The organism is Pseudomonas helleri (assembly GCF_045830615.1).
GTDB lineage: Bacteria > Pseudomonadota > Gammaproteobacteria > Pseudomonadales > Pseudomonadaceae > Aquipseudomonas > Aquipseudomonas helleri.
In genome coordinates, this window is record NZ_CP174501.1 from 622,799 (window position 1) to 1,080,890 (window position 458,092).

The 458,092-nt window shown below is 58.2% G+C and carries 404 protein-coding genes, 5 tRNA genes, 1 other RNA gene, 4 pseudogenes and 1 riboswitch (2 of these 415 cut by a window edge); of the genes and pseudogenes, 231 read left to right on the forward strand and 183 right to left on the reverse strand.

Going from position 1 to position 458,092, the window contains the following annotated elements:
- Both ACJJU9_RS02915 and ACJJU9_RS02920 read right to left on the reverse strand, forming a co-directional pair.
- On the reverse strand, positions 1-467 hold the start of the coding sequence (locus ACJJU9_RS02915; protein WP_123751696.1) for an efflux RND transporter periplasmic adaptor subunit. Its footprint begins 688 nt before the window's first position; the window shows 467 of its 1,155 coding nt (coding positions 1-467); it begins with the start codon at positions 465-467; its stop codon lies beyond the left edge, outside the window.
- 43 nt (positions 468-510) lie between these two features.
- Positions 511-744, reverse strand: coding sequence for a hypothetical protein (locus ACJJU9_RS02920; RefSeq protein WP_407730020.1), 234 nt, complete (start codon positions 742-744; stop codon positions 511-513).
- Positions 745-1,050: 306 nt separating this feature from the next.
- On the opposite strand from ACJJU9_RS02920, the gene ACJJU9_RS02925 reads away from it, so the two are divergent.
- Positions 1,051-1,968 (forward strand): LysR family transcriptional regulator, encoded by a 918-nt coding sequence (locus ACJJU9_RS02925; protein ID WP_407730021.1) that lies wholly within the window; start codon positions 1,051-1,053, stop codon positions 1,966-1,968.
- 382 nt (positions 1,969-2,350) lie between these two features.
- Here the strand turns inward: ACJJU9_RS02925 and ACJJU9_RS02930 are convergent, their stop codons facing one another.
- The 8 genes from ACJJU9_RS02930 to ACJJU9_RS02965 all read right to left on the reverse strand — a co-directional run bounded on the left by ACJJU9_RS02930 (position 2,351) and on the right by ACJJU9_RS02965 (position 11,076).
- Positions 2,351-3,106: a helix-turn-helix transcriptional regulator gene (locus ACJJU9_RS02930; RefSeq protein ID WP_407730022.1), complete on the reverse strand. Its 756-nt coding sequence runs from the start codon at positions 3,104-3,106 to the stop codon at positions 2,351-2,353.
- Between the two features lie 234 nt (positions 3,107-3,340).
- On the reverse strand, positions 3,341-3,868 hold the full coding sequence (ppa, locus tag ACJJU9_RS02935; protein ID WP_407730023.1) for an inorganic diphosphatase: 528 nt from the start codon (positions 3,866-3,868) through the stop codon (positions 3,341-3,343).
- Positions 3,869-3,970: 102 nt separating this feature from the next.
- Complete coding sequence (locus ACJJU9_RS02940; protein WP_048367679.1) at positions 3,971-4,783, reverse strand: zinc-dependent peptidase; 813 nt, start codon at positions 4,781-4,783, stop codon at positions 3,971-3,973.
- A gap of 13 nt (positions 4,784-4,796) precedes the next feature.
- Positions 4,797-5,444: a DedA family protein gene (locus ACJJU9_RS02945; protein WP_048367677.1), complete on the reverse strand. Its 648-nt coding sequence runs from the start codon at positions 5,442-5,444 to the stop codon at positions 4,797-4,799.
- 266 nt (positions 5,445-5,710) lie between these two features.
- Positions 5,711-6,511, reverse strand: coding sequence for an ethanolamine ammonia-lyase subunit EutC (gene eutC / locus ACJJU9_RS02950; RefSeq protein WP_407730024.1), 801 nt, complete (start codon positions 6,509-6,511; stop codon positions 5,711-5,713).
- Positions 6,512-6,513: 2 nt separating this feature from the next.
- Positions 6,514-7,914, reverse strand: a complete 1,401-nt coding sequence (locus ACJJU9_RS02955) for an ethanolamine ammonia-lyase subunit EutB (RefSeq protein WP_048367673.1) — start codon at positions 7,912-7,914, stop codon at positions 6,514-6,516.
- A 52-nt stretch (positions 7,915-7,966) separates the two neighbouring features.
- On the reverse strand, positions 7,967-9,415 hold the full coding sequence (gene eat, locus ACJJU9_RS02960) for an ethanolamine permease (RefSeq protein ID WP_407730025.1): 1,449 nt from the start codon (positions 9,413-9,415) through the stop codon (positions 7,967-7,969).
- 140 nt (positions 9,416-9,555) lie between these two features.
- Positions 9,556-11,076 carry an aldehyde dehydrogenase family protein gene (locus ACJJU9_RS02965; protein ID WP_153328190.1) on the reverse strand — a complete coding sequence of 507 codons (1,521 nt, stop codon included), beginning with the start codon at positions 11,074-11,076 and terminating at the stop codon, positions 9,556-9,558.
- A 341-nt stretch (positions 11,077-11,417) separates the two neighbouring features.
- On the opposite strand from ACJJU9_RS02965, the gene ACJJU9_RS02970 reads away from it, so the two are divergent.
- The 4 genes from ACJJU9_RS02970 (at position 11,418) to ACJJU9_RS02985 (ending at position 15,706) form a co-directional block, all read left to right on the forward strand.
- Positions 11,418-13,319 (forward strand): sigma-54-dependent Fis family transcriptional regulator, encoded by a 1,902-nt coding sequence (locus ACJJU9_RS02970; RefSeq protein WP_407730026.1) that lies wholly within the window; start codon positions 11,418-11,420, stop codon positions 13,317-13,319.
- Positions 13,320-13,450: 131 nt separating this feature from the next.
- Entirely contained in the window at positions 13,451-14,800 is a 1,350-nt protein-coding gene (gene mpl, locus ACJJU9_RS02975) for a UDP-N-acetylmuramate:L-alanyl-gamma-D-glutamyl-meso-diaminopimelate ligase (protein ID WP_407730027.1), read from the forward strand.
- Positions 14,797-15,426, forward strand: a complete 630-nt coding sequence (gene ubiX / locus ACJJU9_RS02980; protein WP_048367666.1) for a flavin prenyltransferase UbiX — start codon at positions 14,797-14,799, stop codon at positions 15,424-15,426. Before mpl ends, ubiX begins: the two co-directional genes overlap by 4 nt.
- Positions 15,419-15,706 carry a YceK/YidQ family lipoprotein gene (locus ACJJU9_RS02985; protein WP_048367664.1) on the forward strand — a complete coding sequence of 96 codons (288 nt, stop codon included), beginning with the start codon at positions 15,419-15,421 and terminating at the stop codon, positions 15,704-15,706. The genes ubiX and ACJJU9_RS02985 overlap by 8 nt, the downstream gene beginning before the upstream one ends.
- 50 nt (positions 15,707-15,756) lie before the next feature.
- Here the strand turns inward: ACJJU9_RS02985 and ACJJU9_RS02990 are convergent, their stop codons facing one another.
- Together ACJJU9_RS02990 and ACJJU9_RS02995 are read right to left on the reverse strand one after the other, a co-directional pair.
- Positions 15,757-16,398, reverse strand: coding sequence for an oxidoreductase (locus ACJJU9_RS02990; protein ID WP_048367662.1), 642 nt, complete (start codon positions 16,396-16,398; stop codon positions 15,757-15,759).
- A gap of 61 nt (positions 16,399-16,459) precedes the next feature.
- Positions 16,460-18,142: a C13 family peptidase gene (locus tag ACJJU9_RS02995; RefSeq protein ID WP_048367661.1), complete on the reverse strand. Its 1,683-nt coding sequence runs from the start codon at positions 18,140-18,142 to the stop codon at positions 16,460-16,462.
- A gap of 186 nt (positions 18,143-18,328) precedes the next feature.
- Between ACJJU9_RS02995 and ACJJU9_RS03000 the strand changes: the two genes are divergently transcribed.
- Genes ACJJU9_RS03000 through ACJJU9_RS03010 form a run of 3 tightly spaced genes read left to right on the forward strand, consistent with a single transcriptional unit; the run spans position 18,329 to position 20,005 of the window.
- Positions 18,329-18,691, forward strand: coding sequence for a CidA/LrgA family protein (locus ACJJU9_RS03000; RefSeq protein ID WP_048367660.1), 363 nt, complete (start codon positions 18,329-18,331; stop codon positions 18,689-18,691).
- A complete protein-coding gene (locus tag ACJJU9_RS03005) occupies positions 18,688-19,404 on the forward strand; it encodes an LrgB family protein (protein ID WP_123751705.1) in 717 nt (238 codons plus the stop codon). Before ACJJU9_RS03000 ends, ACJJU9_RS03005 begins: the two co-directional genes overlap by 4 nt.
- Positions 19,405-19,414: 10 nt before the next feature.
- Positions 19,415-20,005, forward strand: coding sequence for an LON peptidase substrate-binding domain-containing protein (locus ACJJU9_RS03010; RefSeq protein ID WP_331367551.1), 591 nt, complete (start codon positions 19,415-19,417; stop codon positions 20,003-20,005).
- A gap of 59 nt (positions 20,006-20,064) precedes the next feature.
- On the opposite strand, the gene ACJJU9_RS03015 is transcribed toward ACJJU9_RS03010, so the two are convergent.
- Together ACJJU9_RS03015 and ACJJU9_RS03020 are read right to left on the reverse strand one after the other, a co-directional pair.
- Positions 20,065-21,381, reverse strand: a complete 1,317-nt coding sequence (locus ACJJU9_RS03015) for a bifunctional DedA family/phosphatase PAP2 family protein (protein WP_048389658.1) — start codon at positions 21,379-21,381, stop codon at positions 20,065-20,067.
- Between the two features lie 107 nt (positions 21,382-21,488).
- The gene (locus ACJJU9_RS03020) at positions 21,489-22,181 is read right to left on the reverse strand and encodes a DNA-3-methyladenine glycosylase (protein WP_407730028.1); all 693 of its coding nucleotides are present in this window, start codon (positions 22,179-22,181) and stop codon (positions 21,489-21,491) included.
- Between the two features lie 160 nt (positions 22,182-22,341).
- Here ACJJU9_RS03020 and ACJJU9_RS03025 point away from each other — a divergent pair, with 160 nt between their 5' ends.
- From ACJJU9_RS03025 to ACJJU9_RS03085, 13 genes are all read left to right on the forward strand, one after another.
- Entirely contained in the window at positions 22,342-23,613 is a 1,272-nt protein-coding gene (locus tag ACJJU9_RS03025; protein WP_048367652.1) for a glutamate-5-semialdehyde dehydrogenase, read from the forward strand.
- Positions 23,582-24,304: a nicotinate-nucleotide adenylyltransferase gene (gene nadD / locus ACJJU9_RS03030; protein ID WP_048367651.1), complete on the forward strand. Its 723-nt coding sequence runs from the start codon at positions 23,582-23,584 to the stop codon at positions 24,302-24,304. The genes ACJJU9_RS03025 and nadD overlap by 32 nt, the downstream gene beginning before the upstream one ends.
- A 71-nt stretch (positions 24,305-24,375) precedes the next feature.
- Positions 24,376-24,870, forward strand: a complete 495-nt coding sequence (gene rsfS, locus ACJJU9_RS03035; RefSeq protein ID WP_407730029.1) for a ribosome silencing factor — start codon at positions 24,376-24,378, stop codon at positions 24,868-24,870.
- A gap of 9 nt (positions 24,871-24,879) precedes the next feature.
- Entirely contained in the window at positions 24,880-25,347 is a 468-nt protein-coding gene (gene rlmH / locus ACJJU9_RS03040; protein ID WP_003444191.1) for a 23S rRNA (pseudouridine(1915)-N(3))-methyltransferase RlmH, read from the forward strand.
- 15 nt (positions 25,348-25,362) lie between these two features.
- Positions 25,363-27,258, forward strand: coding sequence for a penicillin-binding protein 2 (mrdA, locus tag ACJJU9_RS03045; RefSeq protein WP_123751710.1), 1,896 nt, complete (start codon positions 25,363-25,365; stop codon positions 27,256-27,258).
- Positions 27,259-27,289: 31 nt separating this feature from the next.
- Positions 27,290-28,393 carry a rod shape-determining protein RodA gene (gene rodA / locus ACJJU9_RS03050; RefSeq protein WP_194287807.1) on the forward strand — a complete coding sequence of 368 codons (1,104 nt, stop codon included), beginning with the start codon at positions 27,290-27,292 and terminating at the stop codon, positions 28,391-28,393.
- A 17-nt stretch (positions 28,394-28,410) separates the two neighbouring features.
- On the forward strand, positions 28,411-29,421 hold the full coding sequence (gene mltB / locus ACJJU9_RS03055) for a lytic murein transglycosylase B (protein ID WP_123751712.1): 1,011 nt from the start codon (positions 28,411-28,413) through the stop codon (positions 29,419-29,421).
- Entirely contained in the window at positions 29,421-30,410 is a 990-nt protein-coding gene (locus tag ACJJU9_RS03060) for a septal ring lytic transglycosylase RlpA family protein (protein WP_048367643.1), read from the forward strand. The genes mltB and ACJJU9_RS03060 overlap by 1 nt, the downstream gene beginning before the upstream one ends.
- 85 nt (positions 30,411-30,495) lie before the next feature.
- A complete protein-coding gene (locus ACJJU9_RS03065) occupies positions 30,496-31,653 on the forward strand; it encodes a D-alanyl-D-alanine carboxypeptidase family protein (protein WP_048367641.1) in 1,158 nt (385 codons plus the stop codon).
- A 72-nt stretch (positions 31,654-31,725) separates the two neighbouring features.
- Positions 31,726-32,001 (forward strand): DUF493 domain-containing protein, encoded by a 276-nt coding sequence (locus ACJJU9_RS03070; RefSeq protein WP_048367639.1) that lies wholly within the window; start codon positions 31,726-31,728, stop codon positions 31,999-32,001.
- Positions 32,001-32,654: a lipoyl(octanoyl) transferase LipB gene (lipB, locus tag ACJJU9_RS03075; RefSeq protein WP_407730030.1), complete on the forward strand. Its 654-nt coding sequence runs from the start codon at positions 32,001-32,003 to the stop codon at positions 32,652-32,654. Before ACJJU9_RS03070 ends, lipB begins: the two co-directional genes overlap by 1 nt.
- Before the next feature lies 1 nt (position 32,655).
- On the forward strand, positions 32,656-33,696 hold the full coding sequence (gene lipA / locus ACJJU9_RS03080) for a lipoyl synthase (protein ID WP_048367635.1): 1,041 nt from the start codon (positions 32,656-32,658) through the stop codon (positions 33,694-33,696).
- A 4-nt stretch (positions 33,697-33,700) separates the two neighbouring features.
- The gene (locus ACJJU9_RS03085; protein WP_407730031.1) at positions 33,701-34,654 is read left to right on the forward strand and encodes an LD-carboxypeptidase; all 954 of its coding nucleotides are present in this window, start codon (positions 33,701-33,703) and stop codon (positions 34,652-34,654) included.
- Between the two features lie 337 nt (positions 34,655-34,991).
- Here the strand turns inward: ACJJU9_RS03085 and ACJJU9_RS03090 are convergent, their stop codons facing one another.
- The 5 genes from ACJJU9_RS03090 to leuS all read right to left on the reverse strand — a co-directional run bounded on the left by ACJJU9_RS03090 (position 34,992) and on the right by leuS (position 40,984).
- Complete coding sequence (locus tag ACJJU9_RS03090) at positions 34,992-36,305, reverse strand: lytic murein transglycosylase (RefSeq protein WP_407730032.1); 1,314 nt, start codon at positions 36,303-36,305, stop codon at positions 34,992-34,994.
- Between the two features lie 50 nt (positions 36,306-36,355).
- Positions 36,356-36,505, reverse strand: a complete 150-nt coding sequence (gene arfA / locus ACJJU9_RS03095) for an alternative ribosome rescue factor ArfA (protein ID WP_003444166.1) — start codon at positions 36,503-36,505, stop codon at positions 36,356-36,358.
- 97 nt (positions 36,506-36,602) lie between these two features.
- On the reverse strand, positions 36,603-37,640 hold the full coding sequence (gene holA / locus ACJJU9_RS03100) for a DNA polymerase III subunit delta (RefSeq protein WP_048367632.1): 1,038 nt from the start codon (positions 37,638-37,640) through the stop codon (positions 36,603-36,605).
- 47 nt (positions 37,641-37,687) lie between these two features.
- Positions 37,688-38,287 carry an LPS assembly lipoprotein LptE gene (gene lptE, locus ACJJU9_RS03105; protein ID WP_048367630.1) on the reverse strand — a complete coding sequence of 200 codons (600 nt, stop codon included), beginning with the start codon at positions 38,285-38,287 and terminating at the stop codon, positions 37,688-37,690.
- A 90-nt stretch (positions 38,288-38,377) separates the two neighbouring features.
- Entirely contained in the window at positions 38,378-40,984 is a 2,607-nt protein-coding gene (leuS, locus tag ACJJU9_RS03110; RefSeq protein WP_048389689.1) for a leucine--tRNA ligase, read from the reverse strand.
- A gap of 233 nt (positions 40,985-41,217) precedes the next feature.
- Between leuS and ACJJU9_RS03115 the strand changes: the two genes are divergently transcribed.
- Positions 41,218-41,505, forward strand: a complete 288-nt coding sequence (locus ACJJU9_RS03115) for a hypothetical protein (RefSeq protein ID WP_331367953.1) — start codon at positions 41,218-41,220, stop codon at positions 41,503-41,505.
- 146 nt (positions 41,506-41,651) lie between these two features.
- Positions 41,652-42,413: a YdcF family protein gene (locus tag ACJJU9_RS03120; RefSeq protein ID WP_153330316.1), complete on the forward strand. Its 762-nt coding sequence runs from the start codon at positions 41,652-41,654 to the stop codon at positions 42,411-42,413.
- 94 nt (positions 42,414-42,507) lie between these two features.
- Here the strand turns inward: ACJJU9_RS03120 and lnt are convergent, their stop codons facing one another.
- The 5 genes from lnt to miaB form a co-directional block, all read right to left on the reverse strand.
- On the reverse strand, positions 42,508-44,031 hold the full coding sequence (gene lnt, locus ACJJU9_RS03125; RefSeq protein ID WP_123752037.1) for an apolipoprotein N-acyltransferase: 1,524 nt from the start codon (positions 44,029-44,031) through the stop codon (positions 42,508-42,510).
- A gap of 21 nt (positions 44,032-44,052) precedes the next feature.
- Positions 44,053-44,892, reverse strand: a complete 840-nt coding sequence (locus ACJJU9_RS03130) for an HlyC/CorC family transporter (protein ID WP_048367621.1) — start codon at positions 44,890-44,892, stop codon at positions 44,053-44,055.
- Positions 44,893-44,931: 39 nt separating this feature from the next.
- Positions 44,932-45,393 carry an rRNA maturation RNase YbeY gene (ybeY, locus tag ACJJU9_RS03135; RefSeq protein WP_048367619.1) on the reverse strand — a complete coding sequence of 154 codons (462 nt, stop codon included), beginning with the start codon at positions 45,391-45,393 and terminating at the stop codon, positions 44,932-44,934.
- Positions 45,386-46,408, reverse strand: a complete 1,023-nt coding sequence (locus ACJJU9_RS03140; protein WP_123752039.1) for a PhoH family protein — start codon at positions 46,406-46,408, stop codon at positions 45,386-45,388. Before ACJJU9_RS03140 ends, ybeY begins: the two co-directional genes overlap by 8 nt.
- A 172-nt stretch (positions 46,409-46,580) precedes the next feature.
- Positions 46,581-47,909, reverse strand: coding sequence for a tRNA (N6-isopentenyl adenosine(37)-C2)-methylthiotransferase MiaB (miaB, locus tag ACJJU9_RS03145; RefSeq protein WP_048367615.1), 1,329 nt, complete (start codon positions 47,907-47,909; stop codon positions 46,581-46,583).
- A 132-nt stretch (positions 47,910-48,041) separates the two neighbouring features.
- Between miaB and ACJJU9_RS03150 the strand changes: the two genes are divergently transcribed.
- A complete protein-coding gene (locus ACJJU9_RS03150; RefSeq protein ID WP_048367613.1) occupies positions 48,042-48,368 on the forward strand; it encodes a DUF1820 family protein in 327 nt (108 codons plus the stop codon).
- A gap of 15 nt (positions 48,369-48,383) precedes the next feature.
- On the opposite strand, the gene ACJJU9_RS03155 is transcribed toward ACJJU9_RS03150, so the two are convergent.
- The 4 genes from ACJJU9_RS03155 to ACJJU9_RS03170 all read right to left on the reverse strand — a co-directional run bounded on the left by ACJJU9_RS03155 (position 48,384) and on the right by ACJJU9_RS03170 (position 51,968).
- On the reverse strand, positions 48,384-48,932 hold the full coding sequence (locus ACJJU9_RS03155; protein ID WP_153392364.1) for a tetratricopeptide repeat protein: 549 nt from the start codon (positions 48,930-48,932) through the stop codon (positions 48,384-48,386).
- Between the two features lie 279 nt (positions 48,933-49,211).
- Positions 49,212-50,495: a glutamate-1-semialdehyde 2,1-aminomutase gene (hemL, locus tag ACJJU9_RS03160; RefSeq protein ID WP_407730033.1), complete on the reverse strand. Its 1,284-nt coding sequence runs from the start codon at positions 50,493-50,495 to the stop codon at positions 49,212-49,214.
- Between the two features lie 31 nt (positions 50,496-50,526).
- Complete coding sequence (gene thiE / locus ACJJU9_RS03165; protein ID WP_153332781.1) at positions 50,527-51,153, reverse strand: thiamine phosphate synthase; 627 nt, start codon at positions 51,151-51,153, stop codon at positions 50,527-50,529.
- 17 nt (positions 51,154-51,170) lie between these two features.
- Entirely contained in the window at positions 51,171-51,968 is a 798-nt protein-coding gene (locus ACJJU9_RS03170) for a hydroxymethylpyrimidine/phosphomethylpyrimidine kinase (protein WP_026014362.1), read from the reverse strand.
- A 190-nt stretch (positions 51,969-52,158) separates the two neighbouring features.
- Between ACJJU9_RS03170 and ACJJU9_RS03175 the strand changes: the two genes are divergently transcribed.
- The 4 genes from ACJJU9_RS03175 (at position 52,159) to ACJJU9_RS03190 (ending at position 58,578) form a co-directional block, all read left to right on the forward strand.
- Positions 52,159-54,534: a 7TM diverse intracellular signaling domain-containing protein gene (locus ACJJU9_RS03175; protein ID WP_407730034.1), complete on the forward strand. Its 2,376-nt coding sequence runs from the start codon at positions 52,159-52,161 to the stop codon at positions 54,532-54,534.
- Positions 54,535-54,607: 73 nt separating this feature from the next.
- Positions 54,608-56,266 carry an acyl-CoA dehydrogenase family protein gene (locus ACJJU9_RS03180; protein ID WP_407730035.1) on the forward strand — a complete coding sequence of 553 codons (1,659 nt, stop codon included), beginning with the start codon at positions 54,608-54,610 and terminating at the stop codon, positions 56,264-56,266.
- Between the two features lie 129 nt (positions 56,267-56,395).
- Complete coding sequence (gene amn, locus ACJJU9_RS03185) at positions 56,396-57,868, forward strand: AMP nucleosidase (RefSeq protein ID WP_153330310.1); 1,473 nt, start codon at positions 56,396-56,398, stop codon at positions 57,866-57,868.
- A 68-nt stretch (positions 57,869-57,936) separates the two neighbouring features.
- A complete protein-coding gene (locus ACJJU9_RS03190) occupies positions 57,937-58,578 on the forward strand; it encodes a pseudouridine synthase (RefSeq protein ID WP_407730036.1) in 642 nt (213 codons plus the stop codon).
- Here the strand turns inward: ACJJU9_RS03190 and ACJJU9_RS03195 are convergent.
- Both ACJJU9_RS03195 and ACJJU9_RS03200 read right to left on the reverse strand, forming a co-directional pair.
- Complete coding sequence (locus ACJJU9_RS03195) at positions 58,573-58,782, reverse strand: DUF2788 domain-containing protein (RefSeq protein WP_048367598.1); 210 nt, start codon at positions 58,780-58,782, stop codon at positions 58,573-58,575. The genes ACJJU9_RS03190 and ACJJU9_RS03195 overlap by 6 nt on opposite strands.
- 153 nt (positions 58,783-58,935) lie before the next feature.
- Entirely contained in the window at positions 58,936-59,415 is a 480-nt protein-coding gene (locus ACJJU9_RS03200) for an Lrp/AsnC family transcriptional regulator (protein ID WP_048367596.1), read from the reverse strand.
- A gap of 886 nt (positions 59,416-60,301) precedes the next feature.
- Between ACJJU9_RS03200 and ACJJU9_RS03205 the strand changes: the two genes are divergently transcribed.
- From ACJJU9_RS03205 to ACJJU9_RS03225, 5 genes are all read left to right on the forward strand, one after another.
- Positions 60,302-62,437: an S-type pyocin domain-containing protein gene (locus ACJJU9_RS03205; RefSeq protein ID WP_407730037.1), complete on the forward strand. Its 2,136-nt coding sequence runs from the start codon at positions 60,302-60,304 to the stop codon at positions 62,435-62,437.
- A 17-nt stretch (positions 62,438-62,454) separates the two neighbouring features.
- Positions 62,455-62,685, forward strand: coding sequence for a bacteriocin immunity protein (locus tag ACJJU9_RS03210; protein WP_407730038.1), 231 nt, complete (start codon positions 62,455-62,457; stop codon positions 62,683-62,685).
- Positions 62,686-62,798: 113 nt separating this feature from the next.
- Positions 62,799-63,137 (forward strand): hypothetical protein, encoded by a 339-nt coding sequence (locus ACJJU9_RS03215; RefSeq protein ID WP_407730941.1) that lies wholly within the window; start codon positions 62,799-62,801, stop codon positions 63,135-63,137.
- Positions 63,138-63,162: 25 nt separating this feature from the next.
- Positions 63,163-63,414 carry a bacteriocin immunity protein gene (locus ACJJU9_RS03220; RefSeq protein ID WP_407730039.1) on the forward strand — a complete coding sequence of 84 codons (252 nt, stop codon included), beginning with the start codon at positions 63,163-63,165 and terminating at the stop codon, positions 63,412-63,414.
- Positions 63,415-63,670: 256 nt separating this feature from the next.
- Positions 63,671-64,735 (forward strand): DUF6515 family protein, encoded by a 1,065-nt coding sequence (locus ACJJU9_RS03225; protein ID WP_407730040.1) that lies wholly within the window; start codon positions 63,671-63,673, stop codon positions 64,733-64,735.
- Positions 64,736-64,779: 44 nt separating this feature from the next.
- Here the strand turns inward: ACJJU9_RS03225 and ACJJU9_RS03230 are convergent, their stop codons facing one another.
- The gene (locus ACJJU9_RS03230) at positions 64,780-65,676 is read right to left on the reverse strand and encodes a cation diffusion facilitator family transporter (protein WP_407730041.1); all 897 of its coding nucleotides are present in this window, start codon (positions 65,674-65,676) and stop codon (positions 64,780-64,782) included.
- A gap of 13 nt (positions 65,677-65,689) precedes the next feature.
- Complete coding sequence (locus tag ACJJU9_RS03235) at positions 65,690-66,109, reverse strand: polyribonucleotide nucleotidyltransferase (protein WP_153330307.1); 420 nt, start codon at positions 66,107-66,109, stop codon at positions 65,690-65,692.
- Between the two features lie 89 nt (positions 66,110-66,198).
- Between ACJJU9_RS03235 and hrpB the strand changes: the two genes are divergently transcribed.
- Positions 66,199-68,718 (forward strand): ATP-dependent helicase HrpB, encoded by a 2,520-nt coding sequence (gene hrpB, locus ACJJU9_RS03240; RefSeq protein WP_407730042.1) that lies wholly within the window; start codon positions 66,199-66,201, stop codon positions 68,716-68,718.
- Between the two features lie 12 nt (positions 68,719-68,730).
- Here the strand turns inward: hrpB and ACJJU9_RS03245 are convergent, their stop codons facing one another.
- The 4 genes from ACJJU9_RS03245 to ACJJU9_RS03260 all read right to left on the reverse strand — a co-directional run bounded on the left by ACJJU9_RS03245 (position 68,731) and on the right by ACJJU9_RS03260 (position 72,453).
- Complete coding sequence (locus tag ACJJU9_RS03245) at positions 68,731-69,240, reverse strand: flavin reductase family protein (protein ID WP_048367512.1); 510 nt, start codon at positions 69,238-69,240, stop codon at positions 68,731-68,733.
- A 90-nt stretch (positions 69,241-69,330) separates the two neighbouring features.
- Entirely contained in the window at positions 69,331-70,359 is a 1,029-nt protein-coding gene (locus ACJJU9_RS03250; protein ID WP_407730043.1) for a methionine synthase, read from the reverse strand.
- Positions 70,360-70,386: 27 nt separating this feature from the next.
- Positions 70,387-71,370, reverse strand: coding sequence for a DUF1852 domain-containing protein (locus tag ACJJU9_RS03255; RefSeq protein WP_153376134.1), 984 nt, complete (start codon positions 71,368-71,370; stop codon positions 70,387-70,389).
- Positions 71,371-71,565: 195 nt separating this feature from the next.
- Positions 71,566-72,453, reverse strand: a complete 888-nt coding sequence (locus tag ACJJU9_RS03260; RefSeq protein WP_407730044.1) for a LysR substrate-binding domain-containing protein — start codon at positions 72,451-72,453, stop codon at positions 71,566-71,568.
- Positions 72,454-72,896: 443 nt separating this feature from the next.
- Here ACJJU9_RS03260 and ACJJU9_RS03265 point away from each other — a divergent pair, with 443 nt between their 5' ends.
- The 4 genes from ACJJU9_RS03265 (at position 72,897) to ACJJU9_RS03280 (ending at position 82,773) form a co-directional block, all read left to right on the forward strand.
- Positions 72,897-74,219, forward strand: a complete 1,323-nt coding sequence (locus ACJJU9_RS03265; protein ID WP_407730045.1) for an MFS transporter — start codon at positions 72,897-72,899, stop codon at positions 74,217-74,219.
- Positions 74,220-75,185: 966 nt separating this feature from the next.
- On the forward strand, positions 75,186-77,429 hold the full coding sequence (locus tag ACJJU9_RS03270) for an autotransporter outer membrane beta-barrel domain-containing protein (protein ID WP_407730046.1): 2,244 nt from the start codon (positions 75,186-75,188) through the stop codon (positions 77,427-77,429).
- A 455-nt stretch (positions 77,430-77,884) separates the two neighbouring features.
- Positions 77,885-80,017, forward strand: coding sequence for a hypothetical protein (locus ACJJU9_RS03275; RefSeq protein WP_407730047.1), 2,133 nt, complete (start codon positions 77,885-77,887; stop codon positions 80,015-80,017).
- A gap of 140 nt (positions 80,018-80,157) precedes the next feature.
- Positions 80,158-82,773, forward strand: a complete 2,616-nt coding sequence (locus ACJJU9_RS03280) for a hypothetical protein (RefSeq protein ID WP_407730048.1) — start codon at positions 80,158-80,160, stop codon at positions 82,771-82,773.
- Positions 82,774-82,910: 137 nt separating this feature from the next.
- Here ACJJU9_RS03280 and ACJJU9_RS03285 read toward each other — a convergent pair whose 3' ends face one another.
- Positions 82,911-83,993 (reverse strand): endonuclease/exonuclease/phosphatase family protein, encoded by a 1,083-nt coding sequence (locus ACJJU9_RS03285; protein ID WP_407730049.1) that lies wholly within the window; start codon positions 83,991-83,993, stop codon positions 82,911-82,913.
- A gap of 90 nt (positions 83,994-84,083) precedes the next feature.
- The gene (locus tag ACJJU9_RS03290) at positions 84,084-84,743 is read right to left on the reverse strand and encodes a YciC family protein (RefSeq protein WP_123752053.1); all 660 of its coding nucleotides are present in this window, start codon (positions 84,741-84,743) and stop codon (positions 84,084-84,086) included.
- 175 nt (positions 84,744-84,918) lie between these two features.
- On the opposite strand from ACJJU9_RS03290, the gene ACJJU9_RS03295 reads away from it, so the two are divergent.
- From ACJJU9_RS03295 to ACJJU9_RS03315, 5 genes are all read left to right on the forward strand, one after another.
- Entirely contained in the window at positions 84,919-85,641 is a 723-nt protein-coding gene (locus tag ACJJU9_RS03295; RefSeq protein ID WP_407730050.1) for a DUF2076 domain-containing protein, read from the forward strand.
- A 127-nt stretch (positions 85,642-85,768) separates the two neighbouring features.
- Positions 85,769-86,245 carry an NYN domain-containing protein gene (locus ACJJU9_RS03300; protein ID WP_048367811.1) on the forward strand — a complete coding sequence of 159 codons (477 nt, stop codon included), beginning with the start codon at positions 85,769-85,771 and terminating at the stop codon, positions 86,243-86,245.
- 28 nt (positions 86,246-86,273) lie between these two features.
- On the forward strand, positions 86,274-86,885 hold the full coding sequence (locus ACJJU9_RS03305; RefSeq protein WP_407730051.1) for a PolC-type DNA polymerase III: 612 nt from the start codon (positions 86,274-86,276) through the stop codon (positions 86,883-86,885).
- Positions 86,886-87,081: 196 nt separating this feature from the next.
- On the forward strand, positions 87,082-87,972 hold the full coding sequence (yedA, locus tag ACJJU9_RS03310; protein ID WP_407730052.1) for a drug/metabolite exporter YedA: 891 nt from the start codon (positions 87,082-87,084) through the stop codon (positions 87,970-87,972).
- Between the two features lie 67 nt (positions 87,973-88,039).
- Positions 88,040-89,377: a DEAD/DEAH box helicase gene (locus ACJJU9_RS03315; protein WP_153336354.1), complete on the forward strand. Its 1,338-nt coding sequence runs from the start codon at positions 88,040-88,042 to the stop codon at positions 89,375-89,377.
- A 72-nt stretch (positions 89,378-89,449) separates the two neighbouring features.
- Here ACJJU9_RS03315 and ACJJU9_RS03320 read toward each other — a convergent pair whose 3' ends face one another.
- Together ACJJU9_RS03320 and ACJJU9_RS03325 are read right to left on the reverse strand one after the other, a co-directional pair.
- Positions 89,450-90,691 carry a TIGR03862 family flavoprotein gene (locus ACJJU9_RS03320; RefSeq protein WP_407730053.1) on the reverse strand — a complete coding sequence of 414 codons (1,242 nt, stop codon included), beginning with the start codon at positions 90,689-90,691 and terminating at the stop codon, positions 89,450-89,452.
- A gap of 254 nt (positions 90,692-90,945) precedes the next feature.
- Positions 90,946-91,866, reverse strand: a complete 921-nt coding sequence (locus ACJJU9_RS03325; protein ID WP_407730054.1) for a histone deacetylase — start codon at positions 91,864-91,866, stop codon at positions 90,946-90,948.
- Between the two features lie 90 nt (positions 91,867-91,956).
- Between ACJJU9_RS03325 and ACJJU9_RS03330 the strand changes: the two genes are divergently transcribed.
- The 3 genes from ACJJU9_RS03330 to ACJJU9_RS03340 all read left to right on the forward strand — a co-directional run bounded on the left by ACJJU9_RS03330 (position 91,957) and on the right by ACJJU9_RS03340 (position 94,067).
- Positions 91,957-92,526 carry a GNAT family N-acetyltransferase gene (locus ACJJU9_RS03330; RefSeq protein ID WP_123752059.1) on the forward strand — a complete coding sequence of 190 codons (570 nt, stop codon included), beginning with the start codon at positions 91,957-91,959 and terminating at the stop codon, positions 92,524-92,526.
- Positions 92,527-92,610: 84 nt separating this feature from the next.
- On the forward strand, positions 92,611-93,480 hold the full coding sequence (gene tesB, locus ACJJU9_RS03335) for an acyl-CoA thioesterase II (protein WP_123752060.1): 870 nt from the start codon (positions 92,611-92,613) through the stop codon (positions 93,478-93,480).
- Entirely contained in the window at positions 93,477-94,067 is a 591-nt protein-coding gene (locus tag ACJJU9_RS03340; protein ID WP_048390604.1) for an HAD family hydrolase, read from the forward strand. Before tesB ends, ACJJU9_RS03340 begins: the two co-directional genes overlap by 4 nt.
- Positions 94,068-94,161: 94 nt before the next feature.
- On the opposite strand, the gene ACJJU9_RS03345 is transcribed toward ACJJU9_RS03340, so the two are convergent.
- Together ACJJU9_RS03345 and ACJJU9_RS03350 are read right to left on the reverse strand one after the other, a co-directional pair.
- Entirely contained in the window at positions 94,162-95,145 is a 984-nt protein-coding gene (locus ACJJU9_RS03345; RefSeq protein WP_407730055.1) for an alpha/beta hydrolase, read from the reverse strand.
- On the reverse strand, positions 95,146-96,039 hold the full coding sequence (locus tag ACJJU9_RS03350; RefSeq protein WP_407730056.1) for a neutral zinc metallopeptidase: 894 nt from the start codon (positions 96,037-96,039) through the stop codon (positions 95,146-95,148).
- 311 nt (positions 96,040-96,350) lie between these two features.
- Here ACJJU9_RS03350 and pcaQ point away from each other — a divergent pair, with 311 nt between their 5' ends.
- The 3 genes from pcaQ to pcaG all read left to right on the forward strand — a co-directional run bounded on the left by pcaQ (position 96,351) and on the right by pcaG (position 98,715).
- The gene (gene pcaQ / locus ACJJU9_RS03355; protein WP_407730942.1) at positions 96,351-97,280 is read left to right on the forward strand and encodes a pca operon transcription factor PcaQ; all 930 of its coding nucleotides are present in this window, start codon (positions 96,351-96,353) and stop codon (positions 97,278-97,280) included.
- A gap of 98 nt (positions 97,281-97,378) precedes the next feature.
- On the forward strand, positions 97,379-98,098 hold the full coding sequence (pcaH, locus tag ACJJU9_RS03360) for a protocatechuate 3,4-dioxygenase subunit beta (RefSeq protein ID WP_048367478.1): 720 nt from the start codon (positions 97,379-97,381) through the stop codon (positions 98,096-98,098).
- Positions 98,099-98,109: 11 nt separating this feature from the next.
- Positions 98,110-98,715 carry a protocatechuate 3,4-dioxygenase subunit alpha gene (pcaG, locus tag ACJJU9_RS03365; RefSeq protein ID WP_048367476.1) on the forward strand — a complete coding sequence of 202 codons (606 nt, stop codon included), beginning with the start codon at positions 98,110-98,112 and terminating at the stop codon, positions 98,713-98,715.
- Positions 98,716-98,764: 49 nt separating this feature from the next.
- On the opposite strand, the gene ACJJU9_RS03370 is transcribed toward pcaG, so the two are convergent.
- Positions 98,765-100,483, reverse strand: coding sequence for an FAD-dependent oxidoreductase (locus tag ACJJU9_RS03370; RefSeq protein WP_407730057.1), 1,719 nt, complete (start codon positions 100,481-100,483; stop codon positions 98,765-98,767).
- A gap of 151 nt (positions 100,484-100,634) precedes the next feature.
- Here ACJJU9_RS03370 and ACJJU9_RS03375 point away from each other — a divergent pair, with 151 nt between their 5' ends.
- The 4 genes from ACJJU9_RS03375 to ACJJU9_RS03390 all read left to right on the forward strand — a co-directional run bounded on the left by ACJJU9_RS03375 (position 100,635) and on the right by ACJJU9_RS03390 (position 104,356).
- A complete protein-coding gene (locus ACJJU9_RS03375; RefSeq protein WP_048367474.1) occupies positions 100,635-101,414 on the forward strand; it encodes an IclR family transcriptional regulator in 780 nt (259 codons plus the stop codon).
- Positions 101,415-101,521: 107 nt separating this feature from the next.
- The gene (locus ACJJU9_RS03380; protein ID WP_407730058.1) at positions 101,522-102,577 is read left to right on the forward strand and encodes a Gfo/Idh/MocA family protein; all 1,056 of its coding nucleotides are present in this window, start codon (positions 101,522-101,524) and stop codon (positions 102,575-102,577) included.
- Positions 102,578-102,588: 11 nt separating this feature from the next.
- Entirely contained in the window at positions 102,589-103,404 is an 816-nt protein-coding gene (locus ACJJU9_RS03385; protein WP_407730059.1) for a sugar phosphate isomerase/epimerase family protein, read from the forward strand.
- A 64-nt stretch (positions 103,405-103,468) separates the two neighbouring features.
- Positions 103,469-104,356: a DMT family transporter gene (locus ACJJU9_RS03390; protein WP_048367469.1), complete on the forward strand. Its 888-nt coding sequence runs from the start codon at positions 103,469-103,471 to the stop codon at positions 104,354-104,356.
- A 95-nt stretch (positions 104,357-104,451) separates the two neighbouring features.
- On the opposite strand, the gene ACJJU9_RS03395 is transcribed toward ACJJU9_RS03390, so the two are convergent.
- Positions 104,452-105,783 (reverse strand): MFS transporter, encoded by a 1,332-nt coding sequence (locus ACJJU9_RS03395; protein ID WP_407730060.1) that lies wholly within the window; start codon positions 105,781-105,783, stop codon positions 104,452-104,454.
- Between the two features lie 326 nt (positions 105,784-106,109).
- On the opposite strand from ACJJU9_RS03395, the gene quiC reads away from it, so the two are divergent.
- On the forward strand, positions 106,110-108,020 hold the full coding sequence (gene quiC, locus ACJJU9_RS03400; RefSeq protein ID WP_407730061.1) for a 3-dehydroshikimate dehydratase QuiC: 1,911 nt from the start codon (positions 106,110-106,112) through the stop codon (positions 108,018-108,020).
- Positions 108,021-108,107: 87 nt separating this feature from the next.
- Positions 108,108-108,785 (forward strand): TetR/AcrR family transcriptional regulator, encoded by a 678-nt coding sequence (locus ACJJU9_RS03405; protein WP_048390623.1) that lies wholly within the window; start codon positions 108,108-108,110, stop codon positions 108,783-108,785.
- A 13-nt stretch (positions 108,786-108,798) separates the two neighbouring features.
- Here the strand turns inward: ACJJU9_RS03405 and ACJJU9_RS03410 are convergent, their stop codons facing one another.
- From ACJJU9_RS03410 to ACJJU9_RS03425, 4 genes are all read right to left on the reverse strand, one after another.
- Positions 108,799-109,659 (reverse strand): shikimate dehydrogenase, encoded by an 861-nt coding sequence (locus ACJJU9_RS03410; protein WP_407730062.1) that lies wholly within the window; start codon positions 109,657-109,659, stop codon positions 108,799-108,801.
- A gap of 4 nt (positions 109,660-109,663) precedes the next feature.
- Positions 109,664-110,104 carry a type II 3-dehydroquinate dehydratase gene (gene aroQ, locus ACJJU9_RS03415; protein ID WP_048390627.1) on the reverse strand — a complete coding sequence of 147 codons (441 nt, stop codon included), beginning with the start codon at positions 110,102-110,104 and terminating at the stop codon, positions 109,664-109,666.
- 297 nt (positions 110,105-110,401) lie between these two features.
- Entirely contained in the window at positions 110,402-111,490 is a 1,089-nt protein-coding gene (gene trmA, locus ACJJU9_RS03420) for a tRNA (uridine(54)-C5)-methyltransferase TrmA (RefSeq protein ID WP_048367450.1), read from the reverse strand.
- Positions 111,487-112,782, reverse strand: coding sequence for an NCS2 family permease (locus tag ACJJU9_RS03425; RefSeq protein WP_048389482.1), 1,296 nt, complete (start codon positions 112,780-112,782; stop codon positions 111,487-111,489). The genes trmA and ACJJU9_RS03425 overlap by 4 nt, the downstream gene beginning before the upstream one ends.
- A gap of 210 nt (positions 112,783-112,992) precedes the next feature.
- Here ACJJU9_RS03425 and ACJJU9_RS03430 point away from each other — a divergent pair, with 210 nt between their 5' ends.
- On the forward strand, positions 112,993-113,430 hold the full coding sequence (locus tag ACJJU9_RS03430; RefSeq protein ID WP_407730063.1) for a DUF4879 domain-containing protein: 438 nt from the start codon (positions 112,993-112,995) through the stop codon (positions 113,428-113,430).
- Between the two features lie 117 nt (positions 113,431-113,547).
- Here the strand turns inward: ACJJU9_RS03430 and ACJJU9_RS03435 are convergent, their stop codons facing one another.
- Positions 113,548-114,765 carry an MFS transporter gene (locus ACJJU9_RS03435; protein ID WP_048367447.1) on the reverse strand — a complete coding sequence of 406 codons (1,218 nt, stop codon included), beginning with the start codon at positions 114,763-114,765 and terminating at the stop codon, positions 113,548-113,550.
- 403 nt (positions 114,766-115,168) lie between these two features.
- On the opposite strand from ACJJU9_RS03435, the gene ACJJU9_RS03440 reads away from it, so the two are divergent.
- The 3 genes from ACJJU9_RS03440 to ACJJU9_RS03450 are packed head-to-tail and all read left to right on the forward strand — an operon-like array spanning position 115,169 to position 117,844.
- On the forward strand, positions 115,169-116,608 hold the full coding sequence (locus tag ACJJU9_RS03440) for a cytochrome ubiquinol oxidase subunit I (RefSeq protein WP_048389484.1): 1,440 nt from the start codon (positions 115,169-115,171) through the stop codon (positions 116,606-116,608).
- A gap of 3 nt (positions 116,609-116,611) precedes the next feature.
- Positions 116,612-117,619, forward strand: coding sequence for a cytochrome d ubiquinol oxidase subunit II (cydB, locus tag ACJJU9_RS03445; RefSeq protein ID WP_048389485.1), 1,008 nt, complete (start codon positions 116,612-116,614; stop codon positions 117,617-117,619).
- A 57-nt stretch (positions 117,620-117,676) separates the two neighbouring features.
- Positions 117,677-117,844 carry a DUF2474 domain-containing protein gene (locus tag ACJJU9_RS03450; protein WP_048367442.1) on the forward strand — a complete coding sequence of 56 codons (168 nt, stop codon included), beginning with the start codon at positions 117,677-117,679 and terminating at the stop codon, positions 117,842-117,844.
- Between the two features lie 96 nt (positions 117,845-117,940).
- Here ACJJU9_RS03450 and ACJJU9_RS03455 read toward each other — a convergent pair whose 3' ends face one another.
- Together ACJJU9_RS03455 and ACJJU9_RS03460 are read right to left on the reverse strand one after the other, a co-directional pair.
- Complete coding sequence (locus tag ACJJU9_RS03455; protein ID WP_353232800.1) at positions 117,941-119,065, reverse strand: methyltransferase; 1,125 nt, start codon at positions 119,063-119,065, stop codon at positions 117,941-117,943.
- A gap of 165 nt (positions 119,066-119,230) precedes the next feature.
- The gene (locus ACJJU9_RS03460; RefSeq protein WP_407730064.1) at positions 119,231-119,944 is read right to left on the reverse strand and encodes a LuxR C-terminal-related transcriptional regulator; all 714 of its coding nucleotides are present in this window, start codon (positions 119,942-119,944) and stop codon (positions 119,231-119,233) included.
- Between the two features lie 372 nt (positions 119,945-120,316).
- Between ACJJU9_RS03460 and ACJJU9_RS03465 the strand changes: the two genes are divergently transcribed.
- Positions 120,317-121,093 carry a ferredoxin--NADP reductase gene (locus ACJJU9_RS03465; protein ID WP_407730065.1) on the forward strand — a complete coding sequence of 259 codons (777 nt, stop codon included), beginning with the start codon at positions 120,317-120,319 and terminating at the stop codon, positions 121,091-121,093.
- Positions 121,094-121,158: 65 nt separating this feature from the next.
- On the opposite strand, the gene mscL is transcribed toward ACJJU9_RS03465, so the two are convergent.
- Complete coding sequence (mscL, locus tag ACJJU9_RS03470; RefSeq protein ID WP_407730066.1) at positions 121,159-121,572, reverse strand: large-conductance mechanosensitive channel protein MscL; 414 nt, start codon at positions 121,570-121,572, stop codon at positions 121,159-121,161.
- A 268-nt stretch (positions 121,573-121,840) separates the two neighbouring features.
- Here mscL and katB point away from each other — a divergent pair, with 268 nt between their 5' ends.
- From katB to yjiA, 6 genes are all read left to right on the forward strand, one after another.
- A complete protein-coding gene (gene katB, locus ACJJU9_RS03475) occupies positions 121,841-123,382 on the forward strand; it encodes a catalase KatB (protein WP_123752081.1) in 1,542 nt (513 codons plus the stop codon).
- A 112-nt stretch (positions 123,383-123,494) separates the two neighbouring features.
- Positions 123,495-124,025, forward strand: coding sequence for an ankyrin repeat domain-containing protein (locus tag ACJJU9_RS03480; protein WP_407730067.1), 531 nt, complete (start codon positions 123,495-123,497; stop codon positions 124,023-124,025).
- A 45-nt stretch (positions 124,026-124,070) separates the two neighbouring features.
- A complete protein-coding gene (gene radA / locus ACJJU9_RS03485; RefSeq protein WP_048367434.1) occupies positions 124,071-125,438 on the forward strand; it encodes a DNA repair protein RadA in 1,368 nt (455 codons plus the stop codon).
- A gap of 216 nt (positions 125,439-125,654) precedes the next feature.
- The gene (locus tag ACJJU9_RS03490; RefSeq protein WP_048389492.1) at positions 125,655-127,724 is read left to right on the forward strand and encodes a carbon starvation CstA family protein; all 2,070 of its coding nucleotides are present in this window, start codon (positions 125,655-125,657) and stop codon (positions 127,722-127,724) included.
- A 12-nt stretch (positions 127,725-127,736) separates the two neighbouring features.
- Positions 127,737-127,934 (forward strand): YbdD/YjiX family protein, encoded by a 198-nt coding sequence (locus ACJJU9_RS03495; protein WP_048367431.1) that lies wholly within the window; start codon positions 127,737-127,739, stop codon positions 127,932-127,934.
- A gap of 118 nt (positions 127,935-128,052) precedes the next feature.
- Positions 128,053-129,021: a GTPase gene (gene yjiA / locus ACJJU9_RS03500; RefSeq protein WP_407730068.1), complete on the forward strand. Its 969-nt coding sequence runs from the start codon at positions 128,053-128,055 to the stop codon at positions 129,019-129,021.
- Positions 129,022-129,035: 14 nt separating this feature from the next.
- On the opposite strand, the gene ACJJU9_RS03505 is transcribed toward yjiA, so the two are convergent.
- The 3 genes from ACJJU9_RS03505 to ACJJU9_RS03515 are packed head-to-tail and all read right to left on the reverse strand — an operon-like array spanning position 129,036 to position 131,778.
- A complete protein-coding gene (locus ACJJU9_RS03505) occupies positions 129,036-129,698 on the reverse strand; it encodes a GntR family transcriptional regulator (RefSeq protein ID WP_153375638.1) in 663 nt (220 codons plus the stop codon).
- A 24-nt stretch (positions 129,699-129,722) separates the two neighbouring features.
- Positions 129,723-130,427 (reverse strand): FadR/GntR family transcriptional regulator, encoded by a 705-nt coding sequence (locus tag ACJJU9_RS03510; protein WP_407730069.1) that lies wholly within the window; start codon positions 130,425-130,427, stop codon positions 129,723-129,725.
- A 37-nt stretch (positions 130,428-130,464) separates the two neighbouring features.
- Complete coding sequence (locus tag ACJJU9_RS03515) at positions 130,465-131,778, reverse strand: C4-dicarboxylate transporter DctA (protein WP_407730070.1); 1,314 nt, start codon at positions 131,776-131,778, stop codon at positions 130,465-130,467.
- A 640-nt stretch (positions 131,779-132,418) separates the two neighbouring features.
- Between ACJJU9_RS03515 and ACJJU9_RS03520 the strand changes: the two genes are divergently transcribed.
- The gene (locus tag ACJJU9_RS03520) at positions 132,419-132,688 is read left to right on the forward strand and encodes a hypothetical protein (protein ID WP_048389494.1); all 270 of its coding nucleotides are present in this window, start codon (positions 132,419-132,421) and stop codon (positions 132,686-132,688) included.
- 9 nt (positions 132,689-132,697) lie between these two features.
- Here ACJJU9_RS03520 and ACJJU9_RS03525 read toward each other — a convergent pair whose 3' ends face one another.
- The 5 genes from ACJJU9_RS03525 to ACJJU9_RS03545 form a co-directional block, all read right to left on the reverse strand.
- Positions 132,698-132,988 carry an addiction module antidote protein gene (locus ACJJU9_RS03525; RefSeq protein WP_048389495.1) on the reverse strand — a complete coding sequence of 97 codons (291 nt, stop codon included), beginning with the start codon at positions 132,986-132,988 and terminating at the stop codon, positions 132,698-132,700.
- 1 nt (position 132,989) lies between these two features.
- Positions 132,990-133,283, reverse strand: coding sequence for a type II toxin-antitoxin system RelE/ParE family toxin (locus tag ACJJU9_RS03530; protein WP_048367422.1), 294 nt, complete (start codon positions 133,281-133,283; stop codon positions 132,990-132,992).
- Positions 133,284-133,487: 204 nt separating this feature from the next.
- Positions 133,488-134,741, reverse strand: a complete 1,254-nt coding sequence (gene glyA / locus ACJJU9_RS03535) for a serine hydroxymethyltransferase (protein ID WP_048367420.1) — start codon at positions 134,739-134,741, stop codon at positions 133,488-133,490.
- 92 nt (positions 134,742-134,833) lie between these two features.
- On the reverse strand, positions 134,834-138,691 hold the full coding sequence (locus tag ACJJU9_RS03540) for an EAL domain-containing protein (protein ID WP_407730071.1): 3,858 nt from the start codon (positions 138,689-138,691) through the stop codon (positions 134,834-134,836).
- Between the two features lie 43 nt (positions 138,692-138,734).
- Positions 138,735-138,857 (reverse strand): hypothetical protein, encoded by a 123-nt coding sequence (locus ACJJU9_RS03545; RefSeq protein WP_256677192.1) that lies wholly within the window; start codon positions 138,855-138,857, stop codon positions 138,735-138,737.
- A 126-nt stretch (positions 138,858-138,983) separates the two neighbouring features.
- Between ACJJU9_RS03545 and ettA the strand changes: the two genes are divergently transcribed.
- The gene (gene ettA / locus ACJJU9_RS03550) at positions 138,984-140,651 is read left to right on the forward strand and encodes an energy-dependent translational throttle protein EttA (RefSeq protein ID WP_048367416.1); all 1,668 of its coding nucleotides are present in this window, start codon (positions 138,984-138,986) and stop codon (positions 140,649-140,651) included.
- A gap of 332 nt (positions 140,652-140,983) precedes the next feature.
- Positions 140,984-142,321, forward strand: coding sequence for an NADP-specific glutamate dehydrogenase (gdhA, locus tag ACJJU9_RS03555; RefSeq protein ID WP_048388102.1), 1,338 nt, complete (start codon positions 140,984-140,986; stop codon positions 142,319-142,321).
- Here gdhA and ACJJU9_RS03560 read toward each other — a convergent pair.
- The 4 genes from ACJJU9_RS03560 to ACJJU9_RS03575 form a co-directional block, all read right to left on the reverse strand.
- Complete coding sequence (locus ACJJU9_RS03560) at positions 142,306-142,812, reverse strand: GreA/GreB family elongation factor (protein ID WP_048388100.1); 507 nt, start codon at positions 142,810-142,812, stop codon at positions 142,306-142,308. The two genes, gdhA and ACJJU9_RS03560, sit on opposite strands and share 16 nt — an antisense overlap.
- Before the next feature lie 99 nt (positions 142,813-142,911).
- A complete protein-coding gene (locus ACJJU9_RS03565; RefSeq protein ID WP_153332818.1) occupies positions 142,912-143,211 on the reverse strand; it encodes a chorismate mutase in 300 nt (99 codons plus the stop codon).
- 15 nt (positions 143,212-143,226) lie between these two features.
- Positions 143,227-145,080 carry a DUF4105 domain-containing protein gene (locus tag ACJJU9_RS03570; RefSeq protein WP_407730072.1) on the reverse strand — a complete coding sequence of 618 codons (1,854 nt, stop codon included), beginning with the start codon at positions 145,078-145,080 and terminating at the stop codon, positions 143,227-143,229.
- Positions 145,081-145,153: 73 nt separating this feature from the next.
- Positions 145,154-145,645 carry a DUF3015 domain-containing protein gene (locus ACJJU9_RS03575; RefSeq protein ID WP_048367410.1) on the reverse strand — a complete coding sequence of 164 codons (492 nt, stop codon included), beginning with the start codon at positions 145,643-145,645 and terminating at the stop codon, positions 145,154-145,156.
- 269 nt (positions 145,646-145,914) lie between these two features.
- On the opposite strand from ACJJU9_RS03575, the gene ACJJU9_RS03580 reads away from it, so the two are divergent.
- Together ACJJU9_RS03580 and ACJJU9_RS03585 are read left to right on the forward strand one after the other, a co-directional pair.
- A complete protein-coding gene (locus ACJJU9_RS03580; RefSeq protein ID WP_407730073.1) occupies positions 145,915-148,353 on the forward strand; it encodes a Lon protease family protein in 2,439 nt (812 codons plus the stop codon).
- A 227-nt stretch (positions 148,354-148,580) separates the two neighbouring features.
- Positions 148,581-148,898, forward strand: a complete 318-nt coding sequence (locus ACJJU9_RS03585; RefSeq protein ID WP_048367407.1) for a hypothetical protein — start codon at positions 148,581-148,583, stop codon at positions 148,896-148,898.
- Between the two features lie 8 nt (positions 148,899-148,906).
- Here ACJJU9_RS03585 and ACJJU9_RS03590 read toward each other — a convergent pair whose 3' ends face one another.
- Entirely contained in the window at positions 148,907-150,739 is a 1,833-nt protein-coding gene (locus tag ACJJU9_RS03590) for a hypothetical protein (RefSeq protein WP_407730074.1), read from the reverse strand.
- Between the two features lie 143 nt (positions 150,740-150,882).
- On the opposite strand from ACJJU9_RS03590, the gene ACJJU9_RS03595 reads away from it, so the two are divergent.
- On the forward strand, positions 150,883-151,371 hold the full coding sequence (locus tag ACJJU9_RS03595; protein ID WP_048367403.1) for a TIGR00645 family protein: 489 nt from the start codon (positions 150,883-150,885) through the stop codon (positions 151,369-151,371).
- Positions 151,372-151,520: 149 nt separating this feature from the next.
- Positions 151,521-152,138 (forward strand): FKBP-type peptidyl-prolyl cis-trans isomerase, encoded by a 618-nt coding sequence (locus ACJJU9_RS03600; RefSeq protein ID WP_048367400.1) that lies wholly within the window; start codon positions 151,521-151,523, stop codon positions 152,136-152,138.
- 106 nt (positions 152,139-152,244) lie between these two features.
- Here ACJJU9_RS03600 and ACJJU9_RS03605 read toward each other — a convergent pair whose 3' ends face one another.
- The 3 genes from ACJJU9_RS03605 to ACJJU9_RS03615 all read right to left on the reverse strand — a co-directional run bounded on the left by ACJJU9_RS03605 (position 152,245) and on the right by ACJJU9_RS03615 (position 154,183).
- Positions 152,245-152,517 carry a hypothetical protein gene (locus ACJJU9_RS03605; RefSeq protein WP_048367398.1) on the reverse strand — a complete coding sequence of 91 codons (273 nt, stop codon included), beginning with the start codon at positions 152,515-152,517 and terminating at the stop codon, positions 152,245-152,247.
- Positions 152,518-152,710: 193 nt separating this feature from the next.
- Entirely contained in the window at positions 152,711-153,052 is a 342-nt protein-coding gene (locus ACJJU9_RS03610; RefSeq protein WP_048367396.1) for a zinc ribbon domain-containing protein YjdM, read from the reverse strand.
- 162 nt (positions 153,053-153,214) lie between these two features.
- Positions 153,215-154,183, reverse strand: a complete 969-nt coding sequence (locus tag ACJJU9_RS03615; protein ID WP_048367394.1) for a polyprenyl synthetase family protein — start codon at positions 154,181-154,183, stop codon at positions 153,215-153,217.
- A gap of 241 nt (positions 154,184-154,424) precedes the next feature.
- Here ACJJU9_RS03615 and rplU point away from each other — a divergent pair, with 241 nt between their 5' ends.
- From rplU to ACJJU9_RS03640, 5 genes are all read left to right on the forward strand, one after another.
- On the forward strand, positions 154,425-154,739 hold the full coding sequence (gene rplU, locus ACJJU9_RS03620) for a 50S ribosomal protein L21 (RefSeq protein WP_007950961.1): 315 nt from the start codon (positions 154,425-154,427) through the stop codon (positions 154,737-154,739).
- 34 nt (positions 154,740-154,773) lie between these two features.
- Positions 154,774-155,049 carry a 50S ribosomal protein L27 gene (gene rpmA, locus ACJJU9_RS03625; RefSeq protein ID WP_047273595.1) on the forward strand — a complete coding sequence of 92 codons (276 nt, stop codon included), beginning with the start codon at positions 154,774-154,776 and terminating at the stop codon, positions 155,047-155,049.
- Positions 155,050-155,244: 195 nt separating this feature from the next.
- Positions 155,245-156,471 carry an Obg family GTPase CgtA gene (gene cgtA, locus ACJJU9_RS03630; protein WP_048388086.1) on the forward strand — a complete coding sequence of 409 codons (1,227 nt, stop codon included), beginning with the start codon at positions 155,245-155,247 and terminating at the stop codon, positions 156,469-156,471.
- Between the two features lie 124 nt (positions 156,472-156,595).
- A complete protein-coding gene (gene proB / locus ACJJU9_RS03635; protein WP_407730943.1) occupies positions 156,596-157,714 on the forward strand; it encodes a glutamate 5-kinase in 1,119 nt (372 codons plus the stop codon).
- A 14-nt stretch (positions 157,715-157,728) separates the two neighbouring features.
- Entirely contained in the window at positions 157,729-158,190 is a 462-nt protein-coding gene (locus ACJJU9_RS03640) for a CreA family protein (protein ID WP_407730075.1), read from the forward strand.
- Positions 158,191-158,349: 159 nt separating this feature from the next.
- On the opposite strand, the gene rpsT is transcribed toward ACJJU9_RS03640, so the two are convergent.
- A complete protein-coding gene (gene rpsT, locus ACJJU9_RS03645; RefSeq protein ID WP_003443902.1) occupies positions 158,350-158,628 on the reverse strand; it encodes a 30S ribosomal protein S20 in 279 nt (92 codons plus the stop codon).
- 249 nt (positions 158,629-158,877) lie between these two features.
- Here rpsT and murJ point away from each other — a divergent pair, with 249 nt between their 5' ends.
- From murJ to ispH, 6 genes are all read left to right on the forward strand, one after another.
- Positions 158,878-160,416 (forward strand): murein biosynthesis integral membrane protein MurJ, encoded by a 1,539-nt coding sequence (murJ, locus tag ACJJU9_RS03650; protein WP_331368940.1) that lies wholly within the window; start codon positions 158,878-158,880, stop codon positions 160,414-160,416.
- A 118-nt stretch (positions 160,417-160,534) separates the two neighbouring features.
- On the forward strand, positions 160,535-161,485 hold the full coding sequence (gene ribF / locus ACJJU9_RS03655) for a bifunctional riboflavin kinase/FAD synthetase (protein WP_048388080.1): 951 nt from the start codon (positions 160,535-160,537) through the stop codon (positions 161,483-161,485).
- Entirely contained in the window at positions 161,482-164,313 is a 2,832-nt protein-coding gene (gene ileS / locus ACJJU9_RS03660; RefSeq protein WP_407730076.1) for an isoleucine--tRNA ligase, read from the forward strand. The genes ribF and ileS overlap by 4 nt, the downstream gene beginning before the upstream one ends.
- Positions 164,306-164,824, forward strand: a complete 519-nt coding sequence (gene lspA, locus ACJJU9_RS03665) for a signal peptidase II (protein ID WP_048367375.1) — start codon at positions 164,306-164,308, stop codon at positions 164,822-164,824. The genes ileS and lspA overlap by 8 nt, the downstream gene beginning before the upstream one ends.
- Entirely contained in the window at positions 164,817-165,254 is a 438-nt protein-coding gene (fkpB, locus tag ACJJU9_RS03670; protein ID WP_407730077.1) for an FKBP-type peptidyl-prolyl cis-trans isomerase, read from the forward strand. Before lspA ends, fkpB begins: the two co-directional genes overlap by 8 nt.
- A 65-nt stretch (positions 165,255-165,319) precedes the next feature.
- Positions 165,320-166,267 (forward strand): 4-hydroxy-3-methylbut-2-enyl diphosphate reductase, encoded by a 948-nt coding sequence (gene ispH, locus ACJJU9_RS03675; protein WP_048367366.1) that lies wholly within the window; start codon positions 165,320-165,322, stop codon positions 166,265-166,267.
- Here ispH and ACJJU9_RS03680 read toward each other — a convergent pair.
- On the reverse strand, positions 166,264-166,803 hold the full coding sequence (locus ACJJU9_RS03680) for a GspH/FimT family pseudopilin (protein WP_407730078.1): 540 nt from the start codon (positions 166,801-166,803) through the stop codon (positions 166,264-166,266). The genes ispH and ACJJU9_RS03680 overlap by 4 nt on opposite strands.
- A 231-nt stretch (positions 166,804-167,034) precedes the next feature.
- Here ACJJU9_RS03680 and pilV point away from each other — a divergent pair, with 231 nt between their 5' ends.
- The 5 genes from pilV to thiO are packed head-to-tail and all read left to right on the forward strand — an operon-like array spanning position 167,035 to position 170,264.
- Complete coding sequence (gene pilV, locus ACJJU9_RS03685) at positions 167,035-167,475, forward strand: type IV pilus modification protein PilV (protein WP_407730079.1); 441 nt, start codon at positions 167,035-167,037, stop codon at positions 167,473-167,475.
- Positions 167,472-168,167: a PilW family protein gene (locus ACJJU9_RS03690; RefSeq protein ID WP_407730080.1), complete on the forward strand. Its 696-nt coding sequence runs from the start codon at positions 167,472-167,474 to the stop codon at positions 168,165-168,167. The genes pilV and ACJJU9_RS03690 overlap by 4 nt, the downstream gene beginning before the upstream one ends.
- 7 nt (positions 168,168-168,174) lie before the next feature.
- Positions 168,175-168,717 (forward strand): PilX N-terminal domain-containing pilus assembly protein, encoded by a 543-nt coding sequence (locus ACJJU9_RS03695; RefSeq protein WP_407730081.1) that lies wholly within the window; start codon positions 168,175-168,177, stop codon positions 168,715-168,717.
- Positions 168,718-168,727: 10 nt separating this feature from the next.
- Positions 168,728-169,129 (forward strand): type IV pilin protein, encoded by a 402-nt coding sequence (locus ACJJU9_RS03700; protein ID WP_407730082.1) that lies wholly within the window; start codon positions 168,728-168,730, stop codon positions 169,127-169,129.
- A 34-nt stretch (positions 169,130-169,163) separates the two neighbouring features.
- On the forward strand, positions 169,164-170,264 hold the full coding sequence (thiO, locus tag ACJJU9_RS03705) for a glycine oxidase ThiO (RefSeq protein ID WP_407730083.1): 1,101 nt from the start codon (positions 169,164-169,166) through the stop codon (positions 170,262-170,264).
- A gap of 139 nt (positions 170,265-170,403) precedes the next feature.
- Here the strand turns inward: thiO and ACJJU9_RS03710 are convergent, their stop codons facing one another.
- Positions 170,404-170,634 (reverse strand): PP0621 family protein, encoded by a 231-nt coding sequence (locus tag ACJJU9_RS03710; RefSeq protein ID WP_048367351.1) that lies wholly within the window; start codon positions 170,632-170,634, stop codon positions 170,404-170,406.
- 118 nt (positions 170,635-170,752) lie between these two features.
- Positions 170,753-171,766 carry an outer membrane protein assembly factor BamD gene (locus ACJJU9_RS03715; protein WP_048367350.1) on the reverse strand — a complete coding sequence of 338 codons (1,014 nt, stop codon included), beginning with the start codon at positions 171,764-171,766 and terminating at the stop codon, positions 170,753-170,755.
- A gap of 148 nt (positions 171,767-171,914) precedes the next feature.
- Between ACJJU9_RS03715 and rluD the strand changes: the two genes are divergently transcribed.
- From rluD to ACJJU9_RS03750, 7 genes are all read left to right on the forward strand, one after another.
- Positions 171,915-172,877, forward strand: coding sequence for a 23S rRNA pseudouridine(1911/1915/1917) synthase RluD (rluD, locus tag ACJJU9_RS03720; protein ID WP_048367800.1), 963 nt, complete (start codon positions 171,915-171,917; stop codon positions 172,875-172,877).
- Complete coding sequence (pgeF, locus tag ACJJU9_RS03725) at positions 172,874-173,608, forward strand: peptidoglycan editing factor PgeF (protein ID WP_407730084.1); 735 nt, start codon at positions 172,874-172,876, stop codon at positions 173,606-173,608. The genes rluD and pgeF overlap by 4 nt, the downstream gene beginning before the upstream one ends.
- 120 nt (positions 173,609-173,728) lie before the next feature.
- On the forward strand, positions 173,729-176,296 hold the full coding sequence (gene clpB, locus ACJJU9_RS03730) for an ATP-dependent chaperone ClpB (protein ID WP_123751296.1): 2,568 nt from the start codon (positions 173,729-173,731) through the stop codon (positions 176,294-176,296).
- A gap of 307 nt (positions 176,297-176,603) precedes the next feature.
- A tRNA-Asn gene (locus ACJJU9_RS03735) sits at positions 176,604-176,679 on the forward strand.
- Positions 176,680-176,688: 9 nt separating this feature from the next.
- Positions 176,689-176,765: transfer RNA gene (locus ACJJU9_RS03740), tRNA-Pro, on the forward strand.
- Positions 176,766-176,770: 5 nt separating this feature from the next.
- Positions 176,771-176,846 (forward strand) — tRNA-Lys (locus ACJJU9_RS03745).
- Between the two features lie 93 nt (positions 176,847-176,939).
- Positions 176,940-177,016, forward strand: a tRNA-Pro gene (locus ACJJU9_RS03750).
- Positions 177,017-177,244: 228 nt separating this feature from the next.
- Here ACJJU9_RS03750 and ACJJU9_RS03755 read toward each other — a convergent pair.
- A complete protein-coding gene (locus tag ACJJU9_RS03755; RefSeq protein ID WP_123751297.1) occupies positions 177,245-178,774 on the reverse strand; it encodes an amino acid permease in 1,530 nt (509 codons plus the stop codon).
- Positions 178,775-178,798: 24 nt separating this feature from the next.
- Positions 178,799-179,743 (reverse strand): glutaminase A, encoded by a 945-nt coding sequence (glsA, locus tag ACJJU9_RS03760; RefSeq protein WP_048367346.1) that lies wholly within the window; start codon positions 179,741-179,743, stop codon positions 178,799-178,801.
- Positions 179,744-179,916: 173 nt separating this feature from the next.
- Here glsA and ACJJU9_RS03765 point away from each other — a divergent pair, with 173 nt between their 5' ends.
- Positions 179,917-181,314 carry a glutamate decarboxylase gene (locus ACJJU9_RS03765; RefSeq protein ID WP_048367344.1) on the forward strand — a complete coding sequence of 466 codons (1,398 nt, stop codon included), beginning with the start codon at positions 179,917-179,919 and terminating at the stop codon, positions 181,312-181,314.
- Positions 181,315-181,372: 58 nt separating this feature from the next.
- Here ACJJU9_RS03765 and ACJJU9_RS03770 read toward each other — a convergent pair whose 3' ends face one another.
- The 6 genes from ACJJU9_RS03770 to ACJJU9_RS03795 form a co-directional block, all read right to left on the reverse strand.
- Entirely contained in the window at positions 181,373-182,674 is a 1,302-nt protein-coding gene (locus tag ACJJU9_RS03770; protein ID WP_048388052.1) for an NAD(P)/FAD-dependent oxidoreductase, read from the reverse strand.
- 283 nt (positions 182,675-182,957) lie between these two features.
- Positions 182,958-183,587 (reverse strand): DUF1780 domain-containing protein, encoded by a 630-nt coding sequence (locus ACJJU9_RS03775; RefSeq protein ID WP_048367338.1) that lies wholly within the window; start codon positions 183,585-183,587, stop codon positions 182,958-182,960.
- Between the two features lie 82 nt (positions 183,588-183,669).
- Positions 183,670-183,876 carry a DNA gyrase inhibitor YacG gene (gene yacG, locus ACJJU9_RS03780; protein ID WP_048367331.1) on the reverse strand — a complete coding sequence of 69 codons (207 nt, stop codon included), beginning with the start codon at positions 183,874-183,876 and terminating at the stop codon, positions 183,670-183,672.
- Positions 183,873-184,496, reverse strand: coding sequence for a dephospho-CoA kinase (gene coaE, locus ACJJU9_RS03785; RefSeq protein WP_048388050.1), 624 nt, complete (start codon positions 184,494-184,496; stop codon positions 183,873-183,875). The genes yacG and coaE overlap by 4 nt, the downstream gene beginning before the upstream one ends.
- A 1-nt stretch (position 184,497) precedes the next feature.
- Positions 184,498-185,364 (reverse strand): prepilin peptidase, encoded by an 867-nt coding sequence (locus tag ACJJU9_RS03790; RefSeq protein ID WP_407730085.1) that lies wholly within the window; start codon positions 185,362-185,364, stop codon positions 184,498-184,500.
- Positions 185,361-186,578: a type II secretion system F family protein gene (locus tag ACJJU9_RS03795; protein ID WP_407730086.1), complete on the reverse strand. Its 1,218-nt coding sequence runs from the start codon at positions 186,576-186,578 to the stop codon at positions 185,361-185,363. The genes ACJJU9_RS03790 and ACJJU9_RS03795 overlap by 4 nt, the downstream gene beginning before the upstream one ends.
- A gap of 220 nt (positions 186,579-186,798) precedes the next feature.
- On the opposite strand from ACJJU9_RS03795, the gene ACJJU9_RS03800 reads away from it, so the two are divergent.
- From ACJJU9_RS03800 to ACJJU9_RS03810, 3 genes are all read left to right on the forward strand, one after another.
- On the forward strand, positions 186,799-187,209 hold the full coding sequence (locus tag ACJJU9_RS03800; protein WP_227024818.1) for a prepilin-type N-terminal cleavage/methylation domain-containing protein: 411 nt from the start codon (positions 186,799-186,801) through the stop codon (positions 187,207-187,209).
- A gap of 84 nt (positions 187,210-187,293) precedes the next feature.
- Positions 187,294-188,790 (forward strand): AlkA N-terminal domain-containing protein, encoded by a 1,497-nt coding sequence (locus tag ACJJU9_RS03805; RefSeq protein ID WP_407730087.1) that lies wholly within the window; start codon positions 187,294-187,296, stop codon positions 188,788-188,790.
- On the forward strand, positions 188,787-189,284 hold the full coding sequence (locus ACJJU9_RS03810; protein WP_407730088.1) for a methylated-DNA--[protein]-cysteine S-methyltransferase: 498 nt from the start codon (positions 188,787-188,789) through the stop codon (positions 189,282-189,284). Before ACJJU9_RS03805 ends, ACJJU9_RS03810 begins: the two co-directional genes overlap by 4 nt.
- Before the next feature lie 82 nt (positions 189,285-189,366).
- Here the strand turns inward: ACJJU9_RS03810 and nadC are convergent, their stop codons facing one another.
- Positions 189,367-190,215: a carboxylating nicotinate-nucleotide diphosphorylase gene (gene nadC / locus ACJJU9_RS03815; RefSeq protein WP_353231516.1), complete on the reverse strand. Its 849-nt coding sequence runs from the start codon at positions 190,213-190,215 to the stop codon at positions 189,367-189,369.
- A 400-nt stretch (positions 190,216-190,615) separates the two neighbouring features.
- On the opposite strand from nadC, the gene ACJJU9_RS03820 reads away from it, so the two are divergent.
- From ACJJU9_RS03820 to ampE, 3 genes are all read left to right on the forward strand, one after another.
- Positions 190,616-192,052 carry a DUF1631 family protein gene (locus ACJJU9_RS03820; protein WP_407730089.1) on the forward strand — a complete coding sequence of 479 codons (1,437 nt, stop codon included), beginning with the start codon at positions 190,616-190,618 and terminating at the stop codon, positions 192,050-192,052.
- An 81-nt stretch (positions 192,053-192,133) separates the two neighbouring features.
- Complete coding sequence (gene ampD / locus ACJJU9_RS03825; protein ID WP_407730090.1) at positions 192,134-192,697, forward strand: 1,6-anhydro-N-acetylmuramyl-L-alanine amidase AmpD; 564 nt, start codon at positions 192,134-192,136, stop codon at positions 192,695-192,697.
- Positions 192,694-193,530, forward strand: a complete 837-nt coding sequence (gene ampE, locus ACJJU9_RS03830; RefSeq protein ID WP_407730091.1) for a regulatory signaling modulator protein AmpE — start codon at positions 192,694-192,696, stop codon at positions 193,528-193,530. Before ampD ends, ampE begins: the two co-directional genes overlap by 4 nt.
- Positions 193,531-193,696: 166 nt before the next feature.
- Here ampE and ACJJU9_RS03835 read toward each other — a convergent pair whose 3' ends face one another.
- Together ACJJU9_RS03835 and cra are read right to left on the reverse strand one after the other, a co-directional pair.
- Positions 193,697-194,479 (reverse strand): TatD family hydrolase, encoded by a 783-nt coding sequence (locus ACJJU9_RS03835; protein WP_407730092.1) that lies wholly within the window; start codon positions 194,477-194,479, stop codon positions 193,697-193,699.
- Between the two features lie 9 nt (positions 194,480-194,488).
- Positions 194,489-195,478: a catabolite repressor/activator gene (gene cra, locus ACJJU9_RS03840; protein ID WP_273218569.1), complete on the reverse strand. Its 990-nt coding sequence runs from the start codon at positions 195,476-195,478 to the stop codon at positions 194,489-194,491.
- A 341-nt stretch (positions 195,479-195,819) separates the two neighbouring features.
- Here cra and ptsP (ACJJU9_RS03845) point away from each other — a divergent pair, with 341 nt between their 5' ends.
- From ptsP (ACJJU9_RS03845) to ACJJU9_RS03855, 3 genes are read left to right on the forward strand one after another with little or no spacing between them, the layout of a single operon-like run.
- Complete coding sequence (ptsP, locus tag ACJJU9_RS03845) at positions 195,820-198,684, forward strand: phosphoenolpyruvate--protein phosphotransferase (RefSeq protein WP_407730093.1); 2,865 nt, start codon at positions 195,820-195,822, stop codon at positions 198,682-198,684.
- On the forward strand, positions 198,684-199,628 hold the full coding sequence (gene pfkB / locus ACJJU9_RS03850; protein ID WP_407730094.1) for a 1-phosphofructokinase: 945 nt from the start codon (positions 198,684-198,686) through the stop codon (positions 199,626-199,628). The genes ptsP (ACJJU9_RS03845) and pfkB overlap by 1 nt, the downstream gene beginning before the upstream one ends.
- A gap of 11 nt (positions 199,629-199,639) precedes the next feature.
- The gene (locus ACJJU9_RS03855) at positions 199,640-201,376 is read left to right on the forward strand and encodes a PTS fructose-like transporter subunit IIB (protein ID WP_407730095.1); all 1,737 of its coding nucleotides are present in this window, start codon (positions 199,640-199,642) and stop codon (positions 201,374-201,376) included.
- Positions 201,377-202,017: 641 nt separating this feature from the next.
- On the opposite strand, the gene ACJJU9_RS03860 is transcribed toward ACJJU9_RS03855, so the two are convergent.
- Complete coding sequence (locus tag ACJJU9_RS03860) at positions 202,018-202,422, reverse strand: endonuclease domain-containing protein (RefSeq protein ID WP_082158070.1); 405 nt, start codon at positions 202,420-202,422, stop codon at positions 202,018-202,020.
- A 200-nt stretch (positions 202,423-202,622) separates the two neighbouring features.
- On the opposite strand from ACJJU9_RS03860, the gene ACJJU9_RS03865 reads away from it, so the two are divergent.
- Positions 202,623-202,976: a hypothetical protein gene (locus ACJJU9_RS03865; RefSeq protein WP_407730096.1), complete on the forward strand. Its 354-nt coding sequence runs from the start codon at positions 202,623-202,625 to the stop codon at positions 202,974-202,976.
- 59 nt (positions 202,977-203,035) lie between these two features.
- Here the strand turns inward: ACJJU9_RS03865 and ACJJU9_RS03870 are convergent, their stop codons facing one another.
- Both ACJJU9_RS03870 and ACJJU9_RS03875 read right to left on the reverse strand, forming a co-directional pair.
- Complete coding sequence (locus ACJJU9_RS03870; protein WP_407730097.1) at positions 203,036-205,573, reverse strand: PepSY domain-containing protein; 2,538 nt, start codon at positions 205,571-205,573, stop codon at positions 203,036-203,038.
- A gap of 139 nt (positions 205,574-205,712) precedes the next feature.
- Positions 205,713-207,998, reverse strand: a complete 2,286-nt coding sequence (locus ACJJU9_RS03875) for a TonB-dependent siderophore receptor (RefSeq protein WP_153331746.1) — start codon at positions 207,996-207,998, stop codon at positions 205,713-205,715.
- A gap of 218 nt (positions 207,999-208,216) precedes the next feature.
- On the opposite strand from ACJJU9_RS03875, the gene ACJJU9_RS03880 reads away from it, so the two are divergent.
- Entirely contained in the window at positions 208,217-208,897 is a 681-nt protein-coding gene (locus ACJJU9_RS03880; protein WP_407730098.1) for a Fe2+-dependent dioxygenase, read from the forward strand.
- Between the two features lie 3 nt (positions 208,898-208,900).
- Positions 208,901-209,659, forward strand: a complete 759-nt coding sequence (locus ACJJU9_RS03885) for a tetratricopeptide repeat protein (RefSeq protein WP_407730099.1) — start codon at positions 208,901-208,903, stop codon at positions 209,657-209,659.
- A gap of 73 nt (positions 209,660-209,732) precedes the next feature.
- On the opposite strand, the gene ACJJU9_RS03890 is transcribed toward ACJJU9_RS03885, so the two are convergent.
- Together ACJJU9_RS03890 and ACJJU9_RS03895 are read right to left on the reverse strand one after the other, a co-directional pair.
- Complete coding sequence (locus ACJJU9_RS03890) at positions 209,733-210,896, reverse strand: type III PLP-dependent enzyme (protein WP_153331743.1); 1,164 nt, start codon at positions 210,894-210,896, stop codon at positions 209,733-209,735.
- A 396-nt stretch (positions 210,897-211,292) separates the two neighbouring features.
- Positions 211,293-213,527: a TonB-dependent siderophore receptor gene (locus ACJJU9_RS03895; RefSeq protein ID WP_407730944.1), complete on the reverse strand. Its 2,235-nt coding sequence runs from the start codon at positions 213,525-213,527 to the stop codon at positions 211,293-211,295.
- A gap of 184 nt (positions 213,528-213,711) precedes the next feature.
- Between ACJJU9_RS03895 and ACJJU9_RS03900 the strand changes: the two genes are divergently transcribed.
- The 4 genes from ACJJU9_RS03900 (at position 213,712) to ACJJU9_RS03915 (ending at position 217,803) form a co-directional block, all read left to right on the forward strand.
- Positions 213,712-214,470 carry a response regulator gene (locus ACJJU9_RS03900; RefSeq protein ID WP_407730100.1) on the forward strand — a complete coding sequence of 253 codons (759 nt, stop codon included), beginning with the start codon at positions 213,712-213,714 and terminating at the stop codon, positions 214,468-214,470.
- A gap of 19 nt (positions 214,471-214,489) precedes the next feature.
- Positions 214,490-215,863 (forward strand): ATP-binding protein, encoded by a 1,374-nt coding sequence (locus ACJJU9_RS03905; RefSeq protein ID WP_407730945.1) that lies wholly within the window; start codon positions 214,490-214,492, stop codon positions 215,861-215,863.
- A 108-nt stretch (positions 215,864-215,971) separates the two neighbouring features.
- Positions 215,972-216,847 (forward strand): alpha/beta fold hydrolase, encoded by an 876-nt coding sequence (locus tag ACJJU9_RS03910; protein ID WP_407730101.1) that lies wholly within the window; start codon positions 215,972-215,974, stop codon positions 216,845-216,847.
- Between the two features lie 38 nt (positions 216,848-216,885).
- Positions 216,886-217,803, forward strand: a complete 918-nt coding sequence (locus ACJJU9_RS03915; RefSeq protein WP_407730102.1) for a LysR substrate-binding domain-containing protein — start codon at positions 216,886-216,888, stop codon at positions 217,801-217,803.
- Positions 217,804-217,889: 86 nt separating this feature from the next.
- On the opposite strand, the gene leuD is transcribed toward ACJJU9_RS03915, so the two are convergent.
- Both leuD and leuC read right to left on the reverse strand, forming a co-directional pair.
- Entirely contained in the window at positions 217,890-218,504 is a 615-nt protein-coding gene (gene leuD / locus ACJJU9_RS03920; protein ID WP_173430595.1) for a 3-isopropylmalate dehydratase small subunit, read from the reverse strand.
- Positions 218,501-219,922, reverse strand: a complete 1,422-nt coding sequence (leuC, locus tag ACJJU9_RS03925; RefSeq protein WP_407730946.1) for a 3-isopropylmalate dehydratase large subunit — start codon at positions 219,920-219,922, stop codon at positions 218,501-218,503. The genes leuD and leuC overlap by 4 nt, the downstream gene beginning before the upstream one ends.
- A 303-nt stretch (positions 219,923-220,225) precedes the next feature.
- Here leuC and ACJJU9_RS03930 point away from each other — a divergent pair, with 303 nt between their 5' ends.
- A complete protein-coding gene (locus ACJJU9_RS03930) occupies positions 220,226-221,206 on the forward strand; it encodes a hypothetical protein (protein ID WP_407730103.1) in 981 nt (326 codons plus the stop codon).
- Between the two features lie 89 nt (positions 221,207-221,295).
- Here ACJJU9_RS03930 and ACJJU9_RS03935 read toward each other — a convergent pair whose 3' ends face one another.
- The 5 genes from ACJJU9_RS03935 to ACJJU9_RS03955 form a co-directional block, all read right to left on the reverse strand.
- The gene (locus tag ACJJU9_RS03935; RefSeq protein ID WP_407730104.1) at positions 221,296-222,537 is read right to left on the reverse strand and encodes a hypothetical protein; all 1,242 of its coding nucleotides are present in this window, start codon (positions 222,535-222,537) and stop codon (positions 221,296-221,298) included.
- A 279-nt stretch (positions 222,538-222,816) separates the two neighbouring features.
- Positions 222,817-223,974, reverse strand: a complete 1,158-nt coding sequence (locus tag ACJJU9_RS03940) for a betaine/proline/choline family ABC transporter ATP-binding protein (protein WP_048367267.1) — start codon at positions 223,972-223,974, stop codon at positions 222,817-222,819.
- Positions 223,971-224,624, reverse strand: a complete 654-nt coding sequence (locus ACJJU9_RS03945; protein ID WP_048367265.1) for an ABC transporter permease — start codon at positions 224,622-224,624, stop codon at positions 223,971-223,973. The genes ACJJU9_RS03940 and ACJJU9_RS03945 overlap by 4 nt, the downstream gene beginning before the upstream one ends.
- A gap of 9 nt (positions 224,625-224,633) precedes the next feature.
- The gene (locus tag ACJJU9_RS03950; protein WP_048391634.1) at positions 224,634-225,527 is read right to left on the reverse strand and encodes a glycine betaine ABC transporter substrate-binding protein; all 894 of its coding nucleotides are present in this window, start codon (positions 225,525-225,527) and stop codon (positions 224,634-224,636) included.
- Positions 225,528-225,551: 24 nt separating this feature from the next.
- Complete coding sequence (locus ACJJU9_RS03955; RefSeq protein ID WP_407730105.1) at positions 225,552-226,268, reverse strand: ABC transporter permease; 717 nt, start codon at positions 226,266-226,268, stop codon at positions 225,552-225,554.
- 337 nt (positions 226,269-226,605) lie between these two features.
- Between ACJJU9_RS03955 and ACJJU9_RS03960 the strand changes: the two genes are divergently transcribed.
- A complete protein-coding gene (locus ACJJU9_RS03960; protein ID WP_048367260.1) occupies positions 226,606-228,189 on the forward strand; it encodes a peptide chain release factor 3 in 1,584 nt (527 codons plus the stop codon).
- Positions 228,190-228,269: 80 nt separating this feature from the next.
- Here the strand turns inward: ACJJU9_RS03960 and ACJJU9_RS03965 are convergent, their stop codons facing one another.
- From ACJJU9_RS03965 to ACJJU9_RS03980, 4 genes are all read right to left on the reverse strand, one after another.
- Positions 228,270-229,178 (reverse strand): hypothetical protein, encoded by a 909-nt coding sequence (locus tag ACJJU9_RS03965; RefSeq protein WP_407730106.1) that lies wholly within the window; start codon positions 229,176-229,178, stop codon positions 228,270-228,272.
- Between the two features lie 118 nt (positions 229,179-229,296).
- Positions 229,297-230,250: an alpha-xenorhabdolysin family binary toxin subunit B gene (locus ACJJU9_RS03970; RefSeq protein ID WP_407730107.1), complete on the reverse strand. Its 954-nt coding sequence runs from the start codon at positions 230,248-230,250 to the stop codon at positions 229,297-229,299.
- A 25-nt stretch (positions 230,251-230,275) separates the two neighbouring features.
- A complete protein-coding gene (locus ACJJU9_RS03975) occupies positions 230,276-231,541 on the reverse strand; it encodes an alpha-xenorhabdolysin family binary toxin subunit A (protein ID WP_407730108.1) in 1,266 nt (421 codons plus the stop codon).
- An 867-nt stretch (positions 231,542-232,408) separates the two neighbouring features.
- Complete coding sequence (locus ACJJU9_RS03980) at positions 232,409-232,876, reverse strand: hypothetical protein (RefSeq protein WP_407730109.1); 468 nt, start codon at positions 232,874-232,876, stop codon at positions 232,409-232,411.
- 62 nt (positions 232,877-232,938) lie between these two features.
- On the opposite strand from ACJJU9_RS03980, the gene ACJJU9_RS03985 reads away from it, so the two are divergent.
- Positions 232,939-233,388 (forward strand): hypothetical protein, encoded by a 450-nt coding sequence (locus ACJJU9_RS03985; protein ID WP_407730110.1) that lies wholly within the window; start codon positions 232,939-232,941, stop codon positions 233,386-233,388.
- 170 nt (positions 233,389-233,558) lie between these two features.
- On the opposite strand, the pseudogene ACJJU9_RS03990 reads toward ACJJU9_RS03985, so the two are convergent.
- A pseudogene (locus ACJJU9_RS03990) lies at positions 233,559-233,844 on the reverse strand (ATP-binding cassette domain-containing protein); the annotation flags it as partial.
- A 72-nt stretch (positions 233,845-233,916) separates the two neighbouring features.
- Between ACJJU9_RS03990 and ACJJU9_RS03995 the strand changes: the two are divergent.
- Positions 233,917-236,637: an RHS repeat domain-containing protein gene (locus ACJJU9_RS03995; RefSeq protein WP_407730111.1), complete on the forward strand. Its 2,721-nt coding sequence runs from the start codon at positions 233,917-233,919 to the stop codon at positions 236,635-236,637.
- A 340-nt stretch (positions 236,638-236,977) separates the two neighbouring features.
- On the opposite strand, the gene ACJJU9_RS04000 is transcribed toward ACJJU9_RS03995, so the two are convergent.
- From ACJJU9_RS04000 to ACJJU9_RS04040, 9 genes are all read right to left on the reverse strand, one after another.
- Complete coding sequence (locus ACJJU9_RS04000) at positions 236,978-237,952, reverse strand: peptide ABC transporter ATP-binding protein (RefSeq protein WP_048391411.1); 975 nt, start codon at positions 237,950-237,952, stop codon at positions 236,978-236,980.
- Positions 237,952-238,920 (reverse strand): ABC transporter ATP-binding protein, encoded by a 969-nt coding sequence (locus ACJJU9_RS04005; protein ID WP_153373415.1) that lies wholly within the window; start codon positions 238,918-238,920, stop codon positions 237,952-237,954. The genes ACJJU9_RS04000 and ACJJU9_RS04005 overlap by 1 nt, the downstream gene beginning before the upstream one ends.
- A 10-nt stretch (positions 238,921-238,930) precedes the next feature.
- Positions 238,931-239,842, reverse strand: a complete 912-nt coding sequence (locus ACJJU9_RS04010) for an ABC transporter permease subunit (RefSeq protein WP_048391413.1) — start codon at positions 239,840-239,842, stop codon at positions 238,931-238,933.
- A gap of 10 nt (positions 239,843-239,852) precedes the next feature.
- Entirely contained in the window at positions 239,853-240,863 is a 1,011-nt protein-coding gene (locus ACJJU9_RS04015) for an ABC transporter permease subunit (protein WP_048367255.1), read from the reverse strand.
- Between the two features lie 74 nt (positions 240,864-240,937).
- Entirely contained in the window at positions 240,938-242,533 is a 1,596-nt protein-coding gene (locus ACJJU9_RS04020) for an ABC transporter substrate-binding protein (RefSeq protein WP_407730112.1), read from the reverse strand.
- A gap of 87 nt (positions 242,534-242,620) precedes the next feature.
- On the reverse strand, positions 242,621-243,988 hold the full coding sequence (locus tag ACJJU9_RS04025; protein ID WP_407730113.1) for an OprD family porin: 1,368 nt from the start codon (positions 243,986-243,988) through the stop codon (positions 242,621-242,623).
- A 150-nt stretch (positions 243,989-244,138) separates the two neighbouring features.
- Positions 244,139-245,737 carry an ABC transporter substrate-binding protein gene (locus ACJJU9_RS04030; protein WP_407730947.1) on the reverse strand — a complete coding sequence of 533 codons (1,599 nt, stop codon included), beginning with the start codon at positions 245,735-245,737 and terminating at the stop codon, positions 244,139-244,141.
- A 283-nt stretch (positions 245,738-246,020) separates the two neighbouring features.
- The gene (locus ACJJU9_RS04035; RefSeq protein ID WP_407730114.1) at positions 246,021-247,646 is read right to left on the reverse strand and encodes an ABC transporter substrate-binding protein; all 1,626 of its coding nucleotides are present in this window, start codon (positions 247,644-247,646) and stop codon (positions 246,021-246,023) included.
- Between the two features lie 307 nt (positions 247,647-247,953).
- Positions 247,954-248,670, reverse strand: coding sequence for an SIMPL domain-containing protein (locus ACJJU9_RS04040; RefSeq protein ID WP_153328551.1), 717 nt, complete (start codon positions 248,668-248,670; stop codon positions 247,954-247,956).
- A gap of 421 nt (positions 248,671-249,091) precedes the next feature.
- On the opposite strand from ACJJU9_RS04040, the gene ACJJU9_RS04045 reads away from it, so the two are divergent.
- The 3 genes from ACJJU9_RS04045 to ACJJU9_RS04055 all read left to right on the forward strand — a co-directional run bounded on the left by ACJJU9_RS04045 (position 249,092) and on the right by ACJJU9_RS04055 (position 252,756).
- Positions 249,092-250,354 (forward strand): ATP-binding protein, encoded by a 1,263-nt coding sequence (locus ACJJU9_RS04045; protein WP_048367247.1) that lies wholly within the window; start codon positions 249,092-249,094, stop codon positions 250,352-250,354.
- The gene (locus ACJJU9_RS04050) at positions 250,347-250,907 is read left to right on the forward strand and encodes a response regulator transcription factor (protein WP_153333440.1); all 561 of its coding nucleotides are present in this window, start codon (positions 250,347-250,349) and stop codon (positions 250,905-250,907) included. The genes ACJJU9_RS04045 and ACJJU9_RS04050 overlap by 8 nt, the downstream gene beginning before the upstream one ends.
- Before the next feature lie 133 nt (positions 250,908-251,040).
- Complete coding sequence (locus ACJJU9_RS04055) at positions 251,041-252,756, forward strand: ABC transporter ATP-binding protein/permease (protein ID WP_407730115.1); 1,716 nt, start codon at positions 251,041-251,043, stop codon at positions 252,754-252,756.
- 67 nt (positions 252,757-252,823) lie between these two features.
- Here the strand turns inward: ACJJU9_RS04055 and ACJJU9_RS04060 are convergent, their stop codons facing one another.
- The gene (locus ACJJU9_RS04060; protein ID WP_353231537.1) at positions 252,824-253,207 is read right to left on the reverse strand and encodes a hypothetical protein; all 384 of its coding nucleotides are present in this window, start codon (positions 253,205-253,207) and stop codon (positions 252,824-252,826) included.
- A gap of 242 nt (positions 253,208-253,449) precedes the next feature.
- Positions 253,450-253,860 (reverse strand): hypothetical protein, encoded by a 411-nt coding sequence (locus ACJJU9_RS04065; RefSeq protein ID WP_048391421.1) that lies wholly within the window; start codon positions 253,858-253,860, stop codon positions 253,450-253,452.
- Between the two features lie 176 nt (positions 253,861-254,036).
- Between ACJJU9_RS04065 and ACJJU9_RS04070 the strand changes: the two genes are divergently transcribed.
- From ACJJU9_RS04070 to ACJJU9_RS04080, 3 genes are all read left to right on the forward strand, one after another.
- The gene (locus ACJJU9_RS04070) at positions 254,037-254,531 is read left to right on the forward strand and encodes a hypothetical protein (protein ID WP_407730116.1); all 495 of its coding nucleotides are present in this window, start codon (positions 254,037-254,039) and stop codon (positions 254,529-254,531) included.
- 51 nt (positions 254,532-254,582) lie between these two features.
- Positions 254,583-254,870, forward strand: a complete 288-nt coding sequence (locus tag ACJJU9_RS04075; protein ID WP_153333238.1) for a PA4642 family protein — start codon at positions 254,583-254,585, stop codon at positions 254,868-254,870.
- Positions 254,871-255,083: 213 nt separating this feature from the next.
- Entirely contained in the window at positions 255,084-255,536 is a 453-nt protein-coding gene (locus tag ACJJU9_RS04080; protein WP_407730117.1) for a hypothetical protein, read from the forward strand.
- Positions 255,537-255,611: 75 nt separating this feature from the next.
- On the opposite strand, the gene mqo is transcribed toward ACJJU9_RS04080, so the two are convergent.
- A complete protein-coding gene (mqo, locus tag ACJJU9_RS04085; RefSeq protein ID WP_407730118.1) occupies positions 255,612-257,120 on the reverse strand; it encodes a malate dehydrogenase (quinone) in 1,509 nt (502 codons plus the stop codon).
- A gap of 704 nt (positions 257,121-257,824) precedes the next feature.
- Positions 257,825-258,058, reverse strand: coding sequence for a hypothetical protein (locus tag ACJJU9_RS04090; RefSeq protein ID WP_048367239.1), 234 nt, complete (start codon positions 258,056-258,058; stop codon positions 257,825-257,827).
- Between the two features lie 158 nt (positions 258,059-258,216).
- Here ACJJU9_RS04090 and ACJJU9_RS04095 point away from each other — a divergent pair, with 158 nt between their 5' ends.
- Complete coding sequence (locus tag ACJJU9_RS04095) at positions 258,217-258,801, forward strand: YajG family lipoprotein (protein ID WP_048367238.1); 585 nt, start codon at positions 258,217-258,219, stop codon at positions 258,799-258,801.
- 60 nt (positions 258,802-258,861) lie between these two features.
- Here the strand turns inward: ACJJU9_RS04095 and ACJJU9_RS04100 are convergent, their stop codons facing one another.
- Both ACJJU9_RS04100 and ACJJU9_RS04105 read right to left on the reverse strand, forming a co-directional pair.
- The gene (locus tag ACJJU9_RS04100; protein ID WP_048367237.1) at positions 258,862-259,068 is read right to left on the reverse strand and encodes a hypothetical protein; all 207 of its coding nucleotides are present in this window, start codon (positions 259,066-259,068) and stop codon (positions 258,862-258,864) included.
- 154 nt (positions 259,069-259,222) lie between these two features.
- The gene (locus tag ACJJU9_RS04105; protein ID WP_407730119.1) at positions 259,223-260,386 is read right to left on the reverse strand and encodes a 1-acyl-sn-glycerol-3-phosphate acyltransferase; all 1,164 of its coding nucleotides are present in this window, start codon (positions 260,384-260,386) and stop codon (positions 259,223-259,225) included.
- Between the two features lie 107 nt (positions 260,387-260,493).
- Between ACJJU9_RS04105 and ACJJU9_RS04110 the strand changes: the two genes are divergently transcribed.
- From ACJJU9_RS04110 to ACJJU9_RS04125, 4 genes are read left to right on the forward strand one after another with little or no spacing between them, the layout of a single operon-like run.
- Positions 260,494-260,676, forward strand: coding sequence for a CPXCG motif-containing cysteine-rich protein (locus ACJJU9_RS04110; RefSeq protein WP_048367235.1), 183 nt, complete (start codon positions 260,494-260,496; stop codon positions 260,674-260,676).
- A 12-nt stretch (positions 260,677-260,688) separates the two neighbouring features.
- On the forward strand, positions 260,689-260,949 hold the full coding sequence (locus ACJJU9_RS04115) for a putative signal transducing protein (RefSeq protein ID WP_048367234.1): 261 nt from the start codon (positions 260,689-260,691) through the stop codon (positions 260,947-260,949).
- 45 nt (positions 260,950-260,994) lie between these two features.
- Positions 260,995-261,621, forward strand: coding sequence for an SOS response-associated peptidase (locus ACJJU9_RS04120; protein ID WP_407730120.1), 627 nt, complete (start codon positions 260,995-260,997; stop codon positions 261,619-261,621).
- Between the two features lie 47 nt (positions 261,622-261,668).
- Entirely contained in the window at positions 261,669-262,490 is an 822-nt protein-coding gene (locus tag ACJJU9_RS04125; protein ID WP_407730121.1) for a M48 family metallopeptidase, read from the forward strand.
- 101 nt (positions 262,491-262,591) lie between these two features.
- Here ACJJU9_RS04125 and ACJJU9_RS04130 read toward each other — a convergent pair whose 3' ends face one another.
- From ACJJU9_RS04130 to ACJJU9_RS04140, 3 genes are all read right to left on the reverse strand, one after another.
- A complete protein-coding gene (locus tag ACJJU9_RS04130) occupies positions 262,592-263,176 on the reverse strand; it encodes a TMEM165/GDT1 family protein (protein ID WP_048367790.1) in 585 nt (194 codons plus the stop codon).
- A 92-nt stretch (positions 263,177-263,268) separates the two neighbouring features.
- Positions 263,269-263,388: riboswitch (yybP-ykoY riboswitch) on the reverse strand.
- 50 nt (positions 263,389-263,438) lie between these two features.
- On the reverse strand, positions 263,439-264,437 hold the full coding sequence (locus tag ACJJU9_RS04135) for a class I SAM-dependent methyltransferase (protein WP_262125486.1): 999 nt from the start codon (positions 264,435-264,437) through the stop codon (positions 263,439-263,441).
- Between the two features lie 31 nt (positions 264,438-264,468).
- Positions 264,469-265,434 carry a 2-hydroxyacid dehydrogenase gene (locus ACJJU9_RS04140; protein WP_407730122.1) on the reverse strand — a complete coding sequence of 322 codons (966 nt, stop codon included), beginning with the start codon at positions 265,432-265,434 and terminating at the stop codon, positions 264,469-264,471.
- Positions 265,435-265,514: 80 nt separating this feature from the next.
- Here ACJJU9_RS04140 and ACJJU9_RS04145 point away from each other — a divergent pair, with 80 nt between their 5' ends.
- The 4 genes from ACJJU9_RS04145 (at position 265,515) to ACJJU9_RS04160 (ending at position 269,590) form a co-directional block, all read left to right on the forward strand.
- A complete protein-coding gene (locus ACJJU9_RS04145; RefSeq protein WP_048367227.1) occupies positions 265,515-266,144 on the forward strand; it encodes a LysE family translocator in 630 nt (209 codons plus the stop codon).
- Between the two features lie 176 nt (positions 266,145-266,320).
- A complete protein-coding gene (locus ACJJU9_RS04150; protein WP_407730123.1) occupies positions 266,321-268,087 on the forward strand; it encodes a DUF1302 domain-containing protein in 1,767 nt (588 codons plus the stop codon).
- A gap of 31 nt (positions 268,088-268,118) precedes the next feature.
- Positions 268,119-268,760 carry an MBL fold metallo-hydrolase gene (locus ACJJU9_RS04155; protein ID WP_407730124.1) on the forward strand — a complete coding sequence of 214 codons (642 nt, stop codon included), beginning with the start codon at positions 268,119-268,121 and terminating at the stop codon, positions 268,758-268,760.
- A 113-nt stretch (positions 268,761-268,873) separates the two neighbouring features.
- Entirely contained in the window at positions 268,874-269,590 is a 717-nt protein-coding gene (locus ACJJU9_RS04160) for an OmpA family protein (protein WP_048367221.1), read from the forward strand.
- Positions 269,591-269,698: 108 nt separating this feature from the next.
- Here ACJJU9_RS04160 and ACJJU9_RS04165 read toward each other — a convergent pair whose 3' ends face one another.
- Positions 269,699-270,133: a YhcB family protein gene (locus tag ACJJU9_RS04165; protein ID WP_048367220.1), complete on the reverse strand. Its 435-nt coding sequence runs from the start codon at positions 270,131-270,133 to the stop codon at positions 269,699-269,701.
- A gap of 139 nt (positions 270,134-270,272) precedes the next feature.
- Between ACJJU9_RS04165 and ACJJU9_RS04170 the strand changes: the two genes are divergently transcribed.
- The 3 genes from ACJJU9_RS04170 to zapE all read left to right on the forward strand — a co-directional run bounded on the left by ACJJU9_RS04170 (position 270,273) and on the right by zapE (position 273,473).
- Entirely contained in the window at positions 270,273-270,908 is a 636-nt protein-coding gene (locus ACJJU9_RS04170) for an alpha/beta hydrolase (protein WP_153333216.1), read from the forward strand.
- Positions 270,909-270,931: 23 nt separating this feature from the next.
- On the forward strand, positions 270,932-272,287 hold the full coding sequence (locus ACJJU9_RS04175) for a tryptophan--tRNA ligase (RefSeq protein WP_048367217.1): 1,356 nt from the start codon (positions 270,932-270,934) through the stop codon (positions 272,285-272,287).
- Positions 272,288-272,378: 91 nt separating this feature from the next.
- Entirely contained in the window at positions 272,379-273,473 is a 1,095-nt protein-coding gene (gene zapE, locus ACJJU9_RS04180) for a cell division protein ZapE (protein ID WP_407730125.1), read from the forward strand.
- An 84-nt stretch (positions 273,474-273,557) separates the two neighbouring features.
- On the opposite strand, the gene ACJJU9_RS04185 is transcribed toward zapE, so the two are convergent.
- Together ACJJU9_RS04185 and ACJJU9_RS04190 are read right to left on the reverse strand one after the other, a co-directional pair.
- Positions 273,558-274,454, reverse strand: coding sequence for a GlxA family transcriptional regulator (locus ACJJU9_RS04185; RefSeq protein ID WP_407730948.1), 897 nt, complete (start codon positions 274,452-274,454; stop codon positions 273,558-273,560).
- Positions 274,455-274,727: 273 nt separating this feature from the next.
- The gene (locus ACJJU9_RS04190; protein WP_048367213.1) at positions 274,728-275,768 is read right to left on the reverse strand and encodes an NADP(H)-dependent aldo-keto reductase; all 1,041 of its coding nucleotides are present in this window, start codon (positions 275,766-275,768) and stop codon (positions 274,728-274,730) included.
- Between the two features lie 246 nt (positions 275,769-276,014).
- Between ACJJU9_RS04190 and rplM the strand changes: the two genes are divergently transcribed.
- From rplM to ACJJU9_RS04225, 7 genes are all read left to right on the forward strand, one after another.
- Entirely contained in the window at positions 276,015-276,443 is a 429-nt protein-coding gene (gene rplM / locus ACJJU9_RS04195) for a 50S ribosomal protein L13 (RefSeq protein WP_019408582.1), read from the forward strand.
- Positions 276,444-276,457: 14 nt separating this feature from the next.
- Positions 276,458-276,850 (forward strand): 30S ribosomal protein S9, encoded by a 393-nt coding sequence (gene rpsI, locus ACJJU9_RS04200; protein WP_048367211.1) that lies wholly within the window; start codon positions 276,458-276,460, stop codon positions 276,848-276,850.
- A gap of 255 nt (positions 276,851-277,105) precedes the next feature.
- Complete coding sequence (gene petA, locus ACJJU9_RS04205) at positions 277,106-277,699, forward strand: ubiquinol-cytochrome c reductase iron-sulfur subunit (protein ID WP_048389909.1); 594 nt, start codon at positions 277,106-277,108, stop codon at positions 277,697-277,699.
- Positions 277,699-278,910: a cytochrome bc complex cytochrome b subunit gene (locus tag ACJJU9_RS04210; RefSeq protein ID WP_048367207.1), complete on the forward strand. Its 1,212-nt coding sequence runs from the start codon at positions 277,699-277,701 to the stop codon at positions 278,908-278,910. Before petA ends, ACJJU9_RS04210 begins: the two co-directional genes overlap by 1 nt.
- Complete coding sequence (locus ACJJU9_RS04215) at positions 278,910-279,689, forward strand: cytochrome c1 (RefSeq protein ID WP_048367205.1); 780 nt, start codon at positions 278,910-278,912, stop codon at positions 279,687-279,689. The genes ACJJU9_RS04210 and ACJJU9_RS04215 overlap by 1 nt, the downstream gene beginning before the upstream one ends.
- A 185-nt stretch (positions 279,690-279,874) precedes the next feature.
- Positions 279,875-280,492, forward strand: a complete 618-nt coding sequence (locus ACJJU9_RS04220; protein ID WP_048389907.1) for a glutathione S-transferase N-terminal domain-containing protein — start codon at positions 279,875-279,877, stop codon at positions 280,490-280,492.
- 17 nt (positions 280,493-280,509) lie between these two features.
- Positions 280,510-280,923, forward strand: a complete 414-nt coding sequence (locus ACJJU9_RS04225) for a ClpXP protease specificity-enhancing factor (protein WP_048367203.1) — start codon at positions 280,510-280,512, stop codon at positions 280,921-280,923.
- Between the two features lie 69 nt (positions 280,924-280,992).
- Here the strand turns inward: ACJJU9_RS04225 and ACJJU9_RS04230 are convergent, their stop codons facing one another.
- The 4 genes from ACJJU9_RS04230 to ACJJU9_RS04245 all read right to left on the reverse strand — a co-directional run bounded on the left by ACJJU9_RS04230 (position 280,993) and on the right by ACJJU9_RS04245 (position 284,436).
- Positions 280,993-281,574 carry a BON domain-containing protein gene (locus tag ACJJU9_RS04230; protein WP_048367202.1) on the reverse strand — a complete coding sequence of 194 codons (582 nt, stop codon included), beginning with the start codon at positions 281,572-281,574 and terminating at the stop codon, positions 280,993-280,995.
- Positions 281,571-282,164 (reverse strand): phosphoheptose isomerase, encoded by a 594-nt coding sequence (locus ACJJU9_RS04235; protein ID WP_048367201.1) that lies wholly within the window; start codon positions 282,162-282,164, stop codon positions 281,571-281,573. Before ACJJU9_RS04235 ends, ACJJU9_RS04230 begins: the two co-directional genes overlap by 4 nt.
- A 137-nt stretch (positions 282,165-282,301) precedes the next feature.
- Positions 282,302-282,664 (reverse strand): YraN family protein, encoded by a 363-nt coding sequence (locus ACJJU9_RS04240; protein WP_048367199.1) that lies wholly within the window; start codon positions 282,662-282,664, stop codon positions 282,302-282,304.
- The gene (locus ACJJU9_RS04245; protein ID WP_123751354.1) at positions 282,664-284,436 is read right to left on the reverse strand and encodes a penicillin-binding protein activator; all 1,773 of its coding nucleotides are present in this window, start codon (positions 284,434-284,436) and stop codon (positions 282,664-282,666) included. Before ACJJU9_RS04245 ends, ACJJU9_RS04240 begins: the two co-directional genes overlap by 1 nt.
- A gap of 236 nt (positions 284,437-284,672) precedes the next feature.
- Here ACJJU9_RS04245 and rsmI point away from each other — a divergent pair, with 236 nt between their 5' ends.
- The 18 genes from rsmI to lpxC all read left to right on the forward strand — a co-directional run bounded on the left by rsmI (position 284,673) and on the right by lpxC (position 304,188).
- Positions 284,673-285,527 carry a 16S rRNA (cytidine(1402)-2'-O)-methyltransferase gene (gene rsmI, locus ACJJU9_RS04250; protein ID WP_048367196.1) on the forward strand — a complete coding sequence of 285 codons (855 nt, stop codon included), beginning with the start codon at positions 284,673-284,675 and terminating at the stop codon, positions 285,525-285,527.
- 129 nt (positions 285,528-285,656) lie between these two features.
- Positions 285,657-286,010, forward strand: an RNA gene (gene rnpB / locus ACJJU9_RS04255) — RNase P RNA component class A.
- 356 nt (positions 286,011-286,366) lie between these two features.
- Positions 286,367-286,822 carry a division/cell wall cluster transcriptional repressor MraZ gene (mraZ, locus tag ACJJU9_RS04260; RefSeq protein WP_048367195.1) on the forward strand — a complete coding sequence of 152 codons (456 nt, stop codon included), beginning with the start codon at positions 286,367-286,369 and terminating at the stop codon, positions 286,820-286,822.
- On the forward strand, positions 286,819-287,766 hold the full coding sequence (gene rsmH, locus ACJJU9_RS04265) for a 16S rRNA (cytosine(1402)-N(4))-methyltransferase RsmH (protein WP_407730126.1): 948 nt from the start codon (positions 286,819-286,821) through the stop codon (positions 287,764-287,766). The genes mraZ and rsmH overlap by 4 nt, the downstream gene beginning before the upstream one ends.
- Positions 287,763-288,056, forward strand: a complete 294-nt coding sequence (gene ftsL, locus ACJJU9_RS04270; protein WP_048367192.1) for a cell division protein FtsL — start codon at positions 287,763-287,765, stop codon at positions 288,054-288,056. Before rsmH ends, ftsL begins: the two co-directional genes overlap by 4 nt.
- Positions 288,053-289,798, forward strand: a complete 1,746-nt coding sequence (locus tag ACJJU9_RS04275) for a penicillin-binding protein 2 (RefSeq protein ID WP_048367191.1) — start codon at positions 288,053-288,055, stop codon at positions 289,796-289,798. The genes ftsL and ACJJU9_RS04275 overlap by 4 nt, the downstream gene beginning before the upstream one ends.
- A complete protein-coding gene (murE, locus tag ACJJU9_RS04280; protein ID WP_407730127.1) occupies positions 289,798-291,261 on the forward strand; it encodes a UDP-N-acetylmuramoyl-L-alanyl-D-glutamate--2,6-diaminopimelate ligase in 1,464 nt (487 codons plus the stop codon). Before ACJJU9_RS04275 ends, murE begins: the two co-directional genes overlap by 1 nt.
- Positions 291,254-292,621: a UDP-N-acetylmuramoyl-tripeptide--D-alanyl-D-alanine ligase gene (gene murF / locus ACJJU9_RS04285; RefSeq protein ID WP_407730128.1), complete on the forward strand. Its 1,368-nt coding sequence runs from the start codon at positions 291,254-291,256 to the stop codon at positions 292,619-292,621. Before murE ends, murF begins: the two co-directional genes overlap by 8 nt.
- The gene (gene mraY / locus ACJJU9_RS04290; RefSeq protein WP_048367188.1) at positions 292,621-293,703 is read left to right on the forward strand and encodes a phospho-N-acetylmuramoyl-pentapeptide-transferase; all 1,083 of its coding nucleotides are present in this window, start codon (positions 292,621-292,623) and stop codon (positions 293,701-293,703) included. Before murF ends, mraY begins: the two co-directional genes overlap by 1 nt.
- 5 nt (positions 293,704-293,708) lie before the next feature.
- On the forward strand, positions 293,709-295,055 hold the full coding sequence (gene murD, locus ACJJU9_RS04295; RefSeq protein WP_273218658.1) for a UDP-N-acetylmuramoyl-L-alanine--D-glutamate ligase: 1,347 nt from the start codon (positions 293,709-293,711) through the stop codon (positions 295,053-295,055).
- Positions 295,052-296,266 carry a putative lipid II flippase FtsW gene (gene ftsW, locus ACJJU9_RS04300; protein WP_048389895.1) on the forward strand — a complete coding sequence of 405 codons (1,215 nt, stop codon included), beginning with the start codon at positions 295,052-295,054 and terminating at the stop codon, positions 296,264-296,266. Before murD ends, ftsW begins: the two co-directional genes overlap by 4 nt.
- On the forward strand, positions 296,256-297,326 hold the full coding sequence (murG, locus tag ACJJU9_RS04305) for an undecaprenyldiphospho-muramoylpentapeptide beta-N-acetylglucosaminyltransferase (protein WP_153332671.1): 1,071 nt from the start codon (positions 296,256-296,258) through the stop codon (positions 297,324-297,326). Before ftsW ends, murG begins: the two co-directional genes overlap by 11 nt.
- Positions 297,319-298,779, forward strand: coding sequence for a UDP-N-acetylmuramate--L-alanine ligase (murC, locus tag ACJJU9_RS04310; protein WP_407730129.1), 1,461 nt, complete (start codon positions 297,319-297,321; stop codon positions 298,777-298,779). Before murG ends, murC begins: the two co-directional genes overlap by 8 nt.
- Positions 298,776-299,732: a D-alanine--D-alanine ligase gene (locus ACJJU9_RS04315; RefSeq protein WP_048367180.1), complete on the forward strand. Its 957-nt coding sequence runs from the start codon at positions 298,776-298,778 to the stop codon at positions 299,730-299,732. Before murC ends, ACJJU9_RS04315 begins: the two co-directional genes overlap by 4 nt.
- A 4-nt stretch (positions 299,733-299,736) precedes the next feature.
- Positions 299,737-300,603 (forward strand): cell division protein FtsQ/DivIB, encoded by an 867-nt coding sequence (locus ACJJU9_RS04320; RefSeq protein WP_048367179.1) that lies wholly within the window; start codon positions 299,737-299,739, stop codon positions 300,601-300,603.
- A gap of 15 nt (positions 300,604-300,618) precedes the next feature.
- The gene (gene ftsA, locus ACJJU9_RS04325) at positions 300,619-301,878 is read left to right on the forward strand and encodes a cell division protein FtsA (protein ID WP_048367176.1); all 1,260 of its coding nucleotides are present in this window, start codon (positions 300,619-300,621) and stop codon (positions 301,876-301,878) included.
- Positions 301,879-301,949: 71 nt separating this feature from the next.
- Positions 301,950-303,164 carry a cell division protein FtsZ gene (ftsZ, locus tag ACJJU9_RS04330; RefSeq protein WP_048367173.1) on the forward strand — a complete coding sequence of 405 codons (1,215 nt, stop codon included), beginning with the start codon at positions 301,950-301,952 and terminating at the stop codon, positions 303,162-303,164.
- Between the two features lie 112 nt (positions 303,165-303,276).
- Positions 303,277-304,188: a UDP-3-O-acyl-N-acetylglucosamine deacetylase gene (gene lpxC, locus ACJJU9_RS04335; RefSeq protein WP_048367172.1), complete on the forward strand. Its 912-nt coding sequence runs from the start codon at positions 303,277-303,279 to the stop codon at positions 304,186-304,188.
- A 1,135-nt stretch (positions 304,189-305,323) separates the two neighbouring features.
- Here the strand turns inward: lpxC and ACJJU9_RS04340 are convergent.
- The 4 genes from ACJJU9_RS04340 to ACJJU9_RS04355 all read right to left on the reverse strand — a co-directional run bounded on the left by ACJJU9_RS04340 (position 305,324) and on the right by ACJJU9_RS04355 (position 311,510).
- Complete coding sequence (locus tag ACJJU9_RS04340; protein WP_407730130.1) at positions 305,324-306,736, reverse strand: diguanylate cyclase; 1,413 nt, start codon at positions 306,734-306,736, stop codon at positions 305,324-305,326.
- Positions 306,737-306,931: 195 nt separating this feature from the next.
- Positions 306,932-308,251: an OprD family porin gene (locus ACJJU9_RS04345; RefSeq protein ID WP_153330969.1), complete on the reverse strand. Its 1,320-nt coding sequence runs from the start codon at positions 308,249-308,251 to the stop codon at positions 306,932-306,934.
- Positions 308,252-308,442: 191 nt separating this feature from the next.
- The gene (locus ACJJU9_RS04350) at positions 308,443-308,667 is read right to left on the reverse strand and encodes a hypothetical protein (protein WP_407730131.1); all 225 of its coding nucleotides are present in this window, start codon (positions 308,665-308,667) and stop codon (positions 308,443-308,445) included.
- 164 nt (positions 308,668-308,831) lie between these two features.
- Complete coding sequence (locus tag ACJJU9_RS04355) at positions 308,832-311,510, reverse strand: hypothetical protein (RefSeq protein ID WP_407730132.1); 2,679 nt, start codon at positions 311,508-311,510, stop codon at positions 308,832-308,834.
- A gap of 23 nt (positions 311,511-311,533) precedes the next feature.
- Here ACJJU9_RS04355 and ACJJU9_RS04360 point away from each other — a divergent pair, with 23 nt between their 5' ends.
- Positions 311,534-311,716 carry a hypothetical protein gene (locus ACJJU9_RS04360; protein ID WP_407730133.1) on the forward strand — a complete coding sequence of 61 codons (183 nt, stop codon included), beginning with the start codon at positions 311,534-311,536 and terminating at the stop codon, positions 311,714-311,716.
- Positions 311,717-311,829: 113 nt separating this feature from the next.
- Here the strand turns inward: ACJJU9_RS04360 and ACJJU9_RS04365 are convergent, their stop codons facing one another.
- Genes ACJJU9_RS04365 through ACJJU9_RS04380 form a run of 4 tightly spaced genes read right to left on the reverse strand, consistent with a single transcriptional unit; the run spans position 311,830 to position 318,131 of the window.
- Positions 311,830-313,218 carry a heavy metal sensor histidine kinase gene (locus ACJJU9_RS04365; protein WP_407730134.1) on the reverse strand — a complete coding sequence of 463 codons (1,389 nt, stop codon included), beginning with the start codon at positions 313,216-313,218 and terminating at the stop codon, positions 311,830-311,832.
- Complete coding sequence (locus ACJJU9_RS04370; RefSeq protein WP_407730135.1) at positions 313,193-313,867, reverse strand: heavy metal response regulator transcription factor; 675 nt, start codon at positions 313,865-313,867, stop codon at positions 313,193-313,195. Before ACJJU9_RS04370 ends, ACJJU9_RS04365 begins: the two co-directional genes overlap by 26 nt.
- Positions 313,868-313,875: 8 nt before the next feature.
- Complete coding sequence (locus ACJJU9_RS04375; RefSeq protein ID WP_407730136.1) at positions 313,876-316,971, reverse strand: multidrug efflux RND transporter permease subunit; 3,096 nt, start codon at positions 316,969-316,971, stop codon at positions 313,876-313,878.
- Positions 316,968-318,131 carry an efflux RND transporter periplasmic adaptor subunit gene (locus tag ACJJU9_RS04380; RefSeq protein WP_407730137.1) on the reverse strand — a complete coding sequence of 388 codons (1,164 nt, stop codon included), beginning with the start codon at positions 318,129-318,131 and terminating at the stop codon, positions 316,968-316,970. The genes ACJJU9_RS04375 and ACJJU9_RS04380 overlap by 4 nt, the downstream gene beginning before the upstream one ends.
- Before the next feature lie 187 nt (positions 318,132-318,318).
- On the opposite strand from ACJJU9_RS04380, the gene ACJJU9_RS04385 reads away from it, so the two are divergent.
- The 4 genes and pseudogenes from ACJJU9_RS04385 to ACJJU9_RS04400 all read left to right on the forward strand — a co-directional run.
- Positions 318,319-318,660, forward strand: coding sequence for a hypothetical protein (locus ACJJU9_RS04385; RefSeq protein ID WP_407730138.1), 342 nt, complete (start codon positions 318,319-318,321; stop codon positions 318,658-318,660).
- Between the two features lie 81 nt (positions 318,661-318,741).
- Positions 318,742-318,993, forward strand: coding sequence for a hypothetical protein (locus ACJJU9_RS04390; protein WP_153330377.1), 252 nt, complete (start codon positions 318,742-318,744; stop codon positions 318,991-318,993).
- Between the two features lie 151 nt (positions 318,994-319,144).
- A pseudogene (locus ACJJU9_RS04395) lies at positions 319,145-319,426 on the forward strand (PAS domain-containing protein); the annotation flags it as partial.
- 309 nt (positions 319,427-319,735) lie between these two features.
- A pseudogene (locus ACJJU9_RS04400) lies at positions 319,736-320,731 on the forward strand (methyl-accepting chemotaxis protein); the annotation flags it as partial.
- Positions 320,732-320,734: 3 nt separating this feature from the next.
- Here ACJJU9_RS04400 and ACJJU9_RS04405 read toward each other — a convergent pair.
- The 3 genes from ACJJU9_RS04405 to norR form a co-directional block, all read right to left on the reverse strand.
- Positions 320,735-321,208, reverse strand: a complete 474-nt coding sequence (locus tag ACJJU9_RS04405) for a GNAT family N-acetyltransferase (RefSeq protein ID WP_407730139.1) — start codon at positions 321,206-321,208, stop codon at positions 320,735-320,737.
- Positions 321,209-321,213: 5 nt separating this feature from the next.
- Positions 321,214-322,113, reverse strand: a complete 900-nt coding sequence (locus tag ACJJU9_RS04410) for a chemotaxis protein (protein ID WP_153375010.1) — start codon at positions 322,111-322,113, stop codon at positions 321,214-321,216.
- A 748-nt stretch (positions 322,114-322,861) separates the two neighbouring features.
- Positions 322,862-324,406, reverse strand: a complete 1,545-nt coding sequence (gene norR, locus ACJJU9_RS04415; protein ID WP_048390206.1) for a nitric oxide reductase transcriptional regulator NorR — start codon at positions 324,404-324,406, stop codon at positions 322,862-322,864.
- Between the two features lie 155 nt (positions 324,407-324,561).
- Here norR and hmpA point away from each other — a divergent pair, with 155 nt between their 5' ends.
- The 10 genes from hmpA to ACJJU9_RS04465 all read left to right on the forward strand — a co-directional run bounded on the left by hmpA (position 324,562) and on the right by ACJJU9_RS04465 (position 335,587).
- Positions 324,562-325,734, forward strand: coding sequence for an NO-inducible flavohemoprotein (hmpA, locus tag ACJJU9_RS04420; RefSeq protein WP_407730140.1), 1,173 nt, complete (start codon positions 324,562-324,564; stop codon positions 325,732-325,734).
- Positions 325,735-325,988: 254 nt separating this feature from the next.
- Entirely contained in the window at positions 325,989-326,498 is a 510-nt protein-coding gene (locus ACJJU9_RS04425) for a disulfide bond formation protein B (protein ID WP_048367150.1), read from the forward strand.
- An 803-nt stretch (positions 326,499-327,301) separates the two neighbouring features.
- A complete protein-coding gene (gene cyoA / locus ACJJU9_RS04430; RefSeq protein WP_048367149.1) occupies positions 327,302-328,240 on the forward strand; it encodes a ubiquinol oxidase subunit II in 939 nt (312 codons plus the stop codon).
- Positions 328,241-328,243: 3 nt separating this feature from the next.
- Positions 328,244-330,268: a cytochrome o ubiquinol oxidase subunit I gene (gene cyoB / locus ACJJU9_RS04435; protein WP_048367148.1), complete on the forward strand. Its 2,025-nt coding sequence runs from the start codon at positions 328,244-328,246 to the stop codon at positions 330,266-330,268.
- A 3-nt stretch (positions 330,269-330,271) separates the two neighbouring features.
- Positions 330,272-330,892, forward strand: coding sequence for a cytochrome o ubiquinol oxidase subunit III (locus tag ACJJU9_RS04440; RefSeq protein WP_048367147.1), 621 nt, complete (start codon positions 330,272-330,274; stop codon positions 330,890-330,892).
- On the forward strand, positions 330,893-331,219 hold the full coding sequence (cyoD, locus tag ACJJU9_RS04445; RefSeq protein WP_019408632.1) for a cytochrome o ubiquinol oxidase subunit IV: 327 nt from the start codon (positions 330,893-330,895) through the stop codon (positions 331,217-331,219).
- Positions 331,220-331,229: 10 nt separating this feature from the next.
- Positions 331,230-332,117: a heme o synthase gene (cyoE, locus tag ACJJU9_RS04450; protein WP_048367145.1), complete on the forward strand. Its 888-nt coding sequence runs from the start codon at positions 331,230-331,232 to the stop codon at positions 332,115-332,117.
- 295 nt (positions 332,118-332,412) lie between these two features.
- The gene (locus ACJJU9_RS04455; protein WP_407730141.1) at positions 332,413-334,257 is read left to right on the forward strand and encodes a PAAR domain-containing protein; all 1,845 of its coding nucleotides are present in this window, start codon (positions 332,413-332,415) and stop codon (positions 334,255-334,257) included.
- Positions 334,250-334,903 (forward strand): DUF2931 family protein, encoded by a 654-nt coding sequence (locus tag ACJJU9_RS04460; protein WP_153389566.1) that lies wholly within the window; start codon positions 334,250-334,252, stop codon positions 334,901-334,903. Before ACJJU9_RS04455 ends, ACJJU9_RS04460 begins: the two co-directional genes overlap by 8 nt.
- A gap of 30 nt (positions 334,904-334,933) precedes the next feature.
- Entirely contained in the window at positions 334,934-335,587 is a 654-nt protein-coding gene (locus ACJJU9_RS04465) for a DUF2931 family protein (RefSeq protein ID WP_407730142.1), read from the forward strand.
- A gap of 75 nt (positions 335,588-335,662) precedes the next feature.
- Here ACJJU9_RS04465 and ACJJU9_RS04470 read toward each other — a convergent pair whose 3' ends face one another.
- From ACJJU9_RS04470 to ACJJU9_RS04510, 9 genes and pseudogenes are all read right to left on the reverse strand, one after another.
- Positions 335,663-336,463 carry a hypothetical protein gene (locus tag ACJJU9_RS04470; RefSeq protein WP_407730143.1) on the reverse strand — a complete coding sequence of 267 codons (801 nt, stop codon included), beginning with the start codon at positions 336,461-336,463 and terminating at the stop codon, positions 335,663-335,665.
- A gap of 195 nt (positions 336,464-336,658) precedes the next feature.
- A complete protein-coding gene (locus ACJJU9_RS04475; protein WP_407730144.1) occupies positions 336,659-338,596 on the reverse strand; it encodes an autotransporter domain-containing protein in 1,938 nt (645 codons plus the stop codon).
- A 447-nt stretch (positions 338,597-339,043) separates the two neighbouring features.
- Positions 339,044-339,808, reverse strand: coding sequence for an amino acid ABC transporter ATP-binding protein (locus tag ACJJU9_RS04480; protein ID WP_407730145.1), 765 nt, complete (start codon positions 339,806-339,808; stop codon positions 339,044-339,046).
- A gap of 10 nt (positions 339,809-339,818) precedes the next feature.
- Positions 339,819-340,916, reverse strand: coding sequence for an amino acid ABC transporter permease (locus tag ACJJU9_RS04485; protein ID WP_407730146.1), 1,098 nt, complete (start codon positions 340,914-340,916; stop codon positions 339,819-339,821).
- A 10-nt stretch (positions 340,917-340,926) separates the two neighbouring features.
- Positions 340,927-342,108, reverse strand: coding sequence for an amino acid ABC transporter permease (locus ACJJU9_RS04490; protein ID WP_407730147.1), 1,182 nt, complete (start codon positions 342,106-342,108; stop codon positions 340,927-340,929).
- Positions 342,109-342,178: 70 nt separating this feature from the next.
- Positions 342,179-343,162 (reverse strand): amino acid ABC transporter substrate-binding protein, encoded by a 984-nt coding sequence (locus ACJJU9_RS04495; protein WP_407730949.1) that lies wholly within the window; start codon positions 343,160-343,162, stop codon positions 342,179-342,181.
- A gap of 219 nt (positions 343,163-343,381) precedes the next feature.
- A complete protein-coding gene (locus ACJJU9_RS04500) occupies positions 343,382-345,469 on the reverse strand; it encodes an FAD-dependent oxidoreductase (RefSeq protein WP_407730148.1) in 2,088 nt (695 codons plus the stop codon).
- A 331-nt stretch (positions 345,470-345,800) separates the two neighbouring features.
- Positions 345,801-346,070, reverse strand: a pseudogene (locus ACJJU9_RS04505) (IclR family transcriptional regulator C-terminal domain-containing protein); the annotation flags it as partial.
- A gap of 95 nt (positions 346,071-346,165) precedes the next feature.
- Positions 346,166-347,053 (reverse strand): SDR family oxidoreductase, encoded by an 888-nt coding sequence (locus tag ACJJU9_RS04510; RefSeq protein ID WP_407730149.1) that lies wholly within the window; start codon positions 347,051-347,053, stop codon positions 346,166-346,168.
- Between the two features lie 116 nt (positions 347,054-347,169).
- Here ACJJU9_RS04510 and ACJJU9_RS04515 point away from each other — a divergent pair, with 116 nt between their 5' ends.
- Positions 347,170-348,090 (forward strand): LysR family transcriptional regulator, encoded by a 921-nt coding sequence (locus tag ACJJU9_RS04515; RefSeq protein WP_153374357.1) that lies wholly within the window; start codon positions 347,170-347,172, stop codon positions 348,088-348,090.
- Here ACJJU9_RS04515 and ACJJU9_RS04520 read toward each other — a convergent pair.
- Positions 348,079-348,531 (reverse strand): Lrp/AsnC family transcriptional regulator, encoded by a 453-nt coding sequence (locus ACJJU9_RS04520; protein ID WP_048367120.1) that lies wholly within the window; start codon positions 348,529-348,531, stop codon positions 348,079-348,081. The two genes, ACJJU9_RS04515 and ACJJU9_RS04520, sit on opposite strands and share 12 nt — an antisense overlap.
- A gap of 146 nt (positions 348,532-348,677) precedes the next feature.
- Between ACJJU9_RS04520 and ACJJU9_RS04525 the strand changes: the two genes are divergently transcribed.
- Together ACJJU9_RS04525 and ACJJU9_RS04530 are read left to right on the forward strand one after the other, a co-directional pair.
- Positions 348,678-349,295 (forward strand): LysE family translocator, encoded by a 618-nt coding sequence (locus tag ACJJU9_RS04525; protein ID WP_048367118.1) that lies wholly within the window; start codon positions 348,678-348,680, stop codon positions 349,293-349,295.
- A 43-nt stretch (positions 349,296-349,338) separates the two neighbouring features.
- Entirely contained in the window at positions 349,339-349,884 is a 546-nt protein-coding gene (locus ACJJU9_RS04530; protein WP_407730150.1) for a DUF924 family protein, read from the forward strand.
- Positions 349,885-349,963: 79 nt separating this feature from the next.
- Here ACJJU9_RS04530 and ACJJU9_RS04535 read toward each other — a convergent pair whose 3' ends face one another.
- The 3 genes from ACJJU9_RS04535 to ACJJU9_RS04545 all read right to left on the reverse strand — a co-directional run bounded on the left by ACJJU9_RS04535 (position 349,964) and on the right by ACJJU9_RS04545 (position 353,970).
- Positions 349,964-352,396 (reverse strand): TonB-dependent siderophore receptor, encoded by a 2,433-nt coding sequence (locus ACJJU9_RS04535; protein WP_407730151.1) that lies wholly within the window; start codon positions 352,394-352,396, stop codon positions 349,964-349,966.
- Between the two features lie 102 nt (positions 352,397-352,498).
- Complete coding sequence (locus ACJJU9_RS04540) at positions 352,499-353,467, reverse strand: FecR family protein (protein ID WP_407730152.1); 969 nt, start codon at positions 353,465-353,467, stop codon at positions 352,499-352,501.
- Entirely contained in the window at positions 353,464-353,970 is a 507-nt protein-coding gene (locus ACJJU9_RS04545; protein ID WP_407730153.1) for a sigma-70 family RNA polymerase sigma factor, read from the reverse strand. The genes ACJJU9_RS04540 and ACJJU9_RS04545 overlap by 4 nt, the downstream gene beginning before the upstream one ends.
- 169 nt (positions 353,971-354,139) lie before the next feature.
- Here ACJJU9_RS04545 and ACJJU9_RS04550 point away from each other — a divergent pair, with 169 nt between their 5' ends.
- On the forward strand, positions 354,140-354,529 hold the full coding sequence (locus ACJJU9_RS04550; protein ID WP_407730154.1) for a c-type cytochrome: 390 nt from the start codon (positions 354,140-354,142) through the stop codon (positions 354,527-354,529).
- On the opposite strand, the gene ACJJU9_RS04555 is transcribed toward ACJJU9_RS04550, so the two are convergent.
- The 6 genes from ACJJU9_RS04555 to ACJJU9_RS04580 all read right to left on the reverse strand — a co-directional run bounded on the left by ACJJU9_RS04555 (position 354,530) and on the right by ACJJU9_RS04580 (position 360,129).
- Positions 354,530-354,859 (reverse strand): hypothetical protein, encoded by a 330-nt coding sequence (locus tag ACJJU9_RS04555; RefSeq protein ID WP_407730155.1) that lies wholly within the window; start codon positions 354,857-354,859, stop codon positions 354,530-354,532.
- A 130-nt stretch (positions 354,860-354,989) separates the two neighbouring features.
- Positions 354,990-357,479 (reverse strand): TonB-dependent siderophore receptor, encoded by a 2,490-nt coding sequence (locus ACJJU9_RS04560; protein WP_407730156.1) that lies wholly within the window; start codon positions 357,477-357,479, stop codon positions 354,990-354,992.
- Between the two features lie 115 nt (positions 357,480-357,594).
- Positions 357,595-358,536 carry a FecR domain-containing protein gene (locus ACJJU9_RS04565; RefSeq protein ID WP_407730157.1) on the reverse strand — a complete coding sequence of 314 codons (942 nt, stop codon included), beginning with the start codon at positions 358,534-358,536 and terminating at the stop codon, positions 357,595-357,597.
- A complete protein-coding gene (locus ACJJU9_RS04570) occupies positions 358,536-359,036 on the reverse strand; it encodes a sigma-70 family RNA polymerase sigma factor (protein WP_123751394.1) in 501 nt (166 codons plus the stop codon). The genes ACJJU9_RS04565 and ACJJU9_RS04570 overlap by 1 nt, the downstream gene beginning before the upstream one ends.
- Before the next feature lie 161 nt (positions 359,037-359,197).
- Positions 359,198-359,491 carry a DUF3077 domain-containing protein gene (locus tag ACJJU9_RS04575; RefSeq protein ID WP_407730158.1) on the reverse strand — a complete coding sequence of 98 codons (294 nt, stop codon included), beginning with the start codon at positions 359,489-359,491 and terminating at the stop codon, positions 359,198-359,200.
- A gap of 553 nt (positions 359,492-360,044) precedes the next feature.
- A tRNA-Leu gene (locus tag ACJJU9_RS04580) sits at positions 360,045-360,129 on the reverse strand.
- A gap of 106 nt (positions 360,130-360,235) precedes the next feature.
- Between ACJJU9_RS04580 and queA the strand changes: the two genes are divergently transcribed.
- The 6 genes from queA to ACJJU9_RS04610 all read left to right on the forward strand — a co-directional run bounded on the left by queA (position 360,236) and on the right by ACJJU9_RS04610 (position 366,316).
- Positions 360,236-361,297, forward strand: coding sequence for a tRNA preQ1(34) S-adenosylmethionine ribosyltransferase-isomerase QueA (gene queA, locus ACJJU9_RS04585; RefSeq protein ID WP_048367107.1), 1,062 nt, complete (start codon positions 360,236-360,238; stop codon positions 361,295-361,297).
- An 11-nt stretch (positions 361,298-361,308) separates the two neighbouring features.
- On the forward strand, positions 361,309-362,424 hold the full coding sequence (gene tgt, locus ACJJU9_RS04590) for a tRNA guanosine(34) transglycosylase Tgt (RefSeq protein WP_082148614.1): 1,116 nt from the start codon (positions 361,309-361,311) through the stop codon (positions 362,422-362,424).
- Positions 362,425-362,466: 42 nt separating this feature from the next.
- Positions 362,467-362,805 carry a preprotein translocase subunit YajC gene (gene yajC, locus ACJJU9_RS04595; protein ID WP_048385865.1) on the forward strand — a complete coding sequence of 113 codons (339 nt, stop codon included), beginning with the start codon at positions 362,467-362,469 and terminating at the stop codon, positions 362,803-362,805.
- Positions 362,806-362,871: 66 nt separating this feature from the next.
- Entirely contained in the window at positions 362,872-364,740 is a 1,869-nt protein-coding gene (gene secD / locus ACJJU9_RS04600) for a protein translocase subunit SecD (RefSeq protein ID WP_048385866.1), read from the forward strand.
- Between the two features lie 9 nt (positions 364,741-364,749).
- Positions 364,750-365,664: a protein translocase subunit SecF gene (gene secF / locus ACJJU9_RS04605; protein WP_048367102.1), complete on the forward strand. Its 915-nt coding sequence runs from the start codon at positions 364,750-364,752 to the stop codon at positions 365,662-365,664.
- Between the two features lie 124 nt (positions 365,665-365,788).
- Positions 365,789-366,316, forward strand: a complete 528-nt coding sequence (locus tag ACJJU9_RS04610; RefSeq protein WP_048367100.1) for a glycine zipper 2TM domain-containing protein — start codon at positions 365,789-365,791, stop codon at positions 366,314-366,316.
- Positions 366,317-366,475: 159 nt separating this feature from the next.
- On the opposite strand, the gene suhB is transcribed toward ACJJU9_RS04610, so the two are convergent.
- Positions 366,476-367,291: an inositol-phosphate phosphatase gene (gene suhB, locus ACJJU9_RS04615; RefSeq protein ID WP_047273836.1), complete on the reverse strand. Its 816-nt coding sequence runs from the start codon at positions 367,289-367,291 to the stop codon at positions 366,476-366,478.
- Between the two features lie 143 nt (positions 367,292-367,434).
- Here suhB and trmJ point away from each other — a divergent pair, with 143 nt between their 5' ends.
- The 21 genes from trmJ to ACJJU9_RS04720 all read left to right on the forward strand — a co-directional run bounded on the left by trmJ (position 367,435) and on the right by ACJJU9_RS04720 (position 386,426).
- Positions 367,435-368,205 (forward strand): tRNA (cytosine(32)/uridine(32)-2'-O)-methyltransferase TrmJ, encoded by a 771-nt coding sequence (trmJ, locus tag ACJJU9_RS04620; RefSeq protein ID WP_407730159.1) that lies wholly within the window; start codon positions 367,435-367,437, stop codon positions 368,203-368,205.
- A gap of 2 nt (positions 368,206-368,207) precedes the next feature.
- Positions 368,208-368,984 carry a serine O-acetyltransferase gene (cysE, locus tag ACJJU9_RS04625; RefSeq protein ID WP_153328864.1) on the forward strand — a complete coding sequence of 259 codons (777 nt, stop codon included), beginning with the start codon at positions 368,208-368,210 and terminating at the stop codon, positions 368,982-368,984.
- Between the two features lie 258 nt (positions 368,985-369,242).
- Complete coding sequence (iscR, locus tag ACJJU9_RS04630) at positions 369,243-369,734, forward strand: Fe-S cluster assembly transcriptional regulator IscR (RefSeq protein ID WP_047273839.1); 492 nt, start codon at positions 369,243-369,245, stop codon at positions 369,732-369,734.
- Between the two features lie 49 nt (positions 369,735-369,783).
- On the forward strand, positions 369,784-370,998 hold the full coding sequence (locus ACJJU9_RS04635; RefSeq protein ID WP_048367095.1) for an IscS subfamily cysteine desulfurase: 1,215 nt from the start codon (positions 369,784-369,786) through the stop codon (positions 370,996-370,998).
- Between the two features lie 94 nt (positions 370,999-371,092).
- Complete coding sequence (gene iscU, locus ACJJU9_RS04640; protein WP_003443374.1) at positions 371,093-371,479, forward strand: Fe-S cluster assembly scaffold IscU; 387 nt, start codon at positions 371,093-371,095, stop codon at positions 371,477-371,479.
- A 65-nt stretch (positions 371,480-371,544) separates the two neighbouring features.
- Positions 371,545-371,868 (forward strand): iron-sulfur cluster assembly protein IscA, encoded by a 324-nt coding sequence (gene iscA, locus ACJJU9_RS04645; RefSeq protein WP_048367093.1) that lies wholly within the window; start codon positions 371,545-371,547, stop codon positions 371,866-371,868.
- An 8-nt stretch (positions 371,869-371,876) separates the two neighbouring features.
- A complete protein-coding gene (hscB, locus tag ACJJU9_RS04650) occupies positions 371,877-372,398 on the forward strand; it encodes a co-chaperone HscB (RefSeq protein WP_048385872.1) in 522 nt (173 codons plus the stop codon).
- Between the two features lie 51 nt (positions 372,399-372,449).
- Positions 372,450-374,312, forward strand: a complete 1,863-nt coding sequence (gene hscA, locus ACJJU9_RS04655) for a Fe-S protein assembly chaperone HscA (RefSeq protein WP_407730160.1) — start codon at positions 372,450-372,452, stop codon at positions 374,310-374,312.
- 2 nt (positions 374,313-374,314) lie between these two features.
- Positions 374,315-374,656 carry an ISC system 2Fe-2S type ferredoxin gene (fdx, locus tag ACJJU9_RS04660; protein ID WP_048367090.1) on the forward strand — a complete coding sequence of 114 codons (342 nt, stop codon included), beginning with the start codon at positions 374,315-374,317 and terminating at the stop codon, positions 374,654-374,656.
- A gap of 96 nt (positions 374,657-374,752) precedes the next feature.
- Entirely contained in the window at positions 374,753-374,953 is a 201-nt protein-coding gene (iscX, locus tag ACJJU9_RS04665; protein ID WP_153389539.1) for a Fe-S cluster assembly protein IscX, read from the forward strand.
- Between the two features lie 94 nt (positions 374,954-375,047).
- Positions 375,048-375,473: a nucleoside-diphosphate kinase gene (gene ndk, locus ACJJU9_RS04670; protein ID WP_048367087.1), complete on the forward strand. Its 426-nt coding sequence runs from the start codon at positions 375,048-375,050 to the stop codon at positions 375,471-375,473.
- A gap of 28 nt (positions 375,474-375,501) precedes the next feature.
- A complete protein-coding gene (rlmN, locus tag ACJJU9_RS04675; RefSeq protein WP_048367086.1) occupies positions 375,502-376,650 on the forward strand; it encodes a 23S rRNA (adenine(2503)-C(2))-methyltransferase RlmN in 1,149 nt (382 codons plus the stop codon).
- A gap of 12 nt (positions 376,651-376,662) precedes the next feature.
- On the forward strand, positions 376,663-377,421 hold the full coding sequence (pilW, locus tag ACJJU9_RS04680) for a type IV pilus biogenesis/stability protein PilW (protein WP_314916023.1): 759 nt from the start codon (positions 376,663-376,665) through the stop codon (positions 377,419-377,421).
- On the forward strand, positions 377,421-378,404 hold the full coding sequence (locus tag ACJJU9_RS04685) for a RodZ domain-containing protein (protein WP_407730161.1): 984 nt from the start codon (positions 377,421-377,423) through the stop codon (positions 378,402-378,404). Before pilW ends, ACJJU9_RS04685 begins: the two co-directional genes overlap by 1 nt.
- Before the next feature lie 3 nt (positions 378,405-378,407).
- Positions 378,408-379,517 (forward strand): flavodoxin-dependent (E)-4-hydroxy-3-methylbut-2-enyl-diphosphate synthase, encoded by a 1,110-nt coding sequence (ispG, locus tag ACJJU9_RS04690; RefSeq protein WP_019408672.1) that lies wholly within the window; start codon positions 378,408-378,410, stop codon positions 379,515-379,517.
- A 22-nt stretch (positions 379,518-379,539) separates the two neighbouring features.
- Positions 379,540-380,829, forward strand: coding sequence for a histidine--tRNA ligase (gene hisS / locus ACJJU9_RS04695; RefSeq protein ID WP_314916025.1), 1,290 nt, complete (start codon positions 379,540-379,542; stop codon positions 380,827-380,829).
- 40 nt (positions 380,830-380,869) lie between these two features.
- Positions 380,870-381,511, forward strand: coding sequence for a tetratricopeptide repeat protein (locus ACJJU9_RS04700; RefSeq protein WP_048367082.1), 642 nt, complete (start codon positions 380,870-380,872; stop codon positions 381,509-381,511).
- Positions 381,504-382,655 (forward strand): outer membrane protein assembly factor BamB, encoded by a 1,152-nt coding sequence (bamB, locus tag ACJJU9_RS04705; RefSeq protein ID WP_048367080.1) that lies wholly within the window; start codon positions 381,504-381,506, stop codon positions 382,653-382,655. The genes ACJJU9_RS04700 and bamB overlap by 8 nt, the downstream gene beginning before the upstream one ends.
- Before the next feature lie 138 nt (positions 382,656-382,793).
- The gene (gene der, locus ACJJU9_RS04710; RefSeq protein WP_048367078.1) at positions 382,794-384,263 is read left to right on the forward strand and encodes a ribosome biogenesis GTPase Der; all 1,470 of its coding nucleotides are present in this window, start codon (positions 382,794-382,796) and stop codon (positions 384,261-384,263) included.
- A gap of 232 nt (positions 384,264-384,495) precedes the next feature.
- Positions 384,496-385,644 carry a pyridoxal phosphate-dependent aminotransferase gene (locus ACJJU9_RS04715; protein ID WP_123751405.1) on the forward strand — a complete coding sequence of 383 codons (1,149 nt, stop codon included), beginning with the start codon at positions 384,496-384,498 and terminating at the stop codon, positions 385,642-385,644.
- Positions 385,632-386,426 (forward strand): amidohydrolase, encoded by a 795-nt coding sequence (locus tag ACJJU9_RS04720; RefSeq protein WP_048386024.1) that lies wholly within the window; start codon positions 385,632-385,634, stop codon positions 386,424-386,426. The genes ACJJU9_RS04715 and ACJJU9_RS04720 overlap by 13 nt, the downstream gene beginning before the upstream one ends.
- Before the next feature lie 177 nt (positions 386,427-386,603).
- Here ACJJU9_RS04720 and leuA read toward each other — a convergent pair whose 3' ends face one another.
- From leuA to xseA, 4 genes are all read right to left on the reverse strand, one after another.
- A complete protein-coding gene (gene leuA, locus ACJJU9_RS04725; RefSeq protein WP_048367074.1) occupies positions 386,604-388,283 on the reverse strand; it encodes a 2-isopropylmalate synthase in 1,680 nt (559 codons plus the stop codon).
- A gap of 382 nt (positions 388,284-388,665) precedes the next feature.
- Complete coding sequence (locus ACJJU9_RS04730; protein ID WP_407730162.1) at positions 388,666-392,901, reverse strand: dermonecrotic toxin domain-containing protein; 4,236 nt, start codon at positions 392,899-392,901, stop codon at positions 388,666-388,668.
- 119 nt (positions 392,902-393,020) lie between these two features.
- On the reverse strand, positions 393,021-393,845 hold the full coding sequence (locus ACJJU9_RS04735) for a peptidoglycan DD-metalloendopeptidase family protein (RefSeq protein ID WP_407730163.1): 825 nt from the start codon (positions 393,843-393,845) through the stop codon (positions 393,021-393,023).
- 4 nt (positions 393,846-393,849) lie between these two features.
- On the reverse strand, positions 393,850-395,229 hold the full coding sequence (xseA, locus tag ACJJU9_RS04740) for an exodeoxyribonuclease VII large subunit (RefSeq protein ID WP_194289158.1): 1,380 nt from the start codon (positions 395,227-395,229) through the stop codon (positions 393,850-393,852).
- Between the two features lie 79 nt (positions 395,230-395,308).
- On the opposite strand from xseA, the gene ACJJU9_RS04745 reads away from it, so the two are divergent.
- The 4 genes from ACJJU9_RS04745 (at position 395,309) to guaA (ending at position 399,988) form a co-directional block, all read left to right on the forward strand.
- Positions 395,309-396,055 (forward strand): sulfite exporter TauE/SafE family protein, encoded by a 747-nt coding sequence (locus ACJJU9_RS04745; RefSeq protein WP_048367068.1) that lies wholly within the window; start codon positions 395,309-395,311, stop codon positions 396,053-396,055.
- Positions 396,056-396,157: 102 nt separating this feature from the next.
- Positions 396,158-396,706 carry a hypothetical protein gene (locus ACJJU9_RS04750; protein WP_048367066.1) on the forward strand — a complete coding sequence of 183 codons (549 nt, stop codon included), beginning with the start codon at positions 396,158-396,160 and terminating at the stop codon, positions 396,704-396,706.
- Between the two features lie 131 nt (positions 396,707-396,837).
- Positions 396,838-398,307 carry an IMP dehydrogenase gene (guaB, locus tag ACJJU9_RS04755; protein WP_048367064.1) on the forward strand — a complete coding sequence of 490 codons (1,470 nt, stop codon included), beginning with the start codon at positions 396,838-396,840 and terminating at the stop codon, positions 398,305-398,307.
- A 103-nt stretch (positions 398,308-398,410) separates the two neighbouring features.
- Positions 398,411-399,988, forward strand: a complete 1,578-nt coding sequence (guaA, locus tag ACJJU9_RS04760; RefSeq protein ID WP_048367063.1) for a glutamine-hydrolyzing GMP synthase — start codon at positions 398,411-398,413, stop codon at positions 399,986-399,988.
- A 290-nt stretch (positions 399,989-400,278) separates the two neighbouring features.
- Here the strand turns inward: guaA and ACJJU9_RS04765 are convergent, their stop codons facing one another.
- Together ACJJU9_RS04765 and ACJJU9_RS04770 are read right to left on the reverse strand one after the other, a co-directional pair.
- Positions 400,279-402,690 carry a TonB-dependent siderophore receptor gene (locus tag ACJJU9_RS04765; protein ID WP_407730164.1) on the reverse strand — a complete coding sequence of 804 codons (2,412 nt, stop codon included), beginning with the start codon at positions 402,688-402,690 and terminating at the stop codon, positions 400,279-400,281.
- Positions 402,691-402,851: 161 nt separating this feature from the next.
- Complete coding sequence (locus tag ACJJU9_RS04770; protein ID WP_048385896.1) at positions 402,852-403,727, reverse strand: LysR family transcriptional regulator; 876 nt, start codon at positions 403,725-403,727, stop codon at positions 402,852-402,854.
- A gap of 132 nt (positions 403,728-403,859) precedes the next feature.
- On the opposite strand from ACJJU9_RS04770, the gene lldD reads away from it, so the two are divergent.
- Together lldD and ACJJU9_RS04780 are read left to right on the forward strand one after the other, a co-directional pair.
- Positions 403,860-404,999, forward strand: coding sequence for an FMN-dependent L-lactate dehydrogenase LldD (lldD, locus tag ACJJU9_RS04775; RefSeq protein ID WP_407730165.1), 1,140 nt, complete (start codon positions 403,860-403,862; stop codon positions 404,997-404,999).
- A gap of 13 nt (positions 405,000-405,012) precedes the next feature.
- Entirely contained in the window at positions 405,013-406,041 is a 1,029-nt protein-coding gene (locus ACJJU9_RS04780) for an FUSC family protein (RefSeq protein WP_407730166.1), read from the forward strand.
- A 29-nt stretch (positions 406,042-406,070) separates the two neighbouring features.
- On the opposite strand, the gene ACJJU9_RS04785 is transcribed toward ACJJU9_RS04780, so the two are convergent.
- The gene (locus ACJJU9_RS04785; protein WP_407730167.1) at positions 406,071-406,382 is read right to left on the reverse strand and encodes a hypothetical protein; all 312 of its coding nucleotides are present in this window, start codon (positions 406,380-406,382) and stop codon (positions 406,071-406,073) included.
- A 117-nt stretch (positions 406,383-406,499) separates the two neighbouring features.
- On the opposite strand from ACJJU9_RS04785, the gene ACJJU9_RS04790 reads away from it, so the two are divergent.
- From ACJJU9_RS04790 to ACJJU9_RS04800, 3 genes are all read left to right on the forward strand, one after another.
- Positions 406,500-407,057 carry a hypothetical protein gene (locus ACJJU9_RS04790; protein WP_048367057.1) on the forward strand — a complete coding sequence of 186 codons (558 nt, stop codon included), beginning with the start codon at positions 406,500-406,502 and terminating at the stop codon, positions 407,055-407,057.
- Between the two features lie 161 nt (positions 407,058-407,218).
- Positions 407,219-407,752, forward strand: a complete 534-nt coding sequence (locus ACJJU9_RS04795) for a chalcone isomerase family protein (protein ID WP_407730950.1) — start codon at positions 407,219-407,221, stop codon at positions 407,750-407,752.
- 33 nt (positions 407,753-407,785) lie between these two features.
- Positions 407,786-408,310 carry a DUF3833 domain-containing protein gene (locus ACJJU9_RS04800; RefSeq protein ID WP_407730168.1) on the forward strand — a complete coding sequence of 175 codons (525 nt, stop codon included), beginning with the start codon at positions 407,786-407,788 and terminating at the stop codon, positions 408,308-408,310.
- Position 408,311: 1 nt separating this feature from the next.
- Here the strand turns inward: ACJJU9_RS04800 and ACJJU9_RS04805 are convergent, their stop codons facing one another.
- From ACJJU9_RS04805 to ACJJU9_RS04835, 7 genes are all read right to left on the reverse strand, one after another.
- Positions 408,312-408,815: a DUF2878 domain-containing protein gene (locus ACJJU9_RS04805; protein ID WP_407730951.1), complete on the reverse strand. Its 504-nt coding sequence runs from the start codon at positions 408,813-408,815 to the stop codon at positions 408,312-408,314.
- Positions 408,812-410,080 carry a class I SAM-dependent methyltransferase gene (locus ACJJU9_RS04810; RefSeq protein ID WP_407730169.1) on the reverse strand — a complete coding sequence of 423 codons (1,269 nt, stop codon included), beginning with the start codon at positions 410,078-410,080 and terminating at the stop codon, positions 408,812-408,814. The genes ACJJU9_RS04805 and ACJJU9_RS04810 overlap by 4 nt, the downstream gene beginning before the upstream one ends.
- The gene (locus ACJJU9_RS04815) at positions 410,067-410,858 is read right to left on the reverse strand and encodes a DUF1365 domain-containing protein (protein ID WP_407730170.1); all 792 of its coding nucleotides are present in this window, start codon (positions 410,856-410,858) and stop codon (positions 410,067-410,069) included. Before ACJJU9_RS04815 ends, ACJJU9_RS04810 begins: the two co-directional genes overlap by 14 nt.
- Positions 410,855-412,102, reverse strand: a complete 1,248-nt coding sequence (locus ACJJU9_RS04820) for an NAD(P)/FAD-dependent oxidoreductase (protein ID WP_407730171.1) — start codon at positions 412,100-412,102, stop codon at positions 410,855-410,857. Before ACJJU9_RS04820 ends, ACJJU9_RS04815 begins: the two co-directional genes overlap by 4 nt.
- Complete coding sequence (locus ACJJU9_RS04825; RefSeq protein ID WP_407730172.1) at positions 412,099-412,860, reverse strand: SDR family NAD(P)-dependent oxidoreductase; 762 nt, start codon at positions 412,858-412,860, stop codon at positions 412,099-412,101. Before ACJJU9_RS04825 ends, ACJJU9_RS04820 begins: the two co-directional genes overlap by 4 nt.
- Complete coding sequence (locus tag ACJJU9_RS04830; RefSeq protein WP_407730173.1) at positions 412,857-413,279, reverse strand: nuclear transport factor 2 family protein; 423 nt, start codon at positions 413,277-413,279, stop codon at positions 412,857-412,859. The genes ACJJU9_RS04825 and ACJJU9_RS04830 overlap by 4 nt, the downstream gene beginning before the upstream one ends.
- A gap of 254 nt (positions 413,280-413,533) precedes the next feature.
- Positions 413,534-415,030 (reverse strand): MFS transporter, encoded by a 1,497-nt coding sequence (locus ACJJU9_RS04835; protein WP_407730174.1) that lies wholly within the window; start codon positions 415,028-415,030, stop codon positions 413,534-413,536.
- A gap of 182 nt (positions 415,031-415,212) precedes the next feature.
- Here ACJJU9_RS04835 and ACJJU9_RS04840 point away from each other — a divergent pair, with 182 nt between their 5' ends.
- From ACJJU9_RS04840 to ACJJU9_RS04860, 5 genes are all read left to right on the forward strand, one after another.
- A complete protein-coding gene (locus ACJJU9_RS04840) occupies positions 415,213-416,127 on the forward strand; it encodes a LysR family transcriptional regulator (protein WP_048367043.1) in 915 nt (304 codons plus the stop codon).
- A 117-nt stretch (positions 416,128-416,244) separates the two neighbouring features.
- On the forward strand, positions 416,245-417,702 hold the full coding sequence (locus tag ACJJU9_RS04845) for a gamma-aminobutyraldehyde dehydrogenase (RefSeq protein WP_153336735.1): 1,458 nt from the start codon (positions 416,245-416,247) through the stop codon (positions 417,700-417,702).
- A 559-nt stretch (positions 417,703-418,261) separates the two neighbouring features.
- Positions 418,262-419,419 carry an iron-containing alcohol dehydrogenase gene (locus ACJJU9_RS04850; RefSeq protein WP_407730175.1) on the forward strand — a complete coding sequence of 386 codons (1,158 nt, stop codon included), beginning with the start codon at positions 418,262-418,264 and terminating at the stop codon, positions 419,417-419,419.
- Between the two features lie 10 nt (positions 419,420-419,429).
- A complete protein-coding gene (locus ACJJU9_RS04855; protein ID WP_048367040.1) occupies positions 419,430-420,761 on the forward strand; it encodes an APC family permease in 1,332 nt (443 codons plus the stop codon).
- A 111-nt stretch (positions 420,762-420,872) separates the two neighbouring features.
- The gene (locus ACJJU9_RS04860; RefSeq protein WP_407730176.1) at positions 420,873-422,297 is read left to right on the forward strand and encodes a gamma-aminobutyraldehyde dehydrogenase; all 1,425 of its coding nucleotides are present in this window, start codon (positions 420,873-420,875) and stop codon (positions 422,295-422,297) included.
- 89 nt (positions 422,298-422,386) lie between these two features.
- Here ACJJU9_RS04860 and treR read toward each other — a convergent pair whose 3' ends face one another.
- Positions 422,387-423,091 carry a trehalose operon repressor gene (gene treR, locus ACJJU9_RS04865; RefSeq protein WP_153330643.1) on the reverse strand — a complete coding sequence of 235 codons (705 nt, stop codon included), beginning with the start codon at positions 423,089-423,091 and terminating at the stop codon, positions 422,387-422,389.
- A 288-nt stretch (positions 423,092-423,379) separates the two neighbouring features.
- On the opposite strand from treR, the gene treP reads away from it, so the two are divergent.
- The 7 genes from treP to tadA all read left to right on the forward strand — a co-directional run bounded on the left by treP (position 423,380) and on the right by tadA (position 432,882).
- On the forward strand, positions 423,380-424,822 hold the full coding sequence (gene treP / locus ACJJU9_RS04870; protein WP_048367033.1) for a PTS system trehalose-specific EIIBC component: 1,443 nt from the start codon (positions 423,380-423,382) through the stop codon (positions 424,820-424,822).
- Positions 424,823-424,852: 30 nt separating this feature from the next.
- Entirely contained in the window at positions 424,853-426,502 is a 1,650-nt protein-coding gene (treC, locus tag ACJJU9_RS04875) for an alpha,alpha-phosphotrehalase (protein WP_407730177.1), read from the forward strand.
- 115 nt (positions 426,503-426,617) lie between these two features.
- Positions 426,618-427,841: a carbohydrate porin gene (locus ACJJU9_RS04880; RefSeq protein ID WP_048367031.1), complete on the forward strand. Its 1,224-nt coding sequence runs from the start codon at positions 426,618-426,620 to the stop codon at positions 427,839-427,841.
- A gap of 59 nt (positions 427,842-427,900) precedes the next feature.
- Positions 427,901-430,456, forward strand: coding sequence for a phosphoenolpyruvate--protein phosphotransferase (gene ptsP / locus ACJJU9_RS04885; protein ID WP_407730178.1), 2,556 nt, complete (start codon positions 427,901-427,903; stop codon positions 430,454-430,456).
- 2 nt (positions 430,457-430,458) lie between these two features.
- Positions 430,459-430,737: a PTS transporter subunit EIIB gene (locus tag ACJJU9_RS04890; RefSeq protein WP_407730179.1), complete on the forward strand. Its 279-nt coding sequence runs from the start codon at positions 430,459-430,461 to the stop codon at positions 430,735-430,737.
- Positions 430,738-431,017: 280 nt separating this feature from the next.
- The gene (locus ACJJU9_RS04895; protein ID WP_048385943.1) at positions 431,018-432,394 is read left to right on the forward strand and encodes a multicopper oxidase family protein; all 1,377 of its coding nucleotides are present in this window, start codon (positions 431,018-431,020) and stop codon (positions 432,392-432,394) included.
- A complete protein-coding gene (gene tadA, locus ACJJU9_RS04900; RefSeq protein ID WP_407730180.1) occupies positions 432,394-432,882 on the forward strand; it encodes a tRNA adenosine(34) deaminase TadA in 489 nt (162 codons plus the stop codon). The genes ACJJU9_RS04895 and tadA overlap by 1 nt, the downstream gene beginning before the upstream one ends.
- 87 nt (positions 432,883-432,969) lie before the next feature.
- Here the strand turns inward: tadA and cmoB are convergent, their stop codons facing one another.
- The 5 genes from cmoB to lon form a co-directional block, all read right to left on the reverse strand.
- Entirely contained in the window at positions 432,970-433,926 is a 957-nt protein-coding gene (cmoB, locus tag ACJJU9_RS04905; protein WP_048385947.1) for a tRNA 5-methoxyuridine(34)/uridine 5-oxyacetic acid(34) synthase CmoB, read from the reverse strand.
- On the reverse strand, positions 433,923-434,666 hold the full coding sequence (gene cmoA / locus ACJJU9_RS04910) for a carboxy-S-adenosyl-L-methionine synthase CmoA (protein ID WP_048367780.1): 744 nt from the start codon (positions 434,664-434,666) through the stop codon (positions 433,923-433,925). The genes cmoB and cmoA overlap by 4 nt, the downstream gene beginning before the upstream one ends.
- Positions 434,667-434,771: 105 nt before the next feature.
- On the reverse strand, positions 434,772-435,164 hold the full coding sequence (locus ACJJU9_RS04915) for a protease inhibitor I42 family protein (RefSeq protein ID WP_407730181.1): 393 nt from the start codon (positions 435,162-435,164) through the stop codon (positions 434,772-434,774).
- A gap of 86 nt (positions 435,165-435,250) precedes the next feature.
- Positions 435,251-435,745: a hypothetical protein gene (locus ACJJU9_RS04920; RefSeq protein ID WP_407730182.1), complete on the reverse strand. Its 495-nt coding sequence runs from the start codon at positions 435,743-435,745 to the stop codon at positions 435,251-435,253.
- Positions 435,746-435,933: 188 nt separating this feature from the next.
- Positions 435,934-438,363, reverse strand: a complete 2,430-nt coding sequence (gene lon, locus ACJJU9_RS04925) for an endopeptidase La (protein WP_407730183.1) — start codon at positions 438,361-438,363, stop codon at positions 435,934-435,936.
- Between the two features lie 365 nt (positions 438,364-438,728).
- On the opposite strand from lon, the gene ACJJU9_RS04930 reads away from it, so the two are divergent.
- Complete coding sequence (locus ACJJU9_RS04930) at positions 438,729-441,071, forward strand: putative bifunctional diguanylate cyclase/phosphodiesterase (RefSeq protein WP_407730184.1); 2,343 nt, start codon at positions 438,729-438,731, stop codon at positions 441,069-441,071.
- A 108-nt stretch (positions 441,072-441,179) separates the two neighbouring features.
- On the opposite strand, the gene ACJJU9_RS04935 is transcribed toward ACJJU9_RS04930, so the two are convergent.
- From ACJJU9_RS04935 to ACJJU9_RS04945, 3 genes are all read right to left on the reverse strand, one after another.
- Positions 441,180-443,597 (reverse strand): glucose/quinate/shikimate family membrane-bound PQQ-dependent dehydrogenase, encoded by a 2,418-nt coding sequence (locus tag ACJJU9_RS04935; protein ID WP_407730185.1) that lies wholly within the window; start codon positions 443,595-443,597, stop codon positions 441,180-441,182.
- Positions 443,598-443,678: 81 nt separating this feature from the next.
- A complete protein-coding gene (locus tag ACJJU9_RS04940) occupies positions 443,679-445,061 on the reverse strand; it encodes a carbohydrate porin (protein ID WP_048367020.1) in 1,383 nt (460 codons plus the stop codon).
- Positions 445,062-445,428: 367 nt separating this feature from the next.
- Positions 445,429-447,468: a TonB-dependent receptor gene (locus ACJJU9_RS04945; RefSeq protein ID WP_048385958.1), complete on the reverse strand. Its 2,040-nt coding sequence runs from the start codon at positions 447,466-447,468 to the stop codon at positions 445,429-445,431.
- Positions 447,469-447,676: 208 nt separating this feature from the next.
- Between ACJJU9_RS04945 and ACJJU9_RS04950 the strand changes: the two genes are divergently transcribed.
- On the forward strand, positions 447,677-447,907 hold the full coding sequence (locus ACJJU9_RS04950; protein ID WP_048367018.1) for a VF530 family DNA-binding protein: 231 nt from the start codon (positions 447,677-447,679) through the stop codon (positions 447,905-447,907).
- Between the two features lie 7 nt (positions 447,908-447,914).
- Positions 447,915-448,556: a Pr6Pr family membrane protein gene (locus ACJJU9_RS04955; protein ID WP_407730186.1), complete on the forward strand. Its 642-nt coding sequence runs from the start codon at positions 447,915-447,917 to the stop codon at positions 448,554-448,556.
- A 79-nt stretch (positions 448,557-448,635) separates the two neighbouring features.
- Here the strand turns inward: ACJJU9_RS04955 and ACJJU9_RS04960 are convergent, their stop codons facing one another.
- Entirely contained in the window at positions 448,636-449,421 is a 786-nt protein-coding gene (locus ACJJU9_RS04960) for a siderophore-interacting protein (protein ID WP_407730187.1), read from the reverse strand.
- Entirely contained in the window at positions 449,418-449,996 is a 579-nt protein-coding gene (locus ACJJU9_RS04965; protein WP_048367015.1) for a PadR family transcriptional regulator, read from the reverse strand. Before ACJJU9_RS04965 ends, ACJJU9_RS04960 begins: the two co-directional genes overlap by 4 nt.
- Positions 449,997-450,396: 400 nt before the next feature.
- On the opposite strand from ACJJU9_RS04965, the gene ACJJU9_RS04970 reads away from it, so the two are divergent.
- Complete coding sequence (locus ACJJU9_RS04970; RefSeq protein WP_048367014.1) at positions 450,397-451,815, forward strand: amino acid permease; 1,419 nt, start codon at positions 450,397-450,399, stop codon at positions 451,813-451,815.
- A 77-nt stretch (positions 451,816-451,892) separates the two neighbouring features.
- On the opposite strand, the gene ACJJU9_RS04975 is transcribed toward ACJJU9_RS04970, so the two are convergent.
- The gene (locus tag ACJJU9_RS04975) at positions 451,893-453,002 is read right to left on the reverse strand and encodes an OpgC family protein (RefSeq protein WP_407730188.1); all 1,110 of its coding nucleotides are present in this window, start codon (positions 453,000-453,002) and stop codon (positions 451,893-451,895) included.
- A 143-nt stretch (positions 453,003-453,145) separates the two neighbouring features.
- A protein-coding gene (locus ACJJU9_RS04980; RefSeq protein ID WP_407730189.1) for a dermonecrotic toxin domain-containing protein crosses the window boundary here: on the reverse strand, positions 453,146-458,092 show its 3' portion. It continues 90 nt past the right edge of the window; the window shows 4,947 of its 5,037 coding nt (coding positions 91-5,037); its start codon lies off the right edge, out of view; the stop codon is at positions 453,146-453,148.

Below are 458,092 nucleotides of genomic sequence, written 5' to 3' on the forward strand. Positions count from 1 at the left end.
GCAGTGTGGACATCGGCCAGGCTTTGATCGCGGGTTGCACGTTTTTGCTCTGCCTCTTCTTTGGACACAGCGTTGCTTTTGAGCAGTTGCTGCGCACGAAGGTCCTGCTGGCTGGCCAGTGCAAGGGCAGCGCGGGCCCGTTCCAGCTGTGCCCGTGCGCTGTCCAGTGCGGTGCGATAAGGGCGCTGATCGATCACGAAGAGCAAGTCACCCTTTTTCACTTCACTGCCTTCACGGTAAGCCACCCGGGTGATGTAGCCCCCGACGCGAGGGAGTATCACCACGGTGTCTGTGGCACTGACCCGACCATTGAAGCTGTCCCAGGTCTTGATGGTTTGCTGGGTGACACTGGCCACCTCGACAGCGGGGGGTTGACCCGCAGCGGCCTGGTCGGGCTTTTTGTAACAACCACTGATCAGTAAGGCAGTGGTGATCATTCCGGTAACGGCGACTAATCGAACGCGCACAGGATCATCCTTATCAAGGGGGATTAATGGGCTGAACGCGTGTTCATTGTTGGGTTTGCTGATCTTCTGCACGGAGGGCGTCGGGCATTGTTTTTTTCTCTTGCTCAGCCTTCTGTAGTTTGGCCTGTTTACGTTTTTCAATGTCTTTGGCTTGCTGTTCAAACATCGCTTTATTTCTTTCGTTAAAACGCTGAAGTGCTTCGGCGCCGTCAGACGCATGGGCAAAAAAAGGCAGGGTCAGAATGAATAACGCCATCAGTTTAAAAGAGGTTTTCATGGTTTTTCTCAAGTTGTGCGCGCACGAAGGCGCTCAATTAGATCAAGTTGAAGTGCTAATAAGTTAATAAGGGCTGGCGCGCTGGGGCGATAGAGTTAAATGGCTCTAATATTTCAATAAATCTTATAAGTTATTTAATTCGATAATGTTTTCTTAACGTTGATGCTTGTGGGTCATGATTGTCGTGATTGATCACAGTTTGCCTGGAGACAGAAGATGTTGTTTCGAGGCATGGGCGGACTATAGAAAAAAACGTTCCTTGGATAAACTGGGTCCCGACGTTTTGTTTTTACGGAAATTCGTACAATGGCATTTGACCGGTTGGAAGCAATGCGAGCGTTCTGCCGAATCGTTGAAGTCGGCAGTTTCAGTCGAGCAGCGGAGTCGTTGAATTTAGCCAAAACCACGGTTTCCGGTCAGGTGCAGGCACTTGAGCAACTGTTGGGCATGAAGCTGCTGCATCGCACGACACGCAAGGTGTCTGCGACAACCGAAGGGGCCGCTTACTATCGGCGTGCTCGTGCCATCCTGGAGGATGTCAACGAACTGGAAGCCTCCCTTTCGCCTAGCCGTAACGCGATCCGTGGGCATGTGAAAATTGAAATGCCTTCACCGGTGGGCACGTTATTGATTGCCCCTTCATTGCCCGATTTCACCCAACAATTCCCACAGATACACCTGGAGATCAGTTGCGATGAGCGCATTGTGGATTTGGTGGAGGAGGGGGTGGATTGTGCCATTCGGGTCGGTCAGGTCTCGGACCAGAACCTGATCTGCCGCCCGGTAGGGTTGATGCGTTACTGCTTCTGTGCCGCGCCTTCCTATCTGGCTGGAGCGCCTGGGCTTGATACGCCCTTTGACCTGCCGGCACACAAGCACCTGGGATTTAAATTCCCGGCGACCAACCGGCGGCATTTGCCGACGCTCACTCGAGGAGAAGAGAGCTTTACCCTTGACCAATTACCGACCCTCTATTTCAACAGCGGCGGCACGGCGACGGCCGCCACGGTGGCAGGGCTGGGCGTTGCGTTTTTGCCTCGTGCCGAAGCGGATGCGCATCTGCAACGGGGCACGCTGATTGAAGTCCTGGCGGATTGGCCAATGGAGAGCCTGCCCATCTCCTTGGTCTACCCGCAGACCCGCGACTTGTCGGCGAGGGTGCGGGCATTGCTCGACTGGACAACCGCGTTGATGGCGAGCAACCCGCTGTGGGCGCCTGAATAAATGCTGGCGTACCGAGTGCAAGGAATTAGTGAGAGTCAGGCAGGTTTCGGGGAGGGGCGAAAAGCCAAGTCAAAAGATCGAGAGGCAAGCTCGCTCCTACAGTTTGGGCCGTAGCAGATTTTTATTTCAGGCATTAAAAAGCCGGCTTGTGGCCGGCTTCTCGGGGGCGGGTTTGGTTTGTTTTTGGCAAACCGTACTCGCCTTCAAATCGGGGCGACCAGCGCGTTGGGCTGGTGTGGGGCATGGCCGCTTTTTGCGGCGGCCCCTGCAATCCGGCTGCCTGAGCAAGGGGTTGCGCGAGTGGGGCGAAGCATACTGGGAATCGGTTGCATTTCCCAGCACAAATTCCTCTTGTGGCTTCGCTGGTTCGCGCGCCAAGGCTCTATTCCGCTAGTTTGCACGGCACTGACGGGCGACGTTTATTGAGGGTGGACCACCAGAATACCCAGCCCAATATGCGTATGCGTTGTTCTTGTATCTGCGCCGCACCGTAGAGTTCGTCCGGGAATTCTTCGTGGTTGTGGCTGCGTAGGCGTAAACCATTGCTGGGCTGGCGGTAGACGTATTTGATGCGCAGCATGCCGTCATGCTCAATGGCGTAGATTTCTCCGTCCACGATGTGGGTCAGGCTGCTGTCGATGGCCAGGGTGGAGCCGTCTTCTATACGTGGCGCCATGCTGTTGCCGAGCATGGGCGCGCAGATAGCCTGGTCGTGGCCGACGTCCATGGCCTGCAGGATGGCCGCGCTCAGGCGGATTTGACAGTCCATGATCTGGGCCACATGGGTTTGGCTTGAGCCGCTGGCATTTAACACTTCGCTGTAGAACGGGACGTCGATGTCATGGGGGGTGGTTGAGACGGTGTAGGGGTGAGTGCTGACGGGTTGTTTGGGCGCGGTGTTGCGTGCCGTAGGACTAATACTGGGGGCTCCCGGATGTTTGGTGCCTTCACCCGTGCGCAGCCAACGGCTGTTAACGCACAACAGTTCGGCGATTTCGTCCAGTCGGGCCATGGGTATACCACGCTTGAACCAGTTGTTGACGTGCTGCGGCGTAACGCGGCGATTGGCGGCGAAGTCCGAAGCGGATAAATGACACTCCCGCAGGAGGGTTCTGAGGCGATCACCGGATGTATTCATGAATGCGGAGTTTACGGAGAAGACAGCACCGTTTAAATAAACTAAACGTTCAAAAAAAACGGTGAAAAAGAGACATTTCCCTGAGCTTAAAGGAGATTTCTTACGGTATGACTGTTCTCGCGCAAAAGCGATGAACGGGCTGTGTTGCGGGTGTTTAGAAGGCAATAAAAAACCCCGGCATGCCGGGGTTTTTTGAGTGCATCGGGCTGGCTGAAAACGCCTGCCGGTGTGCACTTAGCCTTTGTAGGCAGCAACCGATTTGGTGATCTCGGCGCGGGCAGCTTCTGCGTCGCCCCAACCTTCGATTCTTACCCATTTGCCTTTTTCGAGGTCTTTGTAGTTCTCGAAGAAGTGCTGGATCTGCTGGATCAGCAGCGGTGGCAGGTCGGTGTACTCTTTCACGTCAACGTACAGCTGGGACAGCTTGTCGTGAGGCACAGCTACTACTTTGGCATCGCCGCCGCCGTCGTCGGTCATGTGCAGAATGCCGACTGGACGCGCGCGGATAACCGAACCTGGAGCAACCGGGTAAGGGGTCACAACCAGCACGTCGAGGGGGTCACCGTCGTCAGCCAGGGTGTTGGGGATGAAGCCGTAGTTGGCCGGGTAGAACATCGGGGTCGCCATGAAGCGGTCAACGAACAGGCAATCGCTGTCTTTGTCGATTTCATATTTGATCGGCGCGTGGTTAGCCGGAATCTCGATGGCGACGTAGATGTCATTCGGCAGGTCTTTGCCAGCCGGAATCTTGCTGTAGCTCATTGGGCGGTGCCCCCGTGTGTAGGCCAGTTTACTTGGCCGATGTGGCCAAAAAGTGGCGGCGATTATAGGCGTATTCCTGCAACCACGTCACGTCTGGCGGTATCAGTGATGTGCACGGTAATCAGGGTGTTCACTCTGTAGGGTGCGTAACCGGGCCAGGGTGTCCTGCCGGTAAAACAGGCTGAGCTGCTTATACACCAGCGGATAGACATGGTGCAGCAGGTCGGGCGCGCTAAAGAAGTACTCGCTGGTGACGGCAAAAAACTCGGCCGGGTTTTCAGCGGCGTACGGATCGATGGGCGCGTGGTCCGGGTTGTGGTGGTCCAGATAGTGGTTGAGGTGGTCGAAGGCTTGCTGCATGTCCTTCGTCCAGTCAGTCACTTGCATGTTGCTGTGCAGTGGCGGCATGCCGTTGGCGGCGCCGTTGAGCATGTCCAGCTTGTGCGCCAGCTCGTGAATGACCAGGTTGTAACCTTCCCAGTGACCACTGGCCAGTACGCCCGGCCAGGCCAGAATCACCGCACCGTGCTGCCAGGCTTCACCGCTGTGATGGCCTTCCCACACGTGTTCTACGCCACTGGAATCGCGGTGGCGCTGGGGGCTGACGAAGTCATCGGGGTACAGGACGATTTCATGAAAGCCCTGATACCAGTCCAGGTCGCCCAGGTTGAGCAACGGCAGTTGCGCCTGGGCGGCGAGCAGCAGCTCGCCTTCTTCGGTCAGCTCGACGCCGGGCATGGGCGTCAGGTGTTTTTGCTTGAGGAACAACACACTGCTTTCGCGCAGCCATTTGTCCTGCGCGTCGTCCAGCCCGTCAAGAATACTCAGGTGTTGGCGCACGTCATGCCAGACGTCCTCCGCCACCGGGTGCTGCGCCAGAATCCGCTGGCGTCTCCATTCACTCAGCGACCACATTGCCGTTCTCCGATCAGGCTTTGGAAGGGCTGCGTCCGAAACGGCTGCGTACTACACCAATAATCATTGGCACCAACGACAGCACGATGATGCCCACCACCAGCAGCGACAGGTTGGTTTTGATGAACGGTACGTTACCGAAGAAGTAACCCAGGGTGACCAGGCCGCCGACCCACAGGATAGTGCCGAACACGCTGAACATGAAGAAGCGCGGGTAGAACATGCGGGCCACACCGGCCACGAACGGCGCGAAGGTGCGGAAGATCGGCAGGAAGCGCGCCATGGTTACGGTTTTGCCGCCATGACGTTCATAGAAGTCGTGGGTTTTTTGCAGGTAGTCGCGACGGAAGATCTTCGAGTCGGGGTTACTGAATAAGCGTTCCCCGGCCGTTCGTCCGATGACGTAGTTGGTACTGTCACCCAGAATCGCCGCCAGCATCAACAGTGCGCCCAGCAATACCGGGTCCATGCCACCGCCCGCCGCAACGGCGCCGGCGATAAACAGCAACGAATCACCCGGCAAAAATGGCATGACCACCAGCCCGGTTTCACAAAAGATCACCAGAAACAGGATGGCGTAAATCCATACACCGTAGTTTCTTACCAGCATGTCCAGGTACACATCGAGGTGCAGGATAATGTCGATAGGGTTGAAATCCATGTAAGGCACCTGTCTTGATGACCCGGCTCAGCAGGTCTGTGCGGAGGAGTAGGTAGTTAACTACAGCGAATGTAGTTTTTTCGTACATTCTGGTTCCGGGGGATTATACGGATTGAGACAAATTGTGCTGCCTGAGTTTGTAGCGAAGCATGTATTAGTTCTGCTTGACCAAAGGGGTAGGAGCGAGCTTGCCTCGCGATCTTTTGTTTTTGAAAGATCAAAAGATCGCGAGGCAAGCTCGCTCCTACACAGGGTTTTGCGCGTGATTACGCGTCTTTTAGCAGGAAGTTTTCGTTGGGAGCGGCCACGTCCAGGGTCTGTACCTGGGCTTCGTCCTTCAAGTTGACCCCCGACAACTGCCGCCGACAGGCCTCGCGCATCAGGTACGCCAGCCGATGAGCGGCCATGCCGTAACTCAAGCCTTCAAGCCTGACGTTGGAGATGCAGTTGCGGTACGCGTCGGTCAAACCCACCTTCGGCCCGTAGGTGAAGTACAGCCCGAGGCTGTCCGGCGAGCTGAGCCCCGGGCGCTCACCAATCAGCATCACCACCATCTTGGCGCTCAGCAATTCGCCAATCTCGTCGGCGACGGCGACCCGGCCTTGCTCCACCAGCACCACCGGCGACAGGCGCCAGCCTTCAGTGCTGAAGTGCTCTTGCATGCGCGTTAAAAAAGGCACGGTGTGACGATGAACCGCCAACGCAGACAGCCCGTCGGCTACCACCACCACAACGTCGAAGCCGCCCGTGTTGGCCTGCGCGTAGTCGCGCAACTGTTGCGCCGAGGCGTCATTGAGTTTGCGCCCCAGATCAGGCCGTTGCAGGTAGCTGTGGCGATCACTGGCGGCGCTGTGCACCAGCAGGCTGTCACGCCCCAGCTCAGCAAATTGGCTGCTCAGCCCGGCATGATCAAACGGTAAATGCACCGCGTCGCGCGCCTGGGCGTGAGCAAATTGAAAGTCCAGTTGCGCCTGGGTCGGCATGCTCGTGCCGGTGCGCCCCAGGGCAATACGTGCCGGGGTCAGGCGGCGCAGTTCGAGCCACGGGTTAAGGGTGTCGGTGGCCATGCTCAGCGCCCTCCCAAATGGGCCAGCGCCTGACGGAACGCAGGCGGCAATTGATGACCAAATTCAATCCGGCCATCGTTCTGGGTGAAAATTCCGATCTTGCTCAGCCAGTGTTCAAACTCGGGCGCAGGCTTTAACCCCAAGGTTTTTCGGGCGTAGAGTGCGTCATGAAAGGACGTGGTCTGATAGTTGAGCATGATGTCGTCCGACCCCGGAATGCCCATGATGAAGTTGATCCCGGCCACGCCCAGCAGCGTCAGCAGGTTGTCCATGTCGTCCTGATCGGCTTCGGCGTGGTTGGTGTAGCAAATGTCACAGCCCATCGGCACGCCGAGCAACTTGCCGCAAAAGTGGTCTTCGAGCCCGGCGCGGATGATCTGTTTGCCGTTGTACAAGTACTCGGGGCCTATAAAGCCGACCACGGTGTTGACCAAAAATGGCTTGAAGTGCCGGGCCACGGCGTAGGCGCGGGTTTCGCAGGTTTGCTGATCAACGCCGAAATGCGCGTTGGCCGACAGCGCGCTGCCTTGCCCGGTCTCGAAATACATCAAGTTGTTGCCCAACGTGCCGCGATTGAGGCTCAAACCCGCTTCGTAACCTTCCTGTAGCACATTCAGGTTAATCCCGAAGCTGGCGTTGGCCGCTTCTGTCCCGGCAATCGACTGAAACACCAGGTCCAGCGGCACGCCACGGTTGATCGCTTCGATGGAGGTGGTGACGTGGGTCAGCACGCAGGACTGGGTCGGGATGTCATAGCGCTGGATGATCGCGTCGAGCATGTTCAGCAGGTCGCAGATCGAGGCGATGCTGTCGGTGGCCGGGTTGATGCCGATCATCGCATCGCCATTGCCGTACAGCAGGCCGTCGAGAATGCTCGCGGCAATACCGGCCGGGTCGTCGGTAGGGTGGTTGGGTTGCAGTCGGGTCGACAAACGCCCGCGCAAGCCCATGGTGCCGCGAAACTGGGTGACGACGCGGATCTTCTGCGCCACCAGAATCAAATCCTGCACGCGCATGATCTTCGACACGGCCGCGACCATTTCCGGGGTGAGCCCGGGGGCCAATGCGCGCAGCGTGTGTTCGTCGGCGGCGTCACTGAGCAGCCAGTCACGAAAGCCGCCCACGGTCAAATGGCTGACCGTGGCAAAAGCCTGTCGATCATGGCTGTCGATGATCAGCCGGGTGACTTCGTCGGACTCGTAAGGGATCAGCACTTCTTGCAGGAAGTACGAAAGCGGGATGTCAGCCAATGCCATTTGCGCCGCGACGCGTTCGCCATCATTGGTCGCGGCAACACCGGCCAGAAAGTCCCCGGAACGGGCCGGGCTGGCTTTGGCCATGACGTCTTTGAGGCTGTCAAAACGGTAGGTCTGTGTCCCCACCGCGTGAGAAAAAGTTGCCATACAAGGTGCTCCTTAACGCCAGACGCGGTGCGCCTGGCGGGTTTCTCAGCGACTAGTGCAAGGATTGCTCAGCCTGTTGGATGGCTGCGAATTCCTCTTCCGGCGTACCGGCGACCAAATGGTGTCGACTGTAAAAAGCAAAGTAGGCAATTAATACGCCATAGATCACCGCAGCGCCAATCACTACGCGCGGATCCACCAGGAACCCGGCGACCACGGCCACGCAGGCCAGCACCAAAGCGGTGCCTGAAGTGACAATACCGCCCGGCGTGCGATAAGGACGCTCCATTTTGGGGCGACGAATGCGCAGGGTGATGTGCGCGGCCATCATCAGTACGTACGAAATGGTCGCGCCAAACACCGCCACCAGAATCAGCAGGTCACCCTGGCCGGTCAGGGACAGGCCAAAGCCGATAATGCCGGGGATGATCAGCGCCAATACCGGGGCTTTGCTCTTGTTGGTTTCAGACAGCTTGCGTGGCAAGTAACCTGCACGGGACAGGGCGAAGATCTGACGCGAGTAGGCGTAAATGATCGAGAAGAAGCTGGCGATCAAACCGGCCAGACCGACCAGGTTGACGAAGCTGCCCATCCAGGTCGAGCCGCCATAGGCTTTGCTCAGTGCCTCAACCAGTGGGTTGCCCGAGGTCATCAAGTGGTGGGCACCGGCGCCGCCCGGGCCGATGAACAGGATCAACAGGGCAAAGGTGGCGAGTACCAGCATGGCGCCAATCAGGCCGCGGGGCAGGTCGCGCTTGGGGTTTTTGGTTTCTTCGGCGGCCAGCGGCACGCCTTCGACCGCGAGGAAAAACCAGATTGCATAGGGGATCGCCGCCCACACGCCAACATAACCAAATGGCAGGAACGAACTGGCGCCTTTGGCTTGGGTGACGGGGATATCCAGCAGGTTGGTGATGCTGAAGTGCGGCACCATCGCGACCAAAAACACGCCCAGGGCGATGGCGGCCACGGCGGTGATAATGAACATCAGCTTGAGCGCTTCACCGACGCCGAAGATGTGGATGCCGATAAAAATGATGTAGAAGGCCAGGTAAATCATCCAGCCGCCGATGCCGAACAGCGACTCGCAATACGCCCCGATAAACACCGCAATGGCGGCGGGGGCGATGGCGTATTCAATGAGGATGGCGGTGCCGGTCAAAAAACCGCCCCACGGCCCGAAAGCACTGCGGGCAAAGCCGTAGCCGCCGCCTGCGGTGGGGATCATCGATGACAGTTCGGCCAGCGAGAAGCACATGCACAAGTACATGGTGGCCATCAGCAGGGTGGCGATAAACATCCCGCCCCAGCCGCCCTGGGCCAGGCCGAAGTTCCACCCGGCGTAGTCGCCGGAGATCACGTACGCCACGCCCAGGCCCACCAGCAGGACCCAGCCGGCAGCGCCTTTTTTCAGTTCACGTTGTTGAAAGTATTCGGAGCCGACTTTTTCAAAATCGACAGAGGAGTTTGCTGCGGGAGCCGCATTGGGTTCGCTAGGCATTTCCGTTCACCTGTTCTTTATTGTTGGGAAGATTTGACAGGGAGCAAAGCAAGAGCCGGGCCACAGGCCCGATTGTAGGAGCGAGCTTTTGATCTTTTAAAAGATCGCGAGGCAAGCTCGCTCCTACAGGGGTAGGGCGGTTAGAAGAAGCCCAGCGGGTTGATGTCGTAGCTCACCAGCAGGTTTTTGGTCTGCTGATAATGGTCGAGCATCATTTTGTGGGTTTCACGGCCAACACCAGACTTTTTGTAGCCACCGAACGCGGCATGCGCCGGGTACAGGTGGTAGCAGTTGGTCCACACGCGGCCCGCCTTGATCGCGCGGCCCATGCGGTAGGCGCGGTTGATATCGCGGGTCCACAGGCCGGCGCCCAGGCCGAACTCGGTGTCGTTGGCAATTGCCAGTGCTTCGGCTTCGTCTTTGAAGGTGGTGATGCTGACCACCGGGCCAAAGATTTCTTCCTGGAACACGCGCATTTTGTTGGTGCCCTTGAGCAGGGTCGGCTGGATGTAGTAACCCGTCGACAGATCGCCTTCGAGCTTGGCCACCTGGCCGCCGGTCAGCAGCTCGGCGCCTTCGGCCTTAGCGATTTCAAGGTAGGACAGGATTTTGTCGAATTGCTGCTCGGACGCCTGGGCGCCGACCATGGTGTCGGTGTCCAGCGGGTCGCCACGTTTGATCGACTCGACTTTCTTCATCACCACTTTCATGAAGTCGTCGTAGATCGACTCTTGAATCAGTGCGCGTGACGGGCAGGTACACACTTCGCCCTGGTTGAAGAACGCCAGCACCAGGCCTTCTGCGGCCTTCTCAATAAAGGTCGGCTCGGCCTGCATGATGTCGGCGAAGAAGATGTTCGGCGATTTGCCGCCCAGCTCGACGGTCGACGGAATGATGTTCTCTGCCGCGCATTTCATGATGTGCGAACCCACCGGCGTCGAGCCGGTGAAGGCGATTTTGGCGATGCGTTTGCTGGTGGCCAGCGCTTCGCCCGCTTCCTTGCCGAAACCTTGCACCACGTTAAGCACGCCCGGTGGCAGCAGGTCGCCGATCAGTTCCATCAGCACGGTGATGCTCAGCGGGGTTTGCTCGGCCGGTTTGAGCACGATGCAGTTACCGGCGGCCAATGCCGGGGCGAGTTTCCAGGCGGCCATCAGCAGCGGGAAGTTCCACGGAATGATCTGCCCGACCACGCCCAGCGGCTCGTGGATGTGATAAGCCACGGTGTTGCCATCAATTTCTGCCGCGCTGCCTTCTTGTGCACGAATGCACCCGGCGTAATAGCGGAAGTGGTCGGCTGCCAGCGGCACGTCGGCGTTCAGGGTTTCACGCACGGCTTTGCCGTTGTCCCAGGTTTCAGTCACGGCCAGCAGTTCGAGGTTTTGCTCAATGCGGTCAGCGATTTTCAGCAGCACCAGCGAGCGCGCCTGCACAGAGGTCGCGCCCCAGGCATCGGCAGCGGCGTGAGCGGCATCCAGGGCTTTTTCGATGTCTTCGGCAGTGGAGCGGGGGAATTCTGCGATGGCCTTGCCGTTGACCGGCGAGGTGTTGGTGAAGTACTGGCCTTTGACCGGTGCCACGAATTCGCCGCCGATGTAGTTACCGTAGCGGCCCTTGAATGTGATGACCGAGCCTTCAGTACCGGGTTGTGCGTAACGCATGGAGTGTCTCCTTGGCTTTATTGTGCTTATGGGAGGACGCGCTGTGGCGCTGCCCCATACCGGAGCAAAGGCTGGGCCAAATAGCGCAAGCCCTTGTAAACCGGGGCTTGCCGGTTTTTACGGGTGAGCTGAAGCAGGGCGAGTGTGACAAGGCTGATACAGCGTGAGTGACAGGTTGTGTCAAAAATGGCACAACACATGACCGACGGGTCAGTTCGAGATTGCAATGCATCGAGCGCAAGAGGATGCTGGCTGTTCGGTTTGGACTGAGTCCCATGCGTCGCACAAGGCAGGTTTTTTTGCGCGGTGGGGTCGTCGTGTCAGAGCGGAGAACAATAAAAATGCACAGTACCGATTTAAATCGGCACGCCCGACAAGTCATCAATGTTATTCAGGGACGCCCCCAAGGGTGTGACCCTTCTATCGTTCGCTCCTGGCAGCGTTGCCTGGAGGATTACCACCTCGATCCCGCGCAAAACATCGCCCCGACGGTGCTGGAACACAGCCGCATCCTTGAGGGCCGCGAGCGTCTGCAGCAGGTGCTGCAAATCGCCGGGCACGAAATGAACAGCCTGCACCAGCAGTTATCGGGCGCTGGCCACGCGGTGCTGTTGACCGATGCCCGCGGGGTCATCCTCAACTGCATCACCGCCCCCACGGAGCGCAAAGTCTTCGAGCACGCAGGTCTGTGGCTGGGGGCCGATTGGAGTGAAGCCCGTGAAGGCACCAACGGCATCGGCACCTGCCTGGTAGAGCGCCAAGCCCTGAGCATTTATCAGGACGAGCATTTTCGTGGCCGCCACACCGGCCTGACGTGTTCGGCCAGCCCGGTGTTTGACCCGCACGGCGAGCTGCTGGCGGTGCTGGACGTGTCTTCAGCGCGCCATGAAGCCTCGCGCCAGAGCCAGTTCCACACCATGGCGCTGGTGAACCTCTCGGCCAAGACCATCGAAAGCAGTTACTTCCTGCGCCAGTACGAACACCAGTGGTTGCTGCGCTTTCATTTACAGGCCGAATCGGTGGGCCTGTTCAGTGAGGGCATGCTGGCGTTTGACGGCGATGGCGTGATCAGTGGCGTCAATCAAAGCGGCCTGAACCTCTTGGGGCAGACCCGCAGCGGTTTGCTCGGGCAAGCGGTGGACAGCATTTTCGATTGCAGCGCTGATGAGCTGTTTGCCCGCGCCAGTGTGCAGGCCACGGCCAGTTGGCCGCTGCGCAGCCGCGATGGTCGCCTCTTGTTTGCCGCCCTGCGTGGCCAGCCTCGCGCAATACCGGTGTGGGTGGCGCCTGCGCCGGTGAGGGTGTCGCCGGGCGGGATTTGCCTGGGGGATGAAGCCCTGCAAAGTGATTTTCGCCGGGCGCTGCGGGTGTTTGAGCGTGACGTGCCGTTGTTGATCAACGGCGAAACCGGCTCAGGCAAAGAGGCCTTTGCCAAGGCCGTGCACCAGGCCAGCCTGCGGGCCAGCAAGCCATTTGTGGCGCTGAACTGCGCGTCGATCCCCGAGAGCTTGATCGAAAGCGAGCTGTTTGGTTATCGCGGTGGCAGCTTTACCGGGGCACGCAAAGAAGGCATGCAGGGCAAGTTGCAGCAGGCCGATGGCGGAACATTGTTTCTGGACGAAATTGGCGACATGCCGCTGGTGCTGCAAACCCGTCTGTTAAGGGTGCTGGAAGACCGCGTGGTGGTGCCGATTGGCGGCGAGCCGCAGACGGTGGATGTGCGCATTGTCAGCGCGACCCACCGCAACTTATTGGAGCGTGTGGCCGACGGCAGCTTTCGCGAAGACTTGTACTACCGTCTCAATGGCCTGGAAGTAGGCTTGCCGGCGTTGCGCGAGCGCACCGACAAATCGCAGTTACTGGACTTTTTGCTGGCACAGGAAGCGGGCGGGCAGCGGCTGACGATCAGCCCGACGGCGCGTCAGGCGTTGCTGCACTTTCAATGGCCGGGCAACGTGCGCCAACTGCGCAATGTGCTGCGCACCTTGGCGGCATTGTGTGAAGCCGAGGTTATCGAGTTTGGCGACTTGCCTGTGGCGATTCGTCAGGTGCCGCTTAAACCGCTGCCACCTTGCTCTGACAACCCCCTGGAAGACGCCGAAAAACTCGCCTTGCTGGCTGCGCTGGAACAACAGCGCTGGCACATGACCCAAACCGCCGCGCAGTTGGGTGTCAGCCGCAATACGCTCTATAGAAAGCTGCGCCGGCATGGGATTAAAGCAGCGGCAAGCGGCAAGCTTTAAGCCGCCAGCAAAAGCAGTGCAGAGCCAAGCCAGAGCGGGCACCTCGACCGCTCTGGCTTTTTCTTGTCGCTTGAGGCTTGCCGCTTGCTACTTAAAAACCTACCCTTCGCCGATGATTTACGAGGTCGACTATGCACATTCATATTCTTGGTATTTGCGGCACTTTCATGGGTTCGCTGGCGGTATTAGCCAAAGAACTGGGCCATCACGTTACCGGTTCCGACGCTAACGTCTATCCGCCGATGAGCACCCAGCTGCAAGCTCAAGGCATTGAATTGACTCAAGGCTACGACCCGCAACAGCTCGATCCGGCGCCGGATCTGGTGGTTATCGGCAACGCGCTGTCACGGGGCAACCCGGCGGTTGAGTACGTACTTAATAAAGGCCTGCCGTATGTGTCTGGCCCACAATGGCTGGCCGATCACGTGCTGCAAGGGCGCTGGGTGCTGGCCGTGGCCGGTACGCACGGCAAAACCACTACCAGCAGCATGCTGGCCTGGGTGCTTGAGCACGCGGGTATGGCGCCGGGCTTCTTGATCGGCGGGGTGCCGCAGAACTTTGCCGTGTCGGCCCGTCTGGGCGATACGCCGTTCTTCGTGGTGGAGGCCGATGAATACGACAGCGCATTCTTCGACAAGCGCTCAAAATTTGTTCACTACCGCCCGCGCACCGCGATCCTCAATAACCTTGAGTTCGATCACGCAGACATCTTCCCGGACTTGCCAGCGATTGAGCGGCAATTCCACCACTTGGTGCGCACCATCCCCGGCGAAGGCCTGGTCATCCATCCGACCACCGAGCCTGCCTTGCAGCGCGTGATCGAGATGGGCTGCTGGACCCCGGTGCAAACCACCGGCGATGGCGGTCAATGGCAAGCCAAATTGCTGAGCGAAGACGGCTCGCGCTTTGAGGTGCTGTTTGAAGGCGTTGCCCAAGGCATCGTTGAATGGGACATGACCGGCCAGCACAACGTCGCCAACGCCTTGGCAACCCTGGCCGCTGCGCGCCATGTGGGCGTGGTGCCGAGTTTGGCGATCGACGGTTTGAGCGCCTTTAAAAGCGTGAAGCGCCGTATGGAAAAAGTCGCTGAGGTGCAGGGCATCACTATTTATGACGACTTTGCGCATCACCCGACGGCGATTGCCACCACGCTGGACGGCCTGCGTAAACGCATCGGCGATGCGCCGTTGATCGCCGTGATTGAGCCGCGCTCCAACTCCATGAAGCTCGGAGCCCACCGTGACGGCTTGCCGGGCAGCGTGACCCAGGCCGATCACGTGGTCTGGTATGCACCGCCTAACCTCGGTTGGGACCTGGCCGCGACCGTGGCTTCAAGCTCGGTGCCGACGCGGGTGTGTGATTCGCTGGAGGCGATCATTGCCGATGTGAAAGCCCAGGCCAAGCCGGGCACCCACGTGGTGATCATGAGCAACGGCGGCTTCGGTGGCCTGCATGGCAAGCTGGCGGAAGCGCTGCAATGAGCGGCCCGGAACGCATTACCCTGGCCGTGACCGGCGCGTCGGGCATGCCCTACGCGTTGCGGCTGCTCGACTGCCTGGTGCGCGAAGATCGCGAGGTGCACTTTCTGATCTCCAAGGCCGCGCAATTGGTAATGGCGACTGAAACGGACGTTAACTTGCCACCCAAGCCACAAGCCATGCAGACCTTTCTGACCGAATACACGGGCGCTGCCGCAGGGCAGATTCGCGTTTACGGCAAGGAGGACTGGATGTCACCAGTGGCGTCCGGGTCTGGAGCACCGGCGGCCATGGTGGTGGTGCCGTGTTCGACGGGTACGTTGTCAGCGATTGCCACAGGGGCTTGCAACAACCTGATTGAGCGGGCCGCGGACGTGACACTTAAAGAGCGTCGCCAATTGATTCTGGTGCCGCGTGAGGCGCCGTATTCCAGTATCCACCTGGAAAACATGCTCAAGCTGTCGAACATGGGGGCCGTGATTTTGCCCGCATCCCCAGGCTTCTATCACCAGCCGCAGACCATTGATGACCTGGTGGACTTCATGGTCGCGCGCATTCTGAATCTGCTGAATATCCCGCAAGACATGCTCCCGCGTTGGGGCGAGCATCATCTGGGCAGTAATGACTAAGGCTCTGCTGGCCCTATGGGTGCTTATCCAGATCGGCGGCTGCGCCAGCGTTCGTACGCTGGACGCTGCCAAGCCGGGGGCGCCGATTGTCTATTCCGGTACGCGGCTGGACTGGTATGCACTGCAAGGCGGGTGCTGTGCGCAGGATCGTTTTGGGGCGCAAGCGCCGCGCTATCCGGGGCTGGATTTGCCGGCTAGTGCATTGCTGGACACGGTGTTGCTGCCGTTGTCAGTGCTCACTGTGCTGGGTGTCGGGTTTCAAGCCAGCGGCGGCCTTTGATACCGGGCTTTTATTGCCCGGTCCAGGCGCCGCTTAAGTAGCCGCAGCGGTTATTTACCCAGCTTGCGCAACTCATCCGATTCAACCACCCGCACACCTTTTTGCTCTTCCAGCGCCAGTCGCCACAAGGCCCGGGCCAGTTCGCAGGCTTCGATGCCGTGGTACTTGCCCGGAATCAGCTTGGACAGCGTGCCGGCAATTTTTTCTACGGGGCGTTCTTCCTGACGCTCGCCAATCAGCAATGAAGGGCGGGCGATGGTCAATTGCGGCCAATTTTGAGCGCGCAACGATTGCTCCATCTCACCTTTGACCCGGTTGTAGAACACTGAGGATTTTGGATCGGCGCCGATTGCGCTGATGACGATCAGGTGTTTTGCCCCCATTTCCAGGGCGCGTTTGGCAAAGGCCACGACCATGTCGTGATCCACGGCGCGGAATGCTTCTTCTGAGCCTGCCTGTTTGATGGTGGTGCCCAGGCAGCAGAAGGCCACCTCTACCGGGCCGCTCAGTTGCGGCAAGAATACGGCCGGGTCACCCACGGGGTTTTCCAGATGCGGGTGAGCCGCCAAAGGTTTGCGCGAGGGGGCCAGTACGCGCTTGATAGTAGGTTCGTTGAGCAGGCGGTCGAGCAGAAGCTCGCCGGTCAGGCCGGTGGCTCCTGCGAGCAGAATGTGCTGAGGTGTCAAGTACATGCGAGTTCTCCCTTGATACATTCAGCTTAGTCCTTCTTTGAGGGCTTGCTGTTCAACTGATTTATTGCAAAGCGCGTTTGGCTTGTTGCTGGCGCAGGCGTTGCCAGTGATTCAGCACGCCTTTTGGCGCCCACATTTGCGGCTCGGACGCCTCGTAGCCGTCAGTTTGCTCACGTTCGGCAATGGCCTCTTTAGCCAGCTTGAAGGCTTTTTGCAGGTCATCTGTCTGGTTCAGTGCTTGTGCAAACAAGGCGTTGCCGAAGTAGGTGAAGTCGGCTTCTTCAGAGCAGCCAAATGACACGCGGTCGGTGCGCGAGGCAGTCATGATCAGGGTTCTTTCATCTTTGAGCGCGGGGATAAAGCCGCCCGAATAGCACGATGAAATCACAATGACCTTGTCGCGGTTTTTCAACGGCTCCAGTGCTGCGGCGAGTTCATCGGCGGGCAGGTCTGCCAGCTCCAGACGCGGCTGATCGAGTACCAGTTCATGGTCCTGGGTGCCGTGGCTGGTCAGGTAGATAAACACCAGATCTTCCGGCCCGGTGCGCTCGGCCAGGGTTTTGGCGGCGCGGTGCAGGTTTTCACGGGTGGCCATTGGGCGGTCCATCAGATGGTCGCGATGGTTGACCAGGGTAATGTGGCCGCGGCTGCCGAAACGGCTGGCGAGCATGTCCGTCACGTAGTCGGCTTCGCGCATGAAAACGCTTTGTTTGCCGTCGCCCGCGACCACCAGGCTGTACAGCTCAATGGCCGGGGTTGAGGCCGGGACCGCTTGCAGTGCCTGGTTCAGCAATTGGCCCTGGTTGAGCAGGCCCAGTTCCAGGGTATCGGGCAGCAGGCCGCCCTGGGCATCGCGAACCCGCTGGCCATTGATCCAGAAACCGCTTTCGACCGTGCCGTCACTGGCGGTCAGCGTGCCGTTGCCCTGATAGGTGTCGGCGGCAAAGTCGCCGATGTAGGTGCTGCCATCGGTCATGCTCAAATGGCCGGGGCCATTGAAGCGCCACTCGCTGAACTGGCCGCGATAGTGGCTGCCATCGACACCGATCAGCTCGCCTTTACCGGTCAGCGCGCCGTCTTTGAAGTCACCGATCCAGACGTCGCCGTCGGCGTTTTCATAGCGGCCTTTGCCATTTAACTGGTTATTTTTGAACCCGCCGGCGTACTGGTCGCCGTCAGCGCTGTTGAATGTACCGTTGCCTTCGAGCTGGCCGTTGACGAAGTGCCCGCTGAATTCATTGCCGGTTGAGTCGCTGCGCTTGCCTTCGCCGTTGGGCTTGCCATTGGCAAACTGGCCTTCGTACTGGCTGCCGTCGTCCAGTTCCAGATGGCCGAGCCCGGAAAACTCGTCATCGTGGAACTCGCCGCGATAGCTCATGCTGCCTTCTTTGAGCGTGCCTTCGCCTTCGCGACGGCCGTTCTTGAAGCCCCCCACATAGCTGCTGTTGTGGGTGGTCAGGCTGCCTTGGCCATTGAACAGGCCCTGCTCGAAATGGCCGATATAGACCTCGCCGTTGCTGCCGTGCCACTCGCCCTGGCCGTGCCACTGGCCATTTTTGAACTGGCCTGCGTACCAACTGCCGTTTGGGTAGTCGATACGGCCCTGGCCTTGCAGCAACCCATTGACCACTTCGCCCCGGTAACGGCCGCCATCAGGCAGGCGTGCGTCAGGCGGCAATAGCGATTCGCCATCGCCGCAGGCCGTCAATAGCAGGGTCAAAGCAAGGGGGGCAAGTGGGCGCATAGCGGGATCCGGATAGTTAGGCTGCCGAGTATGCCGAAGCAAAAAAAGCTGTCTATAGGGGCAGATGAAACATGCGCAGATATTGTGTTTTTCAGTACAGCTGGTAGCAGAAAGTGATCCGCTTCGGTGAGCTGTGTCGGGACGTGCTTATAATGCTGCGCGAAAAAAGAACGCTGGAGAGATGACATGTTGTTACGCGGCCTGACGTGGCTGGTGCTGTTTCAATTGCTGGGCACCGCCCTCAACCACTTGTTCATTCCGGTACTGCCCGGCCCGATTATCGGCCTGTTGCTGTTACTGGTGTATTTGCTGGTGTGCGGCCAGGTCAGCGAGCCCCTGAACGAAGCGGCCAAAGGTCTTTTGCGTTACTTGCCCTTACTGTTGGTGCCGCCTGCGGTGGGCGTGATGGTCTATGCCGCCGATATTGCCGCTGATTTTTGGGCCATCGCCGGGGCGCTGGTGTTGTCGTTGTTGATCTCCATGGCGTTCGTCGGCGTGCTGATGCAGCGCTTGCTCAAGCCTCACGCCAACCGTGAGGAGCGACCATGAGTGTTGAATGGCAAAGTGCCTGGCAGTCGGTGATCCATCACCCGTTGTTTGGCATCGGCATTACCCTGGGGGCTTATCAACTGGTCCTCGCCGGGTACGAGAAAACCCGCTGGATTTTTCTGCAACCGGTGCTGGCCAGCATGCTGCTGGTGATCGGGGTGCTGGTCAGTTGCGGGCTGACTTATGACGAATACCGCAAAAGCACCGACATCCTCACCATCTTGCTGGGCCCGGCCACGGTCGCGCTGGCGGTGCCACTGTTCCTGAACCTGCGGCGAATCCGCCAGCTGTTCTGGCCTATTTTTACTACGCTGGTTATAGGCGGTGTGTTTGCAACCGGGTTGGTGGTGCTGTTGGCGTGGTGGTTTGGTGCCGAGCACATGGTGCTGATGACCCTGGCGCCTAAATCCGTGACCTCGCCGATTGCCATGCTAGTAGCCGAACAGATTGGCGGTGTGGCGGCGCTGGCGGCGGTGTTTGTGTTGATTACCGGGGTGATCGGGGCTATTTTCGGCCCGCCCCTGTTGAACCTGCTCAAAGTGCACAGCCCTGAAGCCCGTGGCATGGCGCTGGGCATGACAGCCCATGCGGTGGGCACTTCAGTGGCGTTGCACGAAGGCGAAGAGGCGGGTGCTTTTGCGGCCTTGGCAATGAGTCTAATGGGCGTAGGCACGGCGGTCTTTCTGCCGCTGGCCGTGACCCTCGTGGTGTAAGGAGGGTTGTATGAAGCTGCCATTGTTCCCCTTGAGCACCGTCCTTTTCCCGGGCTGCGTGCTGGATCTACAGGTGTTTGAAGCCCGTTACCTGGACATGATTGCCCGCTGCATGAAGCAAGGCAGCGGTTTTGGCGTGGTGTGCATTCTGGAGGGCAGCGAAACCGGCGACATCGAGCCCGATATCGCCGGGATTGGTTGTGAAGCGCGGGTGAGTGATTTCCAGAAGCAGGATAACGGCCTGCTGGGGATCCGCGTCGAGGGTGGTCGGCGTTTTGAGGTGCTGAACACCGAGTTGCAGCGTGACAACCTGCTGGTGGCCGACGTGCACTGGCTGGACGAGATCCCGGAACAACCGTTGCAGGAAGAGGACCAGGACCTGCTGGCATTGCTCAAAGCCCTGGCTGAACACCCGATGGTCGCGGCGTTGAACATGAACACCGAAGTCAGCGGGCAACAATCATTGGCCAATCAGTTGGCCTACCTGCTGCCCTTTGCCGAAGAAGACAAGGTCGACCTGCTGCAAGTGGACGACCCGCAGCAGCGCCTCGACGGGATCCAGGCCCTGCTCGAAGAGATGCAGGGCGAGATGCTTAATTGAGCCCACCTATCTTGTAGGAGCTGCCGAGGCACGAAGGCTGCGATCTTTTAAGGCCTCGCTTAATAGGCGTAGCGCAGCAGTTCCTTGGACAAATGGCTAAGCATGAAAAAGCCATACAGCGCTGCGCACGACGGCAAGATCATCCACCAGACTTTTACTGGCACCGGCGTAAGCACCATGTAGCGCTGAGTCAAGGCCAGGGCGAAGGCGTTGACGGTGATGGCCAGGAACGCGCCCGCCATGATGTCAGTTGGCCAATGAGCGCCCAGGTAAATCCGTGACATGGCCACGGTCATGGCCAGCAAGCAGCCGATCAGCACGCAAGTAATGCGCATGCGTTGCGGTTTTTCACGGCCTGCCAGAATCGCCAGGGCCAAAAAGAACGCAAACGAGCCAGAGCTGTGGCCGCTGGGCATGCTGTAGCTGGTCAGCGGGTCGAGCAGCACGTCAGGGCGCATACGCGCGAAGAAGTGCTTGGTGGCGGTGTTGGCAATGGCGGTAAACAGCGTGACCCCGCCAAAGAAGATCAAGGCGCGCCATTGTTTGTTGAAGAACAGCAACGCACACACCAGGGCGGCGGCCAGCAGTTGCGTGCGGAAGTTACCGATCTGCGTCACCAGCACGGCCAGCATGTCCATGGTGCTGCTGCGATGTTCTTGCACCAGGGCGCTGATACCCTGATCGAACGCAGCCATGTGCGAGTAGCCGAAGAACACCGCCACCAGCAGCGCCAGGCTCAAGGTGCCGATCAGTAGCGTCGCTTTGGGTTGACGGCGAACGTTGGCGTGGATGCTCAGGCCCAGCAGGGCGGCGATGCTGACCGCAACGATGGCAGCTTGTGGCCAGAAGTTTTCAGGCAGCGGCAAGCGGATCGCCGCCCCGGTCGCCCAGCCTGGCAGCAGGTAAGCGACCGACCAGCCAGCGCCGGCCAGCAAGCTGACCAGAATGAAGCGCGGCAGCGGCATGTCGCACATCCCGGCCACCATCGGCAGCATGGGCCGCAGCGGGCCAATGAAACGGCCAACGATCAGGCTGACGATGCCGTAGCGCTGAAAGTAGTTTTCGGCGCCGGTCATCCATTCCGGGTGGGTGCGCAGCAAAGGCAAGCGCCGGATATTTTGATGGAAGCGTCTGCCCAGCGCGTAAGACAACATGTCGCCCAGCAAGCCGCCGAGGAAGCCCAGCAGCAGAGTCTGGCCCAGCGACAGGGCGCCGCTACCGGCCAGCACTGCGATTGCAAACAACAGCACCGTGCCGGGCACGATGATCCCGGCAATGGCCAGGCATTCCACGCACGCCACGATAAAAACGGCCAGGCCCAGCCATTGCGGGTTGGTGGTAAGCCAACTGGTAACGCTATCGAGCCATGGGCCCATACTTCAACTTCCTTTTGTTTTTTGTAGAGGATCAGCAACCCCTGTAGGAGCGAGCTTGCCTCGCGATTTTTTGATCTTTAAAAAAAGATCGCGAGGCAAGCTCGCTCCTACAAGAGGGTTGTGTTTTCTAAAACGAGGTAGTCCTGCCCCTCAACCTGGCCACGGCGCAGCGGGTTGCGGGTGCAGTACGCCGCGAAGTCGGCGTCGACAAACCGGTACAGCAAATGTTCGTCACGACCGTGCGGGATGCCCAGGCGGGTGGTCTGCAGGATGCGTGACGGTCGCTCTCTGACGTCATCAACCCACAATCGTTCGCGGTCGAAACATTTGGCATCCCATTCGCGCACTTTCAGGCCCAGTGCTTTGCACAGCAGGGTTTGCCCCGCGCACAGCTTTTGCGCCGGGCGCGGCTGGCCCTGTGCGTCAGGATTATTGAGTTGCATCTGCGCCAGGCTGTCCGGGCCAGACAGCGCGTCGACCCACGGGTAGGCCGATTTGATCAGCACGGCGTTGCCGGGGCCCTGGGCGCTGAAGTTCAGCGAGTCGCCGCCGCGGGCGTAATACATGTAGATGTGCCCGCCATCCAGAAACAAAGCCTTACGTTTTTCTGTGTAGCCGAGTGAGGCATGGCTGCCTTTTTCGGCGCAGTAATACGCTTCGGTTTCGATAATCCGGGCGCTCAGCCACAGGCCGTTGACCCGATGGCGGATGACTTTGCCCAGCAGTTCGCGCGCGACAAGCTGGGCGTCACGGTCGAAAAAGGCATCAGGGAGCATCGTTGGCATCGTCAGCGGGGTCATAGATGGCAGAAAAGTTACAGATCATAGCAACTCGTGCTTAATCGGGGCTGAACAGAGACTATTTGCCGTCCATTTCGACCATCCGCCTGTCACCGCTGTGCGTGAGACGGCGGGACCGCTATAATCGGCCGCTTTCCCCTCTGCCAAGACCATTGAGACCATGACTGAGTCCGTTCTTGACTACATGACCCGCCTGGGTCGCGCTGCCCGCGAAGCCTCCCGAGTGATCGGCAGGGCCAGCACCGCGCAGAAAAACCGTGCCTTGCAAGGCGCTGCGTCCGCACTGGACGCTGCCCGCGAGGAGCTGACTGCCGCCAACGAACTGGACCTGGCCGCCGGCCGGGCCAACGGCCTTGAGCCCGCGATGCTGGAGCGCCTGGCGCTGACCCCGGCACGCATCGACAGCATGATCGTCGGCTTGCGCCAAGTGGCCAGTCTGCCGGACCCCATCGGTGCCATCCGGGATATGAGCTACCGTCCATCGGGTATCCAGGTTGGCAAGATGCGCGTCCCATTGGGTGTAGTCGGGATCATCTACGAGTCGCGTCCGAACGTGACCATCGATGCGGCCAGCTTGTGCTTGAAGTCCGGTAACGCGACCATCTTGCGCGGCGGCTCCGAGGCGATTCACTCCAACCGCGCCATTGCGATCTGCATCCAGCGAGGTCTGGCCGAGGCCGGGCTGCCGCCGGCCGTGGTGCAAGTGGTTGAAGTCACCGACCGTGCGGCCGTGGGCGCGTTGATCACCATGCCCGAGTACGTCGACGTGATCGTACCGCGTGGCGGCAAAGGCTTGATCGAGCGTGTCAGTCGTGACGCCCGTGTGCCGGTCATCAAGCACCTGGACGGTATCTGCCACGTCTACGTCAGTGCCCATGCCGACCTGCCCAAGGCCCAGCGGATTGCCTTCAATGCCAAAACCTACCGTTATGGCATTTGCGGCGCGATGGAAACCCTGCTGGTCGACCAAGCCGTGGCGGCGCAATTTTTGCCGGCCATGGCTGAACAATTTCGCGCCAAGGGCGTCGAACTGCGCGGCTGCGAACGCACTCAGGCGCTGATCGACGTGGCCCCGGCAAGCGAAGAAGACTGGCACACCGAGTACCTGGCGGCGATTTTGTCGATCCGTATCGTTGATGGCCTGGACCAGGCGATTGAGCACATCAATCACTATGGCTCCCACCACACCGACTCGATCGTGAGCGAACATCAGGGCGAATGCCGGCGTTTTATCGCCGAAGTGGACTCCAGTTCGGTGATGCTCAACGCTCCAACCTGCTTCGCAGATGGATTTGAATACGGATTGGGTGCTGAAATTGGCATTTCTACTGATAAGCTGCACGCCCGCGGCCCGGTGGGTCTCGAAGGTCTGACCTGCGAGAAGTATATCGTGGTCGGTGATGGCCAGTTGCGCGGCCAGGAGCCGAGCTGACTTGGGCGAACTTAGCCCTTCAGGCAACGTGCAGGTCAGCGACGTGTTACCCCGGCGCATTGGTGTGCTGGGGGGCACGTTTGATCCGGTGCACATCGGGCATTTGCGCGGTGCGCTAGAGGTAGCGGAAATGATGGCGCTCGATGAGCTGCGCCTGACCCCCAATGCCCGGCCACCGCACCGTGACACCCCGCAGGTGTCGGCGCTCGACCGTTTGGCGATGGTTGAGTGCGCCGTCGCAGGAGTCGCTACGCTGGTAGTGGACCCACGGGAGCTGCAACGGGACAAACCGTCCTACACCATTGATACCCTGGAGCTGATGCGGGCCGAGCTGGCCGCGGATGACCAGTTGTTTTTATTGCTGGGCTGGGACGCATTTTGCGGCCTGCCCATGTGGCACCGCTGGGAAGAGTTGCTCCAGCATTGCCACATCCTGGTGCTACAGCGCCCGGATGCCGACAGCGAACCGCCGGATGCCTTGCGCAACCTGCTGGCAGCGCGCTCGGTAAGCGACCCGCTGGCCCTGAAGGGGCCGAGCGGACAGATTGCATTCGTCTGGCAGACACCGCTCGCGGTTTCCGCCACCCAGATCCGTCAACTGCTGGCCAGCGGTAAGTCGGTACGTTATCTGGTGCCCGACGCGGTCCTGGCCTACATCGATGCGCACGGGCTTTACCGTGCGTCGAACTAAAAAAGGCGTGTTTCAAGGCGCGATTTGACGTGTATTGAAGCCGCTGAACATACGAGCAAAACGAGTTTTATATGACAAATAAAGATGTAAGCAAAGTAAAGCGCAAAGGCACCTTCAAAAGCGCCCCGTTGCCAGTTGCCGCCCACACAGGTGAAGTACTGGCTGGCGAAGCACTGGTGGAAGTCGCTGTAGCGGCCCTGGAAGACGTCAAGGCCCAGGACATCCAGGTTATCAACGTACGTGACAAGCACAGCATCACTGACTTCATGATCATCGCCACCGGTACTTCGAACCGTCAGATCGGCGCGATGCTCGACAAGGTGCGTGAAGCCGTTAAAGCACAGGGCGTCAAGCCGCTGGGCGAAGAAGGCAAAGGCGACAGCGACTGGGTACTGCTGGATATGGACGACGTGATCGTGCACATGATGACCGCCAGCGCCCGTCAGTTCTACGACCTGGAGCGTCTGTGGGCCGGTGCTGCACAAAGCCGTGCTGAAAGCGCTGCGCACCACAGCCCGGAAAACACCCATGAGCATTTCACCAAGCTCAACAAAGACCAGGAATAAGGGTTCGCTGTGCGCTTGCGTTTGATCGCTGTCGGTTCGCGTATGCCCAAGTGGGTGGAAGAAGGTTGGCACGAGTATGCCAAGCGTCTGCCATCCGAACTGGCGCTCGAACTGGTAGAAATACCGCTCAATACCCGTGGCAAGAATGCCGACGTGGCCCGGTTCATCCGTCAGGAAGGCGAGGCCATGCTGGCCAAAGTCGGCCCGGGGGAGCGGATCGTCACCCTCGAAGTGCACGGTAAGCCATGGAGTACTGAGCAACTGGCGGTTGAGCTTGATCGCTGGCGTCTCGACTCGCGTACGGTGAACTTTATGGTCGGCGGCCCGGAAGGGTTGGCGCCAGAAGTCTGCGCCCGCGCCGATCAGCGCTGGTCGCTGTCGCCGTTGACGTTGCCACACCCGTTGGTAAGGATTCTGATCGGTGAGCAGTTGTATCGCGCCTGGACGGTATTGTCCGGGCACCCTTATCACAAATAGCTCAGCGTCCCCGGAATGACCCAGCCAATTCGCCTCAAGGACCACGAAAAAGACGCACGTCTGGTGCGCAGCCGTGTCGTGGTCGGCGCACTGCTGGTGTTGGCCCTGATTTGCGTGCTGATTGCGCGTCTGTACTACCTGCAAGTGGTGCAGTACGACTATCACTCCACGCTGTCAGAAAACAACCGGGTGCATGTGCAGCCGATCCCCCCGACCCGCGGCCTGATTTATGACCGCAATGGCGTGGTGATCGCCGATAACCGTCCCAGCTTCAGCCTGACCATGACCCGCGAGCGAGCGGGTGACTGGCATCAGGTGCTCGACACCATCGTTGAGGTGTTGCAGCTCACCCCTGAAGACCGCACGTTGTTCGAAAAGCGCACAAAGCAGGGGCGGCGGCCGTTTGAACCGGTGCCGATTCTGTTCGAGCTCAATGAAGAACAAATTGCCCGGATCGCGGTTAACCAGTTCCGCTTGCCTGGGGTTGAGGTGGTTGCGCAATTGGTCCGCCACTACCCGCAAGGGGCGCATTTTGCGCACTCGGTCGGTTATGTGGGGCGGATCAACGAGAAAGAGATCAAAACCCTCGATAAGGTTAACTACAGCGGCACCCATCACATTGGCAAAACCGGTATAGAGCGCTTCTACGAAGCCGAGCTGCATGGCCAGGTCGGCTACGAAGAGGTCGAGACCAACGCTCGCGGCCGTGTGCTGCGGGTGCTCAAGCGCACTGACCCGATCCCGGGCAAAGACATCGTTCTGAGCCTGGACATCAAGTTGCAAGAGGCGGCTGAAGAAGCCTTGGCTGGTCGACGTGGGGCGGTGGTTGCTTTGAACCCGTTGACTGGCGAAGTGCTGGCCATGGTCAGCCAGCCGAGCTTCGATCCCAACCTGTTTGTGACCGGCATTGGTTTCAAGGCTTACGCCGAGCTGCGTGATTCCATTGACCGCCCGCTGTTCAACCGCATTTTGCGTGGCTTGTACCCGCCGGGTTCGACCATCAAACCCGCCGTGGCGATTGCCGGGCTGGACAGCGGTGTGGTGACGGCCAGTACGCGGGTGTTTGACCCCGGTTATTACCAACTGCCCAATTACGATCACAAGTACCGTAACTGGAACCGCAGCGGTGATGGCTTTGTCGATCTGGACAGCGCGATCATGCGCTCCAACGACACCTACTTCTATGACCTGGCCCACAAGCTGGGCATCGACCGTTTGTCGACCTACATGAATCAGTTCGGCATTGGTCAAAAAGTCTCCCTCGACATGTTCGAAGAGTCGGCAGGGTTGATGCCGTCCCGCGAGTGGAAGCGTGCAACCCGCCGCCAGGCCTGGTTCCCGGGTGAAACCCTGATTTTGGGGATCGGCCAGGGCTATATGCAGTCCACCCCTTTGCAGTTGGCCCAGGCCACGGCGCTGATTGCCAGCAAAGGCAAATGGAACCGTCCGCACCTGGCCAAGACCATCGAGGGCGTGCCGCCGGTAGACCCCAACCCCATGCCTGACATCGTGCTGCGCGACCCGTCTAACTGGGGCAAGGTTAACCATGCCATGCAGCAGGTGGTGCACGGCGCTCGCGGTACGGCGCGGGTCGCTGGTGTCGGCGCGCAGTACTTGATCGCGGGCAAAAGCGGTACGGCTCAGGTGGTCGCAATCAAACAAGGTGAAAAGTACGACCGGTCCAAAGTTCAGGAGCGTCACCGTGACCACGCATTGTTCGTGGGCTTTGCTCCGGCGAATAACCCGCAGATTGCGGTCTCGGTCATGATCGAAAACGGCGAGGCCGGCAGCCGTGTGGCGTCGCCGGTGGTGCGTTCGGTCATGGATGCCTGGTTGCTCGGTGAAGACGGCAAACTCAAACCTGAATACGCCAGTGTTTCAAAGGCGGAGGCTACGGCCAATGATGAGTAATTTTGACCGCATCCTCTCCAGTGAGGATGTGATGCGTCGCCGTGCCACGCTGTTGCAGCGTCTGCACATCGACGGCCCTTTGCTGATTTTGTTGCTGACACTCGCCGCAGGCAGTTTGTTTGTACTGTATTCGGCCAGTGGTAAAAGCTGGGACCTGCTGAGCAAGCAGGCCACCTCGTTTGGTATCGGTCTGGTGTCGATGTTTGTCATCGCCCAGCTGGAGCCGCGTTTTATGGCGCGCTGGGTGCCGGTCTGCTATTTGCTCGGCGTGATGTTGCTGGTGGTGGTGGACGTCATGGGCCACAACGCCATGGGCGCCACGCGCTGGATCAACATTCCGGGGGTGATTCGTTTCCAGCCCTCTGAGTTCATGAAAATCCTGATGCCCGCGACCATCGCCTGGTATCTGTCCAAGCGCACCTTGCCGCCGCAGCTCAAGCACGTGGCGGTCAGTTTGTTGCTGATCGGCATACCCTTCGGCCTGATCGTGCGTCAGCCCGATCTCGGCACCGCCTTGCTGGTGCTGGCCGGGGGCGCGTTCGTGCTGTTTATGGGCGGTTTGCGCTGGCGCTGGATCATCAGTGTGCTGGCGGCTGCGGTCCCGGTGGCGATTGGCATGTGGTTTTTCATCATGCACGACTACCAGAAGCAGCGAATCCTGACCTTCCTCGACCCTGAGAGCGACCCGCTGGGCACCGGCTGGAACATCATCCAGTCCAAGGCCGCCATCGGTTCGGGCGGCGTGTTCGGCAAGGGCTGGCTGCTGGGCACCCAGTCGCACCTGGACTTTCTGCCAGAAAGCCACACCGACTTCATCATTGCGGTGATGGGCGAAGAGTTCGGCCTGGTGGGCATTTGTGCGCTGTTGTTGATCTATCTGTTGTTGATTGGTCGCGGTCTGGTGATTACCGCCCAGGCGCAAACCCTGTTCGGCAAATTGCTGGCTGGCAGTTTGACCATGACCTTTTTTGTTTATGTTTTCGTCAACATCGGTATGGTCAGTGGGCTGTTGCCGGTGGTGGGCGTGCCATTGCCGTTTATTAGTTACGGCGGAACTTCGCTCGTGACGCTGCTGTCAGCGTTTGGGGTTTTGATGTCAATCCATACGCATCGCAAATGGATTGCACAAGTTTGATTAAGGTGAAGAATTCAATGCAAGCAATGCGTGGCTGGGCCGCTCGATACGCGTCGTGGATGGGCTTTTTGGGCCTGTTCGGGGCAGCGCAAGGCGCGGTGGCCGGCGACTACGATGGCTCGCCCCAAGTGGCTGAATTTGTCGGTGAGATGACCCGCGACTACGGGTTTGCCGGTGAACAGCTGATGGATGTGTTTCGTGAGGCTGAGCGCAAACAGAGCATTCTGGATGCTATTTCGCGCCCGGCCGAGCGCGTCAAACAGTGGAAAGAATACCGTCCGATGTTCCTGACCGACGCCCGCGTTGCCCGCGGTGTCGACTTCTGGCGTGAGCACGAAGCCGTGCTGGCCCGTGCCGAGAAGGAATACGGTGTGCCGGCCCAGGTGATCGTGTCGATCATCGGCGTCGAAACCTTTTACGGGCGCAATACCGGCAATTACCGGGTGATTGATGCGCTTTCGACCCTGGGCTTTGATTACCCGCCGCGCGCCGAGTTTTTCCGCAAGGAGCTGCGTGAGTTCCTGTTGCTGGCCCGTGAAGAACAAGTCGACCCGCTGAGCCTTAAAGGCTCTTACGCAGGCGCCATGGGCTTGCCGCAGTTTATGCCGAGCAGCTTTCGCGCCTATGCCGTGGACTTCGACAATGATGGCCACATCAATATCTGGAGCAACCCGGACGATGCCATCGGCAGTGTTGCCAGCTACTTCAAGCGTCATGGCTGGGTGGCGGGCGAGCCGGTGGTGGCCCGCGCCGACGTGCAGGGTGATCGCGTCGACGAAGGCTTGACCCAAGGGATTGAACCGGTCAAAACCGTTGGGGAGTTGCGAGCGCTGGGCTGGTCGAGTCATGATGCGCTGCGCGACGACATGCCGGTCACGGCGTTCCGTCTCGAAGGCGAAAATGGCCCTGAATACTGGATGGGCCTGAAGAATTTTTATGCAATCACGCGGTACAACCGTAGCGTGATGTATGCCATGGCAGTGCATCAACTGTCCGACCTGCTGGTTCAAGCACGGGGCAACAAGTAATGCCGTTTTTAGCCATTCGCACACCTCTGAAAATCGCGGCCTGCACGGCTATCGCACTGCTGATGGTGAGCTGCTCGAGCAGCCGCACCAGCACGCCGCAAACCGCGGGCACTATCAGCGCCAAGCCTGGCCTGGACATCAACCGCGCGCACAAAGACGGCGCGCCGTGGTGGGATGTCGACGTTTCGCGTATTCCGGATGCAACGCCAACCTTGCACACCGGGCCGTACAAGGCCAACCCGTACACCGTGCTGGGCAAGTCGTATTTCCCGATCCAGGAGTCCAAGAACTACGTGGCCACAGGCACGGCGTCCTGGTACGGCACCAAGTTCCACGGGCAGAACACCGCCAACGGCGAAGTGTATGACCTGTACGGCATGAGCGCGGCGCACAAAACGCTGCCACTGCCCAGTTACGTTAAAGTGACCAACCTGGACAACGGCAAGGCTGTGGTATTGCGGGTTAACGACCGTGGGCCGTTCTATTCAGACCGCATCATTGACTTGTCTTACGCCGCCGCCAAAAAGCTCGGCTATGCCGAAACCGGTACGGCCCGCGTCAAGGTTGAAGGCATTGACCCGCAGGCCTGGTGGGCTGCGCGAGGCCGTCCGGCGCCTTTGATGCTCAACGAGCCGCAAGTGGCGCAAGCTGCCGCCGCGCCGACCGTTTCAACAGGCAAGGTCGAACAATGGACGCCGCCACCGCAACAGCACGCGTCTGATGTCATACCGCCTGTAGCGGTGCACAAGGGCCAGGGCACCTATTTGCAAGTAGGCGCATTCGCCAATCCTGATGCGGCCGAGTTGCTTCGTTCCAAACTCAGTGGCATGGTCAGCGCCCCTGTGTTTATCAGCTCGATTGTGCGCAATCAGCAAACCCTTCATCGTGTACGCATGGGGCCGATTGCCTCGGCCGGTGAAGTGCAACAAACGCAAAACAGCGTGCGTCTGGCCAATTTGGGCCAGCCGAGCGTTGTGACCGATCAGTAACACTGAACACGTGGCAGCCCGTCAAACGGCTGTCAAAAAGTTTTGCCCGCGAGGGTAAGGTTCCATTAGCAAACTCGAGAGACGGATGAACATCACCACCTTTGCCAAACGCCTGTGCCTGCTTGTACCGCTGATCGTCACTCCTGCCGCCTGGGCAGCCGAGATGATGCCGTCGCCGCCACAGCTGGCCGCCAAATCCTACGTTCTGATGGATGCCAACAGCGGTAACGTGCTGGTGGAGAACAACGGTGATCAGCGTCTGCCTCCGGCCAGCTTGACCAAGCTGATGACCGCTTACATCGCGACTCTGGAAATCCGTCGTGGCCAGATCGGCGAGAACGACCCGGTAACCGTCAGCGAAAACGCCTGGCGCACCGGCGGTTCGCGTATGTTCATCAAGGTCGGCAGCCAAGTGTCGGTCAGCGACCTGTTGCACGGCATCATCATTCAGTCGGGTAACGACGCCAGCGTTGCGCTGTCCGAGCACATCGCCGGCAGCGAAGACGCCTTCGCTGACATGATGAACAAAACCGCTGGCGACCTGGGCATGTCCAACAGCCACTTCATGAACCCGACCGGCCTGCCAAACCCGGAGCACTACTCGTCGGCTCACGACATGTCGTTGCTGGCTCGCGCCATCATCCACGAAGACCCGACTCACTACGCGATCTACTCGCAGAAAGAGTTCTTCTGGAACGGTATCAAGCAGCCTAACCGTAACTTGTTGCTGTGGCGTGACAAGACCGTTGATGGTCTGAAAACCGGTCACACCGACGAAGCCGGCTACTGCATGGTGTCTTCGGCGGTACGTGACGGCATGCGCCTGATCGCCGTGGTATTCGGCACCAACAGCGAAGCAGCACGTGCTGCTGAAACCCAGAAACTGCTGACCTACGGCTTCCGTTTCTTCGAAACCCAGACCTTCTACCAGAAGGGCACGGAGCTTGCTCAAGCGCCAGTCTGGAAAGGCACCACTCACCAGGTTAAAGCTGGCCTGGCCGATGACCTGAGCCTGACCCTGCCTAAAGGCCAATTGAAAAAGCTGGCGGCGAGCATGACCATGAACCCGCAGCTGATGGCCCCTATCGCTAAAGGCGATGTGATCGGCAAGGTTGAAGTCAAACTGGACGACAAAGTTATCCACAGCGCTGACTTGATCGCGCTGGAGCCGGTTGAGGAAGGTGGCATTTTCCGCCGTGTGTGGGATAGCATCCGTCTATTCTTCTTTGGGCTGTTCAACTGATTTAACCCACCCTGTGTGGCCCCTTGCTGAGTGTGCAGGGGGCCACTCTGTAGTTCCCGAGGCCAATACGCCATGACCGATACCGAAGTAAAGGCGCCAAAGATCGAATTTCCTCAAACTGACTATCCGGTTAAGGTGATCAGTGACACGGGTGTGGGCAACAAAGACAAGATCATTGCCATCGTTCTGAAACACGCAAAGATCAATGACGAGCGCATCGACGAGCGTCAGAGCACCAACGGCAAATACACCACGATTCAGTTGCACATCGTTGCTACCGATCAAGACCAGCTGTACAACATCAACAGCGAGCTGCGAGCCACCGGCTTCGTGCACATGGTGCTGTGATGCCGCAGACCTTGGGTATTCGCGATTTGGGTGTGCTCGACTACGAGCGCACCTGGCAGGCGATGCAACGTTTCACCGACCAACGCAAGCACACGCCGGACACGCAAGACGAGGTCTGGCTGGTGCAGCATCCGCCGGTGTTCACCCAAGGTCAGGCGGGCAAGGCCGAACATCTGTTGTTGCCGGGGGATATCCCGGTGGTTAAATCGGACCGTGGCGGGCAAGTGACCTATCACGGGCCCGGCCAGTTGGTCGCTTACCTGTTGCTGGATGTGCGCCGTCTCGGTTTTGGCGTGCGTGAGCTGGTCAGCCGCATGGAGCTTTGCCTGATCGAGTTGCTGGCCACCTATGGCGTGACTGCGGCGGCCAAGCCCGATGCGCCCGGCGTGTATGTCGACGGTGCGAAAATCGCATCCTTGGGCCTGCGCATTCGCAACGGTTGCTCTTTCCACGGTCTGGCCCTGAATGTGGACATGGACCTGGAACCGTTTCGACGGATTAACCCCTGTGGTTATGCGGGGCTGGCAATGACCCAGTTGCGTGACCATGCAGGGCCGATTGATTTTGCCGAGGTAGGTGTCCAGTTGCGTACGCAGCTCGTCAAACACCTCGACTATGCTGAGCAGACGACCCTAACGGGCGGAATCGACTGATATGACTACTGCGCAAGACGCTGTTCAAACCCTGATCCCGACGCTGGATATCTCCGAACGTGTGGCCCGTGCGCAAGAGGCCCGTTCCAAGGTTGAGACTGGCGTTAAATTGCGCGGTGCCGAAAAGGTTGCGCGTATCCCGGTAAAAATCATTCCGACCACCGAGCTGCCGAAGAAGCCAGACTGGATTCGCGTGCGCATTCCGGTGTCGCCGGAAGTCGACCGCATCAAGGCGTTGCTGCGCAAACACAAGCTGCACAGTGTGTGCGAAGAAGCCTCCTGCCCGAACCTGGGCGAGTGTTTCTCGGGCGGCACCGCAACGTTCATGATCATGGGTGACATCTGCACCCGTCGTTGCCCGTTCTGCGACGTAGGCCATGGCCGTCCAAAACCACTGGACACCAACGAGCCGGATAACCTGGCCGTTGCCATTGCCGACTTGCGCCTGAAGTACGTGGTGATCACCTCGGTAGATCGTGATGACCTGCGTGACGGCGGTGCTCAGCACTTTGCCGACTGCATCCGTGAAATCCGTCGCCTGTCGCCGAACGTCGTGCTCGAAACCCTGGTTCCGGACTACCGTGGCCGCATGGACATCGCGCTGGAAATCACCGCCGCCGAGCCGCCGGATGTGTTCAACCACAACCTCGAAACCGTGCCTCGCCTGTACAAGGCTGCGCGCCCGGGTTCTGACTACCAGTGGTCGCTGACCCTGCTGCAACGCTTCAAGCAAATGATGCCGCACATTCCTACCAAGTCCGGCTTGATGCTGGGCCTGGGTGAAACCGATGACGAAGTCATTGAAGTGATGCAGCGCATGCGCGAACACGACATCGACATGCTGACCCTGGGCCAGTACCTGCAACCGTCGCGCAGCCACTTGCCAGTGCAGCGTTTTGTGCACCCGGACACCTTCGCCTGGTTCGCCGAAGAAGGTTACAAAATGGGCTTCAAAAACGTCGCCTCGGGTCCGCTGGTGCGTTCTTCGTACCACGCAGACGAGCAAGCCAAACTGGTTAAAGACATGTTGGTAGGCTCCTGAAACCATGAATAGCCGGTTCGCTGCGCCTGTGTCGTTTACTACTCACAGCGCAGTGCCCGCGCTGCCTGCTGGCGGGGTGATCGGTGTGATCGCCCCGGCTGGCCCCTCCGAATTCGATCTGCACAGTGCAACCCGATGGATGGAAACCCGTGGCTATCAGCTCAAGGTGTTTCCGGGCGTCTGGGAGAAAGACGGCTACCTGGCCGGTTCCGATGCTGTGCGCTTGCGTGACCTGCACGATGCTTTTGCCGACGACAGTGTGGATGCCATTCTGTGCATGCGCGGTGGCTATGGCTGCACGCGCTTTCTCGAACACATCGATTTTGAGCTGCTCAGACGCCATCCCAAGCCGTTTGTGGGCTACAGCGACATCACGGCGCTGCATTTGGCGATCACCCGTTACGCGGGCTTTGTGACCTTTCACGGGGCCATGCTGAATGCGGACCTGCTCGGCAACAAACAGCCGCCAACAGAATCTTCCTTGCTGCGCATGCTCAGCGGGCAACAACCGGCGTTGCTGGAGCACCCTGCGGCGTACCCGTTAACCACCCTTGCGCCGGGCAGTGCCAGCGGCCGTTTGCTGGGCGGCAACCTGTCGATGATCTGCGCCACCATCGGAACGGCGTTTGAGCTGGACGATCAGGGCATCATCCTGTTTATCGAAGACGTCAACGAACCGCTGTACCGGGTCGACCGCTTACTCACCCATCTGCGCCAGGCGGGCAAGCTTGGGCGGGTGCGCGGAGTATTGGTGGGGGATTTTGCCGGAGTCGATGTTTCGCGGTTGGAGCTGTTGCTCAAGCAAGAGCTGGGGCCGCTGAATATCCCCGTGCTGGCCGGCTGGCGCAGCGGCCATTGCGACCCGAACATCACCTTGCCGATGGGCGCGCACGTGCGTCTGGATGCCGACAAGCAGCAGTTGGTGCTTGAACAGGCCGTGGTAACGGCTCAAACCTGATTCTCTCCCTCGCGACTTTTTAAAAGATCAAAAGATCGCGAGGCAAGCTCGCTCCTACATTTTTTTGGTGTTCACTCCGTAGGAGCTGCCGCAGGCTGCGATCTTTTGACGTTAAAGATAGCTCCTATCAAACATAAAATAAGTGACTGACTCTAAAGGCCCTGTAGGAGCGAGCTTGCCTCGCGATCTTTTGATCTTGATCTAAGAGCCCCCTCACCCTAGCCCTCTCCCGAAGGAGAGGGAACCGATTGGGGGATGCCGAAGATACTCGCTGTCCTGTTTGCTGCGCGACAGCGTGGCGTCGTAGACGGGGCGGCAGCTCCTACAAGGTAATGGGTTATTGGCTGCGCAAACGCTCGAGCAGCTTGTGCGTCGGGTAGCCATCGGCGGGCCAGCCAAAAGCTTGTTGCGCACTACGAATCGCTTTGCGGGTGTTGGCGCCAATGATGCCGTCAGGGTTACCCGCATCGAAGTTGCGCTGGCTCAGAAGGGTCTGCAACTCCATGCGCTCGGTGCGGCTCAGGGGCAGGTCGTCTTTTGGCCAGTCGCCCACTATCACCCCGCCGCCATTGAAGCGCTGCGACAGCAAGCCCACCGCCAAGGCATACGATGACGAGTTGTTGTAACGCAAAATGGCGCGGAAGTTATCCAGCACTAAAAACGCCGGGCCACGGTAGCCCGCCGGCAACAACAAGGTCGCGCTGAGTTCTTCGGATCCGGCAGGTGCCTGGGTGCCAGCCGGCAGTGTTACGCCGAGCTTGCGCCATTCACTGACGCTTTTGCGTACCGCACCATCGGCCAGCGCGTAATCGAACCCGGCAGGCAACTGAACCTCAAAACCCCACGGCTGGCCTTGCTTCCAGCCTGAGCTTTGCAGGTAGTGGGCGGTCGAGGCCAGGGCGTCGGCTGAGCTGTTCCAGATGTCGCGACGGCCATCGCCGTCGAAATCCACAGCGTGGGTTTCATAGGTGGTCGGGATGAACTGGGTCTGGCCCATGGCGCCCGCCCAGGAGCCGAGCATCTTGTCCGGCGTGACATCGCCTTCCTGAATGATCTTGAGCGCGGCAATCAGTTGGCTTTGGGCGAACTCAGGGCGGCGGCCTTCGTAGGCGAGGGTGGCCAGTGAGCGAATCACCGACTTGTTGCCCTGGAAGGTGCCAAAGTTGCTTTCCATGCCCCACACCGACACCAGCGCCCGGCGGTCAACACCGTAGCGTTGCTCGATGCGGCCCAGCAGTTCGGCGTTTTGCTCCAGCAGGCGCTGGCCATTGCGCACGCGCAAAGGTGACAGGGCACCGTCGAGGTATTCCCAGACCGGGCGGCTGAATTCAGGTTGGCTGCGGTCGGCCTTGATCACGCTCATGTCGGGCGTAACGCCGTTGAACGCGTTATCGAAAATAGTCGGCGAGATCCCTGCGTTCAGGGCTTGCACGCGGAAATTGGCCAGCCATTGGTCAAAGCTTTGAGCGGGCTGAATGTCGGGCATTTCAGTGCTGGCGGCGTTGGTGGTGACCACCGGCGCGGCAGGCGGGACAGGCAAAGGCTGGGCATCGGCTGCGGTGGGTTTTTCTGCGCAGGCGACTAACAAGATGACGCTGGAAAAAGCAATCAGTTGGCGCATCGGCCAACGGTGTGAAGAACTTAAAGGCATGCGCAGGTCCACGAAATGCAAATCAGATGCAGACCTTATCATCCCCGCTGTCAGGCAGCCAGAAAGTAAAAAGCCTCCCGGTCTCTCGACTGGAAGGCTTCGCGGCGGTAGCTGCCTTTGCCTTTGGCGGGGCGTTCCTGGCGGCTGCGGAACAGGGGTTGGGCAACAATGGACTTGGCCTTGTTGGGGCGCTTGCTCATGGCTTTACTCTCGCTGGGTTGGAAAAGGCTCAATGTGAACGAGCGCAAATCATCGGCCAGTTTTTTTGAGTTGTCCAGTGCGTCCCCGCGTTGTGGATTACTCCGCTGGCAAATTCAGACGTTGCCCACACATTAGCAGCGTTAATCGGCTCAGGCTGCTCCAGGCTGACCCGGCGGCCTGGCCTTTGATCTGGGCATCAATGCGTTGCGCATCCATCAACAACTGGGCCCAACGTTGCGCCGAATAACGTTGTAACGCTTTGCTCATGAGTGGTTTGCGCTTGTCCCAGACCGGTGGGCGGGCCTGGCTGAAGGCTTTGTCCAGCGGGATGCCCTGGCTGTATTGCAGGGCAATGTTGGCCAGCACCCGTAACTCACGGGCCAGCGCCCACAAAATGACTGGTGGCTCGACGCCTTCGCCGCGCAGGCCCTCGAGCATGCGTAGGGCATGCGCCGCCTCGCCGTTGAGCACCGCATCGACCAAGCCGAACACGTCAAAGCGCGCGCTGTCAGCCACCGCAGCCTGCACGGTTTCGACGGTGATCTGGCCATCTTCGGCCATCAGCTTGAGCTTTTCGACTTCCTGGGCTGCCGCCAGCAGGTTGCCTTCAACCCGAGCGGCGATGAGTTCGACAGCGTCCTGGCTGGCAGCCAGCCCGGCTTGTGACAGACGCTGACGGATCCATTGCGGCAACTGGTTGGCGTCCACCGGCCAGATCTGCAAGAACTGGGTCTGCGGGCCTTCAATCAGGGCTTTGCCCCACTTGGTCTTTTGCGCACTGCCGTCGAGCTTGGGCAGGCTGATCAGCAACAAGGTGTCTTCGGCCGGGCGCGAGCAATATTCGATCAGGGCCGCAGCGCCTTTGTCGCCGGGTTTGCCGGAAGGCAGGCGCAATTCCAGCAGGCGCCGTTCGGCAAACAGCGACATGCTGGCGCCCGCTTGCAGCAGCGTGCCCCAGTCAAAGCTGGCGTCGGCGCTGAACACCTGGCGCTCATCAAAGCCCTGCTGGCGGGCAGCCGTGCGGATGGCGTCTGCGGCTTCCTGGCACAACAGCGGGTCATCGCCGCTGATGATGTAGACCGGCGACAGGCTGCCTTGCAGGTGTTTGGTGAGTTGAGCGGGGGCGAGTTTCATAGGGGCTAGATAGATGACGGGGCGCTTGAGCGCCCCGTATCCCTTACTTATGGCAGTTCGAGTGGCGACTGCTGAGGGGTTTCGGCTTCAGCTTTTTGCTGGGCTTCCAGGGCCGCTGCTTCTGCACGGGCCTTTTCATCGGCCAGTGTTTGCAGTTCGGCCAGACGTGCTGGCGTCAGTTGCTCAAGGCGCAGCAGGACTTGCTGAACCAGGTCGCGGTCGAGTTCCTTGCGGACCATCGAGGCTTCCTGAGTGCTACCCGCGATGTTGCCACTGTCTTGCATGAAGAACTTGCGGGCTTCAACTTTGTTCTCGAGCAACACCAGGTTGTTGTCGCCTTTGATCTGGTAGTTCAAGACCTTGGTCAGTTCGTACTCAGCGGTCGAGCCGGTGCCGGTGTAGCTGGCAGCGCGCTGGTTTTCTTGCTCATTGTTCAATACGAGCTTGTACGGTGCCGCGTCGGTGATTTTAACGCCGCTGCCTTCCAGCGCCAGGCGCAGGTCGCGAACGGTTTGGCCGTAAGCATCACGGGCGCTGAGGCCCAGCTCGGTAATGGTCAGTTGGTTGGTGCCGGTACCGCGCAGCTGGAAGCCGCAGGCACTCAACAGAACAGCGAGACCCATCACCAGCAAGTTGCGTTTGATCATGTGTAGCTCCCCTTGAAACCAGGTAGGTCGGCATTGCGACCCGAAAGGTTTTAATGGGCGCCCGGCTCAAAGGCCGGGCGCCTGTTCCAATTAGCTGGCGACGATGTTGACCAATTTACCCGGTACCACGATCACTTTGCGGATCGTCAGGCCTTCGGTAAAGCGCAGCACGTTTTCGTTGGTGCGGGCAGCCGCCTCAACCTCTTCACGGCTGGCAGCCGCAGGCATTTCGATGTGACCGCGCAGTTTGCCGTTCACTTGAATAACCAGCTGCAGGGTGTCTTGCACCAGTGCGCTTTCATCCAGGGTTGGCCAAGCGGCGTCAATGATTGCCGTGGCGTGACCCAACTGGCCCCACAGCACGTGGCTGATGTGCGGCGTGATCGGCGCGAGAATCAAGGCAACCGTCTCAAGACCTTCCTGCAGCAGGGCGCGGTCCTGTTCGGTGGCTTGCGGTGCTTTTTCGAGCACGTTCATCACGGTCATTACCTGGGCAACGGCGGTGTTGAATTTGTGATGCTGGCCGACGTCCTGGCTGGCTTGCTTGATGGCCTGGTGAATGGCACGGCGAATGACTTTTTGCTCGTCATTCAGACCGGCAACGTCCAGCGCGCCCGGCAGGCCCTGGCCTACGTGAGCGTGGGCCAGGCGCCATACGCGTTTGAGGAAGCGGTGCGCACCCTCAACACCGGCATCCGACCATTCCAGGCTGGCGTCAGGTGGCGAGGCGAACATCATGAACAGACGGCAGGTGTCTGCGCCGTATTGTTCGATCATGGACTGAGGGTCGACGCCGTTGTTCAACGACTTGGACATTTTTTGCGAGCCGCCGATTTCAACCGGCAGGCCGTCAGACTTTAGCGTGGCGCCGATGATCTTGGCCTTGGCGTCGCGCTCGACTTCTACGTCGTCCGGGTTGAAGTAGTCCTTGCCACCGTTGTCCAGGGTACGGAAATAGGTGTCAGCGATAACCATGCCCTGGGTCAGCAGGTTCTTGAACGGCTCGTTGGAACTGACCAGGCCTTCATCGCGCATCAGTTTGTGGAAGAAGCGCGCGTACAGCAGGTGCAAGATCGCGTGTTCGATGCCGCCGATGTACTGGTCGACCGGCAACCAGTGGTCGGCCGCCTTGCGCTCTACCAGGCCACCGTCGAAGTGCGGCGAAGCGTAGCGCGCGTAGTACCACGACGACTCGACGAAGGTGTCCATCGTGTCGGTTTCGCGTTTGGCCGGTGCGCCACATTTAGGGCAGCTGCACTCGTAGAACTCAGGCATGCGCGCCAATGGCGAACCGGCGCCATCGGGTACGACGTCTTCTGGCAATACGACCGGCAGTTGGTCTTCCGGGACTGGCACGTCACCGCAGGTGTCGCAGTGTACGATCGGGATCGGGCAGCCCCAGTAGCGCTGGCGGCTGATGCCCCAGTCACGCAGACGGAACTGGGTGCGCGACTGGCCCAGGTGCTTGGCAGTCAGGGCAGCTTCGATGGCATCGAACGCGGCCTGGAAGTCCAGCCCGTCGAATTCGCCAGAGTTGATCAGCGGGCCGTGTTCGCCGTAAGCGGCCTGCCACGGTGCTGGCGACTCATCGCCTGCGCTGGTGCGGACAACGGCCTTGATCGGCAGGTTGTACTTGGTGGCGAATTCGAAATCACGCTCGTCGTGCGCCGGCACTGCCATTACAGCGCCATCGCCGTAATGCATCAGAACGTAGTTGGCGACCCAAACCGGGAGCTTTTCACCGGTCAGTGGGTGTTCCACGAACAGCGAGGTGGGCAGGCCCTTTTTCTCTTGGGTCGCCACGTCGGCTTCGGCAACGCTGCCGCCTTTGCATTCAGCGATAAACGCTTGCAGCTCAGGGTTGTTTTGCGCTGCCAGGGTGGCCAGCGGGTGTTCTGCGGCCACGGCCACGTAAGTGGCGCCCATCAGGGTGTCTGGACGGGTGGTGAAGACTTTGAGTGCGCCCGCTTCGCCGATGGAAGCCTGGTCGTAGGGGAACTGCACTTCCATGCCACGGGATTTGCCAATCCAGTTGCGTTGCATGGTTTTGACTTGCTCCGGCCAGCCGGGCATGTCGTCGAGGCTTTCAAGCAGCTCATCCGCGTAAGCGGTGATCTTGAAGTAGTACATCGGGATTTCGCGTTTTTCGATCAACGCGCCCGAACGCCAGCCGCGGCCGTCGATCACTTGTTCGTTGGCCAGAACGGTCTGGTCGACCGGGTCCCAGTTCACGGTGCCGTTTTTACGGTAGATCACGCCTTTTTCGAACAGGCGGGTGAACAGCCACTGTTCCCAGCGGTAGTAATCAGGCTTGCAGGTGGTGATCTCGCGGGACCAGTCCACCGCCAGACCCAGGCTGCACAGCTGGGTTTTCATGTAAGCGATGTTGTCGTAGGTCCACTTGGCCGGTGCGACTTTGTTTTTCATCGCCGCGTTTTCAGCCGGCATGCCGAAAGCGTCCCAACCCATGGGTTGCAGAACGTTTTTGCCGAGCATGCGCTGGTAGCGTGAGATCACGTCACCGATGGTGTAGTTGCGCACGTGCCCCATGTGTAGCTTGCCGCTTGGGTACGGGAACATCGATAGGCAGTAGTAGGTTTCTTTGCCTAGATCTTCGCTGACTTCGAAGGACTTTTGGTTGTCCCAGAATGATTGGGCGGCGGCTTCTATTTCACGGGGTTGATATTGTTCGTGCATGGCTACTTGTACTAATGAAGGGTGGCCTAATCCTCTTCAACTCACGCGGACATTTTTGTTGCCCGGTCAGGTTGGAGCAGGGGTTACAGGAAGTCCCGTAGCATACATGACCCCACTCTATCGAGGGAAACCCTGATTGCCTCATCGTTCCGTTGGTCGCGGCGGCGCGCTGGTTTTAGCAGCGCAGCTACGCTGTTGGTGGGGGGAAGAAACTTCCTTAATGAGGTGGACGGATGGTTGAGTCGCAATACAAGGCTATAAATTCGGAGGTGTTCGAGCGGCTGATTGATCGTTTGAGTGTGGCTCTTGATTCAGCAAAGACGGCAGTGCGACTGAGAAACGAACGTCCTGCCGAATTGGAATTGCGTGGTTTGAGTCGTGCCGAGTTGGAGTTGATCAACGTTTATTTAAACCGGATCGGGCGTGAGGCTGATGAACGCCTGCAAGGCAGCGGTACTGAGCAAAAAGCCCCTCAGACAGCCAAGGTCATCTGGCTCAAAGACAGGGTTAAGGGTAAGTAGGCCGGCGCGACGATTCAGGTCGGGCCCACGTGAAGAGCGGCATTTCCTCAGGGTTGAGGTAACACGGGTTGTGATTGAGTTTTGGCCAGCCCTGTTGATGCCTCCCTTCAACCCCCTTAGGCTTCGGGCATCTATGGAGATGCTCGATGCCTTTTCGCTACTTTGTTAAACAACTTCTATTGCCTCCGGGCATCCTTCTTTTGTTCCTGCTGGCGGCCTGGTGGCTGCGCCATTCGCGTCCGCGTCTGGCCGGTGCGCTGTTTGCCGTGGGCCTTGGCGGCTTATGGTTGATGAGCTTGCCGGTGATGGTGGAGTGGAGCGCCCGCGCCATTGAGCGTGAGCCTGCGCTAGCCCCAAGCGAGTGGTCGAGCTTGTCTGAACGCGCCGATGCCATTGTGCTGCTGGGCTCCGGGCGTGAGCGCGGCGATCCGGCGTGGGGCAGCGATCAGCCCACCGGGATCGGCCTGGAGCGTCAGCGTTATGCGGCGCAACTGGCCAAGGCTTCGGGGTTGCCGGTGCTGGTCACGGGCGGCTTGCACTACGGCACCCCGCCAAGCGAGGCGCAGATAATGGCCGATTCGTTGCGCGAAGATTCGGGGGTTGAGGTTCGCTGGAAAGAAGAACGCAGCCGCACCACGTGGGAAAATGCGCAAATGAGTGCCGAAATTCTGTTGCCGCAGGGCATCAAGCGCGTGGTGGTAGTCACCCAGGCGTGGCACATGCCGCGTTCGGTGTGGAGTTTTGAAAAGGCGGGGTTTGAGGTTGTGCCTGCACCGGTCGGCTTTTTAAGCGTCGACAACGCCAGGCCACTGGGCGGCTGGATGCCGGAGTACAAGTCGTTTTGGCAGTCCGGGCTGTTGCTCAACGAAGCCGTCGGGCAGATTGCCTACCCGTTGTTTTACCGGTAAGTGCGCATTGTGGGAGCGAGCTTGCCTCGCGATCTTTTGATCTTTAAAAGATCGCGAGGCAAGCTCGCTCCTACAGGGGGTTGGCTTTTCGGGTTTACACTGTCTTGGCGATGCGGCTGGTGATCAGCGCCCAGCCAATCAGCAACGCACACAGGATTGCCAGCGGCCACGAGCGCCATTGCAGGTAAGGCGTCAGGTTGTGCATGGGCACCACGTCGCCATACAGGATCCCTTGCTCGAACTGCGGGATCTGCGTGGTGATCTGCCCAAACGGGTTGATCAGCGCGGTGACGCCGTTGTTGGTCGCCCGGATCATCCAGCGGCCCGCTTCAAGGGCGCGCATCTGGGCCATCTGCAAATGTTGCAGGGGGCCGATCGAGGTGCCGAACCAGGTGTCGTTGCTGATGGTCAGCAAAATATCGCTTTGCGCGGCCAGCCCGGCGACAAAGTCCGGGTACACCACTTCGTAGCAAATCAGCGGGGCAATCTGGTAACCCTTGGCTTGCAACATGGGTTGGTCGGCAGGCCCGCGGGCAAAGTCTGACATCGGCAGGTCAAAAAACGCGATCAGGCCGCGCAGTACGTCCTGCAACGGGACGTACTCGCCAAACGGTACGAGTTTTTGTTTCAGGTACACGCCATCGCCTTCACCCACGGCCGTGATGCCGTTGAAGAAGCGCGATTCGTGGCGCACTTCTTCACGGATCGGCACGCCGGTAATCAGCGCGGAATTTCGCTCGGCGGCGAACCGGCTCATCATCGTCAAATAGCCTTCGGCGTTCTCTTTGAGCACCGGAATGGCCGTTTCAGGCCACACAATCAGGTCGACGCGCTTGGAGCTGAAGGTCATGTCGCGGTACAGCGCCAACTGCGCATTAAGCTCAGCCGGGTCCCATTTCATGCTTTGTGCGACGTTGCCCTGCATCGCCGCCACGCTCAGCGGGTCACCCGACGGGCTGGTCCAGGCGTGATGCTTGAGCGCAACACCGATGCACCAAGGACCGACCAGCAACACCACGGCAGCGCCGATAAAGGCTTTGCGCCTGGCTTTGATCAGGCGGGGCAGGTTGCACAGCAACGCTGCGGTCAGCGCCAGGGTGAACGAAATCAGCCACATGCCGCCCAGCGGCGCAAGCCCGGCCAGGGGGCCGTCGAGTTGGCTGTAACCCGAGTAAAGCCAAGGGAAACCTGTGAGGAACCAGCCGCGGAAAGCCTCTTGGGCCGTCCACAGCGCAGCAAAGGCCAGGGTGTCGGCCAGCGGCGCTTCATTGCGGCGGATCCAGCGTGCCCACAGCCAGGCGGGCAGGGCAAAGAACCAGGCAATGGCGGCGGTAAACAGCAGCATCAGGAAGCCGGCCAGTAGCACCGAAGCCCCGCCGAAGTGGTGAATGCTGTAGTAGATCCAGCTGGTGCCCGCGCCAAACAGGCCAAAGCCGAAGCACCAGCCACGGCCCAGCGCCTGCTTGGGCGACAGGTCGCGCAAGCCCAGATAGAACAGGGCCAGGGCAACCAGTGCCAGCGGCCAGATATCGAAAGGTGCCAACGCCAGGGTTGTCAGTGCGCCGGCCACCACAGCCAGCAAGTTACCGGGCCAGCCGGGGGCGGTTATCCAGCGCATTTCAATCCTTAGCGTCAGGGTTTAGCGGGCAATAGGCGTTAAGCGAATCAGGTGAATCCGGCGGCTGTCGGCATTGAGGATGCGGAAGCGGTAAGGGCCGATTTCAGTGATTTCGTTGCGTTTTGGCAAATGCCCGAACGCACTCATGACCAAGCCGCCAACGGTGTCGAACTCATCGTCGGAGAAGTCGCTGTCAAAGAACTCGTTGAAGTTCTCGATAGGCGTCAGGGCCTTGATCAGGAAGTCACCGCTGGGCAGCGGCTTGATGTAGCTGTCTTCTTCGACATCGTGTTCGTCTTCGATGTCGCCGACGATCTGTTCCAGAACGTCTTCAATCGTCACCAGACCGGCCACGCCGCCGTATTCGTCAATGACGATGGCCATGTGGTTGTGGTTGGCACGGAACTCACGCAACAACACGTTCAGGCGCTTGGACTCAGGGACAAACGTCGCTGGACGGAGCAGATCCTTGATGTTGAATTTGTCGCCGTTCTCTTGAAGGATCAGCGGCAGCAGGTCTTTGGCCAGCAGGACGCCGAGAACGTCATCGTGGCTTTCGCCGATCACGGGATAACGCGAGTGCGCTGCGTCGATGATCGCCGGGAGGAATTCGCGGGGTGTCTGGGTCGCCTTGATGCTGATCATCTGCGAACGCGGAACCATGATGTCCCGTACTTGCAGGTCAGCCACCTGGATGGCGCCTTCGACGATGGCCAGCGCTTCGCTGTCCAACAGTTTGTTCTGATGTGCTTCGCGCAGCAGCTCCAGCAGCTCCTGGCGGTTTTTCGGCTCATGGGCAAAGGCCTGGGTCAGCTTACCCAACCATGACTTTTGCCCGTTGCTCGATCGGTCTTCGCTCATAGCGATTTACTCGTATCCCTTGGTCGTTTCAGTGGGTTGTTAATCAGTTTCGTCGTCTGCATACGGATCCGGATGACCCAGTTCTGCAAGCAACGTTCGTTCCAGCGCTTCCATCTCTTCGGCTTCTTCGTCTTCTATATGGTCGTAACCCAGAAGATGCAAGCAGCCGTGGATCACCAAGTGAGCCCAGTGAGCGTCAAGTGCCTTGCCTTGTTCGGCGGCTTCGCGCTCGACCACGGCCACACAGATGACCAGGTCACCCAGAAGCGGGATATCAAGGAATTCGTCCGGCACTTCTGCCGGAAAAGACAGCACGTTGGTCGCGTAGTCTTTGTGCCGCCAAGTGTGATTAAGCTCACGGCCTTCGGCTTCGTCCACCAGACGAATGGTCATTTCCGAGTCGGCGGTGCGCTGGCGCAGCGCCAGTTCGCACCACTGGCGGAACTGGGCTTCGCTGGGCGCAGCGGCTTCGGTGGCCAATTGCAGGTCAAGCTCAAGCATCGTTGCGGTAATCCTTGGCGGCGGGCAGGGCGGCCAGCTTGTCAGCGGCCTCCTGTTCGTAGCGCCCGTAGGCCTCAACGATGCGTTGTACCAGCGGGTGGCGAACAACGTCTTTGGACAAAAAGTGCGTAAAGCTGATGCCCGGCACGTCCTTGAGCACGTCGATCACGTGGGTCAGCCCCGACTTGGTGCCTTTTGGCAGGTCGATCTGGGTGATGTCACCGGTGATCACGGCCGTGGAGCCGAAGCCGATACGGGTCAGGAACATCTTCATCTGCTCGACGGTGGTGTTCTGGCTTTCGTCGAGAATGATGAAGCTGTTGTTCAGCGTGCGACCGCGCATGTAGGCCAGCGGTGCCACTTCAATGATCTGCCGCTCGATCAGCTTGGCCACGTATTCAAATCCGAGCATTTCGTACAGGGCGTCATACAGCGGGCGCAGGTACGGGTCTATTTTTTGCGACAGATCGCCCGGCAGGAAGCCGAGTTTTTCACCCGCTTCAACCGCCGGGCGCACCAGCAGGATGCGGCGGATCTGCTCGCGCTCCAGGGCGTCAACTGCGCAGGCCACGGCCAGGTAGGTCTTACCCGTACCGGCTGGGCCAATGCCGAAGTTGATGTCGTTGCCGAGGATTTCTTTGACGTAGCGCTGCTGGTTGGTGCCGCGCGGGCGGATCATGCCCTTTTTGGTGCGCAGCGACACGCTGGCCTCGGCCACAGGCGTATTGGCCAGGTCATCGGTGGCAGCAGACTCTTGCAAAAACAGGTGCACCAAGTCCGGCGAAAGCTCAGTGGCTTGGGTTTCGCGGTACAGACGGCGCAGCAGGTGTTCTGCAGAAACGGTCAGTTTGGGGTCGCCGATCATTTCGAACTGGTTACCGCGATTGCGGATTTCGATGCCCAGACGTTGTTCAACCAAGCGCAAATGCTCGTCGAATTGTCCGCACAGATTGGCGAAGCGGCGAGCCTCAAAAGGCTCGAGGAGAAAACGATGTGGTTCGATGGGTGCGTTCAAGGTCGTTTTTAGCCGCCCTAAGGCAATTGAGGTGAGATGAAGGATAACGCTAGCAGGTCACGCGCGAAAGGGCCGTGATAAATGATTAACCTTCTGTAGGGGCGAGCTCGTCTCGCGATCTTTTAGACGATCAAAAGATCGCGAGACGAGCTCGCTCCTACAGAAGCCTGCGTTAGTTCAGCAGCGAACCCCGCAGGGAGTGCGGCTGGGCGGCATCGATGTGCACGTCGGCGAATTGTCCGATCAACTGCGGGTTGTCGCAGCGGAAGTTAACAATGCGGTTGTTTTCGGTGCGCCCTTGCAATTCACCAGGGTCTTTTTTCGAGTAATCGGTCACCAGAATCCGCTGAGTGGAGCCGACCATTTGCCGGCTGATCTCAAAACCTTGTTGGTTCAGGCGGTGTTGCAGCGCGTTGAGGCGTTCTTTTTTGCGCTCTTCTGGCGTGTCGTCAACCAGGTCGGCCGCAGGCGTGCCCGGGCGCTGGCTGTACACAAAGGAGTACGAGAAGTCGAAACCGACGTCCTCGATCAGCTTCATGGTTTGTTCGAAGTCTTTCTCGGTTTCACCGGGGAAGCCGACGATAAAGTCAGAGCTGATGCAAATGCCCGGCACCGCTGCGCGCAGTTTGCGCAACTTGGACTTGTACTCCAGCGCCGTATGGTTGCGCTTCATCGCCGAGAGAATGCGGTCCGAGCCCGATTGCACCGGCAAGTGCAGGTGTTTTACCAGCTCCGGCACGTCGGCGTGGGCCTGGATCAGGCTGTCCGAGAACTCCAGCGGGTGCGAGGTGGTGTAGCGAATGCGCTCGATCCCGTCGATGGCCGCTACCACGCGAATCAGTTCGGCGAGGTCCGCCAGGCGACCGTCCTCGGTCAGGCCGCGATAGCCGTTGACGTTCTGGCCCAGCAAGGTCACTTCACGCACGCCGTTTTCAGCCAGGTGGATCACTTCGCTGAGCACGTCGTCGAACGGGCGGCTGACTTCTTCGCCGCGGGTGTAAGGCACCACGCAGAACGTGCAGTACTTGCTGCAACCTTCCATGACCGACACATAGGCACTTGGGCCGTCGATGCGGGGTTCTGGCAGGTGGTCGAATTTTTCGATCTCGGGGAACGACACGTCAACCTGCGGCAACTTGGTGATGCGCGCAGCGTCGATCATCTCGGGCAGGCGGTGCAGGGTTTGCGGACCGAAGACTACGTCCACGTAAGGGGCGCGGTCGCGGATGGCGGCGCCTTCCTGGCTGGCAACGCAGCCGCCGACGGCAATGACCATCTCGGGGTTGGCCAGTTTCAGCTCGCGCCAGCGGCCAAGTTGCGAGTACACGCGATCTTGGGCGCGTTCACGGATCGAACAGGTATTCAGCAGGATGACATCAGCGTCTTCGGCGCGCGCTGTGACTTCCAGGGCCTGATGTTCACCCAGCAGATCGACCATGCGTGAGCTGTCGTACTCATTCATCTGGCAACCGTGGGTTTCGATGTAAAGCTTCTTGGCCATGGGTGTTCATCAAGTGGTTCAAAGAACCGCGCATTATAGGGGGCATGGTCGCGGGTTCCTAGCGTTGCGCGTCCGATGGCTATGCTATAGTTCGCGCCCTCTTTTATATCCTCAGATGTCTACCCGCCCACCATGACCAAACGTGAAGCTCCAATCTACAAGGTGATTTTCCTCAATCAGGGCCAGGTGTTCGAAATGTACGCCAAGCAGATCTATCAAAGTGATCTGTGGGGCTTTCTGGAAGTTGAGGAATTTGTCTTCGGGGAGCGCACGCAAATCGTCGTTGATCCGAGCGAAGAAAAGCTCAAGGCTCAATTTGAAGGCGTGGTACGCAGCTTTGTGCCGATGCACTCGATTGTGCGAATCGATGAAGTTGAACGTCTGGGAACGCCGAAAATCAGCGAAGCGAATGGCATGAGTAACGTGATGCCGTTTCCGTTTCCGATGCCGGACAAGTAGTTCGGCACTTTTACCTTAAGGCAGCGGTGAAAACGGCGAGCGACCGTCGGCCGATTGCAGCTCAAGCAGGTACTTGCGGAAGATCTGCCCCAGGATCTGGGTGGCAGTCTCGAGTTGTTCGCGGGGCATTTGCTCGGCGACCAGGTCGGCGGTGTCGAGCGCGTCTTCGGCGCCGTTGACCGCCGCCATTTTCAGCACGATGTACGCCTGAATGTTATTGGCCGGAACGCCTTCACCCTTGAAGAACATGGTGCCCAGCTGAAACTGAGCCATGGCGTGGCCTTGCAGCGACGCTTGTTCGAAGTAGCTCAGGGCCTGATTGAGGTCTTGCGGGGTGTTTTTACCGTCGTAATAGAACTCACCCAGCTCGTATTGAGCTTCTGCATCCCCGGTTTTTGCCGCCTCAACGCAGGCTGCCAGAGCTTCTTTGAGGTCTTCTGGCTGCGTATTGAGGGTGCAACGACCCATCGCTGGAATCAACAGCGAGTTGCCACCTGCCTGAGCAAGCAACGGTTGAAGGAGCAACAGGCAGCCCAGTGCAAGGGCGCGGCCGGTGCGGTTCATGGGAATCGACGTACCTCTGAAAGGCGGGCATACCCGACCAAGGGATGAGTAGGCGCGCATTATGAAATAAGCGGAGGCCACCTTACAAAGTCTTTACTCGTTTTTCTGCTGCGTGACCGCCATATCGATTGATTTAAGACGATTTTGGACAGGTGGCATAAATGATTAGCCCCTCACGCGCATAAAAAGAACATAAACCCCTGTAGGAGCGAGCTTGCCTCGCGATCTTTTGATCTTAAAAAGATCGCGAGACAAGCTCGCTCCTACACAGGGTTCAGGTTATTTCAACACAGCAAAAGCGCGCTCGGCAGCATCCAGGGTCAGTTTCAGTTCGGCGTCGCCGTGGGCAATCGAAGTGAAGCCGGCTTCAAACGCACTTGGCGCCAGGTATACGCCGCCGTCCAGCATCAGGTGGAAGAACCGCTTGAAGCGATCGGCATCGCTGGCCATGACGTCGTCGAAGGTCACGATGTCATCGGCTTCGCTGAAGTACAGGCCAAACATGGCACCCGCCTGGGTGGTCACAAAAGGAATGCCGGCAGCGTCTGCACGTTCTTGCAGGCCTGCAAGCAGGCGCGTGGTGTAGTCGGTCAGCTCGTCATGGAAGCCCGGACGGCTGATCAGGCGCAGGGTGGTCAGGCCAGCGGCCATCGCCAACGGGTTACCGGACAGCGTGCCCGCCTGATACACCGGGCCCAGCGGGGCGATGTGCTGCATGATCTCGCGTTTGCCGCCAAAGCAGCCTACCGGCATGCCGCCGCCAATGATTTTGCCGAAGGTGCTCAGGTCGGGTGTGACGCCGTAGTGGGCTTGGGCGCCGCCCAGGGCTACACGGAAACCGGTCATCACTTCGTCAAAAATCAGCACGATGCCGTGCTGGTCGCACAGGCTGCGCAGGCCTTGCAGGAAGCCCGGCGCGGGCGGCACGCAGTTCATGTTGCCCGCCACCGGCTCAACAATGATGCACGCCACGGTGTCGCCCACTTCTGTCAGCAACTGCTCAACGGCGTCGATGTCGTTGAAGGTGGTGGTCAGGGTGTGTTTGGCGAAGTCGGCCGGGACGCCGCCCGAGCTTGGAACGCCTTGGGTCAGCGCGCCGGAGCCGGCTTTTACCAACAGGCTGTCGGAGTGGCCGTGGTAGCAGCCTTCGAACTTGAGGATGTTGTCACGCCCGGTAAAGCCCCGCGCCAGACGGATGGCGCTCATGGTGGCTTCTGTGCCGGAGCTGACCATGCGGACCATTTCCATGGAGGGCACAATCGAGCACACCAGGTCGGCCATCTCGGTTTCCATGGCGGTCGGGGCGCCGTAGGACAAGCCGTGTTGCAGTTGCGCACGCACCGCGTCCAGCACGTCCGGGTGGCTGTGGCCCAAAATCATCGGGCCCCACGAACCCACGTAGTCGACATAACGCTTGTCGTCTTCGTCAGTCACGTAGGCACCTTCGGCGTGTTTGAAGAACAAAGGCGTGCCGCCCACGCTCTTGAAAGCACGAACAGGCGAGTTCACGCCGCCGGGGATGTGTTTTTGAGCGTTGGCAAACAGCGTTTCGGAACGAGACATGGTGGGCTCTCTCTGAATCAGAATTCGGTATTTAAATAGACAGCAAGGCGTTGAACGCGCGGGCGCGTCGGGTCACTTCCTGCGTGCTGTCGGCGCCAAACAGGCCGTGCACCACAGCCAGCAAATCAGCCCCGCGCTCGACCAGCGGGGCGGCGTTGTCCAGGGTAATGCCGCCAATCACACAGATCGGCACGTTAACAAGCCTGGCGCGCGCCTGGTTGATGACGTCGAGGGCCGCCGGGGCTGCACCGGGCTTGGTGCTGGAGGTGAAAAAGCGCCCAAAGGCCACATAGGTTGCGCCTTCCTTCACCGCTTGCTCGGCCAGTTCGATTTGGTCGTGGCACGTTGAGCCAATAATGGCCTTCGGGCCGAGCAATGCCCGTGCAGGTGTCAGCGGGCCGTCGGTCTGGCCCAGGTGAACACCCACGTCCAGGCGCGCGGCCAGTTCGGCGTCATCGTTGATCAGCAAGTGCGCCTTGTAACGATCGCACAGGTGCTTCAGCGCCTCGGCCTCGCGCAAGCGGCGGGCCTCATCGGTGCTTTTGTCGCGGTACTGCAACAGTGTCAGGCCGCCATCCAGCGCCGCCTCGACATACTTAAGGCATTTGCCGGCCAGCAGTTGGCTATCGGTGATTGCGTAAAGACCACGCAGCTTCATGGGTCGAGCCTCATTCGTTACGAACAGAAGTCCAGCGGTAAGCGCCGGGGCACAAATTGGCCCTGGCCCAGTTGCTCGGCATCACGCAGGGTGCGCCACGTGTAGTTGAGCGCCGTCTCGACCGCGCTGACCAGGTTTTCGCCAATGGCCAAACGCCCGGCCAGAGTGCTGGCCAAGGTGCAGCCCGAGCCATGATAGCTGCCCGGCAGACGATAGCAGGTGAAGGTGTGACGGCTGCCGTCGCGGCTGTACAGGCGGTTATGGACTTCGTGTTCATCGCCGTGTCCGCCGGTGATGAGCAGGTGTTTGCAAAAAGGCAGGAGTTTTTCGGCGCATTCATCGGCGCTGCCCTCAGGCAGTTCGGCCAGAATGCGGGCTTCAGGCAGGTTGGGCGTGGCGATCACGGCCAGGGGCAGCAAGCGCTCGCGCATGGCGTAGCCCACTTCGTCTTTACCCAGTCGACCGCCGCCGCCCGCGCGCAGTACCGGGTCGCAGACCATCGGCAGATGCGGGTGGGCTTGAAGCAGCTCGACCACGGTGTCGACCATTTCCAGTGAGCCGAGCATGCCCAGCTTGACGGCCGCAACTGTGGAGTCGCTGAGCACGGCATTGGCTTGTGCCAGCACCCACTCTCGATCCAGCACGCGGAAGTCGCTGACATTCACGGTGTTCTGCACAGTCAAGGCGGTGACCACGGGGGCCGCGTGACAACCTTGAGCCAGCAGGGCTTCGATATCTGCCTGCAAGCCGGCACCCCCACTGGGGTCATGGCCGGAGAGACAGAGGACAACGGGGCGAGAGCTGTAGATATTCATGGTGCGCGAGCTTACCACCAAACGCTTTTTTGCGGCTGTTTGGTCCGCTGATTTGTATGATGGCCATGCGGCTCCATCGGGATGGCTATGCTAAAGTGAGCCCCACATTACTAACAGGTAAGACGGTCGACGCGGTCTCAAACGGAACAGGAGATTCTGCACGTAACCGGGCGGACCACGCTGGGGCTGTATGCGCTATTTGCTGATTATGATGCTGGGCTGGCTACCGATGCTGGTTGGCGCCGTCGAGTTTGACGAAACCACCCAGAGCCTGCCCTTGGGCCGAGTGATGCAGGTCTTCGAAGATGTGGGAGGCCAGGCGACGTTGAGCGATGTGATCGGCAACCCGGGTCTGTTCAAGCTCCACACCAAAGACACGCTAAATGCAGGGTACTCGCGCTCGGCCTTCTGGCTAAAAATTGATCTGCGCTACCTGCCCAAAGACCCGGCAGCACACCGTACCTGGTTGATGGAGCTGGCGTATCCGCCGCTGGACAACATCGACCTGTACCTGGCCGATGCAGCAGGCAACTACTACCTGGCTGAGCGCACCGGTGATGCCTTGCCCTTCGGCAGCCGGCAGATCAAAGAAAACAACTACCTCTTCGAACTCAATTTCAGCCCTGGGCAAAGCCAGACTGTCTACCTGCGTCTGGCCAGCGAAGGCTCGATTCAAGCACCGCTCACCTTGTGGTCCGCGCAGGCCTACCTCGAAGAACAGCCCCAGCGCATTTATGTGCTGGGCCTGATTTACGGGGTTCTGTTGGGGATGCTGGTGTACAACCTGTTCATCTACATCAGCGTGCGTGACACCAGCTACCTGTATTACATCGTTTATATGGCCTCGTTTGGCCTGTACCAGCTCGCGGTCAACGGCGCAGCGGTGCAGTACTTCTGGCCTAACAACCCGTGGTGGGCCAACGCGTCGGTGCCGTTTTTGATCGGCTCTGCTGCGCTCTTTGGCTGCCAGTTTGCGCGCTCCTTTTTGCAGATCGGCTCGCAAAGCCGCTGGCTGGACCGTGCGCTGATCCTGCTGATGGGCCTGGGTGCGCTGGTCATGCTGCTGTCGCTGGTCACCAGTTATGCCGTGGCCTTGCGGCTGGCTACGGCGCTGGCGCTGGCGTTTATCGTGGTCATCTTTGTTGCGGGCGTGGTGGCCTGGGCCCGTGGTTTGCGGGTGGCGCGTTACTTTGTAATTGCCTGGTCGGCCTTTTTGCTCGGTGGTCTGGTCAACACGCTGATGGTCCTGGGCTACCTGCCGAATGTCTTCCTGACCATGTACGCCAGCCAGATCGGCTCGGCGGTCGAAGGCTGCCTGCTGTCGCTGGCGCTGGCCGACCGGATCAACGCCATGCGTGACCTGCATGCGCGCACCTTGCAAGAAACCGGGCAAAAACTGGCGGCGATGAACCAGCAACTGGCCCGCACCAACCAGCTTAAAGACGAGTTCCTGTCGACGGTCACCCACGAACTGCGCACGCCCATGAACGGGGTTATCGGTTCGTTGGAGTTGATCAAAACCCTGGACATGGGCGCAGAACTCGAACTCTACACCCAGACCGCCGAAGGCTCGGCGCGGCAGATGATGGGCATGGTCAATGGCATTCTGTCCTTGACCGAGTTGCAGGCCGGTCGTCTCACGGCCGAGTTGCAGCCCTTTAGCCTGGGCGCGCTGCTCAAAGGCCTGAGTGCTGAATTCGCCCCGCAGGCGCGTAGCAAAGGGCTGTCTTTTTCGTATGACATTGCCCACGGGTTGCCTGATTACTGGGTGGGGGATGAAGCGAAAATTCGCCAGTGCCTCGAATGCTTGCTAGATAACGCCATCAAGTTCACTTGCGAGGGCGGGGTAATTTTGCGCGTGACCGGCAACGCCATCGACGAGGCGCGCTGGTCGATGGCGTTCAATGTGATCGACAGCGGTATCGGCTTTGTTCATCAGGAACGGGCCGAGCTGTACCAGCACTTCTTCCAGGTCGATGGTTCCATGACCCGCAATTACGGCGGCCTGGGGATTGGTTTGGCTATCTGCCGGCGCTTGGTAGAGCTGATGGGCGGCCAGTTGACTCACCATTCGCTGCCGCGTCAGGGCTCGCAGTTCCAGGTTTCGCTGGAGCTTGAGGCATTGGCCCCGGCGGAGCAGAGCCCAGCCCTGAACCTGAAAAAAAGCCCGATAGAGTGCGCCGTGTTGCTGGTTGAAGACCACGATGTCGGTGCTCCGGACCTGTACGGCATGCTGCTCGCATTGGGCTATCGGGTGCATTGCGCCGACAGCGGTCAGGCCGCCATCGACCTGCTGCGCCGCGAGCGCGTCGATGCGGTGTTGCTCGGTTGCCCGTTGGCGCGGATTACCGCCACGTCTAAAGACGCTCAACTGCTGACCCTGGCGGTGTGTTTGCAACTGCCCGTGCTGGCGGTGTTTGAGTCTGCCGCCGAGGCCCAAGCGGCGCGTGTGCAGGTCGATGCGATCACCGATGCCTTGATCAAACCGCTGGGTATCGATGACGTGCAGCACGCCCTTGCACAGCGCCTGTTGGTGGTCGGTGAGGGCAAAAGCGCCGGGTCTTAGGCGCATATGCCACTTGTGATGGTGGCTGTGCGTGCTTCACTGGGTCATTGGATTGATCCGAGGAGCCCGCACCATGAACCTGCATCAATACGCCGAAACCCACCAAGTGACCAATCAGCCTCCGTCGTTGGACGGCGTCAATCTGTACCGTATTGACCTGCCGTTGCAGCACTGGAGCCAGCACTTCGGTGCGGGTTGGGCGCAAGAGCGGATTGATCAGTACGGTGCGCTGGCCGGTGGGCCGTTGATGGCAGCGGGCTTTTTGGCCAATGAACACAAACCTGTGTTTGTCAGCCATGACCGCTTTGGCCATCGGATCGATCTGGTGGAGTTTCACCCCGCCTACCACGAACTGATGCGTACCGCGATTGAGCACGGCTTGCCGTCCTTGCCCTGGACCGACCCGCAGCCCGGCGCTCATGTGGCCCGGGCGTCCATGACCTACCTGCACAGCCAGGCCGAAGCCGGCAGTGGCTGCCCGTTGACCATGACCTTCGCCAGCGTTCCGGCTTTGCGCCTGCAACCGGGCATTGCCCGCGTATGGCTGCCCAAAGTGCTGGCCACTGAATACGACCCGCGTAACGTCGACATCAGCCAAAAAGCCGGGGTCACCCTGGGCATGGCAATGACCGAAAAACAGGGCGGCACCGATGTGCGCGCCAACACCAGCCGCGCCTACCCGGTGGGCGCGGCTGGGCCGGGACAGGCGTATGAGCTGCTTGGGCACAAATGGTTTTGCTCGGCGCCCATGTGCGATGGTTTTTTGACCTTGGCGCAAACCGACAAAGGCCTGAGCTGTTTTCTGCTGCCGCGCCACCGCCCCGATGGCAGCCGTAATGAGTTCTATATCCAGCGTCTGAAAAACAAACTGGGCAACAGCTCAAATGCCTCCAGCGAAGTCGAGTTCCGTGGGGCGCTGGCGTGGATGATCGGCGAAGAAGGGCGCGGCGTGCCGACGATCATTGAAATGGTCGCCATGACCCGCTTCGACTGCATGGTGGGCTCCAGCGCGCTGATGAGGCAGGCGCTGACCCAGGCCAGCCATCACTGTGCGCACCGCTTGGTGGGCGGCCGGGTGTTGGCTGAACAACCCTTGATGCAAAACGTGCTGGCAGATCTGGCGCTGGAAAGCGAAGCCGCGCTGGCCTTGAGCCTGCGTATGGGCCGTGCGCTGGACCATCTGGATGACTCCCACGAGGCCCGTTTCTCGCGGTTGGTGACTGCCGTGGGCAAGTACTGGATCTGCAAACGCGCCCCGGCCATGATCAACGAAGCGGCGGAATGCATGGGCGGCGCGGGGTATGTTGAAGACAGCATCTTGCCGCGCCTGTACCGCGAGGCTCCGGTCAACTCAACGTGGGAAGGCTCCGGCAATGTGCAATGCCTCGACGTTTTACGCGCCTTGTCCAAAGAACCGGGCGTGCTGGACGCGTTGTTTGCCGAGCTGGGTGATGGCCATGGCGATGCACGTTTGGCGCAGCACATTGTGCAATTGCAGCAGGCCTTTAAAGACACCGATGACATTCAATACCGCGCCCGCCAACTGACCGAAGACATCGCCTTGGGCCTACAGGCCAAACTGCTTTTGGAAGCCGGTAACAGCGATGTCAGCGACGCCTTTATTGCCAGTCGGCTACATGGCAGTGGTCGCGCCTACGGCAACCTGCCACGCGGCCTGAACGTCGCCGCCATCGTCGAGCGCTCAACCCCGCACATCAACCATCCACTGTAGGAGCGAGCTTGTCTCGCGATCTCTTGATCCTAAAGATCGCGAGGCAAGCTCGCTCCTACAGGTTTTTTGCGGTCTTCTTATTAACGACTGATACAGGCAAGATAAAGGCCTGCCAGTTCAGAAGACAGGATGCTTATCGTGACCGAAGCTTTTATTGTCGTTTCAACCGCTGCCGAGGCTGTCGACCGCCTTGCGGCCCTGCATGAACGCGCAACCACGGCGTTAAGCCAGGCACTCAAGCGCTACCTGAAAGACCGGATCGAACCGACCCCTGAAGAACGTGCTCTGTTTCGTTATCCGGAACTGCGTCTGACCTACCGCATCCATGGCGAAGTCCCGACCACCACCCGTGCTTATGCCAAGGTGCAACTGCCCGGCACGTACAGCGTCACAGTCACCCATCCCGCCGCGTTCCGTCACTACCTGCTGGAGCAGTTGGTGCCGTTGATGCGTGATTTCACCGTGGTGGTCGAAGTCGGTGTCAGCCAGCAAGACATTCCGTACCCATACGTGGTTGAGCAGGGCGACGAGCTCGCGGGCTCCGGCGTAACGGCCGCCGCGCTGGCGCGGGTGTTCCCGAGTACCGACCTGTCGGCCGCCACCGATGGCATCGCCGATGGCCTGTACGACTGGGAAAACACCGATCCGCTGCCTCTGGCGCTGTTTGATGCGGCTCGCGTCGACTTCTCGCTGCGCCGCCTGGTGCACTACACCGGCAGCGACTGGCGCCATGTGCAGCCGTGGATCCTGCTGACCAACTACCACCGCTACGTGGACCAGTTCATCCTTCATGGCCTTGAGCAACTGCGTGATGACCCGCGTTTTGTGCGCATGGTTATGCCCGGTAACGTGATCATCGAAAAGTCCATGGACTACGGCGAAGCCCAGGCAATTGCTGCCGGTGTGGTGTGGCATCGCTATCAAATGCCGGCGTATCACTTGCAGGCCAGCGACGGCCACGGCATCACCCTGGTAAACATCGGTGTCGGCCCTTCCAACGCGAAAAACATCACCGACCACCTGGCCGTGCTGCGCCCGCATTGCTGGTTGATGATCGGCCACTGCGGCGGGCTGCGCCAATCGCAGACCATCGGCGACTACGTGCTGGCTCACGCCTACATGCGCCGCGACGGGATTTTGGATAGAGTTGTACCGCCGAACATCCCGATCCCGGCACTGGCCGAAGTGCAACTGGCGTTGCAGGAAGCAGCTGCCCAGGTCACTGGCGAGCGCGGCGATGAGCTGAAAAAACGCCTGCGTACCGGCACCGTGCTGACCTACGACGACCGTAACTGGGAATTGCGCTGGGCGCAGGAGCGTCCGCTGATCAACCTGTCCCGTGCGGTGGCGGTGGACATGGAAAGCGGCACCATTGCGGCCCAGGGCTACCGTTTGCGGGTGCCGTACGGCACGTTGCTGTGTGTCTCGGACAAACCCCTGCACAGCGAAATCAAACTGCCGGGCTCGGCCAACGCGTTCTATGAACGGGCGGTGAGTCAGCATCTCAAGATCGGCATTGCCGCAGTCGACCTCATGCGTAGCCAGCTCAACTCGCTGCACTCGCGCAAACTGCGCAGCTTCGACGAACCGCCATTCCGTTGATTCAAGTGGTCATTTAGCGATCAGGGCACTAGCATGACCAGCCCTGATCGCTAGATGTTCTTTTTGTCATGTCCCGTCCTGCTCGTCCCGCCCCACGCCGTCCTGCGCCCAAAAGCACCAGCCCCACTGCTGCCAATCGCCGTGCGGCCAAGGCACCGCCAGCTGAGCCCAAATTGTTTCTGTTCAACAAACCGTTCGACGTCCTGACCCAGTTCAGCGACGAAGGCGGGCGGGCGACCCTCAAAGACTTTATCCCGATTCCGGGGATCTACCCGGCCGGGCGCCTGGACCGTGACAGCGAAGGTTTGCTGCTGCTGACCAATGACGGCCAGCTACAGGCCAAAATCGCCGACCCCAAGCACAAACTGCCAAAAACCTATTGGGTGCAGGTGGAGGGCGAGCCGACAGCAGAGCAATTGCAGCAATTGCGTGACGGTGTGCAATTGAATGACGGCAAAACCCTGCCCGCCGAAGCGCGAGCGCTGGAAGAACCTGAGTTGTGGCCGCGTAACCCGCCGGTGCGGTTTCGCAAAAGCGTCCCGACGTCGTGGCTGGAGCTGGTGATTCGCGAGGGACGTAACCGCCAGGTGCGGCGCATGACGGCGGCGGTGGGGTTGCCGACGCTGCGTCTGGTGCGGGTGCGCATCGGCGACTGGACGATTGAGGGGCTGGATCAAGGCCACTACAAAGAAGTGCCGGCGCGGTTATAACGCGCCCGACTCGATCAGGCCGATCACCACGCTTTTGATCACAAACGCGGCGACTCCAAGCCCGAGCACAAAAAACAGAATCATCGAACCAAAGCGCCCGGCCTTGGACTTTTTCGCCAGGTCCCAGACGATAAAGCCCATAAACAGGATCAGCACGCTGACCAGTATCGTCATCATCCATTCTTCAAATACGGCAGGATCCATTGGGGGCTCCATCGATCGCGTGTTGGGGTACTCGCAATCCTGTAGCCGCTGCCGCAGGCTGCGATAAGGGCCGAAGGACCTTCGTTTGGGCGGGCTGAGCCGGGGTTGCTACGCAACCCATCGCAGCCTTCGGCAGCGACTACAGGGTGTTAATCACGTACGCAAATGCGTCAACGGCAACTCAGTGCTGTTGAGCACCTGGTTCAGCACAAAACTGGAACGTACGCTGGTCACGCCATCAATGCGGGTCAAATGGCCTAGCAGCAGCTTTTGATAATGGTCCATGTCCGGCACGACCACCTTCAACTGGTAATCGGCGTCTATCCCCGTCACCAGGCTGCACTCCAGCACTTGCGGCAGCGTACGAATCGCCGCTTCAAAGTTCTCAAAACGCTCAGGGGTATGGCGATCCATGCCGATCAGCACGTAGGCCGTGAGGCTCAACCCCAGCAGCTTGCGGTCCAGCAACGCGACCTGACGCGAGATATAGCCGTCGTCTTCCAGTTGCTTGACCCGACGTGAGCAAGGCGAAGGCGACAGCCCGATACGTTCGGCCAATTCCTGGTTAGAGATGCGCGCATCACGCTGTAATTCCGCCAAAATGCTTAGGTCGTACCGGTCCAGTTTGCTCACGTAGACACCCTTTGTAATAACTATTGCGGCAAAGTATCCATCTGAAGGCAAAAATTGCGCAAGTGCTATTTTATTCAGCAATCTTCGCAATCCTCTGCCGGCGCCCCAGGCCTATTCTTATTACCAGAATCACTGCCCGGACATAGAGTCCACTGCGGCCGCCGAATCAGGCCTGCCGCGGCCGCCAACCCAACAGGGTTGCCCCGGCCCCCGGGCTACGCACTGTCCAGAAGACGGGGCGAGGTGAGCCAACATCACAAGTGTTGAGCCAGGACGGAAAAATTCAAAGGGCGACCGACGGGTCGCCCTTTTTTATTGCGTGCGCGCCCAACTTGGCGTGCATAACACTCTAACGCTCGTAGCGCTTGGAGACCCAAGGCCTTCTGCGCAATTGAACTGAATATATAAGAATGTAAAGTCATTAATTAGAAGAGCTCTAAAGTTTTATTTATTAGGTTGTTGTTGAATGGTGTTTAAGCTGTTGCGATTGCATAGGATTATTCGTTCATTGTTTTCGGAAGTGTATTTCTCTTTTTAAGTATAAGACCTATGGTGTTAAGGTTTATTTCTGAAAATGCGTTAGGCGCGTATAAGTTATCTAAATTAGTACTACTATTTTACGAGTGTCTTGGGAGGTTCCTTAATAGTTAGAATGACAGCAGGGGATTTGTATGGAGGATGAAATAACTAAATATTTAGGCGCACATAGGGTACTAGGCCCTAGCTCCTATGAGATAGGACCCGTATCAATCAGGGTGAGTAATCAGCCTCAAGTTCTAATCGGAGGTGGCCAGATTGCTTGGGGCTAAATGATGGCCCGCGCAGAGGTTTAGGTGGCGAGAGCAGCATTCGTAATGTAGCCACACCACACGTCATGACTGAGTTCATGAATGAGCAAATCCACAGCCAAAAAGCGATTGATCACGAATACAGTGCACGATTCAACCTTTTGTTAGCAGATACCCAGCGAGAATGGGAGGCAGCAAAACAGGCGGCTAAAGAGAATCAAGTTTTGACGCCTGCTGAGGCTCTTGTACGTGAACAAAAGGCGACATTAGACCTGATCGCTTCAAAAATATCTCGTTACGCCACTATTGCGCCTGCTATCTATGGGCTCTATAGCTTGAGCCCTTATTTTTTGATGGAAGTGCTACCGCGTCAGAAAATGAGCGAGCTTCTGAATTCGGGAAACACCACCCCCGAAAGTTTGATGGGCTTATACGCACTGTTTGACACGGTCTATAAGTCGGCCATGGAGCTTAAAGTGCTGTCGCTTTCAACAGCGGACCTTGCAGGGAGACTTGCAGAGCAGGCGCAAAAAATAGAGCAGGCTCAAACTGCTGAGACCAAACTCGCACCGTCTCAGCAATTAGAAATCATTACTCAGGAACGAGATATCCACGCCCAGCAATTGCCGGAAAACCTCTATTCTGAGTTTATTGCGGCAGCGGGCGCGATGGACGGCATGTCGCCCGCTCAAGCCTTGGGTCATTACCGGTCGACATTGGAACATATGGCCGCGTCTAAAATGGCTGCGGTTAACCCTGCTTACGCGCCCCCTTCTTTTAGTAGCGGCGGCGTTACAGTTCACTTCCCGGTGGAAAACCCGAACATAAAAGCCCCCTTAAGCAAACCTGAACTGGAAGCGCTCCACGAGCTGGTTTACTTACAAGGCCACACTGAGATAGGGACTAAATGGCAGAGCTACCACGATGCGTTGCTCAAGGTTGAGTCTGCCAGGCACCTTACTGCCACCGCGAAAGCACTTGGCGCTCTGGCCGAGCGGGCGAACCAGGTTGAACAGGCCTTGGAAACGCAGCGGCTTGCTGCTGAAGCTGCCGAACAGGCCCGCCTCGCAGCCGAGGCAGAGGCCAAGCGTGTAGCAGACGAACAAGCACGTGCTGCAGAGGCTATCCGCGTAGCCAATACGTTTAAAGCTCCCGGCCCTGCATCAGCGTCAAGTTCGCTGTTTCTAACCCCCGCAGGCACCGCTGCGGTTATTGATGCGGCGGCAGTGACTTTGCAAGCGGCTATTCGCTCTTCAATTGCAGCGATAACCGGCTTGGCGGCGGGTACGGTATCGGGTTTTTTTGTCGGTGTGTCTGCTCTGGTCTACTCCTCCAAGTTGGCCAATGGTGAACTGCCTGAACGTTATGCTTTCAGTACGCCGCTATCGGATCTGATTTCGCACGATGGGCAGGACTTATGGGCTATTGCCGCCTCGGGTGGCTCTGTTGACTTGCCCGTACGCATCAGTTCCAAAACAGCAGCTGACGGGCAGTCAGAATTCTTTGTCGCCAAGGCCGACGGGAGGGTCGTACCGTCGAACGTAAAGGTAGTAGCTGCTACTTTTAACGCTGAGCAGAATGTTTACAGCGTAACCACTGAGGACGTGCCGCCCCGAACGTTGACATGGACACCCATCGTCAACCCAGGCAATAGCTCGACCACCTTACCTGCTGAACCCACTGCGCCACCGGTCTACACGGGTGTAACGGTAACGCCTGTTGAAGGAAGAATTGACACCTTCCCGGGGCTAGCTGAAGCCGGGTTTGACGACTTCATTACCGTGTTTCCGGCGGATTCTGGTTTACCTGCGCTGTATGTCATGTTCAAGGACCGCCGTGAGGATCCGGGGGTTGCAACAGGAGCAGGTCAGGCGGTCACGGGGATCTGGTTAGGCGCAGCATCGCAAGGCGAAGGGGCCCCGATTCCATCGCAGATTGCCGACCAGCTTCGTGGTCGGGAGTTCAGGAACTTCAGGGCGTTTCGAGAGGCGTTTTGGAAGGCGGTGGCTAATGATGCTGATCTTGCTAAGCAGTTTGAACCTAGTATTTTAAAAACTATGAAAAAAGGTCGAGCTCCTGTCGCTAGAGAGAGTGGCCAAGTAGGTCGAAGAATAAAGCTTGAGCTTCACCATAAAAATTATATTTCCAAAGGAGGTGGGGTATACGATGTTGAAAATATTAATATTGTCACTCCCAAATTCCATCTGGAAATTCATAAAGGTGCAGAGGAATAAGTAAGTTGATAAATGAAATGTCTGAGGCCGATTTTTTAAGGTTTGTGACAAAAATATATAACGATGAATATGATACTGAAGAAGATCATATCGACGCGATTTTGGAGTTTAAGCGGCTGTCTGAGCATCCCTTAGGATCAGACTTACTATTTTATCCAGAAGTAGGAAAAAGCGGGCCGGAAGCTGTCGTGAAAGAAATAAAAGAGTGGCGCTCATCCAATGGCAAGCCTGGTTTTAAAATTGTGTGATTAAATTATGCTCAGTCACCGCTAGTGGTGATTGAGCATTTAATTTGGCTTGTATTGTGCTCAAGGGAATAACTGTTTATTTCTACCTTATGTGATGCTTGTGAGCAGGTTCGATAGTAACGGTGATCTGGTTAGGCGGAGCATCGCAAAGCGAAGGGGCTCCGATTCCATCGCAGATTGCCGATCAGCTTCGTGGGCGGGATTTGATGAACTTCAGGGCATTTAGAGAGGCGTTTTGGGAGGTCGTGGCTAATGATGCTGAGCTAGTAAAGCAATTAAAAAGGCAAAATTTATCGGCAGTTGTTAATGGAATAACTCCATGCGTAAAGACCTCTGGTCGAGCGGGAGTTGCTGTCAAAATTGAACTTAATCACAAGGTCTATGCCCCGAAGGGTGGGGCTTTTTATGATGTTAATAATATTGCTGTAGTTGCGCCAAGGCTCCATAAATAAATACACAGGGTAGAGGGGTGAGGTCATGAAAGAAATTAATGATTACTCTGAAGATGAGTTTTTAGATTTTGTGATGTTTCTATGTGATAGCAGCAAGCGTACTGAGGAAGAGGATATTAAGATGGTTCTTGAGTTTGAGCGATTGACGGAACATCCGGATGGGTCGGATTTGATTTTTTATCCAAAAGACGATCGCGCTGATACGCCAGAGGGGATTGTGAAAGAAGTTAAGGAATGGCGAGCAGCCAATGGCAAGCCTGGTTTTAAAACTGTGTAATTAAACCCTGTCCAGCCACAGTTAGCGGTGGCTAAACTTTGCATTTCGCTGAAGAGGTTCTTTATTGCTGAGGCCCGGAAGCATTCTTGAAGAAGATGGAGAGTGGCTTTACATGTGAATGACACTGAGGCCCGTTCTGCCTGGCAGGTGCTAGCCGTCCCAAAAATAAAGTAAGTAACCCCTAGCCTTGAGCAGAACCGCTTTGCGGTTTTCCAGTCTTATGATTACGCGCCCCCTAACCCGAGTGAGGAACATCATGAAATCGCGCATCTGGCGTTTGGCCACGGTTGGCTTGCTCTGTGTGAGTGTCACCGGCCAAGTACTGGCTGATGAGCGAGGGGATGGAAACTCTCAAGAAGCACGGCCCAACGGTGGTCAGCATTGGCAAGAAGGTAATCAGCCGCGCGGTGAGCAGCGCCAGGGCCGACCGGAGGGTTGGCAGGGCAATGCGCAGCGTCCTGAGAATAGGCCGCAGCAAGGCAATCAGCCGCGCCCTGAAAATCGCCCGCCGCAGGCTAATCAGCCTCGCCCGGAGTTTCATCCACAGCTCGGCAACCCTGGCCCTCAACAGCATTTTGAAGTGCGCTCCGGGCAGCAGCATCCTGGGCCGCCTGTGAGTAACCTGCCGATTCAGCCGCGCCCAAATGCTGTGCAGCAGACCCAGATGCCCAACCGTGGCGGTAACCAGAACTGGCAAGCCGGTGGTCAAAATTTCAGGCCTGGCGGCAATAACGTTCACCCCAATGATGTGCGCTGGGCCGGTCGCCCGGACGGGCATGGCAATGGCTGGGGCCCAGGCCCGCAATTCCGTCCCGGTTATGCCATTGACCGGTTCCCGGGCCAATATCGCCAGGTGCCGTATCGCGGGCAGAACTTCTTCTTTTCAGGGGGCTACTGGTATCGCCCTGAAGGTCCGCGCTACATCGTGGTGCAGCCGCCCTACGGGATTCGCGTCAGCATCATCCCCAGTTATGCGCGTGAGGTGTGGGTAGGCAGTTCGCTGTTCTTCCTCGCGGCCGGGTCTTATTACGCGTACCAGCCGGCAACTCAGGACTACATTGTGGTCGAGCCACCGGCGACGATTGTGCAGCCAGCGCCGCAACCGGTGAGTAACGGCTATGACGTGGTGGCGTATCCAGCCAATGGCCAGACCCCGGCGCAAATTGATCAGGACCGTTACGACTGCTACCGCTGGGCGGTTGACCAGAGCCATTTCGACCCGGCCCACATTGCCTACGCGCCCGCGCCGGCCGTGGTGCAGACCTACCGGCAGGCAGAGGGCAATTGCTTGAATAGTCGTGGGTATCAGGTGACGTATTAAAACTGCCGGGTTGCTCAGCAACCCTTCGCAGCCTTTGGCAGCGACTACGGCGCTGCCTTGGGTTTGACGACCTCCTGCGGGTCCGAATGCACCAGCACTTCGGCCCGTGGGTAGGCGTTTTCGATGGCCGCTGCCACTTGGTCACTCAGGGTGTGAGCGTCCAGCAAGCTTAGTTGGCCCGGTAGCTCAAGGTGCAGTTGCACAAACCAGATGTTGCCCGAGATTCGGGTACGCAAGTCGTGAGCGCCCAAAACACCCGGCACAGCGCAGGCCAAAGCCAGCATGTTTTCGCTGACGTCGGTGGGTAACTCTTCGTCCATCAGTACCGAAAAACTCTCGCGTGCAATCTGGAAGGCGCTCCAGAGGATGTACACCGCAATCCCCAGACCAAACCACGCATCCAGCTGCGAGAAGCCCACGGCGGCGAAGACCAGCGCAACCAGAATGCTGCCGTTGAGCATCAGGTCCGAACGGTAATGCAGCGAATCTGCGCGCACCGCGTTGGAGCCCGTGGCCTTGATCACGCGGTGTTGCAGGATCAGCAGGCCCACCGTCATCACCAGCGAGAACACAATCACGGCAATGCTGATCCACGGCGCGTTGACCGGCTCGGGATGTTTCAATCGGTCGAACGCCTGAAAGGCAATCAGCACCGCACTCACGCCAATAAACAGCGCTTGCGCCATGCCCGCCAACGATTCCGCCTTGCCGTGCCCATAGCGGTGATCGTCATCGGCCGGGCGCAGGGCGTAATGCACCGCCAGCAGGTTGAGGAACGAGGTCACGCCATCGAGCAATGAGTCTGTCAGCCCGGCGAGCATGCTGACCGAACCACTGAGCCACCAGGCGATGGCTTTGGTGATGATCAAAATACTGGCCACCGCCACCGAGGCGCGGGTGGCCAGGCGTAACAGGCGAGCGTGTTCCGGGCTGCTGGTCATTGGCCTTCCTTTATCAAGCTGCGGGGATCAAGCCATACATCGCTAATTGCTGGGTGCTGCCCTTGTGCTGGATCAGGCGTGGATCGTTCAGCGGGAAGCTGCGACCCAGCTCGCTTTCCAGAATGGCCTGCAGCTTGCTGTTATCCACTTTGCCGTCAGCACCAATGGCTTCCTGAAGTTTTTCCGGGGCGATTTGCGCGGTCTTGCCCGGCGGCAAATAAATAGCGCCGGTGGCGAAGTCGACGCCAAACGCAATCAGGCCCGGAATCACGTAAAACAACAGCCCGATGCCATCGAGCACCACCACCACCGGGTCGATCTTGCCATCAATCTGGCCACGACGATCGGGAAAGAAAATACTGCCGCAGGCGGTCAGTTGAGTGAGCAGCGTCGCAACCACGACACCGCCAATGACGCGGGAAAATGTACGCATAGGAAAACCTCTAACACGCTGAAGAATTAAGACCACGCTTAACGCATAACCGTTCGCCGTTATACTCGCCGCTCTGTTCTGGAGCCACCATGATTTCTTTGCCGATTGATGAAGTTTTACCTGCACTGCGTCAAGCCTTGTGTGAGCGCCACGAAGCGGTGCTCGAAGCACCGCCCGGCGCCGGTAAAACCACCCGTGTGCCGCTGGCCCTGTTGAACGAGCCGTGGCTGGCCGGTCAGCGCATCGTCATGCTGGAGCCGCGACGCCTGGCAGCGCGGGCTGCCGCCGAGCGATTGGCCAGCGAATTGGGTGAGAAAGTCGGCGAAACCGTGGGTTATCGCATCCGTCTGGACAGCAAAGTCGGCCCCACCACGCGCATCGAAGTGGTCACTGAAGGCATTCTGACCCGCCGCCTGCAAGAGGACCCGGCGCTGGAAGGCGTCGGGCTGCTAATTTTTGATGAGTTCCATGAGCGTAGTCTGGATGCCGATCTGGCGTTGGCCTTGAGCCTCAATGGCCGTGAGCTGTTTCGCGATGAGCAGCCGCTGAAAATTCTGCTGATGTCGGCCACCCTTGAAGGCGAGCGGTTGGCCAGCCTGCTAGACGATGCCCCGGTGTTGCGCAGCGAAGGGCGCATGTACCCGGTGGCGATGCGCTGGGGGCGGCCTTTTGTGCCGGGCGAGTTTATCGAGCCGCGTGTGGTGCAAACCGTGCTGGACGCTATCCATGACGAGAGCGGCAGCGTGCTGGTGTTTTTGCCCGGCCAGGCCGAGATCCGTCGCGTCACTCAACAATTGGCCGATGCGTTGGGCCAACGCAGCGACATCGCGTTGTGCCCTTTGCATGGCGAGCTGGATCTGGCCGCGCAGCGCGCCGCCATCGAACCGGCGCCCAGCGGCACACGCAAAGTGGTGCTGGCCACCAACATCGCGGAAACCAGCCTGACCATCGACGGCGTGCGCGTGGTGATCGACGCCGGGCTGGCGCGGGTGCCGCGTTTTGATCCCGGCAGCGGCATGACCCGCCTCGACACGCAGCGTATTTCTCGCGCCAGTGCCACCCAGCGGGCCGGCCGGGCCGGGCGACTGGAGCCGGGGGTGTGTTATCGGCTGTGGTCAGAGGACCAGCATGCGCAACTGGCGGCTTATGGCAGCGCTGAAATCCTCCAGGCCGACCTGGCCGGGTTGGCCCTGCAACTGGCGCGTTGGGGCGTTACCCCTGAGCAACTGACCTGGCTCGATGTACCGCCTGCTGCGAGTTATGCACAGGCCCGGCAACTGCTGGAGCGCTTGGGCGCCCTGCGTGGGCCAAAACTGACGGCCCACGGCGAAGCGATGGCTGAACTGCCGGCACACCCGCGTATCGCGCATTTGTTGCTGCGCGGGCACGATCTGGGGTTGGCGGCGATGGCCTGTGACGTAGCGGCATTATTGGGTGAACGCGATATTTTGCGCGGCGCCGGGGCCGATGTGCACAGCCGTCTGGCCTTGTTGTCCGGTGAAAACCGGGCGGCGCGGGGCGGGCAGGGCGGGGTGCAACGTGCCAGGCAACTGGCCCGGCAATATCAGGGCTACTTGCGTGGCAAGCCCGCCCGCCCGGTGGCCGACCCCGATCATTCGCGTTGGCTGGGCGCCTTGCTGGCGCTGGCCTATCCCGATCGCATCGCGCAACAGCGCAAGCCCGGCGGCGCCGAATACCGGCTGGCCAATGGTCGGGCGGCGTTGTTCAGCGAAGTCGACGGCTTGATGAAACAGCCGTGGCTGGTGGTTGCCGATTTGGGCAGTCGTCAGGGCCAGCGTGAAGAGCGCATTTATCTGGCCGCCGAGTTTGATCCGGCGCTGTTGGACGGTGTACTTAATGAGCAAGTCAGCGTTGTGGACCAGTTGGACTGGGACGAGCGCGAAGGGGTATTGCGCGCCGAACGTCAGCGAAAAGTGGGCGAACTGGTGTTAAGTCGTGAACCCCTGACCGGCCTTGATGAGGCGTCGCGGACTCAGGCACTGGTCAATCTGGTGCGGCGCAAAGGCCTGGAACTGCTCCCCTGGACGCCTGAACTGCGGCAATGGCAAGCGCGGGTGGCGTTGCTGCGTCAGCTCGATGTGAGCAACCAGGGCCAAAGCGAATGGCCGGACGTGAGCGATGCGGCGTTACTGGCCGGGCTTGAAGACTGGCTGGGGCCGTACCTGGGGCGGGTGTCGCGGCTGAGCCATTTTGCCAACCTCGACCTGTCGAGCATTGTGCATAACTTGCTCAAATGGCCGCTGCCCCAGCGTCTTGATGAACTGGCGCCGCAACACATCAAAGTGCCGTCGGGTTCGTCGGTGCGTCTGGACTACAGCGAGCACCCGCCGATTCTTGCGGTGCGCCTGCAAGAACTCTTTGGCCTGGCAGACACCCCGCGCATCGCGGGCGGGCGGCAGGTGGTCAAACTGCACCTGCTGTCACCCGCCCGGCGCCCGGTGCAAGTCACCCAAGACCTGGCTAACTTCTGGCGCAGCACCTATGCCGAGGTGAAAAAAGACTTGAAAGGGCGTTATCCCAAACATTACTGGCCCGATGACCCGTTAGTGGCCGAAGCGACGGCCCGGGCCAAGCCGAGAAAGAGTTGAGGCCCTAAACCTTCACGCGGCGCCAAGGGCGGCGAGGTTGCAGTACTGGCCTTTGAAATACAGCAGTGGCTGCGTCGCCGCTGCTTCTTGCAGGTTTAACGCTTTGACTTCGCCGATCACGATCAGGTGATCACCGGCAACGTGCTCGGCGTGTATTTCGCAATCAAGCCAATGCAGGCTGCCCGCGATGACCGGGTTGCCCAGCGGCGATGGCTGCCAGTCGACGCCGTGCCATTTGTCGGTGCCTTTGCGCGCGAACTGGTTGGAAATCGCAACCTGCTCGCCCGACAGGATATTGACCGCGAAACGACCCGCCTGACGGATTCTCGGGTAGCTGGCTGAACTGGCCATGACGCTGAAAGACACCAGCGGTGGGCTCATCGACACGCTATAGAACGACTGGCAGGTGAAGCCAATCGGCTCGTCATCCACGTGTGAGGTAATCACCGTGATACCGGATGCGTAGTGCCCGAGGGCTTCGCGAAAGCTCAAGGGTTCGATCGCCGTACGAGGAAGTGCCATGGTGGGTCCTGAATAGGGATAAGCCTGAAGTCGCCCGCTTAAATGGGCTGACTTCAGGCGTTACTCGTGTTTAAAGCCCGCAGGCAGTGCTTAGTTCGACAGTTCTCTGCGGATGATCTCGGCGCCAGCCGTCAACGCTTGCAACTTGCCGCGTGCAACGTGACGTGGCAGCGGGGCCATGCCGCAGTTGGTGCATGGGTACAGTTTGTCGGCGTCTACAAACTGCAGCGCCTTGCGCAGGGTATTGGCCACTTCCTCGGGTGTTTCGATGGTGTGCGAAGCCACATCAATGGCGCCGACCATGACTTTTTTGCCGCGAATCAGTTCCAGCAAGTCCATAGGGACGTGGGAGTTGTGGCATTCCAGCGAAATGATGTCGATGCTGGATTGTTGCAGCTTGGGGAACGCCTCTTCATATTGGCGCCACTCTGAACCCAAGGTTTTTTTCCAGTCGGTGTTGGCCTTGATGCCATAGCCGTAGCAGATATGCACAGCCGTTTCGCACTTGAGGCCTTCAATGGCTCGTTCCAGGGTCGCCACGCCCCAGTCATTCACTTCGTCAAAGAACACGTTAAAAGCGGGTTCATCAAACTGAATAATATCGACGCCCGCCGCTTCCAGTTCCAGGGCTTCCTGGTTAAGGATTTTGGCGAACTCCCAGGCGAGTTTTTCGCGGCTTTTATAGTGGTTGTCGTACAGCGTATCGATCATGGTCATAGGACCTGGCAGCGCCCATTTAATGGGTTGCGTGGTCTGTTGACGCAAGAACTTGGCGTCTTCCACAAACACCGGCTTTTGCCGCGCAACAGCCCCTACTACGGTGGGGACGCTGGCGTCGTAACGGTCACGAATCCTGACAGTTTCGCGCTTCTCAAAATCAACGCCGCTAAGGTGTTCAATAAACGTGGTGACAAAGTGTTGGCGTGTTTGTTCGCCGTCACTGACGATATCAATACCGGCGTGTTGTTGTTCTTGCAGGGCCAGTAACAAAGCATCTTGTTTGCCTTCAACCAGTTCTTCACCTTGCAACTTCCAGGGCGACCATAGTGTTTCGGGTTGTGCTAGCCAGGAAGGTTTCGGCAAACTGCCGGCCGTTGAAGTAGGTAGCAATTTTTTCATGGTGGATAACCTTGTCTTAATAAGTCGTTAAAGAGCGTAATGGGCGGACCACTGCTCAAGAATGGCGTGGTGCGGCTTGATAAAGTGCTCTTCAACAAAGGTGCCTTGTTCAATCGCCAACCGGCTGCGTTCTTCTCGGTCGTAAACAATCCGCGTCAATGAGTAATCCTGGTGTTTCAAGCTTGGCTGATAGGCTTTGCCGGCGGCAGAGTTGGCGTTGTAAATCTCAGGGCGATAGATCTTCTGGAAGGAATCCATCGTGCTGATGGTGCTGATCAGTTCAAGGTTGGTGTAATCACCCAGCAAGTCACCGGCAAAGTAAAAGGCCAGCGGTGCCACGCTGTTCGGCGGCATGAAATAGCGCACCTTCAAGCCCATTTTGCGGAAGTAATCATCGGTCAGGGAGTATTCATCCTGCTGGTATTCAACGCCCAGCACCGGGTGCTGGTTTTCCGTGCGCAAGTAGGTCCGGCTGCTCGACACGCTCAGGCAGATCACTGGCGGTTTGTTGAAGTGTTCTTTGTAGGTGTTTGAATTAACAAAGCACTTGAACAGTTGGCCGTGCAACTCACCAAAGTTGGCCGGTGTGCTGAATGTCGTTTGGCCTTTATTGTGGTCCAGCAACAGCACGCTAAAGTCATAATCGCGTACATAAGAAGAAAAATTATTGCCCACAATGCCTTCAATGCGCTCGTGTGTGTGCTGATCAATAATATGGGTTTTCAATATTTCAATCAGTGGCAGGGCATTGTCACTGCGCTCAGCATCAAGGCTCATGGCGACCGAAATGATTTCAAGTTCCACCGCATAACGGTCACCTTTGGGGTTGTCCCAATGCGCCAGTGTATTGAAGTGGTTGTTAATCATTTTTAAGGTGTTGCGCAAGTTCTCTTGGCGATGTTCGCCTCGGGCCAAGTTGGCAAAGTTGGTCGTAATGCGCGTCGTGTTTGAAGGCTGATAGTTTTCATCAAAGCGAATGCTCTTGATAGAAAATGTGAATTCTCTGCTCATTATGATCTGACGCCTTAATAGAAGAGATAAACCAGAACAGGGCTTTCTGGTTTATCTCTTGATAATCTTGATGATGTTTCTAATTAAGGGGCATTCTGGACGAGAAGTTCAGCGATAGATAATGAATTGATTTCAGCAAGTCGTTAGTGATGCTCATGATGCGCTGCCGAGCCCGCGGCAGCAGGGTTTGCCGGGTTACAGCTGGTCCATCAGCCAGTCCTTGAACACCGCGATGGGCCGGTGATTGGCCTTGTGCGGCGGGATGAGCAGGTAGTAGGCCGTGCCGGTCGGTGAAATGGAGTCGAACGGGATGCGCAGGGTGTTGTTGGCCAACTCGTCCTTGACCAGAAAACGCGGCAACAGCCCGACCCCGATGCCCGATGACACCGCCTGGATCAGGTGGGTGGTGAGTTCGAATTGCGGGCCCAGCCTCAACCGGCCAGGTTGGCAGTTCTGCATTTTGAACCACTCCAGCCAGAGGTGCGGGCGCGGGGCGACCTGCAGCAACTGGGCAGAGCGAAGGTCTTCAGCGCAGGTGTAGCGCTCAGCCTCGGCATTGCTGCTGCCCACCAGCGGGACCAGTTCCTCATCGAAAAGCTTGTGTGAGACCACATGGTGCCAGACCCCTTCACCGACACAAATGGCGGCATCCAGCCCGGTGGTGGTGAAGTCGACGGTGCTCGCACGCGAGTGGATATGCACAAGGATTTCGGGGTGTTTGGCATAAAAATCACTCATGCGCGGCAACAACCACTTGGTGCCGAACGTCGGCAATACGCCCAAATGCAAAGACCCGCCGCCACTTCGGTAGGCAAGGGCTTGCATGGTTGCATCGCGAATTCGAGCCAGCGCTCCGGCAACTTCCACGGAATAAATGCGACCCACTTCCGTCAGCGTAATGTGCCTGCCAATTCTGTCGAAGAGCAAAACCCCCAGCAGTTCTTCCAATGACTGAACTTGTCGGCTAACTGCACTTTGAGACAGGCTTAGTTCTTCGGCCGCGCGCGTGAAACTGCCATGTCGGGCAGACGCTTCGAACGCCAGCAAGGAAGAGATTGAGGGGTTAAGTGTCCGAGGATTCATGCTGACTCTGCGTGAATAAATCGATGGTCGGGGTGGGAAAGCAGCGCTTTAAATCAAAGGGCCAGCATACGACATTTGCTTGATCAGCACAGCGCGAACAGCCGCACGGTCAAATGCTCGGCCCTTTAAATCATGGTTTTATGGTCTGAAACCGCCGTTTTAGAGGCTTTAAAGGGGCGCTCGTGCACCTGTAGGCAAAATTACCGCTCATCTCATTCATGTGTTTTCTGCATGTATAGAGGCATTTTTTCTCGGTTTGGATGTGGGCCTTGCTGTGGCAATCTTCGCGCCTTACTGCAATCGCGCATGGCGTCAAAGGCCTCGTCGGTTTGCTAGCTAACCGGCGCATGAACGATTCATTCAGATGAGGTGTTTTGCCAGATTAGTTAGACAGTGGTTTACCGCGATATCCATTAAGCCTAAAAAAATAAGAGTTCTTAACTATGAGCACTGCCATTGAAAAGCAGGTGACACGCAAGATCTTTCTGAGGCTCTTGCCGCTACTGATCTGCCTGTACATCATTTCCTATCTGGATCGGGTCAACGTGGGCTTTGCCGCCCTGACGATGAACGCTGACATTGGCCTGAGCGCTGCCGTTTATGGCTGGGGCGCGGGTTTGTTCTTCATCGGTTACTGCCTGTTCGAAGTACCCAGCAACCTGCTCATGGCGAAAGTCGGTGCGCGCCGCTGGATTGCCCGCATCCTCTTCACTTGGGGGCTGATCGCCACCTGCATGGCATTGGTTCAGGGCCCAAAAAGCTTCCTGATCATGCGCTTCCTGCTGGGTGTGGCTGAAGCGGGCTTCTTCCCTGCGGTCATTCTGTACCTCACCTACTGGTTCCCGGTGCGTTACCGCGCACGCATCATCTCGATTTTCATGCTCTCCATCCCGATCTCGTTGGCCATTGGTGCTCCGGTTTCGACGGCGCTGTTGCAACTGGATGGCGGGCTGGGCCTCAAAGGCTGGCAGTGGCTCTTCCTGATTGAAGGTATCCCGGGCGTGCTGCTGTTCGGCGTGGTCCTCAAATACCTGCCGGATTCGCCAAAGCAGGCGTCCTGGCTGAGCGACGAAGAGCGTCAGTGGTTGATGTCCGAACTGGATAAAGATGCCAAGGCGCACCCTGTCGCGCTGGACGAAAAGTCGTCTCTGTGGAAAGTGTTCTGCAACCCGTCGATCCTTGCCCTGTGCATGATTTACTTCTGCGCGACGGCTGCCAACATTGGTCTGTCGATGTTCTTGCCCCAGATCATCAAGCAGCAAGGCTTCAGCGGCATGGACATCGGCTGGATCACCGCTATCCCTTACGTCGTCGGATGCATCGGCATGGTGACCATCGGCTTCCTGTCGGACCGTTTCCAGAAGCGCACCGCCTTCGTCATCATTTCCCTGTTGTTTATAGCGGGTGGCCTGGGCACGGCGGGTTGGCTGACCGGTAGTAACCTGGCCATTATCGCGATGTGCGTGGCGACGGTAGGCATCATGGGCGCCAAAGGACCTTTCTGGCCACTGCCAGCGCTGTACCTGAGTGGCAGCAGTGCCGCGGCAGGTATTGCCCTGATCAACTCGGTCGGCAACCTGGGTGGTTTCTTTGGCCCTGGCATCATTGGCGCGCTCAAGGAAATGACAGGCACTTACGAAAGCGGTCTGTACCTGCTGGCCGGGCTTGCGCTGTTTGGCATCCTGATCACTGTGATCTTCATTTCCGACAGTGGCAAAGCGAAGAAAGACCAGCCAGTGAATGGCGCACTGGCAGCCCGCAACTGATCATTTAGCGCAATCAAAAAGGGGGGCGACCGGTAACGGTCGCCCCCCTTTTTCGTTGTGCTGTCGAGATAACCTTCCAGCATCGGTACCTACACCTCTTTAATGAGTAATAAATGCTTCGTGCGTCAGTGATTGCTGTCGTCCACGGTGAGGTGCGCATGCGCTTTGCGGAGCGCATATAACACTATGAAAAAGCTCGTGTTTTTTTAGTTCGAGAAGTTGAGCCATTGAATGGGCGTGTTGACGGTTATTGTCATGGTGTTATGAATAAAGCTTATTGTGCGCTCGACCTAATCATAGGGAGGCGAGGTTCAAGTAAAACTATTATCTATGGTCCTGTTTGGAAGTGTTGTCTACTGTCATAAATGACAGTAGACGTTTTGTATTAGGTAAGCTTTACTGTTTCCATGAAAGCGTAAAAGGGAATAAGGATTTCTAAAGTAAGCGCTCAGGCGCCAGAGAGTGTGTCAAGACAGCTAATTGTCGTTTTTCGGAGCGATGGTGATACAGCAGAACTGCACGTCCATATCCAGTGGAGGTGATTCGTTGAGTTCTGTTTTCTTAAAAAGTTAGCGCGTAAGCTCTGAGAGCTATTTTCTTGGGAGGGGTAAGAACCAGGAATTGATTTGTAGGATTTTTCTGATCATGCAATCAGATGTCTTTGAGGAATAAGCGGATGAGTAAGGATTTGTAGGGCATTTCTTCCTCTGTTGTGGGTTTTTTCTATTTTTTTATCATTCGTTGTGATTGTGGGATATGAGTGTTGACTGGGTTTTTTATATCACTATGCTCCGTCTCCGCACTTGAGTTTAAACTGAAGTTGTCTACTTTGAAGTTCTTTTATAAGCGATTTTCAAGTGCCCAATAGCGCGGCTGATAGCTAAGCAAACATAGTGTTATTGCTCTTTTGTCAGTCGTGTATGCAGGAGGATTTTTTAAATGGACTCCCATGGTCAGGTGATACAAATGAACGATAAAGAAAAATTCGCAACACCTTTTGCACGTCAATCACTCAGTTCTATAATGCTAGCACTGTCTTGCGTGGCGCCTGTTTATGCCGGTGTTCTCGATGGTGCCTTTGACAGTGCCACGGTTGTCCCCGGTAATACTCCCGAGTCCTGGTCGGTTTCAAACAAAGCCAAGCTGTCGGTTGATCCGGGAGGCGTAACGCGGGCTATCAGTGTGTTTAATGAGGGCTTCGTCACTATTAACAACGGCACGACAGGCGCCATTAATGCGCTAAATAGCACTGTGGACATCAGTGCAGCCTCTAACATCTTCAGCGCTAACTCGGCCGGTATCACGCTGTCGAGTAATGCTTTTGAGGATTCAAGTAGCGTTTTAACAGTTGTTGACAGTTCAATATCAGGGTTGCAGTCGGGCGTTTTTCAAGCAACTGGCTCACAATTGTCGCTGACGAACTCTACTGTTTATGGTCGTGACAATGGTCTGAGTGGTATTGGCAATGGCGGTGTCGGTGTAAATAATCGCGGTGGACTCCTTGAGGCCATCGGCAGTTCTATTACCGGGGACAGAAACGGCATTGCTGTCTTCGCAGATGGACGGAGCGGTACAGGGGCTTCAGCGGCAGACATCACTCTGGATGATTCCGATGTGCAAGGTATCACTGGAACAGCCATTGTCGTGGGCAGGAGATTGGCGTCAGATCCGCTAGTCACTGCCAATATTCTGGTGAGTAATGGTTCAACGCTGTCGGGGGGCAATGGCAATTTGCTTGAAGTTGCAGATGGCAATACCGCCAACGTAACGGTGGACGCCAGCCATCTGACCGGCAATGCGATTATCGATGCAACCAGTGTTGCCAACCTGGGGCTGCAGAACGGTTCATCCTTGACGGGCCAATTGACTCACATGACTTCTCTGGCCATCGATGGTTCGTCTGTCTGGAACATGACGGACAGTTCCACCGTCGGTGCTTTGAACATGAATGGCGGCGAGGTGCACTTCGCTCAGGGGGCTGGTTACCGTCAGTTGACCGTTGATAGCCTCAGCGGCACGGGCACGTACTTTATGAACGTCAACTTCCCTGGCGCAAACGGTGACCAGTTGATCGTCAACGGCCAAGCTGAAGGTAATCATTCGCTGGTGGTCAAGAACACCGGGTTGGAGCCCACCAAAGGGGATGGTGATGTTGTTGTTGTTAAAACCGGTGGCGGCGGTGCAGATTTCACATTGCGTGATGGGGTAATGGACTACGGTGCCTTTCAATACGAACTTAAAAAACAAGAGAATGATTGGGCATTGGTGCAAGTGGCTGACGGCGGCGGTGGCCCGGTCATCACCCCAAGCACCGCAACCGTTCTGGGCCTATTCAGTGCCGCCCCGACAGTTTGGTACGGTGAACTTGCCACTTTGCGCACTCGCATGGGTGAGTTGCGTACGGGCAACTCCGGCAGCGGGGGATGGGCACGGGCTTATGGCAACAAGTTCGATGTTGATCAAAGTTCAGGGGTGGCTTATCAGCAAAACCAACAGGGCATTTCGTTGGGGGCCGATGGCCAGTTAAACACTGCCGAAGGGGAATGGTTGCTGGGGGTGCTGGGTGGTTACAGCAAGTCCGACCTTGCTATGTCGTCAGGCTCTAAAGGCCGGGTTAATAGTACTTACGTCGGTGTTTATACGACATGGTTAGCGCCATCAGGTTACTACGTTGATGCCGTGGTTAAACTCAACCACCTCGATAACATAGCCGATGTTCGAATGAGTGATGGCGAGAAGTCCAAAGGGGATTACTCAAACCTCGGCCTGGGCGGGTCGTTGGAAGTGGGTAAACATATCAAACTGTCTGACGAGTGGTTTGTAGAGCCTTACGCGCAACTGTCGGCCCTGGCCGTTGCAGGCAAGGATTTTACGCTGGACAACGGTATGCGAGCAGATGGTAAACAGGCTGATTCGATTTTGGGTAAAGTCGGCACGACCGTGGGCCGCAACTTCACCTTTGCGAATGGTTCAAAGGTTCAACCCTACGTCAAAGTAGCGGCTGCCCATGAGTTTTCCAAAGGTAACAAGGTGACCGTTAATGACACACGTTTTACCAATGATTTTTCAGGTACGCGTGGAGAGTTGGGGGCCGGTATCGCTGTGCAAGTGCGCGATAATTTGCAGTTTCATGTGGACGCAGACTACAGCAACGGCGAGAAAATTGATCAACCATGGGGGCTTAGCACTGGCGTGCGGTACACATTCTAAGGTTTGGCCGTTGGAAAGGACCAGGGACGGTTACTCCACGTGCTCATCAGTGTGAAGTTTTCGAGGGTCTGTCAGGGACCCTTGAAAGTTTTCGTCACAGTGACCAACTAAAACGCGATAACTCTTCGGTGTATCGCGTTTTTTTTACTCTGCGTTTTAATACGGTTACATGCAGTGCAAGTAACAATAGGCTTACAAATGAAGGTCTTGGCTGTTTCTGATATTTTTTGTATCGGTGTGCCGTGCCACTCTTAAAATATTTTGTCAACTGTAATATTTGACAGCTATCGCTTTGTAACGATTTGGCGTTAACTATATATGCAATCAACTTGTTGTGTGATTCGTGTCAACATATGAAGCGATTAGTTTCGATGCGCCCAGCTGGATTGAAATACTTTAAATAGAAGAAGCTTGTGATGGCTTTAATTGTCCTAAACATATAGCGGAGTTTCATAATGAAAAGTTTGATAACTGGCTCGAATGGTATCATTGAAACCTCACCGACTCGGCTGACTAGCGCCAGTCAACCTCCTGAAACGTCTCGCGTTGCCAAACTGCGTGCTGCGGCGCGTGGCGCGGCTTCTTCATTTCCGCTTCTTGCAATAACCCAAGAACCAAGATTTCCAGCAACAGTTCTAGCACCTGAACGCAGTGACGGGGTTGTGGACAATCTATTGCTGGCGAGTGCAGTGGGCTCTACAATTTCTATATCTGTTACGATTCCTGATGCCAGTGAATACACTGTTGAAGACGATGATGGGTTATACCTGATTGTAGATTCAGATGATCTTGCAGATGCTATTTTCATTAGACTTCTTGTTAAGGCAACGGATCTTCCCGGTACCGTAATTCAAGCGGGACTCCCTACATTGGGTCTTACAGACGGTAGTCATACTCTACGGTTCGTGTTTGCCGATTCTTTCGCAACCAACCTGGAGTTTAGTGCTGGCACTACGTTCATTGTGGATACGGTCAAACCTGGTGGACTTTTTGGTTTCTCACCCGCCGGGTTTGGTGCGTTGGAGACTGAAATAGCGGACAACGGTATTACGGCAAAGTTGTTGGCGGATAATGGTGATGTGTTACCCGCAATCATTGGCAGTTACCAAGGGATCGCGCTCGACGATAAACTTGTGCCTTATGTAGACGATAAACCCGGAGTCCCCGTTTATGTAGGGGACCCTGCGACAGGTATTAAATTAATTTCCGTTGATTTTACGTACAGTGCGCAGCAAATTATTGCTGCTGGTGATGGTCTGAAAACGTTTACGTATCAGATTACAGATCGAGCAGGCAATGTGGGCGAAATGTCAAAGCCCAGAGAATTCGAAACACTATTGGCTGGCGCAATAACAACTCTTTTGGCGCCTCCAGTTGCTGCAATGGTCTCAAATAACGTGATCACTGAAGCGGAAGCAAGAGGCGGCGTAGCCGTTACGATTCCTGCTCATGTAGACGTAGTTGCCGGGTTATGGGTTATCGTTTATTGGGGCGGGGAAGAGCTACCGCCGGCTAAGATTATTGCAAGTAACACTGCCCAAGATATTACAGCTACTGCCGCTCGGATATTCCAGCAAAAATCTGGCGCATTTGATGTTACCTATGAAATTTATAAAGAGGGTACCAGTGGCAAGTTAATGTTGCTTGGCATCTCCCCTCCTACACCTGTGGTTGTTGATTTGGGCGTTCCGGGCACAGTTGATCCTGATCCAAGCACCCCTTGGAACGAAAATCTTGGACTTCCTACTGTTCGAGGAGCCAGTCGGACAGACAACGTAATAACGGTGGCCGACGGAACTTTACCTGCCACCATTACCATCCCTTGGCTAACTAACACAACCCCAGCTGTTCCAGCCTTTAAAGAGAATGATATTGTCACTGTTTATTGGAACGGTACCCCGCCTGAAGGCTCCCCGGTGGGAACTGTTATAGCGGACAGTAAAAGGGTACTCCTTGCGGACGAAGTTGCTGGTATCGATTTGGTTCTTAATATCCAGGTAGCTGAACACCAAGTAGCGGGGGGGGGTATTACGGTGACCTACCGAGGCTCTCGGCCTCTGGTTGGGTTCCCGGGTATTTTCAATCACGCGTCTTCTCCTTACCAAACGGTCACGGTTGAAAGTGCCCCTGAATTGCCAGGTGGACCGGGTGGTCTACCCTTAGTGGAATGGACCGAACAGATTAAGTTGGGGCCCTCCTTTCCAAATCAATATGCTCTGAATAAAGTGAACTCTTTCGACGGCAGTGTGATTAAAATTCCTCTTTATGAAAATAAAAAGTTTAATGACAAAATCGACTATACCTATATTGCCCAAAAAGGCGGTTTTGCTGGGCGCCCGGACGGTGATGAAATACCGTTTACCCGTATAGTCGGTACGCATGAGGTTACGTTGGCGGAAGTTAGCAGTGATTCATTTATTACTTTGCCAGCCAATGGCTTCTTTCTGAGCTTGGCGACTACACCTGAAGGGTCTGCTGGCTTTCAAGGAAGTGGAAAAATTGATTATACCGTCACGCCTGCAGGGTCGACCATAGCTACTGCTGCAGGCACAACGAAGGTCAACATAGATTCACGTCTACCGCAATAATAATGATGGGTTTTTGATGTAGAGGTAGGCGTCCTTTGTCAAAGGGGGCTTGCCTCTAGTGCTGAATTTTAAAACTCAGAAGCGTTTTCTTGCTGTCTGATTTGTTTTAAAAACTCTCTAAGTTGGTTGGAGTTACTCTCATGTCCTTCAAAACGATAAAATCTGCTTCCATCAATAAAGTAATTAAAATCAACGCTGTTTTCCCGATGCCTTTTATTGATGATGTCACGGTGAATGGCGGCCTCAATTACTTGGCCCTGCGCGCAGATCCGACGGCTGACGTTATTGTCCATTGTGGTCCCATTTCTATCGCGCTCCCTGGAGACTCAATTGATTTGTACTGGAAGGGCAGTGATGGCAATGAGCGGCTGGTCGCCACTCGCCCAATCATTGGCGAAGAGATCATGGTGTCCCTGTCTATTCGGGTGGCTGAAGTGTTGTTGGCAAAAGAAGGGCTTGGTTCGCTCTACTACAATTTTGTTGATTCTTTCGGGAACGCTATACCCTCCGACGATATGCCCTGCCTGATTAAAACCACGGTGCCCGGCAACCCCTACAGCGCAGGCAACTTGCCTGAAACCATTTATATCAATGAAGCCATGCTGGTCGCGACAGTGACCCCTCTGGCCATCGATAAGGGCAACATTGCACAGGGCGCGACGGTCACTATCCCGGCTTGGAGCAACATGTTCGAAGGTGATGTTGTTACCCTTAACTGGGGCGGTTACCCCATCAGGCAGCCTGCCTTGACAGCGGCTCAGGTCGGCCAGCCGCTGGTGATCCAAGTGACGGAAACCGATATTCGCAACGCTGGAAATGCGGATGAGTTACCTGTCAGTTATGAAGTGCGTGACATTGTAAACAACTGGTCGCTCAACGCTGCGGCGACTTTGATCAATGTAGACACCGACCTGACCCTGCTTGACGCGCCGGATGTCATCGATGCCAACGATGGCGTGCTGGACCATGACGAACTGACGGCCCCCAGCCCGGTCATGGTTAAAACCCCGGGCCCCGTTTTCACTGTTAACGACACGGTAACGCTGTACTGGAAGGGCACCAACGCACAAGGCGCCTTGATTGAAAAGAGCTATGAACTCAAGGTCACTGGCACCAACCCGAGCAGCAGGCTCAAGTTCAATGTACCTGAGGATGATGTGGCGCTGTTCGTGGGGGGGACCACCACCGTGGCCTCATACACTCTTACCCCTGCCGCCACAGGCATACCCCTGCCGTCGCGCACAGTCATGTTTGCTGTGATCGGTACGCAAGTTAAGTTACCTGCGCCTACCCTGGAAAATGGTCTGGTTGACGGTGTATTCGAGCCTGCAACCTTGCCTGTTACCGGCGCCCAAATTTCGTTGCCGGCTTATCCTGGGATGGCGAAAGATGACCGGGTTTTCCTTAGTTGGAAAGGTAACAATAGCGAGGGTGATCCGCTTAACGGCAGCGATGATCAGACACTGGAAGACTCCGACGTTGACAAGCAATTTGTATTTGTCATCGGCAAAGACAATTTTTCGGACTTCGGTGATGCCACTGAATTGACCTTTAGTTATACGGTCATTTTTGCCGGAACAGGTGGCACCCGTGACTCGGATGAAAGAACCTACACTGTCAAAATACCTGTGGCGCAACAGCCGCCAGCGCCCTCTGTAGTTGAAGCATCGGGGGATGTCCTTAACCCGATGAATGCGGCGGCAGGCGCAACCTTGCGGGTCAGGTATGACGGGATGCTCGACACCGATATTATTGGCATTAACTGGAACGGCGATGGCAACTTCCCTAACAAACCGGGTAATAGAGCGTTGGGGTATGTAGATTTTATGATTGATGTCCCCCGGATTGCGCCGACCTTGGGTAAAACGATAGTTGCCTTTTATTCCGTCGGTCGTAATGGCGGTTATGACATGTCGTTGAACTTGCCATTGCAGGTGCTTGAGTTCCAGAACCCAACAGTTGAGTTGCCAACACCGGACGTTATTGAGGAGGTCGCAGGTGTATTGGATTTGGGGATTTTCGACGGTGATGCGCATATCACCGTTGCACCATGGCCGTTGATCAGTGTTGGGCAAAAGTATTGGATCAGTGTCATCGGTACATTGGCGCAAGACAGCTCGCCCTATACGATTGTCGTTGCGCAGGGGGAGGTCGTTAGTCTGGCGGAGAAAACGGCGGGGTTGAACGGTATATTGGTGAGAACCGAGTTGGATAAACTGCTCGACAATTCCACCTTCACGGTTCAACTTCGCGTGCTATTCGACAGTAATGGCGTTGAGGGTAACGCGGTCTTGTTTCCCGTATTGAACAATATAAAAATAGTCAAAAAACTCCCTTGGCTTGATGACATCACCGATTTTACATATGGTCAGAATGGATGGGTGTTAGGGCCGGCATCTAGTGGCGGGGTCTTTAATGGGAGGTATTTTGCCAATACTACGAATAGTAACGGTGACTTTAGTGGCGTGATTATGTACAAGGACTTTACCCTCATCCAGGGAAGGTCCTACTATCTCTCAGTGAACGTCGGTAATCACACGGGGGCCTCAGGTGCTTATAATCCGCACATTCAGATTGGGTGCTACGACGCTGTCAGTAATGTCCCTGCAATCCCTAGGGATGGGGTGGAGCATGTTATTAGCATTACCTTTAGGGCAACGATCGCCAGCCAACGGGTTTTCATTCAGAACCTGACACCATCGGGGAATGGCAATGACTATGTGATTGCCGATCCGCGTGTAAAGCAATTGTCGTAGCGCTCTGGTGGGCTGTTGTTCAACTTGCTGTCACTTGGCGGCATGTTGAGCAACATCCGAATTCCGAGCCGTCGTTGCGCAAGGCGGTTTTCCGGTTTGAACGTGTCGGATGACTGCCCTGAGGGCCCGGGGGGCGCTCAGTCAGCCGGCAGCAAGAACCGCCCGACTACCGGCAAGTGATCTGACACGGCCTGGGTATCTTCCTGACGCACATAGCCTTCAACGCGTTGCAGTTTGGGGCTGTAGAACAGGTAGTCGAGGGTGCGGTCAGGCTCGCCTACGATGGGGTTGTTGGGAAAGAAGGTCAGCCATTGCTCGCGGTCGATGCCGGTGGCTTCCGGGTTGCTGGGGAGCATCGGGTACTTTTCCCACAATAGATGCAGCTCGCTGTCAGGTGAGTAGCCCAAGCGCTGTTCAGCGGGCAGGCGCAAAAACTGGCCGATGGGCAGCAGGTTGAAGTTGCCGCCAATCACCCACGGCGTGCCCTGGCTTTCATATTTGTCGACCAGCGCTGCCGCCGCTTGCATCTGGTGCTTGAGGTTGCTGTTGTTGAGGGTTGCTGCATCAAGTTGCGTGTTGATGGCCACCAGTTGCCCACCGTCATTGAGCGGCAGGTAGCTGACCAGCATGGCGGGCTTGGGCTGGAATTGACGGCTGATCAGGTTGCTCTCGGCCACCGGCAATTGAAGGCGCTCGGCGTGTTCGATCTGGTAACGGCTGAGGGTGACGATCTTGCGCCCGACGCTGCCGAAAATATGCCGGTCGGGAACAAAGTCGGCTTTCCAGGTAAAGGCCTGGGTGCTGCACGGGTAGAGGTCGACCAGACGTTCCTGCAACAGGGCGAGCTGGTTTTGATAGTCGCTGGCCTTGGCTTCTTCGTCGAGGTCTTGCAGCAGGATCAGGTCGGGCTGCTCATCGCGAATCACCCGCGCCACTTCATCCAGGCTGAAGGCCATGTCTTCACGGGTAGGGCGGTCATCCGGGCCGCTGCCGTCGATCAGGTTGTACCAGAACACATAGCGCTTGCCGGCCAGGTACTGGACGTTCCAGGTCATGATCTTGATCGCTTGCCCGGCCACCAGCGTGGGGGCGGCGACAGGGCAACTGACTGCCAGCACCTCTTTAGCGTCCGGGCGCCACGTAACGCTGTAAATCAGGCCAGCCACAACCGCGGAGCTCAGCACTAAACCTAATACAGTGGGGCGCAGTATACGTGGCATGGGCTCTGCTTATGAGGGGCGAAGGAGGTGCCGAGCATACCTGACGGCAGCGCGGCCCCCCAAGGCTCTGGGTATAGGAAATTTTCTTGGTTATGCGTCGGACTTTTCGCTTATCAACATAAAGAGCCGGAACAGAACCACCGAGAGGAACAACTGCAAAAAGCTGTTGAAGCTTTCCAGTGCCACCGTCACCACCGCGTTGGTGTCTTCAGGGACCAGCGAAAAGCTCAGTTGCTTGAGCAGGAGCAAAGGCCCCATGACCGCCAGAATGCAGACGAAGATCCGCCAGAAATGGCCACGGCTCATGATCAGGCTCGATTTGATGGCCGTCAGCGGTGGCTGACCACGCAGCACCAGGTTGTACTCGGAAAACGCGAGGACCACGGTGAGGTAGATGCCAGGAATAAAGAACATCGACAGCCCCAGCACAATCAACAGCGTGCTGATGGCGGCGAGCAGGGCGAACTTTGGCCACAGGCTGAGCGCCCGGGCCAGCACGTCGCGGTTGCTCGGGCTTTCGCCACGGCTGCGGGCATCGAGGAACACAATCAGCGCCCCGGTGTACAACGGGTAGACCAGCAGGCCGACGATGAGCGCGTAGCCCTGTGACGCATTCGGGCCTACCGCGTCGTCCACAACGTATTGCAGCACGGCTTCAAGAATCACCAAGGGCAAGCACAGGGTGATGACTTGGCCGAGGTTGCGCTGGATGAAGTACAGAGAGTCACGAAGAACGGTAAGCGGATTCATTGTCAGGTTTCAGCAGTCTGGAAACAGTCCGCCACTTTAACCGATGACACGCGACGGTTAGCAAATGTAAAGCTGGGTAAAGGTTCATTGAAACTTCTCGTAACGTCCCCATAACTTTTGAGTGCCTACTGTAGTAGGCGGTTAGCAGATTTTTCGACAATCCAACGAGGTCGTCATGAACAGCGAAGAGCAAACCCTGATTGACGGGCTATTTACCCGGTTGCAACAGGCGGAACGAGAGGCGGCCCCGCGAGACGCTCAAGCGCAGTCGCTGATCAACGAGCACATTGCACGCCAGCCATTGGCGCCTTATTTCATGACCCAGGCGATTCTGGTGCAAGAGGCGGCGATCAAGCAGCTCGATCAGCAGAACAAACAACTGCAAGCCGAATTGCAGCAAGCCCGCGCTGCGGCGGCTCCTGCGCCGGCCTCTACGGGCGGCAGTTTTCTGTCCAGCCTGTTTGGTGGCGGCAGCCGTGAGCCAGCTCCGGCGCCCGCACCGAGCCAGTCATTCAATGCTCCAGCAAGCTCCGGCGGCTGGCGCGACGGCCCGTCTTCAGCGCCGCCTGTGTCAGCGCCGCCTGTGTCAGCGCCGGCCTACGCGCCGCCACCAGCGGCAGCAGCGCCCGCAGCAGGCAGCGGGTTTCTAGGGGGCGCCTTGAAAACAGCAGCCGGTGTGGCTGGTGGCGTGATGCTCGCCCAGGGCATCAGCAGCTTGTTCAGCCATCATCAGCAGCCGCAAGTGATTGAAGAAATCATCGAAGAGCCGACATCGGCGGGCGGCAATGGCTGGGGCAACGACAACCAGCAGTTCGCCAACAACGACCGCTCCGGCTTTGATGGCGGCGGTTTCAACGACGATGACAGCTTCTATTCAGACGACGATTCCTTCGTCTGATCCTCCAACGCCTGGCGACCAATGGCTCGCTGGGCGGTTTATCCGCGCAAACCCTCGGCAGGCTGGCATACTGCTGCCTTGTGTTTTACCTACCTGCCCGCTTGCCTGGGCCTCAAGAGGTTTGCCGGTGAAAAAAATTGCGGTCTTCGCGGATGTGCAGAACCTCTATTACACGGTTCGCCAGGCCTATGGCTGCCATTTCAACTACGCGGCGCTGTGGGCTGATATCAGCCAGCACGGTGAAATTGTCGAGGCGTACGCCTACGCCATTGACCGGGGCGACAGCAAACAGCAGCAGTTCCAGCAAATTTTGCGCAACCTGGGCTTTACGGTAAAACTCAAACCTTATATTCAGCGCAGCGATGGCTCGGCCAAGGGCGACTGGGACGTGGGCATTACCATCGACATCATGGACTCGGCAGCCAATGTCGACGAAGTGGTGCTGGCCTCGGGTGACGGCGACTTTGACCTGCTGCTTGAACGCATTGCCAACAAGCACGGGGTCCAGACCGTGGCCTATGGCGTGCCCGGCCTGACCGCCAACTCATTGATCCGCGCGGCCACTCGCTACGTGCCGATTGAAGGCAACTTGCTGCTTAAATAACGCTCATTTTTGACAGGATTGATCAGGTTTGGAACGCATTGCGGTCATCGACTTTGAAACCACCGGGCTTTCGCCGAGCAGTTCGTGCCGGGCCACTGAAATTGCCGTGGTGATACTTGAACAGGGGCGCATCGTCGAGCGTTACCAAAGCCTGATGAACACCGGCGTGCGGGTACCGGGATTCATCGAGCAACTGACCGGCATCAGCAACGCCATGCTGCGCACCGCGCCGCCTGCCGAGCGGGTGATGAACGAGGTCAACGAGTTCGTGGGGATTACCCCGCTGGTGGCACACAACGCGGCGTTTGACCAAAAGTTCTGGGACTTTGAAATGGGCCGCATCAAGCGCACCCGTTTGCAGAACTTTGCCTGTTCTCTGTTGCTGGCCCGGCGGCTGATGCCGGCCGCACCCAACCACAAGCTGGGTACCCTGACCGCCTTTGCCGACTTGCCCCACACCGGGCAGGCTCACCGGGCCATGGCCGATGCGGAAATGGCCGCCAACCTGATGACCTACCTGGCCGAGCAACTGCGCCAGCAGCACGGGTTGAAAGCGCTGGATCACGACCTGCTGTGCAAGTTGCAGAAAGTCCCGGCAGCGAAGATCAACGAACACCTGAAGCGTTATAGCGGGGTTTAAAACGTTTATTCCCGTGTAGGAGCGAGCTTGCCTCGCGATCTTTTGATCGTTTAAAAGATCGCGAGGCAAGCTCGCTCCTACACGATGAACTGCCTCAAAGTGTACGGGTCACTTTTGGTGCGTTCTGTTACTTATTATTTCGCAGCCCTTTGTCTAGAATCCCAAGTCCCCTGCCTTTGCCTTCCGAGCTGCCCCCATGCCTGCCGCACGTCGTTTCCCGTTACAACTGATCGGTGCTTTTTTTGCGTTGTACGTTATTTGGGGTTCGACCTATCTGGTGATTCGCATCGGGATTGAGTCTTGGCCGCCGTTGATGATGGCCGGGGTGCGCTTTCTGGTGGCGGGCTGTTTGATGTATGGCTTTATGCGCTGGCGCGGGGCGCCTGCACCGACGTTTGTGCAGTGGCGCTCGGCAGCCATGATCGGTTTTCTGTTGCTGGCCTGCGGCAATGGTGGCGTGACCTTGGCCGAGCACTCTGGCGTGGCCTCCGGCGTTGCGGCTTTGGCCGTGGCGACGGTGCCGCTGTTTACGTTGTTGTTCGGTTACTTTTGGGGCGCACGCAACACCCGCCTGGAATGGGCCGGTATCGCGCTCGGGCTCATCGGCATCGGCATGCTTAACCTCGGCTCCAACCTGCAAGCCAGCCCGCTGGGCGCGGCGATGATTCTCTTTGCCGCTGCCGCCTGGGCGTTCGGCTCGGTGTGGAGCCGTCATTTGCCGCTGCCCGCAGGGGCCATGGCCAGCGCCGCCGAAATGATCACCGCAGGTGCGGTGCTACTGGCCGGCAGCCTGCTCAGCGGCGAACGCATGACCCATCTGCCCACTGCCGCAGGTTGGGGCGCGTTGCTGTATCTGGTGTTCTTCGGCTCCATCATCGCCTTCAGCGCCTACATGTACCTGCTGAAAAACGTGCGCCCGGCGGCTGCCACCAGCTATGCCTACGTCAACCCGGCCGTGGCGGTGATGCTGGGCATCGTGTTTGCGGGCGAGAGCATTGGCGTCGAAGAGTGCCTGGCAATGGCGGTGATCATCAGCGCCGTGGTGTTGATCGGGTTGCCGCAGTGGCGCAAGCAGAAAACCGTCTGAATTAGGGTAAACTGCGCGCCATTGCACTTTATGCACCCCTGCGCAGACCTTTTTCGACGGTATTCCCATGACATTCGCCACCCTTGGCCTGATCGAGCCCTTGCTGCGCGCCCTTGAGGCGCTCGGCTACAAGACCCCCACCCCGGTTCAGGCCCAAGCGATTCCCGCAGTGCTGGCAGGCCGTGACCTGATGGCCGCCGCCCAGACGGGCACCGGCAAAACAGGCGGATTTGCCTTGCCATTGCTGCAATTGCTGACCATGGAAGGGCCAAAGGTCACCAGCAACTCGATCCGCGCGCTGGTGCTGGTACCGACCCGCGAACTGGCCGAACAGGTTCACGAGAACATTCGCCAGTACGCCGAGCACCTGCCGTTGAGCACCTATGCGGTGTACGGCGGAGTCAGCATCAACCCGCAAATGATGAAGCTGCGCAAAGGCGTTGACGTGCTGGTCGCGACCCCGGGCCGCTTGCTCGACCTGTATCGCCAGAACGCAATCAAGTTCAACCAGCTGCAAACCCTGATTCTGGACGAAGCCGACCGCATGCTCGACCTCGGTTTTTCCGAAGAGCTGCGCGACATTTACCGTGCCTTGCCGAAAAAGCGCCAGACCCTGCTGTTCTCGGCAACGTTCTCGGATGCGATTCGCCTGTTGGCCGGGCAAATGCTCGACAACCCGCTGAGCATCGAAGTCAGCCCGCGTAACGTGGCGGCCAGCAGCGTCAAGCAGTGGGTGATCCCGGTGGATAAAAAGCGCAAGTCAGAGCTGTTTCTGCACTTGCTGCGCACCCAGCGCTGGAAGCAAGTGCTGGTGTTCGCCAAGACCCGTAACGGTGTCGATGAGCTGGTGGGCAAGCTGCAAGGCCTGGGGATCAACGCGGACGGCATCCATGGCGACAAGCCACAGGCCACCCGCCAACGTGCGCTGGATCGCTTTAAGGCCAGCGAAGTGCAGATCCTGGTCGCCACCGACGTCGCCGCGCGCGGCCTGGACATCGACGACCTGCCGCTGGTGGTCAACTTCGACTTGCCGATCGTGGCCGAAGACTACATTCACCGCATTGGTCGAACCGGCCGAGCGGGCCAGAAAGGCGAGGCGATCTCGCTGGTCTGTGCGGACGAAGTGAACATGCTGTCGGCGATTGAGGTGCTGACCCGTCAGACATTGACCCGCCACGAAGAGCCTGACTTCGAGCCAGAGCACCGCGTGCCGCAAACTGATGCTACGGGCCAGGTGGTCAAAAAGCCGAAGAAACCGAAAAAGCCTAAAGCAGCAGGCGGTGGCGGCAAGCGCAACCTGGGCAAATGGGTGGACAGCGGCGATGTGGCCCCGGCCGAGCCTTCGGTCAAGCCTGTGCGCAAAGTCCCGGTATTCAACACCGGCCCGCGCAAGCGCAAGCCATAACCGGCCCTTTCTCCTGTCTGTAGGAGCGAGCTTGCCTCGCGATCTTTTAAAAGATCGCGAGGCAACAAATGATCAGCGTTGTGCTTGCAACCAGCTTAAAACCCCCAACCCTGCGGCGCGCCCGCTGGCAAAGCAGCCGGTGAGCAAGTAGCCGCCGGTGGGGGCTTCCCAGTCCAGCATCTCGCCCGCGCAGAACACACCCGGTACTGCGTTGAGCATCAGGTTGTGATCCAGTGCCTCAAAGTGCACGCCGCCGGCGCTGCTGATGGCCTCGTCCAGCGGGCGTGCCTTGATCAGTGTCAGGGGCAGGGCTTTAATCGCTTTGGCCAACTGCGCCGGGTGGTTGAAGTCATCGGCCGGGGCCAGCTCGCGCAACAGCGCTGCTTTTACCCCGTCCAGACCCAACTGGCTGTGCAAATGCTTGCTCATTGAGCGTGAGCCGCGCGGCTTGGCCAAGGCCGCGGCGATTTTATCCACAGGCTTGTTGGGCAACAGATCGATCAGAATCGTCGCAGCGCCATGCTGGTTGATGGCCTCACGAATCGGCGCAGACCAGGCATAGATCAAACTGCCTTCAATGCCGCTGGCGGTGATCACGCATTCGCCCAAGCGTGGTGCGCTGTGCTCCAGGGCAATGGCGATGTTCTTCAAGGGCGCCCCGGCGAATTTGCTGCGCAGCACCTCGCTCCAGCCCGCCACATCAAACCCGCAATTGCTCGGCTGCAAGGCCGCCAATTCGACGCCGCGCTCTGCCAGCAGCGGCATCCATGCGCCATCAGAACCCAGCCGTGCCCAACTGCCGCCGCCCAAGGCCAATACCACGGCATCCGGCTTGAGTTGTTTTTCGCCCTCGGGGCTGTCGATGCGCAACTGGCCGTCGGCTTGCCAGCCCAGCCAGCGGTGGCGGGTGTGGATAACTACGCCGGATTCGCGCAGGCGCTTGAGCCAGGCGCGCAGCAGCGGCGCAGCTTTCATGTCGGTGGGGAACACCCGGCCCGAACTGCCGACAAAGGTTTCGATGCCCAGGTCGTGGATCCACTGGCACAAGGCATCCGCATCAAACGCCCGTAGCAACGGCGCCATGTGCGGCGCCCGCTCGGCATAACGCGACAAAAACGCCGGGTAAGGTTCGGAGTGGGTGATGTTCATGCCGCCGACACCGGCGAGCAAAAACTTGCGGCCGACCGACGGCATGCCGTCAAACAGATCAACCTGCACGCCCGCCTGGCTCAGCACTTCGGCAGCCATCAAACCGGCGGGGCCACCGCCAATAATGGCGACGTGCGGGGAAGGGGAGGACGTGGGTTCAGTCATGGCAAGGCTGCAAATCGGCGAAATAAGCCGGGCATTCTACCTGAGGAACACCCAATACCCTGTGTAGGAGCGAGGTTGCCTCGCGATCTTTTGATCTTTTTAAAGATCGCGAGGCAACCTCGCTCTTGCACAGGCAAGGGCTGTACGAAAAACGTACAGCTTTCTGCAGGCCATACGCACCGTGGCCTGCAAGGGCTTTCACTCAGGTTATCCACAGGCAGTTCCACAGGCATTGTGGGTAAAAGACCCACAGCTTAATGACCGCCTGATGACAACCAGACCTTCTGCGCGCTGTGGTGCAAGATCCCGTGGCGCCGTGCCAGCGCCTTGCGGTCTTTGCTGTAGCCGCCGCCAATCACGCCCATCACCGGAATATCCCGGCCCAGACAATGGCGCATCACGCTTTCATCCCGTGCCGCGACACCTTCATCGGTCAGCTTCAAATAGCCCAAGGCATCGTCTTTATGCACATCCACGCCTGCGTCGTACAACACCAGATCCGGCTGATACAGCGGCAACAGGTAATTGAGCGCCTCGTCGACCACCTGCAAATACTCGGTGTCGCCCATGCCCATGGGCAGGCCGATGTCCCAGTCGCTTTGCGCCTTGCGTGCCGGAAAATTCTTTTCACAGTGCAGGGAAACGGTAATGGCCTCCGGCGTATGTTCAAGAATCCGCGCCGTACCATCGCCCTGATGCACGTCACAGTCGAAGATCAGCACGCGGTTCACCCGGCCGCTTTCCAGCAAAAAATGGCTGATCACCGCCAGGTCATTGAAGATGCAAAAGCCCGCCGGGTGATCGTAATGGGCGTGGTGGGTGCCTCCGGCCAAATGGCAGGCCAGCCCGTGTTCAAGGGCCTGTTCGGCGGCCAGCAGTGAGCCGCCCACGGCGCGAATGGTCCGCCGCGCCAGGGCTTCACTCCAGGGCAAACCCAGGCGGCGTTGATCTTCACGGGCCAGTTCGCCGGCCATGTAGCGCTCGATATAGGCGCGGTCATGGGCCAGCGCGAGGATATCCACAGGGCACAGCTCGGGGCGCAGCAAATCGGCGTCGCGGGTCAGCCCGGTGTCGATTAGGTGATCGTGCAGCAGGCGGAACTTGTCCATCGGGAAGCGATGCTCCGCGGGAAACTCCGGGCTGTAGTCTTCGTGGTAGATGAGCGGTACGGGCATAAGGATTTCACGTCGGAACGAGCGCTGGATATTAACAGCGCTGTACACTGCTGGGCATGTGCAAAGCCCGGTAACCACTGGAGAGGCCTGATGGAGCAGATCAAAGAGTTGGAAAGTCCGCGTTTGCGCCTGCGCCCCTGGCGTGACACCGACTTGCCAGAGTTCGCTGCCCTGTGCGCGGATCCGCAGGTGATGCGGTACTTCCCGGCGCCCCTGAGTCGCCTCGAAAGCGCAGCCCTGATTGGCCGTTTTCGCGGTCACTTTGCCGAATACGGCTACGGTATGTGGGCATTGGAGCGTAAAGACACCGGCGCCTTTATTGGCTGCACCGGGCTGTTAAATGTCAGTTTTGCCGCTGCATTCACCCCGGCTGTTGAAATAGGCTGGCGACTGGCGCCTGAACATTGGGGGTTGGGCTACGCCAGTGAGGCGGCCTGGGCGGTGTTGCGCTGCGCCTTTGATCGGCTGGCGCTGGATCAAGTGGTGTCGTTCACCAGCGAGCCCAACCTGCCATCGCAAAAGGTCATGCAGGCCATCGGCATGCAACGTGACCTGGACGGCGACTTTGAACATCCCAAGCTGGTTGAAGGTCATCCACTAAGGCCGCATGTGCTGTATCGCATTTCACGGGCACAGTGGCTGGAAACGTTGCACGGTTAAACGGGCTGAGGCCTGAGCCGAAATTTTTTGTTGGCCGACGTAGCGAAGATTACGACGGTATTGCTCTGTGTGAGGAGAGTCTGAATGAGCCAAGTATTGGATGATCTGGTCAACTTGTTGACCCTGGAACCGATTGAAGAGAACCTCTTTCGCGGTAGCAGCCAGGACTTGGGCTTTCGCCAGCTGTTCGGCGGTCAGGTGCTGGGGCAATCGTTGTCGGCCATGAGCCAGACCGTAGAAGACGCTCGGCACGTGCACTCATTGCACGGCTATTTTTTGCGCCCCGGCGATGCCAGTTTGCCCGTGGTGTACCAGGTTGACCGGGTGCGTGATGGCGGCAGCTTCAGCACCCGCCGGGTGACAGCCATCCAGAAGGGCCAACCGATCTTCACCAGCAGCGCGTCGTTTCAATACGATGAGAACGGCTTTGAACATCAAAACCCGATGCCCGACGTGGTGGGGCCTGAAAACCTGCCATCCGAGCTTGAGATGATTCGCCAGCGCGCGGACCTGATCCCTGAATCAATGCGTGAAAAACTGCTGTGTGCCAAGCCCATCGAGTTCCGCCCGGTGGTCGGTGAAGACCCGTTCAACCCCCAGGTCAGCGACCCGATCAAATACGTGTGGTTTCGCGCCGACGGCACCTTGCCCGACAACCTGGCCCTGCATAAGTACCTGCTGGCCTACGCCTCGGACTTCGGCTTGCTGACCACTTCGTTGTTGCCCCATGGCAAAGGCGTGTGGCAACGCGACATGCAAGTGGCCAGCCTCGACCACGCGTTGTGGTTCCACGGCGAACTGCGCATGGATGACTGGCTGCTCTACGCCATGGACAGCCCGTGGGCCGGTAACTCGCGCGGGTTCTCGCGCGGCAGTGTCTACAACCGCGCGGGCAAACTGGTCGCCTCTGTGACGCAGGAAGGCCTAATCCGCCACCGCAAGGATTGGGCATGACACTCAAGGACATCAAGCATTGGGTGTTCGACATGGACGGCACCCTGACCCTCGCCGTGCATGACTTTGCGGCGATTCGTCAGGCATTGGGCATCCCGCCCGAAGACGACATCCTGACCCACCTCAACGGCTTGCCCGCTGACGAAGCGGCCGCCAAGCATGCCTGGTTGCTGGAGCATGAGCGCGAATTGGCATTGGCTTCCACGCCAGCGCCGGGCGCAATCGAGCTGGTGCGCGACCTGGCTGCCCGTGGTTACCGCCTGGGCGTGCTGACGCGTAACGCTCAAGAGCTGGCGCACATCACCCTCAAGGCGATTGGTCTGGATCAGTGCTTTGCGCCGCAGGACGTATTGGGGCGCGAGAACGCCGCGCACAAACCCGACCCGGATGGTCTGCTGCAGTTGGCGCAAGCCTGGGCTGTCGCGCCGTCGAACATGGTGATGGTGGGCGATTACCGCTTTGACCTGGCATGCGGCCGTGCGGCCGGGAGCAAAACGGTGTTGGTCAATGTCCCGGACAACCCGTGGCCCGAACTGACCGACTGGCACGCCAAAGACTGCGCCGAACTCCACCAACTGCTGAATTGACTCCCCACCTCTGTAGGAGCGAGCTTGCCTCGCGATCTTTTAATCGATCAAAAGATCGCGAGGCAAGCTCGCTCCTACAAAGAGCAGGGCGAACTTACCTTGCGAACAGCGCCTTTTGCCCTTCTGGCGAGGTGAACATTTCATCGCCGTTGTGGCCAACCCCCGGCACTTCAACCAAGCGTTGGTTGAGCCCCTGCGGATGGCGCTGGGTCAGGTAGTCAAAGTAGTTGTGCCCGCGTATCAAGCGATACGCGCCCTGGGCTTCGGCTTCGCAGCTTTTATCCAGCGCCGGATGGTTGGGGTCGGTGTCTTTGGCCCCGAGCAAATAGGTAATGTCGCGGCTCACATAGTTTTGCTCAAGCGTGTGGTGCTTTTGCCCGGCCACGTAGGCGGGCAAGTCTTTCAGCCCGTATTTCCAGGTATTAAAACCGGGGCAGTTGGCCGGATCAAAGGTAGGCACCGGGCGCTGCTTGTCGAAATAAGCGTAGGACGACGGGTTGGCAATCACGTAACGCACCTTGATGCCTTCGGCCTCCAGGGCTTTGTCCGCCTGGGTGGTCAGGGCATAGCGCTGCGCCACTTGTGCACCGCCCGAATGCCCGGCGATGACCACTTCACGCAAATGGGGGAACAACTTGCGGTTGCCCAGGCGTTGCAGGATCTGGTCTATGGCCGCGTACGAACTCAAGGGGGTCGGACTGATCGCGGGCTCGCCGGCCATCCAGTCATTGGCGTGCCAGCGCAGCACATCGTTGGGCAACGTGTGGCGGGTGCCATCGCTTTCGTTGAGAAACTGCGGCGCAATCACCAGGGTTGTGGATAACTGTCCGGCTTGCGTCGCGGCTTTTTCGCCACTCTCCAGATAGGTTTGCGCATTGCGCAAGCGGCCATGGATCACAATCAGCGCCCGCTGCACATCGGGCAACGGTTGATTCCAGTTTTGACTGAGCCCGATATTCAGCTCGCTCGCGCCGATCTTCATCTGATCGGGGCTTAACACTTTGACCCCGTGTTCTGCGGCCATCGCCGAAGAACACGCGAGCACCAGACCGACGACTGCCATCAACCGTTTTGCCATTTAAAGCCTCGCTGCCGAAAAGGTGTCGCACTGATTAATATCGCCGTTGGCAAAACCGGTCTTGAACCACCTCACGCGTTGCGCAGAAGTGCCATGGGTGAACGAGTCGGGCATTACGCGCCCTTGTGACTGCTGTTGTAAACGGTCATCACCAATGGCAGTGGCAGCATTTAGAGCGGACTCGATGTCGCCGGGTTCCAGCCAGTCGTGACGTTTTTGCGCAAGGTTGGCCCACACCCCGGCCAGGCAGTCAGCTTGCAGTTCCTGACGTACCAGTAAACCGCCGTCACCCTCCATGCGTTTGCCTTGCTGGCGGGCCATCTGCATTTTTGACGAAACCCCCAACAGCGTTTGCACGTGATGCCCCACTTCATGGGCGATCACATACGCCTGGGCAAAATCCCCGGCGGCCTTGAAGCGTTGGGCCATCTCCTGGAAGAAACTCATGTCCAGATAAACCTTCTGGTCAGCCGGGCAATAAAAAGGCCCGCTGGCCGCCGTTGCAAAGCCGCAGGCCGAACTGACCTGGCCGCGAAAGAGCACCAGCGTCGGGTCTTTATAAGTACGACCTGACTGCTGAAACACCTGGCGCCAAGTGTCTTCGGTGTCGCCCAGAATCGCCCGTACAAAGTCTGCTTGCTGATCATTGGCAGGCGGCGCATGGCCTGCTTGCTGCGTCACCTGAGGTGACGACTGCTCCGTCAATTGGCCGCTGAGCTGGCCGAGAATCTGCAAAGGGTCCTGACCGGTGAGCAGGCCAATCCCGACAATCACCACCACCGCCATCAGGCTCAAGCCTTTACTGCCGCCGATGCGCATTCCTCCACCGCCACCGGTACGTTGATCGCGCACGTCTTCAACGTTGTCGCTACGGCGGCCTTTTTTCCATTGCATGGAGGATTCCTCTGATAAATCTGTTTATTGAGTGTTGCTGCTCGGTAGGCACAGCGCCAGCCCGGCTGTCAGACGTTTGTTGAGAGATTTACATACGACGCTAAAACGCTGCAATTGTTGTAGTCGCTGTCGAGGCACGAGGCTGCGATGCGGGCCGCAGGACCGCTGTCCAGGGTTGATTCGAAACCCCTCGCAGCCTCGTGCCTCGACAGCGACTACAGGGTATATAAATTGAGATTTCTTAATGCAGTTTGCGACCTTGGACGTAAGTGGTTGAATAGGCCCGCCGATTAGCTATGAGTACGACCCCTGTGAACATCGATACCCGCATCAAATACCGTCATCTGGTGTGCTTTCTGGAGATGGCACGCCAAGGCAGTTTGGCGCGGGCGGCGGATGTGTTGGCGGTTAGCCAGCCGGCCATGTCTAAAACCCTCAAGGAGCTTGAAGAGCTGCTGACGGTGAGTCTGTTTGTGCGCAGCAAAAGCGGTATCCGTCTGACCGAGGCCGGGGTGGCTTTCCTGCGTTATGCGACGCCGTCGGTGCAGGCTTTGCGCGAAGGGGTGAACGCCTTGCGCGGGGGCGAATACTCCGGGGGGACGGTGCGGCTGGGGGTGTTGTCCACCGTTGAGAGCCTGCTGGTGCCTGAGTTGGTGAGCCGCCTGCATGCCCGCCATTCGGGGCTGGTGGTGAGTATCGTGACCGGGCCGAGTGCGTATCTTTTGTCGCAGTTGCGTGTCGGTGATGTCGATCTGGTAATTGGGCGCATGACCGACAGCCCGGAAATTCAGGGCATGAATTTTGAACACCTGTACAGCGAATCGATGACCCTGGTGGTGCGGCCGGGCCATCCGTTGCTGCAAGGCCCGCTGGACCGTAGCCAGCTGGAACGCTACCCGCTGGTGTTGCCGCTGGCCAACACCACCATCCGCACCTTTGCTGACAGCCTGTTTGTGCAGTGCGGCATCAGCCAGTCGCGCCAGCGTCTGGAAACCCTGTCAGTCACGGTGAGCCGCCGCTACGTGCTGCGTAACGATGCGGTGTGGATCGCCCCGCTGGATGCCGTGCGTCTGGACCTGGCCAGCGGCGAACTGCATGAAATTGACCTCGGGCAGCGTGAGCCGGGCGGTTCTATCGGCATTTGCAGTAACGCCCATGTGCCCATGTCGGTGGCGGCCCAAGGCTGTGTCGAGGTGCTGCGTGAGCTGGGGCATGCTTATGCCGAAGGTGTTTATCCATAACCATTTGGTTATGTTTTGGATTGGCCTTTTCAATAGTGCTTGAACCTCTGTTGTTTAAAACTGGCGCCTGGCCTTTATAAAAACAACAGGAGATCGACATGTCTGATGCAGACAGCCGGCGCTTTATCATCCGTGACCGCAACTGGCACCCCAAAGCCCTGACCCCTGACTACAAAACCTCGATTGCCCGTTCCCCGCGCCAGGCGCTGGTGAGCATCCCGCAATCGGTGAGCGAAACCAGTGGCCCTGATTTTTCCCACCTCAAATTCGGCAAGTTCGACAACGACCTGCTGTTGAACTTCAACAATGGCGGTTTGCCGGTCGGTGAGCGGATTTTGCTCTCGGGTCGTGTCTGCGATCAATACGGCAAGCCGATCCCGCACACCTTGGTAGAGATCTGGCAAGCCAACGCCGGTGGCCGTTATCGCCACAAAAACGACCGCTATCTGGCCCCGCTGGACCCCAACTTTGGTGGCGTGGGCCGCACGCTCACGGACAGCCAGGGCTATTACAGCTTCCGTACCGTCAAGCCCGGCCCTTACCCGTGGCGCAACGGCCCCAATGACTGGCGCCCGGCGCATATTCACGTGTCGATCAGTGGCCCGTCGATTGCCACGCGCTTGATTACCCAGTTGTATTTCGAAGGCGATCCGCTGATCCCTATGTGCCCGATCGTCAAATCGATTGCCAACCCTGAGGCGGTGCAAAGTCTGATTGCACGGCTGGACATGGGCGCCGCCAATCCGATGGATTGCCTGGCCTATCGCTTTGACATCGTGCTGCGCGGTCAGCGCAAGACTCACTTCGAAAACTGCTGAGGAGCCTCGTCATGCCTATCGAACTGCTACCCGAAACGCCATCGCAAACGGCTGGCCCTTACGTGCATATCGGCCTGGCGCTGGCCGCCGCCGGTAACCCGTCCCGCCCGGAAGAAATCTGGAACGACATGGCCAAGCCTGACGCGCCGGGCGAGCACATTGTGCTGGTCGGCAACGTCCATGACGGCAATGGCCATTTGGTCCGCGACTCCTTCCTGGAGTTCTGGCAAGCCAACCACGAAGGCGTTTACGACGAACATTTCGACGCCGAGAAGCCTTTCAACAGCTTCGGCCGTACGGCCACAACCTTTGATGCCGGAGAGTGGACGCTCAACACGATCAAGCCGGGCGTGGTCAAAAACGCCGCAGGTGTGCCGATGGCGCCGCACATCAACGTGTCGCTGTTTGCCCGCGGGATCAACATTCATTTGCAGACCCGCCTGTACTTCAGCGACGAGCCGGAGGCCAACGGCAAATGCCCGGTGCTCAACCTGATCGAGCAACCGCAACGCCGTGAAACCCTGATTGCCCATCGCTGCGAAGTGAACGGTAAACCGGCGTACCGTTTTGATATCTATATTCAAGGCCCGAACGAAACGGTGTTCTTCGACTTTTAAGGGCTGTATGTGGGAGCAGGTTAACCCGCCTGACTCCCACCTCAATGCCTCACTCGTACTGCGTCACCCCCGCCATATGCCGCCCGGCGATGTAGCCAAACGTCAGGGCCGGCCCAAGATTTATCCCACCCGCCGGGTAGTACCCGCCCATGATGCTGGCCATGTCCGTGCCTGCCGCATACAAGCCTTTTATCTCCTGACCGTCTGCGTTCAGCACTTGAGCGTGTTCGTTGGTTTTGAGCCCGGCAAAGGTGCCAAAGCAGCCGGGTTCGACCTTGATCGCGTAAAACGGCCCTTTGCTGATCGGTGCCACGCAAGGGTTGGGCTTATGCAGCGGGTCGCCTTGCTTGCGGTTGTACGGGGTTGAGCCGCGCCCAAACTGTGGGTCCTGGCCTGTTTGCGCGTGGCGGTTATAGTCGTCCACGGTGGTTTGCAAGCCCTTGGCGTCAATGCCGCACACGCGGGCCAGGCCTTCCAGGGTGTAGGCGCTTTTCAGGTAGCCGGACTGGATAAACGGCCCCACGGGGATGGGAAACGGCCGCGAGATGCCGAGCCCGTAACGGCGCTGGAAGTCATGGGTGCAGATCAGCCACGAAGCGACCGGTTCACCGGCTGGCGCTTGTTCCACCATGGCCGTGACGTAATCGTAGTAGCCATTGGCTTCGTTGACGAAGCGCTGGCCGTTGCTCAATACGCCAATGATTCCCGGCTTGGCGCGTTCAATGATGTGCGGAAAGTGCCCGATGCTGCCGTCGCTGTGCGTGACGCGGGACACCGGAGCCCAGGCGACCGTGGAGTGCAAGTCGCTGTTGATCTGCCCGCCAGCGCTTTCACCGAGGGTCAGACCATCGCCATTGACGCCCAGCGGCGGCAGGGCCAAGTGTTCGTGGCCGGTCGGTGTGCGCGGAAACAGCGCCTTGCGCCGCTCAATATCATTGGCAAAGCCCCCGGCGGCCAGCACCACCGCTTTGCGGGCGCGAATGCGGATGTCCCCGCGTGCTGTTTTGACCACCGCGCCAGTAACGCCTGCCTCGTCCTGAGTGAGTGATGTGACCGGTGCGGATTCCCACAGCAATACGCCCAAGTCTTCAGCCGACTTGGCCAGTCGCGCCACCAGCGCCACGCCGTTGACCAATTGCAAGGCGCGGCCATGCAGGGCGAGGTCAATCATGTGGCGGCCAAAGCGCTTGGTCACGTGCCAGGCGGCCGGCAGTGAGCGTGTCAGGTTGAGAAAGGCCGCAAGGTCCGGCCCGGCCATAATCGGCATGCCCATAAAACTGGTTTCGCGCATGGTTTTACGCAGCCGCTTGAGCAGCTTGCCGACCTCGCGGCCGTTATAGGGCGCGGCGATCACCGAGCGCCCGCCAGTCCCGGCGCCAGGGGTGTCGCCGTGGATGTCGGCAATGGCGTTGCCATCGGCAAACTGCAAGCGGGTATGGCGCTCGAAGAACGCCACCATTCGCGGGCCAGCCTCCAGAAACGCGTCAATCATGGCCGGGTCGTAACGCTCGCCCAATTCATGTTTGAGGTAGGTGCGCGGCAATTCTACGTCTTCAATGATCCCGGCGCGTTTAGCCAGCGGGTTGCACGGCACCCAGGCCCAACCGCCGGACCAGGCCGTGGCACCGCCGAAGACCGCATCCTTTTCGACCACGATAACTTTTTGCCCGTGCCAGGCGGCCGTGACGGCTGCGGACAAACCGGCCGCACCGGAGCCGACAATCAGCACATCACAGTCGATAACGTCAGGTTGAGGGGCTGCGGTCATGGTGGGGCTCCGGATTGAATCATTTTTGGAATTGAGTTCCAAAATATAAAGATTTGCTCTAAAAACAACAACCCCGAGTGTGTTTGTTCAGTTCCAGCTTTTGCGTTTGCGGGTTTACCTTTTAGAATCCTTTCATTTGCGAGGGCTTTGTATGGCTGGCAGTCAGATCGAACGGGTGTTCAGTGTGCTTGAGAGTCTCACGCAGGAGCCTCGCGGCGTGCCGATGCAGACGCTCGCCGAGCAATTGGGCATCCCTAAAAGTGCGACCCACCGCTTGCTCACCGAGTTGGTGCGGTTGGGCTATGTGCGGCAAAACAGCGAGAACAGCCGTTACCATCTGTCGACCAAGTTGGTCGCCATGGGCTTTCAATACCTGGCCAGCAGCGGGGCCGACATTGTGCAGCCGATCCTTGATCGGCTCGCCCAGGAAACCGGCGAACTGGTGCGTTTAGGTGTGGTGGACGGTGAGCGCCTGACCTGGATCGCCAAGTCCCAGGGCGCCCGTTCTGGCTTGCGCTATGACCCGGACATGGGCCGCGATGCGCCGCTGTATTACACCGCGTCCGGGCATGCTTGGCTGGCCAGCATGAGCGATGCCATGGCTTTGGCACAGGTTGAACGCCAGGGCATTACGCCCCCCGAAGGTGTGGGGCCGAATGCGCCGCACTCTAATGTGGAGTTGCTCGAGCGTCTGCGTATCGCCCGCGAGCAGGGCTATGCCTGTGTAGAAGAAAGCTCGGCGATTGGCACCAGCGCCATTGCTGCTGTGGTGCGCAGCCCGCTGGGCAAGCATGTGGTCGGCGTGTTGAGTGTGGCAGGCCCCAGCGCACGCCTGCCTCAGGCCCGCTTGCACGAGCTGGCGCCATTGCTGCTGCAGTTCACCGAGGAGTTGTCAGTGGCCTGTCAGGCATCTGAACTGTTCGACGCCTGACGGCTAAATTGAACGGAGTGGTTAATTTATCTTGCAAGAAAGTGGAACCAGATTCTAAATTAATCGGAATTCTGTGATTCCATAATTCTTACAAGAGGATCAGCATTTTGAACGCTCCACTGCGTATCGCTTTGGTGGGCGCCGGCATCATGGGCCGCCAGCACCTTCATCATCTAAAAGGCCTCGACAGCGCTGTGCTCTGCGCGGTCGCAGACCCTGCGCCGCAGTCGGCCGGGTTTGCGGCGCAATGCGGGGTCGAATGGTTTGCTGACACGGCGCAGATGTTGGCGGCCGCAAAGCCCGATGGCGTGATCATCGCAAACCCCAACACCTTGCACGTGAGCACGGCGCTGACCTGCCTGGCAGCGGGTGTGCCGGTGCTGCTGGAGAAACCCGTAGGCGTGGATCTGGCAGAAGTGCGTACGCTGGTGGCGGCGTCGCGGGACAGCGGCGTGCCGGTGTTGGTGGGCCATCATCGGCGCCACAACCCGTTGATTGTGCGGGCGCATGAGTTGGTGCACAGCGGGGCGCTGGGGCGTCTGAGTACGGTGACCGCGTTGTGGCAACTGCAAAAGCCCGAGAGCTATTTCGACATTCCGTGGCGGCGTGAGGCCGGGGCGGGGATGTTATTGACCAACCTGATCCACGACCTGGATCTGCTGCGCCACTTGTGCGGCGAAGTCCGTCAGGTGCAGGCCATCACCAGCAATGCCGTGCGCGGCTATGGCAATGAGGACTGTGCGGCGGTCTTGCTGCAATTTGATAACGGTGCCCTCGGCACGTTAACCGGCTCTGATGCCGTGGCCGCGCCCTGGAGCTGGGAACTGGACTCGGGGGAAAACCCGGTGTATCCGCGCCAGAGCGATCAACCCTGCTATTTGCTGGCAGGCACCGGTGGGGCGTTAAGCATCCCGCAGCTCAAACGCTGGCATTACGCCGAGGACGGCGCGGGCTGGCACCAGCCGTTGCTGGTCGAGCAAGAAGCCTTCAAGCCCGATGAAGCCCTGCGTTTGCAACTGGAACATTTTGTTCGGGTGATTCGACGCGAGGTTGCGCCGTTGGTGAGTGCGGCGGATGCCGCCCGCACCCTGGCGCTGATTGAAGCCATTCGTGAAGCCGCTGCCACTGGCCGGGCCTGCGCCCCAGCCCCTATCGACGCCTGAAAGAGCCCACTATGAATTCTCGTCCTTTGTCCCTTGCTGCCCTGACCGTGCTGGAAGTCTCGCCGGTCGACATGATCGACATTGCCGCCCGCACTGGCTACAGCCATGTCGGTCTGCGCCTCGAACCTGCCACGCCAGAGGAGTATCACTTCCCGCTGGTCAATGACCCGGCTTTACGCAGGCAAACCCTCAAGCGCCTGCACGACACCGGTATCAAAGTGCTCGATATCGAGATTCTTCGCTTGAAGCCGCAGACCTGCGTGTCAGATTTCGACAAGATCCTGTCTGTGGGCGCTGAATTCGGCGCCACCGAGTTGCTGGTGGCCGGCAATGACCCCGATGAACAACGCATGTCCGATAACTTTGCGCAATTGTGTGACTTGAGTCGCCCTTACGGGATCTATCCTCATCTTGAGTTCATGCCGTGGACCGATGCCAAGAACTTGCAGCAGGCGGTGCGGGTGGTTGAGCAGGCGGGCCGCGTCAATGGCTGCGTATTGGTCGATGCCTTCCATTTCAACCGCTCTGGCTCAAGCCTTGAAGACCTGAGCCGGGTAGAGCCGTCGCGCATGCGCTATATGCAGTTGTGCGACGTGGCGGGTCCAACGCCCGATGACATGCAGGAAATTTTGCGCCAAGCGCGTAATGAGCGGCGTTTTCCCGGTGACGGTGACTGCGATTTGCTCGGCTTGCTGAGATTGCTGCCCAAAGACATACCGCTGAGCCTTGAAATCCCCTGCGTAGAACTTCAGGCACAAGGCGTCAGCGCCGAACAACGGGCGCAATGGGCGATTGATAAAACCCGGGTGCTTTTGCAACAGCTGTAGTGCGTAGCGCCCGGATGCGGGTGGCTGAGTGCTGTGAGTCCATTGCTCCACATTGAGGTGTTCGATGACATTGCCTACGCCACTCTCAGGCGTTAACCAGCCACTCAAGGGCATTCTGCTGATCGTGATCGCGACGGCGTTGTTCTCCAGTCACGACGCGCTCTCCAAGTACTTGAGCGGTTTGTATCCCGTAGTGATGGTGGTGTGGGCGCGCTATATGGTGCACACCTTGCTGATGGCCAGTTACTTCTTGCCGCAGTCGGGGCTACGGGTGCTGCGCAGCAAGCGCCCGTTGCTGCAGGTGTACCGGGCGATCTGCTTGCTGGGCTCCGGGCTGTTCTTCACCTTCGGGCTGCTGTACATCCCGTTGGCGGAAAACACCGCGGTTAACTTTTTGGCACCGTTATTGGTGGCGGCCCTGTCCGGGCCGTTGCTGGGCGAAAAAGTCACCCGGGGGCAATGGATTGCAGTGAGCTGCGGGTTTATCGGCGTGGTGGTGATCATCCATCCGGGGGGCGACTTGTTCACCCCGGCGGTGCTACTGCCGATGTCGGCAGCGCTGTGTTTCAGTTGCTACCAGATCCTCACGCGCAAACTCAGCCTGTACGACACACCGACCACCAGTAACTTTTTTGCCGGCTTGTTTAACGCACTGGTGCTGAGTGCGCTGGTGCCGTTCTTTTGGCAGACGCCGACCCTGGTGCATGGCCTCGAAATGCTCGCACTTGGTTCGTTGGGCATGACTGCGCACTTGCTCCTGACGCAGTCGTTCCGCCTCGCCGCCCCGGCATTGCTGGCGCCTTTCAGTTACTGCCAGATTGTGTTTTCAGGGTTGCTGGGCTGGCTGCTGTTCAACCACACGCCGGACCTGACCTCACGGATCGGCATCGCGATTGTCTGCATCAGCGGGTTGGCGGCGGCTTGGCAACAGCGCAAGAAAAGGGCGGTTTAAGATTGTGATAATTGGCGGTCCTGCGGCCCGCATCGCAGCCTCGTTCCTCGGCAGCGACTACAGCCCCTCTTCCTAAGAAGAGGGGCTGATCGAACTCAAACCTGCGGGATTTTTCGCGGGGCCATGAAGTACATCCACGTCAACGCAATGAAGTACATCGCCGGAATCATGGTGAACAACACGGTGTAATTGTTGTTGGTGACGGTCAGTACATAACCCACGATTTGCGTCATGAACATGCCGCCGATGGCCGCGCACATGCCGCCAAAGCCGAACACCGTGCCCATCATGTGTTTAGGCGTGTAGTCCATCACCATGCTCCACACGTTGGCGGTCCAGGCCTGGTGCGCGCCCAGGGCCAGTGCGATGGCGCCCACGGCAACCCACAGTTGGCTGGAGCCAGCCGCCATGACCACGCCGATGATGCATATCGCACACAGGAACATCGACACCAGCCGTGCCTTGACCGCCGCCATGCCGCGACTGATCAGCATCGAAGACAAAATCCCGCCACCGACGCTGCCGAAATCGGCCGTGACGTAGATGATGATCAACGGGATGCCCATCTGCGTCACGTTGATACCCAGGTTGTATTGTTGGTTCAAGAACGGTGGCAGCCAGTACAGGTAGAACCAGAACACCGGTGCGGTCAGCGAGTAAGACAACGCAAAGGCCCAAGTCCCGCGCATTTTCAGGATCGTGCCGAAACTGACTTTCTGTTGCTCCGGTTCTTTTTCGCTCTGGATGTACTCCAGTTCCTGTTTGCTCACCGTTGGGTGCTCTTCAGGGTTGTAGTACTTCAGCCCCCAGAAGATCAGCCAGATACCGCCCAACGCCGCCATGCACAGAAACGCGGCTTGCCAGCCCCACACATGCAGCACCAGAGGCAACAGCATCGGGGTGAACATGGCGCCGACGTTGGTCCCGGCGTTGAAGATACCGCTGGCCACTGCGCGCTCACCGGCGGGGAACCACAGGCGCGTGGTTTTCACGCAGGCCGGGTAGTTGGCGGCTTCGGTCAGGCCGAGAATAAAGCGGCACATCATAAAGCCGACGGCCGAGGTGGCCAGGCCGTGGGCGCCGGTCGCCAGGCTCCACAGCAACACGGCGCAGAAGAACACGCGTTTGACCCCGATCCGGTCGATCAGGCGACCTTGCAGGACGAAGCCAATGGCGTAGCCCACCTGAAACCAGAAGTTGATGTTGGCGTAGTCCATCGCCGTCCAGCTCATTTCTTTAGCTAGAATCGGTTGCATCACGCCCAGTGCGGCGCGGTCGATGTAGTTCAGCGTGGTCGCGAAAAACACCAGAGCAAGCATGCCCCAGCGGGTTTTACCAATGGCCATGGCGCCGCGAATCTTGTCGCCAATACCGGCGTGCGGGGTGCTTTGGGCAGAGTTGACGTGTGTCGATTGAGAAGGGGTCATGGCTATTTACCCGTCCGTTGAAAGGTCGGGCACCACGCAGGCGGCAGAACAAAGCAGGGCGTCATATTAGTAAGAGCAAGCATGAGCGGTTACCCGTTTTTTGGAATTCTTATGTGGTGTTGTGCAGCATTTGTTGCAAAAGGTACGGGTTGGATGGTGGCGAGTGGACAAAAAATCGTCAATTCAACAAAGGGCATAGTGTTCGATAATCGCACGCAAAACTAACCGGTTGGTACAGACTGGTTGCTCAATGATAGGGTGCCCTTAATAATCAGGCTATTAGAAATGCCGTCGGTTGCAGGCGAGGGCAATCATGGGAGTGTTAAATGAAGCGTTCAATCGCCACTGTTTCCTTGAGCGGCACTTTGCCGGAAAAGCTCGACGCCATTGCTGCTGCGGGTTTTGACGGGGTTGAGATCTTTGAAAATGACCTGCTGTACTACGACGGCAGCCCCCGCGAAGTGCGCCAGATCTGCGCAGACCTCGGCCTGGAAATCAGCCTGTTCCAACCGTTCCGTGACTTTGAAGGTTGCCGCCGCGACCGTCTGGCGCGCAACCTCGACCGCGCCGAGCGCAAATTCGACTTGATGCAGGAGCTGGGTACCGACTTGGTGCTGGTGTGCAGCAATGCCGCCGCCGACTCGGTGGGTGACCGGCAAATCCTGCTGGATGACTTGAGCCTGCTCGCCGAGCGCGCCGGGGCGCGGAACCTGCGTATCGGCTACGAAGCCCTGGCCTGGGGGCGGCACGTCAACACCTGGCAACAGGTCTGGGACCTGGTGCGCGAGATCGACCATCCGAGCCTTGGCGTGCTGCTCGACAGCTTCCACACCTTGTCGCTCAAAGGCGACCCGAGCGGCATTGCGCAGATTCCCGGTGACAAGATCTTCTTTGTGCAAATGGCCGACGCGCCCATTTTGGCGATGGACGTGCTGGAGTGGAGCCGTCACTTCCGTTGCTTCCCGGGGCAGGGCGAGTTCGACTTGCCGGGCTTTCTGGCGCCCATCATTCAGAGCGGCTACACCGGGCCCTTGTCGCTGGAGATCTTTAATGACGGCTTCCGCGCAGCGCCTACCCGCGCCAACGCGGCAGATGGCCTGCGTTCATTGCTGTACCTCGAAGAGAAAACCCGCGAGCGTCTGGTCCAGGAGGCCGCGCCAGCCGCCAGCCTTGAGCCGTTGTTCGCGCCGCCCAAGGCCAGTGACTACAAGGGCATCGAGTTTCTGGAGTTCGCCGTCGATGACAATCAGGGCGCGCAACTGACCCACTGGCTTGAGCGTTTGGGCTTCAGCAAGGCCGGTCAGCACCGCTCCAAAAATGTCAGCTTGCTGCGTCAGGGCGACATCAACCTGGTGCTCAATGCCGAGCCTTATTCGTTTGGGCACAACTTTTTTGAGGCGCACGGCCCGTCGCTGTGCGCCACCGCCATTCGCGTGCAAGACAGCGCCAGCGCGCTGGCCCGTGCCGTGGCCTATAAAGGCCAGCCCTATCGAGGCCTGGTCGGCCCCAATGAGCTGGAACTGGCGGCGGTTCGTGCGCCGGATGGCAGCCTGATTTATCTGGTCGATCAGGACGAAGCGGGCAACCCGTTGTACGAATCGGACTTCAACCTTGCGATCGCCCACACCGGCCAAGGCGGGCTCAAGCGCATTGACCACATGGCCATGGCGCTGCCAGCCGACAGCCTCGACAGCTGGGTGCTGTTCTACAAGAGCCTGCTGGACTTTGAAGCGGATGACGAAGTGGTGTTGCCCGACCCGTACGGGTTGGTCAAAAGCCGCGCATTGCGTAGCCGTTGCAGCACGATTCGTTTGCCGCTGAACATTTCCGAGAACAAAAACACCGCTATCTCACATGCGTTGTCGAGTTATCGCGGCTCCGGCGTGCATCACATTGCGTTTGAGTGCGACGACCTGTTCGCTGAAGTCAGCCGCGCCAAAGCCGCAGGCGTACCGCTGCTGGATATCCCGTTGAACTACTACGACGACCTGGCGGCGCGCTTTGATTTTGACGATGAGTTCTTGAGCGAACTGGCCTACTTCAACGTCCTGTACGACCGCGACGCTCAGGGCGGTGAGTTGTTTCATGTGTACACCGAGCCGTTTGCCGGGCGCTTCTTCTTTGAGTTGCTGCAGCGCAAAAACGGCTATGCCGGCTATGGCGCGGCCAACGTGGCGGTGCGTTTGGCGGCGATGGCCAAGTCGCGCACCGGGGCGGTGCGTCAGGCCAAGCTGTAGGGCGCCACGCGAATACGTTTGTCGACTTCCTTCGATGAACCGCTCGGGCCATAATCGCGGCCATCTTCCGATGGCCGTGAGCCTGTAATGACCCAGATAACAGAAGTCGACACCGACGCCACGGCGCCCGCAGTCGAACCGCGCAAGAGCCGGAAAAACAACCCGGAAAAGACCCGCGAAAACATCCTTCAGGAAGCCCTGGCCGAGTTCGTCGAACAAGGGCTGGCGGGCGCACGCGTGGATGCCATCGCTGAGCGTACCCGCACGTCCAAACGCATGATCTATTACTACTTCACCAGCAAAGAGCAGCTCTACGTCGAAGTGCTGGAGAAGCTCTACGGCGAGATCCGCAGCACCGAAAACCTGCTGCACCTGGATGAAATGGAACCCCGGCAGGCGATTAAAAAGCTGGTTGAATTCACCTTTGATCACCACGACCTGAACGCCGATTTTGTGCGCATGGTCAGCGTCGAAAATATCCACAAGGGCGAATACATCAAGCGTTCGGAAGGCATCAAGGCCATGAACGACACGATTGTTCATGCCCTCGAAGAGATCCTGCGCCGTGGCGTTGAGCTGCAGGTGTTCCGCCCCGGTTTAAATCCGTTGGATGTGCACCTGCTGGTCAGTTCGTTCTGTTTTTACCGCGTGTCCAACCGCTACACAGTCGGTGAGATTTTTCAGATCGACTTGTCCGACCCGCAGGTTAAACAGCGTCAGCGCGAGATGATCTGCGACTCGGTGCTGCGCTATTTGCAGGTGTGAGTGAGACCACGCCTTAGCCATTCATTTCCTGGAAGTGCGCGAGTAGGCGTGAGGCGTCAGCGCTGGCGCCGCTGATCAGTTCAAACGCTTTGACCGCCTGGAACACTGCCATGTTGCCGCCGTCCAGCGTGCGGCAACCCAGCGCGCGGGCATGGCGCAGTAACTCGGTTTGCAGCGGGAAGTACACAATCTCGGCCACCCACAGCTCTGAGCGCAGCCACTGTGCGGGCACGGGCATGCCCGGCAGCTTGGCCATGCCCATTGGCGTGGTGTTGACCAGCCCGTTGGCTTTGCTCAGCGAGGCCTCAAGGTCAGTGCCCGCCCTGGCCCGTGAACCGGCAAAGTGCTGATTCAAGTTGTCTGCCAGGCTCTGTGCGCGGGCTTGGTCGACGTCAAAAATATCCAGCCGGTGTACGCCTTCGCTGAGCAGAGCGTAAGCCACCGCTGAGCCCGCGCCTCCCGCGCCCATTTGCACCACGTGGTGCACGGCAACGCCGCTCAAGCCGCGACGAAAACCTTCGGCAAACCCCGAACAGTCGGTGTTGTGCCCTATGCGTTTGCCGTCCCGGAAAATCACCGTGTTCACAGCGCCAATGCCGCGGGCTTGATCAGACAACTCGTCCAGCCAGGGCATGATCGCCTGCTTGCACGGGTAAGTAATGTTCAAGCCGCTGAAGCCCATACGCTCAGCGGCGGTCAGCAGGTCGGGCAGGGCGTTGTTATCGAGTTGCAACACGTCCAGATCGATCAACTGGTACACGTAACGCAGCCCTTGCGCCTCGCCTTCGCGCTCGTGCATTGCCGGTGTGCGGGAGGCCTGGATACCGGCGCCGATCAGCCCGGCCAGCACTGACTTGGGTGTGTGAGTCGACATGCGCTTAGCCCTTTAGTTGGCGGCTGAGGTGTTGCAAGGCCAAGCGATAACCGTTGCTGCCAAACCCGCACAACACGGCTTGGGCAATGCCCGAGACGAAGGAGTGATGCCGGAAGGCTTCGCGCGTATGGACGTTGGACAGGTGCACTTCAATCACCGGCAGTTCACTGGCGACCAAGGCATCGCGAATGGCCACCGAGGTGTGGGTCCAGGCGGCCGGGTTGATCACAATCGCGGCACAGCGCTGGCGAGCGCCATGGATCCAGTCAAGCAATTCGCCTTCGTGGTTGGTTTGGCGAAACTCGACGTTCAAGCCTTCTTCGCGGGCCGTCTGGCCGCACAAATCGGCAATGTCTGCCAGCGTTTCGTGGCCGTAAACACCGGGTTCGCGGGTGCCAAGCAAGTTCAGATTGGGGCCGTTAAGCACCAGGACGATAGGGGACATAGCAAGCCAACTCTACTTTGTTTTTATAGGGTCGCCTGAGCGCTGCTCAAGCGGTTGGCTTAAATTGTACCAGTCGGTTAATAAGGTCAATTGGGTGACAAATACCGACACCTGTTTACGCCATTAAGTGGGCGTTTATCGAACAGTGCGAGGTTAGCGTTACGCTTGATTGAAAATTATTCTGCAGTTTGTCGAGCAGGCTTGGGAAGCCTTGGGGGCGTTGGCGCTGGCCCCGGAAATGACCAGGCCAGCCCCACGCCGTCAGTGGCAGGACTCGACGCTGAAACGCCTCGGGCTTTAGCGACGAACCAGCAACACGCCCGATTCCATGTGGTGAGTCCACGGGAATTGGTCAAACACGGCGCAACGCTCGATACGGTGCGTGTCGTGCAGTTGGGCGATGTTTTCGGCCAGGGTCAGCGGGTTGCACGAGATGTACAGGATGTTGTCGAAGCGGCGGGTCAGTTCGCAGGTGTCCGGGTCCATGCCCGCGCGCGGCGGGTCGACGAAGACGCTGCCGAATTCGTAGCTTTTCAGGTCAATGCCCTGCAAGCGGCGGAACGGGCGGACTTCATTCAGGGCTTCGGTGAGTTCTTCTGCCGACAAACGCACCAGCTTGACGTTATCCACAGCGTTGTCGCTGAGGTTGTTCAAGGCGGCGTTGACCGAGGTCTTGCTGATCTCAGTGGCCAGCACGTTGCGTACGCGGGTCGCCAGTGGCAGGGTGAAGTTGCCGTTGCCGCAGTACAGTTCGAGAAGGTCGTCCGAACGCTCGCCCAACGCTTCGTATGCCCAATTGAGCATTTTCTGGTTAACCGTGCCGTTTGGCTGGGTGAACGCGCCTTCGGGTTGTTGATAAGTGAAGGTGCGGCCCGCAATGTCGAGCTTTTCGACTACGTAATCACGACCAATCACGACGCGTTTGCCCTTGGAGCGGCCAATGACGCTGATGTCGAGGTCTTTGGCCAGCTGCTCGGCAGCGTTTTGCCAGTGCTCGTCCAGCGGGCGGTGATAGCACAAGGTAACCATGGCATCACCGGCCAAGGTGGTCTGGAACTCCACCTGGAACAGCTTGTGGCTCAGCGCCGAGCTGGCTTGCCACGCAGCCTTGAGCTGCGGCATCAACTGGTTGATGCGCAGGCTGGCAATCGGGAAGTCTTCGATCAGGATCGGCGTGCGCTTGTCATCCTGGGCGAACATCGCGTAGTGGCGCTCGCCACCTTCGCGCCACAGGCGGAACTCGGCGCGCAGGCGAAAGTGCTTCAGCGGCGAGTCAAACACCTGCGGCTCAGGCGCGTCGAACGGCGCCAGCAAATCGCGCAGTCGTTGGGCCTTGGCCTCAAGTTCCAGGGCATAGGTAGCAGAATCAAACGGCAAAGCACTCATGCGTTAAACCAACCCAGCTTGACCACAAACAGAATCGACAGAATGATCAGCGGCGCATTCAGCTCGCGAACGCGGCCCGACAGCAACTTGATCACGGTCCAGGAAATAAAGCCGAAGGCGATGCCGCTGGCGATGGAGTAGGTAAACGGCATGGCCAGCGCGGTGATCACCACCGGCGCTGCGACGGTCACGTCTTCCCAGTCGATTTCGGCCAGGCCGCTCATCATCAGCACGGCCACGAACATCAGCGCAGGCGCGGTGGCGAACGCCGGAACGCTGGCCGCCAGTGGCGAGAAGAACAACGCCAGCAAGAACATGATGCCGACCACGATGGCGGTCAGGCCGGTACGGCCACCGGCGCTCACGCCCGCTGCCGACTCGATGTAGCTGGTGGTGGTTGAGGTACCCAGCAACGAACCGGCCATGGCCGCGGTGCTGTCAGCGATCAGGGCGCGGCCCATTTTCGGCATGTGGCCGTCTTTGCCCATCAGGCCAGCGCGCTTGGCCACACCGATCAGGGTGCCGGAGTTGTCGAACAGGTCAACGAACAGGAAGGCGAAAATCACGCTGACCAGACCGATGTCCAGTGCGCCTTTAATGTCCAGTTGCAGGAAGGTCGGGGCCAGCGACGGCGGCATCGACATCACGCCACCGAAGTCGGTCACGCCCAGGGCGATGGACGCAACGGTCACCGCCAGAATGCCGATCAGCACCGCACCGCGTACGCGCAGGGCTTCCAGGGCCACGATCAGGGCAAAGCCCAAGGAGGCCAGGATCACTTTTGGCTGAGACAGGTCGCCCATGCCGACCAAGGTGGCCTTGTTGGCAACCACGATACCGGCGTTACCCAGGGCGATCAGCGCCAGGAACAGGCCGATACCGGCGGCAATGGCCGAGCGCAGCGGCAGCGGGATGCTGTTGATGATCCATTCGCGGATACGGAAGATCGACAACAGGAAGAACAGCACCGCTGAAATAAACACCGCGCCCAGCGCCACTTGCCAGGTGTGGCCCATGTGCAAGACCACGGTGTAAGTGAAGAAGGCATTCAGGCCCATGCCCGGCGCCAGGGCGATCGGGTAGTTGGCGATGATGCCCATGATTGCCGAGCCGATGGCGGCTGCCAGGCAGGTCGCGACAAACACCGCGCCTTTGTCCATCCCGGTTTCGCCGAGGATGCTCGGGTTCACGAAGAGGATGTAGGCCATCGCCAGGAAGGTGGTGATACCCGCAAGAATCTCGGTTCGCACAGTGGTGTTGTGTGCTTTGAGTTGAAACAGCCTTTCCAGCATGCCAGTCCCCGTGGCGCCACCGGCGCCGTGATTAAATCGTTTTCAACAGCAAAGCACAGACGCCTGAGGCCTGAGGTTTTTCTGTCTGTCGGAAAAAGCCGCGCATCATACCAGCAGCACGGACGTCTGGCTGCTTTGCTGACTCAACGGCGCGATGTTTTGTAACGTCGAGTGCACAGGCATACTGCGTGCCAGTTATCGGGGGGATCCATGAAGCACACCATCAACGCTTTAATTGCCGGTTTTTGCCTGTTTATCAGCGCCGGGGCGAGCGCGGCACCGGCGATGCCATTGAGCACCGTCGAAATTCTCAAGGTGGCGTCTAACTCGGGGGCTGTGGAGGATGTGTCGGATGGTCGCGAGCAGACTAAAATGCAGCACCGTGGGCCGCACATCAAAGTGTATGTGCTGGAACGCGGCTACGGCGCCCAGCCCACGGTGACGTTTGACGGCCAGATCATCGATGGCGTGCGCACCCCGGTGTGCAATAAAGGCGAGGGTTTGATGACCTGCGACGGTGCGGGCACCACCGTGGGTTACGTCTACACCTTCGATCTGGGTAACAACCAGGACGGCTGGTTCCAGTTCAGTAACACGTCGCTGGTGGCGCCGTTCAAGCGCCTGCAAACGCAGCTGTATATTCGCTAGCCCACGATAAAACTGTAGTCGCTGCCGCAGGCTGCGATCGAGCCCGAAGGGGTCGCGCTTTCCAGAAGCGAAGGCCCTTCGGTCCTTATCGCAGCCTGCGGCAGCGACTACATCGTTTTAATCCTCAACCAGCCGGTCACGCTTGGCCAGGCCGGGGAACAGTTTTATCCACAGCCCGGCGATAAAGAGCGTGCCCACGCCGCCCAGCACCACGGCCGGCACGGTGCCCAGCCAGTGGGCGGTGGCGCCGGACTCAAACTCGCCAAGCTGGTTGGACGCGCCAATAAACAGGCCGTTGACCGCGCTGACCCGGCCGCGCATTTCATCCGGGGTTTCCAATTGCACGAACGAGGCACGGATAACCATGCTGATCATGTCGGCCGCGCCCAGTACCACCAGCACCGCCATCGAGAACCAGAACGAGGTCGACAGCCCGAAAGCGATGGTCGCGACCCCGAATACCCCCACGGCGGTGAACATGGTGCGCCCTACCTTGCGCTCAAACGGGAAGCGCGCCAGCCACAATGACATCAACAAGGCGCCCACCGCCGGGGCCGAACGCAGCATGCCCAGGCCCCACGGCCCGGTCAGCAGAATGTCTTTGGCAAACACCGGCAACAGCGCAGTCGCACCGCCCAGCAACACGGCGAACAGGTCCAGCGAGATGGCCCCGAGGATGTCCGGGCGGCTGCGAATAAAACGAATCCCGGCCAGCAGCGAGTCCATCGTCGCCTTGCCTTTGTTCAGCGCCACTTGGCGGGCTGGCAGGTTGCTCATTAACAGTGCGGCAATCAGGTACAGCACCACGCTGGGGCCATATACCCACACGCTGCCGAACGCATAGAGCAAGCCACCAAACGCCGGGGCCACGATGGTCGCCGACTGCTGGGCGGCCTGTGCTGCGGCCACGGCGCGGGGGAACAATGCCACGGGGACGATGGAGGGCAACAAAGCCTGGGTGGTGGGCAGCTCAAATGAGCGGGCAGCACCGAGTAAAAACGCCAGGATAAAGATCATTTCACGGGTGATGCTGCCGCTCAGGCTGCTGATCGCCAGGGTCAGGGCAATCATGGCTTGCAGCGACTGGCACAGCGCGGCCACCCGGCGGCGGTCATAGCGGTCGGCCACATGCCCGGTGTGCAACATAAACAGCACGCGAGGCGCGAACTCGATCAGCCCCACCCAGCCCAGGTCCATCACGTTGCCGGTCAACTGGTAGAGGTTCCAGCCAATGGCCACTGTCAGCATCTGGAAGGCGCTGGCGGTGAAGATGCGGGCAAACCAAAAGGCCACAAAAGGCCGGTGATGACGTAACAGAAGCGGCTGGCTGGTCATTGAAAGGTCGTGGCAGAGGGCAGGGGACGTCGAGATTATCATTTTTCTGTAACAAATAATGACTCGCGCTGATGCATTGCGAAAACCGCCCAACGGTCATGCCAAAAAACGCATGCGGCTATTACACGCACTTCCTGCAACTGTCTATTTCAGGGCCTGGGACAACCTGTCACGCGACAACCAGCCACATTAGCCACACGCCAAGAATGGACTACTCTTTCAGCAATGTTTGATCCAGGTCAAAGCCCGCAAGGGTTTTACTGGAATGGCCAGACGGCCAGATTCCCTTGCGTGGTGGCCAGCAGTGCGAGCGCAGATTCGCAAAGGCCATTGCTCGTGGGGCTGTTGGACACCGGCGTCCTGTCGGTGCCCTGACAACCTGATACCTGATAGAGGAAGACTTATGTTCGGTTTGGAGGCTCTCGATCTCGCCCGAATTCAGTTCGCGTTCACTGTATCGTTCCACATTCTATTTCCCGCCATCACCATCGGTCTCGCCAGTTATCTCATGGTGCTCGAAGGCATGTGGCTGAAAACCCGTGACGATACGTACCGCGACCTGTACCACTTTTGGTCGAAGATTTTTGCAGTCAACTTTGGCATGGGCGTGGTGTCTGGCCTGGTCATGGCGTACCAGTTCGGGACCAACTGGTCGCGGTTCTCGGACTTCGCAGGGGCCGTTACAGGGCCGTTGCTGACTTATGAGGTGCTCACCGCCTTCTTCCTTGAGGCCGGTTTTCTGGGCGTCATGCTGTTTGGCTGGAACCGCGTGGGTCGCGGCATGCACTTCTTCTCCACCATCATGGTGGCGGTCGGCACGCTGATTTCGACCTTCTGGATCCTGGCCTCCAACAGCTGGATGCAAACCCCGCAGGGTTTCGAAATCATTGATGGCCGGGTGATCCCTGTGGATTGGCTGGCGGTGATCTTCAACCCGTCGTTCCCTTACCGCCTGGCGCACATGGCCACGGCCGCCTTTGTGGCCACCGCCTTCTTTGTCGGCGCTTCGGCTGCCTGGCACCTGTTGCGTGGGCGTAATACGCCGGCCATTCGCCGCATGTTCTCGATGGCGATGTGGATGGCCCTGGTGGTTGCCCCCATTCAGGCGTTTATCGGTGATGCCCACGGGTTGAACACGCTGAAATATCAGCCGGTAAAAATCGCTGCGATCGAAGGGCACTGGGAAAACAAGCCCGGTGAGCCTACCCCGTTGATCCTGTTCGGCATCCCGAACATGAAAACCGAAACCACCGACTACAAGATCGAAGTGCCGTACCTGGGCAGTTTGATCCTGACCCATAGCCTGGATAAACAGATCCCGGCGATGAAGGACTTCCCGGCGGCGGACCGTCCTAACTCCACTATCGTGTTCTTCACGTTCCGCATCATGGTGGCGCTGGGCATGCTGATGATCGTCATCGGCCTGTGGAGCGTGTGGCTGCGCAAGCGCGGCACGCTGTATGAAAACCGCTGGTTCTTGAAGCTGGTGCTATGGATGGGGCCGTCGGGTCTGATCGCCATCCTGGCGGGCTGGTTCACCACCGAAGTCGGCCGTCAGCCGTGGGTGGTCTACGGGTTGATGCGCACCGCCGATGCGTCGTCCAACCACAGCGTGACGCAAATGAGCATCACCCTGATCATGTTTGTGCTGGTGTACTTCTCGCTGTTCGGCGTCGGTATTGGCTACATGATGCGTCTGGTGCGTAAAGGCCCGATTGCCCATGAGGGTGATGGTCAGCCTTCAGGTGGCCCAGGTCAGCAACGCACGCCTGCCCGTCCTTTGTCGGCTGCCGTTGAAGGCACTGAAGAAGGTTACAGCGACAGCCTGAAGAAGGGGAACTGAGTCATGGGTATTGATCTGCCACTTATCTGGGCAATCATCATCATCTTTGGCGTCATGATGTACGTGGTCATGGATGGCTTCGATCTCGGGATCGGCATCCTCTTCCCTTTTATCAAAGGCGAGAAAGACCGCGATGTGATGATGAACACCGTTGCCCCCGTCTGGGACGGTAACGAAACCTGGCTGGTACTGGGCGGTGCGGCGCTGTTTGGCGCCTTCCCGCTGGCTTACTCGGTGGTGCTGTCGGCGCTGTACCTGCCACTGATCCTGATGCTGGTCGGCTTGATCTTCCGCGGTGTGGCCTTTGAGTTTCGCTTCAAGGCCACGGCCGACAAGCGTCACATCTGGGACAAGGCGTTCATTTGGGGTTCGATCATCGCCACCTTCTTCCAGGGCGTGGCGCTGGGGGCCTTTATTGAAGGGATCCCGGTGGTCAACCGTGAATACGCCGGTGGCGGGCTGGACTGGTTGTCACCGTTCAGCCTGTTCTGCGGCCTCGGCTTGATCGTGGCCTACGCCTTGCTCGGCTGCACCTGGTTGATCATGAAAACCGAAGGCCCGCTGCAAGAGCGCATGCACAACCTGGGGCGGCCATTGGCAATTGCCCTGCTGGTGGTGATGGGCGTTGTCAGCCTGTGGACGCCGCTGGCGCACACAGACATTGCCGCACGCTGGTTCACCTTGCCGAACCTCTTCTGGTTCCTGCCTGTGCCGATTCTGGTGCTGGTGACCATGTACGGGTTGTTCAAGGCTATTGCGCGCAATGCCCACTACACGCCGTTCCTGCTGACCCTGCTGCTGATTTTTCTGGGTTACAGCGGTTTGGGCATCAGCTTGTGGCCGAACATCATCCCGCCGTCGATTTCGATCTGGGAGGCCGCTGCACCGCCGCAAAGCCAGGGCTTTATGCTGGTGGGCACCTTGTTCATCTTGCCGTTTATTCTGGGTTACACCTACTGGAGCTACTACGTGTTCCGCGGCAAAGTCACCCACGAAGACGGTTACCACTAGTTGCAAGTGCCGCTGCGCCCCACCGGGCGCAGCCTTTTCTCAGAGGAGTGCCTGAACATGGCTGGCAAAGATTATTTAAACGACGTGCAAGCGTGTGAGAAAAAGCCGCTGTGGCAACGCATTGGCTGGTTGGTGTTGATCTGGACCGCCAGCGTGGCCAGCCTGGCCGTGTTTGCCATGCTGATCCGCCTGTTCATGACCGCAGCGGGCATGAAAAGCCACTAAACAACTACGGTAGGAGCGAGCTTGCCTCGCGATCTTTTGAGTGTTTAAAAGATCGCGAGGCAAGCTCGCTCCTACATGTTTTGCGGGTTTTTACAGTTATTTGCGCGCCTTGAGGATGACGAATTTAGGCGTGGCAGCCACTTGCTCAACCCCTCGAAACAACTTGGCCAGCTTGCTGTGATACCCCAAGTGGCGATTGCCCACGATGTACAGCGCGCCACCGACCACCAGCGCTTCACGGGCTTGCTGGAACATGCGCCAGGCCAAAAAGTCGCCGACCACTTGTTGCTGGTGAAACGGCGGATTGCACAACACCACGTCCAATGAGTTCGGCGCCTGCCCCGCCAGGCCGTCGCCTGCACGTACTGTCACGTCACGATCGCCCAGCGCCGCCTGCCAGTTCTCCTGTGCCGATTGCACCGCCATAAACGACTCATCGACCAGCGTGTAGTGCGCCTGTGGGTTGTTCAGGGCGCTGGCGATGGCCAGCACGCCATTCCCGCAGCCCAAGTCGGCCACACGGGCCGAGCCCAGGTTGGTCGGCAGGTGTGGCAAAAACGCCCGCGTGCCAATATCCAGCCCTTCACGGCAGAACACGTTGGCGTGGTTGAGCAACTCGATAGCAGGCTTGTCCAGCGCGTAACGTGAAGGGTAGGGCGAGGTAAACGGCCCCAGGCCCTGTGCCGTCGCCACCAGCAAGCGGGCTTTTTTGACCGCCAGCGAGGCCTGCACCGGGCCGATATAGCGCTCCAGCAAATCCCCTGCCGCACGCGGTAAGTGTTTGATCATCGCACCGGCAATCACCTGTGCGCCCGGAGCCAATTGCCCTTGCAGGCGAATCAGTTGCTCTTCCAGCAACGCCAGGGTTTTTGGCACCCGCACCAGTACGCAGTCGAAGGGGCCTACCAGTGGCTGGCTGGCGGGGATGATCGAGACCGCATCAAATGCGTGGCCGTTGCGCACCAGATTCTTTTCCAGGCCCTGAATGGCCAGGAACGAGTCACTGCTGCTGGTGACGTGCATCGTACTGACCAGGCTGACGGCCAAGGCCCCAAAACTGTCGTTGAGCACCAATATCCGGCTGTTGGCCGGCAGCGCCAATTCGGCCACGTGGTTGAGCAAATACTCATCCGCAGCATCGAAGGCCTGAAGTGGCTCATTCTGTTGTTCAGGCTGACGGATCAAGTGGAGTTGGGCGAAAGGACTTTCGAGCGCAGGCATCTATACAAACTCTGGGGCATCGACAGCGGCTTGAATTGAGCTCAAAGGCATTCAAGCAGCCATGGAGGCCGTGGCATTTTCAGGTGCTGGCGATTTTACGTTTTTTTACCGGAGATTGCCCGACGCTTTTGGTCGGGGTGAAGGTTGCTCAGGTGTGACGGTGCATCAAAGAAGACCGCATTTGGCCGCGATCACCACGGCAGACGTCTTGTTGGTGGCGCCCATTTTTCGCATCGCGCTGCTGATGTGAAAATTTACGGTTCGCGGTGTCAGGCTCAGGATGATGGCAATGTCAGAGGCCGTTTTGCCTTGGGCGGTCCATTTCAGAATCTCCGACTCGCGTGTAGACAGATGATTGCCGGGGTCATTTAGGCGCATGTTCAAAAAGAATTTTTCGTACATCGCGGTATGCAACTGGTGGCATAGCCACAATAAATCCCCCACTTTTTCATCGAACTCCTGGACTGAAACAGGCGAGTTGCGTCGGGTCAGGCTCAATATGCTGAGCGTGCCTTTGGCGTCATGAGCCGACAGCGACCAGCCGTAGTTGATGCCATAGGATCGTGTAACCTCTTTTAGCTCAGGTGTTTCACTGAATAACTGCTGGTCCCATACCAGTGGATCAATGGACTTTTTGAAATGGTTTTCAATTGGGTTCTTATGGGTGATACAGCACGCGTCAAAAGTATCTATAAATTCGGTTGGATGATTAGTCAGTATTTTTCTATCTATTTGAAGGCTTCTTTGTTGTGGGACCATTCTGAACAAAAAACTATCAAATCCGCACAGTTCAATTCGATTGCGTGCATAAGTGAGTAAAGTGGATTCACCCTTTTGGGTAAGTTCTTGTTTTGTATAAAAACGATTGGCAGTGCCCATAATACGTGGGGCTCCCAGAAGGTGGATCCAATGTGGAATTTAATAGTAGTTCATAATTCTCAAGAACATGTAGGAATTTTCTCGATCTAGTTTAAGAGTAATTGCTCTAGTATTTTAAGTGACTGATGCTCTAACGTTTTTTTACAAGTCGTGTGGGTTTATTTTTTTGGCGCCATTTTTTGGATGAGGCTTAGTTGAGATTCGGTGTTTAAAGTTGAAGGCTCTAATTACTATTTAAAGCTTGTACTGAATTTCTGTACGAGTACGAGTTCCTCTCCGTTTCGCCTATGAATTTAATGCCATCACAAACCGTCGGTGTTCCTCCCCGCGTGTTTGCGCGACACTAGGCTCATCAGCCCAATGGAGCGCACCATGACCGCCAGCGCAGAAAAATTCACCCGCCAGACGCTGCTCGATGTTAAACCCCTGACCCCCAACCTGTTTACCTTGCGCACCACCCGCGACCAAGGGTTTCGCTTTCGCGCAGGGCAGTTTGCAAGGCTGGGCGTGACCAAGGCCGACGGCAGTACGGTGTGGCGTGCCTATTCCATGGTGTCTTCCCCGTATGACGAGTTTTTGGAGTTCTTTTCAATCGTGGTGCCGGGGGGGGAGTTCACCAGTGAGCTGAGCCGCTTACAGGTGGGTGATACCTTGCTGGTTGACCGCCAGGCCTTTGGTTACCTGACTCTGGACCGTTTTGTCGATGGCCGTGATCTGTGGTTGCTGGCGACGGGAACCGGTATCGCACCGTTTGTCTCGATCCTGCAAGACTTTGAAGTATGGGAAAAATTTGAACGCATCGTACTGGTGTACAGCGCTCGGGAAGCACCGGAACTGGCGTATCAGGATTTAATTGCCGAACTGGGAAAGCGTGATTATCTCGTCGAACACGCACACAAACTGACCTATATACCGACAGTGACCCGTGAGCAAACGCCGGGCGCGTTAAACGGGCGTATAACAACGCTGATCGAAAACGGAGCGCTTGAACGTGCGGCGGGCGTTGAACTAACACCCGAGCACTCGCGGGTCATGTTGTGCGGTAATCCACAAATGATTGATGACACGCGCAAGTTATTGAAAGCACGCAACCTGCAACTAAGTCTTTCGCGTCGTCCTGGGCAAGTTGCAGTAGAGAACTATTGGTAGGTCAACTAAACAGAGTCTTTAATAAACAACGGCGCCTCTAAGCGCCGTTGTTTAAGCTCAGGCCTTTATGGCCGGTTCTTTTGTTCTTTGAGCAGGTCGCGGATCTCACCCAGCAGTACTTCTTCTTTAGAAGGCAGCGGCGGGGTGCTTGGAGCGACTTCTTCTTGACGGCGCAGCCGGTTGATCGCCTTAACACCCAAAAAGATGGCAAACGCCACAATCACAAAGTCGATGACGGTCTGAATGAACTTGCCATAAGCCAATACCACCGCCGGGGCGTCACCGACCGCCGCTTTGAGCGTAATGGCCAGGTCCGAGAAGTCTACGCCGCCAATCAACAGCCCCAAAGGCGGCATGACCACATCGCCGACGAAGGATGAAACGATTTTGCCGAACGCAGCGCCGATGATGATGCCCACGGCCATATCGACCACGTTCCCTTTGACCGCGAAGGCCTTGAACTCACTTAAGACGCTCATTGGTTATTCCTTGTTACAGATGAGGTTGGTAGATGCAGTGTAAATCAGCCTTGCGCATCTCGCCTGCCAGGCCACTTGCAATCTCATGGGTTGACCCGCAGGCGACGTATAAGTTTAAACGTTTCAGCGCTTAACGCCTTTAGCGTCTTCAAGCCAGCCTTTTTTCTTAATGGGGCAGTTCAGGCCTTTCAATTTAGAGAACCCCACCCGCGCCTCTAACCTTTGCGCAACGTAGCGACTACGTAGCTAATAACCAGAGGACACGTGCATGACCACCCCTTTCGGCCTTGGGCCCCGTACCCAACGACGCCTGCTTAGTGCGTTGAGCATCAGCCTGCTATCGGTTTCCGTTCACGCCGCTACCTTGACCCGCGATAACGGCGCGGCGGTCGGTGATAACCAAAACTCACAAACGGCCGGCGCCAATGGCCCCGTGTTGCTGCAAGACGTACAACTGCTGCAAAAGCTGCAGCGCTTTGACCGCGAGCGTATTCCCGAGCGCGTGGTGCATGCCCGCGGCACCGGCGCCCACGGCAGCTTCACCGTGACCAACGACCTCAGTGACCTGACCAAAGCCCGGGTGTTTGCGGCCGGCGAAACCACGCCTGTGTTTGTGCGCTTCTCGGCGGTGGTTCATGGCAACCACTCCCCGGAAACCCTGCGTGACCCGCGTGGCTTTGCCACCAAGTTCTATACCGCAGACGGCAACTGGGACCTGGTGGGCAACAACTTCCCGACGTTCTTTATTCGTGATGCGATCAAGTTCCCGGACATGGTGCACGCGTTTAAGCCCGACCCGCGCACCAACCTTGACGATGACTCGCGGCGCTTTGATTTCTTCTCTCATGTGCCTGAAGCCACGCGAACCCTGACCGAGCTGTACTCCGACTCGGGCACCCCGGCCAGTTATCGCGAAATGGACGGCAATGGTGTGCACGCCTACAAACTGGTGAATGCCAAGGGCGAAGTGCACTATGTGAAGTTCCACTGGAAGAGCCTGCAAGGCATTCACAACCTCGACCCTAAAGAGGTCACCCAAGTGCAGGGCCGTGACTACAGCCACATGACCCACGACCTGGTCACGCACATCAACCAGGGCGACTTCCCCAAGTGGGATCTGTACGTGCAAGTGCTCACGCCTGAAGACTTGAAGTCATTCGACTTTGACCCGCTGGACGCGACCAAAATCTGGCCAAACGTGCCAGAGCGCAAAGTCGGCCAGATGGTACTGAACCGCAACCCGGCCAACGTCTTCCAGGAAACCGAGCAAGTGGCCATGGCGCCGGCCAACCTGGTGCCAGGCATCGAGCCGTCTGAAGACCGTTTGCTGCAAGGTCGGGTGTTCTCCTACGCCGACACGCAGATGTACCGTTTGGGCGCCAACGCCCTGCAATTGCCGATCAACGCCCCGCGGGTGACGGTCAACAACGGCAATCAGGACGGCGCCATGAACACCGGTCATAGCACCTCGGGCGTGAACTACCAGCCAAGCCGACTGGAGCCGCGTGAAGAACCACAAACCGCGCGTTACAGCGAAATGCCGCTGTCGGGTACGACCCAGCAGGCGAAGATTCAGCGTGAGCAGAACTTCAAACAGGCAGGCGATCTTTACCGTTCATACAGCAAGAAAGAGCGTCAGGACCTGATTGAAAACTTCGGCGGCTCGTTGGCCACCACCGATGACGTCAGCAAGCACATCATCCTGTCGTTCCTTTATAAGGCAGACCCGGAGTACGGCACCGGCGTGACCAAAGTGGCCAAAGGCGACCTGGCACGGGTCAAGGCACTAGCGGCCAAGCTGGTGGATTAACCTTCGCCGGTCGTTGTAGTAGCGAGCTCGCCTCGCGATCTTTTAAAGATCAAAAGATCGCGAGCAAGCTCGCTCCTACATGGATCTGTGACCTCTGACAGGTAGCGTACACATGCGAATTTTTGCTCTAGCTACGATGCTGCTGTTGAGTGGGTGGGCACTTGCCGACCAGCCCGACACCCAGACCCAACTCAAGGGCTACTTCTTCGACGCCGCACGGCGCGGCGATGTGGTCATGCTCGACACCTTCATCGACTCGCACTTTGACCTCGATGCCCAGGACAGCAAAGGCTACACCGCCTTGATTCTTGCGGCTTATAACGGCCATAACGAGGCCGTCGAGCACTTGCTCAAGGCGGGCGCCAATGCCTGTGCGCAAGACCTGCGCGGCAACACCGCGCTGATGGGCGCCATTTTCAAAGGCGAATTCAAAATCGCCCGGCGGCTGATGAACACCGACTGCAACCCCGACCAGCGCAACGGTGCGGGGCAGACCGCGGCCATGTTTGCCGGGTTGTTCAAGCGGGTCGAACTGCTCAACGATTTATCGCAAAAAGGCGCCGACCTGAATGCCAAGGATGCCCAGGGCAATACCGCCGCTCAGCTGATCAAGGGTGAAATCCGCATGCCCGAGTCGCACTGATCGCAGCCTTGTGGGCTATCATCGCGGTTTTTGTGCGGAGTTCAGATGGCCAAGCCTAAGCGCATTTACGGCTGTACCGAGTGCGGTGCAACTTTCCCCAAGTGGGCCGGGCAGTGCGCAGAATGCGGCGTCTGGAACACTCTGGTAGAAACCGTTGTTGAAAGCGGCGCTGCTGCGCCCCCCAGTGGCCGTACCGGCTGGACCGGGCAACAGGCGCAAATCAAAACCCTGGCTGAAGTCAGCATCGAAGAAATTCCGCGCTTTTCGACCGCCTCCGGCGAGCTCGACCGGGTGCTCGGTGGCGGTCTGGTCGACGGCTCTGTGGTGCTGATCGGCGGTGATCCCGGTATCGGCAAGTCAACCATCCTCCTGCAAACCTTGTGTCAGATGGCAACGCGCATGCCCGCGCTGTACGTCACCGGCGAAGAGTCGCAGCAGCAAGTGGCCATGCGCGCCCGGCGTCTGGGCTTGCCGCAGGACCAGCTCAAGGTCATGACCGAAACCTGCATCGAAAACATCATCGCCACGGCCAAGCTCGAAAAGCCCAAGGTCATGGTGATCGACTCGATCCAGACCATCTTCACCGAACAGCTGCAATCGGCGCCAGGCGGCGTGTCGCAAGTGCGCGAAAGCGCGGCGTTGCTGGTGCGGTACGCCAAATCCAGCGGTACGGCGATCTTTCTGGTCGGCCACGTGACCAAAGAGGGCGCCCTCGCTGGACCCCGCGTGCTGGAGCACATGGTCGACACCGTGTTGTATTTCGAAGGTGAATCCGACGGGCGGTTACGTCTGTTGCGGGCGGTGAAAAACCGTTTCGGCGCAGTCAACGAACTGGGCGTGTTCGGCATGACCGACAAAGGCCTGAAAGAAGTCTCCAACCCATCTGCGATCTTCCTGACGCGGGCTCAAGAAGAAGTCCCGGGCAGCGTGGTAATGGCCACGTGGGAAGGGACACGGCCGATGCTGGTTGAAGTACAAGCGCTGGTGGACGACAGCCACATGTCCAACCCGCGCCGCGTGACCTTGGGCCTTGATCAAAACCGGCTGGCCATGTTGCTGGCGGTGCTGCACCGCCATGGCGGCATCCCGACCCACGACCAGGACGTGTTCCTCAACGTGGTGGGCGGGGTCAAAGTGCTGGAAACCGCGTCAGACCTGGCCTTGATGGCCGCCGTCATGTCCAGTTTGCGCAACCGCCCGCTGCCCCACGACTTGCTGGTGTTTGGCGAAGTCGGCCTGTCAGGTGAAGTACGCCCGGTGCCGAGCGGTCAGGAACGTCTGAAAGAAGCCGCCAAACACGGCTTTAAACGCGCCATCGTGCCCAAAGGCAACGCCCCCAAAGAATCCCCGCCGGGGCTCACTATCATTGCGGTGACCCGTCTGGAACAAGCGCTGGATGCGTTGTTTGAATAGCGTTTCAAATGTGTAAAAAAAACTGCACTGCCCATGTGTAGATCGTCCTGCAAGGTCCGCAGCAGACAGCGGTCTTGCAGCAATACAAATGTGCAAGGTCGCTCAGCATAAATCTGCAAAAGAAGGCTCTAGACCAAGGTAAGGGGGTGGTCTTTAGAGTCAGGAGCGCTACACTCCGAGAGCGGTACTTCTTGTCCAACTGGCCGGAATATAAAAATGAATAATAAAAATAGCCTGCTACGCCACATCCCGTGGCTGGTGCTGGCAATTGTAGGAGCCTGCGCCCTTGGCGTGGTGGCATTACGCCGGGGAGAGGCGATCAACGCGCTGTGGATTGTAGTTGCAGCGGTGGCTATCTACCTGGTCGCGTACCGTTATTACAGTCTGTTCATTGCCACTCGCGTGATGCAGCTGGATCCCAACCGGGCAACGCCTGCGGTGCTCAATAACGATGGTCTGGACTACGTGCCGACCAACAAACACATCCTTTTCGGACACCACTTTGCCGCCATCGCCGGCGCTGGCCCTCTGGTCGGCCCCGTACTGGCTGCGCAAATGGGCTACCTGCCCGGCACACTGTGGCTGATTGCCGGTGTGGTACTGGCGGGCGCGGTTCAAGACTTCATGGTCTTGTTCATGTCCACACGTCGCAACGGTCGCTCTTTGGGTGACATGGTGCGCGAAGAAATGGGCAAGGTGCCTGGCACCATCGCGCTGTTTGGCTGCTTCCTGATCATGATCATCATCCTCGCGGTGCTGGCGCTGATCGTGGTTAAAGCCTTGGCCGAGAGCCCATGGGGCATGTTCACGGTGATGGCAACCATCCCGATTGCGATGTTTATGGGCGTGTACATGCGCTACATACGCCCGGGGCGCATCGGTGAAATCTCGATTATCGGTGTGCTGCTGTTGCTCGGTTCGATCTGGCTGGGCGGACAAATTGGTGCGAGTCCGGAGTGGGCTCCGGTGTTTACTTTCACCGGTGTGCAAATCACCTGGATGCTGATCGGTTATGGCTTTGTGGCTGCGGTATTGCCGGTGTGGCTGGTACTGGCACCGCGTGACTACCTGTCGACCTTCCTCAAAATCGGCACCATCATCGCGCTGGCTATCGGCATTCTGATCACCATGCCCGAGCTGAAAATGCCGGCCGTGACTCAGTTCATCGACGGCAATGGCCCGGTCTGGAAAGGCGGTCTGTTCCCGTTCCTGTTCATCACCATTGCCTGCGGCGCGGTGTCGGGTTTCCACGCACTGATCTCCTCGGGTACTACCCCTAAACTGCTGGATAACGAAGCCAACGCCCGTTACATCGGCTACGGCGGCATGCTGATGGAGTCCTTCGTGGCCATCATGGCAATGGTTGCCGCTTCGGTGATCGAGCCGGGTGTGTACTTCGCCATGAACAGCCCGCCTGCCATTGTGGGCGGTGACGTGGTGACCGTGGCGCAAACCGTGACCAGCTGGGGCTTTGCCATTACCCCGGATGCGTTGACTGCACTGGCCAAAGACATCGGTGAAACCACCGTACTGGCCCGAGCGGGTGGCGCTCCGACACTGGCGGTGGGTATCGCACAGATCCTGCACCACGTGTTGCCGGGCGAAAACACCATGGCGTTCTGGTACCACTTCGCCATTTTGTTTGAAGCCTTGTTTATTTTGACCGCTGTCGACGCCGGTACCCGTGCCGGTCGCTTCATGCTGCAAGACCTGTTGGGCAGCTTCGTGCCAGCGCTCAAGCGCACCGAATCCTGGCCGGCCAACCTCATTGCGACCGCAGGCTGCGTGGCGATGTGGGGGTACTTGCTGTACCAAGGCGTGATCGACCCGTTGGGCGGCATCAACACCTTGTGGCCGCTGTTCGGTATCTCTAACCAGATGCTGGCGGGTATCGCGCTGATGCTGGCGACGGTTGTGCTGATCAAAATGAAGCGTCAACGCTACATCTGGGTCACCATGCTGCCAGCGGTCTGGCTGCTGATCTGCACCACCACCGCAGGCTTCATCAAGCTGTTCGACGCCAACCCTGCGGTCGGCTTCCTGTCGCTGGCGAAAAAATACAGCACGGCGCTGGACGCAGGCCAAGTGATTGCCCCGGCGAAAAACATCGACCAGATGCAGCACGTCATCATCAACGCGTACACCAACGCGGGCCTGACCGTCCTGTTCCTGTTCGTGGTGTTCAGCATCCTGTTCTACGCGCTCAAAGTCGGCGTCGCCGCTTGGGGCAACAAAGAGCGGACGGACAAAGAAACGCCCTTCAAGGCGATGCCCGATGCACGATAGAGGAATGCAGCCATGTTCAATGACCTGAGTCGCCTCGGTAAATACCTCGGTCAGGCCGCGCGCCTGATGGTCGGCATGCCCGATTACGACAACTACGTCGAGCATATGCAAACCAATCACCCGGACAAGCCGGTGATGAGCTACGAGGCGTTCTTCCGAGAGCGCCAGGAAGCCCGTTACGGCGGCAAGAGCGGGCCCAAGTGCTGTTAAATGGCTAGACCTCTGTAGGGGCGAGCGTGTCTCGCGATCTTTTGAACCTTGAAAAGATCGCGAGGCGAGCTCGCTCCTACAGTTGTTTTTGCGCTCCCTTTTTCAAGGAGACCTGAGCATGTCATCTCCCATCCCCGTCACCATCCTTAGCGGGTTTCTGGGTGCCGGTAAAACCACGTTGTTGCGTTACCTGCTTAAAGCCGAACACGGGCTGAAAATTGCCGTGATCGAAAACGAATTCAGCGATGCCGGCATCGACACCCAATTGCTGGGCGACGAGCCGGTGCAAGTCATGACCCTGGCCAATGGCTGCGTGTGTTGCACCATCCACACCGACCTGACCAAAGCCCTGTACCTGCTGCTCGAGCGGCTGGACAGTGGCGAAATTGCCTTTGATCGTTTAGTGATCGAATGCACCGGCCTGGCCGACCCTGCCCCGGTGGCGCAAACCTTCTTTATTGATGAAGAGCTGCGCGAGCGCTACTTGCTCGACGGCATCATTACCTTGGTCGATGCCGCCCATGCCGACGTGCACCTGAGCCAAACCATCGCCCAGGCGCAGATTGGCTTTGCCGACCGCTTGCTGGTGAGCAAGCGTGACCTGGTTGACGACGCCACGTTTGATGCGCTGTGCGAGCGCCTGACGCGGATCAACCGGCGTGCCCCGATTCGCGTGGTTGAGCACGGCAAAATCGACCTGGCAGAACTGCTCGATGTGCGCGGGTTTAACTTGAATGCCGACCTGGGCGGCGGCTTGAGCTTGCGCCCGGTGCAACCGGCAGCTTCGATTGACCGTATTTCCAGCCTGGTACTGCGTACCGACAAACCGCTGGATATCGACAGCCTCAGCGCGTTTATGAACGAACTGCTCGAAGACCACGGTAAACAATTACTGCGCTACAAAGGCGTGCTGAACATCGAAGGCGAAGACCGCCGGTTGGTGTTCCAGGGCGTGCTCAAGCTGTACGGCTTTGACTGGGACACCGAATGGGCCGAAGGCGAGGCCCGCGAAAGCGTGATGGTGTTTATTGCCGATGACCTGCCCGAGGCCAAGATTCGCGAAGGGTTTGCGCAACTGACCCTGTAGCTCGGCCCCTGCGATCACCCTGGAACCAGCTCACCCAGATAATGATTCAACAATGCCAACGCGGTGGCCTCATCTTTGTTTTCCACCGCGTTGGCCATTGCGACCTGCTGCTGCCAAGCCTCGGGCCCGTCTGAACGGCGCGCAATGGCCAGTGATGTCATAGGGATCAAGTTGGCCAGGAAGTGCGCCAAGGGTGCGTTCCCGGCCATGTGTCCCAAATGCAGATGAAATGCACCCGCCAAGCGTATGGCCCGACCGCGCTGATTGTCCGCGTAGGCCTGGCGCTGGCGCTCGATCAAATGATGCAAATGATCGATGTCGGGCCTTTGTGCCCGTTGACAGGCCATGGGTATCAAGGCCGTTTCAGTCAGGCGCCGGGCATGCAGGGCTTGGCAGATCTGCTCGTCAGACGGTGAGGCGATACGTGCGCCCACTTTAGCCTGCAACGTAATGACGTGCTGATACGTCAGTAGCGAAAGGGCATGACGAATCTGCAAGCGGCTCACGCCGAACTCCCGGCCCAACCGCTCTTCATTCAACCGGCTGTCGGGGGGCAGACGTTGGTCAACAATGGCGTCCAGCACACGGGCGTACACGTCATCGGTACACGGCGCTGACTGCAAGGGGCGTGAATCGGGTAGTGACGCATTGGACGGCAACAAAGCATAAGCACTCATGGCCAGACTCCTGTCTGAAACGTGTTAACTGCCGGGGTTTTCGTCAGGTATGTTCAGTTCAATGCCTGCGCGCTGACCTTCGCGCAGAATATGGCGACGCATTTCGGCGCCCGCCAACGCACTGTTTTTGGCACGAATGGCGCGCACCACGGCCTCATTTTCTTCCAGTCTTTCTGCCATGTGCTCAGGTGAGTTGCGCAGCACTTGTGCACTTTGTTTGAGGGCGTTGCTGGTTTGTTGAACAACGCTCTGGAAGATGGGATTAGACGTCAGGTTAAACAGCTCTTCGTGAAAGGCGATGTACGCATTGACCCCGGCCTCGCTGTCGTTGGCTTCCAGGGCTTCGCGCATGTCCATTAGCGTTAGCCGTAACTGGCCGACCTCTTTGCTGCGAATGGACTGCGCGACCAGCCCGACGATAAACGGCTCAAGGGTGTAACGCAGTTGCAGTACATCTTCCATGCTGGCTTGCGCCACCGCGTTCTCCTGCTGGGGAGATTCGCTGGCGTTGGCTTGCAGCACCACCACGCCTTTGCTCGGCAGGGTACGGACAAGCCCCAGTGTCTCCAGCACGATGATGGCTTCCCTCAGGCTGGGGCGGCTGATGCCGAGCTTTTCAGCCAACTCCCGTTGCCCGGGCAGCATCTCTCCGCTGCGCCATTCCCCGCTGGCCAAGGCCGCCCTGAGTTTGGCTACTACCGAATTTACAACCGTTGACGAGGTGATCACTTTTCGCTCCATGAGCAACAAAAGGGGTTAGAAGACTTTAAAAATCCTGCGGGCCGACAGCGACTTCAGGTTTGAGCGGGCGAAAGGTGTAGCCCGGTTGCCCGGCGAGTACTTTGTTGGCACGTTGCACGTCGATGTCTTTTTCCCACTGGGCAATCGCGACAGTCGCCACACAGTTACCGATCAGGTTAGTCAGGGCGCGGCCAATGCCCATAAACCAGTCTACCGCCAACACCAATACCAGACCTGCCACCGGTATGGCCGGGATCGCGGTCAAGGTAGCAGCAAGAATGACTAATGCCGAACCGGGAATGCCGTGAGCCCCTTTTGAGGTGATCAACGAGACCAGCAAAATGGTCAGCAAGTCGGTCATGGCCAAGGGAGTGCCAGTGGCGTTGGCGATAAACACGATGGCCAGCGTCAGGTAAATCGAGAAACCATCCAGGTTAAAGGAGTAACCGGTAGGAATAACCAGCCCTACCGTTGAGGTACCAATGCCCAAGTGCTCCAGCTTGCGCATGATTTGTGGCAGCACGGCATCGGACGACGCGGTGCCCAGTACAATCGTCAGCTCTTCGCGCAGGTACTTGAGCAGAGGCCAAAGACGCAGGCCAGAAGCCCGCATCACCACGCCAAGAATTACAGAAACAAACGCGGCACAGGTCAAATAAAACAAACCGACCAGGCTACCCAAGTGTTGCAGCGAATCCAGGCCATACGTGCTGGTGGTAAAGGCTATGGCGCCAAACACGCCGATGGGCGCCAAACGAACAATCATGCCCATGATGCGGAAGATGATATGACTTAGCTCGTTAATCAGCCGCGATATCCCCGACGCCGCCTCACCGACCAGATTGAGCGCGCTGCCGAACAGGACGGAAAACAGCAGCACTTGCAGAATGTTGTTATCAGCGAAAGCGCCCACCACCGAGGTGGGGATCAGGTCCATCAAGAACTGCGCCGTGGTTTGCATATGCTCACTGCGCTGGGTGATGTCACTTGCCCCGGCGCTGGCAAATTGATCCAGATGGATATTCGCTCCTGTGCCGATCCCCGTGCTGAAGGCAAACGCCAAGCCCACCACCAATGCAACCGTAGTCAGAATTTCAAAATAAATGACCGACTTCAGGCCGATTCTTCCGACCTTCTTCAAGTCGCCCGCGCCGCTGATGCCACTGACCACCACGCAGAACACAATCAGGCCGATCAGCATCTTTATCAGCTTGATAAAAGCGTCGCCCAAGGGTTTGAGGTGGGAAGAGTATTCGGGCAAAACAAGGCCGCAAGCGGCACCGAGGAGGAGGCCTAGAACGACTTGAAAGAAAATTGAACGCGAGCACCATCTGATCATGGGAGGAGTCCTGGTAGTGTCCTGACAGCAGGTCGCTGAGCGAATGGGCTTCAGAACTTAATTATTGTGGTCTTACCGGTATGTCCAGTTCGCGAGCAGTGTAGGAGCCGAATTTCGGGATAATCAAGTGAATTTTAATAAAATTGACTGACCGGTCTTACCGGTTGGGTGAGGCTTAGCGAGCTAAAGCCTCTGCGGGATGTTGAATTGTGGGGATGATGTGCGTGTGCCGGGCGCCAGATTCACCACAAATCTCTGTAGGAGCGAGCTTGCCTCGCGAGCTTTTAAGATCAAAAGATCGCGAGGCAAGCTCGCTCCTACAGAGGGTGTGTACGCCCACGAAATTGCGGGATGTTTCGCACAGCTTTGCCAATTGCTGAGGCAGCAGGGCGGCGCCTATAGTCAGCGCTCGCCCAAATGGGTGACTGGGTTTGGCGACCTGGAAGGTGCTAAGAATTGCTATATGTGGCAGAGCGTGTATTTTTGCTGGCTGTGCTTTATGGCAGCTGTACGTGGGAGATCTTCAGATCTGCCGGGTTTTCTTAGCTTTGACCGGTTCGCCAACCCGCGTACAGCGGCCACCTGTTTTCGTTTGGCGACGAAGACAGATGGCTCAACTCTAAAGCAAAGAGATTTACTTATGACTAATTCACCGTACATCCCGCTGACTGCCATCGATTGCACCATCCCCGCCTTGCTGATCGACCGCAACGCCCCGCTTGACGTCTTGCACGCCAACGCCACCGCCCGCGTACTGGCGGTGACCCAACTGATGGAAACCTTCTCTAGTCGCGACGTCCAGGACGCCGACGCCATCGACCTCAAACAACTCGCCACCACCGCCATGATCTTGCTGCGCGACGGCTGCGACCTGCTCAACGTCCTGGGCTGGCGCTTACAGCCGACCTGATCCGGCCACTTATGGGTGTGCTGGCTGCGCGTGAAGCACCACGCCCATTGCTCGCATGACTTTCACCACGGTGTCGAAGCGAGGCTTGGCCCCAGGGGCGAAGGCCTTGTACAAGCTGGCACGACCGAGGCCTGAGTCTTTGGCGATTTGCGCCATACCTCGGGCTTTGGCCACGTAACCAACGGCACGAATCAGTTCATCGGTATCGCCGTCGGCAAGTACCTGGGAGAGGTACTCGCTGATGGCTTCATCACTATCGAGCAGCGCCGCCATGTCGAACGCAATAGGGGTGTTAGGCATCTCAGACCTCCTTAGCCATCATTTTTGCCTGCTTGATGTCAGCAGCCTGTGTAGATTTGTCACCGCCCACCAGCAAGACAATCATCACACCTTCACGCAGTGTGAAATAAAGCCGATACCCGGCTCCGACATCCACGCGCATCTCAGACACGCCGCCACCGACTGTTTTGGCATCGCCAAGGTTGCCCGCCGAGGCTCTCTCAATGCGGCGTGCAATAGCGATTTTTGCGCGCATATCGCGCAGTGTTGAATGCCATAACGCAAAGGATTTCGTTTGCTGGATGATGTAGTTCATTGTTATGAGTGTATCCGTGCGGAGACAGATGGCAAGTCTACACGGCTTCGCACTCCAGAGAACTCCGGCTGTCGTTTTACTGTAGGAGCGAGCTTGTCTCGCGATCTTTTGATCTTTAAAAGATCGCGAGGCAAGCTCGCTCCTACAGGGCGGGCACAAAAAAGCCCGGCTCAAGAGCCGGGCTTTTTGTTCAGCTAATTACACTCAGTTGCCGTAAACAGGCAGCTTTTTGCAGATAGCTTTTACTTTTTCGCGAACTGCATCAATCACGGCTTCGTTGTTGATGTCGTCCAGGATGTCGCAGATCCAGCCCGCCAGCTCTTTACACTCTTCAACTTTGAAGCCGCGAGTGGTCACAGCCGGGGTACCGAAACGCAGGCCCGAGGTGACGAACGGGGAGCGTGGGTCGTTAGGCACGGAGTTTTTGTTCACGGTGATGAAAGCTTTGCCCAACGCGGCGTCAGCGTCCTTACCGGAGATGTCTTGCTTGATCAGCGACAGCAGGAACAGGTGGTTTTCAGTACCGCCCGACACGATGTCGTAGCCGCGCTCGATGAACACCGAAGCCATGGCCTGGGCGTTTTTCACCACTTGTTGCTGGTACACCTTGAACTCAGGCTGCAGAGCTTCTTTGAAGCACACGGCCTTACCGGCGATAACGTGCTCCAGTGGGCCACCTTGACCGCCCGGGAAAACAGCCGAGTTCAGCTTTTTCTCGATTTCAGGGTTGGCTTTGGCCAGGATCAGGCCGCCACGTGGACCGCGCAGGGTTTTGTGCGTGGTGGTGGTCACCACGTCAGCAAATGGAACCGGGTTCGGGTAAACGCCAGCAGCCACCAGACCGGCTACGTGAGCCATGTCAACGAACAGGTACGCGCCAACTTTGTCAGCGATCGCACGGAAACGCGGGAAGTCCAGGATCTGCGAGTAGGCAGAGAAACCGGCCACGATCATTTTTGGCTTGTGCTCAACCGCCAGGCGCTCAACTTCGTCGTAGTCGATCAGGCCGTTGGCGTCGATGCCGTACTGAACAGCGTTGTACAGTTTGCCCGAGGACGAAACGCTGGCGCCGTGGGTCAGGTGACCACCGTGAGCCAGGCTCATGCCCAGGATGGTGTCACCGGCCGACAGCAGGGCCAGGTAAACAGCGCTGTTGGCCTGGGAGCCAGCGTGCGGCTGAACGTTGGCGTAATCGGCGCCGAACAGTTCTTTTGCACGGTCGATGGCCAACTGCTCAACCACGTCGACGTATTCGCAGCCGCCGTAGTAACGCTTGCCTGGGTAGCCTTCCGCGTATTTGTTGGTCAAGACCGAGCCTTGAGCTTCCATCACCGCTGGGCTGGTGTAGTTTTCCGAAGCGATCAGCTCGATGTGTTCTTCCTGGCGCTGAGCTTCTTGCTCCATGGCGGCAAAAAGGTCGGCGTCGAACTTGGCAAGTGTCAAATCACGGCTGAACATGGCGGTCCTCAAGGATCGGGGGGCAGAAAAGGAGGGCATTCTAACCCAATGGGTATTAACTGGCATATGAAAGCGATTCACGGCGTGCGTGATCACGTTGCAAGCTTGAAACCATAGGCCTGCAATTGCTTGACCAGCAGGTGCGCGGGCATGGGGCGGCCAAACAGGTAGCCCTGAATTTCGTCGCAACCGTGCTCACGCAGGAATTCGAGCTGCTCGTGGGTCTCGACGCCTTCGGCGATCACCGCCAGGTTGAGGCTGTGGGCCATCGCAATAATGGCGCGGACAATTTGCGCATCCTGCTCGCCTGACGGCAGGCCGTCGACGAACGTGCGGTCGATCTTGAGCACGTCGATCGGGAACTGTTTGAGGTAGTTGAGCGACGAATAACCCGTGCCGAAGTCGTCAACGGCAATGCTCAGGCCGAGGTTTTTCAGGCTGGCGAGAATTTGCAGCGCTTCACTGACTTCGCGCATCAAGATGCTTTCGGTCAGTTCCAGCTCAAGGCACGCCGGGGAGAGCCCGGTTTCTTTGAGAATGCTGGCGATCCGCGTGCCCAGCTGGCCGTCCGAGAATTGCCGTGCCGAGATGTTGACCGAGACTTTAGGCACGCGCACTTTCTCTTGGTGCCAGCGCTTGAGCTGGCGGCACGATTCGGCCAGCACCCAGTCACCGACATCCACCACCAGCCCCAACTCTTCCAGCACCGGGATAAAGTCGCCCGGCGGCACCAGGCCACGCCGAGGGTGGTTCCAGCGCAGCAGCGCTTCAACCCCGGTCAGGCGTTTGCCGTCGCCACTGAATTGCGGCTGGTAATAGAGGATAAATTCTTGCTGTTCCAGCGCATGGCGCAAGTCGCTTTCCAGCTCCAGGCGTTCGAGGGCGCTGGCGTTCATGTCGGCCTGGTAGAACTGGAAGTTGTTTTTGCCGCGCTCTTTGGCGTGATACATCGCGGTGTCGGCGTTTTTCATCAACTGGCTGAGTTCGTTGCCGTCCTGCGGGCTCAAGGCGATACCGATACTGGCGGTGACGAAAAATTCGCGGCTCTCAAGAACGAACGGTTGCACCAGGCTGGCGAGGATGTGCTCAGCCACCCCGACCGCCCGGTTGAGCGCCATGACGCGGGTGGCGCGGGGTTGTAAGAGCAGGGTGAACTCGTCGCCGCCCATGCGCGCAACGGTGTCGTCGTCATCCACGCAGGCCAAAAGGCGCGTGGCCATGTCTTTGAGCATGCGGTCGCCCGCGGCGTGGCCCAGTGAGTCGTTGATCGGTTTGAAGCGGTCAAGGTCGAGGAACATCAGCACCACCCACGACTTGTTCCGTTCGGCCTGCTGCAAGGCGGTGTGCAGGCGGTCCTGGAACAGCGTGCGGTTGGGCAGGTGCGTCAGGGCGTCGTAGTAGGCCAACCGGTGGATGCGTTGTTCGCTGGCCTTGCGCTCGCTGATGTCGCTGAAGAAGCACACATAGCTGGCCAGGTCGCCTTCGTCGTCGAACACCGCCGTAATCCCGACCCACGCCGGGTAATGTTCGCCATTGCGACGCTTGAGCCACACTTCGCCTTCCCAGGTGTTGTGCTGGTTCAGTTGCTTGATCACGTACTGCAAATGCGCTTGCTGCTGTTCATCTACGGTCAGCAGGTTCGGCAGTTGGTCGAGTACCTGCTCAACGGAGTAGCCACTCACCCGGCTAAAGGCTTCGTTGGCTTGCACGATGTAGCCCGCCGGATCGGTGATCAGGATGGCCGAGGTGGAATGCTCAAAGACCGTGGCAGCCATGCGAAGGTCTTTTTCGGCGCTGCGCTGCTGACTGATATCACGGGCAACGCCGAGCAGACCTTCAAATTTATCGTGCTCATCCCACACCAGAATCAGACGCAGTTCCACCGGTATTTTGCGCCCGTCAGCACGCACACAGTCGAGCAGGAACAGTTGGGTCTGTAGTTGGGTGCGCAGGGCCGCCAGTTGCGCCGGTTTGTCGAGCGCGCTCTTGACCCGTTCGATCAGGCTGTACAGCCCTGTCAGTTGCTGTGGTTTGGCGATGGTGGCTTGCCAGCCGTGCTTGAGCACCCATTCGGCGTCATGGCCCAATACGGTTTCGATCGAGGGGCTGACGTAGTTGAGTTGCAGGCTGTTGTTGGTAGAGAAAATCACGTCGCTGATGCTCTCGGCGAGCATCCGGTAACGATGCTCGCTGTCGCGCAAGGACTCGCTGGCTTCGATCTGGTCGGTAATGTCTTTGGCGACCCCGACAATGCGTGTCACTTGGTCGCCTGTGCCGCGGGCCAGGGCTTGCTCGCGAATATCAAAGCGGCGCCACACCCCGCTGTGGTGGCGAAAGCGCAGTTGGCAATCGAGTTGCTGGGCATAGCCGCCGTCGCGTTGTTGCTGGCGCAGCTGGCTGTAATGCTCGGCGTCTTCGGGGTGCAGCAACAGCTCCCAGAAGTACGGCCCCATTTGCTGCAACTCAACGCTGCTGTAGCCCAGGGTTTGGCCCAAATGGTGGTTGCTGAAGATCATTCGCTGGCTGATCACGTTCTGCACGTACAGGTGGTCAGGCACGGTGCGCACCACGTCCGACCAGAAGCTTTCCCGCTCTTGCAACGACAGCTCGATCAGCTTGCGGCTGGTGATGTCACTGATGCTTAAGATGACCGCGTGGTAGTCCTGTCGGTCTTCGGGCAGGCGCAGCACCAGCCATAAATGCTGGTCATGGCCTTGGGCATCGGTGAGGGTTATTTCCAGTTCAAGCTGGTGCTGCTGTTCTAGCACCGCTTCAGCCAGCTGATAACCAATGGCTGAAGGATTGGCCGGGCAGCCGTTGATCAGTTTTATCCAGGCTTCATGGCCCGAGCTGATGCCCAGCAGTTGCAACGCCACCTGGTTCACTTCAGTGATGCGCAGTTGCTCAAATAACAGGCGCCGCCGTTCGGGGTTGTCTTGCAGCCATTGTTTGAGCGCCTCGCGGTCGTGCAATTTTTCACGCTCCAGCAGGCCCGGTAAACCGGCCATGTCCAGCACGCACAAGGCCACGCCGGTGCCTTCGAAAATGTCGTGGTAGCGTCGTCGACCTTCATGCAGTTGCCGCTGGCGCCGGCGCATGTTGAGCAGCGCCAGCAGCGGCAACGACGAGAACATCAGGCCCAGCAGGCATTTGCCGATCAGGCCGGGCAGCAGATGCGCCTTGGCCTCGCTGCGGTCGAACAGGCCGCGCAGTTCCCAGTCGCTGTGGCTCAAAGGCACCAGCAGCACCGTCGAGGCTTCGTCGCCCGGGGTGATAGTGCTGGCGCTGGAGGCGGTTGCCCTACGGCTGAGCACGGTGTCGGTCTGGCCGTTTTCGATCAGCCATTGCGGGCGGTTTTTCTCGGCGGTTCGGCGCGTCAGCGAGTGCAGCATGCCGGTGCTCAGGCGCAGCAGCCAATACCCGTTGAAGGTGTCGTTAGGCGGGCGCAAGCGCAGGTAAATGACGCTGGCATCATGGTTATTGCCGTAGTAATAAACGTCGCCCCGGCCTTGCGGCGGGTTACTGCGTACCCACTCTTTCAAAAAAGCCGCGTCAGGGCTGGCGCTACTGCTGTCGAGCACGATATCGCCAGCTGGGCTGAGCAAGGCCAGGCTTTGCACATTCGGCACCACTGCACGCAGTTGGTTGACCACAGCTTGTTGCTGATTCTGGGTGCGGGGGAGTTCGTAGAGCGGGAGCTGGTTGAGGGCGGTTTCGGCCTTGAGCGCCAGGCTCAAACTGATGTGGTCAGCCAGGTCTGCGCTGTAATGGACGCTGGCCAGGTGCTCTTGTTCGAGGGTTTCCTGGAACTGTTCAATTAATAACCAAATCAGGATCCCCAGCAAAAACAGCACCAGCGCTGCCAAGGCACCCTTTAACGTCCCGCGCACGGGTGGGCCAAGGGTTTGGCCTGGCACATGGGTGAGTGTTGGCGGAGCTACATTAGGCAAGCTGCGATCCTGCGGTTTGGCGACTAAGGTGCAACACGTATTATTAGCTGGACGCGTACGGGACGGCTAGCATGCCTTGGGTCGTGGCAAAGTGCCAGTGCCGTGGCTCGCGCTGGTTTGCCCTGTCCCGCGCATTCAGGTAGCTTTGCCGGTTACGCGAGGGCATTTTAGCTCCTACACTCAGGCTTTTTCTGCGAGCAGGCATTGATCCGTTCAATTTCTGTCTTTGTGCTATGGCCTGATCAGGGCATCGCTCGCGCCTTATTCATCAGTCACTGACGCTAGGTTATCCATGGCTCAATACGTTTTCACCATGCATCGGCTGAGTAAGGTTGTTCCGCCGAAGCGGGAAATCCTGAAAAACATCTCCTTGTCGTTCTTCCCTGGCGCCAAAATCGGCGTACTGGGCTTGAACGGTTCGGGTAAATCTACTCTGTTGAAAATCATGGCTGGCGTCGACACCGAGTTCGACGGTGAAGCCCGTCCAATGCCAGAGCTCAATGTCGGCTACCTGCCGCAAGAGCCGCAACTGGACGCCAGCAAAACCGTGCGTGAAGTGGTCGAAGAAGCAGTGAGCGTGATCAAGGATGCGCAAGCGCGCCTGGATCAGGTTTACGCTGAATACGCCGAGCCGGATGCCGACTTCGACAAGCTGGCCGCTGAACAGGCCAAGCTCGAAGCGATCCTGCAAGCCGGTGACGGTCACAACCTTGAGCGCCAGCTCGAAGTGGCGGCCGATGCCCTGCGCCTGCCCGCCTGGGACGCCAAAATTGAACACCTGTCGGGTGGTGAGAAGCGCCGTGTGGCCCTGTGCCGCCTGCTGCTGTCGGCCCCGGACATGCTGCTGCTCGACGAACCAACCAACCACCTGGACGCCGACTCGGTGGCCTGGCTTGAGCACTTCCTGCACGACTTCCCGGGTACCGTGGTTGCGATTACGCACGACCGTTACTTCCTGGACAACGTTGCTGGCTGGATTCTGGAACTCGACCGCGGCGCCGGTATTCCTTACGAGGGCAACTACTCGGGTTGGCTTGAAGCCAAGTCCGACCGTCTGGCCCAGGAATCCAAGCAGCAGTCGGCCCATGAAAAGGCCATGAAAGACGAGCTGGAATGGGTCCGTAAAGGCGCCAAGGCGCGTCAGTCCAAGTCCAAGGCGCGTCTGCAACGCTTCGAAGAACTGCAATCGCAGGAATTCCAGAAGCGCAGCGAAACCAACGAAATCTACATCCCGGCCGGTCCGCGCCTGGGTGACAAGGTGATCGAGTTCAAGAACGTGTCCAAGGGTTACGGCGATCGCGTGTTGATCGACAACCTGTCGTTCGTGATGCCTAAAGGTGCCATTGTCGGCGTGATCGGTGGTAACGGTGCCGGTAAGTCGACCCTGTTCCGCATGCTGATGGGCAAAGAGCAGCCGGATTCGGGCAGCATCGAAGTGGGCGAAACCGTGCAACTGGCCTGTGTTGACCAGAGCCGTGACGACCTGGATGGCAGCAAGTCGGTGTTCCAGGCGATTTCGGATGGTTCCGATGTGATCCGCATCGGCAACTACGAAATCCCGTCGCGTACCTACGTGGGCCGTTTCAACTTTAAAGGTGGCGATCAGCAGAAGTTCGTCAAGGACCTGTCCGGTGGTGAGCGTGGTCGCTTGCACCTGGCCCTGACCTTGAAAGAGGGCGCCAACGTGCTGCTGCTCGACGAACCGTCCAACGACCTTGACGTTGAGACCTTGCGTTCGCTCGAAGAAGCGCTGCTGGACTTCCCGGGCGCTGCCATTGTGATCTCTCACGATCGGTGGTTCCTTGACCGCGTCGCGACTCACATCCTGGCGTACGAAGACGACTCGCAAGCGGTCTTCTTTGAAGGCAACTACACCGAGTACGAAGCAGACCGTAAAAAGCGCCTCGGCGAAGCGGCCGCCCAGCCGCACCGTGTGCGTCACAAAAAACTGGCCCAGTAAGGCCGGTTTGCATGAAAAACGGAGCCCCTCGGGGCTCCGTTTTTTTTTTTGGGGGACCCTGTAGGAGCGAGCTTGTCTCGCGATCTTTTGATCGTTTAAAAAGATCGCGAGGCAAGCTCGCTCCTACAGAATTGCGTGTTTTTATTGGTGCAAAACTGGGTACATAAATCACTTTTTTGGTGCGCAAAAACCGCATAAAACCGGGGCTATTTATATAAAAGCACCATTTAAATTCATAACTGCGACATTTTGCGCTGTCGCGGTGCGGCATGACTTGTTAAAGTTCTGGCCAATCTCCGTTTAACGACAACAAATTTGCCGAGACTTTTCCCATGATCGAATCCGTCGACCACTTCCTTTCCCGTCTGAAAAAACGTGACCCGGACCAGCCAGAATTCCACCAGGCAGTGGAAGAAGTCCTGCGCAGTTTGTGGCCGTTTCTTGAAGCCAATCCGCATTATCTGACTTCAGGCATTCTTGAACGCATCTGCGAACCAGAGCGTGCAATTGTGTTTCGCGTGTCATGGGTCGACGACGAAGGCAAAGTCCGCGTTAACCGTGGTTTCCGCATCCAGATGAACAGCGCGATTGGCCCGTACAAGGGCGGCTTGCGCTTCCACCCTTCAGTGAACCTGGGCGTACTGAAGTTCCTGGCGTTTGAACAGACCTTCAAAAACTCCCTGACCTCGTTGCCTATGGGCGGCGGTAAAGGCGGTTCGGACTTCAACCCCAAGGGCAAGAGCGACGCTGAAGTGATGCGTTTCTGCCAGGCGTTTATGAGCGAGCTGTACCGCCACATTGGTTCTGACGTTGACGTACCGGCGGGCGATATCGGCGTGGGGGCGCGCGAAATCGGCTTTATGTTTGGTCAATACAAACGCCTGAGTAACCAGTTCACCTCGGTGCTGACCGGCAAGGGCATGAGCTACGGCGGCAGCCTGATTCGCCCGGAAGCCACCGGTTTTGGTTGCGTGTACTTCGCCCAGGAAATGCTCAAGCGCAGCGGTCAGCGCATTGATGGTAAGCGCGTGGCGATCTCCGGTTCCGGCAATGTGGCGCAGTACGCGGCACGCAAGGTCATGGACCTGGGCGGCAAAGTGATTTCGCTGTCGGACTCCGAAGGCACCCTGTATTGCGAAGCGGGCCTGAACGATGAGCAGTGGGACGCGCTGATGGACCTCAAAAACGTCAAACGTGGCCGCATCAGCGAATTGGCCAACCAGTTTGGCCTGGAGTTCCTGGCCGGTCAGCACCCGTGGAACCTGGCGTGCGATATAGCTCTGCCATGCGCCACGCAAAACGAACTGGACGCCGACGCGGCCCGTACGCTGCTGAGCAATGGCTGCCTGTGTGTGGCCGAAGGCGCGAACATGCCGACCACCCTTGAGGCGGTTGATCTGTTTATCGAGGCGGGCATTCTGTTTGCGCCGGGCAAAGCCTCAAACGCAGGCGGCGTGGCCGTGAGCGGGCTGGAAATGTCGCAAAACGCCATGCGCCTGTTGTGGACGGCCGGTGAAGTGGACAACAAGCTGCACAACATCATGCAATCCATCCACCATGCGTGCGTGCACTACGGCGAAGAAAACGGCCGTATCAACTACGTCAAAGGCGCGAACATCGCGGGTTTCGTCAAAGTGGCTGACGCCATGCTGGCTCAGGGCGTGGTGTAAGCCGGTTCGATCGCGAGGATCTCGACCTGCAGATCGCCTGCAGGCCGGATCCACAGCACCTCATCACCCTGCCGCGCGCCCAACAGCGCCCGGCCCAACGGTGAGCCCCAGTTGATCAGGCCCTGCGCCGCATCGGCCTGATCTTCCCCCACCAATTGCACGCGCTTTTGCGTGCCGTGTTCATCGACATACGTTACCCAACTGCCAATCTGCACCTTGTGCGTTGATGTCGCCGGGGCGACCACGTGTGCGCTGTGCAGGCGTTGATTGAAGTAGCGCAGGTCGCGTTCCATGTCGGCCAGGTGCTGTTTATCGGGCAAGTCTTTGCGGGCGGCCTCCTGGCTGTGCAGGCGTTGCAACTCGGCGACCTTGGCTTGCAGTTGCTCAAGGCCAAGGGCGGTGACGTAGTTCGGCTGTTCGCTGACCTGACGCTCAACTGGCGTATCGGCCTGATTGGCGGCGCTGTCTTCGTTTACAAATGCACGGCTCATGATGGCAGTCCCTTTGTTAACTGTTATCTCCCGTAGGAGCTGCCGAAGGCTGCGATCTTTTGCTTTTAAAGATCAAAAGATCGCAGCCTTCGGCAGCTCCTACAGAGGCTTTTCCAGCGCCGAATGCTCGGCTAACTCCTGTTGAATAAACCCGGCAATCATGGCGCGGTATACCGCTTCGGCAACCTCCGGGTTAGCGCCCAGTTCGTCGGCCAGGTGCCGGACCTTGTTGATCACTTGCTCAACCCGTTGCGGGGCGCGTACCGCGTCGCTGTCTTTTTTGAAGCGCGCCGCTTGGGACACGTAGGCGCCACGCTCGGCCAGCAAGCCGACGATCTGGCGGTCAAGTGCGTCGATGTGCCCGCGCACTTGATCCAGAGAATCACAATTAACCGCCATGTTCTAAAGCTCCTTTTAGTAGTGATACCACTTGAGTTCGAGCATCACTTCGTTCACCGGTGAGGCAAGGTGGCTGAACTCACGCTGCGCGGTCAACCGCAGGCCGAGATTACGGGAGATTTCCCATTGCTGATTCAGGCTCAGGCTACGGCGCACTTCGCCGTTGGTGAAGTAATCGGCCTTGGTTTCCAGGCTCAGGTTGCCCACCGGGTTACGCCACAACACGCCGGTGTTGTAGCCAGCCGCCGGTGAAACAAACGCGGCGAAGTCGTTGTTGTGCTCGACCCGCACGGTGCCCAGGGCAAAGCCCAGCAGGTTGTCGCTTAATTGCCAGGTGCCGCCTGCGCCGCCGTTGACGTGGGTGACCAAACGTTCACTGCCATGTTTGCCGAGCACCCGCTCAAGGCCGCCGCCGACTTGCCATGACCAGGGTTGCAGCAGGGCGTTGCGCGGGGTCAGGGAGCGAATGTTGGCCAGGTCCAACTGCTGGACTTGCCACTTGTTACCCTCATATTGGCGCAGCTTGAGCTGAAGGATTTCAATCTGCGCGCCCAGCGGGAAGCCCGGCGCGTTGTCGTTAAGGTCGTGGTAGGCCATGCGCAGGCCGTATTCGGCGAACGCTTTGTCATCGCGGCTGCCCGCGCCCAGTTGCCAGGTGCGTGATTCGTGGCCGTTTTCGGGAAGCTCGGGGCGCTCGACTTGCAGCTCTGGCGCCGGGTTCTGGTTGATGGCGCGCAGCAGTTCATAGCTGCGTTGCGAGCGCCCGGTGTCGCGCTCAAGACCATTGGCCCGGTAGCGTTCAAGACGATAGGCAGCGTCGATAATCAGCGCCTGACGCGCTTTGGGCAGCGCCATGAAGGTCGGGTTCTGCAATTGCGTCTGATCGGCGCTGACCTGCAGCACCCATTGCTGTTCTTCGGGGTCGAGCACTTTGGCCCGGTCCAGCAGCTCGCGTTCGCGGGACGGGCGGTATTCGATGCTTTCTACCAGGCCGGCTTCTTTGACCGCTTTAACCGTGTCGGTGGGGATCGCTGTCAGCGGGAACTGGGTGGTCAATTGCAAGCCGGGGCGTGCCACTTGCAGCAGTTCAAGCAGGCGATAGGAGCAGTTTTCATCGAAGAAAAAGTAATCGAACTGGATTTGCTTCAGTTCCCACACATGTTCAACCATGCGTTGGGTTTCTTCGGGGGTCAGGTTGAGCCGGTATTCCCACAGGTCGCGGTTTTCCAGGCTGCGGTATTCCGAGAGTTTTTCCTGGTAGGGCACCAGGGCAAACAGGCCGGGGTAACCACCGGCCAAGCCTTTCCAGGCATACAGAATGCTGTTATCGGAGCCTTCGATGTAAGCGCCGAAGTTGATCGCGTAGCTGAGCAGCGCGGTTTTGTTGCTTTGTACATCGGCCTGGTCGATGCGCAACAAGGTATGGCCGAACATGGATGACGGGCTGTTGAGGTACGCCGCCGGGAAGATCATCACCGTGCTGTGCGGCGCGACGTCGGTGAACCACTGGGTGAACTCTGCGCATTCAACCTTGGGCAGGTCGTTGAGGTTCAGTTGCGCCTTGAGCCAGCGGGTACGGGCCGGGTATACGCACTGCGGGTGTTTGTCGCCCAGGCTCACCGGGGCATACAGCGCCTCTACGGTGGCGCGCAGTTCGGCGTCGGGGTGGTGGGCGCCGTCGGCGGCCAGAAAGAATTTGTCGTCGCTGACATAGCTGCGCCAGCCGCTCAGTTTGCGGGCTTCGTAATGACCTAAAGATATCCAGAACGGGTCGTTGGCGAGTTGCTGCAAACGTTGATTGTCGATTTGAGGCGCGGCGTACAGCGGGGCGCAGGCACAGAGCGCCAGATAGGCAAGGCGTTTGAGCATGGTGAGCAACTGTTGTCAGGCGAATGGAATTGAAACAGAAGTACCCGCTCCCGAAGGAGCGGGCAAGTCTCAGTTATGACGCAACGGTTGCGTACTTGGACAGGCGGGCATCGCCTTTGAGAACAGCCAGTGTGTTGTTATGCACATCGTCAGCGGTCACGTCAGCTTTGCTGAAGATTTGCTGGAAGTGCTCGTGGGTGACAGCGGCAAAATGCTCGCGGTCTTCAGGGGCCACACCCAGTACCACCGCGTAGGTGGTCAGTGCTTCGCCGTTGCCTTTGGCCATGTCTTCGGACAGCTCGTTCATCATGCCATTCATGGCAATCCACGATTTGCCGCCGTAAGTCAGGGCGTCTTTGGTGGTACAGCCGTTGGTACCTGAGGTCATGCCGAAGGTCGCGTTACCGGAGGTGCCGTTGGTGGTGGAGGCCAGGAAGTGGGCGGGGGTGCCGCGCTGACCTTCAAACAGCATGTTGCCCCAACCGCAGTTCGGGCCGCCGGGTGCTTGCGCCATGGCGTTGAGGGAAACCACTGTAAAGAGAGTGCCGAGAAGAATCCGTTTCATATCATTGTTCTCTATGCGTGCAACCAATGGACAAGGGTATCTGGCCGTCATTAGCCAGAACGGGCCGGTTATCAATCCAGCCTCGCAACACTTAGGAGTCTAGGCACGATCAGCAGGTTCCGTGGTTTTTTGTAAAACAATCGTTGGGCGGGAGGTTTTTTCGCCCGCAAACATTGGGCCCCGATAATTCAGGTGTAACGCGCCTTGCCAGTGGCGTACAGCCAGCGCCAGAATGCTGTCATCTGCCCTGCCTGATGTAAGGAAGCCCGATGCCTGATTCTGTTGCTGCCAGCCTGCGTCTAGCGCCTGACGCGCTAACCCGTCCTTTTTCCGCTGAACAGTTCAGCTTCTCGACCACCAATGATTTAGAACCCTTTCGCGGCATTCTCGGCCAGGAGCGCGCGGTCGAAGCCTTGCAGTTTGGTGTGGCCATGCCACGTCCGGGGTACAACGTATTTGTGATGGGCGAGCCGGGTACGGGGCGCTTCTCGTTTGTGAAGCGCTACCTCAAGGCTGAAGGCAAGCGCCTCAAGTCGCCCAGCGACTGGGTGTACGTCAATAACTTTGATGAGCCCCGTGAACCGCGGGCGCTGGAGCTGCCCGCGAGCACGGCGGGTGCTTTTATCGCGGACGTCAACGGGCTGATCGACAACCTGCTGGCGACGTTCCCGGCGGTGTTTGAACACCCGACCTACCAGCAGCGCAAAAGCGCCATCGACCGTGGCTTCAACCAGCGCTACGACCGTGCGCTGGATGTGATCGAGCGCCTGGCGCTGGAAAAGGGCGTGGCCCTGTACCGCGACAGCAGCAACGTGGCCTTCACCCCGATGAGTGACGGCAAGGCGCTGGACGAGGCCGAGTTTTCGCAGTTGCCCGAAGAAGAGCGTGAGCGTTTTCACGAGGACATTGCCGGGCTTGAAGAGCGTCTCAATGAGGAGCTGGCGAGCCTGCCGCAGTGGAAACGTGAGTCGAACAACCAGCTGCGCCAACTGAACGAAGAAACCATCACCCTGGCTTTGCAGCCCCTGTTGTCGCCGTTATCGCAGAAGTACGCCGAAAATGGCGCGGTGTGCGGTTACTTGCAGGCCATGCAGGTGTACCTGCTCAAAACGGTGGTGGAGCAACTGGTCGACGACAGCAAAACTGACGCCCAGGCGCGCAAGCTGCTGGAAGAGCAGTACCTGCCGAGCCTGGTGGTGGGCCAGCCGATGAGCGGCGGCGCGCCGGTGGTGTTCGAGCCGCACCCGACCTACGACAACCTCTTTGGCCGCATCGAATACAGCACCGACCAAGGCGCGCTGTACACCACCTACCGGCAATTGCGCCCGGGTGCCTTGCACCGTGCCAACGGCGGCTTTTTGATCCTTGAAGCCGAGAAGATGCTCAGCGAGCCGTTTGTCTGGGATGCGCTGAAGCGTGCGTTGCAGTCGCGCAAATTGAAAATGGAATCGCCGCTGGGCGAACTGGGGCGCATGGCCACCGTGACCCTGAGCCCGCAGGTGATCCCGCTGCAGGTCAAGGTCATCATCATTGGTGCCCGCCAGCTGTACTACACGCTGCAAGACCTGGACCCGGACTTCCAGGAGATGTTTCGGGTGCTGGTGGACTTCGACGAAGACATCCCGATGGTCGATGAAAGCCTGGAGCAGTTCGCTCAGTTGCTCACCACGCGCACATCGGAAGAAGGCATGGCGCCGCTGACGGCAGGCGCGGTGGCGCGTCTGGCGACCTACAGCGCGCGTCTGGCCGAGCATCAGGGGCGCTTGTCGGCGCGTATTGGCGACCTGTTCCAACTGGTCAGCGAAGCGGACTTTATCCGCCATCTGGCCAACGATGAAATGACCGATGCGGGCCACATCGAGCGTGCGCTCAAAGCCAAAGCGACCCGGACCGGGCGCGTGTCGGCGCGCATTCTGGACGACATGCTGGCGGGGATCATTCTGATCGACACCGACGGTGCGGCGGTCGGCAAGTGCAACGGGCTGACCGTGCTGGAAGTCGGTGATTCGGCATTCGGTGTGCCGGCGCGGATTTCGGCCACGGTGTATCCGGGGGGCAGCGGCATTGTCGACATTGAGCGCGAGGTTAACCTCGGGCAGCCGATTCACTCCAAAGGGGTGATGATTTTGACCGGCTACCTGGGCAGCCGCTATGCCCAGGAGTTCCCGCTGGCGATCTCGGCGAGCATTGCCCTGGAGCAGTCGTACGGCTACGTCGATGGCGACAGCGCTTCTTTGGGTGAAGCCTGCACGTTGATTTCGGCACTCTCTAAAACGCCGCTCAAACAGTGCTTTGCGATCACCGGCTCGATCAACCAGTTTGGTGAAGTGCAGGCGGTTGGCGGGGTGAACGAGAAGATCGAAGGTTTCTTCCGGCTCTGCGAAGCCCGCGGCCTGACCGGGGAACAGGGGGCGATCATTCCGCAAGCCAACGTCGCCACCCTGATGCTTGATGAGAAAGTGCTTAAGGCGGTGCGTGAAGGCAAGTTCCACGTGTACGCCGTGCGTCAGGCAGACGAAGCCTTGAGCCTGCTGGTGGGCGAGCCTGCCGGTGAGCCGGATGAAGAAGGCCAGTTCCCGGAAGGCAGCGTCAACGCCCGGGTGGTTGAGCGTTTGCGGGTGATTGCCGAAATGATCAACGACGACGACCTCAAAGAAGCCGAGAAAGAACTGCTGGCCGAAGCCCTGGCGGCGAAAAAGCCGGCTTGATCCCATGGCGTCTGTAGTCGCTGCCCAAGCATGAGGCTGCGAGATGTGCCAAACGACCGTCAGACGGCGGTCCTGAGGCCCGCATCGCAGCCTTCGTTCCTCGTCAGCGGCTACAAGAGCCGTTGCGGGCAGGTGTTAAGCCGTTGGTCTTGGCGCCCTCTGCGGGCGGGTTTTTGCTTCTATGCTCAAGTAAGTGTTGTTGAGCAGGCTCTACGAGGGGCGCCGCCATGTCGCGCAACCTTTGCCTTACCCGCCAATGTCTGGGGCTGGAAACTCGCATTGAGTGCAGTATTCGCCCTTTAGCAGGCAATACCGGCCTGTGGGCACTTCTGTTCGCGGCAGGTTTGTCGGGCGAGCAGCCAACCACGATCAAATCTCAGGGCCCGTTTCGCGGCCCGTTTGTGGCCGAAACCATTCTGCAATCCATTGTTGAAAGCCTGACGCTGCACGGCTATCGGTTAGCCGATACGCCGCAAATCTGGTGCCTGCATGTGCAGGCCCAGTTGCGTCAGATCAATGGTGAGCGCCGCCCGGCTTCGCGCTGAGGCGTCTGTCAGCGCGGTGGCGTGACCTCGGGGACTTTATCCAGCTTGGCCTCAAAGCCGTACTCCACAGGCTCCAGAGCGGTGCGTGCGTAGCTCTCGATCTGGGTCGGGTGGCCGTAGAAGTAGTGCACGTCGAAGATGGCCGGGCCATTGGGTTCTTCGCTGTGGCTAACAGCCAGGACCTCCTTGAGGTAGTTGCCGGTATCGTCCTTGGCGTAAAAGCGCCAGGCATCGGACGGGAACAGCGCCTGATCGACCACCAGCGCGTTGCCTTTTAGCTCCAGCCCTTTGGGCAGGTGGGCGACGTCCAGGGTGTGCTTGGCAATATCGGCCACATACAGCGGCATTGAGCCGATGGCGTAGGCCGGGGTTTCCGGGAACAGGTTGAGGTCGTAGGTGATGACACCGGTTTTCGGGTCGGCATCGAAGGCTTCGGCCGGCAGTTCCAGCGGTTCACCGCGTTTACCGTTCTGGTCTTCAGCAAAGAAGGTTACCGGGGTGTCGGCCGAGTCAGGCAGTTCGCCCAGCAGTTCGTCATTGAAGGTCGGCGGGTGGCTGAACTCCAGGGTGGCGGCGCTGGCGTCATCTACCGACTGACTGATAACCACGCTTTTTTTCAGGTGCTCAGGGTCCAGGGTGGCGTCCTTGAGGTAGTTGACGGCTTGATCGTCATACACCACTACCGACAGCGGCAGCGTCTGGATGTCTTTGCCTACAACGTTTTTGTCGAGCCGCACCACGGGCAGATCGAGGGTTTTGCGGGTGACGTTGGCGGTCGAGAAGTCGAGCACGCTGATGTCGACGTTTTCAATCGGACCGTTGAAATACACCTTGCTGTAGTGATGCGGGTGTTGGCTATCAAAGGCTTTTTGTTCGTCGTCGAGCTTTTTGCTGAACTCATCGCTCCAGGCCGTTTGCTTGAGCATTTCGGCCAGTTGCTGTTGGTAGAACGCCAGTTGCTCGGCGTTTTCGTCTATGGAGCCTGCGCGGGCCAGGTACTGCCCGGTCGCGTCGCGGGCCTGGATGATCAGCGGGTTGAGTTCGGTATCGCGTACTGCTTCGGCCAGCGGGGCGCTGTTGTTGATGTCGACTTCCGCAAAGTTTTTACCCAACGCCAGCAGGGTGACGCTGATGTTGCCCTCGGTGCGGGTTTTACCCACGTCTTTGCTGGTGAGGGTGAGGTTGACCACTTTACCGGGGGCGATGACTTCGGCTTCGCCGTGCAGCGTGACGGGCTGAGGCTGCTGGATGTTCGAGGTTTCGACGCCGTCGATGTAGGGGTAGGTGATGGTCAGGTCGTCAGGGTTGCTCAGGTTGGCGCTGGAGGGGCTGAGCTGGATCCCTGAATCGGTTTCTGACCATTCCGCCTGGAACGGCACCACTTGCTTGTTGCTCAGCGTCACGGACTGCCATTCCAGCGCATGCGGGAACGGGAAATCGGATTCGTTGTTCTGGCTGAACGGGAAGATCGGCTCCAGGTCGGTCAGGTAGTCGGAGCTGGAGTTTTTGCGCACCACAAACAGGCCGTTGATGTAGGTGTCGCTCAGGGCCTGGCTGTTGGGGTAGTGCTTGAGTTGCGCGAGTTCATCTGTGCCGTACTCGGTGTCGACCGGTTTGCCGTCCAGCTTGATGCGGGCGCGTTCCAGCAGCAGCAATGAGCCGCCGAGGTCGGCCACGGCGTCTTTAAGCTGCGGGTCCTTGATGGCATCGAGGCTCTTTTCGAACGCTGCGGTTCTTTCTTCCAGGCTGGCCTGCGGGTGTTTATCGCCAGGCGAGCAACCGCCCGTCATGAGCAAAGCGGTGGAAAGCCCGAGACAGACCAAGGGGAATCGCAGATACATTGTTCAGTTTTCCTGTCCGTAAACGATGCTGATGAGGTCGACACTAGCAGAAAATGTTTTTACTGACTGTGTCTGCTGCTTTATCTCTGCCCATTTGTGGCTGATATACTCACGCCCATTTTTTTTACAGCCTGCGAGATTCAATGGAACGCTTTATCGAAAATGCAATGTACGCCTCACGCTGGATTTTGGCGCCGATTTACTTCGGGTTATCCCTGGGTTTACTGGCGTTGGCGTTGAAATTCTTCCAGGAAGTGTTTCACGTTATCCCAAACGTGTTCGCGCTAACTGAATCGGACTTGATCCTGGTCATTCTGTCGCTGATCGACATGGCGCTGGTGGGCGGCCTGTTGGTGATGGTGATGATCTCGGGCTACGAGAACTTCGTCTCGCAACTGGACATCGACACCAACAAAGAGAAGCTTAGCTGGCTAGGCACCATGGACTCTACCTCGCTGAAGATGAAAGTCGCAGCGTCGATTGTGGCCATCTCCTCGATCCACCTGCTGCGGGTGTTCATGGATGCGCGCAACATCGAAACCCAATACCTGATGTGGTACGTGATTATCCACATGACGTTTGTGGTGTCGGCGTTCGCCATGGGCTACCTCGACAAGCTGACCAAGCACTGATGCGGTTGTACTAACGGGCAGCACACGAACCCGGGCTGCGAAGGCTTTGGGGGCTGTGGTAGTCTGCTCGCCCTTTTTTGGTTTTGGGCGGCTGGGAGAAAGCGGTTGAAAAACGGCTTTTTTGAGTCGCTCTATAGCGGAGCAGTGTTATGTCCGAAGTAAATCTGTCGACCGACGAAACGCGCGTTAGCTACGGCATTGGCCGTCAGCTGGGTGACCAACTGCGCGACAACCCGCCACCGGGCGTTAGCCTGGACGCCATCCTGGCGGGCCTGACCGACGCTTTCGCGGGCAAAGAAAGCCGTGTTGGCCAGGAAGAAATGTCGGCCAGCTTCAAAGTGATCCGCGAGATCATGCAAGCTGAAGCGGCTGCCAAGGCAGAAGCGGCAGCAGGCGAAGGCAAGGCTTTCCTGGCTGAAAACGCCAAGAAAGACGGCATCACCACGCTGGCTTCCGGTCTGCAATTTGAAGTTGTGACCGCTGGCGAAGGCGCCAAGCCAACCCGCGAAGACACCGTACGTGTTCACTACCACGGCACCCTGATCGACGGCACTGTGTTCGACAGCTCCTACGAGCGCGGCCAGCCTGCTGAATTCCCGGTTGGCGGCGTGATCGCTGGCTGGACCGAAGCCCTGCAACTGATGAACGCCGGCAGCAAATGGCGCATCTACGTGCCGAGCGAACTGGCTTACGGCGCGCAAGGCGTTGGCAGCATTGCTCCGCACAGCGTCCTGGTATTCGACGTTGAGCTGCTGGACGTTCTGTAAGAACACAGCGCTATAGCTGTAGGGGCGAGCTTGCCTCGCGATCTTTTGATCTTTTAAAAGCTCGCGAGACAAGCTCGCTCCTACAGGGCCGTTTAGCATTGTGCGGTCATATTTCTATTTTGGCGTGGTGTTCGTGATGGACTGCGGTGCCGATGGGGCGCAATGCCCGGGCATAGCAAAACAGGAACAGGTTACGCACCAGCTCTTTGAGCACCAGCGGCTCGCTTGAGTTGAGGCCGTTGAAGTCCAGGTCACCCTGGTCTTGCAGTTCGTTCAGCGCTTCTTCTTCCAGTACCGCGCAGACTTCGCCGGTTTCCCGGTGCAGGATTCGCAGGTAAGGGTGTGGGCGGTCCAGCCATGCATCAATTAAATAAGTCATCGTTGTCATCTCCTAGATGAATGACAATGAGAATAATTCTTATTCAGTTAATAGCAAGTGCCTATTGGCGGATTTCTTTTTTTTCTTTGTAAAAACTGCCGTGGGTCAACGTAACTGGCTTTAGGGTGGGGCGGGGAGAGTGTTGCGGGGAATGACCCCTTCCTGCGCGGGCGCAGGAAGGTCAGCCACAGGATCAGACTTTGCGCACGAACTCGGACTTGAGCTTCATCGGGCCGATGCCGTCGATTTTGCAGTCGATATCGTGGTCGCCATCGCACAGGCGGATGTTTTTAACCTTGGTGCCCACTTTGACCACCAGGGACGTGCCCTTGATTTTCAGGTCCTTGATCACGGTGATGGTGTCGCCGTCGTTCAGCACTGTGCCTGCGGAGTCTTTGTAGACTTTTACATCGCTGGCTTCGTCAGCATCGCCGTTGGCGGACCACTCATGGGCGCATTCCGGGCAGATCAGCTGTGCGCCGTCTTCGTAGGTGTATTCGGAATTGCATTTTGGGCAGGGTGGCAACGTGCTCACTAAAGCTCCTTAAAAGTCAGGATGGCTAAAAGGCGCGCATTATATAGGGTTTTTGTGCCGAAGGGGGGAGCACCGCTAACTCTGTAGTCGCGGCCGCAGGCTGCGATGGGTTGCGCAGCGACCCTCAACTATTGAAGGTCCTGCGGCAGCGGCTACAAGGAATCAGTGCGTGCGGGCTACCGCAAACTCACTCAGCTCAACCAGTGCATCTCGGTATTCGCTTGGCGGCAGGGCTTCAAGGCAGGCAATGGCGCGGGCAACGAAGTCGCGGGCCAATTGTGCGGTGTATTCCAGCGAGCCCGAAGCTTGCACGGCAGCACGAATGCTTTCGAGGTCTTCAATGCCGCCTTTTTGAATGGCCGTACGCACCAGAGCAGCCTGCTCGGGCGTGCCTTCACGCATGGTGTAGATCAGCGGCAAGGTCGGTTTGCCCTCTGCCAGGTCATCACCGACGTTCTTGCCCAGGGTTTCGGCGTCACCACGGTAGTCGAGCAGATCGTCGACCAACTGGAAAGCCACGCCCAAGTGGTCGCCAAACGTGCGCAAGGCTTCGCGTTGCTCAGGGGTTGCACCGGCCAGCGCGGCGGCGCTGTGGGTCGATGCTTCAAAGAGCATGGCGGTCTTGCCGCGGATGACTTCCATGTAGGTTTCTTCGGTGGTGCTGGCGTCGCGGACCTTGGACAGCTGCAACACTTCGCCTTCGGCAATGATGCGGGTGGCTTGTGAAAGAATCTTCATCACCGGCATCGAGCCCAGCTCCACCATCATTTCGAAGGAGCGCGAGTACAGGAAGTCGCCCACCAGCACGCTCGGGGCGTTGCCCCAGGTGGCGTTGGCGGTCTTGCGGCCACGGCGCATGCCGGACATGTCGACCACGTCGTCATGCAGCAGGGTCGCGGTGTGCAGGAACTCAATGGTGGCAGCCAGCAAGCGCAGGTCATCGCCTTCACGGCCCAGGGCCTTGCCGCACAACAACACTAATAAAGGACGAAGGCGCTTGCCGCCGGCCGAAGTGATGTAGTCGCCAATTTTTGAGACCAGCGGTACGCGTGAAGTCAGCTGCTTCTTGATGATGCCGTCGACGGCGCTAAAATCGTCCGCCACCGCGCGGTAGAAAGCTTGGGGTTGCATCAGCGACAGGTGCTCCAGAAGGGTTGCGCGGCATGCTAGGTCGGGGGGCTGGGCCTGTCAAGGCGCGATGGACGGCCCCTTGCAACACCCGCGTGCCTTGCGTACAATCGCGCACCCTGAACTTCCTGGGCAGCACCTGCCTTACGCAATTGCACTTGGGCCGTTCCAGCCCCATGCAGCCATGCCAGCCAATACCTTTACCTATAAAGCGCTGGGTGAGCAGGATTATCGGAGAAATACCATGTCGTACGCAGTAATCGTTACTGGTGGCAAGCAATACAAAGTAGCACCGGGTGAATACCTGAAGATCGAGAAACTGGAAGTCGCTACTGGCGAATCCGTCACTTTTGATCGCGTTCTGTTGGTCGCCAATGGCGACGACGTAAATATCGGCGCTCCAGTTGTTGCTGGCGCCACTGTTGTTGCTGAAGTGATCTCCCAAGGTCGTCACGATAAAGTACGCATCATCAAGTTCCGTCGTCGTAAGCACCACATGAAGCGTATGGGCCACCGCCAGTGGTACACCGAGATCAAAATCACCGGTATTCAGGCTTAATTTCAGCCTAATTCCTCACTAGGAGAATTGACTCATGGCACACAAAAAAGCTGGTGGTAGTACCCGTAACGGTCGCGACTCAGAAGCCAAACGCCTTGGCGTGAAGATGTATGGCGGCCAGGCTATCGTTCCGGGCAACATCATCGTGCGTCAGCGCGGCACCCAATTCCACGCTGGCTACGGCGTTGGTATGGGCAAAGATCACACCCTGTTCGCGAAAGTGGAAGGCGTGATCAAGTTCCAGGTTAAAGGCGCCTTCGGTCGCCGCTACGTAAGCATCGTTCCGAAGACTGAAGTCGTCGCAGCGTAATAGCTTGGTAGCTGGAAGAGCCCTGTCTTGCGACGGGGCTTTTTCGTTTGTGGGGTGAGTCTCTTGCAAAACTGTTTGTATGGGCTTAGGCGCTGGATTTAACGGCTGTTGATTGGGTCGCTGCGCTCATTTTTGCAAGAGTCTTATGTCTTGGTTTTTATCGGCTCGTCCTGATGACGAGAGGCGTGTTTTGTTATGAAGTTTGTAGATGAAGTATCGATCAAAGTAAAAGCAGGCGACGGTGGTAACGGTTGCATGAGTTTCCGTCGTGAGAAGTTCATCGAAAACGGTGGTCCTAACGGTGGTGATGGTGGTGACGGCGGCTCGATCTACATGGTCGCTGACGAGAACCTGAACACCCTGGTTGACTACCGCTACACCCGTCACTTTGACGCGCAACGTGGCTCTAACGGTGGCAGCACCGATTGCACCGGCCGCAAGGGCGAAGACCTGGTACTGCGTGTGCCGGTGGGCACTACCGTGATTGACGCTGGTACTCAGGAAATCATTGGTGACCTGACGGTTCCGGGTCAGCGTTTGCTGGTTGTACACGGCGGCTGGCACGGTCTGGGCAACACCCGTTTCAAATCCAGTACCAACCGTGCGCCACGCCAAACCACACCGGGTAAGCCGGGTGAGCAGCGTGACCTCAAGCTGGAATTGAAAGTACTGGCTGACGTCGGTCTGCTGGGCTTGCCGAATGCGGGCAAAAGTACCTTTATTCGTTCGGTGTCTGCGGCCAAGCCTAAAGTGGCTGATTACCCGTTCACCACTCTGGTGCCAAACCTGGGTGTAGTGAGCGTAGATCGCTGGAAGAGCTTCGTGATTGCCGACATTCCGGGCTTGATCGAAGGTGCTTCGGATGGCGCGGGCCTGGGGATTCGCTTCCTCAAGCACTTGGCGCGTACCCGTCTGTTGTTGCACCTCGTCGACATGGCGCCGGTTGAAGGCACTGACAGCGCGGCTGATACCGCTGAAGTGATCGTTAACGAACTGATCAAGTTCAGCCCGTCGCTGGCCGAGCGTGATCGTTGGTTGGTGCTGAACAAGTGCGACTCGCTGCCGGAAGACGAGCACGATGCGCGCGTTAAAGAAGTGGTTGATCGCCTGGAGTGGACCGGCCCTGTGTACGTGATTTCGGCGATTGCCAAAATCGGTACCGACAAGTTGTGCCACGACATCATGCGCTATCTTGAAGACCGTGCTGACCGTCTGGCCAATGATCCGGTGTACAAGGAAGAGCTGGCCGATCTTGATCAGCGCATCGAAGACGAAGCGCGTGCGCAGCTTCAAGCCCTGGATGACAAACGTGCCCTGCGTCGCAGCGGCGTGAAGAGCGTCCATGACATGGGTGATGATGACTGGGACGAAGAAGATGTTGATGACGAAGATGGTCCAGAAATCATTTACGTCCGCGACTGATTCGTTGCAGTAAACTACAGCGCCGCTCAATTGAGCGGCGTTTTGGTATCTGTGAAACTGTAATCAAGAATAAATCCATGGGTGGCGCTCGGTCGCGCTGCTCTCAGGCATAGGTTGGATGATGATGCGGAGCAAGGTGACAGGTGCGCAGCGTTGGGTAGTGAAAATCGGCAGCGCATTGCTGACAGCAGATGGCAAGGGCCTGGATCGCGCCGCGATGGGCGTGTGGGTCGAGCAGATGGTGGCCTTGCATGAGGTGGGCGTAGAGTTGGTGCTGGTGTCTTCGGGCGCGGTGGCGGCCGGCATGAGCCGCTTGGGCTGGACGGTCCGACCCAGTGCAATGCACGAGCTGCAGGCGGCCGCTGCGATCGGCCAGATGGGCTTGGTGCAGGCGTGGGAGTCGAGCTTTGCCGAGCATTCGCGGCACACTGCGCAAATTTTGCTGACCCATGACGATCTGTCTGATCGCAAGCGCTACCTGAATGCCCGCAGCACCTTACGCGCTTTGGTTGAGTTGGGTGTGATCCCGGTGATCAACGAAAACGACACAGTGGTCACGGACGAAATCCGTTTTGGTGACAACGACACGTTGGCGGCGCTGGTGGCTAACCTGGTCGAGGCTGACCTGCTGGTGATTCTGACCGACCGTGACGGCATGTTTGATGCCGATCCGCGTAACAATCCGGACGCCAAACTCATCTATGAGGCGCGTGCCGATGACCCGGCGCTGGATGCAGTGGCGGGTGGTACCGGTGGTGCGCTGGGTCGCGGCGGCATGCAGACCAAGCTGCGTGCGGCGCGTCTGGCGGCGCGTTCCGGGGCGCATACCATCATTGTGGGTGGTCGCCTGGAGCGTGTGCTGGACCGTCTGAAGGCAGGCGAGCGCCTGGGTACATTGCTGTCGCCTGAGCGCGGCATGCTGGCGGCGCGCAAGCAGTGGCTGGCCGGGCATCTGCAAACGCGCGGCACCCTGGTGCTGGATGCCGGTGCTGTGGCGGCATTGTCCGAAGGGCATAAAAGCTTGCTGCCGGTGGGCGTCAAAGCCGTGCAGGGCGGGTTCCGTCGTGGCGAAATGGTGGTGTGTGTGGCGCCCGACGGGCGAGAAATTGCCCGTGGCCTGGCTAACTACAGTGCGGCTGAAGCGCAAAAAATTATTGGGCAGTCGTCTGAGGCGATTGTCAGCTTGTTGGGTTACATGGCTGAGCCTGAGTTGGTTCACCGCGATAACCTGATCCTGGTTTGAAATTGAGGTGTTGAATGCGCTTGCTTAGCGGTCTGTTGGGTTTGATCTTGGCGGTGCCTCTGTTGGCATCGGCTGAGGAAATTGGCACGGTGTCGACCGTGTTCAAATTTGTTGGGCCGAACGACCGCATTGTGGTCGAGGCATTCGATGATCCGAAAGTGGATGGCGTGACCTGCTACCTGTCGCGGGCCAAGACTGGCGGCATGAAAGGTGGTCTGGGCCTGGCGGAAGATCGCGCTGAAGCGTCATTGGCCTGTCGTCAGACCGGCCCGATCAGTTTTAAGGGTGATTTGAAAGATGGCGAAGAGGTGTTCAAAGAGCGCACTTCGCTGGTCTTCAAGACCATGCAAGTGGTGCGCTTTCTCGACAAGAAGCGCAACACGCTGGTGTATCTGGTGTACAGCGACCGCCTGGTCGAAGGCAGTCCGCAGAACGCAGTGACTGCGATCCCGATCTTGCCGTGGCCACAGCGCTGATAAAAGCGCTAAGTGACTGTGCAGGAGCTGCCGAAGGCTGCGATCTTTTGATCTTTTAACCTCAAAAGATCGCGAGCAAGCTCGCTCCTACAAGGTTCTGGTGAAATCGCAGGCAATAAAAAACCGACCCTGGGGTCGGTTTTTTTAAAAGCTTATCGCTTAAGCAGCAGTCGCAAGGTTCAACGCCTTGACGTGGCCATTCAGGCGGCTCTTATGGCGAGCAGCTTTGTTCTTGTGGATGATGCCTTTATCGGCCATACGGTCGATAACAGGGACAGCCAGAACATAAGCAGCTTGCGCTTTAGCAGCGTCTTTTGCGTCGATGGCTTTAACTACATTCTTGATGTAGGTACGAACCATGGAACGCAGGCTGGCGTTGTGGCTGCGACGCTTCTCAGCCTGTTTTGCACGTTTTTTGGCGGAAGGTGTGTTGGCCACCGTCGAGCTCCTCGAAAGACTTTTGGAATTAACAAACAAAATAGGCCGCGAATCATGCCGATGACGACAACTCTTGTCAAGGGCGATTGATTCGAGCCGCTGAGTGGTTGATCGAGGGAGACGGGAGATTTATTTCCGGCGCTTGACCTGTAAACTCGCGAGCTTGGCTCTGTGCTGTTGCGGCGCGCAGTATCGCATAAGTGAACGCTTTGTTCGCCTGCTCTTTCTCTAAAGGCAAAAACTCTTTCAATGAATTTGCTCAAGTCGTTGGCTGCTGTTAGCTCCATCACCATGATTTCAAGGGTTCTGGGCTTTGTCCGGGACACCATCGTGGCGCGCATGTTTGGTGCAGGTATGGCTACGGATGCGTTCTTTATTGCCTTTAAACTGCCCAATCTGCTGCGCCGGATTTTCGCCGAAGGCGCTTTTTCGCAAGCGTTTGTGCCGATTCTGGCCGAATATAAAAATCAGCAGGGCGAGGAGGCCGCACGCACCTTTGTGGCCTATGTCGCCGGGCTGCTGACGCTGGTGCTGGCCATCGTCACCTTACTGGGCATACTGGCTGCGCCCTGGGTGATCTGGGCCACGGCGCCAGGGTTTGCCAGCACGCCCGAGAAGTTTGAACTCACCTCAAACATGTTGCGGGTGACCTTTCCTTATATATTGCTGATCTCGTTGTCATCGCTGGCCGGGGCGATCCTCAATACCTGGAACCGCTTCTCGGTGCCGGCGTTTGTGCCGACGCTGCTCAACGTCAGCATGATCATCTTTGCCCTGTTCCTGACCCCGTACTTTGACCCGCCGGTGATGGCGCTGGGCTGGGCGGTGCTGGCCGGTGGTCTTGCGCAGTTGCTGTTCCAGCTCCCGCACTTGAAAAAAATCGGCATGCTGGTGCTGCCGCGCCTCAATTTGCGCGATACCGGCGTATGGCGCGTGATGAAACAGATGGTGCCGGCCATTCTGGGGGTGTCGGTCAGTCAGATTTCGCTGATCATCAACACGATTTTTGCCTCCTTTCTGGTGGCCGGGTCGGTGTCCTGGATGTACTACGCAGACCGCTTGATGGAATTGCCGTCCGGTGTACTCGGGGTGGCATTGGGCACAATTTTGCTGCCAACGCTGTCCAAAACCTACGCCAATAAAGACCGTCAGGAATACTCGCGAATTCTCGATTGGGGGCTGCGCCTGTGCTTTCTGCTGGTGTTGCCGTGTGCACTGGCCTTGGCGATCCTGGCGGAACCGCTGACCGTCTCGCTGTTTCAGTACGGTGAGTTCAGTGCCCTGGATGCGGCGATGACCCAGCGCGCCCTGATGGCGTACTCGGTCGGTTTGCTCGGGCTGATCCTGATCAAGGTGCTGGCGCCCGGCTTCTATGCGCAACAAAACATCCGCACTCCGGTAAAAATTGCCGTGTTCACCCTGGTGGTCACGCAGTTGCTCAACCTTGTATTTATCGTGCCGCTGCAGCATGCCGGGCTTGCCTTGGCCATCAGCGTGGGCGCGTGCATTAACGCCGGACTGCTGTTCTGGCAGTTGCGCAAGCAAAAGCTGTTTATCGCCCAGCCGGGCTGGTCGCTGTACCTGTTCAAACTGGTGTTGGCGGTTGTCGTGATGTCGGCGGTGCTGATGGGCTTGATGCACGTTATGCCCGCCTGGGATCAAGGCCATATGCTCGAGCGCTTTATGCGCCTTGGCGGCTTGGTGGCTGCTGGCATATTGGCTTATTTCGGTATGTTGTTGCTGTTGGGCTTGCGTTTGAAGGATTTCGCCCGCAAGTCTCTGATGTAAGGAAAATTACGGTCAAACGTCTATTTTGTCGGTTTGACCTGATTTGCCTTGCGCTGTCGCCTGTCGTCACGGGCCGGGTGTGGTTATAATCGGCCACTTTATGAGCAAGAAGCGCGTTATGCAGCTGGTTCGAGGCCTTCACAATCTGCGGCCCCAAGATCGGGGCTGTGTCGCCACTATTGGCAACTTTGACGGTGTACACCGTGGTCACCAGGCTATCCTGGAGCGGCTGCGTGAACGTGCACTGGAGTTGGGCGTGCCCAGCTGCGTGGTGATTTTTGAGCCCCAGCCGCGCGAATTCTTTGCCCCTGAAACCGCTCCGGCGCGTCTGGCTCGCCTGCGCGACAAATTGCAGCTGCTGGCTGACGCCGGGGTTGATCGGGTGCTGTGCCTGGCGTTCAATCAACGACTGTGCAAGCTCAGCGCAGCCGAGTTTGTCGACACGATCCTGGTCGATGGCCTGGGTGTGCAGCACCTTGAGGTCGGTGACGACTTCCGCTTTGGCTGCGACCGGGTCGGTGATTTTGACTTCCTGCAACAAGCAGGCGTCATGCAGAACTTTACCGTCGAAGCCGCGCAAACTGTTGAGCTGGACGGCGTGCGCATCAGCAGCACCCAGGTGCGTGATGCGCTGGCCAAGGGCGATTTCGCCCAGGCAGAACGCTTGCTGGGCCGCCCGTTCCAGATTGCCGGCACGGTATTGCACGGGCAAAAGCTGGCGCGCCAATTGGGCACGCCAACCGCCAATATCCAGCTCAAGCGTCGTCGTGTTCCGTTGACCGGGGTGTACCTGGTGAGCGTCGAGATCGATGGCAAAACCTGGCCCGGCGTCGCGAATATCGGCGTCAGACCTACCGTAGCAGGGGATGGCAACGCCCATCTTGAAGTACATCTATTGGATTTCGCTGGCGATTTGTATGGCCAGCGATTGACCGTGGCATTCCACCACAAGCTGCGTGATGAGCAGCGTTTTGCCTCCCTGGAGGCGCTCAAGACGGCGATCAATGCGGACGTCGCCGCCGCCCGAGCCTTTTGGCTGGGTCAACCGCTTAAAAAGAGCCTGAAATGACCGACTACAAATCCACGTTAAACCTTCCGGACACAGCCTTCCCAATGAAGGCCGGCCTGCCACAGCGCGAACCGCAAATTTTGCAGCGCTGGGACAGCATTGGCCTGTACGGGAAGTTGCGCGAGATTAGTAAGGATCGTCCGAAGTTCGTACTTCATGACGGTCCTCCGTACGCCAACGGTACGATTCACATCGGTCATGCGCTGAACAAGATTCTGAAAGACATGATCGTGCGTTCGAAAACCCTCGCCGGTTTCGATGCGCCGTACGTACCGGGCTGGGACTGTCACGGTCTGCCTATTGAGCACAAGGTTGAAGTGACTCACGGTAAAAACCTGTCCGCGGATAAAACCCGCGAGCTGTGCCGTGCCTACGCGACCGAGCAGATCGAAGGCCAGAAATCCGAGTTCATCCGCCTGGGTGTGCTGGGTGACTTCGCCAACCCGTACAAAACCATGGACTTCAAAAACGAGGCCGGTGAAATCCGTGCCCTGGCCGAAATCGTCAAAGGCGGTTTCGTCTTCAAAGGTCTGAAGCCAGTGAACTGGTGCTTCGATTGCGGCTCGGCCCTGGCTGAAGCAGAAGTCGAATACCAGGACAAAAAGTCGTCGGCCATCGACGTTGCCTTCCCGGTTGCCGATGACGCCAAGCTGGCCGAGGCCTTTGGCCTGGCAACCTTGAGCAAGTCGGCTGCGATCGTGATCTGGACCACCACCCCGTGGACCATCCCGGCCAACCAGGCGCTGAACGTGCACCCGGAGTTCACCTACGCGCTGGTCGACGTGGGCGACAAACTGTTGGTGCTCGCTGAAGAGCTGGTTGAATCGAGCCTGGCGCGTTACAACCTGCAAGGGTCTGTGATCGCCACCACCACCGGTTCGGCACTGGAACTGATCAACTTCCGTCACCCGTTCTACGACCGCCTGTCGCCTGTTTACCTGGCTGAGTACGTTGAACTGGGCGCTGGCACCGGCGTGGTTCACTCCGCACCGGCTTACGGCGTAGACGACTTCGTGACCTGCAAAGCCTATGGCATGGTCAACGACGACATCATCAACCCGGTTCAAAGCAATGGCGTGTACGTGCCGTCGCTGGAGTTCTTCGGTGGCCAGTTCATCTGGAAAGCCAACCAGAACATCATCGACAAGTTGACCGAAGTCGACGCGTTGATGTTCACCGAAACCATCAGCCACAGCTACATGCACTGCTGGCGTCACAAAACCCCGCTGATCTACCGCGCAACCGCGCAGTGGTTTATCGGTATGGACAAAGAGCCAGTAGCGGGCGATACCCTGCGTACCCGCGCACTGCAAGCCATCGAAGACACCCAGTTCGTACCAGCCTGGGGCCAGGCGCGCCTGCATTCGATGATCGCCAACCGTCCAGACTGGTGCATCTCGCGTCAACGTAACTGGGGCGTGCCGATCCCGTTCTTCCTGAACAAGGAAAGCGGTGAGCTGCACCCACGTACCGTCGAAATGATGGAAGAAGTGGCCAAGCGCGTTGAAGTCGAAGGCATCGAAGCCTGGTTCAAGCTGGACCCGGCCGAGCTGTTGGGCGACGAAGCGCCGCTGTACGACAAAATCAGCGACACCCTGGATGTATGGTTCGATTCGGGTACTACCCATTGGCACGTGCTGCGCGGTTCGCACCCGATGGGCCACGAGACCGGCCCGCGTGCCGATCTGTACCTTGAGGGTTCCGACCAGCACCGTGGCTGGTTCCACTCGTCGTTGCTGACCGGCTGCGCCATCGACAACCACGCGCCGTACCGCGAACTGCTGACTCACGGTTTCACCGTGGACGAAGCGGGCCGCAAAATGTCCAAGTCTCTGGGCAACGTGATTGCACCGCAGAAGGTCAACGACACCCTGGGCGCTGACATCATGCGTCTGTGGGTAGCCTCGACCGACTACTCGGGCGAAATCGCAGTGTCTGACCAGATCCTGCAACGCAGTGCGGACGCCTACCGGCGTATCCGTAACACCGCGCGCTTCCTGCTTTCCAACCTGACCGGCTTCAACCCGGCCACCGACCTGCTGCCTGCTGAAGAAATGCTCGCGCTGGACCGTTGGGCAGTAGACCGCGCCCTGTTGCTGCAACGTGAGCTGGAGCTGCACTACGGCGAATACCGTTTCTGGAACGTGTACTCCAAAGTGCACAACTTCTGCGTCCAGGAACTCGGTGGTTTCTACCTCGACATCATCAAGGACCGCCAGTACACCACGGGCGCCAACAGCAAGGCCCGCCGTTCGTGCCAGACCGCGCTGTTCCACATCTCTGAAGCGCTGGTGCGCTGGATCGCTCCGATCCTGGCCTTCACCGCCGACGAACTGTGGCAATACCTGCCGGGCGAGCGCAACGAATCGGTCATGCTCAACACCTGGTATGACGGCCTGAGCGAACTGCCGGAAGGCACCGAGCTGGACCGCGACTACTGGGAGCGGATCATGGCGGTCAAGGTTGCGGTCAACAAGGAAATGGAAAACCTGCGCGCAGCCAAGGCCATTGGCGGCAACTTGCAGGCAGAAGTGACCTTGTTCGCCGAAGCTGAACTGGCCGCTGACCTGTCCAAGCTGAGCAACGAACTGCGCTTCGTCCTGATCACCTCCACCGCCAGTGTTGCGCCTTTTGCGCTGGCACCGGCTGACGCTGTGGTCACCGAAGTACCGGGCCTCAAGCTCAAAGTGGTCAAGTCGGCACACGCCAAGTGCGCGCGCTGCTGGCATTGCCGTGAAGACGTGGGCGTGAACCCGGAGCATCCGGAAATCTGCGGCCGTTGCGTTGACAACATCAGCGGCACCGGTGAGGTACGTCACTATGCCTAACACCAGCACTGCCGGGCGCTTCGGGCGCCTGGGCTGGCTCTGGTTGACTGTGCTGGTCCTGGTCATTGACCTGACCAGCAAGGTCTATTTCGACAACGCCTTGCAGATGTACCAGCAAATCGTGGTCATCCCGGACCTGTTCAGCTGGACGCTGGCCTACAACACCGGCGCAGCCTTCAGCTTTTTGGCTGACAGTGCTGGCTGGCAGCGTTGGCTGTTTGCCCTGATCGCCATTGTGGTCAGCGCCGTGCTGATCGTCTGGCTCAAGCGCCTTGGGCGCAATGACACCTGGTTGGCGATTGCGCTGGCGCTGATTTTGGGCGGCGCGTTGGGCAACCTGTATGACCGGATTGTGTACGGTCATGTGGTCGATTTCATTCTGGTGCATTGGCAAAACCGCTGGTATTTCCCGGCCTTCAACTTCGCCGACAGTGCGATTTGCGTGGGTGCGGTGATGCTGGCACTGGATATGTTCAAAAGTAAAAAGTCTGGAGAACCGGCTCATGACTGAGCAACGTATTGGCCAGAACACGGAAGTCACGCTGCATTTCGCATTGCGCCTGGAGAATGGCGACACCGTCGACAGTACATTCGACAAGTCCCCGGCGACCTTCAAGGTGGGTGATGGCAGCCTGTTGCCAGGTTTTGAAGCCGCTTTGTTCGGCTTCAAGGCGGGCGACAAACGCACCCTGCAAATCCCCCCGGAAAACGCGTTCGGCCAGCCCAACCCGCAAAACGTACAGATCATTCCTCGTTCGCAGTTCAAGGACATGGACTTGTCTGAAGGTTTGCTGGTGATCTTCAATGACGCGGCCAACACCGAGCTGCCGGGTGTGGTCAAAGCCTTTGACGACGAGCAAGTGACCATCGATTTCAACCACCCGTTGTCAGGCAAAACCCTGACCTTCGACGTGGAAATCAAAGACGTTAAAGCGCTGTAATTCAGAGCCCGGCGTGTGCCGGGCCTGATTGGCATTTTTTTTCTGCGCGACCCACGAGGCTCAGCATGCACATCAAACTCGCCAACCCCCGTGGCTTCTGCGCTGGGGTGGACCGAGCGATTGAAATCGTCAATCGCGCTCTCGAAGTCTTCGGTCCGCCTATTTATGTTCGCCACGAAGTGGTGCACAACAAATTTGTGGTCGAAGACCTGCGCTCCCGTGGCGCGATCTTTGTTGAAGAGCTGGACCAGGTGCCGGATGACGTCATCGTGATTTTCAGTGCCCACGGCGTTTCCCAGGCCGTGCGTACCGAAGCTGCAGGCCGTGGCCTCAAAGTGTTCGATGCCACCTGCCCGCTGGTGACCAAGGTGCATATCGAAGTGGCACGTTACAGCCGCGATGGCCGTGAGTGCATCTTGATCGGCCACGCCGGGCACCCGGAAGTCGAAGGCACCATGGGGCAGTACGACGCGAGCAATGGCGGCGCGATTTATTTGGTTGAAGACGAAAAAGATGTCGCCAACCTGCACGTCAACAACCCCGAAAAACTCGCGTTTGTGACTCAGACCACCTTGTCGATGGACGACACCAGCCGTGTGATCGACGCGCTGCGTTCGCGCTTCCCGGCCATTGGCGGCCCGCGCAAGGACGACATCTGCTACGCCACGCAAAACCGTCAGGATGCGGTTAAGCAACTGGCCGACGAGTGCGACGTGGTCTTGGTGGTGGGTAGCCCGAACAGCTCAAACTCCAACCGTTTGCGCGAGCTGGCTGAACGCATGGCCACCCCGGCTTACCTGATTGATGGTGCCGAAGACCTGCAACAAAGCTGGTTTGAAGGTGTGCAGCGCATTGGTATTACCGCAGGGGCGTCGGCGCCTGAGGTGCTGGTGCGCGGTGTGATTCAGCAGTTGCATGCCTGGGGCGCAACGGGGGCAGACGAACTGGCTGGCCGCGAAGAGAACATCACCTTCTCGATGCCTAAAGAACTGCGCGTTCGCTCCCTGATTTAAGCCGTGGCACACAATGCCTGCGTTGCTTGATCGCTGCGCAGGCTGATGCGACCGCTCTTGGCGAGTACCACCTGGTAGTGGCTCAGAGCGGTGTCGGCCTGGCAAACATGTAACGTCCCCGCCTGAAATGCCCCGCCACTTAATAACGGTTCGCCCAGCGGGTTGAACCGCACGTAATGTTTGACCGGTGTATTACCGGCAATCGGTATTTGCGCGTTGCCTTGCTTGTACGCAAGGACCGGGTTGCTCTCATCCAGATGCCCCCGGCCGCTCTGATCCAGAATAATCCTCCAGCCTTTGCTCCAATCGTCTTGCAGTGCGTGCACCACTACATAGTGGTGGCGAACCAGCGCCTCGGTGCGCGCGTTACGCAAACCGCTGGCCAATTGTTCGGCCGCGACCTGACGGCGTTGCTGTTCAACCAGAACGCCGTAGGCCGGGCCGGCGAATTGCGCGGTAATCGCGACAATCGCCAGCGTGAACAACAGTTGGATCATGCTCATGCCGTGTTGATACACGTTGTCCTCCCTGGACATGCCCTCGCGCTTCCTTGCGCTTGTATCGGTATAGCTCAGCCATGGCGGGTGCTGCTCATGCAACGATTTCAGCATGTTTAAAGCGTTATCAGCGTTAGGTAGCTGACCTGAATGGACGATTAGTCCCGGCGCTTTACCAGCCAGATCCTACAAACATGGCCCGTGTGCAGGGCTAGGCTTTTGGCAGGTCGACACAGGACGTGTCGACGAGTGAAGGCCAGGGTGGCGCACATGAATCGATCGTATAAATGCCGGCAAAGCGGAGTCACCTTGATTGAGGTGCTAGTGGCGACGGTTATTTTGGCGGGCGGGCTGCTGGGGGCGGCGGCCGTACAGCTGAATGCGCTGAAACACACCGACAGCGCGTTAATGACCACCCAAGCCAGTTTTATTGCCTACGACATGCTGGATCGTATTCGCGCCAACCCTGCGGCTGATTACGCAGGGCAGAGTGCCGGATCGGGGTTGCACAGTGTGCTGGGCCAGGATTTGAGTGACTTCAAGCGCAATGTTCGCCAATTCGGTGGGGCAAGTGCCAAAGGCAGCATTGCGATCAACGAGCGTCAGGTGGCCATCACTCTGCAATGGGACGACACGCGTGCCGGGGGCCAGTGGCAAACATTCAGCCTGACCAGCCAGATCACATCCGGGTTCGCGGTGGGCGCCTCATGACACGCCGCAATACCGGGTTTGGCCTGATAGAGCTGCTGATCGCTCTGGCGCTGGGCGTGCTGCTGGTATCGGGAGCCACGCAGGTATTTTTGAGTGCCCGTGAGACTTACCTTGCGCAGTATGCCGCCGCCATCGCCCAAGAAGACGCCCGTTTTGTCCTGAGCAAAATCGCGCAGGAAATTCGCATGGTTGGCATGTTCGGCTGCCTGTCGGCAGACAGCATCATCAATGCGCCTGCCGTGTTCCAGACGCCTGTTTCATGGCAGGGCGCAGCGGGTTCCAGGTCGTGGCGGTTCGTCAGTGGCGATGTCGGCCTGCAAGGCACCCGGCCAGACTGGACGGTGGTGTCGGACTGTAAACGTTATGCACAGGCCTATGCCGGGCAGCCTGGGCCGTTGGCGCCCGGTGAAACCGCCTTTGCACTGCGTACCGTTGTTTACTGGTTTGAGAACGGGCAACTCAAGACGGGCTCAAGTAAAACGGTGCTTCTGGATAACGTGGCGGCGTTTGAGGTGATGTTTGGTGTCGCCGGTTCGGCCGCGGGGGCATCGGTTCAGCGCTATGAGCAAAGCCCAAGTAGTTTGGCCAGTATCCGCAGCCTGAAAATCGTCCTGACACTGCGCGATCCCAAGGCGCGGGTAAAGGACCAGACCTACCACTTAGTGGTGGCCCTGCGTAATCGGCTGGGTTAGGGGGCTTATGCGCGATTACCCGCGTAAACAGTCGGGCATGGTCCTGCTGGTAAGCCTGACATTGTTGCTGTTGCTCAGTGTGCTGGGGCTTACCTCCTTACAGAGCGCCGTGCAGCAAGAAAAAATGGCCGGCAGTGTGTGGTTTGCCAACCAGTCACTGCAGGCCGCTGAAACGGGGCTACGCATGGGCGAGGCGCAGGTGCAGACGCAGTGGCGTGAGCTGCTGGCATGTAGCGCGCCGACTCGATGCGTGCCGCCTTCGTCGGCCCGCACACAGGTTTTACCCGGCCTGGACCCGCAGTCCGGGGTGTTGTGGCTCAAGGCGCCTGAGGGCGTGTTTGGCCTTCAAAGCATTGGGGCGGGCGTGACGCCTGCGCACTTGCCCGGTATTGCTTCCGCGCACTTTTACCGTGTGACCGCCGTGGGTGCGCGCGGCCCTTCGCGTACGGTGCTAGAGAGCGTTTATGTGCGTTACCAGCCCGCAGACAGCGAGGCGAATGAACCTGTGCGCCAGCAGTTTCGACGCATCATGTGGCGGCAAATCCAGTAAGGGCAACGATATGAATCGGTATGACGCAGGGTTCACTTTGATGGAGCTTATGATCGTGGTGGCGATCATCGGCATCCTTGGCGCGTTTGCGTATCCGCTTTACAGCGACTCAGTGAAGCGCGGCTATCGCGCTCAGTTGGTGCTGCTGTTGTCAGAACAATCCCAAAGTCTTGAGCGTTTTTATGCGAAAAAAGGTTTATACAGTGGGGCGGAAAATGTCAGCCCGGGTAATCAGCACTACCTGATGACCTCTGAGCTCGCCGATCACACCTACTTGTTAACGGCGACACGTCGAGCAGACTCGCCCATGGCGGGAGACGCCTGTGGTGACTACACGTTGAACCACGTGGGCCTGGCAGCCAATACAAACGCCGCCCCGGACCTGACAAGGCAACAGTGTTGGGGGCGCTGACGATTAATGTGCATTTTTTGAGCTGAGTGGATAGATGGCTAAGCAGCAACGAGTGGTGATTGTAGGCGGTGGCGTGATCGGGCTTCTGACGGCGTTTAACCTGGCGGCCGAGGTTGAGCACGTGGTTTTGCTGGATCGCAGTGGCGTCGGGCAGGAGTCTTCATGGGCCGGCGGCGGGATTGTCTCGCCCCTGTACCCTTGGCGCTACAACCCGGCCGTCACGGCATTGGCGCATTGGTCGCAGGATTTTTATCCACAACTGGCCGACCGGCTGTTCAACACCACCGGTGTTGATCCAGAAGTCCACACCACCGGCCTGTACTGGCTGGACCTCGAAGACGAAGAGCTAGCGCTGGCGTGGGCGCAACGTGAAGGTCGCCCTTTAAGTGCCGTTGAGATCCCGGCAGTAGAACAGGCCGTGCCCGTACTGGGCCGTGGCTACTCGCGTGCGATTTACATGGCGGATGTGGCGAACGTACGTAACCCGCGGCTGGTTAAATCACTGAAAGCGGCGCTGCACGCCATGGCGAATGTGACGATTCATGAACACTGTGAGGTGCAGGGGTTTATTCGTGAGGGCAGCACCATTGCCGGTGTTAACACCGCGCAGGGTGAGATTCGCGGCGACCAGGTGGTGTTGTCGGCGGGTGCCTGGAGCGGCGAGTTGCTGGGCCTTTTGGGCCTGGAGCTGCCAGTGGAGCCGGTAAAAGGGCAGATGATCTTGTACAAGTGCGCGCCTGATCTGCTGTCGAGCATGGTCTTGGCAAAAGGCCGTTATGCGATCCCGCGCCGGGATGGGCATATCTTGATCGGCAGTACGCTGGAGCACGAAGGCTTTGATAAAACCCCGACCGACGTAGCGCTTGAAAGCCTTAAGGCTTCGGCCGTTGAGTTGATCCCTGCGCTGGCGGACGCCGAGTTAGTGGGGCATTGGGCTGGCCTGCGACCGGGCTCGCCCGAAGGCATCCCGTACATTGGCCGAGTATCAGGGTTTGACGGGTTGTGGCTTAACTGCGGGCACTACCGTAATGGCCTGGTGCTGGCGCCAGCGTCGTGTCAGTTGTTTGCCGACCTGTTGCTGGGCCGTGAGCCGATTATCGACCCGGCGCCGTATGCGCCGACCGGGCGGATTTAAAGCACACCAACCCGTAGCAGTTGACGAGCCTTGCGAGGCTACGTCCGGCTGCGCAGCAGTCGTAAAACCAAGATCAAAAGATCGCGAGGCAAGCTCGCTCCTACAAGGGTGTGACCACCGTAGGAGCGCGCTTTTGACTTTAGCGGGGGGCTTGTGGCCCTTGCTGCAGGTGCTCTTGTGAGCAGAACCATTGCTGCTGTTTGCTCAGGGCGCGATCGCGCGGCAGGTGCACGCCGCAGTGGGCGCAACGCACCATCGGTTGTGCGCCCGGATCGGCCGGTTTTTTAGGCGCCTGGAGGCTGGCTTTGTATTTGCGCCAGAACCACACGCCAGCCGCAATCAGAGCAGCCCAGATCAGTAAACGAAGCATGGTTATCCGCTATTCGAGAAAAGGTCAGCCAGTTTAGCCAAGGACTTGGCGGGCGCACAGCAGCAAATCACAGACCAAAAAAAGAGCCCCGAAGGGCTCTTTTTTTATTGCCGAACAATCAGTCGAACAGACCAAAGGTCATGTAGCTGAACCACGAGCGGCTTTTGCTGGTGTCTTCCGGGTCTTCGATAATGTTGCCATCAGCGTCTTTGGCTTTGAGCTCCGACGGAATGGCGTCCTTGGCATCCTGGTATTGCTTCTGGATGTCGAGGTTGGCGCGGGTTTCACCCGGTGGCAGCGGTGTCGATGACTCGATCAGGCCCAGGGTGGCCTTGCTCAGCCACGAACGGTTGTCAGACTCGGAAACCTGCGGCACAAACTCACCGTTCACCAGGCTTGGGTGGTTCGGGTAGTTGTCCTTGAGCACTTCAAGGCTGGTGGCAGCCAGTTGGTCGAGGTGCATGCGCTGGTAAGACTCAACCATCACCGCCAGGCCGTCACCGACCGAAGGGGTTTCCTGGAAGTTTTCAACCACATAACGGCCACGGTTGGCAGCTGCGACATAAGCCTGACGGGTCAGGTAGTAATCGGCCACGTGGATTTCGTATGCCGCCAGCAGGTTACGCAGGTAAATCATGCGTTGCTTGGCGTCAGGAGCATAACGGCTGTTCGGGAAACGGCTGGTGAGCTGGGCGAACTCGTTGTAGGAGTCGCGTGCAGCGCCCGGGTCACGCTTGGTCATGTCCAGCGGCAGGAAGCGCGCCAGCAGGCCAACGTCCTGGTCAAACGAGGTCAGGCCCTTGAGGTAGTAGGCGTAGTCGACGTTTGGATGCTGCGGATGCAGGCGAATAAAACGCTCGGCGGCGGACTTGGCCGCTTCCGGTTCGGAGTTTTTGTAGTAGGCGTAGATCAGTTCGAGCTGTGCCTGGTCGGCATAACGGCCGAACGGGTAGCGCGACTCTAAAGCCTTCAGCTTGGCGGTGGCACTGGTATAGCTGTTGTTGTCCAGGTCGGCCTGCGCCTGCTGGTACAACTCGACTTCGCTCAAGTTTTCGTCAACGACTTCTTTTGTCGACGAGCAAGCGGCGGTCAGTGCGAGGATGGCGATCAGCAGCAGGTGTTTCACTTGCATGGCGGCTTGCGTCCCTATGACGGCCGCTGTCTTGGGCGGGTCCGTCCTGTTATGATGAGCGCCCCGTGAAAAGCCTCGGGGCAAAAGACGCCGTATTTAACCACAAGCGCGCAGCCGAAACCAAAGGCTTGGCGCGGTCCTGATGAGCATGTCCGAGAAAATTCAACTTCGCGAAGAGGTGCCGTCCGAACTGGGTGGCCAACGCCTCGATCAAGTCGCCGCACAATTATTCGCTGAGCACTCGCGCTCGCGCCTTTCCGCCTGGATCAAAGACGGCCGCCTTACAGTGGACGGAGCCGTCATACGCCCTCGTGATATCGTCCACGGGGGTGCCATCCTGGAGCTGACTGCCGAGCAGGAAGCACAGGGTGAATGGGTCGCCCAAGACATCCCTCTGGATATCGTTTACGAAGACGATGACATTCTGGTGATCAACAAGCCTGCGGGCCTGGTGGTGCACCCGGCTGCCGGTCACGCCGACGGTACGTTGCTCAACGCCTTGCTGCACCACGTGCCGGACATTGTGAATGTGCCGCGTGCGGGGATCGTGCATCGCCTCGACAAAGACACCACCGGTCTGATGGTGGTCGCCAAGACCATCCAGGCGCAGACACAACTGGTTGCACAGTTGCAGAGCCGCAGTGTCAGCCGTATTTATGAGTGCATCGTGATCGGTGTCGTCACCGCCGGGGGCAAGATCAACGCGCCCATCGGCCGTCACGGCCAGCAACGCCAGCGCATGGCGGTCATGGAAGGCGGCAAGCAGGCGGTGAGTCATTACCGTGTGCTTGAGCGTTTCCGTTCCCACACTCATGTGCGGGTCAAGCTCGAAACCGGTCGCACGCACCAGATTCGCGTCCACATGGCGCACATTAATTTCCCGTTGGTCGGAGACCCTGCCTACGGCGGTCGCTTCCGTATCCCGCCGGCAGCGAATGTGAACATGGTCGAATCGCTTAAAAACTTCCCGCGCCAGGCCCTGCATGCGCGTTTCCTCGAGTTGGATCATCCGACGAGCGGTGTACGCATGAGCTGGGAATCGCCATTGCCGGACGACTTTACCTGGTTGCTGACCCTGCTTAAGCAAGACCGTGAGGCTTTTATCGGATGAACACCTTCCTGATTCCTGACTGGCCCGCGCCGGCAGGCGTCAGGGCCTGTGTGACCACCCGTGCGGGCGGCGTCAGTGTGGCGCCGTTCGACAGCTTCAATCTGGGCGACCATGTGGGCGACGACCCCGTCGACGTTGCCCATAACCGCCATCGCTTGACCCATATTTTTGACGTACAGCCCGCCTGGCTTAGCCAGGTTCACGGGGTTGTCGTTGCGCCTGCCACCCCCGGCCAGATCGCAGAGGCCGATGCCAGTTGGACAGCCACCCCCGGCATTGCCTGTACGGTAATGACGGCTGACTGTTTGCCTGCCTTGTTCTGTGATCGCGCGGGCACTCGCGTCGCTGCGGCTCATGCCGGTTGGCGCGGGCTGGCGGCCGGTGTGCTTGAAGCGGCGGCGCAAAGCCTCAATGTTGAACCTCAGGACATACTGGTCTGGCTTGGCCCGGCCATCGGCCCCAAGGCCTTTGAAGTCGGCGGCGAAGTGCGTGAAGTCTTTATAAAAGACCTGCCCGACGCCGCTGCGGCTTTTGTTCCGAGCATCAATGAAGGCCGCTACATGGCCGACATCTATGAGCTGGCGCGCCTGCGTCTGGCCCGCTGCGGCATTACGGCTGTGTATGGCGGCGGTTTTTGCACCGTTACCGACCCGCGTTTTTTCTCCTACCGGCGCAGCCCTCGCACTGGCCGTTTCGCCTCACTGGTCTGGATCGAAACACCTGCCAGTTGACGTACATCATTTTCTATACGCTTGAAACTCTCGAAACCGCCCGCATCTACTAAGGTATCTGGCAGGTTTCTTCATTCAGGAGTTTCCATCCCTCCGGCCTGCTCATAAGGAAGGTGACGAATGCGTATAGATAGATTAACCAGCAAGTTGCAATTGGCGTTGTCCGATGCCCAGTCATTGGCCGTTGGTCATGACCATCCGGCTATTGAGCCTGTGCACTTGATGCAAGCATTGTTGGAACAGCAGGGCGGTTCGATCAAGCCGCTGCTGATGCAAGTCGGTTTTGATGTAAACAGCCTGCGCAAAGAGCTGACCAAAGAGCTCGACCAACTGCCAAAAATTCAGAATCCAACCGGCGACGTGAATATGTCGCAGGACTTGGCGCGTCTGTTGAATCAGGCAGATCGTCTGGCGCAGCAAAAAGGCGATCAGTACATCACCAGCGAGCTGGTCGTGCTGGCCGCGATGGACGACAACAACAAGTTGGGTAAATTGTTGTTGAGCCAGGGCGTAACCAAAAAAGCCCTGGAAAACGCCATCAACAACCTGCGTGGCGGCGAAGCGGTCAACGATCCAAACGCTGAAGAGTCGCGTCAGGCGCTGGATAAATACACCATCGACCTGACCAAGCGTGCGGAAGACGGCAAGCTCGACCCGGTGATTGGCCGTGACGATGAGATTCGTCGCACCATTCAGGTCTTGCAACGCCGGACCAAAAACAACCCGGTACTGATCGGTGAGCCTGGCGTGGGTAAAACCGCGATTGCTGAAGGTTTGGCGCAGCGGATCATCAATGGCGAAGTGCCGGATGGTCTTAAAGGCAAGCGCCTGCTGTCGCTGGACATCGGCGCGCTGATTGCCGGTGCCAAGTTCCGTGGCGAATTCGAAGAGCGTCTGAAAGCAGTGCTCAACGAGCTCTCGAAACAGGAAGGGCAAGTCATCCTGTTTATCGACGAACTGCACGTCATGGTCGGTGCCGGTAAAGGCGAGGGCGCCATGGATGCGGGCAACATGCTCAAGCCAGCGCTGGCCCGGGGCGAACTGCATTGCGTCGGTGCGACCACGCTCAACGAGTACCGCCAATATATAGAGAAGGACGCAGCGCTTGAGCGTCGCTTCCAGAAAGTATTGGTCGATGAGCCAAGTGAAGAAGACACCATCGCGATTCTGCGGGGGCTGAAAGAGCGCTATGAAGTGCACCACAAGGTGGCGATCACCGACGGTGCGATCATTGCGGCGGTCAAACTCAGCCATCGCTACATCACTGATCGGCAGTTGCCTGACAAGGCAATCGACCTGATGGACGAAGCGGCCAGCCGCATCCGCATGGAGATCGACTCCAAGCCTGAAGTGCTGGACCGTCTTGAGCGCCGCTTGATTCAACTAAAGGTTGAAGCCCAGGCGCTGAAGAAAGAAGAAGATGAGGCGGCGAAAAAACGTCTCGAGAAACTGCAGGAAGAAATCGAGCGCCATGAGCGTGAGTATTCTGACCTGGAAGAAATCTGGACCTCGGAAAAAGCCGAAGTGCAGGGTTCTGCCCAGATCCAGCAGAAAATCGAGCAGGCTCGCCAAGAGCTGGAAGTGGCACGCCGCGGTGGCAATCTTAACCGCATGGCCGAGTTGCAGTACGGGATCATCCCTGACCTGGAACGCAGCCTGCAGATGGTCGACGAGCACAGCAACCAGACTGAGAACCAGTTGTTGCGCAGCAAAGTGACCGAAGAAGAAATCGCTGAAGTCGTCTCGAAGTGGACCGGTATCCCCGTGTCGAAAATGCTCGAAGGCGAACGCGAAAAACTCATGAACATGGAAAACCTGTTGCATGAGCGCGTGATTGGTCAGGACGAGGCCGTGGTGGCCGTGGCGAACGCGGTACGTCGTTCGCGGGCTGGCTTGAGTGACCCGAACCGTCCAAGCGGCTCGTTCATGTTCCTGGGCCCAACCGGTGTCGGTAAAACCGAGTTGTGCAAGGCGCTGGCCGAGTTCCTCTTTGATACTGAAGAGGCAATGGTACGGATCGACATGTCCGAGTTCATGGAGAAACATTCCGTGGCCCGACTGATCGGTGCGCCACCAGGGTATGTGGGTTACGAAGAAGGCGGTTACCTGACCGAAGCAGTACGGCGCAAGCCTTACTCGGTGGTGCTGCTGGATGAAGTCGAGAAGGCGCACCCGGATGTGTTCAACGTGCTGCTGCAAGTGCTTGAAGACGGTCGCCTGACTGACAGTCATGGCCGTACGGTGGATTTCCGCAATACGGTGATCGTGATGACCTCCAACCTGGGCTCTGCTCAGATCCAGGAACTGGTCGGTGATCGTGAAGCCCAACGGGCTGCGGTGATGGATGCGGTGAGTACGCACTTCCGTCCGGAGTTTGTGAACCGGATCGACGAAGTGGTGATCTTCGAGCCTCTGGCACGTGATCAGATCGCGGGCATTGCCGAGATCCAGCTGGGTCGTCTGCGCAGCCGTCTGGCTGAGCGTGACCTGACGCTGGAACTGAACCAGGATGCCTTGGACAAGTTGATCGCTGTGGGTTACGACCCGGTGTATGGCGCACGGCCACTCAAACGTGCGATTCAGCGCTGGATCGAAAACCCGCTGGCACAACTGATTCTTTCGGGTCAGTTCTTGCCAGGCACCACGGTAGTGGCCAGTGTGAAAGACGACGAAATCGTCTTCGCATAAGGCTCAAGGCCCGTGTTTTAAGGAAGGCCTCACTGAGTGAGGCCTTTTTTTACTTAGGGTGTTGATCTGTAAGGAAAACGCTTGTAAGATGCGCCCCGCAGTAAGTCACCCGCAACGGCAACTTGGCCCAAACCAAGAAGCCCATTAGAAGACCTAAATCATTGTCTTCTAAGGAAAAAAAAGGGTTGACAAGGGTTTGAAAGGTTGTAAAATGGCCCGCCTCAGAGACGCCAACGCAGCGATGCGAAGAAGTCAAAGAGAGCTGCAAAGATGTAAAGCAGTAACGTTGTAAATTGAAACAAATAGTTCCGCGATAGCTCAGTTGGTAGAGCAAATGACTGTTAATCATTGGGTCCCTGGTTCGAGTCCAGGTCGTGGAGCCAGTTTCAAGCCGGGGTATAGCGCAGTCCGGTAGCGCGCCTGCTTTGGGAGCAGGATGTCAGGAGTTCGAATCCCCTTACCCCGACCATTTTTGGGTCGTTAGCTCAGTTGGTAGAGCAGTTGGCTTTTAACCAATTGGTCGTAGGTTCGAATCCCACACGACCCACCATTTTTGGCTCCAGTTCGCTGGAGCTAGATCTTAAGATCAGAGGCCAAAAGCGCTGATCGAAGAAGGCGCCTCTTGAAGGTGCCTTTTTTTTACCGGGGTATAGCGCAGTCCGGTAGCGCGCCTGCTTTGGGAGCAGGATGTCAGGAGTTCGAATCCCCTTACCCCGACCATTTTCTGCCCGGCAGTAATGGGTGTGAAAAATCAGGCACTGATGCCAATCGCATCAGAGGCCATAAAAAAAGCGTCCTTCGGGACGCTTTTTTTATGCCTGTAGAAAACCCGGTTCCCCGCGACCTTGTAGTCGCTGCCGCAGGCTGCGATAAGGCCCGAAGGGCCTTCGGTTTTAAGCAGGACCGCGATGCGGTCCATCGCAGCCTTTGGCAGCGACTACAGGCCCATCACGCCTTCGCGGCCTTGGCGTCGGCGTCCTGCAGATCTTGCAATGCCGCTGAATATTGATCGGCCTCGGCTTTTGGCACCATCTGCCATGACGGTTTGCGCACCGCATAGAAGATGAACGGCGGCACGCCAGCAATCACCAGTCCGATCAACAAGACCCCTGCGTACTCGAAAAACGGCATGCTGCTGAAGTTATTCGGTGGGATAAAGCCGAACACCAACGCCACGCACGTCGAGAACAGCCCCAGGTAGCACCAGCCATGCAGCCCTTTAAGAACATAGCCGCGTTTAACGTTGGGCTGAGTTTTACGCAGCTTCATGGCGGAGAGGAACATAAACACATAAATAATCAGGTACATCAGCGCCGCCATCGCACTGATCATCCAAAACGCATCGGACACGTTGTCGATAAAGATGTAAATCGTTGAGAGCAACGTGACGATCACGGCCTGCAGGTACAAAATATTTTTCTGTACGCCTTTTTTGTTCACTTCTTGCAGCACAGGCGGGAGCATCCCGGCCTTGCCCACAAACAACAGACCCGTCGAAGGCCCTGCCGTCCAGGCCAGTACTCCGCCCAACGCCCCGATAATCAGCAAAATTGCCATGATCGGCGTCGCCCACGGCATGTTGAACCCTGCAAAGAAAGCGGCATAGGCCTGAATCACACCGGCTGTGAGGCTGGTTGAGTCAGCCGGTACCACCAGCGAAATCGCCACGGTCGGCGGGATGAACACCAGCAGGATCATAAAGAACGCCAAAAGAATCGCACGCGGCATTTCTTTTTGCGGGTTACGCAATTCGCGGGCGTGGATGGCGTTCATTTCGATACCGGCAAACGCCAAAAAGTTACTCACAATCAACACCAGGCCGGTAATCACCCCGGTGAATTCGCGCCACAAGTCCGAGTGCAGGTTGTGCGGGCCTGCCTTAACCGTGGTGGAAGTGTCGAAAATGGCCGGGATCAGCGCGTCCAGGGTTAATGGCGCCGCAGACTTGTGCCCCAGTACCAGCCAGGCCACGCCCAGCAATACCAGCACGGCAGCAGGCAGGGCCGTGCCCAGCAACATGAACCAGGACGTCAGCTTGGACAGCGCACCCAGGCCGTTAAGCGCGACAAACGTTGATAACCAATACAACACGATGATCACCGCCGCCGTGAACACCCCGCTTTTGGCCAGGTCCGGGTTAATCAAGTAAGCCATGGTACTGGCTGCAAATCCGAGCACGATGGGGTACCACACCACCACCTGCACCCACATGAACCACATGATAAAAAAGCCCGGACGGTCGCCGTACGCCTGCCTCACCCAGCCGTAAATCCCGCCGTTCCAGCCGGTGCCCAGTTCAGAGGCCACCAGTGACACGGGGATGAAGAACAGCAGGGCCGGAATCACATACAGAAAAATAGAGCCCAGGCCATAAACGGCCATGGTCGGTAGTGAACGGATACTGGCAACAGCGGCCACCATCATGAAACAGATGGTGAGCCATGACATGTAAGTTTTTGCTTTGCTGGTCGTAGCCATTTGCGCCTCCCTTAATCTTCCTGATCAGTGCAGCAAGCTCAGATTGAGCGTGCGGCTGAGATATTCAGCGGCCAATTGGCCGCGAACGCTGTTGCCTGCTACATCCAGTGGCGGGGCAAAGGCGGCGATGGCGCACACCCCCGGTACAACGGCCAGAATCCCGCCGCCAACACCGCTTTTGCCGGGTAAACCGACTTTGTAGTACCAGTCGCCGGTGGTGTCATAAAGGCCATTTAAGGTCATTTCGGACAGTATCGGCGCTACGTTTTTGGCCTCTACCACGCGTTTTCCGGTGAGCGGATTGACCCCGCCATTAGCCAGGGTCACGCCCATCGTGACCAGGTCCTGGCAGGTGATCGACACCGAACATTGGCGGGTATACACGGCGCAAACTTCCATCGGATCGGCGTACATGTAGCCGTAACTTTGCAGCAGCCAGGCGATGCCGCGATTGTGCTGATTGCTGGCAGCTTCGGACTTGTACACCTCTTCGTTGACGCTTAACTCGCGCCCGGCAAAGGCGTTGTAAGTGGCCTGGATTTTCTCCCAGCGCACTTGCGGGTTTTCGGCCTTGATCAAGCTGACGGTGGCCATGGCGCCGGCGTTTACAAACGGGTTGAGTGGTCGGCCTTTGTGCAATTCCAGGGCGACCACCGAGTTAAAAGGTTCGCCGGTCGGGTCACAGCCAATCTTGCTGCGCAACGTTTGCGGGCTGTATTCGTCGAGCACATGGGCGAGGGTGAAGACTTTGGAAATCGACTCGATGGCGAACTCGTAATCGGTGTCTCCGACCTCGGCATGGGTGCCGTCGCAGAACATGATGCTGATGCCGAACAACTGCGAAGGGACAGACGCCAGATAGGGGATGTAACTGGCGTTTTTACCGTGGTGGTTGCTGGCGAAGCGTTTCAAGGCTTCCTCCAGGGCCTGTGTGACGGTGGCGTCGGCAGTCGTGACTTTTCGCTTCATTACGCTCGCTCCGTGAGTTCAGTACAGGAACGAAGACTATAGATCGGAAAAAAAGCGTTGATCGTAAATCGAACAGCAAACTTCAAATGCTTAGCTAAGCTGCATGGGTCGATGCTGAGCCGGTGGCAAGCGGTAGGTTCAGTTGTGTTGCTTATTACTCAAGGAGAGTTTTCATGGCACTGCACCGCGTCAAGCGTCACTCTGCGACTGACCCTATTTTTGGTTCATCGACTTTGGATCATGCCGCCGCGATCAAGCGCTTCCCGGAGTCGGAGCAGGTCGCAAGCGAGGTTTTCCAGTTGGTCCACGACGAGTTGTATCTGGACGGCAACTCCCGACAGAACCTCGCCACTTTCTGCCAAACCTGGGCAGAAGACGAAGTGCACCGGCTTATGGATCTGTCGATCGACAAAAACATGATCGACAAAGACGAGTATCCGCAATCGGCGGAGCTTGAGAGCCGTTGCATCCATATGCTGGCCGACTTATGGCATTCCCCTGATGCGGCGAGCACCTTGGGCACCTCCACCGTGGGTTCCAGCGAAGCTTGCATGCTCGGCGGTCTGGCTGCGCTGTGGCGCTGGCGTGCTGCACGTAAAGCCGCTGGCAAATCGACTGCCACCCCGAACATGGTCTGCGGGCCGGTGCAGGTGTGCTGGCATAAGTTTGCCCGTTATTGGGACGTAGAAATCCGCGAAGTGCCGATGTCCGAAGGCCACTGGTTCATGACCCCGGAAGACCTCGACGGCCGGGTCGATGAGAACACCATCGTGGTGGTGCCGACGTTTGGCCAAACCTTTACCGGCTTGTACGAGACGGTCCAACCGTTGTCAGACGCCCTCGATGAGCTGGAAAAACGCACCGGCCTGAGCGTTGATATTCACGTCGACGGTGCCAGCGGCGCATTTTTGGCCCCGTTCTGTGCACCTGAAGTGCTGTGGGATTTCCGTGTTGCCCGGGTCAAATCCATCAGCACCTCCGGCCACAAATTCGGCCTGGCGCCATTGGGTGCAGGCTGGGTGGTCTGGCGCGATGCGCAAGACCTGCCAGAAGGGTTGATCTTCCACGTGAACTACCTGGGCGGCGACATGCCGACGTTCGCCCTGAACTTCTCGCGCCCGGCCGGGCAGATTATTTCCCAGTACTACAACTTCTTGCGTCTGGGGCGTGAGGGCTACGAGCGTATTCACTCGGAATGCTATGCCACGGCGCAGTACCTGGCACGTGAACTGGTCAAGATCGGGCCGTTTGAAATGCTCTTCAGTGGCGACCCCAAGCTCGGGATCCCGGCACTGACCTGGCGTTTGAAGCCGGGCGCCGACACCAATTACACCCTGTATGACCTGGCTGACCGGTTGCGTATTCGTGGCTGGCTGGTGCCCGCGTACAGCCTGCCGGCGAATGTTGAAGACGTCGTGGTGCAGCGGATTCTGGTCAGACAAGGCCTGTCGATCGACATGGCCAAGCTGCTGCTGGAAGACTTTGCGCGCAACGTGAAGTTTTTTGAAGACCACAAACCTCACGGCTTTAAAGGCCGTGAGGCGGAAGCGGGGAACCACGCAGGGCGTTGAAACCTGTGGTCGCTGTCCAGGCATGAGGCCGCGCCTCGTGCCTCGTCAGCGGCTACGGTTAATGCAGTTTCAGGCGCGGCTCGGTGCCGCGTCCGATTCTGCTGCCCAGCATCAGCATCAACGTACGGAACGTGCCATACAGCGCCATCTGGTGCATGCGGTACAGCGAAATGTAGAACATCCGCGCCAACCAGCCTTCCAGCATCACGGTGCCCATCAGGCTGCCCATCAAGTTACCCACCGCCGAAAAACTCGACAGCGAGATCAACGAGCCGTAATCGCGGTAGTGGTAGTCCGGCAATTGCGTTTTACCTTCCAGGCGCAGCTTCAGCGATTTGGCCAGCAACGAAGCCTGCTGGTGAGCTGCTTGCGCGCGCGGTGGCACCATCTTGTCGGTGCCCGGTTGCGGGCAGGCCGCGCAATCACCAAAGGCGAAAATGTTCTCGTCGCGAGTGGTTTGCAGGGTGGGGAGGACCACCAGTTGGTTGATCCGGTTGGTCTCAAGACCCGCCAGATCCTTGAGAAAGCCCGGCGCACGAATACCGGCTGCCCAGACTTTCAGGCTCGCAGGAATCACTTGCCCATCGGCAGTCACCAAACTGTCTGCGGTCACTTCGCTGACGGCCGAGTTGGTCAGCACCTTGACCCCAAGTTTCTCCAGGGTTTTATGCACAGGCCCGCCAATACGCTCAGGCAGTGCAGGCAACACCCGTGGCCCGGCTTCGATCAGGGTGATGTGCATGTTTTCTGGCTTGATGCGATCCAGGCCGTACGCTGCCAGTTCGTGCGCTGCGTTATGCAGCTCTGCGGCCAGTTCGACCCCGGTCGCACCGGCGCCAACGATGGCCACGCTGATGGTTTCGACGGCGTCGGTTTGCCCGGCATGGGCGCGCAGATAGTGGTTGAGCAATTGCTGATGGAAGCGTTCGGCCTGCTTGCGGGTATCCAGAAACAGGCAGTGTTCAGCCGCGCCCTTGGTGCCGAAATCGTTGGTGGTGCTGCCCACGGCAATCACCAGCGTGTCGTAGCTCAACTCGCGCGCAGGCACCAGCTCTTGCCCGTTTTCGTCGAGGGTCGCCGACAATGAGATCTTTTTCAGCTCACGGTCCAACCCGCTCATGCGCCCCAGCTGGAATTCGAAGTGATTCCATTTGGCTTGGGCCACATAGTTGAGTTCGTCTTCCGATGAGTTCAGCGAGCCGGCGGCGACTTCATGCAGCAGCGGTTTCCAGATATGGGTCAGGTTGGCGTCCACCAGCGTGACGCTGGCTTTGCCGCGCTTGCCCAGGCTCTTGCCCAGGCGGGTCGCCAACTCCAGACCGCCAGCGCCGCCGCCGACGATAACAATACGATGGGTCATAGGTATCACTCACAAGGCTTAAAAAAATCGGTGCGCGGGTTATCCGGGCGAGCGCAAAGCAGCTCAAAGCGCGGGACAACCTTGAATTCGGTGTGCAACGGGTCATCTGGGTTATGGGACCAGGCATAAAGAGTGCCCCGTCAGATAGACGTTGCAGGGTGTGACAAAGCTACAGCATTAGCGCTATCAGGATCAAAGCCAGCATAACGGTTGCAGCTCAACGGCTCGACTCTCAGTTTGTCGTGTAGACGAACGAGGGTGTTTTCAATTAACCGCTTTGGGCTCACAAACTGATCCCGACATCGAAAATAATGCTGCGGCCCAGATTGTTGCGCAGAAAATCTGGCGCATCCGGTTGGGCGAACAATACTCGGGCAAAGGTCGGTCCCACCAGTGAAAGCGAGCGCCAGCCCTGGCGCAAATACTCGGTGGGCGGCGGGAAATGACTGTTCAGGTCCAGCACCTCACGTTTGAGGCTGGAAAAAGCGACGATATCCAATTGGCCCAAGTCGATGTCGCGCTCTTGGTAGTTCTTGGCTTTTTTGTGCAGCGTGGGGCCCAGACGTTGCAACAGCTTGCTGGCCGGGATCCGCTTGGGCCGCGCTTCGCGGCGCACCAGTTGGCTCAAGGAGTAAGCGCTGCGACGGCGCTGGAGTTCTTCGCGCCATTCATCGTTGAGACGGCGGCCTTCATCGAGCACAAAAAACACCTCAAAACGGGCCTCACCAAACAATACGTCGGGCGGTTCCTGGCTGGCTTGAGTGAAGTCCTCGGTGTGGTAGGCAATATTCAAGCCCTGAAGCAGCCGTTGGCATACCCAACGCTCACGCTCCCATTTGCGGGCATTGGATAAAAAGGCATTGGCTTGTTCGGCCTGACTCGTAAGCAGGCGCAAGTAATCAGAGTCGTCCATGCACGCAGCTTAGCCTTGAAACAGGTGTAACTGAAAGTGTGGGGGTGGAACGTTCAATTGCACCCCCCCACAGGCTTCACGATTAATGCAGACGTGTTGGCAAGTCTTCTGAAAACAACTCGTCTTCAGCGTCCGGGGCCACCGGGATCTTGTGTTCTTCGCTGGCCCAGGCGCCCAGGTCGATGAGTTTGCAACGGTCCGAACAGAACGGCCGGAAGGCATTGGTGGTTGTCCATTGCACTGCGACGCCGCACGTCGGGCAGTCTACGGTCATTGGGGGTTTGGTCATGGTTGGCCTCCATGCAGAGTTAAATAAAAGTGATGCAAGCGCTCAACTTCGGACTTGAGCGCGTTGAGGTCGGTGTCGTTGACCAGCACGTCATCAGCATGGCGCAGGCGCTCTTCGCGGCTGGCTTGGGCCTTGAGGATAGCCTGCACTTGCTCTTCGCTGGTGTTGTCGCGCAACAACGTGCGCTGAATTTGCAGGGCTTGCGGGGCGTCGATCACCAGAACGCGTTGGGTGGTCTTGTGTTGCCCGGCCTCAATCAACAGCGGCGACACCAAAATGGCGTAGGGCGATTGAGCCTGGGCCAGGTTTTGCGCGATCTCTTCACGCACCAGCGGGTGCAGCAGGGCTTCGAGCCACTGGCGCTCCTGCGGGTCGCTGAAAATCAGGCTGCGCAGCGCGCTGCGATTGAGCTGCCCGTCGGCCTGCAGCACGTCATCGCCAAAGTGCTCAGCGATTTGCGCCAGTGCCGGGCGTCCGGGTTCGACCACCCAGCGCGCCGCATGATCGGCGTCGACTACGTGCACGCCCAACGAGGCAAAGTGCTCGGCGGCGGCACTTTTGCCGCTGCCGATGCCGCCGGTGAGGCCGAGAATCCAGGGTTTGGAAGAGGGGGTATTCATTTCAAACCGAAATCTGCCAATAGAAGTCGGCCATTTGACCACCCCAGAGCAATGCAATCCAGCCAGCAATTGCCAGATACGGTGCAAACGGGATGGGCGTTGAGGCCTGCGCCCGGCGCATAGCCAACAGCGCCAGCCCCACCAAAGCGCCCAGCAGCGATGACAGCACAATCGTCAGCGGCACAATCGCCATGCCGCCCCAGGCCCCGAACAGCGCCAGCAACTTGAAGTCGCCATAGCCCATGCCGTCCTTGCCGGTGAGCAGCTTGAACAGCCAAAAAATCGACCACAGGCTCAGATACCCCAGCGCCGCGCCCCATACAGCCTGGGTCAGGCCGGTAAAGGTCTCGAAGGTGTTAAGCAGCAAACCCAGCCACATCAGGGGCAACACCAGCACGTCCGGGACAATTTGATGCTTTAGATCGATCAGGCAAATACCCAGCAGGCCCCAGGTCAACAGCAGCATCCAGCCTGCTTGCGGGGTCAGCCCGAAATGCCATGCGACCACGCCCGACAAGACCGCGCAGGTCAACTCGGTGAGGGGGTAACGCAGGCTGATGGCGGTTTTGCACTGCGAGCATTTGCCGCGCAGCACCAGGTAACTCAGCAGCGGAATGTTCTCCCAGGCGCGCAAAGGGTGCTGGCAGTGCGGGCAATGGGAGCGCGGCAGCATCAAGTTATACACAGGGCCTTTGGCCGGGGCGGGCAGGCCAAGCAGTTCGCGGGCCTGCGTCTGCCAGTCCTGCTCAAGCATCTTGGGCAACCGCCACGCCAGCACATTGATAAAACTGCCCACCAGCAGGCCAAGCACCAGGGCGCAGGCAATAAAGGCGCCGGGAGACAGGGTGAAAACATCGATCGTGCTCAAATGACATGGCCCAGTTTGAAAATCGGTAAATACATGGCGATCACCAGCCCGCCCACCAAAACGCCGAGAACCGTCATGATCAGCGGCTCCATCAACGTTGTCAGGTTGTCGACCACACTGTCGACCTCGCTCTCATAATAGGTGGCGACGTGATTGAGCATGTCATCCAATGTGCCGGATTCTTCGCCAATTGCTGTCATCTGAATCGCCATGCCCGGAAATAAGCCCGTCGCGCCCATGGCCACATGAATTTGGCTACCGGTTGCCACGTGCTGCTGGAGCCTGAGCACCGCCTCTTTGTACACGTGATTGCCCGTCGCACCAGCAACGGCGCGCAAGGCCTCGAGCAGCGGAACACCGGCCGCCAGGGTGGTGGCCAGCGTGCGGGCAAAGTGGGCGATGGCTGACAACCGCAGCAAGCTGCCGATAACTGGCAGTTTCAGCAGCCATCGATCAACCCGCTGGCGCAGGGCTTCAGAGCGTTTATAGCGATGGCCAAGCGCGAAAAAAATCAGGCAGCCACCGCCAAACAGCCAAGCGCCGTGTTGCGTCAGCATTTCGGATAAAGCGATCACCGCCAGGGTGAAGGCGGGCAATTGGGCATCAAAAGAACTGAACACGCCTTGAAACTGCGGTACCACCTTTATCAACAGAATGGCGCTGACCACCAGTGCCACCAGCACCACGGCGCTGGGGTAGGTCATGGCCTTTTTGATCTTCTTTTTCAGGGCTTCGGTTTTTTCTTTGTAGGCCGCCACCCGTTGCAGCACGACATCCAGAGCACCGGCCTGCTCGCCTGCGTCGACAAGATTGCAAAACAGCGCATCGAAATGCGCCGGTTTTTTGCGCAGCGCCGTGGCCAGGTTGATGCCCGCGCTGATGTCCTGCTTCAGCTCGCCGACCAATTGGCGCATGGTCATGTGCTCGAAGCCTTTGGCGATGACCTCAAGGGCTTGCAGCAGCGGGATGCCCGCTTTGATCAGCGTGGCCAGTTGGCGGGTAAACAGTGAGATCTCCAGCGCAGTGATCGATTTGCCCCTGCGCGGCTCGCGGTCACTATGACGGCGGATTTTACCTGCGGTAATACCTTGGCGGCGTAGCTGAACGCGGATCATGGCCAAGCTTTGGGCACTGGTTTCGCCGCTCACAGGGGTGCCCTTGAGGTCGGTGCCTTCCCAACGGTACACCGCGGTTTTAACTGGCTGTGTTGCCATGCATTCATCCTTGAAGAGCGGCTTGCCCTGTTGGGCTGTGAGTCTGAAGGCTAGATGCGCGGGGCGCTGAGCGACTCACTGGAGCGTGTCCAAAGGTGTCTGCCATGCAGTGAGGGAGCATCCGCCCGCTAACCTTGATAGCCTGTGCGCACTTTTTTGCAGGCTTGGCACGGTTATGGCGTTTGGCCGCTGGGCCGCGTCCCACGTTTGGAGACTTTTTGTGAAACAACAACAACTCGGCATCACCCTGATCGAAATGATGATCGTGGTTGCGATCATCGGCTTGATCGCCTCGTTCGCGTTACCGGCTTACCACGAGCACACCATGAAGGCCCGCTTCGCTGAACTGAACTCCATCAGCAATACGTACAAGACGGCAGTGGCCCTGTGCTACAGCGAGAGCAATGACTTGAGCGTTTGCGACGCCGGCAGCCATGGCATTCCTGGCCCGGCCGATCCGACGGACAACCTGGCGGCTGGCATGACCGTGATTGACGGCGTGATCACCATGACCGGCACTGAGGCCGCGGGTGGCTGGACCAGCGTCATGACCCCATCGCTGAGCAGCTCGGGTGGCACACTGGTGTGGAGCCAAAGTGGTACATGCCTGGAGAAGGGGGCGTGCAAGTAGCGGGTAAATCTGTGGGGTGCAGCCCGGACATTGACGTCCGAAAATGGCGAGAACCGCTAAAAAACCGGTGCTATTCTGCGGCTCATGAACACACAAGACAGCCTTCCCGCACCCAGCACCGCCGCCTGTGAAATCGCCCGCTTAAGCCGCGATGCGCGGTTTGACGGGGTGTTTTTTACCGCGGTTCTCAGCACGCGAATCTATTGCCGCCCGGTATGCCCGGCGCGGCCGCCCAAAGCCGAGAATGTGGTCTATTACCCCAGCGCTGCCGCTGCCCAGGCCCAAGGTTTTCGCCCGTGCTTGCGCTGTCGGCCGGAGTTGGCGCCGGGTAACCAGTTGTGGCTGCACGGCGAGCATTTGGTGACGCGGGCACTCAAGCTCATTAATGAAGGCTATCTGGCCGACCACTCGCTGGAGGCGCTGGCCGAGCGCATGCACATTGGCGCCCGGCAATTGCGCCGTTTGTTCGTCCAGCATTTGGGCGCGCCGCCGATGGCGGTGCATGCCACCCAGCGGTTGCTGTTCGCCAAGCAACTGCTGACCGAGACCGACCTGTCCATTACCGAAGTGGCCATGGCATCGGGTTTTCGCAGCCTGCGCCGTTTCAATGCGGCGTTTGCCGAAGCCAACCATGCCGAGCCAAGGGCGTTCAGGCGTAGCCCTAAAACCCGTGCTGACAAGGCCTTGGTACTGCGTCTGGGCTTTCGCCCGCCGTACGATTTTCAAGCGTTGCTGAGCTTTTTACAGACTCGGGCTTTGCCGGGCATCGAGCAGGTGGATGCACAGAGTTATCAGCGAGTAGTGGGCGATCCGGCGGCGCCGGGCTGGCTGCGGGTCAGCGCCTGGCCCGGCGAACAACATGCGTTACAACTCGAGCTATTGAATGTGCCGCCGAGTCAGATGCTCAGCGTGGTCACGCGAATTCGCCGCATGTTTGACCTCGACGCCGACCCGCTCGCTATCGCCCGAACCTTGAGTGCCAGCCCGCTGCTGGCGCCGGTCATCGAGCGTTACCCCGGCTTGCGGTTGCCGGGTGGTTGGGACGGTTTTGAGGTGGCGGTACGCGCCGTGTTGGGGCAGCAAGTCAGCGTGGCTGCGGCGCGCACACTCGCCAGTCGCATCGTGCAGCGCTACGGCATTGCGATTGAGCCGGTTGCTGGGGCTGATTTGAACCGTCTGTTTCCCGGCCCCGAGCAATTGGCGGACGCCGACATGGGCCAAATGGGCATTACCCAGGCCCGCATCAACACCATTCAAGGCATTGCCCGCGCCTTGCTTGACGGGCGAGTCGACTTTGCCCTTGAACAACCGTTGCAGCACTTTATCAACCGCTGGGTGCAGCTACCGGGCATTGGCGAATGGACCGCGCATTACATCGCCATGCGCGTGCTTAAACACCCCGATGCGTTCCCGGCGGCGGACTTGATCCTGCGCCGTGAGGCCAACCCGCTGGGCGAGCCGGTGAGCACCAAAGCGTTGCAAACCCTGGCCGAAAGCTGGCGCCCATGGCGTGCTTACTCAGTGATGTATTTATGGCGTGCAGCCACCGATTCGGCTGCGGCGCGCAAGGAGCCAACATGACCCAGGTGTATTACGACCAAATACCTTCACCGATTGGCCCGCTGTTTTTGGTGGCGGACGATGACGGCCTTCGCGAAGTCCGCTTTGAACTGGACCGCCGCCCGCACACGCCGCTGGACGGCTGGGAGCATGCGCCGCACAAACTGGCCGAAGTGCGCCGCCAACTGGACGAATATTTCGCGGGTGAGCGGTTGATTTTCGACCTGCCCCTCAAACCGCAGGGTACGGCGTTTCAGCAGTCGGTGTGGCAAGCCTTGACCACCATTGCGTACGCCAAGACCACCAGCTACGGGGAGATTTCCCGGCAGATCCAGCGACCCAAAGCCTCACGGGCGGTGGGTGCTGCCAATGGGCGTAACCCGATTCCGATCATCATCCCGTGCCATCGGGTGATCGGCAGCAACGGCACCCTGACCGGCTTTGGCGGCGGGTTGGCGGCCAAGCAATGGCTGCTTGAGCATGAAGAACGCAGCCAAGGGTTCTCGCTGGCGTAATGACTGTAGGAACGAGCTTGCTGGCGATCTTTTGAATGTTTAAAAGATCGCGAGACAAGCTCGCTCCTACAGGAGAGGGTGGTTAGATGCTTAAACGCATCGACAGGTCCACCGCTTTGACATCTTTGGTCATGGCTCCGATCGAGATGTAGTCCACGCCGGTTTCGGCAATCGGGCGCAAGGTCGCGTCGTTGATCCCGCCGCTGGCTTCAAGCTTGGCCTGGCCCGCGTTGATGCGCACGGCTTCGCGCATGTCGTCCAGGCTCAGTTCGTCGAGCATGATGATGTCGGCACCCGCCGCTAGGGCCTCTTTGAGTTCGCTCAAGCTTTCGACTTCGATTTCCACCGGCTTGCCGGGCGCGATTTTGTGCGCGGCATTGATGGCTTCTGCAATGCCGCCACAGGCCGCAATGTGGTTTTCCTTTATCAAGAAGGCGTCGTACAAGCCAATGCGGTGGTTATGGCAGCCGCCACAAGTCACTGCGTACTTTTGCGCCAGACGCAGGCCCGGCAAGGTTTTGCGAGTGTCGAGCAGCTTGACTTGGGTGTCTGCGACTTTGTCGGCCAACGACTGCGCGTGGGTCGCAACGCCCGACAACATTTGCAGAAAGTTCAGGGCGCTGCGTTCACCGCTGAGCAACGAACGCGCAGGGCCTTCGAGGTGAAACAACACTTGGTTGGGGCTCACGCGCTCGCCGTCGACCACTTGCCAGTGCACGGCCACCCGCGGGTCAAGCTGGCGAAACACAGTGTCGACCCAGGCGGTGCCACTGATCACGGCTGCTTCACGGGTAATGATCGTCGCTTTGGCCAGGCGTTCGGCGGGTATCAGTTGTGCAGTGATGTCGCCGCTGCCCAAGTCTTCGGCTAACGCACGACGCACGTTGGCTTCGATTTCGGCAGTGAGGACGGCCAGTTGTAAATTCGGCATAACGCGCTCCACAAACAAAGTGCGTCGATTATATGACTATGCCGCTGCGGAACCCAAGGCGCATGCAGCGCAGGAATAACACGCTTAACTGTGCGGCTTTTGGCAGTTTCAGGATTAATTTGCCCGCTCGCTCATTGAAATGCCGAGTGTGACTGGTACAAGCGAGTTCTTTTACCGATAATCCGCCTTCTATTTGGCGTCATAGCTTTGACGCACTAAGTGATGTTCTGATTTCGACCTGCCGGCGAGTGTGCAAACACTTGCCGGTAACTGTCTGTGAGCGTCAGGCGTGACCCATGAGTCACGTGCATTTCACGGGGCAGCGAAACCATTACTGGAGGGCAGGATGCAAAATGACGGGAAAGTGGGGCCTGGCTACAGGACCTCTACGGAGTTGGCGATGCATTCGCCGCTTACCCGCCTGCCTGTGATCCTGTTGCAGGTGCATGACAAGGCCGCCCAGCAACTGAAATACGAGCTGCAAGTGCTGTTCGACAATGCCGACGAAACCCTGTTTGCAATGGCCGACAAGGCCCGCAGTGACGCCGAGCAAAGCCTGTATTTTGAAGCCATGCGCGACGTGCGGCTCAAGCGTAAAAACATCGAACGTGGCTTTCTTGAACGACTTTTTTTCGCCTTCCTCAAACTGACCCAGCCAGATACCAGCGAAAGCGCCTTGCATGATCCTGTGCCGATACAGAGCGCCTTTTCATTGGTCATTGTCGATAGCGAGCGTGATCAAGCGATCAATGCGATGGTCACTCAAGTGCTGGCCCGGGATCAGCTGGACCTGTGCCACTTGACCACGCGCCTCAACACTTTGAGCTGGGTGACGCTCAATGAGCACACCAACCCGTTGGGGCCAGCGATGCTCTGCGAGTACTTCTTGCAGGCTGAACGCGACCAGGGCGTTGATCTCAAGGTCAAACTGATCATGTTGCAGCTCTTCGAAAAGTACCTGCTCAGCCAGACCTCACGCCTGTACGCCGATGCCAACCAATTGCTGGTGGCCACGGGCGTGCTGCCCGAGATCTCGACCGGGATCGCCTGCTGCAGCTCAAGCAAGGCCGGGCACCAGCACGAGTCGGTTGTGGCGGGCGAAGACGTGAACCAGTTGGTCGGCAAGCTGTTTGACTATATAAGCAGGGACCGCAACCTCGCGCCGCCGTTGAAAAAGCTCATGGGCCAGTTGCAAGAGCCCATGCTCAAGATCGCACAGCTCGATCCGCACTTCTTCAGCAGCGACAGCCATCCGGCCCGTAGCCTGTTGAACGTGATGGCCGATGCGGCGGTTGGCTGGGATGACAGCGTTGGCGTGCGCAACGAGCCGCTGTACCGCGAAATCGAACAGCTGTTGAAGCAACTGGCGCGTTGCCCCTGCGTTGACACGCCCGAGTTGCTGGAAGAGTTGCTGCATGACTTTTTGCGCTTTACTCACGCCGAACGCGGGCTGGTCGAGCAGCTTGAGCATCGCACCCGTGCCCATGAGCAGTTGCAGGCACGCCGGTTGCGCCCGTTGGAGGCTGGCCTGCCGTCGGCGCTGGATGAGCAGGATCACTTGGGTTTGCTGCTGGTCAGCCAGCTACGTATTGGCACCTGGATCGAGCTGCAAACCAACTCGACCTGCCGCCAGCGCTGCAAACTGATTGCGATTATGGAGCCCGAAGGTCGGCACATTTTTGTCAATCGCAGTGGTGTGAAAGTGGTGGAAAAGAGTCGCATCGACTTGATCGGCCAACTGCGCAGCGGGACGATTTCGTTACTGGATGACCGCCCGTTGTTCGACCGCGCCCTGGCATCAATGATTGGCAGCCTGGGGCAATACAGCGCTCATTGATCCACAGCAGGCAGATTGCTCCCCATCGCCGCGTTCATCGCGGCATACTGGGCCTTTCGTTAGCGTCGTTGAGGAGCCTGTATGCAGCTGGACCCCGCAAGCGGTTGGTGCAAAGGCGTGCGCCATTGCCCGTCACCCAACTTCAATGCGCGCCCTGAGGGCGAGATCTCCCTGCTGGTTATCCACAACATCAGCTTGCCGCCGGGTCAGTTCGGGACGGGGAAAGTGCAGGAGTTTTTCCAGAATCAACTCGACTTCACTGAACATCCCTACTTTGAAGGCATCCAGAAGCTCACGGTCAGTGCGCATTTTCTGATTGAACGTGACGGCAAAATCACTCAGTTTGTCTCGTGTCTTGATCGCGCCTGGCACGCGGGTATTTCATCTTTCGAAGGGCGTGAGGGCTGCAATGATTTTTCTTTGGGTATCGAGCTGGAAGGCACCGATGAGCTGCCATTCACCGACGCGCAGTATGAGTCGCTGCTAGCCTTGACCCGGCAATTGCAAGCCGCCTACCCGGCGATCACCGCGCAGCGCATATGCGGTCACAGTGACATCGCACCGGGGCGCAAAACGGACCCGGGCCCGGCTTTTGAATGGATGCGCTTTCGTGACGCGTTGCGCCACACAGGAGATAAGCAATGAGTTTTGTGGTGTTACTGCTGGCGATTCTGGTCGAGAAGTTCTCGGCGCTGCGCCAGCGTTTGCAGTGTGATAGCGGCTGGTTGCGCGAACTGCACAAACTGGAGTCCAGCCCCAAACTGGTGAGTAGACCGTGGTGGGTGCTGGCCATTCTGATTCTGTTCCCGGTGCTGGTCCTGGGCTTGCTGTTGTGGGTGCTGGAGCCGGTGGCGTATGGCTTGCTGGTGTTGCCGGTGCACCTGTTGGTGCTGATTTACAGCTTGGGCCGGGGTGACCTGCTCGCGGGGCTGGGGCCGGTTCGCGATGCCTGGCGGCGCGGAGATCTGCAAGCCAGTGCACATGTGGCCGAGCGCGACATTGGCGTGCGTGCAGACAGCGGCGAGCAGTTGCTTGAGAAAGTGCAGAGCCATTTGCTGTGGCAGGCGTATCAGAGCTTTTTTGCGGTGATTTTTTGGTACTTCCTGCTGGGGCCGGTGGCGGCCTTGAGCTATCGCCTGCTGGCGCTGGCGGCCGAGCACAGTAAAAACCCTGAGCTGGTTGAGCGTGCCCAGCAACTGCGGCATGCCTTTGACTGGTTGCCGGTGCGTTTGCTGGCGGCGAGTTTTGCGCTGGTGGGCAACTTTGCCGCGGTCACCCGGGTGATGTTGCACGAACTGCTGAGCTGGGACATCAGCGCAGAACAACTGATCAACAAAGCCGGTTGCGCCGCTGCTGAAATCCCGGCGCCGCAAGTCGGCCCGGAAGGCGTCGCCAGCCTCGACACGTTGTGGGCCTTGCTGCTGCGTGCGGCGGTGCTGTGGTACACCGGCTTTGCGGTGTGGACGTTGTTGCTGTAAGCCGTGGCCAATTTTTCCCTCACCCCAACCCTCTCCCGGGGGAGAGGGAGCTTCACCGAGGCGTTATAGAGTTCAGCGCAGTACTTTCAGGCCGCAGAAAAGCTTCCGCATCCCCTAATCGGCCCCCTCTCCTTCGGGAGAGGGCTGGGGTGAGGGGGCGGGCAACTCAATCGTCCCAGCCAAACACCTCACACGCATTTGCCGTGCTGGCCTCGGCCAACACCTCGGCACTGATCCCCATGACTTGCGCCAGCGCTTCACAAATAGCCGGCAAGTGCTCCGGGCTATTACGTTGGTTGGGGTACATGACAGGCGCCATGTCCGGCGAGTCGGTTTCCAGCACAATGGATTCCAGCGGCAAGTCGGCGATGACTTTGCGCAGGCGCAAAGCCTGGGGCCAGGTCGCGGCGCCACCCAAGCCCAATTTGAACCCCAGCTTGATGTATTCGCGAGCTTCTTCACGGCTGCCTGCAAACGCATGAATGATCCCGCCGCGCTTAAGCCGAAAACGCTTCAAGGTCGCAATCACCGGCGCATGGCTGCGGCGTACGTGCAGCAAGGCCGGGAGTGAGGCGTCTGCCGCCAGTGTTAACTGCGCTTCAAATAACGCCTGCTGTGCGTCGCGATCCAGCTCCGGCAAAAAGTAGTCGAGGCCGATCTCACCGACCGCGCACAACTGCGGGTGCCCGGCCAGACGCTCCAGCCATTGCCCAAGTTCGCGCACATGCTCGGGCCGGTGCTGCGCCAGGTACACCGGATGCAAGCCAAAGGCGGCGTAGAGCTGAGGGTCGGTTTGAACCCAGTCCCACAGGCGCTGCCAATTGTCCTGATACACCCCCAACACGACCATTTGCCTGACCCCCAACGCCCGGCTGCGCGCCAGTAAACACGCGCGGTCGGGGTCAAAGTCCGGGAAGTCGAGGTGGGTGTGGGTGTCGATCAGGTGCATACAGCCAACCTACTGAATGCGCTGTTTAAAGGTGCGCGCAATCGCCCGGATGCCCGGCTCGTAGCGCCGATCTTCAATGGCCGCCAAGGCCAGTTCCAGGGCTTTCTCAGCGATCAGCGGGTGCTGTTGGCCCATGGCATTGACCGGCAGCGGCAGGAAGTCCAGCAACTGTGTATCACCAAACGTGGCCAGGCGCAGAGGCGGCGTGTGATCAGGGTGCTCCAGCAACGCATCGAACATGCCTTGCAGCAGCACGTAGGAGGTTGTAACCAGCGCTTCAGGAAAATGCCCCAAACGCTCCAGCAGCTCATCGATGATGCGCCGGCCACAGTCGCGGCTGAAGGCTGCGCCGTGTTCGATCAGGATTTCACCTTCAAAGCCTTCCAGTGCCTGTTTGAAGCCCGCCGCCCGCGCCTGGCTGATGCTCAGTTCGGGGCGTGCGCCGATCAGGGCGATTTGCTGCGGCAGGGGGGTGAGCAGGCTACGGGTCAGTTGCAGGCTGGCTTCGCAGTCATCGCTGATCACGGAGCAGAAGCGCGCCGGGTCCAGGGTCCGGTCAATCGCAATAATCGGCATGCCGAGGTCTTGCAGTTGACGGTAGCTGTCATCTTCAGGTGGCAGGCAACTGGCCACAAACAAGGCGTCGCAACGGCGGGCACGAAACAGCTTGAGCAACTGCCGCTCGCTGTCGGGTGCGTCGTCGGAGCTGGCGATCAGCAGTTGATAGCCGCGCGCACGGGCACCTTGCTCCAGTTGTTTGGCGATGCGTGCATAACTCGGGTTTTCGAGGTCCGGGAGAATAAAACCCAGTGTGCGCGTGTGTCGGCTGCGCAGGCCTGCGGCTTGCGGGTTGGGGGTAAACCCATGCGCCTCGACGACTGCGCGTACGCGCTCGACCGTGCTGCTGCTGATGCGCTGCTGCTCGGCCTTGCCATTGATGACATAGCTGGCGGTAGTCACCGAAACCCCTGCCAGGTGTGCAATATCACTGAGCTTCACGCCGAAAATTCCTTATTTTTTGTAGTACGTGTCGACATTGTGGTCAATCCTAACCGATTACGGCAGTCGATCATCGTCTGCCTTGTGGTCACTGTATTTTTTTGCAACATCGCTCGGTTGACATCGATCAAACCGACAGGTTGGGCTTCAAGCGCGAGCGATTATGCAGTAACGTGCCGTTCTTTCTTGATTAAACGATTCAGCCTACGTGATTTAAGGTGTTTTCCTACGACAGCAGGGTGCTTGCCACACATCTGCTGACACACTCCGGGGAGAGCGACCTAAGCTGACATAATTCAAAACAATACCGTGCGCCATTGAGCGTCGGAAAAGGAGAACGCATGCTCGAGCTCACCATAGAGCAGATTTCCATGGGCCAAACGGCTGTGGACAAGTCTGCGGCGCTGCACTTACTCGCCGATAAACTGGTCGCCGATGGTTTGGTGGCCGAAGGTTATCTGAATGGCTTGCAGGCGCGTGAGGCTCAAGGCTCAACCTTTTTGGGGCAAGGTATTGCGATCCCCCATGGCACCCCTGAAACCCGCGACCTGGTGCACACCACCGGCGTGCGTTTATTGCAGTTTCCACAGGGTGTGGACTGGGGCGACGGGCAGATTGTTTACTTGGCGATCGGGATTGCGGCCAAGTCCGACGAACACCTGCGTCTCTTGCAACTGCTGACCCGGGCGCTGGGTGAAACCGATCTGGGTGAAGCCCTGCGCCGCGCCAGCACACCAGAGGCGCTGCTCAAATTGCTCCAGGGCGCCCCGCAAGAGCTGGCGCTGGACGCTCAGATGATCGGCCTTGGCGTGTCTGCCGACGACTTTGAAGAACTGGTTTGGCGCGGTGCGCGTTTACTGCGCCAGGCCGATTGCGTGAGCAACGGTTTTGCCGCCGTCCTGCAACAAGCAGAAGCGCTGCCGCTGGGTGATGGCCTGTGGTGGCTGCACAGCGAACAAACGGTCAAACGCCCGGGGCTGGCGTTTGTCACCCCAGATAAACCCATTCGCTACCTTGGCCAGCCGCTCAGCGGCCTGTTCTGCCTGGCCAGTTTGGGCGAGGCGCATCAGGCCCTGCTTGAGCGCCTGTGCGCCTTGCTGATTGAAGGGCGTGGTCAAGAGTTGGGCCGCGCCACCAGTCGCCGTGCGGTGCTTGAAGCCCTGGGCGGCGAGTTGCCGGCTGATTGGCCGAGTGCACGCATCACCTTGGCTAATGCCCACGGTTTGCATGCGCGCCCGGCCAAAGTGCTCGCGCAATTGGCCAAGGGCTTTGAGGGCGATATTCGTGTGCGCATCCTCGATGGCCAAGAGGGCAGCGCCGTGTCTGCCAAGAGCTTGAGCAAACTGCTCAGCCTCGGCGCCCGTCGTGGCCAGGTGCTGGAATTTATCGCAGAACCGACCATCGCCAATGACGCCTTGCCAGCCATTTTGGCGGCGGTTGAAGAGGGCCTTGGCGAAGAAGTCGAGCCACTGGCACCGCAAACCGAACAGGCGCCAGCCTTGGCCGAGATTGCTGAAGTGGTGCTGGCCCCGGCTGCCGGCAGCGTGATCCATGCCGTGGCGGCGTCGCCGGGCATTGCCATCGGCCCGGCACATATTCAGGTGCTGCAAACCTTCGATTACCCGCTGCGCGGCGAGTCGTCTGCCGTTGAGCGTGAGCGTCTGCACGGTGCTATCAGTGCGGTGCGCCAAGACATCGAAACGTTGATCCAGCGCAGCCAGTCCAAGGCCATTCGCGAGATTTTCATCACCCACCAGGAAATGCTCGACGACCCGGAACTGACCGATGAAGTCGGTTCGCGGCTCAAACAGGGCGAAAGTGCCGAAGCCGCCTGGATGGCGGTGATCGAAGCGGCGGCCCGTCAGCAGGAGTCCTTGCAGGACGCGCTGCTGGCCGAGCGTGCGGCGGACTTGCGCGATATTGGTCGCCGCGTACTGGCGCAATTGTGTGGCGTCGAAACCCTGGCCGAACCCGATCAGCCCTACGTGTTGGTGATGGACGAAGTCGGACCTTCTGACGTGGCGCGCCTCGACCCGGCGCGGGTCGCGGGCATTTTGACCGCTCGCGGCGGGGCCACCGCACACAGCGCCATCGTGGCGCGCGCCTTGGGCATTCCTGCTCTGGTGGGTGCCGGTGACGCGGTGTTGCTGCTGGCGCCAGGCACGCAATTGTTGATCGACGGCCAGCGCGGTCGCTTGCACGTGGCTCCCGATGCGGATGCCCTGCAACGCGCCCTCGATGAGCGTGACAGCCGTGAACAACGCCTGCTGGCCGCCTCGGAGTTGCGCCATCAACCAGCCGTCACCCTGGACGGGCATGCCGTTGAAGTATTCGCCAACATTGGTGAGAGCAAAGGCGTGGCCGCCGCGGTTGAGCAGGGCGCCGAAGGCATTGGTCTGTTGCGCACCGAGCTGATTTTTATGGCCCACCCGCAGGCGCCGGATGAAGCGACCCAGGAAGCCGAGTACCGCCGTGTGCTGGACGACCTGCATGGGCGACCTTTGGTGGTGCGCACGTTGGACGTGGGTGGCGACAAACCCCTGCCATACTGGCCTATCGAGAAAGAAGAAAACCCGTTTTTGGGGGTGCGCGGCATTCGTCTGACGTTGCAGCGCCCACAGATCATGGAAAGCCAATTGCGCGCGCTGTTGCGCTCGGCTGACAACCGCCCGCTGCGCATCATGTTCCCGATGGTCGGCAGCGTGGCTGAATGGCGTGCGGCGCGGGACATGACTGAGCGTCTGCGTCTGGAAATCCCGGTAGCTGACTTGCAGTTGGGGATCATGGTCGAAGTGCCTTCTGCCGCCTTGCTGGCGCCGGTGCTGGCCAAGGAAGTCGACTTTTTCAGTGTCGGCACCAACGACCTGACGCAATACACGCTGGCCATCGACCGTGGTCACCCGACCTTGTCGGCACAAGCCGACGGCTTGCACCCGGCAGTGCTGCAACTGATCGACATCACCGTTCGCGCCGCCCATGCCCACGGCAAGTGGGTGGGTGTGTGCGGTGAATTGGCGGCCGACCCATTGGCGGTGCCAGTGCTGGTGGGCATGGGTGTGGATGAACTCAGCGTCTCGGCCCGCAGCATCCCTGAAGTTAAAGCACGAGTACGTGAGTTGAACATGGAACGTCTTAAAACACTGGCCGAACAGGCTCTGAGCGTCGGCAGCCCGGACGAAGTCCGCGCATTGGTAGAGGCCCTGTAATGGCCAAGATTCTCACCATCACCCTTAACCCGGCGCTGGACTTGACCGTGCGCGTGCCGCACCTGGAACCCGGTGAAGTCAATCGCAGCCAGACCTTGCTCAGCCATGCGGCGGGCAAGGGCCTCAACGTGGCGCAAGTGCTGGCCGACCTTGGCCACTCCCTGACCGTCAGCGGCTTTCTGGGCGAAGACAATCAGCAAGCCTTCAACGCGCTGTTTGCGCGCCGTGGTTTTGCCGACGCCTTTATCCGCGTGCCGGGCGAAACCCGCAGCAACATCAAGCTTGCCGAAGACGATGGCCGCGTCACGGACATCAATGGCCCCGGCCCGCACGTGAACGATCTGGCGCAACACGCCTTGCTCGACAAACTCGACCACATTGCCGCCAGCCATGATGCGGTGGTGGTGGCGGGCAGCTTGCCGCGTGGTGTCAGCGCGCCGTGGTTGCGCGAATTGGTGCTGCGCCTCAAAGCCTTGGGCTGCAAAGTGATTCTGGACACCAGCGGTGAAGCCTTGAAAGAAGGCTTGCGTGCTGGCCCGTGGCTGGTCAAACCCAATGCCCAAGAACTCAGTGAAGCGCTGGGCCACCCGGTCAGCAGCGTGGCCTCGCAAGTCGCGGCCGCCACCGAGTTACAGACCTTGGGGGTTTCACATGTGGTGATTTCTCACGGGGCAGACGGCGTGAACTGGTTCAGCCGCGAGACTCAACCCTTGCAGGCGGTGCCGCCCAAAGTGCGCGTGGCAAGTACGGTCGGGGCGGGTGATTCGCTGCTGGCGGGCATGGTGCACGGCCTGATCAGCGGCCACAGCCCGGAACAGACACTGCGCAGTGCAACCGCAATTGCGGCGCTGGCAGTCACCCAGATCGGTTTTGGAATCAGCGATGCGGTGCAGTTAGTGACGCTCGAAAGCGGCGTCAACGTCCGCGCCCTGGCACAAAAATAAGAGGGATACACATGAAATTAGCCATTGTGACGGGCTGCCCCAACGGCATGGTGACCAGCGTGCTGTGTGCCCGCTTGCTCGATGCCGCCGCGCAGCGTCAGGGCTGGAGCACCAGCGTAGAAGTGCATGACCCCAAGCACCCTGAGCGTCAGTTGTCCAAGGCGACCATCGACGAAGCGGAGTGGGTGCTGGTGGTCAGCAGCACGCCGTTGGACATGCAGCGTTTTATTGGCAAACGGGTCTTCCAGAGCAGCCCGGCCCAGGCCCTGCAAGATGTTGAAGCCGTGTTGCTGCGCGGCGTCAACGAAGCCCAGGTGTATACCGCCCCCAGCATTGAGGCTGAGGTTATTGAGCAGGCTCACACACCTAAAATTGTCGCCGTTACTGCTTGCCCGACGGGCGTTGCGCACACCTTTATGGCGGCTGAAGCCTTGCAACAGGCGGCCAAGCGTTTGGGTTACGACCTGCAGGTCGAGACCCAAGGCTCGGTTGGCGCCCGCAACCCGTTGAGTGCCCAGGCCATCAGCGACGCGGACGTGGTGCTGTTGGCGGCTGATATTGAAGTCCCGACTGAGCGTTTTGCGGGCAAGAAAATTTACCGCTGCGGCACCGGCATTGCGCTTAAACAGGCCGAAGCCACGCTGAAAAAAGCCCTCGCCGAAGGCCGGCAAGAGAGCGCGGCAACGGGCGGTGCGGCCCCGGCCAAGCAAGAAAAAACCGGCGTCTACAAACACCTGCTGACCGGTGTGTCGTTCATGCTGCCGATGGTGGTGGCGGGCGGCTTGCTGATCGCGTTGTCCTTTGTGTTCGGCATTAACGCTTATAAAGAGCAGGGCACCCTGGCTGCGGCGCTGATGCAAATCGGTGGCGATGCGGCCTTTAAATTGATGGTGCCGTTGCTGGCGGGTTACATCGCCTACTCGATTGCTGACCGTCCAGGCCTGGCGCCGGGGATGATTGGCGGCTTGTTGGCGAGCACCTTGGGGGCTGGTTTTATTGGCGGGATCATTGCCGGTTTTATTGCCGGCTACTGCGCCAAGGCGATCAGCCGTTATGCACGGTTGCCGCAAAGCCTTGAAGCGCTGAAGCCGATTTTGATCATCCCGTTGTTTGCCAGCCTGTTCACCGGCCTGGTGATGATCTACGTGGTCGGCAAGCCGGTGGCCGGCATGCTCGAAGGCTTGACGCATTTCCTCGACAGCATGGGCACCACTAACGCGATCCTGTTGGGCGTGTTGCTGGGCGGCATGATGTGTGTCGACCTGGGCGGGCCGATCAACAAGGCGGCGTATGCGTTTTCGGTCGGTTTGCTGGCCTCGCAAAGTTATGCACCGATGGCTGCGACCATGGCGGCGGGCATGGTGCCGCCGATTGGGTTAGGCATCGCGACCCTGATTGCACGTCGCAAATTCGCCCAGACCGAACGTGAAGCGGGCAAGGCGGCGATGGTGCTGGGGCTGTGCTTTATCTCGGAAGGCGCGATCCCGTTTGCGGCCAAAGACCCGCTGCGGGTGATCCCGGCCAGCGTCGTGGGCGGTGCGCTGACGGGGGCGTTGTCGATGTACTTCGGCTGCAAACTGATGGCGCCGCACGGCGGGTTGTTCGTGCTGTTGATCCCGAATGCCATCAACCACGCGTTGCTGTACTTGCTGGCGATCGTGGCCGGCAGCCTGGTGACCGCAGTGGTCTACGCCCTGATCAAACGCCCGGAGCCCGTGGACATGGCGCTGGAAACGGCCAAGGCGTGACGCAAGCCCCTCACCCCAGCCCTCTCCCGAAGGAGAGGGAGCCGATTGGGGGTTGCTGTTGATTGGCTGCGGTCTGCTGACTTTGGCGTTGATATCGAAAACGACTCGGTCAGTTCCCTCTTCCGGAGGGAGAGGGTTGGGGTGAGGGCCAGCCATCTCGCTTAGTCAGGTTGTAAACGCCAGCTCAGGACGTTCGCGCAGCAGGATCAAAAACAGGTGGCCGCTGTACGTGGGTTGGCGAACCGGTAACCCCAAGCAAAAACCGGCAGATCTGAAGATCTCCCACGCTCAGCCGTATATAGCAATTACGCATTATTCTTGAGCATCCCAGATCGCCAAATCCGGTCGCCTTTTGGGCGAGCGATGACTATAGGCGCCGTACTGCAAACGCAGCAATTGGCAAAGCTGTGCGAAACATCCCGAATAATCGTGAGAGCAAAAGCCCCTCACCCTAGCCCTCTCCCGGAGGGAGAAGGAACCGATTGGGGGTTGCTTGAGCATGTTTGCAGTCTGAAAGTATTGCCATTGAATCCAGAACAACCCGGTCAGCTCCCTCTCCCGGAGGGAGAAGGAACCGATTGGGGGGTGCTTGAGCATCTTTGCAGTCTGAAAGTATTGCCATTGAATCCAGAACAACTCGGTCAGCTCCCTCTCCCGGAGGGAGAGGGCTGGGGTGAGGGCGCTTTTAACATTCGCCCGGCCACGCGATGTACCTCTTCCAATACCTCATTCATTTGTTCAAGCACCTGCCGGTTATCAAACCTCAATACGGTGATCCCCAGACCTTGCAGGTAAGCGGTTCTACGCCGGTCGTAGGCCAACGACTGTGCATCAAAATGCTGGCCGCCATCGAGTTCAATGGCCAGCTTCAACTCAACACAATAGAAGTCCAGTACAAAGGGCGGGCAGGGATGCTGGCGGCGGAACTTTAGATTCAGCAGTTGTCTGGCGCGTATCTTTTGCCAAAGGTGTAACTCACAGTCGGTTTGTTCAACGCGCAAACGCCGGGCGAACTGGCGTTGTTCATGGGTGAGGCGTGGCAGCATGTTTCACTTCCCTGTGAAAAGTTGATGTGCCAAGTTCAGCGTAGTTGTTTAAAACCCCGCTGCTGCCCACTAAGCATGGATATAACAGCGCTGACTGTAAGAAAGTTCTTTTATTTGTTTCAAGCACATAATTTACTGATTCTTTGCCTAGTCTTGTAAAACAGGGATGTTTCAGGCTGTATTAACTAAAGGGATTTATTATGAGAAGAGGTCATATCAAAAAAACGGTTATCAACTCTATCGTCGGCGCGTTATTTATTTTGCTGGGCGCTGTCGCCCCCGCGTATGGGGCGGCGCTGTGCAATGGCGGCCCGGCGCTGCTGGGCGGGGTGACGTGTGACATGTTACCGATTGGTGGCGGCTCGGCGTTGTGTCTGTTTGTCGGTGTGGATAAAAATGCCAATGGCAGAGTTGAGGGAGGAACTTCGGATACGTGCATCTTGATTGATGCAAACAATAAACAACGCCCTGGCTACAGTTGTACCCAGGCGTGTAGAAACACAAACGGTTGCTCCAGGCCGCAGTGTTTGTCTTTAAAAAAAATCAGGCAGTAAATAAAAAGGATTCGGGTCAAAAATACCGCCCTGATACTAATCAGGGCGGTATTTATCGATTAATACACATCCCGGCGGTAACGGCCTTGCTCGATCAACTGTTGCACCGCATCAGCCCCGAGCAGGTCGATCAGCGTTTGATCCACGCCCGCTGCCATGCCGTTCAGGCTGCCGCAGATGTAAATGGCCGCACCGTCCGCCAGCCAACGACGCAGTTCATCAGCGGCCTCGCGCAGCCGGTCTTGCACATACACCTTGTGCGCCTGGTCCCGTGAGAAGGCCAGGTCCAGTCGGGCCAACTCGCCACTGGCCAACCAACCTTGCAGTTCGTCGCGGCAGTAGAAGTCGTGCGCAGCATTGCGTTCGCCAAACACTAACCAGTTTGGCTGCTGACCCTGGGCGATTCGGGCCTTGAGCAAACTGCGCAGCCCGGCAAGCCCGGTACCGTTACCCAGCAGGATCAACGGGCAAGGTTCGGCAGGCAGGTGGAAGCCGCTGTTGCGCCGCAGCCGCAGGCTGATCGCCGCGCCCAGTGGTGCATGTTCAGTCAGCCAACCTGAACCCAGGCCCAGGCTGCCATCGGGGTGGCGCTCTTGACGCACGATCAGTTGCAGCACGCCGTCCTGGGGGATCGAGGCAATCGAGTATTCGCGCATGTTCAACGGGATCAGGGCGTCCACCAGCGCCTGGGCGTGGAGGCCGACCAAGTGCCCGCGATTCTCTGGCAATTGGCGGCTGGCCAAGGCTTGAGCGAGGGTTTCTTGCAGGCCGTCCAGGTGCACCGGTGTGTGTGCCGACAAGCCCAACCCGTCGAGCAGGTGTTCTACCGCCCACGTCGACTGCCTTGGCATTACTTCAACCAGATCTCCTGCCTGCCAGGTGAAGCTGGCGTCAGGTGCGCTGAGGCCCAGCAGGTAAACCCCGGAACCGCTGCTGTCAGGGTTCAGCAGTTGCCGCTGTTCAAGGGTCCAGTTGTTGTAACTCGGCGCTTGCCAGTTGGCGCCGGGCACAGCGCCTGTCAGTTGGCTGAGGTGCACTTGCCAGTGGTGCAGGGCTTCGGGATCGCCACTGTCGACCTGCACCGGGCTGAACAGCGACTGTGCGCCACGCTCGGCCAGCCATTGCTGGATACGGGTGGCAAAGCCGCAGAAGTGCGGGTACTGGCGATCACCCAAGGCCAGTACCGAGTACTTGAGGGCGCTGAGGCCCAGCGGTTGGCCGAGGATTTTACGTTCAAAGCCGCGCGCGCTGTCCGGGGCTTCGCCATCGCCAAAAGTGCTGACCACAAACAAGGCATTGCTGGCCTGCTGGAGGTCTTCTTCGCTGACGGCGGCCAATGGCTGGACGCGCACCGGCAAGCCCGCCGCCTGCAATTGCCCGGCGGTTTGCCAGGCCAGTTGCTCGGCAAAACCGCTTTGGCTGGCAAAGCCGATCAGCCAGGACGGCGCATCGCTCTGGGTGTCGCTAAAGCCCTGTCGCGCCTGTTTGACCTGACGCTTTTTGCGCCGACGGTCCAGGTACAGCAACCAGCCGGTAATAAAGAACAGCGGCATGGTCAGGGACGCAACGGTGACCAGCACACGCCCGGTGATGCCCCAGTAGCTGCCGGTGTGCAGGGCGTAGATGCTGGTCAGTAGTTGCGCCTTGTAGCTTTTATCGTCATAGCGATCAACGCGCTTCACCACGCCGGTGGCCGGGTCGAGGGTGATCTGGTTGAACGCGCGCTCATGGGGCGAGGTTTTCAATAGATAGAAAACCGTAGCGGGCAGGCCAGCACCAGGCGGCATGCGCACGTTATACACGCTCAGGTCGGGCCCGGCGGCTTTCTGGATACTGGCCCAGATTGCGTCGTAATCGGCAACCAAGGGGGCGACTCCGGGCGCGGATGGGCCGCCACGTCCACCTCTGCGTTGCTCGGCATTCGGGTTGTCGGAGAAGAGTTTTTGCAGGCCTTTGTTGTACCACTCGTAGGACCATGACAAGCCGGTCAGTGCGGCCAACAGGTAAAAGATCAAGCACCAGGTGCCGGCAACCGCATGCAGGTCCCAATTGAAACTGCGGCCTTTTTTCGCCCAGTCCAGGGTCAGCCAGGCGCGCCAGTTCAATGCCTTGCGCGGCCAGCGCAGGTACAGGCCCGACAGGCAGAAAAACAGCAGCATCAAGGTGCAGGCCCCGGTAATCTGGCGGCCGGTGTCACCGATGGCCAGAAAACGGTGCAGTTGCAGCATCAGGTTGAAAAAGCCCAGGCCCGAAACGTCGCCCTGGTAGTCGCCGGTGTACGGGTCAACATAGCGCAATTGGCCACGGCGTTCGCCCGGCGGCGGGGTGAAAAAGATGCGCGAGGCGCTCTCGGTGTCAATGCCGCCCCAAATCATGGCCACTTGTTTACCTTCGGTGGCCTCGACTTTACGCACCAGTTCGGCAGGCGGCAGCACGCCGCTGTCGAGCTTCTGGACCTTGAGCACAGTCGGATTGAGCCAGTCCAGTATCTCGTCCTGAAACGACACGGTCGCCCCTGTGATGCCCATCAGGGCCAGGACCAGCCCTGCGGTTATTCCAAAAAACCAGTGCAGCTGGAACAGGGTTTTCTTAAACACGACGGCCGCCTTGCTCGCTCAATGAATTGCGTCACCGCGCATTATGCCGTGACCGCGTTGTTTACACGCAAATGCCCCGGCCATGGTTGGGTCGGGGCACTGGTTATCGCTGTGGGCTGGCCCACAGTGGCTTGCGCGCTTAGAAGTGGAAGCTGGTGGTCAACAAGGCTGTACGGCCTGCCGCCTGATTGGCGAAGTGCGAGGCGTAGGCTTTGTCGTAGTACGTTTTGTCCGTCAGGTTTTGCACGTTCAGTTGCAGGTCGATGTTTTTGGTCAGCTTGTAGCTGGCCATCGCATCGTAGCGAGTGTAGGACGGCACATAAACGGTGTTCGCCGTGTCGCCATAGACCGCGTCGACATAGAACGCACCGCCGCCAATGGTCAGCTTCGGCATGACTTCATAAGTGGTCCACAGGCTGAAGCTGTTTTTCGGCGTGTTCGGCATTTCGTTACCTTTGTCGGAACCGGCGCTTACCACACCGTTACGGCCTTTCAAGCCTGAATCAACCAGCTCGCTTTTCAGGTAGCTGTAGCCTGCAAACACTTGCCACTTGTCAGTGATTTTGCCGCTGGCCGACAGTTCGATACCGTCAACCCGTGATTTGCCGGCGTTTTCATAGGTGAACGCATCGGTCAGGACCCGGGTGTTCTTTTTCTCGGTGCGAAACACCGCAGCGGTCAAGGACACGCGGTCCTGGAGCACGTCCCACTTGGTGCCCAATTCATAGTTAACGGTTTCTTCAGGTTTCAGGTCGCTCACGCTGTTGGTGGTGACCAGCGGGTTGCCTTCTGCACCTTCGCCAACCAGCGCGCCGGGTGGTGTGGCGGAGGTGGCATAGGAGGCGTAAACGCTACCGTTATCCAGTGGTTTCCAGACCAGGCCCGCTTGCCAGTTGAAGAAGTTACTGTCGTTTTTGGCTTTGGTACGGCCCTTCGCTGCGTTGGTGTTCGCGGTGGTATCAAACTGGTCGTAACGCAGGCCGGCGTTGAGCAGCCATTGCGGGTGGAGTTCGATGGTGTCAAACACGTAGGCGGCTTTGGTCACGCCCACGGTGTTGGTGCCGTAGTAGTTGCGCGCTTCGGTGCCAGTCCACTCGTCACTCGGGTTCGGGTTGGACAGCGAGGTGCACTGGCCGCCGCTGTTGCCGACTTTGTCAGGGGTGCAATTAGGGTTGCTGTTCGGCGTCACGGTGTAGCCGCTGGCGCGGGTTTCTTCGCGAGTGAACTCAACACCGGTGGAGTAGGTGTTCTTGAAGCCCGCCAGGTTGAAGTTACCGTACAGGTCAGTCTGGTTGGTGGTGGTCTGGGTCGTCGACACACGGGTGTTGGCGCGGCGCCAAACGGTACCGTACTGGTTAACGTTGTGCTGGCTGTCGTCCGGCTGGGTAAGGATGTAGTCCTGGCCGGTGTTGCCGTGACGGAAGGTGTTCTTCACGGTCATCGAATCGTTGAAGTCGTGTTCGAACGTGATGGTGCTGATGTCGACACGGGTCTTGCGGAAATCGCGGTCTTTGAGCCCGTAGAAGTTATTGCTGTTGCCGCCGTCATCCGGTTTGTCGTGAACGTGCGCGGCGGTTTTCGAGGCGCTGCCGTAGCCGTAAGGAATGCCCGAATCTGGCAGGTCGTCGCTTTTCAGGTGGTAGTAGCTGAGGTTCAGGCGGGTGTCGGTGCCCAGGCCGAAGGTCAGCGAGGGGGCAATGCCCCAGCGGTCGTAGTTGACCGAGTCACGGCCTGCGACGTTTTGCTCGTGGCTCATCAGGTTCAGACGGAACGCGGCGGTGTCAAGGAACTGACGGTTGATGTCGACGGTGTAGCGGCGGGTTTGGTCTGACCCGTAGGTGAAGCCACCGTTGAGGAAGTCGCCCAGTTTTGGAGTCTTGCTCACCAGGTTCAAGCTGCCGCCCGCCGAGCCACGGCCACCGAAAGACGAGTTCGGGCCTTTGCTGACTTCGATGGATTCGATGTCAAAAATTTCGCGGGTTTGCCCGCCTGCGTCGCGCACGCCATCCAGGTAGGTATCGCCCTGGGCGTCAAAGCCACGAATAAAAGGACGGTCGCCTTGTGGGTTGCCGCCTTCGCCTGCGCCAAATGTCACACCTGGTACGGTGCGCAGGGCGTCTTGCAGCGAGGTGGCGGCGGTGTCTTGCAGCACTTGCTGCGGAATGACCGTGACCGAGCGCGGCGTGTCGACCAGCGGCGCGGTGTACTTCTGGGAGCTGGCTTTTTCTGTCTGGTACGACTGTTGGGTCTGTTCACCGGTCACGGTGGTTGCACCCAAAGAAATACTGTTGCCCTGCGCTGGCTTTTCGGTGCTTTCAGCGGCCTGGGCCATCTGGTTAGCAGAGGTTGCCGTGAGCGCTACACCGATGGCCGAAGCCAGTAAACGCGGTGAATTGGCAGGTATTTTTATACGTTGGCGCGACATCTGAAGATCCTCCCCCCGGAATTTGAGGGGCGGAATATAGTGCAAACAATTCCTCCTAACAATTGAGAGGGATTACTATTCGCGCTAAATTTACATTCTTTACAATTTGCCGTTACGGGTTTTGCAAGGCTATTCGTCTCCCGACTTTTTAACAAAGTTTTACACGATCAATAAGAATCAATACCATTGGCACCCTTCTCTTGTTCAGGTATCGCGCCATGCTGCTGCACATTCCCGGCTTGTTCTCCCGTGAAGAAGTCCAGCGCATCCGTGAGGCGTTGATAGCGACAGAGTGGGCTGACGGCAAAATCACCGCCGGGTATCAGTCCGCCAAAGCCAAGCACAACCTGCAATTGCCCGAAGGTCACCCGCTGGCCAAGGAAATCGGCGCGGCGATGATTGAGCGCTTGTGGCAAAACCCGTTGTTCATGTCGGCGGCCCTGCCGCACAAAGTGTTCCCGCCGCTGATCAACTGCTACACCGGGGGCGGAAGTTTCGACTTTCATATCGACAATGCGGTGCGCCAGCCCAAGGGCAGCACGGAGCGGGTGCGCACGGACCTGTCGGCTACCCTGTTTTTCAGTGACCCAGAGGACTACGACGGCGGTGAGCTGGTGATCCAGGACACCTACGGTGTACAGCAGGTCAAGTTCCCGGCGGGGGATATGGTGCTGTACCCCGGCACCAGTTTGCACAAGGTCAACGCGGTGACCCGTGGCGCCCGTTTTGCCTCGTTTTTCTGGACCCAAAGCCTGGTCCGTGAAGACAGCCAGCGCACCTTGCTGTTCGAGATGGACAACGCCATTCAGCAATTAACCCGCGATGTGCCCGATCACCCGTCACTGATTCAACTCACCGGCACCTACCACAACCTGTTGCGCCGCTGGGTTGAGGTGTAAGCCATGAGCTTTCAATTACGCCGCGAAGAACTGCTCAGCGGCGAGCAACTGCAAAGCATGCTCGCCGAGAACCCGGCCCGTGCCGCACAAGCCATTTTGATGGCCGCCAAGCAAGGCATCCTTGAAGGGCAAGCGCTGCTCGGCCAGATCCTGCTGGAAGGGCAGGGTATTGAGCGCGATGTGCCGCTGGCCTTTCGCTGGTTCGCCATTGCCGCCAACGGCGGGCACTTGATGGCGCGCAACATGCTTGGGCGTTGCCTTGAACATGGCTGGGGGTGCGAGCTGGATGAGCGCGCGGCCGCCAGCCATTACCGCCTGGCTGCTCAGGGCGGGCTTGATTGGGGGCTGTACAACTACGCCAACTTGCTGGCGACCGGGCGCGGTGTGGTGCAAGACCAGTACGCAGCGTTTGCGCTGTACCGCGAAGCCGCGCATTTGGGCCACGCCAAGTCGATGAACTTGCTGGGGCGCTACCTTGAAGACGGTCGTTATTGCCCGGCAGACCCGCAGGCCGCGCGCCAATGGTATGAACGCTCGGCCCATGCCGGTGATTTTCGCGGGCAATTCAGCCACGCCGCCGTGTTGGCCGAGCGCGGTGATATAGAGGGCGCACTGGTTTGGCTGGAGCGTGCCCAGGCCATCGGCAACCTGAAGTTTTTGCGGGTCAGCCGCGTCGCGTTGCTTGAGGCCAAAGAGCCGGCCATTCGGGCCATGGGTGAGGTGTATCAAGCGCGGATCAACACCTTACAGCAGGCGGTGTGACACCCATCGGCGGCACCGTCAGGCCATAAAAAACCTCCCCGGAGGCCCATCCGGGGAGGTTTTTCTGTAAGGCTTACAGGTAGAACGACTTCAGCGGCGGGAAGCCATTGAACTCAACAGCGCTGTAACTGGTGGTGTAGGCGCCGGTCGACAACCAGTACAGGCGATCACCGATGGCCAGGTTGAGTGGCAGGCCGTATTTGTAGTTTTCGTACATGATGTCGGCGCTGTCGCAGGTAGGACCGGCGATGACCACTTCTTCCATTTCGCCTTTCTTTTCAGTCCAGATCGGGAACTTGATGGCTTCGTCCATGGTTTCGATCAAACCAGAGAATTTGCCGACATCGGTGTACACCCAACGCTCAACAGCGGTGCGCGACTTGCGGGCGACCAGGACCACTTCACTGACCAGAATCCCGGCGTTGGCGATCAACGAACGGCCCGGCTCCAGAATGATTTCTGGCAGGTCGTCACCAAAGTCTTCTTTCAGGAAGCGGATGATTTCTTCGGCGTAGGTTTCCAGGCTGTTGGTACGGGTGATGTAGTTGGCCGGGAAGCCGCCACCCATGTTGATCAGCTTGAGCACGATGCCGTCTTCTTCTTTGAGGCGCTCGAAGATCACTTTGACTTTGGCGATGGCCGCGTCCCACACGCTGATGTCGCGCTGCTGCGAACCCACGTGGAACGAAATACCGTAAGGCACCAGGCCCAGGTCGCGGGCCAGAATCAGCAGGTCCATGGCCATGTCGGTCTGGCAGCCGAACTTGCGCGACAGCGGCCAGTCAGCCGTGGTCGAGCCTTCAGTGAGGATGCGCACGTAGACTTTGGAACCCGGTGCGGCCTTGGCAATGTTGCGCAGGTCGGCTTCGGAGTCGGTCGAAAACAGGCGCACGCCTTTTTCGTAGAAGTAGCGGATGTCTTTGGATTTTTTGATGGTGTTGCCGTAGCTGATGCGATCCGCCGTCACGCCCTGGGCCATCACTTTGTCCAGCTCGTAAATCGAAGCGATGTCGAAGCTCGAGCCTTTGTCGCGCAACAGGTTGATGATTTCAACGGCCGGGTTGGCCTTGACCGCGTAATACACCTTGGCGAATTCGAAACCTGCACGCAGGTCGTCGTAAGCCTGGCTGATCATGGCGGTGTCGATCACCACGAACGGGGTTTCTTGGGTGTCAGCGAACGCCTTCATTTTTTGGAAGGTTTCGCGCGCGAAATATTCTTCGACCTGAATCGACATACGTAGGGACTCCTAGTGGCAAACGTCATAAATCAATGGGTGCAAATGAACATCCTCCGTATCCCCACTTTGGTTCGCCTACTTCCCAAGGCATGTCCGCCGAAAGCTTGCTCTCTCGTCGTCAGTACTTGAGCCGGATGGATCGTTTCCAGCATGGATGTTCGGCGCGAACTTTAGGGCGTGACTGCGCTGAGATCAACTAAAAATGTCGCATTTTTATAAGCCTTCGTCGGGTCGCCAAAGTGAGCTATTTAAGTAACCGACCTTGATGACGGTGTGATGTTCCCACCGTGGCTTTTTTGCCCGCTGCCCAATAGACGAAGCCCGCCATAGGGCGGGCTTCGGTAGTTGCACATTGAAGCGTGGCTTACCTGGGGGGAAGGATCGGGCCGGGCCTCAAAATGCAGTACTCAGGGTCAACGACAGGCTGCGCGGATCACCATAAATGGCGCCTGCATAGAAGCCGTATCGGGTGTAGTAGGTTTTGTCGAAGAGGTTGTTGGCATTCAGGGTCACGGCCGTGTCATCGGTGAGGTCGTATTTGGCCATTGCGCTCCAGATGGCATAACCCGCCCACGTCACGTCGGTGGGGCCGCGGCTCACACCATTGGTGGGAATGCCCGCCGGGGTGGAGGTGGCGCGAATGCTGGTTTGCGCGGTGACGCCGGTGCCCACGGTCAGGCGATCAAGTGCACCCGACAAGCGATAGGTGGTCGAGGCCTTGAACAAGTGCGACGGGTCACTTTGGCCGTCGGCGTTGAGGCGGCGAAAGTGCAGGTAGGTGTAGCCACCGTAGACATTCCAGTTGGGCGTCAAGGCACCGGAGACTTCGAGGTCGATACCTTCGGTCTCTACGCCGGTGCCCGTGGTGTAGGCCTGGTTACCGGTGGGCGTGGTATTGGCGCCATCGGTCACCGCCTTGTTTTCCTGGCGGGTCAGGAAGTAGGCCGCTTGCGCATTGACCTGTCCGTCGAACCATTCACCTTTAATACCGGTTTCGTAGCCCTGACCGCGAATCGGCTCGATCTTGTTGCCGTTGGCGTTTTCTTCGCTTTGCGGGCTGAAGATGTCGGTGTAGCTGGCGTACAGCGAGTAGGTGTCGTTGAGGTCATACACCGCGCCCAGGTAAGGCGTGACGATACCGTTTTGTTGTTGATTGCTGCGCGCACCGTTGGTCGACAACGTGGTGCTGCTGTAATCGCTGATGCGCGCGCCGAGGATCACCGACAACGGGTCGGTAATGCTCAGGCGGGTGGCCGCATACATGCCTTGCAGGCGGGTGGTGGTTTTGGTGTGCAGGCCGGTCTTGTAGGCGTTGATCCGGTAGTCGCTGTCCACCCCGTTGTGCCAGTCGGTAATCGGGAAGCCGTTGTTGGCGCGGAACTGGCACCCCAGCGCGCTGGCGCTGGTGCGGTCATCGCTGACCATGTTGCAACGGTACTGAGGCGACCAGGCGACGGTGCGGCTGTCGTTATAGCCGAACATGGCCTGATGGGTACGGCCGAACAGGCTGAATGGGCCGGTCACGTCGACTTGTGCCGATTGCTGGGTGGTGTCGGTGGAGCTGTGCAGGCCGTTGAGTACGGCGCCGGTGCCATCCTGGTTCCAGTAACCGCCGAAGGCGCCGCCGCCTTTGGAGTTAACCTTGGCCAGCCCACGGTGATTCAACGCTTCAGTGGTGCTTTGCGAGGCTTTGACGTTGAGCGTCCAGTCATTGTCAAAACGATGCTCCAGCGAGCCGAACGCCGTACGCGTGGTGTATTCGCCAAAACTCCAGCTCGGCACCACGTTGGTGCTGCGCGGCAGGTGGGTTTTACTGCCATCGCCGTACCAGATCGGGATATTCGCGCCCCAGCCGCCGCCGACGTTCTTGTAGTACTCGTATTGATAGCCGGCGCCCAGGGTTGTGGCGTCGGTCAGGTCAAATTCAAAGTTGGCCAGCGCGGCCCGCGAACGGTCGGACTGATGGTCGCGGAAAGAGTTGGAGTCTTCTTGGGTCATGACCAGGCGCGAGCGCAAGCGGCCATCTTCTGACAAGGGCACGTTGAGATCAGCGCCCAGGCGCCGTTTGTCCCAACTGCCATAGGTGGCGTAAGCACGGCCGCCAAACTCGAAGCCCGGACGTTTGCGCATCAGGTTGACGGTGGCCGACGGGTCGCCCGTGCCGCCCAACAGGCCATTGGCACCGCGAACGATGTCGATACGTTCGTACATGTCCATGTTCAGCGAGTTACCGGCGCCGCTGAAGTCCGAGCCGCCCGGGAACTGCAGGCCGTCGGTTTTCCAGTTGGTGATCGGATAACCGCGTGCCCGGTACTCGGTGCGCCCGCCCACTTCCGACTTGCTCATGGTGATGCCGGGAGCGCTGTCCAGCGCTTGCTCGATATTAGTGATCTGGCGGTCGGCCATTTGTTCCTGAGTGATGGTGGTGACCGACTGTGGCGTCTGGCGCGGGGTGAGTTTCATACCCGTCGAACTGGTGGTGCTCTTGACGGTGTAACCCAGTTGGCCGCTGCTTTCATCGGCGGAGGGCTGGGTGCCCTGAACATTCAGAGTGTCGAGTTCCAGCGGCGCGGCGCCAGCCTGTTGGCTGGTCATGCCGAGCATTGCACTGAGGCCCATGGCGACCATGATTGCGACAGGGCTGCGGGGAGCTGAAAGGCGAGAAGGGGTGCTTAACATCAAAGGTCGTGCTGAGAGATCCGTCATCATGCCCTGCGTTGTCATTGGTAATACTTCGTATTTGCAGATAATGTTTGGTAGCATTTTAGGTATCGCGCCGTCAGGCACTATTACGGATATGTGTGGGTATGTAATGGAATGTAATGAGCAGTACGTTTTGCCCACCCCCAAACCCCTCGCAGCCGCCAAGACGCTGTTGGTGGTGGATGACGACGATGAAATCCGCGAGTTGCTCTGCGACTACCTGAGTGAGAACGGCGATCAGGTGCTGGCCGCCGCCGATGGCGTGCAGATGTGGGCGCACCTTGAGCGCCAGGCGGTCGACCTGGTGGTGCTGGATGTCATGCTGCCGGGCGAAGACGGCCTCAGCCTGTGCCGCCAGTTGCAGTCGCGCCCCGGTCTGAGCGTCATCATGCTGTCGGCCAAGGGCTCAGCGCTGGATCGCATCATTGGCCTGGAGGTGGGCGCCGACGATTACCTGACCAAGCCTTTCGAGCCCCGTGAGCTGGTGGCCAGAATCAAGGCGGTGATGCGCCGACAAACTCGGGCCGAGCCCGTTGTGGATCGCCCGGTCACGACCCACCGCGAGTTCGCCGCTTATCGTCTCGATGATGTAAAGCGCCTGCTGCACACCCCGGATGGCCAGACCCTGACCTTGCCGCGCTCCGATTTCAGGGTGTTGCGTGATTTGCTCCAGGCCCGTGAGCAGGTGCTGTCCCGCGATCAATTAACGCTGAGTGCAATGGGCCGTGAATACGCGCCCGACGACCGCTCGATCGACATGTGCATCAGCCGCCTGCGCCAGCATTTCAAGGACGGGCCCGTGCAGATCGTGACCGTGCGCAATGAAGGCTACCTGTTGAGTGTCTCCAGCCCTGAAGCGGCGGTTTAGCCCGGTGCGCGACCTGCTGCTGAAGGGTGTGAGGCGCCTGTGGCCGAAAACCTTGTTTGGCCAACTGACGCTGATTCTGGTCAGCGGCACGCTGGCCATTCAATTGTTGTCGAGCAGCATCTGGTTCGACGTGCGTTATGCACAGGTGCTCGAAGCCCCGGTCCGGCTAATGGCCAGCCGCACCGCACCACTGATTGACCAGCCCGGTTGTGTGCCGGGGCAGCCGCAAACAGCCCCGGCCAATTACACGGTCAGATGCCTGGCCTCGAAACCCGATAGCCAACCTGAAAACGATCGTGCTGCCCGACGCACAGCGCTGCTGTTAAAACAGGCGTTGGCGTATGAATTGGGGCATGAGCCCACGGTTGAAATGATCGAGGTCGACCTTACCGATGCCGAGGGCCAGCCGCTGGTCTGGCGCAGCCTGTTTGGCCTGCAAACGGCCACTGCGCATATCGACTTCGCGGTGCCGCTGGGCGACGGTCACTGGTTGAGCATCGAGGGGCACGAGTTACAGGGCTGGAGCGGCGAGTCGGCGTGGGCGTTGATTGCCGACTACATTCTGCGGGTCTATGTGGTGCGCATTATCGGCGTGATCGGGATGTGCTGGCTGGCGGTGCGGCTGTGCCTGCGTCCGCTTAAACGGCTGAGTGATGCCGCCAATGCGCTGGGCGATAACCTGGATCAGAAGCCGTTGGCGGTTGAGGGGCCGCTGGAGGTTCGTCAGGCCGCCCAGACCTTTAACGCCATGCAAAAACAGATTATTGCGATGGTCAATGACCAGAGCTTTTTTCTCGCGGCGGTGTCCCACGACCTGCGCACGCCATTGACCCGCATGCGCTTGCGCATCGAGCGATTGAGCGATGTTGATCAGCGTGATCGCTTGAAGCAGAACATCTACCAGATGGACAAGATGATTACCCAGGTACTCGTCTATTTGCAGAGCGCCAACCAGCACACGTGCCAGTTCATTGATGTCGACAGTGTGTTGCGCAACCTGTGCGCAGAGTTGTCGACCCCCGCCGAGCCGTTACCCATCAGCGGCCGGGGCGGGATGATCTACGCCAACGGCGTGCTGTTGCACCGTTGCTTGCAGAACTTGCTGGTAAACGCACAAGCCTATGCCCGCGACATCACCCTTGAGGTCGAGCGCTCGTCTAGCGGCGTGACGTTGCGCATCAACGATCGCGGGCCGGGCATCGCGCCAGCGGTGTTGCAGTCGATCACCGACCCGTTCGTGCGCGCCGATCACTCGCGCAACGATCAGTCCGGCGGTTTTGGTTTGGGCCTGAGTATCGCCAAGCGCATCGCCGTCAGCCACAAGGGCAGCCTGACGCTGAGCAATCGTGAAGGGGGCGGTTTGAGCGCCTGTGTGTTCTTGCCCGCTCAGTGAGGGGACGGTGCGATGTTTCACACTTCATGAACCGAGCCGCCACGGTTTGGCCCTTGCAGCAAAATTTGAGGGCCCTAGCATGGGCTGATCATTAGAAGGAGCAGCCTCATGTTCGCGGGATTTCAAACAGCTCAGCGCCAGGTCAATGGCGTTCACATTGCCTACCGTATCGGCGGCAGCGGGCCGGGTTTGTTGTTGATCCATGGTCACCCGCAAACGCATGTCATCTGGCACAAAGTCGCTGAGCAATTGGCGGAGCACTTCACGGTGATCGCGGCCGACTTGCGCGGTTACGGCGACAGCGAAAAGCCCGCAGCAGTGGCCGATCACAGCAACTACAGCAAGCGTGAAATGGCCCGCGATTCGCTGGCGTTAATGCACAGCCTGGGCTTTGAGCAGTTCTCGGTGCTGGCCCATGATCGCGGTGCCCGTGTGGCCCATCGTCTGGCGCTGGATCACCCGCAGGCCGTCACCCGTTTGGTGATGCTCGACATCGCCCCGACGCTGGCGATGTACGCGCAGACCGACGAAGCCTTTGCCCGGGCTTACTGGCACTGGTTCTTTTTGATTCGCCCGGCGCCGCTGCCGGAGCGCCTGATCGAAGCCGACCCCGAGCAATACCTGTTGAGCGTGATGGGCAGTCGCAGCGCCGGTTTGCAGCCGTTTACGGCGCCCGCGCTGGCCGAATACGTGCGCTGCATTCAATTGCCGGGTACGGCGCGGGGGATCTGCGAGGACTACCGCGCCAGCGCCAGCATTGACCTTGAGCATGACCGCGAAGACATCGACGCCGGTCGACACCTGAACCTGCCGGTGCTGGTGCTGTGGGGCGCGCAAGGGACGGTCGGTCGCTGTTTCGACCCGCTGGCCGAATGGCAGAAAGTCGCAACCGATGTGCGTGGCCAGGCGTTACCGTGCGGGCACTACATTGGCGAGGAAGTCCCCCAATTGCTGCTTGAGCACGTGCTGCCTTTTTTGCGCTGAGCTATTCTCTGCATTCTTGTCGCCACGCGTTCATGACCATGCCGCCCAAAAAAGACACTGCGCCGTTGCCTGAAGACCTGCGGGTGTTCCTTACGGTTGTGCGCAAGGGCGGCTTTGCCGCGGCGGCAGAAGAGCTGGGATTGTCCCCGGCCTATGTCAGCAAACGTATCCAGATCCTTGAAACCACCCTTGGCAGCCGCTTGCTGCACCGCACCAGTCGACGTGTCGCCCTGACCGACGACGGTGAGCGGGTGCAGCGCTGGGCGGTGCGCATCCTCGACGATGTTCAGCAATTGCAGGACGAATTGTCCGAAGCGCATACCGCGCCCCGTGGCCGTTTGCACCTGTGCAGCAGCTTTGGCTTTGGCCGCAACCATGTCGCGCCGGCCATTTCGTTACTGGCCGAGCAGTACCCGGAACTGGAAATCCGCCTCGATGTGTTTGATCGCGTGGTGGACATTGTGCATGAAGGGTTCGACCTGGAAATCCATGTGGGCGATGACATTGCCGGTCAACACATCGGCCGTCGTCTAGTGACCAACAACCGCGTACTGTGCGCCTCGCCCGACTACCTCAAGCGCCGGGGCGTGCCTGAGTCGCTGCAAGATTTGCAGCAGCACGATTGCCTGGTGCTAAAAGAGCGCGACAACGCGTTTGGTATCTGGCAACTGCAAGGCCCGGAAGGTGAGGCCAGCGTGAGGGTCAGCGGGCCGCTGTCTTCCAACAGCGGCGAAATCGTATTGCAGTGGGCGCTGGACGGGCGCGGTGTGTTGCTGCGCTCGATGTGGGATGTAAAACCGCTGCTGCAGCAAGGGCGGCTGGTGCAGGTGCTGGCCGACTACCGGCAAAGCGCCGACGTATGGGCGGTGTACCCGACGCGGCTGGCCAATTCCGGCAAATTGCGGGTGTGTGTGGAGTTTTTGCAGGCGCACCTGCGACAACTTTCCACCTCGTAGGAGCGAGCTTGTCTCGCGATCTTTTGATCTTTAAAAGATCGCGAGACAAGCTCGCTCCTACAGGGGGCAGTGGGTGAGGGCGCTTTTCAGCTTAACCAGGGATTAGCCTGCAAATGCCGTTGCTCAAATTCACGAATCTGCGCGCTGCGCTGCAAGGTGCTGCCAATCGCATCCAGCCCCTGTAATAGCGCATTTTTGCGCAGATCGTCGATCTTGAATTCAATCATTGAACCCTCCGCCAGGCGGATGCTTTGCGTGATCAGGTCAATCGTGATTTCGGCCGTTTCGGGCTGGCTGATGAGTCGGCCCAGCGCTTGCACCAATACGTCTTCCAGGGTGATCACCAACACGCCGTTGCGCTGGCAGTTGTCATAGAAAATCCCGGCGAAGCTGCTACCAATGAGCGCGCGGATACCCAATTGTTTCAAGCCCCACACCGCATGCTCGCGGCTGGAACCACAGCCAAAGTTCGGCCCGGTGACCAGAAAACGCGCGTCTTGCCACGCGGGCTTGTTGAGGATGAACTCAGGGTTGGGCTCGCCCGAGGGCAGAAAGCGCAGGTCGAAAAACACGCCGCGGTCCAGCCCGTTGCGATCAATACCTTTAAGAAACTGCTTGGGCATGATCACGTCAGTGTCGATATTAGCGGCGAGCAGGGGCGCGGCCTTGCCGCTGACGGTGGTGAACGGTTGCATGCTCAGAGTCTCCCGGCAAGTTGGCGAACGTCAGTGAGGTGCCCGGTAATGGCGGCGGCCGCGACCATAGCCGGGCTCATCAGGTGGGTGCGTGCCCCGGCGCCCTGGCGGCCTTCGAAGTTACGGTTGGTGCTGGAGGCGCAGCGGTCGCCGGGGGCGAGCACGTCATCGTTCATCGCCAGGCACATCGAGCAGCCAGACTGACGCCACTCAAATCCAGCCTCGATAAAGATCGCCGCCAAGCCTTCCGCTTCTGCCTGATCGCGCACCTGGGTGGAGCCAGGAACAATCATGGCGCGTACATGGGCTGCGACCTTGTGGCCGCGCACCACGTGGGCCGCGTCGCGTAAATCTTCAATCCGGGCATTGGTGCAGGAGCCGATAAAGGCGTGGCTGATGACCACCTCGTTCAGCGCCATGCCGGGCTCCAGGCCCATGTAGCTTAAGGCGCGACGCATGTCTTGGCGCAGAATCAGATCGCTGACGCCCTGCGGGTCAGGCACGGTGCTGCCAATGGTCGCGGCCTGGTCGGGGCTGGTGCCCCAGGTGACCATGGGCTGCAACTCAGTGGCGTCCAGGTGCACTTCTTGATCGAACTGTGCGCCGGGGTCGCTGTACAGCAAGCGCCAGCGGGCCACGGCGCGTTCCCATTGTTCGCCTTGCGGGGCACGCGGCTTGAGTTGCAGGTAGGCGAAGACTTTGTCATCGGGGGCCATAAAGGCGCCGCGAGCCCCGGCTTCGACGGCCATGTTGCAGATGGTCATGCGCGCTTCGACGCTCAGCCCCTCAATGGTCGAACCGGCAAACTCGATGGCGTAGCCGCTGGCGCCGGAGGCACCGATTTTATCGATCAGGGCCATGATCACGTCTTTGGAGGTCAGCCCTGTGCCCAGTTCGCCCTCAACCGTGACACGCATGCTTTTCAGGCGTTTATACACCAGGGTCTGGGTGGCCAGCAGGTGCTCGATTTCCGAAGTGCCGATGCCGAATCCAAACGCACCCAATGCCCCGTAGGTGGTGGTGTGGCTGTCACCGGCGGCGATCACCATGCCGGGCAAGATAAACCCTTGCTCCGGGGCGATGACGTGTTCGATGCCCTGGCGCTTGTCGAGCACATCAAACAGCTCGATGGCGAACTTTTCGCAGTTCTGTTGCAGGTACGACACCTGCAAGGCCCCGCCCGCATCGGCCATGGCGGCAACGCGTAACGGCGAGGTCGGGTTCACATGGTCAACCACCGCCAGTGCAGTGTGCGGGCGCCACACATCACGCCCGGCCTCGCGCAAACCGCTGAAGGCTTGCGGGCTGGTGTACTCGTTGATGACCTGACGGTCGATGTAGAGCAAAACATGCCCTTGGTCATCGAGCGCGCACACGGTGTGCGCGTCGATGTGCTTGTCATAGAGGGTTTTGGCGTGGGTCATGGTCAGGCTCGCAGCGAAAGGCATGCGAGCCATCATAAGGACAGGCAGTGCACCATCAATGGCCAGGCAGTGATGGCTCAGATCATGAATCGTGTTGGATATAAAACATTGCCGCGGCGCGCGAACTTTTTTGACACGGCTAGGGGGTAATTGATTTTTGTGTTACTTCAACCAACTACTTGCGCTTTACCTCACCGTCCTTTAGTGCGACGTCTGGATCGCTGAAAGAACTGCAAAGGCAGATAAGTTAAAATCATATTCACTTTAATTATAAATAACTGTCAGTTCTTACAGGTGTTTGTATTGGTTAAAGCCGCCAAGCTGTCGCAGTTGTTCTTCGCGCCATTTAGCGTGTTTGCATTTAATCATCTTAAGGTACTGATAATGACAAGACTATTGCTGGTAGTTTTAACCGTTTTATTGACAGCGTGCGCTAGCCATGAGGGTGTTAATACGTCGACGTCTGCTGCGACAACTCAACACTTGAATCGTTTAGGTGAAGAAACCGCAGTGGCATTGACCGAACGTTACAACAACCCGGTCAGTGCATGTCGGCCGCATAATCCCTCCGCCGCATTTGAATGTTCAGGTGTCATCATCAGGGGGACGTCGCCTTCGACCCAATATCATGCCTGGAACCCCAACCCCAGCGGTACCGGGGTATCGTTCTCGTATTTGCGCAAAGACATAATAATTACAGATTTCTATATTTATAAGAATGGGTTTATCTTTTATCCGCGCCTGCTTGCACCTGAAGGTAAAGTCAGTGTGTCCATTTTGTGTTTCTTCCCTCGGGATGGGGCGACGGTTGTAAGGGAGGATCAGGGATGCGGTCAAAGCCCCAATCGGCCAACCAGCCGGGAGTGCCAGGAACAAGGTATTAATACGGCTGAACGATGGGTCGAGCATTACAATCAATATGGCAGTTATAGCGACATGTGCGGGTTTAATGTGCGTGAAGCATTAGGTGAAAACGCGACGATTGCATTTGCCGAAGGGCTCAAAGCTCAGCGTTTGATATTCAACCCTCTAATTGATAGTTACAACGAGCTGAGAATCGCCAAGTGGGATCAGGACATAGGTGATGTATTACCGCTTCAAGCGTTCTTTTACCTGGACAGTTCAGGCAAGGCTGGCGCGCAGTATGACCAACAGGATTTTTTGAAGGAGACGGGCATTCTGGTTCCGATCATTCTCATTACCTTGCCGGCCACTGAAGCGGATCAAGCAACTTTCCAATTTATTCCCGAAGATCAAGCACCGAGCCTGCATACCCAACGATGAGTTAATGGTCCGGGTCATGGATCAGGCTCGCAGCTAGAGGCATGCGAGCCATCATCAGGACGGGCCATGCACTATAAATGGCCCGGTACTCAGCCTAGAAAACCTGCCAGGACACCGTGCTTGTCATGGCGACCCGCACATACGATGCGCCTCTTGGGTGAGAGCGCCATACCTTGCTTTGATGAGGTATGGACGAACGTACCGGTGGATGCCAGACCCTTCTGGCCAAAGCTGTTGTCCGGGGTACCGTCTGACAGATAGCGGCCAATCATCCCCTGCGGCGCAGGATCTGACGCGGCTCTATAGCCCGCGATGACCAACTTTGCATCGGGCTGGCAAACGATCTGATGACACTGAAGAGGAGATATTGCCGGGAAAGTGATAATCACGGGTTTTGCCTGATTGAACGTCGTATCCAGCTGCCCATTGAAGGTTATCCCGACCATCATGCCGTGACTGATATTCGGGTCACTCCTCAAATTTGTGCTACCGATACTGACCAGGCCGGTGGGTGTTTCGACAAGACTGAACTGCAAGTACGTTTTGTCGTCGTAAGCCAGTGTGAGAACGCCTTGGTCTGCAAAGTCGGGCACCAAAACGCCCTGGCTATCAAAGCAGGCAATAAACACATCGTTATTCAGCACGCTGCTGAAAACAACGAGGTGGCCGTTCTTCAGCATCAGCACGCCTCCGGGCGATGTCGATTGTCCATGATATTGAAATTCACGCACGCCACGTTCGGCAAAGCGCTCATCCAGTGTGCCGTCAGGCATTAACTTTGTTATGTAAGTTGTCCACAGGCCATTTAAACTTTTGCCATACACCATGAAGATACTGTTGTCTGGAGAAACACAGGCAGAGTTGAACATATAGGATTCATTTTCAAGCGGCTCAGGTACTGCAAAAACCCCTTGTTCAGCAAATGTCTTGTCTACAGCACCGTCCTTTTTCACACAGATCAGTGCAGGCACTGGTTTGACGGAGTTTACCAAAAAGTGCCCCCATAACAGCGTGCGAGTATCAGGCATCAACGCGAGCCCGGATGCTACGTTACGGTGGCCTTGCTTGAACACGCACTCAACCAGGCCTTCGACACCAAACGTGCGATCCATCGCGCCATCGTTTGTAAGGCGCGCAATGCCCATGACAGTACTGTTGTCTGGAGTATTTGCTGCCCATGTCGCCAGAAACATGTTATCCGGTGTGGCCACCACGCAACTTGAATTGCCGGTTGTCAGGTGCGAGGAGTTAATAACGGCAATGCCTTCTTTGCCAAAGTGCGGATCCGCAGCGCCAGAATTATCGGCTTTTATTAGAGATGAAATACTCATGATGTTTTGCCCCTCTCAACGCATTGTTTATTTTAGTGTGATGGTCTTGTTGTGTGCGCGTTCGAGTTAATAGGGTTTTAAAATAATTACTACTGTTAGAAATAACAGTTTTGATATTGATTTATTATGGTCGGCTTAGTTTTAATAGCGACGATGTGAAATAACGCTGAAACGTCGAGCTGGTTGTAGCCGCTGACGAGAAACGAGGCTGCGATGCGGGCGACAGGACCGCCCCTCACAGTGCTGTGGCAGCGCTGTGAGGGGGGCCAATGGCAGGGGTTAAGCGGAGGCTATTTCAGCCGGTGAAACGATGCTGGTTTTGGCCCCGCGTGAACGGCCCGAGCTCAGGTAGGCGGCGATCGATTCCTGGGTCACTTCACCGAGGAACACACGTTCGGCGTCCATCACCGGCAACCAGGAGCGGTTGAACTCGTACATGCGCGACAGCAGGATGCGCAAGTGTTCGTCGTAGGCCGCCGTGGCGTTGAATTCACGCAGGAATTGGCCGCAGGTGCCGGTCTGACGGTGCAGGTCGCGACGACGGACATAACCCAGTGCCTTGTTGTCGGCGTCGGTAACGACGACATAGCGGCGGTCGAGTTCGTCCATCAGGTCCAGTGCTTCGGCCACCGGCGTTTCCGGGCTCACCGACGGTGCGTTGTCGGCCGCGTCTTCGGCCTTGACCAGCAGCAAGCGCTTGAGCGTGCTGTCCTGGCCGACAAAGTTGCTGACAAAGTCGTCCGCCGGATGCGCGAGCAGGGTGTCCGGGTGGTCCATCTGCAGCAGCTTGCCGCCACGGAAGATGGCGATTTTGTCACCCAACTTGATCGCTTCGTCGATGTCGTGGCTGACCATGATCACGGTCTTGTTCAGCGCGCGCTGCATCTCGAAAAATTCGTTCTGGATCATTTCGCGGTTGATCGGGTCGACCGCACCGAACGGCTCGTCCATCAACAGCAGCGGTGCGTCGGCCGCGAGGGCGCGGATCACGCCGATACGTTGTTGCTGGCCACCCGACAGCTCACGCGGATAGCGGTGCAGGTACTGCTTGGGTTCCAGCTTGATCATGCTCATCAGTTCGCGGGCACGGTCATGGCACTTTTGCTTGTCCCAGCCCAGCAGGCGCGGCACTACGGTGATGTTTTCTTCGATGGTCATGTTCGGGAACAGACCGATCTGCTGAATCACGTAACCAATGTTGCGGCGCAGCGTCACCGCGTCGAGGTCGGTGGTGTCTTCGCCGTTGATCAAAATCTTGCCGGAGGTCGGTTTGATCAGGCGGTTGATCATCTTCAGCGTGGTGCTTTTGCCGCAACCCGATGGCCCGAGGAATACGCAGATTTCGCCTTCGTTGACGGTCAGGCTTACCGAGTCCACGGCCTTGACGTCTTTGCCGTTGCTTTGGAAGGTCTTGCTGAGGTTTTGAAGTTCGATCATTTCAGTAATCCTTTTGGAGTCAACGAGCGTTGCAGCCATTGCAGAAGCAGGTCAGCGACGATGGCCAGAACACTGACCAGGACCGCGCCGACGATCAGCATCGACATGTCGCTGCGGCTGATTGCAGCCAGAATAAGTACACCCAGACCACCAGCACCGATGGTGGCGGCGATGGTCATGACACCGATGTTCATCACCACGGCGGTGCGCACACCGGCCAGAATCACCGGTACAGCGATGGGCAGTTCAACCATGCGCAGGCGCTGGCCGAAGGTCATGCCGATGCCGCGTGCAGCTTCACGAATACCTGGCTCAACACCGGTGAGGGCGAGGTAGGTGTTGCGCATGATCGGCAGCAGCGAATACAGGAACACGGCGGTAATGGCGGGCATCGGACCGAGGCCCTGGCCGAACTTCGAGTAAAACGGCAGCAACAGACCAAACAGCGCAATCGACGGAATGGTCAGCATCACCGTGGCGCTGGCTTGCATGGGGCCTGCCAGCGACGGGAAGCGGGTCATCAGCACGCCCAGCGGCACGCCGACCACAATGGCCAGGGTGACGGCAATACCGACCAGAGTGATGTGCTGCCATGTCAGGTGTGCGACCAGCGACCAGTCCATGTGGGAAAAGGCGTTTAGAAATTCCATGTCTTCTCCTCAGTTGAGTGGATGTTGGCGCAGAAAATCTGCGGCGACTTTGGACGGGCTTTCGTGGTCAACGTCGACCCGGGCGTTGAGCTGGCGCATGGTTTCGTCGTCCAGCAGGTCAGCCAGCGGCTTGAGTTGCGCTTCGAGCTCCGGGTGCGCGTCGAGGAAGGCTTTACGCACCACCGGCGCGGCGGTGTAGTCCGGGAAGTAATGCAGGTCGTCGTCGAGCAACTTGAGGTTGAAGGCGCTCAAACGACCGTCAGTGGTGTACACCAGCCCTGCAAACACCTGGCCGTTTTTAAGGGCGGTGTAGACCAGGCCTGCGTCCATCTGGCGAATGTTTTTGCGCGTCAGGTCCATGTCGTACAGCTTGACCATGCCTTGCAAACCGTCGGAGCGGTTGGCGAACTCGGTGTCGAGTGCCACCAGGGCGTTTTTGTTTTCCGGGTCACGCAGCGCCTTGTCCAGGTCGCTGATGGTGTTGATGTCCGGGAACTCTTCAGCCACGTTTTGTGGCAACGCCAGCGCATAGGTGTTGCTGAACTTGGACGGGTGCAGCCAGATCAGGCCCTTTTTCGCATCGACTTCTTTCACGCGGTCGTAGGCGTGATCTTTATCGAGCTTCTCGGTGATGTGGTTGTAGGCCACCAGCGACACGCCGGTGTATTCCCACACCATGTCCAGTTGTCCGGTTTCATGGGCGCTGCGTGCCAGGCTGCTGCCCAGGCCGCCGGTTACCTGGGCGTTATAGCCCTTGCTGTTGAGGTACTGGGCGGTGATTTCCGCGAGCAGGGTTTGCTCGGTAAACACCCGCGCACCGATACGGATGGTGGGTTTTTCTGCGGCCTGAACAATTCCTGCGAACAGCAGGATGCAGCCTAATATCAAGCTAATTTTCTTCATGATTATTCCTTTCCTCAGCCCGACCTATGAAGGTCGCAGACCGCGTTCCAACCAGCGGCGGCTGATGAGTATCACCAGGCCGTCGAGCAGCAATGCCAACAGCGCGGTACAGGCTGCGCCAAGGATCAATTGCGGCTGATTGTTGAGGGCAATGCCAGGGAAAATCAGACTGCCCAGGCTGTTGGCGCCAATCAGGAAGGCCAGCGGCGCAGTACCGACGTTAATCGCCAGTGCAACCCGCACGCCGCCCATGATGATGGGCACGGCATTGGGCAATTCGACGCGCCACAGCACTTGGCGCGGGGTCATGCCGATACCGACAGCGGCTTCTTTGAGTGAGGCAGGAACGTTTTTCAGGCCTTCGTAGGTGTTGCGCACAATGGGCAGCAACGAGGCGAGAAACAGCGCGAAGATAGCAGGCCCGCTGCCGATCCCCAGAAAACCCAGGGCAATGGCCAGTACTGCAAGCGGTGGAACGGTGTTACCGATGTTGAAGACCTGCATGAAACGTTCGGCATGCCCGACCATGCTCGGTCGGCTTAACGCAATGCCAGCGGGTATCCCTACAAGGAGGGCGATAAACATTGAAGCGAGTACGAGGTACAGGTGGGCTTGCAGGTAGAACAACAGATCATCTTGATAGTGTTCGATAGTGCTTATGCCGATCCAGTGGACCAACAGGGCCAGGACCGCGATCACAACCGCGCATCCTATAAGCCCTTTACCATAGCGATTAGCCATAGGCGGACTCCTTTTTTTTCAGTCGGCGGACACATTCCCGTGTGGCAAGGCCATTTCTGGCTGCCGGCAATGCGTTCGCGAAGAGCAACAGGTGGGGCGAAATGCACCCCAATTGCCTGTCATTAGCGCAGCCTCGTCAGACTAACTTGCTGATAATTCAGCCCCTGACACGTTGTCGTATCAAAGGAATGGACGCCTCCACTGTTTAAAAGGTTCACATTTTTTACGGCACATTGCCACCCTTGTCCGACGAGCAAGGGTGCGAACGGTGGCTGCACGGCCCTGATTTGGGCTATAATCCGCGCCCTTTTTTGAATCAATCGTCAGGCGATTTCCCATGACCCATCAGGCCGCCGAAGTCGCGAAACGCCGCACTTTCGCCATTATTTCCCACCCCGATGCGGGTAAAACCACCATCACCGAGAAGCTCTTGCTGATGGGCAAGGCGATTGCGGTCGCCGGTACGGTGAAATCGCGAAAGTCCGACCGCCATGCCACCTCCGACTGGATGGAAATGGAAAAGCAACGGGGTATTTCGATTACCACGTCGGTCATGCAGTTCCCGTATCGCGACCACATGATCAACCTGCTCGACACCCCGGGCCACGAAGACTTCTCGGAAGATACCTACCGCACGTTGACGGCGGTCGACTCGGCGCTGATGGTGCTCGACGGCGGTAAAGGTGTTGAGCCGCGGACCATCGCCCTGATGGACGTTTGCCGTCTGCGTGACACGCCGATCGTCAGCTTCATCAACAAACTCGACCGTGACATTCGTGACCCGATCGAATTGCTTGACGAGATCGAAGCCGTCCTCAAAATCAAGGCAGCGCCGATCACCTGGCCGATCGGTTGCTACCGCGACTTCAAGGGCGTTTACCACCTGGCAGACGACTACATCATCGTCTACACCGCCGGGCACGGTCATGAACGCACCGAAACCAAGATCATCGAAAAGCTCGACTCCGACGAAGCCCGCGCCCACCTGGGTGACGAGTACGATCGTTTTGTCGAACAGCTTGAGCTGGTGCAGGGCGCCTGCCACGAGTTCAACCAGCAGGAGTTCCTCGACGGTCAACTGACCCCGGTGTTCTTCGGTACGGCGCTGGGCAACTTCGGTGTCGACCACGTGCTGGACGCGGTGGTTGACTGGGCACCGATGCCGCTGGCCCGTGTGGCCAACGAGCGTGTGGTTGAGCCGGTTGAAGAAAAATTCAGCGGCTTCGTGTTCAAGATCCAGGCGAACATGGACCCTAAACACCGCGACCGTATCGCCTTTATGCGCATTTGCTCGGGCAAGTACGAAAAGGGCATGAAGATGCGCCACGCGCGTACTGGCAAAGACGTGCGCATTGGCGATGCGCTGACGTTCTTCTCCTCCGAGCGTGAACAGCTCGAAGAAGCCTACGCGGGCGACATCATCGGTTTGCACAACCACGGCACCATCCAGATCGGTGACACCTTCACCGAGGGTGAAAACCTCAGCTTCACCGGTATCCCGCACTTCGCCCCGGAACTGTTCCGTCGCGTGCGTCTGCGCGATCCGCTCAAGTCCAAGCAGTTGCGCCAAGGCTTGCAGCAACTGGCCGAAGAAGGCGCCACCCAGGTGTTCTTCCCGGAGCGCAGCAACGACATCATTCTGGGCGCCGTCGGTGTGCTGCAGTTCGACGTGGTCGCGAGCCGCTTGAAAGAAGAATACAAAGTGGAATGCTCCTACGAGCCAATCACTGTGTACTCGGCGCGCTGGATCGACAGCAGCGATAAAAAGAAGATGGAAGAGTTCAGCAACAAGGCCGTCGAAAACCTGGCCGTCGATGGCGGCGGGCACCTGACTTACCTGGCCCCGACCCGCGTCAACCTGGCGTTGATGGAAGAGCGTTGGCCTGAGATCAGCTTCCGTGCAACGCGTGAGCACCACTAAGTAGTCTGTTGAATCTGCTATCGCTGTTGCTCAGTGATAGCAGACTTCAATCTTTATAACTGATGCCAAACAGTTTCGTATTAAAGCTGCAGCGTTGACGAGAGCCTTGTCAGTGCGTGACTTGTCTCTTTTAAACCCTCCAACAATGATGTGATCTGGATAAACGAAGTGCTGGCTAATCGGAGTGTGGTTTGTAGAGAGTTGGATTTAAGTCCTGTATCAATTCTTTTAAAAAAAAGTAACATGCTAGAGCATAAAAACCTAAGGTCACTGCCTGCCTGACGGGCACTCACGTGTAGATCGCGCAGCGCTTTTAAATAACTGTCGTAGTTGTTAGCAGTACTCAGGGGCTTTAAAAAAGGAGTCAGGTAGGCTTGTGAAAAGACTGAGTTTAATAATTCATCGTAATAGTAAATTGAAAGTTTCGATACAGACGGGTGGCACAGACAGATAGGCGTAAGCAGCGAGTCAATAAAGTGGGCAAAAAAAGAGTGGGTGGTATTTGAGTCCTCCATGAGCATCTGACTGAATAAGGTTGATGTGAATGCGCATTCTTCTACGAGAGCCCTCAGGTTGTTTATAAGGTCTTTGATATTTGAATGATTAAGCGGGGTATGCGTTCCTGAGGTGATAGGGGTGAAGTTCTGGTGGGGAAGGTCCTTCAGCGTATTAGTCTGTGCTGAATGAGATAGCTTTTTCACCTCGTGTTCGAACTCTTGCAAAAAATGATACGTTTGCTCAACTATTCGATTGCCCATAATCCCCAGCACTGAGACAAGCTCAACGATAGATCGCCAATGAGTTTCGTTGGACGCAGCGTTCCGCATCAGTGCTTGTATATCGAGAGGTGAAAACAGTTCATGGCCACTTCCTTTATAGTCATCTGAACGTAGTTTCATCTGTTCTAATATGCCGGGAAATTCGCTCAAAAAAACAAGGTACCTTTTTAGTGTAATGAATGTTTGTGCTTCGGTTAAGTTTTCATTCATGGCCTGTTGCTTAAAAAGTACGACTGTTCTTTCGTGCTGACTGGGGGGTAGAACTAAGTGACAGTCGTTTGTAAACTTACCGCTAAGGCAAGTTTAGGGGTGGTTTATAGTTAGTGACTTACCAAGGGTTTGAAATAGGCGTCAATAGTGTAATAAATTGTTGGGCGTTGCTTTTAAAGTCTGCATCAGACTGTGCAGCGAATGATTCAAAATTTTCAATGACGTGCTGATACTCACAGCTGTAAGTTTTTAGTAGGTTGACAATGGTGTGTAGGGTATCGATGAATTCAATCTTGCCCATGATGGCAACTATTTGCTTTTGCTTTGACGCTATGGAAGTACTCTGGACGGTTATTTTACTTACCAGTGTATCTCGCTGTTTCACCATATCCTTGTATCGAGTGCCCTCGCCAATCGTGACAATGGTTTCTTTCATTTGATTAATGGCTAACAGTATGACCGCTATGTGCGGGGAGGCCATTCCGAGTTGAGTAAGGCTTTGCTGCGTCAAGGTAACATTCTTTGAAATAGCTTCAGGGCTACCTTGTGAGAGCACATCGATGGCATCGGTAAGGATTTGTCGTTTCTCTTGAAATTTTATTTTTTGTTCGTTCAATAGGATCAGGGCAGCTTCAGCTTCTATCTGATCTTTTTTAAATTCTTTAAGGTGCTCTTGTGTAAGGCTGGGGGATAATGGGCTTTCGATGTTAGACATTTGGGCGGATAACTGGTCTTTAAAGTCGCGCAATTTGCTTTTAGCGTTGGCAGGAAGATTATCACGTTCGGCGAGGATGTCTTTATCGGTATGTTCGGCGTTTTTTAATTCAATCTCGAGATAGGCCAGAGCTTTAAGGTTTGTTTCGAGCGACATCTTTGCGATTAATGCCGTATCGCGTAAAGTCTGACCACTATTTGTGACATCGATAATTAATTGTTGGAGTTGGCTGTGCAGTGAGGGCAGGCAGTTGAATTTGATAAAAAGAGCTTCGGCGGTGCTGGCGCTGTCCTTCATAAAGTTGAGGCTGCCCGCCATGATGGTTGGGGTGACGGGTATGTAGAGAGGGGCTGTCATTTTATAACTCCATTGGATTCTGGGTTTACTGGGCGCTGTTTGTATGGATTCGTTTGTATTCTTGATCGGCCTCTTTGAAAATTTTAATAAAGAGGTCGGTATGTTTTTGAATGTCTCGCCATGGTTCGACCACGAGCTTGAAATGAAGAATAAACAGCCCAAGGCTTACAGTGTCATTGATATTCTCTGTTGACTTTTTAGAGGCCTGTACAAAATTGAGTATGGCGCTCCACACGTGTCTTAAGTTTTTCGTTGCAGTCTCAGCGTCAAACGTGACGCTTTGAAGGCCTATTAATTCGTGCTTGACTCTATACAACGAGGCAAGGGTCTGGTTTTTTTGGCTGAGTTTTTCGATTTCCTGTCGCTGCTCCTCTCTTAATTGGTTGCGTTCGTTCCTTGTGTTCTCGGCTTCCACACCCATATAAATAGCCATTCCTAGGCCCGCTACATTTAGCGATGCCGCAGAGGCGAAAGATTTTTCTACCAGAGATGTGTACTCTTTGTTTTTTTCTTCAATTCGTAAAGAGCGTTCATCTATCGAATGTTTAAGTTCGGTTATGTCAGTCTGGACGGTGTTGTCGCTGACTAATTTGAGCTGTGTTTTTATATTGGGTAGCACGTGATTGGTTAAATCATTGCTAAAGCTTATGATGTTTCTATTGAGGGTGTCTGTCTCTTTTAAATTAATATTAATTTCCTCAAATATGAGTGATAAATAGGCGCCGAGGTCTTTTTTTGTGCCTTTCTCCAGCGCTATGCCAGGGAAGTGTACGTCTGAGATTAGCTCGATATTTTTTAATTGAGCAAGTGTGGTTATGTTGTTTGAGTCAAGGTATTTTCTAATGTCTTCGGAGTTTTTTATTCCGGTGTTAAGGTCTGTTATCGAGTCGCCATATATAATCATGTGGCTCGAAAATATTTTAAGCTTGGTGCCCGTTAGCCTTATCTCGTCATTTAAGGGCGCCCAACGTAAAGCATGCTCGCGTGTTTGGGTAAACGTGTTTAGAAAGTCTTTGTGTGCGAGGCCAAGTCCGCCGTCATTCGCGTTACCAAATCTCAGATAAATTTGAACGTCTTCAAGGGTGTATGGGAGTGCCAAAGCCGTAGCTTCATATATTTTGATATTGATGATGTCTTTCTTTGTGAGTAAAAGCCCGGGATCCCGGCTTACGTCGTCCCTTTCCGCGACTGAAGCACTGATTAATTCTTTAGGTGCGGTCTTCGCTATATGAGCAATTTCGTCGAAAGAGAATTCTGTAGATGTTCTTTCAGTAGAAATATCAGGTTTCATGGTTGGCCTTATGAATGTGAACGTATGAGTTGTATAGCGTTAAGCGGATGGCTGTTTGTTGTTAAATACCCTAGCTCAGGATTGTATGAAATAAAAAGAGCCAGGATGTGAAGGCGCTCTAGTGTGTTGGTTGCTTGAGTAGAGTGACGGTGTTTCGGGGTTCGATACTAACTGCTTGATTAGGTGAGGTATATTTTTTGTGTGTTGAAAATCGCAGGTTGCGGGGGGAGTTGGGTGGCGATATGTTTGCTAAAGTGGCTACGCCGAGATTGCAAGCTTCGTACAATATATATGTCTATAAGTTGAGTCAGAGAGTGCGTTGGGCTGACGAAGTTAAAAAAGCTGAATGTTATTTAGCGATCACCGTAGCGATTAAATGCAACCCTTATCAGATGTTGATTTTCAATCGTATTAACGATTTTTGCGATAGCCACTGCTGGTTGAGTCTGGATCCGGAAGTGTATGAATTTTTTCTGTGGGGATTATCGTGAGGCGTTATCCCAATGCCTTTATAGACAAGGGTGTAGTCCTACATAAGAAGTTTTAATGCGCTGTCGTACAGTCAGTGAGTGGGCTGAGGTTTTTTCTGTTTTTTCTGTTGTGGCTGTTTTTAGTGTTTTTTTGATTTAGTGTTTTGCATGTGTCTGCAGTAAACGACATTGAACAGCAGATTAGGTTTGATAAATATTTTAGTGCCGCCATGTTTGCGGCTATCAGGGATAAAAGAAATGAATGGATTCGATGATAAATCTGGCTTTAAAACCGAAGGAAGAAATTCTGACAATCGTGCAGTTGAAGACGATGTGGAGTTATTGGAGGAGCATGGAGGCTCGAATCTCGGTACGAAGTTTTTAGATATTAAGCTTTTCAAACCACCCGTGAAAAAGCCTCCCGTAGAAAAACCGCCAAAACCACCGGTTGGAACGCCGCCAAAACCACCGGTTGGAACGCCGCCAAAACCACCGGTTGGAACGCCGCCAAAACCACCGGTTGGAACGCCGCCAAAACCACCGGTTGGAACGCCGCCAAAACCACCGGTTGGAACGCCGCCAAAACCACCGGTTGGAACGCCGCCAAAACCACCGGTTGGAACGCCGCCAAAACCACCGGTTGGAACGCCGCCAAAACCACCGGTTGGAACGCCGCCAAAACCACCGGTTGGAACGCCGCCAAAACCACCGGTTGGAACGCCGCCAAAACCACCGGTTGGGACGCCGCCAAAACCACCGGTTGGAACGCCGCCAAAACCACCGGTTGGGACGCCGCCAAAACCACCGGCTGTAAAACCGCCAAATCTAACCGCAACAGCGCCAGCCAGTGGCGGTTCAAATACATTTAACGATCTTGCTCGGTCGGTTCTGGAAAGTTTCGTTGCTCCGGTGGCTGTTGCTTACACCGTGAATAAACTCACTGGCGAGCGCTCACTCGTACACCCGCAAGGGAGTCAGCCTAATGCCAACGGGTCTGTCAGCTATCCAGATGGCTCTGTCGCACTCACTGATGGTTCGGTCAAACACCCTGACGGAGGTGTTACTAAACCGGATGGACTTTATGTCTATGCCAATGGCAATACGTTTAATAACACGACAGGTGTGTTTACGTTTGCCGATGGTGTAAGTGTTCAGGCTGTGAAAAATAGCAGCGGCCAGTGGGAATTCCCTGATCTGAGGGCGCCTGAAGCGGGTAAGGATGATGCGCCTCCTGAAAGCTCGGCCCGGGAGCTGTACACCTATGAAAACGGCGATACGTTTGATCACGACACCGGTGTGTTTACCTACTTGCAGGGCACAAGTGTCCAGTACGTGAGAAACAGCAGTGGTGAGTGGGTGGCTCCGGACTCCAAGTAACGCTGATGTTTCACACGTACCGCCAATAAATGTCAGATCGGCTTGATCCTGCGCTCAGTAACCGGCGGTCAGTGACGACGCTCGATCATCTGTTGATTTCTGTTTCCGATGATCGAGCGTTGACCGGTTGCTCGGGCGGTTTTCTTAACCCTGCAAAAAACGGTCGAGTAGGCGCAGCGCTGGATCTGGCCACCCGTGAACATGTGCGGGTAGCGATGGTAATGCTCAGGGGGGCATGCCGACCTGCTTTAATATGGCCTGCAACTTTTCGCGGCGTTCGCTGGTGCTCATGGCGATAGTGATCAGCAGCGGCTCGGCCAGTTGGTCACCGACCTTTTGCCGTGGGTTAAGTGAGGCGTAGGGGCTTTGGAAGACCATCTGCACGTCTTTGCGCAGTTGTTTGCGTTCGGCCTTGTTGGCGCCTGCCACTTCTGTTTGGTCTGCAGCATTGAGGGAGTATTCGAATGCTATGGTTAAGAGCAGTGGTTCATCGGCTGATTAGTCCCCGCCAAAGCAAAGGTAATGTTCATGCCTCGCTCACCAACGCTGTTATGCCAGCACACCCCGACCTTGGCGGTTTTTGATCCGCGTGGCTTGCAGGTCCGTACTGTGAGTTTCTGCCGCTCAGCCGAGGCAGGCCCTGCCGATGAACGGATAAACCGAAACGCTTATGACGCCATGGGCCGCTTGCAGGCGCAGTGGGACCCGCGTTTGTGGGCACTGCACTCGCAAAGCGCACCCTCCAATGTGAACGTTGTTTATTCACTCACGCAAAAAAGCGTGTATTCGGGTCGTTCAGATGCAGGAGAGCGTACCCACTTGTTTAATGATGCTCAGCAATGTGTCCAGCAATGGGACAGCCAAAGCAGACTGCGCCTGAGTGTCTTTGACGGTTCAATGCGTATCAAGGCGACGTTTGAGGAAGGCATATGTTCGGCGCGATATGAATACGCCGATGGTCGTGATGAGTTTTCCGGGCATAACCAATGCGGGCGCTTGATTCGGCATGATGACTCTGCGGGGACTCAGACGTTTAATGAATTTGCTATCAATGGTGGTGTGACGTCACAGACTCGGCGTTTTCTTCGTGATCTTGTAGAGCCTGATTGGCCACTCCAATGGCAAGAGCGGGAGGAACTGCTTGAACCACTCACCCAGCAAGCCACCACCACGTGGGTCAATAACGCTCAAAACGATTCAGTGGCGCAAAAGGATGCAAAGGGTAATCAGCAGTTTTTTCGATACAGCATTGCCGGTCAACTACAGTCCGTTAGCGTGCAGTTAAATAATCAGTCCGCGCCGCAGTGTGTTGTCAGTGCTATTGGATATAACGCTCAAAATAAAATTGAACAGGAAGTCACGGGTAACGGGGTGACGAGTACAGTTCAGTATTGCCCGGCCAGTGGCCGGATGATTCGAATTAAAGCGCAACGCTCTTCAGGCTTTGTTTTGCAGGATGTGCACTATCAGCACGACCCGGTCGGCAACATAATCAGTGCCGATGACGCTGTTTCATCCACGCGCTACTTTGCCAATCAGCGTGTGGAACCCGTTAACCGTTATGCCTACGATAGCGTGTACCAGTTGATTGAAGCCACAGGGTGGGAGGCGGGCGGTTTAAACAAGGGGCCGTTTTCCAATCGCTTTGCTGATACCCGGGCGGTGGGCAATTATCGGCAAACGTATACCTACGATGCCAGTGGCAATGTGTTGAGCTTGGTGCACGTGGGACCACAGACCCATAGCCAGGTGATGACCATCGCACAGTACAGTAACCGGGCACTCCCCGAGCGTGAGGGGGACGCCCCCACTGAAGAAGAAATCGCGGCGGCGTTTGATGGCAACGGTAACCGGTTGATGCTCCAGGCCGGGCAATCAATGATGTGGGATTCGCATAATCAGTTGCGCGAAGTGCACCCTGTAGCGCGTCCGGATGGCAATAATGATAGTGAACTCTATGTTTATGGTGCCAATGGCCTGCGTTGTCGCAAGGTACGGTTACTCCAGACCAAGGCTCGAACACTGATCTCGGAAACACGCTATCTCCCGGGCCTGGAGTTACGAACGTGCGCTGTTACCCAGAAAGTCGTTCAAGAGATCCGTATAAATGCCGGGCGTACTCGGGCGTGGGTATTGCAGTGCATTACGCCACCTGAAGGTGCTAACGATCCAGTGCGTTACTGTCTCACCGATCATTTGGGTTCTGACTGTATAGAGTTGGACAGCGAAGCTCGGATCATCAGTCAGGAAACCTATCATCCTTTCGGCACAACGGCTTGGTTTGCAGGACGTAACGAAGTTGAGTGTCGTTATAAAACGCGTCATTACTCAGGGCGAGAGCAGGATGCAACAGGCCTTGTCTATTACGGGCTTCGTTATTATGCCCCTTGGCTAATGCATTGGTTGAATCCTGACCCTCTGAGCGATATTGATGGATTAAATCTTTATCGATTCGTCCGCAATAACCCGGTGACACTACTGGATGTGTTGGGGGCCCTGCCCACCGATGATGAGGCTGATGTAGAGGTGGCCCTGGAGGCCGTAGAGTCATCCGATCACTTTTATGAACAGATCACTTATGAGGGTGTCGATAGCAGAGCGGCAGATGACGCGAGCAATAGCTATACAACCGAGGGTATTGCTCAAAGGCTGTTTGATCTTGACTATCAGTCATTCTCCGGGGGTAAGCGGGAGTTTAATATGATCAACACTGTTGATCTGGAGAGTGGGCTGGTCTCTACCGATATGACTGTTCGGGATGGTTTTCAGGCTGTGGCTGGTATCTTTGTGAATGTGTATACGCCTTCAAAGTGGGTGTTTAAAGAGAACTTTCGAGAGTCTTACGCGGGTCAGCAATTTTTTGCCAATGATATTACGCGGCATCAATACCGACTGGTTTCGAAAGCCATGGGCTTCTTCGGAAAACTGCCTTCGATGATTATCAGATTTGATGTACAAAACTATCGGACCTTAAAAGAAACCAGTGGGCTGGAAAATCATCACGCGCAGATGCATCGCGTTTTTCTGGGCAATACGCCCAATGGCAAAAGCACCGCCAGGATTCTTAAGGATTTTGGGTTGCGTGCGACGGGCGTAGAGCGAAAAAATGAACACGGACTGCAAAATTTTTATATTTCAGTCGTGCCTGATTTTTTCAATCCCACGCTAGCGTGGAAGTCTGCAGTGAAACGGACAATTGCGAGTCGTAAGCCCAATGGCGGCAACGCAAGCAGAGTGGGGCGTTCCTGATGCCGTGGCAGGAGTGGCCGCCCCGTCTTCGACGTCGCGCAGCAAACAGGCGACTGTAGTCGCTGACGAGGTACGAAGGCTGCGATCGGCTGCGTGCAGCCGTAAAACCACCCATCTCGGTATTCTTGGGTACATATCCATTGCTGCGGCAACGGCCGGCCTTTTAGGTCAAAAGCCAGATCAAGATCAAAAGATCGCGAGCAAGCTCGCTCCTACAGGACCTCAGGAATCAATCACTTATTTTGTGTTTGATGAGAGCGAGCGTGTTCGCGATCTTTTGAACATCAACCGATCGCGAGCAAGCTCGCTCCTGCAGGGCCGTGTTGTGCGGGCTGATCCATTACGCCTGCAAAAACAGCTCCGCGTGATGGCAAGCCACTTGGCGGTTATCCAGCACACGCAATGACGGCTCATGAGTGCTGCAAAACTCGGTCGCGTACGCGCAGCGCTTGTGGAAGGCGCAACCAGAGGGCGGGTTGAGCGGGTTGGGCAGTTCTCCGGCGATTTTGATTTTCGGCTTGAGCGGGTCCGGGTGGATGGTCGGGGTCGCCGACAATAGCGCCTGGGTGTAAGGGTGCAGCGGCCGGGTGTAGATTTCTTCTTTGGGGCCCATTTCTACCGGGCGGCCCAGGTACATCACCAGCACTTCATCGGCCACATGCCGCACCACCGCCAGGTTGTGCGAGATGAAGACGTAAGCAGTGTTGAACTCTTGCTGCAAGTCCATGAACAGGTTGAGCACCTGCGCCTGAATCGACACATCGAGCGCCGAGGTCGGCTCATCGGCCACCAGCACTTTGGGTTGCAGCATCATGGCCCGAGCCAGGGCGATGCGCTGGCGCTGGCCACCCGAGAACATGTGCGGGTAGCGGTGGTAATGCTCAGGGCGCAAGCCGACCTGTTTCATCATGGCCTGGACTTTTTCACGGCGTTCGCTGGCGCTCAGGGAGGTATTGATAAGCAGCGGCTCGGCCAGTTGGTCACCGACCTTTTGCCGCGGGTTGAGTGAAGCGTAGGGGCTTTGGAAGACCATCTGCACGTCTTTGCGCAGTTGTTTGCGTTCGGCCTTGTTGGCGCCTGCCACTTCTTGCCCGGCTATTTTCAATGAGCCCGAGGAGGGCTCTTCGATCAAGGTCAGGGCGCGGGCGAGGGTTGATTTGCCGCAGCCGGATTCACCGACCACGGCCAGGGTTTTCCCGGCTTCAAGTTCAAAAGACACACCGTTGAGCGCACGGACCACGGCATGGCCTTTGAACAGGCCGCGGGACACTTCGTAATGGCGGGTCAGATCACGGGCAGTCAGAACAACAGTCATTACGCCACCTCCTGGTTCAAGGGGAAGAAGCAGCGCACCTGGCTGTGAGCTTTGGGTTCAAGGGCCGGGCGTTGCTGGCGGCAGGTGTCTTGCACATACGGGCAGCGCGGGGACAACAGGCAGCCTTGTGGGCGGTCGTAACGGCCGGGGACGATGCCGGGCAAGGTCGCCAACCGCGCAGCGCCCATGCTGTGTTCCGGGATGGCCGCCAGCAATGCTTCGCTGTACGGGTGCGCCGGGACGTCAAACAGCCCCGGCACGTTACCGACTTCGACCGCTTGGCCTGCGTACATCACGCACACGCGCTGTGCGGTTTCGGCGACCACGGCGAGGTCATGGGTAATCAGCACCAGGGCCATATCCTGCTCGCGTTGCAGGTTGAGCAGCAAATCCATGATCTGCGCCTGAATGGTCACGTCGAGCGCGGTGGTCGGTTCGTCAGCAATCAGCAGTTTGGGTTCGGCGGCGATGGCCATGGCGATCGCAACACGCTGGCTCATGCCCCCCGACAGTTGGTGCGGATAAGCCTGCATGCGGCTGGCCGCTGCGGGGATTTCGACTTTTTCGAGCAGTTCGATGGCGCGTTTACGGGCGTCTTTTTTCGACATCTTGAGGTGCAGGCGCAGCACTTCTTCAATCTGGAAACCCACGGTGTAGCTGGGGTTCAAGGCGGTCATCGGGTCTTGAAAGACCATCGCCATGTCTTTGCCGACCACTTGCCGGCGTTGACGCGGGCTGAGGGTCAGCATGTTTTTGCCGTCGAAGGTCAGGGCGTCGGCGGTGACAATGCCGGGGGCTTCGATCAGGCCCATCAGCGCCATCATGGTCACGGACTTGCCCGACCCCGATTCACCGACGATGGCCAGTACTTCGCCTTTATCCACAGACAGGCTCAAACCATCGACAACCGGCACGGCGTTGGCGTCGCCAAAACGAACATTGAGATTCTTGATTTCTAGCAGTGACATGGGAATCTCCTCAGGCGGCGTTTTTGAGTTTCGGGTCCAGCGCATCGCGCAGACCGTCGCCCATCAGGTTGATTGCCAGCACGCTGAGCAAAATAGCCAGGCCGGGCAGACTCACCACCCACCAGGCACGTTCGATGTAGTCACGGGCCGAGGCGAGCATGGTGCCCCACTCGGGCGTTGGCGGTTGCACGCCCAACCCCAGAAACCCCAGGGCAGCGGCGTCGAGGATCGCCGACGAGAAGCTCAAGGTTGCCTGTACGATCAGCGGCGCCATGCAGTTGGGCAGCACGGTGATAAACATCAGGCGCGGCAAGCTGGCCCCGGCCAGGCGTGCAGCGGTGACGTAGTCGCGGTTCAGCTCGCCCATCACGGCGGCGCGGGTCAGGCGCACGTAGGACGGCAGCGAGACCACGGCAATCGCGATCACGGTGTTGATCAGGCCAGGGCCGAGGATGGCGACAATCGCCACCGCCAGCAGCAACGACGGCAAGGCCAGCATGATGTCCATTAAACGCATGATGCTGGGGCCCAGCAGGCGCGGGAAGAACCCGGCGAACAGGCCCAGGATCACCCCCGGAATCAGCGAAATCACCACCGATGACAAGCCAATCAACAGTGACAGGCGCGAACCTGCGATCAGGCGCGAGAGCATGTCCCGGCCCAGTTCGTCGGTGCCCAGCAAAAATTGCCAGTTGCCGCCTTCCAGCCACACCGGCGGGGTGAGCAGGAAGTCGCGGTATTGCTCGCTCGGGTTATGTGGGGCGACCCACGGGGCAAACACCGCGCAGAACACGATGAGGCTCATGAACATCAGGCCCGCCACCGCGCCTTTGTTTTTCGCGAAGGCGTGCCAGAACTCTTTGTACGGGGAGGGATAAAGCAGGCTTTGATCCACTTCAGTGCTATTGGTCGAGGTACTCATGGTCAGGATCTCAGCGCTGGTGACGGATGCGTGGGTTGGCAAAGCCGTAGAGGATGTCCACCACGAAGTTGACCAGAATCACCAGGCAGGCGATTAGCAGGATGCCGTTTTGCACCACGGGATAGTCCCGGGCGCCAATGGCTTCGATCAGCCATTTACCGATACCGGGCCACGAGAAAATGGTTTCGGTGAGCACGGCACCGGCCAGCAGGGTGCCGACTTGCAGGCCGACCACGGTCAGCACCGGGATCAGCGCGTTGCGCAGGCCGTGTACGAACACCACTCGGGCAGGCGACAGGCCTTTGGCGCGGGCGGTGCGGATGTAGTCTTCGCGCAGCACTTCGAGCATCGATGAACGGGTCATGCGCGCAATCACCGCCAGCGGGATGGTGCCCAGCACGATGGCGGGCAGGATGATGTGGTGCAGCGCATCCCAGAACGCTTCGGGTTCGTCGCTGAGCAAGGTGTCGATGAGCATGAAGCCGGTTTTCGGCTCGATGTCATAGAGCAGATCGATGCGCCCGGACACCGGGGTCCAGCCCAGACCCACGGAGAAGAACATGATCAGGATCAGGCCCCACCAGAAGATCGGCATCGAATACCCCGCGAGGGAAATGCCCATCACCCCGTGGTCAAACAGTGAGCCGCGCTTGAGGGCCGCAATGACACCGGCCAGCAAGCCGAAAATGCCTGCGAACAATAGCGCTGCACCCGCCAGCTCAAGGGTGGCGGGGAACAGCGCGGTAAATTCGGTCCACACGCTTTCACGGGTGCGCAACGATTCGCCGAGGTCGCCGTGGGCGAGTTTGCCCACATAGTCAAAATACTGCTCATAGAGCGGTTTGTTCAGGCCCAGACGTTCCATGGCCTGAGCGTGCATTTCGGGGTCGACGCGACGCTCGCCCATCATGACTTCGACCGGATCGCCGGGGATCATGCGAATCAGGGCGAAGGTGAGCAAGGTGACGCCGAAAAACGTAGGGATCAACAGCCCTATTCGGCGGGCAATAAAACTAAACATCGTGTGGTGTTCCTCATCAGCCGGTCAGGCAGTTCGCCAGTGTCGGGGTGGACGCTGGCGGGTATTTTATTGTTCTACTTCACCTGGGTTGTGGCGAAATTATTATGGGTCAATGGGCTGAGGGTGTAGCCCTCGACGTTTTTACGCATGGCTGTAAACAGCATAGGGTGGGCGACGTTGATCCAGGGTTGTTCTTGATGAAATACCACCTGTGCTTGTTCATAGAGTGCCGCCCGCTCTACGGGTTCACTGCTGTTGCGGGCTTTGGTGATCAGGTCCTCGAAGGTTTTGTTGCACCAGCGTGAGTAGTTTTCGCCATTTTTAGCGGCCTCACAGCTCAGCAGCGGGGTGAGGAAGTTGTCTGGGTCGCCGTTGTCACCGCCCCAGCCGGTTGAAACCAGGTCGTGTTCGCCTGCTTTGGCACGCTTGAGCATTTCGCCCCATTCCATGACCCGGATGTCGAGTTTGATGCCGACTTTGGCCAGGTCTGACTGCAGCAACTGGGCGCCGAGCATAGGGTTGGGGTTGGTCGGGCCGCCACCATTGCGGGTGAACAGGGTGAAGGTGGTGCCTTCAGGCACACCGGCTTCCTTGAGCAGGGCGCGGGCTTTGTCCAGGTCGCGAGGCGGGCTTTGCAGGGTGGTGTTGAACCCCAGCATGGTCGGCGGGTACGGGTTGATGGCCAGCAGGGCGTTGCCTGCACCGTGGACGCTATTGAGGTAGGTTTGCTTGTCGAACGCCATGTCGATGGCCTGGCGCACCCGCACATCGCTGAGGTACTTGTGGCTGGTGTTCATGGCGATGTAGCTGGTCATCAGCGCCGCCAGTTCGTCGACCTTGAGGTTAGGGTCCTGGCGGATATTTTTAACTTCGTCGGGCTTGGGGTAGAGCGCGATCTGGCATTCGTTGGCCTTGAGCTTTTGCAGGCGCACGTTGCTGTCGGTGGTCACGGCGAAAATCAGGTTGTCGCTCGGTGGCTTGCCACGGAAGTAGTCCGGGTTGGCCTTGAAGCGAACTTGGGCGTCTTTGTTGTAGCGCACGAAGATAAACGGCCCGGTGCCGACGGGTTTGCTGTTGAGGTCTGCGGTTTTACCGGACTTGAGCAATTGGTCGGCGTATTCGGCGGAATAGATCGAGGTGAACGGCATGGCCACGTCGCGCAGAAACGGCGATTCGGCATGGTTGAGGGTGATCTTGACCGTCATGTCGTCTATTTTTTCGACGCTTTTGAGCAGGTCTTTAAAGCCCATGCTTTCGAAGTAGGGGTAGCCCACCAGCGAGAGTGCGTGCCACGGGTGATTGGGGTCGAGCTGGCGCTGAAAACTCCAGATCACGTCGTCGGCGTTCAGGGTGCGGGTCGGTGTGAAGTAGTCGGTGGTTTGAAACTTCACCCCGGGGCGCAGGTAAAAGGTGTATTCCAGCCCGTCCGGGCTGATGTCCCAGCGCTCTGCCAGGGCCGGCTCAACATCGGTAGTGCCCGGTTTGAAGTCGACCAGCCGGTCAAGGATGGTTTGTGCTGAGGCGTCAGCGGTCACCGCCGTGCTGTATTGAACGACATCGAACCCTTCGGGGCTGGCTTCGGTGCACACCACCAGGGTTTTGGCGTTAACACTCACGGCGGCACTGAGCAGTGCGGCGGCAAGGGCGGTGCGCAGTTGGTATTTTTTCATCGCAACCCTCTCCTGATTAATTGAGCCTGCCAAGAACGGCGCGGGCTGTTTGAGCCCGCCGCTGTTCTGTCGAGCGCTATAAGACGTTTACAGAATATTGAACGGTATGGTCGTGACCACGCGGAACTCATTGATGCTGCCGTCAGACTGGTTTTTGCTGGCACGGTGCGTGGTGTAGGTCGCGCGGATGGCCGTAGCTTTCAATGGACCGCTTTGAATTGCATAGGATGTGCCAACGCTGTACTCCGAATGCTTTTCACCGTCCATGTTGCGTACATCATAGGCGGTGCCCTTGTAGTGGGTGCCGTCGATGTCCCAACCGCGGGCGTGGTAGGCGTTGAATTTCAGGCCGGGAATACCGTACTGCGCCATGTTGATGCTGTACGCCAGTTGCAGTGACTTTTCGTTCGGGCCGTTGAAGTCCGACAGCAGCGAGTTGGCCAGGTAAATGCCGTTGGTTTCGTGCAGGTAGTCGAAGTACTCGTCGCCGACCACTTGTTGGTACGACAGGCTCACGGTGTGGGCTTGATGGGTCAGGCCGAAGGCCAGGCTGTAAGTGTCGTTGTTGATCTCGCCCATGGCTTTTTTGCCGGTGTCGAGGGTCTTGTAGTAGTTGAAGTTGGTGTTCAGGCCCAACACGGCATTGTCGCCCCAGTCATGCACGGCACCGACGTAGTACTGGTTCCAGAAGTCTTCGACGTGGGTAGCAAACAACGAGGTTTTCAGGCTGCTGAACGGCTGGTAGCTGAAGCCTGCGACGCTGGCGCGATCTGTTTCGACCCCGAGGGCGCCATATTCACTGCGGAACTTGCTCAAGCTTTGTTCAGTACGCGGCGAGACGCGATCAAAGGAGCCCGCGTCGACAATCAGGTTGTTGAACTCTTCGCTGCGCAAGCCCACCCCTTGAAAGCTTGAAGGCAGTGCACGGTTACCGATCACATCGATAGTGGGGCTGCTGAAGTTCTGTCGGCCTACGGTCAGTGTGGTGTTGGAGACACGCGCCTTGATGTTCGCCAGGCCCAGCTTGCTCCACTGGCCAACCGCATCGCCGTCGCTGCGGCTGAGGGTTCGGTTGTTATTGCCGGCGATGTGATGGGTATCGCGATCCAGGGCGATGGCGTTGTACGCCGCCACTTGGGTGCTGAAACCCACGGTGCCCTGGGTGAAACCCGAGCTGAAATCGAGGATGGTGCCTTGGGTCCAGTTGATCCGGCGCGGCGTGGTTTTGCTGGTGCCATGATCGTTGTAGGTGAACTGGCCACCCCGACGTTTGAGCTCGTTCGCATACCAGTTGCGCGTGGTGCCGCTCAGGCTGCTGCCTTCGACAAAACCCTCAGCTGTACTTTGCTCGCTGGCTTCGGATTTAAGCTGGGTGCCGATAAATTCATCGGCGTGAGCGGTTGTGCTGAGGCTGCTGATGGCCATGGCTAACAGCGCGGTACTTGTAAGTTTCATGGTTGAGGCTCCTGTGCTTTTTTATTGTCGTTTTTGTTATGCGTTACAGCTGTGTGGCTCCGTTTAGAGCGTTGGAACATTTGTTCGGGCAAAGCCTTGGCGGACCACCGTGGGGTGGCCTGCGCAAACGTGGGTGGGTTAAAGGGTTATTCAGTCGTCGAGGCTGACGCCCGAGAAGGTATTGCGCCCAAAGGGGCTGACCTCAAAACCCTTGACCTTGACGCTCAAGGGTTGACTGACCGTTGAGTGGGCAATCGGGGTGATCGGGACCTGTTGCTTGAGCAACTGTTGGGCCTGTTTGTACAAGACGGTTCGTTGTTCGCGGTCAGTGAGGGTTCTGGCTTTTTTGATCAGTGCTTCGTAGGTGCTGTCGCACCACATCGAGTAGTTATTGCCGCCAATGGCGTCACAGCTGTAAAGAGTGCCGAGCCAGTTGTCGGGGTCGCCGTTGTCACCGGTCCAGCCAATGAGGCTGATGTCATGCTCGCCTTGTTTGGTGCGTTTGATGTATTCGCCCCACTCATAACTGACGATGTTGATCTGGAGCCCGATTTTGGCCCAGTCGGATTGCAGCATTTGCGCCATCAGTTTGGCGTTCGGGTTGTAGGGGCGTTGCACCGGCATGGCCCACAAAGTGATTTCTGTGCCTTCTTTCACCCCGGCGGCCTTGAGCAGTGCTTTGGCTTTTTCCGGGTTGTAGGGCGCGTCCTTGATGGTGTCGTCATAGGACCATTGCGTGGGCGGCATGGCGTTGACGGCCTTTTGCCCCGCGCCTTGATACACCGCCTTGAGAATGGCGTCCTTGTTGATGGCCATGTCCAGCGCCTGGCGCACGGGCAGTTGGTCCAGCGGTTTGTGCTGGACGTTGTAGGTGATGTACCCCAGGTTGAAACCGGGCTTTTCAATGACCTGTAAGGCCGGGTCGGCCTTGAGCCCGGCCAGGTCGGCAGGGCGTGGGTTCAGCGAGATCTGGCACTCGTTTTTACGCAGCTTTTGCATGCGTGCCGAGGCGTCGACGTTGATCGAAAAAATCAGGCTGTCGAGTCTGACCTGGCTGGGGTTCCAATAGCCCTTGTGGGCGGCATAGCGGATGTTCGAGTCTTTTTGATAGCGCTGGAACATGTAGGGGCCGGTGCCGACCGGTTTTTGGTTGATGTCGCCAGGTTTGCCGGTGGCGAGCAGTTGCTCGGCATATTCGGCCGAGACAATCGAAGCAAAGCTCATGGCCAGGTTTTGAATAAAGGCGGCGTCTACAGCGTTGAGCGTCATGACCACGGTCAGCGGGCCGGTTTTTTCGACGCTGGCAATGTTTTTGTTAAGGCTCATGCCGCTGAAATAAGGGAACTCGGTGGGGTAGGCGAGGCGAAACGGATGGTCGGGGCGGATCATACGATTGAAGGTGAACAGCACGTCGTCGGCGTTGAAATCTCGGGTCGGGGTAAACCATGGCGTGGTATGGAATTTGACCCCGTCGCGCAAATGGAAGGTGTAAGTCAGGCCGTCTTCAGACACTTCCCAGTGAGTTGCCAGGGCCGGGACAGCGGCGGTGCCGCCCTTTTCAAACTCGGCCAGCCGGTTGTACAGCGGTTCTGCAGCATCGTTATCGGTGGCGGTGGTGTATTGCGCGGTATCAAAACCGGCAGGGCTGCCTTCGGAACAAAACACCAGGCTATTGGCCGCGTACGCGAGCGGGCTACCGGCCAGTGCGCCGGCGCTGATCAATACAGACAAAACCATAGGTTTATGCATCACGATCCCCATCCTTTTTGTTGTTTTATGAGCGCTGACTACGCGCCTTGTGAGCGGCGTATGGGTTCAGCGCATCAGCCATCCGGCGTTATGGGCCGGCAGTGGCTAGACGTTAGAGGGCGCGAGGTATGTGAGTAAATGCGTAGTAGCTGACAATGCTGTAGGACGTTTCCGGGAGTCCTATAGCCTCTGCTGTAGTACGGGGTAGCTTAAAGATGAAGGGAAATTCTGAGTTGCTTGTAGAGCGAGTGAATGCGGCGTTGTCGCCGCATTCACGGGTTACTTATTTGTCAACGCTGACGCCGTAGAAGGACATCAAGCCCAAGGGGCTGATCTTGAAACCTTCAACGTTTTTGCGCATCGGTTGATACACCGTTGAGTGGGCGATCGGTGTGAGCGGGACTTGTTCCTTGAGCAACTGTTGGGCCTCTTCGTAGAGCTTGGTGCGTTCCTCTTTGTCGGTGGTGTTTTTGGCGGCCGTGATCAGTTTGTCGAACTCGGGGTTGCACCACTTGGAGAAGTTGTTGCCATTGATCGCGTCGCAGCCGAACAGGGTGCCGAGCCAGTTGTCCGGGTCACCGTTGTCGCCGCTCCAGCCAATCAGCATCGCGCCGTTTTCACCGCCTTTGGAGCGCTTGATGTACTCGCCCCATTCGTAGGTCATGATCTTGGCCTTGATGCCGATCTTGCCCCAGTCTGATTGCAGCATCTCAGCCATCAGCTTGGCGTTCGGGTTGTACGGGCGTTGAACCGGCATGGCCCACAAGGTGATTTCGGTGCCTTCCTTAATGCCTGCTTCTTTGAGCAGTTGCTTGGCTTTTTCAGGGTCGTAGGGCGCGTCTTTGATCGATTCGTCGTACGACCATTGGGTCGGCGGCAAGACGTTGGTCGCCAACTGGCCTGCGCCCTGATACACCGAATCAATGATTTGCTGCTTGTTTACGGCCATGTCCAGCGCCTGACGAACCTTGAGCTGGGCCATCGGGTTGGGCTCGTCGCTGCCTTTGATCTTGTCCATCACGTTGTAGGCGATGTAACCCGTGTTGAAGCCTGCCTGGCTGGGCATTTTCAGGTTGGGGTCTTCTTTAAGGGACTGCAGGTCTGCGGGGCGCGGGTAAATGGTGATCTGGCATTCGTTCTTTTTCAGCTTTTGCATGCGCACCGACGGGTCGGTGGTGATGGCGAAAATCAGGTTGTCGATTTTGACGTCTTCAGGTTTCCAGTAGTCTTTGTTGCCGGTGTAACGGATGTTCGAGTCTTTTTGGTAGCTCTTGAACACGAACGGGCCGGTGCCGATGGGTTTCTGGTTGATGTCGGACGGGTTGCCGGCCTTGAGCAGCTTGTCGGCGTACTCGGCCGACTCGATGGAGGCAAAGTGCATGGCCATGTTCTGGATAAAGGCAGCGTCGACAGTGTTCAGAGTGAACTTGACGGTGTGATCGTCGATTTTTTCGACTGACTTGATGTTCTTGTCCATTCCCATGTCGGTGAAGTAGGGGAATTCGGTGGGATAGGCTTTACGGAACGGCATGTCTTTATCGAGCATGCGGTTGAAGGTGAAGAGCACGTCGTCGGCATTGAAGTTGCGAGTGGGAGAGAAGTACGGCGTGGTGTGGAACTTGACGCCGTCCCGCAAATGGAAGGTGTAGGTCAGGTTGTCCGGCGAAATGTCCCAGCTCGTGGCCAGCCCTGGAATGACGTTGGTGCTGCCGCGTTCGAACTCGCTGAGGCGGTTGTAGATCGTTTCGGCCGAGGCGTCGAAGTCTGTGCCGGTGGTGTATTGGCCGGGATCAAAGCCGGCCGGGCTGCCTTCAGAGCAATACACCAGGTTGGTGGCTGCCTGGGCGAAAGGTGCGCTTGCCAGCAGGCTGGCACCCACCAATAAAGGAATGACCGCGTGTTTGAACATGGAGACCTCTTTTTTGTCATTTTTAGTGTGAGGGCGACCCGGTGAATCAGCCTCTCGATACTTACCCCATCCTGGCCGGTGCAACAGACGCATCGCGGCTCTGGGTTAACCATAGACCGTTCACGTGCAACTGCCGCTCGATCCAGATGGGGTGTTACTTATCTAGGCTCTCGGCGGGAAAATATGTCGGTGCATGCTTGTTTGTTAGTAGGAAAACTCCCTTTTGTGCGTGGGCGATTTGATATTGCGGGCACAAAAAAGCCCTTGCAGCGTGAAGGCTGCAAGGGCTTGGGGTGTGGCAATGTGCTTATTGCATTTGGACTTCGATCACGCCGTCGGCGCTCATGCTGACTTCGCTGGTGCCGGCTTCGACTTCAGGTGTCGGTGCCGAATCCATGGCTGCGCCAGCGGCTTTCATCATCATGGCGCTGCGCATGTAGGGCTGCGGGTAACCGTTGCTGTTGAGGTTCAGGTTAACGATTTTGTAGCCCTTGCCGCCCAGGGCATCGGTGGCCAGTTGAGCGCGGGCCTTGAAGGCATTGACCGCATCTTTGAGCAATGCATCTTCGCTGGTTTTACGCGTGGCGTTGGCCACGGTGAATTGCATGTTGCCCATTTTCAGGGTTTGCATCAGTTCGCCGGTCAGCTTGGACAAGGCGGCGAAATCGGTGCTTTCCAGGCGCAGTTCAGCGCGCTCACGCCAGCCGGTAATTTTTTGGGTCTTGTTGTCATAGATCGGGTAGCTGTTGCGGTTGCCCTGGCGCATCGTCACGTCTTTGGCCTGCTTGGCCTGGCCGATGGCTTTATTCATCGCGGTGGTGATTTCAGCGGCGAGCTTGGCTGAGTCGGTGTTTTGCGCCTCGGTGTACAGCGTCACGATCATCAGATCGCGCGGCACTTCCTGACTGGCTTCTGCACGCAACGAGACCTGATTGTAATTAACCCCTTCAGCCAGGGCCGGCAAGCTGGCGAAAGCGCCGAGGCTCAAGGTCAAAAGGGCGGCAGTGCGCTGAACAGTAAACATAAAAGCTCCTTGGGTGAGGTCAGCAAGACTTATAAGACTGTAGTGGGCGGCATTCAGTTCGCCTACTTACATTTTCGATACAACTTCAGAAAAGGGCGGGGTCGCACTCTGTAGGAGGGGCCGCCCCGTCTTCGCCGCCGCGCTGTCGCGCAGCAAACAGGCCGCCGATAATCGTCAGTATCCCCCAATTAGTTCCCTCTCCCTCCGGGAGAGGGCTAGGGTGAGGGGCTCTTGATTTTTTGATCCTGGGGCCTTGCTTAGAGCACGCAGCCTGCGTTCCTTGTCAGCGACTACAGTTGTGAGGGGCTATTAGCGGTTTTTCCAAAAAATACACTGTGGCCCATTGCCGCACGTTTGCCTGTCAGGCCGCCAGCTTGGTTATACTCCGTGCGGTCGCCTGGAGCACTCATCAGGAGAGCTCATGCTCGCCCCCGTTCAAATTTTGTCTGCAACTCGCCAGAACCTCTGGCGTCTCACGTTTATCCGCATGCTGGTGCTGGTCGCACAGGCGGGGTCGGTGGGCATCGCCTACTGGTTTCATCTGCTGCCGCTGCCCTGGTTTCAGTTGTGCCTGACCCTCGGTTTTTCGGCGTTGCTGTGCGCGTTTACCGCGATTCGCCTGCGCACCACGTGGCCGGTTACCGAGCTTGAGTACGCGCTGCAACTGGCCTGTGATCTGTTTATCCACAGCGCCTTGCTGTACTTCTCCGGAGGCTCGGCCAACCCGTTTGTGTCGTATTACCTGGTGCCGTTGACCATTGCGGCGGTGACGCTGCCCTGGCGCTATTCGCTGATTTTGACCGGTATCGCGCTGGCGCTGTACACGTTGCTACTGATGCAGTTTTACCCCGTGGAAGCGGCGCCATTCTTCCGCGAGAAACTGCAGATTTACGGCATGTGGCTCAGCTTTGCCCTGTCGGCGGCGGTGATTACTTTTTTTGCCGCCCGAATGGGCGAAGAGCTGCGCCGCCAAGAAGAACTGCGCGCCTTGCGCCGTGAAGAAGGTCTGCGTGACCAGCAATTGCTGGCGGTTGCGACCCAGGCTGCCGGTGCGGCACATGAATTGGGCACGCCGTTGTCGACCATGAGCGTGCTGCTCAAGGAGATTCGTCGCGATCACCCGGACCCTGAATTGCAGGACGATTTGAGCGTGCTGCAAGATCAGGTCAAGTTGTGCAAAGAGACCTTGCAGCAACTGGTCCGCGCCGCCGAGGCCAATCGTCGTCTGGCCATTGAGGTTCAGGACGTTACCGAGTGGCTTGATGAGGCGTTGAATCGCTGGCACCTGATGCGCCCGGAAGCGACCTATCGCTTTCAGTGTCTGGGGCACGCGCCGGTGCCGCGTCTGGCGCCACCGCCAGACCTCACCCAGGCGCTGCTCAACTTGCTCAACAACGCCGCCGACGCCTGCCCGGAAGGGCTCGAAGTGACCGTGGATTGGGACGCCGTTGATTTAACCATCAGTATTCGTGACCACGGTGCGGGTGTACCGTTGGCCATTGCCGAACAAATCGGCAAACCGTTTTTTACAACCAAAGGCAAAGGTTTCGGCCTGGGCCTATTCTTGAGCAAAGCCAGCGTGACACGCGCGGGCGGCTCGGTAAAACTCTACAGTCATGAGGATGGCGGCACGCTCACCGAGCTGCGCCTGCCACGTGTCTCCCGAGGAAACGAAAATGAGTGAAGAGATTCAGGTCGAAGGCGAAGAGCTGCCACATTTGTTGTTAGTGGATGACGACGCGACATTTACCCGCGTCATGGCCCGCGCCATGGCCCGACGCGGATTTCGCGTCAGCACCGCAGGCTCCGCTGAAGAAGGGCTGCTTCTGGCTCAGCAGGACGTGCCTGATTACGCCACGCTGGACCTGAAGATGGAAGGTGATTCGGGCCTGGTGCTGCTGCCCAAGTTGCTGGAACTTGATCCAGACATGCGCGTGGTGATCCTGACCGGTTATTCGAGCATCGCCACGGCGGTGGAGGCGATCAAGCGTGGCGCCTGCAACTACCTGTGCAAGCCGGCCGATGCGGATGATGTGATGGCGGCCCTGCTGAGCCAACACGCCGACCTCGACTCGCTGGTACCGGATAACCCGATGTCGGTCGATCGCCTGCAATGGGAGCACATTCAGCGTGTATTGGGCGAACATGAAGGCAATATCTCGGCAACTGCCCGTGCGCTGGGCATGCATCGACGTACCTTGCAGCGCAAACTGCAGAAGCGTCCAGTCCGACGCTGAACAGAAGCTGTCGCAGTTTCGTTTCAATTTGCAACGAAACTGCCACCGGCCCTAGTCTGTTTGACAACGTGCTAATGCGCCGGTCGTCCTGACCGGCTCGCAGGTTGCTCTTTACTCCCAACGAGCCCGAACGATGAATCAGAACGCTGAGCCTTCTGTCGTAAATGATGCTGTGCGTGGAGATTTTATTCCTCGCGTCTGGGGGCTGATAACGCCTTACTGGCGCAGTGAGGAGCGCGCCAGGGCCTGGCTGCTGTTGATCGCGGTGATTGCCTTGTCGCTGGTCAGCGTCGGCATATCGGTATGGATCAACCATTGGTACAAAGACTTCTATAACGCGCTGGAAAACAAAGACAGCGCAGCCTTCTGGCACCTGATCGGCTACTTCGGGCTGATTGCTGCCGCCGGTATTGTGGGCGCGGTGTACCGGCTTTATCTCACGCAGATGCTGACCATCCGCTGGCGGCGCTGGCTGACCGAGCAGCACTTCGCGCGCTGGCTCGCCCATAAAAACTACTATCAGCTGGAGCAGGGCGGTTACACCGATAACCCTGACCAGCGCATCAGCGAAGACCTCAACTCCTTCACCGACAGTACGCTCTCCCTCGGCCTGGGCTTGATCCGCAATGTGGTCAGCCTGGTGTCGTTCTCGATTATTTTGTGGGGCGTGTCGGGCAGCATCGACGTCTTCGGCATCACCATTCCTGGCTATATGTTTTGGTGCGCACTGTTATATGCCTTGGTCGGCAGTTGGCTGGCGCATTTGATCGGTCGCCGCCTGATTGGCCTGAGCAACCGACAACAACGCTACGAAGCGGATCTGCGTTTTTCGATGGTACGGGTGCGTGAAAACGCCGAAAGCATCGCCTTGTACAACGGTGAACCCAATGAGCTTGAGCGCCTGAGCAGCTGTTTCAGCAAGGTCTGGCACAACTTCTGGACGCAAATGAAGGTGACCAAGCGCCTGACGTTTTTCACGGCCGGTTATTCGCAAATTGCGATTATCTTCCCCTTTATCGTGGCGGCCCCGCGCTACTTCGCGGGCAAGATCGAGTTGGGTGAGCTGATGCAAATCAACTCCGCTTTCGGCAATGTACAAGAGAACTTCAGCTGGTTTATCGACGCCTACGTGACGCTGGCGGCGTGGCGCGCCACCTGTGATCGTCTGCTGAGCTTCCGTCAGGCCATGACCGACAACGAACAGCGTCAACCGGCGATTGATGTACAGGCCCAGGGTGGGGCATTAAGCGTCAATGACCTGAGCCTGGACCTGGCCGATGGCCGACCTTTGTTGCACGGGGCGAGCCTGAACGTGGCACCCGGTGACCGGTTGATGCTTAGCGGTCGCTCCGGCAGCGGTAAAAGTACCTTGCTGCGCGCCATGGGCGGGCTTTGGCCGCAAGGCGGCGGGGCGATTCGAATGCCCCATGAGCGGGCGTTGTTCCTGCCGCAGAAGCCTTACCTGCCGATTGGCACCTTGCGCGAGGCGCTGAGTTATCCACAGAGCGGCGACACATACCCGTCTGAGCGCTATGAAGAGGTGCTGCGCACCTGCCGCCTGGAGCATCTGATCCCCAAACTTGACGAGGCCAATCACTGGCAGCGAGTGTTGTCGGGCGGTGAGCAGCAGCGACTGGCGTTTGCCCGGGCACTGTTGTATCGCCCGCAATGGCTGTACATGGACGAAGCGACGTCAGCGATGGATGAAGAGGACGAGGCGCGGTTGTATCAGGCGCTTATCGATCAACTGCCGGGCCTGAGTATTGTCAGCGTGGGGCACCGTAGCAGCCTGGCGCGTTTTCATCCACGGCATGTGCGAATTGATGGCGGACAGTTGCTGGCTCAGTAACGCAGTAGCGTTGTGTTTCAAGAAGCGGCGCGGGTGTTCGCCTGCGCCGCGGGTATGCATTAAGCGCTTACGCAACGACCGTGATGGTGTGCTCAGCCGAGGGGCCAGCAGTGCCGGCTACGGAGTAAGAGATCACCACTGTCCCCCCAATTACCGGTTTGAACACTTCAGACACGACTTTGAAGAATGTGTTCTCGGTGTCTGTTTGGATGCCATGACCGAGGTACCACAGTGAGCCTTTATTGCCCTTGGCGTCATAGGTCTGAAAGTAAAAGGTCAAATAGTCGTCTTTATACAAGTGGGTTTTGAGGTCTACCTCGAATTCGCCCTGGCCTGAGCCAATTGAAAGTGTGTTGTTGGGCAGATCGGGAGTTGTGGGTGCTGGTAGCCCCTGTGTGGATTTACGTGGGTGGATTAGTGTTGGCTTTTGGGCTTTTGTTTTGCTGGTCATGGTTTTTTCCTGAGCGATAAGAGGCGTTTTTTAAAGCAGCGTTTTGTGGTACTCGAGCAGCATTAATCCACGTTATGTGCGCCTGCACAGCCTGTTATAAGTGACAGTGGCGACGAGTGGTCATGCTTTGTTAAGTCCGCGTGCTAGAGCGCCTGCTTGGTTTTATAAGCCACTTTTTTGCCAGACGTGACGAGCCCAATCGCCACACGCGACTGGGCTGCAGTATGACCAGGGTGAGCTGGTTACTTGATTTTCAACTCAAGGGATTTTGAGGTTTCTTTCTTGGTAATTGTTACGACGTAATAAATGTCTACGCGAGGATAGTTTTCAGGGTGAAAAAGTGACATTGACACTTCCCACGTCACTTTTTTGGCCTGTGCTTCTTCCGCCGACAGGGTGTGGGTGAATGTCCAGTTATTGGCCTTGCTGCCATCAGTTCTAATGAATTGCAGGTGTTGATCCAGTTCCTGGCCTGCGGCCATTTGTGGATAGCTGATCGTGATGGTCACGAATTTATCGTCTTGCGTGAAGTAAATAGTATTGTCGCTAAGGTCAGGTGCAACGGGGGCAGGCAAGGTGCCTGCCTGGGTGGTCGGTACGGTTTCTTTCAGGTCTGCACGAGTGATGCGTCTGTGATGATGTTTGCTGGTCATGACATTTCCTTGAGCATCAGTAGGCACTTCGAAGAACAGTGCTGGAACAAGTACGAACCGCATTAATGCACGTTTATAAGTCGAGCACAGCCTGTCACAAATAACAGTCTTGACGACTGGTCATGCCTTGTTACGTGCGCATGCTAGAGTGCCTGCCTCGCCTTTCGGAGCAAGTCATGAACCGCTTATTTCGCTGTGTTGCCCCTCTTTTGTTGACCGTCAGCTTGCCCTTGGCCGCAGCGCCGGCGGTTTCTTCACCTGTTCATGCACAGTTTTTGCCCGCCGATGATTTGCAATTGCGCAGCGAGAAGCCTGAACAGCAGCAACTGATGCAGGTAACGTCGTATTCGGTGGTGGTAGGCAGCCAGCGCCCCTCCAATCAGCAGCCTATTCCGGTGACGGCGTCGTTGCTGGTGCGCTTGAAGGGCAAACCGTTGAGCCAGGGTGCGACCGTGCGCGAAGTGCTGATTTCGTTCGACGGTGAAAGCAAGAGCCTGAAAAAGCCGGCTTTTGACAGTGAGAGCAAAACCCTGGCGTTGTCTTATCCGCTGTCCCAATACCGCGTGGTGATGGATTTGTTGCGCAATGACATCGTCTATTGCCAGTTTTTGACCTATGCCAATGGCCATATTTGGGCTGACTTGCACACCGGCAGCGTGCGTGCGCGTTGAGCCTTGGGTAAACTGCGGCCCTCGTGAAGTATCAGCAGGCTGGAGTCGGACATGCGTAAAGATAAGAAGCAGTTGATTGGTGATGAGATTGGCGATGAGCAGATCAAGTTGTTCCTGGACTTTGAACCTGTGGACGCGACGTCCCCTTCACTGCACAAATTGATCAAAGGCTATCGCGGTCTGCGTATCGACGACTTCGGTCGTTACCTGACCTTTTTCAAAGAGGCCGGCTACGATCTGGATGGCAAGGATGAGCACGGCCAGACCTTTGTCGACCTCATCAAAGACCAGCGCAATGCTGCCGAGTACATCGAACTCATCGAAGCGGCACGCGGCTGATCCAGCCCTGTAGGAGCGAGCTTGCCTCGCGATCTTTTAGAGATCAAAAGATCGCGAGGCAAGCTCGCTCCTACACCGTTTTATAGGCACCAATAAAGACACTTCCTACCTAACCTGCGCTTTTTGCGACGGGGTGTTTTTGTGTGGGCGAACAATACTCAAGGGTGTCCAAAAGGACTTTGGGCTGTCTTTTAATTTGAAGGGAATCGAATCATGAATCGGCTTAACGACCTTATAAAAACACTGGTCTTTGGAGTAGGGCTGATCGCTTTGGGCTCGGCTGCCCTGGCGGCCGATGAGGTGCTGGAGGTGGAGGTGTTTAATGCCAGCGGCCATGCAATCACGCCTGGAGATGATTTTTCATGGCTGGAAGACCCGGACAACGCCGGGCACGACTTTGTAGTAGCCCCCAAGTCCAGCCAGGAGCTGATGTATTACCTGCCCGTCGCCAGAGGCGCAGAGGCATTTACCTATCGCCAGGGCGAGCAGGCCTGTCACTTCGGTTTTGGCCACCTCACGCCGGGTGAGGCAGACCTCAATCGTTGGGCTCAGGCCAAATCAACGGGGACGGTTGCAGCCACCTGTGCGGCTGAGCTTATTGCCGTGCCGGACGATGACGAATTTATACGCAATGGCGGCACACGGGTGCTGTTCACGATGGGCTAGAGCTTAAGCCAAAAAAAAGCCCCTGACCCGGAAGGGCAGGGGCTTTGGGTGGCCAATCAATGCGCCAGCGTAGGGTTACGCGAGTTGAGTATCAGCCTTTTTTGGCTCAACCAGTTCCAGCAACTCGGAGTTACGGGTACTGATTTCGCGATACAGCTCGGCATCGGTCTCCAGAGTCTTTTCCCGTGCCGGGAAAATTTCCTTGAGGCGCGCAGCCCACTCGCCGGTGGCCTTTTGCGCAAAGCAGCGCTCGATCAGGTCCAGCATGATCGACACGGTCACCGATGCACCTGGGGACGCACCTAGCAGGGCGGCCAGCGAACCGTCTTTGGCGGCAACCAGTTCGGTACCGAACTGCAATACGCCGCCTTTTTTCGGGTCTTTCTTGATGATCTGAACCCGTTGGCCGGCCACTTCAAGGCGCCAGTCTTCAGCCTTGGCCTGTGGATAGAAGCGACGCAGGGATTCCAGACGTTCTTCCATCGACTGACGCACTTCGCTGATCAAGTACTTGGTCAGGTCCATGTTGTCGCGGGCAACGGCCAGCATCGGGCCAATGTTACCCAGGCGGATCGACATTGGCAGGTCAAGGAACGAGCCGTGCTTGAGGAACTTGGTGGTGAAGCCGGCATAAGGGCCGAACAGCAGCGATTTTTTGCCGTCAACCACACGGGTGTCCAGGTGAGGAACCGACATCGGTGGCGAACCCACGGCTGCCTGGCTGTATACCTTGGCTTGGTGGTGTTTGACCACTTCGGGGTTGTCGCAACGCAGCCATTGACCGCTCACCGGGAAGCCGCCGTAACCTTTGCTTTCTTCAATGCCCGAGGCTTGCAGCAATGGCAAGGCCGCGCCGCCTGCACCCAGGAACACGAACTTGGCATCGACGTGGCGAGTGCTGCCGCTGTTGATGTCTTTGATGCTGACAGTCCAGCCGCTGCCGTTGCGCTTGAGACCAGTGACTCTTTTGCTGTACTTGATCTGCGTGCCTTCAGCGCTGTCTAAGTGCTTGAGCAATTGCTGGGTCAAAGCGCCGAAGTTAACGTCAGTCCCGTTCTGGACGCGGGTGGCTGAGATCACTTGGTCCGCAGGGCGGCCCGGCATCATCAGCGGCATCCACTCAGCCATTTTGGCTTTGTCTTCGGTGTATTCCATGTCGGCAAACGCATGGTGCTTGCTCAGCACTTCAAAGCGTTTTTTCAGAAAGGCCACACCTTTTTCGCCTTCGACATAGCTCAGATGAGGCACTGGGCTAATGAAGGACTTGCACGAACCGAAGGTCCCTTGTTGGGCCAGGTGGGCCCAAAACTGCTTGGACACTTCGAACTGGGCATTGATGTGCACCGCTTTTTTGATGTCGATCGAGCCATCAGCCGCTTGCGGCGTGTAGTTCAATTCGCACAAGCCAGCGTGGCCGGTGCCTGCGTTGTTCCACGGGTTGGAACTCTCTGCAGCACCCGAATCCATCTGCTCAACAACTTCCAGCGTAATACCAGGGTCGAGCTCTTTGAGCAGCACGGCCAAGGTGGCACTCATGATGCCCGCTCCAACCAGTACTACGTCGACTGCTTCGTTATGCGCCATTAACGCGTCTCCAAAATCTACGGCACCTAATTGACGGCATAGCTGCCAGGTGTACCAAGGCCTTATTCAGATAAGGGCTCTGGTCACTCATGACAAGGATCGCCATGTCCGATTCATCGCAATTTCTTGCAGCTTCAGCGGACGCCACCAACCGGGCCTTCAAGGTTCATATGAACGCATTTCAGGGCTCGGGAGGCAATTCGACTTAAGGTCAAGAGCGTCCGTTTGTGCAACCAAATCCGTAAGCGGACAGGCTTTCAGTCCTGTGCTCTGGAGCCGATCAAGTTCCTGCTGGGTGAGGATGTTGCAGACGCTAATGGTGCTTGTTCAGACGCAAAACTTTTCATTTGCTCGCCACACTCTTGTGAAGTTGTGAAAACCCGTTTTTTTCACGCTCTCTTGAAGACGTGAACCTCAAAAAAGGGCTACCGCTACTGGCGCGTGCGGGTATGCAACGCACAGGCCGAGCAACATGGCAGCTCTGGCAGATCGGGCAAAGGCGCAGGTTGGTGTTGGAAACAGCAAGCTGCCAGCTTCACATGATCTGTGTGGGCGGCTCTCTGTGGGCGGTACGAAGGAGCTAATAAAAGCACATTAGCGATGCTGCGAGGCCCGATCAGGAGACGTCCTTATAATCGGGGGGAGATTGTAGCGAAGAAACGTGGGCAATTGATCCTGTTAAATGACTTTTATTGGTGCGTCCGTCAGAGGCCGAGTGCGGGTAGCACCGCTGAGCGCGTTGCTCGCGCAGGCATACGGGCGCTGGCAGGTAGTACCTGGTGCAACCAGTTGAGGCGAATTTCTTCGATCTCGACCCAATTGTCGCCGACCGGCGGTTGTTTGCACTGTTTAAAGGCCTGGCAGCGGCCCATCGAGTCCAGCCGTGCGTAACAGCGATGAGGTTGCAGAAACGAGAATAACGACCATGACCTGTTCATGGGGAGCACCTGTTGAGTCAGTAGGTCAAACATTACCGGTGGGTCGTGACATGACGATGTATCGGCCATGACAAGGTGGTGACAGCAAGCGGCTGGTTCCCGCAGGTACAGCACCGCTATACTGGCGTCCGGTTTTATCCAGTCCTGGAGAGATGAGCATGTTGCAACGCCTGTTGTTCGGTTTGATCACTGTGACCAGTTTGACTCTGGTCGGCTGCGCCCACAGCCCGCAACAACTCAGTCCGCAGCCCAAACTGACCAAGCAAATCGCGCCTGTCGGCCGTGGTCAGCCTGTGGTCGTGCGCGTGGTGGATGGTCGTCCTTCGCCAACCCTGGGCACTCGCGGTGGCATGTACCCGGAGACCAGCTCGATCAACGTCAGCAGCGCCGATGTGATCCCCAAGCTGCAAGCTCAAGCCGAAGCCGCTGTGCGTTTGCTGGGCTACACCCCGACAGCCAATGGCGGGAACGCACCGCAATTGACCGTTACCTTGTCTGAACTCAAGTATCAGTCGCCTAAAGACACCATGTACGTCACCGAAGCGACCATCGGTGCGGCCTTCCGCTCTGACGTGCGCAATGGCGGTCGTTCGTACAGTGGTCGCTACAGCGCCTCGCTGGATCAGCGTTTCGGCATGGCGCCGAATCAGGAAACCAACACCAAGCTGGTCAGCGACGTGTTGAGCGATGCCCTGACGCGCGTGTTCGAAGACCCGTCGGTCGGTCGTTTGCTCGGCGAGTAAACATCGACCCACAAAAAAGCCCGAACGGTTTGAGTTCGGGCTTTTTTGTGTCTGCCAGGTTCAAGCGGCCTCGGCGTAGGGCTCAAGGCGGCTGATGCCGGTGAGCAGGTCAAGCTCGGGCAGGTCGGCATGGGTGTGACCGCTGAGCGCGCAATAGACCAGCCAGTGACGATCCTGGACGTTAAAGGAAAAGCTCTCGATCAATGCCTGTTGTTCATCACTCGGGGCGATCAGATAGAGGCGGTCCTGGTTTTCAGCGTGCAGCATGACAAGCTCCGTGTCAGTGTCGAGGGGCCATAGAGTGGCCTCTCTTCATGACGATACGGTGACAGGGCAATTTAGGCCGGTTGTCATGTTTTGCCAGAGGCTGGCGTGCCTTGCGACCCTTTAAAGATCAAAAGATCGCGAGGCAAGCTCGCTCCTACAGGGGTAGGCCAGCCTTGACGCGGTACTGGTTGCGCACCGGCATTGCGTATTGCAGCACCAGATACGGGCGATGCTCGGCAGGGCAGGCGTCCAGGCGGCGTTGCCATTCTTGCTGGGCCTTGGACAGTTCTTGCTCCGGGAAGACTTCGGCTGCGCTCGGCACCTGCAATTGCGGGTCGGCATCGGCCCACTGGGCATACGCCAGGTAGTGTGCCGGGAACAGGCGGTAGCCGGTGAGGATGTGGCGGTCCATTTCAGTGGCCAGCAGTTTGCTGTCTTCGAATGCTTCGCTGATCGGCGCCGCAAAGTTTACGTGCACACGGCCTTTGTAGCCGGTGATGCCGTTGGCAATGCTGGTGTCGTCTTCGCCGGGGGCTTTGCTGTACGTGCCCGTGGTCGCGCGGATGTACAGCTCGCGAGCCTTGGCCTGATCGCACGGGTCGTATTCGTAGCTGATCGACACCGGGGTCAGGTTCAGTGACTGAATGACCTCGGCGAAAGGCTCGTTTTTACGGCTCATGTGAAACATCTTCAAGATCGCCGAGTCGGTGCGGTCATCACCGTCTTTGGCGCGGCCTTCCGCCTGGGCGATCCAGATGGACTGGCCGTCGTTGCGAATCGAGTGGTTGATGTACGCCGACAGCAGTTGGTACGCCGCCAGCTTTTCGCGGCGCCCGGTGATCGAGCGGTGCACGATAAAGCTTTTGTTCAGGCGCATCAGGTCGCTGACAAAAGGCTTTTGCAGCAGGTTGTCGCCAATCGCGATGCGTGGGGTTGGCAGGCCTGCGTGGTACACGGCGTAGTTGACGAAGGCCGGGTCCATCACGATGTCGCGGTGGTTGGCCAGAAACAGGTAGGCGGTGCCCGACTTCAATTGCTCGACGCCGGTATAGGTCACGCCGTCTGTGGCATGCTCGATGGTGCGGTCGACGTACACCTCGACCTTGTCTTGCAAGCTCGCGACCGATGTCACGTTCGCGAACTCTTTGCGCAGGCGATGCGCTATAAGGGGTTTTAACAGCCAGCCGAATGCACCCGCCAGGCGTGGAAAGCGAAAGTGGGTGAGGATATCTAGAAAAGCCTTGTCACTGAGCAGTCGCGCCAGAACAGCCGGGACTTCAGTGTCACTGTAAGGTCGGATGGTATCGAATTCGCCCATCATGTTCTCTTGTTGGAAGCGGCTAGGATTAATACACAGGGCAGGACAAAAATAGGGCCCTGCTAATAGACCGGCGATTATACGCACAAGTCACTCTGGAGACCGCGATGCTTGAAACTGAGAGCTATGATTGCCCGTATTGTGGCGAGCCAGGCGAAGCTGTGCTTGATCTGACGGGGGGCGATCAGCAGTACATTGAAGATTGCGCGGTGTGTTGCCGGCCGATTGTGTTTACGCTCCAGACCGACGGCCAGGAGTGGATGCTCGATGTACACAGTGAGAACGAGTAGCAGGCAGGTGATATGCAGCGAATCTACGAGCCAGAAAATTTGATGGAAGCTGAACTTTTACTGGGCATGCTTGCCAGTGAAGGCATCGTTGCGTGCTTGCAGGGACGTGATCTGGTGGGCGGTACGGGCGAGTTGCCAGCCTTGGGTTTGCTGGGGTTGGCGGTCGCCAATGAGCAAGCGTTACAGGCACGCGAGTTGATCGATGCGTACAATGGCGCTTCGCCGCTGGCGGGTGATGAGCCTGAAAGCTTTGCGGGTGTACTGGACTGCTGAGCAGCCTGTTTTCACTGTATCTATATAGAAGAGTTGTGCAGCCCCATGTGTGGACGTTTTGCCTTGTTTCGTTGGAACCCTGCTTTTGCAGCCTTGCCCGGGTTTCCGGCGGATCAGCAGGCCCAGTGGAACATTTCACCCAACGACTCGGTGTTGATCCTGCGCGCAGGCCAGGAGCCCGGGCAGCGAGAGCTGGCGCGGGCGCGTTGGGGGCTGACGCCATCGTGGATGACCGACCTGTCGCGCACGCCTGCCCATGCCCGTGCCGAAACCCTGGCGGAACAGCCGATGTTTCGCGAGGCTTTTCGCCAGCGGCGCTGCCTGATTCCGGCCAACGGCTTTTATGAATGGCGTGGCACTGCGCGCAAGCGGCCTTATTGGCTGACGCCGGGCGTGGGTTCGTCGCTGTTTTTTGCCGGGATCTGGGAGGCGTATCCGGTCGAAGGGCATGTGTGGCTGAGCACGGCCGTAGTGACCCAGGCAGCGGCTACTCAGCGTCGTCCTTTAATCCTCGATGAAGCCGGGCAGCAAGCCTGGCTTGATCCCGAGACGCCGCTGCCGGCCTTGCAAGCGCTGCTTGCCAGCCCGCAAGCCGCGTTGCGCGAGCGGCCCTTGGCCAATCTGGTCAACGACCCCAAACTCAATGCGCCTGAGTGCCTGACGCCGGGTTGAGATACGATGCGCGCCACCTTTATGGACCGTCTTTATGGAGAGCCTCGATGGGTAAGTTAGCGGTAATGTGGGCGCTGGGCGCAGGGGTGTTGCTCAGTGGCTGCCAGGCGGTGAATACCACCCAGGGCGGCGCGGTGGGGGTTGAGCGCAAGCAGTACATGTTCAGCATGCTGTCGAGCCAGCAAGTTGACCAAATGTACGCGCAGTCGTACCAAGAAACCGTCAGCACGGCCAACGCCAAAGGGGTGCTGGACAAAACCAGTGCCAACGCCAAACGCCTGCAGGCCATTGCCAATCGGCTGATTGCCCAGGCGCCGGTGTTTCGCCCGGATGCCGCGCAATGGAACTGGGAGGTCAATCTGATCAAGAGCGACGAACTCAACGCCAACTGCGGCCCTGGCGGCAAGATCATTTTCTACAGCGGGATCATCGAGCAGCTCAACCTGAGTGACGACGAAATTGCGGCGGTCATGGGCCATGAAATTGCCCACGCCTTGCGCGAACACGGGCGTGAGTCCATGTCCAAGGCGTACGGCGTCGAGATCGCCAAACAGGGCGCGGGCGCCTTGCTCGGCTTGGGCCAGGACAGCATGCAATTGGCCGATACCGTGGTCAATTACAGCCTGACGTTGCCCAACAGTCGCAGCAATGAAAACGAAGCAGACCTGATTGGCCTGGAGCTCGCGGCGCGTGCGGGTTACAACCCGAACGCCGCGATTACCCTGTGGCAGAAAATGGGCCAGGCTTCGCAAAACTCGCCGCCTGAATTCATGAGTACCCACCCGGCCTCCAGCAGCCGGATTGCCTCGCTGGAAGCGGCGATTCCCAAGGTGATGCCGCTTTATCAACAGGCCCCGAAAACTCAATAACGGGCTTGCCCTCACCCTGGCCCTAAAGGCAAAAGCTGATCTGCGAAACGCCACAAATCAGCGCCTTCTCCCTCCGGGAGAGGGTTGGGGTGAGGGTCCATTTATACCCAGCCGCTCGTCACCATTGCCTTGTACACGGCCACCAGAGCCAGCACGAAGAACGCGGTCGCCGCCAGTCGGCGGATCAGGGTCAGAGGCAGTTTGTCGGCGGCAAAGTTACCGGCCAAGACCACCGGCACGTTGGCAATCAGCATGCCCAGGGTGGTGCCGATAATCACCAGCCACAAATCCGGGTATTGCGCCGCCAGCATCACGGTTGCGACCTGGGTTTTGTCGCCGATTTCGGCAATGAAAAACGTGATCAGCGTCGTGACGAACGGGCCGTATTTGCGCGCGGTGCTGGCTTCGTCGTCATCCATTTTGTCGGGCACCAGGGTCCACAGTGCCGTCGCGGTAAAGCTCGCGGCGAGGATCCAGTGCAGCATCACATCGGTGAAGAACGTACTGAACCAGGCGCCAACGGCACCGGCTGCAGCATGGTTGGCAAGGGTTGCGACGATGATGCCGGCGATGATGGGCCAGGGCTTGCGAAAGCGCGCGGCCAGAATGAGGGCGAGCAATTGCGTCTTGTCACCGATTTCGGCCAAGGCAACGATTGCAGTTGGAATGAGTAAGGAATCGAGCATCATCAGGTAATTTTCCAGGGGCGGGTCGACACGGCTATGACACGTACAGCCTTCCCGCCCCGGGTAAGGTGTTCGTGTCATAGGTCTTGTCAAACCCTGGTCCGTCTGTGCGGACGCCTGGGTCGCATGCGCCATGGTCTGTTGACCAAGTATGTTGACGCATGCCGGACGAGCGTGTTGCTCGTGGGAGACTACTCCCCTAGGACGGAGCGGATTCTGCCTAGGCAAATCCGATCCGGCAAGCCCTGATTTTCAAAAACTGTCAGCGACGCTTTGCACTGTAGATCCGAAAACCCTGCCCTTCAGCCTTGACGGCGCAGTGCCCGAATTGCTCTTCGATCAGCGGCTGATAGCGCAGGAAGCTATTGGCCACAAGTCGGAGTTCGCCACCTGTTTTCAGATGTTTGACCGCTTTTTTCAGCAAGTTTTCGGTCGCGTGATAATCGGTGTGTACGCCGACATGGAACGGCGGGTTGCTCAAAATGGCATTCAAACCCATCGGCGCAGCGTCGATTCCGTCACCGGTAATAACCTCAGCTTCCAGACCATTGGCAGCCAATGTCAGACGGCTGCTGGCGGTGGCGAAGGCGTCGACATCGAGCAGGGTGACGCTGTTATGAGGATAACGACGCTTGACCGCGGCACCGAGCACACCCGCGCCGCAGCCAAAGTCCAGCAAGTGACCGCTGGGCAGTTTGTCCAGGTGTTCAAGCAGCAAGGCGCTGCCGCGATCCAGGCGGCCATGGCTGAAAACTCCCGGCAAGCTGACGACTTTCAACGGGCCTTCGGCCAGTTCCAGCTCGTAATGCTGTGCCAATTGCTCAAGCACGGGCGCTGCCGGGGCGTTGTCGACGGTGACTTGCCAGAGTTGGCAATGCCGCGCGCTGTCGAGCTTGCGCGGCTTGCCGAAAGGGATGAGTTGCTTGGACGCGCCCTCAATGCCGCCTTTCTTTTCGCCGACCAAAAACACATCGGCGCCGGGCAGGCGAGCGGCCACGGCCTTGAGCACGTAATCGCTCAATTCCTTGGACTTGGGCAGGAACACCACAGCGGTGTCGAAGGCCCGCTCCGGGACTTCGACGCCAAAGTGCACGCGCCCGGCAAAGCGCGCATCGAGTGCCGCCTGATCGCCCGCGTGCCAGCACCAGCCGTGGGCGTCGGGCAGCGCGTTGAGCAACTCGTCAGCCGGTAAACCGACTAACAGTACCGAACCCTGAAAGTAATCAGGCTGACGAAGCAGTACTTCACTGCGCGGATCCATACTGTGCTCCTCAAAAAAGGAGCGCAGTTTATCAACTGACGACGCGTAGCGCTGTACCGCTGAAGAAGGCTTCGGCGTTTTGCGTGAGTTGGTTGACGATTCTCTGCCGCGCCTCACGGCTGCCCCAAGCGCTGTGCGGGGTAATGATCAGGCGCGGAATGTCATCGGCCAGCAGCGGGTTGCCGTCGCGTGGCGGTTCGACGCTCAACACGTCGGTGGCCGCGCCGCCCAAGTGGCCGCTGCGCAGGGCATCAGCCAGTGCCTGTTCATCAATCATGCCGCCACGCGCGGTGTTCACCACAAATGCGCCGGGCTTGAGCAACGCCAGTTCGCGGGCACCAATAAAGTGGCGCGTGTGTTCGTTGAGCGGGCAGTGAAAGGTCAGGGCGTCGACCTGTGGCAGCAATTCGTCCACCGTCAGGCGGTCGGCGCGGGCCGGGCGGCCGGGAATCTGCCCGATCAGCACGTTCATGCCGAAAGCTTCGGCCAGTTTGGCCACTGCACTGCCCAGCTCGCCATGGCCAAACAGGCCAAGGGTTTTGCCTTCCAGCTCAACAATTGGAAAGTCCAGCAGGCAGAACTGCTTGGCCTGCTGCCATTTGCCGTCGGCCACGGCCTTGTTGTAATCGACCAGCCGTGTGGCCAGCGCCAGCAGCAGGCCGAGGGTGTGTTGCGCCACCGATGGCGTGCCGTAGCCCTGGCAGTTGGCAACGGTGATGCCGTGCTCGCGCGCAGCTTCAAGGTCTACGTTATTGGTGCCGGTGGCAGCGACCAAAATCAGCTTGAGGTCCGGGCAGGCGGCGAGGGTGGTGGCGTTGAGCAGGATTTTATTGCTGATGACGACGCTGGCGCCCTGCAAGCGCTCGATGATGTTGTCTGGCGTGGTGTCTGTGTACAACTGCAGCTCGCTGAACGCATTGCGCAGGGGGCTGAGGTCAAGATCGCCGAGGTCAAGAGACGGGTGATCAAGGAAGACTGCGCGTTGAGTATTCGTCATCAACTGTACCTTTTGTGCTGTCGAGTGAAGGCGTAAGGTGTCGAGCCTAACAGAAGAAACAATTTGTAATGGAGCCGTGCATGTATTGGACAGAATTTTTGACTGTCGCCTTGATTCACTTGTTGGCTGTGGCCAGCCCGGGGCCGGATTTTGCTGTGGTCGTGCGTGAAAGCGTGACCCACGGTCGACGTGCGGGGATGTTTACCGCGCTGGGCGTGGGTTCGGCGATTTTCCTGCATGTGGGGTATTCGTTGCTGGGCATTGGAATCATTGTGTCGCAGTCGATTGTGCTGTTTAACGCGCTCAAGTGGTTGGCTGCGGCGTACTTGCTGTACATCGGCTTCAAGGCCCTGCGCGCCAAGCCTGCGGACCCTGCCGCTGTTGCAGCGGCATTGCCGGTGGGTGAGCGCACCGCGCGCGGCGCTTTTACCTCGGGCTTTGTGACTAACGGGCTAAACCCCAAGGCGACGTTGTTTTTTCTGTCGCTGTTCACCGTTGTGATCAACCCGCACACACCGCTGGCGATCCAGGCCGGTTACGGCGTGTACCTGGCGGTGGCGACGGGCGTATGGTTCTGCATGGTGGCGATGTTGTTCAGCCATCAGCGCGTGCGCACCGGTTTTGCCCGCATGGGCCACTGGTTTGACCGCACCATGGGCGCGGTACTGGTCGCATTGGGCGTGAAACTGGCCTTCACCGAGATGCATTGATCCATAAAGAGCCGTAGTCGCTGCCGAAGGCTGCGAAGGGGGGCGAAGCCCCCCGTTGTCCCGTACCCACCGGGATTTTCGCGAAGCCCGTGGTTTGGTTTACGCCCGATCTTGTCAAATTCTGGTTTTCCTTCATCCTTGCGGGCTTATTGCAGCGTGCGCACGGAGAAGTATTAATGCCCTCAGTCAGCCGGTTCTGGTGCCGAGCCAAACTGCCCTTGGCAGTCAGCCTCGCCTCGGTGCTCGCCGGGCCCGCTTGGGGCGTGAGCTTTAACATTGGCGAAGTCGAAGGCCAGTTGGACTCCGAACTGTCCATCGGCGCCAGTTGGTCCACCGCCAAGGCTGACAGCAAATTCATCGGCGCCAACAATGGCGGTAAAGGCCACTCTGAAATTTCTGACGATGGCCGTCTCAATTTCAAACGCGGCGAAACCTTTTCGAAACTCTTCACCGGCGTTCACGGCCTGGAGCTGAAGGTCGGCGACAGTGGCCTCTATGTGCGCGGCAAGTACTGGTACGACTTTGAGCTGCAAGACGACAGTCGCCCCTTCAAACCCATCAGTAACAGCGGTCGCCGAGCGTCGGCGCAGTCGGCCGGCACGCAACTGCTGGACGCCTACGTCTATCACAACTACGCGATTGGCGATCAGCCAGGGTCGGTGCGTGTAGGCAAACAAGTGGTCAGTTGGGGCGAAGGTGAGTTTATCGGCGGTGGGATCAATACGATTAACCCCACGGACGTTTCCGCTTATCGACGCCCCGGCACCGCTTTCAAAGATGGCCTGGTCCCGGTCAACCTGTTCTACGTTTCACAAAGCCTGACCGACAACCTGTCTGCCCAAGCCTTTTATCAGCTCGACTGGGAACAGTCTGAAGCCGATAACTGCGGGACGTTCTTCTCGCAATCTGACGTGATGGCCGATGGCTGCAGCGGCAATTACCGGGTGATGAGCAAGCGCTCTGCACTGAATGTCGCCGATCTTGCCGCGCTGACCTCGGCGGGTGTCGAGGTGAACGAGGAGGGCGTGCTGGTGCGTCGCGGGGCTGATCGTGATGCGCGCAACAGCGGGCAATTTGGCCTGGCCCTGCACTACGTGTTTGAGCCGCTGGACACCGATTTTGGTGCGTTCTTCATGAACTACCACAGCCGTGACCCGATCCTCAGCGGTCGTGCGGCGTCGCAATCGGTGTACAACACTGCCTCCGGTGCGGGCAGCCTGGCGCCGATGATCGTGGCCGGCAACGCCAGCTACTACGTTGAATACCCCGAAGACATTCGCCTGTATGGGTTGAGCTTCAACACCACGTTATCCACAGGCACGGTCTGGAAAGGCGAGCTGAGCTACCGCCCCAACGCGCCGGTACAACTCAACAGCAACGACCTGCTGTACGCCAACGTGACCCTGTTGCCCGGCCTTGCCGATGCGTCCCCCTTGAGTGTGACGCCGGGTGCTGATAACCAAGGCTATCGGCGCAAAGAAATCACCCAGTTCCAGACCTCGTTGCGGCATATCTTCGACAACGCCATGGGCGCTGATCGACTGACGCTGACCGGCGAGGTCGGAGTGATCCGCGTCGGCGGGCTGGAAGGCAGCGCGCAGGCGCGTTACGGGCGTGACCCGGTGTTTGGTTCTGACGGCCATGACGGCTTCACCACGGCCAATGCCTGGGGCTATCGTGCCCGCGCGGTGTGGGACTACAACAAAGTCTTGCCTGGCCTCGACCTGAAACCCAACCTGGGCTGGTCCCATGACGTCAGCGGCTACTCGCCGGGCCCGGATAACACCTTCAACGAAGGCCGCAAGGCCATCAGCCTGGGCATCGATGCCGAATACGAAAACACCTACTTGAGCAGCCTGTCGTATACCAACTTCTTTGGCGGGCGTTACAACACCCTCAGCGACCGCGACTTTGTGGCGTTGAGCGTGGGGCTGAAGTTTTGAGCGGTTTTAAACAGATTTGGAAGCCTGAACCATGAGCACAAAACCCACCCTCATCCGCGAAACCTTCCCCGTCGGGCCGTTGCAGTGCAATTGCACGATCATCGGTGATCCGCTCACTAAAAAAGCCATTGTGGTGGATCCGGGCGGTGACCATGAGTTGATTCTGGCGCGGATGGAAAAGCTGGGTTTGCAGGTGGTGAGCATCATCCATACGCATGCGCATCTGGATCACTTTTTGGCATCGGGTCAGCTCAAGGAAAAAACCGGGGCGACGCTGCATTTGCATAAGGAAGACCAGTTTTTGTGGGACAACCTGGAGATGCAATGCGGTTTGTTTGGCGTGCCGTATACGCCGGTGCCGCCACCCGATCGCTGGTTGGCCGATGACGAAGAGCTGGCCTGTGGCTGCGGTGTTGCGCTGCACACGCCGGGGCATACGCCTGGGTCCATGAGTTTTTGGTTTTCTGAGTCTAAGCTGTTGATCGCGGGCGATACGCTGTTTCGTCGTGGCGTTGGGCGCACAGACTTATGGGGCGGCGATCAGGCCACTATCGTGCGTTCGATCAAGCAGCGGCTGTATACGCTGGATGAAGATGCCACCGTGGTCACCGGGCATGGTCCGGATACTCGCCTAGGCGACGAAATGCGGGAGAACCCGTTTGTTCGCGCTTAAACAGTGCTTAAACAAGATGTAATGGAATTTTTACCGTTGGTCGTGTTCCAACGTTCCACAGAGGTCTACTGCCAGCGGCCTTTGACCCAGAAAGATTAAGTAGGAGCTTCACCATGTTTATTTCGCGTCGTTTGATTGTTGCTGCAAGTGCGATTGCCTTGTTGGCCGGCTGCGCCTCTCCTAACCCTTACGACAACCAGGGCCAGGCCTCGTCGGGCATGAGCAACACCGCCAAGTACGGTGGTCTGGGTGCCTTGGCCGGTGCTGTTGCCGGTGCTGCCATTGACCACAACAACCGTGGTAAGGGCGCATTGATTGGCGCTGCAGTGGCGGGTCTGGGGGCTGCGGGTTATGGCTATTACGCCGACAAGCAAGAAGCCGCACTGCGCGCCAGCATGGCCAACACCGGCGTTGAAGTGCAGCGCCAGGGCGACAACATTACCCTGGTGATGCCGGGCAACATTACTTTTGCCACCAGCTCTGCGAACATTGCGCCAAGCTTCTATCAGCCGCTTAACAGCCTCGCCAATTCGCTGAAGCAGTTGAACAACCAGCAGCAGATCCAGATCGTGGGCTACACCGACAGCACCGGTAACAACGCTTTCAACCAGCAGTTGTCGCAACAGCGTGCGCAAAGCGTTGCAACGTATCTGACGTCGCAGGGCGTGAGCGGTCAGTACCTGTCGGTGATCGGTAAAGGCCCGGCAGACCCGATTGCCAGCAACGCCACCCCGGACGGCCGTGCTCAGAACCGCCGTGTTCAAATTACGCTGATGCCGATTCCGGGCATGAACTACCAGCAGCAGGGTCAGGTTCAACAGTACCCGTAACGTGGCAGGTGGAGTCACAACCCTGGGGAGTGACTCCAGCGCCCACTAAAAAAGCCCCGCGATCATTGCTGATCGCGGGGCTTTTTGTTGAGCGTCTGGCCGGATGAATTACTTTTTCAGGCCGTAGTGCTCATCGAGCATGCCGGGGGCGTTCGGGCTTTTTGGCGCGTAGTCCTTTGGCGGCTCGGAACTGTGCGGCGGGGTCAGGCGCTCGCGGTGCGGTTGTGGGGCTTCAGAGTGCAGGGCAGCCAGCAGACGTTGGCGTGTTTGCTCGTCCAGGGCCAAGCTGTTGGCACCCTCGGCGAGGTGATCTTGTACTTCCTGGTAGCTCTGGGTGAGTTTCTTCACCAGATTGGCAGTGGTGTTGAAGTGGGTAACGACCTCACCTTGATAGTTATCAAAACGTTCCTGGATATCGTCCAGCTGACGCTGCGTGCGATTAGGCGCGGCGTTCGGCAGCAGACGGGCGACCAGAAAACCAATGACGACACCGGCAACCAGAGCCAGGGTCGGCAACAACCAAATTAAGAGCGAGCTTTCCACGAGTCCTTCCTCTATAAACGGCTTTGCTTTACGTTAACGGCTCGGACCTGCGCTGTATACCGCGATGCACTCGCAAATATGCCAGACAGAATCTATCAGCTAGACGTGTCGACCCACTTTGAGGTCACGGAGTTCCTTCTTGCTTACCCGCGAAACCCCCGTAGTGATTGATGGCCCGGTTGGCCAATTGGAAGCTTTATACCTCGATTCTGCTGAGCCGCGCGGCCTCGCGTTGCTGTGCCATCCCAACCCGGTGCAGGGTGGGACGATGATGAATAAAGTGGTCTCGACCCTGCAACGCACTGCGCGCGATGCGGGTTTTGTTACGTTGCGATTTAATTACCGTGGCACAGGGGCCAGTGGCGGCAGCCACGACATGGGCACCGGCGAAGTCGACGATGCGTTGGCGGCTGCCCGTTGGTTGCGTGCTCAATACCCGGATCAGCCGCTGACCCTGCTGGGGTTTTCATTCGGCGGTTTTGTCGCCGCCAGCCTGGGCGGACGACTGGAGGCGCAGGGCGTGAAGCTCGCACGCTTGTTTATGGTCGCGCCTGCGGTGATGCGTTTGCGTGATGAAGATGCGCTGCCACAGACCTGCCCGATCACGGTTATCCAGCCTGAAACCGACGAAGTGATTGATCCGCAACTGGTTTATGACTGGTCAAAAGACCTCTCACGCCCCCATGAGCTGCTGAAAGTGGCAGAATGCGGACACTTTTTTCACGGCAAGCTGCCCGAACTCAAAGAGTTGGTAGCGCCACGCCTTTTGAATTGATACAGCCTGATAAGCGATTACCCATGACCACTCGTACTCGTATCCTCACCGGTATCACTACCACCGGCACGCCGCACCTGGGCAATTATGCCGGTGCTATCCGCCCGGCAATCCTTGCCAGCCGTGACAGCAACGCCGACTCGTTTTACTTTTTGGCCGATTATCACGCCCTGATCAAATGTGATGACCCGCAGCGCATTCAGCGTTCGCGTCAGGAAATCGCAGCCACTTGGCTGGCGGGCGGTCTGGATGTTGAGCGTGTGACGTTCTATCGCCAGTCTGACATCCCGGAAATCCCGCAACTGGCGTGGTTTCTGACCTGTGTGGCGGCCAAGGGCCTGCTCAACCGGGCGCATGCGTACAAAGCGTCGGTGGACAAGAACCTGGAAAACGGTGAAGACCCGGATGCGGGCATCACCATGGGCTTGTACAGCTACCCGGTGCTGATGGCTGCGGACATCTTGATGTTTAACGCGCACAAGGTGCCGGTGGGTCGTGACCAGATCCAGCACGTTGAAATGGCCCGTGATATCGGTCAGCGTTTCAACCACTTGTTCGGCAATGGCAAAGAGTTCTTCGCCATGCCTGAGGCATTGATTGAAGAAAGCGTGGCAACCTTGCCAGGCCTTGACGGTCGCAAGATGTCGAAAAGCTACGACAACACCATTCCGTTGTTCACCAGCGCCAAAGACATGAAAAGCGCGATCTCGCGGATCGTGACCGACTCCCGTGCGCCGGGCGAAGCCAAAGATCCGGACAACTCGCACTTGTTCACCTTGTACCAGGCGTTCTCGACGCCTGAGCAGTCGGCTGAGTTCCGCAGCGAGCTGTTGCAGGGTTTGGGCTGGGGTGAGGCGAAAGACCGTCTGTTCAAGCTGCTGGACGCCGAATTGGGCGAAGCGCGCGAGCGTTACCACGACCTGATGTCGCGCCCTGCAGACATGGAAGACATTCTTAAGACCGGCGCGCAAAAAGCCCGTGCCATCGCAACGCCGTTTTTGGATGAGCTGCGCGAAGCCGTGGGCCTGCGTTCGTTTGAGAACGCTGCGCAAACCACTGCGGCAAGCAAAAAGAAGGCCGCCAAAGGCCCGCGCTTTGTCAGCTTCCGCGATGAAGACGGCAGCTTCCGTTTCCGTCTGTTGAGCGCTGATGGCGAGCAATTGCTGCTGTCGCGCAGCTTCGCTGATGGCAAAACGGCGGGGCAGGTGACCAAGCAGTTGCAATCGGGTGAAGCGCTGGATGTTCGCGCTGACGGTTTGAGTTTCAGCGTTTGGCTGGACGGTGCAAGTGTTGCCGACAGCCCGGCATTTGCCGATGACGCAGCACGTGATGCGGCAATCGAAGCGTTGCGCCTGGCCTTGGTGCCTGCGCAAGACTGACAAACTGCGACGTTTCGTCCCAGGTTTGATTGCCATTCCCCCGGGCCGTCGCTAAAGTGTCGGCCCGTTTTTGTTGCCCAGCTAGCGAATTATGACGCCTCTAGAACGATATCAAGCTGATCTGAAACGCCCGGACTTCTTCCACGATGCCGCGCAGGAAAACGCTGTGCGTCACCTGCAGCGTCTCTATGACGACTTGGTCGCGTCTTCGCAGAGCAAGCCTGGCCTGCTGGGCAAGCTGTTTGGCAAAAAAGAAATCACGCCGGTCAAAGGCCTGTATTTTTGGGGCGGTGTGGGCCGGGGCAAGACTTACCTGGTCGATACGTTCTTTGATGCCCTGCCGTTCAAGCAGAAGGTGCGTACGCACTTTCACCGCTTCATGAAGCGTGTGCACGAAGAAATGCGCACTCTCAATGGCGAGAAAAACCCGCTGACCATCATTGCCAAGCGCTTTGCCGATGAAGCGCGGGTGATCTGTTTCGACGAATTCTTTGTGTCGGACATTACCGACGCCATGATTCTCGGCACCCTGATGGAAGAGCTGTTCAAGAACGGCGTGACCCTGGTGGCGACCTCCAACATCGTCCCGGACGGTCTGTACAAGGACGGCCTGCAGCGTGCCCGCTTCTTGCCGGCCATCGCGCTGATCAAGCAGAACACCGATATCGTCAACGTCGACAGCGGTGTCGATTACCGCTTGCGCCATCTGGAGCAAGCCGAGCTGTATCACTTCCCGCTCAATGAGGCCTCGGAGGCGTGCCTGCGCGAGAGCTTCAAAGCGTTGACGCACAACTCCACGCGGGCGGTCGAGAACGATGACCTGGTCATCGAGAACCGCACCATTCGTGCGTTGCGTACCTGTGATGATGTGGCCTGGTTTGATTTCCGCGAGCTGTGCGATGGCCCGCGCAGCCAAAACGACTACATTGAGCTGGGCAAGATCTTCAACGCCGTGATCCTCAGCGGTGTTGAGCAAATGGACGTTAAAACCGACGACATCGCGCGTCGTTTTATCAACATGGTCGACGAGTTCTACGACCGTGGCGTCAAGCTGATCATCTCGGCTGAAGTCGAGCTCAAAGACCTCTACACCGGCGGTCGTTTGAGCTTCGAGTTCCAGCGTACCTTGAGCCGCTTGCTCGAAATGCAATCCCACGAATACCTGACACGGGCGCACAAGCCTTAGTTGAGCGCTGTTTCGCGATCTTTTGGTCTTTTAAAAAATCAAAAGATCGCGAGCAAGCTCGCTCCTACAGATTGTCTGCCCTAATTACGCCGCTTGCTGAAACTGCTGCCGATACTGGTTGGGCGACAGTTCGGTGTGCTGGCGAAACAGCCTCGCAAAGAAGCTGGCGTCGTCATAGCCCACGTCGTAGCTGATGGTTTTGATGCTTTTGCGGGTGGCAGACAGCAAGCCCTTGGCGGTTTCGATGCGCAAGCGCTGCAGGTAGTGCAGGGGTTTGTCCCCCGTTGCGATCTGGAAGCGGCGCATGAAATTGCGGATGCTCATGCCGTGTTCACGGGCCACGTCTTCGAAACGAAACTTGTCGGCGAAGTGCTCTTCGAGCCAGTGCTGAATCTGCAAAATAATCACGTCTTGATGCAGCTTTTGCCCGCCGAAGCCAATGCGCCCCGGTGAGTAGTTGCGTTGCACTTCATACAGAATGTCGCGGGCCACGGCCTGGGCGATATTCGCGCCGCAGAAACGCTCAATCAAATAGATGTACAGGTCACAGGCCGAGGTAGGGCCGCCCGCGCAATACAGGTTGTCGGCGTCGGTGAGGTGCTTGTCCTGATTGAGGTGCACCTGTGGGAAGCGTTCGGCAAAGGTGTTGAAAAAACGCCAGTACGTCGTGGCTTCCTTACCGTCGAGCAAGCCGACCTCTGCCAGCCAGAACACCCCGGTGGCCGCTGCGCACAACACGGCGCCGCGTGCATGTTGCTCGCGCAGCCATGGCATGACTTGCGGGTAGCGTTGGCACAGGGTGTCAAAGTCGCCCCAAAAGGCGGGGAGGATGATGATATCGGCGTCATCCAGGCCGCCATCGACGGGCAGCAACACATTGCTGAAACTGCCTACGGGCAGACTGTCGGGGCTGACAAGACGGGTTTCAAAGCTGGCGTTGAAGCCTTGGCCCAATTGTTTACCGTGGCGCAGGCTGGCCAGGTGAAAGAAATCCTTGGCTTGCATCAGGGTAGAAGCGAACACCTGATCCGTGGCCAAAACGCTGACGCGCCGCAAGGGCGTGGAGAGTTGAGTAGACATGGTTTGATTATTCTTATAGGTGAAATTGGTCAACTTACGGCTGGATCGTCTTATGTTTTTTCCTGTGTGTCTAGGGGAGGGGGAGTTAAACCGCTGTGTAGGAGCGAGCTTGCCTCGCGATCTTTTGATCTTTAAAAGATCGCGAGGCAAGCTCGCTCCTACAGGGGGATTGGGTTAAGGCGCCGGGTTTGGTTGCTCTTTGTGAATGGCTTCAATGCCTGCGAGCACTTCATCCGAGAGCTTCAGATCGGCGCTGGCAATGTTGCTTTTCAGTTGCTCCATAGTGGTGGCGCCAATGATGTTGCTGGTCACGAACGGTTGTTGGGTGACGTACGCCAAGGCCATTTGTGCCGGATCCAGCCCGTGTTCGCGAGCCAGTGCGACGTAGCGCTCGCTGGCGGCAACCGATTGCGGGTTGGAGTAGCGCGAGAAGCGGCTGTAAAGGCTCAGGCGGCCTTTTGCCGGGCGGGCGCCGCCGTTGTACTTGCCGGTCAGCATGCCAAACGCCAGCGGCGAGTAGGCGAGCAGCCCGCACTGTTCGCGGATGGCGATTTCCGCCAGGCCCACTTCAAAGCTGCGGTTGAGCAGGTTGTAGGGGTTCTGGATCGACACCGCGCGTGGCCAGCCACGGCTCTCGGCCAATTGCAGAAACTTCATGGTCGCCCACGGGGTTTCGTTGGACAGGCCGATGTGGCGGATTTTGCCGGCTTTGACTTGTTCGTCGAGGGCTTCGAGGGTGTCCTCCAGCGGGGTGAAGTCTTCGTCGGCCTTGTGCGTGTAGCCCAGTTGGCCGAAGAAGTTGGTGCTGCGCTCGGGCCAGTGCAACTGGTACAGGTCGATCCAGTCGGTTTGCAGGCGCTTGAGGCTGGCGTCCAGCGCTTGCACGATGTGGGCGCGGTTGTGTTTCAGGTTGCCATCACGGATGTAGTCGATGGTGTTGCCCGGCCCGGCAATTTTGCTGGCCAGTACCCAGTCGGCACGGTCGCCACGGGCCTTGAACCAGTTGCCGATGTAGCGCTCGGTGGTGGCGTAGGTCTCGGCTTTGGGCGGGACCGGGTACATCTCGGCGGTGTCGAGGAAGTTGATGCCGGCGTTTTTCGCGTACTCGATTTGCTCAAAGGCTTCATCTTGGGTGTTTTGCTCACCCCAGGTCATGGTGCCGAGGGCAATGGCACTCACGTTGAGGTTGCTGCGGCCTAGCTGGCGGTAGTCCATCGGTCACTCCTTCGGGGAAAGAATCATAAAAGCAGGTTGTAATTTTTTGCGCAATCTGGATAATCGTCGACCTCTTTCTGCAGTGGAAGTGATGCGCCGCCTGCCGAAGAATCTTGCCGTTGAACGGACGCGCTGACCCGAGCCCCCGATAGCGTCTGTACCCGGCTGCCTTTGACTTGTCAAAGTACGCACTATTCAGTAAGATCCGCCGTCTAATTTACAGGGCGGCCCCTGAGGCTATAAAGAATGAAAACTTTTACTGCTAAACCAGAAACAGTAAAGCGCGACTGGTTTGTCGTCGACGCTGCTGGTCAGACCCTGGGTCGTCTGGCCACCGAGATCGCGAGCCGTCTGCGTGGTAAGCACAAGCCTGAATTCACTCCGCACGTTGACACCGGTGACTACATCGTTGTTATCAATGCCGAGCAGATTCGTGTTACTGGTGCTAAGACCTCTGACAAGATGTACTACTCTCACTCCGGTTTCCCGGGCGGGATTAAGTCGATCAACTTCGAAAAGCTGATCGCCAAAGCTCCTGAGCGCGTGATCGAGACCGCGGTTAAAGGCATGCTGCCTAAAAACCCACTGGGTCGCGACATGTACCGTAAGCTGAAAGTCTATGCGGGCGCTGCTCACCCTCATACTGCTCAGCAGCCCCAAGAACTGAAGTTTTAACGGAATAGTTCATTATGTCGGCGACTCAAAACTACGGCACTGGCCGTCGTAAGACTGCAACCGCACGCGTTTTCCTGCGTCCGGGTACTGGCAACATCTCCATCAACAACCGCTCCCTGGAAAACTTCTTCGGCCGCGAAACTGCCCGCATGGTAGTTCGTCAGCCGCTGGAACTGACCGAGACTGTTGAGAAATTCGACATCTACGTTACCGTTCTCGGTGGCGGTGTAAGTGGTCAAGCTGGCGCAATCCGCCACGGTATCACTCGCGCTCTGATGGACTACGACGAGACTCTGCGTAGCGCTCTGCGTAAAGCAGGCTACGTAACTCGCGATGCTCGTGAAGTTGAACGTAAGAAAGTCGGTCTGCGTAAAGCGCGTAAGCGTCCGCAGTACTCGAAGCGTTAATTCGCAGCTTCGTTCAAAAAAGCCCAGCCTCCTCACGGAGCTGGGCTTTTTTTATGGCCGCGAAAAAGTTGCTGTGACAACGTGCCACATCCGCCAACTGCCTGCGCTGCAAGGGCTGCAGCCTGTCCCTCCCGGTAATTACCTTGTTTTAGTGGGGTCTTTTCATTACCATTCGGCAAAATTTTTATAAAGATTAGTTTGCTACTTACTAGATGCCTGATTTAACAGGCCGCAAAGCTGATGGGAGAGGACGGAATGAGCAAAGTCGACGTTAATGTCGGTCGGCGTCGCTTCCTCGTGGCAGCCACATCCGTGGTGGGTGCTGCAGGAGCGGTGGGGGCGGCGGTCCCGTTCGTGGGGTCGTGGTTCCCCAGTGCCAAGGCCAAGGCCGCTGGTGCGCCGGTAAAGGTCAATATCGCCAAGGTCGAGCCGGGCCAGCAAATGGTTGCAGAATGGCGTGGTCAGCCAGTGTTCATCGTCCGCCGAACAGAAGAAATTCTGGCCAATCTGAAGAAAATTGATGATCGGCTTGCGGATCCAGACTCCAAGCAGTCAGATCAGCCGACCTACGTAAACCCCGAATTACGCTCGATCAAGCCCGAAATCCTGCTGCTGATCGGCATCTGCACCCACTTGGGTTGCTCGCCTACTTTTCGTCCTGAAGTGGCCCCTGCCGACCTTGGCAAGGATTGGGTGGGAGGGTATTTCTGCCCGTGTCACGGTTCGCACTATGACCTGGCGGGTCGTGTCTACAAGGCTCAGCCTGCCCCGCTAAACCTGCCTGTGCCGCCTTATTACTATGAGTCGGACAACGTTATTGTCGTTGGCCTTGATGGGGAGACCGCGTAATGAGCAAGTTCATGGATTGGATTGATGCTCGCTTCCCGGCCACCAAAATGTGGGAAGACCACCTCAGCAAGTACTACGCACCGAAGAACTTCAACTTCCTCTACTTCTTTGGCTCCCTCGCCTTGCTGGTGCTGGTCAACCAGATCGTTACTGGCGTGTGGCTGACCATGAGTTACACGCCAACGGCAGAGGACGCGTTTGCCTCAGTCGAATACATCATGCGTGACGTCGAATACGGCTCGATTCTGCGCCTGCTGCACTCCACCGGTGCGTCGGCGTTCTTTATCGTGGTGTATCTGCACATGTTCCGTGGCTTGCTCTACGGCTCTTATCAGAAGCCGCGCGAACTGGTCTGGCTGTTCGGCATGATGATTTATCTGGCCCTGATGGCAGAAGCGTTCATGGGCTATTTGCTGCCATGGGGGCAAATGTCCTACTGGGGCGCCCAGGTGATCATCTCGCTGTTTGGCGCGATCCCGGTGATCGGTAATGACCTGACGCAATGGATCCGTGGTGACTACCTGATCTCCGGCATTACCCTGAACCGCTTCTTCGCGCTGCACGTTGTCGCGCTGCCCATCGTGATTTTGGGGTTGGTGGTGCTGCACATTCTGGCGCTGCATGAAGTGGGTTCGAACAACCCTGACGGCATTGATATCAAGAAGTATAAGGACGAGAACGGCATCCCGCTGGACGGCATTCCATTCCATCCGTACTACACCGTGAAAGACATTGTCGGCGTAGTGGTGTTCTTGTTTATCTTCTGTTCGATTGTGTTCTTCTTCCCTGAAATGGGCGGCTACTTCCTCGAAAAGCCGAACTTTGAGCAAGCTAACGCCTTCAAGACACCGGAGCATATTGCCCCTGTCTGGTACTTCACGCCGTTCTACGCGATCTTGCGGGCCATCCCGGACAAGCTCATGGGCGTGATCGCCATGGGCGCTGCGATTGCGGTGCTGTTTGTGTTGCCCTGGCTGGACCGCAGCCCTGTTAAATCCATGCGCTACAAAGGCTGGATGAGCAAGATCTGGCTGTGGGTGTTCTGCATCTCGTTCGTGATTCTGGGTGTGTTGGGTGTGTTGTCGCCGACCCCGGAGCGCACGTTGTTGTCGCAGGTGTGTACGTTCCTGTACTTCGCCTACTTCATTTTGATGCCGTTCTACACCCGGCTTGAGAAGACCAAACCGGTTCCGGAAAGGGTGACTGGCTGATGAAAAAGTTATTTGCCGTATTAATGCTCGCGATGATGCCGGTGCTGTCCTTTGCGTCCGAACAGGGCGTGCAGCTGGACAAGGTTGACATCGATGTTTCTGACAAGGCCGCGTTGCAAGATGGCGCGCGTACCTTTGCCAACTATTGCATGGGCTGTCACAGCGCCAAGTTTCAGCGTTACGAGCGGGTGGCTGACGATCTGGGGATCCCTCACGATGTCATGCTCAAGAATCTGGTGTTCACCGGCGCCAAAATTGGCGACCACATGAACATCGGCATGCAGCCAGAAGACGCCAAGGCGTGGTTTGGCGCGGCTCCGCCCGACTTGACCCTGGTGGCTCGCGTGCGTGGTACAGACTGGCTCTACAGCTACCTGCGTTCGTTCTATGAAGACCCGTCGCGCCCTTGGGGTGTGAACAATACGGTCTTCCCGAATGTGGGTATGCCGAACGTGCTTGCACCGCTGCAAGGGCGTCAAGTTATCGGTTGCAAGCAAGTACAGATCGTCGAAGACGGCAAGAAGCAGTATGATCCGCTCACCGGCACGCCTTTGACACATGAAGCGTGCGACCAGCTGACAGTGTTGCCCAAGACCGGCACGCTGACTGAAGAGCAGTTCGACGAGAAGATCAAGAACCTTGTGACCTTCCTGGCCTATTCGGCTAACCCGGTGAAGCTGGAGCATCAGCGCATTGGTACGTACGTACTGCTCTATCTGGCCTTCTTCTTCGTCTTCGCTTATTTGCTCAAGCGCGAATACTGGAAGGATGTGCACTGATACCGTTACATGCATTGCTGTTAATCGTGCGCGCCCAAGGGTGTCTCTAAAAAGGTAACAGTGCAGGACGCAGCGAAAGCGGGGCCGCCTTGGCCCGCTTTCGCGGTTCTGCTGTTATGGGAGGCATTTCTTGGGCGCGTTCGTTTTTCCGCTCCTGATAATTTCAACAAGCGAGGAGGACCGCCATGGGCGTGACCAATCGGTTGGCCTGTTACTCCGACCCCGCCGACCACTATTCCCACCGAGTACGCATTGTGCTCGCCGAGAAAGGTGTCAGCGCCGAGATCATCAGTGTGGTGGCGGGTCGTCATCCGCCAAAACTGATCGAAGTGAACCCGTATGGCAGCCTGCCAACCCTGGTCGACCGCGACCTGGCGTTGTGGGAATCGACTGTCGTAATGGAATACCTGGATGAGCGTTACCCGCATCCGCCGTTGTTGCCGGTGTACCCGGTAGCGCGGGCCAACAGCCGTCTGCTGATGCACCGGATTCAGCGTGACTGGTGCAATCTGGTCGACTTGATCCTCGATTCACGCACCAAAGAGCCGGCACGTGTGCAGGCGCGCAAAGAATTGCGCGAGAGCCTGACAGGTGTGTCGGCATTATTTGCAGACAAACCTTTTTTCCTCAGTGACGAGCAAAGTCTGGTCGATTGCTGTCTATTACCGATACTCTGGCGCCTGCCTGTTTTGGGTATTGAGTTGCCGCGGCCTGCCAAGCCGCTGCTTGACTATATGGAGCGCCAGTTTGCGCGTGAGGCTTTCCAGGCAAGCTTGTCTGGTGTCGAACGCGACATGCGCTAAGGCTTTAGGAGCCCTTGATGAATTCAAGTCGACCTTATCTGGTGCGTGCGCTCTATGAGTGGATTGTGGATAACGATTGCACTCCGCACTTGCTGGTTAAATCGGACTACCCGAAGGTGCAAGTGCCGCAGGGTTTTGCCAGTGATGGACAGATTGTCCTGAACGTATCCCCGAGCGCCGTGCGTAACCTGCACATGGACAACGAAGCGGTCAGCTTTGACGGGCGTTTTGGAGGTGTGCCACACACGTTGTACGTGCCGGCAGCTGCCATTCTGGGCATTTACGCCCGGGAAAACGGCCAGGGCATGATGTTTGATCTTGAAGAAGCGTTTGACGAGGATGACGAGATTGAGCCGGACGACGACTGCTCGCCGCCAGATCCCGAGCCGCCGCGCCCTAGCGGACGGCCAAGCCTCAAAGTGGTGAAGTAACAAAAAAGGCGACCTGCAGAGGTCGCCTTTTTTATGGGTCGTTGTCCCATCCTGTAGGAGCTCGCGCAATCAGTCGATGTACTCAAAGAGTTTGACGATCTTCTGCACGCCGGACACGCCTTGCACCAGGTTGGTAGCGCGGGCAGCTTCTTGCTGGGTGACCAGGCCGAGCATGTAAACAATGCCGTTCTCGGTCACGACTTTGATGCGCGAGCCCGGAATGGCGTTGTCAGTCAGCATTTGGGTTTTGATCTTGGTGGTCAGCCAGGCATCGTTGTTGCGCGCCAGAATCGAGGAGGGCGCCATGACTTGCAGTTCGTTGTTGACCTTTTTAACCCGCTGCACAGCCGCAGCGGCTTGTTCAGCCTGGGCCTTGAGGTCGGCGCGTGGGGTCTGGCCGGCCAGCAGCACGATACCGTTGTAGCTGGTGACCACGATGTGCGAGCCGTTATCCAGGTCCGGGTTGGCCTTGGCGACGTTGACGGCCACTTTGGTTTCAATCAGCGAATCATCGATTTTGCTGCCGAACGTGCGGGTGCCACGGTCGTCTTCAATCGGTGTGTCACGGGTAGCGGTCAGTACTGAACTGCAACCCGCGGTCAGGCCGAGGCACAGCGTCAATGCCACGAGGCTAAGGCGCTTAAAAGTCATTCTTCACTCCCAAACAGTTGGCTGTCGATCAGATCGCACAGGCAGTGGATCGCCAGCAGGTGGACTTCTTGAATACGTGCGGTGACAGTGGACGGAACGCGGATTTCCACGTCCTCAGGCAGCAACAGCGAGGCCATGCCGCCGCCGTCACGGCCGGTCAGGGCGACCACGATCATTTCGCGATCATGTGCCGCTTGAATGGCCTGAATGATGTTGGCCGAGTTGCCGCTCGTGGAGATCGCCAGCAGTACGTCGCCGGGTTGGCCGAGGGCGCGGATCTGCTTGGAAAAAACCTCGTTGAAGGTGTAGTCGTTGGCGATCGAGGTGATCGTCGAGCTGTCAGTGGTCAATGCAATGGCAGGCAAGCTTGGGCGCTCGCGCTCAAAGCGGTTGAGCAGCTCGGACGAGAAGTGCTGGGCGTCACCGGCTGAACCGCCGTTGCCGCACGAGAGCATTTTGCCTTCGTTGAGCAGGGCGTTGACCATCACTTGGCTGGCAAGCTCGATGTGCGGAGCAAGTACCGCCATCGCCTGCTGCTTGGTGTCGATACTGGCCTGAAAAAGCTGGCGAATCCGGGATTGCATGTCCATCTATGTGACCTTAATTAGGGCGGCTGGTCGGGCGTGATTCAGGTGTTCCTGAGTGACTTCCCGGCACAAAAATGTGCAGCCCGCAAAGCAAAGCAAAATCGTTTTAAAAAGGGTGCTGAAATCGGCCCTGCAGCGTTTTAGCTGTCAAAGGCGTTCCGTAGCCAGTTCAAGTGAGGTGTTGCGCTATCCATGGCTACCACGTCGAATCGGCACGGGTAGTTGGCCCAGCGTGATTCGCGTTGCAAGAAGTACTGGGCGGCCATAATCAGCTTCTGACGCTTGCGAGCATCAACGCTGGCGAGTGCGCCACCCCATTGCGCATGTTGTCGGTAACGAACTTCGACGAATACTACTGTATCGCCGTCAAGCATGACCAGATCCAGCTCGCCGCGCTTGCATAGCCAATTTTGCGCCAGCAAGCGTAAACCGTGTCGCTCAAGATGCCGCAGCGCAGTGCGCTCGGCATCTTTGCCTGTTTGCTGGCTTGAGCGATCGGGCATCAGTTGGGTGTGTCAGGCAGGCGATGAATCTGCCCGTTGGCGAACTCGGCCCATGGCAACTGACGCTGAATGTGTTGGCTGGAGTCCATGCTGAGGCTGCCGGACAAGCCGTCAACACGGTTTTCAGGCAGTGCCTTGAGCTGACCCAGGCGCGACGACAGTTCGAAAGCGTCTACGCCCATGGCGTATAGACGGCCCAGGCTACCACCAGCTTGTGGCCATTGCGCTGCTACTTGCTGGCGCAGTGGGTTGGCGGTGTCGAGCAGCCAAGGGGTTTCGCAGAAGCGGATGCCGTTCATGTCGTTGTACTGGTTCTGGTCGCCGCTGGCACTGAAGACGTGCGAGGTGGCGTAAACCGGGATGTCACCGGCGTACTGGTAGTTCAGGGTCGGTTTGATCTGTTGGGCTTGCTGCGGTGTTGCGGCCAGGAAGATGAACTCCATGTCCTGACGGCGCGATGGCTGGCCAGAGCCGCCAGCGTTACGCAGTTGCACCAGATCGGCAACCTGTTGTGCCAGGGCAACCGGCTTGTCGATGTGTTCGACACCCACAATGGTGCCGCCGTTGGCTTCCCATTCCTGACGGAAGGCTTTGAGTACGCGGTCGCCCCATTCTCCTTGCGGCACCATGGCGCCTGCGCGGGTCAGACCGTCGGCATGGGCACGGCGAGCCACTTCACGGGCTTCGTCTTCAGCCGCCAGACCAAACTGGAACAGTTGCGCCGGGCCTTGGCCGCCTTCACTGTAGTTCAGGGCCAGGGTAGTAATCGGTAGTTGCTGGTGCATGTTCAGTTGCTTGACCAGGGATTTCTCCAGCGGGCCGACCACCAGTTGCACGCCATCGGCCTGGGCCTTGCGATAGAAGTCATCCAGCGAGGTCAGGCGCGAGCTGTCATAGAACTGAACGCTGGGCGGGTTTTGACCGGCTTGCTGTGCCTGATAGTAGGCCGCCATGAAGCCGTCGCGCAGTGCTTTGCTGACTGAAGCCAGTTGGCCGTCTTGAGGCAGCAGCAGGGCGATCTTGGTCAGCGGTTGGCTGGCCAGTTCCTTGAGCTTGATCAGCGTGGCTGGCAGTTGAATGGCTGCCGGGTGCGCCGGGTTTTGTGCGCGCCATTGATCGATGGCGTTTTGCTGGTCTTGCAGGCTGCTGGCGCTCTTGATGGCCAGCGCCAACGACATCCAGCCGCCCAGTACGCCAGGCTCGGGCGTGCGCAGTTGGTCAGCCGGCAAGGCGGCAACCAGTGCCCAGATGGCCTCGTTGTTGCTGTTGGCGGCCTCGCCGGTTAGGCTCTGGCTCATGGCAACACGCTCGCGCGCGGCGGCCAGGGTTTGACCGTCAGCCTCCAGTGCCAGGGCGCGAACCTTGTGGGTGCGCATTTGCAGGTCGGCCGGCATCTCGTTGAGGCGCGAGACGCTTGGGTGGTTCAGGGCGACCAGCGCGTCTTTGGGCTGATTGCGGCTCATCGCCAGTTCAGCGGCCAGGGTGCTGGCAAACACCTGTTGTGCAGGCTTGAGCTGATCCAGCGGCACTTGCGCCAGAATTTGCGCAGCGCGCTGGTTGTTGTGTTGGCGTATGGCAAGGTCGGTCGCAGACAGGCGCAGCAGGGCTGCTTTTTCCGGGTCCTTGCTCGCAGAGGCCTCTTGCAGCAGCTGTTCAAGGCTGGCATCGGGCGTACGTGGGAGTTCGCCAAGGCTGGACGAGGGCGAGCTGGCGCAGGCCGCCAGCAAGGCAGCGAGGCAGAGGGCAGTGAACAGCCGCAGGCAAGCGATCATGTAGTGTTCCTGATACTCGAACAAAAGAGTGGCGAAGTGTACCCAAGCGCTGGCCGGGACGCGATCTTACTGGTGATAAAGCTTCACTTTAGATGAGTTCTGGCCACTGCGATGGGCAGTGTTTTGCCGGTTGAGACTTTTGGCCGCTCCTTTAAGGGTGCGTCCAGCCAGGCTCTACGCGTTACAATGGCGCCTTTAACTCTCATGAGGTGCGCGTTTTGACTGCTCCAGGTGCTTTGAATTCCGTTGTTGGCTCACTTTATGTGGTGGCCACGCCCATCGGTAACCTGGACGACATCAGTGCGCGTGCGCTCAAAGTGTTGCGCGAGGTATCGCTGATCGCGGCCGAGGACACGCGCCACTCGCTGCGCCTGATGCAGCATTTTGGTATCGCGACGCCGCTGGGTGCCTGTCACGAGCATAACGAGCGGGATGAAGGTAATCGCTTCATCCAGCGCTTGCTCGCCGGTGAGGACGTGGCGTTGATCTCCGACGCGGGGACCCCGCTGATCTCTGATCCGGGCTACCACCTGGTGCGCCAGGCACGTGCGGCCGGGGTCAAGGTGGTGCCGGTGCCGGGTGCGTGCGCCTTGATTGCCGCTTTGTCGGCCGCGGGCCTGCCCTCTGACCGCTTTATCTTCGAAGGCTTCTTGCCGGCCAAGGCGGTGGGCCGTCGCTCGCGTCTGGAGGCAGTAAAGGAAGAGCCGCGCACGCTGATTTTCTATGAGGCGCCGCACCGCATTCTGGAGTGCCTGCAAGACATGGAGTCGGTGTTTGGTGCTGATCGCCCGGCATTGTTGGCGAGGGAGCTGACCAAGACCTTTGAAACCCTCAAGGGCTTGCCTTTGTCCGAACTGCGCGCTTTTGTTGAGGCAGACAGCAATCAACAGCGTGGCGAATGCGTGGTGCTGGTTGCTGGTTGGACAGCTCCCGAGACAGATCAAGTTGTCAGCAGTGAAGCCATGCGCATTCTTGATTTGTTGCTTAAAGAGATGCCGCTCAAACGTGCTGCTGCATTGGCCGCTGAAATAACCGGTGAGCGCAAGAACGTGTTGTACCAAGTTGCGCTTGATAAGCAGAAAGCAGAGTAACGAGTAGTGGCATTTAGCCTTGATTTAACAATCGGGCTTTAAATAGAGCCGCTGAAGTTTGATTGCCGGGCGCGATTACACGCTTTAAAGCTTGTTCTATACGCTGTGTACAGTTAACCTTCGCGCCGGAGAGTCGATTGGACAGTCGCTGCCCTCTATGAAAATTAGGGGGGGGAGGAAAGTCCGGGCTCCATAGGGCGAAGTGCCAGGTAATGCCTGGGAGGCGTGAGCCTACGGAAAGTGCCACAGAAAATAACCGCCTAAGCGCTTCGGCGCCGGTAAGGGTGAAAAGGTGCGGTAAGAGCGCACCGCACGTCTGGCAACAGTTCGTGGCTAGGTAAACCCCACTTGGAGCAAGACCAAATAGGGTCCCAAGGCGTGGCCCGCGCTGGGACCGGGTAGGTTGCTAAAGATGTCCAGTGATGGCCATCGTAGACGAATGACTGTTCAAGACAGAACCCGGCTTACAGATCGACTCTCCACCTTTTTCCCCTGCTTGTTTCGCAAGCAGACAGGCATGTAGAAATGCTCGCTTCACCCCCTCGCTTTAGTTGCATGAAGAACCGCTCATCTTAATGTCAAAAAAACCTCACTCTTAAGAAACCACTTTAAGTTTGAAGTCCTGCGCATTGAATTAGCTGCGGATCGCCCCTCCAAAAAACCTTTCGCTTATTGCTGTGCGTCTATTTACCCACCTAAATCTCCGTAATGTAAGGATTTTCCTTCGGGCCGCGCCTTGACGGTGTGGTAGGGGCATTCCTATAGTGTGCGCAAGTGGCGAAAAGTGGCATAAAGTGGGTTTTCCAGACGTAAAACGCTAATATTTGGAGTGCCGCCTCGTGTTTCGCGGAGCTAACGCAATCAGTCTCGATGCCAAGGGCCGTCTCGCAATGCCGAGCCGGTACCGTGACGAGCTGAATTCGAGAAGCTCCGGGCAACTGATCGTGACCATTGATGCGGTGGATCCCTGCTTATGTGTGTACCCGCTCGATGAGTGGGAATTGATTGAAACCAAGCTGCGGGCGTTGCCGTCGTTACGTGAAGAAAACCGACGTTTACAACGCTTGTTGATTGGTAATGCCGTCGATCTTGAGCTCGACGGCAGTGGTCGTTTTCTGGTGCCGCCGCGTTTGCGTGAGTATGCCAAGTTGGACAAGCGCGCGATGTTGGTGGGCCAGTTGAACAAGTTTCAACTGTGGGACGAGGATGCCTGGGAAGCCGTTTCTGCCGCTGACCTTGCAGCCATTCAACAACCGGGCGCGATGCCTGATGAACTGCGTGATTTAATTCTGTGACTATTGATAGCGACTTCAACCACATCACCGTACTGCTCGATGAAGCCGTAGAGGCTCTCGCCGTACGTCCTGATGGATGCTATCTGGATGGCACCTTTGGTCGCGGCGGACATAGCCGCCTGATACTCCAGCATCTTGGCCCCCAGGGGCGTCTCCTCGGGTTTGATAAAGATCCACAAGCGATTGCGACCGGGCAAGCGCTAGCGGCCGAAGACGGCCGCTTTGTCATTGTGCAGCGCAGCTTTGCTGAAATGGGAGCCGAAGTGGCCGAGCGCGGCCTGGCGGGCAAGGTCAGCGGCGTTCTGCTCGACCTGGGCGTGTCGTCGCCACAGCTTGACGACCCGGAGCGTGGCTTCAGCTTCATGAATGACGGCCCTCTGGACATGCGCATGAACCCGAATGCGGGCATCAGCGCGGCGGAGTTCGTCAACACCGCCTCCCACGAAGAAATCACCCGTGTGTTCAAGGAATACGGCGAAGAGCGCTACGCCGGTCGCATGGCCCGTGCCGTGGTCGAGCGCCGTGAAATCACGCCGTTCGAGCGCACTGGCGATCTGGCTGAAGTACTCAAAGTTGCCAATCCGGCCTGGGAAAAGGGCAAGCACCCTGCGACCCGAACGTTCCAGGGCCTGCGCATTCACGTTAACAACGAACTCGGAGATCTGAAGGCCGGTCTTGAAGCGGCGCTGGAGTCGCTGGAAGTCGGCGGCCGTCTGGTTGTTATCAGCTTCCACTCCCTCGAGGACCGCATCGTCAAGCTGTTCATGCGCGATTTGGTCAAAGGTGAACCGGACAACCTGCCGCGTGGCTTGCCTGTCCAGCACAAAGCCTTTGAGCCCAAGATCAAAATTCATGGCAAGGCGCAGTTCGCTTCTGAAGCCGAACTCAAAGCCAACCCGCGCTCGCGCAGCGCTGTCATGCGCGTTGCGGAGAAGCTTCGTTGAACAAGCTTTACGCCAAACCCCTCCCCGGCGGAAGCTTCTTCATGCTGCTGCTGTTTGTTGCCGTGCTGGTTTCAGCCGTGGGCGTTTCCTATAGCGCGCACTGGAACCGCCAATTGCTCAACACCCTGTACGGGGAGCTGAGCGTGCGCGACAAGGCCCAGGCAGAGTGGGGCCGCTTGATCCTTGAGCAGAGCACCTGGACTGCCCATAGCCGTATCGAAACCCTGGCCAGCGAACAACTGAAGATGCACATCCCCGGTGCAGCAGAAGTTCGGATGGTGACGCCATGATCAAACTCGAAGGCGCGCTCTATCCGTGGCGTTTTCGCGTGGTGCTGGGTTTACTGGCGCTGCTGGTAGGCGCGATCGCCTGCCAGATTATCTACCTGCAAGTGATCGACCACGATTTCTTGAAAGGTCAGGGCGATGCCCGCAGCTTGCGGCACATCACCATCCCGGCACACCGCGGGTTGATTACCGACCGTAATGGCGAGCCTCTGGCGGTCAGTACGCCGGTGACCACGCTGTGGGCCAACCCAAAAGAAATGCAGGCGGGTAAGGATCACTGGCCGGCATTGGCGCGCGCGCTTGGGCAAGACCCTAAAGTGCTGACTGCGCGCCTTGAGCAGCAAGCCAACAAAGAATTCATTTACCTCGTTCGTGGCCTGACGCCCGAGCAAGGGCAAGTCGTGCTCGATCTCAAGGTTCCGGGCGTTTACGGCATTGAAGAGTTCCGCCGCTTCTACCCGGCCGGTGAAGTCACCGCGCACATGGTGGGCTTTACCGATATCGATGACAAAGGTCGTGAGGGTGTCGAGCTGGCCTATGACGAATGGCTGGCCGGTGTGCCGGGCAAGCGACAGGTCATCAAGGACCGACGCGGTCGTCTGATTAAAGACATTCAAGTCACTAAAAACGCCAAGGCAGGGAAGACCTTGGCGTTGTCGATTGACCTGCGCCTGCAATACCTGGCCAACCGCGAACTGCGCAATGCGCTGGTCGAAAACGGCGCCAAGGCGGGCAGCCTGGTGATCATGGACGTGAAGACCGGCGAAATCCTCGCCATGGTCAACCAACCGACTTACAACCCGAACAACCGTCGCAACCTGCAACCGGCGATGATGCGTAACCGCGCCATGATCGACGTGTTCGAGCCGGGTTCAACGGTTAAGCCGATTTCGATGAGTGCGGCGCTGGAAACCGGTCGCTGGAAACCAACCGACAAGGTTGAGGTGTACCCGGGTACCTTGCAGTTGGGCAAATACACCATTCGTGACGTATCGCGTACTGAAGGCCCGGTGCTGGACCTGACCGGCATCCTGATCAACTCCAGTAACGTGGGCATGAGTAAGGTCGCCTTCGATATCGGTGGCGAAGCGATTTTCCGTCAGATGGCGAAAATGGGCCTGGGCCAGGACACCGGTCTGGGCTTCCCCGGCGAGCGTGTGGGTAACCTGCCCAACTACCGTGAATGGCGCAAAGCCGAAACCGCGACCCTGTCTTACGGCTACGGTGTTTCCGTGACCGCCATCCAGTTGGTTCACGCGTTCTCGGCATTGGCCAACAACGGCAAGTTGGCACCGCTGACCTTGCTCAAGGCCGACAAGGACAAGCCCGTACAAGCCACGCAAGTCATGCCGGAGCAGGTCGCCAAGACCTTGCAGGGCATGCTCCAGGAAGTGATCGAAAACCCGCGTGGTGTCTGGCGTGCCAAGGTGCCGGCGTATCACGTCGGCGGCAAGTCGGGTACGGCGCGTAAAACCTCGTCCGGCGGCGTTAAAGGCTACGCGGTCAACTCTTACCGTTCCCTGTTTGCCGGTTTTGGCCCGATGAGCGATCCGCGCTACGCGATCGTGGTCGTGATCGATGAGCCGAGTAAGGCGGGCTACTTCGGTGGTCTGGTATCGGCGCCGGTCTTCAGCAAAGTGATGTCCGGAACGTTGCGCCTGATGAACGTGACCCCGGACAACCTGCCGACGGCAGCAGAGCAACAAGCTGCGACCGCTGCAGCAGCCAAAGGAGGGCGCGGCTAATGTCCCTGAACCTGATCAAAATTTTCCCTAACGCGGGTCACGACGTGATGATCCGTGAGTTGACCCTCGACAGCCGCAGTGTGCGTGCCGGTGATTTGTTCCTCGCGGTGCCGGGCGCCAAGCTCGATGGTCGTGAACACATCGCCGATGCTTTGCAGCGTGGCGCAGCCGCCGTGGCCTATGAAGTCGAAGGCGCTTCAGTGTTGCCGATTACCGATGTACCGCTGATCCCTGTCAAAGGCTTGATCGCCCAACTGTCGGACCTGGCCGGGCGCTTTTATGGTGAACCAAGCCGCGTCTTGAACCTGGTGGGCGTTACCGGCACCAATGGCAAAACCAGCGTGACGCAACTGGTCGCGCAAGCGCTTGATCACCTGGGCCAACACTGCGGCATCATTGGCACGCTGGGTACCGGTTTTTACGGTGCGCTGCAAAGCGGGCGCAACACCACGCCGGACCCGATTGCCGTGCAGGCCATGTTGGCCGACCTGAAAAAGGCCGGGGCCAAAGCCGTTGCCATGGAAGTGTCGTCTCACGGGCTGGATCAAGGCCGGGTCAGCGCGTTAGCGTTCGACGTGGCCGTGATGACCAACTTGTCCCGCGATCATCTGGACTATCACGGCACCATGGAGGCTTATGCAGCCGCCAAGGCCAAGCTGTTTGCCTGGCCTGATCTGAGCAGCCGGGTGGTGAACCTGGATGACGAGTTCGGCCGTCAACTGGCGAGCGAAAAACACCCCTCGAAACTGATCAGTTACAGCCTCGAAGACAGCAGCGCTTACCTGTATTGCCGTGACGCCGTGTTCGATGACGATGGTGTGCGCGCCACGTTGGTAACCCCGCAAGGCGAGCACCTGTTGCGCAGCACTTTGCTCGGTCGTTTCAACCTGAGCAACGTCCTGGCGGCGGTTGGCGCGCTGCTCGGTCTCGACTATGCACTCGATGAAATTCTCAAGGTCTTGCCCAAGCTGGAAGGCCCGGTGGGTCGCATGCAGCGCCTGGGCGGCGGCAGCAAGCCGCTGGTCGTGGTCGATTATGCCCACACCCCGGACGCGCTGGAAAAAGTACTGGCGGCCCTGCGTCCTCACGCCAAAGGTCAGTTGCAATGCCTGTTCGGCTGCGGCGGCGACCGTGATCGCGGCAAGCGCCCGATCATGGCCGAAGTGGTCGAGCGGTTGGCTGACGCCGTACTGGTGACAGACGACAACCCGCGCAGCGAAGACCCGGCGCAGATCTTCAGCGATATCCGTGCAGGCTTTGCCAACACTGACAAGGTGACCTTTGTCGCCGGTCGCGGTGCCGCCATTGCCCAGATCATCGCCAATGCGCACGCCGAAGACGTCATCGTGCTGGCCGGTAAAGGTCACGAGGACTATCAGGAAATCAACGGCGAACGCCACGATTTCTCTGACCTGGTCGAAGCTGAAAAAGCCCTCAACGCCTGGGAGGCTGCGCATGCTTAAGCCTTTGTTGTTGAGCGAAGTGGCAGCCACCCTGAATGGTCGTTTGGTTGGTGAAGACGCGCGTTTCAGTGGCGTCAGCATCGACAGCCGCGCCATTGACCAGGGCCAGTTGTTCATTGCCCTGACCGGCCCGCGTTTTGATGGTCATGACTACTTGAATGACGTCGCTGCAAAAGGCGCCGTCGCAGCCCTTGTTGAGCGCGAAGTGCCTGAGTCGGCCTTGCCTCAACTGGTGGTCGCGGATACCCGTGCCGCGTTGGGCCAATTGGGCGCGCGGAACCGTGCCGGCTACGACAAGCCGGTTGCGGCCATCACCGGCTCCAGCGGCAAAACCACGGTCAAGGAAATGCTGGCCTGCATCCTGCGCACGCGCGGCCCGGTGCTGGCGACCAAAGGCAACTTGAATAACGACTTGGGCGTGCCGCTGACCCTGCTCGAACTGACCCGGGAACACACCTCGGCGGTCATCGAACTGGGTGCTTCGCGCATCGGCGAAATCGCCTACACCGTGGCCATGACCAAGCCCCACGTTGCGGTGCTGAACAATGCCGGTACCGCCCACGTGGGTGAGTTCGGCGGCCCTGACAAAATCGTCGAGGCCAAAGGTGAAATTATTGAAGGCCTGGCGGCAGACGGCATCGCCGTGCTCAACCTCGATGACAAGGCTTTTGCCATCTGGCACGCCCGCGCAGCCGGTCGCCAGGTGCTCAGCTTCTCGCTGAAAAACCCTGAAGCAGATTTCTACGCCAGTGATTTGAGCCTGGATGCGCGAGGTTGCCCACGTTTTACCCTGCGCAGCCCGCAAGGTATCGAGCCGGTTCAAATCAACCTGTTGGGCATGCATAACGTGGCCAATGCATTGGCCGCCGCGGCTGCCGCCCATGCGCTGGGTGTGTCGTTGTTCGGCATCAAAACCGGCCTTGAGGCCGTGCAGCCAGTCAAAGGGCGTGCGGTCGCGCAAGTGACTGGCACAGGCCTGCGAATTATTGATGACACTTACAACGCAAACCCCACCTCAATGTGCGCTGCCGTTGATATACTCGCCGCCTTTTCCGGTCGTACCGTCCTGGTACTCGGAGACATTGGCGAGCTGGGTGAGTGGGCGGAGCAAGGACATCGTGAAGTAGGCGCTTATGCCGCCGACAAGGTTTCAGCGCTCTATGCGGTGGGACCGCTGATGGCTCATGCCGTCGCTGCATTTGGACACCAGGCTCGTCACTTTGCCAATCAGGCTGACCTGATCACGGCACTTCGCACTGAGCACGAAAAAAACACCACTATTTTGATCAAGGGCTCGCGCAGCGCAGCGATGGAGAACGTCGTTGCGGCACTGTGCGGTTCCTGCGGGGAGAAACATTAATGCTGCTGCTTCTAGCGGAGTATCTACAACAGTTTTACAAGGGCTTCGCAGTCTTCCAGTACCTGTCCCTGCGCGGGATTCTGGGCGTACTGACCGCGCTGTCGTTGTCGTTGTGCCTTGGCCCGTGGATGATCCGCACGTTGCAAAACCGTCAGATCGGCCAATCGGTGCGTAACGATGGTCCGCAATCACACCTGTCCAAATCCGGCACCCCGACCATGGGTGGTGCGTTGATCTTGTCGGCCATTACCATCAGCACCTTGCTGTGGGCTGACCTGAGCAACCGTTATGTGTGGGTGGTGTTGCTGGTGACCCTGCTGTTTGGCGCCATTGGCTGGGTTGATGACTACCGTAAGGTCATCGAAAAGAACTCGCGCGGGCTGCCAAGCCGCTGGAAGTACTTCTGGCAATCGGTGTTCGGCCTGGCTGCGGCGATCTTCCTGTACGTGACCGCGCCAAGCGCCGTCGAAACCACCTTGATCCTGCCGATTCTTAAAGATGCCAGCATTCCACTGGGCATCGGCTTTGTCGTGCTGACCTATTTTGTGATCGTCGGTTCGAGCAACGCGGTCAACCTGACTGACGGCCTCGACGGCCTGGCGATCATGCCCACCGTGATGGTCGGCGGCGCGCTGGGTATCTTCTGCTACCTGTCGGGCAACCTGAAATTCGCTGACTACCTGCTGATTCCGTATGTTCCGGGCGCCGGTGAGCTGATTGTATTCTGCGGCGCACTGATTGGTGCCGGGCTTGGCTTCCTGTGGTTCAACACCTACCCGGCACAAGTGTTCATGGGCGACGTCGGCGCACTGGCGCTGGGTGCTGCGCTGGGCACCATCGCGGTCATCGTGCGCCAAGAAATCGTGCTGTTCATCATGGGCGGTGTGTTCGTGATGGAAACCCTGTCGGTGGTCATCCAGGTCGCGTCGTTCAAGCTGACCGGCAAGCGGGTGTTCCGCATGGCGCCGATTCACCACCACTTTGAACTCAAGGGCTGGCCTGAGCCACGCGTGATCGTCCGTTTCTGGATTATCACCGTGATCCTCGTGTTGATCGGCCTTGCCACGCTGAAGCTGAGGTAGAACCTGTGTCTCTGATCGCTTCTGACCACTTCCGCATCGTTGTCGGCCTCGGCAAGAGCGGCATGTCCCTGGTGCGCTTTCTGGCGAGCCGGGGTGTGTCGTTTGCCGTAGCGGACACGCGGGAAAATCCACCGGAGCTGGCCACGCTGCGCCGTGACTATCCGCAGGTGGACGTGCGTTGTGGCGAGCTGGACGTCGAGTTCCTGTGCCGCGCCGATGAGCTCTACGTGAGCCCCGGTCTGGCCCTGGCGACGCCTGCGCTGCAAGCGGCGGCTGCCCGTGGGGTGAAACTGTCGGGCGACATCGACCTGTTCGCGCGTAACGCGAAAGCCCCCATCGTGGCAATCAGTGGTTCCAACGCGAAAAGCACCGTGACCACGCTGGTGGGCGAAATGGCCGCGGCGGCCGGCAAGCGTGTGGCCGTGGGCGGCAACCTTGGCACCCCGGCGCTGGACCTGCTCAGCGATGACATCGAGCTGTACGTGATGGAACTCTCGAGTTTCCAGCTCGAAACCACCAACGACCTCGGCGCTGAAGTCGCCACCGTGCTCAACATCAGCGAAGACCACATGGACCGCTACAGCGGCCTGCCGGCGTATCACTTGGCCAAGCACCGGATTTTCCGTGGCGCTCGCCAAGTGGTGTTCAACCGTCAGGACGCACTCACCCGTCCGCTGATGGGCGAAGGCCTGCCGTGCTGGTCGTTCGGCTTGAGCGTTCCCGATTTCAAGGCGTTCGGCCTGCGTGAAGAGCAGGGCGAAAAATACCTGGCCTTCGAATTCCAGAACCTGATGCCCGTGCGTGAATTGAAAATCCGTGGCGCACACAACCAGGCCAATGCTTTGGCTGCGCTGGCGCTGGGGCATGCCGTGGGCTTGCCGTTCGACGCCATGCTGTCGAGCCTGCGTACCTTTGCCGGTCTTGAGCATCGTTGCCAATGGGTCCGCGAACTGGACGGCGTGAGCTATTACAACGACTCCAAAGCCACCAACGTCGGTGCTGCCCTGGCCGCCATTGAAGGCTTGGGCTCGGACATGGACGGCAAGCTGATCCTGATCGCCGGCGGTGATGGCAAGGGCGCTGATTTCAGCGGCCTGCGCGATTCCGTCGCCAAGCACTGCCGCGCCGTGGTGTTGATGGGCCGCGATAGCGGTCTGATCGCCGATGCGCTGGGTGATGCGGTTCCGCAAATTCGGGCCACTTCGCTGGACGACGCCATTGCGCAAAGCCGTGCACAGGCTCGCGCAGGTGACGCGGTACTGCTGTCGCCTGCGTGCGCCAGCTTTGATATGTTCAAAAATTACGAAGAACGCGGCCACCTCTTTGCGCGCGCAGTGGAGGCATTGGCATGATCTTCGGCTTCCTGAAACCTTACCCTTCGCCCTTGATCACGGGCCGTGGCATAGACCTCGACTTCCCGCTGCTGGCCGGTTGCCTGGCACTGCTGGGCCTGGGGCTGGTGATGATCACCTCGGCGTCGTCTGAAGTGGCGGCGTTGCAGTCGGGTAACACGCTGTACCACATGATCCGGCACCTGTTTTACATCGTGCTCGGTCTGGGTGCGTGCATCATGACCATGATGGTGCCGATTGCGACCTGGCAGCGTATGGGCTTCATGCTGTTGATCGGTGCGTTCGGCTTGCTGGTCATGGTGTTGCTGCCGGGCATTGGCCGTGAGGTCAACGGTTCGATGCGCTGGATCGGTTTCAGCTTCTTTAACGTGCAGCCTTCGGAAATCGCCAAAGTGTTCGTGGTGATTTACCTCGCCGGCTACCTGGTGCGTCAGCAAAAGGAAGTGCGTGACAGCTGGATGGGCTTCTTCAAGCCCTTCATCGTGTTGCTGCCCATGGCAGGTTTATTGCTGATGGAGCCTGACTTCGGTGCCACCGTCGTAATGATGGGCGCAGCGGCGGCCATGTTGTTCCTCGGCGGTGTGGGCCTGTTCCGCTTCGCGCTGATGGTGGCGTTGGCGGTGGGCGCGGTGTTCGTGCTGGTTCAAGCACAGCCGTACCGGATGGCGCGTCTGATTACCTTTACCGACCCATGGTCCGACCAGTTTGGTTCGGGCTACCAACTCACCCAGGCACTGATCGCGTTCGGTCGCGGCGAGTGGTTCGGGGTGGGCTTGGGCAACAGCGTACAAAAGCAGTTCTACCTGCCCGAAGCGCACACCGACTTCGTGTTCTCGGTATTGGCTGAAGAACTCGGCGTGGTCGGTTCGTTGCTGACCGTGGCGCTGTTCGTGTTCGTCTGTGTGCGCGGCATGTACATCGGCATGTGGGCAGAGCGCGCCAAACAATACTTCTCGGCTTACATGGCGTACGGCTTGTCGTTCCTGTGGATCGGCCAGTTCCTGATCAACATCGGGGTAAACGTCGGTCTGCTGCCTACCAAAGGCCTGACCTTGCCATTCCTCAGTTATGGCGGCAGTTCGTTGGTGATTTGCTGTGTGTGTATGGGTTTGTTGCTGCGCATCGAGTGGGAGAGTCGAACCCACCTGGGCAGCGAAGAGACCGACTTCAAAGAAAGCGACTTCGCAGAGGAGCCGAACCATGGGCGCTAATGTGCTGATCATGGCGGGCGGCACCGGCGGGCATGTGTTCCCGGCGCTGGCCTGCGCGCGTGAGTTTGAAGCGCGTGGCTACACCGTGCACTGGCTCGGAACACCGCGAGGCATCGAAAACGAACTGGTTGAACCGGCAGGCTTTACCCTGCACCGGATCAACGTCACGGGCCTGCGTGGCAAAGGCAAACTGTCGCTGCTCAAGGCGCCGTTTGTGTTGCTCAAGGCCTTGTTCCAGGCACGCAAAATCATCCGCCAGCTCAAGCCCGTGTGCGTGCTCGGCTTTGGCGGCTATGTGACCGGGCCTGGCGGCCTGGCGGCCAAAACCTGCGGCGTGCCGGTGATCATTCACGAGCAGAACGCCGTGGCCGGTACCGCCAACCGTTTGTTGGTGCCGATGACGAGCCGTGTGTGTGAAGCCTTCCCGCAGACGTTTGCCGCCTCGGACAAGCTGCGCACTACCGGCAACCCGGTGCGCCCCGAGCTGTTCACTCTGGCGCCCCGCGCTGCACTCGAAGGGCGCAAGGCGCGCTTGCTGGTGCTGGGCGGCAGCCTGGGTGCCGAGCCCCTGAACAAATTACTGCCTGAAGCCTTGGCCAACGTAGCGGCTGAGCTGCGCCCTGAAGTGTTTCATCAGGCGGGCAAAAAACACGATGAAATCACCGCCCAGCGTTACACCGCGGCCGGTGTCGAGGCAGATGTTCAGCCCTTCATCAAAGACATGGCCCACGCCTATGGCTGGGCCGACCTGGTGGTTTGTCGCGCAGGCGCGCTGACCGTCAGTGAACTGGCTGCGGCCGGTCTGCCCTCGCTGCTGGTGCCGTTGCCCCACGCGATTGACGACCATCAGAGCCGTAATGCTGACTTTTTGGCACGGGAGGGCGCGGCCTTCCTGATGCCGCAAGCGACAACTGGCGCGGCCGAACTGGCGGCTCGCCTGACAGAGGTATTGATGCAACCGGAACGACTCAACAGCATGGCGGCCAACGCGCGTCGCCTGGCCAAACCTGATGCCACCCGTAACGTTGTCGACATCTGCCTGGAGGTGGCCAATGGTTGAGAATCAAAAAGCCATGCCGCAACCGGAAATGCGCCGCATCCGTCGTATCCACTTCGTCGGTATCGGCGGCGTGGGCATGTGCGGGATCGCAGAGGTATTGCTGAACCTGGGCTACCAGGTGTCGGGCTCTGACCTCAATGCATCGGCTGTTACCGAACGCCTTGAGTCGTTTGGCGCGCACATCTTTATCGGCCACCGCGCCGAGAACGCTGCCAACGCCGATGTGCTGGTGGTGTCCAGCGCTGTAAACACCTCCAACCCGGAAGTTGCCAGTGCGCTTGAGCGCCGCATTCCGGTAGTGCCACGGGCCGAAATGCTGGCTGAGCTGATGCGCTATCGCCACGGCATCGCCGTTGCCGGCACGCACGGTAAAACCACCACCACCAGCCTGTTGGCTTCGGTGTTCGCGGCCGGTGGCCTTGACCCGACGTTCGTCATCGGTGGCCGTCTGAATGCAGCAGGCACCAATGCCCAGTTGGGCACCAGCCGTTACCTGATTGCCGAAGCTGACGAGAGCGATGCCAGCTTCTTGCACCTGCAACCGCTGGTTGCGGTCGTCACCAACATCGACGCCGACCACATGGCGACCTACGAAGGTGACTTCAACAAACTGAAGAAAACCTTCGTCGAGTTCCTCCACAACCTGCCGTTCTACGGCTTGGCTGTGCTGTGCCTGGACGATCCGGTGGTGCGTGAAATCCTGCCACTGGTCAAACGTCCAACCGTGACCTACGGCTTCAGCGAAGCCGCTGACGTGCGCGCCATCAATGTGCGCCAGCAGGGCATGCAAACCTTCTTCACCGTGCTGCGCCCAGACCGCGAGCCGCTGGATGTGTCGGTCAATATGCCGGGCAACCACAACGTACTGAACGCCTTGGCCACCATCTGCATTGCCTCCGATGAAGGCATCAGCGATGAAGCCATCGTTCAGGGCCTGTCGGGCTTCCAGGGTGTGGGCCGACGCTTCCAGGTCTACGGCGAACTGCCGGTCGATGGCGGCAGCGTGATGCTGGTGGACGACTACGGTCACCACCCGACCGAAGTTGCTGCAGTGATTAAAGCCGTGCGCGGTGGTTGGCCTGAGCGCCGCCTGGTCATGGTTTACCAGCCGCACCGCTTTAGCCGTACCCGCGACCTGTACGACGATTTCGTGCAAGTGCTGGCCGACGCCAACGTGTTGCTGTTGATGGAAGTCTACCCGGCGGGCGAAGAACCGATTCCGGGCGCGGACAGCCGTCAGCTGTGCCACAGCATCCGTCAGCGCGGCCAGTTAGACCCGATCTACATCGAGCGCGGCGTTGAGCTGGCGCCAATCGTCAAGCCGCTGCTGCGTGCAGGCGACATTCTGTTGTGCCAAGGGGCGGGCGATATCGGCCGTCTGGCACCGCAACTGATTAAAAGTCCGTTGTTCGCCGGTGCTGAAATTGCCGCCAACGAGGGGAAACTGAAATGACTGCTGCCTACGCCACGCTGTTTTCGACCATCGCCCCCGCCGATTTCGGCCGGGTAGCGGTGCTCTTTGGCGGCAAAAGTGCTGAACGTGAAGTGTCCCTGAAATCGGGTAATGCGGTTCTCAAGGCGCTGCTGGACGCGGGTGTTAACGCCTTCGGTATCGATGTGGGCGATGACTTCATCAGCCGTATCACCGCTGAAAAAATCGACCGCGCCTTTATCATCCTCCACGGCCGTGGCGGTGAAGACGGCAGCATGCAAGGCCTGCTGGAATGCCTGGGCATCCCTTACACCGGCAGCGGCATTCTGGCGTCGGCCTTGGCCATGGACAAGCTGCGCACCAAGCAGGTGTGGCACAGCCTGGGGATTCCAACACCGCGTCACGCCGTGTTGAGCAGCGAAGCTGATTGTATTTCTGCGGCGAAGGAACTGAGCTTCCCTTTGATCGTCAAACCGGCCCATGAAGGTTCAAGTATCGGTATGGCCAAAGTGAACAGTGCAGACGAATTGATCGTCGCCTGGACCGAGGCCAGTAAGTACGACTCGCAAGTGCTGGTTGAGCAATGGATCCACGGTCCTGAGTTCACCATCGCCACCCTGCGTGACCAAGTGTTGCCACCTATCGCACTGGGCACGCCGCATACGTTCTACGACTACGACGCCAAATACGTGTCTGAGGATACTCAGTACCGGATTCCGTGCGGCCTTGATAGCGACAAAGAGCAAGAGCTGATGGAACTCACGGCCAAAGCCTGTGAGGCGATCGGGATTGCCGGTTGGGGCCGTCTGGACGTGATGCAAGACGTTGATGGCCAGTTCTGGTTGCTTGAGGTCAACACCGCGCCGGGCATGACGGACCATAGCCTGGTGCCGATGGCAGCCAAGGCGGCGGGTCTGGATTTCCAACAACTGGTGCTGTCGATTCTGGCCGCCAGTGTTGAGCCACGAGGTTAAGACCATGCCAGGCGCATCGCTTCGTCATCAGCAACCTGTCCCCGGCCGCAAGCCGGTGCCACGGGGTGCCAGCCGGATGGTGGCTAAAGAGCCGATGTCGGTGCGTGTGCCAAAAGCCAATTTTGGCTTTTTGAAAGTGCTGTTTTGGCCTGTGTTGCTGGTGGCCCTGGGGTTCGGTACGTACGAAGGCGCACAACGCCTGATGCCGTACGCGGACCGCCCGATCACCAACATCAATGTGCAGGGCGACTTGACCTACATCAGTCAGCAGGCCGTGCAACAGCGTATTGCTCCTTATGTGGCCGCGAGTTTCTTCACGGTCGATCTGGAAGGCATGCGCACTGAGCTGGAACAAATGCCATGGATTGCTCACGCCGAAGTCCGTCGGGTGTGGCCGGACCAAGTGGTGATTCGCCTTGAAGAGCAACTGCCGGTTGCGCGCTGGGGCGATGAAGCATTGCTGAATAACCAGGGCCAGGCATTCACCCCGCGTGAGCTGGCCAACTACGAACATTTGCCGCAGCTGTTTGGCCCACAACGGGCCCAGCAGCAAGTGATGCAGCAGTATCAGGTGTTGAGCCAGATGCTGCGTCCGATGGGCTTTTCCATTGCCCGGCTGGAATTGCGTGAGCGCGGTAGCTGGTTCCTGACCACCGGAGCCGGCAGTGCAGGGCCTGGGATCGAGCTGCTGTTGGGGCGCGATCACTTGGTAGAAAAAATGCGTCGCTTCATAGCCATCTATGAAAAAACGCTGAAAGAACAGATTACAAACATTGCGCGCATTGATTTGCGTTATGCCAACGGATTGGCCGTCGGCTGGCGGGAACCTGTGGCACCCACGATAGCCCAACCCGCTGTCGCGAAGAATTAAGAAGAGGCAGGACCCATGGCAAATGTGCAAAGCGGCAAAATGATCGTTGGTCTCGATATCGGTACCTCCAAGGTGGTGGCGCTGGTAGGCGAGGTTGGTGAAGACGGCACGATCGAAATCGTCGGTATTGGCACGCATCCGTCCCGGGGCCTGAAGAAGGGCGTGGTGGTCAACATCGAGTCCACCGTGCAGTCGATCCAGCGCGCGATTGAAGAAGCGCAGCTGATGGCCGGTTGCCGGATCCACTCGGCGTTCGTCGGTGTTGCGGGCAACCATATCCGCAGCCTGAACTCCCACGGCATCGTCGCCATCCGTGATCGTGAAGTGAGCACGGCTGACCTTGAGCGCGTGCTTGACGCTGCCCAGGCAGTGGCCATTCCGGCAGACCAGCGTGTGTTGCACACCCTGGCGCAGGACTACGTGATCGACAACCAGGAAGGCGTTCGTGAGCCGCTGGGCATGTCGGGCGTACGTCTGGAAGCCAAAGTGCACGTCGTGACCTGCGCGGTAAATGCTGCGCAGAACATTGAGAAGTGCGTGCGTCGCTGTGGCCTTGAGGTGGATGACATCATCCTCGAGCAACTGGCGTCGGCTTACTCGGTATTGACCGATGACGAGAAAGAACTGGGCGTGTGCCTGGTCGACATCGGCGGTGGCACCACGGATATCGCGATCTTCACTGAAGGCGCTATTCGTCACACCGCGGTGATCCCGATTGCGGGCGATCAGGTCACCAACGACATCGCGATGGCGTTACGTACCCCGACCCAATACGCCGAAGAAATCAAAATCCGTTACGCCTGCGCACTGGCCAAACTGGCCAGCGCGGGTGAAACCATCAAAGTACCGAGCGTGGGCGACCGTCCTCCGCGCGAGTTGTCCCGCCAGGCCCTGGCTGAAGTGGTTGAGCCGCGTTACGACGAATTGTTCACGTTGATCCAGGCAGAGCTGCGTCGCAGCGGCTACGAAGACCTGATCCCGGCCGGCATCGTGCTGACCGGTGGCACTTCGAAAATGGAAGGCGCTGTTGAGCTGGCTGAGGAGATCTTCCACATGCCGGTTCGCCTGGGCGTACCGCACAGCTTCAAAGGCTTGTCCGACGTTGTGCGCAATCCGATTTACTCCACCGCTGTGGGCTTGTTGCTGTACGGGCTGCAAAAGCAGTCAGACGGTATTTCCATATCGGGTATCAGCAACCGCGACAGCTACAGCAGTGAAGAACAAAAAGCCCCTGTGTTCGAGCGCCTCAAGCGCTGGGTTCAGGGCAACTTTTAAAGCTTGAGCAGTAAAAGATTCAAAAGCAGTAGAAGTAGGCGAAATAACTAGAGAATGTAAGGAGAGGGACCATGTTCGAACTCGTAGACAACATCCCGCAGAGCCCGGTAATCAAAGTTATCGGTGTTGGTGGTGGCGGTGGCAATGCTGTTAACCACATGGTTAAGAGCAACATCGAAGGCGTGGAATTCATCTGCGCCAACACTGACGCACAAGCGCTGAAGAACATTGGCGCGCGTACCATCCTGCAATTGGGCACCGGTGTGACCAAAGGCCTGGGTGCTGGCGCCAATCCTGAGGTCGGTCGTCAGGCCGCTCTGGAAGACCGCGAGCGCATCGCTGAAGTGTTGCAGGGCACCAACATGGTGTTCATCACCACGGGCATGGGCGGTGGTACCGGTACCGGTGCTGCGCCGATCATTGCCGAAGTGGCCAAGGAAATGGGCATCCTCACCGTTGCGGTGGTGACACGTCCGTTCCCGTTTGAAGGTCGCAAGCGCATGCAGATCGCTGACGAAGGCATTCGTCTGCTGTCCGAAAGCGTTGACTCGTTGATTACGATTCCGAACGAAAAACTGCTGACCATCCTCGGTAAAGACGCCAGCCTGCTGTCAGCTTTCGCCAAGGCCGATGACGTACTGGCCGGTGCCGTTCGCGGTATCTCCGACATCATCAAGCGTCCGGGCATGATCAACGTCGACTTTGCCGACGTGCGCACCGTGATGAGCGAAATGGGCATGGCAATGATGGGCACTGGCTGCGCCAGCGGTCCTAATCGTGCACGTGAAGCGACCGAAGCGGCCATCCGCAACCCGCTGCTCGAAGACGTGAACCTGGAAGGCGCTCGCGGCATCCTGGTAAACATCACTGCCGGTCCTGACCTGTCTCTGGGTGAATACTCCGACGTGGGCAGCATCATTGAAGCGTTCGCTTCGGAGCACGCAATGGTCAAGGTCGGTACGGTTATCGATCCGGACATGCGCGACGAACTGCACGTGACCGTGGTTGCTACCGGTCTGGGCGCGAAAATCGAGAAGCCGGTCAAGGTTATCGACAACACCGTTCAGGCATCGTACGCAACGGCTTCGGCCCAGCCAGCGCCTTCGCGTCAAGAACCGCGTGTCGAGCGTCAGGAGCTGCCAGCGGTTAACTACCGTGACCTGGACCGTCCAACCGTGATGCGTAATCAGGCTCAGCACGGCGCAACAGCCGCTGCCAAGCTGAATCCGCAAGATGATCTGGACTACCTGGACATCCCGGCATTCCTGCGTCGTCAGGCTGATTAATGAAATCAATCAGGGGTATTCAGGTGATTGGTGTTCAGCAAAGGCTCGGTCTGCTATTATCGCCAGCCTTTGTTGATACCAGTTCGCAATTTGCGCTGAAGCGGCCAATGCCATGATTAAACAACGCACCCTGAAAAATATTATCCGTGCCACAGGTGTCGGCCTGCACTCCGGTGAGAAGGTCTACCTGACCCTCAAGCCTGCGCCTGTGGACACCGGCATCGTGTTTTGTCGTGCAGACCTTGACCCTGTGGTGCAGATTCCTGCTCGCGCGGAAAACGTCGGCGAGACGACGATGTCGACCACGTTGGTCAACGGCGATGTAAAAGTAGACACGGTAGAGCATTTGCTCTCGGCCATGGCTGGCCTTGGGATCGATAACGCCTACGTCGAACTCTCCGCGTCTGAAGTCCCGATTATGGACGGTAGCGCCGGACCTTTCGTGTTTTTGATTCAATCTGCCGGCCTGGAAGAACAGGACGCGCCGAAGAAGTTCATCCGTATCCTGCGTGAAGTGACAGTGGAAGATGGCGACAAGCGCGCTACTTTCGTCCCTTTCGAAGGCTTCAAGGTGAGCTTCGAGATCGATTTCGATCACCCGGTTTTCCGTAACCGCACCCAAAGTGCAAGCGTGGATTTCTCAAGCACTTCGTTTGTAAAAGAAGTCAGCCGCGCGCGTACCTTTGGTTTCATGAGTGACATCGAGTACCTGCGCAAGCACAACCTCGCACTCGGCGGCAGCGTGGAAAACGCGATCGTAGTCGATTCCGATGGTGTACTGAACGAAGACGGCCTTCGCTACGAAGACGAATTCGTGAAGCACAAAATCCTCGACGCCATTGGCGATCTCTACCTGTTGGGCAATAGCCTGATTGGTGAGTTCAAGGGCTTCAAGTCTGGCCATGCACTGAACAACCAGCTGCTTCGCAAGCTGATTGAACAGACCGATGCATGGGAAGTCGTGACCTTTGAAGACGCCAGCACTGCACCGATCTCGTACATGCGTCCGGTTGCGGCAGTTTAAGTAAAACTTCATTCTCTAGTTTTTGAAGGCCACCCTCGGGTGGTCTTTTTTTTACCCGATGTTTAACGTAAATCTGTAGGAGCGAGCTTGCTCGCGATCCTTTGATCTTGGCTGGGGCAGCTTCGCTACCCATCGCAGCCTTCGTGCCTCGTCAGCGACTACAAATCGGACGTAGCCTCGCAAAGCTCGTCAACTGCTACGGGCGGTGCACATTTGTAGGAGCGAGCTTGCTCGCGATCTTTTGATCTTGGCTGGGGCAGCTTCGCCACCCATCGTAGCCTTCGTGCCTCGTCAGCGGCTACAAATCGGACGTAGCCTCGCAAAGCTCGTCAACTGCTACGGGCGGTGCACATTTGTAGGAGCGAGCTTGCTCGCGATCCTTTGATCTTGGCTGGGGCAGCTTCGCTACCCATCGCAGCCTTCGTGCCTCGTCAGCGACTACAAATCGGACGTAGCCTCGCAAAGCTCGTCAACTGCTACGGGCGGTGCACATTTGTAGGAGCGAGCTTGCTCGCGATCTTTTGATCTTGGCTGGGGCAGCTTCGCCACCCATCGTAGCCTTCGTGCCTCGTCAGCGGCTACAAATCGGACGTAGCCTCGCAAAGCTCGTCAACTGCTACGGGCGGTGCACATTTGTAGGAGCGAGCTTGTCTCGCGATCTTTTGATCTTGGCTGGGGCAGCTTCGCCACCCATCGCAGCCTTCGTGCCTCGTCAGCGGCTACAAGCCGGACGTAGCCTCGCAAAGCTCGTCAACTGCTACGGGAGGTGCACATTTGTAGGAGCGAGCTTGCTCGCGATCTTTTGATCCTGGGTGGGGCAGCTTCGCCACCCATCGCAGCCTTCGTGCCTCGTCAGCGACTACGCCGGACGTAGCCTCGCAAAGCTCGTCAACTGCTACGGGCGGTGAACATTTGTAGGAGCGAGCTTGCTCGCGATCTTTTGATCCTGGCTGGGGCAGCTTCGCTACCCATCGCAGCCTTCGTGCCTCGTCAGCGACTACGCCGGACGTAGCCTCGCAAAGCTCGTCAACTGCTACGGGCGGTGCACATTTGTAGGAGCGAGCTTGTCTCGCGATCTTTTGATCTTAAAGATCGCAACTGCCGTATACAAAGGTCATGCCCATGGGGCTCTTGGCTACACCAACGGCGGCTTCACCGCATTCAGCCCCGTCTCATTGATGTTCACGACCCGGTTGCGCCCGGCTTTCTTGGCTTGATACAACGCCTTGTCAGCGGCGCTCAACAACGCGTCCTGGGTTTCACCCGGCTTGGCATAACGGGTACACGAGCCCAGGCTGATGGTCAGTTTTTTATGCTCCGGCAACACCGGGGGCATTTGCTCGACGGCGAGGCGGATTTTCTCGCACAGCAGGCGCGTATTGGCGGCCTCTGTTTCGGTCAGTACCATCGCAAACTCTTCGCCCCCGTAACGGGCTGCCAAGTCAGAAGGGCGGCGCACATGGGCCTTGATCACGGCAGCGACCTGACGGATGGCTTCATCACCTGCCTGATGGCCGTAGAGATCGTTGAAAGCCTTGAAGTGGTCGATATCAATCATCACCAGCGACAGCGGGCAGCCCGTGCGTTGCGCCCGGCGCCATTCCAAATCCAGGGCCCGATCCAGAGTGCGGCGGTTGGCCAGCCCGGTCAGCGGGTCGGTTGACGCCAAGGCGGATAGATCACGCTCGGCATGAAGGCGCAAATTCAATTCGCGAATCAGCAACCAGGTCAACCACAGCAAGCCCAGGCATAACAGCAGTGTGACGCTGCCGATCACTAACGCCGTGTGCTGCCAATTACTGAAAATGCTCGAGGCCGCTATCGCCACCACCACGATAATGGGCAGGTCGTGCACCTGAGCGAAGTTGTACAGACGCTCGTGGTGATAAATGCCGGACATGGCAATAAAACTGCCAAAGCGCTCATTTAAAAACCGCCGGAAGTTGGGCGCTTGGCTGAGGTCCTGACCGATTGAGATTTTATTTGTCGGCGGGTACTGCAACATCAGCGTGCCGTCTGTGTCGAGCAGGCTGATATTGCCGCTGGGGCCAATGTCCAGGCCCCTGAACAGGTTCTGGAAATACGATATTTTCAGTTTTCCGACAGCCACCCCGGCAAAGGTCCCGTCCTCAGTCACCAGCCTTCGACTGAGATAGATGATCCATTCGGGGCTGTCTGAACTGGCGAGATAGGGATGACTGATAAACAGCTCATCGCGGGTGCTGTTTTGCTGCACGCTGAACCAAGGCTGTTGGGTGGCGTTCGCGGGGATGCTGACCACCGGTTTTGAGCGGGCAATCAGTTTGCCCTGGGCATCCAGTACAAAAAAACCGAAAGAAGAGGGTGCTTCGTTGGTTCTGTCGAAGAGCAACGATTGCCGGGTCTGGGCAGGCAGGGTCGCCAAGGCCTGGGTGTGCAGCAGGTCGATGAGGTTGATCAGTGCGGAATCATAAATAGAGAAGGTGTTGCGAATATCTCGATTGATCAGTTGCACGATGTTCAGGGCGGAACGCCTGGCATCTGCTTCGGTGTTGCGATATTCGCGCACCAGCAAATAGCTGACGATGCCGAGAATGATCAGGGCTGAAAATATCGTTGCCCCGATCAGTGTGCGGCGGGTAATGACAGGAGTGCGCGCGGAATACTTAATGGCTTTACCCTCAAGGCTATAAATCGTGCCTGCTCCTAAGGTACAGCCCTTGAGGTTTAAGGCCAGCTAAAAAGCTGGCCTTAAGGTCACGATTTAGAAGATGTTCAGAGGATAGTCAACAATCACGCGGTATTCATCGACATTGTGATCGACTGTTTCATACGCCGCATTACCACGGTTGGTTGCCCAGCGCAGGGTAAAGCCCAAGTCTTTGGCCTTGCCTTCCTGAACCACGTATTTGGCGCTCAGGTCACGTTCCCAGTGGAAGGCGTTTTTGCCGTTGGGGTTGTACCAGTTGCTGTAACCGATGCTGTTCGGATCCGCCTTGGTCAGGTCCACTTCACCGCGTGAGTACGAGGCACTGGTGGTCAGGCCAGGGATGCCGAGGCCTGCAAAGTCATACTCGTATTGCAGTTTCCACGAACGTTCGTTCGGGCCGTTGAAGTCCGAATACTGCTGCGAGTTATCCAGATAAATACTGTCGCCCTGGTTGATGTAGTCAAACGGCGTGTTGCCGTTGACACGTTGGTACACCGCGGTGACTTTGTGCCCGTCCATCCCCACTGCAAAGTGCAGGCTGAAGGTGTTGTTGTTGATGGCACCCAGCAGCGCGTTACCTGTGTCCTGCGTGTGGTAGTAGTGGAAGCCAGGGTTCAGGGTGATGCCGTTGCTCAGCGAATGGGTGTAGTCCAGGTCGTAGTAGTACTGGTTCCAGACGTTTTGCAACTGCGAGGCATACAGGTTGCTGGTGACTCCCGGGATGCCGCTGAACGCTACGCCAGCCCAAGTCAGGTGCTTGGTGGTCTGGTCATTCAGATTGCCGTAGGTGGTGGTCAGGCGGCGCATGCCGCTTTGGTTGTAGGGCTTGTCGTATGTGACTTGACCGCCTTCCAGCATCCAGCCCGCAAAGCTGTGGTTGGTCAGGCTGATGCCCTGGAACGTCTGCGGCAACATGCGGGTTTCCCCGCCTGCGATCACCGGGTTGGTGATGAACAGGTCACCGGCTTTCAGTTCGGTGTCAAACGCACGAATTTTCAGCGCTGCACCCCCCGACGAGAAGTCGGTGGGCGCATTACCGTTGCCGCCACCAATCGGCAGGATACTGCTGCCGCTGGTACCGCCACCGCCATCGAGCTTGAGGCCGAGCATGGCGTAGGCATCCAGACCAAAACCGACCACGCCAGGGGTATAACCCGAAGCGAACTTGGCAATAAAGCCTTGGCCCCACTCCTTGCCGTCATGGGTGTCCGGGCTGTGGATGTCGTGGTTCATGTAGTAGTTGCGTAGATGCAAGTCGAGGGTCGAGCCGTCGATAAACCCCTCTTTGGACGTGTCGTCATCTGCCTGTGCAATCAGCGGGATCGTTGCAGTCAGTGCGATGAATAGAGGACTGAGCTTTAGCGCTTGTTTCATCAGTCGGTTGCTCCTTTAAAGTGACGGCAGTTTTTATTTTCTTTGAAAATTCAGTTCTTATTTGTAGGCGCTTCACGGTCTGTGCGCCTTTTTTTAAAACAAAAAAAAGCCGCTATCATAGCGGCTTTTGAAACAATCAGTCACATACGTGTCATCAGACTGACTGGGTCGGGAAATATTTGCACGTGAAATCAGCTGTCTTTTGGTTCATCTGCCGGGCTGACTTTGGCCTGTGTTTGCTGGGATTTGACATCATTTTGATGGCTGGCTGCGAGCTCGGTTTGACGCTGTTCAAAGTCCGCTGCACGGGCCTCGTTCTTGGCGATGAACGCAGGGGATTCTTCTGCCATGGCCAGAGGCGACAACATCATAGAAGACAAAACGAAAACGCTAGCCATACCCATACTGGTGGACATTTCAGGACCTTCTTGCAGAGCAAGTGTTGTGTGATGGGCTAAATCTATAGTGCCGACGGGGATTGAAACAGCTTCATTCCGTACAAGGACTGTTGCGATTTAAGTAACAAATCGGCGTGAATTGACAGCCGGACCACACCCGGCTGCCTCAAGACCTCATGGTGTTAAGTGGTTGGCATAAAGAATTTTTTGGTGGTGGATTCGCCTGCTACACCATAGCTGTTTGTGCCATATAGCTCGATGATGTACTCCTTGCGAGGCACGAGATTCGGGACCGAAGCTTTGGTGGCTGTGCCGCTCACTCGTACATGTTGCTTGGTGGTTGCGCCCGGCTCCCCAATGATTAAATTTATGACCTCTGAGGTATGTATGTACTCCCAAGCGAACGTTGCAATGCCGAGATGAGCGTAGGTAAACACAATTGACTTTTTGGTCGGGCGATAAGAAAGCGTGTCCTTGTTGGAGGTGTCTCCGTAGTACGCGACTGTTCTGGATCGGTTGCCACTGGTATCAACAGCATAAACATGCACTTGATAGTTGATATCTTTAGCCAGTGAGACAGTTAATTGAAAAGCGCCCAGGACGGGAGGTTCCAGTACCTTGTAGAGTTGGTTATTAATGATGACTTCGTAGTGTGATATTCCACGATTGTCCAAAGAGGCGTTCCAAAAAACGTAGAGTCTGCCTTCCCGGTAGCGATAGCGGCCCAGCAGGTTAGAAGGCACGGTTGGGTATTCCTGGTCCCAGGCTGGATCACCCTGCAGATAGGTATAGTTGGAATTGTAGGCTCTTTCTCCCACGGTTCCGTAGGCATTAACGCCCCACACGAACACATGATATTTTTTGAGAGGGATTAAGTTGTTAAACGTATAGGTGAGTTCGCTGCCTGAGTAAAACTCTTCTCGAAGCGGTTGTCCGATAATTTTGCCGTCCACACCACTTTCACCCCCTTGAACATCATTGGAGTCGTAAAGGTGGATTTTGTATTTGACGATGTTGTGACTGCCCTTCCAGGTAGTAACGCCAGTTGTAAGTTCCTGGCGAAGCACTGTTTGTCCATTGATAGGTGTTGCTGCGTGGCTGCTGGTTTCTTTTGTACTGCCGGTATAGGTGATTGAAGTGGACTGGTTGCCATCTTGGTTTACGGCGAACAGCGTCAGGGTAAAGTCCAGCGAAAGGCTTACGGATATAGCGTTACCGCTATAGAACGATTCGTAGGTTTTTTCGGTGTCCGTCTTAATGGTCAATGTGTGGGTGCGGTTCAGACCGCCACCGTCAAAATTTACCGTTAATTGCTGGGTGACCGAATTGTATGAGGTGCTTAGATTGGACGGCGGGGAAGGAGGCGTCACACTGGGGCGATAGGCGTCAATGCGTTTGATGGCGTAATTGCTAGTCCGACCGAAACTGTTTACAGCATGCGCGGTTATCAGGTAGGCGTCATAGCTGGGGAGGTTGGTAAACATAACGCCTAATGCCCAGCGAGAGGCAATATTCCATAGAACAGGCTCACCTACGGGCTTGCCGTCTACGATGTCTTTCTCTGCATAAATCTCAAAAATATAGTGATCGGCGTTATAGATGGAATGCTTGATAATCATTGAGCACGCATACTTGCCGTCACGTTTGTAATAAGCAATGTCTGGCGGTAATGGTTTATCACTCCCTGTTGGTGGATCAATCCCTTTAAGGGCTTTGACCAGCGGCGTTGAACGGTTACCCGCCACGTCGACGGCATACAGTGTTAATTCGTACTCTTGTCCTTTACGAACCTCGAACTCCAGTTGTTGGCGCTGAGTGTGTTGACTGTTGACTTTGATTTCCTCTCCACCATTGAGTGAGTAGAGGTAGTGGTCAACACCAAAGTTGTCAGTAGAGGCATTGAAGTTTATGAAATAGGTGCTCCACCCACCATGCCATAATTCATCGTGTACGGTGGGCTGAGACGGGGGGTCTTTGTCGATCAGTCGCTTAGCTTTATACAGATTGGCGCTAATGCAGTAGGTGACGATGGAGGAGTTTTCAATAAAGTCCACATTAATAATATTGCTGTTGATTAATGCTTGAGCATCAGGTTTGAATTTATTGTTGATGTAGTCAGAAATATCCAAGGGGCCATAAAGTTTTTTATATCTGACGGATTGCAATGACCAAAGATTGGATTTGTTGGTCTCCTGGGTTTTCTGATCAATGAAAATATCAAGTTCTTGTTCTGAGGGAATGTCATGGCCTATCCATTCGTGCGGGATGTCATTCCAGACGTCGGAGTGTGATCCGAATTTATCCGATGCGATGATAATGTTGTGGCCTGCGTACCGGCTGCGAATATCCCTGATTGTTAAGTCGGAGGCAGCCCGGGGCACTATTTTTGTTGAACTGCCAGTGCCTGAAAACCCTTGAGTCAGTTGTGTTAGCAAACGCTCGTAATAGCCGGGTCGAAAATTTTTAAATTCTTGGAACTGTAAAATAATGAGTTCGTGTTTTTTTGAGTTGTAGTCGTTTTTGAAAAATGTATTGCAGTCCTTAATGAGCCCCAGTACAGATCGGTTAGATGAAAAGGGACCGTGGAAAAAATCGAAACCGAACAAAGTTCCATTGAAGACTCTTGCGTTGACGCGTAAATCGAACACGCGTGCGCCCTGCGCGATCTGGAAAGGAAAGGTATCATTTTGACAAGCTATCCAGCCCTCTACAGGACCTCCTATTCCTTTTTTATCCATCCCGGCATTATGTGTAGAGGGGAGGGTGAGTTGGTGTAGTTTTAATTTATTGAGTTTGATGCCGAGATCAGTCATCCAGGTGGATAAATGATAGGCAGGTGTTTTGTTTGATGGGTTTTTCATGAAGATAATGACTCTTAATAAGCATGGGCGAATTAAAAGCCTATCGGCAGGAATACAGTTTTTGTACTGGTCGTTCTGATGGTTATTTGGCGTTTTCGGTAGTTTTAAAATGGGTTGCTGATTTGAAAGATTTTGTGATGTTGATCGTTATGCTTGAAGGTGAAAATCATAATGTAGCGCCCGCGCCAAATGCATGGGGACGTTAAGTGAATGTATAAGTCATTGTTTTAGTGCTGATAAATAAGAGCCGCTGGAAAACTTACTTACTTGACTGAACCAAAATGTTCAGTCATCCGGACAACGTATATTTTAAGTTTCATCATGTTGGCAAATGCAACCCAAAGGTATTTCGCCCCTCGCCAGTGCGCACAAACACTTCGCCGCCATGCATCTGCGCGATGGCTTTGACGATGGCCAGGCCCAGGCCGTGGTTGGCAACGCTGTTGTGGCGTGAAGCATCCACGCGATAGAAGCGCTCGAACAGGCGCGGCAAATGCTCGGCAGCAATGGGGTCGCCCGGGTTGCTGATGCTGATGCTTGCCTGATGCGCGGTTTGCTCGATCTGTACATCAATCTGCAGCCCAGGAGCGGTGTGTTGCACGGCGTTGCTCAGCAAGTTGATCAGCGCCCGGCGCAGATGGGCTTTTTCGATGTTGACCTGGGCATCGCCGCTGACCCGCACTGCAACGTGGGCGTCTTCGAGAATGAACTCCAGATAGTCCAGCGTGGTGGCCACTTCATCTGCCAGCGAGGCACGGGTCAGTTTGCTGGCTTTGCTGCCTTGGTCGGCACTGGCCAAAAACAACATGTCATTGATTATGCTGCGCAGACGCTCCAGTTCTTCGAGGTTGGATTGCAGCACTTCAAAGTAATGCTCCGCCGACCGCCCGCGGGTCAGCGCCACCTGGGTCTGGCCAATCAGGTTAGTCAGCGGCGAGCGCAGTTCATGCGCCACGTCGGCATTGAACGACTCAAGGCGGGTATACGCCTGTTCAACCCGGTCCAGGGTTGAGTTGAAGCCATTGACCAAGTGATCCAGTTCAGGCGGAAGCGGCGACAGGTGCAAGCGACCGGACAAACGCGGCGGCTCAAGTTTTTGGGCTTTTTCTGACAGGGTGATCAGCGGCTTCAGCCCGATGCGCGCCACCCAATAACCCAAGGCAGACGCCAGCAAAACGCCAATGATCGCCAGGCTGATGAGTGCCATCAGCAGGTGGTGCTGGGTTTGGCGAAAGGTCTCGGTGTCGATGCCGATCAAAAACCGCAGCGTCGGGCGTTGTTCCTTGGCCGGGATCTGGCTGATCAACACCTTGAACGGGTACGCCTGGCCGGGCAATTGCAGGTCGCGCACGCCCGTCGGGCCTTGGGCGAACGCGCGTATTTGCGCGTCAGGCGAGCCATATTCGTAGTGGGGGTCATTGCTGATGGCCCAAAAGCGGATGCGTTTGTCTTCTTCGCTAAGCAAGGTGAATTTGGAGGTGATCTTGGCCCAGTGATCGGGGTTGCCGAAGCGATTGATCGACGATTCCAGCACGCTGAACCGTGCATCCAGTTCGGCTTCGGGCAGCATGCTGATGCCCTTGTCAACTTGCTGGTACAGCGCCCCGCCGATCAACACAAACACCAGCAAGGCCACCAGCGTGAACAATACGCTCAGGCGCATCGCGATGGAGTTCAGGCGGTTAAACACCGCGACGCTCCAGCACATAGCCCATGCCGCGAATGGTGTGCAGCAACTTGTGCTCGAAAGGCCCGTCCAGCTTGGCCCGCAGGCGCTTGATTGCGACTTCTACGACGTTCGCGTCGCTGTCGAAGTTGATGTCCCAGACCATCTCGGCAATCGCCGTTTTAGAGAGGATTTCACCCTGGCGCCGGGCCAGTACGCTGAGCAGCGCAAACTCTTTGGCGGTCAGGTCCAGACGGCTTCCGGCGCGGCTGGCCTTGCGACTGATCAGGTCGATCCACAAGTCATCGACCGTCACCTGCACCGGTTCATGGCCGCCGCTGCGTCGGGTCAAGGCTTGCAGCCGGGCGACCAGTTCCAGAAACGAAAATGGCTTGCCCAGATAATCATCAGCACCTTCGCGCAGGCCGCGCACCCGGTCTTCAACCCGCTCGCGCGCGGTCAGCATGATCACCGGTGTTTGTTTGCGCGCACGCAAGGCGCGCAACACGCCAAAGCCGTCGAGTTCCGGGAGCATCACATCGAGCACAATCACCGCGTAATCGCTTTCCAGCGCCAGGTGCAAACCCTCGATGCCATCGCGTGCGACATCCACCGTGTACCCTTGCTCTGTCAGCCCGCGATGCAGGTAGTCAGCGGTTTTTTCTTCGTCTTCAATAATTAGAACGCGCATAACCTGCCTCAGTGATCCGTCGCCAGTGAGCGGGCGGGTTGGGATCGATGGAACATCCGTTCGAGCCACAAGTATATGACGGGCGTGGTAAACAACGTCAGCGCCTGACTCACCAGCAGGCCGCCGACCACAGCAATCCCCAGCGGCTGGCGCAATTCAGCGCCAGTGCCGTAGCCGAGCATCAGCGGCAAGGCGCCCAGCAGGGCGGCGAGGGTGGTCATGATGATCGGCCGGAAACGCGTCAGGCAGGCTTCATAGATTGCCTCTTCAGGGCTCAGCCCGCGGGTGCGCTGGGCATCGAGGGCAAAGTCGATCATCAGGATGCCGTTTTTCTTGACGATCCCGATCAGCAGCACCAGCCCGATCAACGCCATGATCGAAAAATCCTGACCACATATCCACAGCATCAACAGCGCGCCCAGCCCTGCCGAGGGCAGCGTCGAGATGATCGTCAGCGGGTGCACGAAGCTTTCGTACAGCACCCCCAGAATGATGTACACCGCCACCAGCGCCGCGAGAATCAGCCACGGCTGGCTGGCCAGCGAGCTTTGGAAGGCTTGCGCAGCGCCCTGGAAATTGCCGCTGATGGTGCTTGGCATGCCAATCTCGTTTTTCGCCTGATTGAGCATCAGCACCGCGTCACCCAAGGCCACACCGGGGGCGAGGTTGAAGGACAGGTTGGCGGCCGGGAACATGCCGTCATGGCTGATCGACAGCGGGCCGCTGGTGGGTGCATCGACCTTGGCCACCGCCGAAAGCGGGACCATTTCGCCGGTCAAGGGCGAGCGCAGGTAGAAGTAGTTGAGGCTTTCGGCCTTGCCACGCTGCTTGCTGTCGACCTCCAGGATCACGTTGTACTGATTGGTTTCAGTCTGGAACTCATTGATCTGGCGCTGACCAAACGCGTCGTAGAGGGCTTCATCGACATCGGTGGCGGTGAGGCCGAAGCGCGCGGCGGCTTTGCGGTCGATGCTGATGTGGGTGATGCTGCCGCCCAGTTGCAGGTCATTGGACAGGTCGCGAAAAGCCGGGAGGGTGCGCAGTTTTTCGGTCAGGCGCTGGGTCCAGGTATTGAGCGTCGGCCCGTCGTTGCTTTTGAGCACGTACTGGTACTGGCTGCGGCTTGGCCCGGAGCTGAGGTTGATGTCTTGCCCGGCGCGCAGGTACAGCACGATGCCCGGCACCTTGGCCAGTTGCGGGCGGATACGGTCGATAAATTCACTGGCCGACACATCGCGCTCGCCGCGGTCTTTGAGGGCAATCCAGAAGCGGCCGTTGGCGATGGTCTGGTTGCTGCCGGTCACGCCCACCGAATGCGAAAACGCCTGTACCGCCGGGTCGGCGCCGACGATCTTGGCCAACGCCAAATGTTTCTGGGTCATGTCCGAAAACGAGATATCCGAGGCGGCTTCACTGGTGCCCAGCACAAAACCGGTGTCTTGCACCGGGAAGAAGCCCTTGGGGATCAGCACATAGCCGGCAATGGCCATCGCCAACGTCACGCCAAACACGCCCAGCATCAGCCGCTGGTGGGCCAGTGCGCGTTTCAGGCCGGCGTCATACAGGGCCAGCAACCGCTCGCCAAAGCCGGGTTTGGCGTCGGCGTGGTGCACCGGCGCGCGCATAAACAGCGCGGCGAGGGTGGGCGCCAGGGTCAGTGACACCAGCACGGAAATAACGATGGTTGAGGTGGCGGTCAGGGCGAACTCTTTAAACAGTCGCCCGACCACACCGCCCATAAACAGCAACGGAATAAACGCCGCCACCAGCGAGAAACTGATCGACATTACGGTGAAACCAATCTCGCTGGAGCCCTTGATCGCCGCATCGCGCATGCTTTCGCCTGCTTCGAGATGGCGGTGGATGTTCTCCACCACCACAATCGCATCGTCGACCACAAAGCCCACGGCCACCACAATCGCCACCAGGGTCAGGTTGTTCAGGCTGAACCCGAGCACGTACATCAGGGCAAAGCTGGCAATCAGCGACACCCCCAGCACGGCAGACACAATCAACGTGGCAGACCACTGGCGCAGGAACAGCGCCATGACCGCGACCACCAGCAGCACCGCGATCAGCAGGGTGATTTCCACTTCATGCAACGAGGCGCGGATGGTCTGGGTGCGGTCGCTCAGCACCGTGACCTCGACCGAGGCCGGGAGCATGGCTTGCAGACCGGGCAGTGCGGCCTGGATGCGGTCGACGGTGTCGACAATGTTGGCCCCCGGCTGGCGCGAAATTACCAGGTTGACCCCCGGCCGGTGGCCCGACCAGGCTTGCACGTAATCATTCTCGGAGCCGTTGATGACCCGCGCCACGTCGCGCAACTGGACGGGGGCGCCGTCTTTGTATGACACGATCAACTGGCCGTACTCGTCGGCATCGAACAGTTGGTCGTTGGTCGCCAGGGTCGAGATGCTCGACGGACCGTACAGCGCGCCCTTGGCCAGATTGAGGCTGGTTTGCTGCAACGCCAGACGGATATCGGCGAGGGTCAGGCCAATGGCGGCCAATTTGTCAGCGCTGGCCTGGACCCGGATCGCCGGGCGTTGCTGGCCGGTGATGTTGATCTGCCCCACGCCGTCGATCTGGCTGATTTGCCGGGCGAGCAGGGTTTCTACGTAATCGCTGAGTTCAGTGCCGGGCATTTGCAACGAACTGATGCTGAGGATCAGCACCGGGCTGTCCGCCGGGTTGACCTTGCGCCAGGTGGGCAGCGTGGGCATGTCTTTGGGCAACTTGCCGGACGCGGTGTTGATCGCCGCCTGGACTTCCTGAGCGGCGGTGTCGATGCTCTTGTCGAGGGTAAATTGCAGGGTCAGGGTGGTTGACCCCAGTGCACTGCTGGAGGTCATTTGGGTGACGCCGGGGATGGCGCTGAACTGCACCTCCAAGGGCGTTGCGACCGATGAGGCCATGGTGTCCGGGCTGGCACCGGGCAGTTGCGCCGACACTTGTATGGTCGGGAACTCCGCCTCGGGCAGCGGCGCAACGGGTAAGCGTGGAAAGGCAATCAGGCCCAACAGCACTAACGCAAAGGTCAGCAGCACGGTGGCAATCGGGTGATCGACGCACCAGGCCGAGAGTGAGCGGCTGCGGGTCATGGTTGCACCGGCTGGGCGTGTTCGGTGTTAGCCAGGGCGGGCTCGCTCAGGGTTTCGATTTTTGATCCGGGTTTGAGCCGCGACTGGCCGTCGCTGACCAGCGTATCGCCCGGTTTGACGCCGCTGACGATGTTCAACTCCGTGTCCTGATAGAGGACCTGCACGGGCACGGTTTCGACTTGGTCGCCGTTGACCCGGTACACGAAATACGTGTCCAGCCCGCGTTGCACAACGGGCGGAGGGACGACCAGGGCATTTTGATCAAGCCCGGTTTGAATCTCGACATTCACCAGTTGCCCCGGCCAGAGCGCATGGGTGGGGTTATCGAACTGCGCCTTGACCTTGATGGTGCCGGTGGTGGCGGACACCTGATTATCGATCAGGCTCAAGCGGCCTTCGCCCAACGGCGTGCCGCTGTGGTCCGCGTCGCCAATAAAGGCTTTGACCAGGGCCGGATCCTTGGCGTTGAGCAGTTCATGCAAGGTGGGCAATAACTGTTGGGGCAGGGAAAACTCGACGGCGATCGGATCGAGTTGGGTCACGGAAAATAATCCCTGGGTATCGCTCACCCGCAGGAAGTTGCCCGGATCCACGGCGCGGATCCCCACACGGCCAGTGACCGGCGAGTGAATTTGCGTGTACGACAGTTGCACCTGCGCCGCCTCAATTGCCGCCTGATTGCCTACTGCCGTGGCTTTGAGCTGATTGACCAGCGCCTGTTGCTGGTCGAGGGTTTGCTTGGATACGCCGTTGTCGACGCTCAACAACTGGTAGCGCTTGAGGTCGATCAACGCGCCTTGCAACTGCGCCTGATTTTGCTGCAGTTGGGCTTTGGCCTGGTCCAGGCTGGCCTTGATTGAGCGGTCATCCAGGGTCGCGAGCAAATCACCGGCCTGTACCGTTTGCCCTTCTTTAACCAGCAACTGGGTGAGGATGCCGTCAATCTGTGGGCGAATGACCACACTGTGGAGCGACAGCACGGCGCCAATCCCGCTGACCGTGCGCGGCACGTCTTGCTGCACCACTTGAATGACCCGCACCGGCACGGCGGTAGCCGCGACAGCGGTGTGCGAGGCCGGGCGTTTGAGCAGCCAGAGGCCTGCGCCGAGCAGAACAATTACTAGCGTGCCGAGGACTATTTTTTGAGTTTGAATGCGCATGCCAGGCCGTGTGCGTGGAAAGGGGGATGTCAGGGTTATAGCGGTTGAATCCGGTCAGCAGAGTGACTGCAAACTGACATTACGGACAGGAACATAAAAATAGTGTGATAACCGTCAAGAAAGAGCTGCCCACGTCGATAGTTATCTAGAGGGTGCGCTCCAGCGTTCCCGCTCAGGGGCGTGAACTATGAAAAAGATGGCGCTTAGTGTTGCCGCGTGTGCGTTGTTGCTGTTGGCTAATGAAGCTGAGGCGCAGTCGGTTGTCAGAAGCGGGGTGATTCACTTTCAGGGCGCTATCGTGGAGTCCTCCTACGAAATTACTCAGGCCACGGCGATGAGCACGGGCGAGTCGATAAAGCTGATTGAGGTTGCGCCCGGTGTTGTCATTGCGGTGAATATGGCGTTCCATGGCGCCGGTGGTAGCCCGCCGGTCTTTTCGACAGCCTTTGAAGTCCTTAAAAACACGCCACCTGTCAGCAATAACGTGTCGGCCAGCAAGCGCGGCGTGCTGACTATTTCCTACCGGTGACTGCTCGGCGGGTTGATCGGGCAGGTATACTGCGCGTCTTGCGCCAACTGGCCGATCACTCCCCCGTACTCCGGAGCTTTCATGACAACTCCTGCACAACCGGCTGCTCCTGATGCCGTGAGCGCCGAACCCACTGAAAACGAAGCAACTGTAGATGCCGCGCAAAAGCCGGTGATCCCTGCGTTCACGTTTCCGTTCAAGCCTGCTGAATTTGCCAAGAACAAAGCCAATTCCAAAGGCCAGACCCATTACAAAAAAGGTGAAGGCCACGGCCACACCAAAACCCCTGGCGCAGCCCCTCCCGGCACCCGTCGCTCCATGGGCAAACGCTGATTGATGCTACAGAGTGTGGCTTTGTGCCACTATTGGTCGGATAGGCCGTATTAATGCCTTTTGATATGCGCTAGATCAGTATTTGGTTAATTGGGGAGCTTAAAGTCGACGCCCCGCCGACTCTTACTCCCTAATAACTGAGCGTGCTGTCATGAAAATCAATCTACCGATTACCGGCCGAGCTGTTGATTTCGCACCCGACGCCAACATCCTTTCTACCACTGACCTGAACAGTGCCATCACCTACGCCAATGATGACTTCATCAAGGTCAGCGGTTATTCGCTGAGCGAGTTGCTCGGCAACCCGCATAGCCTGCTGCGCCACCCCGATATGCCGTCAGCAGCCTTCAGTCACATGTGGCAGACCCTCAAGGCCGGGCGTTCATGGATGGGCATGGTGAAAAACCGCTGCAAAAATGGTGACCATTATTGGGTCAGCGCTTACGTCACGCCGGTAATGAAAAACGGCGAAATCGTTGAGTACCAATCGGTGCGTACCTGCCCAAGCCCTGAGTGTGTGCAACTGGCCGAGGCCGATTACGCCGAATTGCGCTCGGGGCGCACGCCGCTATGGCAGCGTCTGCCGCGGGTCAGGCTGGCGGGCAAGCTGGCGCTGTTTGTCAGCGCCGTGTTTGCCGGGGCGACGACGCTGGGCACTGTTTTGCTACCGTCTATCGACTGGCAGGCCGGCGTGGTCATTTGGTTGACCGGCAGCCTGTTGAGCTCGGTGGCGATTGCCTGGCTGCTGCGCCCACTTAACGCCTTGACCCGCCGCGCTCAAGACGTCGGCCATAACCCGCTAAGCCAGCACATCTATACCGGGCGGCGAGATGAGATGGGGCAGATCGCATTTGCCCTGCAGATGCTCGAAGCGCAGACCGGCGCAATGGTGGGACGTATCGGTGATGCGTCGCAACGCCTGGCCGGGCATGCCAGTGAGCTGGTCCAGCACCTCGAAAGCAGTCACTCCAGCACCCTTAGTCAGCAACATGAAACCGATCAGGTGGCCACGGCGATTCATGAAATGAGCGCCAGCGTGGCGCAAGTCGCGAACAATGCCCAGCAAGCCTCGCAAGCGGCTGACCGGGTCGAAAACGAAACCCGTGAAGGGCATGAGTTGGTGATGCAGAGCCGCAGTTCGGTGCAGCACCTGGCAGGCGAGCTGGTTCGGGCAACCGAGGTGATCCACCACCTGGAAGGCCACAGCAGCGACATCTCATCGGTGCTTGAGGTGATTCGCAGCATCGCTGAGCAAACCAATCTGCTGGCGCTGAATGCGGCGATTGAAGCCGCCCGGGCGGGCGATCAGGGGCGTGGTTTTGCCGTGGTGGCCGACGAAGTGCGCAGCCTGGCGCAGCGCACGCAGCACTCAACCAACGAAATCCAGCAGATGATCCTCACCTTGCAAGACGGCGCCCGGGCCGCCGTGCAGGTGATGCAGCAAAGCAGCCAGCATGCTGAAAACAGTGTCAGCCAGGCGCAGTTGGCCAGCAGTGCACTGGACGAGATCACTCAACAGGTGAAAAAAATCACCCAGATGAGCGTACAAATCGCCTTGGCGGTGGAAGAGCAAAGCGTGGTCAGCGAAGACATCAATCGCAACATCGCGGGTATTCGCAGTGCCGGGGATGTCACTGTGCTTGCCGGGCAGCACAGCCATCGCAGCTCCGGTGATGTGGCGGAGCTGGCTGTCAGCCTGCGTTCATTGGCGCAAGAGTTCTGGCAGACCCGGCGTTAGCGCTTACAGCGCTTCGCGCCGGATGAGTTGCATGCCGAATTTGGCGTAAAGCTGGCGGGCGGGGTGATTGTGTTCCATGACCTTGAGGTCGACACAGGCTTCACCGCGCTGCTGGAATGCACTGAATACCTGATTGAGCAGTGCGCCGCCCAAGCCCCGCCCTTGCAGGCGCGGGTGTACCACCAGGTCCTTGAGGTAAGCGCTGGTCCAGGCCAGGGCCACGCCGACCACCTGGCCGTCGAACAGGCTGACAAAACACAGCTGCGGGTCGTATTCAGCGTCATGCAGCAGGTCGTGCTGCCAGCGCTCCAGCGGTTGCAAATCCCCCTGACCTGCGCCATAGCCCTGTTCCAGCAGGGCGTGCACGCGGGGCAGCAGCGCCGGGGTGAGGGTGCTCAGCGCAATGCCCTGCGGCCACGGCACGGGTGTCAGAGGCTGGCGCAGGTCTTTGCGCAGCAGCAAACAGTGGTCACTCATTGAACTCAGACGCCTTGCTCAGCCACGGTACGGGCGGCAAGGATCAGGCATTGCGTGAGTTCCGGCGAGGAGAATTTGGTCAGCACCGCATTGGCCCCGGCCAGACGGGCTTTTTCGCTGTTCATCGCACTGTCGAGCGAGGTGTGCAGCAGCACGTACAAATGCGCAAAGTCCGGCGTCTCGCGCACGGTGCGGGTGAAGGCGTAGCCGTCCATCTCGGACATTTCGATGTCAGACACCAGCACATTGATTTGCTCTGGCGTGCCGTGCAGTTCCAGCAAGCGCTCAATGGCCTCTTTCGCGCTGCGGGCCGTGTGGCAATGCAGGCCGAGGTTGCGCAGGGTGATCACCGATTGTTGCAGCGCCACCTGGCTGTCATCGACCACCAGAATTCGCGCCTTGCCCAGCAATTGCGTGTCTTCCCGGCTGAGGGCTTCAGTGTTCGGCTCAATCCGGGCGGGCGTGATGCCATGAATGACTTTCTCAATGTCCAGCACCTGCACCAGCGCGCCGTCCACTTGCGTGACGCCGGTGATGTACGAGCGCTTGCCTGAACCGTAGGGCGGCGGGCGGATATCGGTGCTCAGGCAATGCACGATTTTGCTCACCGCTTGCACGTGCAAGCCCTGCTTGGAGCGACTGACATCGGTCACGATCAGGCAGCCGCCGTCGGGATCGAGCAACGGTTGCTCGCCAATGGCGCGGCTCAGGTCGATGACCGACAGCGAGGCACCGCGTAGCACCGCAATGCCTTTCACATGGGGATGCGACTCGGGCATTTTGGTCAGCGGCGGGCACGGAATGATTTCGCTGACCTTCAACAGATTGATCGCCATCAGCTTGCCGCTGCGCAACGTGAACAGCAGCAAAGACATCGAGTCGGCGCGGGCGTGGGTGGATGACATAAATACCTTCTGAGATAAGGGCAGCAATACCGGGTTATCGACCCGAGCGGCGAATCCTGTAGGCGCTGCCGCCCTGTCTTTGACGCCGCGCTGTCGCGCATCAAACAGGCCACCGAATATCTTCAGCATCCCCCCATCGGTTCCCTCTCCTTCGGGAGAGGGCTAGGGTGAGGGGGCTCTTAGATCAAGATCAAAAGATCGCGAGCAAGCTCGCTCCTACAGGGCCTTAGGAATCAATCACTTATTTTATGTTTGATAAGAGTGGCCGCCCCGTCTTAGACGCCGCGCTGTCGCGCAGCAAACAGGCCGCCGAGTATCTTCAGCATCCCCCAATCGGTTCCCTCTCCTTTGGGAGAGGGCTAGGGTGAGGGGGGCTCTTAGATCAAGATCAAAAGATCGCGAGCAAGCTCGCTCCTACAGGGCCTTTAGAATCAATCACTTATTTTGTGTTTGATAGGAGCTGCCACCCCGTCTTCGACGCCGCGCTGTCGCGCAGCAAACAGGACAGCGAGTATCTTCAGCATCCCCCAATCGGTTCCCTCTCCTGCGGGAGAGGGCTAGGGTGAGGGGGGCTCTTAGATCAAGATCAAAAGATCGCGAGCAAGCTCGCTCCTACAAAGCCTTTAAAATCAATCACTTATTTTGTGTTTGATAGGAGCTGACGAGGTACGAAGGCTGCGATCTTTGAGACGCAGATTAAAAAATCGCAGTCTTCGGCAGCTCCTGCGCAGGGCGTGTTGATAAGGGGTTATTTCAACCCCAAACGCTTGGCCATTCGGCCCAGGTTCGCCCGGTCCAGGCCCAGTTCGCGGGCGGCGCTGGCCCAGTTGTGTTGATGGCGCTCAAGGCAGGCGCTGATCAACTGGCGCTGGTAGTTCTCCGTGGCCTGGCGCAAGTCACCAATGACCGGCGGTAGCGGCTCTTGCTCTGCCACTGCGGGGCCGTCCTGCGGCGTCGGCAAGTCCAGGTCTGCGGCGGTCAGGGTCAAGATGCGCGGCCGGGTTTTGCAGTTGCCCAATGCCTTGAGGGTGCTGCGGCCGATCAAGTGTTCCAGTTCGCGCACATTGCCCGGCCATGAGTAATGCAGCAGCGCAGCCTGGGCATCCGGGCTCAGGCGCAAGCTGCCCAGGCCCATGCGCGAGCGGTTTTGCTCCAGAAAGAAGCCGCTCAGCAGCAACACATCGCGCCCGCGTTCGCGCAGGGCGGGCACGTTGAGCGGGTAGACGCTCAAACGGTGATAGAAGTCGGCGCGATAGCGACCGCTGCGCACTTCTTCTGCCAGATCGCGATTGGTCGCGGCAATCAAGCGCACATCGACGCGGTGTTCCTGATCTGAGCCCAAGCGCTGCAATTGCCCGCTTTGAAGCACGCGCAGCAGCTTTGCTTGCACCGTCAGTGACAGCTCGCCCACTTCGTCCAGAAACAATGTGCCGCCATTGGCCAGTTCAAACTTGCCACGGCGATCGCTGGTGGCGCCGGTAAAGGCGCCGCGCACATGGCCGAACAATTCGCTTTCGACCAGGGTGTCGGGCAGGGCGGCGCAGTTCAGGCTGATCATTGGCTTGTCGGCGCGCGGCGAGGCGGCATGAATGGCTTGGGCTACCAGCTCTTTGCCGACCCCGGTTTCGCCGGTGATCAACACCGTCAGGTCGCTGTTGCCGACCAAGGCAATTTCTTCGAGCAGGTGTTTATGGGCGGCGCTCTGGCCAATCAGCTCTTTATTGGGCAAAGGATGAGCCTGACGATACAACTCGGCTTTTTGCTGCTCATCGGCCACCCGCAGGGCCAGGCGCTCGATACGCTGGGCCACATTGACCGTGGCAGCAGCCAGGCTGGCAAAGGCTTGCAGGGCATCCAGCTCAATGGGTTCGAACCGTTTTGGGTCCAGTGCATCGAGGGTCAGCAGGCCCCAGGGGCGCTCGTCGACGAACAGCGGGCAGCCCATGCAATCGTGGATCTCCAGGTGCTCGGCCAGCCCGTCGACCAGTCCGTCATACGGATCGGGCAATTCGCAGTTGTTGGGAAAACGCGTAGGGCCGGGGCTGCTGAGCAGGATTTCAAAGCGCGGGTGCTCGCTGATTTTAAAGCGCCGCCCCAGCGTATCCAGGCTCAGGCCGTCTACCGCCAGCGGCACCAGCCATTCGCCGTCCAGGCGCAGCAGGGCCGCGGCGTCGCACGGCAGTACGGCGCGCATGGCTTGCAGTAAGCGCCGGTAACGTTCGCTTTCAGGCAGGTCGCGGGACAGGTCCGCCACCAGCGGGAGCAGGGCAGTGAGAAGCAATTTTGCAGTCATTTTGACCTCGTGTAGTCGAAGTGACTATAGATCAAGGCGTGTCATAGTGACTACTTTGTTTTTAAGTTATTGATTTAAAAGGATTTGAAGGTTGGCACGAAAACTGATGGTTAAACGGTAATCCATTTTTCCCTACGTGTTCAGGAGTCAACTTTATGCTTACTGCTCAAGACCGTGCCATCGTTAAGTCCACTGTGCCGCTGCTCGAAAGTGGTGGCGAGGCGTTGATGACACACTTCTATAACATGATGCTCACCGAATACCCGCAAGTGCGTCCGCTGTTCAATCAGGCTAACCAGGCCAGTGGCGACCAGCCACGTGCCTTGGCCAATGGCGTCTTGATGTATGCCCGGCACATTGACCAACTGGATCAGTTGGGCGACCTGGTGGCGCGAATCATCAACAAACACGTTGCGCTGCAAATCCTTCCGGAGCACTACCCGATTGTCGGAAGTTGCCTGCTGCGGGCCATCGAAGAGGTGCTGGGCAGCGACATTGCGACCCCGCAGGTGCTGGCCGCCTGGGGCGCAGCTTACAACCAGCTGGCCGATATCTTGATTGGCGCAGAAGCTGCCATTTACGACGAAAAAGCCGCTGCACCGGGTGGCTGGCGCGGTGGCCGGGCATTCAAGCTGGCCGCCAAGCTAGAAGAAAGCGCAGAAATCACCTCGTTCTACTTCCGCCCGGTGGATGAGCAGCCGATCCTTGAGTTTGAGCCCGGCCAGTACATCGGCATCAAGCTCAACATCGATGGCCAGGAAGTGCGTCGCAACTATTCGCTGTCAGCATTGGCCAAAGTGGGCCGCTACCGGATCAGCGTCAAGCGCGAGCCGGGCGGTGTAGTGTCGAACTACCTGCATGACCGCCTGCAAGTGGGTGACATCGTTGAGCTGTTTCCGCCTGCTGGTGAGTTCACCTTGTCTGCCAGCGAAAAACCGCTGGTGTTGATCAGCGGCGGGGTGGGCATCACGCCTACGTTGTCGATGCTGGAGGCGGCGCTGGCCACTAAACGGCCGATCCGTTTTATTCACTGTGCGCGAAATGCACAGGTGCATGCCTTCCGGGGCTGGATCGAAGAACTGGCTGCGCAGCATCCGCAGTTGAAGCGCTTCTATTGCTATGAGCAGGCAGACTCCTTGGCAGACCATGTGGGGCTGCTGACGGAAGAGGTGCTGGGCGAATGGCTGGGTGAGGAGCGCGATGTCGATGCGTATTTCCTGGGCCCTAAAGGCTTTATGAGCGCCGTTAAGCGTCATTTGAAGGCGCTGGGCGTGCCTGAGCAGCAAAGCCGCTATGAGTTCTTTGGGCCGGCTGCGGCGCTGGAGTAAGCGACGGGGTTGAATGCGTCGCTGCCGACGATAAAGAGGGTTGCGGGGGCTTTGAGATAACGGCTTGCTCCGCAACCCTTCGCAGCCTTCGGCAGCGACTACGGGTTTGTGTACGACGACTTAATCATCTATTAATCCTTCTGCGACACCTTGCCTACACAGTTCTCATACATTCAGGTCGATGTTCTGGGTGTAAACTGCGCGCCTTAGTGGCTGCGGCTTAACTCCAAAATAACCTGGCAAAGGGAAGCAGGATGACGGATGAAATGATACGACTGAGCCGCGAGAAGCGTTTTTTGGTCTTGCTCGGGGTTATCTGTCTGGCGCTGATTGGTGGCGCGTTATACATGCAAATCGTGCTCGGTGAGGCGCCTTGCCCGCTGTGCATCCTGCAACGCTACGCTTTGCTGTTGATCGCGATCTTTGCCTTTATCGGCGCAGCGATGCCGACGCGGCGCAGCCTGACCATTTTTGAAGTGCTGGTGGTGCTCAGCGCCATAGGCGGGGTGATTGCGGCCGGGCGGCACGTGTTTATCCTGGCCAACCCTGCGGTGAGCTGCGGCATTGACGTGCTGCAACCGATCGTTGACGGCCTGCCGCTGGCGACGGTGTTCCCGTTGGGTTTTCAGGTTGAGGGCTTCTGCTCTACGCCGTACCCGCCGGTGTTCGGCCTGTCGCTGGCGCAATGGGCGCTGGTGGCCTTTGTGCTGACCAGCGTGCTGGTGCCGTTGGGAATCTACCGGAACCGCAAAAAACACGGCTAAAACGCCACGTTTGGATTGATCCGCCCCGCACTTTTCCTGAGAATGCGGGGCGTTTTTTTTGTCCGCGCAAAAATGTCAACAGGATGTGAATCGGCACACTAAAGTGATAGCTGACTTGTGCGACATATTGTCACGCTAAAAGTGTCGCAGAGAGCGATTCCTGTAGGACAGGTGAGCACGAATTACGTTCGGAGCGATTTATCCCCTGATCGTTTTTTTTGCGGATCAGATGATTGAAATTGCCCTTGGGCGTCTCCATGGGAATCGGCTGTAAGCCTCTTCACTTGGGCGTTTGGGGGGATTCACCAGCCCTGTGCGTGCGCCAAAAAGGGGCATATCAGCTGCGGGCTTTTGACGTGCTACATGCATTTTAAGGAGGCATATGCCTGCGTAATGGGCAACAATAGTGAGGGATTGTTACTGGAGTCGAGAAGAATTATTTCTGGATGAGACATGGTTTGTAGAGAGCTTCCTAACTACAATCGCCTCCACTGAACGTCCAGCCTGCTCACCTCCGAGCCCAAGCGGGTAGTCGGCGGTCGTCTGGGCAGTTCACAACAGGCGTCACATGCGACTCCCAGGTACTGGCAACCCTTCTAAGTTCCGCCACAAATGGAATTGTCTGTAGTAAGGCGATTGACCACGTATCGAATAAGAAATCACTGCTAACCCGGGATTGCGTATTCACCTGAAGGTGATGAGCAGGCATTTATTCAAGCCCGGAAAAGAGCCAACCCTTGGTAGGGTGAAGTGTTGGCGAAAAAAACCAACTGCATTGTGCAAGCTGTTTTAGAGGTCGTGAGATGACTAAAAAAAGGTACCCCAGACTCCTTGGCTTATTGCCACTTTTCGGCACGTTGCTGCTGGGAGGCTGCAATTGGACATTGCTCGATCCGGTGGGGCAGGTAGGGATCGAAGAGCGGAATCTGATCATCACTGCAACATTGCTGATGCTTCTGGTCGTGGTCCCGGTCATCTTGATGACCCTGATCTTCGCGTGGAAGTATCGCGCGTCGAACAAAAACGCCACATACGCTCCAAAATGGTCGCACTCCACCAAGATCGAAGTCGTGATCTGGACTGTGCCAATTCTCATCATCATCGCCTTGGGCGTGATTACGTATAAGTCGACCCACGCGCTGGACCCTTACCGTCCGCTCGAGTCCGACGTCAAGCCGGTCACCATTGAAGTGGTAGCACTGGACTGGAAATGGGTATTCATCTACCCGGAGCAAGGTATCGCTACCGTTAACAAGATCGTGTTCCCAGCCAACACGCCTGTTAACTTCCGCATTACCTCTGACTCTGTGATGAACTCGTTCTTCATTCCAGGTCTGGGTGGTCAGATCTACGCCATGGCGGGTATGACGACTAAGCTGCACTTGATTGCCAACAAAAACGCAGAGATGGATGGCATTTCGGCCAACTACAGCGGCGCTGGCTTCACTGGCATGAAATTCAAGGCGATCGCGACTTCCGAGGAAGATTTCAACGCCTGGGTAGCTGAAGTCAAAGCATCACCTAAACAGCTTGATAACGCTGAGTACGCGGCGTTGGAAAAACCAAGCGAGAACAACCCTGTAGAGCTCTACTCCACCGTTACTCCGAACCTGTTCCAGCTCATCATCGACAAGTATGAAGGGATGAACCCAGGCAAGTTCGTGAAGCACGAGAAGAAAGAAGAGTCCGGGACCCAAGGTTTGGACAACACCTCGAATTCAGCTGCCGGGGCAGAGGAGTAAACGATGTTTGGTAAATTAAGTCTGGACGCCATACCGTTCCACGAGCCGATAGTGATGGTTACCGTCGCTATGATTCTGCTCGGCGGATTGGCGCTCGTCGCTGCAATCACGTATTTCAAGAAGTGGAACTACCTGTGGTCCGAATGGCTAACGTCAGTCGACCACAAGAAAATTGGCGTGATGTACATCATCGTTGCCATGATCATGCTTCTGCGCGGCTTTGCCGACGCCGTCATGATGCGTACCCAGTTGGCCATGGCCACCGAGGGTTCACCTGGCTACTTGCCGCCTGAACACTATGACCAGATCTTCACCGCTCACGGTGTGATCATGATCATCTTCATGGCGATGCCATTCTTCACTGGCCTGATGAACCTTGCAGTGCCGCTGCAGATCGGCGCGCGTGACGTTGCCTACCCATTCCTGAACTCCCTGAGCTTCTGGCTGCTGGTATCCGGTGTGGTACTGGTCAACCTGTCGCTGGGCGTCGGTGAATTCGCCAAAACCGGTTGGGTTGCTTACCCGCCTCTGTCGGGCCTGCAGTACAGCCCTGGCGTGGGTGTGGACTACTACATCTGGGCGCTACAGTTATCAGGGCTAGGTACGACGTTAACCGGGGTGAACTTCCTGGCGACCGTGCTGAAAATGCGCGCTCCAGGCATGAAACTGATGGACATGCCGATCTTCACCTGGACCTGCACTTGGGCAAACGTTCTGATCGTGGCTTCGTTCCCGATCCTGACCGCTACCCTGGCACTGCTGACGCTTGACCGTTACCTGGATTTCCACATTTTCACCAACGAACTTGGTGGCAATCCAATGATGTACGTGAACCTGTTCTGGGCGTGGGGTCACCCTGAGGTATACATCCTCATTCTGCCGGCGTTCGGGATCTTCTCTGAAGTCATCTCGACCTTCACTGGCAAGCGTCTGTTCGGTCACCACTCGATGGTTTACGCCTCCGGTGCGATCTCGGTACTGGGCTTCATGGTTTGGCTGCACCACTTCTTCACCATGGGTTCGGGTGCCAGCGTCAACGCCTTCTTCGGTCTGGCGACGATGCTGATTTCCATCCCGACGGGTGTGAAGCTATTTAACTGGCTATTCACCATCTACCGCGGCCGTCTGCAGTTCACCAGCCAGGTCATGTGGACCTTGGGCTTCATGGTGACCTTCGCGATCGGTGGTATGACCGGCGTACTGCTGGCGATCCCGGGTGCTGACTTCGTTCTGCACAACAGCCTGTTTGTAATTGCTCACTTCCACAACGTAATCATCGGTGGTGCTGTATTCGGCTACATCGCTGGTTTCAGCTTCTACTTCCCTAAAGCGTTCGGCTTCAAACTGAACGAGAAGTGGGGCAAGGCTGCATTCTGGTTCTGGATCATCGGCTTCTTCATCGCCTTCATGCCGCTCTATGCACTGGGCTTCATGGGCATGACCCGTCGTCTGAACGCCACGACCAACCCTGAGTGGGTGCCTTACCTGTACGTTGCTGCGGTTGGTGCTGCCCTGATTGCTGTGGGTATCGCTTGCCAGTTGATCCAGCTGTACGTCTCGGTTCGTGACCGTAACAAACCAGAGAACGCCTGCGAATTCGGCGATCCATGGAATGGCCACACCCTGGAATGGTCGACTTCGTCGCCACCTCCGTTCTACAACTTCGCTGTTGTGCCAACTGTTCACGGTATTGACGCATTCACCGAAGCCAAAGAAGACGGTACTGCTTACAAGGCTCCGGCCAAGTACTCGCCGATCCACATGCCTAACAACACCGCTACCGGTGTGGTAATGGGCGCACTGCTGACCGTGTTCGGTTTCGCAATGATCTGGCACATCTGGTGGCTGGCTATCGCGAGCCTCGCTGGCACCGTTGTGTACTTCGTTATACACGCTGCCCGTGATGACCAAGGCTACATGGTGCCGGTGGAAACCATCGAGCGCATCGAAGCCGAGCAGCACAAGCGTCTGTTGGCCGCCAAAGTAATTCCGGCCGACCGTGTTGAAACCAAGTTGGGGCAGGCATAAACCATGTCGAACATAGCGACCAATGCTGGACACGCCCATGACCATGGGCACGATGACCACCATCACGACGCGGGCGAGACTACCGTATTCGGTTTCTGGCTCTACCTGATGACCGACTGCATCATCTTTGCATCGCTCTTCGCGGTATACGCAGTACTGGTAGGTAACGTAGCGGGTGGCCCGTCGGGCCACGACATCTTTGAACTACCGTACGTGCTGGGTGAAACCGCACTGCTGTTGTTCAGTTCGATCACGTATGGCTTTGCCATGCTCGCGTTCTACAAAGGCAACAAAGGCGGCGTTCTGGGCTGGTTGGCCATTACCTTCCTGCTGGGGGCCGGCTTCATCGGCATGGAAATCAACGAGTTCCACCTGTTGATCTCCGAAGGTTACGGTCCGCACCGTAGCGGCTTCTTGTCGGCGTTCTTCACCCTGGTTGGTACCCACGGTCTGCACGTGACCTGCGGTCTGATCTGGATGGCGATCATGATGTATCAGGTCAACCAACACGGCCTGACTTCGACCAACAAAACGCGTCTGAGCTGCCTGAGCTTGTTCTGGCACTTCCTGGACGTGGTGTGGATCTGCGTATTCACCGTTGTTTACCTGATGGGGACTCTGTAAATGGCTAACGCACATTCTGACGGCGCGAACCACGGCAGCGTGAAGTCCTACGCAACTGGCTTCATCTTGTCGGTGATCCTGACCGCAATTCCGTTTTGGCTGGTGATGAACCCGATCCTCGCCAAATCGACCACTCTGGCGATCGTTCTGTTGACCGCAGTGATCCAGGTTGTTGTTCACCTGGTGTACTTCCTGCACATGGACCGCTCCCCGGAGCAACGCAACAGCGTTGCAGCGCTGGTCTTCTCGGCGCTGGTTATTGTTCTGCTGGTGGGCTTGTCCCTGTGGATTATGTTCAGCATCCACGCTGAAATGATGGCGAAGTGAGGTAAACCCGATGTCCTTTAAGCACTTTATCCAAATCACCAAACCGGGGATCATTTTCGGTAACGTGCTTTCTGTGGCAGGTGGGTTCTTCCTGGCCTCGAAGGGGCATTTTGATCTTGCCCTGTTCCTGGCTGCGGTGATTGGCACCTCCTTGGTGGTGGCGTCCGGTTGCGTGTTTAACAACTGCATCGACCGTGACATCGACATCAAGATGGACCGCACCAAAAACCGCGTACTGGTGCAAGGCCTGATCTCGGCCAAGGTGGCGTTGCTTTACGCCACCTTGCTGGGGGTTGCAGGGCTTGTGCTGCTGTATCGCGTGGCCAACCCGCTGGCGGCCTTGTTCGCTGCGATTGGCTTCGTGATCTACGTCGGTTTGTACAGCCTGTACTTTAAGCGCAAGTCGGTACACGGCACGCTTATCGGCAGCCTGTCGGGTGCAATGCCGCCAGTCATTGGTTACGTCGCCGTGAGCAATCACTTCGACATGGCCGCACTGACTTTGCTGGTGATGTTCAGCCTGTGGCAGATGCCGCATTCGTACGCTATCGCGATCTTCCGTTTCAATGATTACCTGGCCGCATCGATTCCGGTGTTGCCAGTGAAGCGCGGGATCAAAGTGGCCAAGAAGCACATCCTGCTTTATATCCTCGCGTTCCTGATCGCGACCCTGATGCTCACCCTCGGCGGTTACGCCGGCATGAGCTACATGGCCGTGGCAGCCGCGATGGGCATGTACTGGCTGTACATGGCGTGGACTGGCTACAAAGCCGTCGACGACAAGGTCTGGGCACGCAAGCTGTTCGTGTTCTCGATCTTCACCATCACCGCCCTGAGCGTCATGATGTCCCTGGACTTCAAAGTGCCGACCGAGTTGCTACTGACTTACGCGCACTAAGCCACCAGGCTTAAAAAACCCCGCCTTCGAAAGAAGTGCGGGGTTTTTTTATGGCGGTTGAAAACCCATCAGTCATGGATGCAGGCATATGGCTGGGGGGCAAATCTTCGGAAAGCTACGCAGCCTACAAACCAAACGGATCCTTCTGACAGGGTAGTTCCGCACCCCCTCGGCATACTGGCTGGGCGCCGCTAACTGGCAATTTGACAGTTAGCGGGCACTCAACCTTCCTCAACCAGGATGCCGACATGCACCTATTACACAACAACGCTAACGATCTGCCCGGTGCCTGCGTATGAAGCGCATGAACATCACCGTCGGGGCCAGAACCACGGTGGGCGGCGTGGTGGTGACGGGCTGGGAACTGATGACAATCAACGACCAGATTCTGGCCCGCGAAGGTGACAGCATCGAGTGCCCGGTGTGTGGCAGTACGGGCGTTATCGTGCTGTGCGGCCCGCGCCATGATGAATTGCTGGGAGGGCGGCAAGCCGCGCTGGAAGGCGACTTGTGCCAGTGCCTGTGCCGCCCTGCGCCGCGACTGATCCCTGATCAATACATCAGAGGCCAAGTGTTGGGAGATGCCAGAGGGCCTCAGCAGAGTTACATGGAGTATTTGGCTCAGTGGCCCGAATCGCCGGCACCCAAAAAAACAGCGCCCGTTAATCCCGAGCCCGAGCTGGAAGAAGAGGACGAAGAAGAGGAACAGGACACCGGCATCACCCTGCATGTGGGCTTGTTCTTCGATGGCACCGGGAATAACCAGGGCAACAGCGAGGCGGCGCGAGGTTGCCTGGCCATTAGCTTGGGTATAGGTGAACAGGAAGGCGCGGATATACGTCAGCATTGCGCGAGCTTTGGCTTTGACGGTAAAGGAAACTCGCCGGATAACAGCTATAGCAACGATGTCACCAATGTGGCGCGGCTTTATGACTTGTATCCGGATCATGCGGATACGCAATTGCCGCAAGGAACTGAAGAGGCGTTTCTCAGTGTCTACCTAGAAGGTATCGGTACAGTCACGGGGCAAGCTGACTCGGTCTATGGCCAGGCCAGCGGTCAAGGCAGCACTGGTATTCTGGCGCGAGTTGAGCAAGCGCCTGTCCTGATTTTGGAGCAGATTCGAACACTGCAAGACAACAATCCCGGCCTGATCATTTGGCGAATCGTTTTCGACCTGTTTGGCTTCAGTCGCGGTGCCGCTGCCGCACGGCATTGCGCCAATGATCTGGTGAAGGGAGCTGACAGTTTGTTGGCCAAAGCCTTGCCCGCCGGGTCACCCTTGCTGGTAGCCAGCTTCAAATGGCGCCACCGAACAGATTTCAACCTCAACTTTATCGGCCTGTTTGATACGGTGCCTGGGGTGGTTGCGCCTTTGAGCGGCGACTTTAGCCCGCACAACGCCAGTAACCCGGGCCTTGACCTGTACCTTGCGCCCGGCATTGCACGCCATGTGGTGCAATTTGTGGCGCGCCACGAATATCGTCATAACTTCTCACTGGTTCGTACCGACAATGACATCGAGCTGCCCGGTGTCCACTCCGATCTTGGTGGCGGTTATTTGCCTCTGGCCACCGAAAAAGTGCTGCTGAGTAAACCCCAGAGCAGTCAGGTGCCTGTCGACATGCCAGAAACCTCCACGGTCGCTTATGACCGAGCCCGGCAGTTGCTGGGGGTTATGCTGCCGGACCTGGAGCCCTATCTGCAGCGCTGGAGTATCGACACATGGGCGGTGGTTCTGCCTTATAACAAACGCCGTGACATGTTTGCCGAGAAACGCGTGTACGCCGCCCTTCGCAGTAAGCGGCAAGTGCATGGTCAGTTGTCACTGATTTACTTGCGGGCCATGCGCGAGCTGGGAATACGAAACGGGGTTCCTTTCGTATCCATTGATGATCGAAACCCTGCATTGGCGCTTCCTGCTGACCTGCACGACATTGCCATCAAGCTGCAAGCGTATGCCGTCGGCGACAGCTTTCCCGGACTGACCCATGAAGAGGTGGCTTTACTACAGCGCAAATACATCCACTTGTCAGGCAACTGGAATGCTGCCAGCGGCAAGAACAACAGCGACATTGAGGTGCTCTTTATCAATCGGCCGGCTGCGGGCGGTAAACGTGCGGTGCATCCCAATGAATAAATTCAAGTTGCTATGGGTGTGCGCTGTGTTTGGGCTGATGGTGGGCTGTGCCAAGGGCAGTAATGGGCTGCCCTATGATGGCTGGCGGCTAGGACTGTTCGCCCCCAACTACATGGAAGTGTGGATCGAAACCGCAGATGCGGTGGATGTGCGAGACCGTGTATTCAAACGAGCCATGAGCGGAGTAGCCGCTATCCAGACTCCTAAAAACCTCAAAGGGAATCCTCGCGGTTGGCCAAGTTATCCCGGTTGGGGTAAAGGTAAATATGTTTACGGGGCTGCTGTACCACGCCTGATTTATGTGCGCTGGCAATCATTGGTGGAGCCACAAACCTACGAGGCTTACATCGTGATCCCCGAACCCATTCAGCAGGCCATGGTCAAGCCTGAGAAAGCTTTTTGTGCCGCCGATGCCAAATGGATCACCGGTTACCGCAAAGGCGTGACCGTAGGGTTAGCACCCGGCGGTATTGCCAAGGTGTGGATTTCAGGCCCTTGCGTCAGGCCGATCGAAGTGACCAGGGTTCAGGGAGAAGTGGTGAAAGAAGGACCGTATGGCGGGAAGTCCGAAGGCCATCATTTCCCGCTTGGCGAAACGTCAAAAGCCTACATCGAAAAATACGGGGTGCCTTATGGCTCTTGGTAAAGGGCCGCCGCACACGCGCGGAGCATCCCAATGACTACATACAAGCTGCTATGGGTGTGCGGTGTACTTGGGTTGATGGCGGGCTGTGCCAAGGGCAGCAATGGGTTGCCCTATGATGCATGGCGCTTAGGGCTGGGAGCCCCCGATTACATGGAAGTATGGATCGAAACCGCAGATGCGGTTGATGTGCGGGACCGTGAATTCAGGCGAGCCATGAGCGGAATAGCTGCTATCAATACACCTAAAAACCTCAATGGTAATCCTCGTGGCTGGCCTAGCTATCCGGGCTGGGGCAAAGGTAAATATGTTTACGGAGCTGCGGTACCACGCCTGATCTATGTGCGCTGGCAATCATTGGTGGAGCCACAAACCTACGAGGCTTATATCGTGATCCCCGAAGCCATTCAGCAGGCCATGGTCAAGCCTGAAAAAGCTTTTTGTGCCGCCGATGCCAAATGGATCACCGGTTACCGTAAAGGCGTGACCGTAGGGCTGGCTCCCGGCGGTATTGCCAAGGTGTGGATTACTGGCCCTTGCGTCAGCCCAATCGAAGTGACCAGGGTTCAGGGAGAAGTAGTGAAAGAAGGACCTTATGGCGGGAAGTCCGAAGGCCATCATTTCCCGCTTGGCGAAACGTCAAAAGCCTACATCGAAAAATACGGGGTGCCTTATGGATCTTGGTAAAGGGCCTCCTAGGCGACACTGCTGAGTTCAGCCGCGGATGATTCACTACGCGCCGCTGGCCATGGCTTTAGCATGTCAGTGCGCGACAGGGTTTGTGTCAGCTTTCAAGCCCGCCTTCCAGGGCGTGTATTCAATTCGATGCACCAGGCTGGTCAAACCCGTGGCCTTGAAGCCCGGCATGGCGCTCATGTCGGTCTGTTTGCAGCGGGCGATCAGGGTGCGGAGTAAAACATCGTCCTGTTTGAATTCGGCCCGGCGCAGTACATGAGGGGCAAGGCTGGCCGCGCATTCCTGTACATGGCCACTGTTGTCGGTCATGACGATCAGGGTTGCGACACCGATGCTGTCGACAGGCAGCGGTGCGAACAGTTGCCGGTACAGAAAATCGTCTTGCGCCTTGGCTTGCACGGCCTCGTCCCGTTTGAGACGTTGCTCGGCGCTCATCCCGGTCAATGGGCCAACCGCTATCGGCGCCACTACGTTTGCAGTGCGCTTCTTTGGGTTGATTAATGACGATGGCAACTCGGGGAGTACGGCCGTCCAGCAGATCGGCAGCAGGTCTTTGGCCAGTTTTTCGTTGTAAGGGTAGAGTTTCGGGTCGAATGTGCGGTTGATCTGGGTGTCGCATTCGATCACCCGATTATGTTCATCCAGGGTGATTTTCAGATTAAAACTGCCACTGCGGTCCTCGGTATTGGCCAGATTGCCTGCAGGGCGCAGCACCCTTGTCATCAGCACTTCGTACAGTGCGCGTTGCCGGACCTGTTCATTTGCCTGCGTGGGAGTGAGCGTAGTCGCGCGGGTATCCGTGGCAGTGGACTGGCAGCCCGCCAGCAGCAGGCCAGCAAGCGTGAGGGGGAATGCGCGTTTGAACATGACGATCCTTGTGCGAGAGACAGGCCGGGTCGAGTGTTTATCGACGTTTAGCGGGCCGCAGTCTATCTCAGTCAGGGCGCTTCATGCACATGAGATCTATTCGTATTTATGGGGGCGTAGCGTCATTGGCGTTTGAGGCCGAACGCGGGCCTGCAAAGCGGAGGCGCCTGAGCGCCTCCGGTTAACCGCAATGGATCAGAACAACCATTGAGCGCCGATGGAGTAGCCGGTCTGGCTGCCTTCATCGTTGCCCAGGCGGCCATTGATCTCGGCATACAGGCCCAGTTGCGGGGTGATGGCGAGTTGGCTGCCGAGCTGGGCACGGCCATAGCTCTTGTCGACGCTGCCCAGGTGCGCGCCGCGTGCCTGGCCGTCGACGCGGCTGGTGAGAAGGACATCATCCAGACGCCCGTCGCCCATTTCCTTGACCCAGGCAATGTCGCCGTAAGGTTGCAGACTCATACCGGCCGGCAGGTCGAACGTGCCGCGGGCACGCCACCCGAGGCTGGCTTGCACAGAGTCGAAGCTCTGCTCTTCGTAGCTCAGGGCGGTGCGCAGGTCTTGTTTCTCGTGAAACTTGTCGATGCGGTAGTGGCTGTAATCCAGGCCTGCAAACGGGCCGCTTTTGAGCGCGCCGAAATCAAAGTCATAGCCGCCGATCACGCGGGCACCCAGGCTGAGTGCGTCCGTCTTGCCGGTCAGTTTCTGGCTCAGCAGCACAGGGCCGCCGTTGGCCTGAATCACCAGATTACGTTTGCTGTCGAACTGGGTAGTGCCAGCGCTCAAGTCACCGGCCAGCCAGAGTGGGCCGCCATCGTTGAGCAAGGCGTAGACCGCTGCCTGCCAGCTTTCGCTGTCGAGTTTGCCGCCGCGTTCCAGTTTGTCGCGCCCGTTCAGGTAGCTCAGGCTGGCGCCTACGCTCAGGCTGGAAGTCAGTTGGTAGTCGCCCAACGCATGCAAGCCAAGACGGCGACCTTCGTTGAACGGCCCGCTGTCTGCGCTGTATTCGCCATCGATACCGATTTCGCCATCAAAACTGCCGACGTCGCGGCTGGCCGCTTGCAGCGTCAGCCAGCGGCGATCCAGCAGATTGACCTGGGCTTGATGCTGGCGTTGCAGGTTGTATTGCTGAGCACGTGCGACCGCGCCGCCCGAAGCAGTGGAAGCCATCAAGTCAGCGTTGGTCAACTCCAGCACCAGTCGGCTGAGCAGTCGCGAATAGTCGCGCAGGCGCTGGTCGATGCGTTCTTGGCCGAAGGCGTTGGTGAGCACGGCTTCGTTATCTTTCTTCGGGTCATGCCAGGTCGAACCGCCAGGAATGGCCGGGTTATCGGTCTGGGTGTAGCCGTCCAGATCCCCCAGTTCCCAGTTGGTGGCCTCGACGTAGAGCACCGGGATATTCAGCTTTTCAAACGATTCGCCATCACTGCAGCAACCGGTGCCCGCCGGGTAGGCGGCATCGAGGCCAGGGTTGCTGAACAGGTTGATGTTGAGTTCTTTGGCGAGCTTGAACGCGTGCTCGCGCAATGAGGCCAGGCCAGGGTTGCTGACGCTGTTTTTGCCGGAGTGGGCGTACATCATGTCGCCGGTAATCAGGCTGTCGAGGTTAATCATGGCCAGCATGTTCTCGCGCTGGCTGGCGCTCAAGCTGTTGACGAAGGCTTTGGAGCCTTGCAGGCCTTCTTCTTCAGCACCAAAACCAATCACTTGCAGGCCGTATTCGAGCGGTACGCCGTTGAGGTTACGAGCGATTTCGGTGAGCACGCTGGCGCCAGAGCCATTGTCATCCAGGCCTTGCAGGGTCGGGCGGCCAAAGTACGTGTCGAAATGCGCACCGACCACCACGTATTGCGGCTTGCTGCCCGCCGCGTAGGCCACCACGTTTTGCGAGCTGCGGCTGTTACCGGCCCCCCAGGAAAAATCCTGGCGGCTGATGCTGTACGCATCGCCCATCTGGCTTTGCATCCAGTCGGCGGCACCGGCAAAGTTGGCCGTGCCCCGGTAGCGGCCGGGGTAGTCGTTAATCAGCTTATCGAGGGTAGTTGCAGCATGTTCGCCGTAGTTATAGGCATGGCCTTGGGTTGACAGCAGAGCGCCGGCAACGCTGACAGCGAGTGCGAGGGGTTTGATCACAACGTCTTCCTTGGAGTTATTAGAGGTTTAGCGATTTATCCTGTTGCAGGATGTGCGCCCTCTATTGGGCGTGTACGGCAGATTGACGCACTGTATTAATCCTTTGTCGCTCCTGTATAAACGGGCGCACTTTTTTGCGCCCGAACACGATTATTTAAATCAGGGCGTGACTCAAAATCGGGCAGGATTATGCGGCAGTGATGCGAAAAGTAGCACTGTGCTATCGGCTGTTCAGTCCATAAACGTCAAATAGACCGACTCCTGTAGGAGGGGCCGTCCCGTCTTCGACGCCGCGCTGTCGCGCAGCAAACAGGACAGCGAATATCTTCAGCATCCCCCAATCGGTTCCCTCTCCTTCGGGAGAGGGCTAGGGTGAGGGGGCTCTTAGAACAAGATCAAAAGATCGCGAGACAAGCTCGCTCCTACAGCAGGATGCAGCCTATGGCATCAATGCAGTATCTGGCTCAAGAACAGTCGGGTCCGTTCGTTCTGCGGGTTATCGAAGAAGGCATCAGGCGCTGCCTGCTCGACGATTTCACCTTTGTCCATGAAGATCACCCGGTCGGCCACGGTGCGGGCAAAGCCCATTTCATGGGTCACACAGAGCATGGTCATGCCGTCTTCGGCCAAACCAATCATGGTGTCCAGAACCTCTTTGACCATTTCCGGGTCCAGTGCTGACGTCGGCTCGTCGAACAACATGATTTTGGGCTTCATGCACAGCGCACGGGCGATGGCCACGCGCTGCTGTTGACCGCCGGACAACTGGCCGGGGTACTTGTGGGCCTGCTCCGGAATACGCACGCGCTCCAGATAATGCATGGCGATTTCTTCGGCCTGACGCTTGGGCATCTTACGCACCCACATCGGCGCCAGCGTGCAGTTTTGCAAAATGGTCAGGTGCGGGAAGAGGTTGAAGTGCTGGAACACCATGCCCACTTCACGGCGAATGGCTTCGATCTGTTTGAGGTCGTTGGTCAGTTCCACGCCATCGACCACGATGCGGCCTTGCTGATGCTCTTCAAGGCGGTTAAGGCAGCGGATGGTAGTAGATTTGCCCGAGCCCGACGGGCCGCACAGCACGATTCGCTCGCCTTGGTTGACGTTCAGGTTGATGTCTTTCAACACGTGGAACTGGCTGTACCACTTGTTGACATCCTGCATCTGGATAATCCCGGCAGGGCTGACAGGGTGTTTGTTTGCTTGATTCATTGCAGAACTCCTAACGTTTATGACCGGTGTCGAGCTTGCGTTCCAAATGCATGGAATAGCGCGACATGGCAAAACAGAACATCCAGAACACCAGAGCGGCAAACACATAACCTTCAGTGGCCATGCCCAGCCATTTAGGGTCGGCGGCGGCTTGCTTGACGCTGTTGAGCAGGTCAAACAGACCGATGATGATCACAAGGCTCGTGTCCTTGAACAGCGCAATAAAGGTGTTCACGATGCCCGGAATCACCAGCTTCAAGGCTTGCGGCAAAATCACCAGGCCCATGCTGCGCCAGTAACCCAGGCCCATCGCCGCGGCTGCTTCGTACTGGCCCTTGGGGATGGCTTGCAGACCGCCGCGCACCACTTCAGCCACGTAGGCTGACTGGAACAGAATCACGCCGATCAGCGCCCGCAGCAGCTTGTCGAAGTTCATGCCTTCGGGCAGGAACAGCGGCAGCATCACCGACGACATAAACAGCACCGTGATCAATGGCACGCCGCGCCAGAACTCGATAAAGGTCACGCACACCACCCGAATCGCGGGCATGTTCGAGCGGCGCCCCAATGCCAGCACGATGCCTAAAGGCAACGCGCCTGCAATGCCGACGGTGGCGATCACCAGTGTCAGCATCAGGCCGCCCCACTGGCTGGTCGACACGCTGGTCAGGCCCCAATAGCCGCCATGCAGCAGGGTGAAGGCCAGAACCGGGTACACCACCAGAAAGCCCAAGCCGTAAATGGCCTTGTGCGTAAAGCGAGAGATAAACAACGGCGCCGCGCCGATGACGGCCAGCCACACGGTCAGGTCGACGCGCCAGCGCAGGTCAGCAGGGTAGTAGCCATACATGAACTGCCCGAAGCGCTGCTGAATGAACACCCAGCAGGCGCCTGATTGGGTGCAGTCGGCGCGGGTGCTGCCTGTCCAGTTCGCGTCAAGGATCGTCCACTGCACCAGCGGCGGCACTGTCAGGTACAGCAGGTAGAACGCCAGCAACGTCAGCAGGGTGTTGAAAGCACCGCTGAACAAGTGGGTGCGCATCCATGCGATGGGGCCGAACACCTTGTTCGGGGGCGGCAGGTCGGGCTTGAAATGATGAGTCGTCATGGCCGTCTCCTTAGCGTTCGATCAGCGCAATGCGCTTGTTGTAAACGTTCATCAGCAAAGAAATGCTAATGCTGATCGCCAGGTACACGCTCATGGTGATCGCAATGACCTCAATGGCCTGGCCGGTCTGGTTGAGCACCGTTCCGGCAAACAACGAGACCATTTCCGGATAGCCGATCCCGGCCGCCAATGATGAGTTTTTTGCCAGGTTGAGGTATTGGCTGGTCAGCGGCGGAATGATCACCCGCAGGGCTTGCGGGATGATCACCTTGCGCAGCGTCGGCCCGGGGCGCAGGCCCAGGGAACGTGCGGCTTCGGTCTGACCGTGGCTGACCGAGGTGATGCCCGAGCGCACGATCTCGGCGATAAACGCTGCGGTGTACACCGTCAGGGCCAGGGTAAGCGCCAGCAGTTCCGGGATCAGCACCCAGCCACCGACAAAGTTGAAACCCTTGAGCTCGGGCATTTCCCACTGCAGCGGCGCGCCAAAAATCAGCGCGCATGCCCCGGGAATCACCAGCAGCAAGCCCAGCCCGGCCCAGAACTTATGAAACAGTTGGCCGGTGGCTTCAAAGTGTTGGTTGGCCCGGCGCACCATCAAGCCGACAGCAACGAGGGCAAGCAGCACGCTGCATGCAAATGGCCAAAAGCCGTCAGCGGCCAGCGCCGCGGGCATGTTCAGGCCCCGGCTGCTGACAAAGAAGGTGTCATTGACGTTATGGCTATTGCGCGGTCCCGGCATGCTCAGGAACACCGCAAAGTACCAGAACAGGATTTGCAGCAGCGGCGGAATGTTACGGAACACTTCCACATACACTGTCGCCAGCTTGTTGATCATCCAGTTGGGGGACAAACGCGCCACGCCGATGATGAAGCCGAGGAGGGTGGCCAGAACCACGCCAATCACCGTCACCAGCAAGGTGTTGAGCAAGCCGATGACAAAGACTCTGGCATAGCTGTCCGATTCGCTGTAATCGATTAAATGCTGCGCGATACCGAAACCGGCGCTGCGCTCAAGAAACTCGAAACCCGAGGTGATCCCTCGGTGTTGCAGGTTGGTCTGGGTGTTATTGAACAGGTACCAGCCCAGTGAAACGACCGCCACAATCGTAATGATCTGAAACAGCCACTCACGCACTTTGGGATCGCTGAAGCGCAGCTTCTGCTTGGGTGCGTCGATTAGGTTTTGCATGGAATGCCCCGGAAAAAAGCAACAGAACATCGCCCGGCGATCAACCGCCGGGCGACAACGCATTCAACGATCAGCGCACAGGCGGTGCGTATTGAATGCCGCCGTTGTTCCACAGCGCGTTCAGCCCGCGGTCGATTTGCAGAGGGCTGCCTTTGCCCAGGTTTCGCTCAAAAACTTCGCCGTAGTTGCCGACTTGTTTGACGATCTGCACCACCCAGTCCTTGCGCAGCTTCAGGTCTTTGCCGTATTCGCCGTCGGCACCCAGCAGGCGGGCTACGTCGGGGTTCTTGCTGGTTTTGGCTTGAGCTTCCACGTTCTTCGACGTAATGCCCGCTTCTTCAGCGTTGAGCATGGCGTAACCCACCCAGCGCACGATGGCCAGCCAGTCGTCGTCGCCGTTGCGCACGATTGGGCCCAGCGGCTCTTTGGAAATGGTTTCTGGCAGGACGACGTAATCCTCAGGGTGGGCTAGTTTGCTGCGCTGTGCGTAGAGTTGGGACTTGTCGGAACTCAGTACGTCACAGCGGCCGGACTCCAGCGACTTGGCGCTTTCATCGGAGGTGTCGAAGGTGATCGGGCTGTACTTCAGATTATTGGCGCGAAAGTAGTCGGACACGTTCAGCTCGGTGGTGGTCCCGGCGAGGATGCACAGGGTTGCTCCGTCCAGTTCCTTGGCACTCTTTACGCCGAGCTTTTTGTTGACCAGGAAACCAACGCCGTCGTAATAGGCGATAAACCCCGGGAATTTCATGCCCATTCCTGCATCGCGGGAGCTGGTCATGGTGGTGTTGCGCGACAAGATGTCGATTTCGCCCGATTGCAGGGCAGTGAAGCGCTCCTTGGCATTCAACTGGCTGAATTTGACCTTGCTGGCGTCACCAAACACGGCGGCAGCCACCGCGCGGCAGACGTCAGCGTCAATGCCCAAAATCTTGCCGTGGGCATCCGGTACCGAGAAGCCCGGTAAACCATCGGAGACACCACATTGGATAAACCCTTTCTTCTGAATGGCGTCCAGTGTGGCGCCCGCCGAGGCGCCACTGGCAAGACCCATCAGGGACGTGGCGGCGAGCGTGAGCCCTGCAAGTTTCAATCTATTCATTCCAATGCCTCAAGTGATGTTTCATTGTTGTTATCGGATGCTTGAGTGTCTTCGCGTTCAAATAAGTGTTGAGCGAAGTAAGTGCCAGTCTCATTAAATGATCGGCACTAAAGTTGATGAAGGCTAAATGGGCTAGCCAAGAGCGCTTTTTATAAACAGCCTTTAATAGTGTTATTTATTCACAGGTACGCCAGAGAGCGTCAGTGCCCTTGCTTGAATAAGTTCTTGAACCAAAGAGGCCCACACTAAACCTTGTGTTGTGCCTCCGGCATAAGTTGCTCCGGCGGCAACACGATTAAATGCACACCAATGCACAATCGACAGGCCATCTTGAGTACCGGGCCGGGCGCATTCAATGATCTGTAAGTTGTCACTTTCGATCGCCTTGGCATAGGCGTTTGGGAAATGCCGGGCAACAGCGGCCAGGCAGGCGGCGAGTATGTGTTGTTTGTCCGCCGGGCTTGCATCGGGTGGCACCTGGCCGCCGGAGACAAGAATGTGGCCTGCGTCCAGGCGGCAATTCATGACGCCGATTGGCAACGCGTAGTGCAACTTGACCCCGCGCAGGTCGGCGCCTTCGTTGCCGACAGCGATCAATTTGAAAAACCAGCCGGTGATCGGTAAGACGTCTGGTTGCTCAACGCCCATGGCGGTGACGACGAAGTGCTCTCTGCTCAGTTCGGTCATTTGCCCCCGGCTCAGACGCTGGGGCCGGAACTGAACCCCGGCGCGCTGCAAAAGCGTCACCAGCTCGGCCATCACCTCGACAAACGCCAGCTCGTATCCCGATACCTCAACGGCGCGACTGATCCCGGGGATTGCATACTTGGCCTCAAATTGCTGCTGGCTGATCTCCAACGGCTCGCCGCCCGGCCTGCCACTCGGCCAAGGTGAACGTTCAATCGCGCATTGCTCGCCAATTGCTGCGTCTGCGCCTTCGTCTCCTTCTCGATAGGCCCGCACAATCCCTGCCTTGGCGAAAGGGCGCAGTGACGGGTTGTCGGCCAGGAGCTTTTCAAACAGCTCGATGCCTGCGCGATTACACGCAATGGCCAAGTGTTGATTGGCGGGCAGCAAGTAGTCGTTATGCAGCGGCTTTGCCGCCGTCTCTGTTGCAGACAGATGGCGCATATTGACGTTCTTGTGACTGGCGCCATCGCTCTCCTGATCCCCGCCGTAGACCGTGACCTGATAATTCGCCAGGCGGCACATCACCGCCTGGAGCAGACCATTGATGCCTCTGCCAATGATCGACACGCTGGGCGCTCCGGCCTCAACCGGCCTGGTCGGGATCATCAGTGAGCGGGCACATTGACGCCTGACAAGGCCGCGCAAGGCCGTAAGGCTCAGTTGCACGCAAACGGCATAGTCAAGGTCGCGCTGGCAGGCTTCAGTGGTTGCCGCCTGCGTCGTCAACGTCGCTGGCTGGCACCACGTTGAGGTGCTACAACCGAGCGCCAGGGTGCGCAGACGAAAGGCATCCAGTGTTGCGGGCCCGTAGTCGACGATCAACTGGATGCCTTGAGCCTTTGCCAGAGCCTGCAACGCCGCATCGCTGAACACCTGCGGTTTGGCGACACAGACCACGCGGGCCTGAGGGTTAAGGCTCTCAATGAGGGCACGGTCAATGCGCTGTGTGGAGCCCTCATTCAGTGACAAACAGATCGCGACGGCATTCGCCCCTTGCAATGCTTCAAGCCAGTCAACGACAAATGAGACCCGGTTAACCGGCGCTGGCGTTTGGCCGGGGCGCACTAACACCGTGACTCGGATGTCCGGGTTTTGCTCAAGCAACAGGTTGACCAGCGCTTTGCCGACATTGCCGTAGCCCAGCACGCTAACAGCCTGTGCAGTGCAGCCATCGGCCAGTGTCAGCCAATGGGCGATATAGGCCGCTACATGCGGCGCGTTAACCCCCGGCGTATTGATCACCCGAACATGGTTGGGTGCGCACAGGTCCAGCCGCACTTTATCCAGGCTCGAGCCTCTGCGAATCAGCACAAGATCGCCGAATGGGTGGCACGTTCGCCACAGGTCAATCACCTCGGCATCAATGCTTTGATCTCCGACAACGAGGGTTGAGGGGCGCAGCAGTGCGATCTGTATCAGCAACGTTTGCCGGGTTAATGTCGGGGGCATAAAGATCACATTGCTGGGCGCATCGGCTTTCCAGCCACTGGACACCGGCGCGATATGTAAGATGTTTTCGGTAGTGGCAATCAGTGATGCAGCAACTGGCGGAACGCAAGAGAGCCTCATAGCGTTATCTCCAACACTTCTGACCTGTTAATGCCTCACGCAGAGGCACTTAATAAAGTTGGCGTTGCAACAGTAAGCATGGGGTTTGAATGGGGGGTGAATATAGGGATTAACGTCAAGGGACTTTGAGTGAGATATGACCAAAGTTCAAGGCAAGTTGGATCGTTACTAATGTCTTGAACGTGATCATGATTAAGTCCCGTGTGATTTAAAAATGCGTCATCTAATTACCTCGGCAAAACTAGCAGTAACTAGCATCAAGGTCTGTAGGACGCTTCCTAAATTTCAGGATTACTTGATGTGGGTGTCGACTGCGACACCCACATCACCTCTAAGGGCGCCAGCCCAATTGGCTGGATATTTGTTGCGAGGCTTCCATGAGTTGTTTGACGTAGTCCTGCTTCAGTTCTTCGCGAAAGCGAAAGCACGGAAAGGACACGCTCATGCCACCGATCACATGGCCAAAGCGGTCCCTGATCGGCGCCGCCAGGCAGCGCATGTTGTCTTCGAATTCCTCATGGTCTTCGCCATAGCCTTGCTCGCGCACCAACGCCAGTTCGTGCAGGTACTCATCAATGCTGGTGAGGGTGTTGGCGGTTCGACGCTCAAAACTTTTTGCCTACTGGCGTGGCGAAGCCGCCGTCCGCCGCGAGGCCGACCCGCTCCCACCCTTGAGCAGTTTTATGCCGTACAGGATCAATACGCAAAAGCACTGCGGTGCTTTTGCACAAAGTCTTCCCAACGCACAGGCTGGCGGCCGGTAATGGCCGTGAAGTTGTCAAACGTGTCCTGGGCACCCGGGATGCTGTTGGCGGCCATGCGTTTAAAGTTGTCATACACGCAACTCATGTACGCCATCTCGGCACCGGCTGCACGCATGTTTTCCAGGAACACTTCGGGTGGCTGGGCGTCGTAGCGAAACGGCTGGCCCAATACCCGCGTCATGATGTTGGCCACGTCACCGTAGGATTGCACGTCGTAACCCAAGCGATATGTTTGGCCAGCGTGTGTGTCCGGGTGCAACAGCGCTTGTGCGGCCACGCGGGCAACGTCTTCGCCATCGACCCAACTGAACGGCGTATCGCCGGTGTACTGCTCAATCACCCCGGATTTCACCGCTTGAGTCCCGTCATAGCTCAGCAGGTTTTGCATAAAGCACTCAGGGCGCAAGTGGGTGAACGAAAAGCCCGACCATTCAATGTACCGCTCCACCAACTGGTGCCAGGCCCAATGCCCGATGCTGGCGTCGTCACGTCCACAGGCACCCAGGTGCACGATGTGCTGCACCCCGGCTTTTTTCGCCTGGTCCACAAACACTTTGCTTTGGCGCAGCATGTCGACGGTGTAACCGGTCACCAGCAAGACCCGGTCGATGCCCTGTAAGGCGGGCGCCAGGGTTTCTTCTTTATCAAAGTCCATGATCACCGTGCGGATGCCCTGCGCCTCGAACGGTTGGGCTTTGGCGGTTGAGCGCACCGCCGCGACCAAGGTGATGCTGTCGTCGTCCTGCAACAAGCGCAGCGTGTCACCGCCGATCTGGCCCGTGGCGCCGGTGATTAAAACGGTGGGTTTTTGCGAGGTCATAAAATCGCCTGTGGGGTGAGTAAAGTCGTGGCGCTGAGCTTACTGGGGAAATAGGGGCGTATTTACGATACCTTTTACCGAATAAAGTGAACTGAGTTCATCAATAAGAGGCCGTCATGTTTTCTTCCGAGCGCTTGAAGGGTATCGATGTGTTTGTCTGCGTCAGCGACTCGGGCAGTTTCAAGGCGGCGGCCGAGCGCATGAACCTCACCGCGTCTGCGGTGAGCAAAGGTATTGCGCGGCTGGAAAGCCGCTTGCAGGTGCGGCTGTTCAATCGCACCACCCGGCGCCTGGCCCTGACCGATGCGGGCACGGCGTTTTATCGCACGTGCACGGCCGTGCTGGCGGATCTGGAAGAAGCCGAGCTGACGCTGCACGCCGACTCAGCGCAGCCGCGCGGGCGTATTCGCATCGACCTGCCCGCCGCTTTTGGGCGCTTGCAGGCGTTGCCGGTGGTGTTGGCGTGTGTGCAACAGTACCCGCAGTTGCAGCCGCACCTGTCGTTTTCTGACCGCTTTATCGACCCGGTGGAAGAAGACGTCGACGTGGTGGTGCGCGTGGGCGGCCCGGACGTCTGGCCGGCGGCGTGGGGGCACCGTTATCTGGGCAGCGAGCGGCATGTGTTCTGCGCCTCGCCTGCTTACCTCAAGCAACACGGCGAGCCCGTGACCGAGCGCGATCTGGAGCATCACGTGTGCGTGGCTTACGGTCGCGCAGACGGCACTGTCAGCCCTTGGCGTTTTGTGGGCAAGCAGGGCGCCGCCATGGAGCGTCGGGTGATGTCAGCGCAGTACATCGTCGGCGATGGCGAGGCGCAGGTCATCACGGTCATGGCCGGTTGCGGGATCGCGCAGTTGCCCACCTGGCTGATCAAGCAACAACTGGCCGAGGGCAGCCTGGTCGAAGTGCTCCCGCACCTGGCGAGCGAGGGGTTGGCGATTCATTTGGTGTGGCCCAAAAACCGTGATGCGTTACCCAAGGTCAAGGTGCTGTTGCAGGCACTGGCGCAGGGCTTGATGCCCGGCTTACAGCGGTAGCACCCGGTCATTGATAACGTTCTTCATCACCAGCGTCGACACCAGCCGCTGCACGTTGGGCAACGAGGTGAGGTGTTCGTCGTAAAGGCGCTGAAAGGCCGGCAAGTCTTTGGTGATGACTTGCAGCAAGTAATCCGGGTCGCCGAACAGGCGCTGCGCTTCGATGATCTGCGGGATCTGAGGCAGCGCCGCCTCAAAGTCGGCAATGGCCTGGCGGGTGACTTCGCGCAAGGTCACGAACACGATCGCAGAAAAGCTCAAGCCCAGTTCCTTGGGCGCCAGCAGGGCGCGATAGCCCAGGATCACCCCCGATTCCTCCAACGCCCGCACCCGTCGATGGCACGGCGAAAGGCTGAGGCCCACGCGTTCTGCGAGTTCAGTGAGGGACAAGCGGCCATCGGCGTGCAGCTCAGCGAGAATCTTGCGGTCAATTCGATCCACGTGGAAGAACCTTCTAGGTTGATAGCGCTCTAGGGGGATAAACGAAAGATAATCCTATCAGCATTTCCCTATTCTTCTACGGGCTGCCCACGCTTCAAAACGGCGTGGTGTACACCCCTCCGGCTCACTGTAGAAGGTAGAACCCTGTGACTCTCAGCGTATTGGCCGCTTTTTGGGCGGTGTCTTTTCTGTTCATCATTACCCCCGGTGCAGACTGGGCCTACGCGATTTCTGCGGGTATGCGCGGGCGTCTGGTAACCCCTGCGGTGGCCGGTTTGCTCTCGGGGCATTTGCTGGCGACGGTGGTGGTCGCGGCCGGGGTTGGCGGGTTGGTGGCGAGCCACCCGATGATCTTGCGGGCCATGACCATTGCCGGTTCCGGGTATTTGCTCTGGTTGGGCATCAGCATGATTCGTCACCCCTCGACGCCCGAGTCAGGCAGCGTGCAAGTGGCCGATTCCGGGTTGCGCTGGGCCTGGAAGGGGCTGTGTGTCAGCGGCTTGAACCCCAAGGTGTTTCTGCTGTTTTTGGCTTTGCTGCCGCAGTTCACTGACCCGCTGTCCGTGTGGCCGATACCCGCGCAAATTGTCGCCTTGGGCGCACTGCACGCGTTCAGCTGTGGCGTGGTGTACCTGATGGTCGGCTTCGGTGCCAAGGCCGTGTTGCAGACCCGCCCCAGCGCGGCGCAAAACGTCAGCCGCGTGTCGGGCGCGATCATGATCGTGATTGCCGTGGTGTTGCTGGCTGAGCAAGTGCTGCATTAAAAGCGGCTATGCTCCAGCGACAACCTTTAGGGAGGGACGCAACGTGACGACTGACACCACACCGCACGCGGTGGTTGAATTCTGGAAGCAGGCCGGCCCCACGCACTGGTTTGCCAAGGACGAGGCCTTCGACAAGCGCTTTCGTGAGACCTTCTACACCGCGCACTTTCAGGCCGCCAGGCGCGAGCTTGAGCCTTGGGCCGCACATCCAGATGGCGCGCTGGCGTTGCTGCTGTTGCTGGACCAATACCCGCGCAATGCCTTCCGTGGCACCGCGCACATGTTCGCCACCGACCCGTTGGCGCGTTTTTACGCCCGCAAGGTGATTGAGGCGCAGCTGGATCAACAGATTGAAGTGGCGTTGCGCGGGTTCTGTTACTTGCCGTTTGAGCATTCCGAAGACGCCGATGACCAGCGCCTGTCGTTGGAACTGCATGAAAAACTCAACCCCCAAGACATCCGTTGGGCCAAGGAACACGCCGATATCATTGAGCGCTTCGGGCGTTTTCCCCATCGCAACGACGTCTTGGGGCGTGTCTCGACCGAAGAGGAACGCGCGTTCCTCGCCGCGGGTGGATTTGCTGGCTGACGCGATGTGCACGTGTCTCGCGATCTTTTTGAAAGATCAAAAGATCGCGAGGCAAGCTCGCTCCTACAGAGATTAGAGATCAGAAATCAGCTTTGAGTGACATGACAAAATTGCGCGGTTCGCCATAGAAATTGCCGAAGCCTTCGGTGCCGACGGTCACGTAGTAGCGCTTGTCGAACAGGTTGTTGCCGTTCAGTGCCACCGACCAGGTGTCGTCGATGCGATAGCTCACGCGGCCGTTCCACACGGCGTAGCCTGACTGGGTCATGTCATTGCCGCTGATGGGCGAGACGCGGTAGTTGCTGCTCTGGGCATTGACCCCGGCGCCCACACTGACGCGGTCCAGCGCGCCGCTCAGGCCGTAGTCGGCCCACACTCGCAGCAAGTGGCGCGGCACGTAAGAGTTATAGGGCACGCCATTTTGCGCGGCGTCGGCGTCTTCCAGCACTTTGGTCTGGGTGTAGGTATAGCCGGCCAGCAGTTGCAGGCGATCAATGACTTCGCCGCTCACTTCGGCTTCAAAACCCTGGGCGCGCACTTTGCCGGAGTTTTGCGAGCAACTGCTGTCGGGGCACAGCGGATCATCTTGGGCGGCATCTTTTTGAATCGTACGGAACAGGTTGAAGGCGCTGTTCAGACGCCCGTCAAACCATTCGCCCTTGATGCCCACTTCGTAACTCTGGCCAACCAATGGCTTGAGCGTGGCGCCGCTCAGGGTTCTGTAGTTGCCTTGCGGGGTGAAAATGTCGGTGTAGCTGGCGTAGGCGGTCAGGTTGTCATTGAGGTCGAACAACACGGCGGCAAACGGGGTGACTTGCCCGGTTTCTTTGGCTTGGGTATGCACCGGGGTGCCTTCACCGCGCCAGTACGACACGGAGTCGCTCTTGGAGGAGTACCAGCTCACCCGGCTGCCCACTACTAATGTCAGCGGTTCGGCCAGTTTCAGGCGGGCGATGGAGTAGGCGCCGTATTGCTTGATGCGCATGTCCATCGGGCCGCCACGGGTGGCATTGGCCAGGTAGTAGCTGTCGTCGGGCTGCGGCAGGTGGTGGTTGGGGTCAAATACGTTTTGCCGATCCGGGAGCAACGCCACAGCGAAGAAGTCATCCTTTCGGGAGCGACTGGCATTGGCCCCGACCGTGAGTTCGTGCTGCTGGCCAAAGGCATCGAAGGTGCCGTTAAGGTAGGCGTCAAAACCGTAGTCGACTTGGTCATAGTCATAGGTGCTGCCAATGACCAGTGTGTTCGATTGGGTGGCACCCACCGGTACCGAGCCGCTGGGGAAGGCGTATTCCATGTCCTGGGTGTTTTTGGAGTAGACCCCGGCAACCTTCACGGCCCAATCGTCATTGAGTTGATGTTTTAAATCGCCGAACCAGGTGGTGCGCTTGCTACGCTGATGGTTCCACGCCGGGTTCAGGCACGTGGAGCGCTTGAGCTTCAGGTCACTGCCATCGGCATAGCGCGGCAAACCGCCCCAGCAGGGTGTGGCGTCGACGTCTTCATAGGCCAGGCCGATGCCCAGCGTGGTGTCGGGGCTCAGGTCGATATCCAGCGCACCGTAGTAGATCTGGTCCTTGCGCTGCCCGACGTCGTAGAAATACTGGCGCGTTTGTTCGGTGATCACTGCCCGGCCGCGCACGCTGCCGGTGTCGTTCAGCGGGCCGCCCGTGTCGATCTGCCCGCGGTAGTTGTCCCATGTGCCAGCTGACAGCGACAGTTGGGTGTGCGGGGTGTATTCGCCGCGCTTGCGCACAAAGTTCACGCCGCCCGAGGTGCCGCCCGCGCCTTTCATCATCCCGGCGGCGCCGCGCAGCACTTCTACCCGGTCGTAGATCGCCATGTCGCTGTTGAAGCTGTCGGCCTGCACGTAGCTGCTGCCAATGTCCAACGGCACGCCATCGTACTGGTATTGGCCGGTCATGCGAAAGCCACGGGAGTAGAAGTACTTGCCGCCCATGGGCGAGTCGTACACGGTGATGCCCGGAGTTTTTTCCATCACCTGCTCGATGGTGTTGAGGTTCTGGTCATCGAGCATTTTGCGGGTCATGACGGTGATGGACTGCGGGGTTTCCTTGAGGCTGTGCGCGCCCTTGCCGATGGTTACGGCGCGCGCGCTGTAGGAGCCTGAACCTTCAGTGGTGGCATCCAGGCTGCGCTCGGTAATGCTGGTGACGCCCAGTTGCAATGCCTGCGCATCGTGTGGTGCCGGTTCGACGCTGAAGCTGCCTTGCGCGGTGATGCGCAATTGCAGGCCGCTGCCGCGCAGGGCTGTTTCCATGGCGTGCTCTGGCGATATCTGGCCGATCACCGCAGGTGCCTGTTTGCCCTGTACCAGCCCCGGTTCCAGCGACACGATGTGCCCGCTTTGGCTGGCGATGGCGTTCAACGTCGTGGCCAGGGGACCTGCGGGCACATTGAAATTGACCTCTTGGGCTTGCACCCAGGCAGGGTTGGCCAGGGCGGCAAGGGCTACAGCGGCGTAACGGGTGTGGGGCCACGGGTTGAGCACAGCATTCTCCTGATCGTGTGGAAGTCTCAGGAGATAGGTGGGCTGAGAATTAAAAACCGGACACGGATGCGAGCAATTATCAAAAATATTTTGCGCCGTGGCTCAGGCCGGCCGGATCAACGTCAGCCACGGGCTGTAGCGGTCCACGCGAATGGGTAGGGTTTCGGCCAACGCGGTGTAGGCCCGGTCGGGGTCATTCAGCGGGTACACGCCTTGTACACGCAGGCCGCGCACTTCAGGGGCGACACGCACCAGCCCGCGGGTGTAAGGGCGCAGCGCATCGACCACCTGCGCCAGGGAGTCATCCAGCACGTTCAGCCGACCGTTCAACCACTCGGCGCGGTAATGCTGATCGCCGGCTTGCGGCACGATCTGCCGGGGGTAGAGCAGGGCAGACTGGCCTTCTTGCAGGGCCAGGGTGGTGCCGTTGAACAACCGGGTTACAACCGCATGCTCAAGGACCACGACGCGGCTGGCCGCTGATTCTTGCGAGACCAGAAAGCGCGTGCCCAAGGCTTGTACCTCGCCCTCGGCGGTGCGCACGCGAAGCGGACGACGCGCATCGGGCGCAACCTGAATCACTAACTCGCCACGGCGTAAAATCACCAGCCGTTGCTGGCTGTTGAAGTGCAGGTCAACCGCGCTGTTGGCATTGAGGCTAAGGCGGCTGCCATCGGCCAGGTTAAAGTCGTCGCGCTCACCCACCCCGGTCGACAAATCGGCCAGCAACGATTCACCCAACGGGCTGCTGGCGCCCAGCCATAACCCCCCGCCGAGCAGGCCCAAACCGGCCAGCGTGCGCAAAGCGTCCCGTCGTGTGGTGCTCGGTTGCAGCAGCACTAACCGTGCTTCACCCGCCTGGCCAGGCAAGCGCCGGTCCAGCGCGCGAACGGTATTGAACGAGCCACCGAGGCGCTTTTGCAGGGTGTCCCACGCGTGCACATGCGCCGGGTCTGCGGCCAGCCATGCGTTGAAACGCTCCAGCAAGGCGGCGTCTGGCGTGTCAGCGCGCAGCTTCACCATCCAGTCAATGCTCTGTTCGCTGACCGGGTCCAGGCGTAACTCGCTCATAGCGCTGCCTCGCACAGATAACACTGGCGCAATGCCTGTTTCATGTAGCGGCTGACGGTGCGTTCCGACAGGCCGAGTTTTTGCGCAATCGCCACATAGCTCAGGCCGTCCAGCTGGCTATACAAAAAGGTGGCCTTGACCACCAGTGGCAAGCCATCGATAGCCCGGTCGATGGCCACCAGCGCTTCAATTAACAGCAACTGTTCTTCGGGGGAGGGCACCACGGTTTCCGGGAGCAAGGCCAGGCGTTCCAGATAGGCACTTTCCAGTTTGCCGCGTCGGTGCCGATCGAAAATCAAACGTCGCGCAATCGTCGATAAATAAGCCCGCGGCTGCTCGATGCTGTCCGGGTCGACCCGCGCGGCGAGCATTTGGCAAAACGTGTCGGCTGCCGTGTCCTCGGCATCCGCAGGGTTACGCACGCGCCGACGAATATGCTGCAGCAACCAACGGTGGTGATCGCTGAAAAAGAAGCCCAGCTTGCGAGTCGAGAGAGGTTGCACCGGTCGGTTTTCCAGAAGGTGAGTGCGAATCGTTCTCAAGTCTAGCGGCGATATGATGGCAACTGCAATCACCGCCGAGCGAAACATATGATCTGGGTCTCGTGACGGGTTTTAGGCCTGGGCTATAGTGGCGCCAGCCTGAACACCTCGACCTGATGTGGAGTCACCGATGACGTACCGAGCCTTGCTGACCTTGCTTGTGACCCTGAATGCCGGACTGTTTAGCCTGGGGGCTGTGGCGGCGGGCGATGCAGAGGCGGGTGGCAAGTTATTCACCAAGACCTGCGGCGGGTGCCACAGCATCGGGGAAAACGCCCGCAGCGGTTTTGGGCCGCACTTGAATGGTGTGATCGGGCGCCAGGCCGGGAGTTTGCCGGGTTACCAGTTTTCGCAGGCGATGAAAAATTCAGGCGTGGTCTGGACCCCCGAGACACTCGCGGCGTACATCGAAGCTCCGAAAAAAGTGGTGAAGGGCACGCGCATGATTTTCTGGGGCATCAGCGACCCGGAGAAAATCGCCAACCTGCTGGCCTATATCGAAACCTTCAAAGACCAGTAATCACAGGATGTCTTGCAAATAATCCTTGAGGGTCAGCAGCGGCGCGTTCAGTTGCTCAAGGCTGTGCGCCTGTTGGACCCCAAGCGCCAGCTTCTGCAATTCGCGACCCATGGGCGAGTCCGCACCACCGATGGCGTCCATGGCCAGGTCGATGCACTCATCAATTTTGGCCTTGATCGCCTCCAGGTCGCCCTTGCGCACCAGAAAAGCAAACACATCACGCTGGTAGTCACTCATGACCCTGTCGTCGCGCAGAATCGGGCTTTGGCCCTCAGCTTCGTAGGCGAGCTTGAGCGAGAAAAGGGCGACGGTTTCCAGCGGGCGTTCCATGGGGCGGGGTCCTGTGGCGGGGATTGAGCGGGGGATGATGGCTTTTTTGCCGGTGAAAAAAAAGTCTTGGGTATCAGTAAAAACGCCGCCGTCTCATCATTGAGAGGGCGGCGCTATGAGCGTTACCGGTTTAGAACGTGTACTTGGTCGTCAACATCACGTTACGCGGCGGGCCATAAGAGCCGCTGCGGAAGTTCTCGTCCAGCGAGCTGATGTACTTTTTGTCGAACACGTTGTTGAGGGTGGCCGTGGCCGACCACTGTGGTGTGAGTTGATAGCGCGCCATCAGGTTGGCAACGGCGTAGTCGCTTTGCTTGACCTTGGCCGGGGTGGTGAGTTGCCAGCTGTCCACGGTCATATGGATTGCACTTTGCCAGTTGACCCCGCCGCCGAGGGTCACGCGGTCCAGTTCGCCAGGCAGGCGGTAGGTGGTCCAGACCTTCAGCATGTCGGCCGGGATGATGGTTTTGACGCGTTCGTTATCAGCGTCTTTGACCACGCTGTGGCTATAGCTGGCGCTGAGGTTCCAGTCGGGCAGCAGTTCGCCGCTGACTTCCATATCAATGCCACGGGTTTTGGTCTTTTTCGCGACATATGCGGTCAGGTTGTCGTTGCCGATCACCAGCCCGTCGGCGATGGCGTCGTTGTCCAGGTCAACTTCAAACAGCGCAATGGCGGTGTTCAAGCGGCCGTCGTAGTAATCACTCTTGAGACCGATTTCGTAGTTGTCGCCTTTACGCGGGTCCAGCAAGTTGCCGCTGGTGTTGCGGTAGGGTTGCGGCTTGAAGATGCTGGTGTAGCTGGCGTAGACCGAGTGGTTGGGGGTCAGGTCATAGACCACTCCGGCGTACGGCGTGACCTTGCCGTTGACCCGCAAGGTGTCATCGGTGTTGAAGCGCTGCATGTTCGCGACGTTGTAATGCAGAAAGGCATCGTAGCGATAGTTGCTCACGCGTGTGCCAAGGATGACAGAGAGGTCATCGGTGGGTTTGAGCCGGGTGGCCAGGTACACACCGTTCTGCCATTGGTTGATGTTGTCGTCTTCGCGGTTGAAGTTGTAAGAGGCGTTGGGCGCGTAGTTGTCCCAGTTGTAAATATTCACCGGCTTGCCGCTGACGCCATTGTCGCTGGTGCCGTTGGCCAGCAGGTTGCCGAAGCCGTTACGGCGGTTTTCGTAGCTCTGATAGTTAAACCCCACCACCAGTTCGTGCTCGCGCCCCAGCCATTGGTAAGGGCCGGACAGCATCACATCCAGGCCTTTTTGCTCTTGGGTATTGTCGCCCTTGGTCGCGGTGTAACTCAGGCCGCTGCCGGTCTGCGGGTTAAGGAACCCCGTGGTGGTACCGACGATGATCGAGTCGTACTCGCGGGTGCCGTACAGGGAGTTGGCAGAGACCTTCAGCGTCCAGTCATGGGCCAGTTTTTGCTCGATCGAGGCGAAGGCATTCACCGACTCCTGGCGGTTGGTGCTGTCGCGGCTGGCCGGGTTTTCGCTGCGCGACAGGTGCAGTTGGTTGCCCTTGTTGTCCACCATCGGCAGGCCGGTGGTAGAGAAACCGCGCGGGTCGTTGTAAAGGTATTCGGCCCCGACGGTCAGCAGCGTGCTGTCACTCAGGTCGGCTTCTGCCACGCCGTAGAGGATGGTTTTTTCCTGCTGCAGGTAATCGGTAAAGCTGTTGGCTTGCTGATAGGCGGCGACGGCGCGCCCGCGCACATTACCGGTCGGCGTCAGCGGGCCGGACACGTCCACTTCCGTGCGGTACAGGTCCCATGAGCCGAGGCCGGCGCTGAAGTAACCCTGGAACGTCGATGTGGGCTTTTTGCGCACCATATTGATGGTGCCGGAAGGGTCGCCCGTGCCGGAGAGCAAACCGGACGCACCGCGCAGCACTTCGATGTGGTCATAAATCGCCATGTCTGACAGCGCTTGTGGCAATGCCTGGCTGAACGCGAATGAGGTGGTCGGCATGCCGTCGTATTGATAGTTATCAATCGCCAACCCGCGGGAGAACACATACAGGCGATCACTGCCGGGGCTTTGCACGTTGATACCGGGCGTTTGCTCCAGCACCGAGCCGATGCTGCTGAGGTTTTGGTCGTCGATGCGCTGACGGGTCATGACGCTGACAGACTGGGGCGTCTCTTTAAGGCTCAGGTTGAGCTTGGTGGCCGTAGCCGTGGAGCCGGTGGTGTAGGAACCGGTATTTTCGCTGACTTCACCCAGCGCTTGGCCGGTGATCGACGTGGCCCCCAGTTGCAACGAGCCATCCTTTGCTGCGGGCACCAGCACGTACGCCCCATTGGCCTGGCGCTGAGCCTGCAAGCCACTGCCTGCCAGCAAGCGCGCAAGGCCTTCGTCAACGCCATAAGTGCCGTTAAGGCCCGACGTGGTCATGCCTTGGGTTTGTTCGGCGTTAAACGACAGCGTCACATTCGCCGCCGTCGCAAACAGGCTCAGCGCGGTGCCCAGTGAGCCGGCATTGATCTGGTAGGCGTGGGTCTGGGTTTGCGCCGACACGTGGGGGGCGACCAAGGCTGCGGCCGCAGAGGCACCGAGCGCCACCGCCAGGCGAATGGCCTGCGCGAGCGGCTTGGCGGCGCTAAGGGTAAATCGTGACATACAGGTTTCCTTCCGTTGGCAGGGGCAGAGGCGCAGCTGTGATCGCTGCTTTCTGTACATGGCCGAACGAAAACTGAAATCGGCAACCCTTAGTGGGAATTATTCGCAAAAAAACTTAAGCCGCTTCGACAGTGGCCCAATAACGCGTGATGAAACGCACCGTGACCGGCAGCGACTGGCTGAGGTTTTCCAGAATGGTGTCGGTGTTATCAATCCGAAACGCGCCACTGAGCCGCAAGTGCGCAATGCCAGGATCGCAACGCAATACGCCTGGGCGGTAGCGGCTTAGCTCAGTGATGAAGTCGCCCAAACGCCAATCGATGACCGTCAGCATCCCCTGACTCCACGCACCAGCACCCGCCGGGGCCGCGGTGATGGCGCCGACCTCATTGGGTTCCAGGTGAGCCTGTTGGCCCGCATCCAGGCGCTGTACCCGTGACGGGTGATTCAAGGGCCGCAGCTCAACCGCCTTTTCCAATACGCACACCTCGGTAAAGCTTGGCTCGCAGCGCACGACAAAGCGCGTGCCCAAGGCGCGCACACTGCCTTGGGGCGACTCGACGATAAAGGGCCGAGCGTCGCTGGCGGTTTGCACCAGGATTTCGCCCCGGTGCAGGCGGATCAGGCGCGTTTGCTCACTGAAAACAATGTCCAGCGCGCTGTCGGTATTGATGTCGATCTGGCTTTCATCGCTCAGGCGCAGGTGCCGACGCTGCCCGGTGGCGGTGCGCTGATCGGCCAGCATTGCCCGGTAAGGCACGTGCTCCGTGGCCAGCCAGCCACTGCCGCCTGCGGCCAGCAACAAGCCCAGGGTTTTGAGCACCGCCCGGCGACGCGCCTTCACCCCGGCCAACGTTGTCAGCGTGACCTCTGCTGGCAACCCGGCCCATTGGCTTTGCAGTTTCTCCACACGCGCCCAGGCCCGTGCATGCTGCGGGCTGGCCTGCAACCAGGCGGCCCATGCCTGTTGGTCCGCCTCATTGGGCGCGCTGCTGCTGAGCCGCACATACCAGGTGGCGGCGGCTTCAAGGGTGTGAAGATCGAGTGGCGGTGCCATCAGTCTTCCGTTAACAGCAAGCAGTGTGTCATGGCGCGGATCACGTGCTTTTTGACCGTGGTCACCGACACCCCTAAGCGTTTGCCGGTGGCCACATAACTCAGGCCTTCCAGTTGAACGCTGAGGAAAATCTGCCGCGTGCGCTCGCCCAGGCCGTCCAGCATGGAATCAATCGCCACCAGGGTTTCGAGAATCAGCAGGCGTTTTTCGGGCGAAATATCCATCGGCTCAGGGTGCAGGGCCAGCGCTTCGCAGTACGCCTGCTCCAGGGCGCGGCGCCGGAACTTGTCGATCATCAGTGCACGGGCAATGGCGCTCAAGTAAGTGCGCGGCTCGCGGATCTGCTCGATATCACGGGACGCCAGCAAGCGTACAAACGTGTCCTGAGCCAAATCGGCTGCATCGCTGGCGTTACCCAACCGCGCGCGCAACCAGCTTTTGAGCCAGCCATTATGTTCGCTGTACAACAGGTGCAGGGCGCAATGGTCAGGAGCGGGCATAAGTGGCCAACCAATATCACTGATTGATAATGAGTCGCATTGTCTAGATCGCGCTGCAATTGTGCAAGATGGTTGAGTGGGAGAGGGCGCTTAGCGTGCGGGGTTACCGATGTGTGGCACAAAAAAACCGGCGCGGTGGCCGGTTTTCTGCGCAGTTAATCTTAAACCGCATCCCCTTCTTGAGCCTGCTGCAGCCCCAGTGTGAGGTCATCAATGACCGCCTTGGCCATCTCGCTTAGATAGTGCGAAGCCCAGCGCATGGCTTCGTTACCATCGTCCATGGCCCCGAGAAACGACAGCGTATTGACGCAGTTCATCAGCAGAGAGGCGTGCTCCATCGCCTCAACGCCCGCAATACCGGGGTTGACGCTGAACAAGCGTTGGTTCTGAGCATTGCACGTGCCGAACGTGGCAGCACCGGTGGTATGGAGCAAAGAGGAAGCAGGGCGTGTCATTGGCAGTAACTCCTGTATGTGAGGAGCTGCCACAGTTCGCCGCGAAACGAATAAGGGTGGCAGCCATGTGCGGGTTCGCGGACCGGGCATACAGGAACCCCGGCAGACCTGAAGGTCTCCCACACACAGCCGCCATAACAGACTAGCGGGCACAAAAAAGCGCCAGCTATCGAAATGGTGGCGCCTGTGCGCCTGTATATGCTCGGACCGCGACGTCCGGTCGCTGAATGGGCAGCGACGGAGCGAGAGTAACCCTCCCGGTTGAAAAGGGCAAACGTGGGGCAGTTCAATCTGTAGGAGCGAGCTTGCCTCGCGATCTTTTGATCTTGGAGAGCCGCTCGCAGCCTTCGTGCCTCGGCAGCGACTACAGGATGCGCAGGGGCGAAAAAAGTTGTGTGTGGATTTACGACTGCTTCGCAGCCGGACGTAGCCTCGCGGTGCTCGTCAACTGCTACGGGGGAGGGGCGACGCAGTTTTTGTAGGAGCTGCCGAAGGCTGCGATCTTTTCTACAGGCGAAAAAAAAGACCTTGATAATCAAGGTCTTTCTTAAGATGGTGCCCCGAGGGAGACTCGAACTCCCACTTCTTGCGAAAACGGATTTTGAATCCGCCGCGTCTACCAATTCCGCCATCAGGGCTCAATGGCGGCGAAGTATAGAGATGACATTTAGGTCGGTCAACAACTTATTGGTCTATTTTTACTAAGTCCGTTAAACTCCCCGGCCCTGCTAGACGAAACCTATCATGCGCGTTGCTGACTTTACTTTCGAGCTCCCTGATTCACTCATCGCACGCCATCCTTTGGCGGAGCGCCGTAACAGTCGTCTGCTGACCCTGGATGGGGAGAGTGGCGCACTGGCACATCGTCAATTCACTGATTTGCTTGAGCATTTGCGCCCAGGCGATTTGATGGTGTTTAACAATACCCGGGTGATTCCAGCCCGCTTGTTCGGCCAAAAGGCGTCGGGCGGCAAGCTGGAGATTCTGGTTGAGCGGGTGCTCGACAGTCATCGGGTGCTGGCGCATGTGCGCTCCAGCAAGTCGCCAAAACCAGGCTCAAAAATCCTCATTGATGGCGGTGGCGAAGCTGAGATGCTGGCCCGCCACGATGCGTTGTTTGAGTTGGGCTTTACCGATGAGGTGTTGCCGCTGCTTGATCGCGTCGGGCATATGCCGCTGCCGCCGTATATCGACCGCCCGGACGAAGGTGCCGACCGCGAGCGTTATCAAACGGTCTACGCTCAGCGCCTGGGTGCTGTGGCGGCGCCGACTGCGGGGCTGCACTTTGATGAGCCGCTGATGCAGGCCATCGCTGCCAAGGGCGTCGAAACGGCGTTTGTCACGCTGCACGTGGGCGCAGGTACGTTCCAGCCGGTGCGCGTTGAGCGCCTTGAAGATCATCACATGCACACTGAATGGCTCGAAGTCGGCCAGGATGTGGTTGACGCCGTGGCGGCGTGCCGTGCGCGTGGCGGGCGGGTGATTGCGGTGGGCACCACCAGTGTGCGCTCGCTGGAAAGCGCGGCGCGTGACGGTGTGCTGAAGCCGTTCAGTGGCGACACTGATATTTTCATCTTCCCGGGCCGCCCGTTTCATGTGGTCGATGCCCTGGTGACCAACTTCCATTTGCCGGAATCCACGCTGTTGATGCTGGTTTCGGCGTTCGCCGGTTATCCCGAAACCATGGCGGCCTATAAGGCTGCGGTTGAGCATGGGTACCGCTTCTTTAGTTACGGTGATGCGATGTTCATCACCCGCAATCCCGCGCCGACGGCTCCAGCCCCGGCCCCAGAGGATCAAGCATGAGCAACTGTCGTATGTCCTTCGAGCTGCTGGCCACTGATGGCAAGGCTCGTCGTGGTCGCCTGACCTTCCCCCGTGGTGTGGTTGAAACCCCGGCTTTCATGCCTGTGGGCACCTATGGCACGGTCAAGGGCATGCTGCCGCGTGACATTGAAGCCATCGGCGCGCAGATGATTCTGGGCAACACCTTCCACCTGTGGCTACGCCCGGGCACTGAGGTGATCAAGAAGCACGGCGACTTGCACGATTTCATGAAGTGGCAAGGCCCGATCCTGACCGACTCCGGTGGTTTCCAGGTGTTCAGCCTGGGCGCCATGCGCAAGATTAAAGAAGAGGGCGTGACCTTTGCGTCCCCGGTTGACGGCGCCAAGGTGTTCATGGGGCCTGAAGAGTCGATGCAGGTTCAGCGTGACCTGGGCTCTGACGTGGTGATGATTTTCGACGAATGCACCCCGTACCCGGCCGATGAAGACGTGGCCCGTGTGTCCATGGAGCTGTCGCTGCGTTGGGCGCAGCGCTCGAAAATCGCCCATGGCGACAACACCGCAGCCTTGTTCGGCATCGTTCAGGGCGGCATGCATCAGAACCTGCGTGAGCGTTCGCTCGAAGGCCTGAACAAAATCGGCTTTGACGGCCTGGCCATCGGCGGTCTGTCGGTGGGTGAGCCCAAGCACGAAATGATCAAGGTGCTGGATTACCTGCCCGCAATGATGCCTGCTGACAAACCTCGTTACCTTATGGGGGTTGGCAAGCCAGAAGATCTGGTGGAGGGTGTGCGCCGCGGTGTGGACATGTTCGATTGCGTGATGCCAACCCGCAATGCCCGCAATGGGCATCTGTTTATCGACACGGGTGTTTTGAAGATCCGCAATGCGTTCCATCGCCATGATGATTCGCCGCTGGATCCGACCTGCGATTGCTATACCTGCCAGAACTTCTCTCGCGCTTATCTGCATCATCTGGACAAGTGCGGCGAAATGCTGGGTAGCATGCTCAATACCATCCACAATTTGCGGCACTATCAGGTGCTGATGGCTGGTTTGCGCGAGGCTATTCAACAGGGTACATTGGCCACCTTTGTCGATGCCTTCTATGCCAAGCGCGGGCTTCCTGTGCCGCCTTTGGACTAAGTTTCGTACCTCTAAGAACCAACATTGCAACTGGAGTGCTTAATGAGCTTTTTCATCTCTTCCGCTTTCGCGGACGGTGCAGCACCTGCCGCTGCTGCCCCAATGGGCGGCGGCTTTGAATGGATTTTCCTGGTCGGCTTCCTGGTCATCTTCTATCTGATGATCTGGCGTCCACAAGCCAAGCGCGCCAAAGAGCAGAAGGCCCTGTTGGGTAACCTGCAAAAAGGTGATGAGGTTGTGACCACTGGCGGTATCGCCGGCAAAATCACTAAAGTTTCCGACGCTTTTGTTGTTATCGAAGTGTCTGACACTGTAGAGCTGAAAATTCAGAAGGGCTCGGTTGCAGCCACGCTGCCTAAAGGCACGCTGAAAGCGATCTAAGTTTCAACTTTTAACAATCGACGGGGCGCGCAAGGCGCCCCGCGTTTTAAGCGGGCGGCGTGATTGATGCTGAACAAATACCCTCTGTGGAAATACATACTGATCCTGGCAGTGCTGGCGATCGGTTTTATTTATTCCGCTCCCAATCTGTACCCGGATGACCCGGCCATTCAGGTGTCGGGCGCGAGCACGGCATTGCAGGTGACTGAAGCTGATCTGGACCGTGCAAGCAAGGCGCTGACCGACGACGGTATCGTTGTCAAAGGTGCTTCCCTGGCCCAGAACGGCAAAACCGGTTTGCTGCGTCTGGCCAAGAAAGACGACCAGTTGCCAGCCAAGGATGTTGTGCGTAAAGCGTTGGGTGACGACTTTGTCGTTGCGCTCAACCTGGCGCAGACAACGCCTCAGTGGCTGCGTAGCCTGGGTGCTCACCCAATGAAATTGGGTCTGGACTTGTCGGGTGGTGTGCACTTCTTGCTGGAAGTGGACATGGACAAAGCCGTTGATGCACGCATGAAAGTGTACGAAGGCGATGTCAAAAGCCTGCTGCGTAAAGAGAAAGTGCGTTACCGCAGCCTGCCGCAACTCAACGGTGCCATTCAGCTGGGTTTCAGCGATGAAGCAACCCGTGAGCAAGCGCGCGGCCTGATCCGCAAGAACTTCAATGACTTCGACGTAACGGCAGCGGACCTCAATGGCCAGCCGGTTCTGCGTCTGGCGATGACCCCGGCCAAGCTGGCGGAAATCCGTGAATACTCCATCAAGCAAAACCTGACAACCGTCCGTAACCGGGTTAACGAGTTGGGTGTTGCCGAGCCTCTGGTTCAGCGTCAGGGTGCCAACCGCATCGTGGTTGAACTGCCGGGCGTACAAGACACCGCCGAAGCCAAGCGTATCCTGGGCAAGACGGCCAACCTTGAGTTCCGTCTGGCCGCTGAGCCGGGCGCATCGAAAGCCACTTCCGAGACTTTCGAATTCCGCGAGGGCAATCGTCCTGCCGCCCAGATCGAGCGCAGCTTGATCATCACGGGCGACCAGGTGACTGACGCTCAGGCGGGCTTTGATGAGCACGGCCGTCCACAGGTGAACATCAAGCTTGATGGTCATGGTGGCGAGCTGATGAGCCGTTCGACGCGCAGCAACGTCGGTCGCAGCATGGCGGTTATCTTCATCGAGCAACGCCCGGTGACGACGTACACCAAGCAAGTGGTTGACGGTGTTGAGAAGGACGTACCGGTTCAATCGTTCAAAGAAGACAAAAAGATCATCAGCCTGGCGACCATTCAGTCGCCGCTGGGTAGTCAGTTCCGGATCACCGGTCTGAATGGTCAGGGTGAGGCGTCGGAACTTGCACTGCTGTTGCGTGCCGGTGGTCTGGCTGCACCGATGTACTTTGCTGAAGAACGTACCATTGGCCCGAGCCTGGGTGCGGACAACATTGCCAAAGGTGTTGATGCTTCGCTGTGGGGCATGCTGTTTGTGTCGATCTTCATCATCGCCATCTACCGTTTCTTCGGTGTGATCGCGACGGTGGCATTGGCGGGCAACATGGTCTTGCTGCTGGCCCTGATGTCGATTCTGGGTGCAACCCTGACCCTGCCGGGTATTGCCGGTATCGTTCTGACGATGGGTATGGCGGTCGACGCCAACGTACTGATCTTCTCGCGTATTCGTGAGGAAATTGCGAATGGTCTGACACCGCAGCGGGCGATCAATGAAGGCTTCAATCGTGCATTCACGGCGATTGTCGACTCCAACCTGACAACCCTGTTGGTCGGCGGGATTCTGTTCGCCATGGGTACCGGGCCGGTTAAAGGCTTTGCGGTCACCATGTCGCTCGGTATCTTCACCTCTATGTTCACGGCCATTATGGTGACCCGAGCATTGGTCAACCTGATCTACGGCGGTCGGGACTTCAAGAAGTTGTGGATTTAAGGGGCTGCCATGTTACGTACTATCAACTTCATGGGCGTGCGCAACGTTGCGTTCGGCGTCACTGTGCTGCTTACCGTGCTGGCGCTGTTCAGCATGTTCCACAAGGGCATGAACTACGGCCTGGACTTCACCGGCGGTACGCTCATCGAGCTGACCTACGAGAAGCCGGCTGATCTGACCAAGGTGCGTGATGAGCTGGCTACGGCCGGCTTCCACGACGCCGTGGTACAGAGCTTTGGTGCGACAACCGACCTGCTGGTGCGGATGCCCGGCGATGATCCGCTGCTGGGCAACAAGGTAGCGGCGGCGCTGGGCGAGGCCGACTCGGCCAACCCTGCGGTCATCAAGCGCGTTGAGTTCGTCGGCCCGCAGGTCGGTGAAGAGCTGCGCGACCAGGGCGGCCTCGGCATGCTGATGGCGCTGGGCGGCATCATGCTGTACCTGGCCTTCCGCTTTCAGTGGAAGTTCGCGGTCGGTGCGATCGTTTCTCTGGTCCACGACGTGATCGTGACCATGGGCGTGCTGTCGTTCTTCCAGATCACCTTCGACCTGACGGTGCTGGCGGCGGTGCTGGCGATTATTGGTTACTCGCTCAACGACACCATCGTGGTATTCGACCGGGTTCGTGAGAACTTCCGGGTACTGCGCAAGGCGACGCTGGTTGAGAACATCAACATTTCGACCACGCAAACCCTGCTGCGTACCGTGGCGACCTCGGTGTCGACCTTGCTGGCCATTGCCGCACTGTTGATCTTTGGTGGCGACAACCTGTGGGGCTTCTCGATTGCCCTGTTCGTGGGCGTGATGGCGGGTACTTACTCGTCGATCTACATCGCCAACGTGGTGTTGATCTGGCTCAAGCTCAGCGCCGAGGATTTGATTCCTCCAGCGGCGAGCGAGAAGGAAATCGACGACCGTCCATAACGTTCTGTTAATCCCGGTGGTCATCTAAAAGGCGCGAGTATTGAACTCGCGCCTTTTTTTATGCTCCAAGGCTGGGAGTGATGGATGTGGGAATATTCCCACGTGTGATGGTCTGGAGGTTCACGTGAACAAGTCTTTGCTGGTAGGTGCGGTGTTGGGGGCTGTCGGTGTTACTGCCGGTGGTGCTTTTGCCACTTACAGCTTGGTTAAAGGCCCTGAGTCTGCTCAGGTGTTGGCTGTTCAGCCGGTCTCGCAGCAAATTAAAACCCCGCGTGAGGTGTGTAAAGACGTGACTGTCACACGCCGTGCGCCGGTCAAGGATGAGCACCAAATCGTCGGCAGTGTGATTGGTGCGGTGGCGGGTGGCCTGTTGGGTAATCAGGTCGGCGGCGGCAGCGGCAAGAAAATTGCCACTGTGGCGGGTGCCTTGGGCGGTGGTTACGCCGGTAACCGGGTGCAGGAAGGAATGCAGGAGCGTGACACGTACACCACGACGCAGACGCGCTGTAACACCGTCAACGACATCAGTGAAAAGGTGGTCGGTTATGACGTGCGTTACACGCTCAATGGCAAGGAAGGCAAAGTGCGTATGGATCACGAGCCGGGCAATGAAATTGCCGTGGATAAGCAGGGCAACTTGATCCTGAATTAATGCGCTGAAAACTGTAGGAGCGAGCTTGCCTCGCGATCTTTTAAAAGATCAAAAGATCGTGAGGCAATCGAGCGTCGACCGGCTGCTCCTACAGGCCTTTTGATCTAAAGACCAAAAAAAAGCACCTCTAAAGGTGCTTTTTTTGTGCGCGGGGTTCGCTTAGCGTTTCAGCGAGGCCGGCAGGTGTGGCTGAATTGCAGTCAGCACGGCTTTGAAGCATTTGGTGTTGCCGGCAACGATGTGGCCTTTTTCAAGGAAATCGTGGCTGCCGGTGAAGTCGCTGACGAGGCCGCCAGCTTCCTGGATCAGCAGTGCGCCTGCTGCCATGTCCCACTCGGACAGGCCCGACTCCCAGAACGCGTCAAAACGACCGGCGGCCACGTAGGCCAGGTCCAGGCTGGCAGCGCCTGCGCGGCGGATGCCTGCAGTTTGGCCGACCAGGCTGCGGAACATGCCCAGGTAGTTATCCAGGTTGTCCATTTGGTTGTCGCGGAACGGGAAGCCGGTACCTAGCAGGGCGCCTTCAAGGCTGGTGCGACCGCTGACGCGCAGACGGCGGCCGTTCAGTTGGGCGCCACGGCCACGGCTGGCAGTGAATTCTTCTTGGCGAACCGGGTCGAGAACAACGGCGTGCTCAAGGCGGCCACGGTATTTGCAGGCGATGCTGACAGCGAAGTGAGGTACGCCGCGCAGGAAGTTGGTGGTGCCATCCAGCGGGTCGATGATCCACAGGTAATCTGCACCTTCGCCGCTGCCTGCGTGCAGGCCGGTTTCTTCACCGAGGATGCCGTGCGTCGGGTAAGCCTTGCGCAAGGCGTCGATGATTTTCTGTTCAGCAGCACGATCGACTTCAGAGACGTAATCCTTGGCGTCTTTTTCGTCAACCTTGATGGTATCCAGGCGCTCGATGGAGCGGAAAATCAATTCACTGGCGCTGCGGGCGGCGCGCAGCGCGATATTCAGCATGGGCTGCATGGACGTTTCACCTAGGTCGTTAAAGAAAGCCGGACATTCTAACAGAAAATTTTGGCAGATGAAGGTTTGCGTTTGCTTACGTAGCTTAAGGTGATGGGCTTAGGTAAGATTTGCTCCCTTTTACCGGTCTGTGAGCGCTCCCATTGCTGTCTAATATTCGTGTCGTTCTGGTCAATACCAGCCATCCCGGCAACATCGGCGGTGCTGCGCGAGCCATGAAAAACATGGGGTTGTCGCGTTTAGTGCTGGTCGAGCCAAGGGTCTTTCCGCACCACGAGGCCGATGCCCGGGCGTCCGGCGCGGGCGATATTCTTGAAAATGCGCAAGTCGTCGCCTCGCTGGAAGGTGCGCTGGTGGGCTGCAATCTGGTGTTGGGCACCAGTGCTCGTGACCGCCGTATCCCTTGGCCGCTGCTGGATCCACGCGAATGTGGGCAAAAAGTCGTCGAAGAGGCGGGGCAGGGCGCTGAAATCGCGTTGGTGTTCGGTCGTGAAGACTCCGGCCTGACCAACGAAGAGCTGCAGCGTTGTCATTACCACGTGCATATCCCGTCCGACCCGGAGTTCAGTTCCCTGAACCTGGGTGCAGCGGTGCAGGTGTTGAGTTACGAGATCCGCATGGCCTGGCTGGCTGCGCAAGGTCAGCCGAGCAAGATTGAAAAAGAAGAAGTCGCCTCCACTAAAAGCACGGAGCTGGCGACCATGGATGAGCTGGAGCGCTTTTACGAGCATCTGGAGCAGACGTTGGTGGCTATCGAATTCCTCGATCCGGAAAAACCGCGTCATCTGATGGCGCGCCTGCGCAGACTGTACGGGCGCAGCTCGGTCAGTCGTGCGGAAATGAACATTTTGCGTGGCATTCTCACCGAAACCCAAAAAGCGGCCCGTGGCGAGCTGCTAAAGCGCAAGGATTAATGATGTTCGAGCGTCTGCGTGAAGATATTCAAAGCGTTTTCCATCGTGACCCGGCGGCGCGCAATGCTTTCGAAGTGTTGACGTGCTACCCGGGCATGCATGCGATCTGGATTCATCGCCTCTCGGGCATGTTGTGGGGCGCGGGCTGGAAGTGGCTTGCGCGCCTGGTGTCGAACTTTGGCCGCTGGCTGACCGGGATTGAAATTCATCCGGGTGCCAAGGTCGGTCGTCGTTTCTTTATCGATCACGGCATGGGCATTGTGATCGGTGAAACTGCTGAAATCGGTGATGACGTAACCCTGTACCAGGGCGTTACGCTGGGCGGCACCAGTTGGAACAAAGGCAAGCGCCACCCGACACTGGAAAACGGTGTGGTGGTCGGTGCGGGCGCCAAGGTACTGGGCCCGTTTACCGTCGGTGCGGGGGCTAAAGTAGGCTCCAATGCGGTGGTGACCAAGGCGGTGCCTGCGGGCGCGACCGTGGTCGGCATTCCGGGCCGGATCATCGTCAAAAGTGATGATGAGGCCGAGGCGAAGCGCAAGGCTATGGCTGAGAAAATCGGCTTTGATGCCTATGGCGTAAGCGAAGACATGCCAGACCCTGTGGCGCGCGCCATTGCTCAGCTGCTGGATCATTTGCAGGCGGTCGACGGCAAGCTGGACGGCATGTGCGGGGCCTTGAAGGACTTGGGCAGCCCCTATTGCGCCAAAGAACTGCCAGAGCTGCGCGAAGAAGACTTCGCCTGCGTCCAGGGCAAGGACGAAAGCAAAGCGCTGTAATTGGTCTGTAGTCGCTGCCGAAGGCTGCGATAAAGTCCGCAGGACTTTTCTTGGGTCTTAAAAGCGCGACTGCTTCGCGCTCCATCGCAGCCTGCGGCAGCGACTACAAAGTTGCGCATGTGCCATTACGCCGCAGACCCTGCTACAATGCCGCCGCTCTTTGCGGGTAATCCCGACTAAAGTACTAGGTCTAATAGTTGACTTAAACAGTCGGGAATAGCATACTCGCCTCCATTCCGAATTCCGTGGTACCTGTCCATGAGACTGACTACAAAAGGCCGCTACGCCGTAACTGCAATGCTCGATTTAGCGTTGCACGCACAGCACGGGCCGGTGTCCCTGGCTGATATTTCCGAGCGCCAGGGCATCTCTCTTTCCTACCTTGAGCAACTGTTCGCCAAATTGCGCCGCAGCAGTCTGGTCTCCAGCGTGCGTGGCCCTGGCGGCGGCTATCAGCTGTCGCGCGACATGCAAGGTATTCAGGTTGCCCAGGTGATTGATGCAGTGAACGAATCGGTCGACGCCACGCGCTGCCAGGGCCTTGGCGATTGCCATGCCGGCGACACGTGCCTGACCCACCACCTGTGGTGTGACTTGAGCCTGCAAATCCACGAATTTCTCAGTGGTATCAGCTTGGCTGATCTTGTTACTCGCCGTGAGGTACAAGAAGTAGCCCAGCGTCAGGATCAGCGCCGCTGTAATGGCAAAGCGCCGCACCTGGATAAGATCGAAGCGTCCGCCGTCGAGTGATTGCATAAAAACGACGGTGCGCCAGCCAGCCTGATTTAGGAGATAGTCCATGAAATTGCCGATTTACCTTGATTACTCAGCCACCACCCCGGTTGATCCGCGCGTTGCCCAAAAAATGAGCGACTGCCTGCTGGTTGACGGGAACTTCGGTAACCCGGCTTCGCGCTCTCACGTCTTCGGCTGGAAAGCTGAAGAAGCGGTAGAAAACGCTCGCCGTCAGGTTGCTGATCTGGTTAACGCCGACCCGCGTGAAATTGTCTGGACCTCCGGTGCGACCGAGGCGAACAACCTGGCAATCAAAGGTGCAGCACACTTCTATGCCTCCAAGGGCAAGCACCTGATCACCGACAAAATTGAACACAAAGCCGTTCTCGACACCATGCGTCAGCTGGAGCGTGAAGGCTTTGAAGTGACTTACATCGAGCCAGGTGAAGATGGTCTGGTCACCCCGGCCATGGTTGAAGCCGCACTGCGTGAAGACACCATTCTGGTCTCGATCATGCACGTCAACAACGAAATCGGCACCATCAACGACATCGCAGCCATTGGCGAGCTGACTCGCTCGCGCGGCGTGTTGTTCCATGTGGACGCTGCTCAGTCGACCGGCAAGGTTGAAATCGACCTGGCCAAGCTGAAAGTGGACCTGATGTCCTTCTCGGCTCACAAAACCTACGGCCCTAAAGGCATCGGCGCACTGTACGTAAGCCGCAAGCCTCGCGTGCGTATCGAAGCGGCCATGCACGGCGGCGGTCACGAGCGCGGCATGCGTTCGGGCACCTTGGCCACCCACCAGATCGTGGGCATGGGTGAAGCGTTCCAGATCGCCAAAGAAGAAATGGCCGCTGAAAACGTCCGTATCAAAGCCTTGAGCGACCGTTTCTTCAAGCAGGTTGAACACCTTGAAGAGCTGTACGTTAACGGCAGCATGACCGCCCGCGTTCCGCACAACCTGAACCTGAGCTTCAACTACGTTGAAGGCGAGTCGTTGATCATGGCGCTCAAGGATCTGGCAGTATCGTCCGGTTCGGCGTGCACCTCTGCTTCCCTTGAGCCGTCCTATGTATTGCGTGCCCTGGGCCGCAATGACGAACTGGCACACAGCTCGATCCGTTTCACCTTCGGTCGTTTCACCACTGAAGAAGAAATCGACTACGCCGCGCAGAAGGTTTGCGAGGCTGTTACCAAGCTGCGCGCCCTGTCGCCGCTGTGGGACATGTACAAAGACGGCATCGACATTTCGAAAATCGAATGGGCGGCGCACTAATAACTTAAGTCGCCGCAAGCAGACGCTGCAGAGCGCAGCGAATAGCAGTTTTACAGCGTCTGAAGAGCGACTCTGATGAGTGAGGATTAGTACCATGGCTTACAGCGAAAAGGTCATTGACCACTACGAAAACCCGCGCAACGTCGGCAAGATGGACGCGGAAGACCCAGATGTCGGTACCGGCATGGTGGGTGCACCGGCCTGCGGCGACGTCATGCGTCTGCAGATCAAGGTGAACGAGCAGGGCATCATTGAAGATGCCAAGTTCAAGACCTATGGTTGCGGTTCTGCAATTGCTTCCAGCTCCCTGGCAACCGAGTGGATGAAGGGCAAAACTCTGGATGAAGCAGAGACCATCAAGAACACTCAGCTGGCTGAAGAGCTGGCCTTGCCACCTGTAAAAATTCACTGCTCGGTACTCGCTGAAGACGCCATCAAGGCGGCCGTTCGCGACTACAAGCAGAAGAAAGGTTTGATCTGACCCGAATGGCCTGTGCCTGAAAGGGCAGGGCCGGCGATGATACTGGCGAGAGGTAAGGAGTCACGATGGCTATCAGCATGACAGAGGCGGCGGCCAAGCATATTCGCCGCTCCCTTGATGGGCGCGGCAAAGGTGAGGGGATTCGTCTGGGTGTTCGCACCACGGGCTGTTCCGGTCTTGCCTATGTGCTGGAGTTTGTCGATGAAGTGGGCGCAGACGATCAAGTCTTCGAAACCCATGGCGAAAAAGTGATCATTGATCCTAAAAGCCTGACCTACCTTGACGGCACTGAGCTTGATTTCGTCAAGGAAGGCCTCAACGAAGGCTTCAAGTTCAATAACCCCAACGTGCGCGGCGAATGTGGCTGCGGCGAGAGCTTCAACATCTGAGGCCAGTCGTGGGTACTCCTTGTCATTTTGCTTTGTTTGAACTGCAGCCGAGCTTCAATCTGGACCTCGATCAGTTGGCCACGCGTTACCGTGAGTTGGCGCGTGGTGTGCATCCGGACCGTTTTGCTGATGCTTCCGAGCGTGAGCAGCGTCTGGCGCTGGAGCAATCCGCCAGCCTCAATGAGGCGTATCAGACACTCAAAAGCCCCTCTAAACGTGCGCGTTACTTGCTCGCGATGAGTGGTGGCGACATGCCCCTTGAAGTCACGGTGCATGACCCCGAGTTTCTGATGCAGCAGATGCAATGGCGCGAAGAGCTTGAAGACCTTCAAGACGATGCCGATATAGCGGGTGTTGCCGCATTCAAGCGTCGTCTTAAAGCCGCTCAGAACCAATTGAACGAAAGCTTCGCTGCTTGTTGGGATGATGCTGCACAGCGTGAACAGGCTGAACGCCTGATGCGCCGCATGCAGTTCCTCGACAAGCTCACCTACGAAGTGCGCCAGTTAGAAGAGCGCCTCGACGATTAACCCAGTGCCGCCACGGTTGCACGCCTGATATACAGATAAGTCCTGATCACAATGGCCCTACTGCAGATCGCCGAACCCGGCCAAAGTCCTCAACCGCACCAGCGTCGTCTGGCTGTGGGGATCGACTTGGGTACTACCAATTCGCTGGTCGCTGCATTGCGCAGTGGTCTTTCCGAGCCGCTGGCTGATGCCGAAGGTCGAATCATCCTGCCTTCTGCGGTGCGTTATCACGCAGACCGCGTCGAGGTAGGTGAATCCGCACGCCTGGCGGCCTCCAGTGACCCTTACAACACCGTGTTGTCAGTCAAGCGTTTGATGGGTCGTGGTCTGTCCGACGTCAAACAATTGGGCGAGCAGTTGCCTTACCGCTTTGTCGGCGGTGAGTCGCACATGCCGTTCATTGACACCGTGCAAGGCCCGAAAAGCCCGGTAGAAGTGTCGGCGGACATCTTGAAGGTGCTGCGCGAGCGTGCCGAAAAGACTCTGGGCGGTGAATTGGTCGGGGCGGTGATTACCGTTCCCGCCTATTTTGACGATGCTCAACGTCAGGCCACCAAAGATGCTGCGCGTCTGGCCGGGCTGAACGTGTTGCGCCTGCTCAACGAGCCGACGGCTGCGGCAGTGGCTTACGGTCTGGACCAACAGGCAGAAGGCGTTGTTGCGATCTATGACCTGGGTGGCGGTACGTTCGATATCTCGATTCTGCGTTTGACCGGCGGTGTGTTTGAAGTTCTGGCCACGGGGGGCGACAGCGCCCTGGGCGGCGACGACTTTGACCACGCCATTGCGAGCTGGATCGTCGAACAGGCCGGTTTGTCGGCGGACCTTGATCCGGGTGCTCAGCGCCAGTTATTGCAAATTGCCTGTGCGGCCAAAGAGGCACTGACCGATGCGTCCTCGGTGCCTGTCAGCTTTGGCGATTGGCAGGCAGTGCTGACCCGTGATGCCTTCAATGCGCTGATCGAGCCGATGGTTGCGCGCAGCCTCAAAGCCTGTCGCCGTGCCGTGCGTGACGCCAATATTGAGCTTGAAGATGTTCAGGCGGTGGTGATGGTAGGTGGTTCGACCCGCGTGCCGCGTGTTCGCGAGGCTGTGGCTGACATGTTTGGCCGTGAGCCGCTGACGGACATCGATCCGGACCAAGTGGTTGCCATCGGTGCTGCGATTCAGGCAGATACCCTGGCGGGTAACAAACGCGATGGTGGCGAGTTGCTGCTGCTTGACGTGATTCCCTTGTCGCTGGGTCTGGAGACCATGGGCGGCCTGATGGAAAAAGTCATTCCGCGTAACACCACGATCCCGGTGGCCCGTGCGCAAGACTTCACTACCTACAAAGACGGCCAGACGGCCATGATGGTGCATGTGCTGCAAGGCGAGCGCGAGCTGATCAGCGATTGTCGCTCACTGGCGCGGTTTGAGCTGCGTGGTATTCCGCCGATGGTGGCGGGTGCTGCGAAAATCCGTGTGACCTTTCAGGTCGACGCTGATGGCTTGCTCAGCGTCTCGGCCCGTGAGTTGGGCTCGGGTGTTGAGGCCAGCATTCAGGTCAAGCCGTCGTACGGGCTGACCGATGGCGAAATCGCCAAGATGCTCAAGGATTCGTTCCAGTACGCCGGTGACGACAAGGTCGCCCGTGTCCTGCGCGAGCAGCAAGTCGATGCCCGGCGCCTGATCGAGGCCGTGCAAGCCGCCCTTGAGGTCGATGGCGAGCGTTTGCTGGATGCCGAAGAGCGCATGGTCATCGAGCTGCAAATGCAGGAATTATCCGAATTATTAGAAGGCACCGATGGCTATGCTATCGAGCAACAGACCAAGCGTCTGTCGCAAGTGACCGATGCTTTTGCTGCCCGCCGTATGGATTTGACCGTCAAAGCCGCTCTGGCGGGGCGCAACCTGAATGAGATTGAGGAATAACAATGCCGCAGGTCATTTTTCTGCCCCATGAGAAGTTCTGTCCGGATGGCTTGGTTGTAGAGGCTGAGCCCGGCACTTCGATCCTTGAGTTGGCGCATGAGCACCACATCGAGATGGAAAGCGCCTGTGGCGGCGTGTGTGCCTGCACCACGTGCCATTGCATCATTCGTGAAGGTTTCGACTCGCTCGAAGAAGCCGATGAGCTCGAAGAAGACTACCTGGACAAAGCCTGGGGTCTGGAGGCGCACTCGCGTCTGGCGTGCCAGGCGCTTGTCGGTGAAGAAGACCTGACCGTCGAAATCCCGAAATACTCACTCAACCATGCTGCCGAAGCGCCGCACTGATAGCGCCGCACGTCTGTAGTCGCTGACGAGGCGCGAGGCTGCGATCGGGCGAAACTCGCCGATACATGGCCTCGCCAATTGCTTAAAGGAATTGTCATGAGTCTGAAATGGGTTGATGTACAAGAAATTGCTATACAGCTGGCTGAGGCTCACCCGGATGTCAATCCGCTGACGGTGAACTTCGTCAAGCTGCGTAACCTGGTTATGGCGTTGCCGGAGTTCGACGACATCCCGGATCGCGGCGGGGAGAAAGTCCTCGAAGCCATTCAGGGTTTGTGGATCGAAGAGGCTGACTAAGCCCGCAACGTTCGTAATTATGCAATACCCAAGAACCCGCGTATAATTCGCGGGTTTAATTTTTCGCTTAAATCACTGTTTCTGGAGTTACACCATGGCTGTTCAACGTACTTTCTCCATCATCAAGCCTGACGCCGTTGCTAAAAACGTTATCGGCAAGATCGTTACCCGTTTCGAAGACGCTGGCCTGAAGGTTGTAGCTTCCAAACTGAAGCAACTGTCCAAAGCAGAAGCTGAAGGCTTCTACGCTGAGCACAGCGAGCGCGGCTTCTTCGCCGACCTGGTTGCTTTCATGATCTCCGGTCCAGTTGTTGTTCAGGTTCTGGAAGGCGAAAACGCTATCGCTCTGAACCGTGAGCTGATGGGCGCTACCAACCCTAAAGAAGCCGCTGCTGGCACCATCCGTGCTGACTTCGCTGAATCCATCGACGCTAACGCTGTTCACGGTTCCGACTCGGAAGCAGCCGCTGCACGCGAAATCGCTTACTTTTTCGCAGCTACTGAAGTAACCACTCGCTAAGCATTGGCTTGTGAGTGAGGGTGAAGACATGATTGCAACGACTGGCAAAACTAACCTGTTGGGTCTGACTCAGCCGGAAATGGAGAAATTCTTCGACTCAATCGGGGAGAAGCGTTTCCGTGCCGGTCAGGTCATGAAGTGGATTCACCACTTTGGCGTCGATGATTTCGACGCCATGACTAACGTCAGCAAAGCCTTGCGCGACAAGCTCAAGGCTATTGCTGAGGTTCGTGGACCTGAAGTCGTCAGCGAGGACATCTCCAGCGATGGCACCCGTAAGTGGGTGGTGCGCGTTGAGTCCGGCAGCTGCGTCGAGACCGTTTATATTCCCCAGGGCAAGCGCGGCACTTTGTGCGTTTCGTCCCAGGCTGGCTGTGCCCTGGATTGCAGTTTCTGCTCCACCGGCAAGCAAGGTTTCAATAGCAACCTCACCGTGGCCGAAGTGATTGGTCAGGTGTGGATTGCCAACAAATCTTTTGGCAGCGTCCCGGCAACCATCGACCGTGCCATCACCAACGTGGTGATGATGGGCATGGGTGAGCCGCTGCTGAACTTCGACAACGTGATCGCCGCCATGCATCTGATGATGGATGACCTGGGCTATGGCATCTCCAAGCGCCGGGTGACCCTGTCCACCTCGGGCGTGGTGCCCATGATCGATGAGCTGTCCAAGCACATCGACGTGTCCCTGGCGTTGTCGCTGCACGCACCAAACGACGAACTGCGCAGTCAGTTGGTGCCGATCAACAAGAAATACCCGCTCAAAATGCTGCTTGAGTCCTGCCGCAACTACATGTCGAGCCTGGGCGAAAAGCGTGTTCTGACCGTTGAATACACCCTGCTCAAAGGCGTCAATGACCACGTCGATCACGCGGTACAAATGATCGAGCTGCTCAAGGACACGCCGTGCAAGATCAACCTGATCCCGTTTAACCCGTTCCCGCATTCGGGGTATGAGCGTCCAAGCAACAACGCCATTCGCCGTTTCCAGGAACTGCTGCAGCAAGCGGGTTACAACGTGACCGTGCGCACCACCCGTGGTGAAGACATCGACGCGGCTTGTGGGCAGTTGGTGGGTCAGGTCAATGACCGCACCCGCCGTAGCTCGCGCCTGATCGCCGCACGCGAACTCAATGCTGAGACTGATCTGGCGCAAAACGCTGCGGCTCAGCCCTGAGAGAGGAAACCTATGATCTTGCGCGCTGCGCTCCCTGTCCTCATGGTCGGCCTCTTGGCTGGCTGTGTCTCATCGGGTGATTCAAACCCGTTGAGCAGCGACAAGGGGCGTGAAGAAGCGCGTCAGGCCTATGTTCAGCTAGGGCTTGGTTATCTCCAGCAGGGGATGGCCGAACAAGCCAAAGTCCCCCTCAGCAAAGCCCTCGAGCTTAACAAGACGGATCCGGACACCAACGCCGCACTGGCCTTGGTGTTTCAGTACGAAATGGAACCTGCGCTTGCAGAGCGGGCGTTCCAGACAGCGTTAAGCGGGCGGCCGAGTGACACGCGGATCATCAACAACTACGGCAGCTTCCTGTTTGAGCAACAGCGCTATCAGGACGCTTACAGCCAGTTTCTAAAAGCCTCGGCAGACAGCCTGTACCCTGAGCGTTCGCGTGTTTACGAGAACCTTGGAGTCACTTCACTCATGCTGGGGCAGCGTGAGGTGGGGCGCCAGCAGCTTGAAAAAGCCTTGCGCCTGAACCGTCAGCAACCCCGTGCACTGCTCGAAATGGCTGAGATGTCTTACGAAGACAGGCATTATGTGCCAGCACGTGACTATTACGATCGTTTTAGCCTGCTTAGCGGGCAAAATGCACGTAGTCTATTGCTCGGTGCGCGACTGGCGAGTGTTTTCGATGAGCGCACCTCCACAGCCAACTATGGCCAGCAACTACAACGACTCTATCCCGGCACGCCGGAATATCAGCAATACCTGTCGGAGCAATGATGAAAGCGGCGCAACCCGAAGTTCTAGCAGCGACTCGTGTCAATCCCGGTGAGACCTTGCGTCTGGCCCGTGAAAACAATGGATGGACCCTGGCTGAAGTCGCCCTGAAACTCAATCTCACGGCCAGTTCCTTGAGCAACCTTGAGACGGGAGCGTTCGACAAACTGCCGGGCCATACCTTTGCCCGCGGTTACATCCGCGCCTATGCCAAATTGCTTGGTATGGATCAGGCCAGCCTGGTGCATGAGTTCGACGTGTACACCGGCACCGATGCCAATGGCAGCAATGTGCACAGCCTGGGGCGTATTGAAGAGCCCGTGCGCGTGTCACATACCATTTTGCGCATCATTAGTTTGTTACTGCTCATTGCCGTCCTGGGTGGTGGTTTTTTCTGGTGGCAGGACCAAACGTCCATGCGCGCCAAGGACCTGATTGGTCTGGCCCCCGAGCACGTAGAAGTTGAAGGCGCCGATGGCACCACCCAGATCCACCCGCTCGATGAGCCGGAAGACCAAGCGGTGGCCCAGGCCAATGTAGAAGGCGAAGCCGCGCCGCAACCGTCGGCAGAGCAAGCTGCCAGCACTGACCTGCCATTGCCTGCTACCGGGGCTGCTTCAACGCCAGCAGCGCCAGCCACTTCAGTGGCCCCTGTGCAGCCAGTGGCTCCAGCCGCTGCCACGCCAGTTGCTCCGGCTGCCGTACCCGCTACCCCACAAGCCGCCAGCACCGCGCCCGTTGCGGGTGCCGGCAAGGTCAATATCAACTATGTCGCTGATTGCTGGTCTCAAGTCACTGATGGCAACGGCAAAGTGCTGTTCAGTGGTCTTAAACGCAAGGGCGATACGCTTGATGTGACCGGCAAGCCGCCTTTCAGCGTCCGCCTGGGCTATGCCCGCGGCGCGCAGGTGACCTACAACGGTCAGGTTGTGGATGTGGCTCCTTTCACCAGTGGCGAGACCGCTCGCCTGAAGTTAGGTCAATAAGTCATGCACGGCGAATCACCAATTAAACGTCGCGAATCGCGCAAAATCTGGGTTGGCTCGGTACCGGTAGGCGGCGATGCCCCTATTGCTGTACAGAGCATGACCAACAGCGACACCAATGATGTGGCTGCAACAGTGGCGCAAATCAACCGCCTGGAAGCTGCGGGCGTCGATATCGTCCGGGTTTCTGTGCCGGACATGGACGCCGCTGAAGCGTTTGGCCGTATCAAACAGCTGGTCAAAGTGCCGTTGGTCGCCGACATCCACTTCGACTATCGCATCGCACTGCGCGTGGCTGAGCTGGGCGTAGATTGCCTGCGGATCAACCCGGGCAACATCGGTCGCGAAGACCGCGTGCGTGCGGTGGTTGATGCCGCCCGCGATCGTGGCATTCCGATCCGTATTGGCGTTAACGCTGGTTCGCTCGAAAAAGACCTGCAAAAAAAATATGGCGAGCCGACACCGGCCGCATTGGTTGAGTCGGCCCTGCGTCACGTAGAGCATCTTGAGCGCCTGAATTTCAAGGACTTCAAGGTCAGCGTAAAGGCCTCCGACGTGTTCATGGCCGTTGAAGCCTACCGTCTGCTGGCCAAAGAAATCGTCCAGCCACTGCACTTGGGCATCACCGAAGCCGGTGGTTTACGCTCGGGCACAGTGAAATCTGCCGTGGGCCTAGGTATGCTGCTCGCCGAGGGGATTGGCGATACTATTCGCATCTCGTTGGCAGCAGACCCGGTCGAGGAAGTAAAAGTCGGCTACGACATCCTCAAGTCCCTGCATTTACGTTCACGTGGCATAAATTTCATCGCGTGCCCAAGCTGTTCCCGGCAGAATTTCGACGTGGTGAAAACCATGAACGAACTGGAAGTACGGCTTGAAGACTTGCTGGTGCCGCTGGATGTGGCGGTGATCGGTTGTGTGGTCAACGGTCCCGGCGAAGCCAAAGAGGCTCACGTAGGGTTGACCGGCGGTACGCCCAACCTGATTTACATCGACGGCAAGCCGTCGCAAAAATTGACGAATGAAAACCTGGTGGACCAGCTTGAAAAGCTGATCCGGCAGAAGGCGGCCGACAAGGTCGAAGCTGACGCAGCCGTTATCGCGCGCGGCTAACCAAACGAATTAAGGATTTTTTGTGAGCAAGTCTCTGCAAGCCATTCGTGGCATGAATGACATCCTGCCCGAGCAGACGCCCCTGTGGCGCTATTTCGAAGGCACGGTTGCGCGTTTGCTGGATAACTACGGTTACAAGCAAATCCGTATGCCGATCGTCGAGTTCACCGAGCTGTTCAAGCGCTCGATTGGTGAAGTCACTGACATCGTCGAAAAAGAGATGTACACCTTCGAAGACCGCAACGGCGATTCGCTGACTTTGCGCCCCGAAGGGACGGCTGCCTGCGTACGTGCTGTGCTTGAGCACGGCATCACCGGCGGCGGTCAAGTGCAAAAACTCTGGTACATCGGCCCGATGTTCCGCCACGAGCGTCCACAAAAAGGCCGTTATCGCCAGTTCCATCAGATTGGGGTTGAAGTGTTCAACCTGGATGGTCCGGACATCGACGCCGAGCTGATCGTGCTGACCTGGCGCCTGTGGGGCGAGCTGGGGATCCGTGATGCGGTCAAGCTTGAGCTCAACAGCCTGGGCACCAGCGAAGCCCGTGGGCGCTACCGTGCCGCTCTGGTTGATTACCTGTCCTCGCGTCTGAGCGAGCTTGACGAAGACAGCCAGCGCCGTTTGAAAACCAACCCGCTGCGGGTGCTCGACACCAAAAACGCCGACACCCAAGCGGTGCTGGTTGACGCGCCGAAACTGGTCGATTACCTCGACGAAGAATCCCGTGTGCACTTTGAGGGCCTCAAGGCTCGCCTGGATGCTGCCGGTATTCCGTACGTGATCAATCCCAAGCTGGTGCGTGGCCTCGATTACTACAGCAAAACCGTGTTTGAGTGGGTCACCGACAAGCTCGGTGCCCAGGGCACGGTGTGTGCCGGCGGTCGCTATGACGGTCTGGTTGAACAAATGGGTGGCAAGCCAACACCGGGTGTTGGCTTCGCCATGGGTATCGAGCGTCTGATTCTGCTGCTCGAAACCCTGGAGCAAATCCCTGAAGAAATTGCGCGGCAGGTGGATGTTTACCTGTGCGCTTTCGGTGAGGCCGCTGAACTGGCTGCCTTGGCCTTGAGCGAACGCGTTCGTGACCAGTTGCCAAACCTGCGCCTGCAAATCAATGCCGGTGCTGGCAGCTTCAAGAGCCAGTTCAAAAAGGCTGACAAGAGCGGTGCGCTGTTTGCACTGATTCTGGGTGAAGACGAATTGGCCCAGCAGGTGGTAGGTGTCAAACCCCTGCGTGGCCAGGGCGAACAACAAACTATTGCCTGGGATGCTCTTTCCGAGCACTTGGCCACCTGCATCGTGCAGGGTTGAAGCTGGTTAACAGCCGATTTATCGAATAAGGAGTGTTGGGGTGTCGAGTAACGATGATGATCAGCTGGGCGAGTTGAAAGACTGGTGGCAGCGCAACGGCAAACCCCTGGTCACTGGCGGCTTGCTGGCGCTGGTGGTGGTGTTCGGCTGGCAGGCTTGGCACAAATATCAGACGAACCAGTCGCAGGGTGCGTCGATTCTCTACCAACAATTGCTTGAAACCGCACTGACGCCTACCGGGCAGCCAGATGCGGGCCGTGTGGCCGAGTTGGCCAACAAGTTGAACAGCGAGTACGGCGGTTCTGCCTACGCGCAGTTTGGCGGTCTGTTTGTGGCCAAAGTGGCCGTAGACACCGGCAAACTGGATGACGCGGCCACCGAGCTCAAGGCCATTGTCGACAAACCGGCAAACCCGACCCTGGCTGAAGTGGCGCGTCAGCGTCTGGCTCAGGTGTTGGCAGCACAAGGCAAGGCAGACGAGGCCTTGAAATTGCTGGACGGCGACTCGGACAAAGCATTCCTGGCCAGCCGTGAAGAACTCAAAGGCGACCTGCTGGTACAGCAAGGCCGCACTGATGACGCACGCGCTGCCTACGAAAAAGCCAAGGCTGCACTGTCTGATGAGGCAGCGGTAGGTGGCTTACAAATCAAGCTCGATGACCTGGCCAAAGGGGATGCGTGAAGTGATGCGTTGGAAACATGCGGCATTGCTGGCTCTGGTCGTTTTGGCCGCGGGTTGCAGCAGCAACAGCAAAAAAGAACTTCCGCCAGCTGAGCTGACGGACTTCAAAGAAGAAGTCGTTCTGCAAAAGCAGTGGGACCGTTCGATCGGTGACGGCCAGGGTAAAACCTACAACATGCTGACGCCAGCGGTTGAAGGTAATACCATCTACGCCGCTGACGTGAACGGTATCGTGATGTCGCTCGACCGCATGAACGGCGACGTTCAGTGGAAGAAAGACCTCGAGCTGCCTGTTTCCGGCGCAGTGGGTGTTGGCTATGGCCTGCTCATGCTCGGCACCCTGCAGGGTGATGTGATTGCCCTCGACGCCAGCACCGGCGAAGAAAAGTGGCGCGCTCGCGTTAACAGCGAAGTGCTTGCACCGCCTGCCAACAACGGTGACGTTGTGGTGGTTCAGACCCAGGACGACCACCTGATTGGCCTGGATGCGTCCACCGGCAATCAGCGCTGGATCTACGACAGCACGCCGGGCGTTCTGACCCTGCGTGGTACGGGCGCACCGTTGGTGACCAATCATCTGGCAATTGCAGGTCTTTCGACCGGTAAAGTCGTTGCTCTGGATACCCAAAACGGCGTGCCGGTATGGGAAAGCCGTGTGGCTGTACCACAAGGCCGTTCGGAACTGGAGCGCATCGTCGATATTGACGGTGGTCTGCTGTTGTCCGGTGGCACCTTGTACGTCGCCAGCTATCAGGGCCGCATGGCGGCACTGGAACTGGAAAGCGGCCGTGTGCTGTGGCAGCGTGATGCTTCCAGCTACGCGGGTGTCGCCCAAGGTTTTGGCAACGTCTACATCAGCATGGCTTCCGGCACCGTAGAGGGCGTTGACGAACGTTCGACCACCGTCCTGTGGAGCAACGATGCACTGGCCCGCCGTCAATTGTCGGCACCAGAAGTCTTCTCCAGCTATGTCGCCGTGGGTGACTTCGAAGGCTATCTGCACCTGTTGAGCCAGGTTGATGGTCGCTTTGTTGGCCGTACCCGCATTGACAGCGACGGTCTTCGGGCGCGTCCGCTGGTGGTCGGTGACATGATTTACGTGTTTGGTAACAGCGGCAAACTGGAAGCCCTGACCATTCGCTAAGGCGTCTATGCTTGAGACTCTAGAGTCTCAAGCAGCCTTGCTCTAGCAAGGCTTGCGGCACATTTGTGCTGTTCCGAACTCTGGCCGCTGCCTTGCAGCGGCTTTTGTATTTTCTGAAATAACGAAGTGGAGAGCCGCATGGTTCCCGTAATCGCCCTGGTGGGCCGACCCAATGTCGGCAAGTCCACCTTGTTCAACCGCCTGACCAGGACTCGTGACGCCATCGTCGGCGACTTGTCCGGTCTGACCCGTGATCGCCAATACGGTGAGGCCAAGTGGCAAGGGCGTTCCTACATTTTGGTCGACACCGGCGGTATCTCCGGTGACGAGCACGGTATGGACGAAAAAATGGCCGAGCAGTCGCTGCTGGCCATCGAAGAAGCTGATGTCGTTCTGTTCCTGGTAGATGCCAAAGCGGGTTTCACTGCCGCTGACCAGATGATCGGCGAGCACCTTCGCAAACGTAACAAGCGCTCTTATGTCGTCGCCAACAAGGTCGACAACATCGACCCGGACATGGCGCGCGCCGAGTTCGCACCCTTGGGCATGGGCGACGCGATCCCGATCGCTGGCGCACATGGTCGTGGCATCTCGCAGTTGCTGGAAATTGCCCTGGGTGATTTCCCGCGTGACTCTGAAGAGCCAGAAGAAGGCGAAGAAGAAGTCGTTCTCGAAGGTGAGGAAGCCAAGCGCATTCCTGGCCCAAGCGAAAAAGACGGTATCAAAATCGCAATCATCGGTCGCCCTAACGTCGGTAAATCGACGCTGGTTAACCGCATGCTCGGTGAAGACCGCGTTATCGTCTATGACCAGCCCGGCACCACACGCGACAGTATCTACATCCCGTTTGAGCGTAATGACGAGAAGTACACGCTGATCGACACCGCCGGTGTGCGCAAGCGCGGCAAGATCCACGAAGAAGTTGAAAAATTCTCCGTGGTCAAAACCCTGCAAGCGATCAAAGACGCCAACGTGGTGATCTTTGTCATGGACGCCCGTGAAGGCGTGGTTGACCACGACCTGAACCTGCTGGGCTTTGCCCTGGAAGCCGGTCGTGCACTGGTGATCGCCGTCAACAAGTGGGACGGCATGACCCCAAGCGAACGCGAGTTCGTGAAGGTCGAACTGACCCGTCGCCTGTTCTTCGTTGACTTCGCCGACATCCACTTCATCTCGGCATTGCACGGCACTGGCGTGGGTAACTTGTACCAATCGGTGCAGAACTCCTTCAAGTCGGCTGTTACACGCTGGCCGACTAACCGTCTGACCCAGATCCTTGAAGACGCGGTCAGCGAGCACGCGCCACCGATGGTTAACAGCCGCCGCATCAAGCTGCGTTACGCCCACTTGGGTGGTGCCAACCCGCCGATCATCGTGATCCACGGTAACCAGGTTGAGAAGGTTCCGAAGTCTTACGTGCGTTACCTCGAGAACACCTACCGTCGTGTCTTGAAGCTGGTCGGTACACCGATCCGCATCGAGTTCAAAGGTGGCGAGAACCCGTACGAAGCCAACAAGAACTCCTTGACCGACCGCCAGGTCAACAAGAAACGCCGCATGATGTCGCACCACAAAAAGGCCGACAAAAAGCGTAGAGACAAGCGCTAACGCGCTGAAGAGGGTTCCTTTAGGGGAATGCTGCTTGTAGGAGCGAGCTTGTCTCGCGATCTTTTGAACGTTTGAAAGATCGCGAGACGAGCTCGCTCCTACCGTTCAGATTGCAGGTGGCTGCACTGACGGGCATCACACCTTTAGGAGCCCTTTTTCGTGTCTGGCGTTTGGGCTATTCTCGCTAGGTCCTGTGCCGTAGTCAGAGCCGGGAACTCATCAGGGAACGGCCATGATTATCAGCAAGTTGCCGAATGTCGGCACCACCATCTTCACGCGCATGTCGCAACTCGCGGCTGAAACCGGCGCGCTCAACTTGTCTCAGGGTTTTCCTGATTTTGATGGCCCGCAAGCGTTGCGCGATGCCGTCGGCCAACACATCGCCAGTGGCCACAACCAATATTCGCCTATGACCGGCTTGCCTGCCTTGCGTACACAAGTGGCGGCCAAAATTGCCCGCAGTTATGGCGTGCACGTGGATGCCGATACCGAGGTGACCATCACTCCGGGAGCTACCCAAGCCATCTTCTGTGCCATCCAGGCGGTGATTCATGCCGGCGACGAAGTCATCGTGTTCGACCCGTGCTACGACAGCTATGAACCTTCGGTCGAGTTGGCCGGCGGTCGTTGCGTGCATGTGCAGTTGGGGCTCGACGACTTCTCTATCGACTGGCAAAAACTCACCGACGCGCTGACGCCGCGCACCCGCATGATCATCCTCAACACCCCGCACAACCCCAGCGGCGCGTTGATCAGCCGTGCAGAACTGGACCAGTTGGCGGCCTTGATTGCCGATCGCGACATTTACCTGATCAGTGATGAGGTGTACGAGCATCTGGTGTACGACGGCGTGCCTCACGTCAGTGTTTTGTCACACCCCGAGCTGTACCATCGTGCTTTCGTTGTCAGCTCGTTCGGCAAGACCTATCACGTGACAGGTTGGAAAACCGGTTATGTGGTGGCGCCGCCCGCGTTGACCGCCGAGTTGCGCAAGGTGCACCAATACGTGAGTTTTTGCGGTGTGACGCCGTTGCAGTACGCATTGGCCGACTATATGGCGGCCAGCCCCGAGCACGTTGAAGAACTGCCCGGGTTTTACCAGGCCAAGCGTGATCTGTTCTGTGATCTGTTAAAGCCATCGCGTTTTACCTTCACACCCGTAGCAGGTACGTACTTCCAGTTGGTCGACTACGCTCACATTCGTCCGGACCTCAATGACGTCGACATGGCCGTATGGCTGACCCGTGAACACGGTGTGGCGACCATTCCGGTGTCGGTGTTCTACCAGACCCCGCCCGAAGGGCAGCGGCTGGTCCGTCTGTGTTTTGCCAAACGCGAGGAGACGCTGCGCGAAGCAGCAGAGAAACTATGCGTGATCTAAGTGGTTTACCCGATTTAACCCTGGCGCTGGTGCAAACCACCTTGGCGTGGCACGACCGTCAGGCCAATTTCGAGCACTTCGAGGAGTTGCTTGAGCAGGCCCGTGGCGCAGACCTGGTGGTGTTGCCAGAAATGTTCACCACCGGTTTCAGCATGGAGTCCGAGACCCTCGCCGAGCCAGAGGGCGGGCCGGCCACAAAGTGGTTACGAGCCCAGGCGGCAAAACTCAATGCGGTGGTGACCGGCAGTGTCATCGTCCAGGCGGCAGACGGCAGCCACCGCAACCGCCTGCTGTGGGCGCGGCCTGATGGTGAAGTGCTGCACTACGACAAACGCCATTTGTTCCGTATGGCTGGCGAGCACGAGCACTTTACGCCGGGCGAGCGGCAGGTTCAGTTTGAGGTCAAAGGCTGGCGTATCCGCCCGTTGATTTGCTACGACCTGCGCTTCCCGGTGTGGAGCAGCGACCCCCACGACACTGACCTGCTGCTCTACACGGCCAACTGGCCGGGTGCGCGCCGTTTGCACTGGAACCGCCTGTTACCGGCCCGAGCGATTGAAAACCTTTGCTACGTCGGCGCGGTAAACCGCGTTGGGACCGATGGCAAAGGGTTGGTCTACAGCGGCGACAGCCAGATCCTCGACTTCCAGGGCGAAACCTTGCTGAGTGCGGGCGAGGCCGACGGCGTGTTCCAGGTCAGCCTGAGCGCGAGCGAATTGGGTGCCTACCGTGAACGCTTCCCGGCGTACATGGATGCTGACAACTTCGACCTGAAATACTGATACACCTCGCGATCTTTTAAAAGATCGCGAGCTGCATACGTCCGGCTGTAGTCGCTGACGAGGCACGAAGGCTGCGAAAGATCAAAAGATCACGAGGCAAGCTCGCTCCTACAAAAAAGCCAACAAAAAAGGCCCTGAGGTTCGCACCTCAGGGCCTTTTTGCGTTTCAGCAGACGTTTAGGCAGCTTTAGCGTCGGCTTCGCTCAGTGAGCGGTTCAGGGCGCTGAACAGGGCCTTGAAGCTGGCGGTGGTGATGTTTTCATCGATGCCCACACCATGCACAGCACGCTCACCATTCACCCGCAGCTCGATGTAAGCAGCGGCTTTGGCGTTGGTGCCAGCACCGATGGCATGCTCGTTGTAGTCCATGATTTCAGCTTTGACCGGCAGGCCGGCAACCAAGGCTTCCAGGGCGCCATTGCCTTTGCCGTTCCAGCGCAGGTTGGTCTCGCCAGCGCCTTTGGCCGACACTTCAACCTCAACCGCGCTGTGGCCGTTTTCTTCCTGCAGGCGATGGCTAACCAACGCGTACGGGGTGTTGGCTTGCAGATACTCGCTGTGCAACAAGCTGTGGATCTGCTGCGCGGTCATTTCAAGGCCAAGACGGTCGGTCTCACGCTGAACCACCTGGCTGAACTCGATCTGCATGCGGCGTGGCAAGCTGATGCCGTATTCCTGCTCCAGCAGGTAAGCAATGCCGCCTTTACCGGACTGGCTGTTCACCCGAATCACGGCCTCATAGCTACGGCCAATGTCTGCCGGGTCGATCGGCAAGTACGGCACTTCCCACAGTGCATCGGGCTTCTGCTGGGCGAAACCTTTGCGGATGGCGTCCTGGTGCGAGCCCGAGAACGCAGTGTGGACCAAGTCGCCCACATACGGGTGGCGAGGGTGAACCGGGATCTGGTTGCACTCTTCAACGACTTTACGCACGCCGTCGATGTCAGAGAAGTCCAGCTGCGGGTCGAGGCCTTGGGTGTACATGTTCAGGGCCACGGTCACCAGGTCAACGTTGCCGGTGCGCTCGCCGTTACCGAACAGGCAGCCTTCGACGCGGTCTGCACCGGCCATCAAGCCCAACTCGGTGGCGGCAACACCAGTGCCACGGTCGTTGTGGGTGTGCAGGCTGATGATCACGCTGTCACGGCGGTTGATGTGGCGACCGAACCATTCAATCTGGTCGGCATAGATGTTCGGGGTGGCGCACTCAACAGTGGCCGGCAAGTTGAGGATCACTTTGTGCTCAGGCGTCGGGTTCCAGACCTCGATCACCGCGTCACACACTTCCTTGGCGAACTCCAGCTCAGTGGCGCTGAAGGTCTCTGGGGAGTATTCAAAAGTCCACTGGGTTTCTGGCTGTTGAGCAGCGTATTTGACGAACAGCTTGGCCGCGCTGACGGCGATTTCTTTGATGCCGTCCTTGTCCTGGTTGAACACGATGCGGCGGAACGACGGCGAGGTCGCGTTGTACAAGTGCACGATGGCTTTTTTCGCGCCGCGCAGCGATTCGAATGTCCGTGCGATCAGGTCTTCACGGCCTTGGGTCAACACCTGAATAGTGGTGTCGTCCGGGATGTGGCCGTCTTCGATCAACGTACGCACGAAGTCAAAGTCGGTCTGCGAAGCAGCCGGGAACGACGCCTCAATTTCTTTTACGCCAACGCTGACCAGGGTCTTCCAAAAACGCAGTTTTTTCACTGCATCCATCGGCTCGATCAGCGACTGGTTGCCGTCGCGCAGGTCAGAGCTGCACCAGATCGGCGCTTGGGTGATGGTTTTCGATGGCCAGGTACGGTCAGGTAAATCAATGACCGGAAAGGCGCGATATTTGGAAGAGGGGTCTTTGAGCATGGTCATCAGGCAATCCTTTAATGTGCGGGCCGTATAGAGACAAGTGGCTCGCTGAAGAAATACAAAGCAGGGGGGGACGAGGCAGCGCGTTTCAGCTTTGCAGTCGTGCACTGACGAGGCAGAGGCTTCGGTGCTGGCGTAATTGAATGAGGGTATGAGGTGTTTTCATAGGCTCAACCCTAACCATTGCGAAAGACGTTGGCAAGCGGCCTGAAAAACATTAGGAGAATTGCGCGTTTAAAGCAAAAAATCGAATTTATATGGCGTCTTATAGGATTGGCAGTGAAAAAAATTGTTCATATATGGCGTATGGCATTCATCTTGTGCTGCAAAAGTATTTCGCTGATTACCGAAACCCGGCCAGCTAACGAACTGGCCGGTTACTGCCCTACGTCCGGCAAATAAAGCCTTGTGTGAGGCCGTACGGCGGTGTGTTCTGGACGCCTCCCACAAAGGTTATGAGTTTGCCATCGGCCCGTGCATTGGTAAGCGCCAGGGATAAGGGGGACAACGGGTTCTTATTGATCATAAGGGTGACCGCATCCTCCAGCTCGATGACAAGCGCCAGCTCCGCTCCGACCGCCCTGTGCAACTGCATGAAGTTGATGGTTTGCGCGCCTGTTCGCTTGAACACCAACTCACTGACCCCGGGGATGTCCGCATAAATGGTGTAGCCGAGCCGCTGAAGCAGGCTACGCATGACTTCATTGAGTCCAGCGGCATTGCTCAGTTTTAATAAATCGCCGGCTTTCAATGAAAAGTCGATCCGGTCAAACCAGGTCGGTGAAGCACGTGTTCGAACCAGCAACGTTTTTGGGCGAATGCCCAAGGCTGGCGTCAAGAGGGCCAAGGGATCACGCAATGTTCCGGAGCCATGTGTCAGATGCCCGGAAAACCAGCCATACAACGTTTCGGTCAACGTGCGCATACGGGTTTGTGTGAGCAACCAAGTGGTGCTGTCGGACAACATAAATAGACGCTTGGCCACTACCTGTGCAGAGTCTGGCGTCAGGCCCGGCAGAGACTTGAGGACGTATTGCCAGATCGGCTTTTGCAGCAGCGGCTCCTTGATCGCCCACGCTCCTTCCTCAAACTCAGCCAGGCGCGGTTGCAAGTACTTGTTTTTCAAGATCAGCTTTTCCAGTCGCTCATAGGTCGAGATCACCTGACCAGGCTTTTTCAGGTACACCTGTATATCCAGTGGCAGGTTGCCCTGAGGCAATATGTCGAACCACTTGCTGTCTTTTTTAATCACTCGAAGATTAGAGCCGCTGCCTATTTCAGAAATGGGCGGATTCAGGCTGACCGGAATATAAGTTTCGCCGGGAGCCGATCGGGCCCAGTTTTGCCACTCACTACTGCTGACAGTGCCCGGTGCGTTAGTGCCGCTGGAGGGAACGGGTTGAGTCGGTTTAGGTTGTACCGGCTCATCATCCACAATGGGACGCTTGCGCTTGTTGCTTAACGGGACGGCGCTCGAAGTGCCGGGCTCAGGGGTGAGGGCTTGCGCTGGGGCACCATCTAGCCCTGGCTTGAGATAGTGCTGGGCCCACCGGGGCAGCTCTTTATGCTCTACCAGGAACTCGGCCAGATAAAGTTCCATCTTGTCTCTGCGAGGTGCAGGAAAGTTGTATTGGTCGAGCAGTTTTTTGGCTTCATCAAGGCTGAAGCGTGGGAAAGCCTCACGTACCTTGAATGTGGCCAGCGAATATTTTCCTCCTCCAAGTAAGCTCAACTCAGGTGTGCCGATACGCCACAGACCATCCGTGCCCTGACGAATCGCAGAGCGGTACCAAGCGCGCGGGCGACGCATATCCAATACCCGCCAGGTCAGGCGGTCCGCGTCATACACCACCTGAAACCAGTGCTTTTGCTGTTGGATAAAGTATTGGGAGAAACCGCCGTGTTTCGGCGTCCTTTCATAGATGCCTGCGTAGGCGCCGTCTGTGCGCTTGGTCAGCCCTTCGACGCCCTGTTTGTAGGCAAACTTCGGATTCAAGGCCAAGGTACCTTTGGCGGGTAATTTGGCGAGAGCGGTTCCAATGTCCACCCCGGCATCCACCCAGCGTTCAATCATGCCGACAAAATGCCCAATCGCTTCACTTTGATTGCCGCGTTTCAACGCATCAAAGCCATGCCACATCTCGATCAAACTGCGTCCTAGGGCAATCATGGCCGTGACCTTAAATGGCAGGATAATCGTGACGATATCCACCGCTGTTTCTATGCCGCTCCACACGGCCAGGCGGTTGCTTTCTGTGGTCGACAGGCTCAAGGCATCAGCGCTGGCCAAGGCATGCTCGATTTCGGCCAAACAGGTTTTCTCAATGAAGTTGCCGGTAATTACGGTGTCCCGAACATCCGCTGCTCTGAGCCCTTCAGTCACCCGTTGCTGGACTCGGGCTTGAGCGCCTTCGCTGACGCGTCCAACCAGATAGCCGGCCATTTCAGGGGCATTGAGGAATTTATTCGCCATGTGCGCGCGATTTTCAAACTCGCGAAACCGCTTGCCGTCAGGTGCTTCAGGGGTATAGACAACCAGGGCGCTGACGGACGACAGCGGTTGCGGTGTGATGAGGTTCAATTCCAAAGGGTCAGGCGCATAAGCCCCTGAAGGCGGTGCCAGGATAATCAGTACCCCACGCACCGTGGCCTCGCTGATCAGTAATTGATGAACCTTCAGGCGATGCCCTTCAACAATGGCGGGAAGATCAGGGTCATCAACCTCGTTCAGAACGGCCTCAACCCAGCGATAACCGCGATCCAGGCGATCTGGCGAGAAGTCATCGGAAATCTTCGCTTCAAGTGCATCAACGCGCATTTGGGCGATCAGCAATTGAGCGGCAGTATCGCGACGAGAGAGGGCTTGGGGAGAGTTGATGAACCGGTCCCGCAAGAAGGCTTCATAGCTATCGCCAATATTCACCGTGCGAACGATGTGCTTGATTTGCGCAGCGCTCAACGTGTCCATTCGTGGTCCATCGGCGCTGCCCGTTGATACGGTAGCGGTCAATGCGTAGTCAATGTCCAGGCTACCGACGTTCTCCAGAGCCAATTGCGACAGTGTTCGGGACGTACTGACCAGCTTGATGGAAGGGCCGGTACGCGACAGGCTGTTCACCGCCGTGTAGGACGACGTGCCATACGCGCTGATCGGGATAATGGGGCCGGAGCCGCGCTCGGCGACCGTTGTGGTGATAAAGACGGTGTCCGGGTCAACGATCAGGCCATATTCTGCTTGGATATAGTTCTGCAACTGATCGTGGGCGTAGCGCAGCAAAAACGCTCTGTCGCCATATTGATGGGCAGAGGGCTCGCCATTGTCGTTGGCAATGAAACTGAGGGTTCGGTAATGCGCAGCCGCCTCAAACCAGGCCTGACGGTCAGCATCGTTGGCTTTAAGCAGCCATTGGCGGGTCTTTTTTCCTAAAAACTTGGCAATGCGTGCATTGAGGGCGCTCGCTTGTTTGAAGCGTGGAGCGTAGTCCAGCACATACTCCAGGTGTTCACTCAATTGGGCGGGCGAAACCGTTTTGGCTAACGACAATGTGTGTTCCAGATTGGCTTGACGCTGATCGTCATGCACCTTGAACCAATACTCGAACACTGAGCCGTGAATTTCCTTAAAGGTGAATTCGAGCGACGTTGTAGCCTTTTCAGTCAGCGCTTGAACCCTCACCAGATCAGTGGGGGATAAGAGCTCCAGCAATGATTCGAACTCCGCGATTTCCGTGTGACGGCGGTTAAGTTCGATCTCTAATGCCTGCAGCGAAGCAAAGCCCTGCAAACCACCTGAAGGGGTGTACAACACAGCCTCACCGGCATTGGCTTTGGCGTTGATTTCTACTTCTGTCGTTTTGTCAGAAAGGCGAGTCATGCCTGATGCGTCAAGGGTTGCGGAGCCGTCGCGTGCGGTCATGACCCAGGCACCCGCGAAGGCAATCGGTGGCTCTTTTGACAGGTCCTTAAGTATCAGGGCATAAACCGCCGGGCGCGAACTGACCGGGAGCGCAGCCCGGGTGCTCAGCGACGGGTAACGCACCACATCATTGATCAGTTGCACCTGGCCCGGTGTCAGCGTGGCATCGTGGGACAGCAGTTCTGTTTCAGCCTTGAGCACGTCTTTGAGCTTATCGAGCAGCCAGGATTTGCGCGATTGAGTTCCGGTTTGGCTGCTCTTGTCTTGCCAAAACTGCGCCGTGTGGGTTTTGCAGCTACTGGCAAAAAAACGTCGCGCGCGGGATATGAAGGTCTGCAAATCCCCCACCGTCACAGTGGCGGGCGAGGTGTCATCCACGACCTTAAGCGTGGCCTTCAGCAGGTTGTAATCCGGCGCATGGCCGTCACACAGCGCCTGTAGCAGGATATCGAGCACACTGGTGAGCTGCGTATCACCCTCTTCACTGATCAGCAATTGCTCAGGATCAAGCGTCTGCGTGGCGTGGGCAAACGTCGCCTTCAGCTCGCTGTGTATGAATGAGTGGAGGGTGGGTTGCTCAGCCAGCAGGGTCTGGATCTGAGTGTCGATTTGCACCCATTTATTGACACGGTCTTGTTCGTCCTGGGCGCTGACCGCAATCAGGTCGGCGCTCAAGTCTTGGGATAAATGAAATACATCACTCATGGGTTACACCTCACAGAGAAAGTTGTGAGGAGTATCTGCCCCGGCTTGACTGCGCCTGACATACATAACTAGTGCGGGGAGGTTTGCTCACGAGCAGTGACCAAACCCCGGCGTTTTCGCTAAGGCTGAAAGGCCCCGATAAAGATCGCCGGGTCTACCCGGGCGTCGTTCAGGCTGACGTTCCAGTGCATGTGTGGCCCGGTGGCGCGACCGGTTGAGCCGACTTTGCCGACCACATCGCCGCGTGCCAGTTGCTGGCCGAGCTTGGCGTCGATTTTCGACATGTGGCAGAACATGCTGATAAAGCCCTGGCCGTGATCGACAAACACGGTGTTGCCATTAAAAAAGTAGTTGCCGATCAGGATGACTTTACCGGCGGCCGGGGTTTTGATCGGTGTACCTGCGGGCACGGCAAAGTCCAGGCCCGCATGCGGGTTGCGCTCTTCGCCATTGAAGAAGCGGCGCACGCCAAACTTGCTCGACAGCGGGCCATTGACGGGCTTGTCCAGCAGCAAGTTGCTGGGCGTGTTCGGGCTGAAGGTGCGGTACGCCTTGATCTGCACCGCCAGCTCGTTGTCGATGCGTTTGAGGTCGTCCGGGTTGGGGTTGACCTGGCGCTGGTTTTTCAGGGTGATGTGCTGCTCGGGGTACTTTTTGTTGCCCACGCTGAAGCTCAGGCTTCGGCCGTTGGCATTCAGTGTTTGCGTACCCGGCTTGACGGTCAGCGGGATACCGACAATGGCGCGCCAGGTGTCTTGCTCTTTGACCACCAACACCGGCTTGCCGTCGTATTTGGCCTCTGGGCGTTGCGCGCCGGTGCCCAGGTCGATCACTGCCACGCCGCCCGGTACCGGCTTGTTGAGCAGTCGGGTGATGTAGCTGTCGGCGGCCGAGGCATTGAAAGCAAGGCACATCAATAAAGCAGCAGTTACAAAGCGTGGCATCAGCTCAATCCAGTAAAGAAAGGGTCACGGGTGTCAGGTGGTTGTCTTCAACCCGCACCTGCAATTCGCCTTCGCCCAGTCGTGCCTTCAGACGCTGGCCATTGTGGGTCTGTTCGGCGCTGCGAATGGCATTGCCGCGCTCATCGAGCAAAATGCTGTAGCCGCGACCCAAGGTGGCCAGCGGGCTGACCACGTGCAGGGTTTGCATCTGGCTGTGCAGCGTCAGACGACGGGCCTTGAGGCCTTCGCGCATCGCCCGTGGCAGGCGTTCAGCAAGGCTGTCCAGGCGCTGGCGGAGTAAGGCTAGCTGACGACCCGGATGTTGCGCTGACAGGCGTGTTTCGAGACGTATCAAGCGCTCACGGCGAGTATTGAGGCTGCGCTCAAACGCGCGGCGCATGCGCATGTCCAGATCGTCGAGGCGCTGTGCCTGCTGGCGCAGTCGTTCACCCGGATGGCGCAGGCGCCGGGCCAGCCCGTCGAGACGCAGGCGGTCGCGCATCAGGCGATCGCGGATACGCATGACCAGCCGGCGCTGCAGGCTGTCGACTCGGCGTTGCAGATCGCTGGCGTCCGGCGCCAGCAATTCGGCCGCAGCAGACGGCGTCGGCGCCCGCACGTCGGCAACAAAGTCACTGATCGACACATCGGTTTCGTGCCCGATGGCACTGACGATCGGCGTCACACAGGCGTCCACCGCCCGCGCAACAGCTTCTTCGTTAAAGCACCAGAGGTCTTCGAGCGAGCCGCCACCCCGGGCCAGAATCAAGGCGTCAAAGCCCCGCGCATCGGCCAGCTTTAGCGCCCGGACAATTTGCGCGGTAGCTTCACGGCCCTGCACGGCGGTGGGGATCAAGGTCAGTTCTACTTGCGGTGCACGGCGGCGGAACACGCTGATGATGTCGCGGATCACCGCCCCGGTTGGCGAACTGATGATGCCGATGCGCTGCGGGTGAGCCGGCAGCGGGACTTTGCGCTCGGCACTGAACAAGCCTTCGGCGCTGAGCTTCTCTTTCAGGGCATCAAAGGCCAGGCGCAATGCGCCATCACCGGCAGGCTCGACGGTATCGAGGATCAGCTGGTAATCGCCGCGCCCCTCAAACAGCGACACCTTGCCGCGCACTTTGACCGCCAGGCCATCTTTCAGTGCCTGGCGTACCCGTGCGGCGTTGTTGCGAAACAACGCACAGCGCACTTGGGCACCGCTGTCTTTAAGGGTGAAGTAAATGTGCCCAGACGCCGGGCGGGCGAGGTTGGAGATTTCGCCCTCGACCCAGATATTGCTGAACACGTCTTCGAGCAAGACCCGCGCGCGGCCGTTGAGCTGGCTGACGGTCAGGACTTCCCGGTCGAGATTGAGTCGTGCAAAGGGATCTTTAATCATGCCGGCCATCATAAGGGCGGATTGTTTTGACTGCACCTGCTGGTTAAAGTCCGCGCTCCAAAAATAAGGAAGCGCAGCAATGGATTTGCCTTTTACCGGCGGTGAGTGGGTGTTGATTGAGCTGGCTGTGGCGCTGGCTTACATCGTGTTTGGCGTGGCGGGGTTTGGTACGGCACTGGTGGCCGGGCCCATTTTGATTCTGTGCCTGCCGCTGTCGAAGATCATCCCGCTGCTGGTGCTGCTGGATTTTGTCGCCGCCTTTGGCAACTGGTTGCCCGCCCGCCGTGACGTGGCTCGTCCGGAGTTGCTGCGCTTGCTACCGTGCATGGCCGTGGGTTGCATCATCGGCGTGGTGTTTTTGCTCAACCTGCAATCCGACTTGTTGCTGCTGTTGATGGGCGTGTTTGTCAGCGCTTATGCGGTGTACAGCCTGGCGGTAAAAGTGCGGCCCAGCCAAGTGGCGGCGGGGTGGGCGGTGCCGACCGGGGTCATAGGCGGGTTATTCGGTGCGCTATTTGGCAGCGGCGGTTTTTTATACGCGCTGTACCTGAACGCGCGGCTGACCAAGGACGCAGCGCGGGCCACGCAAAGTGCGTTGATCAGTTGCAGCACCGTGGTGCGTTTGAGCTTGTTCGTGATCGCGGGTGTGTACACCGATGGCGAGTTGTTATGGTTGGCCGCCTTTCTGTTACCGGCCATGGCGCTGGGGCTGTGGATAGGGCGTAAACTGGCGATCAAATTGTCCCGCGAGGCGTTTGTCCGGCTGGTGACCTGGCTGGTGCTGGCCAGCGGCGTTGCGCTGATTGCGCGCTACTTGAGCGCTTGATTTCTTGTAGGAGCGAGCTTGCCTCGCGATCTTTTGACCGTTTAAAAGATCGCGAGGCAAGCTCGCTCCTACCGTGTCTGTTTTCTTATATGTGCCGTACCCATGAATTCGCAAAGCATTATCGTTCCTAAAATTTCCACCTTGCCGGTCCACGAGCCGCGTGCCCGTGCGATCGTGCGCTGGCTGGTGCGTAAAAACATCATTGAAGAAGAGCTCAGTACCTGCGGGCGCAATGGCAGCGCCATGGCCTATGCCATCGCTCCGGGGGCGGCCAGCGTGGTGTTGCACCCTGAAGCGCTGCCGTTCGGCCACCCGATCAACGGTCTGGAGATCATCACCAAGCGTTGCATCTACACGCCGGTCAAAGGTTTTCTGGAAGAAGCAGGCTGCGCCGAGTGCCGCAAGGAAGTCGGCGAAGCGCTGTTCGACAGCCTCGAAGAATGGATGCCAGGGCACACGGACAACTTTGTTTGCCCTTTGTGTGGCCATGAAGATGACATCAACGGTTTTCTGTTTTTGCAGCCGTGCGGCTTCTCCAACCTGGGGTTTATTTTCAATAACTGGGCCGAGGCGGGGTTCAAGCAAAGCTTCCTCGACGAGTTTGCCGACTGGCTGGATCAGCCGGTGGCGTGGGTCAAAGTCGAGTTGTAAGGGCTTTTTCTGCCTCGCGGGTCAATAAATCATGGCTTTTAGCGCAAAACTCTCTAAAGGTTTCCGTTGAGAGCCACAGGTGTTTTGAGTACAATGGCGCGCTTCCATTTTCCCGCTCGGGAGCCCCAGCGATGCTGCGTATCAGCCAAGAAGCACTCACCTTCGATGACATCCTTCTCGTTCCCGGTTATTCCGAGGTTCTTCCGAACGAAGTCAGTCTAAAGACTCGTTTGACCCGTGGCATTGAACTGAATATTCCTCTGGTTTCCGCCGCAATGGACACCGTCACTGAAGCCCGTCTGGCAATCGCCATGGCTCAGGAAGGCGGCATCGGCATCATCCACAAGAACATGACCATCGAGCAGCAAGCTCACGAAGTGCGCAAGGTCAAACGCTACGAAGCCGGTGTGGTTAAAGAACCCATCACTATCGAAGCTGACGCCACGGTTCGTGAACTGTTCGAATTGACCCGCCAGCACAATATCTCCGGCGTTCCGGTACTGCACAATGGCGACCTGGTCGGCATCGTGACCTCCCGTGACGTGCGCTTCGAAAGCCGTCTGGAAGCCACCGTTCGTGAAGTGATGACGCCTAAAGAGCGTCTGGTCACGGTCAAGGAAGGCGCCGACAAGGACGAAGCCCGTGAACTGCTGCACAAGCACCGCATCGAGCGCGTGCTGATCGTCGACGACAGCTTCGCCCTCAAAGGCATGATGACCGTCAACGACATCGAAAAAGCCAAGGCCTACCCGCTGGCCAGCAAGGATGACCAAGGTCGTCTGCGCGTAGGCGCTGCTGTCGGTACTGGCAAAGACACCGAAGATCGCGTCACCGCTCTGGTGGCTGCTGGCGTTGACGTGGTGGTAGTCGACACCGCCCACGGTCACTCCAAAGGCGTGATCGACCGCGTACGTTGGGTCAAGCAGAACTTCCCTGAGGTACAGGTCATTGGCGGCAACATCGCCACTGGCGCTGCGGCTTTGGCCCTGGCAGAAGCTGGCGCTGACGCCGTTAAAGTCGGTATCGGCCCAGGCTCGATCTGCACCACCCGTATCGTTGCCGGTGTTGGCGTTCCGCAAATCAGTGCGATTGCCAACGTGGCCGCAGCCCTTGAAGGCTCGGGCGTACCGTTGATCGCCGACGGCGGCATCCGTTTCTCGGGTGACCTGTCCAAGGCCATCGTGGCCGGTGCTTCCTGCGTCATGATGGGTTCGATGTTTGCCGGTACTGAAGAAGCGCCGGGCGAAATCGAACTGTTCCAGGGCCGTTCGTACAAGGCTTACCGCGGCATGGGTTCGCTGGGTGCGATGTCGCAGTCCCAGGGTTCTTCCGACCGTTACTTCCAGGACTCCTCCGCGGGTGCCGAGAAGCTGGTGCCGGAAGGCATCGAAGGTCGCGTACCGTACAAAGGGTCGCTCACCGCGATCATTCACCAACTGATGGGCGGTCTGCGTTCCTCGATGGGTTACACCGGCAGCGCCGACATCGAGCAAATGCGTACCAAGCCTGAGTTTGTGCGCATCACCGGCGCTGGCATGGCTGAATCCCACGTCCACGACGTGCAGATCACCAAAGAAGCACCTAACTATCGCGTAGGTTGATAGTGGTCGCATCCGGGCTCCAACCCGGGTGCGATACGAATTAAATCACCGGGGCTGTTTGATTCAGCCCCGTGTCGTTTCTGAAATTTATCGAGATTTAGTCATGTCCCTCGACATTCACGCTCACCGCATCCTGATTCTGGACTTCGGTTCTCAGTACACCCAGTTGATCGCCCGTCGCGTTCGTGAAATCGGTGTTTACTGCGAACTGCACCCGTTCGACATGGACGACGCAGCGATCCGCGAATTTGCCCCTAAAGGCATTATCCTGGCCGGTGGCCCGGAGTCTGTACACGAAGCCAACAGCCCGCGTGCCCCGCAAGCGGTATTTGACCTCGGCGTGCCGGTTTTCGGTATCTGCTACGGCATGCAGACCATGGCTGAACAGCTGGGTGGCAAGGTTGAAGGTTCCGAGCTGCGTGAATTCGGTTATGCCCGCGTAGACGTGGTCGGCAAAAGCCGCCTGCTCGATGGCATCGAAGATCACATCGACGCTGACGGCCTGTTCGGTCTGGACGTGTGGATGAGCCACGGTGACAAGGTCACCAAAATGCCATCCGACTTCCACGTTCTGGCCAGCACCCCGAGCTGCCCGATTGCCGGCATGTTCAACGATGAACGTGCTTACTACGGCGTGCAGTTCCACCCGGAAGTGACCCACACCAAGCAGGGCGGTCGCATCCTGTCGCGCTTCATCCTCGACATCTGCGGCTGTGATGCGCTGTGGACACCGTCGAAAATCGCGGAAGACGCCATCGCCACCATCCGTGCCCAAGTTGGCACCGACAACGTCCTGCTGGGCTTGTCCGGCGGTGTTGACTCTTCGGTAGTAGCAGCGTTGCTGCACAAGGCCATTGGCGACCAACTGACCTGCGTCTTCGTCGACAACGGCCTGCTGCGCCTGCACGAAGGTGACCAGGTGATGGCCATGTTCGCAGAGAACATGGGCGTTAAAGTGATCCGTGCCAACGCTGCCGACCAGTTCCTGAACAACCTGGCTGGCGAAAACGATCCCGAGAAAAAGCGCAAAATCATCGGTCGCACCTTCATCGACGTATTCGATGCCGAGTCCAACAAACTGGACAACATCAAGTACCTGGCGCAGGGCACCATCTACCCGGACGTGATCGAGTCGGCTGGCGCCAAAAGCGGCAAAGCCCACGTCATCAAGTCGCACCACAACGTAGGTGGCTTGCCGGAAGAAATGAACCTCAAGCTGGTAGAACCCCTGCGCGAGCTGTTCAAAGACGAAGTCCGCCGTCTGGGCCTGGAACTCGGCCTGCCGTACGACATGGTCTACCGCCACCCATTCCCGGGCCCGGGCCTGGGCGTGCGTATCCTGGGTGAAGTGAAAAAGGAATACGCCGACCTGCTGCGTCGTGCTGACCACATCTTCATCGAAGAACTGCGCAAAGCCGACTGGTACCACAAAGTCAGCCAGGCCTTCGTTGTGTTCCAGCCGGTTAAATCGGTTGGCGTTGTAGGCGATGGCCGTCGTTACGCCTGGGTAGTTGCCCTGCGTGCCGTAGAAACCATCGACTTTATGACCGCGCGTTGGGCTCACCTGCCTTACGAACTGCTCGAAACCGTGAGCGGTCGCATCATCAACGAAATCGAAGGCATCTCGCGCGTCACCTACGATGTATCGAGCAAGCCACCGGCGACGATTGAGTGGGAATGATTGGACGTCCGGCATTGTCCGGCACCAATTAGCAAGAAACACCCTTAAGCCCGCGTAACTGCGGGCTTTCGGTTTTTTGGATCTGGCAAATTCTGGCAGCTTTGTGCATCGCCAAGCACCGTGTTGGTGTGGCTTGGTACGGCGCGTCACTTTGAAAGCGCAAAGAAGCCATACGCTTTTTGCCCCAACCCCTCGGTGCCTCGCAGTGGCTCGGCACGCCCTCACCATCAATAACTCGCGAGCAAGCTCACGCTTACATGTGGGGCGTTGATCAGGGGGGCTTCTGACGTTTAGAAGGCGTAGACCAAGGTGGCCGTTGCGCTACGTGGGGCGCCATACCAGCCACGAGAGCCAATCGCGGTGTAGTAGCTCTTGTCCAGCACGTTGTTGAGGTTTAGCGAAACGCTGGTTTGCGGGGTGATGGCGTATTGCGCCATCAGGTCGACCACACTGTAAGCGCCCTGTGAGAACGTCTCATTGTTAGGCCCGGCACCTTTGTAGTATTCGGTGCCTTGCCAGCGCACACCACCGCCCACTTTCAATTGCGGGAGTGAGCCAAGGCGATAGCTGGTAAACAGCTTCACCGTGTCGCGAGGCACTTCAGTCAAGAGGCGCTTATCATCCGAGTCTTTTACCTCGGCATAGGTATAGCTGGCCAAGACCTGCCAATCGGGCAGAATTTCACCCGCCATTTCCATCTCAAAACCGCGGGTTTTGGTGCCGGACTCGGCGCGGTAGGCTTGATTGCCGTCCGGCGCCAATTGGTTCCCATCAGCCACCGCAAGGTTGTCTTGGTGTACCTCAAAGACGCTCAGTGCCGCGGTCAAACGCTTGTCCCAGAACTCGCTCTTGATGCCCAGCTCGTAGTTCACGCCTTCTTTAGGGTCCAAATAGCTGCCATTGACGTCTTTGTAGTTCTGCGGTTTGAAAATCGTGGTGTAGCTGGCATAGGCCGACCAGTTATCGTCGATGTCATACACCAAACCCAAGTAAGGCGTCACGATCCCGTTTTCAGTGCGCGAAGTACGTTTGATAGTGCCGGTCGACAGGGTAGTGGCGGCCTCATCTCGCCTCCAATCTATTACCCGAGCCCCAGTGATCAACGACAGGTCGTCGGCCAGGCTCCAGCGAACCGAAGCGACTAAGCCATCCTGTTTTTCATCCAGCGCATCACGTGAAGATTTGGTGTAGATGGCATCGGGTATAGCCAGTGAGCCATCCCATGTGTAGATGTTGTCGATGTCTTGAAACGACCACAGTGGGTAGCCATCATTTCGGTAATACGACTTGGAGTGGCTGGCCCCTAGATACAGTTGGTGCTCGCGAGTGAACAGCTCAAAAGGGCCGGTCGCCGACACGTCGAATGTGGTTTGGCGAGGCTCACCGGACCAACGCCCGGTCCACGTACTGATACCACTGCCATCTGGTTTCACAGTGCCGCTTGCGGCCGTGGCGAAGGCGTCGTCATAGCTGCGGCGACTGTGTTCGGCGTTGAACTTGAGATGCCAGCCGTTATCCAGTTCGTGATCCAGGGTGGTGAACAGCGTCTTGGTCCGACGCTTGTGATAGCCCCAGTCTGCGCCCGAGTTGAACGAGCGAGACGGGCTGAAGTGACCGCCATCGGAGGTAAACATCGGAAAACCGTGATTGCCGGCTCCTTTGTTGTCCATGTCCTGATATTCCGCACCGACTGTCAGCATCGTGTCATCGGTGACGTCCCATTCCAGCACTCCATATGCCACCTGCCGTTCCAGAGTCTGGCGATCAATGTAACTGCGGCTATCACTGCTCGACGCGACGAAACGTCCACGTACATTGCCGCTTTCGGACAATTTGCCGGAAATGTCCAGCTCAGCACGGTAGTCATCCCAAGAACCCGCCTTAAGCGTGAGCGTGCGCTTGGTTTCAAGCGTCGGTTTTTTGCGAATCAAGTTGACGGTGGCGCCCGGGTCCCCGGTCCCCGACATCAGCCCTGTCGCGCCGCGTACCACCTCGATCCGGTCATAGGTGACAGTGTCAGAAAGGTCATCACTGAACCCGAATGTGTCAGGCCGATTAACCCCGTCAACCTGAATATTGCTGATATCAAAGCCCCTCACATAAATGTGATTAGAGTCGCTACCGGCGGGCCCCATGCTCTCGACCACCACGCCTGGGGTCTGCTCAAGTACCTGGGTCACATCGTTCAAGTTCAAGTCTTCAATCAACTGACGTGTCACCACGCTGATCGATTGCGGCGTCTCGCGTGCGGACAGGCGCAGACCGGTCGCGGTGCTTGCCGAGCCCGTGGCATAACTGTCTGTCCCTTCGGTCGTGACGCCCAACCCCGTGCCGGAGACGGTCGTTGCCGCCAGCTCCATTGAATCAGACGCGTTAGATCGCGCCAGCACGTAGCGCTTGTCTCCCACTTGCTGGAACTTCAGACCGCTGCCTTGCAGCAGTAGGGCAAGGCCCTGCTCCGGCTCGTAATGCCCCTGCAACCCCGCCGTGCTCAAGCCAGCCGTTTCTTCGCTGCTAAAGCTCACTGTCACCCCGCTTGCAGCGGAAAACGTGTTGATCGCATTGGTGAGAGATCCTGCCGAAATCATGTAACTGACGGGTTCGGCCCACGCGCCGCTAGTGGCCAATAGCGAGCCGGAAAGGCTAAATGCCAGCGCGACACTGCGCAGACTGAAAGGCGGGGAAGAGGTACAAGCGGACATCCATTGGCTCCTGTCTAGTGGTCATTATGTGATCCATAGAGAGAAGACGAATTGCCAATGGGAATCTTTTACAAAAAATTTAAATAGCGTCGAGATCTTTGCAATGGCGCTCTTAAAAGCCCATCGTGGTCGTTCGCTTTGCGGTATTGGATCTTGTTGGACTATCTCAGCTCTTTGGCCAGCTCTAACCACGCTATTGCAGCCGGAGGCAAATGCGCACCGGCACGCCACGCCAGTGCGATGTTCCAATCCGTATCTGGCTCTTCAAGAGGTACCAGAGCGATGCCCGCATGCTTATGTTTTTGCGCCAGCATTCGCGGTAAAAAAGCTACCCCCAAACCAGCGGCTACCAGGTCGGCGATGAAATCAATTTGCCCGCTGCGGGCTGTCACCCGGGGCACAATTCCTCTTCGATCACATGCGGCCATAATTAATGCGTTAAGTGCAAACCCCTCCTCAAAGAGGATGAATGGCGAATCCGCCAGATCACTGAAGTTGATCCGCTTGCGTCGCGAAAGCGAATGGGCGCCAGGCAGTACAGCCACTAAGGGCTCGTTACGCACTTGCTGATAAGCGAACGTTTCATCGATCGGAATCAGTAGTGCAGCCAGGTCCACCTCTCCGGCCTCCAGGCACTCACGCAGTTTCTTACTCCCATGCTCTATCAGTTCTATATTCACCCTCGGATAGCGGCTGCGATAAGTGGCAAACATCTGAGCGAACAACACCCCGCAGCCTACAGGGGGTAAGCCGATCCGCAGCGTACCGCCCTTCAGATCCCGCAGATCATTGATCTCTGCGATCAGATCGTTGCGCTCTGCGAGTAAAACCAGTGCGCGTCGAAAGGCAATCTCACCGGCGGCCGTCAACTCGCTTTTATGGCCGATACGGTTCAAGAGTGGTGTTCCTAGTTCATCTTCGAGCGTCCTGACCGCCTTGCTGACTGAAGACTGAGTCAAAGACACCACCTCAGCGGCTTGTGAGAACCCTCCCTGGCGCACCACTTCTACAAACACTCGCAGCGTTCTGAGATTCATGTGTATTCCAATAGCGACTTATTTTGAGTAGGAAAAGTTGTTTTTATCATGATCAACAAACCCTTATCGTGAAATCCATTCAGCAACCTCCTGCGTCGCTGAAATTTTCTAGACACACAGGAGTTGTAGAGAATGATTATTTCATCGGCGTCCGACTATCGCGAAGCTGCCAGACGCAAGTTGCCGCGATTTCTATTCGACTACATCGACGGCGGCGCCTATGCCGAACACACACTGCGGGCCAATAGCTCTGACCTTGCCAGCATCAGCTTGCGTCAACGCATTTTGAGAAATGTTGACAGCCTGAGTCTCAAGACGACGCTATTCGGGAAGGAACAGAGTCTGCCGATCATCCTCAGCCCCGTTGGACTGACCGGTATGTACGCCCGTCGTGGTGAAGTGCAAGCGGCCAAGGCTGCGGCCACGAAAGGCATCCCCTTTTGCCTGTCCACAGTATCGGTCTGCTCGATTGAAGAGGTTGCTTCCCAGAGTCCGCAATCGATCTGGTTTCAACTCTATGTGCTTAAGGATCGCGGGTTCATGCGTAATGCCCTGGAGCGCGCTCAAGCAGCTGGCGTTACCACGCTGGTGTTTACCGTAGACATGCCGACACCAGGCGCTCGTTACCGTGATGCCCACTCGGGCATGTCCGGTCCATTCGCAGCTACACGGCGCATCCTGCAAGCCACTACTCGGCCGGATTGGGCGTTGAATGTCGGTATCCTCGGTCGCCCGCATGATTTGGGCAATATCTCCAAGTACATGGGCAAAGCCACCACCCTGGAAGATTATGTTGGCTGGTTAGGCAATAACTTCGACCCCTCCATCAGTTGGAAGGATTTGGAGTGGATCCGCGAGTTTTGGAAGGGCCCGATGATTATCAAGGGCATCCTTGATCCACAGGACGCCAAGGACGCAGTCAGTTTTGGCGCTGATGGCATCGTGGTCTCCAATCACGGCGGTCGCCAATTGGACGGTGTGCTGTCCACCGCCAAGGCTTTGCCTGCCATTGCCGACGTGGTGGGCGATGACCTGACGGTGCTGGTGGACTCCGGCATTCGTTCCGGGCTGGATGTTGTGCGCATGCTCGCGTTAGGCGCCAAGGCGTGCCTGCTGGGGCGTTCGACGGTTTACGCTCTGGCCGCCGACGGACAGCACGGGGTCGAGAATATGCTGGATATCTTCTCCAAAGAAATGCGCGTGGCAATGACGCTCACGGGGGTGACCTCGATTGGCAAGATCGATCGAACTGCACTGGTTTCAGTTGAGTAGTGAAGGTTCGATCATGTCGCAATCACTGACCGTTAAGATGTTGCAAGCGGTACGCAATGTGCCCATTGGCTACGTAGTGTGTGGTGGGATTGTCTGTACTGTGCCGGCGCTCCTCGCGGCTCGCTTGCACAACCCTTTGTTCTGTTGGTCAGCGATTGCCGCATTCTGGAGCTATCTGTCGATTCCGAGCAATAAGTCCCCAAAAGATTGTATTGTCGGCCTGGTTTTCGGCATGACCGGCGCCGTGGCGTCAGGGCTAGGTGCCTGGACAATGGAATGGCCGCCGCTGGCGATAGTGCTGTCGGCCCTCTTCGCGTTTGCGGGTGCTTACGCCCAGGTTTGCGGCGCGCGCATCAGCATTCCTGCTTTGCTGACAGCGACGGCATTTGCGGTATCCACTGCATTCCCGGCAAAGGACTTTGCCCAGGGACTGGATTATGCACGTTACTTTCTCTACGGCAGCTTATGGGCTACAGGCTCCGCATTACTGTTCCAGTGGTGTCAGAACGATCAATCTGATGCTGTTAAGCCGCCAGTTTTATGGTCGGCCCTCAGAGAAAATTTCACACCTAAATCTAACCTTTTTCTGCATGGTCTTCGTGTAGCGCTGTCGGGAGCCCTGTCAGTCTGGATGGTTCAATTGTGGTCGTTGCATTACGGCTACTGGATGACCCTCACGGTGTTTCTGATCATGCAGCCCTACATGTCTTCAACGTTGAAGATGTCTCTGGAACGCGTCGGTGGCACCTTCTTGGGGGGAGCCATTGCTGCCGTTCTTGGTTATGTAATCCATGATCCGGTTTTGTTGGCTGCACTGATACTGCCTGTCTCTATTGGCACCCTGGCTGGGCGCTCTGTGAGCCACATCAGCTATTTAATGTTCCTCACTCCCCATTTCATTCTGGTCGCGCAGATTAGCCAGTCAGGAGGATCGGAGCTCGATTTGGTATTTTTACGGATGCTCTACAGCACCGGTGGTGCACTATTAGCGATCATTGCTTCGCTTGTGATTTTTCCTCGCTGGCAAACGGCTGAACCGTAAAGGAACGTGCCGTCTCTTTTGCCATTGCGCTACCGCCGACCTTCACACACCGGTGACTCGCCAATGCGGCCTTGCTTGCACAGGTCCAGGTTGTCCCTGCGCTTGAACCCTGCATCCTTCATGCAGTAGAACCGCGTCAGCACAACATCAATTGGCGAGTTGTCGCCCACGCCATCAAGGTTGGTATACCCGCAAGCACGCATGGCGTTGTCGACGCCCGCTTGGCTGACGCCCTTTTTGTACCACTGTGTGTAGGCTCCGGGCGGCGGTTGAAAGCCTCTGCCCGTGCAGCCGACCAGTAACACAGCGCAAAAACTCAGCAACAGGTACTTCGTGCTCATGGCGCTAATCCTTTAGGGTATGGCTCGTATAAGGTGTGAAGCTCCGACAGCGTACAGGGAACTTTCCTACAGCAAATGGTTCAATACGGTCCTTCTCTTAACGTGTTCAAGGATCGAATGAAAACTTATCTGGCATTTCCGTTAGCCATCGCACTCGCTGTTGCGATGACCGGTTGCAGTAGCCGCAAGGCGGGTGATCTTACGTCAGCGCCGGTGGTGCCACTGGTCATGAATGATCATCAAGCCAGCGTGACGTTCCGCACCATCGGCGGTGAGGGCGATCACCCGGTCAGTTACATGTACGGGTATACCAATATTGGTATTGATAGCGCGGGTGACCGGGTTTATGACACGGCTTACTTCAAGCGCATACCGGCGTATCTGAAGCGAATGGCCGGTGGCACTGACAGCATCAGCAAGCTGGTCGAGGCTGACAAAACCTTGTACGTAGAAGGGCAGGTCAAGGCCAAGCAGTTCACCTTCAACGGTATCCCCATGCCGACACCGTTCGACAAAGAACAGCCCGTTGCGCAGCAATTCACGCCCCAGGCCAAGAAGAATTACGTGGTAGAAACCGTGATCGCCGACACTTGGGTCACAAGCGTGTATGAAGTGTCTACAACCGGTGAGCGCAAAAACGTTGGCGCTCCCGCTAAAGATGCCGCCGCAAAGTAATCACGTCGTAATGCAACCACGTCGAAGCCCGCTTAAATGCGGGTTTTTACTTTCTGGTATCCCGATCTTTTATCCTCCTTTCAGATATAACCTGTACAAATCGATAATTTCGTATAAGTTTTCAAGACGTCCATTGAGTGTTGTAGAGGTCTCGCATGGTTATGCCGATGGACCGCTTGACCCGCTGCGTGATCTGCCTTGCTGTGCTGCTCCAGAGTGCAGAACTGTTGGCGGATTGGCGAGAAGCTTTACCCGATGCTCACCTGCAGGGTAGCGGGGAGATGCGCATGTTCGGTTTCTCGATTTACAACGCGAGCTTCTGGAGCCTGAGTCAACCGTTGCGTGCTGACACGCCTTTTGCGCTGGAGCTGACCTACAGCCGTGCGATCAGTCGCGATGATCTGGTTGAGGCCAGCCTCAAGGAAATCCGCCGCCTGGCGCCCGGCCCTCTGAGCCCGGAGCTGGCGGCACGCTGGGAGCGGGAAATGCAGCAAGCGTTTGTCGATGTGCGCCCCGCAGACCGCATCACCGGTGTGTATATGCCGGGCGAAGGCGTGCGTTTTTACGTCGGCGACACGTTGCAGCATGTGGTGAAGGATGATGCGTTCGCCAAGGCTTTTTTTGCGATTTGGCTGGACCCGCGAACCCGCAACCCGCAGCTGCGTGCCCAATTGCTGGGCGAGGCCACACCCTGAGATGAGCCCGTAATCGCCACCGAGGAAATGCACATGTTGAAGCTATGGGTAATGTTGCTATGCGTTGGCCTTGTCAGTTGCAGCAGGGTCGATGTGCAGACTTACAGCCAAGAGACGCCCACGTTTGAGGTGCGCCAGTTCTTTGAAGGGCGGGTCGAAGCGTGGGGGATGTTTCAAAAGCGTTCAGGTGAGGTCGTCAAGCGCTTCCATGTGCAGGTCAACGGCCACTCAGAAGGCGACAAGCTGATCCTCGACGAGTCGTTTACCTACAGCGATGGTACAAAGCAAAAACGGGTTTGGACGCTGACCCCGGCGGGTCCCGGCCAATGGCGCGGAACTGCGGGCGACGTGGTGGGCGAGGCCCGTGGCGAGGTGGCTGGCAATACGCTGCGCTGGAACTATGTGCTGAACCTTCCGGTGGATGGCAAGGAATATGAGGTTCACCTGGACGACTGGATGTACATGATGGACAAAGACACCCTGATCAATCGCTCCTACATGACTAAGTTCGGGGTAGAGGTGGGGCAGATCACCTTGTTCTTCCGCAAGCAGCCCTGAATCAACGGGCTGGGCGCCCGGCCACCCAGTGCAGCGCGGGCATCAGCATCGCCCAAATGAGTGCGAGCACTAGAAGGCTCGGCCAAAGACCCAGCGGCAGGCCCACACCTGCCAACGTCGCGCCGCCCCAATACGAGAGCGGCCCCGCGACAGCGCCCAGCAGGCTGCCCAGCCACCACGGACGTTTTGTCCAGTTCAGGCTGTAGTTCAAAGTGCTGGCGAAAAGCAGCCAAAGCAGCGCCAGCCATAGCGGCAGCATCACGGTGCTCCCTGAAAAAGTGAACAACCCGAGGTGCATCAGCGCGCAGTCCAATACCCAGCCGCAGGCTGCCACCCGCAGCACGCCGCGCCATTCATTAAACGCCTTTGCCACCCACCCTAGTTGCAGCGCCAGGCAGGCGATGGCAATCAGCAACAGCCAGGGGCGGTGAGCGCCCCACACACACGCGAACCATCCCAGTTGGAAAAGCCCGGCATTCAGAAACAGCCGGCCACGCCCGTTCAGGCTTTTAGCCCATAGGGCTGCGGCCTGGCCCCAGGTTTGGCGAGCAGCAGATGCGCGGTGCCGATGCTGCGCTCCAGAAAGCCGCCTTCGCAGTAGCACAGGTAAAACTCCCACAGGCGATAAAACGTCTGGTCGTAGCCCAGCGCTTCCAGGCTGTGCTGGTTGCTGCGCAGGTTGTCGTGCCACAGACGCAGCGTGCGTGCGTAATCCAGGCCGAAGTCTTCCATGTGATGCAGGTTCAGGTCGGTGTCGCGGCTGATGGTGCTCAGCATGGCGGTTACCGATGGCAGCGCGCCGCCGGGGAAAATGTAGCGCTGGATAAAGTCGACGGTTTTTTTCGCCTGCTCGTAGCGCTGGTCCCGAATGGTGATGGCTTGCAACAGCATCAGCCCGTTATCGTTGAGCAGGTGGGCGCACTGTTTGAAATAGGTGGGCAGGAAGCGGTGGCCGACGGCCTCGATCATCTCGATAGAAACCAGCTTGTCGTAGGTGCCTGTCAGGTCACGGTAGTCCTGCAACAGCAGGGTGACGCGGTCTTGCAGGCCCAGTTCGGCAATCCGTTTGTGGGTATACGCAAACTGCTCATGGGACAGGGTCGTGGTGGTGACTTTGCAGCCGTAGTGGGTGGCCGCGTACAAGGCCATGCTGCCCCAGCCTGTGCCGATTTCCAGCAGGTGATCGGTGGGTTTGAGGTCGAGCTTTTCGCAGATACAGGCCAGCTTGTTCAGTTGGGCCTGTTCGAGGGTGTCGCTGGCGGAGCGGAACATCGCTGCTGAATACATCATGGTCGGATCGAGTAGTTTTTCGAACAGCGCGTTGCCCAAGTCGTAGTGCGCTGAAATGTTGCGTTGCGACCCTTGGCGCGTATTGCGGTTGAGCCAGTGCAGGGCTTTTGCCACCGGGCGGCGTAGCAGCGCCAGGCCGCGCTCCATGTCATCCAGCACGTCAAGGTTGGCCACAAAAATGCGGATCACCGCGGTCAGGTCGGGGCTGCTCCAATACCCATGGATATAAGCCTCGCCCGCGCCAATGGAGCCATTCAAAGCCACCATGGGCCAGAAGGCCGCGTCGTGCACTTCGAGTGTGCCGTGCAACTCGGCACCTGGCTGGCCAAAGCTCAGGGGCTCACCGTCGACGATGACCAGCAAATGCCCATGACGCAGCTGGGCCAGCTTGCGCAAAACGCCTTTTTTGAGCAGACGTGCGCCTAGTCCATTGGCCGCAGAATCACCGGTACTGGTGGGGTTGAGACTAGGGTTTGTCATGGCGAGACTCCAAATGGGCGGTGCGCTGTTCACCGTCGGCGGCTTCATGGGTAAACACGGGCGTGCGTTTAAGCAGCAGGCGCAGGGCCTGCCAGTAAATGGCGAGTACGGTTTTGCCGGTGATCCAGGGGAACTCCAGCAAGTGGCGATGCAGGCTGTGGCGCGTCAGTTCGATGCGCTCCAGGCCCATGCCCGCCTCAAAGACTTTTTGCTCGCCCTGCCAGTCCTGCATGGTCACGTTCAGGTGTTGCTCCGGCGCAGAGAAACGCATGCGGTACTCCAGATCGCGAGGCAGAAAGGGCGAGACGTGAAAACTCTTGGCCACCCGATGGCGTGACTCGCCGCTGGCGTGGGTCGGCAGCACGTAGTGGTAGCGTTCACGCCACGGCGTGTTGCTGACTTCGCAGAGGATGGCGGCCAGGCTGCCATCGGCTTCGAAGCAGTAAAACAGGCTGATGGGGTTGAACGACAAGCCCCAGCTGCGCGGCTGCGTAAGCAGGCAGATGCGCCCTTGCGGGGCGTGGCCCAAGGCCTGCTCAACAACCGAACGCACGGCATCACTGAGCGTTACGCCTTGGCGCGTGGCGTGGGGTAAGTAGTCTGTTTCGCGGAAGGTAAAAGCGCCCCAGCGCGAACGCCCGGCCAGCCACGACAGGCCCAGCACCTGCGCTTGCTCAGCAAGGTCCAGGTAAAGCATGCCCATGCGATAGCGAAATGCGTGGGCGCGCGGCAACAACCGACGGTGGCTGACCCAGCCGCGGTAGAGCGCGCTGTTCATAGCTGTTCTCCGAACGCCGCAGCCACGCGCAAGCCGCTGACCACGCCGTCTTCATGAAAGCCGTTGGCCCAGTAGGCACCGCAGAAGTAGCTGTGTTTCACTCCTTGCAGTTCTGCCCAGCGTGCCTGCGCCTCTACGCCTGCCAAGGTGTATTGCGGGTGGGCGTAGCGGTAGCGGCCAAGGACGGTGCTTGGGTCAATCGCCTCGTTCTGATTGAGGCTGACGCAAAAGGTCGTGTCGCTCTGCAGCCCTTGCAGGATGTTCATGTTGTAGGTGAGCGCGGCGGGTTGTCGGGTTGAGCCGCCGAGGCGGTAGTTCCAGCTTGCCCATGCCAGACGGCGGTTTGGCAACACACGGGTGTCGCTGTGCAGCACCACGTCGTTATCGGCGTAGTGCAGCGCCCCGAGTATTTTGCGTTCGGCCTGGCTGGGCGCCGCCAGCAGGCTCAGGGCTTGATCGCTGTGGCAGGCGAACACCACGCTGTCAAAACGTTCAGTGCCCGCGGCGCTGTGCAGGGTTACTCCGCCAATGTCGCGCTCAACCCGATGCACCGGGCAGTTCAGGCGGATGCGTTCGGCAAAGCTGGCGCTCAGTGCCGTGACATAACTGCGCGAACCCCCGCTGATCACCCGCCACTGCGGGCGGTTGGTTGCCGACAGCAGCCCGTGATTTTTAAAAAAGCGCACAAAGAACTGCAGCGGAAAACCCTGCATGTCGGCCAGTGACATCGACCAAATCGCCGACCCCATCGGGACGATGTAGTGATCGATAAAGCGCTGACCGTAGCCCTTCTGTTGCAAGTAGTCACCGAGGGTGGTGTCCGCGGAGATGCGCTGTTCGTGCAGGTCGCGCAAGGCTTCACGGTTGAAGCGCAAAATGTCACGCAACATGCCCCAGAAGCCCGGCGACAGCAGGTTGCGCCGCTGGGCAAACAGGCTGTTGAGGTTGTTGCCGTTGTACTCGGTGCCCGTCTTCGGATCGCGAACCGAGAAACTCATCTCGGTGGGTTGCGAGGCCACCCCCAGTTGATCCAGCAGGCGGATGAAATTGGGGTAGGTCCAGTCGTTGAACACGATAAAACCGGTGTCGATGGCAAAACGTTCGCCCTTCACTTCAACGTCAACCGTATGGCTATGGCCGCCCACCCAGTCACTGGCTTCAAACACAGTGATGTCGTGCTGACGGTTGAGCAGGTAGGCGCAGGTCAGGCCAGAAATACCGCTACCGATGATGGCTATTTTCATGAAGATTCTTCTGTGTCAGGACGCGCCATACGTTTGCCCAGGGCCAATTGCAGGCGTTGAGGCAAAGCCGCCAGTAAGCGAAGGACAGCGATAAAGGGGCCGGGGAAGGCGATTTCCAGCGGTCGTTTATCGAGGCGGGTAGCGATGTAAGTGGCTGCTTTATTCACTGGCCAGCGCATCGGCATCGGGAAATCGTTGTGTTGGGTCAGCGGTGTATCGACGAAGCCCGGGCTGACGACAGTGACGTCGATACCCTCGTGGGCCACGTCGATGCGCAACGATTGAAACAGATAGCGCATCGCCGCCTTGGAAGCGCCATACGCCTCGGCGCGGGGCAGCGGCAGGTAGGTCACCGAGCTGCACACGGCCACCAGATGCGGCCGCTTGGCCTTGCGCAACAGCGGCAGCGCGGCTTCCACGCAATAGGCCGCCGAAAACACATTGGCGCGCATCACGCGCTCAATCATATTGGCCTCGAAGTGGCCTGCGTCGAGGTACTCGCAGGTGCCGGCATTCAAGATCACCTGATCCAGATAACCCCAGACCTGCCCGATCTGTTCGCCGATGGCCTGAACCTGGAGCGGATCCGTCAGGTCGCCGGGTAGCGCCAGGACCTGTTGCGGGAACGCCGCGTGCAATGTCTCCAGGGCCTGGGCATTGCGCGCACTCACGGCCAGCAAATGGCCCTGATTCAACAGGATCTCTGCCAGAGCCGCGCCAATGCCGCTGCTGGCGCCGGTGAGCCAGATACGCTTCATGCCAGTCTCCCTTTCAACCAGCCAATCGCGGGGCCCATCAGCGGCAGATGCTCATAGAGCAGGGCGCCTGCATCGAAATAGTCACGGTGCTGGTAGACCTTCTCGTGCCACAGCAGGTGCGAACAACCAGCCACCTCTATGCGCTGCCCACGGCTCAGGCGCGGGTGCCGATAGTGCAAGGTCCAGCGCAGATACCCGCTACCGTCCTGCACTTGGTCATAACCGTGAAAGGTGAAGCCCAGCTCGCTGACGTTGGCGTAGAGCTGCGCAAAATAGGCTTGCAGCGCTGCGAGGCCGTGGATCTCATGCAGCGGATCACGAAAGTGAATATCGTCGCTGTACAGCGCCTTGAGCGTGTGCAAGTTGCTGGCATCCAGTGCGGCAAAGCGCCTGGCGAAATCGTGCAGGAAGTCAGACACAGTGCCTCCCGCAACCCGATAGGTCGCCGTGCCGGGCTAAGCGGCTGATCCCTGATGGGGCGGTGTCTATGGCATCGAGCATCTGACTCCCTCCTTTTCTTGTACAAAGAAAATATCTTGTACAGGTTTTTAGAGAATAGGGAGCGTGTTGTACAAGTCAATTAATTTGTACAACTATTTGTGCGGTGGGGAGGGTCGCTACGCAACCCATCGCAGCCTTCGTGCCTCGTCAGCGGCTACAAAACTCAGTGGTATTAGCCCCGTTGCCGCCCAAAAAGTACAAATACCACTACCGCCAGCAGCGCGATGACCACGGCCGATGTGGTGAGCAGGACCGAGTGGGTACTCGAAAACGCCAGCTTGGCCGCTTCGATCAAGGCATTGCCCTGGGCGGCAGGCAGTTCGCCGGCCACCACGTAACTGTCGCCAATGGACCTGGCGGCACGTTCGGCCAGTGCTGGCGCCAGTTCAGCGGGCAGCGACAGGGTGCTGCCAAACACTTTGGACATGAACACCCCGAACACGGTGATGCCCAGGCCGGTGCCCAGTTCGTAAGCGGTGGCTTCCAGTGAACCGGCGGCGCCGCCCTTGCTGGCGTCTACCGAACCCATGATGGCAATCGACGAAGCGGTCAGGCCGATACTCAGCGCCAACCCCAACACCGCCAACATGGCCGGCACCGCAATGCCGGCGGCATTGAAATCGGCAAAGGCGAGAAACCCCAACGCCCCGGCAGACGTGGCCAGTGACAGGCTGGCGACCCCGCGCAGGCCAAAACGGTTGGACAGATACCCGGCAACCGGGCCACCCAGCGCGGCGGCGGCCATGATCGGGATCAGGAAGATCCCCGCCTGCAAAGGCGTTTTGTCCAGCACGTATTGCAACTCCATAGCCAGGGTCAGCTCCACGCCTGCCAGCGCGCCGATGGTCACCAGCGCCATGATCATGCCGCCCAGCAGCGCCGGGTGGGCGAACAGCGACAGGTCCAGCATCGGCGTGGCAGAGCGCAGTTGCTGGCGAGCGAACAGCACCAGCAGCGCAAGCCCGGCCACCATCACCAGCATGGCGAACAACAGCGATTGCGTGGCACCGATACTGGCCTTGATGCCATAAACCACGCCGATGATCCCGGCAATCAGCACCAGCGCCTGGCCGACGGCCCATTTACCGGGAGTGGTGTGCTCGACGCGTGGCAACAGCACAAAGACCACCGGGATCACCACCGCCATGATCGGGACGTTGATCAAAAACACCGACCCCCACCAGAAGTGCTCAAGCAGCGCGCCACCGATCAGCGGGCCCACCGCTGCGCCCGCCGCGCCGACGGTGCCCCATAGGCCGAGGGCCAGGGCGCGTTCTTTTTCGTCTTCGAAGGTGCGGCGAATAATGCCCAGCACACACGGCATGATCATCGCACCGCCCAGGGCCAGCAGCACCCGCGCGCCGATGAGCATGGCCGGTGTCGGCGCGAACGCGGCAAGCAACGAAGCCACCCAGAACACACTCAGGCCATACAGCAGGATGCGCCGATGACCGACGCGGTCGGCGAGGGTGCCCATGGGCACCAGCAAACCGGCCATCAGCAGCGGGTAGATATCGATGATCCACAAGACCTGCGCCCCTGACGCGCCCAACGCCAGCGTCAGCGACGGCACAGCAATATGCAGAATGGTCATATCAATCACGATGGGCACAAAGGCCAGCATCACGGCGATCAGGATCAGCCAGCGTTTGGAGGCAGCAGTGGGCATAGCTAAAGCTCTCGGTGGTCAGGTGTCGGGATGATACTGCGATCCCTGCCTGCGACTGTCGTAAGCAAATGTGAATAAGGGTAACGGTCAGTAAAGCAGCGCTGAGGTTTGTGCCGGGCTATCGATTAAAAAGATATACACTCGCCCATCACAAAAAATCAGTCCGCTGGAGGGGTGTTTTCATGATGACTTTGCGTCAGATCCGTCACTTCATCGCCGTGGCCGAGACGGGCTCCATCTCGGCTGCCGCCCAAGCGGTGTACATCTCTCAATCGACCTTGACCCTGGCGATCCAGCAACTGGAGCAGGAAATCGGCGTCAGCCTGTTCAATCGCCACGCCAAGGGCATGACCCTGACCCACCAGGGCCATCAGTTTTTGCGCCAGGCGCATTTAATTCTGGCCACGGTGGACAACGCCAAACGCAGCTTGCAGCAGAGCACCGATCAGGTGGCCGGGCAGTTGATCGTCGGCGTGACCAGCCTGGTGGCGGGTTACTACCTTGCGGATTTGCTCACCCGTTTTCAGCGCGCCTACCCCAACGTCGAAATCCGCGTGATGGAAGACGAACGCCCGTACATCGAGCACTTGCTGGTCAGTGGCGAGATTGATGTCGGCGTGCTGATCCTTTCCAATCTTGAAGATCGCCACGCCTTGCAGTCCGAGGTGCTGACCCATTCGCCGCATCGAGTGTGGCTGCCGGCCCAGCATCCACTACTGGAGCTGGACAGCATCAACCTGGCCGACGTGGCCAAAGAATCGTTGATCCAGTTGAACGTCGATGAGATGGACAGCAATGCCCAGCGTTTGTGGGCGCAGGCGGGGTTGCAACCGAGCATTACTTTGCGCACGGCATCGACCGAAGCGGTGCGCAGCCTTGTCGCGGCGGGGCTGGGGATCTCGATCCAGCCGGACATGACCTACCGGCCCTGGTCGCTGGAAGGCGACATCATCGAGGCCCGGCCCATTGCCGACCTTAACCAGACACTCGACGTCGGCCTGGCCTGGCGCCGGGGGACCGCGCGGCCGCCGTTGGTCGATCCGTTTTTGACCGTCGCCCGCGAGCAGCCCCATGGCGGGCGCAAGCTGGCGATTTAATCTGGATTTAGTGTTTGTCGTTCGCGCTGCGCCAAGACTAATCTTGCAGCCTCTATAAAACGGTCCAGCCCACAGAAGCGGGCGCACCACGACCGCACACCACAAGAGAGCCCTATCATGCCCGCTGCGCAGACACCGTTGTTCACCGCACTGTTGATCGACGGTGAATCAGTCGCCGGGCAGGGCATTGTCGAACCCATCATCAACCCGACCACGGGTGAGGTGCTGACGTCGATCGCCGAGGCCAGCGCCGAGCAGACCGAGGCCGCGATCCTTGCCGCGCACCGGGCCTTCGACGGCTGGGCGCGGACCACGCCGCAGCAACGCTCTAACCTGCTGCTGGAAATCGCCAGTGCAATTGAAAAAAACGCCGACTACCTCGCGCGTCTCGAAGCGCTGAATTGCGGCAAGCCGCTGCATCTGGCGCGCAAAGACGACTTGAGTGCCACGGTGGACGTGTTCCGCTTTTTTGCGGGCGCCGTGCGTTGCCAGACCGGCCAGCTCAGTGGCGAATACCTGCCCGGCTACACCAGCATGGTGCGCCGTGACCCGATCGGCGTGGTGGCCTCGATTGCGCCCTGGAACTACCCGATCATGATGGCCGCCTGGAAAATCGCCCCGGCGCTGGCGGCGGGCAACACGTTGGTGTTCAAGCCTTCCGAGCACACACCGCTGTCGATTTTGGCCCTGGCGCCGATGCTGGCCGAGATCCTGCCGCGCGGCGTGCTCAACATCATTTGTGGCGGCGGTGAAAACGTCGGCAGCCATTTGGTCAGCCACCCGAAAGTGCGCATGGTGTCTTTGACCGGCGATATCGTCACCGGGCAGAAAATCCTCTCAACCGCGGCCAAAACCCTCAAGCGCACCCACCTTGAGCTGGGCGGCAAAGCGCCGGTGATCGTCTGCGACGATGCCGACCTTGAGGCCGTGGTCGAAGGGGTGCGCACGTATGGCTATTACAACGCGGGCCAGGATTGCACCTCGGCGTGCCGGGTGTATGCGCAGGCCGGTATTTACGACAAGTTGGTGGCGGCGCTGGGTGATTCCGTGAGCCGTATCCGCTTTGCCGGCAAGCGCGATGCCGACAACGAGATCGGCCCGCTGATCAGTACCCGGCAGCGTGATCGCGTGTCCAGTTTTGTCGAACGGGCGCTGGGCCAGCCGCACATTGAGTGTGTGACGGGGGGCGCTGCGCATCCGGGGCCGGGCTTCTATTACCAGCCGACGCTGCTGGCCGGTTGCAAACAAAGCGATGAAATCGTCCAGCGCGAAGTGTTTGGGCCGGTGGTGACCGTCACCCGTTTTGATGAACTGGCGCAGGTCGTGGACTGGGCCAACGACTCTGAATACGGCCTGGCCTCGTCGATCTGGACGCAAAACCTCGACAAGGCCATGCAAGTGGCAGCGCGCTTGCAGTACGGCTGCACCTGGATCAACAGCCACTTTATGCTGGTCAGCGAAATGCCCCACGGCGGCCTGAAGCGCTCGGGCTATGGCAAAGACCTGTCCAGCGATTCGCTTCAGGACTACAGCGTGGTACGCCACATCATGGCCCGCCACGGCCAGCATTTGTAATCCTCGATACCACACCTGCTTTTCAGGATTTACGATCGCTTCGCAATTGATCGTAGCCTCGCGGTGCTCGTCAACGACTACGGGGTATGCGCCACGCCCAGCCTCTGTAGTCGCTGTCGAGGCACGAGGCTGCGATCGCAAACATGAAGCATCGCGTTCACCGATTTACGACTGCTGCGCAGCCGATCGTAGCCTCGCGGTGCTCGTCAACGACTACGGGGTATGCGCGACGCCCAGCCTCTGTAGTCGCTGTCGAGGCACGAGGCTGCGATCGCAAACCTGAAGCATCGCGTTCACCGATTTACGACTGCTGCGCAGCCGATCGTAGCCTCGTACCTTGTCAACGACTACAGGTGATCGCAGAGCATTCGATTTAATCGAATGCTCCCTTGAGTTTTAAGTATTTGTTGATCCGCTACCTGTGTCTTAGTGTTTCGACCCATACCGCCATGCGGCACCTTCAACAATAAAAACCGATAGTGGCCGCCCCGGCGGCTCCCTGACTCGTCTGCCATAACTACAACATTGCAAAGCGCCACAGAGCGAGAGGAACGTCCCCATGCAATTCCAGTTTCTATTACCCACCAAAATCGTCATGGAACCTGGCCTGCGCCAGCGCACCGGCGAACACCTGCTCGGCCTGGGCTTGAGCCATGTACTGTTGGTCACCGACCCGGGCGTGAAGAACGCCGGTTTGCTCGACAGCATCTATGCCAGCCTGGAACAGGCCGGCATTCGCTACGACGAAATCGCCGACGTTAAACCCAACCCGCGCAGCGAAGACGTTAACCGTGCGGCGCAGCTGTATCGCGGCAAAAGCATCGACGGCGTACTGGCAGTCGGCGGCGGCAGTGCAATGGACGCCGCCAAGGCCATCAGCGTTTTGCTGACCCATGACGGCATCGTTGAAGACTACGAAGGCGCGTTCGCCCTCAAAAATGCGGTACTGCCGATTGTGGCGATCCCGACCACAGCAGGCACCGGCAGTGAAGTGACCTTTTTCTCGGTAATCACCGACACCCGCCGCCAGTTCAAAATGAGCCTGCTCGACTACCGTATTGGCCCGGTGCTGGCGCTGCTCGACTCAAACATCACCGCCACGTTGCCGCCGCACATTGCTGCTGCCACCGGGATGGACGCGCTGACCCACGCCATTGAGGCCTATACCGGCAAACCCGCCAACCCGATCAGTGACGGCCTGGCGCTGCACGCGATCCGTTTGATCGCGCAACACCTCAAGCCCGCCGTGCAAGAACCGGACAACCGTGAAGCCCGCGAACAAATGCTGATTGCCAGCCTGATTGCCGGCATGGCCTTCGGCAACGCCGACATCGCCAGCGTGCACTGTATTTCCGAAGCCATCGGCGGCATGTACGACACCCCGCACGGCATCGGCAACGCGATTTTCCTGCCGTTTGTGTTCAGCCATAACCGCGACGCCGACCTGCGCCGCCACGCCGATGTGGCGTACGCCCTGGGGATCGACCCCAACCTGAGCGCCGTCGATGCGGCCCAAGCGGGCGTCGATCAACTGTTTCGCATGAACCGGGAGCTGGGTATCCCGCGTTTTGCCGATGTAGCCGGGGTGCGCGAAGAAGACTTCACGGCCATCGCGCAGAAGTCCAAGAGCAATATTTCCGATGCCAGCAACATCAAAGACATGACCGTCGAGAGCTACCTCGATGTGATTCGTGCCGCCTACCACTACTCAGCTTGAGGGCATCGTCATGAGCGCATCGATTTCGACTCCGCATCTGCGCCGCACCTTGGGTCCGGTGTCTGTGTTGCTGTTCGGTCTGGCCTTTATTGCGCCACTGATTGTCTTTGGTACCTACGGCGTGATTGCCCAGGCCAGCCAAAACACCGTGGCGTTGTCTTATGTGGTGGCGTCCATCGGCGTCATTTTTACCGCACTGAGCTACGGGCGACTGGTGCGGGTGTTTCCGACAGCGGGTTCGGCTTATACCTACACCCGTAAAATGCTTAACCCCAACATCGGCTTTATGGTTGGCTGGGCGGCGCTGCTCGATTACTTTTTTATTCCGATGCTGATCTGGCTGCTGGGGGCGAGCTACCTGAGCCTGGCGTTCCCGGATGTACCGCAGTGGGTCTGGATCACCGGCTTTATCGTGTCCACCTCGTTGCTCAACATCCTCGGGATCCAGGTGGCTAACCGTTTCAACATCATCTTGATGCTGATCCAGCTCACCATCATCACCGTGTTCATCGCCCTGTGCTGGCACTACGTCAGCGCGATCAATGGTCCGGGCGGATTGTTGTCGGTCAAACCGTTCTTTAACGCCGACGTACCGTTCTCGGCGACCATGGCCGGTGCTGCCATTGCCGCTTATTCGTTCCTTGGCTTCGACGCCCTGTCGACCTTGAGCGAAGAAACCGTTGAACCGGAACGCACCATCCCGCGGGCCATTTTGCTGGTGGCCCTGATCGGCGGCAGCCTGTATGTCGGCTCCTCGTACTTCATGTACCTGGCACATCCGGTGGGCGTGTTCGAGAACATCGACGGCGCGGCGTTTGAAATCGCCAAGACCATCGGCGGCGACCTGTTTTTTGCAGTGGTTCTGACCGGCATCATCATTGCCCACTTTGCTGCTGGCTTGTCATTCCAGGCCAGTGTCGGGCGCTTGCTGTATGCCCTGGGCCGTGACAACCAACTGCCGCAAAAGCTGTTTGGCGTGCTCAACCCGCGCTACAAGACCCCGGTGTTCAACATCGTGCTGTGCGGCGCCTTTGGTTTTGTCGGCTTTGGCCTGACTATCGCCACCGCCACGTCCTTGGTTAACTTCGGTGCATTCCTGGCCTTTACCGCCGTCAACCTGTGCGCGCTGAAACTGACCTTCGACCGTGCCCTGGGCGACAAAGCCGGTGTGCTGCGCGGAGTGTTGTTCCCGCTGATCGGGGCCATTACTTCGGGCTGGATGCTCATCAGCCTGGACGCCGACGCGCTGATCCTCGGCTCATGCTGGGTCGTGCTGGGGCTGGTGTACCTGGCCTTCCGTACCCGCCTGTTCAGCACCGCCGTGCCTGAACCCGCGCTCTGACGCACCCGCCCCCTTAGCCCTTGCAACTACCCACGTGCGCCTTGATTGCGGCGCATGCGGGGAGGTTGCGCCTTTTTGATGGGGTGGCCCACGCCGCCCACAGGAGAAACCATGCAAACTTGCCTGCTGATCAATGGTCAACTCATCGCCGGTGAAGGCGAAAAACTCCCGGTGCTCAACCCGTCGTTGGGCGCCACGTTGGTAGAAATCCCTGAGGCCAGCCTGGCGCAGGTCGATGCTGCGGTATGCGCGGCCGATGCGGCGTTCGAGGCCTGGTCGCAGACCACGCCCAAGGACCGCTCGCAATTGTTGCTGAAGCTGGCCGACGCCATCGACGCCCACGCTCCGGAACTGGCGCGCCTGGAGTCCAATAACTGCGGCAAACCCTACACCGCCGCGCTCAACGACGAACTGCCCGGCGTGGCCGATGTGTTCCGCTTTTTCGCGGGCGCCAGCCGTTGCCTGCAAGGCAGTGCAGCAGGCGAATACCTGTCGGGCCATACCTCGATGATCCGCCGCGATCCGGTGGGCGTGGTGGCGTCCATTGCGCCCTGGAACTACCCGTTGATGATGGCCGCCTGGAAGCTCGCCCCGGCGTTGGCTGCCGGTAATACCGTGGTGATCAAGCCGTCTGAACAGACTCCGTTGAGCACGTTGAAACTGGCGCAGTTGATGGCCGACATCTTCCCTGCGGGCGTCATTAACGTGGTCTTTGGTCGTGGCCCAAGTGTCGGCAAGCCGCTGACCAGCCACCCCAAAGTGCGCATGGTGTCGCTGACCGGTTCGGTCGCGACCGGCAGCCGGATCATCGCCGGTACGGCCGACAGCGTTAAACGCATGCACATGGAGCTGGGCGGCAAGGCCCCGGTGATCGTGTTTGACGATGCCGACATCGACGCGGCAGTTGAAGGCATCCGTACCTTCGGCTTTTACAACGCCGGCCAGGACTGCACTGCCGCCTGCCGTATTTATGTGCAGAAGGGCGTGTACCACGAGTTCGTAAGAAAACTCGGTGAGGCTGTGTCCAGTATTCGCCATGGGTTGCAGGACGATCCTGAGACAGAACTCGGGCCGTTGATCACCTTGCAGCATCTGGAGCGAGTCGAAGGCTTTGTCCAGCGTGCCCGTGAGCAGTCGCACATTGAAGTGGTAACGGGCGGCAAGCGCGTGGCGGGGCCGGGGTTCTTCTTTGAACCGACGGTTTTGGCGGGTGCGCGGCAGGACGATGAAGTGGTGCGCCATGAGATCTTCGGGCCGGTGGTGTCTGTCACCGAATTCGACGACGAAGCGCAGGCTTTGCAGTTTGCCAACGACTCCGACTATGGCCTGGCGTCTTCGGTGTGGACTCACGATGTAGGCCGCGCCCATCGTCTGGCGGCCCGCCTGCAATACGGCTGCACCTGGGTCAACACGCACTTCATGCTGGTGAGCGAAATGCCCCACGGCGGCGCCAAGCTCTCAGGCTATGGCAAGGACATGTCGATGTACGGCCTGGAGGACTACACCACCATTCGGCATGTGATGTTCAAGCACTAAACACTGCGCACGGCTAACTGTAGGAGCGAGCTTGTCTCGCGATCTTTTGACCTTTTCAAAGATCGCGAGGCAAGCTCGCTCCTACACGTTTAGCGCCGGGCAATGTCCGAAAAGTAAAACTTGTCCAAGGTATGCCGCGACTCGGTGTACTCAAACTGCCTGCCGTCCTGCAGGAATGTCTGGTTGCTCACCACAATCACGTGGCTTTGCCCGTCCAGATCCAGGTGCAGTTGATCATCCTTGCTGCGCGGCACCGCTTCGATGGTGCGCTGGGCAAAGCTGATCTGCAGGTTCAGGGTTTGCTCGATATACGCGTAGATCGAGTGCTGCGCTATCTCTGGCGTCAGCCCCGGAATTAGCTCGCTGACGAAGCAGTTGATGTCCAGAATCACCCGTTTGCCATCTATGCGCCGCACGCGTTTGACGCGAGTGATCAGTGTGCCTGGCTCGGCGTCGATCTTGTCTGTCAGCGCGCCCTCCAGCGGGAAGTGCTCAAACTCAACCACTTCAGTGCTGACGTCATTGCCCAGGCTCGGGTAGGTTTCCTGGAAGCTGACGATCCCGCCCAACTGGAACTCAATGGGGCTGGAAGACAACACAAACGTCCCTTTGCCATGGATCTTCTGCGCAAAGCCGCGTTCCTGAAGCTGTTCAATCGCCTTGCGCACGGTGCCGCGGCTGGCGTCGTAGCGGGTCATCAATTCAGTTTCGGACGGCAAGCGCGCACCGCGCGCCAGGCGCTCAGTGGTGATGTTTGCAAGCAGATCGGTGTAGATCTGGCTGTATTTAGTCATAACGATGGCTCTATGCCGAAGGTGTTCAAGGCCCGAACCTTAAGGGCAGGGGGGGAGCAGCGCAAGCTCCGCGGTAAAGGCTCTGTTTTAGGAACATTCAGGCGCATTCTTCAGAGGTGGCTGATAGTGCTTATTGCCAACTACTGCACAGTAAAGCAGAGGCCACGGCTTATTTTTCAAACTCGTCTGTACCAGTTGTTGCTTTAACTCGTACAGACGAGTATTTTTCGCTTCGGCGTGCTGCCAAAACGACGCTCCATAATAAAAATTTCAAGCGGAAGACAACGCATGAGCCACGATTATTCGAAGATTGCCGGTGAGTTGCTGCAATGCCTGGGTGGCGTCGACAACCTGGAGCAAGCCGCGCACTGCGTCACCCGCCTGCGCCTCGCGCTGAAAGACCCCAGCCTGGTCGATAGCGCAACCCTCAATCAGATTGACCTGGTCAAAGGTTCCTTCTTTACCGGTGGCCTGTACCAAGTGGTCATCGGCCCCGGCGACGTCGAAAAGGTCTATGCCGCCTTGCGCGAGCAAACCGGCCTCGCCGCGTCGACCATTGCTGACGTCAAGCAAAAAGGCGCCGACAAGGCCAACGCCATGCAGCGTCTGGTGCGGGTGTTCTCTGATGTGTTCATGCCGATTCTGCCCGCGCTGATCATTGCCGGCCTGCTGATGGGGGTGAACAACCTGCTCGGCGCCAAAGGCATGTTCATTGCCGACAAAACCCTGCTCGATGCCTACCCGTCGCTGGACGGGGTGTGGAGCCTGATCAACCTGATGGCCAACACCTCGTTCGTGTTCCTGCCTGCGTTGGTGGGCTGGTCGGCGGCCAAGCGCTTTGGCGGCAGTGAAATCCTCGGCATCGTGCTCGGCCTGATGCTGGTACACCCCGACCTGCTCAACGCCTGGAACTACGGCAAGGCCGTGGCCGGGCTGGACGGTCAAAGCCTGCCGTACTTCAACATTCTGGGGGTGTTCCAGATCGAGAAGGTCGGCTACCAGGGGCAAATCCTGCCGATCCTGCTGGCTGCATACGTGATGAGCGTGATCGAGAAATGGCTGCGCGCACGGGTGCCCAATGCCATTCAATTGCTGGTCGTGCCCATCACCACCATCGTCATTACCGGCGTGCTGGCGCTGGCGATAATCGGCCCGGTGACGCGTCACCTGGGCATCCTGATCACTGAAGGCGTGGTCATGCTGTTTGACCTGGCGCCGGTGCTCGGCGGCATGATTTTCGGCCTGTTGTACGCACCGCTGGTGATCACCGGCATGCATCACATGTTCCTCGCAGTTGACCTGCAATTGATCTCGACTCAGGGCGGCACGTTTATCTGGCCGATGATCGTGATGTCCAACCTGGCCCAGGGCAGCGCGGCGCTTGGCGTGTTCTACATGAGCCGCAACGTGCGCGAGCGCAGCATGGCGTCTACCTCGGCAGTGTCCGCGTACTTCGGCATCACTGAACCGGCGATGTTCGGGGTCAACCTGCGTTACAAATTTCCGTTCTACGCGGCCCTGATCGGCTCGGCGCTGGGCAGCATTTTCCTGTCGCTGAACAAGGTCCAGGCCTCGGCGATTGGCGTCGGCGGCTTGCCGGGCTTTATCTCGATCATTCCGCAGTACATCCCGATGTTCGTCATCGGCATGCTGGTCGCGATCATCGTGCCGTTTGTTCTGACGTGCGCGCTCAGCCTGAAAATCATCCGCCCCGGCTACCGCGTGGCCTGATCGATCACCCCCCTTTTTTGAGGAACCCCCATGCAAGACTGGCAGCGTTCGGTGATCTATCAGATCTACCCAAAAAGTTTTCACAGCCACGCGGGCAATGCCACCGGTGACTTGCTGGGCGTGGTCGACAAGCTCGACTACCTGCAATGGCTGGGCGTGGATTACCTGTGGCTGACGCCGTTTCTGCGCTCGCCGCAGCGCGACAACGGCTATGACATCAGCGACTACTACGCCATCGACCCGAGCTACGGTTGCATGGCCGATTGCGAGCTGTTGATCAGAGAGGCCAAGGCCCGCGGGATCAAGCTGATGCTCGACATCGTGGTCAACCACACCTCCATCGAGCACGAGTGGTTCCAGCAGGCGCGCAGCAGCCTCGACAACCCGTATCGCGACTTCTACATCTGGCGTGACCAGCCGAACAACTGGGAGTCCAAGTTCGGCGGTTCGGCCTGGGAATACGAGGCGCAAACCGGTCAGTACTATCTGCACCTGTTTGACCACACCCAGGCCGACTTGAACTGGGACAACCCCAAGGTGCGCGCCGAAGTCTACAAACTTATGGGCTTCTGGCGTGACAAAGGCGTGGGCGGTTTCCGCCTGGACGTGATCAACCTGATCTCCAAGCCGGCGCACTTCCCGGAAGACGACAGCGATGGTCGACGCTTCTACACCGACGGCCCCAACGTGCATGAATACCTGCAAGAGATGCACCGCGAAGTGTTCGCCGGGCACGATCTGGTCAGCGTCGGCGAAATGTCTTCTACCAGCCTTGAACACTGCATCCGCTACTCGCGGCCAGAGAGCAAAGAGCTGTCGATGACCTTCAACTTTCATCACTTGAAAGTGGACTACCCGAACATGCAGAAGTGGGTGCGTGCCGACTTCGACTTCCTCGCGCTCAAAGGCATTTTGTCTGACTGGCAGGTGGGCATGCAGGCCGGTGGCGGCTGGAACGCTTTGTTCTGGTGTAACCACGATCAGCCCCGTGCGGTGTCGCGCTTTGGTGATGACGGTGAGTTCCGTGTGGTCTCGGCGAAGATGCTCGCCACCGCCCTGCATTGCCTGCAAGGCACGCCGTATGTGTATCAGGGTGAAGAAATCGGTATGACCAACCCCGGGTTTGAGCGCATCGAGCAATACCGCGACGTCGAAACCCTGAACATCTACCGCCTCAAGCGCGAAGCCGGGGTGTCCCACGAAGACTGCATGGCGGCGATCCTGCAAAAGTCACGGGACAACAGCCGCACGCCGATGCAATGGAACCAGCAGGCCAACGCCGGTTTCAGCACGGCAGAGCCGTGGATCGGGATCCCTGCGAACGCCGCACAGATCAACGTCGAAGCGCAATTGAATGACCCGGACTCGGTGCTGCATCACTACCGCCGGCTGATTGCGTTGCGTCGCGAAGAGCCGCTGCTGTCACACGGCGAATACCGCCAGTTGCTGGCCGAGCATCCGCAGGTCTGGGCGTATCTGCGCCAGGGCGAGGGTGAAAGCGTGCTGGTGCTCAACAACTTCTACGGCACCGATTGCGTGGTGGATTTGCCTGACGGCGTGATCAGCCAAGACATGGCCCAACGCCTGTTGATCAGCAACTACGACAAACAGCCGACGCGCACGCAGCGCATCACCTTGCGCCCCTACGAGTCGTTTGCCGTGCACCTGACAACGCAATAACCCTGTAGGAGCGAGCTTGCCTCGCGATCTTTTAAAAGATCAAAAGATCGCGAGGCAAGCTCGCTCCTACAGAGGCTTTATCGGTTTCATCACAATAAAAATAAAAAGGCCACTCATGAACACAACCCTCAATCGCAGTATTTTCACCGCTTGCGTGTGCCTGCTGGCGCCGCTTTCGGCTAACGCCCTGGAGTTCGCCGGGTACTTGCGCAGTGGCATCGGCAATTCGCTGGAAGGCGGCAAGCAGTCGTGTTTCAAGCTGCCTGGCGCCGAAGCCAAGTATCGGTTGGGTAATGAATGCGAGCAGTATGCTGAGTTGGAGTTGCGCCAGGACGTCTATAACTTTGATGACGGTTCGGTCCTCAGCGTTGACGGTATGGCCTCGCTGTACAACCAATACAACCGCCAACTGACGTTCCAGGGCGATAACGGTTCGGCGCGCTTGCCGCAGTTGTACGCGCAGTGGTCCAACCTGCCGAGCTTGAATGGCGGCTCGGTATGGGCCGGGCGGCGTTACTACAAGCGTAACGACATTCATATTTCCGACTTCTACTACTGGAACCAGAGCGCCACCGGCGCGGGCATCGAGGACGTGTTGATCGGCGGTCTGAAGTACAGCTACGCCTTGTCGCGCAAAGACAGCCTGTATCAGGAAGACTACGTCACGCGTCACGATTTTAACGTCGCCGGGTTCAACACCAACCCCGGCGGGCAACTGGAATTCGGCCTCAGCTACCTGGAAAAACCCCAGCGCACTGACGCGCACAGTGGCTGGGCAATCACAGCGCAGCATGTCCAGAGCGAGTTTCTGGGTGGTAAAAACAAACTGGCCCTGCAATACGGCGAAGGCTCCGGCACTGGGCTGGGCTACACCGGCGATACCCGGCTGGATAACAGCAGCAAGCGTTACCGGATCGTCGAGTTTTTTGACTGGCAAGTGACCCCGCGTTTTGGCGGGCAGGTCGAGGCGGTGTATCAAAAGGACTTCCGTCCGGATGGCGGCAACCAGGAATGGCTCTCGCTGGGTGTGCGACCGACCTACGCGATCACCGAGCAGTTCAAGCTGGTGACCGAGTTTGGGCATGATCAGGTGCGTGCACCAGACGGTACGCGCAAGCTGAGCAAGTTCACCTTTGCGCCGACCTGGTCGCCCAATGGTCCAAGCTTCTGGGCACGCCCGGAAATCCGCTTGTATTACACCTACGCGAGCTGGAACGCCGCCGCGCAACGTGCGGCCAATGAGTTTGATGCAGGCTCTGCATTGTCTGACAGCGGCGCCTTTGGCTCGGCGCGGCATGGTTCCAACGCCGGTGTACAGATCGAGTACTGGTGGAAATAAGCGACGCTGCGGGGCTCGCGCTCCATCGGCATTTAACCGAATCAACTGCAGGTGAAGTCATGGTTACAACCCAACAACTGGAACTGCTGGCGCCGTTATCGGGTGTCCTGATGCCGCTTGAGCAAGTGCCTGACCCGGTGTTCTCCAGCCGTTTGATGGGCGACGGCCTGTGCATCGACCCGACGTCGCAGGTGCTCTGCGCGCCGCTGGCCGGTGTGATCAGCAACCTGCAGCACACCGGGCATGCCGTGAGCATTACCGATGCCAGCGGGGTGCAAGTGCTGCTGCACATTGGTCTGGACACGGTAAACCTCGGCGGCCAAGGCTTCACCTGCCTGGTTGAGGAAGGCCAGCAGGTCGTAGCCGGGCAGGCGTTGATCGAATTTGATGCCGACTACGTCGCGCAACATGCACGCAGCTTGCTCACCCTGATGCTGGTGGTCAGCGGTGAAAGCATTACCGACGTGTCGGGCAGCGAAGTGCTGGTCGAGGCTGGCCAGCCGCTGCTGCGTGTGGGCGCGGCGGCGCAAGCTGCGGTGCCGCAAGCGGCCAGTCAGGGTGACACGCTGTTTTCGCTGGCCATTGCGCTGCCCAACCCGAACGGCTTGCACGCCCGCCCTGCGGCGGTGTTTGCCCAGGCGGCGAAGGGTTTTGCGGCCACCATCGAGCTGCACAAACACGAGCAGCGCATCAACGCCAAATCGTTGGTCGCGATCATGACCTTGCAAACCAGCCACGGCGATGTGGTGCAGGTCAGCGCCACTGGCGAGGATGCCGAGCAAGCGATTCGTGTGCTTTCAGATCTGTTGGTGGCCGGTTGCGGCGAGGCGGTGACGCCCGTTGCCCAGGTGGCCACTGAAACTACGTATGCACCGGCACCTGAACCGGTGCGGGTGGATGACACCTTGTTGCGCGGTGTCTGCGCGTCTTCTGGGGCAGTGTTTGGGCAGGTGGTGCAAATCGCTGCGCAGACCCTCGACTATCCGGAAGCTGGGGCGGGTGAAGCCTTTGAGCGGGCGCAGTTGCAACGCGCTCTGCTCGAAGCGGATACCGCACTGGACACCTTGGGTCGAGAGTTCAGCCAAGGGCCGCAAGGGCAAATCTTCAGTGCTCACCGCGAATTGCTGCAAGACCCAAGCTTGCTGGAGCAGGCCTACCCGCTGTTAGCGTCGGGCAAAAGCGCGGCGTTCTCGTGGGCCGCTGCGGTTGAAGCGAACGAAAAAGTCTTCCGCAATTTGGGCAATGCGTTTCTGGCGGAGCGGGCGCAAGACCTGGCAGATGTCGGGCAGCGCGTGCTCAAGTTGATTCTACGGGTCGAGGACACGGTTCAGGCACTGCCCGACAACGCCATCTTGATCGCAGAGCAACTCAGCCCTTCACAAACCGCCGGGCTCGATAAAACCAAGGTGGTGGGGTTTGCCACCGTGGGCGGCGGCGCCACCAGCCATGTCGCGATTCTGGCGCGGGCCTTGGGCTTGCCGGCCATGTGCGGCTTGCCTGCGCACGTCCTGAGCTTGGCCAGCGGCACGCCGGTGTTGCTGGATGCCGAGCAGGGCGAGTTGCATGTGCGCCCCAGCGAAGCAGCGGTGGCAGCGCTGACGGCCAAGCGCGAGCAGCAGCGGCTGCGCCAGGCACGGGATCTGGCGCACGCGGCGTTGCGGGCGGATACCCGCGATGGTCGGCATATCGAAGTGTCTGCCAACATCGCCTCGCTGGCCGAGGCCGAGCAGGGCATGAGCCTGGGCGGTGAAGGCGTGGGCTTGTTGCGTTCCGAGTTCTTGTACCTGGAGCGCAGCAGCGCGCCGAGCCACGACGAACAGGTCGCGACCTACAGCGCCATTGCCCGTGCGGTTGGCCCTGACTACAACCTGGTGGTGCGCACGCTGGATGTGGGCGGTGACAAACCCTTGGCCTACGTGCCGATGGAACCTGAGGCCAATCCGTTTTTGGGCATGCGCGGGGTTCGCCTGTGTCTGGAGCGTCCTGAACTGCTGCGTGAGCAGTTCAGCGCGATCCTGGCCAGTGCCGACCTGACCCGCCTGCACATCATGTTGCCGATGGTCACCCAAGTGTCCGAGTTGCGCCTCGCCCGCCAGTTGCTGGAGGAGCAAGCGCAACGCCTGGGCATTACCCGGTTGCCCAAGCTTGGGATCATGATTGAAGTTCCGGCGGCCGCGCTGATGGCTGACGTGTTCGCCCCAGAAGTCGATTTCTTCTCGATTGGCACCAATGACCTGACCCAATACACCTTGGCCATGGACCGCGATCACCCGCGTCTGGCCAGCCAGGCCGACAGTTTTCACCCGGCGGTACTGCGCCTGATCGCCTCGACCGTCAAGGCCGCGCATGCCCATGGCAAGTGGGTGGGCGTGTGCGGCGCGCTGGCGTCCGAGTCATTGGCGGTGCCGCTGCTGGTGGGCTTGGGCGTGGACGAGTTATCGGTGAGCGTCCCGTTGATCCCGACTATTAAAGCGCGGGTTCGTGAGCTGGAATTCAAGGACTGCCAAGTGTTGGCGCAGCAGGTGCTGGGGCTGGAAAGTGCAGAGCAGGTGCGTGCCGCCTTGCAGCCGTCACACGCGGCTAACGTTGCTCATTCATTGGTGCTGGAGAACTGAACATGTTTGCAAAATTGCAGCAGGCTTTTTGGAAAGCACTGACCCCGGACTTGGTGGCGGATGAGCCCGCCCCCAATGTGTCGACGCTGGCGAGCGCGGTGGTCGCGGCCCTTGGCGGCGCCAGCAACCTCAAGTCCGAGCAGCGCGTGGCGTTGACCCGCATCCGCGTGGAGCTGAACGATACGTCACGTGTTGACCCTAACGCTCTGCGATTGGCGGGTGTGCCGGGGGTGATGACCCTGGCGGGCGGTGTGGTGCATTTGGTGGGCGTTAACGACTGAAAACTGCCCTCTCCCGGAGGGAGAGGGGACCTATTGGGGGATATTAGCGATGTGCAGCGACCTGAGATGTATTAGTTGAATCCATAATCGACTCAATTTTTCAGGTCAATGGATCTTGTGGAACAACTCGGTAGGTTCCCTCTCCCTTGGGAGAGGGCTAGGGTGAGGGGCTTTTGCAGTCCGTCGTCACCCCACCCTTACCGTTTCGCAGTTGCAGGTGTATCGTATTCGCCTTTTGCGGGCGCTGAGCCCGCGCCGGATACGAGAGGTAGTTAAGTCCATGTCCTTTACCCGTCGACAAATACTCGGTGGTTTAGCCGGCCTGGTCGTGGTGGGTGTTGGCGCAGGGGGCGCTTCGCGTTACTGGTTGGGCAAGATGGCCGATGAGCAGGCCGGTCACGATTACGAGTTGATTGCCGCGCCGCTGGACGTCGAGCTGGTGCCGGGTCATCAGACCGAGGCTTGGGCTTTTGGCCCTTCGGCGCCGGGCACTGAGTTGCGGGTGCGCCAGGGTGAATGGCTGCGGGTGCGGTTTATCAACCATCTGCCGGTTGCGACCACGATCCATTGGCACGGCATCCGCCTGCCACTTGAAATGGACGGCGTGCCGTACGTCTCGCAATTGCCGGTGCTGCCTGGCGAATACTTCGATTACAAGTTCCGCGTGCCCGATGCGGGCAGCTACTGGTATCACCCCCACGTCAACAGCAGCGAAGAACTGGGCCGTGGCCTGGTCGGCCCGCTGATAGTCGAAGAGCGCGAGCCTACGGGCTTCAAGCACGAGCGCACGCTGAGCATTAAAAACTGGCACGTCGATGAAGAAGGCAACTTTTTGCCCTTCAGCATCACCCGTGAGGCGGCACGTGGCGGTACGGCGGGGCGTTTGTCGACGATTAATGGCAGCCATGTGCCGACCATTGAATTGCCTGCCGGGCAAATCACCCGCGTGCGAATTCTCAACCTCGACAACACTCTGACCTATCGCCTGAATATTCCCGGTGTCGAGGCGCAAATCTATGCGCTGGATGGCAACCCCATCGAACCGCGCCCGCTGGGCAAAGAATATTGGCTGGGCCCCGGCATGCGTATTTGCCTGGCGATCAAGGCCCCGGCTGCGGGTGAAGAACTGTCGTTGCGCGATGGTCCGGTGCGTTTGGGCACGCTGTTGTCGGTGGCCAATAACGATGCACCTGCACAATGGCCGCCCGCCTTGCCGGCCAATCCGATTGCCGAGCCTGATGTCGACAAGGCCGAGAAGCTCAATTTCAACTTTGAATGGGTCGGTTCCGTGTCCGAGAACCTGGGCACGGATCAACCGCCGAGCCTGTGGCAGATCAACGGCGTGGCCTGGGACATCAAGGACAAAACCTGCGCTGACCGGCCGATTGCCAAGCTCAAGCTGGGCCAGAGCTACGTGTTTGAATTCAAGAACATGACCCAGTACCAGCATCCGATCCACCTGCACGGCATGAGCTTCAAGGTGCTGGCGTCCAATCGCAAAAAAATCACGCCGTATTTCACCGACACGTACCTGTTGGGCAAAAACGAGCGTGCCCGCGTGGCCCTGGTGGCCGATAATCCCGGCGTGTGGATGTTCCACTGCCATGTGATTGACCACATGGAAACCGGCCTCATGGCCGCTATTGAGGTTTCCTGATGCGACAAGGGCGTCAACCCCAGATTATCGACCGCAGCCGCGATCAAGACTTTATGCGTGAAGCGCTGGCGCTGGCGGCGCAAGGCGCGGCCTTGGGTGAAGTGCCGGTGGGCGCGGTGCTGGTGCAAAACGGTGAAATCATCGGCCGTGGTTTCAACTGCCCCATCAGCGGCAGCGACCCCAGCGCCCATGCCGAGATGGTCGCCATCCGCGCCGCAGCCACGGTGGCCAGCAACTACCGGCTGCCCGGCAGCACGCTGTACGTGACGCTCGAGCCGTGCAGCATGTGCGCAGGCTTGATCGTGCATTCACGGGTGTCGCGAGTGGTGTTCGGTGCGCTGGAGCCCAAGGCCGGGATTGTGCAAAGCCAGGGGCAATTTTTTACCCAGGGCTTTTTGAACCACCGGGTGGTGTTTGAAGGTGGAGTGCTGGCCGACGAATGCGGCGCCATCCTCAGCGAATTCTTCAAGGCCCGCCGGGCGAAATAATCCGCAGACCCTTGTAGGAGCGAGCTTGTCTTGCGATCTTTTGATCTTAAAAGCTCGCGAGGCAAGCTCGCTCCTACAGAGGGTTTCTTATTTTTTAGCGACGATCACGGCGCGCATCGGCGCGGGCAGGCCTTCGATGGTTTTGCTGTGGTCGTTCGGGTCCAGGTAGTCGCTCAGCGACTGGTATTTCATCCATTCAGTCGCACGTTGTTCTTCGACGGTGGTGATGCTCACGTCGACGCAGCGCACGTCGCTGAAACCGGCACGGCGCAGCCAGCGTTCCAGGGCGGGGATCGAGGGCAGGAACCATACGTTGCGCATCTGCGCGTAGCGGTCTTCGGGTACCAGCACCTGGTTCACGTCGCCTTCAATCACCAAAGTTTCCAGCACCAGTTCGCCCCCTTTGACCAGGCAGTCTTTCAACGCCAGCAAATGCTCGATGGGGGAGCGGCGGTGGTAGAACACGCCCATGGAAAACACCGTGTCGAAGCCTTCCAGGTTGGGCGGCAGGTCTTCGAACGGGAAGGGCAGGTGCCAGGCGGCCTCTTGCTGCAAAAAGCGTTGAACGGCCTGGAACTGGCAGAAGAACAGCCAGTTGGGGTCGACGCCGATCACGCTGTGGGCGCCTGCGCCGAGCATGCGCCACATGTAATAACCATTGCCGCAGCCAACATCGAGGATACGCTTGCCCTTGAGGTCGATGTGCGGCGCCACGCGTGACCATTTCCAGTCTGAATGCCACTCGGTGTCGACATGCACACCGAACAAGTCAAACGGGCCTTTGCGCCACGGTGACAGGCCGAGCAGCGCCTGGCGCATTTGCGCGCGGGTGGCGTCGTCGCAGTCGGTGTCCAGGGTCAGGCCGTTGAGCAGGTCGATCTCGGTCGGCAGGACGTTGGGCAAGGCGTCCAGCGCGCTTTGCCAGCGTTCCAGGTCACCGTGACCTTTCTCCATTTTGACGTCGAGCTGCGCTTGCAGGGTGGTGGCCCATTCAGCCAAAGGCGTCCCGGCCAAACGGCGGGCGAGGGGGGAAAGATCAATCATGGCAAGGCAATCAACGAGGCAAAGTTAAGACACTGGAACCACGGCACGACTTTCGAGAACCCGGCCGCCAGCAGGCGTTCACGGTGTTCTTCGAGGCTGTCGGGCTTCATGACGTTTTCGATGGCGCTGCGCTTTTGCGCAATTTCAAGGTCGCTGTAACCGTTGGCCCGCTTGAAGGCGATGTGCAGATCGGTCAGCAGTGCATGCTCTTCGGGATCACTGAAGCGCAGCTTCTCGGAGAGGATCATCGCGCCCCCCGGCAGCAACGACTGGCGAATCCGGCTGAGCAAGGCCAGGCGCTGGTCAGGGGCGATAAATTGCAGGGTGAAGTTCAGCGCCACTACCGAGGCGGGCTGGAACTCCAGGGCCAGAATGTCACCCTCGATCACCTCGACCGGCAGCAACTCCTGAAACATCGAGTTCTGGGCGTTGAGGTATTCACGGCAGCGCTCAACCATGGCGGTGGAGTTGTCCACGGCAATGACTTTGCAGCCATCGGTGCGCACATGACGGCGCAAAGCCTGGGTCACCGCGCCCAGTGAGCTGCCCAAGTCGTACAGCACGCTGTCGGGCTGGGCGAATTGAGCCGCGAGCACCCCCAGGTTCTCGACAATGGTCGGGTAACCCGGCACCGAGCGCTTGATCATGTCCGGGAACACCCGCACCACGTCTTCGTTAAAGGCGAAGTCCGGGACCTGGGCCAGGGGCTGGGCGAAAATACGGTCAGGTTCTTTGCTCACGACTTCTTTGCTCACGACAGTTCCGGCGCTGGATAGTTAAAACGGGGGCGCATTTTAGCCAAGTTGGCGCCGGGATGCGCGGTCTGTCTGATAAGCCGTGCGGGCTCAGTTAACGGTGATGGGGCAATCGAAGGTTTGCGCCGGTTCTGCTTCGGGCTCCCAGGGTTGCTGAGAGGTCAGGCGCAGGCGGCCGGTGCCCGCAGCAAAGGCCTCAAAGCGCCAGGTCGAATGCCCGCCACTGCCGAGCAGTTGGCCGTCATCGCTGCTGTTGTAAACTTCCGGGCCAAGGCTGCGCAGCACGCCGCCTGCCGAGTCCTGGATGGCCCAGCGGTAGCCGGTGGTGGGGTTGCTGGGCAGCGACAGCATGAGGTTTTGCCCTACATGCAGTTGAATCGGACAGTCGCTTTGTTCTTCAACAGTAACGTGTTGCGCAGGCGGGTGCGCACAGGCGGCCAGCAAACCGAGGCTGAGCAGCGGGACTAAACGTGCGAGGGACATTGCAGGCTCCGGTCGGACAAAGACAAGTGCGCAGCATACCCCATGCTGGCGGCTGCGCCATTTGTCGTCGGCCACCAGCCGCAAAGTCAGAAGCTGGCGTGGGGTGGGCTGATGGTGAAATCACCGCACATCTCAAGGGCTTCGCCTTTATGGTCCGTGCCTTCAAAGGTGAACAGGCGGGCGCTGTAGCAACTCTCGATTACGCTGAGGTGCAAGGTGCCGACATTGGCCTGGTTCAAGTGGTACATCTCGCGCCCATCGACTTCGACGTATTCGATGTAGGACATGCCCTGCACAGGGCCCGGTTCGCCCTGTTTAAACAGGTAGATACCCGATTGAATATTGATATCCAGGGTCAGGGCAATGGCGCGATACGCCTTGGAACCGAATTCGTCGAACTCTGCGGTCACGATGATTTTTTTGTGGCTGCTGGCGAAAGTCATTTCTTGCGCCGTAAACGACGGCCTGTCGAGCAATTCGGCCTTGAATTCACCGCGGGTTCTGGGGTTGAAAGCGCTTGGGCCCGTAACGTTGCGCCAAAGGGCATCGGGATTTTGATACGCAGGATGGTGAAGTGGCATAGCAGTTCCCAACGTTAATACCTGTCGGCTGAGACGCTATTAACGTTGGGAAATACAGATGTGTCTACTGTCACAAATAACAGGTTGTTTAGTTATACAGGCTTGGCCAGTGGCCAAGCCTGTTTATACGAGCCCCTCTGGCGCAAGGGTTTGCGCCATATTGGCTCAGAGGGCAATACACGTGGCGTTTAAAACAGCACTTTGGCCACGTCGGTGAAGCGCTTGGCGAAGTGCACGGTCATGCCTTCCTTCAAGTAGTCCGGCAGTTCCTCGTACTTGCCGCGATTAGCCTCGGGCAAGATCAACTCGTGGATTTTCTGCCGACGGGCCGCAATGACTTTTTCCCGCACCCCGCCAATCGGCAGGACATAGCCGGTGAGGGTCAGTTCGCCGGTCATGGCGATGCCTTTTTTCGGCGCCTGATTGCGCGCCAGAGACAGCAAGGCGCTGGCCATGGTGCCCCCTGCACTCGGGCCATCTTTAGGTGTGGCGCCTTCAGGCACGTGCAAGTGCACAAAGGCCTCGTCAAAGAAACGCGGGTCGCCGCCAAACTGCTTCAGGTGGGAACTGATGTAGCTGTAGGCGATTTCAGCAGACTCTTTCATCACCTCGCCCAGTTGCCCTGTCAGCTTGAAGCCGCGGTTGAGCGTGTGAATACGCGTGGCCTCAATAGGTAAGGTCGCGCCGCCCATGCTGGTCCAGGCCAGGCCGGTGATCACGCCGACGCCACTGATGACCTGTTCGTTGCGGAACACTGCGGTGCCCAGCGAGGCTTCGAGGTCTTTAGGGCCGATCTTGATCACCGCGTCCGGGTTGTCGAGCAACTTGACCACGGCCTTACGCACCAGCTTGCCCAGTTGTTTTTCCAACTGGCGCACACCGGCTTCACGGGCATAACCATCAATGAGCAAGCGCAGTGCACTGTCAGTGATGCTCAGGCGCGCTTTATCGACACCGGCTTTTTCCAGCTGTTTAGGCCACAGGTGACGCTTGGCAATCGCGACTTTCTCTTCGGTGATGTACCCCGAAAGGCGGATGACTTCCATGCGGTCGAGCAGAGGGCCGGGGATAGAGTCCAGCGTGTTGGCGGTGCACACAAACAGCACTTTCGACAGGTCCAGGCGCAAGTCCAGGTAATGGTCGAGGAAGTCGACGTTTTGCTCCGGGTCGAGGGTTTCCAGCAGCGCTGACGCCGGGTCGCCCTGGAAGCTTTGGCCCATCTTGTCGATCTCGTCGAGCATGATCACCGGGTTCATCACTTCAACGTCTTTAAGCGCCTGCACCAGCTTGCCCGGCTGGGCACCGATGTAGGTTCGACGATGGCCCTTGATCTCGGCTTCGTCGCGCATGCCGCCGACGCTGAAGCGATAGAACGGACGGCCCAGCGATTCGGCAATCGACTTGCCGACACTGGTTTTACCCACGCCCGGCGGGCCGACCAGCAACACGATCGAGCCACTGACCGAGCCTTTGTAAGCGCCAACAGCGAGGAACTCGAGGATGCGGTCTTTGATGTCATCCAGCCCGGCGTGGTGGGCGTCGAGCACCTTGCGTGCGTGCTTGAGGTCCAGTTTGTCCTTGCCGAACACGCCCCACGGCACTGAGCTGGCCCAATCCAGGTAATTGCGGGTTACCGCGTACTCGGGCGAGCCAGTCTCAAGAATCGACAGTTTGTTGATTTCTTCGTCAATGCGCTTGCGGGCCTGGGCGGGCAGAGTCTTGCCTTCAAGGCGTTGCTTGAATTGCTCGATGTCGGCACTGCGATCATCTTTGGTCAGCCCCAGCTCTTGCTGAATGACCTTGAGCTGCTCTTTAAGGAAAAATTCACGCTGATGTTCGCCGATCTTGAGATTAACTTCGGCGGAAATTTCATTTTGCAGGCGGGCGACTTCGACTTCCTTGCGCAGCATCGGCAAGACTTTTTCCATGCGCTTGAGGACGGGCACGCAATCGAGCACTTCTTGCAGCTCGTTGCCTGTGGCCGAGGTCAAGGCGGCGGCAAAGTCGGTGAGGGGCGAAGGGTCGTTAGGGCTGAAGCGGTTGAGGTAGTTTTTCAGCTCTTCGCTGTACAGCGGGTTAAGCGGCAGCAACTCTTTGATCGCGTTGATCAGCGCCATGCCGTAAGCCCGGACTTCGTCGGTGGGCTGATTGGCTTCCTGCGGGTATTCGACTTCCACCAGGTACGGCGGGCGGTGGTGTTTGAGCCACATGCTGATGCGCACACGGCTCAGGCCCTGTGCCACAAATTGCAATTTGCCGTTTTCGCGACTGGCGTGGTGCACTTTCACCAGCGTGCCGTACTCGGGCAGGCTGGTGGTATCAAAATGGCGCGGGTCATCAGTGGGCGTGTCGACAAAAAACAACGCCAGCGAGTGATGAGGCGACTTGCTGACCAGGTCGAGGGTTTCGGCCCAGGGTTCTTCATTGACGATGACCGGCAGCACTTGTGCCGGGAAGAACGGCCGATTGTGAATCGGGATGATGTACACCTTGTCCGGCAGGTTCTGACCCGGCAGGGCCAGCTCGGTCCCACCCTTGTGAGCGGTTGATTCAGCTTCGTTGTGTTCTATATCAGCGTGCTCGACGGTGTTCTCTTTAAAATTTTGCTGGTCGCTCATGGGGCACCTGCGCAATGGGGTATGTGCTTTAGATGGGGCACGGAGCCAGAGGTTTCAATGGTGAAGTTTTGTTCACCGCGTAAATCAGCCAACACCCAACCATAGGCCAAGGCGCCGTTTCTTTCCGTGCGCGTGTTGCGTTGTTGCGTGCCAGTAAAAAAGCTAAGCCTTTGTCGCCAACAACTTGACGGTAGACGGCCTGTATTTATTAGGCGATCTTCTTGTTTGTGACGACGAGGCTGGAAAATTATCAAAGCTGGGCTAAAAGTCAGTTATTTGACTTTTAAGTTGGCGACAGAGAGTGCCCGCATGCCTCAAGGATTCGTTACACAGGCAAAACATCGTCAATGGATTGAGGCCCGCCGATGAAATTGCGCAATAGCTTTCAGGCTCATATCAGCTTCGTGCTCGCGTTGCTGTTGCTGGTCGTGATCGGCACCGTGTACTTCTCGGTGAAGGCGGCGACCGTCACGGCGGCCAGCGATCAAGCTGAAAATCAGTTAACAAACGGCACCCGGGTGTTCGACCGGTTTATCGATTTTCGTGCTCGGCGCATTCAGTACGGCCTTAATTGGCTGACCAATGACCCGGATTTTCGTGAAGCCGTCATCGATGGTCGCCCGCAAGAAATTGAAAACGCGCTGGAATCCTTCGAAGCCAGCCTGCGTGGCAGTGATCTGTTCGTGCTCGACCTGCAAGGCAAGATCATCATCAGTACCCTGGCGAGCTTGCCCCCTGGGCAGACTTTTCCGTATGCCCAGGCCTTGAGCCAGGCTCGGCGAGGCTCGCAGATCAAGCTGATCGGGGTGCTCGACGAGCGCCCCTACATGATGGTGCAAGGCGTGGTGCTGGCGCCTTTGCCCGTGATGCGCGTGGTGTCGGCGATGCCGATGGATGAAGTATTTGCCCAAGAGTTACGCACCCTGAGCAACCTTGAAGTGTCGTTTTTGGGGGTGAAAGACGGGCGTTCCGGAGCGTTGGTCAGCACCCAGCCAGAGGCGATGAGCGAGAGTATCGTGAGGTTTTTGCGTGACACCCCGCCGGGGCCTTTGACGCACTTCAGTGAGTTCGCCGGTAAGCGCTTTTTGGGGCAACTGCTGCAACTGGCCAACTCAGGCGATCCCGCCAACGGCCAGGTCATGGCCTTGCTGCAAAGCCCGCTGGACCAGACGTTACTGGCGTTCACCTCGTTGGACCGCAAGTTTTTATGGATCTCCCTCGCCGCCTTGCTGGCCTCATTGCTGGGCGCCTTGTGGCTGGCGCGTGAAGTGTCGCGCCCGGTCAGCTTGCTGGCCGCAGCAGCGCAACGTATTGGCCGCGGTGACTACTCAACGCCGGTGGTGCTTAAACGCCGCGATGAGCTGGGCTTTCTGGCCAAGGCATTCAATGCCATGCAAAACGGGATTGCCGTGCGTGAACAGCAATTGGCGCACAACGCATTGCACGACCCATTGACCGGGCTGCCCAACCGGGCGTTGGCCATGGAGCGTCTGGGCAGTGCCATTACCGCCCGACGCAGCGTGGTGTTGATTTATCTGGGGATTGAAAATTATCGCTTGATCAGCGAAAGCTCTGGCCCGCAAGGGCTGGAGTTGATCATGCTCAAAACCACCCATGTGCTGATCGAGGCACTGCCTGAAAGCAGCACGGCCGCACGCATCACCGGCAACGAATTCTTGTTGCTGCTGGAAAACACCCAGGTCGATGCCGGGGTGGCGATGGCAGATCATTTGTATGGGGTGTTGAGCCAACCTTTGAATATCGACGGGCATGATGTGCAACTGGATGTTCGCATGGGCATCTCGGTGTATCCGACCCATGGCCAAACCGCCGAAGAGCTGATGGCCCGCGCTGCCATTGCGCGCAGTGACGCCGCGGCCTTGACCGGCTATTTGCAGGTCTATCAACAGGACCGCGACCTCGCGCATCAACGGCAAATCCAGTTGATTCGGGACTTGCGCCATGCCGCCAGTGACGGAGAACTGTTTATTCAGTACCAGCCCAAACTCGAGCTGCGCAGCGGGCATGTGAGCCAGGCCGAAGCTTTGCTGCGTTGGCAGCATCCGGTGTTTGGCGTGGTCTCACCGGCAGAGTTCATCCCGCTGGCAGAACGCTCCGGGAGCATGAAACTGCTGACCGACTGGGTGATTGAAGCGAGCATTCGGCAACTGGCCGAGTGGAACCGCCGCGGGCTGCACCTGCAACTGTCGATCAACATCTCGGCGGACGATTTGCGCGGTGATGGCCTGGCCCCGCAAGTGCAGGCCTTGCTGGCGCAGTATCAGGTGGCAGCGCAGCAACTGACTTTCGAGATCACCGAAAGCGCGGTGATGCACGACCCCGAGCATTCGCTGGCGGTGCTCAGAGGGCTACGCGATTGCGGGATCAGTTTGTCGGTGGACGACTTTGGCACGGGCTATTCCTCGCTGGCCCACCTCAAGCGGTTGCCGGTACAGGAACTGAAAATTGACCAGTCCTTTGTACGCAACCTGGACGAAGCCAGTGAAGATGCGGTGATCGTGCGCTCGACCATTGAAATGAGCCATAACCTGGGGCTAAAAGTGGTGGCCGAAGGCGTTGAATACCCCCACAGCCTGGACTTGCTCAAGCGCTGGCAGTGCGACACGGCGCAAGGCTACCTGATCAGCCGCCCGCTGGACGCTGCGGCGTTTGAGAGCTGGTTGAATGAGTTGCGGGCTACGGCGTAACGCTTCTTTGAAAGATCAAAAGATCGCGAGGCGAGCTCGCTCCTACAATGGCCATAAAAAAGGCGGCTATCTCTCGATAGCCGCCTTTTTCATACCTGGCTGTAACGCTTATTTAGCCAGTTTGAACGCCATGATGTAGTCACCCTTTTGGGTGCCCAGACCACCATGACCACCGGCCATGACGAGCACGTATTGGGTGCCGTCCTTGCCTGCGTAGGTCATTGGCGTGGCTTGACCGCCTGCTGGCAGGCGACCTTCCCACAGGACTTTACCGTTGTTCACGTCGTAAGCACGCAGGTATTGGTCCAGGGTGCCGCTCAGGAAAGCAACACCACCGGCCGTGGTCACGGTCCCGCCCAGGCTTGGAACGCCCATTGGCAGCGGGATCGGTACCGGCGAGCTGTCACGCACGGTGCCGTTCTTGTGTTTCCAGATCACGTTGTTGTTGGTCAGGTCGACCGCTGCAACGTAACCCCACGACGGCGCCTGGCAAGGCAGGCCAACCGGCGACAACAGCGGCTCAAGGATCACACCGTATGGAGCGCCCTTGTTCGGTTGCACGCCCGAGGTTTCGCCTTTGCGTGGGCCCATGGCTGCTACGTCAGCCTGGGGTACCAGCTTGGAGGTGAACGCCATGTAGCTCGGGTTCAGGAACGCGATCTGACGCACCGGGTCGACCGAAATGCCGCCCCAGTCAAACACGCCGAAGTTGCCCGGGTAAACGATCGAACCTTGCAGCGAAGGCGGGGTGTACATGCCGTCGTAGCGCAGGGATTTGAAGTTGATCCGGCAGAGCATTTGGTCAAACGGGGTCACGCCCCACATGTCACGCTCGGTCAGTTGCGGCGGGATCATGTTCAGGTCCGAACGCGGTTGGGTCGGCGCGGTGTGGTCACCTGCGACAGCACCGCCCGGCGCCGGGATTTCACGGATCGGCACGATGTCTTCGCCATTACGACGGTCAACAACGTAGATGCTGCCTTGCTTGGTCGACGCCAGCAGCGCCGGTTTCACGCCGTCAGCAGTCTTCAGGTCCATAAGGGTCGGCTGACCGCCCACGTCCATGTCCCACAGGTCATGGTGAGTGAACTGACGGTACCAGCGAACCTTACCGGTGGTGATGTCCAGTGCCGTCACGCCAGCGCTGTAACGCTCGGAGTCTTCGGTACGGTCGCCACCATATTGGTCAGGCATCTGGTTGCCCATCGGCAGGTAGAGCATGCCGAGGTTTTCATCGACCGCGAACATCGACCACATGTTAGGCGAGTTGCGGGTGTAGGTTTGGCCTTCAGCAATCGGCGTGGTGTCGTCCGGGTTGCCGCTGTCCCAGTTCCAGACCAGCTTGCCGGTGCGTACGTCGTACGCACGGATCACGCCGGAGGGCTCGTCAGTGGAGACGTTGTCGGTCACGTGGCCGCCAATCACTACCAGGTCTTTGGTGACCGCAGGTGGCGATGTGGAGTAGTAACCACCGGGTGCAAAGCTGCCGATGTTGTGGCGCAGGTCGACCGAGCCGTGATCACCGAAGTCTTCGCAGACTTTACCGGTGTCGGCATTGAGGGCGATCAGGCGGGTGTCGGCGGTTGGCAAGAACAGACGACGCGGGCAAGAGTTGCTCGACGTGGCAGCAGCCGGCTCGGCAGCGCTTTGTTCAGTGCTGGCTTTGGCGTAGGCATTTTCGTCGTGATAGCTCACGCCACGGCACGTCATGTGTGCCCAGCCTTTGAAGTTGGCAGCATTTTGCGTGCTGATCTTCGGATCGTAGCGCCAGATTTCCTTGCCGCTGTCCGGATCAAGCGCAATCACCTGGCTGTGCGGCGTGCACACATAGAGCATGCCGTTGACTTTCAGCGGGGTGTTTTCTGCGGTGGTTTCACCCGGGTCATTCGGCCCTGGCATGTCGCCAGTACGCATGGTCCAGGCAGGCACCAGGCTGTGGGCGTTTTGCGGGGTGATTTGTTTCAGTGGCGAGTAACGATCGCCATAGCCGCTACGGCCATAGGACTGCCAGTCACCTTCAGGCATGTCGGGTGCGGTGTTGGCCATGCCCGGAACGGCGTCACGACCCAGCTCGCCCTTGATCTCGCCAGGGTTGGTGAACTGGCTTGTCAGTGCAGCCACACCTGCCAGGACCACGGCGATGCTCAGCGCGCCGGTTGCAACCGGTGCCGACTGGCCGCGCAACAGCGGGCGACGCAACCATGGCAGCAGCAGAACGATACCGATGGCGAACCACAGGGCCAGACGCGGCACCAGTTGCCACCAGTCCAGGCCGACTTCGACCAGCGCCCATACGGTGCTGGCGAACAACACCAGTGCGTACAACGCCAGCGCCGCACGGCGCCCGGCGATCAGCAGGGCGCCCGACAGCCCGAAGCCGATACCGGCCAGCAGGTAGTACGTCGATCCGCCGAGTGTCACCAGCTTGATACCCCCGACCAACATGGCCAGGCCCATTAACACCAGCAGGATACCGAGCAATGTCGGCAGCAAGCGGCTTCTACTCAAAGCACCATCAGTGCTCATAGTGAGGTTCTCCGTTGAAGGTAGGATTTAGCGGCAAGCGGCACACCTCAAGTGTGCCGCTGCTGTCTTGCAGCCCGTTCGTCAGAACGAACTTTGAATTTTCAAACCGCCGATCAGGGCGTTATCCACGGTGTAAACACCGCCCGGATGGCGGATGTATTGCAGATTCGGTCGCACCGTCAGCCAGTCGGTAACGTGCACGCCGTAATACAACTCGGCGCTGTACTCAGTGTGCTGAGGCGGCAAGTAGTCCAGGTTGCTGGCGTCGTAAACGCCACGGGCCTGGTTGGTGGCTTCGGCGTTTTTGCGGTAGGCCGGGTTGACGTGAACGCGGGCCATGGCAAAGCCGATGTCGTCTTTGGGGCGTGCATCGAATACGCCTTTGTACACAACGCCCGCCTGGACATAGTTGTCGATGGCGTTGGTTTTTTTGTCGTGCAGGGTGGCGTTGGCAAACACCTTCAAGCCACGGGATTGATCGCTGGCGCGGCTGGTGAGTTGCTGTTGCACGCCCAGCCACAGGCCGTGCTTGCTCGAACTGCTGCGATAGGCTTCGCCGCTCAAGACTGCCGGTTGGCCGTTGGCGTCTTTGTAGACGTCGGTGGCTTTGGCGCTGCTGTAGTAATAACCCGCGCGGTATTCGCCCGGCAGGCCATTAAGTGTCGGTGTCCACACCAGTTCAACCGGCAACACCGCGCCTTGCGTACCGCTGCCGCTGAGCTTGAAACCGTTACCGCGATCCAGGTTGGACGGGTTTTGCTCATAGGCGCCGACCTGTGCATACAGCTCGGGCGTAAGGTGGTATTTGATCCGCAGCGCCCATTGGCTGACCGGCCAGTTGTACCAGATGCTGCCGGCCCAGTTACCCACCTGCGAGCCGCAGAACGCGAGGTTCTGGAAGTCGCAAGGGAAGCTGTTGAAGTCTTCGCCCTGACCGAAGCGACCGGCCTTGATGTCGAGCTTCTGGTCGAAGAATTTCTGCTGGTACCACATCTGCGTCAGGCGCGTGGTCTGGCCACGGCCCCAGACTTCCTGGGCCGAGGTGAAGCCGCCGACGCGCGGGTCGTTGATCCGGTCATTGCTGATATTGTTGCCATCGCGCTGGGTAATCGTCAGTTGGAATTCAGCGTCGTGCCAGCCCAGGATTTTTTGCAAATCCAGGTGCGTGCCCAGGCCAAACTGATCGCTGTAACGCGCGGTGCGGTCATGGTCGTAGCCGCCGTGCAGGTTGGAGCCGACTTCGCCCACGTAGTCGAGCGAGAAGCTATAGCCTTGCTTTTCCAGTGCGGTACGAGAGCCGTCCCAGTCGCCGAACATCCATTTTGAATCGCTGTCGAACGCCGGTGCGGCCTGTACGAAGCTGGCGAAACCCAGGGCAGTAATGCCGCCGATCAGGGTCAGGGCTTTTTGCCCGGCCATAGGGAATAGCGCGCTGTCTTTGCGCAAAGTCAGAAATGTGGACATAGGTCGAGATGAAGGTCTTTTGGTCGGGCGGTGAAGTGGGTAGCGCTGTCTTTGCAGGCAGGACTCACACTTTCAGAATGTAAGGGCTGGCGTGAAACGTTTCAGCCCTTGATGCGGAAATGATAAAGCGACGAAACGTTTAGAAACAGCACTTTAATTGACATGGATCATTTCGGATTCTGTAACAGTCACCTGCGACCGTTCGTCTCAGGGGCTTTTTGCCTCACGTTCGACGGTGTTTGCGGGAAATGAGGGCGGGAAGGGTTTAGAAAAAAAACTGTAGGAGCGAGCTTGCCTCGCGATCTTTTGCTTTTAAAAATCAAAAGATCGCGAGGCAAGCTCGCTCCTACAGCGGCAGGGTTATGACTTAGAACGTTGTGCGCAGGCCTACTTCAACACTGCGGCCCGGTGCCGGGGCGATATCACGCAAGATCGAGCTGGCATAACGCACGGTCTGGTCGGTCAAGTTGTCGCCTTTGACGAAGGCCAGCCACTGGCTGCCACCCACCGTAAAGTTGTAACCGGCGCTGGCGCCCAGGGTGGTGTAGCCATTGGTGCCCGACTCGTTGTCCGGTACGCGGCCCTGATTGCTGGCGTGTTCAACATCGACCCGTGCCTGCCAGCGATTGAGTTCCCACAGTAAACCGCTGCTCAGGCGCAACGGCGCAATACGGGGCAACGCTTCGCCGGTGTCGAGGTTGGTAGCGCGGGTGTAGTCGCCCGACAGTTCCAGTGCAAATTTGCCGTAGGCGCTTTCGCCAAGCTTCCAGTGATCCTTGGCCTCAAACCCTACGAAACGTGCACGTACGCCGGAGTAGGTGTATTCCGGAATACCGCTGGCGTCTGGCTCGCCTTCGTCGTTCAGGGTGCGGCCCGTGCCGAGCAGGCCGATGTAGTTGGAGAAGTGGCTGTAGAACACGCCAACGCTGCCGTTGTGGGTGCCATTGTCAAAGCGCAGGGCCAGGTCGCTGGACACGGCTTTTTCTTTTGACAGGTTAGGGTTACCCAGTTCGTAAGTACCGGTGGCAACGTGGGCGCCGTTGGCGTACAGCTCGTAGAAGGTCGGCGCGCGCTCGGTGTAGCCCAGCGTTGCGGCCAGCGACCAGATCGGTGTCAGGGTGAACACCGCGCCTGAAGACAGGCTGCCCGCGGTGAAGCGCTTGGAGTTGTCGGCTGCTTCGAAGCGCTCATTGCCCTTGGCATTCGGGTCAACCACGGTGTGTTCCAGGCGCCCGCCGAGGCTGAGTTTGAGTCGCTCGGTGGCTTGCAGCTCTTCAAGAATAAACAGCGCGCCGGTGGTGGTGTCGGTCTGCGGTACGAAAGCCTCTTCGCCGAGGGCCGAGAATTCGTTGCGGTTGACCTGCGCGCCAATCACCCCGTTCAGCGGGCCGATCGGCACATGACGCGCTTCAACACGCGCTTCGTAGCCTTTGTTCTTGAAGGTGGTGCCGACTTCGCCGCCTTCGATTTCACGGTGTTCGTAATCGGTGTAGCCGGCGTTCAGTTTGAGCGAGCTGAACGGGCCTTGCAGGTTGCGGATCTCCGAGGCGAAGGCGTAGTGATCCTGCTTCATGCGGATGCGCACGTCATCTTCGGCAGGGGAACCGTAATTGGAGTCGTAGTTGCTGTAAGAGATGCCCGCGTAGCCGTCATCCCATGTGTAGGAACCGCCAACCGCGCCGCCGTCCTGTCGGCCACTGCTATTGCTCAGGCGGCCTTTCTTTTGATCGCTGTCATCTTCGCCTTCCGGGGCGTGGCGATCGCGGGCGTAACCGGGGATTTTCAGGTCATTGAACTGGCGTGCGTTGGCGTCCAAATGCAGGGCAAACGTGCCGTTACCGGCTTCCAGCTTGCCTGCGCTGCTGCGCGTGGTGTCGGCGCCGCCATAACGCAATTCGCCTGCACCCTGAATGCCGTTGATGGCTTCAGTGGGGATGCGGTTGTCGAAGGTGTTGACCACGCCACCGATGGCGTTGCCGCCGTAGAGCAGGGCGGCCGGGCCACGGACGATTTCAATGCGCTCAACGTTGACCGGGTCCAGTGGCACGGCGTGGTCGTAGGACAGCGACGAGGCGTCCAGTGCGCCCACGCCATTGCGCAAAATGCGAATCCGGTCGCCGTCCAGGCCGCGAATGATCGGTCGGCTGGCGCCCGGGCCGAAGTAAGACGACGACACGCCCGGTTGCTTATTGAGGGTTTCACCCAGGCTGCCTTGTTGCTGCAGCGTCAGGTCATCACCTTCTAGCACTGTGGTGGGAGAAGCCAATTGGCTGCTGCCCAGCGGGTTACCAGTGATGACTTGGGGTTGCAGCTCCAGTGCATAGGCGGGGGAAGCGATAAGCAGGGCCGTGGCGAGCGGCGTCAAACGCAGACGGCGCAGTGAGCGTGGCAAAGCAGGGGAGGACATTGCAGATTCCTTGGCAAGGGTGATGAAAAGCGTGGCGCTGAGCGCTCTGGGTAACGACTGTATCGTTACAATATAACATCGCATTTGGTCGCGCCAAGCGGAACTTTTTCTGCAAGGGCGCAGGCCCGGCTAAACTCACCGTGTTCCAAATGACTGGCCCCTGAGCTAAGGTGCGCGGCTTTCCTACTTCTGCTTAAAAAGGCTCGGCATGACTGAACCCAACAACAACCCCCTGCACGGCGTGACGCTGGAACAGATCCTGATTGCGCTGGTGGCGCATTACGAGTGGGAAGGGCTGGCCGAGCGCATTGATATTCGCTGCTTCAAAAGCGATCCGAGCATCAAGTCGAGCCTGACGTTTCTGCGTAAAACGCCGTGGGCCCGTGAGAAGGTCGAGAAGCTCTATGTGAAATACGCCCGCACCAAGCGCGAGCTCTGATCGGCGTATGCGTGCAGCGCACACTCACCGCTGGTTAGCATTAATGGCCATTCTGGGCTGGAGCGGGTTGGCGATTCAGCTCGACCTGGTGCTGATTGCCCGCTGGACATCCGGCGCTAGCGTGCTGGGCGGGCTGGTCAATTACTTCAGCTTTTTCACGGTGCTGACCAATACCCTGACCGCCACTGTGCTGACTTACGCCGCTCTTGCGCAGGACTCCAGGGGCCGGAGGTTTTTCTTGCAGCCGTGGGTTAGCAGCGGGATTGCTGTGAGCATCATCGTGGTGGGCGCCGCCTACAGCCTGTTGCTGCGCAACCTTTGGCAACCGCAGGGGCTGCACTGGCTGGCCAATGAACTGTTGCACGATGTCATGCCCGTGCTGTTCACCTTGTACTGGTGGTTTTGCGTGCCCAAAGGCACGTTGCGCCTGAGCCACATCGCGGTGTGGGCGTTGTACCCGATTGTGTACTTTGCCTATTTGCTGTGGCGCGGGCATGCGCTGGGCATGTACCCGTACCCGTTTATTGATGTCAACAAACTGGGGTATGCGCAGACGTTTGTGAACGCGTTGGGGATTTTGGCGGGGTTTGTGGCGGTGGCTCTGCTGATGGTGGTGATTGACCGCTGGCGCGGCCGATCCTCTCTGTAGGAGCGAGCTTGTCTCGCGATCTTTTGATCGTTTAAAAGATCGCGAGGCAAGCTCGCTCCTACACAGGGAATGTAAGGGATTACTCTTGCGGGCTGTCGTCCAGGCGCCAGTAACCGACGGCTTTCACGAATTCATCGTTCAGGCCGTGGGTGTCGAGCAAGATGCGACGCACTTTGCGTGACAGCGCGCTTTCAGTCGCGACCCAGGTATACAGCTCGCCCGCTGGAATTTTCAGGTGTTCGACGGTGCTCAGCAGGTCTTCTGCTGGCGCATCTCGGTGCACCCAAATCACTTCAACCGATGCAGCGCTGTTCAGCGGCTGTTGTTCCTGCGCGTTTTCAATTTCAACCACCACCAGCGCACGGCGATTGGCCGGTAGCTCTTCGAGACGGCGGGCAATGGCCGGCAGGGCGGTTTCGTCGCCGATCAGCAGGTAGCTGTCGAAGATATCCGGCACGATCATCGAGCCGCGTGGGCCGCCGATGTGCAGGAACTGGCCCGGTTGGGCTTGCGCGGCCCAGGTGGAGGCAGGGCCGTCGCCGTGCAAGACAAAATCCAGATCCAGTTCAAGCGCGTCCAGGTCGTAGCGGCGCGGGGTGTAGTCGCGCATGGGCGGCATGACTTTGTTTTTGATTCCGCCGCTCAGTTCCACGCTCTCCAGAGCGCTTTGTTCTTCGGCGGTCTGCGGGAAAAACAGCTTTACGTGGTCGTCGCTGCCCAGGCTGATAAAACCGGCCAACTCGGGGCCGCCCACCGTGATGCGGCGCATGCGCGGGGTCAGGTCGACCACGCGCAGCACCTCTAACTTGCGACGTTTGATTTCATGCATGACGCGGTGAATGGTTTGGGGATTAGCGGTATTCATTCAGCGTTCTCCTGCGCAGGCTGGGCAGTAACAGGGCCATCGACGATGGCTTTTGCGGTGTTGTTGAGCAAGTCGCGTACCCGGGCAATTTCTGCCGGGTTCCAGCGGCCGTGGTGCATCTGCAAGGCATGGCGCAGGTTGTGCACCGCCTCGTGAATTTCGGCAGGCCGGTCATGGCCGCGCAGCGAGCGCTTGCTGACGTCGATGCGCATGCGCACACCGTCTAGCGCAATGGCTTGATCCAGCAGGGACTGGCGACCGGCGTCGGTCACGCTGTAACGTTTTTTCCCGCCCTCGGCGTCGCCTTCAATCAGCTCGCTCTCTTCCAGAAAGGTCAGGGTCGGGTAGATCACGCCCGGGCTCGGGCTGTAGGCGCCATCGAACATGCCTTCGATCTGGCGGATCAGGTCGTAGCCATGGCAAGGCTGCTCGGCAACCAGGGCCAGCAGCAGTAATTTCAGATCGCCGGGGGCAAATACCCGCGGGCCTCGCCCGCCGCGTTGACCGGCACGTTTTTCAAAACCGTCTTGACCAACATTGTGTTCGCGATGATGGGGGTGGTGATGCTCTCTCATTTTCTTCGTCCTCTGTGTGTGCGAAGCAACTTAAGATATATCTTAAGATTGTGCAAATAGAATTGACGAACGGTAATTGTTCTCATCTTGGTGGGGAGTGGGACAGGTGAAAATGGGGCCGCAGCGCTGCCCATCGCAGCCTTCGGCAGCGGCTACAGGTTTTTACAGGCGCGCAAAGTGACGGGATAGAGCCCTTGCTCAGGGTAAATACGCCCTAGGTAGGGGAATGACTGTGCACCAACCCTGTGCAATACTCGCCGCCGATCTCAGTAGGGCATTTCCCTTTTGAACGTCCGACCCACGAGGTTAGAGGCCTTTGCAAGGGGAGTCTGGCAACCGGCCAAGCTCTTGGAACGCTCTAGTGATGCACATCCAATAACAATTATGAGGTTGTACTTTTATGCCAGTCGGCAACCACCAGCCCCACGGTGAAACCGCGCAGGGCGGCCCGCTCAAACGCGAACTGGGCGAACGCCATATCCGCTTGATGGCGCTTGGCGCCTGTATCGGCGTAGGCCTGTTCCTGGGCTCGGCCAAAGCGATCGAAATGGCCGGTCCGGCCATCATGCTGTCTTACATCCTGGGTGGCCTGGCCATTCTGGTGATCATGCGTGCATTGGGCGAAATGGCCGTGCACAACCCGGTAGCCGGCTCTTTCAGCCGCTACGCGCAAGACTACCTCGGCCCCTTGGCGGGCTTTTTGACCGGCTGGAACTACTGGTTCTTGTGGCTGGTGACGTGCGTTGCCGAAATCACCGCCGTGGCGGTGTACATGGGCATCTGGTTTCCGGATGTACCGCGCTGGATCTGGGCCCTCGCGGCACTGCTGAGCATGGGGTCGATCAACTTGATCGCGGTTAAGGCGTTCGGTGAGTTCGAGTTCTGGTTTGCCTTGATCAAGATCGTCACCATCATCGCGATGGTGATCGGCGGTATCGGCATCATTGCCTTTGGTTTCGGCAATGACGGCGTGGCGCTGGGCATCTCCAACCTCTGGACCCAGGGCGGCTTTATGCCGAACGGGATTCAGGGCGTGCTGATGTCGCTGCAAATGGTGATGTTTGCCTACCTGGGCGTCGAAATGATCGGCCTGACTGCCGGTGAAGCCCGCAACCCGCAAAAGACCATCCCGAGCGCGATTGGCTCGGTGTTCTGGCGCATTCTGCTGTTCTACGTGGGCGCACTGTTCGTCATCCTGTCGATCTACCCGTGGAACGAAATCGGCACCCAAGGCAGCCCGTTCGTCATGACGTTCGAGCGCCTGGGCATCAAAACCGCAGCGGGCATCATTAACTTTGTGGTGATCACCGCGGCCTTGTCGTCTTGCAACGGCGGCATTTTCAGCACCGGCCGCATGCTTTACAGCCTGGCGCAAAACGGTCAGGCCCCGGCCAACTTCGCCACCACCTCGCAAAACGGCGTACCGCGCAACGCACTGCTGCTGTCTATTGCCATGTTGCTGCTGGGCGTTGTGCTCAACTACCTGGCGCCGGAGAAGGTGTTTGTGTGGGTGACGGCGATTGCGACCTTCGGTGCGATCTGGACCTGGTTGATGATCTTGCTGGCGCAACTGCGTTTTCGCAAAAACCTCAGCCGTGAAGAGGCGGCCGCACTCAAGTACCGCATGTGGCTGTACCCTTACAGCTCGTTTGCGGCGCTGGCGTTCCTGCTGATGGTGGTCGGGCTGATGGCCTACTTTGAAGAAACCCGCGTGGCCCTGTTTGTAGGCCCGGCGTTCCTGATCTTGCTGACGGTGTTGTTCTACGTGTTCAAACTGTCGCCAAAAGATCAGACCGCAGTGGCTTCTTCTGCTCATTAAGGTCTGCTTAAAACGCTGCCTGTAAAAGCGAGCACGCCTCGCGATCTTTTAAAGACCAAAAGATCGCGAGGCACACGTCATACCTTAGGCGCCATCCCCAGCCGCTTGTTCCAGTCCAGCCACTGGGCCAGCACGGCCATAAGGCCTACGCCCATCAGGGCGCTGAACACCTGCACTGCCCAGCCGTCGCCGCCCAGCGCATTGAACATGTCTGCCAGCGGGGCGAGGATCACGCCCAGGCAGAACACCTCCAGCGAATAACGACCCATGCGGCAGACTTGACGGACGAGCCACTGGTTCAGCCATTCGCCGTGGGGCACGATTTTGGCCACCACATACACCAAGGCCAGAAAGTGCAGTAAGCGCAGGGGGGACAAGTTGGTCTTGCTGATGGGGTACACCCACTCGCCCAACGCCACGGGCATGACTGCGTCGTGCAGGTGCGGCCATTTCCATGACACCGCCACCAGCCCGGTGACCAGCAGGTAAACCACCGCCCCCAGAAACAACGGTTGCTGGCTTAACGGTCGATGATCCACCGCAGGGTTGTCCTGACCATACAGCGCCAGCGCGCCGCCGAGAATAAACAGGAACTGCCAGGCAATCGGGTTGAAAAACCACACGCCGCCTTCTTGTGAGGCGAAGTTCCAGTACGGCGCTATCAAGTACAGCGCCAGCGAAACACCCACCACGTAGCGCGCCTTGCGCAGCAGCATCGGCAGGACCAGCGGCAAGCCAATCAGCAGCACGATGTACAGCGGCAGCGGGTCCATCAGGTTGGGTTTAAAGCGCAGCAGCAACTCATCGGTGAGCGCCTGCTGCGGGTTGCTCAAGAAGTACTGCAAGCCCATTTCTTGCACCAGATCACGGGTTTCAACGTGGCTGTTGGCAAAAAATACGATGCCCATCAACACGGCAAGCAAGAAGATATGCACCACATACAGCACCCAGGCGCGGCGCCAGATCTTTACGCTGGCGATCAACAAGCCATCACGCCGGGCAATCTTGCCGTAGGCCAGCACGGCGGCATAACCGGCCAGAAAGACAAAAATCTCCGCCGCATCACTGAAACCGAAATTACGCACGGTCAGTTCAGCCAGCGGGTTGTGCGGGATGTGGTCCCAAAAAATAAAAATCAGCGCCAGCCCGCGAAAAAAGTCGATGCGGTGGTCGCGTCCGTTAATCATCACGGCAAATTCTCAGGCAGAAGGTAATAAAGTCTTACGCGATAAACAGAAGTTTCGCGCCGCACATCGGCGGCGCGCAGGGTGAAGCTATTGGGCGATAAATGCAAAGTGCGGTTATTACTGATTGTCACGAAAGCTCGGATTTATTCGTCGAGGATGACCGACGGTTGTTTTTTATCCAGGAGGGTTTGCGTGAGTTTGACCATCACTTCGTCGAGTTCAGCGCGGGCTTTGAGTTGCAACGCGTAGTAATCCTCGTCGAGCATTGGCGCTTTGGTAAATACCTTTTGCTCATCCACCCCCAGCTTTTGCGCCAGTGCTTTCAAGTCATGAGTCAGCGTTTGAAGGGCATCGCTGTCGCCTTCGGCCTGCTTTTCGGCCCATTGTTCCTGCAGATCCTGCAACTGATCGATGTATTTGATGCGCTGTAAGTGCGGCTCACGCTCAGCCTCAATCTCTGCGCCGTAGTGCTCAGTCAGGTAATCCACCCAGGGCTCTTCCTCGAGCATTTTTTTCGGCAGGTAGCCGGGGATTTTTTCCTGGTTAATGACCAGGTTAAAGGCCTCTTCAATTTGCGCGGGAGTGATTTTCGCCAGGGTGCGAAACTTCATATGCGAAGGCTGCCAAGGCAGTTCCAGGCGATCGCCGAGGTCGACCTGATAGATCAATTGCACTTCGAGCGGATCAGGTTTGAGTTCTGCGATCTGTCCTAATGAGAGCCGAGCTTCCTCGCGCGCTGTGTTGTAGGCGCTGGTCTGGAGGTCGATTTGGGTTTGGGCAATGTCATCCAGTTGCAGCAGGCGTGTGCGCCCCTTGATCAACTTCAGCAGTTCGGTCTCTTTGGCGACGCCTTGCAGTAGACCGATCTCATGCAGCAGCACCTTGTAGCCAAATCGGCTGAATACCGTCTGGACGCGGTCAATGCAGGTTTGATGCTCAACCGCGCCGCCAAAAAATTCGTGCCTGAGCGAGGTGTCTTCAGCGGCCGCCGCGATGACACGCCACACCCGTTGGGTTAGTTGTTCGCGTGCAAAGCGGAAGTCCGGTGATTCCGACAGGTCATGAATCACCCTGAAAAAATCCCGATTGCCGGGCTCGGCCTGCACGGCTGACCAGAGTTCGAGTTGGTCCAGGCGTTGCTCGGAATGCTGCGTGTTATCCAGCCAGACGTCTGCCGGATGTGGCTCAGCGCCTCGCGCATGCACGCGCGCTTCAAAGCGCAAGCCCAGTTGTTCTCGGTAAGCCAACACTGCGTCAAGTGTGGCGGCGGGCAGGGGGTTGCCATGAACATAGGTGCTGCGCAAGCGTTCTCGAGACAACTGGAAATAACTCTGCGGTAAAGCTGTCAGGTTGTTCTCGCGAAGATCAAGATTCGTCAGTTCCTGCAGCGTTTCGAGGCCCGAGGGCCATGTGCTGAGGCGGGTGTTTCTGAGGTTCAGTTGCTGCAATTGATTCATGTGGGTGAAGTCGGGCACTTCACCCAGTGGGTTGTTGTTAAGGTCCAGCACGTTCAGTTGTGTCATTTCGCTGAGTTTGCCGGCCTCTTCAACGGACAGGGTAATGCTGTTGCCGCCCAGGTTCAGATGGGTCAATGAGGCCAAGTCGAAAATGCTTGAAGGTATTTCAACCAAGTGCGTTGAGTTCAGTGTGAGTGATGTCAAACCGGAGAATTGCCTCAGAAGTCCATTGATATCGGGTTGCAGGTAAAAGTTCTTGAACTGCAGTTGTTTGACATGGCTGAAGTCTGCGGTGAGCTCGGGGAACGTCCCGAAATGGATTCCTTCAATGTTCAGCGTTTCACCCAATGAAGTTTCAATACCTGCCAGGGGCTGAGTGATTCTTCGTTGCCAGCATTTGATCAACTTGTTGATGACCCGCTGTTTATCTACGGGGTTCACCAGGCGTACATGGTGGCGGCTGATCTGAGCCAGTTCCGGCGGTTTGGCTTTCCAGTTTTCGAGGTCTTTGACCAGCGTCCTAAACTCTGTCTTCAAGGCCTCAAGGCGCTGCAAACCTTCGCGACTGTAGAGGTCTTCAAGCCCCAAAAACTCTTCAACCGCCTCGGCTGTATGGGTTGGGTACAGCTCGGTTATCAGGCTTCTGACTCGCCGCGGGGTTGATCTGAAACAGGCGAACGGTGACCGGGCGCAGCGCGCGGCAGCCGGCTGAGGGAATGAATCGACGGGGCGTCCTCTTGCCAGTCGCATCGGTGAGGGTTCTTGTGTGCGGGGTATTTGCAGTACATCCCGCAGGGCGTTGCGGCTCATGGGCGCGCGCTGCGCCAGCGCTTCCTTGAGGGCCGGGCCCTGGGCCGGATGGGGAAAGCCCAGCGCTCGGCGTTGCGCATCGGGCAGGGCATGCAACACGCTGGCATAGAGGTCATCCAGGCCATGCAGGCTAAGGTGGTTGGCGTCGTAGGTTTGATACTGGCTGCCTTCCTTGACCAGCACTTTACGGATCGGCGCATCGGCTGCGCCCACATGGTCGAGCAACGGGCCTGAAAACTCGCCGTCACGCACTTCGATGCGCACGTCTTTTGACCAGCCCGGCATGTCCGCAAGGCTGTGCAAAAGCAGCTTTTGCGTGTCGGCATTGTTCAGGTATTCAAGGTAAAGGCCTTCAAAGGCCCGGGTCAGGCGCAGCTCCTGAGCGTAAAGGTTGGCTTCCTGGGCAATGCGCACGGGCACCCGTATTTGCTTGTCGAGTGCTTCAAACTCGGCTTGCGTGGCAGAGGCCAGCAACTCATCGACGACCGGGCCGGGGAGGGTGGGGAAGCGCTTGAGCAATTGCCGCGCAGCAGGGGAGTCGGGCATGGGCGGCGACGTGTAGCGCGACGCAAAAAGTTTGTCAGTCCGTTGCCTGGCTCGCCGGGTCAGGCGTTTGTGCAAGGCTTCGGCCTTTTCCGTCAAGCTGCTGCCAATCTCACCCTGCTCAGTACTGAGCCCCACCAGCGCGGTCACTTCTTCGGGAGCCAGGGATTCGAGCACGACTTTCAACATCTCACCTCGGCGCAACTGGCTGTCGAGGACTTGGATGATGGGCAGTTTTTTGGTCAGGTTATTGCCGTACTCGGTGATGGTTTTGCCCTGGATATCAATAAAACGCAGGGTTTTGGTGGGAGGCCACATATCTTCTTCAACCAGCAGTTGGAGCTGAATCTGTGGGTCGGCCGTTCGATCTCCCGCCTGCATCCGCTGGATAAAACGTTGCAGGTCCTGGTCGATGGCCAAGCGTGTGATGCTGTCATTGAGCAGTGCCGGAGGCGGACTTTGGTCGACGTGCACCTGACGCAGTTCAGCGTCGTCAACAGCGCAGGCATGCAGCATCTGTTCAACCGTTTCACTGTCAACGGTGCTCAAGGTGGGGTGCAAGCGCCTGAACAAGGTGTTTTCATCCCAGTCGGCAAGCTCTTCTGCCGCGTGTTTCCAGGCACCATAGTTGTTATGCGACAGTTCGGGCCCGTAGGTTGTTGGCTCCGTTGGATGAAGCAGTCGATACGTCTGTTCGCCGGTTTTTTCGACGCTGTAGTGCTTGTCTTCCAGTTTCAGGTAATAGCGGCTCAGGTGGTAATACAGGCCCTTCGCATCGGGTTTAAGCGCCGGGGGCAGGCTGATGTCATGTTCGAAGGGGGTGATATCGGGTTTCCAAAGCATGGTTTTCCCCTCTTCTTGGCTAAAGACCGCCATTTCCTCAATCAGCGGGACAGGTTTTACCGGCAACGGGCGGGCGAAATCCGAGGCTAATTTGCCGACTGCCGCTGCAGTGGCCAGATTGATCAGCACGCCTTTGGTGTAGGCCCAGGCGAGGTCCTTGTCATCTTGCTCCCAGGCCTCAATGCCGTGGTAAACGTCGTTCATGATCTGCGCTGCAAATACCACGGCCATGACCTCGCCCAGCCCCGGCACAAAGAATGCGGCAACGTTCAGCACGTTCAGGCTGACGTCCAGGTAGTGCTCCAGGCGCTCCAGTAAGGCGATGCGGTTGATGTCATCGGTCGGTACCGCGAGGAACCGAGCATCCGCCATCAATTGCTGGGTCTTGCGGGTATATAAATGCTCAAAAAGATTGCCGGAGACAGGCTGTTGGGTCATGCCCAACGGGTCTCTGCCGCCTTTTGCAAAACGGTTGTTAAAACGTTTGGTCAGTGCAAGTTTCTGTGATTGAGGGGCCAGGTGAATAAAGAACTCACGGTAAGTGGCGTCCTGCAGTTTAATCATCAAGTCGGCGTGGGCGGCTCTTAAGTTGTCGTACTCTTTTAAACAACTGATCGGGTCGCCGGGGATATAAACAATGCAGCGTTGTTCTTGTTCAAGCGGGGCGCCGTGAAAAAGAATCATGGATGAGAACTGCACCTCATCCAGTTTCATATAGTTGCAGGTAATGGGCAGGCTGCCATACAAGGCCCGTTCATCTCCCGCACCAAAGCGCATTAAAGTGGCGTGGGTCTCGGGCTTGATGTGTTTATTCATAAAGGCCACATCGGCCTGCAATAACAGCGTGCTGCGCTCATGGGCGCTAAAAACAGTGGCAATGGCGAGTTTGTCCCGGGCCTGCGGCGGGCTGACAATGGCGGCCAGATGTTCCTGGTAACGTTTGCCGATATCCAGTTCCCGGCATAAATGGGCGAAGGCTACGGGGTCAATCTCAAGCAGTTTTGGCGCCGGGTCGCTGGAGCGCGTGGATTTGTAATCCCAGAGATGTGAGCCCCTCGGAATGCCGCCTGCTTCGGCCTGATCAGGCAAAAAGTTGTGCAGGGCGGCCTGCAAGAGCGTCTGCGTGGCCCGGCTCTCAATCTCCTTTGTGTAGGTATTGAGCGTCGTGAGAGTGATTACGTTTTTTCTGACATCACAGGCAATCCCGAACGCTTTCAGCAAGGCGTCCTGCAACAGGGGTTCGGCAAAGGCCTCGACACTGCTGATGTCGTCCAGGTACTGGCGAAGATTGATCAGGTTAGTACGAGACAGTGCCTGATGTTCGCGAAGACCTTGTTGCTGTTCAGCACTCAGGAGGTTGTAACCGGGCACGGGTGGATAGGCTTGATTGTGCAGGGCTGGAAGCAATGAAGCATGAAAGTTATTGATCGCTGATTG

Bases quoted from the DNA above. Each gene is read 5' to 3' on its own strand.
- ACJJU9_RS02920 (WP_407730020.1), bottom strand. From the start codon at position 744: ATGAAAACCTCTTTTAAACTGATGGCGTTATTCATTCTGACCCTGCCT.
- ACJJU9_RS02925 (WP_407730021.1), top strand. From the start codon at position 1,051: ATGGCATTTGACCGGTTGGAAGCAATGCGAGCGTTCTGCCGAATCGTT.
- ACJJU9_RS02930 (WP_407730022.1), bottom strand. From the start codon at position 3,106: ATGAATACATCCGGTGATCGCCTCAGAACCCTCCTGCGGGAGTGTCAT.
- ppa (WP_407730023.1), bottom strand. From the start codon at position 3,868: ATGAGCTACAGCAAGATTCCGGCTGGCAAAGACCTGCCGAATGACATC.
- ACJJU9_RS02940 (WP_048367679.1), bottom strand. From the start codon at position 4,783: ATGTGGTCGCTGAGTGAATGGAGACGCCAGCGGATTCTGGCGCAGCAC.
- ACJJU9_RS02945 (WP_048367677.1), bottom strand. From the start codon at position 5,444: ATGGATTTCAACCCTATCGACATTATCCTGCACCTCGATGTGTACCTG.
- eutC (WP_407730024.1), bottom strand. From the start codon at position 6,511: ATGGCCACCGACACCCTTAACCCGTGGCTCGAACTGCGCCGCCTGACC.
- ACJJU9_RS02955 (WP_048367673.1), bottom strand. From the start codon at position 7,914: ATGGCAACTTTTTCTCACGCGGTGGGGACACAGACCTACCGTTTTGAC.
- eat (WP_407730025.1), bottom strand. From the start codon at position 9,415: ATGCCTAGCGAACCCAATGCGGCTCCCGCAGCAAACTCCTCTGTCGAT.
- ACJJU9_RS02965 (WP_153328190.1), bottom strand. From the start codon at position 11,076: ATGCGTTACGCACAACCCGGTACTGAAGGCTCGGTCATCACATTCAAG.
- ACJJU9_RS02970 (WP_407730026.1), top strand. From the start codon at position 11,418: ATGCACAGTACCGATTTAAATCGGCACGCCCGACAAGTCATCAATGTT.
- mpl (WP_407730027.1), top strand. From the start codon at position 13,451: ATGCACATTCATATTCTTGGTATTTGCGGCACTTTCATGGGTTCGCTG.
- ubiX (WP_048367666.1), top strand. From the start codon at position 14,797: ATGAGCGGCCCGGAACGCATTACCCTGGCCGTGACCGGCGCGTCGGGC.
- ACJJU9_RS02985 (WP_048367664.1), top strand. From the start codon at position 15,419: ATGACTAAGGCTCTGCTGGCCCTATGGGTGCTTATCCAGATCGGCGGC.
- ACJJU9_RS02990 (WP_048367662.1), bottom strand. From the start codon at position 16,398: ATGTACTTGACACCTCAGCACATTCTGCTCGCAGGAGCCACCGGCCTG.
- ACJJU9_RS02995 (WP_048367661.1), bottom strand. From the start codon at position 18,142: ATGCGCCCACTTGCCCCCCTTGCTTTGACCCTGCTATTGACGGCCTGC.
- ACJJU9_RS03000 (WP_048367660.1), top strand. From the start codon at position 18,329: ATGTTGTTACGCGGCCTGACGTGGCTGGTGCTGTTTCAATTGCTGGGC.
- ACJJU9_RS03005 (WP_123751705.1), top strand. From the start codon at position 18,688: ATGAGTGTTGAATGGCAAAGTGCCTGGCAGTCGGTGATCCATCACCCG.
- ACJJU9_RS03010 (WP_331367551.1), top strand. From the start codon at position 19,415: ATGAAGCTGCCATTGTTCCCCTTGAGCACCGTCCTTTTCCCGGGCTGC.
- ACJJU9_RS03015 (WP_048389658.1), bottom strand. From the start codon at position 21,381: ATGGGCCCATGGCTCGATAGCGTTACCAGTTGGCTTACCACCAACCCG.
- ACJJU9_RS03020 (WP_407730028.1), bottom strand. From the start codon at position 22,181: ATGACCCCGCTGACGATGCCAACGATGCTCCCTGATGCCTTTTTCGAC.
- ACJJU9_RS03025 (WP_048367652.1), top strand. From the start codon at position 22,342: ATGACTGAGTCCGTTCTTGACTACATGACCCGCCTGGGTCGCGCTGCC.
- nadD (WP_048367651.1), top strand. From the start codon at position 23,582: ATGGCCAGTTGCGCGGCCAGGAGCCGAGCTGACTTGGGCGAACTTAGC.
- rsfS (WP_407730029.1), top strand. From the start codon at position 24,376: ATGACAAATAAAGATGTAAGCAAAGTAAAGCGCAAAGGCACCTTCAAA.
- mrdA (WP_123751710.1), top strand. From the start codon at position 25,363: ATGACCCAGCCAATTCGCCTCAAGGACCACGAAAAAGACGCACGTCTG.
- rodA (WP_194287807.1), top strand. From the start codon at position 27,290: ATGCGTCGCCGTGCCACGCTGTTGCAGCGTCTGCACATCGACGGCCCT.
- mltB (WP_123751712.1), top strand. From the start codon at position 28,411: ATGCAAGCAATGCGTGGCTGGGCCGCTCGATACGCGTCGTGGATGGGC.
- ACJJU9_RS03060 (WP_048367643.1), top strand. From the start codon at position 29,421: ATGCCGTTTTTAGCCATTCGCACACCTCTGAAAATCGCGGCCTGCACG.
- ACJJU9_RS03065 (WP_048367641.1), top strand. From the start codon at position 30,496: ATGAACATCACCACCTTTGCCAAACGCCTGTGCCTGCTTGTACCGCTG.
- ACJJU9_RS03070 (WP_048367639.1), top strand. From the start codon at position 31,726: ATGACCGATACCGAAGTAAAGGCGCCAAAGATCGAATTTCCTCAAACT.
- lipB (WP_407730030.1), top strand. From the start codon at position 32,001: ATGCCGCAGACCTTGGGTATTCGCGATTTGGGTGTGCTCGACTACGAG.
- lipA (WP_048367635.1), top strand. From the start codon at position 32,656: ATGACTACTGCGCAAGACGCTGTTCAAACCCTGATCCCGACGCTGGAT.
- ACJJU9_RS03085 (WP_407730031.1), top strand. From the start codon at position 33,701: ATGAATAGCCGGTTCGCTGCGCCTGTGTCGTTTACTACTCACAGCGCA.
- ACJJU9_RS03090 (WP_407730032.1), bottom strand. From the start codon at position 36,305: ATGCCTTTAAGTTCTTCACACCGTTGGCCGATGCGCCAACTGATTGCT.
- arfA (WP_003444166.1), bottom strand. From the start codon at position 36,505: ATGAGCAAGCGCCCCAACAAGGCCAAGTCCATTGTTGCCCAACCCCTG.
- holA (WP_048367632.1), bottom strand. From the start codon at position 37,640: ATGAAACTCGCCCCCGCTCAACTCACCAAACACCTGCAAGGCAGCCTG.
- lptE (WP_048367630.1), bottom strand. From the start codon at position 38,287: ATGATCAAACGCAACTTGCTGGTGATGGGTCTCGCTGTTCTGTTGAGT.
- leuS (WP_048389689.1), bottom strand. From the start codon at position 40,984: ATGCACGAACAATATCAACCCCGTGAAATAGAAGCCGCCGCCCAATCA.
- ACJJU9_RS03115 (WP_331367953.1), top strand. From the start codon at position 41,218: ATGGTTGAGTCGCAATACAAGGCTATAAATTCGGAGGTGTTCGAGCGG.
- ACJJU9_RS03120 (WP_153330316.1), top strand. From the start codon at position 41,652: ATGCCTTTTCGCTACTTTGTTAAACAACTTCTATTGCCTCCGGGCATC.
- lnt (WP_123752037.1), bottom strand. From the start codon at position 44,031: ATGCGCTGGATAACCGCCCCCGGCTGGCCCGGTAACTTGCTGGCTGTG.
- ACJJU9_RS03130 (WP_048367621.1), bottom strand. From the start codon at position 44,892: ATGAGCGAAGACCGATCGAGCAACGGGCAAAAGTCATGGTTGGGTAAG.
- ybeY (WP_048367619.1), bottom strand. From the start codon at position 45,393: ATGCTTGAGCTTGACCTGCAATTGGCCACCGAAGCCGCTGCGCCCAGC.
- miaB (WP_048367615.1), bottom strand. From the start codon at position 47,909: ATGGCCAAGAAGCTTTACATCGAAACCCACGGTTGCCAGATGAATGAG.
- ACJJU9_RS03150 (WP_048367613.1), top strand. From the start codon at position 48,042: ATGACCAAACGTGAAGCTCCAATCTACAAGGTGATTTTCCTCAATCAG.
- ACJJU9_RS03155 (WP_153392364.1), bottom strand. From the start codon at position 48,932: ATGAACCGCACCGGCCGCGCCCTTGCACTGGGCTGCCTGTTGCTCCTT.
- hemL (WP_407730033.1), bottom strand. From the start codon at position 50,495: ATGTCTCGTTCCGAAACGCTGTTTGCCAACGCTCAAAAACACATCCCC.
- thiE (WP_153332781.1), bottom strand. From the start codon at position 51,153: ATGAAGCTGCGTGGTCTTTACGCAATCACCGATAGCCAACTGCTGGCC.
- ACJJU9_RS03170 (WP_026014362.1), bottom strand. From the start codon at position 51,968: ATGAATATCTACAGCTCTCGCCCCGTTGTCCTCTGTCTCTCCGGCCAT.
- ACJJU9_RS03175 (WP_407730034.1), top strand. From the start codon at position 52,159: ATGCGCTATTTGCTGATTATGATGCTGGGCTGGCTACCGATGCTGGTT.
- ACJJU9_RS03180 (WP_407730035.1), top strand. From the start codon at position 54,608: ATGAACCTGCATCAATACGCCGAAACCCACCAAGTGACCAATCAGCCT.
- amn (WP_153330310.1), top strand. From the start codon at position 56,396: ATGCTTATCGTGACCGAAGCTTTTATTGTCGTTTCAACCGCTGCCGAG.
- ACJJU9_RS03190 (WP_407730036.1), top strand. From the start codon at position 57,937: ATGTCCCGTCCTGCTCGTCCCGCCCCACGCCGTCCTGCGCCCAAAAGC.
- ACJJU9_RS03195 (WP_048367598.1), bottom strand. From the start codon at position 58,782: ATGGATCCTGCCGTATTTGAAGAATGGATGATGACGATACTGGTCAGC.
- ACJJU9_RS03205 (WP_407730037.1), top strand. From the start codon at position 60,302: ATGAATGAGCAAATCCACAGCCAAAAAGCGATTGATCACGAATACAGT.
- ACJJU9_RS03210 (WP_407730038.1), top strand. From the start codon at position 62,455: ATGTCTGAGGCCGATTTTTTAAGGTTTGTGACAAAAATATATAACGAT.
- ACJJU9_RS03220 (WP_407730039.1), top strand. From the start codon at position 63,163: ATGAAAGAAATTAATGATTACTCTGAAGATGAGTTTTTAGATTTTGTG.
- ACJJU9_RS03225 (WP_407730040.1), top strand. From the start codon at position 63,671: ATGAAATCGCGCATCTGGCGTTTGGCCACGGTTGGCTTGCTCTGTGTG.
- ACJJU9_RS03230 (WP_407730041.1), bottom strand. From the start codon at position 65,676: ATGACCAGCAGCCCGGAACACGCTCGCCTGTTACGCCTGGCCACCCGC.
- ACJJU9_RS03235 (WP_153330307.1), bottom strand. From the start codon at position 66,109: ATGCGTACATTTTCCCGCGTCATTGGCGGTGTCGTGGTTGCGACGCTG.
- hrpB (WP_407730042.1), top strand. From the start codon at position 66,199: ATGATTTCTTTGCCGATTGATGAAGTTTTACCTGCACTGCGTCAAGCC.
- ACJJU9_RS03245 (WP_048367512.1), bottom strand. From the start codon at position 69,240: ATGGCACTTCCTCGTACGGCGATCGAACCCTTGAGCTTTCGCGAAGCC.
- ACJJU9_RS03250 (WP_407730043.1), bottom strand. From the start codon at position 70,359: ATGAAAAAATTGCTACCTACTTCAACGGCCGGCAGTTTGCCGAAACCT.
- ACJJU9_RS03255 (WP_153376134.1), bottom strand. From the start codon at position 71,370: ATGAGCAGAGAATTCACATTTTCTATCAAGAGCATTCGCTTTGATGAA.
- ACJJU9_RS03260 (WP_407730044.1), bottom strand. From the start codon at position 72,453: ATGAATCCTCGGACACTTAACCCCTCAATCTCTTCCTTGCTGGCGTTC.
- ACJJU9_RS03265 (WP_407730045.1), top strand. From the start codon at position 72,897: ATGAGCACTGCCATTGAAAAGCAGGTGACACGCAAGATCTTTCTGAGG.
- ACJJU9_RS03270 (WP_407730046.1), top strand. From the start codon at position 75,186: ATGAACGATAAAGAAAAATTCGCAACACCTTTTGCACGTCAATCACTC.
- ACJJU9_RS03275 (WP_407730047.1), top strand. From the start codon at position 77,885: ATGAAAAGTTTGATAACTGGCTCGAATGGTATCATTGAAACCTCACCG.
- ACJJU9_RS03280 (WP_407730048.1), top strand. From the start codon at position 80,158: ATGTCCTTCAAAACGATAAAATCTGCTTCCATCAATAAAGTAATTAAA.
- ACJJU9_RS03285 (WP_407730049.1), bottom strand. From the start codon at position 83,993: ATGCCACGTATACTGCGCCCCACTGTATTAGGTTTAGTGCTGAGCTCC.
- ACJJU9_RS03290 (WP_123752053.1), bottom strand. From the start codon at position 84,743: ATGAATCCGCTTACCGTTCTTCGTGACTCTCTGTACTTCATCCAGCGC.
- ACJJU9_RS03295 (WP_407730050.1), top strand. From the start codon at position 84,919: ATGAACAGCGAAGAGCAAACCCTGATTGACGGGCTATTTACCCGGTTG.
- yedA (WP_407730052.1), top strand. From the start codon at position 87,082: ATGCCTGCCGCACGTCGTTTCCCGTTACAACTGATCGGTGCTTTTTTT.
- ACJJU9_RS03315 (WP_153336354.1), top strand. From the start codon at position 88,040: ATGACATTCGCCACCCTTGGCCTGATCGAGCCCTTGCTGCGCGCCCTT.
- ACJJU9_RS03320 (WP_407730053.1), bottom strand. From the start codon at position 90,691: ATGACTGAACCCACGTCCTCCCCTTCCCCGCACGTCGCCATTATTGGC.
- ACJJU9_RS03325 (WP_407730054.1), bottom strand. From the start codon at position 91,866: ATGCCCGTACCGCTCATCTACCACGAAGACTACAGCCCGGAGTTTCCC.
- ACJJU9_RS03330 (WP_123752059.1), top strand. From the start codon at position 91,957: ATGGAGCAGATCAAAGAGTTGGAAAGTCCGCGTTTGCGCCTGCGCCCC.
- tesB (WP_123752060.1), top strand. From the start codon at position 92,611: ATGAGCCAAGTATTGGATGATCTGGTCAACTTGTTGACCCTGGAACCG.
- ACJJU9_RS03340 (WP_048390604.1), top strand. From the start codon at position 93,477: ATGACACTCAAGGACATCAAGCATTGGGTGTTCGACATGGACGGCACC.
- ACJJU9_RS03345 (WP_407730055.1), bottom strand. From the start codon at position 95,145: ATGGCAAAACGGTTGATGGCAGTCGTCGGTCTGGTGCTCGCGTGTTCT.
- ACJJU9_RS03350 (WP_407730056.1), bottom strand. From the start codon at position 96,039: ATGCAATGGAAAAAAGGCCGCCGTAGCGACAACGTTGAAGACGTGCGC.
- pcaH (WP_048367478.1), top strand. From the start codon at position 97,379: ATGTCTGATGCAGACAGCCGGCGCTTTATCATCCGTGACCGCAACTGG.
- pcaG (WP_048367476.1), top strand. From the start codon at position 98,110: ATGCCTATCGAACTGCTACCCGAAACGCCATCGCAAACGGCTGGCCCT.
- ACJJU9_RS03370 (WP_407730057.1), bottom strand. From the start codon at position 100,483: ATGACCGCAGCCCCTCAACCTGACGTTATCGACTGTGATGTGCTGATT.
- ACJJU9_RS03375 (WP_048367474.1), top strand. From the start codon at position 100,635: ATGGCTGGCAGTCAGATCGAACGGGTGTTCAGTGTGCTTGAGAGTCTC.
- ACJJU9_RS03385 (WP_407730059.1), top strand. From the start codon at position 102,589: ATGAATTCTCGTCCTTTGTCCCTTGCTGCCCTGACCGTGCTGGAAGTC.
- ACJJU9_RS03390 (WP_048367469.1), top strand. From the start codon at position 103,469: ATGACATTGCCTACGCCACTCTCAGGCGTTAACCAGCCACTCAAGGGC.
- ACJJU9_RS03395 (WP_407730060.1), bottom strand. From the start codon at position 105,783: ATGACCCCTTCTCAATCGACACACGTCAACTCTGCCCAAAGCACCCCG.
- quiC (WP_407730061.1), top strand. From the start codon at position 106,110: ATGAAGCGTTCAATCGCCACTGTTTCCTTGAGCGGCACTTTGCCGGAA.
- ACJJU9_RS03405 (WP_048390623.1), top strand. From the start codon at position 108,108: ATGACCCAGATAACAGAAGTCGACACCGACGCCACGGCGCCCGCAGTC.
- ACJJU9_RS03410 (WP_407730062.1), bottom strand. From the start codon at position 109,659: ATGTCGACTCACACACCCAAGTCAGTGCTGGCCGGGCTGATCGGCGCC.
- aroQ (WP_048390627.1), bottom strand. From the start codon at position 110,104: ATGTCCCCTATCGTCCTGGTGCTTAACGGCCCCAATCTGAACTTGCTT.
- trmA (WP_048367450.1), bottom strand. From the start codon at position 111,490: ATGAGTGCTTTGCCGTTTGATTCTGCTACCTATGCCCTGGAACTTGAG.
- ACJJU9_RS03425 (WP_048389482.1), bottom strand. From the start codon at position 112,782: ATGCTGGAAAGGCTGTTTCAACTCAAAGCACACAACACCACTGTGCGA.
- ACJJU9_RS03430 (WP_407730063.1), top strand. From the start codon at position 112,993: ATGAAGCACACCATCAACGCTTTAATTGCCGGTTTTTGCCTGTTTATC.
- ACJJU9_RS03435 (WP_048367447.1), bottom strand. From the start codon at position 114,765: ATGACCAGCCAGCCGCTTCTGTTACGTCATCACCGGCCTTTTGTGGCC.
- ACJJU9_RS03440 (WP_048389484.1), top strand. From the start codon at position 115,169: ATGTTCGGTTTGGAGGCTCTCGATCTCGCCCGAATTCAGTTCGCGTTC.
- cydB (WP_048389485.1), top strand. From the start codon at position 116,612: ATGGGTATTGATCTGCCACTTATCTGGGCAATCATCATCATCTTTGGC.
- ACJJU9_RS03450 (WP_048367442.1), top strand. From the start codon at position 117,677: ATGGCTGGCAAAGATTATTTAAACGACGTGCAAGCGTGTGAGAAAAAG.
- ACJJU9_RS03455 (WP_353232800.1), bottom strand. From the start codon at position 119,065: ATGCCTGCGCTCGAAAGTCCTTTCGCCCAACTCCACTTGATCCGTCAG.
- ACJJU9_RS03460 (WP_407730064.1), bottom strand. From the start codon at position 119,944: ATGGGCACTGCCAATCGTTTTTATACAAAACAAGAACTTACCCAAAAG.
- ACJJU9_RS03465 (WP_407730065.1), top strand. From the start codon at position 120,317: ATGACCGCCAGCGCAGAAAAATTCACCCGCCAGACGCTGCTCGATGTT.
- mscL (WP_407730066.1), bottom strand. From the start codon at position 121,572: ATGAGCGTCTTAAGTGAGTTCAAGGCCTTCGCGGTCAAAGGGAACGTG.
- katB (WP_123752081.1), top strand. From the start codon at position 121,841: ATGACCACCCCTTTCGGCCTTGGGCCCCGTACCCAACGACGCCTGCTT.
- ACJJU9_RS03480 (WP_407730067.1), top strand. From the start codon at position 123,495: ATGCGAATTTTTGCTCTAGCTACGATGCTGCTGTTGAGTGGGTGGGCA.
- radA (WP_048367434.1), top strand. From the start codon at position 124,071: ATGGCCAAGCCTAAGCGCATTTACGGCTGTACCGAGTGCGGTGCAACT.
- ACJJU9_RS03490 (WP_048389492.1), top strand. From the start codon at position 125,655: ATGAATAATAAAAATAGCCTGCTACGCCACATCCCGTGGCTGGTGCTG.
- ACJJU9_RS03495 (WP_048367431.1), top strand. From the start codon at position 127,737: ATGTTCAATGACCTGAGTCGCCTCGGTAAATACCTCGGTCAGGCCGCG.
- yjiA (WP_407730068.1), top strand. From the start codon at position 128,053: ATGTCATCTCCCATCCCCGTCACCATCCTTAGCGGGTTTCTGGGTGCC.
- ACJJU9_RS03505 (WP_153375638.1), bottom strand. From the start codon at position 129,698: ATGAGTGCTTATGCTTTGTTGCCGTCCAATGCGTCACTACCCGATTCA.
- ACJJU9_RS03515 (WP_407730070.1), bottom strand. From the start codon at position 131,778: ATGATCAGATGGTGCTCGCGTTCAATTTTCTTTCAAGTCGTTCTAGGC.
- ACJJU9_RS03520 (WP_048389494.1), top strand. From the start codon at position 132,419: ATGACTAATTCACCGTACATCCCGCTGACTGCCATCGATTGCACCATC.
- ACJJU9_RS03525 (WP_048389495.1), bottom strand. From the start codon at position 132,988: ATGCCTAACACCCCTATTGCGTTCGACATGGCGGCGCTGCTCGATAGT.
- ACJJU9_RS03530 (WP_048367422.1), bottom strand. From the start codon at position 133,283: ATGAACTACATCATCCAGCAAACGAAATCCTTTGCGTTATGGCATTCA.
- glyA (WP_048367420.1), bottom strand. From the start codon at position 134,741: ATGTTCAGCCGTGATTTGACACTTGCCAAGTTCGACGCCGACCTTTTT.
- ACJJU9_RS03545 (WP_256677192.1), bottom strand. From the start codon at position 138,857: ATGCCCTCGCGTAACCGGCAAAGCTACCTGAATGCGCGGGACAGGGCA.
- ettA (WP_048367416.1), top strand. From the start codon at position 138,984: ATGGCTCAATACGTTTTCACCATGCATCGGCTGAGTAAGGTTGTTCCG.
- gdhA (WP_048388102.1), top strand. From the start codon at position 140,984: ATGATCGAATCCGTCGACCACTTCCTTTCCCGTCTGAAAAAACGTGAC.
- ACJJU9_RS03560 (WP_048388100.1), bottom strand. From the start codon at position 142,812: ATGAGCCGTGCATTTGTAAACGAAGACAGCGCCGCCAATCAGGCCGAT.
- ACJJU9_RS03565 (WP_153332818.1), bottom strand. From the start codon at position 143,211: ATGGCGGTTAATTGTGATTCTCTGGATCAAGTGCGCGGGCACATCGAC.
- ACJJU9_RS03570 (WP_407730072.1), bottom strand. From the start codon at position 145,080: ATGCTCAAACGCCTTGCCTATCTGGCGCTCTGTGCCTGCGCCCCGCTG.
- ACJJU9_RS03575 (WP_048367410.1), bottom strand. From the start codon at position 145,645: ATGAAACGGATTCTTCTCGGCACTCTCTTTACAGTGGTTTCCCTCAAC.
- ACJJU9_RS03580 (WP_407730073.1), top strand. From the start codon at position 145,915: ATGCCTGATTCTGTTGCTGCCAGCCTGCGTCTAGCGCCTGACGCGCTA.
- ACJJU9_RS03585 (WP_048367407.1), top strand. From the start codon at position 148,581: ATGTCGCGCAACCTTTGCCTTACCCGCCAATGTCTGGGGCTGGAAACT.
- ACJJU9_RS03590 (WP_407730074.1), bottom strand. From the start codon at position 150,739: ATGTATCTGCGATTCCCCTTGGTCTGTCTCGGGCTTTCCACCGCTTTG.
- ACJJU9_RS03595 (WP_048367403.1), top strand. From the start codon at position 150,883: ATGGAACGCTTTATCGAAAATGCAATGTACGCCTCACGCTGGATTTTG.
- ACJJU9_RS03600 (WP_048367400.1), top strand. From the start codon at position 151,521: ATGTCCGAAGTAAATCTGTCGACCGACGAAACGCGCGTTAGCTACGGC.
- ACJJU9_RS03605 (WP_048367398.1), bottom strand. From the start codon at position 152,517: ATGACTTATTTAATTGATGCATGGCTGGACCGCCCACACCCTTACCTG.
- ACJJU9_RS03615 (WP_048367394.1), bottom strand. From the start codon at position 154,183: ATGCAACCCCAAGCTTTCTACCGCGCGGTGGCGGACGATTTTAGCGCC.
- rplU (WP_007950961.1), top strand. From the start codon at position 154,425: ATGTCGTACGCAGTAATCGTTACTGGTGGCAAGCAATACAAAGTAGCA.
- rpmA (WP_047273595.1), top strand. From the start codon at position 154,774: ATGGCACACAAAAAAGCTGGTGGTAGTACCCGTAACGGTCGCGACTCA.
- cgtA (WP_048388086.1), top strand. From the start codon at position 155,245: ATGAAGTTTGTAGATGAAGTATCGATCAAAGTAAAAGCAGGCGACGGT.
- proB (WP_407730943.1), top strand. From the start codon at position 156,596: ATGCGGAGCAAGGTGACAGGTGCGCAGCGTTGGGTAGTGAAAATCGGC.
- ACJJU9_RS03640 (WP_407730075.1), top strand. From the start codon at position 157,729: ATGCGCTTGCTTAGCGGTCTGTTGGGTTTGATCTTGGCGGTGCCTCTG.
- murJ (WP_331368940.1), top strand. From the start codon at position 158,878: ATGAATTTGCTCAAGTCGTTGGCTGCTGTTAGCTCCATCACCATGATT.
- ribF (WP_048388080.1), top strand. From the start codon at position 160,535: ATGCAGCTGGTTCGAGGCCTTCACAATCTGCGGCCCCAAGATCGGGGC.
- ileS (WP_407730076.1), top strand. From the start codon at position 161,482: ATGACCGACTACAAATCCACGTTAAACCTTCCGGACACAGCCTTCCCA.
- lspA (WP_048367375.1), top strand. From the start codon at position 164,306: ATGCCTAACACCAGCACTGCCGGGCGCTTCGGGCGCCTGGGCTGGCTC.
- fkpB (WP_407730077.1), top strand. From the start codon at position 164,817: ATGACTGAGCAACGTATTGGCCAGAACACGGAAGTCACGCTGCATTTC.
- ispH (WP_048367366.1), top strand. From the start codon at position 165,320: ATGCACATCAAACTCGCCAACCCCCGTGGCTTCTGCGCTGGGGTGGAC.
- ACJJU9_RS03680 (WP_407730078.1), bottom strand. From the start codon at position 166,803: ATGTCCAGGGAGGACAACGTGTATCAACACGGCATGAGCATGATCCAA.
- pilV (WP_407730079.1), top strand. From the start codon at position 167,035: ATGAATCGATCGTATAAATGCCGGCAAAGCGGAGTCACCTTGATTGAG.
- ACJJU9_RS03690 (WP_407730080.1), top strand. From the start codon at position 167,472: ATGACACGCCGCAATACCGGGTTTGGCCTGATAGAGCTGCTGATCGCT.
- ACJJU9_RS03695 (WP_407730081.1), top strand. From the start codon at position 168,175: ATGCGCGATTACCCGCGTAAACAGTCGGGCATGGTCCTGCTGGTAAGC.
- ACJJU9_RS03700 (WP_407730082.1), top strand. From the start codon at position 168,728: ATGAATCGGTATGACGCAGGGTTCACTTTGATGGAGCTTATGATCGTG.
- thiO (WP_407730083.1), top strand. From the start codon at position 169,164: ATGGCTAAGCAGCAACGAGTGGTGATTGTAGGCGGTGGCGTGATCGGG.
- ACJJU9_RS03710 (WP_048367351.1), bottom strand. From the start codon at position 170,634: ATGCTTCGTTTACTGATCTGGGCTGCTCTGATTGCGGCTGGCGTGTGG.
- ACJJU9_RS03715 (WP_048367350.1), bottom strand. From the start codon at position 171,766: ATGCAAGTGAAACACCTGCTGCTGATCGCCATCCTCGCACTGACCGCC.
- rluD (WP_048367800.1), top strand. From the start codon at position 171,915: ATGTCCGAGAAAATTCAACTTCGCGAAGAGGTGCCGTCCGAACTGGGT.
- pgeF (WP_407730084.1), top strand. From the start codon at position 172,874: ATGAACACCTTCCTGATTCCTGACTGGCCCGCGCCGGCAGGCGTCAGG.
- clpB (WP_123751296.1), top strand. From the start codon at position 173,729: ATGCGTATAGATAGATTAACCAGCAAGTTGCAATTGGCGTTGTCCGAT.
- ACJJU9_RS03755 (WP_123751297.1), bottom strand. From the start codon at position 178,774: ATGGCTACGACCAGCAAAGCAAAAACTTACATGTCATGGCTCACCATC.
- glsA (WP_048367346.1), bottom strand. From the start codon at position 179,743: ATGAAGCGAAAAGTCACGACTGCCGACGCCACCGTCACACAGGCCCTG.
- ACJJU9_RS03765 (WP_048367344.1), top strand. From the start codon at position 179,917: ATGGCACTGCACCGCGTCAAGCGTCACTCTGCGACTGACCCTATTTTT.
- ACJJU9_RS03770 (WP_048388052.1), bottom strand. From the start codon at position 182,674: ATGACCCATCGTATTGTTATCGTCGGCGGCGGCGCTGGCGGTCTGGAG.
- ACJJU9_RS03775 (WP_048367338.1), bottom strand. From the start codon at position 183,587: ATGGACGACTCTGATTACTTGCGCCTGCTTACGAGTCAGGCCGAACAA.
- yacG (WP_048367331.1), bottom strand. From the start codon at position 183,876: ATGACCAAACCCCCAATGACCGTAGACTGCCCGACGTGCGGCGTCGCA.
- coaE (WP_048388050.1), bottom strand. From the start codon at position 184,496: ATGAATACCCCCTCTTCCAAACCCTGGATTCTCGGCCTCACCGGCGGC.
- ACJJU9_RS03795 (WP_407730086.1), bottom strand. From the start codon at position 186,578: ATGGCAACACAGCCAGTTAAAACCGCGGTGTACCGTTGGGAAGGCACC.
- ACJJU9_RS03805 (WP_407730087.1), top strand. From the start codon at position 187,294: ATGAACACACAAGACAGCCTTCCCGCACCCAGCACCGCCGCCTGTGAA.
- ACJJU9_RS03810 (WP_407730088.1), top strand. From the start codon at position 188,787: ATGACCCAGGTGTATTACGACCAAATACCTTCACCGATTGGCCCGCTG.
- nadC (WP_353231516.1), bottom strand. From the start codon at position 190,215: ATGCCGAATTTACAACTGGCCGTCCTCACTGCCGAAATCGAAGCCAAC.
- ACJJU9_RS03820 (WP_407730089.1), top strand. From the start codon at position 190,616: ATGCATTCGCCGCTTACCCGCCTGCCTGTGATCCTGTTGCAGGTGCAT.
- ampD (WP_407730090.1), top strand. From the start codon at position 192,134: ATGCAGCTGGACCCCGCAAGCGGTTGGTGCAAAGGCGTGCGCCATTGC.
- ampE (WP_407730091.1), top strand. From the start codon at position 192,694: ATGAGTTTTGTGGTGTTACTGCTGGCGATTCTGGTCGAGAAGTTCTCG.
- ACJJU9_RS03835 (WP_407730092.1), bottom strand. From the start codon at position 194,479: ATGCACCTGATCGACACCCACACCCACCTCGACTTCCCGGACTTTGAC.
- ptsP (WP_407730093.1), top strand. From the start codon at position 195,820: ATGCTCGAGCTCACCATAGAGCAGATTTCCATGGGCCAAACGGCTGTG.
- pfkB (WP_407730094.1), top strand. From the start codon at position 198,684: ATGGCCAAGATTCTCACCATCACCCTTAACCCGGCGCTGGACTTGACC.
- ACJJU9_RS03855 (WP_407730095.1), top strand. From the start codon at position 199,640: ATGAAATTAGCCATTGTGACGGGCTGCCCCAACGGCATGGTGACCAGC.
- ACJJU9_RS03860 (WP_082158070.1), bottom strand. From the start codon at position 202,422: ATGCTGCCACGCCTCACCCATGAACAACGCCAGTTCGCCCGGCGTTTG.
- ACJJU9_RS03865 (WP_407730096.1), top strand. From the start codon at position 202,623: ATGAGAAGAGGTCATATCAAAAAAACGGTTATCAACTCTATCGTCGGC.
- ACJJU9_RS03875 (WP_153331746.1), bottom strand. From the start codon at position 207,998: ATGTCGCGCCAACGTATAAAAATACCTGCCAATTCACCGCGTTTACTG.
- ACJJU9_RS03880 (WP_407730098.1), top strand. From the start codon at position 208,217: ATGCTGCTGCACATTCCCGGCTTGTTCTCCCGTGAAGAAGTCCAGCGC.
- ACJJU9_RS03885 (WP_407730099.1), top strand. From the start codon at position 208,901: ATGAGCTTTCAATTACGCCGCGAAGAACTGCTCAGCGGCGAGCAACTG.
- ACJJU9_RS03890 (WP_153331743.1), bottom strand. From the start codon at position 210,896: ATGTCGATTCAGGTCGAAGAATATTTCGCGCGCGAAACCTTCCAAAAA.
- ACJJU9_RS03895 (WP_407730944.1), bottom strand. From the start codon at position 213,527: ATGGTCGCCATGGGCCTCAGTGCAATGCTCGGCATGACCAGCCAACAG.
- ACJJU9_RS03900 (WP_407730100.1), top strand. From the start codon at position 213,712: ATGGAATGTAATGAGCAGTACGTTTTGCCCACCCCCAAACCCCTCGCA.
- ACJJU9_RS03910 (WP_407730101.1), top strand. From the start codon at position 215,972: ATGTTCGCGGGATTTCAAACAGCTCAGCGCCAGGTCAATGGCGTTCAC.
- ACJJU9_RS03915 (WP_407730102.1), top strand. From the start codon at position 216,886: ATGCCGCCCAAAAAAGACACTGCGCCGTTGCCTGAAGACCTGCGGGTG.
- leuC (WP_407730946.1), bottom strand. From the start codon at position 219,922: ATGACCCACGCCAAAACCCTCTATGACAAGCACATCGACGCGCACACC.
- ACJJU9_RS03935 (WP_407730104.1), bottom strand. From the start codon at position 222,537: ATGAGTATTTCATCTCTAATAAAAGCCGATAATTCTGGCGCTGCGGAT.
- ACJJU9_RS03940 (WP_048367267.1), bottom strand. From the start codon at position 223,974: ATGATCGAACTTCAAAACCTCAGCAAGACCTTCCAAAGCAACGGCAAA.
- ACJJU9_RS03945 (WP_048367265.1), bottom strand. From the start codon at position 224,624: ATGGAATTTCTAAACGCCTTTTCCCACATGGACTGGTCGCTGGTCGCA.
- ACJJU9_RS03950 (WP_048391634.1), bottom strand. From the start codon at position 225,527: ATGAAGAAAATTAGCTTGATATTAGGCTGCATCCTGCTGTTCGCAGGA.
- ACJJU9_RS03955 (WP_407730105.1), bottom strand. From the start codon at position 226,268: ATGGCTAATCGCTATGGTAAAGGGCTTATAGGATGCGCGGTTGTGATC.
- ACJJU9_RS03960 (WP_048367260.1), top strand. From the start codon at position 226,606: ATGACCCATCAGGCCGCCGAAGTCGCGAAACGCCGCACTTTCGCCATT.
- ACJJU9_RS03965 (WP_407730106.1), bottom strand. From the start codon at position 229,178: ATGAATGAAAACTTAACCGAAGCACAAACATTCATTACACTAAAAAGG.
- ACJJU9_RS03970 (WP_407730107.1), bottom strand. From the start codon at position 230,250: ATGACAGCCCCTCTCTACATACCCGTCACCCCAACCATCATGGCGGGC.
- ACJJU9_RS03975 (WP_407730108.1), bottom strand. From the start codon at position 231,541: ATGAAACCTGATATTTCTACTGAAAGAACATCTACAGAATTCTCTTTC.
- ACJJU9_RS03980 (WP_407730109.1), bottom strand. From the start codon at position 232,876: ATGTATTTGAACCGCCACTGGCTGGCGCTGTTGCGGTTAGATTTGGCG.
- ACJJU9_RS03995 (WP_407730111.1), top strand. From the start codon at position 233,917: ATGCCTCGCTCACCAACGCTGTTATGCCAGCACACCCCGACCTTGGCG.
- ACJJU9_RS04000 (WP_048391411.1), bottom strand. From the start codon at position 237,952: ATGACTGTTGTTCTGACTGCCCGTGATCTGACCCGCCATTACGAAGTG.
- ACJJU9_RS04005 (WP_153373415.1), bottom strand. From the start codon at position 238,920: ATGTCACTGCTAGAAATCAAGAATCTCAATGTTCGTTTTGGCGACGCC.
- ACJJU9_RS04010 (WP_048391413.1), bottom strand. From the start codon at position 239,842: ATGAGTACCTCGACCAATAGCACTGAAGTGGATCAAAGCCTGCTTTAT.
- ACJJU9_RS04015 (WP_048367255.1), bottom strand. From the start codon at position 240,863: ATGTTTAGTTTTATTGCCCGCCGAATAGGGCTGTTGATCCCTACGTTT.
- ACJJU9_RS04020 (WP_407730112.1), bottom strand. From the start codon at position 242,533: ATGAAAAAATACCAACTGCGCACCGCCCTTGCCGCCGCACTGCTCAGT.
- ACJJU9_RS04025 (WP_407730113.1), bottom strand. From the start codon at position 243,988: ATGAAACTTACAAGTACCGCGCTGTTAGCCATGGCCATCAGCAGCCTC.
- ACJJU9_RS04030 (WP_407730947.1), bottom strand. From the start codon at position 245,737: ATGCATAAACCTATGGTTTTGTCTGTATTGATCAGCGCCGGCGCACTG.
- ACJJU9_RS04035 (WP_407730114.1), bottom strand. From the start codon at position 247,646: ATGTTCAAACACGCGGTCATTCCTTTATTGGTGGGTGCCAGCCTGCTG.
- ACJJU9_RS04040 (WP_153328551.1), bottom strand. From the start codon at position 248,670: ATGTTTACTGTTCAGCGCACTGCCGCCCTTTTGACCTTGAGCCTCGGC.
- ACJJU9_RS04045 (WP_048367247.1), top strand. From the start codon at position 249,092: ATGCTCGCCCCCGTTCAAATTTTGTCTGCAACTCGCCAGAACCTCTGG.
- ACJJU9_RS04050 (WP_153333440.1), top strand. From the start codon at position 250,347: ATGAGTGAAGAGATTCAGGTCGAAGGCGAAGAGCTGCCACATTTGTTG.
- ACJJU9_RS04055 (WP_407730115.1), top strand. From the start codon at position 251,041: ATGAATCAGAACGCTGAGCCTTCTGTCGTAAATGATGCTGTGCGTGGA.
- ACJJU9_RS04060 (WP_353231537.1), bottom strand. From the start codon at position 253,207: ATGACCAGCAAAACAAAAGCCCAAAAGCCAACACTAATCCACCCACGT.
- ACJJU9_RS04065 (WP_048391421.1), bottom strand. From the start codon at position 253,860: ATGACCAGCAAACATCATCACAGACGCATCACTCGTGCAGACCTGAAA.
- ACJJU9_RS04070 (WP_407730116.1), top strand. From the start codon at position 254,037: ATGAACCGCTTATTTCGCTGTGTTGCCCCTCTTTTGTTGACCGTCAGC.
- ACJJU9_RS04075 (WP_153333238.1), top strand. From the start codon at position 254,583: ATGCGTAAAGATAAGAAGCAGTTGATTGGTGATGAGATTGGCGATGAG.
- ACJJU9_RS04080 (WP_407730117.1), top strand. From the start codon at position 255,084: ATGAATCGGCTTAACGACCTTATAAAAACACTGGTCTTTGGAGTAGGG.
- mqo (WP_407730118.1), bottom strand. From the start codon at position 257,120: ATGGCGCATAACGAAGCAGTCGACGTAGTACTGGTTGGAGCGGGCATC.
- ACJJU9_RS04090 (WP_048367239.1), bottom strand. From the start codon at position 258,058: ATGAACAGGTCATGGTCGTTATTCTCGTTTCTGCAACCTCATCGCTGT.
- ACJJU9_RS04095 (WP_048367238.1), top strand. From the start codon at position 258,217: ATGTTGCAACGCCTGTTGTTCGGTTTGATCACTGTGACCAGTTTGACT.
- ACJJU9_RS04100 (WP_048367237.1), bottom strand. From the start codon at position 259,068: ATGCTGCACGCTGAAAACCAGGACCGCCTCTATCTGATCGCCCCGAGT.
- ACJJU9_RS04105 (WP_407730119.1), bottom strand. From the start codon at position 260,386: ATGGGCGAATTCGATACCATCCGACCTTACAGTGACACTGAAGTCCCG.
- ACJJU9_RS04110 (WP_048367235.1), top strand. From the start codon at position 260,494: ATGCTTGAAACTGAGAGCTATGATTGCCCGTATTGTGGCGAGCCAGGC.
- ACJJU9_RS04115 (WP_048367234.1), top strand. From the start codon at position 260,689: ATGCAGCGAATCTACGAGCCAGAAAATTTGATGGAAGCTGAACTTTTA.
- ACJJU9_RS04120 (WP_407730120.1), top strand. From the start codon at position 260,995: ATGTGTGGACGTTTTGCCTTGTTTCGTTGGAACCCTGCTTTTGCAGCC.
- ACJJU9_RS04125 (WP_407730121.1), top strand. From the start codon at position 261,669: ATGGGTAAGTTAGCGGTAATGTGGGCGCTGGGCGCAGGGGTGTTGCTC.
- ACJJU9_RS04130 (WP_048367790.1), bottom strand. From the start codon at position 263,176: ATGCTCGATTCCTTACTCATTCCAACTGCAATCGTTGCCTTGGCCGAA.
- ACJJU9_RS04135 (WP_262125486.1), bottom strand. From the start codon at position 264,437: ATGGATCCGCGCAGTGAAGTACTGCTTCGTCAGCCTGATTACTTTCAG.
- ACJJU9_RS04140 (WP_407730122.1), bottom strand. From the start codon at position 265,434: ATGACGAATACTCAACGCGCAGTCTTCCTTGATCACCCGTCTCTTGAC.
- ACJJU9_RS04145 (WP_048367227.1), top strand. From the start codon at position 265,515: ATGTATTGGACAGAATTTTTGACTGTCGCCTTGATTCACTTGTTGGCT.
- ACJJU9_RS04150 (WP_407730123.1), top strand. From the start codon at position 266,321: ATGCCCTCAGTCAGCCGGTTCTGGTGCCGAGCCAAACTGCCCTTGGCA.
- ACJJU9_RS04155 (WP_407730124.1), top strand. From the start codon at position 268,119: ATGAGCACAAAACCCACCCTCATCCGCGAAACCTTCCCCGTCGGGCCG.
- ACJJU9_RS04160 (WP_048367221.1), top strand. From the start codon at position 268,874: ATGTTTATTTCGCGTCGTTTGATTGTTGCTGCAAGTGCGATTGCCTTG.
- ACJJU9_RS04175 (WP_048367217.1), top strand. From the start codon at position 270,932: ATGACCACTCGTACTCGTATCCTCACCGGTATCACTACCACCGGCACG.
- zapE (WP_407730125.1), top strand. From the start codon at position 272,379: ATGACGCCTCTAGAACGATATCAAGCTGATCTGAAACGCCCGGACTTC.
- ACJJU9_RS04190 (WP_048367213.1), bottom strand. From the start codon at position 275,768: ATGGACTACCGCCAGCTAGGCCGCAGCAACCTCAACGTGAGTGCCATT.
- rplM (WP_019408582.1), top strand. From the start codon at position 276,015: ATGAAAACTTTTACTGCTAAACCAGAAACAGTAAAGCGCGACTGGTTT.
- rpsI (WP_048367211.1), top strand. From the start codon at position 276,458: ATGTCGGCGACTCAAAACTACGGCACTGGCCGTCGTAAGACTGCAACC.
- petA (WP_048389909.1), top strand. From the start codon at position 277,106: ATGAGCAAAGTCGACGTTAATGTCGGTCGGCGTCGCTTCCTCGTGGCA.
- ACJJU9_RS04210 (WP_048367207.1), top strand. From the start codon at position 277,699: ATGAGCAAGTTCATGGATTGGATTGATGCTCGCTTCCCGGCCACCAAA.
- ACJJU9_RS04215 (WP_048367205.1), top strand. From the start codon at position 278,910: ATGAAAAAGTTATTTGCCGTATTAATGCTCGCGATGATGCCGGTGCTG.
- ACJJU9_RS04220 (WP_048389907.1), top strand. From the start codon at position 279,875: ATGGGCGTGACCAATCGGTTGGCCTGTTACTCCGACCCCGCCGACCAC.
- ACJJU9_RS04225 (WP_048367203.1), top strand. From the start codon at position 280,510: ATGAATTCAAGTCGACCTTATCTGGTGCGTGCGCTCTATGAGTGGATT.
- ACJJU9_RS04230 (WP_048367202.1), bottom strand. From the start codon at position 281,574: ATGACTTTTAAGCGCCTTAGCCTCGTGGCATTGACGCTGTGCCTCGGC.
- ACJJU9_RS04235 (WP_048367201.1), bottom strand. From the start codon at position 282,164: ATGGACATGCAATCCCGGATTCGCCAGCTTTTTCAGGCCAGTATCGAC.
- ACJJU9_RS04240 (WP_048367199.1), bottom strand. From the start codon at position 282,664: ATGCCCGATCGCTCAAGCCAGCAAACAGGCAAAGATGCCGAGCGCACT.
- ACJJU9_RS04245 (WP_123751354.1), bottom strand. From the start codon at position 284,436: ATGATCGCTTGCCTGCGGCTGTTCACTGCCCTCTGCCTCGCTGCCTTG.
- ACJJU9_RS04275 (WP_048367191.1), top strand. From the start codon at position 288,053: ATGATCAAACTCGAAGGCGCGCTCTATCCGTGGCGTTTTCGCGTGGTG.
- murE (WP_407730127.1), top strand. From the start codon at position 289,798: ATGTCCCTGAACCTGATCAAAATTTTCCCTAACGCGGGTCACGACGTG.
- murF (WP_407730128.1), top strand. From the start codon at position 291,254: ATGCTTAAGCCTTTGTTGTTGAGCGAAGTGGCAGCCACCCTGAATGGT.
- mraY (WP_048367188.1), top strand. From the start codon at position 292,621: ATGCTGCTGCTTCTAGCGGAGTATCTACAACAGTTTTACAAGGGCTTC.
- ftsW (WP_048389895.1), top strand. From the start codon at position 295,052: ATGATCTTCGGCTTCCTGAAACCTTACCCTTCGCCCTTGATCACGGGC.
- murG (WP_153332671.1), top strand. From the start codon at position 296,256: ATGGGCGCTAATGTGCTGATCATGGCGGGCGGCACCGGCGGGCATGTG.
- murC (WP_407730129.1), top strand. From the start codon at position 297,319: ATGGTTGAGAATCAAAAAGCCATGCCGCAACCGGAAATGCGCCGCATC.
- ACJJU9_RS04315 (WP_048367180.1), top strand. From the start codon at position 298,776: ATGACTGCTGCCTACGCCACGCTGTTTTCGACCATCGCCCCCGCCGAT.
- ACJJU9_RS04320 (WP_048367179.1), top strand. From the start codon at position 299,737: ATGCCAGGCGCATCGCTTCGTCATCAGCAACCTGTCCCCGGCCGCAAG.
- ftsA (WP_048367176.1), top strand. From the start codon at position 300,619: ATGGCAAATGTGCAAAGCGGCAAAATGATCGTTGGTCTCGATATCGGT.
- ftsZ (WP_048367173.1), top strand. From the start codon at position 301,950: ATGTTCGAACTCGTAGACAACATCCCGCAGAGCCCGGTAATCAAAGTT.
- lpxC (WP_048367172.1), top strand. From the start codon at position 303,277: ATGATTAAACAACGCACCCTGAAAAATATTATCCGTGCCACAGGTGTC.
- ACJJU9_RS04345 (WP_153330969.1), bottom strand. From the start codon at position 308,251: ATGAAACAAGCGCTAAAGCTCAGTCCTCTATTCATCGCACTGACTGCA.
- ACJJU9_RS04350 (WP_407730131.1), bottom strand. From the start codon at position 308,667: ATGTCCACCAGTATGGGTATGGCTAGCGTTTTCGTTTTGTCTTCTATG.
- ACJJU9_RS04355 (WP_407730132.1), bottom strand. From the start codon at position 311,510: ATGAAAAACCCATCAAACAAAACACCTGCCTATCATTTATCCACCTGG.
- ACJJU9_RS04360 (WP_407730133.1), top strand. From the start codon at position 311,534: ATGGGCGAATTAAAAGCCTATCGGCAGGAATACAGTTTTTGTACTGGT.
- ACJJU9_RS04365 (WP_407730134.1), bottom strand. From the start codon at position 313,218: ATGTGCTGGAGCGTCGCGGTGTTTAACCGCCTGAACTCCATCGCGATG.
- ACJJU9_RS04370 (WP_407730135.1), bottom strand. From the start codon at position 313,867: ATGCGCGTTCTAATTATTGAAGACGAAGAAAAAACCGCTGACTACCTG.
- ACJJU9_RS04375 (WP_407730136.1), bottom strand. From the start codon at position 316,971: ATGACCCGCAGCCGCTCACTCTCGGCCTGGTGCGTCGATCACCCGATT.
- ACJJU9_RS04380 (WP_407730137.1), bottom strand. From the start codon at position 318,131: ATGCGCATTCAAACTCAAAAAATAGTCCTCGGCACGCTAGTAATTGTT.
- ACJJU9_RS04385 (WP_407730138.1), top strand. From the start codon at position 318,319: ATGAAAAAGATGGCGCTTAGTGTTGCCGCGTGTGCGTTGTTGCTGTTG.
- ACJJU9_RS04390 (WP_153330377.1), top strand. From the start codon at position 318,742: ATGACAACTCCTGCACAACCGGCTGCTCCTGATGCCGTGAGCGCCGAA.
- ACJJU9_RS04405 (WP_407730139.1), bottom strand. From the start codon at position 321,208: ATGAGTGACCACTGTTTGCTGCTGCGCAAAGACCTGCGCCAGCCTCTG.
- ACJJU9_RS04410 (WP_153375010.1), bottom strand. From the start codon at position 322,113: ATGTCATCCACCCACGCCCGCGCCGACTCGATGTCTTTGCTGCTGTTC.
- norR (WP_048390206.1), bottom strand. From the start codon at position 324,406: ATGACTGCAAAATTGCTTCTCACTGCCCTGCTCCCGCTGGTGGCGGAC.
- hmpA (WP_407730140.1), top strand. From the start codon at position 324,562: ATGCTTACTGCTCAAGACCGTGCCATCGTTAAGTCCACTGTGCCGCTG.
- ACJJU9_RS04425 (WP_048367150.1), top strand. From the start codon at position 325,989: ATGACGGATGAAATGATACGACTGAGCCGCGAGAAGCGTTTTTTGGTC.
- cyoA (WP_048367149.1), top strand. From the start codon at position 327,302: ATGACTAAAAAAAGGTACCCCAGACTCCTTGGCTTATTGCCACTTTTC.
- cyoB (WP_048367148.1), top strand. From the start codon at position 328,244: ATGTTTGGTAAATTAAGTCTGGACGCCATACCGTTCCACGAGCCGATA.
- ACJJU9_RS04440 (WP_048367147.1), top strand. From the start codon at position 330,272: ATGTCGAACATAGCGACCAATGCTGGACACGCCCATGACCATGGGCAC.
- cyoD (WP_019408632.1), top strand. From the start codon at position 330,893: ATGGCTAACGCACATTCTGACGGCGCGAACCACGGCAGCGTGAAGTCC.
- cyoE (WP_048367145.1), top strand. From the start codon at position 331,230: ATGTCCTTTAAGCACTTTATCCAAATCACCAAACCGGGGATCATTTTC.
- ACJJU9_RS04455 (WP_407730141.1), top strand. From the start codon at position 332,413: ATGAAGCGCATGAACATCACCGTCGGGGCCAGAACCACGGTGGGCGGC.
- ACJJU9_RS04460 (WP_153389566.1), top strand. From the start codon at position 334,250: ATGAATAAATTCAAGTTGCTATGGGTGTGCGCTGTGTTTGGGCTGATG.
- ACJJU9_RS04465 (WP_407730142.1), top strand. From the start codon at position 334,934: ATGACTACATACAAGCTGCTATGGGTGTGCGGTGTACTTGGGTTGATG.
- ACJJU9_RS04470 (WP_407730143.1), bottom strand. From the start codon at position 336,463: ATGTTCAAACGCGCATTCCCCCTCACGCTTGCTGGCCTGCTGCTGGCG.
- ACJJU9_RS04480 (WP_407730145.1), bottom strand. From the start codon at position 339,808: ATGAATCAAGCAAACAAACACCCTGTCAGCCCTGCCGGGATTATCCAG.
- ACJJU9_RS04485 (WP_407730146.1), bottom strand. From the start codon at position 340,916: ATGACGACTCATCATTTCAAGCCCGACCTGCCGCCCCCGAACAAGGTG.
- ACJJU9_RS04490 (WP_407730147.1), bottom strand. From the start codon at position 342,108: ATGCAAAACCTAATCGACGCACCCAAGCAGAAGCTGCGCTTCAGCGAT.
- ACJJU9_RS04495 (WP_407730949.1), bottom strand. From the start codon at position 343,162: ATGGGTCTTGCCAGTGGCGCCTCGGCGGGCGCCACACTGGACGCCATT.
- ACJJU9_RS04500 (WP_407730148.1), bottom strand. From the start codon at position 345,469: ATGAGGCTCTCTTGCGTTCCGCCAGTTGCTGCATCACTGATTGCCACT.
- ACJJU9_RS04510 (WP_407730149.1), bottom strand. From the start codon at position 347,053: ATGACCTCGCAAAAACCCACCGTTTTAATCACCGGCGCCACGGGCCAG.
- ACJJU9_RS04515 (WP_153374357.1), top strand. From the start codon at position 347,170: ATGTTTTCTTCCGAGCGCTTGAAGGGTATCGATGTGTTTGTCTGCGTC.
- ACJJU9_RS04540 (WP_407730152.1), bottom strand. From the start codon at position 353,467: ATGAGCGAGTTACGCCTGGACCCGGTCAGCGAACAGAGCATTGACTGG.
- ACJJU9_RS04550 (WP_407730154.1), top strand. From the start codon at position 354,140: ATGACGTACCGAGCCTTGCTGACCTTGCTTGTGACCCTGAATGCCGGA.
- ACJJU9_RS04555 (WP_407730155.1), bottom strand. From the start codon at position 354,859: ATGGAACGCCCGCTGGAAACCGTCGCCCTTTTCTCGCTCAAGCTCGCC.
- ACJJU9_RS04560 (WP_407730156.1), bottom strand. From the start codon at position 357,479: ATGTCACGATTTACCCTTAGCGCCGCCAAGCCGCTCGCGCAGGCCATT.
- ACJJU9_RS04565 (WP_407730157.1), bottom strand. From the start codon at position 358,536: ATGGCACCGCCACTCGATCTTCACACCCTTGAAGCCGCCGCCACCTGG.
- ACJJU9_RS04570 (WP_123751394.1), bottom strand. From the start codon at position 359,036: ATGCCCGCTCCTGACCATTGCGCCCTGCACCTGTTGTACAGCGAACAT.
- ACJJU9_RS04575 (WP_407730158.1), bottom strand. From the start codon at position 359,491: ATGACACGCCCTGCTTCCTCTTTGCTCCATACCACCGGTGCTGCCACG.
- queA (WP_048367107.1), top strand. From the start codon at position 360,236: ATGCGCGTTGCTGACTTTACTTTCGAGCTCCCTGATTCACTCATCGCA.
- tgt (WP_082148614.1), top strand. From the start codon at position 361,309: ATGTCCTTCGAGCTGCTGGCCACTGATGGCAAGGCTCGTCGTGGTCGC.
- yajC (WP_048385865.1), top strand. From the start codon at position 362,467: ATGAGCTTTTTCATCTCTTCCGCTTTCGCGGACGGTGCAGCACCTGCC.
- secD (WP_048385866.1), top strand. From the start codon at position 362,872: ATGCTGAACAAATACCCTCTGTGGAAATACATACTGATCCTGGCAGTG.
- secF (WP_048367102.1), top strand. From the start codon at position 364,750: ATGTTACGTACTATCAACTTCATGGGCGTGCGCAACGTTGCGTTCGGC.
- suhB (WP_047273836.1), bottom strand. From the start codon at position 367,291: ATGCAGCCCATGCTGAATATCGCGCTGCGCGCCGCCCGCAGCGCCAGT.
- cysE (WP_153328864.1), top strand. From the start codon at position 368,208: ATGTTCGAGCGTCTGCGTGAAGATATTCAAAGCGTTTTCCATCGTGAC.
- iscR (WP_047273839.1), top strand. From the start codon at position 369,243: ATGAGACTGACTACAAAAGGCCGCTACGCCGTAACTGCAATGCTCGAT.
- ACJJU9_RS04635 (WP_048367095.1), top strand. From the start codon at position 369,784: ATGAAATTGCCGATTTACCTTGATTACTCAGCCACCACCCCGGTTGAT.
- iscU (WP_003443374.1), top strand. From the start codon at position 371,093: ATGGCTTACAGCGAAAAGGTCATTGACCACTACGAAAACCCGCGCAAC.
- iscA (WP_048367093.1), top strand. From the start codon at position 371,545: ATGGCTATCAGCATGACAGAGGCGGCGGCCAAGCATATTCGCCGCTCC.
- hscA (WP_407730160.1), top strand. From the start codon at position 372,450: ATGGCCCTACTGCAGATCGCCGAACCCGGCCAAAGTCCTCAACCGCAC.
- fdx (WP_048367090.1), top strand. From the start codon at position 374,315: ATGCCGCAGGTCATTTTTCTGCCCCATGAGAAGTTCTGTCCGGATGGC.
- iscX (WP_153389539.1), top strand. From the start codon at position 374,753: ATGAGTCTGAAATGGGTTGATGTACAAGAAATTGCTATACAGCTGGCT.
- ndk (WP_048367087.1), top strand. From the start codon at position 375,048: ATGGCTGTTCAACGTACTTTCTCCATCATCAAGCCTGACGCCGTTGCT.
- rlmN (WP_048367086.1), top strand. From the start codon at position 375,502: ATGATTGCAACGACTGGCAAAACTAACCTGTTGGGTCTGACTCAGCCG.
- pilW (WP_314916023.1), top strand. From the start codon at position 376,663: ATGATCTTGCGCGCTGCGCTCCCTGTCCTCATGGTCGGCCTCTTGGCT.
- ACJJU9_RS04685 (WP_407730161.1), top strand. From the start codon at position 377,421: ATGAAAGCGGCGCAACCCGAAGTTCTAGCAGCGACTCGTGTCAATCCC.
- ispG (WP_019408672.1), top strand. From the start codon at position 378,408: ATGCACGGCGAATCACCAATTAAACGTCGCGAATCGCGCAAAATCTGG.
- bamB (WP_048367080.1), top strand. From the start codon at position 381,504: ATGCGTGAAGTGATGCGTTGGAAACATGCGGCATTGCTGGCTCTGGTC.
- der (WP_048367078.1), top strand. From the start codon at position 382,794: ATGGTTCCCGTAATCGCCCTGGTGGGCCGACCCAATGTCGGCAAGTCC.
- ACJJU9_RS04715 (WP_123751405.1), top strand. From the start codon at position 384,496: ATGATTATCAGCAAGTTGCCGAATGTCGGCACCACCATCTTCACGCGC.
- ACJJU9_RS04720 (WP_048386024.1), top strand. From the start codon at position 385,632: ATGCGTGATCTAAGTGGTTTACCCGATTTAACCCTGGCGCTGGTGCAA.
- leuA (WP_048367074.1), bottom strand. From the start codon at position 388,283: ATGACCATGCTCAAAGACCCCTCTTCCAAATATCGCGCCTTTCCGGTC.
- ACJJU9_RS04730 (WP_407730162.1), bottom strand. From the start codon at position 392,901: ATGAGTGATGTATTTCATTTATCCCAAGACTTGAGCGCCGACCTGATT.
- ACJJU9_RS04735 (WP_407730163.1), bottom strand. From the start codon at position 393,845: ATGCCACGCTTTGTAACTGCTGCTTTATTGATGTGCCTTGCTTTCAAT.
- xseA (WP_194289158.1), bottom strand. From the start codon at position 395,229: ATGATTAAAGATCCCTTTGCACGACTCAATCTCGACCGGGAAGTCCTG.
- ACJJU9_RS04745 (WP_048367068.1), top strand. From the start codon at position 395,309: ATGGATTTGCCTTTTACCGGCGGTGAGTGGGTGTTGATTGAGCTGGCT.
- ACJJU9_RS04750 (WP_048367066.1), top strand. From the start codon at position 396,158: ATGAATTCGCAAAGCATTATCGTTCCTAAAATTTCCACCTTGCCGGTC.
- guaB (WP_048367064.1), top strand. From the start codon at position 396,838: ATGCTGCGTATCAGCCAAGAAGCACTCACCTTCGATGACATCCTTCTC.
- guaA (WP_048367063.1), top strand. From the start codon at position 398,411: ATGTCCCTCGACATTCACGCTCACCGCATCCTGATTCTGGACTTCGGT.
- ACJJU9_RS04765 (WP_407730164.1), bottom strand. From the start codon at position 402,690: ATGTCCGCTTGTACCTCTTCCCCGCCTTTCAGTCTGCGCAGTGTCGCG.
- ACJJU9_RS04770 (WP_048385896.1), bottom strand. From the start codon at position 403,727: ATGAATCTCAGAACGCTGCGAGTGTTTGTAGAAGTGGTGCGCCAGGGA.
- lldD (WP_407730165.1), top strand. From the start codon at position 403,860: ATGATTATTTCATCGGCGTCCGACTATCGCGAAGCTGCCAGACGCAAG.
- ACJJU9_RS04780 (WP_407730166.1), top strand. From the start codon at position 405,013: ATGTCGCAATCACTGACCGTTAAGATGTTGCAAGCGGTACGCAATGTG.
- ACJJU9_RS04785 (WP_407730167.1), bottom strand. From the start codon at position 406,382: ATGAGCACGAAGTACCTGTTGCTGAGTTTTTGCGCTGTGTTACTGGTC.
- ACJJU9_RS04790 (WP_048367057.1), top strand. From the start codon at position 406,500: ATGAAAACTTATCTGGCATTTCCGTTAGCCATCGCACTCGCTGTTGCG.
- ACJJU9_RS04795 (WP_407730950.1), top strand. From the start codon at position 407,219: ATGCCGATGGACCGCTTGACCCGCTGCGTGATCTGCCTTGCTGTGCTG.
- ACJJU9_RS04800 (WP_407730168.1), top strand. From the start codon at position 407,786: ATGTTGAAGCTATGGGTAATGTTGCTATGCGTTGGCCTTGTCAGTTGC.
- ACJJU9_RS04810 (WP_407730169.1), bottom strand. From the start codon at position 410,080: ATGACAAACCCTAGTCTCAACCCCACCAGTACCGGTGATTCTGCGGCC.
- ACJJU9_RS04815 (WP_407730170.1), bottom strand. From the start codon at position 410,858: ATGAACAGCGCGCTCTACCGCGGCTGGGTCAGCCACCGTCGGTTGTTG.
- ACJJU9_RS04820 (WP_407730171.1), bottom strand. From the start codon at position 412,102: ATGAAAATAGCCATCATCGGTAGCGGTATTTCTGGCCTGACCTGCGCC.
- ACJJU9_RS04825 (WP_407730172.1), bottom strand. From the start codon at position 412,860: ATGAAGCGTATCTGGCTCACCGGCGCCAGCAGCGGCATTGGCGCGGCT.
- ACJJU9_RS04835 (WP_407730174.1), bottom strand. From the start codon at position 415,030: ATGCCCACTGCTGCCTCCAAACGCTGGCTGATCCTGATCGCCGTGATG.
- ACJJU9_RS04840 (WP_048367043.1), top strand. From the start codon at position 415,213: ATGATGACTTTGCGTCAGATCCGTCACTTCATCGCCGTGGCCGAGACG.
- ACJJU9_RS04845 (WP_153336735.1), top strand. From the start codon at position 416,245: ATGCCCGCTGCGCAGACACCGTTGTTCACCGCACTGTTGATCGACGGT.
- ACJJU9_RS04850 (WP_407730175.1), top strand. From the start codon at position 418,262: ATGCAATTCCAGTTTCTATTACCCACCAAAATCGTCATGGAACCTGGC.
- ACJJU9_RS04855 (WP_048367040.1), top strand. From the start codon at position 419,430: ATGAGCGCATCGATTTCGACTCCGCATCTGCGCCGCACCTTGGGTCCG.
- ACJJU9_RS04860 (WP_407730176.1), top strand. From the start codon at position 420,873: ATGCAAACTTGCCTGCTGATCAATGGTCAACTCATCGCCGGTGAAGGC.
- treR (WP_153330643.1), bottom strand. From the start codon at position 423,091: ATGACTAAATACAGCCAGATCTACACCGATCTGCTTGCAAACATCACC.
- treP (WP_048367033.1), top strand. From the start codon at position 423,380: ATGAGCCACGATTATTCGAAGATTGCCGGTGAGTTGCTGCAATGCCTG.
- treC (WP_407730177.1), top strand. From the start codon at position 424,853: ATGCAAGACTGGCAGCGTTCGGTGATCTATCAGATCTACCCAAAAAGT.
- ACJJU9_RS04880 (WP_048367031.1), top strand. From the start codon at position 426,618: ATGAACACAACCCTCAATCGCAGTATTTTCACCGCTTGCGTGTGCCTG.
- ptsP (WP_407730178.1), top strand. From the start codon at position 427,901: ATGGTTACAACCCAACAACTGGAACTGCTGGCGCCGTTATCGGGTGTC.
- ACJJU9_RS04890 (WP_407730179.1), top strand. From the start codon at position 430,459: ATGTTTGCAAAATTGCAGCAGGCTTTTTGGAAAGCACTGACCCCGGAC.
- ACJJU9_RS04895 (WP_048385943.1), top strand. From the start codon at position 431,018: ATGTCCTTTACCCGTCGACAAATACTCGGTGGTTTAGCCGGCCTGGTC.
- tadA (WP_407730180.1), top strand. From the start codon at position 432,394: ATGCGACAAGGGCGTCAACCCCAGATTATCGACCGCAGCCGCGATCAA.
- cmoB (WP_048385947.1), bottom strand. From the start codon at position 433,926: ATGATTGATCTTTCCCCCCTCGCCCGCCGTTTGGCCGGGACGCCTTTG.
- ACJJU9_RS04915 (WP_407730181.1), bottom strand. From the start codon at position 435,164: ATGTCCCTCGCACGTTTAGTCCCGCTGCTCAGCCTCGGTTTGCTGGCC.
- ACJJU9_RS04920 (WP_407730182.1), bottom strand. From the start codon at position 435,745: ATGCCACTTCACCATCCTGCGTATCAAAATCCCGATGCCCTTTGGCGC.
- lon (WP_407730183.1), bottom strand. From the start codon at position 438,363: ATGAGCGACCAGCAAAATTTTAAAGAGAACACCGTCGAGCACGCTGAT.
- ACJJU9_RS04930 (WP_407730184.1), top strand. From the start codon at position 438,729: ATGAAATTGCGCAATAGCTTTCAGGCTCATATCAGCTTCGTGCTCGCG.
- ACJJU9_RS04935 (WP_407730185.1), bottom strand. From the start codon at position 443,597: ATGAGCACTGATGGTGCTTTGAGTAGAAGCCGCTTGCTGCCGACATTG.
- ACJJU9_RS04940 (WP_048367020.1), bottom strand. From the start codon at position 445,061: ATGTCCACATTTCTGACTTTGCGCAAAGACAGCGCGCTATTCCCTATG.
- ACJJU9_RS04945 (WP_048385958.1), bottom strand. From the start codon at position 447,468: ATGTCCTCCCCTGCTTTGCCACGCTCACTGCGCCGTCTGCGTTTGACG.
- ACJJU9_RS04950 (WP_048367018.1), top strand. From the start codon at position 447,677: ATGACTGAACCCAACAACAACCCCCTGCACGGCGTGACGCTGGAACAG.
- ACJJU9_RS04955 (WP_407730186.1), top strand. From the start codon at position 447,915: ATGCGTGCAGCGCACACTCACCGCTGGTTAGCATTAATGGCCATTCTG.
- ACJJU9_RS04960 (WP_407730187.1), bottom strand. From the start codon at position 449,421: ATGAATACCGCTAATCCCCAAACCATTCACCGCGTCATGCATGAAATC.
- ACJJU9_RS04965 (WP_048367015.1), bottom strand. From the start codon at position 449,996: ATGAGAGAGCATCACCACCCCCATCATCGCGAACACAATGTTGGTCAA.
- ACJJU9_RS04970 (WP_048367014.1), top strand. From the start codon at position 450,397: ATGCCAGTCGGCAACCACCAGCCCCACGGTGAAACCGCGCAGGGCGGC.
- ACJJU9_RS04975 (WP_407730188.1), bottom strand. From the start codon at position 453,002: ATGATTAACGGACGCGACCACCGCATCGACTTTTTTCGCGGGCTGGCG.